General features: G+C 63.1%; 403 protein-coding genes and 1 tRNA gene (1 of these 404 only partly in view). 189 read left to right on the forward strand and 215 right to left on the reverse strand.

Annotated elements, in window-relative coordinates; genetic code table 11:
• Positions 1-36: 36 nt before the first annotated feature.
• Entirely contained in the window at positions 37-1,263 is a 1,227-nt protein-coding gene (locus tag AB4Y82_RS06220; RefSeq protein ID WP_441611163.1) for an IS256 family transposase, read from the reverse strand.
• Between AB4Y82_RS06220 and guaD the strand changes: the two genes are divergently transcribed.
• From guaD to AB4Y82_RS06280, 12 genes are all read left to right on the forward strand, one after another.
• A complete protein-coding gene (gene guaD / locus AB4Y82_RS06225; RefSeq protein WP_441611164.1) occupies positions 1,262-2,335 on the forward strand; it encodes a guanine deaminase in 1,074 nt (357 codons plus the stop codon). The two genes, AB4Y82_RS06220 and guaD, sit on opposite strands and share 2 nt — an antisense overlap.
• A 40-nt stretch (positions 2,336-2,375) precedes the next feature.
• Positions 2,376-3,662: an MFS transporter gene (locus AB4Y82_RS06230; RefSeq protein WP_441603937.1), complete on the forward strand. Its 1,287-nt coding sequence runs from the start codon at positions 2,376-2,378 to the stop codon at positions 3,660-3,662.
• 17 nt (positions 3,663-3,679) lie between these two features.
• Positions 3,680-4,972 carry an MFS transporter gene (locus tag AB4Y82_RS06235; RefSeq protein ID WP_441603936.1) on the forward strand — a complete coding sequence of 431 codons (1,293 nt, stop codon included), beginning with the start codon at positions 3,680-3,682 and terminating at the stop codon, positions 4,970-4,972.
• Positions 4,973-5,322: 350 nt separating this feature from the next.
• Positions 5,323-6,426, forward strand: a complete 1,104-nt coding sequence (locus AB4Y82_RS06240) for an AI-2E family transporter (protein WP_441603935.1) — start codon at positions 5,323-5,325, stop codon at positions 6,424-6,426.
• Positions 6,427-6,483: 57 nt separating this feature from the next.
• On the forward strand, positions 6,484-6,960 hold the full coding sequence (locus tag AB4Y82_RS06245) for an ion channel (protein ID WP_441603934.1): 477 nt from the start codon (positions 6,484-6,486) through the stop codon (positions 6,958-6,960).
• 307 nt (positions 6,961-7,267) lie between these two features.
• On the forward strand, positions 7,268-8,599 hold the full coding sequence (potE, locus tag AB4Y82_RS06250) for a putrescine-ornithine antiporter (protein ID WP_441603933.1): 1,332 nt from the start codon (positions 7,268-7,270) through the stop codon (positions 8,597-8,599).
• A 38-nt stretch (positions 8,600-8,637) separates the two neighbouring features.
• Complete coding sequence (locus AB4Y82_RS06255; protein WP_441603932.1) at positions 8,638-9,585, forward strand: amino acid ABC transporter substrate-binding protein; 948 nt, start codon at positions 8,638-8,640, stop codon at positions 9,583-9,585.
• A 146-nt stretch (positions 9,586-9,731) separates the two neighbouring features.
• A complete protein-coding gene (locus AB4Y82_RS06260) occupies positions 9,732-11,207 on the forward strand; it encodes a DcaP family trimeric outer membrane transporter (protein WP_441603931.1) in 1,476 nt (491 codons plus the stop codon).
• A gap of 68 nt (positions 11,208-11,275) precedes the next feature.
• On the forward strand, positions 11,276-13,609 hold the full coding sequence (locus AB4Y82_RS06265) for an Orn/Lys/Arg decarboxylase N-terminal domain-containing protein (RefSeq protein ID WP_441603930.1): 2,334 nt from the start codon (positions 11,276-11,278) through the stop codon (positions 13,607-13,609).
• Between the two features lie 92 nt (positions 13,610-13,701).
• Positions 13,702-16,014, forward strand: a complete 2,313-nt coding sequence (locus AB4Y82_RS06270) for an Orn/Lys/Arg decarboxylase N-terminal domain-containing protein (protein WP_441603929.1) — start codon at positions 13,702-13,704, stop codon at positions 16,012-16,014.
• 12 nt (positions 16,015-16,026) lie between these two features.
• Entirely contained in the window at positions 16,027-17,322 is a 1,296-nt protein-coding gene (locus AB4Y82_RS06275; protein ID WP_441611165.1) for an amino acid permease, read from the forward strand.
• Positions 17,323-17,477: 155 nt separating this feature from the next.
• Complete coding sequence (locus tag AB4Y82_RS06280; RefSeq protein ID WP_441603927.1) at positions 17,478-18,161, forward strand: hypothetical protein; 684 nt, start codon at positions 17,478-17,480, stop codon at positions 18,159-18,161.
• A 54-nt stretch (positions 18,162-18,215) separates the two neighbouring features.
• Here the strand turns inward: AB4Y82_RS06280 and AB4Y82_RS06285 are convergent, their stop codons facing one another.
• Entirely contained in the window at positions 18,216-18,890 is a 675-nt protein-coding gene (locus AB4Y82_RS06285; protein WP_441603926.1) for a VOC family protein, read from the reverse strand.
• Between the two features lie 406 nt (positions 18,891-19,296).
• On the opposite strand from AB4Y82_RS06285, the gene AB4Y82_RS06290 reads away from it, so the two are divergent.
• Together AB4Y82_RS06290 and AB4Y82_RS06295 are read left to right on the forward strand one after the other, a co-directional pair.
• Positions 19,297-20,277, forward strand: a complete 981-nt coding sequence (locus tag AB4Y82_RS06290; RefSeq protein WP_441603925.1) for a fatty acid desaturase — start codon at positions 19,297-19,299, stop codon at positions 20,275-20,277.
• Positions 20,278-20,414: 137 nt separating this feature from the next.
• A complete protein-coding gene (locus tag AB4Y82_RS06295; RefSeq protein ID WP_441603924.1) occupies positions 20,415-20,891 on the forward strand; it encodes a hypothetical protein in 477 nt (158 codons plus the stop codon).
• Between the two features lie 229 nt (positions 20,892-21,120).
• Here the strand turns inward: AB4Y82_RS06295 and AB4Y82_RS06300 are convergent, their stop codons facing one another.
• Positions 21,121-21,501, reverse strand: coding sequence for a DUF5329 family protein (locus tag AB4Y82_RS06300; protein ID WP_441603923.1), 381 nt, complete (start codon positions 21,499-21,501; stop codon positions 21,121-21,123).
• 12 nt (positions 21,502-21,513) lie between these two features.
• Here AB4Y82_RS06300 and AB4Y82_RS06305 point away from each other — a divergent pair, with 12 nt between their 5' ends.
• Together AB4Y82_RS06305 and AB4Y82_RS06310 are read left to right on the forward strand one after the other, a co-directional pair.
• Positions 21,514-21,663, forward strand: coding sequence for a hypothetical protein (locus tag AB4Y82_RS06305; protein ID WP_441611166.1), 150 nt, complete (start codon positions 21,514-21,516; stop codon positions 21,661-21,663).
• An 87-nt stretch (positions 21,664-21,750) separates the two neighbouring features.
• Positions 21,751-23,316: a phospholipase D family protein gene (locus AB4Y82_RS06310; protein ID WP_441603922.1), complete on the forward strand. Its 1,566-nt coding sequence runs from the start codon at positions 21,751-21,753 to the stop codon at positions 23,314-23,316.
• A 34-nt stretch (positions 23,317-23,350) separates the two neighbouring features.
• Here the strand turns inward: AB4Y82_RS06310 and AB4Y82_RS06315 are convergent, their stop codons facing one another.
• Together AB4Y82_RS06315 and AB4Y82_RS06320 are read right to left on the reverse strand one after the other, a co-directional pair.
• On the reverse strand, positions 23,351-26,179 hold the full coding sequence (locus AB4Y82_RS06315; RefSeq protein ID WP_441611221.1) for a C1 family peptidase: 2,829 nt from the start codon (positions 26,177-26,179) through the stop codon (positions 23,351-23,353).
• Positions 26,180-26,303: 124 nt separating this feature from the next.
• Complete coding sequence (locus tag AB4Y82_RS06320; protein ID WP_441603921.1) at positions 26,304-27,329, reverse strand: DUF1254 domain-containing protein; 1,026 nt, start codon at positions 27,327-27,329, stop codon at positions 26,304-26,306.
• A 459-nt stretch (positions 27,330-27,788) separates the two neighbouring features.
• Here AB4Y82_RS06320 and AB4Y82_RS06325 point away from each other — a divergent pair, with 459 nt between their 5' ends.
• The gene (locus AB4Y82_RS06325; protein WP_441603920.1) at positions 27,789-28,577 is read left to right on the forward strand and encodes an anti-sigma factor; all 789 of its coding nucleotides are present in this window, start codon (positions 27,789-27,791) and stop codon (positions 28,575-28,577) included.
• Positions 28,578-28,607: 30 nt separating this feature from the next.
• Here the strand turns inward: AB4Y82_RS06325 and AB4Y82_RS06330 are convergent, their stop codons facing one another.
• From AB4Y82_RS06330 to AB4Y82_RS06340, 3 genes are all read right to left on the reverse strand, one after another.
• Positions 28,608-29,138: a dihydrofolate reductase family protein gene (locus AB4Y82_RS06330; protein WP_441603919.1), complete on the reverse strand. Its 531-nt coding sequence runs from the start codon at positions 29,136-29,138 to the stop codon at positions 28,608-28,610.
• 24 nt (positions 29,139-29,162) lie between these two features.
• Positions 29,163-29,510 (reverse strand): YciI family protein, encoded by a 348-nt coding sequence (locus AB4Y82_RS06335; RefSeq protein ID WP_441603918.1) that lies wholly within the window; start codon positions 29,508-29,510, stop codon positions 29,163-29,165.
• 124 nt (positions 29,511-29,634) lie between these two features.
• Positions 29,635-29,901 carry a hypothetical protein gene (locus AB4Y82_RS06340; RefSeq protein ID WP_441603917.1) on the reverse strand — a complete coding sequence of 89 codons (267 nt, stop codon included), beginning with the start codon at positions 29,899-29,901 and terminating at the stop codon, positions 29,635-29,637.
• A gap of 348 nt (positions 29,902-30,249) precedes the next feature.
• Between AB4Y82_RS06340 and AB4Y82_RS06345 the strand changes: the two genes are divergently transcribed.
• Positions 30,250-34,146 carry an ATP-binding protein gene (locus AB4Y82_RS06345; RefSeq protein ID WP_441603916.1) on the forward strand — a complete coding sequence of 1,299 codons (3,897 nt, stop codon included), beginning with the start codon at positions 30,250-30,252 and terminating at the stop codon, positions 34,144-34,146.
• Positions 34,147-34,273: 127 nt separating this feature from the next.
• On the opposite strand, the gene AB4Y82_RS06350 is transcribed toward AB4Y82_RS06345, so the two are convergent.
• A complete protein-coding gene (locus AB4Y82_RS06350; RefSeq protein ID WP_441603915.1) occupies positions 34,274-34,714 on the reverse strand; it encodes a hypothetical protein in 441 nt (146 codons plus the stop codon).
• Between the two features lie 499 nt (positions 34,715-35,213).
• Between AB4Y82_RS06350 and AB4Y82_RS06355 the strand changes: the two genes are divergently transcribed.
• Positions 35,214-35,414, forward strand: a complete 201-nt coding sequence (locus tag AB4Y82_RS06355; protein ID WP_441603913.1) for a hypothetical protein — start codon at positions 35,214-35,216, stop codon at positions 35,412-35,414.
• Between the two features lie 40 nt (positions 35,415-35,454).
• Here AB4Y82_RS06355 and ligD read toward each other — a convergent pair whose 3' ends face one another.
• Positions 35,455-37,995: a DNA ligase D gene (gene ligD / locus AB4Y82_RS06360; protein ID WP_441611167.1), complete on the reverse strand. Its 2,541-nt coding sequence runs from the start codon at positions 37,993-37,995 to the stop codon at positions 35,455-35,457.
• 471 nt (positions 37,996-38,466) lie between these two features.
• On the opposite strand from ligD, the gene AB4Y82_RS06365 reads away from it, so the two are divergent.
• Positions 38,467-39,171: a hypothetical protein gene (locus AB4Y82_RS06365; RefSeq protein ID WP_441611168.1), complete on the forward strand. Its 705-nt coding sequence runs from the start codon at positions 38,467-38,469 to the stop codon at positions 39,169-39,171.
• Positions 39,172-39,274: 103 nt separating this feature from the next.
• Here the strand turns inward: AB4Y82_RS06365 and AB4Y82_RS06370 are convergent, their stop codons facing one another.
• Positions 39,275-40,030: a molybdopterin-binding protein gene (locus AB4Y82_RS06370; protein ID WP_441603910.1), complete on the reverse strand. Its 756-nt coding sequence runs from the start codon at positions 40,028-40,030 to the stop codon at positions 39,275-39,277.
• Complete coding sequence (locus AB4Y82_RS06375; RefSeq protein ID WP_441603909.1) at positions 40,023-40,991, reverse strand: cytochrome b/b6 domain-containing protein; 969 nt, start codon at positions 40,989-40,991, stop codon at positions 40,023-40,025. The genes AB4Y82_RS06370 and AB4Y82_RS06375 overlap by 8 nt, the downstream gene beginning before the upstream one ends.
• A gap of 147 nt (positions 40,992-41,138) precedes the next feature.
• Between AB4Y82_RS06375 and AB4Y82_RS06380 the strand changes: the two genes are divergently transcribed.
• Positions 41,139-41,450, forward strand: coding sequence for a hypothetical protein (locus AB4Y82_RS06380; RefSeq protein WP_441603908.1), 312 nt, complete (start codon positions 41,139-41,141; stop codon positions 41,448-41,450).
• 119 nt (positions 41,451-41,569) lie between these two features.
• On the opposite strand, the gene AB4Y82_RS06385 is transcribed toward AB4Y82_RS06380, so the two are convergent.
• The gene (locus tag AB4Y82_RS06385; protein WP_441603907.1) at positions 41,570-41,992 is read right to left on the reverse strand and encodes a VOC family protein; all 423 of its coding nucleotides are present in this window, start codon (positions 41,990-41,992) and stop codon (positions 41,570-41,572) included.
• Positions 41,993-42,216: 224 nt separating this feature from the next.
• Between AB4Y82_RS06385 and AB4Y82_RS06390 the strand changes: the two genes are divergently transcribed.
• The 4 genes from AB4Y82_RS06390 to AB4Y82_RS06405 are packed head-to-tail and all read left to right on the forward strand — an operon-like array spanning position 42,217 to position 44,086.
• A complete protein-coding gene (locus tag AB4Y82_RS06390) occupies positions 42,217-42,831 on the forward strand; it encodes a hypothetical protein (protein WP_441603906.1) in 615 nt (204 codons plus the stop codon).
• Positions 42,832-42,850: 19 nt separating this feature from the next.
• Positions 42,851-43,327 (forward strand): GNAT family N-acetyltransferase, encoded by a 477-nt coding sequence (locus AB4Y82_RS06395; RefSeq protein WP_441603905.1) that lies wholly within the window; start codon positions 42,851-42,853, stop codon positions 43,325-43,327.
• Positions 43,328-43,357: 30 nt separating this feature from the next.
• The gene (locus AB4Y82_RS06400; RefSeq protein ID WP_441603904.1) at positions 43,358-43,606 is read left to right on the forward strand and encodes a hypothetical protein; all 249 of its coding nucleotides are present in this window, start codon (positions 43,358-43,360) and stop codon (positions 43,604-43,606) included.
• Between the two features lie 51 nt (positions 43,607-43,657).
• Positions 43,658-44,086 carry a DUF4259 domain-containing protein gene (locus AB4Y82_RS06405; RefSeq protein WP_441603903.1) on the forward strand — a complete coding sequence of 143 codons (429 nt, stop codon included), beginning with the start codon at positions 43,658-43,660 and terminating at the stop codon, positions 44,084-44,086.
• 406 nt (positions 44,087-44,492) lie between these two features.
• On the opposite strand, the gene AB4Y82_RS06410 is transcribed toward AB4Y82_RS06405, so the two are convergent.
• Complete coding sequence (locus tag AB4Y82_RS06410) at positions 44,493-44,696, reverse strand: hypothetical protein (protein ID WP_441603902.1); 204 nt, start codon at positions 44,694-44,696, stop codon at positions 44,493-44,495.
• A gap of 564 nt (positions 44,697-45,260) precedes the next feature.
• On the opposite strand from AB4Y82_RS06410, the gene AB4Y82_RS06415 reads away from it, so the two are divergent.
• The 13 genes from AB4Y82_RS06415 to AB4Y82_RS06475 all read left to right on the forward strand — a co-directional run bounded on the left by AB4Y82_RS06415 (position 45,261) and on the right by AB4Y82_RS06475 (position 59,945).
• A complete protein-coding gene (locus AB4Y82_RS06415; protein ID WP_441603901.1) occupies positions 45,261-46,001 on the forward strand; it encodes a ZIP family metal transporter in 741 nt (246 codons plus the stop codon).
• Positions 45,998-46,966 (forward strand): CDP-diacylglycerol diphosphatase, encoded by a 969-nt coding sequence (locus AB4Y82_RS06420; protein WP_441603900.1) that lies wholly within the window; start codon positions 45,998-46,000, stop codon positions 46,964-46,966. Before AB4Y82_RS06415 ends, AB4Y82_RS06420 begins: the two co-directional genes overlap by 4 nt.
• The gene (locus tag AB4Y82_RS06425) at positions 46,920-48,248 is read left to right on the forward strand and encodes a phospholipase D-like domain-containing protein (protein ID WP_441603899.1); all 1,329 of its coding nucleotides are present in this window, start codon (positions 46,920-46,922) and stop codon (positions 48,246-48,248) included. Before AB4Y82_RS06420 ends, AB4Y82_RS06425 begins: the two co-directional genes overlap by 47 nt.
• A 213-nt stretch (positions 48,249-48,461) precedes the next feature.
• Positions 48,462-50,708 carry a GH92 family glycosyl hydrolase gene (locus tag AB4Y82_RS06430; protein ID WP_441603898.1) on the forward strand — a complete coding sequence of 749 codons (2,247 nt, stop codon included), beginning with the start codon at positions 48,462-48,464 and terminating at the stop codon, positions 50,706-50,708.
• A gap of 59 nt (positions 50,709-50,767) precedes the next feature.
• The gene (locus AB4Y82_RS06435) at positions 50,768-51,901 is read left to right on the forward strand and encodes a phosphatidylinositol-specific phospholipase C1-like protein (RefSeq protein ID WP_441603897.1); all 1,134 of its coding nucleotides are present in this window, start codon (positions 50,768-50,770) and stop codon (positions 51,899-51,901) included.
• A 287-nt stretch (positions 51,902-52,188) separates the two neighbouring features.
• Positions 52,189-53,565 carry a hypothetical protein gene (locus AB4Y82_RS06440; RefSeq protein ID WP_441603896.1) on the forward strand — a complete coding sequence of 459 codons (1,377 nt, stop codon included), beginning with the start codon at positions 52,189-52,191 and terminating at the stop codon, positions 53,563-53,565.
• 255 nt (positions 53,566-53,820) lie between these two features.
• Positions 53,821-55,467 carry a malonate decarboxylase subunit alpha gene (gene mdcA, locus AB4Y82_RS06445; protein WP_441603895.1) on the forward strand — a complete coding sequence of 549 codons (1,647 nt, stop codon included), beginning with the start codon at positions 53,821-53,823 and terminating at the stop codon, positions 55,465-55,467.
• 11 nt (positions 55,468-55,478) lie between these two features.
• Complete coding sequence (gene mdcC, locus AB4Y82_RS06450; protein ID WP_441603894.1) at positions 55,479-55,796, forward strand: malonate decarboxylase acyl carrier protein; 318 nt, start codon at positions 55,479-55,481, stop codon at positions 55,794-55,796.
• Positions 55,793-56,740: a biotin-independent malonate decarboxylase subunit beta gene (locus AB4Y82_RS06455; protein WP_441611169.1), complete on the forward strand. Its 948-nt coding sequence runs from the start codon at positions 55,793-55,795 to the stop codon at positions 56,738-56,740. Before mdcC ends, AB4Y82_RS06455 begins: the two co-directional genes overlap by 4 nt.
• Positions 56,727-57,452, forward strand: coding sequence for a biotin-independent malonate decarboxylase subunit gamma (gene mdcE / locus AB4Y82_RS06460; RefSeq protein WP_441603892.1), 726 nt, complete (start codon positions 56,727-56,729; stop codon positions 57,450-57,452). The genes AB4Y82_RS06455 and mdcE overlap by 14 nt, the downstream gene beginning before the upstream one ends.
• Positions 57,427-58,101: a malonate decarboxylase holo-[acyl-carrier-protein] synthase gene (gene mdcG, locus AB4Y82_RS06465; protein ID WP_441603891.1), complete on the forward strand. Its 675-nt coding sequence runs from the start codon at positions 57,427-57,429 to the stop codon at positions 58,099-58,101. The genes mdcE and mdcG overlap by 26 nt, the downstream gene beginning before the upstream one ends.
• Complete coding sequence (mdcB, locus tag AB4Y82_RS06470; RefSeq protein WP_441603890.1) at positions 58,098-59,003, forward strand: triphosphoribosyl-dephospho-CoA synthase MdcB; 906 nt, start codon at positions 58,098-58,100, stop codon at positions 59,001-59,003. The genes mdcG and mdcB overlap by 4 nt, the downstream gene beginning before the upstream one ends.
• 3 nt (positions 59,004-59,006) lie before the next feature.
• The gene (locus tag AB4Y82_RS06475; protein WP_441603889.1) at positions 59,007-59,945 is read left to right on the forward strand and encodes an acyltransferase domain-containing protein; all 939 of its coding nucleotides are present in this window, start codon (positions 59,007-59,009) and stop codon (positions 59,943-59,945) included.
• A 93-nt stretch (positions 59,946-60,038) separates the two neighbouring features.
• Here the strand turns inward: AB4Y82_RS06475 and AB4Y82_RS06480 are convergent, their stop codons facing one another.
• Positions 60,039-60,533, reverse strand: a complete 495-nt coding sequence (locus AB4Y82_RS06480) for a DUF417 family protein (RefSeq protein WP_441603888.1) — start codon at positions 60,531-60,533, stop codon at positions 60,039-60,041.
• 178 nt (positions 60,534-60,711) lie between these two features.
• Here AB4Y82_RS06480 and AB4Y82_RS06485 point away from each other — a divergent pair, with 178 nt between their 5' ends.
• Complete coding sequence (locus AB4Y82_RS06485; protein ID WP_441603887.1) at positions 60,712-61,677, forward strand: AraC family transcriptional regulator; 966 nt, start codon at positions 60,712-60,714, stop codon at positions 61,675-61,677.
• Between the two features lie 112 nt (positions 61,678-61,789).
• Here the strand turns inward: AB4Y82_RS06485 and AB4Y82_RS06490 are convergent, their stop codons facing one another.
• Complete coding sequence (locus tag AB4Y82_RS06490; protein ID WP_441603995.1) at positions 61,790-61,996, reverse strand: universal stress protein; 207 nt, start codon at positions 61,994-61,996, stop codon at positions 61,790-61,792.
• A gap of 362 nt (positions 61,997-62,358) precedes the next feature.
• On the opposite strand from AB4Y82_RS06490, the gene AB4Y82_RS06495 reads away from it, so the two are divergent.
• Both AB4Y82_RS06495 and AB4Y82_RS06500 read left to right on the forward strand, forming a co-directional pair.
• Complete coding sequence (locus AB4Y82_RS06495) at positions 62,359-62,946, forward strand: c-type cytochrome (protein ID WP_441611170.1); 588 nt, start codon at positions 62,359-62,361, stop codon at positions 62,944-62,946.
• 371 nt (positions 62,947-63,317) lie between these two features.
• On the forward strand, positions 63,318-63,758 hold the full coding sequence (locus tag AB4Y82_RS06500) for a hypothetical protein (protein ID WP_441603885.1): 441 nt from the start codon (positions 63,318-63,320) through the stop codon (positions 63,756-63,758).
• A gap of 287 nt (positions 63,759-64,045) precedes the next feature.
• Here AB4Y82_RS06500 and AB4Y82_RS06505 read toward each other — a convergent pair whose 3' ends face one another.
• The 3 genes from AB4Y82_RS06505 to AB4Y82_RS06515 all read right to left on the reverse strand — a co-directional run bounded on the left by AB4Y82_RS06505 (position 64,046) and on the right by AB4Y82_RS06515 (position 69,348).
• Entirely contained in the window at positions 64,046-64,726 is a 681-nt protein-coding gene (locus AB4Y82_RS06505) for an acid phosphatase (protein ID WP_441611171.1), read from the reverse strand.
• 26 nt (positions 64,727-64,752) lie between these two features.
• A complete protein-coding gene (locus tag AB4Y82_RS06510; RefSeq protein ID WP_441603883.1) occupies positions 64,753-66,963 on the reverse strand; it encodes a TonB-dependent receptor in 2,211 nt (736 codons plus the stop codon).
• Positions 66,964-67,245: 282 nt separating this feature from the next.
• On the reverse strand, positions 67,246-69,348 hold the full coding sequence (locus tag AB4Y82_RS06515) for a S9 family peptidase (RefSeq protein ID WP_441611172.1): 2,103 nt from the start codon (positions 69,346-69,348) through the stop codon (positions 67,246-67,248).
• Positions 69,349-69,752: 404 nt separating this feature from the next.
• Between AB4Y82_RS06515 and AB4Y82_RS06520 the strand changes: the two genes are divergently transcribed.
• Positions 69,753-71,066, forward strand: coding sequence for a hypothetical protein (locus tag AB4Y82_RS06520; protein WP_441603881.1), 1,314 nt, complete (start codon positions 69,753-69,755; stop codon positions 71,064-71,066).
• 4 nt (positions 71,067-71,070) lie between these two features.
• A complete protein-coding gene (locus tag AB4Y82_RS06525; RefSeq protein ID WP_441603880.1) occupies positions 71,071-71,838 on the forward strand; it encodes a hypothetical protein in 768 nt (255 codons plus the stop codon).
• Positions 71,839-71,927: 89 nt separating this feature from the next.
• Here AB4Y82_RS06525 and AB4Y82_RS06530 read toward each other — a convergent pair whose 3' ends face one another.
• Complete coding sequence (locus AB4Y82_RS06530) at positions 71,928-73,400, reverse strand: mechanosensitive ion channel domain-containing protein (protein WP_441611173.1); 1,473 nt, start codon at positions 73,398-73,400, stop codon at positions 71,928-71,930.
• Positions 73,401-73,906: 506 nt separating this feature from the next.
• Between AB4Y82_RS06530 and AB4Y82_RS06535 the strand changes: the two genes are divergently transcribed.
• Entirely contained in the window at positions 73,907-74,806 is a 900-nt protein-coding gene (locus AB4Y82_RS06535; RefSeq protein ID WP_441611174.1) for an MBL fold metallo-hydrolase, read from the forward strand.
• A 205-nt stretch (positions 74,807-75,011) separates the two neighbouring features.
• Here AB4Y82_RS06535 and AB4Y82_RS06540 read toward each other — a convergent pair whose 3' ends face one another.
• Together AB4Y82_RS06540 and AB4Y82_RS06545 are read right to left on the reverse strand one after the other, a co-directional pair.
• The gene (locus tag AB4Y82_RS06540) at positions 75,012-76,037 is read right to left on the reverse strand and encodes an alpha/beta hydrolase (RefSeq protein ID WP_441611175.1); all 1,026 of its coding nucleotides are present in this window, start codon (positions 76,035-76,037) and stop codon (positions 75,012-75,014) included.
• Positions 76,038-76,184: 147 nt separating this feature from the next.
• The gene (locus AB4Y82_RS06545) at positions 76,185-76,427 is read right to left on the reverse strand and encodes a YgaP family membrane protein (RefSeq protein ID WP_441611222.1); all 243 of its coding nucleotides are present in this window, start codon (positions 76,425-76,427) and stop codon (positions 76,185-76,187) included.
• 753 nt (positions 76,428-77,180) lie between these two features.
• Between AB4Y82_RS06545 and AB4Y82_RS06550 the strand changes: the two genes are divergently transcribed.
• Complete coding sequence (locus AB4Y82_RS06550; protein ID WP_441611176.1) at positions 77,181-78,080, forward strand: N-acyl homoserine lactonase family protein; 900 nt, start codon at positions 77,181-77,183, stop codon at positions 78,078-78,080.
• A gap of 129 nt (positions 78,081-78,209) precedes the next feature.
• Positions 78,210-78,422: a hypothetical protein gene (locus tag AB4Y82_RS06555; protein WP_441611177.1), complete on the forward strand. Its 213-nt coding sequence runs from the start codon at positions 78,210-78,212 to the stop codon at positions 78,420-78,422.
• A 69-nt stretch (positions 78,423-78,491) separates the two neighbouring features.
• On the opposite strand, the gene AB4Y82_RS06560 is transcribed toward AB4Y82_RS06555, so the two are convergent.
• The 6 genes from AB4Y82_RS06560 to AB4Y82_RS06585 all read right to left on the reverse strand — a co-directional run bounded on the left by AB4Y82_RS06560 (position 78,492) and on the right by AB4Y82_RS06585 (position 85,314).
• On the reverse strand, positions 78,492-79,043 hold the full coding sequence (locus tag AB4Y82_RS06560) for a TetR/AcrR family transcriptional regulator (protein ID WP_441611178.1): 552 nt from the start codon (positions 79,041-79,043) through the stop codon (positions 78,492-78,494).
• A gap of 22 nt (positions 79,044-79,065) precedes the next feature.
• On the reverse strand, positions 79,066-79,464 hold the full coding sequence (locus AB4Y82_RS06565; protein WP_441611179.1) for a tautomerase family protein: 399 nt from the start codon (positions 79,462-79,464) through the stop codon (positions 79,066-79,068).
• 460 nt (positions 79,465-79,924) lie between these two features.
• Entirely contained in the window at positions 79,925-82,099 is a 2,175-nt protein-coding gene (locus AB4Y82_RS06570; RefSeq protein ID WP_441611223.1) for a TonB-dependent receptor family protein, read from the reverse strand.
• A gap of 51 nt (positions 82,100-82,150) precedes the next feature.
• Entirely contained in the window at positions 82,151-83,461 is a 1,311-nt protein-coding gene (locus tag AB4Y82_RS06575) for a PQQ-dependent sugar dehydrogenase (RefSeq protein WP_441603876.1), read from the reverse strand.
• Positions 83,454-83,897 carry a DUF2231 domain-containing protein gene (locus tag AB4Y82_RS06580; RefSeq protein WP_441603875.1) on the reverse strand — a complete coding sequence of 148 codons (444 nt, stop codon included), beginning with the start codon at positions 83,895-83,897 and terminating at the stop codon, positions 83,454-83,456. Before AB4Y82_RS06580 ends, AB4Y82_RS06575 begins: the two co-directional genes overlap by 8 nt.
• A 463-nt stretch (positions 83,898-84,360) precedes the next feature.
• Positions 84,361-85,314, reverse strand: a complete 954-nt coding sequence (locus tag AB4Y82_RS06585; protein ID WP_441603874.1) for a LysR family transcriptional regulator — start codon at positions 85,312-85,314, stop codon at positions 84,361-84,363.
• 317 nt (positions 85,315-85,631) lie between these two features.
• Here AB4Y82_RS06585 and AB4Y82_RS06590 point away from each other — a divergent pair, with 317 nt between their 5' ends.
• Together AB4Y82_RS06590 and AB4Y82_RS06595 are read left to right on the forward strand one after the other, a co-directional pair.
• Positions 85,632-86,843 carry an MFS transporter gene (locus AB4Y82_RS06590; protein WP_441603873.1) on the forward strand — a complete coding sequence of 404 codons (1,212 nt, stop codon included), beginning with the start codon at positions 85,632-85,634 and terminating at the stop codon, positions 86,841-86,843.
• A gap of 100 nt (positions 86,844-86,943) precedes the next feature.
• Positions 86,944-87,816: an NAD(P)-dependent oxidoreductase gene (locus AB4Y82_RS06595; RefSeq protein WP_441603872.1), complete on the forward strand. Its 873-nt coding sequence runs from the start codon at positions 86,944-86,946 to the stop codon at positions 87,814-87,816.
• 101 nt (positions 87,817-87,917) lie between these two features.
• On the opposite strand, the gene AB4Y82_RS06600 is transcribed toward AB4Y82_RS06595, so the two are convergent.
• From AB4Y82_RS06600 to AB4Y82_RS06610, 3 genes are all read right to left on the reverse strand, one after another.
• Positions 87,918-89,474: a methyl-accepting chemotaxis protein gene (locus AB4Y82_RS06600; RefSeq protein WP_441603871.1), complete on the reverse strand. Its 1,557-nt coding sequence runs from the start codon at positions 89,472-89,474 to the stop codon at positions 87,918-87,920.
• A gap of 42 nt (positions 89,475-89,516) precedes the next feature.
• Positions 89,517-91,154, reverse strand: a complete 1,638-nt coding sequence (locus tag AB4Y82_RS06605; RefSeq protein WP_441611180.1) for a PQQ-dependent sugar dehydrogenase — start codon at positions 91,152-91,154, stop codon at positions 89,517-89,519.
• Positions 91,155-91,280: 126 nt separating this feature from the next.
• Positions 91,281-92,324 carry an aldo/keto reductase gene (locus tag AB4Y82_RS06610; protein WP_441603869.1) on the reverse strand — a complete coding sequence of 348 codons (1,044 nt, stop codon included), beginning with the start codon at positions 92,322-92,324 and terminating at the stop codon, positions 91,281-91,283.
• 115 nt (positions 92,325-92,439) lie between these two features.
• On the opposite strand from AB4Y82_RS06610, the gene AB4Y82_RS06615 reads away from it, so the two are divergent.
• Entirely contained in the window at positions 92,440-93,336 is an 897-nt protein-coding gene (locus AB4Y82_RS06615; protein ID WP_441603868.1) for a LysR family transcriptional regulator, read from the forward strand.
• Between the two features lie 196 nt (positions 93,337-93,532).
• Positions 93,533-93,979, forward strand: coding sequence for a cupin domain-containing protein (locus tag AB4Y82_RS06620; protein ID WP_441603867.1), 447 nt, complete (start codon positions 93,533-93,535; stop codon positions 93,977-93,979).
• A 154-nt stretch (positions 93,980-94,133) separates the two neighbouring features.
• Here the strand turns inward: AB4Y82_RS06620 and AB4Y82_RS06625 are convergent, their stop codons facing one another.
• Positions 94,134-95,030, reverse strand: a complete 897-nt coding sequence (locus AB4Y82_RS06625) for a LysR family transcriptional regulator (protein WP_441603866.1) — start codon at positions 95,028-95,030, stop codon at positions 94,134-94,136.
• Positions 95,031-95,125: 95 nt separating this feature from the next.
• On the opposite strand from AB4Y82_RS06625, the gene AB4Y82_RS06630 reads away from it, so the two are divergent.
• The 3 genes from AB4Y82_RS06630 to AB4Y82_RS06640 all read left to right on the forward strand — a co-directional run bounded on the left by AB4Y82_RS06630 (position 95,126) and on the right by AB4Y82_RS06640 (position 98,429).
• Complete coding sequence (locus tag AB4Y82_RS06630) at positions 95,126-96,220, forward strand: alkene reductase (protein WP_441611181.1); 1,095 nt, start codon at positions 95,126-95,128, stop codon at positions 96,218-96,220.
• Between the two features lie 44 nt (positions 96,221-96,264).
• The gene (locus AB4Y82_RS06635) at positions 96,265-97,062 is read left to right on the forward strand and encodes an SDR family NAD(P)-dependent oxidoreductase (protein ID WP_441603864.1); all 798 of its coding nucleotides are present in this window, start codon (positions 96,265-96,267) and stop codon (positions 97,060-97,062) included.
• An 803-nt stretch (positions 97,063-97,865) separates the two neighbouring features.
• A complete protein-coding gene (locus AB4Y82_RS06640; protein WP_441603863.1) occupies positions 97,866-98,429 on the forward strand; it encodes a hypothetical protein in 564 nt (187 codons plus the stop codon).
• A 632-nt stretch (positions 98,430-99,061) separates the two neighbouring features.
• Here AB4Y82_RS06640 and AB4Y82_RS06645 read toward each other — a convergent pair.
• The 3 genes from AB4Y82_RS06645 to AB4Y82_RS06655 form a co-directional block, all read right to left on the reverse strand.
• Complete coding sequence (locus AB4Y82_RS06645; protein WP_441603850.1) at positions 99,062-100,729, reverse strand: alpha-L-fucosidase; 1,668 nt, start codon at positions 100,727-100,729, stop codon at positions 99,062-99,064.
• 153 nt (positions 100,730-100,882) lie between these two features.
• Positions 100,883-103,891: a TonB-dependent receptor plug domain-containing protein gene (locus tag AB4Y82_RS06650; protein ID WP_441603849.1), complete on the reverse strand. Its 3,009-nt coding sequence runs from the start codon at positions 103,889-103,891 to the stop codon at positions 100,883-100,885.
• Between the two features lie 661 nt (positions 103,892-104,552).
• Positions 104,553-105,686 carry a sialidase family protein gene (locus AB4Y82_RS06655; protein WP_441603848.1) on the reverse strand — a complete coding sequence of 378 codons (1,134 nt, stop codon included), beginning with the start codon at positions 105,684-105,686 and terminating at the stop codon, positions 104,553-104,555.
• Positions 105,687-105,763: 77 nt separating this feature from the next.
• Here AB4Y82_RS06655 and AB4Y82_RS06660 point away from each other — a divergent pair, with 77 nt between their 5' ends.
• Complete coding sequence (locus tag AB4Y82_RS06660) at positions 105,764-107,131, forward strand: alpha-L-fucosidase (protein WP_441603847.1); 1,368 nt, start codon at positions 105,764-105,766, stop codon at positions 107,129-107,131.
• Positions 107,132-107,187: 56 nt separating this feature from the next.
• Here AB4Y82_RS06660 and AB4Y82_RS06665 read toward each other — a convergent pair whose 3' ends face one another.
• From AB4Y82_RS06665 to AB4Y82_RS06690, 6 genes are read right to left on the reverse strand one after another with little or no spacing between them, the layout of a single operon-like run.
• The gene (locus AB4Y82_RS06665) at positions 107,188-109,749 is read right to left on the reverse strand and encodes a glycoside hydrolase family 3 C-terminal domain-containing protein (protein WP_441603846.1); all 2,562 of its coding nucleotides are present in this window, start codon (positions 109,747-109,749) and stop codon (positions 107,188-107,190) included.
• A gap of 19 nt (positions 109,750-109,768) precedes the next feature.
• Positions 109,769-112,093: a family 20 glycosylhydrolase gene (locus AB4Y82_RS06670; RefSeq protein ID WP_441603845.1), complete on the reverse strand. Its 2,325-nt coding sequence runs from the start codon at positions 112,091-112,093 to the stop codon at positions 109,769-109,771.
• The gene (locus tag AB4Y82_RS06675) at positions 112,080-113,138 is read right to left on the reverse strand and encodes a glycosyl hydrolase family 18 protein (RefSeq protein WP_441603844.1); all 1,059 of its coding nucleotides are present in this window, start codon (positions 113,136-113,138) and stop codon (positions 112,080-112,082) included. Before AB4Y82_RS06675 ends, AB4Y82_RS06670 begins: the two co-directional genes overlap by 14 nt.
• The gene (locus AB4Y82_RS06680) at positions 113,135-114,760 is read right to left on the reverse strand and encodes an alpha-L-fucosidase (protein ID WP_441603993.1); all 1,626 of its coding nucleotides are present in this window, start codon (positions 114,758-114,760) and stop codon (positions 113,135-113,137) included. Before AB4Y82_RS06680 ends, AB4Y82_RS06675 begins: the two co-directional genes overlap by 4 nt.
• A complete protein-coding gene (locus AB4Y82_RS06685; RefSeq protein ID WP_441603843.1) occupies positions 114,760-116,901 on the reverse strand; it encodes a glycoside hydrolase family 2 protein in 2,142 nt (713 codons plus the stop codon). The genes AB4Y82_RS06680 and AB4Y82_RS06685 overlap by 1 nt, the downstream gene beginning before the upstream one ends.
• A 27-nt stretch (positions 116,902-116,928) precedes the next feature.
• Positions 116,929-117,963, reverse strand: a complete 1,035-nt coding sequence (locus tag AB4Y82_RS06690; RefSeq protein WP_441603842.1) for a glucokinase — start codon at positions 117,961-117,963, stop codon at positions 116,929-116,931.
• Between the two features lie 276 nt (positions 117,964-118,239).
• On the opposite strand from AB4Y82_RS06690, the gene AB4Y82_RS06695 reads away from it, so the two are divergent.
• Genes AB4Y82_RS06695 through AB4Y82_RS06720 form a run of 6 tightly spaced genes read left to right on the forward strand, consistent with a single transcriptional unit; the run spans position 118,240 to position 124,301 of the window.
• Positions 118,240-119,265 (forward strand): aldo/keto reductase, encoded by a 1,026-nt coding sequence (locus tag AB4Y82_RS06695; protein ID WP_441603841.1) that lies wholly within the window; start codon positions 118,240-118,242, stop codon positions 119,263-119,265.
• Positions 119,262-120,116 carry an amidohydrolase family protein gene (locus AB4Y82_RS06700; RefSeq protein ID WP_441603840.1) on the forward strand — a complete coding sequence of 285 codons (855 nt, stop codon included), beginning with the start codon at positions 119,262-119,264 and terminating at the stop codon, positions 120,114-120,116. The genes AB4Y82_RS06695 and AB4Y82_RS06700 overlap by 4 nt, the downstream gene beginning before the upstream one ends.
• A 46-nt stretch (positions 120,117-120,162) precedes the next feature.
• A complete protein-coding gene (locus AB4Y82_RS06705) occupies positions 120,163-120,909 on the forward strand; it encodes an SDR family oxidoreductase (RefSeq protein WP_441603839.1) in 747 nt (248 codons plus the stop codon).
• Between the two features lie 13 nt (positions 120,910-120,922).
• The gene (locus AB4Y82_RS06710; RefSeq protein WP_441603838.1) at positions 120,923-121,780 is read left to right on the forward strand and encodes a fumarylacetoacetate hydrolase family protein; all 858 of its coding nucleotides are present in this window, start codon (positions 120,923-120,925) and stop codon (positions 121,778-121,780) included.
• Positions 121,781-121,832: 52 nt separating this feature from the next.
• A complete protein-coding gene (locus AB4Y82_RS06715) occupies positions 121,833-123,152 on the forward strand; it encodes an L-fuconate dehydratase (RefSeq protein WP_441611182.1) in 1,320 nt (439 codons plus the stop codon).
• Between the two features lie 3 nt (positions 123,153-123,155).
• On the forward strand, positions 123,156-124,301 hold the full coding sequence (locus tag AB4Y82_RS06720) for an alpha-hydroxy acid oxidase (protein ID WP_441603836.1): 1,146 nt from the start codon (positions 123,156-123,158) through the stop codon (positions 124,299-124,301).
• Here the strand turns inward: AB4Y82_RS06720 and AB4Y82_RS06725 are convergent, their stop codons facing one another.
• The gene (locus tag AB4Y82_RS06725; RefSeq protein ID WP_441611183.1) at positions 124,302-124,652 is read right to left on the reverse strand and encodes an L-rhamnose mutarotase; all 351 of its coding nucleotides are present in this window, start codon (positions 124,650-124,652) and stop codon (positions 124,302-124,304) included.
• Entirely contained in the window at positions 124,649-125,950 is a 1,302-nt protein-coding gene (gene fucP / locus AB4Y82_RS06730; RefSeq protein WP_441611184.1) for an L-fucose:H+ symporter permease, read from the reverse strand. Before fucP ends, AB4Y82_RS06725 begins: the two co-directional genes overlap by 4 nt.
• Positions 125,951-126,139: 189 nt before the next feature.
• On the opposite strand from fucP, the gene AB4Y82_RS06735 reads away from it, so the two are divergent.
• The 5 genes from AB4Y82_RS06735 to AB4Y82_RS06755 all read left to right on the forward strand — a co-directional run bounded on the left by AB4Y82_RS06735 (position 126,140) and on the right by AB4Y82_RS06755 (position 133,914).
• Positions 126,140-126,919, forward strand: coding sequence for an IclR family transcriptional regulator (locus AB4Y82_RS06735; protein ID WP_441603833.1), 780 nt, complete (start codon positions 126,140-126,142; stop codon positions 126,917-126,919).
• Between the two features lie 101 nt (positions 126,920-127,020).
• Positions 127,021-129,672 carry a beta-mannosidase gene (locus tag AB4Y82_RS06740; RefSeq protein ID WP_441611185.1) on the forward strand — a complete coding sequence of 884 codons (2,652 nt, stop codon included), beginning with the start codon at positions 127,021-127,023 and terminating at the stop codon, positions 129,670-129,672.
• Positions 129,669-131,108 (forward strand): glycoside hydrolase family 125 protein, encoded by a 1,440-nt coding sequence (locus AB4Y82_RS06745; protein WP_441603831.1) that lies wholly within the window; start codon positions 129,669-129,671, stop codon positions 131,106-131,108. The genes AB4Y82_RS06740 and AB4Y82_RS06745 overlap by 4 nt, the downstream gene beginning before the upstream one ends.
• Before the next feature lie 60 nt (positions 131,109-131,168).
• A complete protein-coding gene (locus AB4Y82_RS06750) occupies positions 131,169-133,583 on the forward strand; it encodes a GH92 family glycosyl hydrolase (protein ID WP_441603830.1) in 2,415 nt (804 codons plus the stop codon).
• Between the two features lie 4 nt (positions 133,584-133,587).
• On the forward strand, positions 133,588-133,914 hold the full coding sequence (locus AB4Y82_RS06755) for a hypothetical protein (protein WP_441603829.1): 327 nt from the start codon (positions 133,588-133,590) through the stop codon (positions 133,912-133,914).
• Here AB4Y82_RS06755 and AB4Y82_RS06760 read toward each other — a convergent pair.
• From AB4Y82_RS06760 to AB4Y82_RS06805, 10 genes are all read right to left on the reverse strand, one after another.
• Entirely contained in the window at positions 133,879-134,670 is a 792-nt protein-coding gene (locus AB4Y82_RS06760) for a hypothetical protein (RefSeq protein ID WP_441603828.1), read from the reverse strand. The genes AB4Y82_RS06755 and AB4Y82_RS06760 overlap by 36 nt on opposite strands.
• A gap of 37 nt (positions 134,671-134,707) precedes the next feature.
• A complete protein-coding gene (locus AB4Y82_RS06765) occupies positions 134,708-135,343 on the reverse strand; it encodes a glycoside hydrolase family 25 protein (protein ID WP_441603827.1) in 636 nt (211 codons plus the stop codon).
• A gap of 29 nt (positions 135,344-135,372) precedes the next feature.
• Positions 135,373-136,599, reverse strand: a complete 1,227-nt coding sequence (locus AB4Y82_RS06770) for a patatin-like phospholipase family protein (RefSeq protein ID WP_441603826.1) — start codon at positions 136,597-136,599, stop codon at positions 135,373-135,375.
• Positions 136,600-136,682: 83 nt separating this feature from the next.
• Positions 136,683-137,318, reverse strand: a complete 636-nt coding sequence (locus tag AB4Y82_RS06775) for a hypothetical protein (RefSeq protein ID WP_441603825.1) — start codon at positions 137,316-137,318, stop codon at positions 136,683-136,685.
• A complete protein-coding gene (locus AB4Y82_RS06780; RefSeq protein WP_441603824.1) occupies positions 137,315-137,572 on the reverse strand; it encodes a hypothetical protein in 258 nt (85 codons plus the stop codon). Before AB4Y82_RS06780 ends, AB4Y82_RS06775 begins: the two co-directional genes overlap by 4 nt.
• Before the next feature lie 15 nt (positions 137,573-137,587).
• A complete protein-coding gene (locus AB4Y82_RS06785; RefSeq protein WP_441603823.1) occupies positions 137,588-138,355 on the reverse strand; it encodes a hypothetical protein in 768 nt (255 codons plus the stop codon).
• A gap of 43 nt (positions 138,356-138,398) precedes the next feature.
• Positions 138,399-139,622 carry a hypothetical protein gene (locus AB4Y82_RS06790; RefSeq protein ID WP_441603822.1) on the reverse strand — a complete coding sequence of 408 codons (1,224 nt, stop codon included), beginning with the start codon at positions 139,620-139,622 and terminating at the stop codon, positions 138,399-138,401.
• 257 nt (positions 139,623-139,879) lie between these two features.
• On the reverse strand, positions 139,880-141,751 hold the full coding sequence (locus tag AB4Y82_RS06795) for a hypothetical protein (protein WP_441603821.1): 1,872 nt from the start codon (positions 141,749-141,751) through the stop codon (positions 139,880-139,882).
• A gap of 545 nt (positions 141,752-142,296) precedes the next feature.
• Positions 142,297-143,658, reverse strand: coding sequence for a sigma-54-dependent transcriptional regulator (locus AB4Y82_RS06800; protein ID WP_441603820.1), 1,362 nt, complete (start codon positions 143,656-143,658; stop codon positions 142,297-142,299).
• Positions 143,655-145,421 (reverse strand): sensor histidine kinase, encoded by a 1,767-nt coding sequence (locus AB4Y82_RS06805; RefSeq protein ID WP_441603819.1) that lies wholly within the window; start codon positions 145,419-145,421, stop codon positions 143,655-143,657. Before AB4Y82_RS06805 ends, AB4Y82_RS06800 begins: the two co-directional genes overlap by 4 nt.
• A 208-nt stretch (positions 145,422-145,629) precedes the next feature.
• Here AB4Y82_RS06805 and AB4Y82_RS06810 point away from each other — a divergent pair, with 208 nt between their 5' ends.
• The 7 genes from AB4Y82_RS06810 to AB4Y82_RS06840 all read left to right on the forward strand — a co-directional run bounded on the left by AB4Y82_RS06810 (position 145,630) and on the right by AB4Y82_RS06840 (position 154,701).
• Positions 145,630-146,727 carry a hypothetical protein gene (locus tag AB4Y82_RS06810; protein ID WP_441603818.1) on the forward strand — a complete coding sequence of 366 codons (1,098 nt, stop codon included), beginning with the start codon at positions 145,630-145,632 and terminating at the stop codon, positions 146,725-146,727.
• Positions 146,728-146,738: 11 nt separating this feature from the next.
• On the forward strand, positions 146,739-147,236 hold the full coding sequence (locus AB4Y82_RS06815) for a hypothetical protein (RefSeq protein WP_441603817.1): 498 nt from the start codon (positions 146,739-146,741) through the stop codon (positions 147,234-147,236).
• 296 nt (positions 147,237-147,532) lie between these two features.
• Complete coding sequence (locus tag AB4Y82_RS06820; protein ID WP_441603816.1) at positions 147,533-148,636, forward strand: glycosyltransferase family 9 protein; 1,104 nt, start codon at positions 147,533-147,535, stop codon at positions 148,634-148,636.
• Positions 148,633-150,459 carry an ArnT family glycosyltransferase gene (locus tag AB4Y82_RS06825; protein ID WP_441603815.1) on the forward strand — a complete coding sequence of 609 codons (1,827 nt, stop codon included), beginning with the start codon at positions 148,633-148,635 and terminating at the stop codon, positions 150,457-150,459. The genes AB4Y82_RS06820 and AB4Y82_RS06825 overlap by 4 nt, the downstream gene beginning before the upstream one ends.
• Positions 150,460-150,630: 171 nt before the next feature.
• On the forward strand, positions 150,631-152,163 hold the full coding sequence (locus tag AB4Y82_RS06830) for an ArnT family glycosyltransferase (RefSeq protein WP_441603814.1): 1,533 nt from the start codon (positions 150,631-150,633) through the stop codon (positions 152,161-152,163).
• A 373-nt stretch (positions 152,164-152,536) separates the two neighbouring features.
• A complete protein-coding gene (locus tag AB4Y82_RS06835) occupies positions 152,537-154,069 on the forward strand; it encodes an ArnT family glycosyltransferase (protein ID WP_441603813.1) in 1,533 nt (510 codons plus the stop codon).
• An 11-nt stretch (positions 154,070-154,080) separates the two neighbouring features.
• The gene (locus AB4Y82_RS06840) at positions 154,081-154,701 is read left to right on the forward strand and encodes a phosphatase PAP2 family protein (protein WP_441603812.1); all 621 of its coding nucleotides are present in this window, start codon (positions 154,081-154,083) and stop codon (positions 154,699-154,701) included.
• Between the two features lie 32 nt (positions 154,702-154,733).
• Here the strand turns inward: AB4Y82_RS06840 and AB4Y82_RS06845 are convergent, their stop codons facing one another.
• The 26 genes from AB4Y82_RS06845 to AB4Y82_RS06970 all read right to left on the reverse strand — a co-directional run bounded on the left by AB4Y82_RS06845 (position 154,734) and on the right by AB4Y82_RS06970 (position 174,588).
• Positions 154,734-155,435, reverse strand: coding sequence for a sigma-70 family RNA polymerase sigma factor (locus tag AB4Y82_RS06845; RefSeq protein ID WP_441603811.1), 702 nt, complete (start codon positions 155,433-155,435; stop codon positions 154,734-154,736).
• Positions 155,436-155,446: 11 nt separating this feature from the next.
• Complete coding sequence (gene fliP / locus AB4Y82_RS06850; protein ID WP_441603810.1) at positions 155,447-156,184, reverse strand: flagellar type III secretion system pore protein FliP; 738 nt, start codon at positions 156,182-156,184, stop codon at positions 155,447-155,449.
• A complete protein-coding gene (locus tag AB4Y82_RS06855; protein ID WP_441603809.1) occupies positions 156,181-156,468 on the reverse strand; it encodes a hypothetical protein in 288 nt (95 codons plus the stop codon). The genes fliP and AB4Y82_RS06855 overlap by 4 nt, the downstream gene beginning before the upstream one ends.
• A gap of 97 nt (positions 156,469-156,565) precedes the next feature.
• Complete coding sequence (locus AB4Y82_RS06860) at positions 156,566-156,871, reverse strand: FliM/FliN family flagellar motor switch protein (RefSeq protein WP_441603808.1); 306 nt, start codon at positions 156,869-156,871, stop codon at positions 156,566-156,568.
• A 12-nt stretch (positions 156,872-156,883) separates the two neighbouring features.
• Positions 156,884-157,633: a FliM/FliN family flagellar motor C-terminal domain-containing protein gene (locus tag AB4Y82_RS06865; protein WP_441603807.1), complete on the reverse strand. Its 750-nt coding sequence runs from the start codon at positions 157,631-157,633 to the stop codon at positions 156,884-156,886.
• Complete coding sequence (gene flgF / locus AB4Y82_RS06870; protein WP_441603806.1) at positions 157,633-158,799, reverse strand: flagellar basal-body rod protein FlgF; 1,167 nt, start codon at positions 158,797-158,799, stop codon at positions 157,633-157,635. Before flgF ends, AB4Y82_RS06865 begins: the two co-directional genes overlap by 1 nt.
• A gap of 10 nt (positions 158,800-158,809) precedes the next feature.
• Positions 158,810-159,229 (reverse strand): flagellar hook capping FlgD N-terminal domain-containing protein, encoded by a 420-nt coding sequence (locus AB4Y82_RS06875; protein ID WP_441611186.1) that lies wholly within the window; start codon positions 159,227-159,229, stop codon positions 158,810-158,812.
• Positions 159,230-159,238: 9 nt separating this feature from the next.
• Positions 159,239-160,030 carry a hypothetical protein gene (locus AB4Y82_RS06880; RefSeq protein WP_441603804.1) on the reverse strand — a complete coding sequence of 264 codons (792 nt, stop codon included), beginning with the start codon at positions 160,028-160,030 and terminating at the stop codon, positions 159,239-159,241.
• The gene (locus AB4Y82_RS06885) at positions 160,030-160,479 is read right to left on the reverse strand and encodes a hypothetical protein (RefSeq protein ID WP_441603803.1); all 450 of its coding nucleotides are present in this window, start codon (positions 160,477-160,479) and stop codon (positions 160,030-160,032) included. Before AB4Y82_RS06885 ends, AB4Y82_RS06880 begins: the two co-directional genes overlap by 1 nt.
• Positions 160,476-161,804 carry a FliI/YscN family ATPase gene (locus tag AB4Y82_RS06890; RefSeq protein ID WP_441603802.1) on the reverse strand — a complete coding sequence of 443 codons (1,329 nt, stop codon included), beginning with the start codon at positions 161,802-161,804 and terminating at the stop codon, positions 160,476-160,478. The genes AB4Y82_RS06885 and AB4Y82_RS06890 overlap by 4 nt, the downstream gene beginning before the upstream one ends.
• Entirely contained in the window at positions 161,801-162,433 is a 633-nt protein-coding gene (locus tag AB4Y82_RS06895) for a hypothetical protein (protein WP_441611187.1), read from the reverse strand. Before AB4Y82_RS06895 ends, AB4Y82_RS06890 begins: the two co-directional genes overlap by 4 nt.
• Entirely contained in the window at positions 162,430-162,879 is a 450-nt protein-coding gene (locus AB4Y82_RS06900; RefSeq protein ID WP_441603800.1) for a hypothetical protein, read from the reverse strand. The genes AB4Y82_RS06895 and AB4Y82_RS06900 overlap by 4 nt, the downstream gene beginning before the upstream one ends.
• Positions 162,876-164,285: a flagellar basal-body MS-ring/collar protein FliF gene (gene fliF / locus AB4Y82_RS06905; protein WP_441603799.1), complete on the reverse strand. Its 1,410-nt coding sequence runs from the start codon at positions 164,283-164,285 to the stop codon at positions 162,876-162,878. The genes AB4Y82_RS06900 and fliF overlap by 4 nt, the downstream gene beginning before the upstream one ends.
• A gap of 39 nt (positions 164,286-164,324) precedes the next feature.
• Positions 164,325-164,627, reverse strand: a complete 303-nt coding sequence (gene fliE, locus AB4Y82_RS06910) for a flagellar hook-basal body complex protein FliE (protein WP_441603798.1) — start codon at positions 164,625-164,627, stop codon at positions 164,325-164,327.
• Positions 164,624-165,040, reverse strand: a complete 417-nt coding sequence (locus AB4Y82_RS06915; RefSeq protein WP_441603797.1) for a flagellar basal body rod protein FlgC — start codon at positions 165,038-165,040, stop codon at positions 164,624-164,626. The genes fliE and AB4Y82_RS06915 overlap by 4 nt, the downstream gene beginning before the upstream one ends.
• A gap of 2 nt (positions 165,041-165,042) precedes the next feature.
• Positions 165,043-165,411 carry a flagellar basal body rod protein FlgB gene (locus AB4Y82_RS06920; protein WP_441603796.1) on the reverse strand — a complete coding sequence of 123 codons (369 nt, stop codon included), beginning with the start codon at positions 165,409-165,411 and terminating at the stop codon, positions 165,043-165,045.
• 8 nt (positions 165,412-165,419) lie between these two features.
• A complete protein-coding gene (locus tag AB4Y82_RS06925; protein WP_441603795.1) occupies positions 165,420-166,532 on the reverse strand; it encodes a flagellar basal body P-ring protein FlgI in 1,113 nt (370 codons plus the stop codon).
• A complete protein-coding gene (locus AB4Y82_RS06930; RefSeq protein ID WP_441603794.1) occupies positions 166,529-167,074 on the reverse strand; it encodes a flagellar basal body L-ring protein FlgH in 546 nt (181 codons plus the stop codon). Before AB4Y82_RS06930 ends, AB4Y82_RS06925 begins: the two co-directional genes overlap by 4 nt.
• 34 nt (positions 167,075-167,108) lie before the next feature.
• Positions 167,109-167,810, reverse strand: coding sequence for a flagellar basal body P-ring formation chaperone FlgA (gene flgA / locus AB4Y82_RS06935; protein WP_441603793.1), 702 nt, complete (start codon positions 167,808-167,810; stop codon positions 167,109-167,111).
• A 2-nt stretch (positions 167,811-167,812) separates the two neighbouring features.
• Complete coding sequence (locus AB4Y82_RS06940; RefSeq protein WP_441603792.1) at positions 167,813-168,580, reverse strand: flagellar hook-basal body protein; 768 nt, start codon at positions 168,578-168,580, stop codon at positions 167,813-167,815.
• A gap of 10 nt (positions 168,581-168,590) precedes the next feature.
• Entirely contained in the window at positions 168,591-169,268 is a 678-nt protein-coding gene (locus AB4Y82_RS06945) for a flagellar hook-basal body protein (RefSeq protein WP_441603791.1), read from the reverse strand.
• 7 nt (positions 169,269-169,275) lie between these two features.
• Positions 169,276-171,336: a flagellar biosynthesis protein FlhA gene (locus AB4Y82_RS06950; protein WP_441603790.1), complete on the reverse strand. Its 2,061-nt coding sequence runs from the start codon at positions 171,334-171,336 to the stop codon at positions 169,276-169,278.
• Entirely contained in the window at positions 171,333-172,406 is a 1,074-nt protein-coding gene (locus AB4Y82_RS06955; protein WP_441603789.1) for an EscU/YscU/HrcU family type III secretion system export apparatus switch protein, read from the reverse strand. The genes AB4Y82_RS06950 and AB4Y82_RS06955 overlap by 4 nt, the downstream gene beginning before the upstream one ends.
• Position 172,407: 1 nt before the next feature.
• Positions 172,408-173,175, reverse strand: a complete 768-nt coding sequence (locus tag AB4Y82_RS06960) for a flagellar biosynthetic protein FliR (RefSeq protein WP_441611188.1) — start codon at positions 173,173-173,175, stop codon at positions 172,408-172,410.
• A gap of 5 nt (positions 173,176-173,180) precedes the next feature.
• A complete protein-coding gene (locus AB4Y82_RS06965; protein ID WP_426271785.1) occupies positions 173,181-173,444 on the reverse strand; it encodes a flagellar biosynthetic protein FliQ in 264 nt (87 codons plus the stop codon).
• Positions 173,434-174,588, reverse strand: a complete 1,155-nt coding sequence (locus AB4Y82_RS06970) for a tetratricopeptide repeat protein (protein ID WP_441603787.1) — start codon at positions 174,586-174,588, stop codon at positions 173,434-173,436. Before AB4Y82_RS06970 ends, AB4Y82_RS06965 begins: the two co-directional genes overlap by 11 nt.
• A gap of 464 nt (positions 174,589-175,052) precedes the next feature.
• On the opposite strand from AB4Y82_RS06970, the gene AB4Y82_RS06975 reads away from it, so the two are divergent.
• Positions 175,053-175,439 carry a hypothetical protein gene (locus AB4Y82_RS06975; RefSeq protein ID WP_441603786.1) on the forward strand — a complete coding sequence of 129 codons (387 nt, stop codon included), beginning with the start codon at positions 175,053-175,055 and terminating at the stop codon, positions 175,437-175,439.
• Between the two features lie 128 nt (positions 175,440-175,567).
• Here the strand turns inward: AB4Y82_RS06975 and AB4Y82_RS06980 are convergent, their stop codons facing one another.
• Together AB4Y82_RS06980 and AB4Y82_RS06985 are read right to left on the reverse strand one after the other, a co-directional pair.
• On the reverse strand, positions 175,568-175,957 hold the full coding sequence (locus AB4Y82_RS06980) for a hypothetical protein (protein ID WP_441603785.1): 390 nt from the start codon (positions 175,955-175,957) through the stop codon (positions 175,568-175,570).
• Positions 175,958-175,969: 12 nt separating this feature from the next.
• Positions 175,970-176,368 carry a hypothetical protein gene (locus AB4Y82_RS06985; RefSeq protein WP_441603784.1) on the reverse strand — a complete coding sequence of 133 codons (399 nt, stop codon included), beginning with the start codon at positions 176,366-176,368 and terminating at the stop codon, positions 175,970-175,972.
• A 402-nt stretch (positions 176,369-176,770) separates the two neighbouring features.
• Here AB4Y82_RS06985 and AB4Y82_RS06990 point away from each other — a divergent pair, with 402 nt between their 5' ends.
• The 3 genes from AB4Y82_RS06990 (at position 176,771) to AB4Y82_RS07000 (ending at position 179,313) form a co-directional block, all read left to right on the forward strand.
• Positions 176,771-178,009, forward strand: coding sequence for a hypothetical protein (locus AB4Y82_RS06990; RefSeq protein WP_441603783.1), 1,239 nt, complete (start codon positions 176,771-176,773; stop codon positions 178,007-178,009).
• A 504-nt stretch (positions 178,010-178,513) separates the two neighbouring features.
• Positions 178,514-178,858 carry a hypothetical protein gene (locus AB4Y82_RS06995; RefSeq protein ID WP_441611189.1) on the forward strand — a complete coding sequence of 115 codons (345 nt, stop codon included), beginning with the start codon at positions 178,514-178,516 and terminating at the stop codon, positions 178,856-178,858.
• A gap of 140 nt (positions 178,859-178,998) precedes the next feature.
• Positions 178,999-179,313, forward strand: coding sequence for a HigA family addiction module antitoxin (locus tag AB4Y82_RS07000; protein WP_441603782.1), 315 nt, complete (start codon positions 178,999-179,001; stop codon positions 179,311-179,313).
• A gap of 647 nt (positions 179,314-179,960) precedes the next feature.
• Here the strand turns inward: AB4Y82_RS07000 and AB4Y82_RS07005 are convergent.
• Together AB4Y82_RS07005 and AB4Y82_RS07010 are read right to left on the reverse strand one after the other, a co-directional pair.
• Positions 179,961-180,413, reverse strand: coding sequence for a hypothetical protein (locus tag AB4Y82_RS07005; protein WP_441603781.1), 453 nt, complete (start codon positions 180,411-180,413; stop codon positions 179,961-179,963).
• Entirely contained in the window at positions 180,410-180,772 is a 363-nt protein-coding gene (locus AB4Y82_RS07010; protein WP_441603780.1) for a hypothetical protein, read from the reverse strand. Before AB4Y82_RS07010 ends, AB4Y82_RS07005 begins: the two co-directional genes overlap by 4 nt.
• A gap of 170 nt (positions 180,773-180,942) precedes the next feature.
• Between AB4Y82_RS07010 and AB4Y82_RS07015 the strand changes: the two genes are divergently transcribed.
• Positions 180,943-181,680 carry an IS3 family transposase gene (locus AB4Y82_RS07015; protein ID WP_441611190.1) on the forward strand — a complete coding sequence of 246 codons (738 nt, stop codon included), beginning with the start codon at positions 180,943-180,945 and terminating at the stop codon, positions 181,678-181,680.
• Here the strand turns inward: AB4Y82_RS07015 and AB4Y82_RS07020 are convergent.
• From AB4Y82_RS07020 to AB4Y82_RS07050, 7 genes are all read right to left on the reverse strand, one after another.
• On the reverse strand, positions 181,666-182,094 hold the full coding sequence (locus tag AB4Y82_RS07020; RefSeq protein ID WP_441611191.1) for a tetratricopeptide repeat protein: 429 nt from the start codon (positions 182,092-182,094) through the stop codon (positions 181,666-181,668). The two genes, AB4Y82_RS07015 and AB4Y82_RS07020, sit on opposite strands and share 15 nt — an antisense overlap.
• Positions 182,091-182,546 (reverse strand): hypothetical protein, encoded by a 456-nt coding sequence (locus tag AB4Y82_RS07025; protein WP_441602143.1) that lies wholly within the window; start codon positions 182,544-182,546, stop codon positions 182,091-182,093. The genes AB4Y82_RS07020 and AB4Y82_RS07025 overlap by 4 nt, the downstream gene beginning before the upstream one ends.
• Before the next feature lie 17 nt (positions 182,547-182,563).
• Positions 182,564-183,895 carry a hypothetical protein gene (locus AB4Y82_RS07030; protein ID WP_441602144.1) on the reverse strand — a complete coding sequence of 444 codons (1,332 nt, stop codon included), beginning with the start codon at positions 183,893-183,895 and terminating at the stop codon, positions 182,564-182,566.
• Positions 183,896-184,367: 472 nt separating this feature from the next.
• Entirely contained in the window at positions 184,368-184,658 is a 291-nt protein-coding gene (gene nadS, locus AB4Y82_RS07035) for a NadS family protein (protein ID WP_441602145.1), read from the reverse strand.
• 2 nt (positions 184,659-184,660) lie between these two features.
• Positions 184,661-184,975 carry a type II toxin-antitoxin system RelE/ParE family toxin gene (locus AB4Y82_RS07040; protein WP_441602146.1) on the reverse strand — a complete coding sequence of 105 codons (315 nt, stop codon included), beginning with the start codon at positions 184,973-184,975 and terminating at the stop codon, positions 184,661-184,663.
• 51 nt (positions 184,976-185,026) lie between these two features.
• A complete protein-coding gene (xerC, locus tag AB4Y82_RS07045; RefSeq protein ID WP_441602147.1) occupies positions 185,027-186,100 on the reverse strand; it encodes a site-specific tyrosine recombinase XerC in 1,074 nt (357 codons plus the stop codon).
• A gap of 4 nt (positions 186,101-186,104) precedes the next feature.
• Positions 186,105-189,146: a CHC2 zinc finger domain-containing protein gene (locus AB4Y82_RS07050; protein ID WP_441602148.1), complete on the reverse strand. Its 3,042-nt coding sequence runs from the start codon at positions 189,144-189,146 to the stop codon at positions 186,105-186,107.
• Positions 189,147-189,259: 113 nt separating this feature from the next.
• Between AB4Y82_RS07050 and AB4Y82_RS07055 the strand changes: the two genes are divergently transcribed.
• A complete protein-coding gene (locus tag AB4Y82_RS07055; protein WP_441602149.1) occupies positions 189,260-189,655 on the forward strand; it encodes a helix-turn-helix domain-containing protein in 396 nt (131 codons plus the stop codon).
• 697 nt (positions 189,656-190,352) lie between these two features.
• On the forward strand, positions 190,353-190,586 hold the full coding sequence (locus AB4Y82_RS07060) for a hypothetical protein (RefSeq protein WP_441602150.1): 234 nt from the start codon (positions 190,353-190,355) through the stop codon (positions 190,584-190,586).
• A 7-nt stretch (positions 190,587-190,593) separates the two neighbouring features.
• On the opposite strand, the gene AB4Y82_RS07065 is transcribed toward AB4Y82_RS07060, so the two are convergent.
• Both AB4Y82_RS07065 and AB4Y82_RS07070 read right to left on the reverse strand, forming a co-directional pair.
• The gene (locus AB4Y82_RS07065; protein ID WP_441602151.1) at positions 190,594-190,824 is read right to left on the reverse strand and encodes an antitoxin Xre/MbcA/ParS toxin-binding domain-containing protein; all 231 of its coding nucleotides are present in this window, start codon (positions 190,822-190,824) and stop codon (positions 190,594-190,596) included.
• Positions 190,825-191,177: 353 nt separating this feature from the next.
• A complete protein-coding gene (locus tag AB4Y82_RS07070; RefSeq protein ID WP_441611192.1) occupies positions 191,178-205,394 on the reverse strand; it encodes a putative Ig domain-containing protein in 14,217 nt (4,738 codons plus the stop codon).
• Between the two features lie 337 nt (positions 205,395-205,731).
• Here AB4Y82_RS07070 and AB4Y82_RS07075 point away from each other — a divergent pair, with 337 nt between their 5' ends.
• Positions 205,732-206,214: a type II 3-dehydroquinate dehydratase gene (locus tag AB4Y82_RS07075; protein WP_441602153.1), complete on the forward strand. Its 483-nt coding sequence runs from the start codon at positions 205,732-205,734 to the stop codon at positions 206,212-206,214.
• A 99-nt stretch (positions 206,215-206,313) separates the two neighbouring features.
• Here the strand turns inward: AB4Y82_RS07075 and AB4Y82_RS07080 are convergent, their stop codons facing one another.
• Positions 206,314-206,910: an NADPH-dependent F420 reductase gene (locus AB4Y82_RS07080; protein ID WP_441602154.1), complete on the reverse strand. Its 597-nt coding sequence runs from the start codon at positions 206,908-206,910 to the stop codon at positions 206,314-206,316.
• A gap of 43 nt (positions 206,911-206,953) precedes the next feature.
• On the reverse strand, positions 206,954-207,400 hold the full coding sequence (locus AB4Y82_RS07085) for a DoxX family protein (RefSeq protein ID WP_441602155.1): 447 nt from the start codon (positions 207,398-207,400) through the stop codon (positions 206,954-206,956).
• A gap of 182 nt (positions 207,401-207,582) precedes the next feature.
• Between AB4Y82_RS07085 and AB4Y82_RS07090 the strand changes: the two genes are divergently transcribed.
• Positions 207,583-208,467, forward strand: coding sequence for a LysR family transcriptional regulator (locus AB4Y82_RS07090; RefSeq protein WP_441602156.1), 885 nt, complete (start codon positions 207,583-207,585; stop codon positions 208,465-208,467).
• 45 nt (positions 208,468-208,512) lie between these two features.
• Here AB4Y82_RS07090 and AB4Y82_RS07095 read toward each other — a convergent pair whose 3' ends face one another.
• The 7 genes from AB4Y82_RS07095 to AB4Y82_RS07125 form a co-directional block, all read right to left on the reverse strand.
• Positions 208,513-209,022 (reverse strand): DUF4199 domain-containing protein, encoded by a 510-nt coding sequence (locus AB4Y82_RS07095; RefSeq protein ID WP_441602157.1) that lies wholly within the window; start codon positions 209,020-209,022, stop codon positions 208,513-208,515.
• 134 nt (positions 209,023-209,156) lie between these two features.
• Complete coding sequence (locus AB4Y82_RS07100) at positions 209,157-209,570, reverse strand: response regulator transcription factor (RefSeq protein WP_441602158.1); 414 nt, start codon at positions 209,568-209,570, stop codon at positions 209,157-209,159.
• A 190-nt stretch (positions 209,571-209,760) separates the two neighbouring features.
• Positions 209,761-212,295, reverse strand: coding sequence for a TonB-dependent receptor (locus AB4Y82_RS07105; RefSeq protein WP_441602159.1), 2,535 nt, complete (start codon positions 212,293-212,295; stop codon positions 209,761-209,763).
• Between the two features lie 37 nt (positions 212,296-212,332).
• Complete coding sequence (locus AB4Y82_RS07110) at positions 212,333-214,357, reverse strand: tetratricopeptide repeat-containing sulfotransferase family protein (RefSeq protein WP_441602443.1); 2,025 nt, start codon at positions 214,355-214,357, stop codon at positions 212,333-212,335.
• A 64-nt stretch (positions 214,358-214,421) separates the two neighbouring features.
• A complete protein-coding gene (locus AB4Y82_RS07115) occupies positions 214,422-215,813 on the reverse strand; it encodes a M20/M25/M40 family metallo-hydrolase (protein WP_441602160.1) in 1,392 nt (463 codons plus the stop codon).
• Positions 215,810-217,012, reverse strand: coding sequence for a 3-oxoadipyl-CoA thiolase (gene pcaF / locus AB4Y82_RS07120; RefSeq protein ID WP_441602161.1), 1,203 nt, complete (start codon positions 217,010-217,012; stop codon positions 215,810-215,812). The genes AB4Y82_RS07115 and pcaF overlap by 4 nt, the downstream gene beginning before the upstream one ends.
• Positions 217,005-217,823, reverse strand: coding sequence for an IclR family transcriptional regulator domain-containing protein (locus tag AB4Y82_RS07125; RefSeq protein WP_441602162.1), 819 nt, complete (start codon positions 217,821-217,823; stop codon positions 217,005-217,007). Before AB4Y82_RS07125 ends, pcaF begins: the two co-directional genes overlap by 8 nt.
• Positions 217,824-217,928: 105 nt before the next feature.
• Here AB4Y82_RS07125 and AB4Y82_RS07130 point away from each other — a divergent pair, with 105 nt between their 5' ends.
• The 7 genes from AB4Y82_RS07130 to AB4Y82_RS07160 are packed head-to-tail and all read left to right on the forward strand — an operon-like array spanning position 217,929 to position 228,417.
• Complete coding sequence (locus AB4Y82_RS07130) at positions 217,929-219,248, forward strand: aminotransferase family protein (protein WP_441602163.1); 1,320 nt, start codon at positions 217,929-217,931, stop codon at positions 219,246-219,248.
• Positions 219,249-219,259: 11 nt separating this feature from the next.
• A complete protein-coding gene (locus tag AB4Y82_RS07135) occupies positions 219,260-220,843 on the forward strand; it encodes an aldehyde dehydrogenase family protein (protein WP_441611193.1) in 1,584 nt (527 codons plus the stop codon).
• Between the two features lie 4 nt (positions 220,844-220,847).
• Positions 220,848-221,693: a CoA transferase subunit A gene (locus tag AB4Y82_RS07140; RefSeq protein ID WP_441602165.1), complete on the forward strand. Its 846-nt coding sequence runs from the start codon at positions 220,848-220,850 to the stop codon at positions 221,691-221,693.
• Positions 221,690-222,493: a CoA-transferase subunit beta gene (locus tag AB4Y82_RS07145; protein WP_441602166.1), complete on the forward strand. Its 804-nt coding sequence runs from the start codon at positions 221,690-221,692 to the stop codon at positions 222,491-222,493. The genes AB4Y82_RS07140 and AB4Y82_RS07145 overlap by 4 nt, the downstream gene beginning before the upstream one ends.
• A gap of 2 nt (positions 222,494-222,495) precedes the next feature.
• Positions 222,496-223,839, forward strand: a complete 1,344-nt coding sequence (locus AB4Y82_RS07150) for an acetyl ornithine aminotransferase family protein (RefSeq protein WP_441602444.1) — start codon at positions 222,496-222,498, stop codon at positions 223,837-223,839.
• A gap of 4 nt (positions 223,840-223,843) precedes the next feature.
• Entirely contained in the window at positions 223,844-226,384 is a 2,541-nt protein-coding gene (locus AB4Y82_RS07155; protein ID WP_441611194.1) for a CehA/McbA family metallohydrolase, read from the forward strand.
• On the forward strand, positions 226,381-228,417 hold the full coding sequence (locus AB4Y82_RS07160; RefSeq protein WP_441602168.1) for a S9 family peptidase: 2,037 nt from the start codon (positions 226,381-226,383) through the stop codon (positions 228,415-228,417). Before AB4Y82_RS07155 ends, AB4Y82_RS07160 begins: the two co-directional genes overlap by 4 nt.
• Positions 228,418-228,428: 11 nt before the next feature.
• On the opposite strand, the gene AB4Y82_RS07165 is transcribed toward AB4Y82_RS07160, so the two are convergent.
• Positions 228,429-229,586 (reverse strand): DmpA family aminopeptidase, encoded by a 1,158-nt coding sequence (locus AB4Y82_RS07165; protein ID WP_441611195.1) that lies wholly within the window; start codon positions 229,584-229,586, stop codon positions 228,429-228,431.
• 58 nt (positions 229,587-229,644) lie between these two features.
• Between AB4Y82_RS07165 and AB4Y82_RS07170 the strand changes: the two genes are divergently transcribed.
• From AB4Y82_RS07170 to AB4Y82_RS07185, 4 genes are read left to right on the forward strand one after another with little or no spacing between them, the layout of a single operon-like run.
• The gene (locus AB4Y82_RS07170) at positions 229,645-230,715 is read left to right on the forward strand and encodes an aromatic ring-hydroxylating oxygenase subunit alpha (RefSeq protein WP_441602170.1); all 1,071 of its coding nucleotides are present in this window, start codon (positions 229,645-229,647) and stop codon (positions 230,713-230,715) included.
• The gene (locus AB4Y82_RS07175) at positions 230,712-232,013 is read left to right on the forward strand and encodes a Xaa-Pro dipeptidase (RefSeq protein ID WP_441602171.1); all 1,302 of its coding nucleotides are present in this window, start codon (positions 230,712-230,714) and stop codon (positions 232,011-232,013) included. Before AB4Y82_RS07170 ends, AB4Y82_RS07175 begins: the two co-directional genes overlap by 4 nt.
• Positions 232,014-232,032: 19 nt before the next feature.
• On the forward strand, positions 232,033-233,358 hold the full coding sequence (locus AB4Y82_RS07180; protein ID WP_441602172.1) for an amino acid permease: 1,326 nt from the start codon (positions 232,033-232,035) through the stop codon (positions 233,356-233,358).
• A gap of 5 nt (positions 233,359-233,363) precedes the next feature.
• Positions 233,364-235,451, forward strand: a complete 2,088-nt coding sequence (locus AB4Y82_RS07185; protein ID WP_441602173.1) for an oxidoreductase — start codon at positions 233,364-233,366, stop codon at positions 235,449-235,451.
• Positions 235,452-235,453: 2 nt separating this feature from the next.
• Here the strand turns inward: AB4Y82_RS07185 and AB4Y82_RS07190 are convergent, their stop codons facing one another.
• From AB4Y82_RS07190 to AB4Y82_RS07205, 4 genes are read right to left on the reverse strand one after another with little or no spacing between them, the layout of a single operon-like run.
• Positions 235,454-236,656, reverse strand: coding sequence for a threonine synthase (locus tag AB4Y82_RS07190; protein ID WP_441602174.1), 1,203 nt, complete (start codon positions 236,654-236,656; stop codon positions 235,454-235,456).
• Between the two features lie 53 nt (positions 236,657-236,709).
• Entirely contained in the window at positions 236,710-238,008 is a 1,299-nt protein-coding gene (locus AB4Y82_RS07195) for a dicarboxylate/amino acid:cation symporter (protein ID WP_441611196.1), read from the reverse strand.
• A gap of 26 nt (positions 238,009-238,034) precedes the next feature.
• Positions 238,035-239,618 carry a hypothetical protein gene (locus AB4Y82_RS07200; protein WP_441602176.1) on the reverse strand — a complete coding sequence of 528 codons (1,584 nt, stop codon included), beginning with the start codon at positions 239,616-239,618 and terminating at the stop codon, positions 238,035-238,037.
• 10 nt (positions 239,619-239,628) lie between these two features.
• Positions 239,629-240,078, reverse strand: a complete 450-nt coding sequence (locus AB4Y82_RS07205) for a DUF3574 domain-containing protein (protein ID WP_441602177.1) — start codon at positions 240,076-240,078, stop codon at positions 239,629-239,631.
• A 344-nt stretch (positions 240,079-240,422) separates the two neighbouring features.
• On the opposite strand from AB4Y82_RS07205, the gene AB4Y82_RS07210 reads away from it, so the two are divergent.
• On the forward strand, positions 240,423-242,879 hold the full coding sequence (locus tag AB4Y82_RS07210) for a TonB-dependent receptor plug domain-containing protein (RefSeq protein ID WP_441611197.1): 2,457 nt from the start codon (positions 240,423-240,425) through the stop codon (positions 242,877-242,879).
• Positions 242,880-242,923: 44 nt separating this feature from the next.
• Here AB4Y82_RS07210 and AB4Y82_RS07215 read toward each other — a convergent pair whose 3' ends face one another.
• The 3 genes from AB4Y82_RS07215 to AB4Y82_RS07225 all read right to left on the reverse strand — a co-directional run bounded on the left by AB4Y82_RS07215 (position 242,924) and on the right by AB4Y82_RS07225 (position 245,203).
• On the reverse strand, positions 242,924-243,382 hold the full coding sequence (locus tag AB4Y82_RS07215; RefSeq protein WP_441602179.1) for a MarR family winged helix-turn-helix transcriptional regulator: 459 nt from the start codon (positions 243,380-243,382) through the stop codon (positions 242,924-242,926).
• Positions 243,383-243,416: 34 nt separating this feature from the next.
• Positions 243,417-244,298, reverse strand: a complete 882-nt coding sequence (locus AB4Y82_RS07220) for an NmrA family NAD(P)-binding protein (protein WP_441602180.1) — start codon at positions 244,296-244,298, stop codon at positions 243,417-243,419.
• Positions 244,299-244,405: 107 nt separating this feature from the next.
• Complete coding sequence (locus tag AB4Y82_RS07225) at positions 244,406-245,203, reverse strand: helix-turn-helix domain-containing protein (protein ID WP_441602181.1); 798 nt, start codon at positions 245,201-245,203, stop codon at positions 244,406-244,408.
• Positions 245,204-245,397: 194 nt separating this feature from the next.
• Between AB4Y82_RS07225 and AB4Y82_RS07230 the strand changes: the two genes are divergently transcribed.
• Complete coding sequence (locus AB4Y82_RS07230; RefSeq protein WP_441602182.1) at positions 245,398-246,006, forward strand: hypothetical protein; 609 nt, start codon at positions 245,398-245,400, stop codon at positions 246,004-246,006.
• 458 nt (positions 246,007-246,464) lie between these two features.
• Here the strand turns inward: AB4Y82_RS07230 and AB4Y82_RS07235 are convergent, their stop codons facing one another.
• Complete coding sequence (locus tag AB4Y82_RS07235; protein WP_441602183.1) at positions 246,465-246,770, reverse strand: hypothetical protein; 306 nt, start codon at positions 246,768-246,770, stop codon at positions 246,465-246,467.
• 50 nt (positions 246,771-246,820) lie between these two features.
• Positions 246,821-248,104 carry a LysR family transcriptional regulator gene (locus tag AB4Y82_RS07240; RefSeq protein WP_441602184.1) on the reverse strand — a complete coding sequence of 428 codons (1,284 nt, stop codon included), beginning with the start codon at positions 248,102-248,104 and terminating at the stop codon, positions 246,821-246,823.
• 269 nt (positions 248,105-248,373) lie between these two features.
• On the opposite strand from AB4Y82_RS07240, the gene AB4Y82_RS07245 reads away from it, so the two are divergent.
• The 6 genes from AB4Y82_RS07245 (at position 248,374) to AB4Y82_RS07270 (ending at position 254,751) form a co-directional block, all read left to right on the forward strand.
• Positions 248,374-249,231, forward strand: coding sequence for an amidohydrolase family protein (locus AB4Y82_RS07245; protein WP_441602185.1), 858 nt, complete (start codon positions 248,374-248,376; stop codon positions 249,229-249,231).
• A complete protein-coding gene (locus AB4Y82_RS07250; protein WP_441602186.1) occupies positions 249,228-250,127 on the forward strand; it encodes a hypothetical protein in 900 nt (299 codons plus the stop codon). The genes AB4Y82_RS07245 and AB4Y82_RS07250 overlap by 4 nt, the downstream gene beginning before the upstream one ends.
• A gap of 61 nt (positions 250,128-250,188) precedes the next feature.
• The gene (dctA, locus tag AB4Y82_RS07255) at positions 250,189-251,469 is read left to right on the forward strand and encodes a C4-dicarboxylate transporter DctA (protein ID WP_441602187.1); all 1,281 of its coding nucleotides are present in this window, start codon (positions 250,189-250,191) and stop codon (positions 251,467-251,469) included.
• An 84-nt stretch (positions 251,470-251,553) separates the two neighbouring features.
• Positions 251,554-253,023, forward strand: coding sequence for a carbohydrate porin (locus AB4Y82_RS07260; protein WP_441602188.1), 1,470 nt, complete (start codon positions 251,554-251,556; stop codon positions 253,021-253,023).
• A 20-nt stretch (positions 253,024-253,043) separates the two neighbouring features.
• Positions 253,044-253,715: a 4-carboxy-4-hydroxy-2-oxoadipate aldolase/oxaloacetate decarboxylase gene (locus AB4Y82_RS07265; RefSeq protein WP_441602189.1), complete on the forward strand. Its 672-nt coding sequence runs from the start codon at positions 253,044-253,046 to the stop codon at positions 253,713-253,715.
• 13 nt (positions 253,716-253,728) lie between these two features.
• Positions 253,729-254,751, forward strand: coding sequence for an amidohydrolase family protein (locus tag AB4Y82_RS07270; RefSeq protein WP_441602445.1), 1,023 nt, complete (start codon positions 253,729-253,731; stop codon positions 254,749-254,751).
• A 28-nt stretch (positions 254,752-254,779) separates the two neighbouring features.
• On the opposite strand, the gene AB4Y82_RS07275 is transcribed toward AB4Y82_RS07270, so the two are convergent.
• A complete protein-coding gene (locus tag AB4Y82_RS07275; protein WP_441602190.1) occupies positions 254,780-255,481 on the reverse strand; it encodes a CerR family C-terminal domain-containing protein in 702 nt (233 codons plus the stop codon).
• 97 nt (positions 255,482-255,578) lie between these two features.
• Between AB4Y82_RS07275 and AB4Y82_RS07280 the strand changes: the two genes are divergently transcribed.
• From AB4Y82_RS07280 to AB4Y82_RS07300, 5 genes are all read left to right on the forward strand, one after another.
• Positions 255,579-256,718, forward strand: coding sequence for an HlyD family secretion protein (locus AB4Y82_RS07280; protein ID WP_441602191.1), 1,140 nt, complete (start codon positions 255,579-255,581; stop codon positions 256,716-256,718).
• On the forward strand, positions 256,711-258,291 hold the full coding sequence (locus tag AB4Y82_RS07285; protein ID WP_441602192.1) for an MDR family MFS transporter: 1,581 nt from the start codon (positions 256,711-256,713) through the stop codon (positions 258,289-258,291). Before AB4Y82_RS07280 ends, AB4Y82_RS07285 begins: the two co-directional genes overlap by 8 nt.
• 11 nt (positions 258,292-258,302) lie before the next feature.
• Entirely contained in the window at positions 258,303-259,775 is a 1,473-nt protein-coding gene (locus tag AB4Y82_RS07290) for an efflux transporter outer membrane subunit (protein ID WP_441611198.1), read from the forward strand.
• 141 nt (positions 259,776-259,916) lie between these two features.
• On the forward strand, positions 259,917-260,108 hold the full coding sequence (locus AB4Y82_RS07295; protein ID WP_441602194.1) for a hypothetical protein: 192 nt from the start codon (positions 259,917-259,919) through the stop codon (positions 260,106-260,108).
• Positions 260,109-260,241: 133 nt separating this feature from the next.
• On the forward strand, positions 260,242-261,570 hold the full coding sequence (locus AB4Y82_RS07300) for an Nramp family divalent metal transporter (RefSeq protein ID WP_441602195.1): 1,329 nt from the start codon (positions 260,242-260,244) through the stop codon (positions 261,568-261,570).
• A gap of 15 nt (positions 261,571-261,585) precedes the next feature.
• On the opposite strand, the gene AB4Y82_RS07305 is transcribed toward AB4Y82_RS07300, so the two are convergent.
• From AB4Y82_RS07305 to AB4Y82_RS07320, 4 genes are all read right to left on the reverse strand, one after another.
• Entirely contained in the window at positions 261,586-262,515 is a 930-nt protein-coding gene (locus tag AB4Y82_RS07305) for a LysR family transcriptional regulator (RefSeq protein WP_441602196.1), read from the reverse strand.
• A 108-nt stretch (positions 262,516-262,623) separates the two neighbouring features.
• On the reverse strand, positions 262,624-263,736 hold the full coding sequence (locus tag AB4Y82_RS07310; RefSeq protein ID WP_441602197.1) for an alkene reductase: 1,113 nt from the start codon (positions 263,734-263,736) through the stop codon (positions 262,624-262,626).
• A gap of 180 nt (positions 263,737-263,916) precedes the next feature.
• Positions 263,917-264,204 carry a hypothetical protein gene (locus tag AB4Y82_RS07315; protein ID WP_441602198.1) on the reverse strand — a complete coding sequence of 96 codons (288 nt, stop codon included), beginning with the start codon at positions 264,202-264,204 and terminating at the stop codon, positions 263,917-263,919.
• 95 nt (positions 264,205-264,299) lie between these two features.
• Complete coding sequence (locus tag AB4Y82_RS07320; RefSeq protein WP_441602199.1) at positions 264,300-264,569, reverse strand: hypothetical protein; 270 nt, start codon at positions 264,567-264,569, stop codon at positions 264,300-264,302.
• A 111-nt stretch (positions 264,570-264,680) separates the two neighbouring features.
• Here AB4Y82_RS07320 and AB4Y82_RS07325 point away from each other — a divergent pair, with 111 nt between their 5' ends.
• Positions 264,681-265,310 carry a response regulator transcription factor gene (locus AB4Y82_RS07325; protein WP_441602200.1) on the forward strand — a complete coding sequence of 210 codons (630 nt, stop codon included), beginning with the start codon at positions 264,681-264,683 and terminating at the stop codon, positions 265,308-265,310.
• Positions 265,311-265,357: 47 nt separating this feature from the next.
• Here AB4Y82_RS07325 and AB4Y82_RS07330 read toward each other — a convergent pair whose 3' ends face one another.
• Both AB4Y82_RS07330 and AB4Y82_RS07335 read right to left on the reverse strand, forming a co-directional pair.
• On the reverse strand, positions 265,358-265,720 hold the full coding sequence (locus AB4Y82_RS07330) for a nuclear transport factor 2 family protein (protein ID WP_441602201.1): 363 nt from the start codon (positions 265,718-265,720) through the stop codon (positions 265,358-265,360).
• Between the two features lie 10 nt (positions 265,721-265,730).
• Complete coding sequence (locus tag AB4Y82_RS07335) at positions 265,731-266,387, reverse strand: DsbA family protein (protein ID WP_441602202.1); 657 nt, start codon at positions 266,385-266,387, stop codon at positions 265,731-265,733.
• A gap of 103 nt (positions 266,388-266,490) precedes the next feature.
• Between AB4Y82_RS07335 and AB4Y82_RS07340 the strand changes: the two genes are divergently transcribed.
• From AB4Y82_RS07340 to AB4Y82_RS07350, 3 genes are all read left to right on the forward strand, one after another.
• The gene (locus AB4Y82_RS07340) at positions 266,491-267,399 is read left to right on the forward strand and encodes a LysR substrate-binding domain-containing protein (protein ID WP_441602203.1); all 909 of its coding nucleotides are present in this window, start codon (positions 266,491-266,493) and stop codon (positions 267,397-267,399) included.
• A 115-nt stretch (positions 267,400-267,514) separates the two neighbouring features.
• Positions 267,515-268,144, forward strand: a complete 630-nt coding sequence (locus AB4Y82_RS07345) for a glutathione S-transferase N-terminal domain-containing protein (protein WP_441602204.1) — start codon at positions 267,515-267,517, stop codon at positions 268,142-268,144.
• A gap of 51 nt (positions 268,145-268,195) precedes the next feature.
• Positions 268,196-268,927 (forward strand): 2OG-Fe dioxygenase family protein, encoded by a 732-nt coding sequence (locus tag AB4Y82_RS07350; protein ID WP_441602205.1) that lies wholly within the window; start codon positions 268,196-268,198, stop codon positions 268,925-268,927.
• Between the two features lie 4 nt (positions 268,928-268,931).
• Here the strand turns inward: AB4Y82_RS07350 and AB4Y82_RS07355 are convergent, their stop codons facing one another.
• Positions 268,932-269,918, reverse strand: coding sequence for a HoxN/HupN/NixA family nickel/cobalt transporter (locus tag AB4Y82_RS07355; protein ID WP_441602206.1), 987 nt, complete (start codon positions 269,916-269,918; stop codon positions 268,932-268,934).
• A gap of 306 nt (positions 269,919-270,224) precedes the next feature.
• Between AB4Y82_RS07355 and AB4Y82_RS07360 the strand changes: the two genes are divergently transcribed.
• Entirely contained in the window at positions 270,225-271,211 is a 987-nt protein-coding gene (locus AB4Y82_RS07360) for a DUF4331 family protein (RefSeq protein WP_441602207.1), read from the forward strand.
• Between the two features lie 9 nt (positions 271,212-271,220).
• Here AB4Y82_RS07360 and AB4Y82_RS07365 read toward each other — a convergent pair whose 3' ends face one another.
• Positions 271,221-272,213 (reverse strand): AraC family transcriptional regulator, encoded by a 993-nt coding sequence (locus AB4Y82_RS07365; protein ID WP_441602208.1) that lies wholly within the window; start codon positions 272,211-272,213, stop codon positions 271,221-271,223.
• 77 nt (positions 272,214-272,290) lie between these two features.
• On the opposite strand from AB4Y82_RS07365, the gene AB4Y82_RS07370 reads away from it, so the two are divergent.
• The 4 genes from AB4Y82_RS07370 (at position 272,291) to mctP (ending at position 276,065) form a co-directional block, all read left to right on the forward strand.
• Positions 272,291-273,286: an oxidoreductase gene (locus AB4Y82_RS07370; protein ID WP_441602209.1), complete on the forward strand. Its 996-nt coding sequence runs from the start codon at positions 272,291-272,293 to the stop codon at positions 273,284-273,286.
• A 75-nt stretch (positions 273,287-273,361) separates the two neighbouring features.
• Positions 273,362-274,234, forward strand: coding sequence for an alpha/beta fold hydrolase (locus AB4Y82_RS07375; RefSeq protein WP_441602210.1), 873 nt, complete (start codon positions 273,362-273,364; stop codon positions 274,232-274,234).
• A gap of 168 nt (positions 274,235-274,402) precedes the next feature.
• Positions 274,403-274,600, forward strand: a complete 198-nt coding sequence (locus AB4Y82_RS07380) for a DUF3311 domain-containing protein (protein WP_441602211.1) — start codon at positions 274,403-274,405, stop codon at positions 274,598-274,600.
• Positions 274,590-276,065, forward strand: coding sequence for a monocarboxylate uptake permease MctP (gene mctP / locus AB4Y82_RS07385; RefSeq protein ID WP_441602212.1), 1,476 nt, complete (start codon positions 274,590-274,592; stop codon positions 276,063-276,065). Before AB4Y82_RS07380 ends, mctP begins: the two co-directional genes overlap by 11 nt.
• 86 nt (positions 276,066-276,151) lie before the next feature.
• Here the strand turns inward: mctP and AB4Y82_RS07390 are convergent, their stop codons facing one another.
• Positions 276,152-277,219 carry an alpha/beta fold hydrolase gene (locus AB4Y82_RS07390; RefSeq protein WP_441611199.1) on the reverse strand — a complete coding sequence of 356 codons (1,068 nt, stop codon included), beginning with the start codon at positions 277,217-277,219 and terminating at the stop codon, positions 276,152-276,154.
• Positions 277,220-277,250: 31 nt separating this feature from the next.
• On the reverse strand, positions 277,251-278,342 hold the full coding sequence (locus tag AB4Y82_RS07395; RefSeq protein WP_441602214.1) for a redoxin domain-containing protein: 1,092 nt from the start codon (positions 278,340-278,342) through the stop codon (positions 277,251-277,253).
• A 407-nt stretch (positions 278,343-278,749) separates the two neighbouring features.
• Here AB4Y82_RS07395 and AB4Y82_RS07400 point away from each other — a divergent pair, with 407 nt between their 5' ends.
• Both AB4Y82_RS07400 and AB4Y82_RS07405 read left to right on the forward strand, forming a co-directional pair.
• Positions 278,750-281,029, forward strand: a complete 2,280-nt coding sequence (locus AB4Y82_RS07400) for a PAS domain S-box protein (protein ID WP_441611200.1) — start codon at positions 278,750-278,752, stop codon at positions 281,027-281,029.
• Positions 281,026-281,394 carry a response regulator transcription factor gene (locus AB4Y82_RS07405; protein ID WP_441602216.1) on the forward strand — a complete coding sequence of 123 codons (369 nt, stop codon included), beginning with the start codon at positions 281,026-281,028 and terminating at the stop codon, positions 281,392-281,394. The genes AB4Y82_RS07400 and AB4Y82_RS07405 overlap by 4 nt, the downstream gene beginning before the upstream one ends.
• A 94-nt stretch (positions 281,395-281,488) precedes the next feature.
• Here AB4Y82_RS07405 and AB4Y82_RS07410 read toward each other — a convergent pair whose 3' ends face one another.
• The 3 genes from AB4Y82_RS07410 to katG all read right to left on the reverse strand — a co-directional run bounded on the left by AB4Y82_RS07410 (position 281,489) and on the right by katG (position 285,951).
• Positions 281,489-282,091, reverse strand: coding sequence for a peroxiredoxin (locus tag AB4Y82_RS07410; protein WP_441602217.1), 603 nt, complete (start codon positions 282,089-282,091; stop codon positions 281,489-281,491).
• 190 nt (positions 282,092-282,281) lie between these two features.
• A complete protein-coding gene (locus AB4Y82_RS07415; RefSeq protein ID WP_441602218.1) occupies positions 282,282-283,472 on the reverse strand; it encodes an acetyl-CoA C-acyltransferase in 1,191 nt (396 codons plus the stop codon).
• 217 nt (positions 283,473-283,689) lie between these two features.
• Complete coding sequence (katG, locus tag AB4Y82_RS07420; protein WP_441602219.1) at positions 283,690-285,951, reverse strand: catalase/peroxidase HPI; 2,262 nt, start codon at positions 285,949-285,951, stop codon at positions 283,690-283,692.
• A 377-nt stretch (positions 285,952-286,328) separates the two neighbouring features.
• Between katG and AB4Y82_RS07425 the strand changes: the two genes are divergently transcribed.
• Complete coding sequence (locus tag AB4Y82_RS07425) at positions 286,329-286,628, forward strand: hypothetical protein (RefSeq protein WP_441602220.1); 300 nt, start codon at positions 286,329-286,331, stop codon at positions 286,626-286,628.
• 57 nt (positions 286,629-286,685) lie between these two features.
• On the opposite strand, the gene AB4Y82_RS07430 is transcribed toward AB4Y82_RS07425, so the two are convergent.
• Positions 286,686-287,132 carry an H-NS histone family protein gene (locus AB4Y82_RS07430; RefSeq protein ID WP_441602221.1) on the reverse strand — a complete coding sequence of 149 codons (447 nt, stop codon included), beginning with the start codon at positions 287,130-287,132 and terminating at the stop codon, positions 286,686-286,688.
• Between the two features lie 211 nt (positions 287,133-287,343).
• On the opposite strand from AB4Y82_RS07430, the gene AB4Y82_RS07435 reads away from it, so the two are divergent.
• The 3 genes from AB4Y82_RS07435 to AB4Y82_RS07445 all read left to right on the forward strand — a co-directional run bounded on the left by AB4Y82_RS07435 (position 287,344) and on the right by AB4Y82_RS07445 (position 288,904).
• Positions 287,344-287,979: a nucleotidyltransferase family protein gene (locus AB4Y82_RS07435; protein WP_441602222.1), complete on the forward strand. Its 636-nt coding sequence runs from the start codon at positions 287,344-287,346 to the stop codon at positions 287,977-287,979.
• Positions 287,980-288,057: 78 nt separating this feature from the next.
• Positions 288,058-288,642 (forward strand): alpha-ketoglutarate-dependent dioxygenase AlkB, encoded by a 585-nt coding sequence (locus AB4Y82_RS07440; protein WP_441602223.1) that lies wholly within the window; start codon positions 288,058-288,060, stop codon positions 288,640-288,642.
• A gap of 100 nt (positions 288,643-288,742) precedes the next feature.
• Positions 288,743-288,904: a hypothetical protein gene (locus tag AB4Y82_RS07445; RefSeq protein ID WP_441602224.1), complete on the forward strand. Its 162-nt coding sequence runs from the start codon at positions 288,743-288,745 to the stop codon at positions 288,902-288,904.
• Positions 288,905-288,913: 9 nt separating this feature from the next.
• Here AB4Y82_RS07445 and AB4Y82_RS07450 read toward each other — a convergent pair whose 3' ends face one another.
• The 3 genes from AB4Y82_RS07450 to AB4Y82_RS07460 all read right to left on the reverse strand — a co-directional run bounded on the left by AB4Y82_RS07450 (position 288,914) and on the right by AB4Y82_RS07460 (position 292,448).
• Positions 288,914-289,459, reverse strand: coding sequence for a type 1 glutamine amidotransferase domain-containing protein (locus AB4Y82_RS07450; protein WP_441602225.1), 546 nt, complete (start codon positions 289,457-289,459; stop codon positions 288,914-288,916).
• A 124-nt stretch (positions 289,460-289,583) separates the two neighbouring features.
• Complete coding sequence (gene ku, locus AB4Y82_RS07455; protein ID WP_441602226.1) at positions 289,584-290,513, reverse strand: non-homologous end joining protein Ku; 930 nt, start codon at positions 290,511-290,513, stop codon at positions 289,584-289,586.
• A gap of 99 nt (positions 290,514-290,612) precedes the next feature.
• Positions 290,613-292,448: a CHASE3 domain-containing protein gene (locus AB4Y82_RS07460; protein WP_441611201.1), complete on the reverse strand. Its 1,836-nt coding sequence runs from the start codon at positions 292,446-292,448 to the stop codon at positions 290,613-290,615.
• A gap of 263 nt (positions 292,449-292,711) precedes the next feature.
• Between AB4Y82_RS07460 and AB4Y82_RS07465 the strand changes: the two genes are divergently transcribed.
• Together AB4Y82_RS07465 and AB4Y82_RS07470 are read left to right on the forward strand one after the other, a co-directional pair.
• Positions 292,712-292,993 carry a hypothetical protein gene (locus tag AB4Y82_RS07465; RefSeq protein ID WP_441602228.1) on the forward strand — a complete coding sequence of 94 codons (282 nt, stop codon included), beginning with the start codon at positions 292,712-292,714 and terminating at the stop codon, positions 292,991-292,993.
• Positions 292,994-293,085: 92 nt separating this feature from the next.
• Positions 293,086-293,775, forward strand: coding sequence for a hypothetical protein (locus tag AB4Y82_RS07470; RefSeq protein WP_441602229.1), 690 nt, complete (start codon positions 293,086-293,088; stop codon positions 293,773-293,775).
• Positions 293,776-293,833: 58 nt separating this feature from the next.
• Here the strand turns inward: AB4Y82_RS07470 and AB4Y82_RS07475 are convergent, their stop codons facing one another.
• The 7 genes from AB4Y82_RS07475 to AB4Y82_RS07505 form a co-directional block, all read right to left on the reverse strand.
• Positions 293,834-294,019 (reverse strand): CsbD family protein, encoded by a 186-nt coding sequence (locus AB4Y82_RS07475; protein ID WP_441602230.1) that lies wholly within the window; start codon positions 294,017-294,019, stop codon positions 293,834-293,836.
• A 184-nt stretch (positions 294,020-294,203) separates the two neighbouring features.
• Entirely contained in the window at positions 294,204-296,141 is a 1,938-nt protein-coding gene (locus AB4Y82_RS07480) for a response regulator (protein ID WP_441602231.1), read from the reverse strand.
• Positions 296,128-297,009 carry a sensor histidine kinase gene (locus AB4Y82_RS07485; RefSeq protein WP_441602232.1) on the reverse strand — a complete coding sequence of 294 codons (882 nt, stop codon included), beginning with the start codon at positions 297,007-297,009 and terminating at the stop codon, positions 296,128-296,130. Before AB4Y82_RS07485 ends, AB4Y82_RS07480 begins: the two co-directional genes overlap by 14 nt.
• Positions 297,002-298,018, reverse strand: a complete 1,017-nt coding sequence (locus AB4Y82_RS07490; RefSeq protein WP_441602233.1) for an ATP-binding protein — start codon at positions 298,016-298,018, stop codon at positions 297,002-297,004. Before AB4Y82_RS07490 ends, AB4Y82_RS07485 begins: the two co-directional genes overlap by 8 nt.
• On the reverse strand, positions 298,009-298,413 hold the full coding sequence (locus tag AB4Y82_RS07495; RefSeq protein WP_441602234.1) for an anti-sigma regulatory factor: 405 nt from the start codon (positions 298,411-298,413) through the stop codon (positions 298,009-298,011). The genes AB4Y82_RS07490 and AB4Y82_RS07495 overlap by 10 nt, the downstream gene beginning before the upstream one ends.
• The gene (locus tag AB4Y82_RS07500; protein WP_441602235.1) at positions 298,410-298,772 is read right to left on the reverse strand and encodes an STAS domain-containing protein; all 363 of its coding nucleotides are present in this window, start codon (positions 298,770-298,772) and stop codon (positions 298,410-298,412) included. Before AB4Y82_RS07500 ends, AB4Y82_RS07495 begins: the two co-directional genes overlap by 4 nt.
• A 4-nt stretch (positions 298,773-298,776) precedes the next feature.
• A complete protein-coding gene (locus tag AB4Y82_RS07505) occupies positions 298,777-299,634 on the reverse strand; it encodes an STAS domain-containing protein (protein WP_441602236.1) in 858 nt (285 codons plus the stop codon).
• A 159-nt stretch (positions 299,635-299,793) separates the two neighbouring features.
• On the opposite strand from AB4Y82_RS07505, the gene AB4Y82_RS07510 reads away from it, so the two are divergent.
• Complete coding sequence (locus AB4Y82_RS07510; protein ID WP_441602237.1) at positions 299,794-300,168, forward strand: response regulator; 375 nt, start codon at positions 299,794-299,796, stop codon at positions 300,166-300,168.
• Between the two features lie 4 nt (positions 300,169-300,172).
• Here AB4Y82_RS07510 and AB4Y82_RS07515 read toward each other — a convergent pair whose 3' ends face one another.
• Entirely contained in the window at positions 300,173-300,400 is a 228-nt protein-coding gene (locus AB4Y82_RS07515; protein ID WP_441602238.1) for a hypothetical protein, read from the reverse strand.
• Between the two features lie 236 nt (positions 300,401-300,636).
• On the opposite strand from AB4Y82_RS07515, the gene AB4Y82_RS07520 reads away from it, so the two are divergent.
• On the forward strand, positions 300,637-301,083 hold the full coding sequence (locus tag AB4Y82_RS07520) for a ferritin-like domain-containing protein (protein ID WP_441602239.1): 447 nt from the start codon (positions 300,637-300,639) through the stop codon (positions 301,081-301,083).
• Positions 301,084-301,140: 57 nt separating this feature from the next.
• On the opposite strand, the gene AB4Y82_RS07525 is transcribed toward AB4Y82_RS07520, so the two are convergent.
• A complete protein-coding gene (locus AB4Y82_RS07525) occupies positions 301,141-301,362 on the reverse strand; it encodes a hypothetical protein (RefSeq protein ID WP_441602240.1) in 222 nt (73 codons plus the stop codon).
• A 266-nt stretch (positions 301,363-301,628) separates the two neighbouring features.
• On the opposite strand from AB4Y82_RS07525, the gene AB4Y82_RS07530 reads away from it, so the two are divergent.
• The 5 genes from AB4Y82_RS07530 (at position 301,629) to AB4Y82_RS07550 (ending at position 306,882) form a co-directional block, all read left to right on the forward strand.
• Positions 301,629-301,919: a glycine zipper 2TM domain-containing protein gene (locus AB4Y82_RS07530; protein WP_441602446.1), complete on the forward strand. Its 291-nt coding sequence runs from the start codon at positions 301,629-301,631 to the stop codon at positions 301,917-301,919.
• A 46-nt stretch (positions 301,920-301,965) separates the two neighbouring features.
• Positions 301,966-302,484: a hypothetical protein gene (locus AB4Y82_RS07535; RefSeq protein ID WP_441602241.1), complete on the forward strand. Its 519-nt coding sequence runs from the start codon at positions 301,966-301,968 to the stop codon at positions 302,482-302,484.
• A gap of 125 nt (positions 302,485-302,609) precedes the next feature.
• Positions 302,610-303,365, forward strand: coding sequence for a response regulator transcription factor (locus AB4Y82_RS07540; protein WP_441602242.1), 756 nt, complete (start codon positions 302,610-302,612; stop codon positions 303,363-303,365).
• 309 nt (positions 303,366-303,674) lie between these two features.
• Positions 303,675-304,733 carry a glycosyltransferase family 4 protein gene (locus tag AB4Y82_RS07545; protein WP_441602243.1) on the forward strand — a complete coding sequence of 353 codons (1,059 nt, stop codon included), beginning with the start codon at positions 303,675-303,677 and terminating at the stop codon, positions 304,731-304,733.
• 4 nt (positions 304,734-304,737) lie between these two features.
• Positions 304,738-306,882 carry an amylo-alpha-1,6-glucosidase gene (locus AB4Y82_RS07550; RefSeq protein ID WP_441602244.1) on the forward strand — a complete coding sequence of 715 codons (2,145 nt, stop codon included), beginning with the start codon at positions 304,738-304,740 and terminating at the stop codon, positions 306,880-306,882.
• Positions 306,883-306,885: 3 nt separating this feature from the next.
• Here AB4Y82_RS07550 and AB4Y82_RS07555 read toward each other — a convergent pair whose 3' ends face one another.
• Both AB4Y82_RS07555 and AB4Y82_RS07560 read right to left on the reverse strand, forming a co-directional pair.
• A complete protein-coding gene (locus AB4Y82_RS07555) occupies positions 306,886-307,113 on the reverse strand; it encodes a hypothetical protein (RefSeq protein ID WP_441602245.1) in 228 nt (75 codons plus the stop codon).
• A gap of 63 nt (positions 307,114-307,176) precedes the next feature.
• Positions 307,177-307,821 (reverse strand): GIY-YIG nuclease family protein, encoded by a 645-nt coding sequence (locus AB4Y82_RS07560; RefSeq protein WP_441611202.1) that lies wholly within the window; start codon positions 307,819-307,821, stop codon positions 307,177-307,179.
• Positions 307,822-307,877: 56 nt separating this feature from the next.
• Here AB4Y82_RS07560 and AB4Y82_RS07565 point away from each other — a divergent pair, with 56 nt between their 5' ends.
• Positions 307,878-308,933: a DNA topoisomerase IB gene (locus AB4Y82_RS07565; protein WP_441602247.1), complete on the forward strand. Its 1,056-nt coding sequence runs from the start codon at positions 307,878-307,880 to the stop codon at positions 308,931-308,933.
• A 5-nt stretch (positions 308,934-308,938) separates the two neighbouring features.
• Here the strand turns inward: AB4Y82_RS07565 and AB4Y82_RS07570 are convergent, their stop codons facing one another.
• Positions 308,939-309,913 (reverse strand): GlxA family transcriptional regulator, encoded by a 975-nt coding sequence (locus tag AB4Y82_RS07570; RefSeq protein ID WP_441602248.1) that lies wholly within the window; start codon positions 309,911-309,913, stop codon positions 308,939-308,941.
• 139 nt (positions 309,914-310,052) lie between these two features.
• On the opposite strand from AB4Y82_RS07570, the gene AB4Y82_RS07575 reads away from it, so the two are divergent.
• Complete coding sequence (locus tag AB4Y82_RS07575) at positions 310,053-310,691, forward strand: HD domain-containing protein (protein ID WP_441602249.1); 639 nt, start codon at positions 310,053-310,055, stop codon at positions 310,689-310,691.
• Between the two features lie 18 nt (positions 310,692-310,709).
• Here AB4Y82_RS07575 and AB4Y82_RS07580 read toward each other — a convergent pair whose 3' ends face one another.
• Both AB4Y82_RS07580 and AB4Y82_RS07585 read right to left on the reverse strand, forming a co-directional pair.
• Positions 310,710-311,144 (reverse strand): DUF6326 family protein, encoded by a 435-nt coding sequence (locus tag AB4Y82_RS07580; RefSeq protein ID WP_441602250.1) that lies wholly within the window; start codon positions 311,142-311,144, stop codon positions 310,710-310,712.
• A gap of 52 nt (positions 311,145-311,196) precedes the next feature.
• Positions 311,197-311,931, reverse strand: a complete 735-nt coding sequence (locus tag AB4Y82_RS07585) for a DUF4440 domain-containing protein (protein WP_441602251.1) — start codon at positions 311,929-311,931, stop codon at positions 311,197-311,199.
• A gap of 213 nt (positions 311,932-312,144) precedes the next feature.
• Here AB4Y82_RS07585 and AB4Y82_RS07590 point away from each other — a divergent pair, with 213 nt between their 5' ends.
• The 4 genes from AB4Y82_RS07590 to AB4Y82_RS07605 all read left to right on the forward strand — a co-directional run bounded on the left by AB4Y82_RS07590 (position 312,145) and on the right by AB4Y82_RS07605 (position 316,030).
• Positions 312,145-312,564 (forward strand): group III truncated hemoglobin, encoded by a 420-nt coding sequence (locus AB4Y82_RS07590; protein ID WP_441602252.1) that lies wholly within the window; start codon positions 312,145-312,147, stop codon positions 312,562-312,564.
• A 91-nt stretch (positions 312,565-312,655) separates the two neighbouring features.
• Positions 312,656-314,578 carry an FTR1 family protein gene (locus AB4Y82_RS07595; protein WP_441602253.1) on the forward strand — a complete coding sequence of 641 codons (1,923 nt, stop codon included), beginning with the start codon at positions 312,656-312,658 and terminating at the stop codon, positions 314,576-314,578.
• 98 nt (positions 314,579-314,676) lie between these two features.
• On the forward strand, positions 314,677-315,273 hold the full coding sequence (locus tag AB4Y82_RS07600) for a TetR/AcrR family transcriptional regulator (RefSeq protein WP_441611203.1): 597 nt from the start codon (positions 314,677-314,679) through the stop codon (positions 315,271-315,273).
• Between the two features lie 34 nt (positions 315,274-315,307).
• Entirely contained in the window at positions 315,308-316,030 is a 723-nt protein-coding gene (locus tag AB4Y82_RS07605) for an SDR family oxidoreductase (protein ID WP_441602255.1), read from the forward strand.
• Between the two features lie 12 nt (positions 316,031-316,042).
• Here AB4Y82_RS07605 and AB4Y82_RS07610 read toward each other — a convergent pair whose 3' ends face one another.
• The 8 genes from AB4Y82_RS07610 to AB4Y82_RS07645 form a co-directional block, all read right to left on the reverse strand.
• The gene (locus AB4Y82_RS07610) at positions 316,043-319,120 is read right to left on the reverse strand and encodes an error-prone DNA polymerase (protein ID WP_441602256.1); all 3,078 of its coding nucleotides are present in this window, start codon (positions 319,118-319,120) and stop codon (positions 316,043-316,045) included.
• Positions 319,117-320,529, reverse strand: a complete 1,413-nt coding sequence (locus tag AB4Y82_RS07615; RefSeq protein ID WP_441602257.1) for a Y-family DNA polymerase — start codon at positions 320,527-320,529, stop codon at positions 319,117-319,119. The genes AB4Y82_RS07610 and AB4Y82_RS07615 overlap by 4 nt, the downstream gene beginning before the upstream one ends.
• 6 nt (positions 320,530-320,535) lie before the next feature.
• The gene (gene imuA / locus AB4Y82_RS07620; RefSeq protein WP_441602258.1) at positions 320,536-321,159 is read right to left on the reverse strand and encodes a translesion DNA synthesis-associated protein ImuA; all 624 of its coding nucleotides are present in this window, start codon (positions 321,157-321,159) and stop codon (positions 320,536-320,538) included.
• 12 nt (positions 321,160-321,171) lie between these two features.
• Positions 321,172-321,741, reverse strand: a complete 570-nt coding sequence (locus AB4Y82_RS07625) for a LexA family protein (RefSeq protein WP_441602259.1) — start codon at positions 321,739-321,741, stop codon at positions 321,172-321,174.
• A 112-nt stretch (positions 321,742-321,853) separates the two neighbouring features.
• On the reverse strand, positions 321,854-322,960 hold the full coding sequence (locus AB4Y82_RS07630) for a glycosyltransferase (protein WP_441602260.1): 1,107 nt from the start codon (positions 322,958-322,960) through the stop codon (positions 321,854-321,856).
• A gap of 3 nt (positions 322,961-322,963) precedes the next feature.
• Positions 322,964-324,106 (reverse strand): adenosyl-hopene transferase HpnH, encoded by a 1,143-nt coding sequence (hpnH, locus tag AB4Y82_RS07635; RefSeq protein ID WP_441602261.1) that lies wholly within the window; start codon positions 324,104-324,106, stop codon positions 322,964-322,966.
• 102 nt (positions 324,107-324,208) lie between these two features.
• Positions 324,209-324,817, reverse strand: coding sequence for an isopentenyl-diphosphate Delta-isomerase (idi, locus tag AB4Y82_RS07640; RefSeq protein ID WP_441602262.1), 609 nt, complete (start codon positions 324,815-324,817; stop codon positions 324,209-324,211).
• Positions 324,818-324,987: 170 nt separating this feature from the next.
• A complete protein-coding gene (locus tag AB4Y82_RS07645) occupies positions 324,988-325,533 on the reverse strand; it encodes a DUF2147 domain-containing protein (RefSeq protein WP_441602263.1) in 546 nt (181 codons plus the stop codon).
• A gap of 39 nt (positions 325,534-325,572) precedes the next feature.
• Between AB4Y82_RS07645 and hpnI the strand changes: the two genes are divergently transcribed.
• From hpnI to AB4Y82_RS07670, 5 genes are all read left to right on the forward strand, one after another.
• Positions 325,573-326,751, forward strand: a complete 1,179-nt coding sequence (gene hpnI, locus AB4Y82_RS07650) for a bacteriohopanetetrol glucosamine biosynthesis glycosyltransferase HpnI (protein ID WP_441611204.1) — start codon at positions 325,573-325,575, stop codon at positions 326,749-326,751.
• Positions 326,752-326,812: 61 nt separating this feature from the next.
• Positions 326,813-328,240, forward strand: a complete 1,428-nt coding sequence (hpnJ, locus tag AB4Y82_RS07655; protein ID WP_441602265.1) for a hopanoid biosynthesis associated radical SAM protein HpnJ — start codon at positions 326,813-326,815, stop codon at positions 328,238-328,240.
• A 22-nt stretch (positions 328,241-328,262) separates the two neighbouring features.
• Positions 328,263-329,093: a hopanoid biosynthesis-associated protein HpnK gene (gene hpnK / locus AB4Y82_RS07660; RefSeq protein WP_441602266.1), complete on the forward strand. Its 831-nt coding sequence runs from the start codon at positions 328,263-328,265 to the stop codon at positions 329,091-329,093.
• Entirely contained in the window at positions 329,090-330,124 is a 1,035-nt protein-coding gene (locus tag AB4Y82_RS07665) for a lysylphosphatidylglycerol synthase domain-containing protein (RefSeq protein ID WP_441602267.1), read from the forward strand. Before hpnK ends, AB4Y82_RS07665 begins: the two co-directional genes overlap by 4 nt.
• Before the next feature lie 17 nt (positions 330,125-330,141).
• Positions 330,142-331,032, forward strand: a complete 891-nt coding sequence (locus AB4Y82_RS07670) for a ferritin-like domain-containing protein (protein ID WP_441602268.1) — start codon at positions 330,142-330,144, stop codon at positions 331,030-331,032.
• Positions 331,033-331,076: 44 nt separating this feature from the next.
• Here the strand turns inward: AB4Y82_RS07670 and hpnA are convergent, their stop codons facing one another.
• Positions 331,077-332,054 (reverse strand): hopanoid-associated sugar epimerase, encoded by a 978-nt coding sequence (gene hpnA / locus AB4Y82_RS07675; RefSeq protein ID WP_441602269.1) that lies wholly within the window; start codon positions 332,052-332,054, stop codon positions 331,077-331,079.
• 331 nt (positions 332,055-332,385) lie between these two features.
• Here hpnA and AB4Y82_RS07680 point away from each other — a divergent pair, with 331 nt between their 5' ends.
• The 6 genes from AB4Y82_RS07680 to AB4Y82_RS07705 all read left to right on the forward strand — a co-directional run bounded on the left by AB4Y82_RS07680 (position 332,386) and on the right by AB4Y82_RS07705 (position 341,066).
• A complete protein-coding gene (locus AB4Y82_RS07680) occupies positions 332,386-333,525 on the forward strand; it encodes a phytoene/squalene synthase family protein (protein WP_441611205.1) in 1,140 nt (379 codons plus the stop codon).
• Positions 333,522-335,540, forward strand: a complete 2,019-nt coding sequence (shc, locus tag AB4Y82_RS07685; protein WP_441602271.1) for a squalene--hopene cyclase — start codon at positions 333,522-333,524, stop codon at positions 335,538-335,540. Before AB4Y82_RS07680 ends, shc begins: the two co-directional genes overlap by 4 nt.
• A gap of 20 nt (positions 335,541-335,560) precedes the next feature.
• Complete coding sequence (locus AB4Y82_RS07690) at positions 335,561-336,274, forward strand: phosphorylase family protein (protein ID WP_441602272.1); 714 nt, start codon at positions 335,561-335,563, stop codon at positions 336,272-336,274.
• Positions 336,275-336,349: 75 nt separating this feature from the next.
• Positions 336,350-338,962 (forward strand): MMPL family transporter, encoded by a 2,613-nt coding sequence (locus tag AB4Y82_RS07695; RefSeq protein WP_441602273.1) that lies wholly within the window; start codon positions 336,350-336,352, stop codon positions 338,960-338,962.
• 30 nt (positions 338,963-338,992) lie between these two features.
• Positions 338,993-339,355 (forward strand): copper resistance CopC family protein, encoded by a 363-nt coding sequence (locus AB4Y82_RS07700; protein WP_441602274.1) that lies wholly within the window; start codon positions 338,993-338,995, stop codon positions 339,353-339,355.
• 55 nt (positions 339,356-339,410) lie between these two features.
• Complete coding sequence (locus AB4Y82_RS07705; RefSeq protein WP_441602275.1) at positions 339,411-341,066, forward strand: copper resistance D family protein; 1,656 nt, start codon at positions 339,411-339,413, stop codon at positions 341,064-341,066.
• Between the two features lie 15 nt (positions 341,067-341,081).
• Here AB4Y82_RS07705 and AB4Y82_RS07710 read toward each other — a convergent pair whose 3' ends face one another.
• The 4 genes from AB4Y82_RS07710 to AB4Y82_RS07725 form a co-directional block, all read right to left on the reverse strand.
• Entirely contained in the window at positions 341,082-341,948 is an 867-nt protein-coding gene (locus tag AB4Y82_RS07710) for a polyprenyl synthetase family protein (protein ID WP_441602276.1), read from the reverse strand.
• A gap of 92 nt (positions 341,949-342,040) precedes the next feature.
• Positions 342,041-343,246 (reverse strand): 1-deoxy-D-xylulose-5-phosphate reductoisomerase, encoded by a 1,206-nt coding sequence (gene ispC / locus AB4Y82_RS07715; protein ID WP_441602277.1) that lies wholly within the window; start codon positions 343,244-343,246, stop codon positions 342,041-342,043.
• A 45-nt stretch (positions 343,247-343,291) separates the two neighbouring features.
• Positions 343,292-345,205 carry a 1-deoxy-D-xylulose-5-phosphate synthase gene (dxs, locus tag AB4Y82_RS07720; RefSeq protein WP_441611206.1) on the reverse strand — a complete coding sequence of 638 codons (1,914 nt, stop codon included), beginning with the start codon at positions 345,203-345,205 and terminating at the stop codon, positions 343,292-343,294.
• 174 nt (positions 345,206-345,379) lie between these two features.
• Positions 345,380-346,159 carry a ferredoxin--NADP reductase gene (locus AB4Y82_RS07725; RefSeq protein WP_441611224.1) on the reverse strand — a complete coding sequence of 260 codons (780 nt, stop codon included), beginning with the start codon at positions 346,157-346,159 and terminating at the stop codon, positions 345,380-345,382.
• Positions 346,160-346,694: 535 nt separating this feature from the next.
• Between AB4Y82_RS07725 and ahpC the strand changes: the two genes are divergently transcribed.
• The 3 genes from ahpC (at position 346,695) to AB4Y82_RS07740 (ending at position 350,679) form a co-directional block, all read left to right on the forward strand.
• A complete protein-coding gene (gene ahpC / locus AB4Y82_RS07730) occupies positions 346,695-347,258 on the forward strand; it encodes an alkyl hydroperoxide reductase subunit C (protein ID WP_441602279.1) in 564 nt (187 codons plus the stop codon).
• A gap of 154 nt (positions 347,259-347,412) precedes the next feature.
• Entirely contained in the window at positions 347,413-349,002 is a 1,590-nt protein-coding gene (gene ahpF, locus AB4Y82_RS07735) for an alkyl hydroperoxide reductase subunit F (protein ID WP_441602280.1), read from the forward strand.
• A 345-nt stretch (positions 349,003-349,347) separates the two neighbouring features.
• Positions 349,348-350,679, forward strand: coding sequence for a thioredoxin family protein (locus tag AB4Y82_RS07740; protein WP_441602281.1), 1,332 nt, complete (start codon positions 349,348-349,350; stop codon positions 350,677-350,679).
• Between the two features lie 66 nt (positions 350,680-350,745).
• Here the strand turns inward: AB4Y82_RS07740 and AB4Y82_RS07745 are convergent, their stop codons facing one another.
• On the reverse strand, positions 350,746-351,003 hold the full coding sequence (locus AB4Y82_RS07745; RefSeq protein WP_046970820.1) for a hypothetical protein: 258 nt from the start codon (positions 351,001-351,003) through the stop codon (positions 350,746-350,748).
• A gap of 258 nt (positions 351,004-351,261) precedes the next feature.
• Here AB4Y82_RS07745 and AB4Y82_RS07750 point away from each other — a divergent pair, with 258 nt between their 5' ends.
• Together AB4Y82_RS07750 and AB4Y82_RS07755 are read left to right on the forward strand one after the other, a co-directional pair.
• Positions 351,262-351,945 (forward strand): aspartyl/asparaginyl beta-hydroxylase domain-containing protein, encoded by a 684-nt coding sequence (locus AB4Y82_RS07750; protein WP_441602282.1) that lies wholly within the window; start codon positions 351,262-351,264, stop codon positions 351,943-351,945.
• A gap of 101 nt (positions 351,946-352,046) precedes the next feature.
• Positions 352,047-352,967, forward strand: coding sequence for a patatin-like phospholipase family protein (locus AB4Y82_RS07755; RefSeq protein ID WP_441602283.1), 921 nt, complete (start codon positions 352,047-352,049; stop codon positions 352,965-352,967).
• A 34-nt stretch (positions 352,968-353,001) separates the two neighbouring features.
• Here AB4Y82_RS07755 and AB4Y82_RS07760 read toward each other — a convergent pair whose 3' ends face one another.
• The 10 genes from AB4Y82_RS07760 to AB4Y82_RS07805 all read right to left on the reverse strand — a co-directional run bounded on the left by AB4Y82_RS07760 (position 353,002) and on the right by AB4Y82_RS07805 (position 361,221).
• A complete protein-coding gene (locus AB4Y82_RS07760) occupies positions 353,002-353,205 on the reverse strand; it encodes a hypothetical protein (RefSeq protein WP_441602284.1) in 204 nt (67 codons plus the stop codon).
• A 132-nt stretch (positions 353,206-353,337) separates the two neighbouring features.
• Positions 353,338-353,877 (reverse strand): Dps family protein, encoded by a 540-nt coding sequence (locus AB4Y82_RS07765; RefSeq protein ID WP_441602286.1) that lies wholly within the window; start codon positions 353,875-353,877, stop codon positions 353,338-353,340.
• 90 nt (positions 353,878-353,967) lie between these two features.
• The gene (locus tag AB4Y82_RS07770) at positions 353,968-354,660 is read right to left on the reverse strand and encodes a YoaK family protein (RefSeq protein WP_441602287.1); all 693 of its coding nucleotides are present in this window, start codon (positions 354,658-354,660) and stop codon (positions 353,968-353,970) included.
• Between the two features lie 42 nt (positions 354,661-354,702).
• On the reverse strand, positions 354,703-356,124 hold the full coding sequence (locus AB4Y82_RS07775) for an alginate export family protein (RefSeq protein WP_441602288.1): 1,422 nt from the start codon (positions 356,122-356,124) through the stop codon (positions 354,703-354,705).
• A 49-nt stretch (positions 356,125-356,173) separates the two neighbouring features.
• Positions 356,174-357,079: a glyoxalase gene (locus AB4Y82_RS07780; protein ID WP_441602289.1), complete on the reverse strand. Its 906-nt coding sequence runs from the start codon at positions 357,077-357,079 to the stop codon at positions 356,174-356,176.
• A gap of 19 nt (positions 357,080-357,098) precedes the next feature.
• Positions 357,099-357,563, reverse strand: a complete 465-nt coding sequence (locus tag AB4Y82_RS07785; protein ID WP_441602448.1) for a DoxX family protein — start codon at positions 357,561-357,563, stop codon at positions 357,099-357,101.
• Positions 357,548-359,428, reverse strand: a complete 1,881-nt coding sequence (locus AB4Y82_RS07790) for an amidohydrolase (RefSeq protein ID WP_441602290.1) — start codon at positions 359,426-359,428, stop codon at positions 357,548-357,550. Before AB4Y82_RS07790 ends, AB4Y82_RS07785 begins: the two co-directional genes overlap by 16 nt.
• On the reverse strand, positions 359,425-359,703 hold the full coding sequence (locus tag AB4Y82_RS07795; protein ID WP_441602291.1) for a DUF1427 family protein: 279 nt from the start codon (positions 359,701-359,703) through the stop codon (positions 359,425-359,427). The genes AB4Y82_RS07790 and AB4Y82_RS07795 overlap by 4 nt, the downstream gene beginning before the upstream one ends.
• Positions 359,704-359,730: 27 nt before the next feature.
• Positions 359,731-360,384, reverse strand: a complete 654-nt coding sequence (locus AB4Y82_RS07800; RefSeq protein WP_441602292.1) for a hydrolase — start codon at positions 360,382-360,384, stop codon at positions 359,731-359,733.
• Positions 360,385-360,588: 204 nt separating this feature from the next.
• A complete protein-coding gene (locus tag AB4Y82_RS07805; RefSeq protein WP_441602293.1) occupies positions 360,589-361,221 on the reverse strand; it encodes a response regulator transcription factor in 633 nt (210 codons plus the stop codon).
• A 224-nt stretch (positions 361,222-361,445) separates the two neighbouring features.
• On the opposite strand from AB4Y82_RS07805, the gene AB4Y82_RS07810 reads away from it, so the two are divergent.
• Positions 361,446-364,514, forward strand: a complete 3,069-nt coding sequence (locus AB4Y82_RS07810; RefSeq protein WP_441602294.1) for a sensor histidine kinase — start codon at positions 361,446-361,448, stop codon at positions 364,512-364,514.
• Positions 364,515-364,549: 35 nt separating this feature from the next.
• Here AB4Y82_RS07810 and fusA read toward each other — a convergent pair whose 3' ends face one another.
• On the reverse strand, positions 364,550-366,679 hold the full coding sequence (gene fusA / locus AB4Y82_RS07815; RefSeq protein ID WP_441602295.1) for an elongation factor G: 2,130 nt from the start codon (positions 366,677-366,679) through the stop codon (positions 364,550-364,552).
• Between the two features lie 379 nt (positions 366,680-367,058).
• Between fusA and AB4Y82_RS07820 the strand changes: the two genes are divergently transcribed.
• The 5 genes from AB4Y82_RS07820 to AB4Y82_RS07840 all read left to right on the forward strand — a co-directional run bounded on the left by AB4Y82_RS07820 (position 367,059) and on the right by AB4Y82_RS07840 (position 373,355).
• On the forward strand, positions 367,059-369,497 hold the full coding sequence (locus tag AB4Y82_RS07820; protein WP_441602296.1) for a TonB-dependent receptor plug domain-containing protein: 2,439 nt from the start codon (positions 367,059-367,061) through the stop codon (positions 369,495-369,497).
• A 101-nt stretch (positions 369,498-369,598) separates the two neighbouring features.
• The gene (locus AB4Y82_RS07825; protein ID WP_441602297.1) at positions 369,599-369,973 is read left to right on the forward strand and encodes a TraR/DksA family transcriptional regulator; all 375 of its coding nucleotides are present in this window, start codon (positions 369,599-369,601) and stop codon (positions 369,971-369,973) included.
• Positions 369,974-370,055: 82 nt separating this feature from the next.
• Complete coding sequence (msrB, locus tag AB4Y82_RS07830) at positions 370,056-370,544, forward strand: peptide-methionine (R)-S-oxide reductase MsrB (protein ID WP_441602298.1); 489 nt, start codon at positions 370,056-370,058, stop codon at positions 370,542-370,544.
• A gap of 30 nt (positions 370,545-370,574) precedes the next feature.
• Positions 370,575-371,867 (forward strand): thiolase family protein, encoded by a 1,293-nt coding sequence (locus AB4Y82_RS07835; protein ID WP_441602299.1) that lies wholly within the window; start codon positions 370,575-370,577, stop codon positions 371,865-371,867.
• Positions 371,868-371,921: 54 nt separating this feature from the next.
• The gene (locus AB4Y82_RS07840) at positions 371,922-373,355 is read left to right on the forward strand and encodes an amidohydrolase family protein (protein WP_441602300.1); all 1,434 of its coding nucleotides are present in this window, start codon (positions 371,922-371,924) and stop codon (positions 373,353-373,355) included.
• Positions 373,356-373,471: 116 nt separating this feature from the next.
• Here AB4Y82_RS07840 and AB4Y82_RS07845 read toward each other — a convergent pair whose 3' ends face one another.
• Positions 373,472-374,710 (reverse strand): OprO/OprP family phosphate-selective porin, encoded by a 1,239-nt coding sequence (locus tag AB4Y82_RS07845; protein ID WP_441602301.1) that lies wholly within the window; start codon positions 374,708-374,710, stop codon positions 373,472-373,474.
• A gap of 238 nt (positions 374,711-374,948) precedes the next feature.
• On the opposite strand from AB4Y82_RS07845, the gene AB4Y82_RS07850 reads away from it, so the two are divergent.
• Complete coding sequence (locus AB4Y82_RS07850; RefSeq protein WP_441611207.1) at positions 374,949-376,712, forward strand: amidohydrolase; 1,764 nt, start codon at positions 374,949-374,951, stop codon at positions 376,710-376,712.
• Between the two features lie 31 nt (positions 376,713-376,743).
• Here AB4Y82_RS07850 and AB4Y82_RS07855 read toward each other — a convergent pair whose 3' ends face one another.
• On the reverse strand, positions 376,744-377,589 hold the full coding sequence (locus AB4Y82_RS07855) for a hypothetical protein (protein ID WP_441611208.1): 846 nt from the start codon (positions 377,587-377,589) through the stop codon (positions 376,744-376,746).
• Between the two features lie 329 nt (positions 377,590-377,918).
• Here AB4Y82_RS07855 and AB4Y82_RS07860 point away from each other — a divergent pair, with 329 nt between their 5' ends.
• From AB4Y82_RS07860 to AB4Y82_RS07880, 5 genes are all read left to right on the forward strand, one after another.
• Positions 377,919-378,668, forward strand: a complete 750-nt coding sequence (locus tag AB4Y82_RS07860) for an SDR family oxidoreductase (RefSeq protein WP_441602304.1) — start codon at positions 377,919-377,921, stop codon at positions 378,666-378,668.
• Positions 378,669-378,716: 48 nt separating this feature from the next.
• Positions 378,717-379,664, forward strand: coding sequence for an alpha/beta fold hydrolase (locus tag AB4Y82_RS07865; RefSeq protein WP_441602305.1), 948 nt, complete (start codon positions 378,717-378,719; stop codon positions 379,662-379,664).
• Between the two features lie 155 nt (positions 379,665-379,819).
• Positions 379,820-380,536, forward strand: coding sequence for an HAD family hydrolase (locus AB4Y82_RS07870; protein WP_441602306.1), 717 nt, complete (start codon positions 379,820-379,822; stop codon positions 380,534-380,536).
• Positions 380,537-380,576: 40 nt separating this feature from the next.
• Positions 380,577-381,389: an NAD-dependent protein deacetylase gene (locus tag AB4Y82_RS07875; RefSeq protein ID WP_441602449.1), complete on the forward strand. Its 813-nt coding sequence runs from the start codon at positions 380,577-380,579 to the stop codon at positions 381,387-381,389.
• Between the two features lie 76 nt (positions 381,390-381,465).
• Entirely contained in the window at positions 381,466-382,392 is a 927-nt protein-coding gene (locus AB4Y82_RS07880) for a CHAD domain-containing protein (RefSeq protein WP_441602307.1), read from the forward strand.
• 3 nt (positions 382,393-382,395) lie between these two features.
• Here AB4Y82_RS07880 and tadA read toward each other — a convergent pair whose 3' ends face one another.
• Together tadA and AB4Y82_RS07890 are read right to left on the reverse strand one after the other, a co-directional pair.
• A complete protein-coding gene (gene tadA / locus AB4Y82_RS07885; protein ID WP_441602308.1) occupies positions 382,396-382,884 on the reverse strand; it encodes a tRNA adenosine(34) deaminase TadA in 489 nt (162 codons plus the stop codon).
• Between the two features lie 41 nt (positions 382,885-382,925).
• Entirely contained in the window at positions 382,926-383,837 is a 912-nt protein-coding gene (locus AB4Y82_RS07890) for a LysR family transcriptional regulator (protein ID WP_441602309.1), read from the reverse strand.
• Here AB4Y82_RS07890 and AB4Y82_RS07895 point away from each other — a divergent pair.
• Positions 383,806-384,816 (forward strand): NmrA family NAD(P)-binding protein, encoded by a 1,011-nt coding sequence (locus AB4Y82_RS07895; protein ID WP_441602310.1) that lies wholly within the window; start codon positions 383,806-383,808, stop codon positions 384,814-384,816. The genes AB4Y82_RS07890 and AB4Y82_RS07895 overlap by 32 nt on opposite strands.
• 24 nt (positions 384,817-384,840) lie before the next feature.
• Complete coding sequence (locus AB4Y82_RS07900) at positions 384,841-385,542, forward strand: SDR family NAD(P)-dependent oxidoreductase (RefSeq protein ID WP_441602311.1); 702 nt, start codon at positions 384,841-384,843, stop codon at positions 385,540-385,542.
• A gap of 53 nt (positions 385,543-385,595) precedes the next feature.
• Here the strand turns inward: AB4Y82_RS07900 and AB4Y82_RS07905 are convergent, their stop codons facing one another.
• From AB4Y82_RS07905 to AB4Y82_RS07920, 4 genes are all read right to left on the reverse strand, one after another.
• Positions 385,596-386,726 carry a porin gene (locus tag AB4Y82_RS07905; protein ID WP_441602312.1) on the reverse strand — a complete coding sequence of 377 codons (1,131 nt, stop codon included), beginning with the start codon at positions 386,724-386,726 and terminating at the stop codon, positions 385,596-385,598.
• An 83-nt stretch (positions 386,727-386,809) separates the two neighbouring features.
• On the reverse strand, positions 386,810-387,295 hold the full coding sequence (locus AB4Y82_RS07910) for a GAF domain-containing protein (RefSeq protein ID WP_441602313.1): 486 nt from the start codon (positions 387,293-387,295) through the stop codon (positions 386,810-386,812).
• A complete protein-coding gene (locus AB4Y82_RS07915) occupies positions 387,292-388,662 on the reverse strand; it encodes an MFS transporter (protein ID WP_441602314.1) in 1,371 nt (456 codons plus the stop codon). Before AB4Y82_RS07915 ends, AB4Y82_RS07910 begins: the two co-directional genes overlap by 4 nt.
• Before the next feature lie 110 nt (positions 388,663-388,772).
• Complete coding sequence (locus AB4Y82_RS07920; RefSeq protein WP_441602315.1) at positions 388,773-390,017, reverse strand: amidohydrolase family protein; 1,245 nt, start codon at positions 390,015-390,017, stop codon at positions 388,773-388,775.
• A gap of 130 nt (positions 390,018-390,147) precedes the next feature.
• Here AB4Y82_RS07920 and AB4Y82_RS07925 point away from each other — a divergent pair, with 130 nt between their 5' ends.
• Entirely contained in the window at positions 390,148-391,080 is a 933-nt protein-coding gene (locus AB4Y82_RS07925) for a LysR family transcriptional regulator (protein ID WP_441602316.1), read from the forward strand.
• Positions 391,081-391,122: 42 nt separating this feature from the next.
• Here AB4Y82_RS07925 and AB4Y82_RS07930 read toward each other — a convergent pair whose 3' ends face one another.
• The 4 genes from AB4Y82_RS07930 to folD all read right to left on the reverse strand — a co-directional run bounded on the left by AB4Y82_RS07930 (position 391,123) and on the right by folD (position 395,802).
• On the reverse strand, positions 391,123-391,500 hold the full coding sequence (locus AB4Y82_RS07930; protein ID WP_441602317.1) for a gamma-glutamylcyclotransferase family protein: 378 nt from the start codon (positions 391,498-391,500) through the stop codon (positions 391,123-391,125).
• 47 nt (positions 391,501-391,547) lie between these two features.
• Positions 391,548-393,128 (reverse strand): glutamine-hydrolyzing GMP synthase, encoded by a 1,581-nt coding sequence (gene guaA, locus AB4Y82_RS07935; protein WP_441602318.1) that lies wholly within the window; start codon positions 393,126-393,128, stop codon positions 391,548-391,550.
• 126 nt (positions 393,129-393,254) lie between these two features.
• Positions 393,255-394,712 carry an IMP dehydrogenase gene (gene guaB, locus AB4Y82_RS07940; protein WP_426268967.1) on the reverse strand — a complete coding sequence of 486 codons (1,458 nt, stop codon included), beginning with the start codon at positions 394,710-394,712 and terminating at the stop codon, positions 393,255-393,257.
• Positions 394,713-394,935: 223 nt separating this feature from the next.
• Complete coding sequence (gene folD / locus AB4Y82_RS07945; protein ID WP_441602319.1) at positions 394,936-395,802, reverse strand: bifunctional methylenetetrahydrofolate dehydrogenase/methenyltetrahydrofolate cyclohydrolase FolD; 867 nt, start codon at positions 395,800-395,802, stop codon at positions 394,936-394,938.
• Positions 395,803-395,885: 83 nt separating this feature from the next.
• Here folD and AB4Y82_RS07950 point away from each other — a divergent pair, with 83 nt between their 5' ends.
• Positions 395,886-397,007 (forward strand): GNAT family N-acetyltransferase, encoded by a 1,122-nt coding sequence (locus tag AB4Y82_RS07950; protein WP_441611209.1) that lies wholly within the window; start codon positions 395,886-395,888, stop codon positions 397,005-397,007.
• On the opposite strand, the gene moeB is transcribed toward AB4Y82_RS07950, so the two are convergent.
• From moeB to ndk, 8 genes are all read right to left on the reverse strand, one after another.
• Entirely contained in the window at positions 397,008-398,174 is a 1,167-nt protein-coding gene (gene moeB, locus AB4Y82_RS07955) for a molybdopterin-synthase adenylyltransferase MoeB (protein ID WP_441602321.1), read from the reverse strand.
• Between the two features lie 241 nt (positions 398,175-398,415).
• A complete protein-coding gene (gene der / locus AB4Y82_RS07960) occupies positions 398,416-399,813 on the reverse strand; it encodes a ribosome biogenesis GTPase Der (RefSeq protein ID WP_441602322.1) in 1,398 nt (465 codons plus the stop codon).
• A gap of 23 nt (positions 399,814-399,836) precedes the next feature.
• Entirely contained in the window at positions 399,837-401,063 is a 1,227-nt protein-coding gene (gene bamB / locus AB4Y82_RS07965; protein ID WP_441611210.1) for an outer membrane protein assembly factor BamB, read from the reverse strand.
• Positions 401,060-401,704 carry a YfgM family protein gene (locus tag AB4Y82_RS07970; RefSeq protein WP_441602324.1) on the reverse strand — a complete coding sequence of 215 codons (645 nt, stop codon included), beginning with the start codon at positions 401,702-401,704 and terminating at the stop codon, positions 401,060-401,062. Before AB4Y82_RS07970 ends, bamB begins: the two co-directional genes overlap by 4 nt.
• Before the next feature lie 149 nt (positions 401,705-401,853).
• Positions 401,854-402,807 carry a helix-turn-helix domain-containing protein gene (locus AB4Y82_RS07975; protein ID WP_441602325.1) on the reverse strand — a complete coding sequence of 318 codons (954 nt, stop codon included), beginning with the start codon at positions 402,805-402,807 and terminating at the stop codon, positions 401,854-401,856.
• Between the two features lie 71 nt (positions 402,808-402,878).
• Complete coding sequence (pilW, locus tag AB4Y82_RS07980; RefSeq protein WP_441602326.1) at positions 402,879-403,679, reverse strand: type IV pilus biogenesis/stability protein PilW; 801 nt, start codon at positions 403,677-403,679, stop codon at positions 402,879-402,881.
• Positions 403,669-404,805: a 23S rRNA (adenine(2503)-C(2))-methyltransferase RlmN gene (gene rlmN / locus AB4Y82_RS07985; RefSeq protein ID WP_441602327.1), complete on the reverse strand. Its 1,137-nt coding sequence runs from the start codon at positions 404,803-404,805 to the stop codon at positions 403,669-403,671. The genes pilW and rlmN overlap by 11 nt, the downstream gene beginning before the upstream one ends.
• Before the next feature lie 124 nt (positions 404,806-404,929).
• Entirely contained in the window at positions 404,930-405,355 is a 426-nt protein-coding gene (gene ndk, locus AB4Y82_RS07990; RefSeq protein ID WP_441602328.1) for a nucleoside-diphosphate kinase, read from the reverse strand.
• 235 nt (positions 405,356-405,590) lie between these two features.
• Between ndk and AB4Y82_RS07995 the strand changes: the two genes are divergently transcribed.
• From AB4Y82_RS07995 to AB4Y82_RS08005, 3 genes are all read left to right on the forward strand, one after another.
• Positions 405,591-406,214, forward strand: a complete 624-nt coding sequence (locus tag AB4Y82_RS07995; protein ID WP_441611211.1) for a TetR/AcrR family transcriptional regulator — start codon at positions 405,591-405,593, stop codon at positions 406,212-406,214.
• 75 nt (positions 406,215-406,289) lie between these two features.
• Entirely contained in the window at positions 406,290-408,674 is a 2,385-nt protein-coding gene (locus tag AB4Y82_RS08000; RefSeq protein WP_441611212.1) for a 3-hydroxyacyl-CoA dehydrogenase/enoyl-CoA hydratase family protein, read from the forward strand.
• Between the two features lie 74 nt (positions 408,675-408,748).
• Positions 408,749-409,957, forward strand: a complete 1,209-nt coding sequence (locus AB4Y82_RS08005; protein WP_441602331.1) for an acetyl-CoA C-acyltransferase — start codon at positions 408,749-408,751, stop codon at positions 409,955-409,957.
• 216 nt (positions 409,958-410,173) lie between these two features.
• Here the strand turns inward: AB4Y82_RS08005 and AB4Y82_RS08010 are convergent, their stop codons facing one another.
• Complete coding sequence (locus AB4Y82_RS08010) at positions 410,174-410,557, reverse strand: YidH family protein (RefSeq protein ID WP_441602332.1); 384 nt, start codon at positions 410,555-410,557, stop codon at positions 410,174-410,176.
• 127 nt (positions 410,558-410,684) lie between these two features.
• Here AB4Y82_RS08010 and AB4Y82_RS08015 point away from each other — a divergent pair, with 127 nt between their 5' ends.
• The 3 genes from AB4Y82_RS08015 (at position 410,685) to cycA (ending at position 413,515) form a co-directional block, all read left to right on the forward strand.
• Positions 410,685-411,224, forward strand: coding sequence for a DUF2058 domain-containing protein (locus tag AB4Y82_RS08015; protein ID WP_441602333.1), 540 nt, complete (start codon positions 410,685-410,687; stop codon positions 411,222-411,224).
• A 70-nt stretch (positions 411,225-411,294) separates the two neighbouring features.
• On the forward strand, positions 411,295-412,032 hold the full coding sequence (locus tag AB4Y82_RS08020; protein ID WP_441611213.1) for a 2OG-Fe(II) oxygenase: 738 nt from the start codon (positions 411,295-411,297) through the stop codon (positions 412,030-412,032).
• A 70-nt stretch (positions 412,033-412,102) separates the two neighbouring features.
• Complete coding sequence (gene cycA, locus AB4Y82_RS08025) at positions 412,103-413,515, forward strand: D-serine/D-alanine/glycine transporter (RefSeq protein WP_441611214.1); 1,413 nt, start codon at positions 412,103-412,105, stop codon at positions 413,513-413,515.
• Positions 413,516-413,650: 135 nt separating this feature from the next.
• Here cycA and AB4Y82_RS08030 read toward each other — a convergent pair.
• The 4 genes from AB4Y82_RS08030 to AB4Y82_RS08045 form a co-directional block, all read right to left on the reverse strand.
• Positions 413,651-413,726, reverse strand: a tRNA-Gly gene (locus tag AB4Y82_RS08030).
• A 73-nt stretch (positions 413,727-413,799) separates the two neighbouring features.
• Complete coding sequence (pgsA, locus tag AB4Y82_RS08035; protein ID WP_441602336.1) at positions 413,800-414,408, reverse strand: CDP-diacylglycerol--glycerol-3-phosphate 3-phosphatidyltransferase; 609 nt, start codon at positions 414,406-414,408, stop codon at positions 413,800-413,802.
• A gap of 129 nt (positions 414,409-414,537) precedes the next feature.
• On the reverse strand, positions 414,538-416,367 hold the full coding sequence (gene uvrC / locus AB4Y82_RS08040; RefSeq protein WP_441602337.1) for an excinuclease ABC subunit UvrC: 1,830 nt from the start codon (positions 416,365-416,367) through the stop codon (positions 414,538-414,540).
• A 9-nt stretch (positions 416,368-416,376) separates the two neighbouring features.
• Positions 416,377-416,859, reverse strand: coding sequence for a low molecular weight protein-tyrosine-phosphatase (locus AB4Y82_RS08045; protein WP_441602338.1), 483 nt, complete (start codon positions 416,857-416,859; stop codon positions 416,377-416,379).
• A gap of 165 nt (positions 416,860-417,024) precedes the next feature.
• Between AB4Y82_RS08045 and AB4Y82_RS08050 the strand changes: the two genes are divergently transcribed.
• On the forward strand, positions 417,025-417,438 hold the full coding sequence (locus tag AB4Y82_RS08050) for an energy transducer TonB (protein ID WP_441602339.1): 414 nt from the start codon (positions 417,025-417,027) through the stop codon (positions 417,436-417,438).
• 35 nt (positions 417,439-417,473) lie between these two features.
• Positions 417,474-417,632: a hypothetical protein gene (locus AB4Y82_RS08055; protein WP_441602340.1), complete on the forward strand. Its 159-nt coding sequence runs from the start codon at positions 417,474-417,476 to the stop codon at positions 417,630-417,632.
• Between the two features lie 3 nt (positions 417,633-417,635).
• On the opposite strand, the gene kdsB is transcribed toward AB4Y82_RS08055, so the two are convergent.
• The 5 genes from kdsB to AB4Y82_RS08080 form a co-directional block, all read right to left on the reverse strand.
• A complete protein-coding gene (gene kdsB / locus AB4Y82_RS08060; protein WP_441602341.1) occupies positions 417,636-418,409 on the reverse strand; it encodes a 3-deoxy-manno-octulosonate cytidylyltransferase in 774 nt (257 codons plus the stop codon).
• Positions 418,410-418,565: 156 nt separating this feature from the next.
• Positions 418,566-419,870 (reverse strand): 3-phosphoshikimate 1-carboxyvinyltransferase, encoded by a 1,305-nt coding sequence (aroA, locus tag AB4Y82_RS08065; RefSeq protein ID WP_441602342.1) that lies wholly within the window; start codon positions 419,868-419,870, stop codon positions 418,566-418,568.
• A gap of 42 nt (positions 419,871-419,912) precedes the next feature.
• On the reverse strand, positions 419,913-421,001 hold the full coding sequence (gene pheA / locus AB4Y82_RS08070) for a prephenate dehydratase (protein ID WP_441602343.1): 1,089 nt from the start codon (positions 420,999-421,001) through the stop codon (positions 419,913-419,915).
• A gap of 79 nt (positions 421,002-421,080) precedes the next feature.
• Positions 421,081-422,166: a 3-phosphoserine/phosphohydroxythreonine transaminase gene (gene serC / locus AB4Y82_RS08075; RefSeq protein WP_441602344.1), complete on the reverse strand. Its 1,086-nt coding sequence runs from the start codon at positions 422,164-422,166 to the stop codon at positions 421,081-421,083.
• A 100-nt stretch (positions 422,167-422,266) separates the two neighbouring features.
• Entirely contained in the window at positions 422,267-423,034 is a 768-nt protein-coding gene (locus AB4Y82_RS08080) for an FHA domain-containing protein (protein WP_441602345.1), read from the reverse strand.
• A 162-nt stretch (positions 423,035-423,196) separates the two neighbouring features.
• Between AB4Y82_RS08080 and AB4Y82_RS08085 the strand changes: the two genes are divergently transcribed.
• Together AB4Y82_RS08085 and infA are read left to right on the forward strand one after the other, a co-directional pair.
• Positions 423,197-423,472, forward strand: a complete 276-nt coding sequence (locus AB4Y82_RS08085) for a polyhydroxyalkanoic acid system family protein (protein ID WP_441602346.1) — start codon at positions 423,197-423,199, stop codon at positions 423,470-423,472.
• 81 nt (positions 423,473-423,553) lie between these two features.
• Positions 423,554-423,772 carry a translation initiation factor IF-1 gene (infA, locus tag AB4Y82_RS08090; RefSeq protein WP_019466733.1) on the forward strand — a complete coding sequence of 73 codons (219 nt, stop codon included), beginning with the start codon at positions 423,554-423,556 and terminating at the stop codon, positions 423,770-423,772.
• A 215-nt stretch (positions 423,773-423,987) separates the two neighbouring features.
• On the opposite strand, the gene AB4Y82_RS08095 is transcribed toward infA, so the two are convergent.
• From AB4Y82_RS08095 to clpS, 3 genes are all read right to left on the reverse strand, one after another.
• Positions 423,988-431,379, reverse strand: a complete 7,392-nt coding sequence (locus AB4Y82_RS08095; RefSeq protein ID WP_441611215.1) for an ESPR-type extended signal peptide-containing protein — start codon at positions 431,377-431,379, stop codon at positions 423,988-423,990.
• Between the two features lie 253 nt (positions 431,380-431,632).
• Positions 431,633-433,900: an ATP-dependent Clp protease ATP-binding subunit ClpA gene (clpA, locus tag AB4Y82_RS08100; RefSeq protein ID WP_441602348.1), complete on the reverse strand. Its 2,268-nt coding sequence runs from the start codon at positions 433,898-433,900 to the stop codon at positions 431,633-431,635.
• A gap of 169 nt (positions 433,901-434,069) precedes the next feature.
• Positions 434,070-434,396 carry an ATP-dependent Clp protease adapter ClpS gene (gene clpS / locus AB4Y82_RS08105; protein WP_074546739.1) on the reverse strand — a complete coding sequence of 109 codons (327 nt, stop codon included), beginning with the start codon at positions 434,394-434,396 and terminating at the stop codon, positions 434,070-434,072.
• Positions 434,397-434,539: 143 nt separating this feature from the next.
• Here clpS and AB4Y82_RS08110 point away from each other — a divergent pair, with 143 nt between their 5' ends.
• The 3 genes from AB4Y82_RS08110 to hflD are packed head-to-tail and all read left to right on the forward strand — an operon-like array spanning position 434,540 to position 436,801.
• Positions 434,540-435,031, forward strand: coding sequence for an NUDIX hydrolase (locus tag AB4Y82_RS08110; RefSeq protein ID WP_441602349.1), 492 nt, complete (start codon positions 434,540-434,542; stop codon positions 435,029-435,031).
• Positions 435,028-436,167: a tRNA 2-thiouridine(34) synthase MnmA gene (mnmA, locus tag AB4Y82_RS08115; RefSeq protein WP_441602350.1), complete on the forward strand. Its 1,140-nt coding sequence runs from the start codon at positions 435,028-435,030 to the stop codon at positions 436,165-436,167. Before AB4Y82_RS08110 ends, mnmA begins: the two co-directional genes overlap by 4 nt.
• A 10-nt stretch (positions 436,168-436,177) precedes the next feature.
• On the forward strand, positions 436,178-436,801 hold the full coding sequence (hflD, locus tag AB4Y82_RS08120) for a high frequency lysogenization protein HflD (RefSeq protein ID WP_441602450.1): 624 nt from the start codon (positions 436,178-436,180) through the stop codon (positions 436,799-436,801).
• A 9-nt stretch (positions 436,802-436,810) separates the two neighbouring features.
• On the opposite strand, the gene AB4Y82_RS08125 is transcribed toward hflD, so the two are convergent.
• Positions 436,811-438,136, reverse strand: a complete 1,326-nt coding sequence (locus tag AB4Y82_RS08125) for an MFS transporter (protein WP_441602351.1) — start codon at positions 438,134-438,136, stop codon at positions 436,811-436,813.
• A 239-nt stretch (positions 438,137-438,375) separates the two neighbouring features.
• On the opposite strand from AB4Y82_RS08125, the gene aqpZ reads away from it, so the two are divergent.
• Positions 438,376-439,077 (forward strand): aquaporin Z, encoded by a 702-nt coding sequence (gene aqpZ, locus AB4Y82_RS08130; RefSeq protein ID WP_441602352.1) that lies wholly within the window; start codon positions 438,376-438,378, stop codon positions 439,075-439,077.
• 77 nt (positions 439,078-439,154) lie between these two features.
• Here the strand turns inward: aqpZ and gloA2 are convergent, their stop codons facing one another.
• The 4 genes from gloA2 to rnk form a co-directional block, all read right to left on the reverse strand.
• Positions 439,155-439,550, reverse strand: coding sequence for an SMU1112c/YaeR family gloxylase I-like metalloprotein (gene gloA2, locus AB4Y82_RS08135; RefSeq protein WP_441602353.1), 396 nt, complete (start codon positions 439,548-439,550; stop codon positions 439,155-439,157).
• A 4-nt stretch (positions 439,551-439,554) separates the two neighbouring features.
• Positions 439,555-440,511 (reverse strand): EF-P lysine aminoacylase EpmA, encoded by a 957-nt coding sequence (gene epmA / locus AB4Y82_RS08140; RefSeq protein ID WP_441602354.1) that lies wholly within the window; start codon positions 440,509-440,511, stop codon positions 439,555-439,557.
• Entirely contained in the window at positions 440,508-442,898 is a 2,391-nt protein-coding gene (gene ligA, locus AB4Y82_RS08145) for an NAD-dependent DNA ligase LigA (protein ID WP_441602355.1), read from the reverse strand. The genes epmA and ligA overlap by 4 nt, the downstream gene beginning before the upstream one ends.
• A 101-nt stretch (positions 442,899-442,999) precedes the next feature.
• Entirely contained in the window at positions 443,000-443,410 is a 411-nt protein-coding gene (gene rnk, locus AB4Y82_RS08150; RefSeq protein ID WP_441602356.1) for a nucleoside diphosphate kinase regulator, read from the reverse strand.
• A 247-nt stretch (positions 443,411-443,657) separates the two neighbouring features.
• On the opposite strand from rnk, the gene AB4Y82_RS08155 reads away from it, so the two are divergent.
• Together AB4Y82_RS08155 and AB4Y82_RS08160 are read left to right on the forward strand one after the other, a co-directional pair.
• Positions 443,658-445,133 (forward strand): MFS transporter, encoded by a 1,476-nt coding sequence (locus AB4Y82_RS08155; RefSeq protein WP_441602357.1) that lies wholly within the window; start codon positions 443,658-443,660, stop codon positions 445,131-445,133.
• A 62-nt stretch (positions 445,134-445,195) separates the two neighbouring features.
• Positions 445,196-446,428: a cation:proton antiporter gene (locus AB4Y82_RS08160; RefSeq protein WP_441602358.1), complete on the forward strand. Its 1,233-nt coding sequence runs from the start codon at positions 445,196-445,198 to the stop codon at positions 446,426-446,428.
• Between the two features lie 57 nt (positions 446,429-446,485).
• Here the strand turns inward: AB4Y82_RS08160 and AB4Y82_RS08165 are convergent, their stop codons facing one another.
• Both AB4Y82_RS08165 and fabV read right to left on the reverse strand, forming a co-directional pair.
• On the reverse strand, positions 446,486-447,904 hold the full coding sequence (locus AB4Y82_RS08165; RefSeq protein ID WP_441602359.1) for a cryptochrome/photolyase family protein: 1,419 nt from the start codon (positions 447,902-447,904) through the stop codon (positions 446,486-446,488).
• A gap of 90 nt (positions 447,905-447,994) precedes the next feature.
• Positions 447,995-449,200, reverse strand: a complete 1,206-nt coding sequence (gene fabV, locus AB4Y82_RS08170; RefSeq protein WP_441602360.1) for an enoyl-ACP reductase FabV — start codon at positions 449,198-449,200, stop codon at positions 447,995-447,997.
• A gap of 226 nt (positions 449,201-449,426) precedes the next feature.
• On the opposite strand from fabV, the gene AB4Y82_RS08175 reads away from it, so the two are divergent.
• The 4 genes from AB4Y82_RS08175 (at position 449,427) to AB4Y82_RS08190 (ending at position 453,004) form a co-directional block, all read left to right on the forward strand.
• The gene (locus AB4Y82_RS08175; protein ID WP_441602361.1) at positions 449,427-450,746 is read left to right on the forward strand and encodes an OprO/OprP family phosphate-selective porin; all 1,320 of its coding nucleotides are present in this window, start codon (positions 449,427-449,429) and stop codon (positions 450,744-450,746) included.
• Between the two features lie 129 nt (positions 450,747-450,875).
• On the forward strand, positions 450,876-451,148 hold the full coding sequence (locus AB4Y82_RS08180; protein WP_441602362.1) for a hypothetical protein: 273 nt from the start codon (positions 450,876-450,878) through the stop codon (positions 451,146-451,148).
• Complete coding sequence (locus AB4Y82_RS08185; protein ID WP_441602363.1) at positions 451,145-451,399, forward strand: hypothetical protein; 255 nt, start codon at positions 451,145-451,147, stop codon at positions 451,397-451,399. Before AB4Y82_RS08180 ends, AB4Y82_RS08185 begins: the two co-directional genes overlap by 4 nt.
• Positions 451,400-451,414: 15 nt before the next feature.
• A complete protein-coding gene (locus AB4Y82_RS08190) occupies positions 451,415-453,004 on the forward strand; it encodes a PepSY-associated TM helix domain-containing protein (RefSeq protein ID WP_441602364.1) in 1,590 nt (529 codons plus the stop codon).
• Here AB4Y82_RS08190 and AB4Y82_RS08195 read toward each other — a convergent pair.
• Both AB4Y82_RS08195 and pdxR read right to left on the reverse strand, forming a co-directional pair.
• Entirely contained in the window at positions 452,998-453,321 is a 324-nt protein-coding gene (locus AB4Y82_RS08195) for a DUF2384 domain-containing protein (protein WP_441602365.1), read from the reverse strand. The genes AB4Y82_RS08190 and AB4Y82_RS08195 overlap by 7 nt on opposite strands.
• Before the next feature lie 238 nt (positions 453,322-453,559).
• Positions 453,560-454,987 (reverse strand): MocR-like pyridoxine biosynthesis transcription factor PdxR, encoded by a 1,428-nt coding sequence (pdxR, locus tag AB4Y82_RS08200; protein ID WP_441602366.1) that lies wholly within the window; start codon positions 454,985-454,987, stop codon positions 453,560-453,562.
• Positions 454,988-455,089: 102 nt separating this feature from the next.
• Between pdxR and AB4Y82_RS08205 the strand changes: the two genes are divergently transcribed.
• Together AB4Y82_RS08205 and AB4Y82_RS08210 are read left to right on the forward strand one after the other, a co-directional pair.
• Positions 455,090-455,527: a carboxymuconolactone decarboxylase family protein gene (locus AB4Y82_RS08205; protein WP_441602367.1), complete on the forward strand. Its 438-nt coding sequence runs from the start codon at positions 455,090-455,092 to the stop codon at positions 455,525-455,527.
• A 13-nt stretch (positions 455,528-455,540) separates the two neighbouring features.
• The gene (locus AB4Y82_RS08210; protein WP_441602368.1) at positions 455,541-455,993 is read left to right on the forward strand and encodes a cupin domain-containing protein; all 453 of its coding nucleotides are present in this window, start codon (positions 455,541-455,543) and stop codon (positions 455,991-455,993) included.
• Here AB4Y82_RS08210 and AB4Y82_RS08215 read toward each other — a convergent pair whose 3' ends face one another.
• From AB4Y82_RS08215 to AB4Y82_RS08235, 5 genes are all read right to left on the reverse strand, one after another.
• Positions 455,994-457,652: an esterase/lipase family protein gene (locus tag AB4Y82_RS08215; protein ID WP_441602369.1), complete on the reverse strand. Its 1,659-nt coding sequence runs from the start codon at positions 457,650-457,652 to the stop codon at positions 455,994-455,996.
• A 131-nt stretch (positions 457,653-457,783) separates the two neighbouring features.
• Positions 457,784-458,455, reverse strand: a complete 672-nt coding sequence (locus tag AB4Y82_RS08220) for an epimerase (protein ID WP_441602370.1) — start codon at positions 458,453-458,455, stop codon at positions 457,784-457,786.
• 26 nt (positions 458,456-458,481) lie between these two features.
• The gene (locus tag AB4Y82_RS08225; RefSeq protein ID WP_441602371.1) at positions 458,482-459,342 is read right to left on the reverse strand and encodes an SDR family NAD(P)-dependent oxidoreductase; all 861 of its coding nucleotides are present in this window, start codon (positions 459,340-459,342) and stop codon (positions 458,482-458,484) included.
• A gap of 50 nt (positions 459,343-459,392) precedes the next feature.
• The gene (locus AB4Y82_RS08230) at positions 459,393-459,965 is read right to left on the reverse strand and encodes a TetR/AcrR family transcriptional regulator (RefSeq protein WP_441602372.1); all 573 of its coding nucleotides are present in this window, start codon (positions 459,963-459,965) and stop codon (positions 459,393-459,395) included.
• A 64-nt stretch (positions 459,966-460,029) separates the two neighbouring features.
• Positions 460,030-461,373 carry the 3' portion of a phospholipase D family protein gene (locus AB4Y82_RS08235; RefSeq protein ID WP_441602373.1) on the reverse strand. The gene runs 228 nt beyond the window's last position, so the window shows 1,344 of its 1,572 coding nt (coding positions 229-1,572); its start codon lies beyond the right edge, outside the window — the gene reads right to left on this strand; it ends in the stop codon at positions 460,030-460,032.

The raw sequence follows: 461,373 nt of genomic DNA on the forward strand, positions 1-461,373 counted from the left end.
GGGCGTGTGCAGAATTTTGTGTAACCGGGGTTTGGGTTACCGCTGAGGAAGTCGTTCCTCGAACTGAATCGTAAAGCGGTTCAATGCAGCCTTCCAGTCGCGGATCGGCAGCGTCCATTTCTTGCTGATGTTGCGCAGGGCCAGGTAGAACAATTTCACCAAGGCTTCGTCGCTCGGGAATGCACCGCGATTCTTGGTCAGCTTGCGCAGGCTCATGTTGACCGACTCGATCGCGTTGGTGGTGTAGATCACCTTGCGGATCTCCGGCGGATAGTCGAAGAACGGAATCAGCCGCGGCCAGTTACGCCGCCACGACTGCCCGATCGGCAGGTACTCCTTATCCCACTTCGCCTCGAACTCGCCGAGCCGTTGCTCGGCCTCCTCGGCAGTGGCGCAGGCATAAATGCGTTTGAGGTCAGCCGCCACCTCCGGCCGCCGCTTCCACGATACGTAGTTCAGGCTGTGCCGCACCATGTGCACGATACACAGCTGCACGGTGGTGTGCGGAAAGACCGCTTCGATCGCTTCGGGGAAGCCCTTGAGGCCATCGACGCAGGCAATGAAGATGTCCTGCACGCCGCGGTTGCGCAGCTCCGTCACCACCTGCAGCCAGAACTTGGCGCCCTCGGTTTGCGCCAGCCACAGGCCCAGCACCTCCTTCTCGCCGGCCATCGTGACGCCGATGGCCAGATACACCGCCTTGACCCGCACCGCGCCCTCGCGCACCTTCACGTGGATGCAATCCAGGTAGACGATCGGATACACCGGGTCGAGTGGCCGGGCTTGCCATGCCTTGACCTCATCGACCACCGCATCGGTGACCGTGGAAATCAGGCTGGGCGACACCTCCGCCCCGTACATTTCTTCCAGATGTGCCTGGATCTCGCGCACGGTCATGCCGCGCGCATACAACGACAGGATCTTGTCGTCGAAGCCGGCCCAGCGGGTCTGGTGCTTGGGAATCAGTTGTGGCTCGAAGCTACCGTGCCGATCACGAGGGATCTCAATCGGCAGCTCGCCGAACTCGCCCTTGAGGGTCTTGCGGCTGCGCCCGTTGCGCGTGTTGCCGGCCACGTTGGCGACCGGTTCGTGCTTGTCGTGACCGAGGTGCTCGGCCATCTCCGCATCCAGCGCCCGCTCGACCAGCAGTTTGGTCAGCTGTTTGAGCAGGCCGTTCTCACCGATCAGGTCTTCGGGCTTCTTGTAGTTGGCCAACAGGCTGCTAAGCAGCTCGTCGGGCACGTCGTGCTTGCGTGGACTCATGGTGTCTCCGGGTCAGGTGGCAGTGTCCTGCCAAAGGCCCGTTTACACAAAATCTAGGACACGCCCCGAACGCAAGTATGCCGACAAGGCTTTTGCCGCTTCGGTGGCCAAGGTGTTTCTGAATGAGTGCCTGAAAAACGGCATCACGACTAACTGTATCTATTGCACTGTATTCCCGCAGTCTGTCGACGCGCTCTTCGAGGAGGCCGAGCGCCTTGGCATGCGCATTGCGGCGGGCAAGGTCTTGATGAACCGGAATGCGCCGGACTATCTGCTCGACACCACGCAAAGCGGCTATGACGACTCCAAGGCGCTGATCGGCAAGTGGCACGGGCGCGGTCGCCTGATGTATGCGATCACCCCCCGCTTCGCCCCAACCAGCACCGCCGATCAGCTCGAATCAGCGGGCGCGCTCTGGAGCGAATTCCCCGATTGCTATATGCAGACTCATGTATCGGAGAACCGTAGCGAAGTGGCCTGGGTCAAGGAGTTGTTCCCTGATAGGAAGGGCTACCTGGACGTTTACGACCATCACAAGCTTTGCCGCCCGCGTGCCGTCTTCGGCCATGGCATCCATCTGACCGATGACGAGATGGACTGTATGCATGCGACCGGATCGGCGATCTCGCATTGCCCGACTTCGAATTTCTTCCTGGGGAGCGGTTATCTGGATGTATTCCGCGCTGCAGACAAGCGCAGACCGGTACGCGTTGGCCTGGGAACGGACCTGGGTGCAGGCACATCGTTCTCCATCCTGCTTACGCTCAACGAAGCCTATAAAGCGGCCCAACTCAACAACCATGCGCTCACAGCTGGCCACGCCTACTACCTGGCGACACGGGGCACGGCGCACGCGATGTATATCGAGGACAAGGTCGGCAGCATCGCCCCCGGCATGGAGGCCGACATTGTCGTTCTCAACATGAAGTCGACGCCGATCATCGAGTATCGGATGCAATTTGCAAAGGACATTCATGAGGCGCTGTTCATCCAGATGACGCTGGGCGATGACCGTGCCGTGCAAGCCACTTATGTCGCCGGTCAATTGCGCTACGAGCAAGCGAAGTCGTGACCTCGCGCGCTGACGACCATCTCATTAGAGGAGATCTGCCATGTCCGCCACTATGGTTAATTCCCCAAGCCAGCCTGGCACTGCCGTACTCGGCGGCGGCATGGCATGGTGGGTGTGGACGTTATCGGTCATCTTTGTTGTTTATCTCTTCAGCTTCCAGACCGGTTACTCGATCGTCAACCCCAGCGTGCAGAAGGACGTCGGGTTAACGATCGCCCAGGTGGGCGCCATCGCGGCGGTCTACACGTGGGTCTTCGCGATATTCCAATTCTTCGGCGGCGCTTTGCTCGATCGCATTGGTTCGCGGCGCGTACTGCCGGTTTCGATCGCGCTGGTCACGATTGGCATCTTCATCTTTGCCAACGCAAACAACTACGGCATCTTGCTGGTTTCCCAGATCGTGGTGGCTATCGGATCCTGCACGGGCTTCGTGGGGGCGGGGTACATCGGCGGGCAATGGTTCGGCATGGCGAAATTCAGCTTCATGTTTGGCCTTGTGCAAGTGGTCGCTGCACTGACGTCAGCATTTTCAGTGAACCTGATCGGGCTTGCCCTGAACTCCATGACCTGGAGAGCGCTCTTTAATGCGACCGGCGTTTTTGGCATTGTCCTGTTCGTTGTCGGCCTGCTGTACATCAAGAATCCGACACCTGTCGTCCACCACGATGGCGATGGCTCGGGTGGCTTCTTTACCGGCGTACTCAAGAGCATGGCCGAGGTGGCAAAGATCGGCCATGTCTGGGTGGCGTCGCTGGGCGGCGCTCTATCGTTCGGTGCGATGCTTGCGCTCGGCGTGGTCTGGATGCCGAAGCTCTTGATGGTGCACCGCTTAAGTGAGAGCGCCGCGGGATTTGGTGCCTCGCTGCTTTGGTTTGGTCTGGCTATCGGCAGCGCCGTCATTCCGCATTGGTCCGACGTCATCAAGCGGCGCAAGCTTCCCATCATCCTTGGTGCGGCTGTCCAATTGGCGGCGCTACTAGCACTTGTGTATCTGCCGGATGTCGGCACGGCGATGGCAATGACCATGTGCTTCATCTTCGGCTTTGCGAATGCTGCGCATATGTTGGCCTTCAGCAGTGCCGCTGATGTCGTGCAACCCAGGCAGATCGGAACCTCGGCCGCCATCGTCAACGGCATCATGTTCATTCTCGGTGGCGTGCTGATCAGTCGGCCGGGCGTGAGGATCGGACTTGGCGTCGAGTCCGGGCTGCAGCCCGCATCGTTACCTCTGGCCCAGTACGCCAGCCTGCCGCTCATTATCGCCTGTGTATTGGCCCTCATCGTGGGTCTACTGATGAAAGAAACCTATCCGGGTAGCGGTCACTGAGGCAAAGGAGTAGGGCCATGGGCGGTGCTGATCCCGATGTCCGGCAGGGCGCCTCTAAGGCGTGGGGCGTGTGGCTGATCGCGGTGGCGTTTGTGGTCTATTACTTCAGCTTTCAGACGGCCTACTCCATCGTCAACACGAGCGTGCAAAAGGACGTAGGCCTTTCCATCGCCCAGGTTGGCCTCATTGCGGCGCTGTATACCTGGGTATTCGCGATCTGCCAGTTCCTCAGTGGCCCGTTGCTGGACCGCCTGGGTGCCCGGAGAGTGCTGTTGCCTGCGATCGTGCTGGTCATCCTCGGCATTTTCGTCTTTGCCAATTCGAAGAACCTCGGCATGTTGTTGCTCTCGCAAGTGTGTGTCGCCTTTGGCGCTTGCACTGGCTTCGTGGGGGCTGGCTATATCGGGGGGACATGGTTTGGCTGGGCGAAGTTCAGTTTCATGTTCGGCCTGGTGCAGTTCGCCGCCTCGCTCTTTTCCGCGTTCAATCAGAACCTTCTGACCTGGGCGCTCTCCATGTCCTCATGGCGTCCTCTGTTCAACGGCATTGCCGGCATGGGCATCGTGTTGCTTGTCGTGGCTGTGCTGTGGTTGCGCGACTTCCCGTCGGCAGCGAGTGCGCCTGGGCAGACGGCGGGGTCATTTCTCACTGGCGTCTGTCATTCGCTGCTTGAAGTGGGAAAGGTGCCGCACGTATGGGTGGCTGCCGCCTTCGGTGCGTTGTGTTTCGGAGTCATGCTGGCCTTGGGGGTGGCCTGGGGGCCCAAGCTAATGACCTTGCGCGGGCTCGATCCTGGCATTGCGAATCTGGCGTCCTCGCTCTTGTGGCTCGGGCTGGCCGCTGGCTGCTTCATCGTGCCGTCCATTTCCGATCGCTTGAAGCGGCGAAGGTTGCCCACGCTCGTTGGTATCGCGATTCAGATTGCTGCGCTCGCGTTGTTGCTCTATGCGCCTCCCCTGGACATGGCCTTGGATATGGCGCTTTGCTTTGCGTTCGGCCTCGGCAACGCCGCGCACATGCTGGCATTCAGCACGGCAGCCGATGTAGTTCCCCACGAAAACATCGGTACGTCGGCGGCTATCGTCAACGGCATCATGTTCATTGTAGGCGGCATCATGATCAGTCGACCAGGTTTGCTGGTAGGCGCGGGACTGGAGGGCGGCATCGCTTCAGGATCATTGGCGATGGCGCAATACGCAGCCAGGCCACTTCTGATAGGTGTGTGCCTCGCCTTCGCCATCGCTTTGCTTATGCGTGAAACCTATCCGAAGGCCGGAGCCGCTTTGAGCGTAACGCCCACGGCAAATTAAACCGGCACATGAGTCTCCAAGCCATTTGAATGAGATGTAGATTCGACAAGGGGCGGATGCCATGCCTAGAGCCAATATCATCGTAGTTGTGGATGACAGGGACGAAGTTGCTGCTGTCGATGCCTGGTTTGCAAGGTGGCGCTCTGCACTAAGCCACGTTTCCGAAGATTACGGATGGAGTTGCTGCGTACACATCTGGCAACTCGAGGGACCGGCAGAGGCCTTGGCCGAGTTGCCGCCATCCATCGTTACCCGTGGCGAGTGGTCCAGCTAGCGAGTAACGCTGAGTTTCGCGTTGAAATTGCAGTCCACAGGAAAAGTCAAAACTCTGTCGTAGAAGGTGCCCATCCATGTACCTCAAGTCAATGTACGAGAGAGCCCTGTCCCGCGGGCTGCTCGATGTCCTGATCCGCGCCGGGCTGATCGCCGCGCTGGTGATCTTTTGCTTCGAGATCTTCAGTCCCTTCCTTCACCTGATGCTCTGGTCGGTGATCCTCGCGATCACCCTCTATCCCCTGCATCTCAGGCTGCGGGGGAGGCTGGGCAATCGCGATGGCCGCACGGCAACCCTGATCGTGTTGATCGCCGTCGTCATCCTGATGGTGCCGGTCTACCTGTTGGGCACGTCGATGACCGAGTCGGTTGAAAAGGCGCTGGACGTGGTCAAGGAGGGTAAGGTCCGCATTCCCTCGCCGTCCGAGTCGGTGGCCAGCTGGCCGCTGATTGGAAAGCCTCTCTATGGCTTCTGGTTGCAAGCAGCCACCGACCTGACCGGCCTGGCACAGAAGCTCGCGCCGCAACTGAAGGAGTTCAGTCTTATGGCGTTGGGCAAGCTTGCCAATGCCGGCCTGGGTTTTCTGATGTTCATCGCTGCCCTGATCATCGCCGGCATCCTCATGGCCTTCGGTGAAAGCGGGGAACGCAGCGCGGTGAAGATTTCCTCGCGCATCTTCAGCTCGGGACGAGGGCCGCAGATCACTCACCTGTGCACTGCCACCATCCGGGCCGTCGCCCAGGGCGTGATCGGCATCGCCTTCATTCAGATGCTGCTGGTTGGCGTCGGCTTCGTGCTGATAGGTATTCCAGGCGCCGGCCTCCTGGCCCTCGCCGTGCTGTTGCTGGGCATCATGCAGCTCCCGGCCACCCTGATCACGATACCGGCCATCGCCTACGTGTTCGCCACGGAAGGCGCCAGTGTCGGCACCATCGTGTTTGCGGTCTATGTCTTTGTTGCGGGCCTGGCCGACAACGTACTCAAGCCGCTCTTGCTGGGCCGCGGCGTCGATGTGCCGATGCCGGTGGTGTTGATCGGTGCACTGGGCGGCATGGTCACGGGCGGGATCATCGGCCTGTTCATCGGCCCGGTGGCGCTTGCAGTCGGCTACCAGCTGTTCTGGCAATGGGTTGAGGAACAGCCGCCGATCGACGAACCATCGGCGCCAAAGCAGACCTGACCCGGCCGCGCACTCCTCACCGTTGCCTGCCGCCATCGATGCGCGGAGGAGGTCCCCGTGTTGCTCAATCTATTGATCGGCCTCCCCGTGATGTTGGTTTGCCTGCTGCTGCAGGCGTTCTTCCTCAACATCAGCCTGCGTCAGTATGCCCGCTACAAGCTTTCCCACAGGGGCAAGGAAACGGCAACGGGCAACGTATTGCTGCTGTACACGGTGCTGCTCCTGCTGACGCTTGGTTACTTCGCCGAGACCGTGATCTGGGCGGCGCTGTTCATGCTGCTTGGCGAGTTCGACGATTTCAAGACGGCGCTCTACCACTCGGGGGTCAACTTCGTCACGCTGGGGTATGGCGATGTCGTGATGTCCCCGCGCTGGCGCATGCTCGGCCCGCTTGAGGCGGCCAACGGCATTCTGATGTTCGGCTTATCGACTGCGGTGATGACTGCCGCCGTTATGGACATCATCAACCAGAACAAGGCCAGGATAAAAAAGAGCAGGCGCCCATGGAGGCTTCGTCGGCGTCGAAGCCAATAAAACTACCTAGGAAAACTTGGTATTTCTAATTCAGTAATTACGGCATTGCAGAGTTGTTGGCAGGTTCATGATTAACTAAGTATTTGGCCATATAGCCTTCCAAAGGATTAAGCGCGAGTATTTGCGACGGTTCACGCTGATTTGATTGATGGTGGCTCACTATCGATTAAAGATGTTTTTTGTTGCTTGAGAATTCATTTCACAGGGGCGGGGCAATTCATTGATCGACTGCCGGTCGTTTCGGTCGGCTGCGAGTGCTTGCGTGGCGGGTCGCGCTAACTCCGCAATTCGGAATTGGGAGGCGGTGATGAACGGCAGCACGAAGAAGATGAGCATGATGCAGCTAACCGTCCTGGTGGCGGTCAACATGATGGGCTCAGGCATCATCATGCTCCCGGCAAACATGGCCCAGGTCGGTGCGATCTCGTTGACGTCGTGGGCTGTCACGGCGCTGGGTTCCATGGCCATCGCCTACGGTTTCGCACAGGCGGGGCTGCTCAGTCAGCGCGCCGGCGGCATGGCGGCCTACGCTGAAGAGGCGTATGGAAAGGGCGGTTACTTCCTGACGTTCTTTCTGTACTTCCTGTCGCTTGCCATCGGCAACGTGGCGATCGCCATCTCAGCGGTGGGCTATCTCGCTGCCTTCTTCCCGTGGCTGTCGTCGACGCCCATGTCCACGTGCATCAGCGTGATCGGGTTGATCTGGTTGACGACGCTCGCGAACTTCGGCGGTCCGAGTGTCACTGGCAAAATTGGCTCGATCACCGTATGGGGCGTCATCGTCCCGGTGGCTGGCCTGTCGATCATCGGCTGGTTCTGGTTCAAGGGATCGACTTTTTCGGCCGCGTGGAATCCTCAAGGCTTGAGTTTCTTCAAGGGCATGGATTCGAGCATTGCACTGACATTGTGGGCCTTCCTCGGCATGGAGTCGGCGGCGCAGAACTCCGATGCCGTGGAGAATCCCAAGCGGGACGTGCCCATGGCATGCATGCTCGGCACGCTGGGCGCTGCCGTGATCTACGTCCTGTCCACCACGGTGATCCAGGGCATTGTGCCCAATGCGGAGCTGGCCAAGTCCACCGGACCGTTCGCGCTGGCGTACTCGCAGATGTTCAACCCGACCGTGGGCGCGATCATCCGCGCGCTGGCCATTCTTGCCTGCCTGGGCTCACTGCTGGGTTGGCAGTTCACCATCGCGCAAACGGCAAAGACGGCTGCCGAGGGACGCATGTTCCCGACCTTCTTCGCCAAGACCAACAAGATGACGGCGCCGGTCATCGGCATGATCGTGATGGGCGTGGTGCAGAGCCTGATGGCGTTGTCCACGGCATCACCCAGCCTGGGCGAGCAGTTTGCGGTGCTGGTCAACCTTGCGGTGGTGACCAACGTCATCCCCTATATTCTCGCGCTCTCGGCGCTGATGATCATGATGCGCAAGGCATCGGTTCCCCAACATACCTTCAGGCTCAACGCGTTCGTGGTTACCGTGGCGATGCTTTACAGCACCTATGCCATCTATGCATCCGGTATGGAGGCGGTGCTCGGTGCAACCATCGTGATGGCGCTTACCTTCGCCATTTACGGCTTCCTGGCGCCTCGCTTTTCGGCTCCCTTTGCCGGGGAGCCCCTGCGTGGATAACTCGCCGAGGCAGAACAAGGCTTTCCAGGAGAGACGACATGTCACGCATGAATAGTGTTGTTGTGCGTAACAGCCTGTTGCGCTGGGCGATGATCGGGCTGCTGGTGATGCAGGTGCCGACGATCGTGGCGCAGACCGTGAGCCCCGGCAGCGCTACGCTAGATCGCGTACGTGCGAGCGGCAAGTTCACCATTGGCTACTATGCCAACGCCCGGCCGTTCACCTATGAGGACAAGCCTGGCACCGCCGACGGCTACGCGATCGCCGTGTGCCGCCATATTGTGGATGCGACACAGGAGCTCTTGCACGCGCCCAATATTTCCACGGAGTTTGTGGCGGTCGACGCAGCCGATCGTTTCAAGTCCGTTGCCGAGGGTCGTGTTGACTTGCTCTGTGGGCCGTCCGCGCCATCCTTGAGCGCCATGTCCGAGGTGAGTTTCTCGATCCCGATACTGACGGGAGGCACCGGCGTGATGCTGCGCAAGGATGCGCCGGTCGCGTTGCGCGATCTGCTTGAGACGGGGGAGTCCGGTGGACGCCCGATCTGGCGAGGTTCGCCGATGCTCGCGGTGCTGCAGCAGCGCAACTTTGCCGTCATCGCGGGCTCGCTGTCCGAGAAGTTGCTCAAGGAGCGCCGCGACGAACTGAAGGTCAACAGCGTCGTTTCTTCCGTGCCCGACCTCGATACCGGCCTGAAGGAACTGCAGGATGGCAGGGTCGACGGATTCTTTGCCGAGCGCAATGTGCTTCTGGACCTGGCCAAGAAGGATGGGACGGGCCAGGTCGTCGTGCTCAACCGGGTTTTCGACAATGAGCCGTTGTCGTTGGCCTTGGCGCGCAACGACCCGGATTTCCGTCTGCTGGTCGACCAGGTGTTGAGCCGGCTCTATCGCACGGGAAAGATCAACGGGATCTATGAGCAGTACATGGGCAAGCCTGATCAGTCGGTCAAGGACTGGTTCCGCGATACGGCGTTACCCGAGTAGCGCCAGGAGGGCGCCGGCATACGCTTTGTGCCGGCGCCCTCTCGTTGTGTTTGGTTGAGCTGATGTCATTGCAGCGTTGAGGCGCCGCGCGAAGGTCCGGCACCAGCTTCCCGTTCAGTGCTACTAGGTTGACTGGAGGCATCAGCATGCATCGGCCATCGTTCGGCTTCATGCGACAGCAGACACTCCTGTGTGCGCCACTCCTGATAGGCGGTCTTGCGACCTTCAGTCCGGGGGCGATGGCGCAGTCATCGGAGACTGCAGAGCTCAAGGCACAACTGGAACAGGTCAAGGCGCAGATGCAGGCGCAGCAGCAGGTGATGCAGAAGATGCAGTCGCGCCTGGAGGAGCTGGAAGCAAAGGAGCAAAGCCAGGAAGCCACTGCCGCGCAAGCCAAGGCAGCGGCGCCAGCGCTGACGAGTTCGGCAACGGCTCCGCCGGCACCGACACCTTCCGGGCCGCCGCCCTACCGGCCGCCTTCTGCCGTTGCCGGCGCCTACGAACCACTGCCTGAAGGCTATGTGCGGCTGGGTGATACGGGCAATCTGCTCAAGATCGACCTGGTGGCGCAGCTGGATGCGATGGCCGACAGCACCTACATGGGCGCGGCGGATCTGTTTGTTCCCTCGTCGATCCCGGTGCGCGGACAGCCGCTCTATGACAGTGGGAGGCGCTCCACCATGAGCGCCAGGCAAAGCATCTTCCGCATGGATTTCCAGCGCCAGACCGATTACGGGACGCTCAAAGTCGTCTACAAGAACAACTTCTTCGGCAGCGGCAGCGGCGACATGCCGTACAACCTGCAGGCGTTCTACGGCGAGCTGGACAACGAACATTACTCCTTGCTGGCCGGCTACAACATCTCGGCGTTCACCGATATCGATGTGTTCCCCAACACGCTCGATTACGAGGGACCCAACTCGTTCACCTTCAAATATGGTCCGCAGATCCGCTTCTCACCCGTGCTGTACAGGAGCGGCGAGAGCGCCTTGACCTTGCCGATGTCGTTGGAAAAGCCCAATGCGGACATCAGCGTCATCGAAGGATTCAACACGTATTCGCGTCGCCCCGACATCACCCTCGGCTTGAGGTGGCAGGCGCCCAGCTGGCATGTCCTGTGGGCCAATATTCTTCGCGATCTGCGCGTGGAGAACGCCACGGCGCGCACGCGCAGCACGACGGGCTTTGCAACCCAGCTGACCGGCACCACGGCCCTGTTCGAACATGACAGCGTCCAGGGATGGGCCAGCTACGGCAAGGGTTACGCCAATTTCCTGCAGGATATTTCAGGGCTTGGACTGGACGCCGCCTTTACGACGCAAGGCGACCTGCGCGCCATCCGCGCACGAGGCTACGGCGCGGGTTACACGCACGCCTGGCGCGAAGACCTGACCTCAAGCGTGGCCTGGGGTTATCTCAGGATCAGCCCACAATCGAACATGCTGATCAATCCGGACCAGCCCAAGAGCACCAAGTTCGGGTCGATCAACCTGGCCTGGAAATTCAGCGAGCGCGCCATGTTCGGTGTGGAGTACCTGTGGGGCCAGAACATTGCGCTTACCGATCTGCGTGGGCAGGGACAGCGTCTGCAAACAACGTTTCGCTATGACCTTAACCCCTGAGGTCGCGCGAATGCGCCGGGTTACCGCCTGTATCGGCAACGCTTGAACTGCACCGGAGTACGCACCTCATGTCGATGAATCATCCATGGATTCTTTTTGTCTCCACCGACTTGCCGAACGAGGGATCGGCCTTCCGGCTGGCGTTGTCCCGCCTGGGCAAGGCCATCGAAGATCGCGGCATCCAGGTCGTGCAGGCCATGAGTGGCGAGGACGGCCTGGCGATCGCGCGCGGCAAGCCCTCGTATTCGGCGGTGGCGATTGACTGGGATCTCGGTGAGACCGGGACGATGGCGGAAGAGTCGGCGATGAAGATCGTGCGTGCCGTGCGCGAGAAGTCGCTGAAGGTGCCGATCTTCCTGCTGACGCGCAGCATCCAGACGCCCGACGTACCGTTGAGTCTGATCTCGGAGGTGCGCGAATACGTGAACGTCGGCAGCGAGACGCCCGAGTTCTTTGCGCGCCGCCTGCAGTTCGCCATCGACGACTATCACAGCGGCCTGCTGCCGCCGTACTTCAAGGCGCTCAAGAAGCTCACGGAAGAGGGCGCGTATCAGTGGGATGCCCCGGGCCACATGGGCGGTGCCGCCTATCTCAAGCATCCTGCCGGCGCGGAGTTCCATGAGTTCTTTGGCGAGAACATCATGCGGGCCGACATCGGCATATCCAATGCGGAGCTGGGTTCATGGCTGGATATCGAGGGGCCGCCGGCCGATTCGCAGCGCATGGCAGCGCGGGTATTTGGCGCGGATTGGACGTTCTACGTGCTCGCAGGCTCGTCAGCCTCCAATCGCATCGTGGTCCAGGCCTGCATCGGCAAGGACGAGATGGTCATTGCCGACCGCAACTGCCACAAGTCGCTCAACCATGCGATGACTTTGTCAGGGGCGCGGCCTGTTTATTTTCAGCCCAGCCGCAACGGCTACGGCATGATCGGCCTGATTCCTCCCAAGCGTTTCTCCCATGCGCATATCCAGAGCCTGATCGCCGATTCGCCTCTGTCGGCGGGCGCCAAGTCGAAGGAACCTGTCTACGCCGTGGTCACCAATCCAACCTATGACGGGTTGCTGTACCACGTGGACAAGGTGGTGGAGATGCTCTCAAGCAGCGTCCATCGCGTGCATTTCGACGAGGCGTGGTACGCCTACGGAAAATTCCATCCGCTTTACAAGCATCGTTTCGCGATGGGTGTGCCGCGTGACATCAAGAATCGCCCGACCGTCCTCGCCGTGCAGTCGACGCACAAGATGCTTCCTGCATTCTCGATGGCGTCCTATATCCACGTGAGCAACAGCAAGCGTGGTGAGCTGGCGATGGCGCCGGTGAAAGAAGCATTCATGATGCATGGCACCACATCGCCGTTCTACCCGTTGATCGCGTCGCTGGATATCGCCTCGGCCATGATGGATGAGCCATCGGGCCCGGCCCTGCTGCGCGAAACGGTTGACCTTGCCGTGGCGTTTCGCCGGACGGTCGCGCTGGTCGGTCAGCGTCTGCAGGACGACGGGCAATGGTTCTTTTCGCTGTTCCAGCCACCGCGTGTTCCCATCAAGGGAAAACAGGTTCCATTCCATGAGGCGCCGCTCGATGTACTGGCCGAATCGACAGCGTGCTGGACCTTGCGGGCTGGCGACGCCTGGCACGGCTTGCCGGACGATGTGGTCAAGGATGATTTCTGCATGCTTGATCCGACCAAGGTCACCATTCTTTGCCCAGGCACGGATGCCAAGGGCAAGTTGGCCAAGCGCGGCATACCCGGTGCGGTGTTGACCAAGTTCCTCGATGCGCGTCGGCAGGCGATTGCGCGAACCGGCGACTACACCGTGTTGGTGCTGTTTTCCGTGGGCACCACGCAGGGCAAGTGGGGCACCTTGCTGGAGACCTTGCTGTCGTTCAAGCGGCTGTACGACCGCAATGCGACGCTCGAAGAGGCGCTGCCCGACCTGGTGCATGCCTATCCCGATCGCTACCGCGAGATGACCCTGCCGCAGCTGTGCGATGAGATGCACGAGGCGATGAGTGAGCTCGATCTGCAGGCGATGGCGAACAAGGCCGGCGAGACGCTTTCCGAGCCTGTTTTGACCCCGGCGGAGGCTTATCAGCATCTGATTCACGGCACCACGGAAGAAGTGCGCATTGCCGATATGCCAGGGCGGATCGCCGCGCTAATGATTGTTCCGTATCCGCCGGGCATTCCCGTGCTGATGCCGGGCGAGCGCATGGATCCCAAAGGCGGCCCGATCTTTCGCTTCCTGCAGGCCGTGGAGGCCTATGGGCGCAAGTTCCCCGGCTTCGCAAGAGAAGTGCAGAACATGCACGCCGATGCCAATGGCGATATGTGGGTGCGCGTCGTGCTGGATAAGCAGGTTGCGGCCAAGCAGGCAAAGGCTACGCGCAAAAAATGAATGGTGGGCCGTGTCAGTGACGAACGATCACGGCGCGCAGTGGGTTTCAGATGGCGGCGGGCATACGCATGCCGCCAACCAGGAGAATCATCATGCTCGAGCGTCGTAACCTGCGTCAAAAGCTGCGCGTGTTGCTGGTTCACTCCAAAGTCGGCACCGACAGCGCCGGCGGCAGGGCCTGCCGCACGCTGGAGCAGGAGTTTGCCGACCGCAATATCGAGACGACCACGGCCTCGACCGTCGACGACGCGCGCTCCTCCATCGTCTCCGATGCTGCCATCCACGCCATGCTGATCGACTGGTCGCTGCCCAATGCCGAAGGCGTCGAGAAGGACAATGCGGCGGCCATCGGTCTGATCAACGTCATTCGTGCGCGCAACGAGAACGTGCCCATCTTTCTCATGACGGAACCGGAGAAGGCGCAAACGCTGAGCGTGGAGACGGTCCAGGCGATCAACGAGCTGATCTGGCTGTCGCAGGACTCGGCCACCTTTGTCAGCGGCCGTGTGCACGCCGCCATGCGGATTTACCTCGGGACCTTGTTCGGTCCGCTGACCGCCGCGCTGGCCAACTTCAATGAAGTGCACGAATACTCATGGCATACACCAGGCCACACCGGTGGCACCGCCTTCCTCAAGCATCCGACGGGTCGCGCCTTCTACGATTTTTATGGCGAGCATATCTTCCGCACGGATCTGTCCATCAGCGTAGGAGAGATCGGCTCGCTGCTGGACCATACCGGGCCGATAGGCGAGAGCGAGAAGTACATCGCGCGCATTTTCGGCTCGCATCGCAGCTATACCGTCACCAACGGATCATCCACGTCCAATCGCATCATCTTCATGGCCTGCGTGGGGCGCGACCAGGTGGTGTTGTGCGACCGCAACTGTCACAAGTCGATCGAGCACGGCCTGACCATGACCGGCGGCATTCCGCACTATCTGGTGCCACATCGCAATCGATACGGGCTGATCGGGCCGATCTATCCGGACAAGTTTTCCCAGGCCAGCGTTCGCAGCGCTGTCGCGGCGAATCCCTTATCGAAGAACCTGGCGGATCAACAGCCGGTGTTCGTGGTGGTGACCAACTCCACCTATGACGGCCTTTGCTACAACACCGCAAGAGTGCTTGAGGAAGTGGGTGGCTGGGTCGATCGCGTCCACTTCGATGAAGCCTGGTATGGCTATGCCAGGTTCAATCCGCTTTACTCCGGGCGACTGGCCATGCACGGTCCGGCCACGGCGCATGATCCGAACGGGCCGACGGTTTTCACCACCCACTCCACGCACAAATTGCTCGCCGCGTTTTCGCAGGCGTCGTATATCCACGTGCGCGACGGTCGCAGCAGCATCCCGCATGCGCGATTCAATGAGTCGTTCATGATGCACGGCTCCACCTCGCCGTTCTACCCGATCATGGCGTCAAACGAAGTCGCCGCTTCGATGATGGATGGTCTGGGTGGCGTGAGCCTGACCCGTGAGTGCATCGATGAGGCGATCCATTTCCGCCAGATCGTAGGGCGCTTGAATCGCGACTTCGCCCAGAAGGGCTCGTGGTTCTTCCGTACATGGAATCCGGAAGTGATCACTGACCTCAACACCGGCAAGAAGATCGAATTTGTCGATGCGGCACCGGAGCTGCTCGCGGAGGACGCCAATGCCTGGGTCCTCCATCCCGGCGACAACTGGCACGGCTTCGGCGATCTGGAAGACGGCTACTGCATGCTCGATCCGATCAAGGTGACGGTGCTGACTCCCGGTGTCCAGGACGACGGTTCGCTCGGCGCGCAGGGATTCCCCGCGACGCTGCTCACGGCCTACCTCGGGGCGCGTGGCATCGTGGTGGAGAAGACCAGTGACTTCGGTGTCTTGTTCCTGTTCTCGATCGGCATCACCAAGGCGAAATGGAGCACCTTGATCACGGCCTTCCTGGATTTCAAGCGTGACTACGATGAAGACCGGCCGCTGGAGCGTGTGATGCCGGATCTGGTGTCAGGTCATCCGGAGCGTTACGGCAGTCTTGGCTTGCGTGGCCTTGGCGACCAGATGTTTGCGGAGATGAAGCGGACCAGTCAGACGCAGCATCTGCAGCATGCCTATTCGAGCCTTCCCGAAGTGCGCATGTCGCCGGCAGATGCCTATCAACAGTTGCTGCGGGTGCAGATCGAGCGTGTGGCCTTGGCCGATCTGGCCGGCAGAACGCTGGCGACCAGCGTGGTTCCATACCCGCCCGGCATACCGATGCTGATGCCCGGCGAGGTGGCCGGTTCGGCCGATGGCCCTTACGTGGGCTACCTCAAGGCACTGCAGAGCTGGGATCACACCTTCCCTGGATTTGGCCATGACACGCATGGCGTGGAGGTCGAAGACGGTGAGTACTACTTGCAGTGTCTGAGGTCTTACTAGGCGAGAACCCCTATGGTCACCGGCGGCGGCAAGAAAATGGGGCTACTTGGGGCTTCCTCATTGGTCGTCGCCAATATGGTGGGGACCGGCCTGTTCCTGTTGCCATCGAGCCTGGCCAGCGTTGGGAGTATTTCGCTGTTTGGCTGGATCGTGGCGGCACTCGGTGCCAGTGCGCTAGGCCTGGTCTTCGCGCACATGGGCATGGTCGAGCCCAAGGCGGGCGGCCCGTATGCCTATGCGCGCGATCACATGGGCGCATTCCCGGCCTTCCAGACCAACTTTCTCTACTGGGTCGCGAACGTCATCGGCAACGTGGCGATTGCGGTGTCGGTGACCGGTTACCTAGCGGTCTTTTTTCCGGTGCTGAAGAATCCGTGGATCGCCAATGCATGCACGGCGGGCATCATCTGGCTGTTTGTCTGGCTCAACACGCGAGATGCCCGCGCAGTGGGACATTTCACGGCGATCAGCACCGTGGCCGGCATCCTGCCGATTGCCTTCGTTGGTCTGCTCGGCTGGTTCTGGTTCCGGCCCGATGTTTTTGCCGCCAGCTGGAATCCCGAGCAGCTGCCGACGATCACGGCGATCAGTCGAAGTGGCGCGATTGCCCTGTGGGCGTTTCTCGGCGTGGAGAGCGCCGCTGTTTCAGCGGGCGTCATCGAGAACCCCAAGCGCAACGTGCCCCTGGCCACCATCATTGGCTTGCTGGTTTCGACGGCGATTTATATTTCCTGCTGCACCGTGCTGATGGGCATCATTCCCGGGGCCGAGCTGCGCATTTCCGGCGCGCCATTCGCGGAGGCCGCCCAGGTGATGCTGGGTCCCTGGGCGGCCGTGATCATTTCGCTGGCGGCCATCCTCAAGGCATCCGGTTCGCTGGTGGGCTGGATTCTGATTACCGCCCAGTCCGCCGAGGCAGCTGGCCGCGACGGCATGTTTCCCCATCGTTTTTCATTGACCAACCAGCAGGGCATGCCGGTTCAGAACCTGATCGTGACCGGCGCGATGATGACCTTGATGCTGGTCATCACGACGTCGCCGGATGTGGCGACGCAGTTCGCCCACATCACGGATGCCACGGTCGTGCTCATGGTGCTGCCGTACCTTTATTCAGTCGTGTCCATGTGGCGACTCAATCGTGAGATCGACATGTCGGCTGGCAAGGTTCGACTCTATATCGTGATTGGCGTGGTGGCCTGCCTGTATTGCCTGAGCGTCGTGCTGGGGCAGGGCGCGGAACTGGGCCGCAAGGCGCTTCTGATCCTGCTTATTTCCGCGCCGCTTTTCGCACTGATCAAAAAGAAATAGGACGGCCATCTTTACCGCCGCCGCATCGATGCGTTCCAGCGGTCTTCGTGGTGAGACCGATCAGCAGGCCAACACTTCGATCGCCGTTCCGTTGTCCGCATCCGGGTGCTCACTCGACACGCCCCGGCAACGGACCCGCTTAGAGGAGTAGCGTCATGAATCACGCGAGAAGCCCCTCAGAAGCCAAGCCATCCGTGGTTGCGGGCGCGGGTCTGGATGTGGTGGAGCGCGTTTCAGAGATGTGCTTTGGCCTGCTGATGGCGTTGACCTTTGTCGGCGCCGTCTCGACGGTCGGGCCCGATCAGGAATCCCCATCGACCATGTGGCGCGCCGCCCTGGGTTGCAACCTCGCCTGGGGCCTGGCCGACGCCATGATGTATCTCTTGCATACGCTGACCAGCCGCGGCCATCGGCTGACGCTTGCACTTGATATGAAGAGCGCACCCGATGCGGCGACGGGTATCGGACTGGTCCGAAACGCGCTGCCGTCGTTTATCGAGATCCTCGTGACGGACGCCGACCTGGAGCCATTGCGGGGCAGGTTGGTCCATCTTGAACCGCTGCCGGAACGCCCGCGGCTTTATTTCATCGATTTCTTGCGGGCTGCGCGCGTGTTCTTCATCGTCGTGCTGTCGACGTTCCCCGTCGTGCTGCCTTTCATGCTGATCGATGATGTGCCCAGGGCACTGTTGGTCTCGCGCGTGCTGAGCCTGGCCATGCTGTTCTTCGGTGGCTTCGTATTGGGCAGGTACGCCGGCCTGGGCGCGTGGCGGGCAGGCCTGGGCATGATGGTGATAGGCGTGTGCCTGACCATGGCGATCATCGCCCTGGGTGGGTGATGCATCGAAGCGCACCGGGTCGCATGGCTCGCTGACGCGCCCGGCTGGTGATGCTCACAGCGGCGGATCTTTCCCCGTCTGCTCGCTCATCATGTACTGGGCGTACCAGTCCGGCCAGTTCTCATCGTGTTTGCCGCCGTTGCGTTTCTCGTGCTCGCCGTGCGCGGCTCCCGCACGCCGCAGCGCCGCCGCGAGATCGGTCGAGGAGGTGTACGTGGCCACGCCGGTGTCGATGCGCCCGGGCAGTCGCTGGGTGATCTCCTGGAACAGCCAGCCATTGCCGTCCGGATCGTGGAACGAGGCGAACGAGCGGTAACTGTTGCGCTCGGGGTCCGGGCCGCTGACGCGAACCCGCCCGAACAGGTAGGGCTCATCGGAGCCGGCATAGGTGCCGGCACCGTGGAACACTTCACTGACCTGCACACCACGTCCAGCGAGTTCTTTGCGGGCCGCCTCGACGTCGGAGACGATCAAGTACAGGCCCTGGGCGGAGCCTGGCGCCGCTGCCGTCACATTCTTCCCAAAAATGACGGAGCAACTGGAGCCGGGCGGCGTGAACTGGAGAACGCGGAAGTAGCCGTCATCGGAGGCGAAATCGGCGTCCAGCCTCCAACCCAGGCTGACATAAAAGCGCTTGGCGCGCTCGACGTCCGATACGGGAATGACGACGATCTCAAACTTCATGTCGACGCCCCGCGCCTGCAGGGTCTCGGCGGCAGTGCTGCTCATGTGAACCTCCGATGGCTTGGACCGCAACGCGGCCTTTGCGTGGCCACAACAAGGCGGGTGGGCGGGACCGGGGCGGGGACACCAAGATCGCTAGTGTGCCGCGGGGCAGATGAAGCGGTCGTCGTCGACGCGAAGTGGGCTTCCCGCCGTCCCGGGTGAGCGGTGCAGGTGCGGGGCGGTTCGGCAGGGTATGGGCCTCGGGCACCTGGACCGGGTCTCCCTGCGGGTTATATTCGCCCGGCCCGCCTGCGAACCCGGACTGAGATTTTGCCGGGCATATGGGTTTCAATAGGGAAAGATGGCGAACCGTTGCCGGGGAGCGGTTGTCAGCGCTGCGGATCGACCACTGAATGTCAAAAGGCACCGCTAGTTTAGGCGGGGACCATGGTGCACTTAAGGGTAGGCGATGGATCGACAGGCAGCGGTAGAAGCGGGTGGCGCTCAGGCAGCGACCGAACGGCGAACGTCCAGGCATGTCCCCATCGACCTTCGCGCCAACCTGGCGCTCCTGGGCGTCGTCGCCATCGCCATGCTTATGCAACTCATGGCATGGCCATTCTTGCTGCGGCAGTACGGGGCATCCGCCCTGTGGATCGCGGTTCCGCTGGTGGTGGTGACGCCGATGCATTGGGGGCTGATCCATGAAGCCATCCATGGGCATTTGCTGCCCCGGCGCTGGCTCAACGAAGCCGTTGGACGCGCCCTGGCGATCGCCTTCATGTTGCCGTTCGACGCTGCCCGTTTCGGGCACCTGATGCATCACCGCTACACGCGCGAATCCTTTGACCGACCCGATGTGCATGATGGTGCGACGCCACCCTTGCTTGCTCGCATCGGTTACTACGCGCATTTGCTGGGCGGCCTTTATCTGGCGGAACTTGCGCTGCCCCTGCTCACGCTGCTGCCGGCGCCATGGGTGTCCCGACTCGTCGCCCATAAGCTTCGCAGCGAAGAACCCACCGGCCGTGAGGTGCAACGCCTGTTCGTGGCCTTTGCCGGCAATGCGGAGCGACGCGCCCTGATACGGCGCGACTGGATGCTCTCGGTTGCGCTCCACGCCGTTGCATTTTATCTCTACGGGGCGTGGTGGCCTGCGCTTGCGGCAACGATGTTTCTGCGCGGACTGTGGCTCTCGGTCGCGGATAACTTGCCGCACTACGATGTGCTGCTGGACGAAGATGCGCGCGCCCGCAATTTTCGCGCTCCGGCCATCTGGCATCCCGTGCTGATGAATCACCATCTTCATCGCCTGCATCATCAGCATCCGACACTGCCGTGGACGGCACTTCCGCCGCTCGCTCGTGCGGGTTCCGCGGCTGAAGTTACCGAGACCGGCTATTTCCGGGCAGCATTCCGCCAGTTTCGCGGGTTTGGCAAAGTGCGCTGACGAAGGGGAGCCTGGTCGCGCCGCAAGCGCTGGGCGGACACTCCCATCATTCATCGACGCTTGCAGGTGTATAACCGGGCGTGCAGCCCTCTCGCGCAGGCAGCCGGGGCGCGCGACGCACGTGGAGGCTTGGATTCATGGCTGACAAACCCACTCAACAAGACGCCGCCCTTTGGCAGCGGCGTCTGGCCTCTCAGGCCAACAATCGAGCCTGGACGCTCACCGAAATCGACCACCGCTCGGCTGAGGAAAGCGAAGAGATGCTGCAGGCTGCACATGCAGCCATGTACTTGTGGAAGATCGTCGGCGACGCAAGCAATCATGCCCATGCGGCGCAGCTGCTTGCTCATGCGTATGCGCTGCTCAAGCTTCCTGCGCCGGCAGCTCACTATCTCAGGAAATCATTGCCATACTTCGAGCAACACAGCAGCGCACCGTGGGAGTTGGCATTTGCCCAGGCGGTCGCCGCCAATGTCGCCGCCGCCGAGGGCAATGCGGCGGCACATGCCAGGCACTACGCGCAGGCCCAGGCCGCGGCCGCGCTTATCACCGATCCACAGACACGCGAGATGTTTGCCGCCACGTTGCGCGTGGTGCCTGTACCCGATCCCTGAGGTAAGCGGCGGGCGCTGACTGACGCATCGGTCGCGCCGGCGATGGCAAAATCCTTCATCGCTCAAGCGGAGCGAACGGAGGATTTTGCAGTCGATTCGAAGCGTGGTGAACGGCACGCTGGGTTTCCGCATGCGTTGGTGATGAGTATTTGCAAGCGAGCCCGCTCGGCAAGAGCGGGCTCGCGCGACATGACTGCTTTCAGCCATGCCCGAAGAGAAGAGACAATACCTAGGGCTGCGTCTTTCGCAGCAGCTGTAGTTCCTCTTTCAGCCAATCCGCCGAGGGCCGATCGGCGCCGCCGCAGTTCACCAGATAAGGCCGGCCGCTGAAACTGCTTACCGTGCCCGCGCGGTCGATGAACTCCTCCGCAGAATTTACTTTGTCTCGCTCCAGCAAGTAGTTGAGCTTCAGCTCAAGATGATTCTTCGCATCGGCTGCGCTATAGCTCTTGCCGTTGCGGATGAAGCTGCAATGGCTCTGGCCGACAAAGCTAAGCAAGGCTGCCACTTCGCGCTGGCCTTGGGCGTCCAGTCCGGCGTGCGCGACGGTCGAGGCGATCACCAGCGCGAACGCCATGACGATGTTGCCGAACGATCGTTGATAGCTCACGGCGTCATCTCGATGAGTAAGGCGTGCGATGCGATCAGTGCAGGTCTGGTGCGCCGCTATTACGCACACGTCGAAGGCCTGGGCGTCAATGCCCTTTATGAACGAAGAGCGACGACTGCGCATCGCAACGATCATGAGCGCACCGGCAGTCAGCAGGGATAGGGCGTAGCTATGTTAATTAAATGATGGAAACGAAATGCGAGCGGATCCACGATACGTTGACGGCTTGCCCGATCCGAGGATGTAAACATGCGTGTGCATCGCTGGGTCGTCGTACTTTCCTTCACCATTCTTTGTCACGTCCTTCAGGCGTGCTCCACACTGCCGCCCAATACCGACAAGGCGCAAACGCATCACCTGCCGCCGGCCACCGATACCGCCTCAGCGCAGTACACGCACGCCGAAGTGGACAGGCACCAGCAGCAGTCCGGCTTCCGCTTGCTGACCTTGAGCACCAACGCTTTGCTGAGCCGGGTGGCGTTGGCCGATCACGCCGCGCACTCGATCGACCTGCAGTACTACATTTTCGCCAACGACATGACGGGGCATCTGATGTTGCAGCACCTGCTTGCTGCGGCGGATCGCGGTGTGCGTGTGCGCATGCTCATCGATGACAACAATTTCGACGACAAGGATCACCTGTTCGAGGCGCTGGACTCCCACCCGAATATCGAGATCCGCCTGTTCAACCCCTTTCAGACGCGCGATCCGAGCCTGCTGTCGCGTGCCACCCAGTTCATGCTGGAGTGGCGGCGCCTGAATCGACGTATGCACAACAAGTCCTTCATCGTCGACAACAACGTGGCCATCGTTGGTGGACGTAACATCGGCGACCCCTACTTTGATGCGGGGAGCGACACGCACTTTCGCGATCTCGATGTCGTGGCCATCGGCCCCGTCGTGCAGCAGGCGTCCGAAGCGTTCGATGCCTATTGGAATTGCGATGCCGCATATCCGCTCAACCAGCTCAAGAAGACGGATGGTTCCGGTCAGCAACTGGCCGCCGCGCGGCAGTTGCTCCAGAAGGACGTGCGAGCGTTCGCACAATCCGATTACGCCCAGTCCGTACTTGACGAATTGCCTGATGGCCCGACCGCCGACAAGCGCGGCGCATGGTTCTGGGGCGATGCGGAACTCGTGGCCGATCAGCCGGAGAAGATCGAGGCCACCCACGACGAGCCGGCACTGCGCATTGGTCCGCGGCTGAAGACCATGCTGGATGGTGCCCAGCACGAGATCATCGCGACAACACCGTACTTCATTCCCGGCGACGCCGGCACCAAGCACCTTGTGGCCCTGGCGCAGAGTGGCATCTCGATCAAGATACTCACCAACTCGCTCGCCTCGACCGACGAAACCGCGGCGCATGCGGGATATGTGCACTCGCGCAAGGCGTTGGTCGAAGGCGGCGTGCAACTGTACGAGCTCAAGCCATCGTCCGGCCAAAGCCAGCCCTCCACCTCGATGGGCCAGTCGTCGGGCATCAGTTTGCACGCCAAGACCATTGTGGTGGACAGCCGCCAGGTCTTTATCGGCTCGCTCAATATGGATCAGCGCTCCAAGCTGCTCAACACCGAAATGGGCGTCATCGTGGATTCGCCAGGCTTGGCCAAGGCGATCAGCGATTTCTTCCAGACGGCAACGCAGCCCTCCAATGCCTATCTGGTAGAGATGGCTCCCGCCTCCCACCAACTCATCTGGCAAGCCGACGATGACGGCAAGCCGGTGACCTACAAGAGCGACCCGGGTGCGACCACCAAGCGGCGTACCGAAGTCACGTTCCTGCGTTTGCTCCCCATCGATGGCTTGCTCTAGTCGTTGAGGCGGGTGCGTGGTTACGCCTCGTCTTTTAGAACCCGCGCAGATCGTCGATCGGCATGGCCAGCTTGGCGCCGGTGATGCGCTCGAGCGTGCGGCTGACGACCTCGATGTTGTTGTCGAAGCTGCCATGTCCCGCACTGATGGTGCTGCCGGAGCTGCTGGTTTTCACCTTGTCGACATCAAGAATGCCGATGCGCTTGTCCAATCCGCTTTGCTTGGCCGCCTGGCGCCAGTTGCCCAGCGCTTCGCCGGTGCTCGATGAGCCGTCCCACCCGTTGTAGCCAACGTCCATGACGTTGGCCAGGCCGAGGATGGGCGTGCGCACATCCTGCTCAAGCGCGTCTGAAACCATATAGAGCAATGACTTGCGGTAGACGGCCGCCACATCGTCGTCCCGTTCGTTCTCGTCGGACAGGATGTCCAGATACATCGACTTCATCAGCGCCTCGTGCGGCGTGTAGTGGCGATTGGCGAACTGCACGGTGCAAGCCGGAGCGTAGAGATGGATGGACGTGGCCCGCGCATCGAGTCCGCGCGCGGCCAGCAGGTCAACGAGCCAGCCAAGGAAGATGGAGCCCGCCGAATGCCCGATCAGGTGGATCTGAAGTTTGTCGCCCCAGCTCTGCTCGAGATTCTGCAAGGCCGTTACCAGCAGATCCGCCCCGCGTGTTGGAAAGCTGGAACCCTCTGCGTTCTCCTTCATCTCGCTCCAGATCGGACGCGCGAACGGACGTCCGATGGTTTGTTCGATCAATCCATCCGTCACATTCGTCAAGGCCTCGCGGACGCCGCCGACGCGCGAAGGGGCAGGCCGGAATCGGTCGGCAATGATGTCCTCGATCGATTCAAGCATGCCGGTCTTCCACACCATGAACAGCGGGTAGCAGCCATTGCCGATCAGGTAGGGGCCCATGATGCGCGCACGCGTGATGGCGGCCGCCTCGCTGTTGAGGCCGCCATGCGCATAGATTACCAGGCGCTTGGTGGCAGACGCCTGTTGGCGGAACCACTGATCCGGCAACGTGCATGCCTGGTAGAGCAGGCCTCGGTTCAAGGCGTCCTGCGTGAGATATCGCGTGACGCGCCCGTCATTGCCGAGCACGACGCTGTGTGCGTAGGCGTCGGCCTCGTTCCATGCGCCCGATCGATCGGCGCCGGCGCGCCCCGTTGCACCGGGGATGGCCGCCGCGCGCTGGCCAAACACCAGGCCGCGCACGCCCATCGCGGCCACCCACGCATCCATGCCGTTGGCCAGCCAGTCCGCGTAGGTCAGCACGGCAAAGCCGCCGCAGCCCCAGCTCTTGCCCCAGGAATTCTGCACCACGAAACCGCGCGTATTGAATCCCACCAGCGCGAACGCGTGGCCGTCGGTCTGCGAGGTACGTCCGTCGAACTCGATCACGGGCAGGGTGTCGTGTCCGGTGATTTTCTTGCGCGAGGTCGGCACGTTCTGCCAGCCATCATGCGTGTTCGCGGAGACGTAGATGGCGCCCACTTCCAGGATGGCGGCCTGCAGGTCGGTGATCGTCTTGAGGTCGATGCGGTAATAGATGCCCAGGGTGTTGGCGGTGGCGCGATCGGCGTATCCGAAGCTGGGCGGTTGTGTGTCCTCGGCTTGATAGGGCCAGTCTTCCTCCAGGCATACGCCGTGGTAGAACCAGCCCTTCAGCGCGCCTCGGCAGCTTGATCCATCGTAATTGTCGCCGGCATATTCGTCGTACCGCCGCGCGAAGTTGTACAGCATGCGCGGGCTGACCGAGTCCAGCGTCGAAGGCATGCTGGCTTTTCGCCAACGCAGATAGTTGATGACGCACGCCAGGCCAAAGCCGGTGCATGCGCCTTCCTGTCCCTGATCCAGGATCAGGCCGGCGCTGCTGTAGGCAGGTAGAAGTTGCTGTACGTACTCGTCGCTGGGCGAGCAGTCGGGCAGGCTGACCGGTGGCGGCGTATAGGAACGATCGCGCAAGTCGACGGGGTCTTTGCTGGCGGTGAATTTGCGGGCCGGCGTCGGGGCAGTGGCCGTCTTGCGGGCACGTGCCGTACGACTTGCGCGGGCAACCACCGGCCACACCGAGTCCGCCAGCTGAAACACGCTGCGAAACTTGTCGAGCCCGTAGGTGCCGCCATTGACCAGCTTGCGCGCTGCGGCGTAGTTGTTGGACGCAAGCGCCGCGCGCATCTTGTCAGCGGCATGATTGAGAAACACGGCCAGCAGCACGGCTGCCGCTTCAGGCGCGTTCGCCAGGTCCGGAAAGCTTTCGATATCCAGGCCGATCTGCGCCGCGTAGGTGTGATAGTTCGCTCGCCCCGTCAGCTGCACAAAGCCGCGGCCTTTAAAGCGCGCGCCATCACCGGGCTGTGTGTTGCCGAGCGAGGTGCGCCCATCGTAGGCGCTGTAGGCTGGCATGCCCGGCGTCGTGTTGAAGTGCGAGGGAAACTCGGAGATTGGCACGAAGCCTTCGGTCTCCGCGCGAATGGTGCCTAGCGCGGCGCAGATCATCGGGCGATCGCGCAACCCGACGACGTTCAAGGCTGCCGCCACATAGGGAAGGTTGCGGGCAATATTGGACGCCTTGGTGGCTGGGAAGAGCTGCTTAACCGCATCCACGGTGATTGGCACGTCGGTCGCCCGCAAGGCGACCATGCCCAGGACGCTCTGGCAATACGGACCAACGATCCCATCCGCCACCAGGCCAATGCCCGATTGCCAGCGTCGGACCGCGGCGTCAGTGAGGTCGTCGAAACGATTGCCCGCCGCCAGGCCGGGAAACGCCCCGGCGTCTGCCTGCAGTGCCGATGCCAGTTTCTTGCGCAATTGCGTGACATCCGGCCCTGTTGCGTCCTTCATCAGTAGCATGGCCACGGTTCATTCTCCTGGTTATTTCGCGACGAATGCTTGCCGCCTTCGCACGCTGCCCATGGGGTGGTGGTCGTATTGAGCCAGCCAAGCTATGCACCGGGGATGTCGTGCCCCTGGGGTCCTAAGTCGTCGGCTCCGGAAACTTCCAGGCGCCGCTCAGGATCGCGTCCCTCGGCCGGTAAAGCCTGACGGTGTAGTTCCAGCCGGGCATGATGGGAAGGCAGTTGGGGATCGTGCCATTGCAACCGCCGAACTGGACGACGATGGAGCCGTCGGCGCTGCGTTTGGCGGTGATGTTGTTGAGCGTGTACGCGTTCAGTGCGTTCTTTTCGAAATAGCCTTTGGCGTCGTAGACGCTGATCGACCAGAAGGCATCGACCGGTACGTCCTTGACGGTGAGGTGGTAGACCGTCTTGCCATCATTGTTTGGCGGCGTGACGCCGAGATAGGTGGCGTCCTTGTCGGGGTTGCCGCCCCAGCCGGCTGCGGTGCCCAAGAGATGCGCGACGGGGTCGACGTCACCTTTCTTGCCGAACGCGTCTTTGAAACCGTTGGCGGATGAGGCAAGCACGAGCAGCGCATCGCGGATCTTCTTCTGGCTTACCGGATCCCAATGCGGCACGTCGAACGTGCCGCGGCTTGCCTGGGAGACCTTGATGGCGTCCTGTAGTGCATGGACGGCCTGCAGGTCTTTTGCGTCCTTGGGGTCGACCAGGGTGCGGATGGCAACGGCCATATACCGAGTGCCCACCTTCTCTTTGTCGAAGGTGTAGCTGCCCGCGCCGTAAACCACGGCAGGCACGTAGTGGTCTTCATTGATGGCTTGCAGCGACATGAAGCGCTTGCCGGCGTCGGGCAGGGTGATGGTGACCGGGCCGGCATCCAGGTCAAAGACGCCAAAGGTATAGAGCGTGTCGCGGTTGAGACGGATGACATCCTGCTTGTCGATGGAGGCGGGTTCGCGTTCGGAACGAAGAACGCCGAGGCCGCCGCGTTTTACCAGGGACGCGAGGTACGTATCGGATTCGGCGCGGGCGAAGTTGTTGATCGTGACGGGCGTAACGTCCGTCGGCGCCGCACCTGCGTGGACGTACGCGGTGCTGAGGAGGGCGATGCCAAGGGCGGTGCGTAAGGTCGGTATGCGCATGGCGTTTCCGATGGTTGTAAACGGGCGACGGATGATGTCCAGAAGGCGCGAGGGTCACGGCTGTTGCGGCGGGCGCAGCGACCATGGCCGTAGCGGGCACGTGCGGCATCGAGATTTAGCGCAGGGCCGCGAGCTGGCGCTCAGCTTGCGCCGGCAGCATCGATGCCTGCATCGGTAAAACCCATCAAGTGGATTCAGTAGTTTTACCTAGCTCGCCGACGCCAGACGCTTAAGTTTTTTTTGGGCGCCTGTGCATCCGTTGACCGCGCGCATCCGTATCTAACAGTGCTTCCAGTCGGAAGTCGCCAGCTACGGAGATGAACATGAAGAGCAATCAACGTGCACGTTCGATGCTTCTTGGGGTGGGTCTTGCACTGGGCGCTACTTCGCTTTCGCCATGGCCGATGGCCGGCAGCATGGACGCGCCAGCCTGCTGCAACTTCGCACGTGCCTGGACGCATGAACACACCACTGAACCACGACGACTCCCAGCTGCGCTACGCCGAATATGTGCTTGGCGTGCTGGATGCCGATGCGCGCGCCGCCGTGGCACACGAGCTGCAAACCAGCGACGAGGCCGCTACCGCCGTGAAGCTTTGGCATCGCAGATTGCAGCCCATGAGTGAGGAGATTGCGCCGGTCGAGCCGCCCGATCATGTGTGGACTCGCATCCAGCAGGCGCTGCGCCTGGATGCACGGGAGCGCGCATACACCCGGCCCCGCCTGTGGGACAGCCTGCGTTTCTGGCACTGGTTCGGCCTGGGCGAGAGCGCCTTGGCCGCGGCGTGCCTGCTGTTGCTGTTTGTGAGCATGGGGCCGCGCACGAGGCCGGGCGCGCCAGCGGTTGCGTTCATGGCATCGACCATCACCCAGACGAATGGTGAGGTGGGTTGGACGGCTACGATGGATATCCAACAGGCCCGCATCATTGTCGTGCCGGTGGCGCCAAGCTCCTTCGCCCAAGGCAAGGCGCCGCAGTTGTGGCTGGTGCCTTCAGGTCAAAAGCCCATTTCGGTCGGCATGATTGCCGCCAACGCACCTACCACGTTGAAGCTCGATCCTGTTCTGCTCGCGCAACTGGGACCCACGGCCGCCCTCGCGGTATCGGTGGAGCCCATCAGTGGCTCGCCGACGGGCCAGCCCACCGGGCCCGTTGTCGCCACGGGCGCCATCGGCGCCGCGCCGGACAGCGGCGGGCAGCCCCATACGGCAAGCTTGTACTTGCCACGGTGGAGATGGTGGAGTTAGTCGCTGGCGTCCGTCGGAGCCAGCGCGCCATCAGGCGGGAACGTAGGTCAGTCGGATCACATCCCCGTCGATGACATCATTGGCCACGAGGCGAAGCCGCGGCCGAGGGCCGGCGAAGTACGGCCTGCCTTGACCAAGCACGACGGGGTGCAGATAGATCTGATACGCGTCGATAAGACCAAGCTCGGTCAGGCTGCGCGCCAGACCGGGACCGGCGACTTCGATCTCCCCGGTGAGCTCGGCCTTCAGCCGCCGTATGGCAGCCTCGATGTCATCGGCGACAAGGGTGGCGTTGGGGCCGACCGACGACAGCGTGCGCGACACGACCCATTTCGGCTGGCGCCGCCACGCCATGGCGAAGTCGCGTTCGTCTGCGTTCCACTCGGGAGAGTCTTCGTCCCAGTAGCGCATGATCTCGTACATGCGGCGGCCGTACACGCTGCCCGTCAGGTTCTGCACCTGCTCTACGAAGTGACGAAACAGCAATGGACTGGGCCCAAACTTGTCGTGGTCGACATAGCCATCGAGGGACTGGTTCATTGCGAAGACAAGCGTGGCCATGGAAAGCCTCCCAGGCAGAAGCGGTCAGCTATGGCGGAGAAAGGCGCGCACCTCAACCGGTGCCCGGCAGGCGACGACGGCCTTGCGTCCCCAGCTCAGCGCCTCGTCCATGTTGGCGGCATCCAGTATCCAGAAACCGCCAACATGCTCTTTGGCCTCGGCGTACGGGCCGTCGGTAACCAGCACCTCGCCGCTGGACTGCTTGCGCAGAGACCTCGCCTTGCCAGGCGACTCCAGGCCGCCGGCGAACAACCGGGCGCCTGCGGCGATCATCTCCTCGTTGAGCCGGTGGATATCGTTGATCATCGCTTCGCCTTCCTGCGACGGGTCATAGTTGTCGGGGTGATGAATGGCAACCAGATACTGTGGCATGACGACTCCCGTGAACACCCTGAGGCGGGCACAATGCCTGCCCTCACTGTCATGACGAACGGCAGGACGCGGATTCGACACGTCGTGCGAAAAACGTTTCGCGTGGACGCGGCATCCCGCGTGGCTAGGTCTCTTCCGGAGGAGGTTGCAGCGTCACGGCCAACTCCTCGAACGTGGCGATCTGGTCGTTCAGTGCATCGTGCAATTCGCTCTGGCGCGTCATCAGCGTCTCGATGGAACCGGCCTGCTTGAGCTTCTTCAGCTCGCCGTCGAACAGTAACCACTGCGCCGTCAGCGCTTCTACGTTGTTCTTCGCGTAGTGACGCATTTCCTTGAGTTGCGCCAGCACATCGTTGACGTGTTCAAGCGGCGTCTTCGTAACTGCAGTCATGGCGATACCTCGGGTTTCCCAGGGTTTGCCTAGCGTAGCGGCGCAAAGCTGGCTGTCGCCGAAACGGCAGCACGACCGCGCAATGCTTGCCATGGAGCGCGCTGACGACGACGTCCGGACGCCCACAGCCAGGCCCCGCTGCGGCAGCTTGGGAGTCACGAAACAGCGCCCATGAATCAACCAGCGCCACCGCCTGTAATTGAGACTATTCTTATAGATGCTGTCGATCGTGTGCGCCTAATCTGACTGATCGAATCGACAAGGCTGGGCACGTTTATGCATCGCTTTCACGGCCTGACCATGATTGCCTCACCTTCCAGTGGGTCGCGGCAGGGGGGCTGTCGGTGGGTGCTGTGGTCGCTGTTCCTGCTGTGCGCGTCGCTGTCGTTCGTTGCATCCGCCACGCAGGTCCCGCCCGATGTGCCGGTCAAGCCGGACGCCCAGGTCGCGCTGAGCGCAGAGGAGTCGGCCTGGATCGCTCGGCACCCAGTGGTCGACGTCGGCATTTTTGCGGGCAATCACTTTCCCATCGAGGCCTGGGTGGCGGGCGGGGCCGAAGGCATTGGCGTGGAATACGCCAAGCTGCTTGCTGGCCGCGTAGGACTCAGGTTGCAGTTTCGTCCGTTCACGGACTGGGATGCGGTGACCTTCAGCGATTCGGGCAAGCCCATTCCTTTCGACTTGCTGGTGGGCCAGCCGTACCGGCGTAGCGATCGCCTTGAATACCTCAACCCCTACGTCGAAGCCAGCCTGGTGCTGGTTGCTCGCAAGGGTGACCTGAAGGTCCGCACCGAGGCCGATGTGGTCCATGGGCGGATCGCGATGGAGCGTGTCGCCCGCGTCTACAACAAGATCATCAAGGATCGTTTCCCCCAGGCCACACTCATCTTCACCGACGATGGCCGCGAGGCGCTGGACATGGTGGCCCAGGGCGTGGCCGACGCGTACATCGGTTCCTCCGCACGCACGCGCTGGCTGCTGACGGAGCGCGAGCACGACGACGTCACCATCCTTCAGCGCCTTGCCGATATCCCGCCGCTGCAGGCCTCGTTGGCGGTGCCGCGCGATCACCTGGTGCTGGCCTCCATCCTGCGCAAGGCCGAGGCCACCGTGCCGGCGAACCAGCTCGCCAGTCTTCGCCAGCAATGGGGTATGGACGAGGACTTCACTGCGCCGCTTCCACGCAGCACGGCGATCTCCGATGCCGACCGCCAGTGGCTCGCCGGCCTGGGCACGCTGCGCGTGGGCTACGAAACCGATCGTTATCCGTATAGCTTCATCAACAAGGACGGCATGCTCGATGGCCTGGCCGAAGACTATCTCTCGCTGATCAAGAAAGAGCTCGGCCTGCGTTTTGAATTGGTGCCTGCACGCGACCTGGACGAACTGCAACGCCGCGTCGGCGCCAATGAAGTGGACATGGTCGCGGCCGCGATGCCCGCCGACTACGACGCCGGGGCCATGGTATTCAGCCGCCCGTACGAGCGGTTTCCTGAAGTCATCGTGGCGCCGCTGCATGGCGCCGCGATCGCCGGCCCGGAAGACCTGCGCGGCAAGAAGGTGGCTGTGCGCGAAGAGGCGGGTCTGCTCGCCGGTCTCAAGATGCTGCTGCCGCGCAGCGAACTGGTGCCGGTCGCCAGCAATGAAGCAGGGTTGCGCCTGGTCGAAAAAGGCGAAGTGTCGGCCTACATCGGCACCTTGCCCGCCATTGATGCGCTGATCCGCGATCGCTATGCCGCCACCCTGCGAGTGGTGGCGCCTGCGGGTCTGGATCAGGACATCACCTTTGGCGTCAGTCGCGACAAGGCCCGTCTTGCGGGCTTGATCGATCGCGTGATTGCGGGCGTCAAGGACAATCAGCGGCAGGCGATCCGCACGCGCTGGCTGCGCGCCGACTACAGCTACGGCGTGCCGTGGAACTGGGTGCTGATCGGATTGCTGGTGGTGGCGTCCATCGTGGCCATCATCGGTTTTGCCTATAAGCGCATGAGGGATGCCGAAGCGAGGGCTCGTGCATCCGAGCAGCGACTGGTCGACACCAACGAAAATCTCCCTGGCGTGGTGATCCGTCTGCACGTGGATGCCGCGGACCGCCGCACCTATGAATCAGTGAGCGGGCCCTCGATGGCCATCTTCGGCATGTCCCGCGAGGACATTCTTGCCGGCCACGCCGGCCCGCTCGAAGCGGCCGTCGATGAGGATCGCGAGATGGTCCAGAAGGCGGTGGATCAAAGCCTGCGATCGAAGCATTCGGGCGTGGTCGAGTTCAAGACCAGGGTGAACGGCGTGACGCGCTGGATTCGCGCCTTGGGCGGCGAACCCAAGCCCAGTGGGAAAGGCGGCTATTTCTGGAGCGTCTACTGCGCCGACGTCACCATCGAAAAGGAACAGGAGCGGGCACTGGTGGAGGCGAAGGCCACGGCCGAGGCGGCGGTGGCCGCCAAGGGTGCGTTCCTGGCCATGATGAGTCACGAAATCCGCACGCCCATGGCCGGCGTACTGGGGTTGGTGGAGTTGCTCTCCAAGACGCCGCTGAGCACCGAGCAGTCGCACATGGTCGGCATGGCGCAGGATTCGGCGGTGGCGCTGCTGCAGATCCTCGACGACATCCTGGATTTCTCGCGCATCGAGGCCGAGAAGCTCGAACTGGAGCCGCAGGCATTCGACCTGCGCCTGCTGGCCGACAGTGCGGTGGGCACCTTCGCGGCACGGGCGCAAGAGAAACACCTGCGCCTTTACCTGGTGCTGGACTGGCGACTCGCGTCGGAATATCGAGGCGACGCCAATCGCATTCGGCAGATCATCAACAACCTGATCAGCAACGCCCTCAAGTTCACCGCGTCCGGACACGTCAAGCTGCGTATCGATCTGCTCGGCGAGGTCAAGGGAGGGCAGCGCCTGCGATTCAGCGTCACCGATACGGGCATGGGCATCTCGCCTGATCAACTCAATCGCCTGTTCCAGCCGTTCACCCAGGCGGAGGCGTCCACCACCCGACGTTTTGGCGGCACGGGCCTGGGCCTGAGCATCTGTCGCCGCCTGGCGGGCATGATGGGCGGCGACGTTCGCCTTGAAAGCAAGGTGGGCGAGGGCACGCGAGCCACCGTCGAAGTGGTGCTACCGGTGCTGCAGGGCACCAGCATCATTCCCGGTATCGAAGGCAAGCGGGCCCTGGTCTGCACGCGTGACGGCATGTTCGAGCGCGAGTTGGCCAACGCGTTGTCTGCGATGGGCTTTAGCGTGATCGAGACGGATGCGGAGGACGTCGTGGAACTCAGTAAAGACGATGCGGACGTCTATATCGCGGACGCGCGTCTGATCGAGCAAGGCGTCATCGTGGAGGGTGTGCCGGCGATTCACGTGATACCCGATACCGATACGCGGGGCTTTTATCGTGAAGGCGGCAAGATGATGCTCTGCGGCAGTCCCTTGTTGTGGCGGTCAGCGGTAGAGGCGTGCCGCGCGGCGCTGGGCCTGGACTCGGCGGGCGACAAGGAAAGCGTTGCCGCGCCCCGCCAGGCGCGCTCCGCCCGGATCCTGGTGGCCGAAGACCATCCCATCAATCGCGCCGTGATCGAGCGACAGCTGGATCTTCTGGGTTACGCATGCACCATGGCCGAGGATGGCCAGCGCGCCTGGGAGGCGCTGGCTGCCGCCCACTACGACCTGCTGCTGACCGACTGTCACATGCCCGTGCTCGATGGTTATGCGCTGTCGCAGCGCATACGCGATGCGGAAGTCGAAACGGGCGCCCACATGCCCATCATTGCGCTCTCGGCCAGCGCGTTGCCGGAGCAGGTGGAAAAGTGCCGGCGGGCCGGCATGGACGACTTCCTCGCCAAGCCTGCCCGCCTGGAAGAGTTGCAACAGAAGATTGAAAGCATGGTCGGCAGCCTGGCGAAAGTCGTCGATCGGCAAACCCAGGCCAGTGACGATGCAGTGACTCAGCTGGTCGCCATCTTCGGTTCGGAAGAACAAGTCGAGACGCTGTTGCACGGCCTGCTGGAAGCAGGGCGGTCGGATCTCGCCAGATTCGACGAGGCGGTGAAGGCGGGCGATACAACCGCCCAGCGCGATGTGCTCCATCGCATCACCGGCTCACTGCAATTGCTGCGCATGGGCCTGCAGGAACCGGCGCCCGGTCTAAGCGTCAACGAACGCCGCGACGCCGTCCTCGCCGAACTATCGCAGGTCGATGGAATGATCGAGCGATTGGAAGCGAAACGCCTGGTCCGGCAGCGCTGAGGTTAAACGCCACCGCGCGCGACCCTGTAGGAGCGCACTTGTGCGCGACCGAAGCGCCACCGTAACACCGCTCCCCCAGGTGGTCGCGCACAAGTGCGCTCCTGCAAACGGCCGTCCACAGACGAAGTCACCGCTTGGGTCGGCGTTTGCGCAGCCGTTTGGCATTACTCATCGCCCGCTGGCGATACGGCTGCAGACCGGCCGTGAGCATGGCGGCAGACGAGCGCGATGCGCTGGCGGCGATGCCAGAGGAGGTGACGGCCTTGCGACCGCTCAGTCCCGTGCTCGCCATCCACTGGTTCCACCAGAACTTCGAGGCGGTGGCGCTCGCGCTCATCATCATGGCTGTGGCTGATTGCTGCGCGGCTGCCACCTTCTCCGTCACCATCGTGGTCAATTCCCTTTGATCGGCCGCGGAGGGCGGGTTGCTCATGCCACTGATCTGAGCACTGCGCCGCAGGACCACCTCCGCCGAGGCGCCCAACATCTGTGTCGATTTCGCCGCCAGATCCCACCACCAGGCGATGGGCAACGCCTGGGTGAGGGCCCTGTTTTTCCGGATCGGCATGGCTGGAGTCCTGAGGGCTGCGAAGTGAGACAAAAAAGAGGGGCAGGGTCCGAATGCGGTACGGACGCTGCCCCGGTGCGAATGGCCTTGATGTCCTTGCCCGGTCGGAGAATCCAGCCTGGGTAGTGCGGACTCGCAGCCGATCGCCCGTGCATCCTTCCGCATCGCTCGTTGCGGCGGTGTGTAAATTGCCGGCGCGGCTTGTTATGGCTGCTGTGCCGATGTCGCAGGCGCAGGCTCGGGCCGCAAATCTTCATGCATCGCGGCGCGGTAGAAACCTGCGGCAAGGATAACCAGCAGTGCGACGATGAAGACGATCAAGGCCGCTCGGCGTGAAAATTTCATGACATGGGCTGACTGGCGAAACGATGAACTGTGCGTGGCTGCATGTATCGATGTTGTCGACGTTCTGTGGTGGATGTGCGATGTCGCGGACCGGTCACCATGACGCGCCGAGGGTAGTACCATCACGCACGAACGAGAACCCACGGAGCCTTCCATGACACCTCTCGACAAAACCCTGCGCCGCGAAGTCACCATCGATGGCGAGACCTATACCCTGGTGCTCGACGCGAATGGTTTGAAGTTGACGCCTCGCGGTCATCGCAAGGGCACGGAACTCCAGTGGAAGGACATCGTCAGCGGCGACGCCGCCGTGGCGTCGGCACTCAATGCATCGGCGGCGAACGACAGCGCCTGAAGGCTGCGCAGGAGGCTGGGCCACCTATCGGTGACCGAGCCTACGATCTCGCTTCGAGCGCCTTCATGACTGTCGCCAGGCTCTGCCTGGTCGTGTCGATGCCTTCCCATGGGTCGGCACGTTGCCGCTTCAGTCGTGCAAGAGCAGAGCGCATGTCGAACTGCGAAGCACTTTTCAGGCGGCTCAGCTCGCTCCAGCGCAAGGGCATGGCGACAGGTGCGCCTGGGCGGCCACGCAGCGAATAGGACGCCACTGCCGTGGCGCCGCGGCCGTTGCGCAGATAATCCACGTAGATCCTGCCTGCGCGTCGCGTCTTGGAACTGACCGACACGAACTCCAGCGGGTACATCGATTCGAGCGCCTGCGCAAAGCCGTGCGCGAAGGACTTCACCTCGTCCCACGGTGCCACCGGCTTCAAGGGCGCCACGACGTGCAGCCCTTTGCCGCCGGTGGTGCGCAGGAAGCTCTTCAAGCCAAGCTGATCCAGGAGCTTGTTGAGCAGGCGAGCGGCGGCCTTCACGCGGGTCCATTCGACATCGGGGCCTGGGTCCAGATCGAACACGATGCGATCGGCGCCATCAGGGTCATCGATATGCGCACCCCAGGGATGGAACTCGATCGCGTTGTATTGCACCAGCTCGATGATCGAGTCCGCGCTGTCCGGATAGAGGTAGACAGCAGAGGCGCCGGTTTCCTCTTTCAGGCGGACGGAGCCGACATGATTGAGGCCGCCGGTTGGCAAGTGCTTCTGAAAGAAGCTGGGCTTGTTGATGCCGCCGGGCCAACGAATCACGGACATCGGCCGGTTGATGACGCCAGGCAGGAACCACGTCATGGCTGCCGTATAGTAGTCGACGATGTCCTGCTTGGTGATGCCTTCCCCGTGATAGACCACGCGATCGGGATGTGTGATGACGATGCCTGCCGGTTCGGTCGACGTGCCACGGCGCGACTTTGCAGCCCCATGGCTTTTGCCGATGCGATCGCCACTGCGTAAGTCCCTGGGTGACTTGTCCGGCCGCATGGCCTTGAGACTGGGTTGCCGCAATAGTCCGTGATTGCCGATGCCGCGATAGAACACCTCGGCCACCGCGGTCGGCGCAATCCAGTGGGCATCGCGAGGCGCTTCGCTCGCATGCTTGATGGTGGGCGAACGCGAGCCGGCGCGCGCCAGCGTGCGGGTGAGTTCACGCAGCATCGCGTCGGTAAAGCCTGAACCCACGCGACCTACGTAACTCCACTCGCCAGCGGGCGCAGGCCTGGCCAGCAACAGCGAGCCAAATCCCTTCCTCGATCCCTTGGCAGCGGTATAGCCCACCACGGCGAACTCATCGGACTGCAGGCGCTTCACCTTGACCCAGTCGTCGCCACGTCCACCCCGATAAGGCGAACCGACGCGCTTGCACATGATGCCCTCGAGGTGGTGGGCGCTCGCACTCTCAAAGGCCGCTTCGCCGCCACCCACGATGTGGCTGCTATAGGCAAGCTGGGATGGGGCGTCCTGGAGCAGGCGCTGCAGCGCCTCTTTGCGATGGATCAGGGGCGAGCGGGAGAGGTCGTAGCCTTCCAGATAAGGCAGGTCGAACAGCACATAGGCCAGCGGCGACGCGCGTTCGCCCGACAAGGTCTGCTGCAAGGCGTTGAAGTCCGATTGTCCATCGACGAGGGCAATCAGTTCACCGTCCAACTGCGCCGAGTTCAGCCCGAGCGCCTCGATGGCCTGCCTGATCTCGGGCAGCTTGTGGGTCCAGGGCAGGGCATTGCGCGACCAGCATTCCACCTGTCCGTCGGTGATCGAGGTGAGGATGCGATAGCCATCCCACTTCACCTCGTTGAGCCAGTCGTCACCCGTGGGAGGCGCGTCGCGTAACGTCGCCAACTCCGGCTTGAAAAAGCCCCTGGGTGCGACTCGCTTCTTGGCGCCCTCGACTTTGGCGATCCATCGCGAGGGCGATACGCGTCGCTTGCCGGCGGTTGGAGCGTGTCGGCGCTTTGAGTGCGTCAACTTCTGCGCCACCTCTTTCGCGCCGCCGCTCTTTCCCGATGCTCGCCTAGTGCTGGCAACCATGGTCGCGTCGAGCAGGTCATCGGCCTCGACCTTGGACACATAGGCATCCTCGTCCTTGATCAGGAACCACACGGGCTTCTTTTCCTGGCGATGACCTCGAACCAGGTGCCAGCCACCCTTGAGCCGCTGGCCGAACAGCTCGAAGCGCAGATGTCCTTTCTGAAGTTGCGCCTCCGCATCGCCCGAGGTCGCCCACACCCCCGTGTCGAAGGTATCGACGTGACCTGCGCCGTAGCCATCGGGAATATCGCCGTGGAAGGAGGCATACGACACCGGATGGTCTTCCACCTCCACGGCGAGCCGTTTCACCTTGGGGTCGTAGCTGGGTCCCTTGGGGCAGGCCCAGCTCTTCAGTACGTCTCCCACCTGCAGCCGGAAGTCGTAATGGCGCCGCCGCGCGTGATGCAGTTGCACCACAAACAGTTCACGCCCAGCCTTTCCGACGGACTTTTCTGGACGAGGCTCTGGCGTTTTGTCGAAGTGCCGCTTGCGGGCGTAGTCGCGTAGTGACATGGCTGTCTTCCCGCCGCCATGGCGGCTTGCCTGGTCGTGACTGGGTGGCGTCTCATGGGGTCGCGCAACGTCGATCCACCTCATGCAGCGCAACGATTCTCACGGGGCAGGTGAATCGACCGTCAACCTTTTGCAGACACGAAGCCCGACGTGCACCTCCTGTTTAGCCTGTCTCGCGACATGCACGTTGAGAGCGCGAGGCTTAGTAGTCCTGCGCAAGTCGCGCCGTCCAACGGCAACGGTGCTGCTCGCTGCATGACCTTCCAAAGGCCATCACGTGCGGATTGCGCCTTGAGCGGGCGTTGGCGCGGTTCCTGCTTTGGCCGGCCTGAGGCTCGTACGGCGCCTGGGTCGCCTCTGCTCGCTCCATCTTCATGCCGTTCCAACATCTCCTGAGTAACCTTCAGTTGATTCCAGGCGAAGTAACAGTGGTCACACCTGATCCGAGATATCCACTGGAGGTTGTTAGTCATGACATATGGAACTTTGAAACGAACGCTGTTGCTCGCCGGTATGGCCATCGCCATGGCAACCGCCGTACCCGCCATCGCCGCGGATCAAGCGGTGCATGTGCGCGGCACGGTGACGGATGTCACCGCCACGGGCTTTACGGTGCAGACGGCGACGGGCGCGCAGAACGTCGCGATCGCAGCCGATACCCATATCGCCGGCGTGGTGCCCAGCAATCTGGATGCGATCCAGCCAGGCTCCTACATTGGTTCGGCCAACGTGCCGCACGGCGCCGCCGCCAACGCCCTGGAAGTCGTGGTGTTTCCGCCGGCGATGAAGGGCACGGGCCTGGGTGATTACGCCTGGGATCTGCCCGCCCATGGCGGTGCCGGGTCGGCCATGACCAACGGCAGCGTGAAGTCGTCGGCGATGACCAATGGCACCGTCAAGAGCAGCGCAGCCGGTGGTTCGGCCATGCATTCGGCGATGACCAACGGCACGGTGAAGACGGCTGATGGCAGTGGCGCACGCACGCTGGTGGTCGACTACGGCTCGGGCGAGAAGACGATCAATGTGACGGCGAACACGCCGATCGTGACCTTCGCGCCAGCCGACAAGAGCGCCATCGTCAAAGGTGCGAAGGTCTTCGTGGCCGGCAAGCCGGGCAATCCGGTGGCTGCCGGGTTCGTGGCAGTCGGGCTGAACGGTACTGCGCCGCCGATGTAACAGGCATTGCGTCGAGGCCATCGCGGTCGATCCGGACTTGTCCATGCACCATGGACAAGTCCGGACTCCACGTGCGCTGCGCGACCCGGGTTCCGGCCTCGGGTCAGATGCCCGCGTACCACTCGTAACCCTGGTCTTCCCAATAACCGCCCTTGCCGTCGCCGATATCCTTGAACGAGCTCACCAGCTCGATGCGGCTGATGTATTTGGCCTGCTTGTAACCTAGCTGCCGGCCAAGGCGCAGGCGCAAGGGTGCGCCGTTCGGTACCGGCAGCGGCTGGTCGTTCAATTCAAAGGCCAGCAAAGTCTGCGGATGTCTTGCTTCGCGGATGTCCACGCTTTCGTAGTACGGCGTGTCCGCGTCCATTTCGTCAAAGCAATGAAAGACGACAAAGGCTGCCTGTGGACTCACGCCCACGTGGTCGAGCACGGCCGAGAGTACAGTGCCGCGCCACTTGCCGATCGCGCTCCAGCCTTCCACGCAATCGTGCCGGGTGATCTGGGTGCGGTCATCCAGCGCCTTCAGGTCGTCAATCGATAGCATCGCCGGATGCGTCACCAGTCCGTCCACTTGCAATTTGTAGTCGCGGAACTGGTTGGCCATCAATGCCTGATAGGCAGGCGTGTCCGGCATGGTGGTGCCATTGGGATGAAACACCGGGGAGATCTCGGCCTCGGAGTATTCCTTTGCCATGGCGGTGGAGGGCGACAGCAGCGTCTGCACGCGACGATTCAACCCTTCGGCGCTGCCCAATACCCGGGCGCCCAGGCCGCTCTGTGAAATACGGTCGCAACCCGCGAGGAAGATGCCCGCGGCACCCATGCCGGCCATACGCAGAAACGATCGGCGATCACTCATGGCGAGGGTCCTCCACGATCGGCATTTGTTCGGCAGTGGCGCGCTCGGGAGACATGGCGGGCGCCGCTGGCTCAGGCTTGGCATCGACAGTCGCCGCCGGTCCGGGCTTGACCTTGTAGTAGCCGGTAATCATGCCGCGCAACTGGTTGAAGACCCCGCTCACCAATACCTCGAAGACATGAATCACCACGAAGGCGACAAACGCCCAGGCGATGATGAAGTGAATCGACCTTGCTGACTGGCGTCCACCCACCGCTTCGACCAGGGGCGAAAGCACCGCATCCAGGCGCGGAGACATCGCCAGGCCCATCAATACGATGCCGATGCCGAAGATGAAGATCACGGTCAGATAAGCAAGCCGTTGCAGAATGTTGTAGCGCAGCGCCTCGTCCCCATGGGGGTGCTTGAACCGGATGTGATCGACGATGGAGCGGCCGATGCCACGCCAGTCCGCACGTGTCGGCCACATATCGCGTTGCAGGTGCTTATGCGCGAATGAGTAGGCGATATAGCAAAGCCCATTGAGCACAAACACCCAGGCAAAAAAGAAATGCCAGCGCCGGCCCATGGCCAGCCAGCCCGCGCTGGGCACCGTCAGCCAAGAGGGAAAACCCCGCGCGGTCGGCGTGCCGTCGCTGCCTTTGGACACGCCCAGTACGCCGGTCGTGGTGACCTGGTGCTGGCCAACCCGCGTGGTGCCGACCAGATTGCCGGCCGTATCTTCATGTGCATCCAGGGCCAGCCAGGCCGTGCCCTCGTCGGAGCGATTGCCCCAGTAGAGATTGGGATGCGCATTGAAGATCTGCAGGCCGCTGAGCAGCATCAGGGTCAATGCGATCACATTGATCCAGTGCATGATCCGGATCGGCAGCGTATGACGATAGACCAGCCGTGAAGCCGTCGACGACGACCTGGGTGTCACGGAAACACTAGGGGACTCGACGGCGCTGGGGGCGTTCATGTCGTTGCACCTGGGTGTGGCGATGACGGGCCAGTATGCGAACAGTGTACTCGCCTGAAGATGCGCAGACACTTGCTTGCCCGGTGGCTTGCCGCATGGTGAAAGGCTGTTGACGATAGCGCAGGTAGTTGCGCTTACAATCGATCGATGGACTATCAACTCATCATCAAGTTCTGGCGCAAGTCGCTGGCCGACGAAGCCTTCCTCGCAACGATCGAGGCAAGGCTGAAGGAGGCCCTGGGCCATACCGTCGAGCTGGAGGGCTACGATGTCAGCCCCAAAGAGATCAATCTTTTCATGCTCGCGTCCGATCCGCGGCTATCCTTTCGGCGCGCAAAAGACGTGTTGGAAGAACTGGGCATAACGAACGGCGTTTCCGCGGCATTCCGGGTGGCTGGCGGATCGAGCTTCACCTCGATCTGGCCGGTGCGCGCCACGCGAAAGTTCAAGCTTCCCTAGTGCCTGTTCGCCTGAAGCCATACCCTCATGCGGGCACTGGCGCACGCGCAAGCTGATGCCCGGCGATATCGCGGACTACTCACCTCAGAGGCCCTGAGCCGGTTCATGGGCCCGGGATGTCAGCCAAGTTCCTGGGCGAGTCCAATAAGCAGTCCTTCAGGTCCGCGGATGTAGCAGAGGCGATACGCGTCTTTGTACTGGACGACGTCGCCCACAAGCTGCGCGCCACGCTTGCGAAGCCTCTCGAGCGTCTCATCGACATCATCCACGGTGAACATGACGCGCAAGTAGCCCAGCGCGTTCACCGGAGCGTTCCGGTGATCGGCGATTGTTGGCGGAGCGAGAAACCGGGAGAGCTCGAGCCGGCTGTGGCCGTCGGGCGTGCGCATCATGGCAATCTCGACGCGTTGATCGCCCAATCCCGTGACGCGTCCGGCCCATGCTCCTTCGATCATGGTCCGCCCCTCGAGATCGAGGCCGAGCTCGCGAAAGAAAGCGATCGTCGCGTCGAGGTCCTCGACCACGATGCCTACGTTGTCCATCCGTTTAAGCGCCATGGATGCAACTTACTCGCGGGCCATTGTCCTGACAACGGACCGTGGAGTGCGTGTTCATTCGGCCGCGAGGGCAGGAGCCACGCCCGGCGACCCGCTTGCACGGCAGGTCATTTCGGCTCTAGGATGTACCGTGGTACCACGGTACCTCAATTGCAATGAGCGGACGGCGTGGTCGAGAGCCACCTACCTGGCTGGGGGTTTCAATGAGCATGAAGATGATACTGATCGGCCCTGTAGCCGCGTCCCTGGCGATCGGCCTGGGAGTGGCGGTGGTGCATTCGCAAGGCGATGCGAAGGAGGGGCACGGTGTGCTTGCCGCACACGGCATCCACGGCGTGTCGATCCCTTCATCCCATACAGGAGCTCCATCGATGTATGCAGAACGCGAGTTCGACTTCGACTTGCCGGGAACCGTGGCGGCGCTGGCGCCCTATTTTGGGCCGGTAAAAGAGCGAGAGTGGGCGCCTGACTGGAACCCTGAATTTGTGCGCCCCGCCGGTGGCGGCCAGGAAGTCGGCGCCGTTTTTCAGACGAAGTCGCAGTGGGGCGCTGCAACCTGGGTCATGGATCGCTACGAGCCCGCGCAGGGCAAGGTCGGCTATCTCATCTTCATTCCAGCGACGGGAGTGTCGCGCTACGACATTTCGCTGAGCCAGAGAGATCCGGCAACCGTGCACGTGCACGTGTGGTGCAGTCGCACGCTGCTGAAAAACGCCGATGCCAGGTACCTCGCCGAGTTCGAGCAGTTTTTCACGGCGCAGGGCCCGGAGTGGCGCGACGCGATCGTCGGCATGCTTGCGCACTCCACCGCGCAACCCCACTAATCGGAATCGAGCAACTCCAATGAGCGACGCGATCACCTCAAGCAACACGATCGATTTTCTGGAGACGGCGGCGAACTGCAGCCTGTTTCATCGCATCAGTTCGCACATGACGGCCGAGCTTCGCCAGAGCGGCCACGACCAGCCGGAGGGTTCACTCGCTGCGGAGGAGCTGCAGCAGGCCCATGTCATTTTCGCCATCCGTGATCTCTCGGTACTGGGCATGATCGTGGTCAGTCATGCTGCAGGAGCCGGACTTGCCAGGCTCTATCGCCTCTGGATAGTTCCTTCGGCACGGCGCTCAGGCATGGGACGGGCATTGATGATGCGGGCGGAACAATTCGTGGCAGGGAAGGGTGCCCGGACCATCGAGTTCGACACCGGCCAGGATCTCGTCTCCGCGGTTGCCCTCTACCGAAGCTTGGATTACAAGGAAGAGCCTTTTCTGGAGCGCAGCCCAAGGAGCCTCCTGTTCCGGAAGTCCTTGGCCAAGAGTTGATTTCAAATCTGGGCAACCGACAAATTCACCATGAATGACGAAAAGAAGATCGATCGCGTGCAGACAGGCGTACGCATCGAAAAGCGGATCTTGAAAGTACTCAAGAGCCTCGCCGAGACCATGGACATCTCATTGGGCGATCTGATTGAAGGGATCGCCTTGCATGCCTTTGAGAACAAGAAGCCCTTTTCGACGAAGACGCTGCAGCACATCCAGAAGCTGCGAGAGGTCTACGGGCTGGACCTGACCGCCGAGGACAGCCACAGGTTGAAGGAATGACTGTGTCGCCAAGGCAGCATTTCAACCAGCTATTGACGTAAGGAGAAGCAGATGGGCGCGTGGGCTGCAAGAGTCTTCGACGATGACACCGCTTTGGATTTCCTCGAGGAACAGCTCATTCCGCGGGCCGACCCGCGAGCAGTGATGCGAGCAGCATTCGAACGCGCGCTTGCCGCGGACTACGTGGACTATGACGATGGCCAGGCAGTGCTCGCTTGCGCGGCAGTCATCCTGTCGGCAAGGAACGGGCAGCCCTTGGACGATGACGAAACCGGAGCGCGGATAGCCTGGCGCGAAGGCCTGGCCTCACTCGACTTCTCCTCCCTGGCCGAGCTCGGTTCGAAGGCATGCTTGCGCGTCTGCGGCGAGTCCAGCGAACTGAGAGAGCTCTGGGAAGAAGACGCCGATTTGCTTTCCGCCTGGATCGGCCATGTCGAGTCGTTGGCCAGAGATATGAAACACAGCCGTTCCGGCCAGTGACCTGCAAGGACGCGAGATATCGCCTTCGACGGCGACGTCAGTGGGTCGATTCCACGCATGGCTAGACATGCCCAGTGCCACCCATAGCATCGTGCTCCTTGGCGACGCCATTTCGCCGGACGCGCCAGCATCCGGCGAGATGGGTCATGACCCATCTGTCCTATGGTTCTTCACCATCTTTCAGTACCGTTGCATAAGCCTCATTCATGTAATCAAGCAGATCCGCACGAAGTGCCTGCAGTGTCTTTTGTGCGTCCGACTGGAAGGCTAGTGCGGCACGTTGAAAGTCGGACCACCACGGGAGGGTTGTGACCAGCGTGGTATCCAATACCGTGCTGACCGCCTTGCCGATGTTGAGTGGGGTCAAACCCCTTGGCATGAACGCGATGGGTTGGATGGACCGGCTTCACGCGCTCATGACGCCAGTCCACGGCCTGCTTCGACGGCGCGACAGCGTGGCTGCCGTGCATTGCTTGAGGAAGTCATCGTCCGCGCAAGCGACGTTCTCCACTGTCATCGCGCCACTGTGCCGCCATCGACTGACGGCACTTTCGGTGACGCCCAACAGCGCGGCCAAGACGCTGAGCTTATAGACGCCACGTGCGTGCATGGCTTCCCCCAGCCGATTCCCCCGCACGTTGTCCATGGAACGATCGGCTCCTGGATATCAGATGCACCAAAAGTCTACGAAGCCATCGCCAAGGTTCCCGGCAATGACTCGATGAAATGGATCCCCGTGCATCGCCCGTGGGTGGAAGGAGGGCGAGGCGAAACGAACTTGCGAACGCATTGACGCGTGTACCGAGAAACCATGGCGCGCACCTCTGCCATCAAGTGATATGAAGGCGGTTTATGCGTCCACTGATTCGTATCGCGGAACCGTTCAAGAATTCACAGAAAGCACCAAACTTCGCCATCCGTCAAAAGAAGTAGCGACGCGTTGTGCAGGGGGATGAAGCTTCACCATGAATTTGGCGGCGGGCATTTCTGCGCATTTCTGCATACCGGGGCTCACGGCATGGCGCGCAATCGCATGGTCTTACTGGCGCGCCATGACTTCTGGCAGGGCTGTATCCGTCGCCCTAGTGCGTCACCATGATGTTATAACATAACATTTGATGGCCTCATTGATGGGCATGGATGTCGTCAAGCAACGGCCAATCGGGACGTATCCGTGCATGCTCGTCTGATCGAAATCTTCCTGGCGTCCCTCGTGCTTGGGGCGACGTCCTTGTTCTCCCGCATCGTCGTCTGGATGCCTGGGGGCGTGCGGACTCGCTGGCTGCCATGGCTGCAGGCCATGGCCGTGGGATTGCTGATCGGCGACAGCCTTTTGCATCTCTTGCCGCACGCGTTGGGGTCACATGACGACCTGAGCGAGATCATGCTCGCCTTCATGATTGGCGCGACATTTCTCGCCTTGGTCGAGAACGTGGTGCGTGCCCGGGGCCTCAGTGCAAGCGTGATCGCGCCGGCTGCGCGGATGACGCTCGCCAGCGATTTCATTCACCATTGCGTCGATGGGATCATCCTGGCCGGCGCTTTTTTGGCGAGTCCTGCGGCCGGATATGCGGCGCTTGCCGCTATTGCGATCCACGAGATTCCCCGTGAGATGGCGAGCGCCGGCGTGCTTGTTTCCAATGGCTATGATCCGCGGCGCGCCTTCATTCTGTCGCTCGCCATGGCCATCGCCGTGCCTGCCGGGGCGCTCGCCGTGGCAGCGACGTTGCCATCGGAGAGAGCAGCAGCGTTGACAGCGGCGTTCGCCGCCGGCTCCATCCTGTATGTCGCATTGGCGGACATCCTCCCCGCGGCGTGGCTCAAGGCAACCGGAAGTGCGCGGTTGGCGCCCGCCATCGGCATTGCCGCTGGCGTGGTGTCCATGTGGCTGTTGGCCCGAGGCGAACGGGCATGACAGCCAAGCGTTTGGTACGGACGGCCAGCAGGCGTTGGGCCACGGGTTCGATGATGAGCTGCGCAGCCTGGCACAAGCGACTGCGCCTGATTTTCCTCGGGCTCGTGCTGGCAAGCCTGTCGCAGGAAGTCACTGCCGATGGCCAGGTGCGAGAACCGGATGGCGTCAAAGACCGAAACGCACTTTGGAAGAAGCTGGGTCAAGTCTGCGCGCCTGCAGCGGCCTCCCGTGTCCACCCGCCATCGCCTTGCATCGTAGTTCCAGGCGATGGAACTCATGGTGGCTACGCCATCCTGAAGGATCAGAAGGGGCGCTATCAGTACCTGGTGATTCCGCTTGACCGCATCAGCGGCGTGGAAGATCCGGCATTGCAGAAGGACCGCGCGCCCAACTACTTCGCGCGCGCCTGGGACGCGAAGCGATATGTGGAGGCGGCGTTGCACGGACCTCGTCCGCGTGACCAGCTGATGCTCGCGGTGAATTCCCGCTACGGACGATCACAGGATCAGCTCCACATCCATATCGACTGTGTGCGGACCGATGTGCACGAGGTTCTGGAACGCTTGCTTCCCACCATCGGCATCCAGTGGCAGAAGCTGGCTCAGCCGCTGCCTCCCTTTGGGCATGCCTATGACGCCCGATGGGTGGGCGGCGAATCGCTATCGGTTGATCCGTTCAAGTCCTTGGCGGCCGCACTCCCTGCAGGAGACGCCATGGGTCGTCATGGCCTCGCCGTCGTCGGAGCGCGAGCGCCGGACGGCCGTCCAGGATTCATCCTGCTCAGCATCAAGGCGTCGCTCGACCAGGGCAACCGCGGCAGCGCCGAGGAATTGGAAGATCACCAATGCGCGATCGCAGGCGAACCACATCGCACCGATACCGCCATTTCGTTTCCCACGAGGCATCACGAGTCACCACATGAAACTGTCTCCAACAAAGAAGCCATTCTGCTGGGTCCACCTTAAGCCACGAAGCGTTCGGTCAACGACGCTCAAGCTGATCTGTGCATGCATGGGCTTGGGGCTCTGTTCGTTGTCGATCGTTGCCGCAAAGCCCGTTCCGCGCGCTCCCGTGCCTGACTTCCAGATCGTTGAAAGCGTGCCGGAGGGGACGTTCTATGGTGAACCGGGCGTGCCGCGCACGCGGGCCATATGGCTGCAGATGATCCGCTCGGCCCACAAGAGCATCGACGTGGCCGCGTTTTACATCGCAGACAAGCCGGGCGGCGGGGCACTTTCGCCTGTATTGAACGCACTTGCCGAGCGCGCTGCGGCAGGTGTCGCCGTGCGGGTGCTGGTGGATCACACGTTCCTGAAGAGTAACCAGGAGGGCGTGGATCGCCTGCGTCAAGTACCTGGCATCACGATCCGCGTTCTTCCCGTGGACGAATTGACGGGTGGGGTGCTGCACGCCAAATACATGGTGATCGACGAGGAGGCGGTGTTCATTGGCAGCCAGAACTGGGACTGGCGAGCACTTGAGCAGATCCACGAGATAGGCGCGCGTATTCGCAATGAGCGCTTCGCAAAAACGGTGGAAGCGTCCTTTGAATTCGACTGGCAATTGGCCGGCCATCCGGATTTGCCCAAGGCTGCCGAGGCGGCCCAGGTTTCGCCCGGCTTCACGCCCGCGACCGAAGACAATCCGGTCGTTCTCCAGGATGGCGACTCTTCACTGATCACGGCTTTCCCTGCTTTCAGCCCGCCGTCACTCATGCCTGCATGGGTCAGCAGCGAAGAGGGGGCATTGATCCATATGATCAACGCAAGCCAGCACGTCATGCGCATACAGGTCATGACACTGTCGGCGATCAGACATTTTGGCGCCAAAGGCTGGTGGTCTGATCTGGACACAGCCATTCGCGACGCAGCCGCCCGGGGCGTGGATGTCCGGATCATCGTCGGCGACTGGTCGCTCAGCGAACCTACGCAGTCCTACCTGAAGAGTCTTGCGTCGTTACCCAATATCACGGTGAAGTTCAGCCGTGTTCCTCCATCGCCGAGCGGATTCATCCCGTACGCGAGAGTGGAGCACGCCAAATATGCCGTCGCGGACGACGACAAATCGTTCGTCGGCACGGGCAACTGGGAGTGGAGCTATTTCCACAACACCGTGGACGTGTCGGTTCGCCTGAACGGGAAATCGGCCGCCAGCACCTTGGCATCGATCTTTGATCGCGACTGGAGCGGGGGCTACGTCACAACGCTGGTCCCCGGCGAGAGCTATCAGGCGCCGCGAACACATTGAAGGTCGGCTGCGCGCGCAACGTGGCTGCTGGCGACCTCGATTGCCGGTGCATGCCTGATCTAAGACTGCAACTTTCGTTGAGTAACCTGTCCGGCCATCGCAGCGTCCTCACGATGACGGCGCAGCGACGCGACCCGACGCTGATGACCTGTCCGGGCGCAACTCCGCGGTCCGGTTGACTTATACGAAGAAGACAGTCGAAAAATGATCCTGATGAAACGCTATCCATCGCTGCGCAAGGTCTTGCGCGTGACACTTTTTGGCCTTGCCACGCTCGTTTGCGCAGTTCCCGCGATGGCCGCCGATCATGCGGCGGACGTTGATCCCCTGATCGGCGAGGACTGGTTCGGCGAAGTGTTTGTCGGCGCGACCACGCCGTTCGGCATGGTGAAGCTAGGTCCCGATGTCCACGACTTCGGCGCCCGCAAGGGTTTCCAGAGCGAAGGCGACATCCGCGGCTTCAGCCATCTGCATCTGAGCGGTGGCGGCGGCAAGTACGACAACATCCGCGTCGCGCCGGTCATGGGGGCTCTTGATCCCAAGGACATCCATTCGTCACGCAGCGGCGAGCAGGCGAGCGCCGGCTATTACGCGGTGAACCTGGATCGCTACGGGGTGAAAGCCGAGCTGACTGCAACGCGTCGCGTGGGCATGCATCGCTATACGTTCGCGCAGGCCGGCGACGCACACATCACGCTGGACCTGGATCTGCTGGTCAAAGGGACGGGCGAGGAGACGCAGCGCTTCCTCGGCGGCGAGATGTCGGTCGTCTCACCAAATGAGATCGTCGGCGTGGGTCGCTACATCGGCGGCTGGAACGAGGGCGGCGAGTACGACGTGTATGTCGACCTGATCACCGATACGCCTTCGCAAGGCGCACAGACGTGGCTGGGCGACACCTTGAGCGCCACGCCCAAAGCCAGCACCGGCAGCGACCGGCCGCCGGGCGCGTCGCTGGACTATCGCGTTACGCCAGGGCAGGCGATCCAGGCGAAGGTGGGCATTTCCTTTGTGAGTGCAGGGCAGGCGCATCGCAACGCGACCGAAGAAGTGCGCGACTGGCGCTTCGACGACGTGCGCAACGCTGCCGTGGCGCAGTGGAACAAGGCGCTGGGCCGCATCGAGATCAGCGGCGCGATACCGTCGCAGCGTCGCCAGTTCTATACCGCGCTGTACCACACCATGATGATGCCGTCGGACCACACCGGCGAGAATCCGAAGTGGTCCTCGAAGGAGCCGTACTACGACGACTTCCAGGCGATCTGGGACACCTTCCGCAGCGATGCGCCCCTGCTGATCCTGATCGCGCCGGATCGCCAGCGTGACATCCTGCGTTCGCTGATCGATACCTATCGTCACGCCGGTTACATGCCCGATGCGCGCGTGGGCAACGACAACGGCCGCACGCAGGGCGGCAGCAATGCCGACGTGCTGGTGGCCGATGCCTACGTCAAGGGGCTTGGCGGTATCGACTACGCCACGGCGCTGAAGGCGATGGAGAAAGATGCGCAGGTGCCGCCCGCCAATGCACGCAAGGAAGGGCGCGGCGGCCTGGAGTCGTACAACAAGCTCGGTTACATCGCGCAGCCGACCGAACGCGCCGGCTCGCGCACCGTCGAATACGCCTATGATGATTTCGGCATCGCCGAAGTGGCCTGTGGTCTTGGTCATGCGAAGGATGCCGAGCTGTACAAGGCCCATGCCGGCAACTGGGCGAACCTGTGGGATGCCTCGTGGCAACAGGAGGGCATCACCGGTTTCCTTCGTCCACGCAACGCGGATGGAAGCTGGGCGCCGCAATACCTGGTGCGCCGCGGCACCTGGCCGGATTTCTACTACGAAGGCGACTTGTGGACGTACTCGCTCTACGCGCCGCAGGACGTGCGCAAGCTGGTGCAGCTGTCCGGCGGCAACGAAGCCTTCGTCAAGCGACTGGATGCCCTGTTCGACGGCCTGCATTTCGACATCACCAACGAGCCAGGTTTCCTGATACCCGATCTCTATCTGTGGGCCGGACGCCCGGACCGCACGGCGGATCGATTGCTGACCTATCTGCACAAGGCGTTCAAGGATACGCGTGACGGCATTCCGGGCAATGACGATTCCGGTGCGATGTCCAGCTGGTACGCGTTCCAGTCGATGGGCTTCTATCCGAACGCAGGGCAGGACGTGTACCTGATCGGCACGCCGTCGTATCCGCGCGTGGACATCGACCTCGGTGGCGGCCACACCTTCACCATCGTCGCGGACAACCTCGACGGGAACAGCGTCAATCGCTACATCCAGTCGGCCACGCTCAATGGCCAGCCGCTGGACAACGCGTGGTTCCGCCACGGCCAGATCGCCAAGGGCGGCACGCTGAAGCTGGTCATGGGGCCGACACCTTCACGCTGGGGCACCGCAACACCGCCGCCGTCCCTGTCCGATCCCGGCTTTGCGCTCTGCACGGCCAAGCGTTGATTCCCTGCATCGCGCCGGCGAACCCGGCGCGGTCTCTCCACGATTTCAGGATGTCCGACATGCTTCTCCGTCATTCCATTTCATGGTCGCTGTTTGCACTGACCGCCGTGGCGCTGGTGTCGCCGGCTGCGGCCGACGATGCGCTGCGCATCAACCAGATCCAGGTCATCGGCACGCACAACAGCTATCACATGGGCTTCGCGCCCAGCGCCACGCGGCTGATGCAATCGGAAGCGCCGCAGGCGCTCGCCGCCATCGACTACAGCCATCCGGCGCTCACACGTCAGCTGGACGACGGCGTGCGACAGATCGAGCTGGACGTGTTTGCCGACCCTAAAGGCGGCAAGTACGCGCATCCGTCGATCTCACACATGATCGACCTGGCCGGCCTGCCGGATGATCCGCCGATGGCGCCGCCGGGCGCGTTCGATCAACCCGGTTTCAAGGTAATGCACATCCAGGACATCGATCAGCGCAGCACCTGCCAGCCGTTCACCGCCTGCCTCACGGAAGTGCGGACGTGGTCAAAGGCGCATCCGGGTCACGTACCGATCTTTATCCTGATCGAAACGAAAGAAGGCGCCTTGCAGGCAAAGATTCCCAGCGTGACGCCGGATCCGTTCACGCCGGCGGTGTTCGACGCACTGGACAAAGAGATCGCTTCCGTCTTCGCCGCCGACGAGATCATCACGCCCGACCAGGTGCGCGGCGGCCACGCCACATTGGACGAGGCCGTGCGCGAAGGCGGCTGGCCGACACTGACCAAGGCACGCGGCAAGGTGGTGTTCCTGCTCGACCAGCGCAAGGCGGAGTCTATCTATCTCGAAGGACATCCGGTGCTGAAGGACCGAATGATCTTCACCAACGCCACGCCGGGCGCGCCGGACGCAGCCTTCACCGAATGCAACGAGTGCACCGCAGCGCAGATCAACGAACTGGTGCATCGCGGCTACCTGGTACGCACGCGTTCGGACGACCCGGAGCAAGGGCAGGGCAAGCGCAACGACGGCACCCGCCGCGATGCCGTCATCAACAGCGGCGCGCAGATGATCAGCACCGACTATCCCGCCGGTGAACCATCGGAGCACGGTTATCAGGTTGGTTTGCCCGATGGCGTCGCTGCACGGTGCAACCCCGTGCTCGTGCCGGATGCCTGCAAGGGCAAGACGCTGGAGAAGCTGGCGAAGCATTGACTGTGAGGTGGCCCGCTGCCGATCGGGCGGGCCATTGCATGGCAGCGCTGCGCTTGCGACTGGATGAAGTTATTGCGGTATCAGGTCACCCACCGGGCAGTTCAGCTTTATCCCCGCGAGCCAGGGCGCTCATGGCAAGCCTCCAGGCCCATGTGACTTGCGGCACTACTGGCTTATCAGGCGGCCGATGCAACCTGTAGGCGATGCTGGGCGTCACGGACTGAACAAACGGGTGATCAGTGCGCGCAATCCTTCGACGAGTGGCCCTTATTTCCGCAAGTGCGGCCTTGGCGCTCGTTGTGATCGCAGGCGGGTTCGCTCTTGCGTTGCACTTCAATTTCCATCGCGCTGCGCCAGACGCTAGTTATCCGACAGCGGCGTCGCCACTGGAGGCGCAGCAGCAAGATGTCGACTATTTCGCCAAGGTGGTAGCGCGCGATCGTGCTTTTTCACCTGCCGACCGCCAAAAGGCGGAAGCACGCATCGCCGCCCTGCGGGCCCTGCCAAGTGCGCTGCCGTCAGCCAAGTTGCACGTGGCGCTAATGCAAGTGATGGCGCTGGCCGACAATGGTCATTCCCGAATGGATGCAACGTCCGATCAGGGCACGCTGCTCGTTCCGCTAAGGGTGACGCGCTTTGCGGAAGGTTTCTACGTAACCCGGGCGGCGGCTGCCTATCGCGACATGCTCGGCGGCCGCGTAGTGAGTATCGACGGTCATCCGATCGATCAGATCTTGCTTCAACTGGACACGCTTCGCGGCGGCGTGGAGCCATTTCGCCGGGAAAACGATGCGGCATACATCAGCGTGCAGGATTTGCTTTACGGTTTGGGCGTCGCTGCCACCGCCACGGCTTCGACCTGGACTGTCGTGCTGCCCGACGGTCGAACGGTGACGCGTCCGCTGGATGCTTATTCGAAGCGCAAGGACGACAGCATGCCTCTGGAAGGACCCTGGCTGTCGCCCGAGTTGAGCAAGGGCGCCGAGCAAGGCTGGAGCGCATACCATCCGCAATCCGCCGAGCTGCCGCAAACGTGGCGGGATCTCGATAACCCTTACCGGATATTCCCCGCCGCGGGCAGCTGTGCCCAGGTTGTGCAACTGCAGAGTATCGGGGACGTCGGCAGCCACCGGATTGCGCCGTTTCTCACCGCGGCGGAAACAACGCTTCGCGCAAACCCGCCTTGCGCCGTGATACTCGACCTGCGCGGCGATGGTGGTGGCGATTACACCAACACCTGGCACTTCGCGCATGCACTACCCAACGTGATCGCGCGAGACGGCCGCATTTTCGTGCTCGCCAATTCGCAGACGTTTTCCGCTGCGATCACGACGGCTGCATTCGTCAAAGACGCTGGCGGCGACCGGGTCACCATCATTGGCGAACCCGTCGGCGATCGCTTGTCCTTTTTCTCCGAGGGCAGTAAAGCCTGCTTGCCCAATCTCAAGGTATGCGTCTACGCGCAGACGGCGAAACACGACTACCAGCAGCCCTGCGAGAACTGGCGCGTATGCTTTTGGCTCAACTGGTTCTATCCAGTCAGAGTGAAGACTCTGCAGCCGGATATCGTCGTGCCGCTCAGATTTGAAGACTGGAACATGGGCAAGGACGCAGCCTTCGAGACGGCACGTCAGCTAGCTTTGCGTCCAGCCCGCAAGATGTAAGTTCGCGACCAGAACTCTCGCGTGGCCAAAAGGCGTGCAAAAATGTGCACTCTGACCCCCGATTTTGCACTCGCGCCTGCTCTCATCGAGGATCCCTCTGAATCCCCTCTGATAACTTCATAAATCCCAGTCGTTCCGCGCGTTAGGATCTTTCCATCGAATGCGAGGCATGTTGCAGCGGGCCTTCTGACCGCGACTCCCGTGTCATCGCTTATCGGCGGAAACGCTCTGATTGAAGTACGTGGAGGATTTTGTATGACCGTCTGGGACAGCGCGCAGCGCCTGCGCGATGAGAGGCTACGCGCAGGGGCGACGTACGCGCAGGGCAAGCGGGTCGCAAAAGCAGACGCCACGGCCTTGCTCGAGGCGGTTATTCGGCCCGGCGATCGGGTGTGCCTTGAGGGCGACAACCAGAAGCAGGCCGACCTGCTGGCGAGCGCGCTGGCTGCGGTCGACACAGACAGAATCCATGACCTGCATATGGTGCAGTCGGGCGTGGTGCTTCCCGAACACCTGGATCTTTTCGAGCTCGGTATCGCCAAGCGCCTGGACTATGCCTATTCGGGACCGCAGTCCCAGCGCATCGCCAAATTGCTTTTTGCCGGCAAGATCGAGCTTGGTGCGATACACACGTATCTGGAGCTTTTCGCACGTTATTACGTCGACCTCACGCCCCAGGTGGCATTGATCGCGGCGGTCAGTGCCGACCGCGAAGGTAATCTCTATACGGGGCCCAATACCGAGGACACCCCGGCCATCGTTGAAGCGACCGCGTTCAAGGACGGCATCGTCATAGCGCAGGTCAATGAGATTGTCGACAAGCTGCCCCGTGTCGATATCCCGGGCGACTGGGTGAATTTTGTCATCGAAAGCGGCAAGCCGTTCTACGTCGAGCCGCTGTTCACGCGCGATCCCGGCGCCATCACTGAAACACAGATCCTTACCGCGATGCTCGCCATCAAGGGCATTTACGCGCCCTATGGCGTGCAGCGCCTCAACCACGGCATTGGCTTCAACACGGCCGCCATCGAGCTGTTGCTGCCCACCTACGGCGAACGCCTGGGCCTGAAGGGGAAGGTGGCGAGCCATTGGGCGCTCAATCCGCATCCCACCTTGATCCCCGCGATCGAATCGGGCTGGGTGCGGCAGATCCACAGCTTTGGTTCGGAAGTGGGTATGGATGGCTATATCCAGGCGCGGCCCGACGTGTTCTTCACGGGCCCTGATGGCTCCCTGCGCTCCAATCGCGCCATGAGCCAGACCGCCGGCTTGTATGCCTGCGACATGTTCATCGGTTCCACGCTGCAGATCGACTTGCATGGCAATTCATCGACGGTCACCGCCGACCGTGTGGCGGGCTTTGGCGGCGCTCCCAACATGGGTAGCGACGCACGCGGCCGGCGCCATCCCAGCCAGGCCTGGTTGCAGGCGGGCAAGGAAGCCGATCCCGATAGTCCTGCTCCGTTGCGTCGTGGTCGAAAGCTGGTCGTGCAGATTGGCGAGACCTTTGGCGAGAAGAACGCCCCCATGTTCGTGGAGCAACTGGACGCCTTGAAACTGGCTGCAAAGCTCGACCTGGAACTGGCGCCCGTCATGGTCTATGGCGACGACGTGACCCACATCGTCACCGAAGAAGGTATTGCCAACCTTCTGCTGTGCCGTAGCAATGATGAGCGGGAGCACGCCATTCGCGGCGTCGCGGGCTATACCGACGTAGGGCGCGCGCGCGACAAGAAGCTGGTGCAGCAGTTGAGGGAGCGCGGCGTGATCCGGCGCCCGGAAGATCTGGGCATTGACCCCCTGGACGCCGATCGCCGCTTGCTGGCTGCACGCTCCATCAAGGACCTGGTGCAATGGTCCGGCCGTCTGTACGCACCGCCGTCCAAATTCCGAAATTGGTGAGGAGACCCATCGTGGAAACACTCAACTACCGCAACAAGGCGCAGCAGCGCGCAAAGGGCACAAGGCGACAGGCCATCGTCGGCGTGGTGGCCTCCGGAAATCTGGAGGTGCTGGTCGAACGCATACTTCCCGATGGGGAGTGTGAAGTGGACATTCGCACGGCAGCAGAAGGTTTCGGCGACGTGTGGCAGGCCGTGATTTCCGACTTCGTCGAACGCCGCTCGCCGGGAGGGCTGAAGCTCTCGGTCAACGACGGTGGCGCGCGACCCGACACGGTCGCTCTTCGACTGGCGCAGGCGGTTAGCGCCCTGGAAGGAGATCACACATGAGCACGCTTGCCCTGGACAATACGAAACTCGGACTCCAGTCCTTTGTATCAACCGATAGCTGGTACGAGGCCTCAGCCAGACAGCGTGTAGAAGGTCTTCTCGACGCGAACAGCTTCGTGGAATTCATCGGCCCGGAGATGCGCGAGACAAGTCCGCACCTGGCGCTGTTCAACCTGCCCGAGCAGTTTGACGACGGCATGATCGTAGGGCACGGCCGGATCGATGGCGCGCCCGTGTTCGTTGCCGCGCAGGAAGGCCGTTTCATGGGCGGCGCGTTTGGCGAAGTACACGGCGCCAAACTGACAGGACTGCTGCGTGCCGCCCGCGATATCGCCTCGGTGCCGGTGCTTATGCTGTTGGACACCGGTGGTGTGCGCCTGCAGGAAGCGAATGCCGGTGAACTGGCGATTGCCGAGATCATGCGCGCCTTGATGGAAGCGCGCTTCGCCGGTGTGCCCGTGGTGGGATTGGTGGGTGGCCGAGCAGGATGCTACGGCGGTGGCGGATTGATTGCGAGCTGCTGTTCGGCCCTGGCGGTGTCGGAACAGGGACGCATCAGTGTTTCCGGGCCGGAAGTCATTGAGACCAATCGTGGCGTAGAGGAATTCGACTCCAGGGACCGCGCCCTGGTATGGCGCACCATGGGCGGCAAACATCGGCGCCTGATCGGCGGTGCGGACGTGTTTGCCGACGACACCATCGACAGCTTCCGGGATGCCGCCCGCTATCTCATCGAGCTTGTGTCGGCGCCGACGCTGGCCACGCTGGAGGCGGAGCAGGCTCGCCTTGCACAGCGTATCGGCGACTTTGGCGCTTGCGCCGATGCGCTCGACATCTGGCGCTTATTGGGCGCGAGCGAGCCGGAAAACATTCCCGCCATGTCCTACGAGGCATTCGTTGCGCTGGCCGATCGACTTCAGGAGCTTCGTCATGACGCTCGATAAGATTCTTGCATCGCTGTTTCCTGGTGGCCACGACGTCGTCCGTGTGGGCGGCCTGATATCCGGGCAGGGCCGTCTCCCGGAGGGTGGTTCGATCGCCGTGATCGGCGTCGAAGGTCAAACGCCTGTCGGCGTGGAAGAGGCCGCCAGGCTCGCCAGTGACGTCATCGAAGTCATCAAGTCAGGTAGCAACGAGCCCATCCTGGTGTTGATCGACAGCGGCAGCCAGCGCATGAGCAAGCGCGACGAGCTGCTGGGCATCAATGAGTTCCTGGCGCATCTGGCGAAGTGCCTGATACTCGCCGACAAGCTGGGGCACCCCACGGTCGGCCTGCTTTATGGCCATACAGCCGCGGGGGCGTTCATCGCCACGGCGCTGGCAACACGCACGCTGCTGGCGCTGCCCGGTGCGGAGCCGGCGGTGATGGATCTTCCTTCCATGTCGCGCGTGACCAAATTGTCCATCGACGTGCTTGAGGAGAAGGCCAGGTCCACGCCGGTCTTTGCGCCTGGTCTGGACAACCTGTTTCAGACGGGCGCTGTGGCTGTCACGCTGGACCCGGCCAGTTCGCTCGCCGACCAACTGCAGGCGCAACTGTCCCGTCCGGCCGAGCGCGAAGACAACCGCGACCAACTTGGTGCACAACGCAACGGTCGCCCCAAGGCTGCCGATATCGCGAGGCGTGTCCATGAACTTGCACGCGCCTCAGTCTGACCCGCTGCTGCAGCGACACCGGCTGGTTCACGTCAGTTCCGCTGCGTGGAACGCGTTGCTGGCGTCACGTAGCGACTTGGCGAATGAGCCGTTGCTGCCCGGTTGGGTAGCTCGCGGCTGGCCACTCATCGTGCGTCGCCCCGCGCCCGGCGACAGTGACGGGTTGCCGCTTGGCTTGCCGCTGCCGCCTTCGGCAGGCAAGCGACGCATAGCCATACAGATGGCCGCCGACGATATGGTTGCCGCGACCCCGCTGCCCACACTGGCCGAATGCGTCGATACGGCACCAGCTGCGTGGCGACCGAGCCTGCGGCAACTGGCAACTCACGCAGGGGCCTATGGCGTGGAGGCTCGTGTGTTCGGCAGCCTGGCATGGCAGCGGCTGACAGGCCTGACCTATCTGAGCCCGCGCTCCGATCTCGATATCGTTTGGACGCTTCCAGATCGCAATCGGATCAGCTGGTTTCTTTCGGACCTGGCTGATATCGATTCGCACGCACCGGTACGAATCGATGGTGAACTTCTGCGTGCCGATGGCGCCGGCGTGAATTGGCGCGAACTGCACTCCGGCGTGCCTGAGCTGATCCTCAAGAGGGCTGCTGACGTGATCCTGTGTCGGCGTGAATCGTTCATCGGAATCGCATCATGAATGCTCGCATGTCCGCTGCGTCGCATGCTCTCCTGGCCGACCGCCTGCCTGTTCAGTCTTTCCAGGAGCGCGTGGCGGCATGGGCCGAGCGCAGTTTGATACTGGAAATCGAGACGTGGCCCAAGCCTGGCCTGGTGAGTCATGTCGATACGGGGAGCCATCTGGATATGGACGCCGACACCTTCAGGCGGAGCGCATCGGCTCTGCGGCCTTACATTGCCGCCTTGACCGAAGCGGGCATGCACAATGCCTCCATGACAACACTACGCAAGATCGGCTTGCGCGCCGAACGCGCCATGCTCTCTGCCACCGGTGGCGTGAACACGCACCGCGGCGCGATCTTTGGTGTCGGCTTGCTCTGCGCGGCGGCAGGCTTGCGAGAAGCCGGCCTTGTCGATGCGGGTGAAGCCTTGGGCACCGTGGTGAAGCGTCGATGGGGCAGGGAGATCCTTGCCGGTCCGAGACTCCCCGATAGCCATGGCGAAATGGCCGGCGCGCGCTATGGTGCCGGCGGTGCTCGCCAGGAAGCAGCGCAAGGTTTCCCCAGCATCTATGAAGTTGGACTGCCTGCACTGCACGATGCGCAACGCCTTGCGCCGGGCCATCTCGAAGCGGCGCGCGTACAGGCGTGCTTTGCCCTGATTGCCGCCATCGAAGACACCAACCTGTTGCATCGCGGCGGCGCGGAGGGTCTGCGTTTTGCGCAGCAAGCAGCGCAAACGTTTCTCGACAAAGGCGGCGTCGGCGATCCGGCGTGGCAGGTACGTGCCGAACGCATTCATCGCGCGTTTGTCCGGCGCCGACTCAGTCCGGGTGGTGCGGCAGACCTACTCGCCATGAGCGTCTTCGCCATGGCACTGGAACAGCTGCCATCGCATCGCTCTGCCGCTGAGATGAGGTAAAGCATGGCACTGGCCATTCTTTGTTCCGGGCAGGGCGGTCAACACGCCGGCATGTTCGAGCTGACAGGCGACGCACCTCAAGCCGCTTCATTGTTTTCGCATGTCTCGGCGCAGCTCGGCAGCGATCCCCGCACCCTGGTAAGGCAAGCCGACCAGGAGACACTCCACCTCAATCGGACGGCACAACTGCTATGCGCGCTCCAGGCACTGTCCGCAGCAGCGCTGCTCGATAGCGCACTTCCGGGCCAGCGCTGTGTGGCCGGCTACAGTGTGGGCGAAGTCGCCGCCTGGGGCGTGACGGGATTGACAGGAGCCGTCGACACGCTCGACCTCATCGACACACGGGCCTGCCTGATGGATGCCCAAAGCCATGGCGATGAAGGCATGCTCTTTATTCGTGGATTGGATCGGGCGAGCGTCGATCAATTATGCGCAGGTCGCGAAGCAGCCATTGCGATTTGCAATCCCGCCAACGCCTGGGTACTCGCCGGTAAAAAGGACGCACTGGACCTCATCGCGCACGAAGCCACCCAACATGGCGCCTTACGCGTTTCGTCGATTCCCGTGAACGTGCCTTCCCATACCTATCTGCTTGCCAACGCTTCTGTCGCTTTTGACCGCGCGCTGGCAGACGTCCATCTTCAAACCGCACGCCAACCGAAGGTTCGTCTCTTCAGTGGCATCGATGGCGATCCCGTTTTGGATGCCTGCACCGATATCCACAAGCTTGCTTTGCAGATATCGCATCCCATCCAATGGGAAAAGTGCCTGGCGGGTTGCGTGGAGGCGGGCGCCACCGTCTTTCTGGAACTGGGTCCCGGTCGCGCCCTCGCCGATATGGCCGCAGGCGCCTATCCCGGGATTCCCGCGCGAAGCCTTGACGATTTTCGTTCGGTAGGCGGCGCACTCGATTGGTTGAAGCGAGTCATGGGATCGGCGTGAGCTCCATGCCTTTGCCTGATTTGTTCGACACGCGGCAACGGGGAGGCTCGATAGCCTCCCGCGCCGTACGACCTCGAAAGCAGGCCGCGACCATCAATGCTTGCGCGGAAGATTCAACGCGCGGATCACGTCTTCCCTGAGCAGATAGACCGATACGACTAGCAGCACGAGGTCCTTCAACAGGAAGGCTGCGTTCATCGCCATCGCGGGAAAGCCGCCGGCGCCAGCGTCCCAGCCATCGGGTACGAACGGAAGAATCGTCAGGGTGGAGATGAAGGTGGCGATAGAGCCGAGCGCGCCCAACACACCCAGCTTCTTGTTCCAGAAGCCCAACAGCAGCAGCGAACCGAACGTCCATTCGGCAGTGCCAAGAAGGATGGCGGTGCCGTGGATGCCCAGCACCGGGATCGTCCAGAAGATCAGAGGCCCGTGCATGATCAGCGGTGCCAGTGCGGTGATCTCGGACTGGAACCATTTGTCGTAGCCGAACCAGGCGAAGATGACGACCATCGCAGCACGAAGCAGGTGGTAATCGAGGTCTTTCTTCAACAGGCCGGATTTGGCAAGAAGCTGGAGGAGGGCGTTCATGGCTTTTCCTTCGTGAGATGGGTTGGCAGAAGTCGCGTGGTGTGCATCGGGCCACCAGGGCGGCGTCACATCCGCTCGGGTTGATCTGTGCGACGGAGCCACTTTACGAAGGACTGCTGAGACGATTAATATAGAATCGTCTTGATAACATGCTCAAACGTATCAAAGGAGATGGGCCATGTCTCCACCGCTCGATTGGTTGAGCCGATTGCTGGAAGTGACGCCGGTGCACGGGCAGCTCGATTTGCGCTGCCAATACGGAGCGCCCTGGCGTATTGATCAGGCGGCTTTTGCAAGCGGCGAGATGGCCTACCACATCGTCCTGAGTGGCTCGGCATCCTTGGTCGATCCCGATGGAGGGAAGCCCGAAGTTCTGGAAGCTGGCGACATCCTGCTGTTGGCCCATGGTGAAGCGCATAGCTTGCACGACGGCAGCGGAGCTCGTGCCAAGCCCGCAAAGACTCGCGTTGCCGCCAACCTGGTGTTCAGTCACAACGCAGGCAGGGGTGATCGGCTGGATATGCTGTGCGGACGCTTTGTGCTGTCGCCCCCGCATGCGCGTCTCCTGCGCCGCTATCTTCCGGCGCGCCTCATCGCGCGCACCGGCGTTGCCGCGGCAATATCGGACGGCGAGGAAAGCGGCGCAGCGCTACACAGCCTCATGGCGCTCATGCAAGCCGAGAGTGGTGCTGATTTCCTGGGTGGACGCGCGATGCTCGACGCCTTGTCGACTGCCTTGTTTGCCCTGACACTGCGGTTTGCCAGTGCGTCGGGCGAAGCGCCCGCCGGGCTGCTGGCATTGGCGGGGTATCCGCGGCTTGCTCCGGCACTGGATGCCATGTTCCACAACCCCGGACATCCGTGGACGCTTCCGCTGCTCGCACAGAAGTGCAATATGTCGCGGGCGACGTTCGTCCGTCTGTTCCAGGAAAAACTCGGCATGTCGGCCAGCGACTTGCTGACGGATATTCGCATGACACTATCGGCGAACGAACTGCGAACAACGAACGCCTCCACCGGCGCCATTGCTGAAGCCATCGGTTATCAGTCCGAAGCCGCCTTCCAGCGAGCCTTCAAGCTGCACATGGGCGTGACCCCGGCACGCTGGCGAAAGCAGGCGGGAGTCGACGAAGGCGCTGGCTAGTTAGTTGTTGCGTGGTGAACACAAGAGCGCGGGACGATGATGCGAGGACGCGCGCGTGATCGGGCCACGGCGCATCGTGCAGTGCGCTGCCGTTCTCGTTCCATCATCGATCTCAATGACACACAAGGACAGGCACTTCCGTACTCAGAAGCAGTTTGTTGGTTTCGCTACCCAGTAAAAGGCGATCCATCCCCGAGCGGCCATGGGAACCCATCACGATGAGGTCACACCTTTGCTCGCGAGCGATACGGTCGATGGCTTCATGCGGGCGATGCGCGTATTCGAACCAGGATCGCCAACCACCATTCGATCCGACGATCTATTTGCGCTCGCGTGGCGTGAGCGTCAGCGAGATTCCGCCATACGCGAGCCCGTTGAACTCCGGCCCGGCGTTGATGCGAACAGCTGGACGACTGTCTGCCGACTGCCCGGTCACATTGCGTCTCCAGGGAGCGCGATGAAGGCACAAACGATAACGATGCGCATGCGCGGCATCGAAACAGGTAGCCGGTGTATCGTCGGCACTCCGCTTTCATGTAGTGCAGAACAATGCCTACTCCCCATGTTTGGCGACATCTCGGGTTCCCGCACACTCGGCATGGCAAGGACGAATCTCCCTCTGGCCGACTAAGTCGAGTCGTCACCCTTTGCATCCTGCTCGCATTGCTGCCAGCACTTGCGATGGCCGGACCATCAGCCACGTCCACCGCCACCACGATCTTGGCGGCCCAGGCACCTCCTGTCGCCCTGTGCGTGAGCTGTCACGGCGATCGCGGGGCGGGTTCCGATGCAGTGGGTGCGCCTCGCCTGGCCGGCATGAATGCGGACTACCTCGCGCACGCCCTGTCGATGTTCAAGGACGGGACTCGAACCAGCGTCGTCATGCAACCGGTAGCACAAAGGCTCTCCGAGGACGACATGCACGCGCTTGCAACGTATTTTTCAGGGCAACATCCACCGCTTGCGCAGGCACAGCATGTTCCCTCGGCGGAGATGATTTCGGCTGGCAGGCGGCTTGCCGAAAGCGGGGGCACGCATGGCGTTCCCTCTTGTTTTAGTTGCCACGGCCCATCCGGGCAAGGTAACGGCGCGCGCTTTCCGTCCATTGCGGGCCAGCCAAAGACATTCTTGATCGCACGGATTCACGAATTCCAGGCAAGGGCCCGAGCCGCACCGCCCAAGCCGGGATCGATGACCGAGGTTGCATCAAAAATGGACGACGCGCAGATCGAAGCGTCTGCTGCTTTTTTCTCTGTAACCATGCCCTGACCATCGTTTACTCAGAGATCGCTTGGCCAGACATGGACCAAGCCGATACGTTCTCCACAACGGCACATTGCCATGTCGCCGATGCTCGAATCCCTCGTTCGGGCCTGATCATCGGGTTTGGCCAGGGCAATGGCGCGCGCGGTAGCGACTTCGCCATCCGATGCGGCATGGATCGACTGGCACGCCGGACTCTGCGTAAAACTACGGTTTTCTGAAGCGCGTCTTTGCGGGACGATGAGCTGCTGCTGCGGTATGGGTACATGGAGAATCGGTGATCTTCACCCCGGTGATCGTCATCAGGATTCAGGTGTCGCGTCACCCAGCATGCGATGGATAGCCGGAACTCTCACTCTCAGTCACGGAGTCATCCTATGAAAGGTCGACGCCTCGTTCAGACATCCTTGGTGTTATGCGCGCTAACCCTCTGCCAGATCGTCAGTGCCGCCAACCTGGAATGCACCATGCGGTTCAACCTATCCGGCTGGTCGGTGATCTACAAGCACACGAGCGGAACCGGCGTGGTTACCTGCACGAACGGTCAGACCATGAAGGTCAAGATCGAAAGCCATGGCGGCGGACTGACGGCCGGCAAATCGCGCATTGATAACGGCATCGGCAATTTCAGCGATATCACCAAGATTGGCGATGTGCTCGGCACCTATGCACAGGCGGATGCCAGCGCAGGCGCCGTGAAATCCGGCACGGCACAGGTGCTCACCAAGGGCCAGGTCTCGCTTGCGCTATCTGGCGCAGGCCAAGGTATCGACCTCGGCGTGAGCATAGGTGGCATGACGATTTCGGAAGACAAGTAGCGCTGAAGCTTTCTCGAAATGATGGGTCCCAAGACCATCGCCCAGGTCTGCTTCTGGCCCAACGCAGAGCTCGACGATTCCCAGGGAAGGGAAGGGAGTGCAGGGCGGCGCGGATCGGGGCAAGTTATCGCGGCGGGACCTTGATCCATTCGCCGGGCTCCGTCCACGAGCCCGACTGAACAGGGGGCGGGGCTGGTCAACTCTGGGGGCGTGTTTCACCAGCTCCGCGCCGTTCGCGTTTTCCCGCGTTGGTCAGCACCAGTTAGATTCCCTGCCTTGAGTGCGTATCAAGGTGTTTGCGGGGGCGATTGCGGCAATTGCAGTGCTGCCCGAAGTTCAGCGCACGCCGCCTGGTAGTCCGCCTGCCAGTCGGCTTGCTGTAGCAACTGCGCACCGATCACGGTTCCGGCCAGGCGCCCGGCCTCCACGTCGCTTGGAAAATGCACGCCCATCACTACGCGATGCTGCGCGTACTGGTCGGCTCGAGCGAATATTTCCGTGCGCTTTTCCGGCACCATGTTGGCAAGCAAGATCGCCGTCGTATAGCCGAAGGTGGCGTGTCCGCTCGGGTAGCTCCAATCGTCCGGCTTTTCCTTGGACAGCGGGTGCACCTGGTCGGACGTCACTGGGGGACGGGGCCGTCGCCAGTAAAGCTTGGCATCCTTCACCTCGGCCTTGTCGAAGTCGGCGACGCGTTCAAAGAATGCGGCCGTCTTCGGCAATGTCGCCGCTTGCATGGCCGGGCCAAGCGTGTCGGCAAAACGGAAAATGGAGCGTTCCATATCCGCTTTCGCTGCCGACTGTTCGTCGGTCGTTCGCGACCGTTGTACGGCGAGCACGGCCTGCAGATCCTGCCTGGCCGCAGCCGAACCTGCTGCCGGGGGAGGCGGCAGCAGGTTCGGCAGTTCGATAGAAGCACGATTCGGGCTGACGCCATCGGCCAGTGCGGGCTGGCCGATCAGCAACATCAACGACAAGAGCGCAAGGCGTTTCATCAGAACAGGTCAGCCGAAATGGTGAAGTTGAAGTTGCGCGCCGGAATGGTCCAGTACAGCGGCGTACTGTCCGCCGCCGTGACGCCGGCCAGCGCGTTGATGTGCGTGTTGTCGAACAGATTGTTGAGCTGCACGCCGATCTTGATGTCCTTCACATCGCTGATGTGGGGATCGAACTTGTAGCTGGCGGCAAAGTTGGTGATCGCATAGCCGCCGATCGGCGTGTCGTCCTCAGCATTGGCCGTGTAATAGGTCTTGCCGACGAACTTGTCGAACAGCGATGCGTAGAAGGGACCGTCGCTATAGATGAAACCAATCGCGGCGGTCTTGTGCGGCGTGTTCGCATTCCACTGGTTGTCGGTGGTCTGGATCGCACGGTTGAGCGAGCCGTTGGCGTAGACGCTGAAGCCTGCGCCGAGCACGTAGGTGCCTTCCAGCTCGAGGCCTTTGTAGTGCACGCCGCCGCCGTTGTAGAACTCGGTGACGCCGCCGACCTTCTGGCTCTGGACGAAATTGTTGAAGTCGATCTTGTACACATCACCCGATACCGTCAGGCGATCGTCGGTCCAGGTGGTGCCGAGCTGGATATTGGTGGTCTTTTCCGGCGCCACGGCGCTATCGGAAACCGCCGGATTGGGCACGTACAGCAGGTTGAGGTTGGGCGCGAGGTAACCCTTGGCCCACTGCGCATAAGCCGTCCAGTTCGAGCTGAAGTTGTAGTGGAAAGAGGCCGAAGGCAGGGTGGCATTCCACTTCTTGGAATAGTCGAGCGGCGTTTCCGTCTTCTGGTTGACCGTTGCGTTCAGATCGCGCTCGAAGTTGTTGTACTTCACGCCGCCAATGACATACGCATTGTCGGTGATGTTCCACTGGTACTCGACGAACGGCTGGATCGTGATCAGCGTGTCGGTCATGCGCCGATCCGCCGAAGCCAGCGCCAGCGAGGACGCGCCGGGCGCGATCACCGGATTGAGCTGGTTGATCGTATCGTCGAACTCATACAGCCAGCGGATGTCGTCCTGGTGGTCGTACCATACGCCGGCGCGCAGTTCGCCAGGGCCCAGTTCCTTGCCCACGCGGAAGATGTCGCCCCACGAACGGTTCGTGTTGCGCATGTGCTGGCCAGGCACGTCGGTGGCGCTATAGAACGTGCCGTTCGGCGTTTCACCGTTCGGATCCAGGCCGTTGAAACCGAAATGGTTGTAGCCGTACGTGTAGACCTTGTTGTCGATCGTCCAGCCATCGAACGCCGAGTGCAGGCCGATGTAACCAAAGTTGGTGTTGATCTCGTCCTTGTTGTAACGGTAGTAGGCCTGGCTGGTCGGGTCGTCGTTCAGCGCATAGTTGTTGCCGTGCTCCGCGATCTGCGCCTTGGTGGCGCCGAACGGCACGTACTGGTTCAGCTCGTTGTCCATGGCGACGAAGGTCAGCGTGGTGTTCTCGCCCAAGGGCTGGACCACCTTGGCGAACACGGTCTGGCGACGCTGGCCGGCAAAGGTGAGGTAACCGTCCGACGAGCTGTTCTGCAGGTTGATCACCGCGCTGGTACCGCTGCTGGTGAAGGCACCCGTATTGATCGTCGCGCCTTCGATCGCCGTTTCCCAGCTGCCCAGGCTGATGTACGGGTTGATGCCGAACTGCTGCTGCGGATTGAGCGAATCCACCGAAATGGTGCCGCCGAAGGTGGCGTTGCCGAGCGTGCCGGCGGTGCCGGGGCCGCGATCCACCGTCACCGAGTTGGTTTGCTGGTTGGTGAAGTACGAAGTGGAGTGGTGCGTGAAGTCGTTGGAGTCCATCCACGGAATGCCATCGAACGTCACGTTGTACTGGCCGTCCTGGAAGCCGCGGATGGAGACGACCGGCGCCTCCATCAGGCCCGAACCGTTCGGCGTCACGGTGTACACGCTCGGCGAGATTTGCGCGATGTCGGTGTAGTCGCCGGTCGGTGGCACATTTTCCTGGATGTAGACGCGGCCGATGGTCGACTGCGGCTCGGTGGCCACCATGGAGGCTTGCGACGGGGCGATCGTGGTCACCGTGTCGGTGCCGGTCACCTGCACCGCATCGAGGCTCTTGGCCTGTTGCGGCGTGGCGCTGGTGTCGGCGGTGGCGTTGTCGCCAGCCCATGCGGGGGAGGCGATCGCGGCGGCCAGGCAAAGAGCAAGCGTGGTGCGGGAGCGCCCGAATAGCGCCGAAATATGCCGTGTCATGGTGTGCCCGTTGTTGATTTTGGGAAGAGGCGACGTGGGGCGACACCGTAATGACGGCAAATGACAATTTGGCAACAAAATGATTATTCGATAATTCGCCAAATAATCGTATTTATTTTCGCTAAGATAATCATAAGATTTGTGAAAGTGATTTTGTAAGGTAAAGCTAAGATTTATTAAAGCGATTTAATAAGCCGGTCGTAAGGATTGCTGTGTCAGGGACTTGCGGTGCTTCGGAGGGGCGGGGCCAACGATGCCGCCGGATGTGGCACCGGATCGACTTCACCGAGCGGCCTGCCTTCGATTCGCGTTCGCAGCGCTGGATGTCCACCGGTCCATCCATTGAAAGACTTCGTCGTACCACTGGATGGTGTCCGCCGCTTTTACTTCGTAGTGCCCTTCGTCGGGGAATACGATCAACCTGGATGGAATATTTCGCTCCTGCAGCGCTGTAAACGCCGCCACGGCTTGCCCACTGGGGCTTCTGAAGTCCTTTTCGCCAGTGATCACCAGCTGCGGCGTTCGCCATTGGGCAACGGCATTGACGGGATTCCAGCGCTCGTAGTCGGCGGGGGCGACGTAGTACGGCTGGTTTCCGAAGTCCCAGTGATCCTGGGCCAGTTCGTCCGTCTCGTAGGTCATCCCGCGTTCGTCGAAGATGCCGTCGTGCTGGACGATGCATTGGAATCGGTCCGGCCAATGGCCTTCGATCCAGTTCATCATGTAGCCGCCGTACGAGGCGCCTACCGCGCAGGCATGATCGCCATCGAGGAAATCGAAGCGCTCGATCGCTGCCGCCAGGCCGCGCTGGATGTCCTCAAGAGGCAGATCACCCCAATGGCGATTGACGGCATCCGTGAACGCCTGGCCGTGCCCCGTGCTTCCATGGAAGTCGATGGAAACCACGCCATAACCGTGTTCCGCATAGAGCGCCAGATTCAACGGCCATCGGGCATACCAGATGTCGCCGAGCGAGGATTGCGGACCACCATGAACAATCAGCGAGACGGGGGCTTTCTTGCCGCGAGCCAGCTCAGGTGGGCGTAGCGCCAGACCCCAAACCTCGTCTCCCTTGGCGCCGATAAATGTGAAACGAAATACCTGTGGCCAGTCGATTCCAGCCAGTTTTTCGGCATTGATATGCGTGAGCCTCTCAAGCTCTCCCGAAGCTTCTCGACGCCACAGATCCGGCGGCTGCGTGAGGCCATCCTTCTTGAGGATCAGCGAACGATCGGGCTCGGCCGCTATCAGCGTGATATGGCCAGAGGCGGTCAGCCGCCGCACGGCACCGCCTTCAACATCGACGATGAACGCAGGATGGTCCAGCGTGTCATTGGCAGTCACGTAGAGCGTTCTCGAATCGGCGGACCAGACGATGGCATCAGGCGACCGATCCCATTCCTGGGTGAGCGGATGAATCATTCCGCTTGCCAGATCACGAAGCCACACCACGCGCCTGTCGTCGGCATAGCCCGGACGCGAGGCCGCGAGCCACGCCAGCCATCGCCCGTCGGGCGACACCGTGGGCAGGTCGTCCGCTGCTGCATTCGCAGCGGTGAGATCGACCGGACCATCGGAGCAGTCTGCTTGCCGGGCGTAGATATCTGCATTGGTTGATAGCGGCTCGATCCGGCCGGAAACTCTTAGCGAGAAATAGATCGTTTTGCCGTCCGGGCTCCACGTCGTCTCCTCTTTTCCGCCGCCAGGCTTGGATGGAACGTCTCCGACCAGCGTGGGCGCAACCGCGCAGCCTCGTCCTGTGACTTGTCCACTGCGCAAACGCATCAGGAATAACTGGGACCGATTGCCGTCTGCCCATTGGTTCCAGTGCCTGATGGGAAGTTGATCGAAGATCCGTGCGCCGCCGATGGCTTGGGGCGCGCCGCCCTTGTCGTCGAGGAATGACGCGTGCGGCCGTCTATCCGCCCAGACGAGAATGGAATCGCCCCGAGGAGCGATGCGAAATCCCCCAAGGCCGTCGGATGCCAAAACGGCCGTTGGTCTGGTGCCATCCATCGCGACCCGAAAGATCGTCGGCGTCGCCGATGGCCGTTCGGACAGGAAGTACAACGCACCGTCCGCCCCAAACTCAGGAGCCGTCGGCGCGGCGTCATCAAGGGTGGTGAGTTTCTCGGGCTTGCCGCCGCTTCGCGTGAGATCAAGGCGCCACAGCGAGCGTTGCGTTCGCTTCGCAAGCAGGTTCTCTGAGGATTGCTCCCATACCAGCCATTGTCCGTCACCCGATACGGTGGCAGCACCGATCTGGGCCAGCTCGACAAGATCCGACTGCGTAAGGGGGCGGGCGAGGGTCGAGTCTGCAAACGCCATCATCAATCCGAAGGCGAAGGCGCATGCCTTCATTCTTTTTGTGCACGCAGGCTTCATTACCGACTCACTCTCGCGGCGACTGGCTGTTACTTGATGCCAGCCTGGAACGGTTGGATGCGTCGGGCGCGAAAATCGATGCCATGACTCTTGACCCATGGGCGACTCGGTCACCAGACATCCTGCGTTCTGAAAGACAGCATGAAGCGCGCTGAAACGTACCGTGCTCCTTCATGTTGGTGAGGCAGTGGCTCCACAGGTGGTTCACAACATCGAAGCGTGTACCGGTGGGTTCCTCGTTCGCTTAAGTTTTTGGCGAGCCCGACCTTCGATTGCCTCGGTCAAGGCCGAGGCGTTACTGGTATGTGAAATGCCATTGGTGCAAGTTGATCAATAGTGAGTTTCCTTGAGAACGCCTGGCGGCGAGCGTTGGAGATTCCCTAGCATCGGCGCAAGATACCAAGTTGTTCGACCACCTCTTGCAGAACGAGCAAGCTAAGACGGGCGATGACTTCGGTTCACCCGGAATTTCATTCCATAGTCGTGTCGAGGGGGTTTTTATGCGCCGCTCAATTATTGCCATGGCCTGCATTTTTGGCCTAGCCGCCCATGCATTCGCCGCAGACGTCAAGTCGATCTCACGACTCGCGGCTGGGCCCGACAACATCCTTTTCGTTGCCGACTGGAAATCCGCGGAAGTTCACGCGATCGAGCTTGCGCCGGCGTCGCCGCAACCTGTGGGGACGACGTTCAATGTCCTCGACCTGGAGGCGCTGCTTTCGCCGCAGGTCGGCGGCGCAAAGGTCACCGTCGAGGACATGGTGGTTCGTCCCAAAACAGCGCAAGTCTACGTAGCGATCAGTTACGGTCCGGATAAGGCGCCGGCGCTGTTTCTCGTGACTAGCGACAAGAAAGCGCACAGGATCGATCTGAAGGCCGCTCATTCAACCTCAATAGCGCTTCGCGACGCCCCTGCGACGAACGAGAAATTCTGGAAGCAAAGTCCTGAGCGCAGCTACACCGTCACCGACATGAAATGGCGTGATGGTGAGCTTTTCGTCGCAGGACTGTCGAACCAGGAGTTCGCATCGACGCTGCGGCGTATCCATTACCCGTTCGACGCCAAGCAGACGATCACCTCCTTGGAGATTTTCCATGGCGGACACGACCAGCTCGAGACGCGCGCGCCGATCCGCGCGATGAGTTTCGCGAACCTTGGCGGGAAGCCCTATCTCGTTGCCGCCTACACGTGCACACCGCTGGTGATCATCCCGCTGGATGATCTGAAAGATGGCGCCCACGTGCGCGGGAAGACGGTGGCCGAACTTGGCTACGGCAATACACCCGCCGATATGGTCTCATTCACGAGTGCCGGGCAGGGGAAGGCCAAGGACTTCCTCATGCTTGTCAACTACAACCGCATAGCGGATGTCATTCCAGTGTCCGAGCTGGACGCAGCACGCGCTCGCCCCGGCATTGAGAAGCAAGTTCCGTACGGGCAGATCACCGGGCTCGATGTGGGGGAGGCCCCGCTTGCTGGCGTGATGCGCCTGGACAATCTCGACGACAAGTCATTTGTCGTCGTTCGCCGTGACCTGCAGCGCGATGCTCTGCAACTGGTCTCCATGGGCAAAGACCTGAGCTTCCGATTGACGGATCACATCTCCGAGTACACGTTTCCCGATTTCAGCTTCAAGGGCAAAAAGCCCCAGCATCAGTACGTCAACATGTTGCTGAAGGATGAAGAGATGCCTGAGTTCATCAAGGCTTCGGACTAGAGCCGTGCGCTGGCGACCATTGCTCTGGGCCCTGGCCCTTGCGGCGGTATGGCAAGTCGCAAGGGCCGGGCAGCCAACGCCGCAGGTCGTTCTCGTCCAGCCCTCGGGCGCCGAGGTTCCCGCCAATCTTCTGCGCCTGTCGGTTGTTTTCGGGGCGCCTGTCGAAGGTGAAGTACTGTCGCGTATCGCCCTGGCACATGCCGACGGACGAACGGTTCGGGAGCCGTTCCTCCCGCAGGAATTGTGGTCGCCCGACGGAAAGATCCTGACTCTTCTGTTGCATCCTGGGCGTGTGAAGACTGGTCTGGTTGCGCGCGAACAATGGGGCCCTATCCTGAGCGAGGGCGACGACATCGTCCTCACTTTCGATGGACGCCCTATCCAGCATTGGCATATAGGCCCCGTGGACGCGAACGGCCCGGTCGTGTCCGCGTGGCGGCTGTCGCAGGTGAGCCCGGGTTCACGACAGCCTCTCGTCGTCACCCTCGATGCTCCGATCGACGGTCGCGATGTTGACTACCTGGTCGTGGTTGGGGCTGACGATCGACTTGTCGAAGGCAGGGCTCAATTGCTCAAAGGCGAAACGACCTGGACGTTCACGCCAGGCGCGGCGTGGCATCCGGGTGAATATCGACTCGTCATTCGAGGCACGCTGGAAGACCCTTCCGGAAATCGGCTTGGTGGTCACTTTGAAACGCCCATGGATTCCCCGCAACCGATCGCGACGGATGCCTCCATTGCCTTCAGGCTAGGCAGCGATCAGGCGTTGTAGGCATTGCCGTCAGTGAAGCGGCCGGCATTCCAACCAAGGCGAGAAACCGGCAGGACTCAATCAGCGACATCACGAGAGAGCATCGCCTGCTATTTCCGCGCGACGCCATGCAGCCGCCGCAAGCCATCCATCAACTTCTGGAATATCCCTTCCTTTTCGCTTGCCTGATGGGTGCTTCCCCTCAGCAGCTCGGCTTCCTGCGCCTGAAACGCGAGCAGGTCGCTGAGCATGGATTTCGCGAGCTCTGGAAACTCTTGAAGTAGCGGAGTGACCGCATCCTTGTTTAGCCGAATAACCGAAACAGCGCTTAGCGCCTGAAGTCTGATGCCGGAACTCACCCCCGTAAGGATGCTGGACCGGCCAACGGCATCACCCGGCGCCAATCTTCGCAGCTCGATGTTTCCTTCCTCGCGCGGAGCCAGCAGGACGGCGACTCCGGATGCCACGATACAAAGCGCTCTTTCGTCATCCGGGCAATCAGAGCTGACGTCGTAGATCATTTCTCCTGCGGAAAACGCCTGCCTTACGGAGGCAACAGCCAACTGTTCGATCTGTGCCGCGCTCAGGGACTTGAACATCTCGATATTGCGTAGAAGTCTCTCCGGGTTGCCCGTGAACTCATCGCTTTGCTGCTCTTGCCCGAGGCAGATGCCATGGGCGTTCAAATGCCGATGGACCTGATCGATGACCTGATTCTGCGCGCCCGTCTTCTTGTTGGCCGACGCAACGTAGACCAGGATTTCGTATTCGATGAATTTTCTGTGTATCCCGAGCGCAGAGACCACGGGTGCGGGATGAGCCAGGACGTCAGTCGTGCTGCTGATGGCGTCCTCCAGGGCGGAAATCACCAGTGCAGGCCGAATGGCTGGCGACAGACGAATTCGCACGGTGATGCCGTGAATCTGGGGTGGGCGACTCAAGTTGACGATGTTGGCTTTGGCAGCCACGCTGTTTGGCACCAGCACATAATTGCCACGACTGTTCAGTAACGTCGTGGCCCGCCAGGTCCTGTCGATGACATTGCCCTGGGTGTCACCGATGGTTACCGAGTCGCCAACTTGAAACGGCTGGGTCGCATTGAGCACGACGCCGGAAAATACGTCGCTCAATGTGCTCTGGACGGCAAGACCGACGATGATTGCCATGGCGCCTGAGGTGGCGAGCAGCCCGCCCACGGGAAGCTCAAGGACATAGGCCACCGCGGCGACTGCTGCGGCAACAAAGACGATTGCCCTCAGTATGTCCTGGAACAATCGCTCACGTTGCAATGCGGATGGAAGAACGATTTTTCCAAGCACGGCGGCCGAGATCTGCGCGAGCTGCAGCCACCAGAGGAATTCGACCGCTTGTGCCAGGAGATGCCGTACGGTTCGGTCTGGCCAGGGAGCGACTTGAAATGGACTCAGTCGTGCGGTCCACAAAACATAGCTGAGCAGCAGGAAGAGACTCAGTCGTATCCCAAAACGGGCCCACTCCTGGCTGAGCTTCAGGAAGCGCCACGCCAGGAAATCCAGAAGCAAGACGCCAAAGCCAAGCAGCATTCCGCGGTCGGTGGGGTTCATGGCAGCCACTATCTGGTGAGTTGGACCCGTTCCTGCGTCCTTCCCCTTGTATTTCGATTCGATTTGGGCGAGGCATTGTCCCACCCGCAGGGGTGTTGGCGGTGTCTAGGGCCGGGACCAGGGTGGAAATGACATGCAGGCCTCTTTGAAGGGAGCGGGGTGCATGGGCCGACAAACGCCCACTTGGTCTGCACCATCGTTGTCACCACGCCAACTGATCGACCCATCAAACGACATCGACGGGCATGACGCCTGCCGAGCCACACGATCGTCTTGTCGCCCTGGATGGGTAAGCTTTTGGCAATGCGTTAGTGACTTGTGTAGCGCAGTCTTTCGACGCTGCCCCGCTCAAGCGGAACCATGAAAACCATGTGATTGCCGCGAGCAAAGGAGAAGATGGGAACGTGACACTTGTAGGCAATAGCGATCGGGCGCGACAATCGGACTTCCGCTCGCGGTTGTGCAGGCAACGAGTCTGCTGACAATACGGTTGGAAGGAGACAAGCATGAGCTTGGATTCAACTTCTCGCCCCGATAGGCAAAGTCTCGCCGCCTTGGTCCCATCGCGTTACGCGCTACAGGTTGGTGACATTGAGGTCTTGGTGATCAGCGACGGTGTGCTGCCGCTGCCGCCCGAGACGCTGGCTACGAATGCCGAGCCGGCCGAGCTCGCGGCCTGGCTGGACGAAAGACTTCTCCCATCGGACGTGTTCAAGTGGCCAGTGAACGTGGTCGTGGCCCGCAGCGGCGATCGGACTGTGCTCATCGACTCTGGCATAGGCGATGAGTTCACGCCCTCCGGATTATTGGCAGACCGTCTCATGGCCGCCGGTATCGATCCCGCATCCGTGACCGACGTGGTGATCACTCACCTGCACGTGGACCATGTTGGCGGGCTGCTTGGCGAAGGGCTGAAAGGTCGGTTGCGTCCGGGTGTGCCGATCCACCTAGCAGCCGCCGAGATTGAGTTCTGGAAGTCGCCCGATTTCTCCCGAAACACATTTGGCGGAATGTCCGAGGTGCTACGGTCGGCCGAAGAGCGGTTTGTCACCGTTTACCGCAGCCAGCTGCGGCCGTTCGAGATGGAGTACGAGGTGGCGCCAGGGGTCGTCGTCAGCCGCACTGGCGGCCATACCCCCGGGCACAGCGTCGTGCGCGTGGCGTCTGGGGGCGACCGATTCACGTTCCTTGGCGATGCGGTGTTTCAGGACCATTTCGACCGCCCCGAGTGGTACAACGCCTTCGATCACGACCCCGAGGAAGCCGTCCGCGTGCGGGTTCGACTCTTGCGAGAACTCGCGCGAACGCGGGAGCCGGCGGTGGCCGCGCATGTGTCGTTTCCCTATTGCCGGGTGGCGGTCGACGGCGATGTCTTCCGTTGGGTACCGACTCTCTGGGAGTACTGACCGCTTGTTGGGTCAAGCCGGAGCAGCTCGTGAATTGCAAGAGGCATCGGAGGCATGAGTCTCCCTGGATGGCATCGCCTCCTTACGACAAAGTGCCTGCTTCCTGCCTCAGGTCTCAACCGAGAGCGGGCACTCCATGAAGAGAATCCTCGATGCGTGCCACCCCAACGCTCGTGTGGCACGCATCGACCACTTACCCTGTGTACTACTTGCTCAGATTTTGCTTGAGGAAGTCCACACCTTGTTGGATCGCGGCCCGCGATGCAGGCGTGTTTGCGATCGGATTTAGCAGCATGAAGTCGTGAATCGTGCCGTTGTAGCGCACGCTGGTCACACGTACGCCGGCTTCAGACAAGTGGCGTGCATAGGTTTCACCTTCATCACGAAGCACGTCATTTTCGTCGGTCAGGAGCAGCGCGGTCGGCAATCCGCTCAACTGTTCCTTGGTTGCGTTGATGGGCGAGGCGTGAATATCCTTCCTCAGCGTGGCGTCCGGTAGATACGCATCCCAGAACCACTTCATGGCCTTGGCCGTCAGCCACGGACCCTCAGCAAACTGGCTATACGACGCGGTCGACATGCTCGCATCGGTCACCGGATAGAACATGGCCTGTGCGCGCAGGGCGGGTCCCTTTCTTTCCTTGGCGAGCAGCGCCACTGCTGCCACAGCGTTGCCGCCCACGCTTTCGCCTGCGATGGCGAGACGCGACGGATCTATGTCGAACTCGCCCGCATGTTCGGCGACGTACTTGAGCGCGGCGTAGTCTTCTTCGATCGCAACGGGGTAATGCACTTCCGGTGAGCGGTCATACTCCACAAAAACGAAGCTTGCCCCGGTGCCGACGGCCAGCTCACGAACCAGGCGCTCGTGCGTGTTGAAGTCGCCAAGGACCCAGCCACCGCCGTGGAAGTACAGAACCCCGGGCAATACACCCTTGGCGCCATGCGGACGGACCACCACGATATTGGTGCGACCATTGGGGCCTACGGCAATAGTGCGATGGACCACATCGGCGGCAGGCATGCTGACAGGGACAGATGTCTGCGCGCCGGCGAGGACCTTGCGAGCCGCGTCAGGCGGCAATGTGTAGAGCGGTGGCCCACCTGCAGATGCCAGGCCGTCGATGAATTTCTGTGTGACCGGCTCAAGGGGGATGTCGGACGCTATGGCGGACCCAAGGGAGGCGGCCGTGAGCGACACGCCAAAAATGACTTTGTTGAACTGATTCATGATTTACACCGTGATTCTTGCGGACGATTTAACGCCAAGGTGTACGTTCGTTCACCTTGCTTTGGTTTGATTACCTACTGAGCAAGCCTGTCTCTACGATCGAGCGCCTGAGCAATGGCAGGAGGCCGTCAGCGACGCGGCTGACTGTCACCATCGAGCATCGGATCGTTTATGGCTCCGAGCTATACGCCGACCTGCCAGCGCGCATGCCGGGCAGAAGCCCACGACACCTGTTATGCCGAAACCAATGCAAGTCAAGGCGCCGATCCAGTTCCAGGGTGAGGGGAGAAGCGCAGCACTCGCAATGGCGAAGGTAATCGCGAGGCTGATTCGGATGGCCCTCTCCCAGTCAGGTACATTTTTTACGAAGAATGCAGCTTTAAAGAACATCTGAGCGTTTCCAGTGAGGACAGACAACTTGTTGATGATTTGCTGGAGCAACTGCTTCGGTAGCCCGGCGTGGACAGGGACGTCGAAAGAAGAACGGCCGCTGGTATAGATCAAAGCGTAGGTTTCGCCTGGGGACGGTGCTAGCCATACCGGAGTGATGACGGTGTTGCCTAACGCGCATCAATCACTGGACGACTGCATGGGAATGCCCGCCACCCATCGGCACCACCTTGAGCGCTTCAATGGCCTTCGGGCTCACGTCGCCGGGAAGGGTTTAGTTCTACTCCTCGAACGGAGAATTGAGCAGCGAGTCTACGAGTGAGGGTGGGTGGTAGCCGGGGACAAAGCGCAGGCCAAAATCGCGGGCAAAATTGTCGTATGTTGTCTCGGGTCACGAAGAAGGGAAGGGTGGCTCTGAACTCGCGCGGCCGCCGAGCAGCGGTGATCAGGGCTCATTATCGGGGGTATGGATAAGGTGTTTGGCGCACTTCGCCAATACTCGCACGCCGGTTGCGCGACCCCGAATCGTCGTGGACTTTGGGCCTGCCTTAGGCCTCTTGAAGTGCTTTTAAAGCAACGACGGAGCACACCGATTGCGGGGATGGTCTGGCCTTCCGCGTCACGCTCTGTTCGCGCTCCGATACCAAGGTGCGATCGTTCGATCTGATCTGTTGTGATGCTATGGCGAAGGGGCGGCCGGCCAGTTGCGTGATGGCCATTCGCTGCGCTTTTCAATTCGACGAGGATACAGTCATGGTGAGACAAGCGAAGGTAACGGCCATGTTGGCTATGGCGGCCGGGTTGATTCTGATGATGGGGGTGGCCGGTGCGAGCGCCGCCTCGCCATTACCCGATCCTTCAACTGCCGGCGTAGCTGAGCGCCTCTATCGCTTGGATTGCGGCCACTCGCTTGCGAATGACGAGTCGGTATGGACTCCGGGAAAAAACGTTGGGCGAGACATTGAATTCTCGTCAACTTGCTGGCTGATCAAGCACGGGTCTCAATGGTTGCTCTGGGACACGGGTGTTCCCGAGGCTACGCTCAACGATCCACGAGGCTGGTCGACACTACCCAAGTTGATCGTGTATCACCTGGACAAATCATTGACCAGCCAGCTTGCCGCGATTGGTCTGAAACCCGGCGATATCACTTATGTCGCCGTATCTCACACGCATGGAGACCATATAGGCAACGTCAATCTGTTCCCTGAGGCTACGGTCTTGATCCAGCGGGCTGAATACAACTGGATCCATTCCAGCAACGGACCCAACGAAAACGTCAATCAGTTGATGGCCTTGGCGCGCAAGCTCCTCGGTACGCCGAAAAAGTTGCAGCTACTCGATGGTGACACTGACGTGTTCGGTGACGGAAGCGTCGTTCTGATTTCCACACCCGGGCACACCCCCGGCAGCCAGTCGCTGTTGGTGCACCTGAAGAAATCCGGATTCATCATCCTGTCCGGTGATGTCGCCCATTCTGCGGAAAACCTTCGGAACGACGTAGTGCCCACCCTTAATACGGATCGCGCGGCTTCCATCGCATCGATGGAAGAAATCAAGCGGTTGATCGCCACGTACAAAGCAACGATCTTCATCAACCACGATAAGAAGCAAACCGACACGCTCAAGTTGCTACCTGCCTTTTACGATTAGTGCTATCAGCACCTTCACTCGAGACACTCAACCGCGGAAAGGCGCCCGATCGCGTTGGCGGGCGTCGGGTTCTCCCTCTGAGGATTGTCGGTCTCAGGCTGTGAGAAAGACACAAGATAGGTTTCGCCCATGGATACTCGCGCCCAACTCCAGAAAGCCTTGAACCGCATTGAGGCCTTTCTCCCAGGCCTTCTTGATTCGCATCCCGATCCTGCGGACTTCTGGCCTGCCTTTGCCGGCGAAGCCGACGTTATTCTTGAGGGCGCACCACCTCACGAGCAGGAGTGGGTCGCGGACAGGCTCGAGAGTATGCTGAACTTCCACGGGGCGCCCGCCCCGTAAAGGGGGCCGTGACGTAGCCACCATTTTGGACAGTTGCAAAGGCGACCGATAAGATTTCGATCGATGCGCTCATTGCAACGTTGATCCAGAGACGTTGGAAATGAGGGCCAGGGCTCCGTCGGCAGCCTGGCGCATTAATGCTTCGTCCTGGAATGTTCGCGCGAGGACGTAACCGCCCTGAACGAGCGCGGTGAGAGAGACAGCCAGGCTCTCGGGATCGAGGCGCGCCTCCAGTGATCCTTCCGCTTGTGCCTGAGCGAGTGACTGCGCGAGGTGGTTACGGACGGTATCAAAATAAGCCGCCACCGGTCGCCGAAGTTCTTCATGTTCGATGGAGGCCTCGTGAACCAGGCGCCCAAGCCGACAGCCGCGGAAGGCCTCACGCTTCAGCAGAAGATAGGCTCGAACAACTTCCAGCGGCGGGAGGTCGGCCGAAAAAATTTCATCCAGATGTGCGATCTCCACCGCCGCCGCTTCGTCCAGCGCCGCCTGCGCTATCGCCAGCTTCGAAGGAAAGTGGTGGTAGAGGCTGCCAGGCTTGGCGCCACTTCGGGCTTGAATGTCGCGAGGCGACATGGCTTCGTAGCCCACTTCCCAAAGTAGCTCTTTCGTGGCGTCCAAGAGCTGATCGCGTTTCGACGGCTTAGGCACCTGCGGACACCGCTCGGTTGATCGATTCTGCGGGAAAGCGCGGCAGGTTCGGATCCACTTCTTGGAAAATGAACAGGACGTCTTGAGGCGCCAGATGCAGGCGCTCGCCAAACAGTCGGACCGCTTCCTCCGCCATGGTGGCGGCGGTTTCTGTTGGCCTCCCTTTGGAGATGATGACCTCTACGACCATGAAGCGATCGGTTCTGTCCGCTGTGTAGTCGGGGAAACGGGCATCCACCTGAAGGTCATCCGGGCCGACTTCAAGAAAGCGGTGGAAGCGATCATCCCGGTGAAAGCCGGCAGCCACCTGAGCTTCCAGCATGGCCGCAGACAAGTGGGATTTGTCGGCACTGCTGAGGCCGCGCCGCACGGTGAAGGTTACAAAAGGCATCACAAGTCTCCACAGGTCTAAGGTATGCCGATGACGCTGGTGCACTGCGTCACCTTCGCCTCCCAATCTAGCGCAATTTGAGCTATTGGTATGTCAAATAAAATTGAAGGACAGTTTGGCAAGCCCAGCAAAAAAATGCGGCGCCAATCGTGAATTTTTACTGCTTCCTAGCTGGTCGGCACGCCGGTTGAGTCTTCGGCGATAGGTACTGAGAAATATCTTGGGGCCACGCGCAACCGTCATCGGCCTGAACGCGGGGCTGCCGAGCGCCGGCTTCCGCCATAGAGCGGACCTCGTTGATCGTGAAAGGAGTGGGCGGTCGCGCTGAGTTCGCGCGGCCGCCGGGCGGCGTCGATTAGGGCAAGGCATCGTGGGTACGGCGATCGCTCGACCGCCTGAAATCCCAGTCACAGCGCATCAGGTCTCAGCTAGCACTCAAGGCTACGTGGCGATGGTCGTTTCAGAAACGGAGACGCGCGCCAAACATCATGCTGCGATCGGGCCCCGGCTCGAAGTAGCGACCATTGCCATCGTTGACTATGACCGAGCCGATGTAGCGGCGGTTGGCGAGATTGTTGACGCGAGCGCTGAGGTCGAGCCGGGTGGTGTCGCTGAGGTTGAACGTGTAACCCGCATCCACGTCGATCAGGCCATAACCAGCCGCGCGCTGCGTGTCGATGTCATTGACGGTGACCGAGCCTACGCCGGTCACCGTGACACCCTCGCGCCAACCGCTGCCGTTGCCGTGTTCCAGCCTCAGCGAGCCGTAATCCTCGGGCACGCCGGGAATGCGTGAGTCCGCGGCCACCGGCGTGGTCGGCACCGGGCAGGGCGTGGTTGTGCAGGTGAGGAAGCCATCGAGGAAGCGCGCCTTGAGATGGGTGTAGCCGACGCTGAGCCGCCAGTCCGGCGCCAGCTCGCCGGTAGCGGATAGCTCGACGCCCTGGCGACGCGTGTGCCCGACATTCTGGTAGGTGGCGCGTCCATTGATGTTGGTGGCCACCGTGAGTTCATCGTGCGTGTCAGCGCGAAACGCTGCAGCATCGAGCTCGATGCCGCGGGTGATCTGCCACTTGGCGCCGACCTCGTCATTGTGGCTGCGGGCCGGTTTCAGGTTGAAGGCGAGGCCAGCCTGTCCGTCGCTGCGATAACCCAACTCGTCGTAACTGGGCGTCTCGAAACCGTTGCCGACGCTGGCGTAGAGCCGCAGGTCATCGCTTGGACGATATTGCAGACCAAGCACCGGCGTGGTGGCGCTGTAGTTGACGTGGCCGCTGTCGTCGGGATTGCTCGGGGTGATGTAGAAGTCGTGTTCGGTGAAGCGCACCTCATCGTGGCGCAGTCCCAGCAGCACCGACCACCGTGGCGTGAAGTGCCAGTAGAACTGCGCGTATTGCGCCACGTTGTCGACGTTGTCGTCCTCATTTCGGCGCAGTGCGCCCATCACGCCCAGCGTGCTGCCGACGAAGTTCTCGTAACCGGTGCGGTGCTGGATCTGGTAGTCGCCGCTGGCGCCGAGCACGGTTTCGTAGTCACCGCCACCGAGCTCGCCCCGATGGGTCCAGCGCAGATCAGCACCACCATAGTGCGTTTCCGGAGATACCACGCCGCCCGACTGCAGGGGGTTGGCCTGCACCGACGGCGGAATCGACAGATATTGAGTGATGTCGCGCTGGCCGTAGTACACCATCGCGCGTAGCTCATCGGCGTGGCTCAGCGCCTGCTCGTAAATGAGCCCGAGCTGGTTCTGCTCGGCGCTTTTGCGCGTGTTGTATTGCGTGGCCACCGCGGTGGCTTGGCGCGGATTCTGGTCGACCTGCGCGCGGGTCAACCCGAGTGGATCCTGCGCTTCAGGTTGACTGAATCGGTTCAGTACGACGGTCAGCTTGCGTTGCTCGCCCAGATCGATGCCGAACTTGGCGTTGTCCGATTCGCGTCGCACGCGGCTGTGCTCGCGATAGCCGCCGGAGAGAAACTCCGAAGCGGCGATGTTGTAGTCGACCGGGCCTATGATGCCGCGCGTATCGGCCGAGAAACGGAAACTGTCATAACTGCCGCCGTATACACCAAGCGTGGTCTGCGGCACGGTGGTGCCGTCGGCGCTGTACAGCTGCACCACGCCGCCGGCGGCATTGCCGTAGAGCACCGAGAATGGTCCACGCAACACCTCTACACGGTCGGCCGAGTCGAGATTGAACTGCGACACCTGGCCTTGGCCGTCTGGCAGCGTGGCAGGCATACCATCCATGTAGACGCGGATGCTGCGCACGCCGAACGTGGCACGCGAGCCAAAACCGCGTATCGAGATCTGCTCGTCCTGCGCGTAGTTCTGCCGGTCGCGCGCGAGGATGCCTGGCACGCCGGCCAACACCTCGGAGAAGTTCACGCCGGGTCGGCCGGCGTTGCCGGGATCCACCTGCACCACACTGAGCGCAGCGGGCACGTCGAACGGCGGGATATCGAGGCGGCTGGCATTGACCTCGATCGCGGGCAGGGTGGTCTGCGCGGCATTCGTCTGCGCATGCACTGGCAAGGCCGCCGACAACGCCAGCGCAGCGGCCAGCGGTGTCTTGGTCAGGCTACGCAGGGTTGCCTGATATCCGCGGCCCGCTGCGTTCAATGCGACATAGGTCAGATCCGTCACTGGTTCATTCCAGAATTGCGCCCGTTCCACCGACGTTTCACCTTAGCTCCTGGTCACCCGCCAGACGGTGTTGCCAACATCGTCCGCGATGAGCAACGCGCCATCTGCGTCTTGCGCGAGTCCGACCGGGGCACCGTAGAGCTGCGACTCATCCTTCGAGTAGAAGCCAGCCACGACAGGCTCGGGCACACCAACTGGCTTGCCATCCTTGAAGGCGACAAAGACGACCTGGTAGCCACTCAGCGGCGAACGGTCCCAGCTGCCGTGTTCGCTGATGAACGCACCGCCCTGATAGTTCACAGGCAACGCGTTGCTGTTGGAGATCAGCAGGCCCAGCGGTGCGACATGGGAGCCGATGGAGTAGTCGGGTTTGATGGCCTTCGCCACCAGATCCGGTCGCTGCGGCATGGCGCGCGTGTCGACGTGCTGACCAAAATAGCTGTAGGGCCAGCCGTAGAACCCGCCTTCCTGCACGGAGGTCAGATAGTCCGGCACGAGGTCGGCGCCGATTTCGTCGCGCTCATTGGCGATGGCCCAGAGCTTGCCGGTTTGCGGATCCCACTGCAGTCCGGTCGGGTTGCGGATGCCCGAAGCGTAGATGCGGCTCGCGCCGGAAGCCACTTCGACTTCCAGGATATCGGCGCGCCGGTATTCCACTTCCAGGCCGTTCTCGGTGATGTTGCTGTTGGAGCCGACGCCGACGTACAGCTTGCTGCCGTCTGGGCTGGCCAGCAGGGACTTGGTCCAGTGATGGTTGATGGTGCCGGGCAGGTCGGCGAAGAGCACGCCAGGCGCAGTGATCTGCGTTTCGCCGCTCACGTACGGAAACTTCACGATGCCGTCGGTGTTGGCGACATAGAGCCAATCACCGATCAACTGCACGCCGAAGGGCGAGTTCAGGTGTGCGATGAAGATGTGCTGTTCCCACTCACCGGTGTCGCGGTTCTTGCGCAGCAAGGTGATCCGGTTGCCGCCCTTGGCGCCCTTGCCGGAGCGGTTTTTCACCATGCCGGCAATCAGCTGCTTGGGCGTGGTCACCGGTTCGGTGCCGGGGCCGTTGGACTCCACCACCAGCACGTCGTCGTTAGGCAAGACATAAAGCTGACGCGGATGGATGAGTCCGCTGGCGATCGGTTCGATCTTCAGTCCGTCCGCCACAGTGGGCGCTTGGCCGTGCTTCCAGCCGACGCCATCGGGAACCTGCATCGGCGGGACCAGGAAGCTTTGAGCCGAGGGCAGTGATGGGTCGCCGCCCGACTGCTGTGCGGGCTCGAAGGATGCCTTCTCGCTGCATCCACCCAGGATAGCCACGAAGGCCAGCGCCAACGCGCTCTGATTGACGAGCTTACTCATGGACGAGATTCCCCGAGGTGGAGTGCTGGGCAGCCATGACGAGATGGCCGATGGCAAGGAACGTGACCGTGCAGACCGAGAGCCAGACGCCGGCGGGAACCATCGCGTAGGCATCGCGGCTATGCACGAAGGCATTGACGATCGCAGCGGCAATGGCCACCAGGTTGAGCCAGAAGTCGAGCTTGTCCGAGCCCATGGCGGTGCGCCGGGAGGTGATCCACACCTGCACCAGATTCAGCACGCGCGGGACGATCGCAAACAGCAGCCCGAACGTGATCAACCAGGCGGCGCCCTTGCCCCACAAAATGATGGCACTGCGCGCATAGATGACGTCGAAGATCAACGCGCCGACGAAGAGGCCGAACGGAATCGGGTTCAGCAGGCCATAGATGGCCCTGGCCACCATGGAGGGGCGCGAAGCGACAAGAGAGTTCATGGAGTTCTTCTCGTTGGGATGGACGAACCAAGCGCATGTCAGGAGCGTTCGGCATGCGCTCCCAAGGCTTGCCTAAAGGTCTATCTTGCGGAGTCGGGAGGGGCCGCGACATGTCGATCGGTCGCTTGTAAGGCGCATGACAAGCAGACGACGGATCAGAACAGCAAGCGGCACGGGTCCTTATGCATGGCAGACCGCAGCGACGTGCATAGCCTTGTAAGAGAGGGCGCTGCACGCGTCACGCACGGCATGCTGCGCGCAAACGTGAACACTGAGAATGCCCTTGTACGCGAATGATTTTTGCGCAAAGGGGAAGGATCGCCACGCGGGCCTCCCATGCACGAGACGATGGCCGCGGCGTGATGCACGTGTTTGAGCGAGCGCATGCTGCGTAGGTCGCGGACGCGAAGAAAGCGGCCCCTTTTAGAACGACGCGCGGGCGGGCGCGCCGTCATTTCTTCCACTACGCTTCTTCGTTGGCGTGCGCATCCATGCGACTCCAGTAAGGAGGCTCGCCGAAGCGCTTTTCGATGAAAGCCAGGAACGCCCGCACTTTCGGAGGGACCACTTTCTTGGGCGGATAGACCCCCCAAATGGCGGGCGTCGGCCCGGCCGCAGCCTGGATATGCCATTCATGAAGCACCGTCACCAGGCGACCCTCGGCGATCGCGTTGCCGGTGAGCCAGGTCGGCAGCAGCGCGATGCCGAGGCCTGCCAGCGCGGCATCGAGCAGGGCCTCCGAATGATTTGCCCGAAACCTGCCATGCACGGCCACCTCCTGGGGTGGCGCGCGCTTGGCGTCGTCCCCAAGGAAGTGCCAGGTATTCCTTGGCTGCAGGGCAAACAGCACGCACTGATGGTCTTCCAGATCACGAGGCTCCTTGATGGCGCCAGAGGTCTGCAAATAGGCGGGGCTGGCCACCAGGGTGCGCCGATGCGGTGCCAGTCGCTTGGCAATCAGTCGAGAGTCGCTCAGCACGCCCATGCGGATGGCAAGATCACAACCGCTGGCGATGAGCTCGACCGTTTCGTCGGCCAGGGTGACGTCGACGCGGATGTCCGGATACTCGGCCATGAAGTCGGCCAGATGCGGCACGATGTGCCGGCAGCCGAACACCACCGGAATATTGAGCCGCAACAGCCCCTGGGGGCGTGCATTGAGCGACGTCGCCGCCAGCCGCGCCTGCGTCAGGTCATCAAGGATGCGTATGACGTTGGCGTGAAAATGGCGGCCCGCTTCCGTGAGATGCAGTGCGCGCGTGGAGCGGTTGAACAAGGAGGCCCCAAGATCGCTCTCCAGTGCGCTGATGTATCGAGAGACGGTGGAGACCTTGATGCCTTCCTCCTCCGCCGCTTTCGAAAAGCTGCCCAGCTCCACGACGTGAGCGAACGCGCGCATGGCAGCGAAGTAATCCACTCTCGTTCCTCTCCGTCGCGTGGGGGCCTGCCCATTTTTGCAAAAATCATTCGCGTCTGCGGGCATTCTCAATGCCTCGGTCCGCGCGCAGTATCAGTGGCGACTGTCAGGCTCCGAGGCCACTTATGAATGATACGTCGCGTTACCCGGAACTCGACCGGCCTCATCAAAAGGCGGTATCGCTGATGCCTTTTGAATCGGGGTCGGCAGCGGCTCAGCGTGAATCTCACGTCATGCTGCATCGTAGTACTTGATTCGACGCCATGCTCTGGGTGCCTAGGCACCCGCTCCCGCTCTTTGCTGCGCACGACTTTCCCATGACTGAATCCTGCTCCGCACCGGTGGTTGGCATGGCTCGCCGCCCCTCCGTGATTGCGCCGATCCTCACTACCGTTGCCTTCACCTTCGCTACCTACTTGACCATCGGCCTGTCGCTGGCAGTGCTGCCAGGTTTCGTGCATGGCACGCTTGGTTTCGGCGCAATGCTGGCGGGACTGGCGATCAGCACCCAATATCTGGCCACCTTGCTCAGCCGTCCCCACGCCGGGCGCATGGCGGACTCGCTCGGACCCAAATACACCGTGCTCGCCGGCCTCTTGCTTTGCGCGGCCAGCGGAGGCTTGCTGTTGCTGGCTGTGCTGCTCTCGCGGCAACCCATCCTGAGTCTGGGCATGATCATGCTGGCGCGGCTGGTGCTTGGCTGCGCCGAAAGTTGCGTGGGAACAGGAGCGATCACCTGGGGCATGGGGCAGGTCGGTCATCAGTACACGGCGCGCGTCATTTCCTGGAACGGCGTGGCTACCTACGGCGGACTCGCGGCGGGTGCACCGCTGGGAGTCACGCTCGCGCATGCCTATGGTTTCTCCGCCATCGGCGCGACGACGCTGGTGCTGATGCTGCTGGCGTTGCCATGGGCCTGCCGCAAGCCCGCCACCGCGATCGTCAGCGGCGAACGCTCGCCATTCCGTGCCGTAGCCGCTCATGTGATTCCCTATGGCGTGGGGCTCGCATTGGGTTCCATCGGCTTCGGTTGCATCGCAACCTTCATCACCTTGTATTTCGCCGCGCACGACTGGACCGGGGCAGCGGCCAGCCTCAGCGTGTTCGGTGCGACGTTTGTCGGTGCGCGCTTCGTGTTTGCCCGCACGATCGACTGGGTGGGCGGCTACAAGGTCGCCATGGCGTCGTTCGCGGTGGAGGCCATCGGCTTGCTGACACTGTGGATGGCCAGCGATGCCCTTGCCGCGGCCGCGGGAGCTGCGATTGCCGGCCTGGGCTTTTCGCTGGTGTTTCCATCGCTTGGCCTGGAAGCCGTGCAGCGCATTCCGGAGCACAGCCGGGGCGCTGCCATCGGCCTGTTCTATGCCTTCCTCGACGTCGCCATGGCCGTGGCCGGCCCGGTCGGCGGCTGGGTCGCCGCTGGCCTGGGCTTCGCCGCCATCTATGGCTTTGCCGCCGGTGCGGCGGTGCTCGGTTTCGCGCTCACGCAGGTGTTGCGTCTGCGTGCCAGACGCATGGCTGCAAATTAGTGCCATGAACGCCAACACGTCGCGGCGATGATGCCAGGCGTGAGTGTGCCGACCACGCTTGATCTGTATGAAAACGTTCGCCCGACGGAGACTATTTCGCATGACTGAAAAAACAACCATCGCAGTCCTGGGCCTTGGCGCCATGGGGCACGCCTTTGCAAGCAATCTGCTCAAGCATGATTTTCCGACGCGTGTGTGGAATCGCAGTCGAGTCCGTGCCGAAAGCCTCTCGGGAGCACAGATTGCCGACACGCCGCGCGAAGCCGCCAAAGGTGCGGGCGTGGTAATTACGATGCTGCCCGACGGCACGATCACCGAAAGCGTGCTGCTCGGTGAGCACGGCGCACTGGCGAGCTTGCCAAAAGGAGCCGTCATCGCGCAGATGGGAACCATCGGTGTCGGGTCGACCATGCATCTGGCCCGAGCGATCCATTCCATTCGCCCTGACATCACGTTTATCGATGCGCCGGTCTCCGGCACGAAGGGACCTGCCGAACAGGGCAAGATAAGAATATTGGCCAGTGGCGATCGTGCATCCGCAAGTGCGATCGAGCCTGCCTTTTCGGCGATTGGCAGTCATACGCAGTGGCTGGGCGAGGTGGGCGCCGGCTCGCGCATGAAGCTCGTCGTCAATGCATGGCTGATCACCATGATGCAGGGCATCGCCGAAGCCACCCGACTGGCCGAGATGCTTGGCTTCACCACGGACGAGTTCTGGTCGGCTCTCGAAGGCGGCCCGCTGGGACCGCCGTATGCCAAGGTCAAACTGGACATGATCAAGGACGGTCGTTTCGATGCGCAGATGGCGCTTGCGTGGGGCGTCAAGGACGCGGGCCTGGCATTGGACGTCGCCAGGGACATCCAGATGCCGGCGCTTGAGCGTATCCACCAGGTATGGTCGGAGGCGGTGGACGCGGGCCTCGGCGAACTGGATATTTCCGCGATCTATCGCCGTCTCGGCAAGCGCGCCTGACAAGCGCAGGGAGTCAAGCGCACGAAGATCATGCTGATCCCAGCAGGCTGAGCTCATGGGGAGGGGAGACTTCACCTCCCCATCCTCGTATCCGTCTGTTGCTAACACGTCGCAGCCAGCCGGAATGCGTCCACCGCTGCCTTCAGTTGCAGGGCCTGGCCATCCAGTGAGCTGGCTGCTGTGGCCGCTTCTTCGACGAGGATCGCGTTCTGCTGGGTCATCCGATCCATCAGGGTCACGGCCTGGTTGACCTGCTCGATGCCGTTGCTCTGTTCCTCCGAGGCGGCGGCAATCTCACCGATGAAGACGGAGACCTGCTTAACGGCCTGCTGGACGTTGCCGATAATCCCGCCGACGTCCGCGGCTTGCATCGAGCCATCCTGGATGATCGCCACGGACGAGCCGATGAGCTCCTTGATCGCTACGGCAGCCGTGGCTGAGCGTTGTGCGAGGCTGCGTACCTCACTGGCTACGACGGCGAAACCACGGCCCAGCGCGCCGGCGTGCGCTGCTTCCACCGAAGCGTTGAGCGCCAGGATATTGGTCTGGAAGGCGATGCCTTCGATCAGGCCAACGATCTCGGAGATCGTCATCGAACTCTCGCTTATCTTGCCCATGGTTTGCACCATGGCTTGCACGGCGTAGTTGCCGGTATCAGCCATTTGCGCAGCGTTCACTGCCAGCGCATTTGCCTGATGCGCATTGGCGGCGTTCTGTTTCACCGTCTGCGTGAGCTGCAACATGCTGGCCGCGGTTTCCTCCAGCGATGCGGCCTGCTGTACGGTGCGCGAGGAGAGCAAGGCGTTGCCAGTCGCTATCTTGTGTGAAGCGACGCTCACCGAGCCTATGGAATCGTGTACGGAGCCGAGCGCCTGCCCGACGCGGTCGACCAGATGATTGAGCGCCGCAGCCGTATGGCCGATTTCATCCATGCGCACGATCCGTGCGCGACAGGTCAGATCCAGCGTGGTGCTGACCTCAAACAGCGCCTCCTGGATGTTGCCGATGCTATGCCCGATGGCACGGATCTGCAGCCAGCCGCACAGACCAGAGGTCGCGCCGCCGATCAGCAGGATGGCCAGCATCGCGATCAGCATGGCCCGGTACGTCGCCATATCCTGCTCGCGCGACGCGGTGATTTCCCGGTCGAGCTCAGGCGAGATTTTCTCCATGTCCTGATACAGCACGAGTCCGTGGGGGCGGGCATCGCTGGTCTCGGCCGCGAACGCCGCTTCGTCGTTGCCGTCGCGCAGCAACCCAAGCACTCGGGAAACTGCCAGCTGGTATGCCTGGTGATCACGCTCGATGGCGGTCGCGATCGGTTTTAGCTTTTCGGTCTTCGGGCTTTGCAGAAACCGGCCAAATTGCCGGTCGATGCCCTGTTGAAGCTTATCGATGAGAGCCAGGCGTTCCTTGCGAAGCACAGGGTCCCTGGAAGACATGGCCTCGGTCATCTGTATCGCCTGGATCAGAGTGCCGCGGTACGAATTTTCAATCGCCTGGCTGGGGGCGACCAGTTGCTCATACAGCTGCGTGGCGCGTTGATCCGCGTCCACGATTCCCTTGATGCCCATGGCGGCGATCACCAGGCAGAGCAGTACGGGCGCAGCAAGAATCATCGCCAGCCGCGTCTTGAGGCTGTGCTTCAGTTGCAACATGAACGTGAGGTTCCATCATGGAGGCGGTTGGAGCGTGCGTGCTTACGGCCTGGGGTAGCTCACACGCCAGATGCTGTTTGACCCGTCATCGCTCACCAGCAAAGAGCCATCGCTGGCAGTGGTGACGCCGACAGGGCGGCCCCACGCCTGGCCGCTTGGCAGTACGAAGCCTGTGAGGAAATCCTGGTACTCACCGGTGGCCCGATCACCGCCGTGGCGTGGGATGCGTATCACTTCGTAGCCCGCGCGTGCCGATCGGTTCCAGGAGCCATGCTCCGCCGCAAAAATATCCTCGCGATAGTCGGCGGGAAATTGCTCGCCCGTGTAGAACATGAGCTGCAGCGATGCACTGTGGGAATTGAGCAGCACGTCCGGCACGATGGCCTTGCTCGCCAGTTCCGGATGCTTGCCGGCGTGGCGCGGGTCCTGGTGGGCGCCCATGTACCACCAGGGCCAGCCGTAGAATCCGCCTTGTTGTACATGCGTGATGTAATCCGGCACGAGGTTGTCGCCCAGTCCATCGCGCTCGTTGACCGAGCACCAGAGCTCGCCGGTTTTCGGATCAACCGCAAGTCCAACGGCGTTGCGTATCCCGTAGGCATAGACCTGCATATCCGAGCCGTCGGGGCGAAACACCAGGATGTCCGCGCGATGCTTCTCTGTTGGCGTCGTGTCGGGGTCGTCGACATTGGTGGCGGAACCCACCGATACATACATGCGCGTGCCGTCGGGGGAGAAGCTCACATCGCGCGTGGCATGCCCGCCGTCGCCATGAGGCAGGTCGACGATAGGTTCGGGCGTTGCTGCTGCCTGCAGATCCCCATCCTTATAGGGCAGGCGCACCACCTGGTCGGTATCGCCGATATAGATCCACTGCGGATGCGGCCCGGCCGGGTAGAACGCGATGCCGAACGGCTTGTTGAGTCCGCTGGCGAAGACGTGGGTTTCCCTGGGATGGCCGTCTGCCGTGATGCCGCGGAACACCGTGATGCGCCCCGCAGCTGTTTCCGCGACGAAGACATCGCCATTGGGTGCGGTACGCAGTAATCGCGGGTTATCCAGGCCGTCGGCAAACAGTTCCACCTTGAATCCCGGTGGGGCCTTGGGCCATGCGTCGGCTGGGCGTGCCACCAGCTGCGGCGCATTGCCGGCAGATGCCGTGGCGTAAGGGGCGGGCAGGTCGGCCACGGTGATCTTGCGGCTGGCGCCCGGCGATTCGTAGCGAAAATCGGTGAACGGCGCCTTGGGTGCGGGCCAGTGGCCAGGTGTCATCGAGGCAGTGGCGACCGACTTGGCAGGGGCGTCGGCGCCGGCTCTCAGCGATTGCACGAAGCTCACCAGATTCCAGCGATCCTGCTCAGGCAGACTGTTCCACGCGGGCATGCCATCGTTGATGTCCCCCTTGCTGATAAACCAGAAGAGGGCGCCTGGCGATGCCTGCTTGACCTTCGTGCCGGTCAGGGACGGCACGTTGCCATTCCCCTGCGCTGATGCACCGTGGCATGCCGCGCAATGCGCGGCATACAGCGCCTTGCCCGCGTCGACGGCGTTTGCCTGGGTGGCGAAAGGGTTGCGCACGTCGTCGACGGATAGCGGTGCGTGATGAAAACGCGCCGCGTCCTCCTGTGCGACAGCAAGAAAGGGAAGGCCGCCACCGATGATCACGCCGAACGCAGCCATGCATGCTGCGAGCTTTGCGACAGGGAAGCGGCGAATGGATACGTGGGACAGGCGATGCATTGGTTCTTCCCCGGTCTTGCCATGAATGGGCGTGGCGCTGGACCCACGCCCGTGGTGTTTCGGGGATTAAGCGACCGGCAAAGTGGGTCCGCTGCCCGCGCCCGTCGTGACGATAGCCTCGGCGATGAAGGCCAGCTCGTCGCGCGTCAGTTGCAGACTAGCGGCTGCAATCCAGCCGTCCACCTGCGCGGCGCTGCGTGCGCCGACGATGGCGCCCGTCACGCCTGGCCATGCCAACGTCCACGCGACGACCACGGCGGCCACCGTGGTCCCGCGTTGCTGTGCGATCGCGCGGAATGTTTCAGCCAGCATGAGGTTGCCGACGAGCTTGTCGCCGGTGAACTCAGCATTGCGCGAGCGCCAGTCGTCTTTGGGCAGTGCTGCAGCGCGTTCCAGCGTGAAACTGCCGGAAAGCAGGCCCGACTGCATCGGGCTGTAGACGATGACGCCGGTCTGATTGGCGTGGCACCAGGGTAGTTCGGCGGCAGCCACGTCGCGGCGAATGGCCGAGAACGGCGGCTGCAGCGTGTCGACATGGCCGAGCACTTCGGCATCGGCCAGTTGCACGGCGTTGTGATTGGAAAGACCGACGGCGCGGACTTTTCCCTCCTGCTTCAGATCGAGCAGCGTTTGCCAATATGCCTCAAGCGGCGTTCCGTCCTTGGCTGGCCAGTGCATCTGATAGAGATCGATGCGCTCGATATCGAGTCGACGCAGCGATGCCTCTACTTCACGTCGGATGCTGGCGGGGGCGCCGACCTGGCGCGGCGACGCCAGTCGATCATGTTCATCCCATACCAGGCCGCACTTGGTGAACACGTAAGGCCGCTGGCTGCGGGGCAAGCCAGCCAAGGCGCGACGCACTACCTCTTCGGAGTGACCCAGCCCGTAGATCGCGGCGGTGTCGATCCAGTTGATGCCACGCGCAACGGCGTGACGAATGGCGGCGATGGAGTCGTTGTCGTCCTGCGCGCCCCAGCCCACTGCCCAGTCGGCGCCACCGATGGCCCATGCACCAAAACCCACCGGTGTGATGAGCATGTCGGTGAGGCCGAGCTGGCGCGTGGGAAGCGGGGCGGCAGAGGTGAGGATGTTGGCGGGGATGGCCATGGGGGAGTCTCCTGAGTAAGGACTGCGTGGAAAGTAGTCCCCGACCAGTCATCGTTCAAATTGAATATTTTGATAGGATTAATCTGTCAAGCAGATGGTGATGACGGAGAGCTCGGTGGAACTGCGGCAGTTGCAACACATGGTGGCCCTCGCCGAGGAACAGCATTTCACTCGCGCCGCACGGCGCGTGAACATCGTGCAGTCGGCGCTCTCTACCTCGATCCGCCAGCTGGAGGCTGAACTCGACGCGCCGCTGTTCGTACGCAACACGCGGCAAGTCAGCCTGACTGCCGCCGGCAAGGTATTTCTCGGCAAGGCAAGGGTTGCGCTGGCAGCCATCGCCGATGCCCGCGACGCAGTGGCCGCCGTGCAGGGTTTGCGACGAGGCACGCTAAGCATCGGCACGATGCAAAGCCTGCCGCCCTTTCTCGATCTGCCGGCAATGATTGAGCGGTTCCACACGCAGTATCCGGATATCGAAGTGAGGCTTTCGCAGGGAGCGTCCTCGGATCTTCTGGCCCTGGTGCGAAGCGGGCGCCTGGATATTGCCTTTGTCCCGGTGGCTGAGCCGCTGGACGACATTGCCACCACGATGATTGCCTGCGACGCGTTGGTAGTGGCCTGCGCGCCAGAGCATCCGTTGGCAGGCCGGAGCAACGTGCCGTTAGCTCAATTGAAGGAATATCCATTCGTCGACTTTGATGTCGAATGGGGAACGCGCAAGCTCATTGATCGCGGCTTTAGGGACGTGGGCATCGAAAGGCATACCGCATTCGAAGTCAGCGATCTGGAAACCTTGGCAGAACTCGTTCGGCGCGGCCTGGGCATAGCGCTGCTCCCCGAATCCGTCGCCCGGTCACGGCTGCCAGCGCTGGGCATTGCCGAACTCGCCGAACCGGAACTGTGTTGGGAGCTTGTAGTGGCATACACGGTTGCGTCATCGGAGCAGCTTCCCACTGATCAGGCGCCGCGGGCATTCCTTGAGCTCTTGGATGAAGCGCGGCCTGTGTAGCGTCATTGGTCTGGATGCTGTGGAATCAGCAGACAGGGCCACAGTCTTGATTTGACAGCCTCTTCACGGCCAGCTTGAGCTTGGCCGCGTCGTCGGCAATTTGCCCTTTTGAGCAAAAAAGAGTTGCGGTAGCGGTGATTCTTGCCGCGGAACAGAAGGCGCACCATGGGAGCAACAATCATCCAAGGAGCGTCACGTGAAATCCAAACTAAAGCTTGGCGGACTGTTTGTCGGACTTGCGATGTTCGCCGCTGGCGCGCATGCGCAGAACGTCGCCTCTGCGCATGCCGATGTATTGGCAAAAAGCGATAGCTCGTGGAACGGCAAGAGGTACACCTCGTACCCAACGGGCGCTCCACAACTAACCGTTCTAAAACTGACCATTCCCGCCAACACTGCCTTGCCATGGCATATCCATCCGATGCCAAACGCAGGCTATGTATTGGCTGGACAGTTGACGATCGAAGATAGAGCGAGCGGCAAGAAGCAGACGTTCAAGGCTGGCGAGGCATTTACAGAGTCCGTGGACGATGTCCATCGCGGGATAAGTGGCAAGGAACCAACAGTTCTTGTCATTACCTACTCGGGAACTGTAGGCATGCCCACGTTCAAGCAAGTGGATGGTGGAAAGCCCGAGTACTGATGGTCTTCAATGAGCCGGAGAAATCGACGTCGGGTCCGCAGGAAGTACCGTCGCCAGCCCATTTGCCTGGTCAACGGGCATATCAATGGAGTAGAGCGGTCGGTATGGACGAACCGTCGTTCGTTGCAGAGCGGAGCAACGAATGACGCAGGAGTCAGGCGTGACGCACGCCTTCCAGACGAGCAGCCATGGCATCAAGAAATAGCCGCACCCGCGTGGGGACGAGTCGATTGGACGGGAAGAGGGCGCAGACGGGGGCGTCCTCGCTACGCCACTCAGGCAGGACGCGGACCAGACGTCCACTCCGCAGGTCGGCTTGAACATCAATCCATGATTTCAGGATCAGTCCGCAGCCAGCGAGCGCCCAGTCCAGCGATACCTCACCGTTATCGCTGCGCAGCCGCGAATCGACACTCACTTCCTGCGTTTCACCGTCGACGCCAAGGAGCCGCCAGGCGACGCGCAAAGCGCCATGGTGAAGGCATTGGTGTTGCGACAGATCGGCTGGGCGCAATGGCGTGCCGTTGGCCTCGAGATACGCTGGTGCTGCCACGATGACACGATGATTGTCCGCGAGCTTGCGCATGACCAGGGCCGAGTCGCGTGGCGTACCAATGCGCACCACCACATCGATGTTCTCATCGATCAGTCCCACCAGCCGGTCCGACAACGACAACTCGACAGCCAGCGCAGGATAGGTCCGCGCCAGTTCGCGACAGACCGGACCCACATGTGCGCGTCCCAGCGCAACGGGTGCACTCACTCGCAGCGTTCCCTGCGGGTCGACGCGGCCATGCGTCAGCGATGCTTCCGCTTCATCCACCTCAGCCAGGATGCGCTGTGCGCGTTCAAACAATTTCGCGCCTTCTTCGGTGAGCGAAAGCTGCCGGGTATTGCGAGTGATCAGCCGGGTATTTGTCTTGCGTTCAAGCGTGGCCAGACGCTTGCTGACCACGCTCAGCGCGAGGTCCATATCGCGGCCCGCTGCCGAAAGGCTGCCCGATAAGGCGATGCGAACGAAGGTGCGGAGTTCAGCGATGTCGTTCAACATGACTATCTCCAAAAAGTGGATTATCCATCCACTTTGTGGTGGATACTCAACAGATTATAGAGGGTCTAGATTGTGCCTGTCCTTAGGAGGCACCCATGAAATCTCCCCTCTTTACCCGCTCGACCCTCGCTGGCCACGCGGTTTCCCATCGAATCGTCATGGCGCCCATGACGCGGGCGCGCAGTGCGCAGCCTGGCGACGTGCCCACGTCGCTAAATGCCCGCTATTACGCCCAACGCGCGTCGGCGGCCCTGATTGTTACCGAGGCTTCGCAGATTTCGCCGCAGGGCAAGGGCTACTCCTTTACCCCCGGCATCTATAGCCCAGAGCAGGTGGCCGGCTGGCGTCTGGTGACGGACGCCGTGCATGCCGAGGGTGGCAAAATCTTCGTTCAGCTCTGGCATGTGGGCCGGATGTCGCACCCCGATTTCCACAACGGTGAGTTGCCGGTCGCGCCCTCCGCTTTGCCCTTCCAGGGGCAGATATGGAAAGTGAATCCGTCGACGGGTCTGGGTGAGATGGTGGATTCGCCGACACCGCGGGCCCTTAGCCGTCGCGAGATCCAAGGGATCGTCGAGGATTTCCGAGCTGCCGCGCGCAACGCCATGGATGCCGGGTTTGACGGTGTGGAAATTCATGGCGCCAACGGCTATCTGGTCGATCAGTTTCTGCGGACGACGTCCAACACGCGCACTGACGAATACGGTGGTACGCGTCAGAATCGTTTGCGCTTTCTGCGTGAAGTCATCAATGCCGTCGCTGGCGAAGTCGGTGCGGAGCGGACCGCGATTCGATTGGCCCCGTTCCTGACGGCACGCGGTATGGCATGCCCCGACATTTTGCCGACCATCTTGGAGGCCGTCGATTTTCTGCAGGCGACGGGCGTCGCCTATCTGCACCTTGTGGAAGCCGATTGGAACGACGCCCCTCAGTTCACTGAAGCATTCCGCCAGCAGATTCGCGCGCGTTTCCGTCGACCCATCATCGTCGCCGGCCATTACGACCTCGAAAAGGCCCATTGGGTACTTGGGCACGGCTACGCGGATTTCGTCGCATTTGGCCATCCGTTCGTGGCAAACCCCGATCTTCCTCACCGTCTTGCCGAGAACATTCCGCTCGCCCCCTTTGAGGGCGAATCGCTGTTCGGTGGCGACGAGCGTGGCTACACCGACTACCAACGTGCCGGTTGAGCTGTCCAAATCCCATTGATTTCTTATTGCCGAGGTACACCTCCATGTTTGCTTACAAGGGTAAGACCGCGCTGATCACCGGCGCGTCCAAAGGGCTAGGTACGGCCTTTGCCAAAGCGCTGGCGGCACGTGGCGCCAACGTCGTCCTGCTGGCGCGATCAACCGAAAGACTGGAGAGCCTCGCGCAGTCCCTGGCAACCCAATACGGGGTGAAATGCATTGCGCTGTCGATTGACCTGACCGCGTCCAATGCGGCGCAACTGGTGGAGAAGGAGCTCGATGCGCGAGGCCTGGTGGTGGATCTGCTCATCAACAACGCGGGACTTGGCCACTCGGGCTCCTTCCTCTCCCATGACCTCCTTGCGGAGCAGGCCAGTGTCCAATTGAACATCCAGGCACTCGTCGGACTTTCACACGCCTTCGGGACTCGCATGGCGACGGCTAAACAGGGCGGCATCATCAATATCGCCTCCAATGCGTCGTTCCAGCCGGTGCCGTATATGGCCGTCTACGCAGCGACGAAAGCCTTTGTTTTGTCCTTTACTGAAGCATTGCGCTACGAACTGGTCGGTGACGGTGTGCAGGTGATGGCGGCATGCCCGGGACCCACGGCCACGAGCTTCTTTGAGGGCACCAAAACCGGCATGAAGGAGAAGAATTTTGATACGGCCGAGTCGGTGGTCGAACGTACATTGGTCGCCTTCGATAAAGGCGAGGCGGTCACTTATCCAGGGCGCTTCAGCGTGCGCGTCGCCACGGTGCTTCCGCGATTCTTTCCGCGAAAGACCGTGGTCCGGCTATCCGGCGCAGCGACACGCGGCATGGGACTCGCCGACGCATAGAGCACGTGCAGGCGCCCAACCTCAATTGGGTGCAATACCGAATGCGAGGCAGGGCGATTAGCCCGTGTTATCGGGGGTAGGGCGCACTCCCATCTGTCCTGGCTAGTGACTACTCCGCCGGTCCGCATTCGCAGCCAACGGGACTCTCGCCGATGAGTCCGGCGCCATGGACATCGTCGTTGAATCGAAGGTGTCCGGCACGGCAGTTGCCCGTGACCTCCAGTTGTTTCGGACCCAAGAGCCCCTTGTCACTGGCCATTTCGCGACTTTGGTCCACCAGCGCCGTAAGAGCCAGCTGCACGTCATGCCGCTCCCTCCGTGGACCAATCTTTGCAGGGGCACGATTGGATTCCAAGGCAGTTATCCGACGCTGAAAACAAAGGCCTACGACTTACGGGCGATTGCTTGTGCAAGGCCTTGCGCCTTGCATGTCCAGGTCCGCGAGCGGCAGTCGGTCACCTTGCGTAGTGCAAGGAGGCCTCGTCCGAGTTTGCGATCATTCGGTCGAGTGCGGGCGGCGGCTTGCATCAAGGATCTTGCTATCAAGCGGTTCCGAGTCGCCGGCGATTTTCGACGCGGGATGCGTAGTTTCCTTGGCCGCGGAGGCCATGCCATGAATGACACACTTATGCTGTGCTCGCTACATACCAAGCCAGTCCATTGCTGAGTCACGGCCTGTAGTACAGGAAGATTGGCTGATAGACGGTGGCTCGTTCGTCAAAGACTGTTCGATACCGCAGTCGAAGGACGAATTCGCGATCCAATGGATGATTTCCGCACCGCTATTGCACCGGGAGGACTACATGAAAGCGAACCAATATCGCGCCCTGGTCCTTGTTGTAGTGGCAGTAAGCGCCGTCGGCGGCGCAATGTATTTGAGTTTGCACCCCTTCGAAACGCTCCGGAATGAAGGCGAGTGGGTCAAAGCGCTCATCCAGGTGGGACTCATCGCGGTCTTAGGTGTCGTGACCACGGGAGTTCTCGAATCCTACAAGGATGGACTGCAGCGAGCTCGAGATCAAAGCAAGATTCGATTCGCGATTCTTGCTGACGTTGGTCGTATCTACATGGACGTCAAGTTAGTCCGTCGTCAGGCTCAAGGCATTGGCTCAATCCAACAAAACGACTCATCGACGCTCAATAAAAGGCAGGTTCGACTAGAGCTCCACAAGCACAACAGCGCGTCGTTCTTCCGTGGCGGGGCGGCCCTTGGGGGCATTCTAGAGCGGATGGAGAAGTACCTAAACAGGGTCGCAAACGAACCCGCTTCCAATGAACGTCAAGGGTTCCTTAGTGATGGTTTCAAAGCTTTCTCCAGAGACTTCCGAGATGCCATGGCAATAATGCAGCGAGACATCGCTGATTAGAAATCAGGAGGAAATCCGCGCTTTCTTCTCGCACCTATCGCCCTAATTCTGATCTGTTTGAGGATTTGTCCGGCTCTTCGTTGCCTAAATCATCTCAACGGGAGACTCGCAGGGAAGTCGATCGTGCTCGACAGGAAGCCAAGCAATGGCAGCAACGGCACGAAGGCGCGGAACGGGTTCAGAGAGATATGGCCGCTGCAATGCAGGGCCAGCTCAATTTAGTCGCCGCCCAGTCGCGTGACCTCGAACAAGAGACTGCGCGGCAAGCTGGCCAGATCGCCGGACTAGAAAAGGCGTTATCGGAAGCCTATGCGGCAGCGGCAAAACCCAAGCGTCCGCTTTCCCCGAAAGCACAGGCGTCCACACGCGCTCGCGCACCAAAGAAGTCGCCGGTAGGGCCAGGCCGCAAATAGCTCGGTGTCAAAAGATGACCGAATAAGCGGACATGACACGATTAGCGGACAAACGACAGAATTAAGAGGACAGCGACAACAGTCGTGCCAATCGCCAGATCCTTCAACAATTTCGCATAATGTATATTATGTAAAATTACAAAATGACCGGCGCCAGCCTGGCCCCTTTGCTGTTGGCTCTCCCCAAGGCCCGCTCCCATCAACCTCCGGCTCCTCAACCTAGTAGTCAATCCGATACACATAGGCGTGCGGGCCTGACGGACGCGTTGGCAGCTCTAGATGTAGACCGTCCGCTTTCTGGTGGAATGCGATCGGCTTGCCCGTGGCCAGTAGCGTTACTTTTCGGACCGTCGTCGATGGCGCGATGGAATGGATCAGCGCCTGGTTGTTCGCGGGCCACTCCATCTCGATGGCGTAGAGGTGGCCGTCGTGGGTGGTGAATCGGAAGTCTTCGGGCGTATAGGGTTTGGTCTTGGTGTCCCGCATGGTGCCGGCGGCGACTTGGGTTGGGCCTTCGCCGAAGCGCTGCCATGGCCTGGAGCCGTAGATGGCGTCGCCGTTGAGTTTCAGCCATTGGCCGACGGCCAGCAGGATGCTCTTTGCCTCGTCGGGAATGCTGCCATCGGCTTTGGGGCCGATGTTCAACAGCAGGTTGCCGTTTTTGCTAACTACGTCGGCGAGCAGTTGCACGATCTCGTCGGGTGACTTGTAGGTGTCGCCTTCGGCGTAGCCCCAGGAGTCCGGGCTTACGGAGGTTTCGGTCTGCCAGGGTTGCGCGAGGATATCGGCGGCCTGCCCTCGCTCGATATTCAAGGTGCCGGTGCCAGGCATCATGTTGTCGAGCTTGTAGTTGAGCACCACACCCTGATCACGCGTTGCGGCCTGGTTGTAGTAGAAGGCGGCGAATTCGGCGAGTGCGCCGCGAAAGCGCGGTTGGCCGACCCACCAATCGAAATACATCAGATCCGGATGGTAGTCCTGCACGATTTCGGACGAGCGTGCGAGCCAATCGTCGAGATAGGCGTCCGAAACGAAGGTCCAGTCGACGTCCTTGCCATCGGCACCCTTGGCCGATTCGGTGGGATGTGCCGGTCCGTAGAGCGACGCGTACCTGGGATCGTTGACGTCGGAATCGAAGCTGCGGCCGTATTCGTAGAACCAATCGTGTTCCGCACGATGCGAAGACAATCCAAGCTTCATGCCTTGCGCGCGGATCGCCTTGGCGAGTTCGCCGATCACGTCGCGATGCGGCCCCATCTTTACAGCCGTCCAGTCGGACAGTTTGGAGTCGTACATGGCGAAGCCGTCGTGGTGCTCGGCAACGGGAACCACGTAACGCGCACCTGCCGCGCGGAACAATGCGGCCCAGGCCTGCGGATCGAAATGCTCTGCCTTGAAACGTGGAATCAGATCCTTGTAGCCGACCTGGGGCATCGCTCCATAGGTGCTCACTTGATGTTGGTAGTAATTGGCGTACTCGCCGCTGCGTTCGTACATATGGCGCGGATACCACTCGCCCTTGTACGCCGCCACGGAATACACGCCCCAGTGAATGAAGATGCCGAACTTCGCATCCTGATACCACGCTGGCGTGCGATAAGCGGTAAGGCTTTTCCAGTCGGGAGACATCGGGCCTTGCCAGGCCGCCTTGTGCGTTTGCGCAAGTATGGCTTGACGTGCGCCATCGAAAGGACGATTCGCATCTTCCCATTGGTGTTCGATCGTTGCCGCATCCGGCGGTGCGAAACTTTGCGGTGGATTGCCAGCGACAACGGCTGTTGTGCATAAGGCGCAAGCCATGCCCAGCCAAAGGCGGCTATGCGGCAAAGCGAATGAAGACTTGGCGGGCGCGCGGGTTTCGCGGGCCTTCTTCTTCCACAACGACATACGCCCTACTCCTTGATTCACACCGGAAGGCGCCCATCAATGGAAGTGCGCCTCCCCTGCCCTTGCCGTCATGAGCGGGCCGGCCTCGGGGACACCGAGGCCGACCCGTCAGATGGGGAGAGTCATGCCTGCCACAGGCTGGGAAACACGGGTTTATTTGAACTTGTAGTCGAACGTCAGGAAGATTTCGCGGCCGTTGTACTCATCGGCGGTCTGACCCGTCGTGACGAATTCGAAGCCGCCGGCGTAGTACGGGATGGAGCCGACCTTGTCGAAGATGTTGGATACGGTGAGCTTCAACGTGGTATCGGGATTCATCTGCCAGCCGACTGCCGTGTTCCAGGTGATCCACACCGGCGTCCTGCCACGATACGTCGCGGAGTCCACGGCCACCGGGTTGCCATCCTGGGTTACCTGGCACACGCCCGTGCTGATCGACTCGCTGCCGTTCTGCACGTTGACCATGCCCGGCTGGATGCCATTGGGCAGCACGACGCAGCCGGCGTAGTTCGGAGCGCGCATGCTGCCGTCACGCACACCGGAGATCGACACGTTCCAGTCGCCCTTGGTCCAGTCGGCGATCCAGGTCATGCGGCTTGCCACATTGTTGTAGCGAGTGTTCTGCAGCGGGTCCGAAGCCAGCACGCGCTGCTTGTACGAAAGGTTGTCGGTGTAGTTGATGCCGGCGCGGAAGTTGCCGTAGTCGTCGGTGTGGATCTTGTAATCGAGCGATGCATCGATGCCGCTGACGTACAGCGAAGCCTCGTTGATCGGGCCGGACTCTTCCGAGACGATCTGGCCAGCTGCATTGCGCTGAACCATCTGGGTCACCATCTGGCAATACGCCGAGCCCGGCACATGCGCCGTATACGGCGACAACGCCGACGTACCGTTGGCCTGCAGGCCGGTCAGGCAGCCGGCCTCGTCGACCAGCACGGTGTCTTTGTCCAGATACTCGATCGCGTTGTCCACGCCCATGTGCCAGTAATCGGCGGATACCGACAAGCCCTGCACGCCCGGAATCTGCCACACGAAACCATAGGTCCAGGAGTGGCCGGTCTGCGGCTCCAGCAGGCGGCTGCCGTTGGTGTTCAAGTTGTAGTACTGCGAGGTCGGACGCTGCACCAGGCTGCACCAGGTGCTGTTGGACTGGCCAGACTTGATCGCGTTGATGCATTGCAGGGGGTCGAGGTAATCACCCACCGGCGAGGTCGAGCCGGTCAGGTAGATGGCCTGCATGTCCGGCGCCTTGAAGTTGGTGCCGTAGCTGCCGCGCAGCAGCAGGCCGTCGTACGGACGGTACTCCAGGCCCGTGCCCCAGGTCTTGGCGATGTCGGCCATGCTGGCGTCGTTGTACTTGTCGCCGCGACCGGAAATGGTCCAGGTCAGCGAATCAAGGATCGGCACGCGGAACTCGGTGCCCAGCGAGAAGCGCTGGCGCGTGCCGCCGCCGGTGAGATACGCGCCGAACGGATTCTGGAACGTGGTCGGGTCGGCAGAACGCGGGTCAGGCGAAAGCAGGAAGCCGTTGTGCGCGGCTTCCAACACGGCTGCCCAACCTACCGACTCGTCCACCCACGGCAGTTTGAAAAGATCGCCATTGATGCGGAATTGCGCCTGGTCCAGCCACGATGACGAGGTGTTCTCGCCATTGACCGCGAACTGGCCGTATTGCTGCGGGGTGATCGGATTCCACCACTGCTGCCAGTTCATGTTGTAGATCGGCAAGCCGTCGGCCGTGGTGCCCTGCTGCTTGCCGAGGAAGAAGTTGTTCATGCCGGCGACGTTGATGCCCGTATAGTCTTCGCGCACCGTGTACTTCTGGCTGTTGAGGTTCAAATCCCAGTTGAACCGGTTGTCGAACATGGTGCCCTTCAGGCCAACCTGCAGGTTCCAGTTCTGCTCGCGGTCATGCGTATTGGCCGCCGTGCCCATCTCTTGCGCAGTCAACTGGCGGATGGCCTGGTTGATGGTCTGCCCCGTGCTCTGGTCGTAGAACTGGCCGGTGACTTCCACGGGCAGCTGGGTGTTGGAGATGCCCGTCGTGTCATACAAGGCGGCCGAACCATACAGCTGCAAGCCGTTGCTGAAGTCGTACTCGCCGGCGATGTAGCCGTTCTGGCTGCGGGTGCCAGGCGTCAGCACCCAGTTCTGAAACAGCGCGGGCTGCGAACAGTAGTAACCGTTGTCGGTGATGCTGGCGATCTGCGTGCCATTGGTGGTGACCGAATGCGACTGGCTCAGCTGCGAGTTGGTGAACTTCGAGCAGCTGCCCGCCGGCGGCGTGATGTAGTGGCCGTTGGCATCCGTGGCGGAGAGCGCGATGGCGCCGGCAGCGTCGTACTGATAACCGAACATGCGCGAGGCTGGGCCCCATGCGCCATAGCCTGCATCGGACACCGAGTCCTGGTACGGACGATCCATGCCCCACAACGCCGTTCGGTTGTACTGCTCGAGGTTGTACAGGATGTGCCAGTTGCTGCCGGATTTACCGCCGAAGAAGTTGATGTCGCCGTAGTTGCGGCCACCACGCGTCGCCGTGCCGCCGGTGATCTGCAGCTCGTCACCCTGATAGTTTTTCTTCAGGATCACGTTGATGACGCCCGCCACCGCATCCGAGCCATAGATCGACGAGGCGCCGGAGGCGAGCACTTCGACATGGTCGATCATGCCGAGGGGAAGGTTGTTGTAGTTCTGAAAATTGCTCTGCTTGTTGAGCGGCTGCGGGTAATCCACCACGCGATGGCCATCGATCAACAGCAGGCTGAAACCGGGGCCGACGCCGCGCAGGTTGACCGAGCGCGCATTGACCGAGCTCGAACCCCAGGAGGCCGGATCCGACGTCTGCTGACCCACCTGCGGCAACGAATCGAGGAACTCCCACAGCGTGGTGAAGCCCTGATCCTTGATCTCCTGGGCACTGATGGAGACGACTGGCGCCGGTCCTTCGACTTGCGCGCGCGGGATCATCGAGCCCGTGACCGTGACGCCCTGCAACTCGACTGCCTTGTCCGACTTGCTGGACGAAGGCGCACCCGATGACTGTTGTGCGGACGACTGATCGCTGCCGGCTGGTGCCGACTGGGCGAAGGCGAGTGGCGTGAAAAGCGCCAGCGCCATGGAAGTGGCAAGTACGCTGCGTCGCAAACGGATTTTTTTCATGGTTAACCCTCCCCGAAAAGCTTCAATGGTGTGATTGCTGTTGAGCCTTGCGCTCACCAGCTCTATTCACTTCTTGTGCGCTGTGTTCGCTCGCCTGCCCCGGTCCGCTTTCGCGGTCCCCATCCCGGATCAGACGCTTCAAGTCGTCCTGCTGGTGATCAAGCTGCGTAACGGCTTTGCCCAACCTTCTCCGTGCCATCCGCTGCTCTTGGTTCCGACGTTCTTCCCATACAAGAACGGCTCTTTCCGATGTGTCCTCTTCGAGTCGAGGGCTCCAACCACAGCCAACGGAGATTCATGACGCCTGCTCTGCATCGGGCCATTCGTTCACCTTGGTCCAGGTCGCGTGTGCCAAGCTCGCGCCCCGCACGCCCCATTCCCGCCTGCCTCCCCGTCCCGCCCCTGCGAGAAGAGATTCATATACGAACTTATGGTTCATATTTGACTTAGTTATAAGCCTAAACTGGATCGATGCAAGTTGCATTGCAACAATCTTGAAAAGAACTTGCCCGGCAGACGGCCACTTGCCTGCTCAATGCCCCTACGATGAGAGCCTGCTGGTTTCGCGCCCCTCCCTGCGGGGCGGCGCCCTCAATCACGAGGGCCTGGGTCCCGGCCCTGGACGCGCTCATGGGCGTCCCTGGCGGGGGCAACGTCCCGGTCAGTGCGGGACGGCTGAGTCGCCTGACACGATCGGCGGGATGCTTTCAGACAGGCGAGCGGTGGCGTCGCTCAGGCGCGCGGGATCGATCACTACATGACGCATGCGCGTTCTCCGCCACGTGTACAAGACATGGACTAGTCCATCGCGCGACTGGATCACGGCCGGGTAGGAGTACTCCTGGCCCGGTTGGTCTTCGAGCGTCAGCACCCTCTTCCAGTGCAGGCCGTCGGCGCTGATGGCGACTGCCAGCGTTCCTCGTCCGTCCCACCACCGGGACCCGGGCGACGTCGGGTTGTAGACGAGCAGATCGCGGCCGTCCGCCAGGGATGCGGCGTCGATGCCTGAGTTGGGGTTGTCCACGTCCAGCAGGCGCAATGGCGACCAGTGGTGCCCGTCATCGGCGGACTGCGACCAGAACAATTTCCCTTGGCGCGTGCGGCCAATGGCCTCGATGCCGCCGTCCTGCTTCGGGAGCAAGCTCGGTTGAATGGCCTCGATGCCGCGCGATGATAGATCGCTGCCAGCCACCCAGGTTCTGCCGTCGTCCTCCGACCGCTCGACATGAACTCGCCAGCCGCCCCGTTCGGTACTGGATGGACTGAGGATGTCGCCATTGGCCAGTTGAATGGGTTTGTTCTTGATCGGCCCGAGGATGCCGGGCGGAAGTCGATGCGGTGCCGACCATGTGGCGCCGTCGTCAGCGGAGGTCGTCAGCATGCCCCACCAATGCTGCGGATCCGGGCCGATCTTGTAGAAGAGCATCAGCCTGCCCGTCGTCGACCGGAACAGCACCGGGTTCCAGGCGGGCCACCGCGAGCCGTCCGATTGTCTGCCGTTGGCGATCTCGCGCGGGCTTATCCAATGACCGGAAACCTGGCGGGACATCCAGATGCCAACACTTGGGTCTCGCTCCTGCTTGCCGCCGAACCATGCGGCGACGAGCCCCGTCGGTGTTTCAACGATCGTGCCGGCATGGCATTGCGCCGTCGGTGGGTGCGTTAATACGAACTCGGACGAAACCACGGATGTCTGCGCCGCTTCGCCACGAAACGTCATGACGAAGAGCAAAGCGAAAGCGAGGCGAGGCCTGTTCGACCTCCCCTTCGGCACGGCGCCATATTTGATTGACACGACTGCGTTTCCCGTCCTCTAATGAAAACTTCCATAAGGACGTATTAACGTCCAAATGATTGTTGCAAAGGTGGCTAATGAAGCGACTTGCCCGAACCGTTCTTGGCGCCGCCTTGGCGCTCTCTCTTTTTTCGCAGGCATCGTTGGCGCAAGGCGCGGCGGATACCAAGCCATCCCCCCAGCAGATTCACTGGCAGGATCTGGAGTTTGGCGTGATCGTGCATTTCGGCACGAACACCTTCCTCGATCGCGAGTGGGGCGACGGCACAGCCGACCCCAGGGTGTTCAATCCCGACCATGTCGATGCGGCGCAATGGGCACGCGCCAGCCGCGCAGCGGGCGCGCGCTACATGGTGATGGTCGCCAAGCATCACGATGGCTTTGCACTGTTTCCGACGGCGCAGAGCGACTACTCGGTGAAAAGCAGCCCGTGGATGAATGGCAAGGGCGATCTTGTGCGCCTCGCCTCCGACGCGGCGCGTGCCGAAGGACTGGAGTTCGGCGTCTATCTGTCGCCGTGGGACAGGCATGAGCCGCGCTACAAGCAGCCGCAAGCTTACGATGTGTATTACCGCGCCCAGGTGGAGGAATTGGCCCAGCACTATGGGCCGCTGGTCGAGTGGTGGCTCGATGGCGCAGGCAGCGCCGGCCATGTCTACGATTTCCCGCGCTACATCGAAACGCTGCGAACCTATCAGCCCAATGCCATGGTGTTTGCCGACATGGGCTTGTTCGAGTACGGCGACCTTCGCTGGGTGGGCCAGGAGGATGGCTATATTCGCGGCGAGAACTGGAACGTCATCGACCGCCACGGCTACCAGCGCTGGCGCCCGGTGGAAGTCGACACCCCTCTGCATGACCTGCACTGGTTCTGGCACCCCAACGACGAAGTCACGCTCAAGAGTGTCGCCAAGCTCGTGGACACCTGGGAGAACAGCGTCGGGCGTGGCGGACAATTGATGCTGGGCATCGCGCCGGATCGCCACGGCCGGCTGCCCGATGCCGACGTCGCCCGCCTCGAAGCCTTTGGCAAGGCGCTGCGTGCGCGCTATGGCGATGCCAGCAACCTGGCGCGCCATCACGTGCAGACGGACGAAAACACCGAGGCAGCCCTGGACGGCAACAAGGACACATTCTGGTCGGCGCCGGCTGGCTCCCGCCACGCCACGCTCGAAGTCGACTTCGGCCACCCGGTGACGTTCGATCGCACGCTCGCGATGGAATGGCTGGACGACGGGCAGCATGTGCGCAAGTACGCCATCGAGGTTTTCGACGGCAAGGCCTGGCATGCGGTCGCCAACGCTGAAGCCATCGGCCACATGAAGATCGATGTGTTCCCTCGCGTCACTGCGCAACGCGTGCGACTGAACATTTTGTCCAGCGTCGGCGATGCATCCATCCGCGAATTCCAGGTGTTCGACGCCGGCGCTTTGCCTTCGAACTGACATGGCGCCGACATGCGGCGCCAGGCTGGCGCTGATCATGCCATTCATCGGCATGCTCAGCGCGGCACGTCGGCGTGTCCTGCGATGGTGAACGCCACCGATGGCTGCCCCGACGAGGGTTGGTGGCCGCCTGCGAACAATGCGTAGCGCCCTGCCCTGACGGCACGCACACCGTCGGCATCGACCAGGCTCAGGGCGCGCGCGTCAAGATGGAAATGCACGGCACGCTGCTCCCCTGCGGCGAGGGAGACACGCTCAAACCCCATCAGCGCCCGTTGCGGTGCATCGGGGGCGTCCGGATACGCAAGATAGACCTGCGCTACTTCGTCGCCGCTGCGCGTTCCGGTGTTGCGCACGTTCACCGCGACGTCGAGCGCGTCGCCGGCCTTCAGGTTTTGCGCGGACAGACTGGGCGCGTCATAGGCGAACGTGGTGTAGCTCAGGCCATCGCCGAACGCATACAGCGGCTCGCCCTTGAAGTAACGGTAAGTGCGACCCTTCATGCCGTAATCGATGAAAGGCGGGAGATCGCGCACGTCGCGATAGAAAGTCACCGGAAGGCGGCCAGCGGGATTGATCACGCCGGCAAGGGTCTGCGCCACCGCCAATCCGCCCTGCTCGCCCGGATACCACGCCGCGATGATCGCGTCCGCGTGTTCACTGGCCCAGTTCAAGGCCACGGCACTGCCGCTCATCAAGACGACTACCAGCGGTTTCCTGGTGGCGGCGACCGCCTCCAGCAGTTTCTGCTGCGACGCAGGCAGATCGATGGCGGTCCGATCGCCGCCCATGAAGCCCGGCACGTCGACCTTCAGTTCCTCGCCCTCGACACCTGGCGACAAACCCACGAAGGCAACCACGGCATCGGCATCGGCGGCCGCCCTGACTGCCTCAGCGAGCTGTGCATCGGCGGGCGCCATCCATTCCAGGTGAATGCCTTGGTCCTCGCCGCTGTGCTCCCATTCCAGGCGCAGATCGTGCGGACGCGTATCGGCAAAATGGATTTTCACGGCAGGCGGCTCATCGCTGCCCGAGCTGCCAGCGATCAGATGGCCATCGAGATAGAGGCGCACAGGGTCGTGCCCGCGACAGTCGAAGCATCGATCCACGCGCACGGCCAGGGTGTAGTCGCCCGCGCCGGGAGGCAGCAGTTGGCCTGTCCAGCGCACTGCGTAGCGGGATGCATCGAGACCATCCGCGGGCGGCAGGTGATCAGTATCCAAGTCGATCCGGGCGTCGGAGCGCGTCATCACCGGCTTGCCGGTCAGGCGGGCATCGCGAAAGTACTCGCCCTTGAGATTGGATAGTGCCGTCACGGGAATCGGAACGGTCACGCCATCAGCAAGCGTGGCGCCTTGGGCGTAACGCACGTTTTGCTCGCCCCATAGTGCGCGCACGCCATCGAGCGGCGTCACGGGCTGTCGAGCCGTGCCGTGGTAGTTGGCTTCCAGCACGGACAAGGCGTCGGTGTTTGGCCCCACCACGGCGATACGGCCGCCGGGCTTCAATGGCAGTGTATTCGCGCGATTCTTGAGCAAGACGATCGATTCGCCTGCAGCACGCAGCGCCAGTGAGCGATCAGCATCAGGGGCGACCCGCGGCGTCGGCGCCGATGCGTCGAACATGCCCAGGCGATAGCGCGCGGCGAACAGGCGCGTTGCGGCCACATCGAGGTCACGCTCGCTGATCCGGCCATCTGCCAGCGCGCCGCCAAGGCCCGCATACGCCGAGCCGCAGTCCAGGTCCGTGCCCGCGCGCAACGCGCTGGCCGATGAGCCGGCGTTGTCTTTCTGGTAGTGGTGGAACATCGTCATATCGTCCACCGCATCGCAGTCGGACACGACGAAGCCCTCGAAGCCCCAGTCTTTGCGCAGGCGCTCGCCGAGCAGCCACGGCAAGGCGCAAACGGGAACGCCATGAATCGCGTTGTAGGCGCACATGACCGAGCCCGCGCGACCCTCCACGATCGCAGCGCGGAAGGCGGGCAGATACGTGTCTTCGAGATCATGCGCGGATACATCGACATCGAAGCCATGACGGCCGGGCTCCGGACCGCTATGCACGGCGAAGTGCTTGGGCGTGGCGATCACCGTGGGATGCGCAGGGTCATCGCCCTGCAGTCCGTCGATGAAGGCCACGGCAAGCGTTGCCGTCAGGCGTGGATCTTCGCCATAGGTTTCCTGGCCTCGCCCCCAGCGAGGGTCGCGGAAGATGTTGATGTTGGGAGACCAGATCGTGAGGCCGTTGTAGCGTCCATGATTGTGCTGCAGACCCGTAGCGAGGAACTTGCTGCGCGCCTGCGTCGCCACTACGCCGCCCACGGCATGAAGCAAGGCGGGATCCCAGCTGGCCGCCAAACCGATGGCCTGCGGGAATACGGTCGCCTCGCCAAAGCGGGCAAAGCCGTGCAGCCCCTCGCTCCACCAGTCGTACGCGGGAATGCCAAGGCGCGGGATGGCCGGTGCGGCACTTTGCAACTGCGCGATCTTCTCTGCCGACGTCATGCGCGCGACCAGACTGGCCGCCCGCTCCGTGGCCTCGTCGGCCGGAGCGGGCGTCGCCAGCAAGACGCCGAACAGCAGGGTCGCCAGCAGGCAGGCCTGATGTAATCGCCTCATGCGCGTCTGCTCCGCCTGCTCACTGCGTTGCGCCAGGCGGCGCGGGATAATTGAACGATATGCGGCTGACGCCTGCCAAAGGACCTTGAAGCGGCGCCGTCGAGAGGATGCACAAGTCGTGTGTGCCGCCGTGCGCAGTCACGGCGGCCGCAACGCGATACGTCCTGCCGGGCAAGGCTTCGGCAGGCAACGGCAAGCTGGCCGCCAAGGGGCCGCTGCAGGTATCGAGGTGAACCTCGAGTTCGCCCGCAGGCCGGCGTGACGGGCGCGACACGACTTTCGATGCGTCATGCGCCAGGCCGTAATTGCGGGCGAGCCATGCACCGTCGACAAAAATCGCGACCACCTCGTCCAGGGACACGTTCGCCATGCGCCAGCAGCTGTTCATGACGTCGAGGTTGTACACCGGCGCCGGCGAGGTGGCATCGGGTAGCAGCGGCACGCGCAGGCCAAGGTCGCCCTTCGGACAGGCCTCCAGCGCATTGCCGTCGTAGCTCGCCAGCGTCCGCGCGTCGAAACGCTGTGTGCGGACGCGCGCGAGCGGCTGTCCGTCGGCAGTAAACGTCGTTGCGCTGATGGTGACAGGCAGCGCAGTCTCGATCGGTCCACCATAGACAGGCGAGCTCGCCGACGGCACGGTTGCGTCGGTGGTGTAACGGATCGTGGTGGACGGCTCCTGTGCAACAAGGGTCACGGCGACTTTGTCGCCGTTGCCGGGTGAACGCTGCGCACGCATGTCGACGGCGAAGGCGCTGTCGGCATAGTAGATGCCCATTTTGCGATAGCGATCGAATTGCGCGGGCAGCCTCGCCAAGAAGTTGTCGAAGCGCCGCTCGTTGGCAGGCGTCCAGGTCGCCTCGGCCAAGGCGTCCAGTCGTGGGAAGGCCGCATGCTGGATCTGCCAGGGTGCCGTGAGGTACTCGGTCCAGATGTTGGCCTGCGCGCCAAGTACGTGCTTCGCCTGCTCGGCAGTGAGCTCCGGCGAGACCGCTTCAAACGCGTAGACGCGGGCCAGCGTCTGGACGCCAAGCCGCCCGGACGGTTCATCGTCGCGATGACTCTGCAGGTTGTCGAAGTAGAGCGTGGGCGCGGGAGACAGCACCACGTCATGCCCCAGTCGCGCCGCATCGATGGCGCCCTGCGTACCGCGCCAGGACATGATCGAGGCGGACGGCGGTATGCCGCCCTCAAGGATTTCATCCCAGCCGATCAGGCGACGCCCATGTTGCGCCAGGTATTGCCCCATGCGCTCGATGAACCAGCTTTGCAGCGCCTTTTCGTCCTTGATCCCGAGCGAGCGCATGCGCGCCTGCACGGCGGCCGACGCCTGCCACTGGTCTTTGATGGCTTCGTCGCCGCCCACGTGGATGAAGGTCGATGGAAACAGTTCCATCACTTCGTCGAGCACGTTGTGCAGGAAACGGATGCTGTGTTCGTCGACATTGAACAGGTAAGGGTTGACGCCCCAGTTGATCGAGACGGACGGCCGCTCGCCGGTGACGCCGATATCCGGAAAAGCCGCCACGGCAGCCTGCGCGTGGCCCGGCATGTCGATCTCCGGCACGACCGTGATGTGGCGGACGGCGGCGTAGGCGACGATGTCCTTCACGTCGGCCTGCGTGTAGTAGCCGCCGTACCTGGTGCCGCCATCCCCGGGCGGCTGGCGCCATGCGCCGATCTGCGTGAGCTTGGGATAGCGGCGGATTTCCAGGCGCCAGCCCTGGTCGTCGGTGAGATGCCAGTGGAAGACATTGAGCTTGTGCTGTGCCATGGCGTCGAGCAGCTGCTTGATTTCAACCGGCTGCTGGAAGTGCCGCGCCGAGTCGAGCATCAGGCCTCGCCAGGCAAATCTTGGCCAGTCGGCGATGTGCAGCAAGGGCACCGAGACGGCACCCTTTGCGGCATCGGGCGTCATCAGCTGCCACGCGCTGACGGCGCCGTAGAACAGGCCTGCCGCATCCCGCGCAGTGATGCGCATGCCCTGCGCATCAACGTCGAGTACATAACCTTCCGGCTGCGTGACGCTTGCGGCCGCATCGCTGCGAATGACGATGTCGCCGTGGCTCGTGGCTGTCGCATCCTCTTTCACCGGTAGCGAAAGTCCGCGCGTTCGCACGAGCAGGTCCGCCAGATAGCGGGCCGCCTCGGCGGCCGCACGATCACCCGGCGCGACATGGATGACGGCAGCGGCACTGACGGCATAACCGCCCTGCCCCATGCTCACCTGCGCGGGAAGCGGAATAATCGGCAGCGTGCCTGTCGCGTGCGCATCGACGGCGAACCCAAACAGCGTTGCCAATGCCAGCGCGATCGGCGCCTTCAGACCGCGCTTAGCGCACCGCATCGGGGAGCGCCTCCCAGATCTTGGGATCTTCGGCGCCAATCACCCACGCACAGAAGCCCTCCAGGCCGTATTGCTTCACCACGTCGTAGCGATCGCGGAACGCGTGCGCATCGGGCAGGAACACCCACTCGCGCATCTGGTCGCGATAGAAGTAGAACCATGATTCGTGCTCCACCGGATCCCACTGCATGGTGGCGTTGAACTGCCTGGCCAGCGGGAACGATTCGTCCGCATCGATGTATTGCGCGGAGATGTTCGAACTCTCCTTGCCGTCCGCACCCACCGGATCGCCGGCAAACCAGTGGTAGCCATACAGCCCAATGCCCAGCGAGAGCTTTTCCTTCGGCACCACCTTCAAGGCGTATTCGAGGTTGGCCATCACCCACGGCATGCCCGCCACCGGCCCCGGCGTGGTCCAGCGGGTGTGCTGGTCATATGTCATCAGGCAGACGAGATCCAGTGCCTGTCCCAGCGCCTTGAGATCGTACGCACCTTTCCAGTATTCCCATATCCATTTGGCGAAGGGGCCGCGGCCCGCGTAGCCCGGCGCATTCGGCACCACCGCCATGGATAGCTTCAGGCCGTGCTTGTGCAGCGCCGTGGCGGTCTGTTGCGTCAGCAGGGTCAGTGCGTCGCGATCGGTCCAGGCGATGTTTTCGAAATCGAACTGGAAGCCGACAAACCCGTAGAGCTTCGCCTGTTCGAGCATGCCCTCGATCATCGCCTTCTTGGCGGTTTCGTTGACCAGCAGATCGTGAAACTTCTTGCGGTCGCCGCCAGCGGAGATGATGGGCATCACCGGCACACGATGCGCCTTGGCCAGTTTGAGCACGTAGAGGTTGGGTGCGCCCGATACCAGGCCGTTGCCATCCACGCCAAACCAGGTGGGCACCAGCAAGTCGACCTTGTCGATGTGCGCCTCGAACGAGTTGATCGATTTCTGTACTTCGATCATATAGAACAACGCGGTGGGAGCCTTCGCAAAGGCGCCGGTCGACGCCAATGCAAGACACAGCGAAACGGTCAGGGACAACCATCGTTTCATGGCGCAGCCTTGAGTGAATGGGGAGTGGAGAAGGTGATGCGATAGACGTACGCATCGCTGCCGATTGGGTGGGACGGCAGACTAAGATGCAGGCCGCCGGCATCCTGGGTAAACGGGATGGTGCGGTTGTCTGCCACAGACTGGACGCGTGTGACTTTGTCTTCCGGCTTGATCGAATGGATGATGGCCTGGGCGTTCGCCGGCCAATCCAGCTCGATCGCGTAGAGCTTGCCGTTGCCGGTGGTGAAGCGGAAATCTTCGGCGGTATATGGCTTGGTCTTGGTGTCCTGGAAGGTGCCGCTGACCACTTCGGTCGGGCCTTCGCCAAACGTGCGCCATGGCTTGCTGCCATAGATCGCCTCGCCGTTCGCCTTCAGCCATCCGCCGATGCTGCGCAACGTGTCCTGCGCGCCAGCGGGAATCGTACCGTCGGCACGCGGCCCGACGTTGAGCATGAGGTTGCCGTTCTTGCTGACCACATCCACCAGCAGATGGATGATGAAGGTCGGCGACTTGTACGTGTCGTGCTCGATGTAGCCCCAGGAATCGTTGCTGATCGAGGTGTCTGTCTGCCAGTGGGCGGGGTGGATGCCCTGCAGTTGCCCGCGTTCGATGTCCAGCGTGCCGGCGCCATCGGCGAAGTCGCCCAGCTTGTAATTGACCACCACGCCGTCGCGTTTCGCGCCTTCGTTGTAGTAGTACGACAGCAGGGTCGGCAGCGTGTTGCGGAAGCTGGGATGGCCGATCCACCAGTCGAAGTAGATCAGGTCGGGATGGTATTTGTCGGTGAGTTCGACAGTGCGTGCAAGCCAGTCGTCCAGCCAGGCCTGGGAGACATAGGTCCAGTCCTGCGCCAGGTTCTCGTCTTCCTTGCTGAGATGCGCTACGGCAGGGCCATAGAGTTCCGCATAGCGCGGATCGTTGACGTCCGAATCGACATGGCGCCCACCGTCGAAGAACCAGTCATGCTCGGCGCGATGCGAGGACACGCCAAAGCGCATGCCCTGCCCTCGCACGGCACGTTCAAGCTCACCGATCACGTCGCGCCTGGGCCCCTTCTTTACGGCGGTCCAATCTGACAGCGCCGAGTCGTACATGGCGAAGCCGTCGTGGTGTTCTGCCACGGGTACGACATAGCGCGCGCCGGCAACGCGGAAAAGTTTCGCCCAGGCATCCGGGTCGAAGTGCTCGGCCTTGAACATCGGTACGAAGTCCTTGTAGCCGAACCTCGACTGCGGCCCGTACGTCGCCACGTGATGGGCGAACTCCTTTGTCCCCTGCTGGTACATGTTGCGCGAATACCACTCGCTGCCGAACGCGGGCACCGAGTAGACGCCCCAATGGATGAAGATGCCGAACTTGGCGTCGTCGTACCAGGCAGGTGAACGATACTTCTGCAAGGACGTCCAGTCGCTGCGAAAGGGCCCCCGGCCGGCTGCGTTGGCCACACGATCAAGGATCGCTTTTCGTTGCGGCGCGAATTTGGCGCTGGCCTGCTGCCAGGCCTGATCCTGCGCTGCCGGCGACAAGGAATCGGCTGTGGGCGCCGTGGGCGACTGCGCCCACGCCGAGGCGCAGAGCAGCCAGCCCGCGACAAGCGCGCCATGCGCGGCCGGTTTCATCATGGTTGCTCGTCCTTGTTCGGAAGAAAGTGCGCGCTGCCGATGTTCAGCGGGTGGTAGTCGCTGACCACGCCGCCGGCGCGCACGCCGTCGGGCCGGGCGACGTCCACGGCCAGATGCACAGCAGCGCCCTTGCCCATAGCGGGCCAGGCACCCTCAAAGCGGATGGGCTGTGCCAGGTCGCGCAGCACGTCATCGCCATGCGCAAGTTCGTGGCCGCGATCGTCCATGGCGCGCCAGTGGGCGACATAGCCGAGCATGGGATAGGAAGGCAGATGCGTGGCTGGATAGCCGCTCACCGTGGCCTCGAATCCACGCAGTCCACTGGCGTCGACCCGCCATTGCGTCGCCACCGACAACGCCTCGTTGCGCGTTTCGTAGACCGCGTAAGACGGCCTGCGCTGCCGGTTCTCATCGACCAGGCCGTGGTCGACAAAACCTTCGGTCTGGCCGGGCCACAGATTGCGATGGGATTTATAGTCCTGATACGTCCAGAAAATCGTTCCCGCAATGAAGCTGCGCCGCTGAAAGGCATCCATCTGCTGGAGCAGGTTCTCGGCGCGCGCCTTGTCGGCGGCAGCGCTGTCGTGCGAGAAAACGCCCGGGTAGCCGAATTCGGAAATGATCACCATCTTGTCGGGATAAGTGCGATCGATGAAATCCAGCCAGGGTTCCACGTCGCTGCCCGCGCCGCTCCATGATCCGAAATAGGCATTGGCCATGATGAAGTCGATGTCGTGCATCACCGGCGCTTCTTTCCACGGCTTGCTGCTGATGTCGGCATCGGCAAAGGTCACATAGCGGCCCGGGTCGATGTCGCGAATAAGCGAAGCCATGGCGTCCACATAGGCGCGACCACCAGGCGTGGAGGCATCGCTCTCGTTGCAAACACTCCAGGCGAAGATGCTGGGGTGATTGCCATCCTGCTCGATCATCTCGCGCATCATGCCCTTGGCGAGCGCGAGCAGCTTTGGGTTTTTCAGCTGCGCCTGGCTGAATTGCCAGACCGGGATTTCCGGCACGAGCAAGATGCCGTGGCGGTCGGCGAAGTCGAGTACCTCGTCGTTCTGCGGATAATGCACCGGCCGCGTGAGCGTTGTATGCAAGGCGGCCATGTCGGACCAGTCGCGGCGTATCGTGCCCGCCGATTCGGCCAATCCTTCCCAGGGCGAATCCTCGTGGCGACTGACGCCGCTCAGCCGCACCGGCTTGCCATTGACGTAGAGGCGGCGGTCACGGATGACGATGTCGCGCACGCCAAACGAATCGCTGCGCGAGTCCAGCACCGTGCCGTCGGCGGCATGCAGCTCCGTTACCCACTGATAGAGTCGCGCGTCGCCGACGTTCCACAACTGGGGGTGTGGCAGGTTCACGGCAAGTGTCGTGGAGGTGGACTGCCCCGCCTTTGCCGAGACGCCCTGCTGCGTTTGCGCCACCGTCTTGCCGTCCGGATCGATGATGCTTGCGGTGACGCGATAGCTGCCGTCGCTGCCGTCGACGTTCTCGACAAATACCTGACTGCTGACGCTGGCCGCGTCGCCGCCAAGCTTGCTCGCGATGCGTTGCCGCCGGATCAGTGCATGGTCCGATACGCTGAGCCACACGTCGCGCACGATGCCGCCGTAATGCCACCAGTCGTACCACACGCTGCCGCTGGCCACCTGCCGCATCGCGTAACCGGGGATGGTCGCCTCGCCGGGACGGTTGTCCAGTCGTACGGCGATCTGGTTTTCCCCCGCACGAAGCTGCCGGCCGATGTCCAGGTCGTATGCCGTGTGTCCGCCTTCGTGGCCGCCGACTTCTACGCCGTTGACCCAGACGCGACTGCGATAGAAGGTGGCGCCGAAATGCAATTCCACGTGGGACGAAAGCATCGACGCCGGCACGGTGAAGGACTTGAAATACCAGGCGACACCTTCGTAGTCGTCATCCTTGCCGATGTTCCAGGTGTGGGGCACATCCACCAGCTGCGTTTCGGCCGGCGTGGCTCGCGGCCAGCCAGCAGCCATGCCTGCATCGGCGGCGTCGGTACGGAAGCGCCAGTCGTGATCCATGTCGATGCGCACCTGCGCATGGCCAGCCATCGACCACAGCAGCAGCGAAATCAGAACCGCCAGCGTGTAACCCCACCTCAATCCCATTCCCCTGCCCCTGCAAAGAAACCCGTATCAGTGGCCCAATCGCCAGTTTGCCGCGCCCAGCACGCCCAGCTGCCCGTGCTCGACGACGAACACGGGTGTGTTGTTCAAGAACGAGCGCATCACTCCCTTGTCCAGGAACCGCTCGGTGAACGGCCCGGAGCGCAGCACGCCGGTGATGCGCGCGAGAAATCCGCCGGCCAGGCAAACCCCGCCGCTCGCATTGAAGGCGATGGCGACATCACCGCAGAACGCACCGAGCCAGCGACAGAATTGATCGACCGTCTGCGTGGCCAGCGTGTCCATGCCGGCCAGCGCCATGGCGGTGATCTCGCCCGGCTCCGTGAGCGTCGCCGGCACGCCTTGCACCGCCGCGAGGGCGCGATAGAGGCGCAACAAGCCTGGCCCGCTGAGCACGCGGTCGTAAGGCACGTATCCGTCGATCGGCCCCAGCTGCGCGCGAATGGTCTGCTCGATGCCGGGGCGCGCGGCCAGCTCCATGTGTCCGGCCTCGGTATGCAGTACGCGAGGCGGCCGGCCCGGCAGCCAGAGGGCGGCGCCCAGTCCGGTGCCGGGGCCGATCACGGCCACGGCGCCACTGGGATTGGCAACACCATCCACGATGGCGGCGCTGTTCTCCTGTTCAAAATGGCCGACCGCATGCGCGAATGCTTCGAAGTCGTTGAGCACATCGACGGAGGCGAACCCGCCTTCAATGCACACGCTGTCCAGCAACACAGGCCACGCCAGGCTCTCGTTGATCACCACGCCGTGTTCGACGAATCCCGCGCAGGCCAGCACCAGCGCATCCGGCTGCACGCGATGCTCCCGGCAAAAGCTGCCAAGAATATCGACCAGCGAGGCGTGCTCGGCGCAGCGATAGACTTGGTAAAGGACGATGTCCGGCTTGCCCGTGATGGCGTCGGGCACGACCAGGCCGACGCGTGCGTGGGTGCCCCCGAGGTCGGCGGCGAGAAAGGGAGACACCGGGCGCGGCTGCCGTCCGAGTACGCCAGCGACGATCGGCCCGCCCATGTCCTGCAGGTGGTCCCTATGCGGAGGCACTGGCCTCTTATCCGACAACGGCGTCATCACCCACCCCGATGCTGTGCTTGCCTCGCCCCAGTTAACAGGGCGATTTCGATCGATTCAATAGCAGGCCCATCGTGACGCCACAGCGCGTCGACTCGAGGTCTGCCGGCCTGCCCGTCCGCTCACATATAAACCTAGTTTTTATCTATGCACAAGTAGTACGATGCCCGAAAGGCGGCGCCGCCCGGGTGGCGGTCGTCCGATGGTGCAGTCGTCCGGCCTTGCAGGAGGCGGGTTTTGGGGGTTTTGATGCCGGTCCAGCACGAACATCAACAGTCCTTCGGCCAGCCAGGCCAGGCCGAAGCCCGACTGGGCGCCCTTGCTTTCGGAGGCGCGCCAGCGGGCAACCTGTATGCCGGCGTGGGCGACGAGGCGGCGCGAGAAGCCATCCTGCAGGCATGGCGCCAGGGCATCCGGCATTTCGACACCGCGCCCTATTACGGCTACGGCCTCAGCGAAACGCGCATCGGCGATGCGCTGCTAGGCATCGAGCGCACCAGCTACACCATCTCCACCAAGGTCGGCCGACTCATCGACATGGATGAGGAGCGCACGGACCGCGGCGATGGCTTCGCGGTCGATGGTCGCCGGGCCTACTTCAACTACACGCGCGACGGCATCCTGCGCAGCCTGGAAAGCAGCATCCGGCGGCTACGCACCGGTCGCATCGACCTGCTGTTGCTGCACGACATCGGCGAGCTCACCCATGGTTCGCGCCACCCGCACGTGTTGAAGCAAGCCCTCGATGAAGCGCTGCCCGCCATGGCCGAGTTACGCGACCAGGGCGTAGTGGGCGCCATTGGATTGGGTGTGAACGAAGAGGCGGTCTGCCTGGAAGTGATGGATCGTTTTCCGCTGGACGCGATCATGCTGGCCGGCCGCTACACCTTGTTCGAACAGGGGCGCAGCAAGGCCGTCATGGCGCGGGCGCAAGCCGATAGCGTGGCTGTGCTGATCGCAGGCCCTTACAACTCCGGCCTGCTTGGCGCGGACGCAGGTCCTGGCGATACCTATGACTACGCGCCGGCATCGCTGGCGATCAAGGCGCGTGCACAGCAACTTTACGATGTGTGCGCACGCACGGGCGCGAGCGTCGGCGCGGCTGCCTTGCAGTTTCCGCTCGCCCATCCGGCGGTGACGAAAGTCGTGTGCGGGCTGCGCTCGGTCGCCGAAGTCGATGACGCCGTGGCCCGCATGTGCGCCACGGTTCCCGATGCGGCCTGGGCGTCGCTGGTCGAGCACGGCCTGCTCGATAAGAGCGTGCCGACACCATGATCATCGATGCGCATCGCCACTACTGGGATCCCGCGCGCCTGGCCTATGGCTGGCTGGCGCATGCCCCGGCCCAGCTGCAGCGCGCGTTTCTTCCGCCGGATCTCAAGGCAACGACAGACGCCTGCATCCTCGTCCAGGCCGCACCGGATGAGCAGGAGACCCTGTTCTTGTTCGATATCGCCCGACAGACCGATGGCGTGCTCGGCGTGATCGGCTGGGTCGACATGGAAGCGGACGACGCCACGCAACGCATCGCCGCCCTCGTCCAGAGCGGACAAGGGCTGCTGCGCGGTATCCGTCCCATGGTCCAGGACATCCCCGATACGGAGTGGCTCGCCCGACCCTCGCTTGATCGCGCGTTCGACTGCCTGCGCGACCACGGCCTGGTGTTCGATGCACTGGTCGACAACCGGCATCTGCGCGCCCTTTCCCAGCGACTGACCCGGCACCCGGGCCTGGTCACCGTGGTTGACCACGGCGCGAAGCCGAACATCGCGGATGGGCAATTCGCCTCGTGGGCCGGTGCGATTGCACGCGTCGCCCAAGTGCCGGACGTGGCCTGCAAATTATCGGGGTTGCTGACACTGACCGGTCCGGACGCCGACATGGCAGCCATCGAACCTTATGTAGCGCACCTCTTCGAGAGCTTCGGCGCGCAGCGCGTGATGTGGGGCAGCGACTGGCCCGTGCTCACGACCCATGCGACCTACGAGCAATGGAAAGCGTGCGCGCAAAAGCTGACGCGACGGTTTGCCCGTCATCACGAAGCAGCCGTGTTTGGCGGCAACGCCGCGACCGTCTATTCACTCGCTGACCGCGTATCGGCGACCGCATCCGGAACAAGGCCATGAAGACCTGGGTTACCTGCTGCCATTGCAGCGACGTGGAGCGCCTCGCATGAACGACCGATTGTCCGGCAAGCACGCGCTCGTCACGGCGGCAGGCGCAGGCATCGGGCGCGCCACCGCGCTCGCTTTCGCCGAGGCCGGCGCCACGGTGCTGGCGACCGATATCAACGATAGCCATCTGGCTTCGCTTGCCGCGAGCCATTCCTCGATTCGTATCCACCGGCTCGATGTCACCGATGACGCGGCGATCCGGACGCTGGTGGGCGCGACTGAGCGCATCGATGTGTTGTTCAACTGTGCTGGCTACGTGCATGCCGGCACCATCCTCGATACCGACGACGACAGCTGGCGGCGCTCGTTCGCCATCAATGTGGACAGCATGTTTCATCTGTGTCGCGCGGTGCTTCCGGGCATGTTGAGTCGCGGCACGGGCAGCATCGTCAACATGTCGTCGGTCGCCTCGAGCATCAAGGGCGTGCCTAATCGCTTTGCCTACGGCGCGACCAAGGCCGCGGTGATCGGCCTGACGCGTTCCATCGCCGCCGATTATGTGTCGGCGGGCATACGCTGCAATGCGATCTGCCCCGGCACGGTCAAGACGCCATCGCTCGCCGAGCGCGTGCGCGCCCTGGGCGGCGACGAAGAAGCTGCATGGCAGAGCTTCACCTCGCGGCAGCCGATGGGGCGACTCGGCACGCCCGAGGAGATCGCTGCGCTCGCCGTTTATCTCGCCTCCGACGAATCGTCCTTTACCACCGGCACCATCCATGTCGTGGATGGCGGCTGGTCGAACTGATGGAAGCCACTGCATGAAACTTTGCCGTTATGGGGAACCTGGCGCGGAAAAGCCCGGACTGATCGATGGCGATGGCGCCTTGCGCGATCTTTCAGGCGTGATCGACGACATCTCGGCAGTTGTGCTTGGTCGCGATGGCCTGCGCCGTCTGATGGCCCTGGATCCGGCCACCCTGCCCCGTGTCGATGGCACGCCACGCTTCGGCGTGCCGGTGGCGCACGTCGGCAAGATGCTCTGCGTAGGCATGAACTACGCCGACCATGCGGCTGAAACGAACGCGCCGGTGCCCGAGCAGCCCGTGCTTTTCATGAAGGCCACGACCGCCATCGGCGGCGCCAACGATGCCGTCGTCATTCCGCGCGGCTCGGCGAAAACCGACTGGGAAGTGGAGCTCGGCGTGATCATCGGCGAGGTGACGCGCTACGTCGACGTCAACGAGGCACTTGATCACGTCGCCGGCTATGCGGTGATCAACGACCTGTCCGAGCGCGAGTTCCAGCTCGAACACGGCGGCCAGTGGGTGAAAGGCAAAAGCTGCGACACGTTCGGGCCGATCGGCCCATGGCTGGTCACCCGGGACGAGGTCCCCGACCCGCAGAAGCTCGCCCTCTGGCTCGAAGTGAACGGTCACCGTTACCAGAACGGCAACACGCGCACGATGGTGTTCGGCGTGGCGCAGCTGGTGAGCTACATCAGCCGCTACATGACCTTGATGCCAGGCGACGTGATCAGCACGGGAACACCGGCCGGTGTCGGGCTGGGCCTGCATCCGCCCACCTATCTGAAGCCGGGCGACGTGATCGAACTGGGTATCGAAGGACTTGGCCGGCAGCGACAGGACGTGCTCGCCTATCCCGCTTCGCGCGCCTGAGCGCTGCCCTGCTTTTTCCTTATTGAGTTACCGGCGCCGGAGGCCGGTCACGATGGTGAAAATTACCGCCCTGGAAACCTTCGACGTGCGTTTTCCGACGTCGCTGGCGCACGACGGCTCGGATGCCATGAATCCCGATCCCGACTACTCCGCCGCCTATGTGGTGCTGAAAACCGACGCCCCTGGCGGGCTCGCCGGTTACGGGCTGGTATTCACCATCGGGCGGGGCAACGACATCCAGACCGCGGCACTCGCGGCACTGCGGCCGATGGTGGTCGGTCGTACGGTGGAGGACATCGTCGACGATCTGGGCGCGTTCGCGCGGCAGCTGACGGGCGACTCCCAGTTGCGCTGGCTCGGCCCCGAGAAAGGCGTCATGCACATGGCGATAGGCGCGGTCATCAACGCCGCGTGGGACCTGGCGGCGCGCGTGGCGAACAAGCCCGTGTGGCGCTTCATTGCGGACATGACGCCCGAGCAGCTGGTCGCCCAGATCGATTTCCGCTATCTCACCGATGCACTGACGCCCGCCCGCGCCCTGGAGATCCTGAAAGAGGCCGAGCCGTACAAGCAGGCTCGCATCGCCCAGCTGGAGGCCGAAGGCTATCCTGCGTACACCACCTCGCCCGGCTGGCTCGGGTATACCGACGAGAAGATGCAGCGTCTCGCCAGGAAAGCCGTGGCAGACGGCTTCCGCACGATCAAGCTCAAGGTCGGGCTGCGCATGGAAGACGACCTGCGACGCTGCCGCCTCGCGCGCGAGGCGGTGGGTCCGGACATCGCCATCGCAGTGGACGCCAACCAGCGCTGGGACGTCCAGACGGCCATCGAATGGCTCAAGCCGCTGAAGGACATCGGCCTGGCCTGGGTCGAGGAGCCAACCAATCCCGACGACGTCCTGGGTCACGCGGCGATTCGGCAAGGCGTTTCACCCATCCCCATCTCCACCGGCGAGCACGGACAAAACCGCGTATTGTTCAAGCAGCTGCTGCAGGCTCAGGCAGTCGACCTGATCCAGATCGATGCGGCACGCGTGGGCGGCGTGAACGAGAACCTCGCCATCCTGCTGCTGGCCGCCCACTTCGGCGTGCGCGTTTTCCCCCACGCAGGCGGCGTGGGGCTGTGCGAACTGGTGCAGCATCTGGCCATGGCCGATTTTGTGGCCATCACCGGCAAGAAGGAGGATCGCGCGATCGAATTCGTCGACCATCTGCATGAGCATTTCGTCGAGCCGGTGACGATCGAGCGTGGACGCTATCTGGTGCCCACGGCCCCGGGGTTTTCCGTGCGCATGCACGAGGCCTCGATCCGCGACCACCTCTATCCTGATGGCATCGTGTGGAAGAATGCTCCCAAGACGGCGACGGGGTGAGCCATGAAAGCGCCAGTGACGAATATCGCCGACCTGCGCGAGATCGCACGCCGGCGCGTGCCCAAGGCATTCTTCGAGTACGCTGACCGGGGCTCCTACGATGAAGTGACGCTGCGTGAAAATCGGCGCGCCTTCGATCGCCTGCAACTGCGTCAGCGCGTCATGCAGAACGTAGACCATCGCTCACTGGGCACCACCATGCTCGGTTCGCCGGCCAGCATGCCGCTCGCCATTGCGCCAACCGGGCTGACCGGGCTGCAACACGGCAGCGGCGAGATCCTCGGCGCGCGTGCGGCCGCCGAGGCGGGCATACCGTTCTGCCTCAGCACCGTGTCCATCTGCTCGATCGAGCAGGTGCGCGCCGCCTGCGACACGCCGTTCTGGTTCCAGGTCTACGTGATGCGCGACCGCGGCTTCACCCGCGAGCTGATCCGCCGCGCCCGTGCCGCGCAGTGCTCCGCCTTGATGCTGACGGCCGATCTGACGGTGCAAGGCCAGCGCCATCGCGAAATCAAGAACGGTCTTGCGGTGCCGCCCAAGGTGACGCTGCGCAACGTGTTCGACATCATGAGCAAGCCGCGCTGGGTCTGGAACGTACTCAGGGCGCCGAGCCGCTCATTCGGCAATCTGGACGGACGTATCCAGGGGGCCGACAGCCTGACCACGCTCGCGCAATGGATCGCCAACCAGTTCGATCCCACGCTGAACTGGAATGACCTGGCCTGGATACGCGAAGAATGGCCGGGCAAGCTCATCATCAAGGGCATCCTGGACCCCGAGGATGCGCGCCTGGCCGTCGAGCGCGGCGTCGATGCCATCGTGGTGTCCAATCACGGCGGCCGGCAGCTCGACGGTGCGCCCGCCACCATCGACGTGCTCCCTTCGATCGTCGATGCCGTCGCGGGCCGCATCGAGGTGTTGTTCGACAGCGGCATCACCAGCGGCCAGGATCTGATCAAGGCCTTGGCACTGGGTGCGCGCGCCGGCCTGATCGGCAAGGCCTTCCTCTACGGACTGGGCGCCCATGGACAACAGGGCGTGACGCAGGCCATCGAATTGATCCGGCGCGAACTGAGCGTCACCATGGCACTGACCGGTCAACGCGATGCTTCGCGCATCTCGCGCGACATCCTGTGGCGCAACGGCTGATCAGCCGACGCAGTCGGCCAGGTCGAAGATCATCTGCATCGGCACCCACTTCTGCCCTGCCGCGGCCCATGGCAGTGGCTTCTGGAACCTGGACATCAATGACTCCCATGCCTGCACGCGCTCGTTGGCCGCATCGGCCAGGGCCTTGGCTTGCGCATCGAAATCCGGCGCAACACGCATAAGCATGACCAGCCGGGTGCCGGTGCGGAAGATCTGCATGTCCTCGATGCCTGACTCGCGAATCGACGCGACGATCTGCGGCCAGATGTTTTCGCGACGATGCCAGTGTTCGTATTCGGCAATGAGCGCCGGATCGTCGCGCAGGTCGAGCGCCAGGCATTGCCAGCTCATGCCGGCACGCTCGCCATCGCCCGCTGCCAGTGCTGCTGCGCGAACAGGAAGATGGCCACGAAGCACGCGCCGGGCACGAGCATCGCGTGCGCAATGCCGACGCCATCGGACACCACGCCCATCGCGGCAGTAAGTACCGCGCCGCCGACGATAGCCATCACCAGCAGGGCCGCGCCGAATTTCCGCTCGTCGTCGCTCCTGCCTTCCACGCCCAGTGCGAAGATCGTCGGATACATCACCGACATGAAGAAGCTCGATGCCACCAGCGCATAGATGCCCTCACGCCCCGGCGCCAGCGCTGCCACGGCCATCAGCAGCACATTGGCGAGCGCGAACAAGGCCAGCACGCGCGAAGCCTTCAGGCGCTTCATCAGCACCGCCCCGGCAAATCGGCCCACCATGAAACAGATCAGCCCAGCCGTGACGAAACTGGCGGCCGTCTTGTCCGCGGTGCCCGGCATCGTCGCCTGCGCATAGCGGATCATGTGGCTGAAGATGGCGACCTGCGCACCCACGTAGAAAAATTGCGCAGCGACCGCACCCAGGAACCTGCCATCGCGCAGCAAGTGCCTCAGCACGCCCCGCTCGCCCGGCGCACCCTCCTGGCTGACGGCCACCGACGGGAATCGCGTCAGCACGATCACCACGGCCCACAAAAGCACGCCCAGCCCGATGACCAGATAAGGCATCTGCACCGCAGCGGCTTCACTCTTCATGAAAGCCTCGCGGGCACTTGCACTCATGGCGGCGAGTTCCGTGGGCGTGTGCTGCACGCCGGTAAAGATGAAATGCTGCCCGATCAGCACGCCGGCAATCGATCCCAGCGGATTGAACGCCTGCGCCAGATTGAGGCGCGCGGCAGCCGAAGATGCCGGCCCCAGCAGGGTGACCAGGGGATTGGCCGAGGTTTCGAGGAAGGCCAGTCCGCACGCGATGACAAACAACGCCGCGAGGAACATCCCATAGGTTGCCGACACCGCGGCCGGCCAGAACAGAAGCGCCCCTGCCCCATACAGGCACAAGCCCAGCACCACCGCCGACTTGTAGCCGTATCGCCGCATATAGGCTCCCGCAGGGAGTGCAACGACGAAATACCCGAGATAGAACGCGCTTTGCACCAGCGCGGCCTGGAAGTCCGACAACGTGAAGGCCTTCTTGAATTGCGCTACCAGCACGTCATTGAGGTTGTTGGCCACACCCCAGAGAAAGAAAAGACTTACGATCAAGGCCAGGGGAAAAAGCGGGACCCTGTCCCGAAAGCGACCACCCGCCGGGATCGGCGCGGCTTGTGGGTGCATGGATGTTCATCCTCCGGCCGTTGGCGAGCGCCCCCTCTGCCCTGGGCGCCACAATTGTGCAAATATGAACTTATAGTTTATATGTATCACAAGTTGCGGCGCAGCATGGTGGGCGGCGAGGCTGTTGAATTTCGCATCTGAAACCCGCCCGTAGTCTGCATGACGAGCCACTCAATACCACGGACGCTTATGGCTGCAGAGTCTCCCAAATATCGCGCCCCCGCCCTCGACAAGGGATTGGACATCCTTGAACTGCTGGCGCGCGCCGTCGCACCGCTGACCATCGCGGAGATCTCCGAAGGCGTAGGCCGTTCGCGCGGCGAAATCTTCCGCATGCTCCAGGTGCTGGAAGAACGCGACTACATCAGTCGCCCGGATGGCGAGGGCCGTTACGCGCTCACGCCGCGACTGTTTCGCCTGGGCATGGAACAACCGCCGGTGAAGAGTCTGGTGGAAACCGCCCTGCCGATCATGCACAGGCTCTCGGACGACATCGATCAATCTTGTCATCTGGTCGTGCCGTCACAGGAGCAGATCGTGGTGATTGCGCGCGTCGATCCGCCGGGTGAAATCGGCCTGGTGGTACGCGTGGGTCATCGCCGCCCGATCTCCCACTCCGCTTCCGGCCACGTGCTGCTGGCATGGCAGGACGACGCCACGCGCGAACGCTGGTTCGCCATGATGATCGAGCACGAACCGCAGCTGCGACGCCCACCCGTCGAGAAGGCGATACGCGAGATCCGTGCCGCTGGCGTGGCCACCATCCCGAGCCAGGTAGTCGATGGCGTCACCGATATTTCCGCGCCGGTCATGCAACACGATCGAGCCATCTGCGCGATCACCATTCCCTTCATCGAACGGCGCGGCTCCAGCATGACCATGGCGACCACTACCAAGTTGCTCATCGAGGCGGCGAACGAAGTATCCGGCGAACTGGATCATCGCTCCACGGCGTCGCTGGACAATTGACACCATCACGACATGCCGTTGCCGGGAAGCCTCGCCTTCCTGCAACGCCGGCCGGCTCTGACGGCCGACGTTCCAACCACGACGATGCGGAGCGCTTTGCCTTGCCCTCTTTGACTCGCTGTTCTCTCGGCCTGCTGGCCGGCCTCCTGTTCGCTGGTGCAAGCCAACTCCACGCCACTGAAGTGACGCCACTGGATACGGGGTGGCAGTTCCGCCTGCTGCCGGGCACGCCACAGGCGGCCAGACATCCGGAGCAGGCAGCCTGGACCAGCGCGCACGTTCCCGGCAGCGTGCAGACGGATCTGCTGACGGCCGGCAAGATCGGCGACCCGTTCTATCGCGACAACGAAGCGAGCCTGCAGTGGATCGGCCTGGCCGACTGGGAATATCGCCTCGCCTTCAACGTCGATGCGGCCACGCTGAAACAGGATCACGTGGACCTGGTGTTCGATGGCCTGGACACGTTCGCTGACATCGCCGTCAACGACAAGCCGCTGCTGAGCGCGGACAACATGTTCCGCCGTTGGCGCGTACCGGTGAAGGGTGTGCTGCATGCGGGCAGCAATAACCTGATCGTCAAACTGCATTCGCCGATCGCCAGGCTGCAGCCCTGGTTGCTCAAGCAGCCCTATGCGTTGCCGGGCGAGTTCGATTCGGCCTTCGGCGATGAGCCCAAGGGCAAGCAGACCTCCAACTATGTGCGCAAGGCCAACTACCAGTACGGCTGGGATTGGGGCCCGCGCTTCGTTACGCTCGGCATCTGGCAGCCCGTACGACTGGAGGGCTGGACCGACGCGCGGCTGGAAGATTTCCATATCGCCCAGCCGCACGTCGATGCGGACAAGGCAGCGCTCACGGCAGAAGTCTCATTGCAGGCAGCCAAGTCCGGCTCTGCACACGTCACGTTGAGCTGGACGGCGCCGGATGGCAGCCGCGGCGAGGCGGCGCAAGATGTCGCACTCACGGCTGGCGATAATGCGTTGCGCCTGCCATTCACCATCGAGCATCCGGCACGCTGGTGGCCATTGGGGTACGGCAAGCAGAACCTCTATCGCTTCCATGTTGAAGTGAAGCGCGGCGACAACACGCTCGCGAGCGCCGACCGTACGAGCGGCCTGCGCAGCGTCGAGCTGCGTCGAGACCGTGACCAATGGGGTCGCGGCTTCGCCTTCGTGGTGAACGGCCTGCCGATTTTTGCCAAGGGCGCCGACCTCATTCCCACCGACAGCTTTCCCGAGCGCACCACGTCCGGGCAACTGCGCAAGCTGTTGACCTCCACCCGCGACGCCAACTTGAACATGCTGCGCATGTGGGGCGGCGGCTACTACCAGAGCGATGCGTTCTACGACCTGGCCGACCAGCTTGGCATCATGATCTGGCAGGACTTCATGTTCGGCGGCGCGATCACGCCCTACGACCAGGCATTCCGCGAGAACGCACGCATCGAGGCAGTGGAACAGGTGCGCCGGCTGCGCAACCATCCCAGCATCGTGCTGTGGTGTGGCAACAACGAGGTGCAGACGGGCTGGGAATCCTGGCCCGATCGCGAAGATTTCAAGAAGACCATCGGCAGCGATGAACGCCAGCGCATCGAAAGCGGCATGCGCGAACTCTTTGGCACCACCTTGCGCGACGTGGTGAAGTCCAACGATGCCGACGTGCCCTACTGGGCCAGTTCGCCCAGCACGGATTTCGATGGCGAAGCCAATGTGCTCAATGATGGTGACTACCACTACTGGAAGGTGTGGTCGGGCTCCGAGCCGATCGAGCACTACCTGGATGTCGAGCCGCGCTTCCAGTCCGAGTACGGGCTGCAGTCGTTTCCGGTGATGGCCACCATCGAAAGCTTCGCCACGCCCGCCGACATGACGCCGAACTCGCCGGTGATGCGCGCGCACCAGAAGTTCGCGAACGGCGATGGCAACGACCGCCTGCTGCTCTACATCCGCGGCAACTACGGCGAGCCGAAGGACTTTGCGTCATTCGTCTATCTCAGCCAGCTGATGCAGGCCGAAGGCATCGAGTTGGCGGCCGAGCACTTGCGCAGCGCGCGCCCGCAGAGCATGGGCTCGCTGTACTGGCAGCTCAACGACGTGTGGCCGGGGCCGTCCTGGTCCAGCCTCGACTATTTCGGTCGCTGGAAGGCACTGCAATACCATGCCAGGCGCTTCTACGCGCCCGTGGATGTGGTGCCGATCCGTCGCGACGGCCACACGACACTCCATCTCGTGTCCGATCGCACGACGCCGTTCAAGGCGGTACTGCGCACGCGCCTCTACGACATGGCCGGCAAGCGCCTGAGCGAGAGCAGCAGGCCGGTCGAAGCCGCCGCACTCAGCAGCACCATGGCAGGCGAATTCAGTGATGCAGACCTGTTGCACGGCGCAAATCCGACGCGCAGTGTGGCCTCGTTCGACGTGATCGAGAACGGCGAGGTGATTGCTCATCACCTGCTTTATTTCGGATTGGCCAAATCGCTGGCGCTTCCGGGCCAGCCGGGGCTGATGGCCGACTGGCGACAGAGCGGCAACGGCATTGTGTTGACCATCAGTACCAAACAGCTGGCGCGCGGCGTATGGCTGGATTTCGGCAGCAACGATGTCGAACTTTCCGACAATGCGTTCGACCTGCTACCCGGGGAGCACGTGGATATCACCGTCAAGAGTGCGACGGACGTGTCACGCCTCAAGGCAGCCCTCAAGCTGACCTCCTTGGTCGACGCGGTGCAGTCGCAGGCGCAGGCCAAGCCATGAGGACCACGCGACGCGACCTGCTTAAATGGATGGCGATGGCGCCTGCCGCCGCCATGCTGTCAAACGGCGCGCTGGCTGGCGTCGGTAAGACGGCCTTCACCAGCAAGCGCCCACCGGTTGGCCAGCGCAAATTCACCAGTGCCGCCGTGGAGAAACGGATCGCAACCACCAAGGCGCGCATCGGTGATCCTGAACTTGCGTGGATGTTCGAGAACTGTTTCCCCAATACGCTCGATACCACCGTCCAGGTGGGTACGCTGCGCGGCAAGCCCGATACCTTCGTGGTCACCGGCGACATCGACGCCATGTGGATGCGCGATTCCTCCGCGCAGGTGTGGCCGTACGCGCAGCTCGCCCGCCAGGACAAGGCCCTGCAGCAGCTGTTCCGTGGACTGATTCATCGCCACGCGCTATGCATCAGCATCGATCCCTATGCCAACGCCTTCATGCCCGACCCGACGGCGAAGTCGAACCTGGAATGGGCGCAGCACGACATCACCGACATGCGCCCGGGCGTGGCGGAGCGCAAATGGGAGATCGATTCGCTGTGTTATCCGATCCGGCTGGCACACGGCTACTGGCAGGCGACCGGCGACATCACGCCCTTCGATGATGACTGGCACGCCGCGATGCGCACCGTGCTCAAGACCTTCCGCGAACAGCAGCGCAAGGATGGCCCGGGGCCGTATCACTTCCAGCGCACGTCGCCGACGCCGAGCGAATCGCAGTTCCTGCAGGGCTACGGCAACCCGACGCGACCAACAGGCATGATCCATGCGATGTTCCGTCCATCGGACGATGCCACCGTCTATCCGTTCAATATCCCCGGCAACCTGTTTGCGGCGACAAGTCTTCGCCGTCTCGCCGAGATGCTGCGCGCGATGCGCCATGACGACAGCACCGCAGGCGATTGCATCGCGCTTGCCGATGACATCCAGCGTGCGGCCGAAGCGCACGGTGTCATCCACGGCGAGCAAGGCGACTACTGGGCGTATGAAGTCGATGGCTACGGCAACCAGTTGTTCATGGACGATGCCAACGTGCCCAGCCTGCTCGCCCTGCCCTATCTCGGCAGCTGCACGCAGGACGATGCGCGTTATCAGCGCACGCGTTCGCAGGCGTGGAGCACGCGCAATCCGTACTTCTTTGAAGGGCGCGCAGCATCGGGTATCGGCGGTCCGCACGAAGGGCTGCGCATGATCTGGCCGATGTCGATCATGATGCGTGCCTTTACCAGCAGCGATACGGCAGAGATCTCCCAGTGCATCGCCTGGCTCAAAACCACGCATGCCGGCACCGGCTTCATGCACGAGGCTTTCGATCAGGACGACCCGGCGAAATTCACGCGCTCATGGTTTGCCTGGGCCAACACCTTGTTCGGCGAGCTGATCGTGACGCTGGCCGATCGCCATCCGCAGGTGTTGCGCAGGGCGTAATCACCCCATCCCCCACCCGGCCGACCCCGCGGCCAATGTTTTGCTTTAAGGAGTCAGATCATGGTTTCGCGTCGTCGCTTTCTGCAAGGCATGGCCGCCCTCGGCGTTCTCAGTAGCGGTGCCCATGCGCTCCCGGCGCTGCCGGCTGCCGCAGGCAAGAAGACGGCGCTTGCCCAGGGCGTGTCGCGTCACGTCGACGTGTTCGTGGGCACCGGCGGCCACGGCCATACGTACCCCGGCCCCAGCATGCCCTTCGGCATGATGCAGCTCAGCCCCGACACCAATGACTCGCAATGGGACGGCAGTTCGGGCTATCACCAGGGTGACGGCTCGATCATGGGTTTCTCGCATACCCATCTGTCGGGTACGGGCGCCGCTGACATGCTCGATGTGCTTGTCGTGCCGGCCATGGGGCCCGTGCTGTTGCAGCCGGGCGATCGCGACTACGACGGCGTCAACTACACCTCGCGCTACGACGGCGTGCACGCCGGCCAGGGCGCCGAACGCAAGGGCTACAAGACCCACGTCAAGGGCTACCGTTCGCACTACACCGGTGAGCAGGCGCGGCCGGGCTATTACCGCGTGCAACTGACGGACAGCCACGTGCTCGCGGAGCTGACTGCGACGGAACGTGCCGGCATCCATCGCTACACTTTCCAGCAAGCGGGCGAGGCGCATCTGCTGGTCGACTTCGCCCACGGTTTCCACGACGACCCGAAAAAGCCCGCCAGCGTCACCGACGCCGAACTGAAGCTGGTGGGCAATGACACCGTGGTTGGTGCACGTCGTGTGCATCAGTGGGCCAATGGGCGTCACATCTATTTCGCGCTGAAGGTCTCGCGACCGTTCAAGCGCGGCGCGCTGTACTCCAACGACAGCGCCCAGTCCGAGGGCACAACGCAGGTCAAGGGCACCAACCTCAAGGCCGCGTTGTTCTACGACAAGCTCGACGACGCACCCCTGCTGGTCAAGGTCGGCATTTCGGGCGTCGATATCGAAGGCGCACTGCGCAACCTGATGACCGAGATTCCCGCCTGGGACTTCGATGGCGTGCAGGCAGCCGCCGAAGCCGCGTGGGAAAGCGAGCTCAGCCGCATCCGCATCGAGTCTTCGTCGGACGATATCAAGCGCACCTTCTACAGCGCGCTCTATCACACCATGCTGGCGCCCACGCTGTTCAGCGACGTGGACGGCCGCTATCGCGGCATGGACATGAAGGTGCACCAGCTGCCCAAGGGGCAGCACAACTACAGCACCTACTCGCTGTGGGATACCTACCGCGCCGAGCATCCCCTGTTTACGCTGTACCAGCCCGAGCGCGTGCCCGACCTGGTCAACGGTCTGGTGCGCATGGCGCAGGAAAGCCCTGCCGGCCCACCGGTGTGGCCGCTGCAAGGCATCGAGACGGTCTGCATGATCGGCTACCACTCGGCGGTCGTGATTGCCGAGGCGCAAGCCAAGGGCTTCACCGGCATCGACTATGCGGCCGCGTGGCCCGTGTTCCGCAAGCGTGCCATGGAAGACGACTACTTCGGCCTGCCCGAGTATCGCAAGCGCGGTTACATCCCCAGCGATGTCGAAAGCGAAGCCGTCAGCAAGACGCTCGAGTATGCCTATGACGACTGGGTGATGGCGCACTACGCGGAGAAGCTCGGTCATCACGACGATGCCACCGCACTCAAGGCGCGCTCGCAGAACTACCGCAACGTGTTCGACAAGACCGTGAACTTCGTGCGTCCGCGCGCCAGTGATGGCAAGTGGCTGGAGCCGTTCGATCCGCGCGCCATCGGGCACTCGAAGAAGTGGCGCGACTTCACCGAGTCCAATGCGTGGCAGGCGACCTTCCTCAACCAGCACGATCTCTACACGTACATGGCCATGTTCGGTGGCGCCAACGCTTTCGAGCAAAAACTCGATCAGCTCTTCACCACCGACTCCGAATTGCCGTCGGATGCACCGCCGGATATCGCCGGCATGGTTGGCCAGTTCGCCTTCGGCAACGAGCCGGGCCATCACATGCCCTATCTCTATGCGTATACCGGCGCACATCACAAGACTCAGGTGCGCGTGCGCATGCTGTTGGAAACGATGTATCTGCCCGACCCTGACGGCCTCCCCGGCAACGAGGACTGCGGCCAGATGAGCGCCTGGTACGTGATGAGTGCGCTAGGCCTGTATGCGGTGGATCCGGTGAGCACGAACTACGTGTTCGGCAGCCCGCTGCTTGATCGCGCCGAAGTCCAGTTGGCCAGCGGCAAGCGACTGGTGGTGCAGACGCAGGGCAATGGCAAGGGCCGTCCGTATATCCAGTCGGTGAGCTGGAATGGCCAGCCGTGGACCAAGAGCTGGATCACCCATGCCGAACTGACCGCTGGCGGCACCCTGCTGTTCCAGATGAGCGACAAACCCAATCCGGCGTTCGGCTCGGCCATGGCGGATCGGCCACCGAGCTTCGGCGTGCAGGCGAAAGCATGAGGGGATGCTCTTCCATCGCTCCTCCCGAGTCGGCCTGTCGCTCTGCCATCTCCTCGGCGTAGCGATGACTGAGTGCCTGTATGTCGCCCCGGGTTTTTCCAGTTCGCCTCTTGCGAGTCAATGGCTGCTCGCCGCCAGTTCGGCGGCGGGCAGCTTGAAGTCATCCGCGCTGGTTTTCCTGCGCAGCTCACTTCAGGCATTCAAGCGCTCAATGGTCCAGGCCAAATCAACTGGCCTGCGAACATCCATGGGCGGCACCCTCGGTCAAACGAAAGCTCGTCAGATCACACGCCTGTTAATTGACGGCGACGACAGAATGGCCAAACCATAGTTCCAGCTGCCCGCTTGGCACCTGGTAGCCTGACTTCGAGCGATCAGCCACGTGCACCGCACCTAAACCCGCGTCTTGCAGAATCGCTGCAGCGGTTTGCGCGGCCGCACTGTCGGACGCCCGAAAGTACAACAAGGTCAACTCGGCGTACCCGATCGGCACCTTCTGTCCCTTCTGCTGCTTGAGTGTGACGTCTTCTATCTGCGGCACGATGATGCCCGCCGCCTGGAGAGCTTCCTTTGCCCTGCTTGCCTGGGCCATCTCTTGCTCGCCATAGACCTGGATGTAAATCCTCGTCGGCAGATTGAGCTGGGGTGGCGCGACATATGTTGACGCCGTCGCCGACGCCGGCCCAGCGGCTGCCACGGGCGCCCCTGACGGCGAATTCACGGTTGGCAGGTCCTGTGACAGTGCCAAGCTGCTCAATGTCTTCTGATCCAGGGGGTTTTTGGGGTCCAGCAACTCCACGCCCAAAACCAGGCTCGCCAGCAATTCGCTCGATATGGTGTTTTCCTCGCGCATCTTATTGAGCACGCGGATGGCCATGTTTCGCTTCACGTGCGAAGGATCGGGATCGGAGAGATAGGGCAAAAGCGAAACAAGGACGGTGGTTCCGCGCTGGGCATTCTCCAGGTCGCGCCGCACGGCCTCTTCCCGCTTTGCCAGATCCTGCTGATGGAGCGCCCAAAGGCCTCCCAACAGAGGAATGATGATGATGCCGATCGCCCACCGATAGTCGTCTCTTGTAAGCGGCATGTCGTTGCACTCCTTGCGCTGGTGCTAAGGCACGCGGTTACGCCCACATGTTGTCAGTCCAGAATTTTTTCAGATCGCTCGCCGTGCCGTTGAATTGATCGCGATCACAACGACCGATGCCTGCCACCTCATGCGGCATCGACCCGATGGCGCCATCGGTGTATTGCCAGACGGCCCATTTCTTCCAGACTTTGGGAATCAACGGGGCGGTTGCGTATTGGGCAATCCACAGCCAGCACTTGGACAGTTCGGTTTGAGTGGCGGAGGTGATGCCCTGCGATGCCAGCGCCTCCTTGATCGTGTGTCCCGAATACAGGCCCGGGTAACGCTTGGTCTTCGTGTAAATGTGGTGCACGAATTGCTCGGCTTCCAGGAGCGACATGTCGTAGCCCTGTGGGTTTGGTTCGAAGTCGAGCACGAGCAACGCACCTTTGCCGACGGTGTCCAGGAAGAACTCGGCCTGCGCGGAGGGATCACCCGACACGCCGAAGTGATAGGCCCCAAAAAGCAGCCCGGCGCCTTCGATCTTCGTTCGGTTTTGCCCCAAGGTGGGATCCTTGTAAGTTGCGCCCTGGGTCGCCTTCTGAAAAACGCCCTGCACTCCATCTTTCTTCACCTTCGCCATGTCGGCGACGGTGTTGTGGTGAGAAATGTCGATGACTGCGTTCAGCATGACCAGTTCCTCCTCGGCAATACCTGGCACTAGGAGCCCACGCCAACCTTGGGATACGGAAAGTCTGGCGGCGGAGCCAGCGCACTGTTGAACCATCGCCGCAATGCCGCGTCGGCAATGGCATAGCCCCAGTTGATAAGGCGCTCTTGAATGTCGGCGGGCTTGCTCGCCAGGTCAGTGGGCACCTGGGCCAATGCACCCGTGCTTTCAAAGGGACACGGCAGCGCCCCTGGTGCATTGTGTGTGCGAATGTCTTGTTGGATATCCCAGAAGGCGCCGTAGCGCTCTCCTTGGGTCAGGGCCAGCATTAGCAGTCGCTTTCGCAGGCTGCCCACCTGGTTGTCCACGACATCAAGGCACCGATTGCCAATGGACACCCAGTTCTTGGCCACGCTTGCCTGCGACGCAAAGGGTTTGCCCGCGTTGCTGACGAACAGCGTCTTATAACGCTTGTAGCAGGTCTCAAGGCCCAGGTTGTCGTACACACCGCCATCCGCCAGAACAGGGCGCGTGGTGAATGGCGGCTCCAAGGGTATGGCCGGACCATCCGTGGCGAAGGGTCCCAGCGGTGTCCTGCTCAAGTCCAGGATCGCTGGCGCCAGCACTGGTGGAAAGGCAGACGACGCCGCCACCGCCTTCGCCAATGACAACCCCGGCGACACCACCTGGCCCACGCGCCAATCTCCAAGGTAGGGTTTGGAGAAGCGCCAAAGCGAGCCGGTTTGGAGATTGGACGCGTTGAAAATGAAGCGCACGCGATCGGGCAGGTCCTGCAGCGTCTTGCCGTTGAACAGGTGCTCGTCGTAGGCATCGGCGATATGGTCGCTGACGCTCCCTGGTAACGCGATGTCTTTCAGGACATGGAACACTCCTTCGGCCGAGGTTCCCGCGAGAGTCGTCGACGCCAAGCCACGAATAGGCTTGACCACAAGCCTGCCATACGCCTCATCGAAAGCGGCCCCGTCCAGGGTTTCCAGTTGTGCGAATGCGAGCGCAAGAACGGCAGAAGTGATAGACCCACCGGATACGCTCGATATGCGCTCCAGCTTCCCGACGGCGTTGGGAGCAGCCTGCTGAGGCGCCTGCCGTGATTGGTCCTTGTCCTTGAAGAACCCAAGCTGCCCCAGGCGCCATAGCACTCCGGTATGAAACAGCATGGCCCGGTAACCGCCGCCGGAGAGCGCCAACGCAATGCCCTCGGCAGGCACGGGCGGCGCCGGTGTCGTGGAATGGACGATCAGATCCCCAATGGTCATGGCGATGCCTCGTTGTCAATCAGCAATGGCACGATCGTTACTTGCTGGACGCGGACTCCCCCACTTGTCCGCCGCGACCTCGTTCATGGCAGTGGCACATGGGCCGCATTGCCGTGGATCACCACGTGATCGCGCAGGCACATCGCTGCGTAGTAGCCGAGCGCCGCACCCGGATGCGATGCCAGCGAGCCGTTGCGAAAGCTGTCGACGGTGCGGTCGAGCGCACTGACGACGGCATCCCTGGCGACCTGCATGCTTTGTGCCTTTCCCAACACCTCCAAACCATCGACAAGCGCGTCACCGATCGGATCGAGCCCCTTGTGCGTGGGCATGACCGGTACTCTGATAGTGAAGCCCAGCCAGGCAATCACACCGGCAGTGACAGCCTGTGGGCCCAGTCGCTGCCCTGTTTCGCAGGCCACTGACACCACGGCTGTTCCCGCCCCTGCGGCAACAGCTGCCACGCCCATCGTCACTCGACCGAGCGTGAGCCAGGCGCGGGTATTGCCATGTCCAAAATAAAGTGTGAGATCGGCCTTCGAAGCCAACAGGAGCTGTATCGTCTGTCGATTGGCGGGGGATCGATCATCCACCCGGGACGCAACCGCGTGACTTGGCCAGCGCGCCACAAGGTCGTCCGCCCAATCGCAAGCTTGTCGTGCCGCGGCATCGTCCCGCGGCACGACAAGCGCGAGCTGTCCGACCCGCGTGCCAGTCATCGCGCGCGTTCCTCGTTCCTGCCGAGCGAAAAGCGCTCCACCACCATTGGCAAGCCTTCGCGCCGAACACCGTGCTCCAGGATCGTGCGGATGCCGCGCCCCTCACTGGTGCGACGATCAAAGTGCTCGAAGACTTCGCGGGGCGTCATCAGTGAATCTGAGTCGAGAAAGCCCAGAACGGGGACATCAGGAACACGCTCGGACCAGCGATACAGCGCCCGCCGCAGCTCGTGAAACTCCTCCTCGCTCAGCACAGCGGATCGCCTTGTCTACCGTTTGGAAACATCATCGACATCCTCCCAAAAAGCGTCGTGGCCGGCGGCAGTGGGGTCACGATGCTTCCCTGCCAGCGAGAGATCTCCCACTTCCGGCGACTTGAACCAGGAATCCTTGACGCGAATGGCAGTGCAGAAGGCCCCCGACTGCTGAGTGATCATGCATTTGATGATCTGCTGGTTCATGGCCGAAATGCTGACATCGCTGGTGAGGGCCGCCTCCAAAGGCGTCGTTGCCGTGACGGTTGCGCCGACGGAAAGCGCCACTTTGGAGCTGGCACTACTGGATGCGAGTAGCGTCATGCGTTCCACGCTCGCCACGCCGGTCACCAGCGCCCAATCAGCTTTCCACACACCGCGCTTGTACGCCGCGAGGATGGGCTGACGGAAACGATCGACTTGATCGAGAACGCTAAGTTGTCGCCCTATGACGGCGAGCAGCCAGCTATCTGCATTCTGGAAAGAGACATCGAAACCGGCGTTGGCATGCGGAGCGTCGGGGAAAAGGCTCGACGCGACGCCGGCCGCCCTGAAGCGACAGACAGTATCCCTGCCCGACTGCTCTTCAAGATTGATGGCACTCCCATTCGGGCGAGGCTCGCCTGCATCCATGCCCAGCAACGTACGTGCACTGCCCTGGAGTGAGAAGACGCCGTCGCGCCCGACAGCCACGACGTCGCCGAGCTTCAAGGTGAGCCCAAAAGGCAAGATCAGACGCAGATCGGTCGTCTTCTGGATGGACTGGATGAGGTCCCAACTCATGGCATTGCTCCTGATAAATCCACTGCACCGGCCCTGATGTGCTTCAAAGGAAGTAGTCGATGTACCCGTAGCCGCCTTTCGAGGTGGCTTTGAATATCTTGGGTAGCACCTCTGCAATGGCGGCTGCCTGGGGCACGCCCACCTGGTCGCTTCGCGCCAATTGCTGCCTGGATTTCGCGTCAATCGCTGTCAGCAGGGGTACGCGCGGCACGCCGTTGAAAGCGCCATCCGCTGTTGAACACATCGCCACGCAACCATCTCGCATGGCTTGCAGAGCCGCCTTGGGAGTCGCATTGCGACTTCCGTGGTGACCGACCTTGTAGAAGTCGAGCTTGGCCAAAAGCGCTGCGCTGTCCTTGGTCAGGGTGTCGCTCGTCGCGCTGCCATACAAAAAGTTCGCCCAATTCCCCCATTGGGCGTCACCGGCAAAGAGAAGGCTTTTCCCTTTAAAGGTGAAGAGCACCACCAGGCTCTGATTGTTCAGGTATCGGTCGGCCTCGACGGCCGCTGCGACAAGCAGGTCTGGCTGCACCGACTTGATGCGCTCTTGAAGCGTGTTCCTGTCGACGCTGGCAAAGACTTCGCTGTCGTACTGCTCAGGCGGCACGTTGAAGCCCTTCGCAAACGGCGCCACACTGCCTGACGCCGCGTACTCGGCCAGGGCCAGGTACTCCTGACTGCTGTTTGACATGGTCCGAATCAAGGCGGGGTCGGTGGGTGGCCCCAGAATCGAAGCCTTCAGGCCTGTGGCGACCAGGCTCGCGGGGAGCGTGGGTGTCGCGCCGGCGGCGTAGTAGTCCACCGGTGGGCGATTCGTAAAGCCGTGCAACATATCCAGCGCGGACTGGTTCAGGCCGCCTCCCGTGATGTTCATGACCATGTGCTGATAGCTTTGGTCTCCCGCGAGATTGCGATCGGCGAACGCCGCGCCCAGACGCATCGCGGCCATGGCGAGCTTCGCCTGTGACGCCTTCGCCTTTTTATCGCGCGGATCTTCAAACCAGGACATCCACACACGATCTACCGTGAATGTCTCAAAGATTTCTTTGCAGCGTGCGAAACCCGAAATGTGGTCGGCATGGCGATGCGTCACGATGACCAGTGCCAGCCGATGATTGGTTTCCTCGGCCATCTGCTTGACGGACGCCACAATGCTCCCGGTGTCCTTCGCATGTACGCCGCAATCAATCAGGATGTGCTGGTAGCCCTTGGCCGCCGGCACGCTGACCAGGAAGAAGTCGCCAAAGCCCACGCGATACATGCGCACGCGCAAACCGGTCGCAGCCTTATCCCTCGTCGATGGCGCTTTATGGGATGCCGCCTTTACGCGCGGGGACGCGGGGGATCGCGTCGAGGTTTCTCCGGACTTCTTCGTTGCTCCCCTGGCAACCTTTCCTGTCGCTTTGCGCGCCACTGTCTTGGTCACTTTCGCTGCCGCTGTCTTGCTTGTCGAACGATGAACTGCACCGGCCGACGCTCGGCTCGTGCGCACGCGGCGAGAATTCCTGGGTTGGCTGGCCATGGCTATAGCCCTGCGTGGATGAGCCCAAAGTCGATCCGCATCGGGACTGGCTTGGCAGCTTTGGGCGAGCGCTGGTCGTCGTGATCGTGATCGTGATCGTCCAATGCACCGGTAAGCCTTGCGCTGTACATGCGCTGACGGGTGGCCCGATCGGCATCACGATGCTTGGGTATGACGTAATGGATGCGTGGCGGTGGACGCTTTCCCTTAACCAGCGCCTCTTGCCAAATCAGCAAAGTGACTCCGCCACGGAAAGGCGCGCCCTCGGGATTGTCCGTATCCAGTGGACAGGTCTCCACCAGCTCAACCACCATATCCACGATCAGGTCGCCTTGCGGGCCGATGCGAAACATGGGATGGAACGATGGTGCATCGATGGGCCCATGGTCATCGGGAAATCCAAGTTTCTTGGCATGTTCCTTGGCGTACGCTCGAAGCACACTGCCGTTGTCGTTCTTTTCCTGGTCGGTCAGTCCATTGGGGTCGCCGAAGGTCAAGCCCTCGACCGGATCAAGCGCATCCGCATCGACCTGCGGCCACAACAACGCGTTTTCCGAAAAGAAACTCGCATCCTGCGGCACGATGCCGCGCAGTCGAAACGCCTCCATGAAGGCGTTGCGGACGCCATCGGGATCACCGGGATACAGATCCGCATGAGCCGTCAGCAGCGCTCTCAAGAAGTCACCAAACACGATATCCACTGGCGGGCAGTAGTCGAGCGCGCGAGCGCAAATCGTAAAGAACTCTTCTGCCGTGCGGCTCGCCTCTTCCGCCAGGCGCCCCGCGAGAGACTGGGGCAAATCCACGGGATTGGTGCCACCACTTCCTGCACGAAAGATCCGGAACAGGTCGGCCGTTCGACGCGTGTAGATCGAAAAATAGGCATCGAACACCGCAGCGACAAGGATCGAACCACGTTCGTGGGGCTCCGTCTTCGTGGCCAAGTCGTTGGGATCGGGAGGCGTGCCCAGCGCGCTGCGCAAAGCCGACCGCATGCCGGATGCCTCGCCAAATTGCAGCGCCAGACCCAATAGTGGATTGGCTTTGGATAGCTGCGCCTGGATGGTGGCCTTGGTTGGCTCGGGCGTGCTTGTATCTGGACCGGCTTCGGGTCCGTAATTCTTCTCATACAACTTTCCGCCAGTCCGTTGCAGCGAATCGAGCAAGACATCCTTGTGCGAAAAATGACAGAAGAGCGCCGAAATATCAGCGAAGGCCTCGTGGAAGGCCACAACATCTACATTGGTCGGCTCCATGAAGTAATGCCGTATGCCATCCACGATGGCATGCGTCATTTCGTGCGCAATGATGTCGTGGGAAAGGCACGTGAAGACGACTTGACCTGGGAGGTTGGCGCCAGGGTCGGTTTTGCTTGCGCGGAAATATCCAAACACAATGCCCTGGACTGCCCGGCTATAGAACGCATTGGCGCCGACCATCGCGTGTGGAAAGAGAAACAGCTTCGACTGGTTGCGCCCTGATTTCATCTTCGCTGCCCGGGCCCACCGGATGCGGCGTCCCAGCGCGTTTTCAAATCGCTGGAGGATCTCGCTCGCAACGGCGTACACCATCTGCTGATGAAAGCGGGGATCACCTTCGTTGGGCTCGAGGCCGCCGGGCATGACGAGCCGAAGATCGTCAAGATTTACCGGCAGATAATAGGTCTTCTGCGAATAATCGTAGTCGACGACAGCCAATCGCTCGCCCACCGGACCGGGAGCCAAGGGCTCGTAGGTCACGCGCACCGTCATGCGGTTGCCCACGTAGTGTCCCGCACTGGGGTCGAATGCATAGACCTTCAGTGGGCGAAATGCCGGCTTGGGAATCCGCACGACTTCGTAAATGCTGGCGTCTTTTCCAACGACTTGGCTCATGGCTGACTCCGCCGCTGTAACCGGTGATCGATGCAAGAACGCTTGGCGCACTCCCTGCGACCCATCCCCGCCACTCCGGAGCCCATTCGACGATCGCGCCGTGTCCGCGCAACACCGCGATGCGAAGCTAAGGCACAGGCCTCTTTCTTCCGCTGAGCTATGCGGACGCAGACGACTTACGAAACCCCTGGCCTTCTACTGCCAGATGCGCCCGCCGAGCACGCAGATGGCGCAACATACCTTTGCGACGCTACCACCACGGATACTCAGTTCAATTAGCTAGTGGTTGTAGTCTTGCTACACAGATGCAACGCCTGCCCGATTGCGCAGATTCTCCCGCGCACGACTCATCGAACAGGCGGTGGCCGTCGGCCACATCGATGCAGCCCCTGCGTCAAGGTTCGATCACCTGGTACAGCAGGCCGCTTTTTCTGCTGCGTCTACTCATGGCCAAGCAGCTTGCGCGGCCGATACGGCGTCTCCAGCTGCGCGCACTCTTCAGCCGACGGCCTCAAAGAGAGTGCTTCGATAGCATGAATGCAACGCTACATCTGATACGTCTTGAGCTTGTACCAAAGCGTGCGTTCACTGACGCCCAGCAGGCGCGCCGCGGCGGCCTTGTTGTTGTCGCTGCGCGCCAAGGCGGCCCCGATGAGTTGGCGCTCCAGGGACTCGACGCGATCCTTCAAGGCCAGAGAGCCTTCGGGCGGTGGCGCGACGTGCGGCGGCGGCACCGTCGGCTCGCGCGAAAGCTCGGCCGGCAACAACGCGGCGCCAACTTCACCGTCGCGGCAGAGCACGGCGGCGCGCTCCATCAGATTCTCAAGCTCGCGTACATTGCCCGGCCAGTCGTAGGTTTCCAGTCGCTCAAGTGCACGCACTGACAATCGGGGCGTGGCGCGCCCCAGTTCCAGCGAGTATTTGTTGAGGAAGTGATTGGCCAGGATGACCATGTCGCCGTGGCGGTCACGCAGCCTCGGCACGTCGACGCGCACCACGTTGAGCCGGAAATAAAGGTCGCGTCGCAGCATGCCCGCTTCGACCGCCTCTTGCGGCTCGCGATTGGTGGCCGCCACCACACGCAGGTCCACCGGTATCGCCGCATTGGCGCCGAGCTTCTCGATGCGTCCTTCCTGCAGCACGCGCAGCAGCTTGGCCTGCAGGCTGGTGGGCATCTCGGTGATCTCGTCGAGAAAGATGGTGCCGCCGCTGGCCAGCTCGCATTTGCCCACGCGATCGCGCAAGGCGCCGGTGAATGCGCCTTTGATATGGCCGAACAGTTCGGTCTCGAGCAACTCCGTAGGAATGGCCGCGCAATTGATGGGCACGAAGAGACCTTGCCGGCCCGATGCCTCATGGATGGCGCGTGCCACCAATTCCTTGCCGGTGCCGGTTTCCCCGACGATGAAGGCATTGCTGCGCGTTGGCGCCACTTGGCGGATCAGCTCGTAAAGCGCCTGCATGGCCGGGCTGACGCCGATGAACTCGCCCCAGCCTCGCGATATCTCCTCACGCAAAAAAAGGTTCTCGCGCTGCACGGCCTGCATGGCCAGCGCTCGGGTCACCGCCATCTCGACGGTCTCCATCTCGAACGGCCGGATGATGTAGTCGACGGCGCCAAGTTTCATGGCGGCCACGGCAGTCTCGATGGTGGCGTAGGCGGTCATGACGATGACCGGCACGTCCTGGTTGCGTTCGCGCAAGGCCTCAAGCAAGGCAATGCCATCCATCCGCGGCATGCGCAGATCCGTGAGCACCAGGTCGACCGACTGTTTCTCGATGACGGCAAGCGCTTCCATGCCGTCACCGGCTTCCAGCACGTCATGGCCGAGCGACTTCAGGGACAATTCGAGGATGCGGCGCATCTTCGCCTCGTTGTCCACCACGAGTATCCGCCTGGCGTTCATCGGTTTTGCCCATCCACTGCGAATCGAAGATTGAAGGAGGCGCCACCCCAGGCACTCTCGCCTACGGTGATTTCGCCGCCATGCACATGCACCACCTGCTGCACGATGGTCAGGCCCAGGCCGATGCCGCCATCTCGACGGCTGAAGAAGGGGTCGAAAATCGTCTGCCGCAGCGATTCGGGAACGCCGGGACCGTCGTCCATCACGCTGATCCACACCGCGGCCGCATCGGAGCGGGTGGCCACCTGCACACGGCCGTGCTCACCCACGAAGGCCAGTGCATTCAACACCAGGTTGAGCAGCACTTGCATGATCTGTTCGCGATCGCAGGGAAACACCAGCACCGGTTCGGCAAAGTGGCTGGACAGGGAAACGCCGGCCTTGTCCGCCCGCGAGGCTAGCAAGCCCAGCACGCTGTCGACGATGGCGTGCAAGTCGTGCGGACGAAAATCGGGCGGCGCCGGGCGCGCGCATTCCAGCAACAACGTGACCAGCCGGTTGAGCCGCTCGGTCTCGCTGAATATGAAGCCGATCAGCTCATGCTCGCGCTCGCCCAAGTGTGGTTGCCGCTGCAGCATTTGCGCGGAACTGCGCAATATGCCCATGGGCGTTCGCACCTCATGCGCCATGATGGCGGCCATCTCACCGACCACGGCGAGTTTGCCTGCACGCACGACCTGCTCGCGTGAACGCGCCAAGGCGTCGATCATCTCCGCATAGGCGCGATGCAGCTCGTGGATCTCGGAGATATGGGTGGCCGGCAGTTGCGGCAACGCAGCGTCGCGCTGACGGAAGCTGCGCGTAAAGTCAGTCAGGGCCACGATGGGGAGCGCAATGCGATTGGCCAGTCGCGACGAAATCCACAATCCCGCAAGCAAGGTCAGCACCAGCACCGCCAGCATTGCCCACAGCAAGCGCCAGATCGGGCCAAAGGAAACCGAGGTCGGCTCCATCATCACGATATGCCAGCCCAGGCCCTGGAATTGCTGATAGCCCGTCGACGTGGCGATACCGACCAACAAAGTGCCATAGCCAAGCGCACTGCCGTCGCGGACATAGGACAACGCCCCCTGCGCCGGCAGGCGCCAATCCAGTTGCAGGCGCGAAAGGACGGCGCGTGTCCGCAAGGCAGCGGAGGCAGCGATGACGCGACCGTGATCGTCCACCAGCAGGAGCCCTCGTGACCCGTGACCCACGGCCTCGTCCAGCAGCGCCTGCACGGCTTGCCAGTTCAGCACGACGTAGAGGTAGCCGATACTGCCCTGGCCAAACGTATTGGCAACCGGCGTACGCAAGATGGCGCCCTGGCCATCAGCGCCCCACGTCTGGGCAATGGATGCGCCACCCAGGCGAGCACCCGAAATGGGGCGCCACACAGCACCGGTCGGCGCCGCCGTGCCAATCAGGGAAGGCTGGCTGGCTGCCACCACGCGTCCGTGTTCGTCGGTGCACAGCAGCGCGGCATACGCGTTACCCTGCCCGGCATGCAGATCCGAAAGGAAGTGTGAGAGGCGTTTGTCGACATCGTTGACGCGGATGTCCTGCATCACCTCCAGCCCGCTCCACACGCGCATGTTTTCGATATGCGAGAACAGCAGCGTGTCGATGCGCTGCATCACGGTGCTGGCGCCAAATCGCAGGTTGCCGGCGATCTCCGACCTGAGCGCACTGCGAAACTGATAGAACGAGAGCGCCCCAACCACCATGACGGTGCCCAGCAGGGTCAGGAACAGCAGGCGGAACAGGGCTGATCGTGTGGTCAAAGTGCTGTCGTCGCGCTGATGATGGGAGTGCGTCGCCGCCCGAGCTGGATGGCACGCCTTTGCGGCGGCCCCTGCACTGTCGCAGAATCCGCCGCAGTGCCGAGCCCCTCCGATGAAATAGTCGCTCGCCAGCCTTTCGTTTCGCTGTGTCTGCCGCCCGAACCAGGCGTGCCGGCTCGATTCCATTCCATGTTGGTGGGTATGACCGATGAACAGGCACCCTCGCCGCCACTCGCTCCCTGGCGCAGTCGCCCTGCTGCTGGGCCTGGTCTACGCCTCGGGCGCGATGGCCGCGGACGATGGCGACGGCAGCTGGCAACCGGCGCCCTATACGCTGGGCCAGGGCCTGTACTTTCCTGGCGTGGGCTTGCGTGTCGGCGGCTATGCCGACCTCAATTTCTTCAGCGTCCAGGGCACCAAGACCAGTTACAACGTGCGCGATCTGAGCCTGTTCATCACCCAGGACATCGGCACGCGCTGGCAGCTTTTCAGCGAAATCGAAGCCACCAACCCGGTCAACAGCACCGGGCGCACCGACGATGACGACGCCGAGCTCGACATCGAGCGCCTGTACGCCGACTACCACGCCAACCAGGCCATCACGTTCCGCTTTGGCAAGTTCCTCACGCCCGTGGGCGAGTGGAATCTGGTGCATGCCGACCCGCTGACCTGGACGGTATCGCGTCCCTTGTCGACCTCGGCTGCGTTTGCGCTCCATACCAACGGCGCGATGATGTTCGGCACGCTTCCGGTGAAGGGCAACGACCTCGACTACTGGGTCTTTGCCGATGACAGCAAGAACCTCAACATCGGCCGCGATCAGGACAATGCGTATACCAACTTCGGCACCACCGAGACGCTGCAGAACAATTTTCGCCAGGCCATTGGTGGCCGGGTGCTCTACCACCTGCTGGGCGACTCGCTGAGTATCGGCGCCTCCACGCTGAACTACGAGCTGCAGCAGCCTCGCGAAAAATACTGGCTCAACGGCATCGATTTCAGCTGGACGAGCCGCTACGTGAGCCTCACGGGCGAAGGCATTTACCGCAGCAGCACCAGTAACCGCCCCGATGAGCGAGGCGGCTTCGTGCAGGCAGAGGTGCCGCTATGGCGACGGCTGTACCTGATCGGCCGCTACGAGCGCTACCGATCATCGACGCCCGCCCAAACCAGCACTATCCGCACCACGGCCATCAATTTCAAGCCGGTTGAAGGGGTCGTGCTCAAACTCGAATATCGCGATGGCTCTCACAACGAGCTGCTCGCGCCGACCGGTTGGCTGGCGTCCGTCGCGGTGCTGTTCTGAGCGTCGCCCCCATGCGCGGACAACTTCGGCAATGGTCCACCTGGCTGATCATCAGTGCGCTGCTGATGCGGGCGGGCTCGGCCTGGGCCGCACAGCCGCAGATTGCGATCATCACGGCACTTGATGGGCCGCAGATGACGCTGGATCAGAACACGGTGCGCAACGTGTATCTGAAGAAGATCTTTGTGGACGGCAAGGGGCAGCGGCTGACGCCGGTCAATTTCCCCAGCCGCGCGCCGATGCGCGTAGCGTTCTCGCGCGCGCTGCTGCACATGGACGACACCCAGCTGCAGGACTACTGGGATCGGCAATACTTCCAGGGTGTCAGTCCGCCTTACGTGCTCGCCTCGGCCGATGCCGTGGTCCGTTTTGTGGCGACCACGCCGGGTGCGATTGGTTACGTGGAACCCTGCCAGGCAGATGCCAGCGTGCGCGTCGTGCTCACCATCACCCTGCCGGCGCACCAGGCCGAAGATCTTCCGATCTGTCCGGAACATCCTGCGCCCTGAGTCACCCGGCCGCCGCGCCAATCATTGCAGACAAACTTTGCACTCTGCAGGATGCCGCGCGCTCGCTGGATCCTGCCCGGTGTGCTCTTTCATCGAATGATCAGCCACTTGCACCGGTGGCACGAAAATCGCACCGCAGCACTGTCCGGCTGCGAGCTACCAGATCCTTTGTCTTCTCTGTGTCAACTTCTTGCACCCTTCTTAGGGCATGATGCGGTTGGCGGTAGTTGCGCGGATCTCGGCATGAGCCCGGAGCGGAATTCGCCTCATGCCTCCTTCATGCCTACCGGTGCCGCTTGAACGAAACCAAGACACTCCATTGCAACGAGCCGCTGCCTCGCAAAGGCATCTTTCGCATCCTGGTCTGCCGCCCCAATCATCGTCTTGGCAATACCATCCTGCTCACGCCGCTGATCGCGGAGCTTGAGCGGCACTTCAAGGGCGCGGAGATCGACGTGATCTCCGAGGGAGACATCGCCGAAGAAATCTTCGCGACGTTCTTCAGCGTCCGCAACGTCTATTGCCTGCCCAGGCGCGGATTCAAGCACCCGCTGCCCTTCCTGCACCTGCTGCATCGCGTGCGCCGTACCCGCTACGACCTGATCATCGACCCTTGCCTGGGCTCGGGCTTCAGTCGCGCCGTCACCCGCCTGCTCCAGGGAACGTACAAGCTGGGCTTCAGCGACACTCCCCTGCGCGCAGGTCTCACCCACGCTGCGCCGACCAGTATCGCAATGCAGCATATGGCCAAACGCCCGGTCAACCTGCTGCGCTGGGCGCTGGGCCGCAGCCAGGGCGAGGAGCCTGGCTATCCGCCATTGGATATCCGATTGACGGATGTCGAGCGGTCCCACGGACGCCATGTGATTGGCGAACTGCTGGCCGTGTCGCGCCAGACCAGTTCGCCCCCGGTGGTCGGCGTGTTCGCCAATGCAACGGGCGCCAAGCGTTACCCGATGGAGTGGTGGCGCGAGTTCATCGACACCTTCAAGACGCTATGTCCGGCAGCGAGCATGCTCGAGCTGATCCCCATGCACGGCCATTCCATGCTGGGCGCCGAATGGCCGGGCTATTACTCCTCCGACATTCGCCGCATGGGCGCGGTCATGGCAGGCATGGACCTGATGATCACGGCCGATTGTGGCGTGATGCATCTGGCCGTGGCATCGCGCGTGGCCACGGTCGGCATGTTCTGCGTCACCGATGCCTCGGTGTATGCCCCTTACGGAAAGGGCAACTGCTCCCTGCCCACGCAAGGGCTTTCCGCACGCGAAGTCGCTTGCCGCGTAGTGGCGGCGCACCCGGATTTGCTGGGGCGTCCCGTGTTCGGGTCGTCACCGGGGGACGTGTCAGCCACGGCGGGCGAAGACCTGTTCCTCGAGCGGGCATGGGCACCATGACGGAACCACTACGCACGCCTGGCGAGCCTTCTGCAGAGCGTGCCGACGTGATGTCCCCGCATCAACCCAGGTCGGGATACGCACCCAGCGATGCTCCGGCGACGGCCTGGTCACGCGATCGACTGGAGCGCTGGCTGTTGATGTTGGGTGCTTTGCTGCTGCTCGCGGCGGGCATCGGCCTGCGCGGACCCACTCCATCGGATGAGCCCCGTTTCGCACTGGTGGCGCATCAAATGGTGGCGTCGGGAAACTGGCTGATTCCGCATCGCGGCAGCGACTGGTATTCGGACAAGCCACCGCTGTTCATGGCCATGCAAGCGCTGTCGTATACGCTCACGGGCAACTGGTGGGTGGCATTTTTGCTGCCTTCGTTGCTGAGCGCCCTGGGTACGCTGTGGCTGGTGTACGACCTGGCGCGCCGGCTATGGGGGCATCGAGCCGGCATGTTCGCCGGCCTGGCCCTGCTGTGCACGGTGCAATTCGTATTCCAGGCCAAGCGCGGACAGATCGATCCGACCGTCACGTTTTTCATCACGCTCGCCAATGTGGGTCTGCTGCGGCATCTGCTGCTGGGCCCGGACTGGCGCGCATTCTGGCTCGGCTGCTTTGCCGCGGGCCTGGGCGTCATCACCAAGGGTGTCGGCTTTCTTGCCTTGATGATGTTCTTGCCGTGGGCCTTTGCCGCGCGGCGTCGCTGGCTCTGGATGCCTGGCTTTCGTGGCCAAGTCGGGCACTGGATGGGCGGCCTGCTGGCTTTCGCCTTGGCCATCGCGCTGTGGATGGTGCCTTTGCTTTTCTATGTGCACGCAGACGACAGCGACGTCGCGCGCAGCTATCTGCACGATATCTTCTTCAACCAGACCCTCCATCGCTACGTGCATCCCTGGAACAGCTTCCAGCCGCCATGGTTCTATCTCACGGTGATCATCACCTCGTGGCTGCCGCTCAGCCTTGCCTTGCCCGCACTGGCGCCGGCTTGGATGGAACGGCTGCGGGCGCGCGATGCACGCATCCTGCTGCCGCTGGCGTGGATCGTCATGGTCATCGTGTTCTTCAGCCTGACGCGGGCCAAGCGCGACGTCTACATCATGCCGGCGCTGCCGATGCTGGCACTTTGCGCGGGCCCGTATCTGGAAGATGCGCTGCGCAAACGCTGGCTGTCGTTCGTCGCCATCGGGTTTCTGCTCCTGCTCGGCAGTGCCGCCTTGGGTATCGGCGTAGCTGCGCTTGGCTTCCATCCTGCGGCGACCGCACGTTTCATCGCTGCGCGCCAATTGGGCGAGCAAGCCTCGCTGTGGTGGAGCATGTGCATCGCCCTGGGCACATGGCTGTTGCTGCAGGCGGCGATCTTTCGCCCTCGTCGCGCCGGTGTTGCCATGCTCGCCGGCATGGCCGGCGTATGGGCGATCTGGGGTCTCGGCATGGCACCCATGCTGGCGCGCGCCAGCTCCCCGGCGACATTGGCCAATCGCGTCGAGCAGACCATTGGTCCACAAGCCGAGCTCGCCCTGGTCGCCTGGAAAGAAGAACTGCCGCTTGCCTTTGCGCGACCGCTCACCGATTTCGGCTTTGTCGTGCCCTGGCATCAGCAGCTGGCGTCGGCAATACGCTGGCAGGCCCAGGCGCCGGAACGGCGCTGGGTGCTGGTGCTGGCGGACGTGATGGGGCCATGCATCCTCCGCTCGGCAACCGTGGATGCAGGCATCACCAGCGGGCGCGACTGGCGACTGTTTCGCAGCGACGCGGTGGCTGCTGCGTGCCGGCAAGGACAGGTGCCCACGGGCGCCGTCGAGGACTGGGGCGGCATCGACAGTCACCGTTGATGCACCTGCCTCCCGTCCTTGTGCCACCACGCTCCCGAGTCGCCCGTGAATTTTCCAGACACCCACGCACCTCGCACCACGTTGCATGTTCGCCTGGCGTCCTGCCTGCCCTGGGCATGGCTACCGTTGTGGATCGTGGCGGCGCTTATCGCGATTTTTCAGCACGGCCCCATGCCCATGCATTCCACCCGCACCTTGTCGGTGGCGTGGGAGATGTGGACGCACCACAGCGTGCTCGTTCCTTACCTCAACGGCCTGCCCTATAGCGACAAGCCGCCTTTGCTGCTGTGGCTGATCCAGTTGGGCTGGGTGATCGGCGGCGTCGGTGATGTGTGGCCGCGTCTGCTCGAAGTGGCGCTCGGCGCACTGCAGCTGGTGCTGGCGTGGCGGCTGGCGCGCCGACTGTTTCCACGGACTGCGCTGGTTGCACACGGCACGGCATGGATCGTGCTCGCGCTTACCTATGGCTTCCTGTTTGGCCTGCAGGTGATGTACGAGGTCCTGTTGGCCGACTGCGTACTGGCGGCCCTGCTTTGCCTTGCACCCTCGGTGCATGGCGAACCTCCGCGTCTGGGCAGGTTTGCCCTGGCGCTCAGCCTCGGCTTGTTGACCAAGGGACCGGTCATGCTGCTGCATGTCGGGCTGCCCTGGCTGCTGGCTCCCTTGTGGAGCGAATACGCACGGCGGGATGCGCGGCGGTGGTATGTACGAGGAGGCGCCGCCTGCCTGGCGGCGTGCGGGGTGCTGCTGACGTGGGCCTTATTGGCTGCGTGGAGTGGCGGCGAGGTCTATCGACACACGCTGCTGGTACATCAGACTGCCGGTCGCGTTGTCGACGCCTTTGCTCATGCGCAACCGTTCTGGTGGTACCTGCCCTTGCTGCCGGTGCTGCTGTTTCCGTTCGCGCTATGGCCGCGCATCTGGTTGGCGCTGGCTAGCTGGCGTCGCCCGCTTGAGCCCGGCCTGCGGTTTTTGCTTGCGTGGCTCGGCTCTGTTTTTCTGGCGTTCTCGTTGATCAGCGGCAAGCAGGCGTACTACCTGCTGCCTGAGTTTGCCGGATTTGCCGTGCTGGTCGCGGCATCGCTGGCCCGCCTGTCCTTGCGCGAGGCGCGGCCTGGCCGCTGGTGGTCGCCATGGCCGTTGGCGCTGCTATTGGCGATGGCTGGCGCCATCTTGATCACCATGGACGGGCTGGTTGCCCATGGGCACCTCGTTGATCCGATGTTTGCAACGCTGGCCACGCATAGTCGCCCGTTCGGCGTGCTGTATCTGCTGCTGGCGTTGGTGCTTGCCGTGCCGCGACGAGGAGAACTGTACCGTGTGGCCGGCGTAGGCCTGCTCGCCGTGGTGACGGCCAACGGGCTTTTCAGCATGACGCTATGGCCCGCTTACGACTTCGCCCCCGTGGCCCGCCTGCTTGCTACTGCCCAGCAGCAGGGGCGAGCCGTTGCCAACTTCGAATCGAACGACGGGCAGTACACCTTCCTCGGACGTCTGACCCAGCCGGTCGCATCGGTGCATAGCCTCCACGCACTAGGCGAGTGGGCGCACCAACACCCCGAAGGCCTGGTGATCATCTATCCCAGGCGCCTGAGCGACGCTGATCGCGCACACGCCATCTATATCCAACCGTTCCGCGGCATATCGCTGGCCGTATGGCCCGCAGACGCCCTCGCGCAGGCGCTTCCTCAAGAAAACCTGTGACGCGATGCGCGCGATCCAGCGCGCGCTCCTACCCTTTTTGCAAACGAAAATTGCAGGGTGCAGGTTTTGCATGCTGCTGGCGGTGCGCTATCAGCGTCCAAATGGACGCTCGCTCAGCCACTTAGTGGCGTGGCATGAAATTGGCAAATGGATAAGCAGACATTCGCCAACGCAGAGCTTCATCCATGCCCGCAACGGCCGGTACGTTTCTCGATCGGTTTCCCATCACGCCATGTCTTAGCCAGTCACCTTCCTCTGCCAGCGAGTGCCTGAGCCAACAAGGCGGCAACGCATGGAACGTTGCCTGCCAACGTCCACCAAATTTCGTTTGCACAAGGGAGGCGACCAGGGCATCGCTGACCGGTTGTCACGCATGAACAGCAGCCTGAGTGTGTCGGTTGAATCTACGCGAGCGGCCGCGCGCATCCACACCAGTGCTCTGGCGTGGGTGTTGCTGCTTGGCCTGTTGCTTGGTTTTGGCTTCCAGGGCTCTCGTGGCTTGTGGAGCCCCGACGAGGGGCGCTACGTGGGCGTTGCATTGCAGATGATGGACTCGGGCAACTATCTCGCCCCCGCCTATAGTCCTGCTTCGCTCAATTTCTCCAAGCCGCCGCTGACGTATTGGGCAATTGCCGCGTCGCTTCGGCTATTGGGCCGCAATGCGTGGGCGGCGCGCCTGCCTTACGCCCTCGCCTACCTGACGACGCTGGTCTTGCTGTTCGCCATGGGCAAGCGCACCAGCCCGGGCAAACCCTGGCTTCCATCGCTGGTCTATGCGACCAGCCTGTTCACGTTTTTCAGTTCCAACATCATCAGCACGGATGTGCTGCTGACGCTGACTGAGGGCCTGGCGGTGCTCGGCTTCATCCTGCACCGATGGCCTGAGAGCGACGACGAACGACGTTACGGATTGGTCGTGATGTGGCTCGGTTTTGGTCTGGCCTTCTTGACCAAGGGACCTCCGGGCCTGCTCCCCCTGCTTTCGGTCATCGCCTTCGCCGCGATCTGCGGCGGTGGACGTGCCGTCGTTCGACTGTTTCATCCGGCCGGCCTGGTGATCTTTGTACTGGTTGGCTTCACCTGGTATGCCGTGGTCATTCTTCGTTATCCCGGCCTGCTCCACTATTTTCTTCATCAGGAAGTGTACGGCCGCATCTTCACCGCCATGCACAAACGCCATGCGGGAGCCTTTGGATGGGCTGTGGCATTTCTTCCCGTGCTCGTGCTCGGAACCATCCCCTGGTGGCGCGGCCTTGCGCTGTCGATCCGCGACATGGTCAAGCCCGCCCAGTGGATCCGTTGGCGCAGGGAGCAATCGATTGAGCTGTTTCTTGTGCTCTGGTTTGCGCTGCCCTTCGTCATCTTCTGTCTCGCGCAGTCGCGCCTGCCGCTCTATCTGCTGCCGCTGTTTCTCCCTCTTGCCCTGCTCACGGCATCGCGCATGGAGCGCACCTTCGATTTAGGCAGCCAGCGGACCATCGCCTTGCTGGCCACATGGATCGTGCTTCTGCTCGCGACCAAGGCCATCGCGGCCTACGGCTACAGAACGAACGTCGACAACCGCCAGGCAGCAAAACAGATTGCGGCAACGATGGGCGCAGCCGATTACCGTGCGCTGCTTTTTCTGGAAGAGGCCACGGACACCTATGCCGTGGAAGAACAAACCCTCTGGGGCCTCAGGTTTTATCTCAACCGGCCGGTCTACGGCATCTGGTGGCGCAGCCCCGACGTGGGCACTCAGCTCTGCGCCGCTGCCAAGGCACAGGGAACGTCCTTGCTGCTGGTCGATCGCGACATCCCTGCCGCCAATGCGCAGGCGCTGTTGAACAGCTGCGGCGCCTCCGTCGTGTCCGCCGGCGCGTGGCGAAACAACCTGCTGTTTCTCGTACACGGTGTTCCGAAGTGACCGGAGGGCGTATGTCCATTCGACAACTCGCAGCCTTGGTCCTCGTGCTTGCCTGCAACCCCAGCTGGGCGGGCAGCGGCATCCTGGGTCTTGATCACCCTGTGACCTATGACAACAGCGGCATCTGGAAGCGCAGCAATCAGCAAATCCTGTTCTATGGAACCATCGCCACCGTGGGTGCGGGAGCGCTCTGGTTTGGCGATGACAACAAACTCGGCGACACCTTCTGGCGATCGGTCGATTCCGTGGCGATCACCGCTGTCAGCACGCAAGCGCTCAAGTGGACCTTCCAGCGCGAGCGCCCGTCGGAAACCAATAACCCAAACAAGTGGTTCCAGGGCCTGCACGCCGAGAGCTTTCCCAGTGGCGAGGTGGCAACCATATCTGCCGCCGTTACGCCATTCATCGTCAACTATGGCAGCGACCATCCCGCGGTCTACCTGCTTGCCCTCCTGCCCGCGTACGACGCGGTGGCTCGCGTAAAAACGCATGGGCACTGGCAGAGCGACGTGCTGATAGGCGCGGCCATCGGAACGGGCATCGGGATATGGGCCACGCATCGCGATTCGCCCTGGATTCTTTCGCTGCTACCCGGGGGATTTCAGGTTGGCTATGTCCATCACTTCGATTGAAAGCGCAAACCCATGCGCTAACCTTAATCAAATCATGCTGACTCGGTCCAAAGATCGCGGAGCAGCACTCGGAGGCGTCCCAGCGCCTGCTTGTGCAACTGGGAGATGCGACCTTTCGTTACATTCAATTTCTCAGCTATCTGGGTGAACGGAATGTGGTGGTAGTAGTGCATGACAACGATGGAACGCTCTCGTTCCGGTAGCAACTTGACGAACTCAGAGACCAGCGCCTCCCGTTCTCGCTCTTCAACTGCCGTGTACGCGTCCGACTGAGATCTAGGCGACGGCAGCGACTGGGCATCCAGCAGAAAGCCAAGGCCCATCCCTACCGTCGCGGCTACAAAAGCTTCGAGTGGGTCATCGGATGAATCCTCCTGCATCGAGGCGACGCGTTCGCGAAGCGTGTTGCGGGCTTCATCCTTGACGTCAACGCGTCCGGGACGATGCAGTAGCTGTCGTAGCCCGTTGAAAACGGAACCGCGTATACGGAACTTGGCGTACGGCTCAAAATCGACGCCACGGGCAGGGTCGAAGCGGTCGATCGATTCAAGCAACCCGATGAACGCATTTTGGGCGCAGTCTTCCCAGATGCTTGAAATGCCATAGATTCGGCAATACACGGAGCGCGCTACTTGCCGCGCCCAGTCCGAGTGGCGCACAACCAGCTCGCTCCTGGCGTCAACGTCTTGATGGACCTTCCAGCGGTCCCATAGCTGACGTTCGTGCGCATCCAAGCCGCGGCCCCTCAGTGATAGCTGCTAAGGAGCGCCTGGGCCAAAAGTGCCCAGCCGTTGACCAAGAGAAAAAGCAGCAGCTTGAGTGGGAGGCTGATGGTTGTCGGCGGCAGCATGATCATGCCAAGCGCCATGAGGATGGCGGCGACCACCAGGTCAATCAGAAGGAACGGCAGAAAGATTACGAAGCCAATCTGAAAGGCGGTGCGAAGTTCGCTCAGCATAAATGCGGGAATGAGCTGCAGCGCGCCAACCTCATCGATCGACTTGGGCATCGGCAGCTTCGACATCTGCACGACGGCGCGCAAATCTTCCTCGCGAGTTTGGCGCACCATGAAATGCTTGAACGGTTCGAACCCTTTGGCAATCGCCACGTCCGCTGGGATTTCGTGCCGACTGTAAGGGTCGATGGCGGATTGCTTCGCCGCCTCGAACACGGGGTTCATCGAGAACAGTGTCAGGAAAATAGCAAGCGTCAACAGCACGCTGTTTGGTGGTGTTTGTTGCAGGCCGAGCGCGCTCCGCAGCAGCGATAACACCACGATGATCCGGGTAAAGCTGGTCAGCGCAATGACCATCAGCGGCAGGAACGCCAGCGCAGACAGCATGACGAAGGACCGGAGAACCGGCGAATAGTCGTCATTGGCCAGGCGACTGATGAGCCCCGCCATCGGCTCGCTGTGAGCTACGCCACTGGCGAGCACGCACGCCAGCGCGCCACTGATCATGTACCAGGAGCGGCACTTCACAGACCGTCCCCCCGCCCTTCAAGAGTATTCGACATCATGTGGATCTGAGCTGTCGCACCGCGAACGGACTCTACGACCAGAAACTCCTGGTCTCCCCTGGCAAGGACATGGACCGAGGTGAAAGTGCTGACTCGCCTGGATGCGCGTAACGACAATTCGGACCGATCACCTTGAGAGACTGATGATCGGAGCATCACGCCATCGAGCCAGCCCTTCTTGCGCGCGACGTACAGCGCCGCTATCAATGCCACAAGCAGCAGCGTCACGGTGAGCATGGCGAGCACGAACCTGTCCGTGGAGACGGCTGATTCAGTGCGAAAAGGGAGCCCGGAGGGCGCGGCCTGCACGAGCGCCAACGCAATGCTTCCGCCTTGAAGCATGTCAGAGGATCTCCGAGATCTTGACGCCAAACTGATCGCCAACGGGTACCAGATGTCCCTTCGCGATCACTTTTCCATCCAGGCGAATCGAGACTGGCTCATCCAGGCCGGAGTCCAGCGTCAAAAGATCACCCTTGCCCATGGAAAAGAGCCGATCGACCGATACGTTGGCTTGGCCAACCACCACCTCGAGCTTGACGTTGACATGGCCCAGTAAGGCGATATTGCGTTTGATGAGGGGCGCGACTTCCTGAGTCTCGCTTTTGCCTGCAATGGAATTGGCGGCGGTAGCGACTTCTTCATTCATAAGTTTTCGTGCTCAGAGGGAATGGGTAAGCGTGACGGTGCGGGAAGAATCCCTCTCGCCAAGTGTCGCGAAGGCGATGGCCTGGCCATCGACGACGCGTATCTCGACTGGCGCAGATAACAAGGCGTCGCCGACCAGTACTTCACCGACGCCTAGATTGTCCAAGTGCGACAGCGATGCCGTGCCCAGAGGGATGCACACCTCCAGGTCGACAACCAGGCCGTTCATGGCCTGGGCGCGCGAAGCCAATGCGGCTTTCTCTGGACTCTTCGCAGGCGCCAGCAGATCCGCAACCGCCCGGTCTATAGCGAGGAGGAACGTGAACCTGCCCAGAGACACCGTCGCCAAGTACGCGCCAAGCTCAAGCTGATGGCAGGCATCATTTGGGCTATCGCCTTCGGACATGCCGCCAAGCGGCACGTGTGCGCGACGAGCCAAGCGCTGGGCCAAGTCCGCCAGAGCTCGGTTGCCGATGCGCGCAGCGAGCGCGGATGAGTTGTCACCGGCATGACCAGACAGATGGCTTCCAAGCGCAGCTTCGCCGCTCAGTGAGACCAACTGGAGCGTCCCCGTACCCAGGCGCCATGTAGCAAGCGACTCTTGGCTGGGTGCCCACGCATCAAGTGGGAACACGTCGATCGCCGCCGAGGAATGCTCCAGCCACCAGTCGCGCGACCACTCGGAGATTTCGCGAACCAGCAGCGCATGAAATTCGATGCGCCGGGATTCGCCGAGCCAACCAAAACGCGGAACGTCGATCATCACCCGCCCCGCGTCGAATCGTAGAGCTGCTGGAGCATGTCGCTCGATACCGTCATCACCCGGGAGCTGGCCTGATAGCCCCGCTGGATCACGATCATGTCGGCGAGCTCCTGGGTGAGGTCAACGTTGGACATTTCCAGGCTTCCGCCATCGATCTTGCCGAACACCGTCGAACTCGGCCGGCCGACCTGGGCAATCTGGGTCTGCGGTTGCAGATAGAGATTTCCCTGGATCATCTGCAGGTTCGACTCATCCTGGAATGTCGCCAGTGCGAGTTGCGGACCGGCCTTGGTCTCGCCATCGGAATAGGCGAGCTGCAAGGTGCCGGTGGTATCAAAGCTCTCCGAGGAGAGGCCAACGACGCCGTGCCCGTCCTTGACCTGGGCGGCGAGTGTGGACGTGGTTCCCGCGAACGTCGTCGTACCGGATAAGCCGCCGGCCGTTCCAAAATTAAACGTCAATGCCTGGGCGGTGGGACCCCAGTTTGCGCTGGCCGATACCGTGGTGTACCCGGGCTGCAGCGTGCCGTCCGTGCTGAAGCGTATTTCACCGCTCCCCAGCGATGTACCGCTGGCATCGGTGACACTGACCTTCCAGCTACCCGCCGTCACCGATGTATTGCTCGTGAGCGCCACGGTCAGGACGTGGGCGTTGCCTTGCGCGTCGTACACAGTGACATTGTTTACAGTGTCCGAAGGGCTGGTCGGGTCGATGTTGCCCGCCATAGAAATACTGGTGGTCGGCTGTGCTGGGAGCTTCTCCAGCGAAGAGATATCGATGGCCCCATAGGTGCCATCCGTCGCATAGCCTTGAACAACATACTTGTTGACGGAGTCGACCAGCTGCCCCTGCTCGTTGAATTCAAACTGGCCCGATCGCGTGTAATAGGTGGCGCCCTGCGCATCCTTGAGGATGAAAAAGCCCTTCCCATCGATCGCGACGTCCGTGCTCGTGCTGGTCTGCTCGATCTGGCCTTCGCTCAGGTTAAAGCCGGTGCCGGCGACCTTCGATCCATCGTCGTCGAGCACGTTCTCCATGAACGAGTCGCTGCCGCGAAAGCCCGGCGTATTCATGTTGCTTACGTTGTTGCTGATGGTATTCAACGTCTGCGAGAAACTGAAAAGACCCGACACGCTGTTGTATAGCGCTTGCATGATGCTGGGCATGACTCAAGCCTCAGGGAGTGACGAGCTGGATCTGGGACAAGCCGACATTCGTGACGACATTGCTCGTGCCAGTGGAAATGGTCATCTGCACACCATTGCTGGTGTACTGGATGCCGGTGACCTTGCCGGTAGTGGTTGATCCATCCGCATTGGCCACTTGCACGGTATGGGACAGCAGGCCAAGCGACTGATCGGACGAGTCGAGCGTGAGCAGGTTATTGATGCCGCTCACCTCCTCGCTCTGTTGCTCGATGCTCACGAATTGCGCCAGCTGGGTGAGAAACTGGCTGTTATCGAGCGGCTGCATGGGATCCTGAAATTGCAGCTCGCTGACAAAGAGCTTGATGAAGTCCTGCTCGTTGATTCCTGAGTTGGAGAGCGTGGACGCATCACTGGTACTCAATGCATTACCGATGGCTTGGACGGTCATTTGATTTCCTTAGTCAACGTCCACGGATGACCACACTTCGTGGCCATTCCAAATGATGCTATGCAGAGCCAGGCCCTGCCCCTTCAACTGTCGAGCCAGGCTGGTTGCCAGCTGGCGCGCCTCGTCCGTGGAAACGCTGTAATCGCGCAACCAGGCTGTGTGCTTTCCATCAGGCCGCGCGATCAATCGCAACGCGCGCTGCTGCCACGTGATTTCGCGCCACGCCGCGGCGCCGGACAATGGCGGCGCCATAGCGTCGACTTCAGTCGATGCGGCTGCGGCAATCTCCGGTAGCGCGACATTCGTAATGCCCATCGCGCCAAAGGCCGATCCAGAGGCATCCCTGAGCGCGCTCGCCGTCACCGAGCTTTCCTGCAATGGCGACCGAGCCGGAAGTTCGTCCATTTGTATCGCGCTCACTTGCGCGTGCGACGCCGACGTCTCGTTCTCCGCGGAGGCGAGCCGGTATTCGGACAAATAGCCAGACGCCTGCAGGTGCAGGCCAAAAACGCGGGCGGAAAGGACCTGCTCAACGCTTGCCACGGTAGACAGGGCCCCCGTATCAGTGACCGCAAGCGGACCCAGCACAATGCCGTTCTCATCTTGCGACGCCGCAAACGCATCACTCGCAGATTGCTCGCTCGTCTGACTGATCCGTTCTTGAGACAGGTCCTCGCGAGGGGACTTCGACGCCTCGCGCGGCATGTCCTTGTTCAACTGGTCGGAAAAATCACTGGAGCTGGTTTGCGACAGACGGCCAGGCGCGCGCGCCTGCATGCCAAGGATCGGGGACAAATCCATCACGACTCCTTCCGATGAAGCATCCATAGATCTAACGATTCCGCCAGAAGCCGACCTTCAGTACCAAGCGTCACTGCCCGGCGGCGCAGTTCCAGGTCTTCCTGTACGCCATCGGCGAAACGCTGCGTCGAGGCGGCGGCGAGACCGCGCGCCCTCTGTTCGTCCTTTGCTTCGCTCCATGCATCGATAGCGGCTTCACGGCGCGTTTCCAGCGAAGCGTGCAAATCGCTCAACATCGAGTACTCACCAAGGCGCAGGCTGCCATCGTCACGGATGCAACGAGCCCGCGCGTTCGAAGCGGTCGCGCAAAGCGATGTCGCCTGATCGACCTCGTTCGACGCAGCCTGTTCGGCACGGCTTGCCGCCGTAAGCGCCAACGCTGCCTGTGATGCCTTGACGCGGGCGATGCGATGCAGCACCTCATAGGAACGAACCGAGTGTTTGCTCACGCGGGCTCCTCCGAAACCAATTCACGGAGCAAGCGCATGCTTGAATCGTGAGTGCTGCGTTCACCGGGCGACTGGCGGATGAAGTCGACGATGCGCGGCTGACAGCGCAGCGCCTGGTCCAGCCCGGGGTTCGTGCCCGCCTGATACGCGCCCATCTCCACCAGATCCCGCGACGATTCGTAGATCGCCACCATGGCCCGTGTCTGCCGCATCAGGTCAAGATCATCTGGCTGGCAAATCTTTGACTGGAGCCGACTGATGCTTGAAAGCACATCGATCGCCGGCAATTGACCGCGCGCAGCCAGATCGCGCGACAACACAATATGGCCATCCAGAATCGCGCGCATGTGATCGGCGACGGGTTCGTTCATGTCGTCGCCTTCGACCAGCACGCTATACACTGCTGTGATAGTGCCAGCCCCTTTCAGGCTGCCTCCCCGCTCGAGTATCTGTGGAAGCAGGTTGAATACCGATGGTGGGTAGCCACGCGATGTGGGCGGCTCACCCGTGGCCAGGCCGACTTCGCGCTGCGCCATCGCAAAGCGTGTGATGGAGTCGATGACCAACAGGACATCCAGCCCAAGTTCCCGGAAGTGCTCGGCGACGGCGTGCGCCGCGTGCACGGCGTGTGTGCGCGTGAGGGCCGGCTGATCGGCGGTGGCCACGATCAGCACGGAGCGCTCGCGACCCTCCTTGCTCAGTGCATCGTGCAGAAAGTCGGCCACCTCGCGGCCGCGCTCGCCGATCAGGCCAACCACGATCACGTCGGCGCGGACGTGTCCCGCAAGCATGCCTAGCAAGGTGCTTTTGCCAACACCGCTGCCCGCGAATATGCCTACGCGCTGACCCTTGGCCAGCGGGACCAAAGCGTCAATGGCCTTGATGCCGGTTTCCAGTCCTTCGCTCAAGGGCGCGCGGGCCATCGGGTTGATCGCTACGCCATGAATATCTCGTTCGAGTTCGGCACGGACCGGTCCTTTACCATCGAGCGGCGCACCGAAGGCGTCGAGCACTCGCCCGATCATGTCCTTGCCGACGGGGATGCGGGCGCGACGTCCCAAGGCCTCCACGGTGGCGCCAATCGGCATGCCCCGCAGATGTCCAAACGGCATCAACAGGACCCGGCCATCGCGAAACCCCACCACCTCGGCGAGCACCGGCGCTTGCGTTCCCTGGCCGGAAAGCTGGCAAAGCTCACCGACGACCGCATCAGGACCTTGCGCTTCGACAACCAGCCCATTGAATGCGACAAGACAACCCAGGCGCCTGACCCATGGCATGGCGCCCAGCGCGGCCTTGAACGTCGTCGCCGCGGCCGCGTTCACGGTGTCGCCCTCGCGAGCCCGTCGAGCATCGCGCGATGAACGGCGTCCAAACGATCCTTGATGGATGTCTCCAAGCGTCCGCGTGCCGTCATCAGCGCGCATGAACCCGGCACCATGGCTGCACCAGCTTCGATTGGAACACCGTTGACCTGATCAGGAAGGTGCGCGAGGTCAGCCGCGGCAACCTGAAGACACAAGGCGTCAGCGCGGTACTCGTTGATGAGCTGAGCCACCACACGCCCCAATCTTTCGCCTTCGCTCATGCCTTCTCCAAGCACCGCGCTCAGTGCAAGCAGCGCTATCTCGAATGCGTCCTTTTCCATGTCGGCTACGCGGGCACGTTCGGCGTCGGCCAGGCCTGCGGCAAGCTCGCTCCATCGACTGCGCTCCACCAGGAGCGATGCCTCTGCTAGCTCATGACGGTCCCGTAGCTCGGCCTCTAGTTTTGCGAAACGTGCTTCCGCTTCACGCAAACCGTCTGCCTCCCCCGCCTCGAATCCCTCGCGGTAGCCGTCGCCAAACCTTGCCGCGTCCGCGCCGTCCACAACGACGGCCTCGTGCGACAACGTCATGGATTGCAATCGCGCAGCTTCGGACACGGCTGCGGCGTCGGACAGTCGCCGGATCATGCGGCAGTCGCCTCCGACTCATGGGCCATCACGGCCAGCTCATCGGCCATGCAACGAGCCAGCGCTGGTGGAAATGCCGCGGGGAGAGCGCCAAGTTCACTGCGAATACCCATGGCGCGTTGCCGAAAGCAGGCGGCCAGATAGATTTCTGCATGATCGGGCGCCGTGGCCGCAATCATGCGTGCAGCCCACGACTCATCAAGCGTGTTGAGCGTACTGATCAGCAGGTTCGGCGCAGGCACTTCTGCCGGCTTTCCTGCTTCGTTGTCCGCCAGCAGCTCGACGACCAGCTCGGGCGCCGCCTTTACCAACGGCTCCGCCTCCGCGATGAGCGCATCCAATGCAGACATTCGGGACGCGGGCAGCTGGGCGAGCAACCAACGCCGGTCTTTGGGATGCAGCGTCGCCAGGTAAACAGCGGCCTTGCGCATGCCAGGCGTGCTCACGACTTCACCTCCGCAGAGGAAACCCATTGCCGCAGGCGTTGCAGGGCTTCCTCGCGTTCGGGCGCGGTCAGTCGGCGTTGGCGAGGATGCGCACCAAAGGCCATCCACAGCGAAGCGACCAGCATCACGCCAGCGCTGAGCGCGAGATACGCCCACAAAGGCAAATGACCGCCCGAACTCGTGGCGTCAGCTTGGCTGCGATCCTCCACGACATTGCCTGCCGCGCTCTCAACAACGGCCACCGAGCTGCGCGGCTTCTCGACGGTGGCGATGGCCGGCGGCGCGATCGAGGCAATATCAACCTTGTCCCCACGCGCCAGGTCCAGCCCAAGGCCGGCGGAAACGACGTCCGACAGCTTCAACAACTCGGTCTGCGGCATGGCATCCGGCACCACGATGCCCACAGAGATGCGCTCGATGCGCCCGGGCGCCTGCTCGATCTCCTCCTGCTCGCGACCGTGGGCGTATTCCACTTCGCGGTCGCTGGTGGACGAACCGGTCTTGGCATGATCCGGGTCCGAATCGTCCGCGGTTCTTCCGGTCGAGCCGGTCTTCTCTCTCACCAGCAGTCCATTGCCATCCTTGCCTTGCGCAATCAGGCGCTCACGAACCTGCTTCACATGGTCGTAGTTGACACGAACATCCACTGACACAGTGAAGTCGTCATTGGCCAGCACGCGATGCAACAACGTGCCGACCTTCTGCCGCAACTGCAGCTCCAGCCGCGCCTGCTCGTCCATGCGATCGCCCACCGCGGCCACACCGTCAGCGCCATGGGCCGAAAGCACGGAGCCGTTACCGTCCAGCACTACAACGGCATCCGACGACAACCCCTCCACGGCGGAAGCCAGCAGGCGCTGGATGCCCACCACCTGCCGTGCCTCGAGGTGCTTGCCCGGCTTGATCGCAATCGTCACCGATGCCTTGGAGGCGTCGCCATCGTGCGCAAACATGTCCTCGCGGCGTATGGTCAGGTGCACCCTGGACGAAGCGACTTCGTCCATCGCGTCGATGGTGCGCTCCAGCTCGCCCTGCAGCGCGCGCTGAAAATTCACCCGTTGCGCAAACTCGGTAACCCCATAGTCCGAGTCCTTGAAGAGCTCGAAGCCCACGCTGCCGCCCTTGGGCACGCCTTGCGACACCAGCTTCATGCGGGTGTCGTAGACCGCCGTCTCCGGCACAAGGATCGAATGACCGCCATCGGCAATGTGATAGGGCACCTGCATCTGCCCGAGCGCGGTGGTGATCTCCGCCGCATCCGTTTCCTTGAGGTCCCGAAACAGCACGCCGTAGTCGGGATGGGCTGCCCACCAAGCGACAGCACCACCAAGGCCGACGATGACAAGCACGCCCAGTGCAAAGCCAAGACGTGCCCGGCGTGAAAGATTGGAAAAAAACTGCTGCATACCTGCTCCGGGGATAGGACTGCCGTCCTGCACGTGCTGTTACAACTGCATGTTGGTCAGGTTCTGATACGCATCGACGACGCGATTGCGTACCTCGACGGCCATTTGCAATTTCAGGTGCGCTTGTTCGAACGCGATCATCACGTCGTGCACCGGAATTTTGTCGCCTGCCGCCAGCTGGCGAGCGAGTGTGTCGGCTTGCGAGAGATCGGCATTGATGCCGTTCAGCCCATCGCCCAGGGCATGCATGAATCCGTTGCCCTGCAGGGACGACAGCGGCGTTGCCTCGCGCGCAGCATCGACGGCGCTGAGCGAGATCGGTTGGATCGGCGCCACACTCATGCGCCACCTCCCAGATCCAAAGCGTGAAGCGCCATTCCACGCAGCGTGTTGAAAGCGCGGACATTGGCCTCGTATGCGCGGCTGGCATCGAGCAATGAGCTCATTTCCTGCACGAGGTCGACCTTGGGGTAGCTGACCATGCCGTTCTGGTCAGCGGCCGGGTCGGATGGGTCATGTACCTTGCGCTCGGCAGCCTCGGCATCAACCATCACCGGGCGCGGCAAGTGACCAGCCATCAGCGACGCCGACGTTCCCACATGCGGTAGGAACGTGGTGGAAACGCGCATGAGTCGCTCCGGTTGCGCGGCGTCGCTGGGCGTATTGGCCACGGCAATATTGTGGCTTGCTGCCTCCAGCCGCAGACGTTCGTATTCCAGGCCATAGCGCGTGGCCGCGAAAATCTGGTCAACCATGATCAACCCCTGCCTGCCAGCGCAAGCTGCATGAGCGAAAAACGACGGGAGAGCACAGCCGTCATGGACTGATAGTCGGTGCTGGCAGCCTCAAGATCCGCCACTTCACCGTCCAGGTGCACATTCACGTCAGCGGCATCCGTAGTGGCCACCGACGTGATCGTGGTGTGCTTGCCTTCCAGCCTCAGCGTATCGCTGCTCATCTCTGGATGGACTGCCGCTTGCTGCAACAGTCCGAGTGCCTGACCAAAGTCAGCTCGTTGAGCCCGGAACCCTGGGGTATCGACGTTGGCGATGTTGGCGCTCGCAATCTCGGCACGCGTACGCGCCAGACCCATGCCAAGACGCAATGCTTCGGTAGTTAGATCCACGGTCTACCTCACTGAATCACCAGGTCGCCGTGCAAAGCACCGGCAGCCTTGATGGATTGAAGAATGGTGATGACGTCGCGCGTCGAAAGATGGATGGCCCGCAGTGCACCGACGAGGTCGGCAACCGTGGCGCCATTGGGCATATTGACCATGCGTGCCTCGGGATCCTGCACGTGGATGGTCGACTGGGGCACGACGGCCGTGCCGATATTGCGGGAAGGATTGATAAGACCCTCAGGCTGCGAAACCAGGTAATCGGTCTGTACCGACACGCGCAAATCGCCATGCGAGATGGTCACGCTGCCCAGCCTCACATCGCCGCCGGAGACCACGGTGCCAGTGCGCTCATTGACCACGACGCGCGCAATCGCATCCGGCATCACCGGCACGTTCTCGATCGACGAGATCATGCGCACCATGTCCGTCGGTGGCGTGGAGAACACGACCCTGACCTTGCCGGCATGCTCGGCCACGGCCGAAACACTCGCATTTCGCCGCAACGACTCGGCAACGCGCTCAGCCGTGGTGAAATCGGGCTGATACAACACCACGTCAAGTGTTCGACTGTCAGTGTTGAGGCCTAGGGGCGCCTCCCGTTCGACCGAGGCACCGTCGGGCACGCGGCCCACGGTGGGGTGATTCTTTTGCTCGATGCTGCCAAACGAACGCACGTCGTATCCACCAACGGAAAGCGCACCCTGAGCAAGCGCATACATCTTCCCGTCAGGTCCGTTCAACGGCGTCAACACCAGCACGCCACCGGAAAGGCTGCGCGCGTCGCCGAGCGACGACACCGAAACGTCCAGCTTCTGCCCGGACTCTGCGAACGCCGGTAGCGTTGAAGTCACGAGAACGGCAGCGACGTTGCGGCTATTGAGGTCGTCAGGGCTAATGTTGACGCCGAAATGACTCAGCGTATTGGCCACCGACTGCACCGTAAGATGGTTTTTGCTGGTGTCGCCCGTGCCGGCAAGGCCAATGACCAGGCCGTAGCCGGTCAAGGGGTTGTCGCGGACGCCTTCGATGCGGGCAATTTCCTTCAGGCGCACGCTGCCGGTGTCTGCCTGCACGGAGAGTGCGCAGGCGGCGAACAGCACGCCGATGAGTACACGGTATTTCATATCAGGCGCAGCCAGCGTGCAATGCGATAGAGAATGCTTCGGCGTTGTGCTTCGGACACATCGCCTTGGCCAGTGAATTCGATGTTCGCCTCGCTGATCCGGGTCGAGAGGATGACATTCGTCGCTGAAATGTCTTCCGGACGTACCAGGCCCGTGAGCGCGAAATGTTGCTTTTCGCCGTTGACCACCACGGTCTGCTCGCCGCGGACGCGCAGCATGTCGTTGCCCTCGATGCCGGTGACACGCACCGTCAACTGGGCCTGGAGCATGCCCGCGCGGGTCGTCTTACCCTCGCCGGTATCGCTGCCGGACAGGCCCACGCCGTAGTTGTGCTGCACGTGCTTGTTCTGCGTGTTGGCGGCAAGTTGCACAGCGCTGTCAGCGTCCGTGTTGGCGCTGGCTGAGGCCTGTGCCGTCTCCGTGACCACCACGGTCAGCGTATCCCCCACCGTATGAGCACGCCGATCCGCCGCCAGGCCGTGGTAGGCATCGGGCTCGATCATCGAGCCGCTGGCGTGTTGTGCCTGCGCTGTGAACGTCATCAGAGCGCCGACAAGCAATGATGGTATGGCACGTTTACTGGACAACTTCGACTACTCCCTTCTCTGTCACTCGCGCACGCACGGGTTCGTCCGCACCATCGACCAGTACAGGCACTACATCGCCCGCATTGCCCTTCTCATTGGCCACGCCGCGCGTCGCCAAGCGAATGGCGCCGTAACTGGCAAGCACGCGGACCTTCTGACGTCGATCCACGTCTGGAATCTTTTCAAAGTCGCTCAAGAGCACCGCGGCACCACCTTGAACCGGCTTGCGTAGCCGCATGCCATCGAGTGCCGCCGGTCCGTCCACCGGCGTTTCCGCCAAAGTTGCCACGTCGACGTCCGCTTCCTGGATACGCAGCGCCTGCGCCTTCATGCCGATGGGTTCATCGTCGCTGTAGGTAAGCACCTTGTTGTGGACACTCACCGCAAACCACACCGTGGCAGATCGCACCACGCGACCATCCACCCGCACATCCACGGGCATCCCCACCCGAGGGCGCGGCCAACGCCCACTGATCGGATGAACCTGCAGGCTCACGCCGCCTTTTGGCACGTGCACATCCTCGGGCGTACCAATCGTGGTGAGCGTGACTTCGCCGCCCGTGGAAAGATGTTCGCGCAGCACATCCTCGGCCGCGCCGACCAGGCGCGACGCACCCACCACCTGCGCAGTACTCTCCGCAAGGAGTGGCGCAGACAGAAGGACGGCAAGCACGAACAGGATGTAGCGCATGCTTATTGGCGGAGGTTGTTGATGGTGTCGAGGATCTGATCCGACGCCTGCAGCACGCGCGCATTGAGCTGATAGGCGCGCTGCGCGATCACCAGCGACGACATCTCAGACACCATATCCACATTCGAGCTTTCCAGGGAGCCCTGCAGAATGCTGCCAGTACCGTTCTCGTTGGCCTTCTCCACGCTCGGATCGCCCGACGCCTGGGTGGCGGCAAAGTTATTGCCGCCCACCGACTGCAACCCATCCGGGGACGGAAAAACACTCAGCTCGAGCGTCCCCAACAGCGTCTGTGTGGCGCTGCCGCCGACGTTGGCGTAGATCTGACCGCTTTGGTTGATCTGGATCTGCGCGGCATCCGGCGGAATCTGGATGTTCTGCGCAAGACGATTGCCATCGACCGTCGCCAGATAGCCCTCGCTATCGACGTGCAGCTGGCCGGCACGCGTGTAGAGACGATTGCCATTGCTGTCGGCAACCTCCAAAAAACCGCTGCCCTGGATGCCGATGTCCCAGGTGTTATTCGTCTGGACCATCTGGCCCTGCGAAAACAACGCCGTGGTTGCAATGATCTCCGAGCCGGCTCCTTCGCTCTCGGGCGGCAGCCCGGCCGCCACCTGCGCCGGCGACATCGTTGCAATATCGCCAAACGCCACGCGTTTGGCCTTGAAGCCCGGCGTCTGCATGTTGGAGATATTGTTGGACAGGGTATCAATCTGGCTCTGCTGGCTCTTCAAGCCAGAGGTGGCGATGTAAAGCGCGTCAATCATGTCGAGCTCCTCAGGCGTTGTCGCCAAGGTGGGAAACGCCGCTCTGCATCGCGGTGTCGTAGGCTTGAATGGCCCGCTGCACGGACTGTGCATGACGAGTCACTTCCATCAGGCGCACCATTTCGGTGCCGGGATCCACGTTCGAGCGCTCCAGCGCGCCTTGATGCAGGCTGCCATTCCACTCGCCAGTCGAGCCGCTGTACGCATAGAGGCCATCCCCGATCTCGCGCAGACCGTTTGCGTCGGCGATGCCAACGATCCTCAAGGTATCGACCTGCTTCTCGCCGTCCTTGATGGTGCCGTCGGCACCGATCTGCACCGCGGCGGTGTCAAGCGTGATCGGACCGGACTCGCCCATCACGGCACGGCCCATGGCATCCACCAGCTGCCGGTCTTCGTCGAGATGGAATTGCCCGTTGCGCGTCAAGCGCTCCTGGCCATTCACATCGACCACGAAAAAGCCCTGCCCCTGGATGGCCAGGTCCAGCGAAGCCCCGGTCTTGTCGAGGTTCCCGTCGAGCATGCTGAGCGTGCGATCGCCGCTGGCCGTGGCAGCACGAAAATCGCCCTTGAGTCGTTCGGTGCGATAGCCGACCGTGCGCATATTGGCCACGTTCTGGCCAATGATATCCAGCGACTCAACATCACGACTGAGATAGCTGGCGATACTGGAAATGACGTTGCTCATGAATTCCTCATGGAGACACGCTGACGACGCCGAAAGATTTCACGGCCAAAGACGCCGGCACCTCGTTGATGCCAAGCACGGTGATATGGGGAAGGCTGCGCTGGATGAGTGCGCGCAAATGACGTCGCAGCGCGCTGGGACACAGCAGCACAGGGAGGTGGTTGCGCACCATCATCGCTTCGGACTGTTTGGCCAATCCGCCGAGCAGGGCCTCGAGCTGCCCAGGATCGCTAAGCAGCAGGCCGCTACCTTCGCGCTGCCTGAGCGCCGCGACGATATGGCGTTCAAGCTCGGTAGCGAGAGTCAATACGTGCAGCTCGCCCTGGGGATTGCTCACGCGCTGGCAGATGGTCGGCCCCAGGCGTTCACGCACTCGCTCAACCAGGTCGTCGGTCTGCTTATAGGTTTTGCCCGCATCGACCAGCACTTCGAGGATGGACTCGGTGTTACGGATGCTCACCTGCTCCTTGAGCAACTGCTGGAGCACCTTCTGCACATCCGTAAAGGACAGCACGCCAGGAATGAGTTCGTCGACCAGCGATGCCTGCTGTTCCCTCACCCGCGCAACCAGGCGCTCGGTCTCAGCACGGGTCAGCAATTCCGGAGCGTGCCGCTTCACGACCTCGCCGAGATGAGTGATCAAGACCGTTTCCGGATCGACCAGCGTATAGCCGGCGCCGCGCGCAAATTGCCGCTGCTCCGGCGGTATCCATAGCGCGGGCAGGCCGTAGGCGGGGTCCTTGGTCTCTTTGCCTTCCAGGCGCGGACGCTTGCCGCCCGGATCAATGGCCAGGAGTGCATCGAAGTGCAGCTCGCCTTTGCCGACACGCGATCCCTGCACATGAATCTCATAGCCGCGTTCGGCCAGCGGCGCCTCCTGGATGAGCTTCACCTTCGGCAGGATAAAACCGGCCTCCAGTGCGTACTGCTTGCGGTACGTCGCGATACGCTCGCCCAGGTCGAGATTCTTAGCCTTGTAGGTCGCCACGATGGCCGTGCCGAGATGGATCTCGATCGGCTCGACCACCATCAGCTTATAAAGGTCTTCTTCGGTGCGACTCGCCGGTGACTCAAGCGAGGGTTCCTCAACCTCGTTCGTTTCACCGGAGGCTTTGCCGCGGAACGAGAAGAAGAGCATGGCGCCTACGCCGGCCAGCACGACAAGCACCGGCCACGCAGGCAGGCCCGGCAGCAGCATCACCCCCATCAAGGCCACTGCCACGATCAGCAGAGTGCGTGAATTGGACAAGACCTGGCGCGTGATCTCGGTGCCGAGCTGGGCGTCGGACGCGGCGCGGGTGATGATGATGCCGGTGGCTACGGCGATCACCAGCGAGGGGATCTGCGTCACGATGCCGTCGCCCACGGTCAGCAGCGTGTACTGGTGCGCCGCCTCTGACCAGGGCAGGCCCCGCTGCACCATGCCGACGGCCAGGCCGCCGATGATGTCGATCAGGATGATCATGATGCCGGCGATGGCGTCGCCCTTCACGAACTTGGTCGCGCCGTCCATCGCGCCATAGAAGCTCGCCTCGCGCTCGACCAATGCACGGCGCCGCTTGGCTTCGTGCTGATCGATGAGGCCCATGTTCATGTCCGCATCAATGCTCATCTGCTTGCCGGGCATGCTGTCCAGCGTAAAGCGTGCAGCCACTTCGGCCACGCGCTGGGCGCCACTGGTGACAACCACGTACTGCACCACCACCAGGATCAGAAACACCACCAGGCCAATGACGTAGTTGCCGCCCACCACGTAAGAGCCGATCGCGTTGATCACCCGGCCGGCGTTGCCCTTGTCCAGGATGAGGCGCGTCGCCGAAATGTTCAGCGAGAGGCGGAACAGCGTGGTGATGAGCAATAGCGAAGGGAACGTGGAGAAGCTCAGCGGCGTCTCGGTAAAGAACGTAATCAGCAGCACCAGCAGCGCCGACGTGAAATTCAACACCAGCAGAAAGTCGAGCAAGCCTGGCGGAATCGGCGTGAACAGGATGACCAGGATCCCGACCATGCCGAGCACCAGCGCCATATCGCGCTTGCCGCTCCACAGCTGTCCAAAAAGTGCGCTCACGAAAAAATCCTGTTGCCGGCGCGGCCCATCAACCAACGATAGACGGGTGCCAACTGGCCATAGAGGTGGTCAGGCACGGGCTTATCGATCCCGCACTCCCGGAACAAAGCACGCGCCAGCGCGGGCGAGCGCAGACAGGGGACGCCCGATACGGCCGCCTTGCTGCGCATGGCCACCGCCACCGCGTCGGTTCCCTTGGCCAGCACGACGGGCGATCGCATCGTGCGCGGGCGGTACTGGATCGCCACGGCAAGATGCGTGGGGTTGGTCAACACCACATCAGCTTCCGGCACGCGCCGTACCGAGCGCGATTGCTTGAGCAGCTCGACCATCAGCCGCTTGCGCTTGTGCCGGATGTCCGGATCACCTTCGCGGCGTTTCACTTCGTCCTTGATGTCATTGCGGCTCATGCGCAGCTTGCGCAGAAACTCTCTGCGCGAAAAGAGCAGATCCATCAGCGCCACCAAGGCCAGTACCACCAATACCCAGGTGGTGACGCGCACATAGATCGACTGCAGCAATGCTCCTGCTGCGCTGGGTGCCGCGGTCGCCGTGGCCAACAACTGATGCTGTAGCGAGCCGGTCAGCCACCAGGCCATCGCGCCGAGCAACGACACTTTGAGCACCAGCTTGAAAAGGTCCCAAAGTAAGCGCAGTGAGAAAATCCGCTTGAACCCCTGCGCCGGGTTGAGTCGCGAAAAGTCCGGCTTCATCGGTTCCGTACTGAACACCGGGCCGGTCTGCACCAGGTTGGCGATCACCGCCGTCACGATCAGCGCAATCACCAGCGGCACCATGGCCTGCCAAACCGGTCGAAACGTCGCCCCTATCCATTGCATCAGACTCACCGATGGCGTGGGCGCGTTGCCTGCCATAAGGATCATCCGCTGGAAGGAATGCGCCCAGGCACCGGCCAGCGTGGCAGCGGTAGCGCACAAGGTGATGCTGAAGACCACGGTCACCAACAGGCCGCTCACTTCCGCACTGCGCGCCACCTGCCCCTTCTTGCGTGCCTCCTGGAGACGAAAAGGGGTTGGCTGCTCGGTCTTGCTCTGCTCGTTCTCCGCCATGTCAGTGCACCGCCGGCATCGGCAAAGAAGAGAACGCGGCACGAAACAGCCGCTCGATCAGCGGTGGCGCAAACCGCAGTGTGGCCGCCAGCAGCGCGAAACCCGCCATCACCTTCAACGGCAGCGCCACGAAATAGATATTGGCCTGGGGCAACGAGCGGCTTGCGTATGCGGTGCCCAGATCAATGGCGAACAGGCCGAGCACGACGGGCAGCACCACCATCAAGCCCAGCAGAAATTGCGTTGAAAGCAGGCTCAGGAACGCCGAAGGAGTCATGACCACGCGACCGCTGCCAAGCGGAACCAGATTGATCGAGGCAACCAGCCCGCGCAGCAGAACCAGGTGAAGACCCAAGGCGAAGAACGCCACCATCCCGGCCCATTGAATAACCGTGCCGAACAGTGACTCGGTGGTGTGCGTGGAGGGATTGAGCAGACTGGCCGCTGCCAGGCCCGACTGCATGTCGAGCATGCGTGCAGAGAACCCCAGGGCTGCCATGGGCAGGACGACGGCCAACGCAAACGTCAGACCCACCAGGCTCTCGCCGCCGAGCGCAAGCCCGAACAGCAGAGGCGAATCGAGCGTTGCCGTCGACACGGTTGCCGCGTCCACCGCCCCGACCGCGGTCAAGCTGAGCGCGAGGAGCACGATGACGCGCACCGTTCCCGGCACCCAGGCAAAGGGGCCGAGCGCGGGCACCATCAGCAGGGGCGCAAAGCGCGCCATCGCCAACTGAAACGCCGCGATATCCCTATCCAGTACTTCCACGAGCTTTACATCCCCGCCACTAAGCCAAACAGATGACGCGTGAACTCGACAACGACGGCCATCATCCAGGCGCCCGTCATCACAAACATCATCACGACGACGACGAGCTTCGGGATGAAGGTCAAAGTCATCTCCTGGATCTGCGTCACCACCTGCACGATGGAAATCACCACACCCACCAGCAGGGTCGCCACCAGAATCGGCGCGCTCACTTTCGCCGCCGTCAGCAACGTCTGCGCGAGCAGATGCATGGCGACGTCAGTGTCCACGCGTACGCTCCTGTGTCGGACGCACGAGATCCCGCAGCGTGTAAACGAACTCTGCCGTGATCGGCTCACGCAAGTTCGCCGACGAGGCGGTCAGCGACTGGATGATCGCCTGCGCCTCTGCCTCCCTGCCCTCGTCCAGCAGCAGGACGCTTTGTGCGTAACGTGCCGAGCGACCATTCGGATCGAGCCGCAGCGCACGCTTGATCGCTTCGCCTGCCGCCTCCCGTTCGCCGCGAAGCGCATGGATCAGGGCGCGTCCACCGTGCGTTTCGCCGAAGGTGCGATCCAGCGTAAAAGCGGCGTCGAAACTCTGCTGAGCGCCGTCCAGGTTGCCTTGCAACAGCTGGCACCACGCCATGGCGTGCCAGGTACCGATGTGTTCCGGCATATAGGCCACGGCGCGATCCAGCACGGCGCGCGCCGCGACAATATCGCCACGCAACATCAAGCCTTCGCCCAAACCGAGGTATGCCCTGCCCGCGCTGGGCTGCGCAGCAATCAACTGCTGGAACATCGGGACAGCGACGTCATCGCGACGTTCCGATAGCGCAAGCGTGGCGCTTACCAGCATGGCATCGAACTGCGCCGGATCCTGAGCAAGCGCATGCGCCGCGGCTTGTGCAGCCTGCGCCGTGTCGCCGCTATCGAGCAGCAAGAGAGCACGCAAGCCATGAAACTCTGCGCCCCTGTGATTCGCGCCCACGCTATCCAGCGCCGCCATGGCATCGGCGATAAGCTGCTGGTGGAACAGGATGCGCGCTTTGAGCAAGGCGATAGCGGCAAAGGTGTCGTCGTCTTCCGCGCCCGCCAATGACAGCACACGAAGCGCGTCGTCCAACTTGCCAAGGCGAAATTGTGCCAAGGCAAGGTCGTGGCATAACCCAGCAGGAGCCGGGCGCATCGCGGTGACGAGCGGCTGTAGCAACCCTTCCACGGTCGCGAAATCGCCATCCATGAGCGCGCAACGGGCTTCGCGAAACACCACGCCCGGCAACGACCTCAACGGGTGCGCAAGCTGACCAAGGCGCTGGCGCGCTCGCGCAACCTGACCCTCGATCAGCAGCTGATCAAGCAGTTCGCAAAGCAGGTCGGCATTGGAAGGGTCGCGGTCCGCATAAGCCTCCAGCGAGGCAACGCGGCTCACCGGCAACCCCTAAACTTTTCGCGCTGCAGACGGACAACTACTTCAGGCGGGACGTCACGACGTCCTGCATCCAACATGGTCTTGAACACGTAATTCCATTTACGCACGGCGAAGACCGTACGCCCCCTTGCATTCCAGCCCTTCAAAACAGCGCCCCCGCGCTGTCCAGCAGATCGAACACACTAATCTGGGCTGCGACGCGGCGAGACTAGGTGCGCTGTGAAGAGCGTGTCAATAAGCCAGATGGCTCGTAAATCTTTGCGATACTTAGGGCCGTAAAATCAAGGATATAAATGTAAAGCTTGAAGACCGTACGGACGAACTCCGCCGCTGTTAGGTGTGTTCAAGAAATTGCCTTTGAATTCGTTTGTCAGAAGTGGGCATTTTGAATGTGATGTGCATCACTTTTTATATCGGTACAGCAACACCGCTACACTTCGCCCGCCCATCTCTAGGAAATGCCCATGCCCGCCGATCGCATCACCCCAGGTTCTTCACTACTGGAAACGATGCGGGCGTTGGCTCAAGGCAAGGCCGGATCCACCACGGGGTCGGCAGCAGCGCCCTCGGTCAAGAACGACCGGACTCCGACAATTTCGCGTCATTCCACCGCACAGCTTCGCCAGCGCCTGCGCGCGCTACTTGCCGATGTCGACCCTGACGATGACGAGGCCATGCGGGCCGTGCAGCAGCCCGCGCTGCGAGAAATCATTCTTTGGGAATTCGGCAGCGATTTTCGGCAGAGCACGCATTTTCAGCCGATGGTGGAACGCATCAATCAGGCCATCGACATCGATGAGCGCTTTCGCTCGCAATTCGTCGAAATGGTGCGCGGATTGAAGCGCCAGTAACGCTCGCCAGTTGGACTGAGGCAAGAGCGAGCGTCTTCGACGCACCCGCTACAGGCGACGCAAGAGCGAAGTCCTCAACGCGTCAATCTCCCGGTCGGAACCAGCAATTACGTGCCTAATTTTTTCTCTCAGCGGGACGCGTCTTGAGCAAGAAAACGCGCGCCTGTCCCCGAGAGATTGTCAATGCGTGTCTCGAGATAGCTCGACGACTGTTCCGGCAGAACGACCACCGCCTCGGCACCCGACAGGCACGCCTGCCGCTTCAACTCGGCGGCTGCAGAAACATAGTCCGACGACACGAAGAAGGTCTTCTCAAGATGGACATTGAGCCGCGATATCGCCACGTACGGCAGCTTCGGCGGCGCGTCCTTGTAAACAGAAACCTGGCAGTCCGCTGCCCGTGCGGTAGCGCCACCATTGAGCGGACGGTAGTTCCCCGTGGTCGCCATGCAGCCGCAGAGGCACAGGGCGAGGAAGATCACCGCGACATTTCTGACCATGATGATCTTCCCCGTCATTGCGCTGCGACCTTATTCGTGCGGACCGACACCCTTGTCCATTTCCGCGATGATTTCCTTATCCCAGTTCTTCTGGCCGGCCATGCCCGCGAACGACTTGGCGGTGCTCACCTTGACGGAGGTCTTGGTGCCGCCCACTGGCGACAGCCACACGCCGGCCGACTCGCCGCCCGAACCAACCACCAGGCCCACCTTATGGGGGCGCGCACCCTCGATATAGTCGGCGGTGGTCTTGCTTACAACAAATCCATTGGCGACCAGCGCATCCACGGCGGCCTTCTGAACCTCAACGGCCGGCTTGTCGTAAACGACGCTCGGCGTGCCATCACCCGGCTTGGTCGGCGTGGCGGTGCAACCCGCCAGCAAGAGCGTGCCGGCCACCATGGCGGACTTCCAAGAAATACCTTTCATCCCGTGAATCCCCTGTTTTGTCGAAACACACGAAAAAAAGTCGTCACCACCCTCAGGCAACGACCGCCGATTGATAACTGGCCCTGGCTCGCAGGGCATCTCAATTTAATCCGCGGTCAGAGGAAAAAGTTTAGGTCTGCCGCGCAACAGGCGATCGAACCAGTCTTGCCACGGGCGCAGCAGAAATCGGGCAACCCTTTTGCCCATGTGAGATCGGCATCACGGCGCTGCGAAACTAGGCATCCCCCTACAGCGTGACCAACTCAAACCCTACGTCTCGACGCTGTCAGAGCAAGCGCTAACACAAGACGATACCTAGGGACCGTTTTGTCTTCGCCGGCTGGCCGGCTTATCAAGGGGAAACACATGAGGTGGATTCGAGCCATAGGGATATTTTTGCTCATGCTTCCGTTCGGGGCATTCGCGCAAAGCGGCACTAAATACTTCGGCTACTTCTACAACGACGCGACCAGCTACAACAGCGGCAACCCCGCGTTCACCGAAAACTACAACCGCATCAACCTCTATCACATCGCTTTTTGGAGCGGCAATACGACCGAGGGAGGTCGTGCCGGAACGATCTCCTATACGCTCGGGCAACTCGCCTTGGCTCGCCAGAACGGCGTCAAGGCCATCGTGACGGCCACGCCGTTTGTTTTTCAGTTGAACGGCACCGCTTGGCAAGCCGAGCCCAACGCAGGTGCAGAGTGGGCCAACTTCGTCAATCAACTGGTCGCCAACGGCTATATCGTGCCGGGCAATCCGACACTGAGTACCGTTGCGGCCATCTATGTGATCGACGAGCCGGACCTTGCGGGTCTGGGCGACAAGAATGGCGGGGCCGACGCGGCTGTCGTCAATGCGGTGAACGCCATTCGCGGCAACGGCAACACCAGCGGCATCCCGCTTGCGTCCATCATGGGCTGGAGCTTTTACAACAACCCTCGGACCATGGCGTTGTTTGACTGGGTCGGCTTCGACAACTACGGTGAAACCCAACCCCAGTGGAACAGCTCCTACAACCAGCTCAAGGGCATGCTGGCTGCCAATCAGCGGACCATCCTCGTGCCCAAGGCGACCAAGGGCGGCGTCTGTGGCGTTGGCGGCGGTGCGACGGCCTACTCCGACCCGTGGGTGATGTACAACCTGATCGAGACCGATGCCAAGGCCGTCTGGCTGGCGCCTTTCCGTTGGTTCACGCCCGACGTCAATTGCCCTGGCGTACGTGATCTACCGGCCCTGTTGACGCCGTACTCCGAGATTGGCCAAACGTTGAAACAGCAGTCCAATCCCGTCATCGGCAATATCGACAGCGTCTACTACATGGACTTCACCCCCACCATATCGGGCTGGGCCTGTGCCAAAGGCATGCCGCAATCGATCTACGTCGACCTCTACATGGACGCCCCTTACGGGCAAGGCGGCACGGGCGTGGGCGAGTATTTGGCCAACGTGAGTAGCGAGCAGGCCGTTGCCAATGCCTGCGCCGCAGGCTCGGGAAGCTTCCGCTTCGCCATTCCACTGTCGTCTGCGTTGAGGGCGCAGTGGGCGGGCCACAAGATCTACATTCACGGCATTGCACCGTATAACGGGGACAATCCTGTGATTGGCAATTCGGGGAATCTGACGGTTCCGAACTAAGGAGACTGGAAGTTGCTGGCCTTGTGAAGGTCAGCAACTTTCTGCTTTTGTGAAGCATTAGAGGCGCAGCTTGCGCGTCATGCGGGCGCAACCGAAGAAATTGACCGGCTACCTAAGTCGACCGCTCCATAAATGCGCACGCTGACCATCGTTTTTCATTTCGCATACGCAAAGGCATCAAAGTGAAAAGGTGCCGGAGACAATTTCATAGTCCATGAGTGCACGTTTTTTTGAGAGCGCGCACTGCCTTCAGGTCATCTATGGGAATGGTGCTGACATTCGATCGGCCTGGCGCCGTCACGCGCCGCATTACCTAGGTGGACACCCATCTCGCCGATCCCTGACAGACGTTCCCAAACCTGCTTGTTAGGGTCAGTCAGTCGTTCGCGCTGTCGTATTGCACGGCCTCGCGAGTGACCATGACCACTAGGTCATGAGGCGCGGGCCGTGAGTGCTTGTAACACCCACGACCCGCTAACCATCACCAACTAAGCAGAGTTGATCATGGCTACCCACGATCATACGGTACGCATTCGCTCGTCCGTTCTCCCTGACGACACCCTCACTCCTCTGCCTAATGACCCGTCATCCACGGCGGTGGCATGGCCCGAAACCCTGCGTCACAGCACTCGCGGTGACATCGCCCTGGCGGTGCTCGCCCTCACGCGCTTGCGTCTCGACAGCGAGCAGTGCCGCAACGCGCAGGCGCGGGGATTCCCCGGCAGGGCGCTGCCATGGCCGCTTCCCGTGGCCGTCACGGCCAGTCTGGGCACGGCCATCCACTGCCTACAGCAGTACGCCCGCCTGCTCGCTGACGAGCCTCGAGTGAACACCACACGCCTCCGATGATCGCCGTTGCGGCGCATCGGCCGGCGTGGCGATGCGCCGCATTCGAGCGATCACCGACGAAGCTGCCAAGCATTCACTGACACGGAGCGCTGTAAGCGCCTGAGCCGCCGTGCGGCCGTGTCCGACAGGGAGGAACCCCCATGGAACTGATCCAGCTCACCCCGCACTCGGAAGTGGACCCCTCGCAACCCCTGCGAGCCCCCGGCGACATCCTGCTGCATGCCTACCTGATCCCAAGCGCACTCAACCCCGCCCAACTTGCCCGTCGAACCGGCATACCCTCCAATCAGATCGAAGCGTTCATCGCCGACACTCTCCCGATCACGCCCAAGATCGCCATCCGCCTCTCTCTCGCCTTCGACACCACCGCCTTTTACTGGCTGGCACTGCAGGCGCGGTACGACCTGGAAAGGGCGAAGCCTGTGGTGCGCGCTTATCGCCCTCTCGTTGATTAAGCGAGCTAAGTGGGGGCTGGAGTCCGCGCAGGTGCGAAAGCATTGGCGCCAGGAGTGCCAGTGATTCGAACAAATGCCGGGAACCCGAACAGGTGCCAGGGACAATTCGGGCTCCCGAAAAATGTCCCGGGCATCTTTCTTTTCCAACTACTTGGCCCTTGGTGCGGCGAAGGCCGAACGCTGCGCGGCCTATCGTGCGCTCGTGACGGAGATCCTCTCCGATGATGATATTGAGGCGATTCGTGGCCATGTTCAGCGACAGCGCGCTTGGATCAGATCGCTTTCGTGAGGCGATCGAGGCGCAGCTCGCGCGCCGCGTAGCGCCGGCCAAAATCGGACGACCGCGCAAGTCGACCGGCCCTTAAAAGTGCACTCTGACCCCAGTTCTTCGTGCGCATCTTCAACAACAACGTGCCTTGGGGCGAGATGCGTTCAGAGCGATGGTTGAAGCCAAGACCCAGCGCTTCGCCGGTATTCGCCCCGCCCATCGCCCACCACGAAGGAAGTGAACCTGACCCCGTTCTGGACCCAAGGTCCTGCTCCGACTGCCCAACGTGCTTCTCCAAGAGATGGCCGCCGGCATCTTCATGAGCCTGCAGTCCACCGCCGTCAACTATGGGGCTAAATGGCGCTTCTGTGTCTGGAACTTAAACCTTCTTGTAGAAATGAAAGTTATAGGCGTCCCTTTGAAGCTTTCCGCGCGCATATAGTCCTATCAGAACATGCTCGGCTGGCATGTCTGGAGGGACGATGAATGACTCTCCTGGGAAGCGCAATTCGAATTGCCTGGCTTCAATCTCACTCCTTCTTTGCTCAAACTCTTCTTGCCCCACAAACACGGCAACAGCGCCGTGAAAAGCCACCATGTAGCCCCCTTCTTTAAGAGGCACCACACGAAAATCGACGATGAAGCGAGCTTCATCTAGCGCGTGCCTTGCATCCGCCACATCATCTTCACCTGTGGTGAGCGAAAGCAATGTTCCATTGCCAAGGATGATGATCCCATCGCGCCCTTTTTTGTACGAAACCATTCGATCTTCGATATCTTTCAGCGGAGTCGTGTTCTCAGGCTCCCACCGCAACCTCAATTCCTTGATCATGGATTCACCGGATATTGCTGATGGATGTAATTAGTGTCGATGAAATTATGGAATAGGTACTCGCGTTCCGCCAAGCCGATCTTCGGATTGATCTCGAAGAACGCCTGAGGATTGTCGAAGTTCGGTATCGCGAACTTGTTAGCATCCTCAACACTCATTCGGAAAACAGTTACGTAACCATTCTGATCTTGGTTAGGCCCGCGGGCAAAGTACTCCGCTACAGCGGGATCATCAGTTACACCAATGGCTGGCGATCCAGCGCTGTGTACACCATGCGCCTCATAGATATCCGTGAACTCCCCCGTGTCGCGACTGTTGAGGAACTCGGTCGTAGCCTGGACCCCTTGCCCCTGCGCCATCGGCCGAAACTGGGGTCAGAGTGGAGTTACCAGGGTTTAGTGGACAAGTCCTAGTATCCACACGATCCGCTGAGGGTTTCGGCTATGTCCCCAGGCAAGCCCCTAAGTAAGGTCAGACAGGCATACAAGTTCATCGAAGCCCATAGGAACGAGTTCAGCATCCAGGCCATGTGTCGAGTTCTCGGATTCGAACCTTCTTCATTGCCAGTCATGGTATTTACGGCGCCCCCAGAATCTTGCAGGACCTGCGTGAGCAGGGTGAGACCTGCAGCAAGCATCGGGTTGCCCGGTTGATGAGCGAGAACGGTCTGCGTGCATTGCACGGCTATCGTACTCGACACATCCCGGTAGCCAAGCCAGCCGCGTTGATTCCGAATCTGCTGCAACGTCAGTTCACGATGTCGGGGCCAAACAAGGCCTGGGTGACGGACATCACCTATATCCGCACGTGGCAAGGCTGGCTCTACGTGGCCGTGGTCATGGATCTTTTCTCGCGCAAAATCGTTGGCTGGGCGGCTAAGCCGACGATCCACAAGGAGCTAGTGCTGGAAGCGGTGAAGAAGGCTGTGCAATGCCGCCGACCTCGAAGAGCCTTGATCCATTCGGATCAAGGAACTCAGTACGGAAGCGATGCTTGGCGACGATTCTGCAAAGCCAACCATTTGGAACCAAGCATGAGCAGACGAGGAAACTGTTGGGACAATGCCGTGGCAGAGTCCTTCTTCGGCAGCCTCAAGAAAGAGCGCGTCAAGAAGCGTATCTATGCCAGTCGCGAAACCGCCATCCTTGACGTATCCGAGTACATTGATCAGTTCTACAACCCGATTCGCCGCCACAGTTACCTAGGTGGCGTCAGTCCGAATGAGTTCGAGGCCGCGCATCGGCGACGACGATCAGGTGTCCACTAAATCCTGGTAACTCCACTCTGACCCCATAGCAGACTGCGTCTTACCCAGCTGAACGAGAACACTCGACCTGTTGTAATAAGTCAACGGATAGCTGGGATCCAAATCAACCGCTTTGGCGAAACATCCAAGCGCCTTATCGAACTGTTTCAACTCAAAATATATTGTTCCAGCAGTGCTGTACGCCGAAGCTTCGCCATAGCCAAGTGCGAAGGCCCGCTCAAGATCGTGAAGTGCGAAGTCGAATTTCTTTAGCATTGCGTATGCTGTGCCACGATCAGCATATGCCAAGGCATTATCGGGGTCGACCTTCAGCACGTCCCCGTACAAGTCGAATGCATCTTCAGTGCGCCCCTGGGCAAGAAATCCTCTCGCCCTCATGCAAAATGGAGATAGATCGATTGCGTTTTCGCTCACAAAGCACCATCCGTTTTCGTGATCAAACTCGTTAAATAGTCTTCCAAGGCATCAAAGCATATCGCCGTTGCGTAAGGACGCTCGGGATCTTGCCGTGCACAAGATTTTATCGATGCGGGCACGCTTTCACCTAGCCACAGCTCCCGCTTCTGATAAATGGCATACAAGATGCCATCAATTCGCTCCAAGACCATATGTCCATGCCACGAATCCTCGTACAGCCGACCGGAAACTGATCGAACGAAGAGAAGTGCCTCGTCACCCAATGCCAGCGCCACCTGCCCCCAATGATTAGGGCTGCCGACAAATTCAATCTCCGCTCCAAGATCAGTTACTTGGATTCCTTTTCTTGCCGCATATATCCGCTGCACCTTTGCACGAAAAGTCTGAGGTTTCGGCGCACCGACGACCTTAACCATCACTAGGTCACATGTTTCCACTTTGTCGGACAAGAACTCTCGAACGCTACTCATTGTGGTGTCCATAGTTGTCCGCGCTGTTCAAGCAGTGGCATATAGCTTCGCATGTTGCCGGTGGCTTCCGGGATAGGTATCCCGAGGTGGCTGGGGAATGTAGCGCAGTTGAAGGTGCACGCATTTTGTCCCGGGAAGCCATACAGCACGTCATTCATAGGATTGCCAACCCCGATGGAGTTATGCGCTGCCTGTATGGCATCAAAGTCAGCCTGAGCAAGGGGAATTTGCTGTTCAATTACAGCTTGCGGAAGCCCACCACGACTCATTGCCGGATTGTTCGCAACAGACTGAAAAATTGCTGTGTCATCGGTGATTACACCGGGATAACTCGCCCCATTTCGTAGCGACTGAACAGCGTCGTAGGCCGACATTCCCTCTGGCACGCTGGGGCCAAAACCGTAGATCGTCTGCCCCCCATCGAATGAATAGCCCACATGGCCGGTGATCACATATGGGTGAGGTGCACCATCTACAAGCAGATCCTCGACGGAACCAGCACCACGAAAACCGAAAATGCTAATTGTTGGATTCGCAACACCTGAGGCGCCTGCCCCCGTCAACGGCACAGACACTCCCTGTGGAGCTTCCAAGAACGAAGTATCAAATGCCCCCGGAGAAGTCACGCTGCGTATCGCGTCAAATGTATCGGCAGCGTACGCGAAGGTCTTTGCCGTCGCAGCTTCAGCGCCACCAAACGTCAGTATGGACATGCCAGCGTCGCCGATGGACCGCGCCTGCTGGTCCAGCGGTAAGGCATACCAGTCTGCCACGGCATTGGTTACACGGTCGTACGTATTAATCGGGTGAGCAACCGTCAGGGTGGTTCCAATCGCAAACTGTCGGAATGACTGATAGTCGGTGGCTATATCGAACACGCTCTTCCCCGCGCCGATCAGGCTGTTTCCGCCATCCGTTAGGAGCGTCACACTGTCGGCGGCCAAGTCACCCAAGTCGCTTGTACGCCAGGAATTGAGGTATTGCGCTGACTCTTCACGAGACTCCGCAGTAGCTTGCGCATCTTGTTCGAGCTGACTCTGGGGCACCACCTCGACTGTTGGCAGGGTGTTGCGCTGGGCGGCGTAGGCTTGGGCGACGCTCAGTCCGAAATTGCGCAGGTCATCCACATTATCCGGTGTAGGAACCTCGCCGAAGTCCTGCCCCCCATTCTGGGCAAACCAGGGGACGAATTTTTTCAGTCCAGCGTATTCCGCCTGAAGCTTAGCGACGTCCGCAGGATTGTTGGCATCGTAAGAATCGCTAGGCCAGACTGCCGGGAAGGTTGGCGCCGGACCCTGCTGCCCTTGACTGCCCGCGGCGGATGCCAACGCCGTAGCACCCGAATTCTGACTGTATGGGCCACTTGTGTTGACGAAGGATCCGGGCAAGCCGCTAGTCGGACTCGCGTCGCCATCGTTTAGCGCAAAAGTCTGCACACCATCGCTGTACTGATACCCGGGCGCACCGTTAGCACCAGTGATCTGACCCGTGACGGCCGTTGCCGGCTGCTGAGCCCCCTGAGCGTTGTACCCGTTGATACCCGCGATGGCCGCATTCCCCAACGCATTCCCAAACGGAATCGACTGACGCGGTTTCGCTCAGTGAGGCGCGATTTTTCGTCGTGATAGCAACGCGTTAGACAGCGCGGAACGCACAAAAAAGGGGCGGCGAAAGTTCGCCACCCCCGATGTGCAGTTTTTGCCCCATAGGGCATGTTTCGCTCGCGATAGCCGATACCGCCAGAGGCATGGCGATGTGCGCATGCCTCTTAAAGGCGACGTAACAATTTGTTACATCGCCTCACCCGATGAGTGCGGCCAGCACATGCTCGGGATCTTTCTCGATCGCACGCAGCAAGGCACGGGCAGGCCCCGTCGGATTGCGACGACCCTGCTCCCAGTTCTGCAGCGTGCCGAGTTCGACATCAATGACCTTGGCAAACTTGGCCTGCGAGAGCTTGGTCAGCGAACGGATGCGCTTGACTTGCTTGGAGGCCACGTAGGTCTCGCGCGAAGGTGCGCGCTCACCACGACGGATTTCATCCATCTGGGTGACGCTCTGCATGAGCTCGTTGAAAAGTTCGTTGTCCATAGTCATCTCCACTGCTCGATCACTTGCTTCAGCGCTTTCTTTTGCATCGGCGTGAGGTCTTCCGCTTCGTTCTTGGCATAGGCCAGCAAAAGCGCAATCTGCGATTCGCGAGTGAAGTGGTAATAAATCACACGCGCACCGCCGCGTTTGCCATGGCCATGAGCGGCCATGCGAATTTTCCTCAGGCCACCGGTGCCAGGAATCACATCTCCCGCGTCGGGAGTGTTCGCCAACAAACGCTGAAAATCGGCATAGTCATCGTCATTCACGAGAGCGGTGATCTGACGGGTGAACACCGGGGTCTCGATGAAGATCATGGCGCCAATATACGCCAATGGCGTATATGCGTCAATGGCGTATATGGACCTTCAAAACTCGCCGTCCGCCTCGCGCTCGGCATCGAGCGCGGCAAATAGCTCATCGGCGGCGGCAGGCTCGCCGGTGCCCTTCGCTGCCGCCTTGCGCGGCCGGGCTGGGTGCGTGGCCTCGTGGATGGCCTTCAGTTGCGTGACCGCGACGTGGGTGTAGATCTGCGTCGATTTGAGGTCGGCGTGGCCGAGCATGGCCTGGATAAATCGGATGTCGGCCCCGTTCTCCAACATCAGCGTGGCCATGGTGTGCCGGAACAAATGGCAACCGCCCTGCTTGCCCAGATTGGCCTTCTGCACATACGCCGAGACGGTGGTGGAGAGCCACGCTTCGTTGAACGGCACGCCGGCCCGTGTCAGAAACAACGTGCCGTCGTCCGGCGGCATCACGATCTGCGGGCGCACCTGGTCGAGATAGGTTTGCACCCACGCCATCGCCCGCTCGCCCACCGGCACCCAGCGGTCCTTCTGCCACTTGCCCTGATTGACGAACACCAGGCCGCGCGCCCGGTCGATCTCGTACACGCGCAGGTTGGCCAGCTCCATGCGACGCAAGCCGGTGGAGTACAGCACTTCCATCATCGCCCGATCACGAATGCCGATCGGCGTGCGCACATCGGCCAAGGCCAGCACTCGCTCCGCTTCCGCCTCGGTCAACACATGCCGCGGCAACACGCGTTTGAGGCGTGGCAATTCCAGGTCGCTGGCCGGGTTGTAGAGCAAGTAATTTTGCTTGGTCAGCCAGCGGAAAAAACCACGCAGCGGCACCAAGGCGCTGCGCTGACTGAATACGCTGAGCGGCTCGCCGTTGTCCTTGCGGTGATAGAACAAGTGCCGCTGGTAGCGTTCGATGATCGGCTTGGTGATCTCGGTGGGCCGCGTCAGTGCGCGAGGCTCACACCAGCGAATAAACGCGCGCACGTAGCGCTCGGTGTTGTGGATGCCGGCCTCGGTGTAGCCCTTGATGCCGAGGTGTTCCAGGTAGCGCTGCAGGTAGGCAAACAGGCCTTCGGGATCGGCCGGATTGCCGACCGGCGTCAGGAAACGCGAGCGATGCGCGGTGCGGCGAGCCATCGGATCACGCCGAGACAGCAGCTAAAGAAAGCGTTCCATCATTACGATGCGATGCAGGGCTGTGTTTGCTCCGACGTGCAGTTTCCCGCGCTTGTTGCACGGACGCAGCCAAAACGTCGCTGTCATTGGCCTGCACGAGCGTTTCGGGCGACCGATCCACGGCCGATGCCGTACCGACCATGGGCCGATCTGACCCCGACGATGCATCGACGCGCCCCGACTTTTCGTCGTCGTAGGCATGCAAGGTGGCCGCATCGATCAGGCCCATCAGGTGCGGCCCCTCGCTGGTCACCTCGCCATCGAAACGCAGCTCGTAGGCGATGCCCTTGCCGAAGGGCTGGCGATGCACGGCGAGGTATTCCATGTCTTCCAGGCGGCCCAGGTGGACCTTGAGCTGGGTCTGTCCCCAGCCGGTCACCTCGCGCACCTGTTTGCGCGTGAAGCGCAGCGCGGACGGTGCGCAGCCCTGCTGCGCCGCTTCGCTGCGCACCCACGCGGTGAGCAGGCCCAGCAGGCGCCGCGTCTGCGGCGGCAACTCATCCAACGTGCTGCCCAGCACCGCGTGCGCGAGGCGGTTGGCCAGCGCGATGTCGGCCACGCTCACCTCGACGTATTCGATCACCGCGCCGTGGTACTGCTCACGCTTCACCTCGCGCTGGCACTGGTGCAGCAAGGCAATGGCGTCGATCAACGCGAGGTATTTATCGTGGTCGCGGCGCATGCGTGTCTTGTCGCTGAGAAAGGTCAGTCGCTCGGCGTACGGGTTGACCACTTTCAGCGGACGCAGCAAGCGCTGCGCGTTCTGGTGCAGCGCGGTAAGCCGTGCCTTGTCTTCGCTGGCCCGTAGCCCATCGAGCGTGCGCCGTAGGCGCTGCTGCGCGTGAATGGCCTGGGTCTGCTCGCGCGATTCGTCCACGCTGAGCACGAGGCAGCGGTTCAACAACTCCTCGTCCAGGTCGATCGCGGTGGTCGTGCTGAACAGCATCACCGGGCCTTCGACACGGTATTCCTGGGTTTCCAGCTGACCGGTCTGGGCGTTCTTGCCGGTGCTGGCAATCGACACTTCGCCTTCGGACTGCAGCAGTTTCAGCGCATAACTGGCCTGACTCGCGCCCTCTTCCTCGCTGATGGCGAGGATCTTGTGGCGCAGATCCTTGTCGCCCAGGTAGAACAGGCTTTGCCCGGTCATCGCGCTGTACTGCACGCGTTCTTCGGGCGGCACGAAACGCAGCACCGCATCCATCAGCGACGACTTGCCGGCGGCGCTGGAGCTTTGCACCATCACGGCCAACGGACGATCCAACTTGCGCGAGACAGCGGCTAAATAAGCGACCTGCTTGTTCACCGCCTCGCCCACTACGCCGCAGCGGGCGAAGTCGGTCAGCACGCGGGTCATCAGGTCCGGCGTCTGCAGCAGCTCTAGCGCGGCGCCGCGATCGGCATCACTCAACGTGGCCTGCGCTTGCGCCTGACGGGCCTGCACGAGCTGCTGCTCCTGCCAACCTTCCAAGGCCAAAATCAGCTGACCCAGATCCTTCTTGATCGCCTCCTCGCTCGCGCCCACTTCCAGGCTGGCCTGCTTGCCGAACACCTGGCGTTGCCGCGCGCTGTAGAGATCCACCGTATCGACGTAATAGCCCTCGGTGGCCGGGTCTTTGACCAGCAGATTCACCTTCAGCTGCTCGGGCAGCGGTTTCGTGGGCAGGCCTCGCACGCGGTAAAAACGGTCACTCAGCAACAGGCGCATTTCCTCGCCGACGACCTGGTAGGCCGGCGTCGATGACGACGGCGCGTCAGGCAGTGGTGAGGCCGGTAACACAGGCTCCATCGCGGGCTTGGCCTCGACGGTCGGCACAGCCAAGCTGCTACCGTCTGCGATCACGGCTGACGGCAGATCGATCACGGCATCGAGCACGCGCGGTCGGCTGGGCGCACGTCCCTTCCCCATCCACTCGGCCTGACGCAACGCCAAACCCAGACTGCGACCCGCCGGTTGCACGCGCAACGCGTACGCATTGGCGTCCATGCCTTTCGGAAACAGCACCCGATAGCAGTCGATGCCGACAGCCATGAGCTTCTCGGCCAATGTTTCAGCGGCTTGATTGCCGGCGTCGTCGCGGTCGTAGGCGATCAGCACGCGTTCGATCTGGTGCTGCTGAAACGCGGCCAGCATCTCGTCGGTGAAGCCGTGCACGCCGTAAGCGGCGGTGACGTGGCGATAACCGGCACACCAGAACGTCATCGCGTCGATCAGCGCCTCGCACAGGATGATTTCGCGCGAGGCCGTCAGTGCGGCGGCGTTCCACACACCGGCATGCGGGCCGGGCAAATACAGGTGCTTGGGCGTGCCGGCACGTAGGTTGTCGAGCAGCTTGCGGCCGTACAGCTCCACCACACGCCCCGCTGCGTCGAACACCGGCACGATCAGCGAGCCGTTGAAGTGCTCGTGCCCGCTCTCGCGCAGGATGCCCAGCCGTTGCAGTTGCGAGCGCATCGCCGCGCCGGCACTGCGGTTCTTTTCCGGCAAGCGATAGGCCAGCGTGCGGTTGGCATAGCCCAGCTGAAAATGATCGATCAGCTCGGGGTGGTTGAGGCCGCGTGCCGTCAGGTACGCCAGGGCGTCCTCGCTGCCCTTCAAGGTCTGGTGATAGAACCCGACCACCCGCTGCAGGGCTTCGGCATCCTCGGTGTCGGTGGCCAGCGGCGCAGCCAGCGTGCGCACGGTCGAACGTGTTACCGGTGCCGCCTCCACCCCGGCGGCTAAAGGAAGACCCTCGCGCAACAGCTCGACCGCGTGCCGGAAGCTCACGCCACGGCGCTGCATCACCCAGTCGATCGGACCGCCGGCCGCATTGCAGCCAAAGCAGTGATACAGGTTCTTGGTTGGCGTCACGATCAGCGAGGGCGTTGCCTCCTCGTGGAACGGGCACAGGCCCGCATAGTCCTTGCCCTGCTTGGCCAGGGCGATCCCATCGGCCTCGATCAACCGAACCAGTGACACCTCGCGTTTGAGCTGCTCGATCTCGTGTTCGGGAATGCGGGCCATCAAAAACGGTCTCCGGCCGAAAAACCTGTCAAGGGGGTTGGGAGAAAAATAACTCGCTGGCAGAGTACCCGTAATACGAGTATTGTCAACTCGTCACCCGAGGATCATCGCCTATGCTCGCCAGCACGTCCTTTCTGCCAGATACCCTCATGGCCGCCGCTGACCGCGCCTTTTACGAACAACTAGGCCAACGCATCGCCGAGCACCGCAAAGCGCGCGGCATCACGCAGGTCGAGTTGGCCAAGGCCTTGGGCATTGCTCAGCAGACCCTGGCCCACTACGAGGGCGGCACCGTGCGCATCGGCGTGGAGACGCTGACGATGGTGGCGAAGGCGTTGGATGTCGCCATGGAAGACTTGCTCGGTAGCGCCTCGGCAAAGACCACGGGCAAGCGTGGCCCTGCTCCCAAACTACAACGGCAGTTGGAGCTGGTCAGTCAGTTACCTAAAGCCAAGCAGCGCCTCATCACGGAAGTGCTCGATTCCATGCTGGCTCAGGCGGGCCGCTAAGCGGCAAAGGCGCCGAGTTATATACCTTTACCGGTGTTTGCCTATCCTGCACTAGATTCAGACCCTCGACGTCTTTTCAGCGTACTGAAAACGTCATTGCCAAGTGGTACCGCTTTACCGGCAATTGCCTATCCTGCACTAGATCCATTCCACGTCCGGTCTTTCAGTACACTGAAAACGTCCGTGCCGGGTCGTTGAGCGGCTAGACGAAAACGATCACGCCTCTCGGACGGATCGCATAGCACCCACCTCACGGGCTGCGACAGCAGCCTGAGAGGTGGGTGTTTTTGTTTCTAAAGATCAGGCTTGCTAGCAACGTGCAGCACTCTGGCGGCGCTTTTCCTATCCTGCACTAGGACGTGGCTCTCCGAGAAATGATTAGCCCGCTAATAACGGCCGTCCGCTGGCATCTGCAGTGGGGTCTCGGGGCAGCGCCCTGAGCAGGTCGGGAGCGTGGCAGAGGGAGTGCAACGACTGGCGACACGCGCTTTGTTATCCCCGCCCATGCGGCGGGGGTATAACAAACCCATACCTTGTCCAGAGACGTTGATGGTTTTTTTGCAGCAAGCGGCAATCTTTGGAAGCAATGATCGAAGCAATGCCCAAGAACATGCCCAGGAAAGTGCCGTAGCAAATGGTGCGACACAGTGCCGGCAAGATGACAAAGCAAGATCACCCAACGATACGGAGAACGACCATGGGCAATGATGTCGACATCAACTACGGCGTGGATTTTGAGCGAGCGCTGGAGCGCCTCCACCACGCAGCCGGAAAGATCTTCCGGCGATACCGCGAAGCAAAGCGTGGCAATAGCAGCGAAGAAGAGATCGAGCGACTGCGGCAGGCCTACATCAGCGTGCAAGATGAGGCGGAAGCGCTATCGCCGCGCGATGAGGCGGCGATCCGGGCCGTGCTGGTCAAGCCGATCTAACCGCCAGTCAAAAGAAGAACGCCCGCGCAAGGCGGGCGTTTCTCAGCGGCAAGGCATCAATATCGAGGAAGTGAACCTGACCCCGGTAGTGGCCTTCGGCGACCAGTTCCAATGCGGTCTTGCCGCCGAACGTGGCCAGTGGCTCCTGCAGCCACGCAACAGCTTTGCTGCGATCGCCCGATATCGCTTCCACCACCTGCATGACACGCGTCACACGTAGATCATTGGTGATGGCCACACAACGCTCCGTCGATATATCGAAGGCCATCATAAAGAAGAACGCCCGCGCTTGGCGGGCGTTCAACTATCCAAGACAGACGAGCCTCCATTCACCAGATTGCGCATCTTCTGACGTCAATGAGATATCAGCATTTGTCGCTATCGCGCGAAGGTCATTGGCCGTGTGCTTCTTGACGATTTGCTCACCCTCGCACTCGAATCGCTGATGAAATCTTCCATCAACCTGAAGCTCACACATACACGATTGAATCAATCCCGGGTGCCCATCGACCAATCCCGCAAGCACCGTTCGGCCGCTTGACAGGCGAAATACATTCATCACCTTCATTTCAAATTTCATTATTTTTGCCCTTACAAGCCAGCGTCTCTGAGCTGCCGAAGAATCTGGACATCCTCGCTGCTCAAGCCAAGCATCGATTGATGGCGAATCATGAAGTCTTTCACATGGGTTTCCGCACTACCAAACCCCTGCGGGCCGAGCCTATCAACAATGCCGAGTTTGGACTGCGTTCCATGAAGGAACTCTTCCAGCACCGCCGCCTTGCTCGGATTGTCACGGAGAAGAATATGCGTGTAGTCCGGACCACCCACATTTGCCTCTGCCTGCATCCAATTCAAATATGCCATGTCCTCACTGCCCTCCTGGGCAAAGACGAGAGTGCGTCGACCAGCAACGCTATCAATGAGTTCTGGAGATGCCTTTTCTACGCCCCAACCAAGATTGGAGCTATTCATCGTGTTTGCGCCCCTCTCAGCGAAGTCTGCGCCGCTTGTAGCCCCTCGATCAACCAAGCTGCGGCCACCCGCATCAAGTAGGCTGCTCCCCTCGGCAATGGCGCGCTCGGCGGCCAGCGGAGCCGCGTAAGTTGCCGTATCAAATAGCGCGCCACCGAGCGCGTACATGCCACCCATTTTCTGGCGCTCATTGAGCGCCTTGATCAATCCCAGCGGTGAGGACTGAATCGCCCCCTGAATCAGGTTGCCTGTATCGGTGAGAACGGTATTGCCAAAGGTGCCGTTTTGATAAGCCGATTGATAGTGATTCGTCGCAGCGATCATTGCCGCCTTACCCACCCCTGGCGTGATCAGTGAATTAAAGAGTCCATTCACGCGATCTCCGGCTCCCGACAGAGCCTGCCCGAGGGGTTTAAAGGTGAAGAATGCCTCTGTGTCCGAAAGGGCTCGATAACTTCCCAGTTGATAGGGCGCCGAGGACTGGCCTTGCTGATCGGCAGACACATCTCCCACCCCGGCCGTAGCCAACGAGTACGCTGATTGATCTCCGTTGCCGCCAACTCCAGGTGCACCTTGTTCGTAAAACGGCGTGCCCATGGGCTGCGCAAGCGTGCCATCAGACAGTCCATAGGCTGCGGTGGCGCTGCTATTTAGATACGACACCGGCGCGCTAGCGCTCGCCACTGATTCTTGGTCGGCATCGCTACTGTCGGGTATGAAGGCAATTACTTGACTCTCTGGATGGAGCCGCCAACTTGGATCATCTCCAGGCAGCACCTTCCAAGTTGCGCCATCGGACGCCGATCCGGCGGATGCCAGCATAGGAAAGTCTGACGGGCTGTATGAGGCGAGCGCATCGCCCTGCGCTCCGACGCCCTGGCCAAGCTTCGTAAAGTCGTACTGCTGGCCCTGCTGCGCACTGCTCGGGCTATTCATCCCCGCAATCGCCGCATTCCCCAACGCATTCCCAAACGCATCCTCCGCAATCTGACCCCACCCTTGGACGTGGTTATCCCCAAGCAACTTCGACGTTTCGTGGTTTAGTGCACCGGACATTAGCCCACCAGCGATATCATTACCGATTCCTGAGCTTAGCCCCATGCTCTGCATGACACCGCCCTGAAGGTTGGCAGCCGCCGTTGCACTGGAGGATACGACAGAAGCAACGAGGCCCGCCCAGCTGAAATGCTCTGACTGCCCTGTAACCTTATCAGCGGCGATACCGGCGGCATAATTCCCCGCCCCCAAGATACCGGCGCCCTCTGGCGTGAAAGCATTGCTAGCGCTGGCGAAGTAGCCAGCGCCTCGCAGCAAGCTTCCAAACTCTGAACCCGCTGTGGCGGTCAGCCCTCCGGCAATCATCTGCCCAAAAGAGAAGCCCTTGCTTACACCCAAGGCATCCCCAGTCAATTGACCTGCCGCGTTGCCGAGCATCCCACCGACGAATGCCGCTCCGAGACCGCCGACTCCCGCCGCCCCCGTCATGACACCGATGCCTGCTGAAAATACGGCCGAGGCGGTGACAGTGGAGGCACCGGCGGCGGTTGCGCCAGCACCCACAACCTCCGGTGCCATCGTTGCAAATGCGCCAGCCGTATAGATGGACACCACGACTACAACAGCAATTACCAGCACTTCCGCCAACCCCGAACAACCCGCCGAACTCGGCGGCGGCGGCGGCGCCGCCGGCAAACTCGGCGTGGTGCTGCCGATGATCTGTCCAGGGTTATACGGCTTGAAGGTCGTCGAGGTATTTGAGTGCGTAGTCACCGAAGGCACGGTGATACCCTGCCCCACGACTAGGCCGCTGTCTCCCGTGAGGCCATTCGCTGCCGCAATGATGTACGCCAGGCTGCTGTTGCCGTACACGCTTTGAGCGATGCTTTCCAGGGTGTCGCCGGCGGCCACCACGTACTGCGTCGGGTTGCCGCTGCTGAAGCCCGTGAGATTTCCGGAGACACTGATCCCGCCCGCGCCGTCCATGTCACCAATCAACTGGCCATTGACATAGACATAGTGGTCATCGGGCGTGTACCCGTTGGGCGTGAACGTGCTGCCGCTTGCCGCTCCCGTGCGACGCTCAAGGATCTCGCCTGAAGCGTTATACGCAAACACGCGAGTCGTGTTCTGTGGAGCACCCGCATTGGTCTGGCTGCTTTGCGACACGACGATGCGATTGCCGAAGGCATCGTAGTAGCTGGTGTCGGTGGCGGGCACGTAGCCGGACACAGTGGGTGTGCCGGTCGTGCTCTGCTCGAGGTAGCCGTCCTTCTTGATGTAGTTGACGACGTAGTTCGCACCGTATGCAGGTGTTGCCTGCGGAACAGCCGGCTGGTTGTAGCTGTAGGCCGTGACGTTGTCTTCGTGGTCGAAGGCCGTGTAGGTCGTGGTGGAGGCCACCACGGCCGGGCCATCACTACCGATGGTCGGCACGGCGCTGGCGCCGCTGTCCGGCAATGAACCATCACCATCAAAGTAGCGCTGGCCAATCTGCGTCCAGTTGCGCTGCGGCGGCTGCCAGCTCACCTGCTGGGCGACCTGACCGTCGGCGTTGTACTGGGTGGCCGTGCCGGTGGTCAGCCAGCCGCCGATATTGAGATACATATAGCCGGTCGGCCGATCCGGCAGACCGTAGATGCTCTCGACCGTGTTGGTTGCCAGGTAATTATTGCTGCCCACCTGGTGACCATCGGCGTCGTACCAGTACTGCGTCCCCACACCCAGATTGGACTGGCCGATCGTCGTGTCGACGGTGTTGTACGACTGCACCAGTTCGTTGCGGCCGTCGTACACCATCTTCTGGCTCATCAAATCGCCAGCACTGTAAGTGGTGGTGGTGGCTCCCTGGACCTGCTGGTAGGTGGCCGCATTGACCGTGTTGCGGATCACCACATTGCCGGCCGCGTCGTACTGGTTGGCGAATGACGGGTCCTGGTAGGTGCCGCCGGTGACCACGATCTGGCCGTTGGTCAGGGCACCATTGTTCACCACGGTGCGGTTGTCGCCGTCGTAGGTGAACCAGAAGCTCTGAATATCAGGCGCCCCTGCCTGAACAGTCTGCGCTTGCGTCATTGCGACCTGGGCCGCTAGGTTACCCCCTGGCCCCTGGTAGCTGATGATGAACGAAATGGTCGTTGACAGTCCGGCAGGGTCATGAGCGGTCAGCGTCACCGTGTATTGGTGAAACGTATCGTTCTTGATGTTCGGGTTGCCGGTGAACGTCATGTTTCCAGCATTGAAGATCAGCCACGACGGACACGTGTAGGTGTATGTCAGCGTCCCGCCCTGGGGATCCATGAACTGGTTGGCAACACCGATAGAGACGTTTGCTGGTGCACCGTACTCGTAGTCATGGCCGTTGATGGTGCCGATATACTGCGGCGGCTGCGGCACCGTTGCCACGTTGACGGTAAAGGACTCACCCACCTGCGCTCCGTGACTATCCTGAGCGAATACCGCGAACGCGAAACTTCCGCCGGCCGGAGGCGTCCCGCTGAAGGTGTGTGAGTTGTAGTCGAAACTGATCCATCCGGGCAGACTGGCCCAGTTCGCCCCGTTCCAGCAATAGGGCGTGTACGAAACTATGTCGCCATTGGGATCTGATGCGCCCGGCGCCTGGTAGCTGAAAAATTGATTCTGCGTTGCATTGATGTTGACGGGGCTACCGGAGAATACCGGCGCCACATTCACCATATTAATGGTTAGCATGGTGTTGGCGGTATTTCCAGAGACTGGATCGTGTGCAGTTACAGTGATGTTGTACGCCCCGGCTGCTGCACCCCCGTTGATATAGAACGTGGCGCCATCAAAAGTTACCCAGCTCGGCAAATTGCTGGCGGTATAGGTCATCGTGTTCCCGGTGGGGTCATAGAACACGTTGGACGGCATGGTGTACTTGAGGATGGCCCCGCCCGGCGTATAGGTCTGCGCCGGCATGGGGTTGGCTACCGAGATGGGCGCGTATGAGTTGTTCATCATGAACGCGCCGGCCGCCGCGCCGCCTTGCGCATTGGTCGCGATGATTTCGATCTGATAACTGCTGACAGACGCGTAGATGGGTGTCGAGAAAGACGAGGTCTGGTACGTCATGGTCTGCGGCACGCCGGTGACCGCACCCGTCGTAGCATTGACACTCAGTCCGACCGAGCCAATGGGTACCCAGGTGGCCGCCACGTTCGTGTCAATCGGCTCCCCACCCCTATTGATGGTGAGTACGTGCGCAGGTATGAGCACCATGCCGCTGTAAGTAAGCGCCCCGCCATCCGGCTCATTAAACGCATTGCCTGGCAGCGGAATATTGACCGAGGCACCACCGATCACGCCTGACTGATTGGTGAGATTACCGTTGTACACCGGCGGTGGCTGCACGTACTGGGCAACGGTGATGCTGAAGTAGCCTTTGACGTATTGACCCTGAGGATTCTGCCCCTGGATGTAAATGTTGAATGTCTGACCCACCGCGCTCTGCGGGGGCGTGCCGGTAAAGGTCAGCGAATTAGGAAAGAACGTCAGCCAGCCGGGAAGGTCCGAATCCACTTCCGTGGTGGGCTCACCCGGAATCGACTGCATTTGGTACGAGCCCGCGTTGTAGATAAGCGTGTCGCCATCGCTTTCGTAGAAGGCACTCGTACTGAATGCAAACGAAGACTGATGCGTGCCATACATCGTCTGGTTGCTGAGCGTGCCATTCAAGACGGGCGGCGTCGCCTGCACCGTCAGAGTGAAGTTCTCGGTCGCAACGCCACCCTCCGAAGTTGTTGCCTTGACCGTGATGGTGTAAGTACCCACGCTTCCCGACACAGGCGTGCCGGTGAAGGTCCGGCTGTTAGGGTCGAAGTGCAGCCACGACGGCATGTTCGTAGCGTTATATGTGACCGTGCCGCCGTTCAGGTCATTCGCGCCGGCTACGCTGAAGTTCAACGCACCACCCACGCCGCCAAGTTGATTTGCTGCGCCGGCTGAAAACACCGGTGGCGCGACGGGAACCGTCACAACCACATTGGTAGTCACACTCTGTCCATTGACGTCCGTGGCCGTGACCGTAACGGTCCAGCTGCCCGGCGCGCCCGGCGTGCCGCTGAAGGTGCCATTGCTGTTGAGCGACAGCCAGCCCGGCAGGCCGGTGGCGCTGAAGGTCAGGCCGAAGCCGACGTTGTCGGTGAAGTAGCCCGCAATGCTGGTGCTCCACGGGCCGGTCGGATTGGCGGTAAGGCCGCCAATGCCGGACGTCGTCGGCGCGCCGCCGCTGCCGCTGATCGCGGATGCGCCGCCGTAGGCACTCTGCACGAACACTGCGCGGCGGTTGCCGGCAGCATCGTAGTTGTACACGGTGCGCGTGCTGGCCACGCTGGTGTCTTGGTTCTCCGTGGTAACCACGGCCACGCGACCGTGGCTGTCGTAGCTGGTAATGGTCTCGCTGTGGACCGCAAGGCCGGCGCCATCGGTGGTCCAGGTGGCATCGAGCGTCTGGTTGCCGTTGGCGTCGTACTGGTAGTTGTCCCACAGGGCCGTCGTACCACCCGACATCTGCGCTTCCTGCTGCACCTGGCCGTCGGCGTAATAGGAGAAGTCAATTTCGCTGCCGCTGCCGGTCAGGATGCCCGGGAGATAGCCCGGATTGCCCTGCCCGGCGGGCGCCCAGCTGCTGACTTCCTTGGTCAGCAGGCCAGAACCGGCGTCATAGGTATAGGTCGTGTTGGCGCCGCTGAGGTCGACATGGGACTGCACGCGGCCGAAGTAGTCGTAGGCCCAGCTTTCCGAATTGCCATTGGCATCGGTGTAACCCACCTTGTTGCCGTTGGCGTCGTAGGTATAGGTCTCCTGCCAGCCGTTCTGATGCTGGATGGTTGTCTGGCTGGTCAGCACGCGATGCTGACTGTCGTAGCTGTAGTAGCTGGTGTTGCCCAGCGCGTCGGTGACCTGCAGGCGGTCACCGTTGGAGTTGAGCAGGTAGGTTTCCTGCGCCTGCTGCACGCGTGCGTTGCCGGCACTGTTGAGCAGGAAGTCACCTTGCTGCACGACCTGGTCGAGGTTGTCGTAGTTGGTATAGGTGATGCGCGCGTACGAGCCGCTGGCGGTATTGGCTGGCGGCGTCTGCTGGGCCACGGCGCGACCGAGGGCGTCATACCCGGTATACGTTCTATTGCCAACACCATCCTGACTCACCGTGACGTTGCCGGCGCTGTCGTAGGTGTTCCACGACGAGTTGCCGTTTTCGTCGGTCATGCCCATCAACTGGCCGCTGACGTTGTAGTACCACTCCTTGGTTGGCGTCTGCCAGGTGCGCACGCCTGTGGCGGACACCACCAGCACGTTTGGCGCGATGACCTGGATAACGTGGTTTTGCACGTCGTACCGGTACTGCGTGACATTCCCGACGGCATCGGTCGTCGAGATGACATTGCCCCAGCGGTCATAGCTGCGCGTCTGCTGTGTGGCGCCGTTCACACCCGTGGTTGCCTGCGTGCTCGGGCCACGTGACCAGACAACATGACCCGACAGGTCGGTGACGTTATGGGTCCAGGTAGTACCACTGACACCGTTGACCGTCGTGGTGACCGTGGTGTCCACGATGACGTCGCCGCTCAGGTCGTAGCTATAGGTATGGGTGGCGCCCGACTTGGCGTCCGGCGCCGTGAGCTGGTTGCCGGCGTTGTCGTAGGTGTAAGTGGCTTCGTAGCTGTTGTTGTCACCCCGTGCCACCACTTCACCGAAGGCGTTGTACTTGACCTGGGTATAGGCGTCATAGCCGGTCTGGCCGCTACGCTGCGTGGCTGTAGTCAGCTGCTGGTTGTTGGCGTCGTAGGTATAGGTAGTGGTGACGGTGCTCGACGCACCATTGGTGGTCAGCGTGAAGCTCTGCGTGAGCACATTGCCGTTGTTGTCGTACGTGGTGCTGTGCGTGTTGCCGTTTGCATCGTACTCGCCGGTCTGGCGACCCAATGCGTCGTAGTACGACCAGGTCTGCTCGGAAAGCCCGCCAGCAGCGACGTTGGTGCTCAACACATGGCCGAGCGCATCGTAGACGTAACTGGTGACCGGGCTGACCGTGGTGTAAAGGCTGGCGCTGGTCAGGTCGACCGACGTACTGGCCAACAGGCTCTGCCAGTTGCTGACCAAGGCCTGGCGCGCTGGCGCGGTCACACTGATGACGCGGCCTACGGTGTCATACGCCGTGGTGGTGGTCATGCCGTTGACGGTGATGCTGAGTACGCGATTCTCGCCGTCGTAGGTATAGGAGGTGACCGAGCTGCCGTTGGCAAAGCCGGCGCTGCCGTTGACGTAGCTGTATTCGCCGGTGTCGGTCTCGCTGGTCTTGCGGCCGATACCGTCATAACCGTAAGTGATGGTGCGGTCATAGCCCGTGGCCAGCGTGCCCGCGGGCGGCAGGCCTGGCGTCGTCGTCGTACTGACGCCGCTCGTGCTTACGGCCGTGGCGTACTGCGTCACCGTCAACGCGTCGCCGAATGCGTCATAGCTGGTGGTGGTGACGTAACCCTGCGGGCTGGTATAGCTCCCGGTGGGAGTGACGGTCATCGTCGCCCGATTGAGGGCATCGTAATAGTTGTACGTGGTGGCCCAGATCGCGGGCGTTCCGCTGGTGTCGGCGCCCTGGATCAGGGTGGACGTGCTGGTGACATTGCCGTACGCATCATAGGTGTACGTGGTAGTCGGCGACATCGGCCCTGCAACGCTGCCGCCTTGCGGGCCCATCGTGTAGACGTAGCTGATGGCGGACTGCTGGACCTGCGTCTTCTGACTGAGCTGGTTGTAGGTCGTGGTGACGCTGCGATCGCTGCCCGATGTCGCCAAGCCCTGCTGCAGCTGGGCGACGCTCAGTGCCTGCCCGGCACTCCAGCCGGTAATCGCACCGGTATTGAGCGCCGTGGCATAGCGCGTCGTGGTGAGCACATTGCCGTAGGCGTCATAGGTGTTGGCAGTGATGTACCCGTCGGCATCGACGCTGTACGCCACTTCGCCGTCAACGTTGTAGATCTTGTACTGATAGTGGCCGTCCGCGTCCTGATCGACCACGGCCTGGCCAAGCGCATTGTAGGTCACGTGCGTGGCAGCCACGCCGGCGTAGGTGGTGCTGGTCTGGTGATTGACCGCGTCGTAACCGTAGTTGGTCGTGTTCAGGACCGTGACGTGCGCCGAATCCGGTCCGGTCCCCTTGCTGACGGCTGTGACGTTGCCGACGCCGTCGTAGCTGTAGGTTGTGTACAGAAACTGTGTGACGCTTTGGAACGCGCCATTGCTGCTGTTGTAGCTGCCCACCGTGACGGGCGGGCTTTGTTCCAGGGTCTTGCGACCGGCCTTGTCAAACAGTACGTAGGTCCAGTTCCCATCGCGATCCGCACGACCGGTCTGCAAACCGGTGGCGTCGTACTGGAAGCTGGCGTTGGCGCCCAACGCGTCGCCCGTCGCGGTGATGCGACCCGCCGCGTCGTAGGTGATGCTGCTGATGCGCGCACCCGTGGTACCGCTGTTGGTGGCGCTGATCGCAGTAGCCAGCGTCGCCACCGTCTGCGTGCCGGGCAACGCGATGGCGTTGGCGTACGCTATCGTCTTCAGCGTTCGGCCATCAGCGTCGTACTGCGTTTCGGTGACGTGATTGGTGGCATCGATGGTGTAACGCAGGCGGCCTGCATTGTCATAAACGCTGTAGGTGACGTGATTGGGAGCACTCGCCAGCGCCTGCGCCACGCTGCTGGTGGAAAGCTGTGCGGCCAGCGTCTGACTCGTGGACAACACAAGGGTCATGCCGTAGCTGACGGTAGCCACCACGCGACCGGCGGCGTCGAAGCGCTGCTCGGTCACCACACCGAGCAACTGGCCGTTCACCGTGTTCTGCTGCACCGTGAAGCGCGCGTGGCCATCGGCGTCGTAGAGATAGAGCGTGGCCTGCGCATTCGCGTCGGTATTGACGGCGCCACTGACCAGGGACCCGACCGACGACAATGCCGTCGACTGCGACTGCTGCAACACCGTCGCTTCGCCAGCGGACACCGTCACCGCCGTCTTGTAAACCAACACCTCACTCACGCGATCGGCGCTGTCGTAGCGCGTTTCGGTGACATAGCCCTGCGGATCGATGCTGTAACGCACCTGGCCTTCCGCGTTGTACGCGGCATAGGAAACCTGGTCGTAACTGGTGACCGACAGGTCGGCCGTTACTGCGGCCACGCTTGGCGCATTGCCCAGGGCGCTCAGCTGTGCGCCGGTAAGGGCCGTGGCATAGGCGCGCACGGAGGTCACGCGACCATCGGCATCATAGGTGCGCTGCGTGACCGCGCCGCTGGCGTCGATGCTCAGAACCGCCTGGTTGGCTTCGTTGTAGACGGTGCGCGTCACATGCCCGTTGGCATCCGTGGCGCTGGTGAGATTGTTGTTGCCGTCGTACGCATACGTCGTCGCCAGATGCAGCCCGGACGGATCGACGATGGTCTGGCTCAGCCGCTCCAGGTTGTCGTATACGTACTGCGTGGTGCGCGCAGCGCTCGTGCCCGCACCCACCGTCACCGTCAGCGCCTTGCCGGCGCCGTCATAGGTGTAGGTGGTGGTGAGGTTGAGCTTGCCGGTGCCGGCGTCCTGCACCTGGGTAAGTACGTTGCCGTCGGCATCGTAGGCGTAGGTGGTCACCGAGTTCATCGGGTCGGTGATGCTCAGCTGGCGACCTTCGCCGTCGTAAGCGTAGCTGGTCTTGAGGTTGAGACCTGACGGGTCGACCGTGCGCGTAAGCACGCGACCGCTGGCATCGTAGCTGTAAGAGACGACGTGACCCGTGGCATCCGTGGTCTGGATCAGATGATCGTCAGCGTCGTATTGATTGCTGCTGATGTTGCCCAGCGCGTCCTTGGTTGTGAGCAGGTTGCCGTCGCCGTCGTAGGTGAACGTGGTGACGTCGTTGAGGCCATCGGTCACGGTGAGCACGTCGCCGTAGGCATCGCGCACGGTGGTGACGGTGACGCCGTCGGCGGTGGTCATAATGGTCTTGTGATTGGCCAGGTCGTACTGGTAGATGGTGCTGTTGCCCAGCGCATCCGTCTGGTTGACGACCCGATCGAACGCGTCGTAAGTCGTATGCGTGGTGCGGGCCGCGCCCTGTACCGTCTGCGACACGCTCACCTGGCGGCCGAGGTTGTCGTAACCGTAGGTGATCACGCTGCCGCGGGCGTCCGCGGCGCTGATCACGCGCCCGAAAGCGTCGTAAGTCATCGAGGTGGTACGCGCCACCGCCGTGCCCACGCCGTCCGTCTCGCCGGTGCGTTCGCCGCGCGCGTCGTAGGTGTAGGTGGTCGTGGTGCTGTTGCCCGCCGTCAGGCCGCTCCACGGCGTGCTCAACTGTTGCTGCTGCTGGATCAGGTCCCCGAACGCGTTGTAGATGTTGGCGGTTTGATAGCCCAGCCCATCGATGGTGCCGGCCACCTGGCCGTCCAGTGTGTAGCTGTAGCTGGTGGTGGTGTCCGTCGCCGGATTGGCACGTGCCGCCGCTGCCGCCGCCACCTGGGCAGTGGTCGCGTTGCTCACATTGAGCGTGGTGCCACTACTGGTGCCCGACGTGACCAGCGTCAGCATGCCCGCGTAGCGGCGCGTGCTGGCCACCTGGCCAAAGGCGTTGTACGAATAGGCGATGACATCGCCCAATGCATTGAGCGTGCCGCCACTGGGCTGGCCCTGCACCGTGTATGCGACGCGGCCATCGGCGTCGTAATAGGTGTAGGTGATATTGCCCAGCGGGTCGGTGGCAGTGATCTGCTGACCCAGCACGTTGTAGGTGTAGCTGGTGGTCTTGGTATTTCCGTCGGTACGGCCAGTCACTTCGCCGAAGGCGTCATAGCTCGTGCTGGTGGTGCGGGCCGCGCCCTGGCCTGCCGCCGGCGTTGCCGTCGTGGACAGCAGCTGGCCGACGGTGTTGTAGCTGTAGACAGTGACCGTGCCATCGGGCGCGGTGACCTGATGCAGACGGCCATCCGCATCGTAGATGCTCGTGCTCGCCTGCGTTGCCGGTGACACGCCCAGCAGGGCCACCAGCGCCGCGTTGGTCTCGCTGCCGGTCAATGCGGTCAGTTGCGTTGAGGTGAATGGCGTGCCGTAGCGGGTCGTGACCGCGGTATGCGTCGTCTCGTCGTACGCGGTCGTCGTGAGATAGCCATCCGCGTCGATCTGGGCAACCACCCGCCCTTCGTCGTTGTAATAGGTGCGCGTGGTTTGATCGGCCGCGTTGGTGGCCAGATCGGCTTGCAGCGCAGCGAGCGTCGGTGTGCTGCCGAGCGCCGTTAGCTGGGCCGGCGTCAGCGCCGTGGCGTAGATGGTGGTTTTGACGACGCGACCGGCCGTGTCATAGGCGGACACGGTGACGTAGCCCGATGCGTCAATCGATGCCACCGGCTGGTTGTCGGCGTCGAATACGGAGTGCGTGATGCGATCGTTCGCGTTACTGGTCAGGTCCGCCTGCAGGGCTGCCCAGGTCGGCGCGCTACCCAAGGCGGTGACTTGCGTACCCGTCAGCGCAGTTGCGTAAGCCGTGCTGCTCAACGCATTGCCATCGCCGTCATAGGTCGTCGTAACGACGTTGCCGAGGGGATCGATGGTGGCGATAACTCGACCGGCCCCGTCATACAACGTGTGGGCCGTACGATCGTTGGCATTGGCCGTCGGCACAGGCACGCTGGCCGGGAAACTCGCGGTCAGTGCGCCTCCACTCACCCAACCGGCCGTGCTGATGGTGGTGGCGTACTGCGTGGTGGCCACCACGTGACCGTCGGCATCGTACGTATAGGCAGTGACGGCGCCGGTCGCATCCACCGTGCCCGACACGCGACCATCCGCATCGTAGAAGGTGTAGCTGACATTGCCGCCCGCATCGATCACAGCCACCGGCTGGCCGGCGGCGTCATAGAGATAAGACGTCACCCGGCTGGCCTGGCCACTGGCCGACTGCGCGCTGCTGAGCAGCTCGCCGGCGCTGTTGCGCACTTGCGTGGTGGTCAGGCCGTTGGCCTGGATGATGGCTAGCTGATTGCCGCTATCGGTGTAGACATAGCTGGTGACATTGTTCAGCGGGTCTGTGCTGCTGATCAGTCGACCCAGCCCGTCGTAGGCGTAACTGGTGGTCTCCGCTGTGGTGCGAGCGCTGCCGCGCAGCGTTGCCTGCTGCAGCAAACGGCCCTGAGCGTCGTAAGTAAACTTGGTCACCACCGCACTGGTGTCGCTGCTAAGCGTGCCCACGCCGGCGCTGCTCAGCGCGCCCCACTGGATGGACTGGCTCAACTGGCCACGCACGTCGTAGCTGTAATCGGTGCGTTCCATCTGGCCAAGCACGGCCTGTACCGGACTACTGGCCACCCAGCTCTGCAACTGCGCCAGAGTCGGCGGCGTGCTTGGGCTCAGCCCCGCCAGGCTGTAGCTCGCACCGACGTATTGCTTGATGCTGCTCAGCACGGTGACACCGCTGCTGGTGCCGTAGTCGTGCTCGGTCACATGGCCCAGGGCATCAACAACGTAGTTGAGGCGATCGCTGCTGTCGTAAACGAAATAAGTGGTTTGCGCGCCACTGGGAGCCACGTAGCCACCCTGCCCGATCACACCCTGCGCCGGGACGCTGTAGGTAGTCTGGCTGGTGACCTGGTTGTCGACGTTATAGGTGTAGCTGATCGTGTGACCCGTCGGATCTTCCACGCTCAGGCGATTGCCGTTGCTGTCGTACGTATACGACGTGATCCCGCCATTGGCATCGACGACCTGGGTCAGGTTGCCGCTGGCGTCGTAGCTGTACTGCGTGGTCGGGCTGCTGCCGTTGACCGTCGGCGCGGTGACCTTGGCCAATTGGCCGGCGGCGTTATACGTATAGGCCCAGACGCGCCCCAGGCCATCGGTGACCGTGGTGGTGTCGGTGCCGAGCGTGTAGCCCAGGGTCAGCGTCTGAGCCGCCGCGCCACTGCCGGTGGTGATGGTGGCGACGCGCCAGGTGCCATTGCTGTCCTGCGCATAGGTGTAGCTGACCGTGGTGCCATCGCTCTGCGTGACCGAGGCGACGCGGTCGCTGCTGCCATCGTAGGTATAGGTCGTGGTGTAGCTGGCGGACGTGGCATCGGTGTCCGAACCCAGCGTGGTCGTCACCGTCTGCAGGCGCCCCTGGCCGTCGTAGCCGTAACTCACCTGCTGGCGCACCACCGCCGTGCTGCCGCCCGGCGGAATCTCGCTGATCGAGAGGCTGCTGAGCGCGCCCGCGGTGTAGCCCAGTGTGAGTTGATCGCCGTCGCCCGCGGTGATCGTGGTCAGTTGCGCGCCGGTGTAGCCAAAGGTGTATTGAGCGCCCGTCTCGGGGTCGGCCAGGGTCTGCAACTGGCCCGTCGCGTTGTAAGTTTCCTGCACGCGGCTGCCGCCATCGGTCCAGGTCCAGGTCGACGTCCCGGCGTTCCAGCTCAGCGTGTCGGCCGCGCCGTTCTGACCCTGGCTGACGTACTTGCCCAGGGTGGCGTTGTACGCGTAGGTCACTGTCGAACCGTCGTCCGCCGTGCGGGTGATGGTGCTGCCGGCCGTGTTGAGGGTGCCGGTCAAGCCGCCCACGTTGCGGGTGAAGCCGAATAGCCAGCCCTGGTTGCCAGTCAGCTGACCCAGGCTGTTGTAGGTGCGCAAAACGTTGAGCGGCAAGCCGTCGAAGATCAGGCCCTCGTCGGCGTTCTGCAGCACTAGGTTACCGGTCGCAAGATTGAGGTACTGGCCGATGCCGGCCTGCCCAATGGACGCTTGTCCTCCCGACGTCTGGCCCAGCTGAGTCAACGACGTATTGCCCAGACCCAGCCCATTCCCTGAAATCACTGCGACCATGCGACCACTCCCCGAATAAGTCATCAAAGGAGCCCTCTTTAAAGGGCCTTTGTGTCCTTATCCCAGGGCGCGGAAAAAAGTTTAGGGTCCCGGAGCAAATCCCTCACAGACCCCGGGCCAGCGCCCAGTCATGGCCGGCCATCACTGCGGGGGACCAAGATTCCCTTGGATGTCGTCCAACAGGCTGCCTGGACGGCCAGTCATGACGGCGCACTCCCGCAGCACCCACCTCGAGGCGGAAAATTTACGCCCCCGCAGTATTTCGATGTAGCGCCTTTACGCCCGCCGGACCCAGCATGCCTCATCCGCTCCGAGGAGCGCCGAAAAGCACCATGCTGTGAGCATTGTGATCGTCCATGGGCCGCACACGTCCGGCCACTCGCTTCCCCAGGAACTGCAACAACAACTTCAGCAACAAGCCGGCGCGGCGGGATGCACGCTGGAGCTTCGAGGATGCAAGGACCTGAGCCACTTTGTCGGTCAGGTGTGCGCTGCCGGCACCGACAGCACCGAGTTTGTACTGCTCGATCCAGGTGACCTGGCATCAGAAGTACGTGAGCACCCCGAGGCCGGCCTGGCTGACGCGTTAGACCATCTGGGCGCGCCGTATATCGAAGTTCACGAAGAGATTGATGCCGAGCTGCAACACGACGCCGGCTTTCACAAAGCTCCGCTCGCCACCGTCATCATCAACGGCAACATCGGCAGCGGTTACCGCATAGGCCTCAGCATCGCCTTGCGGCAATTGCGCGAAGGCCTGCGCGGCGACGATCAGAGGGGAGTCAACCGCTACCCTCTTCCGCAAGCAAGCATCGCTTGATGGCGTTCCATAGGCCTCCGACGTTGAAAGCCAAACCAGCCACCCGTCGAAGCCGGGCGGCTGAATGGGCTTGCGTTGGCATGCTGCGCGGAGGCTTTCTTAGCGCTGCTTGATCAGGCTATGCACCGCCAGCGGGCCGCCGAACTGTTGCAGCAGACCACCCTCTTCGAGACGGCCCAGGGTGATCGGGCTGAAGCCAAGTGTGGTGACCAGCGCGGCGACCTGTTCGTTGGCGTCCGCATGATTGCCTGAGACGAAGAGGGTGCGATGGCCGTCGCCCACGCGCGGCTCGTCGGCGAGCACGGCGGCCGGCAGTGTATTGAAGGCCTTGACCACCTTGGCGCCCTTGAACTTCGTCGCCACGACCTGGCTGGAGGGCTTGCCGCCAAGGTCCAGCGGTTTGAACGCAGGAAACTCGATGGCATTGGTGGCGTCGACCACGATCTTTCCGGTCCAGTCGCTGCGCAACTTCGCCACTTCCTCCACTGCCCCGAACGGGACTGCGAGGATGATGACTTCCGCGTTCAATGCCTCGCCCGTTTCCTTCGTGCTTACCGAAGGAGCGAAGGCTTTCACTTCCTCTTCCAGCGAAGCCGGTCCGCGGCGATTGCTGATGACGGCCGGAATCTTGTTGCGGGCAAACTGTTTGGCGAGGGCGCCGCCGATGGCGCCTGATCCGATGATGGCGTAGCTCATGAGATATCTCCTGGTGGACGATAACTGGGATGGAGGCGAGGTATCAGCGCGACTTGCTGTCAAGACTGATCGGGCCTGCGCCATGGACGGCCAGCAGCAGGAAGGCGCCGGCAATCGACACGTTCTTCATGAACATGATCATCTGGATCTGATCGGCGAGGTGGTTGTGGAACAGGATGGCCGTGAGCACGGTGAAACCGGCCATCAGCACCGACACGATGCGGGTCTTCCAGCCGAGGATGATGGCCAGCGAACCGAGAACTTCGGTGGCGATCACCAGCGGAAGCACGGCGCCGGGCACGCCAACCGAAGCCATATAGCCCGCGGTGGCCGCGTAGGCACCCATCTTGCCGATGCCGGAAAGCAGGAACAGAGCCACGATCAGTACGCGGCCGAGCAGTTCAGCGCTGCTCTTGATCGTGAAGACAGCGGTGTCTTGCGTGTTGCCTATCGATGAGGCGTAGCGAGCAGTTTCAACTTGAGTGTTCATGGTGATGTCTCTCGTTAAGTGGGTTGCTTGATTGGCCACCGGCTGGGTGGTCGGTTCGGATGGCGCCAGGCGGGGAGTGACAGCCTTCATGCGACCTCGTCTGCGATGGACAAAGGCTAGGCCTTGCCCATGCATCTGAATAGCCTATATATTTCGATGCAAACTATCGTTCTGGACGATATATGCTCGACGCCGTCACACTGGACCAGCTGCGCACCTTCATTGCCGCTGCCGAGGAAGGCAGTTTTTCGGCGGCCGGGCGAAAGTTGCGGCGCGCGCAATCGGTGGTGAGCCAGACCCTGCTCAATCTCGAGGCGCAATTGGGCGTCACGCTGTTCGATCGCAGCGAGCGTTATCCCAAACTCACCGAAGCGGGCGCGGCACTACTCACCGAGGCGCGCGGCGTGGCCGATCAAATGGACGGCTTCAAGGCGCGCGCTCGCTCGATGAAGGAAGGGTTGGAGCCCGAGCTTTCCGTCGCGGTCGACGTGATGTATCCGATGGATGGGCTCACCCGCGCTGCCGGCTATTGCCGCGAGTTTTTCCCCAACACGCCGTTGCGTGTCTACGTGGAAGCACTGGGCGGAGTGATCCGCCCCGTGATGGATGGCACGTGCCGCATTGGCATCGTGGGCTCGCTGCCGGTGATACCCGATGAGCTGGCCTCGGAGCCGCTGATCGACCTGCCCTTTATCACGGTGGTCTCGCCATCGCATCCGCTGGCCAGGCACAAGGGCAGCATCAGCAAGAAGCTCATCGAGAAACAGATCCAGCTGGTGCTGACCGATCGCACGCCGCTATCGGATGGCCGGAGCTTCGGCGTGCTCTCGCCACTCACCTGGCGCCTGGCCGACCTGGGTGCGAAGCACGCGTTCTTGAATGCCGGCCTGGGTTGGGGGCATATGCCCCTGCACATGGTCAAGAAAGATCTGGACGCCGGCAACCTGGTCAGGATCAAGGTGGAGGGAATCGCCAAAGACACGTTTCTCCCCATGCATATCGTCTATCGCAAGGACGCCCTTCCCGGCCCCACCGGACGTGCCTTCATCTCGCAGTTGCGCTGCTGACGGCCAGGCTCGTCAGCAGCACAACCCTGAGCGCCCGAAAGCGCATCAACTCCGCCGCACCGGCAAGAACCGGCTGTTGCGCAGCAATCCCGCCGAGATCAGCGACACCAGAACGCCGACCGGGAAGATTTCCACGAAGGTCATCGGCAGGCGGTACATCGGGTTCGCGTACTGGATCTTGAAGGCCTCCATGTCCGCGCTCAGCTTGGCCAGTGCCTCGGCGCTGGCGCCCTTGGCCTTTTCGCTGGCGATGATCGCCTGCGCATAGGACGTGGCGAAATCCATATGGGTCATCGCCTGTACCCCTTCCCAAGCGATCACGTAGAAGATGCCGGCGATGAAGCTGATGCCCAGGCCGACGCCGAGTGCCGGCCAGAAGCCGATCACCCCGCCCCGGTCCACGTCACGATGCCGCTTGATCCCGACGAACACTGCGCTCAGGGCGATCAGCATCGTCGTGTAGCCGATCAGCATGCCGTACCTCATGGGCGGCATGCCGGAGAACGCGATGAAGGTGACGAATTCGAAGCCGCCGACGATCACGCCGGCGATCACGCCGTACTTAAGGATGGTCCGTAACAAGGTGTGCTCCCCGGTGATGAATGGTGTCGCTATTGACTGCATTCGGGAGCCGGCCGGCAATCGCCCGAATGGGTGATTTGGACGATTTCATCCGAAATAACAAAGCGTCAGGGCACGATACCCAGCTCGCGTGCCCGGCGGATCGCCTCGGTACGCCGCTTCGCGCCCAGTTTCTCGAACAGCCTGGCGACGTGCGTCTTGACCGTGTTCGGCGACACATGAAGGCGCGCGGCGATCTCCTTGTTGGAATGGCCGGCGGCAAGTTCATGCAGCACTTCCAGCTCACGCCCGCTAAGACCCAGCGCCGCCTGCGCCTTCGGGTTGCCGTCAAAGTCGGGGGCCGCCGGCGTCGCAAAGACCCGCACGCCCAGGAAGATGCCAAGCACCAGGAAGGCCGCCGCGACCAGGAACAGATAGATATCGCCCGAATGCATCCGCGCCAGGCGCTGGTAGTCGAGCCACTGCAGGGCAACGGTACCTGCCGCCAGCAGCGCCCCGTAGCCGACCACCCGCTTCCACATCACCGCCGCCTCCACTTTCCCCTTGGAGTCGGATCTTAACGCTGGCCGGGGTTTCTGGTGCTTGCCGAAGGGCTGCCGCATCGTCACAAAAAAAGGCCGGGCCCGAGGGCCCGGCTAGGGAAACGCAACATCGGATGACTTGAGCCAAACCCGCACCGCGCCTTGCCGTCCTCGGCACGGCGGCGTCGAACTAGAACTCCTGGCTCAGCCGTATGCCGATCGTGCGCGGTGGCGTCATGACGGTATAGACCTGGCCATTGGGGTACGCCGGCACCACGTCGTGGGCGGCGCAGACGGCCTCCGCGCATTCGGTGTAGCGGTACAGTTGCCCCCGTTTGTCGAACATGTTGTTGATGTAGATATCCAGCGACAGACCGTGCTTCTTGATGCCGGCGGTAAAGTCCACCGTCGTGTACGCAGGCAGATTGCCCACCAGGCCTCGTTCCAGGATGCGCAGATCTGAGGTGCGCTCGCCCACGTGCACCACAGCTCCCTGCACGAAGGCCTCCATGCCGGCAACGTCGAAGGCATAACGCGCAATCAAATTGCCCTTGAACTTCGGCGTCACCGGCAACTGCGTGCCCTTGGGCGCCTGCGGCCCGGTCACTGTGTCACCCGTGAGCGGATTGACGGTACCCGCGGGGCAGTAGGTGATCGGCGTGCCGCTGGTGTCGGTGAAGCCGCAGTAGTTTTCCGTCAACTTGGCGTTGTACAGGGCGATGCCCATGCCGATGGTGAGGTTATAGGTGGCCGCCCAGTTCAGGTCAGACTCCAGGCCATCGATCTGGGCCTGGCCTGCGTTCTTGATTTCGGTCAGACCGTTGGCGCCCAGGATGCTGAACTGGAAGTCCTTCCACTTTTCGCGGAACACCGCGCCGTTGAACGACAGACGGTTGTCGAACCAGGTCGTCTTCCAGCCCAATTCGTAGTTCGTCAGATAGTCCGACTTGTACGGCGGCAGGCTGCCTCGGCGATTGATGCCGCCGGGACGGAAGCCTTCCGACCAGGTGCCGTAAATCATCTGCTCGGGCGTGATCTGCCAGGTCAGGTTGGCCTTGCCGAGCGAGCCCGATTCGTTGGTGCTCTTGAAGAAGTCCGAACAAGGCGCGCCGTGATACGGCTCCTGCGTCACGCAGCCGGCTTCACCATAGCTCGATGAGGGTGAGTAGCCGGAACTGAAGCCGTAGAAGCCTTGCAAGCTGTTGTCCGTCTTGAAGTAGCGGCCACCGATCGTGCCGGTCAAGGTCTCGGGTATGAAGTCGTAGGACACCTCGCCGAACACCGCCTTGTCGCGGTCATTGCGTTGCTGCTCGGTCAGCCACAGCGTATTGGGCCAGCCCGGCACCGCCAGCGAATCGGCCAGGCCATTGATCATGTAGGCCTGTTCGATGTCGTGCACCTGCTTTTCCCAGAACAGGCCGCCCACCACGCGCAGGCGATCCTCCTTGGGCGAGGCGATGCGCAGCTCGTGGCTGTTCATCGTGTAGTGGTCCTTGCCCTGGATGAACTGCGACGGATTGATCAGCTTGCCGCTGTTGTCGTAGATGTAGGCGCCATAGCCGGCCAGGGTGTCGTACCAGAACGAGTAGTCGCTGTAGTCGCTGTACTCTTCCTGGTTGCGCTTGAGGCGGCCATAGGCATAGGTCAGGTCGAAGTTGCCGATCTTGCCTTCCACCGTCAACGCCGCCTGGATCCAGCGGTCATTGGTCTTTTCCGGATAGAAGTGCGTGAGCGCCAGGCTGCCCACCTGCGGATCGGAGGCCACGTTGCCGTTGGCGATCGTCTGCTGCCCCATCAGCGTCGGGCTGATCGACCACTCGTCGTTGAGGTTGATCTTCAACGCCGCACGCGCGCCGCTGGTGTCGACGTCGTTGTAGTTCTTCTTGGCAGCGCCGGTACAGACCAGCTCCGGCGTCGAGCAACCCTTGGCATTGCTGACGGTGATGCCGGACGTGGGAAACGTGCGCTCGCCAACGACGTTGTCAATGTAGCCCGCATCGTGCTCGTGCCAGCCCACCAGGCGGATCGCCGTGCTCGGCGACAGCGGGATGTTGACCATGCCGTCGGCCTCGTAGCCGATGCCGCCATGATCGACCGAGTCCATGCCGACGCTGTAGCTGGCGGCAAAGGCACTCGGGTCGGGCTTGTTGGTGATGATGCGCAACGCACCCGCTTCCGCGCTGGCACCGTAAAGCGTGCCCTGCGGACCCGACAGCGATTCGACGCGCGCGATATCGTACATATGGATATCGAGCGGCCCCTGGATCGTGGTGACCGGCTGTTCGTCGAGATAGACGCCCACGCTTGGCAAGGAGCCGGAGTGGTTGCCGTCGCCGCCGCTGGCCACGCCACGCATATAGATCAGCGCAAAACCCGGTCCGAAGGTTTGATACGAAACGCTGGGCAGGTACTTCACGTAGTCGTCGAAACTCTTGACGTGCAGTTCCTGCAGCTGCTCTCCGCCCAGCACGTCGATGCTGATGGGTACCTTCTGCAGATTTTCCTCGCGCTTCTGTGCGGTCACCGTCACCGTGCCCAGCGTCTTGGGTTTGGCTGGAGCGGCGGGCGCCGCGGCGGGACTCTGGTTCGGGTTTTGATTCTGCTGGCTGTTGTCTTGCGCAAACACGGATGGCGCTACGGCAAGGCAGATCGCCGCGGCAAGCGGCAACCGGGCTAGTCGCACCCTCTCTGTTCGTATTGGCTGTCTCGGCCTGACCCTATGCATCGACTTACCCTCCCCGGTAGTGACGACGATCTACTTGCTATAGGACTCCCCATGCCGGCGGCTCGGGATAACACCCGAGCACCGGTCCCAACGCCTGTTCCAGCGGTTCCAGCCATGGGGCGTAATGCCGCCAGTGATCCACGCCTTCGCGGTAGATCGGCCGACGCACCTGCTCCGAACTGGCCGTACGCACCGGCCGCTCGTTCTGGAAGAAGCGCAGACACGATTCCTCGAACGGCAGGCCACAATGGTCGAGCAGACGCCGAACCTCCCCTTCGGTGTCCTCGACCATGTGTTCATAGATGACGCGATGGATGCGCCCGGGCAGCACCCGGTCGAAATGCGACATCAGCGCCACGTAGTCGCGGTAGTAGCGACCCAGGTCCTCAAGGCTGTAGCTGAAGCTCTGTCCGCGCGCAAAGTGCTGTTTGAAGCCCGAGAAACAACAGGCCAGGGGATGCCGGCGCGCATCGATGATCTTCGCATTCGGCAGCATCAGGTGGATCAGGCCGATATGCATGAAGTTGTTGGGCATCTTGTCGATGAACAGCGGCGCCGACGTCTTGCGCTGGATGCGCGTGTGTTCGAGATAGCGTTCGCCCAGTTCGTGCAGCGCGTTCGCATCGAGCGCCGCGAGCGTTTCGTGGTACGGCATTTCACTGGCGGCGTGCGCCTGCTCGCGCAGGCTGCGGGTGATCGAGGTGACTTCCGGCAGCTCCATGGTGCCCTCCACCATGCTGTGGCTGGAAAGGATCTGCTCGATCAGGGTGGAGCCGGCGCGCGGAAGGCCGACGATGAAGATCGGATCGCCGGACGCATGGCCGCAGCCGGCGCGCGCGGCAAAGAACTCGCTGGTGTAGCGTTCGCGGATGTGCTCGACGCGCGCTGCGGTTTCATCGGCGCGGTAGTTGAGCTGTGCGTGCCGTATCGCGTTGCCTTGCGCGTAATGACTGAACGACGCCTCGTACTCGCCGCCGTCCTCCAACGCCTTGCCGATGGCAAATTCCAGGTGCAGGCGATCGTCTTCGCCAAGGTCGGCGCGTGCCAGCTGCCGGCGCATGACGGCAAGATCGTCGGCGCTGAAGCGGAAGGTCTTGAGGTTGGCCAGGCTCCACCAGATTTCGCCAAACGAAGGCTGCAGCGCCACGCCGCGACGATAGGCTTCGATGGCGCGCGCGGTGTGCCCTGCCGTCTTCAGTGCATGGCCGTAGCTCATCCACACGCTGGGATGACGCGGATCGCGCGCCACCAGGTCGCCATAGATGCCGATGGCCGGCTCGTAATCGCCGATGCGGCACAGCACCGCCGCCTTCAGGTTGAGGTGACCGAGATTGTTCGGCTCAACGCCGAGCAGCTGTTCGACTTCTGCCAGCGCGCGCTCCGGCTGGTTGCCCCGATGCAGCACCAGCGCGTAGTTCTGGCGCGCCGCATGAAAACTGGGCGCCAGTTCCAGGCAACGCGCGAGCAGATGCTGCGCGTCTTCGAGCCGCCCCAGGCGCGCGGCGACTTCCGCGAGCATGCGGATCGCTGCCACATCGGTCGGCGCCTGTTTCAGATGTTCGCGCAACAGCGCCTCGGCATCCGGTATACGGTTTTCAACCAGGGCGGTGGCGGCCGACAGCAAGCGCGGATCACGCGTCGAGCAGCGCACGTGCTGGGCGTAAGCCGCATCGGCCTGCGCGTGCTCGCCAGCGGCCATCAGGACATCGCCCAGCGCACGCCACGCTTGCGGCAGCTCGGGCTTCAACACCGTCGCCAGGCGCAGTGCCGTCATGGCCTCCTGTCCCTGCCCGCTACGACCCAGGGCAATGCCCAGGTCGAGCTGCGCGTACGCCCAATTGGGCTGCGTGCGCACCAGCTCCTGAAGCACGTCGATGGCGCCCTGCATGTCGCCTTGCGCCGCGCGCGCCCCTGCGAGCAGGCGCATGGCCACCGGCTGGTTCTCGACGACTTTGAGGATTTCGGTCGCCTGCTCGGCGGCCATCGACGGGTGGCTCTCCAGCAGGCGCGCAGCGTGCGCCAGCGCCTGCTCCAGGGTGCCGCTGGCGTCGCGCGCCGTCATCGTGCGCGCGTCCATGGCAGCATGGACAGGGTGATGGCGGTCGGCATAAGGCGGCAGACGCTTCTCATAGGTCCTTGAGCAACCGATAGTTGAACTCTAACGACTGAGTGTAGGAATTGACCAGAATGCGTTCGTCCTGTCCGTGCGAGCGGTCATCGTCCACGTCATAAGGCAAGCCGTTGAACACATACGACGGCATGCCCGCTGCGCGCAGAAATACACTATCGGAAGCGCCGGCCGACATCATCGGCGACACCGGCACCGTACCCCACAGCGATTTCGCCACGCTTGCGATCTGCGCAAACAACGCCGCGTCCACCGGACTGGGCGGACTGGGCTGAGGTGCTGCGACGCGGCTGATGTCGATGCCGTTATCTGCCACGGCATTTTTAAGCATGACGTCGACCTGGTCCGGATCCTCGTCCGGCAGCAGGCGACAGTTGATGGTGGCGCGGGCCATCTGCGGCAACGCGTTCTCCGCATGGCCGCCTTGCAGCAAGGTGGGCACGCAGGTGCTGCGTAGCTGTGCGTTGTTATAAGGCGAGGACGCCGCAAGCCGGATCAGCGCCGCCGGATCGGAGGGCTGCATGCCGACCGCCCGCATATCGGCGGCGGTCTTGCCCGAGTAGAAGCTCGCCAGTTCGGTGTAATAGCCACGCGTGGCGGAGTTGGTGCGCAACGGAAACTGCAGCGACGAAAGGCGGTCCAGCCCTTTGGCGAGCCGATAGATCGCATTGTCGGAGGTGGGCAGCGAGCTATGGCCGCCGGGATTGCGTACGGTAAGCGTGTAGCTGAGGAAGACCTTCTCGGCCGTCTCGACCGAAAGCACCGCTGGCTTGCCGCCGCGGATCTCCGGGCCTGCGCCATCGACATTGATCGAATAGGCCGAACGGATCAGCTCCGGCCGATGGGCCAGCAGCCATTGCACGCCATTGGATACGCCATCCTCTTCGCCAGCGGTCAGCGCGAGGACGTAGTCGCCCTTGGGCTTGTAGCCTTCGCGGTGCAGGCGCAGCAAGGCGGTGACCAACCCTGCCCCGCCGCCCTTGATGTCCATCGTCCCGCGGCCGTAGAAATAACCGTCGCGCTCGGTCAGTGCGAAAGGGTCGACGTGCCAGTCTTCGCGTCGTGCTTCGACCACGTCGAGATGGGCGAGCAGCAGGACCGGCTCGCGCTCGCCGCGGCCATGCAGGCGCACTACCAGATTGCGTCGCTTGGGATCGTCGCCCACGACTTGCACATCCACCGGTGCAAACCCCGCGGCGATGAAGCGCTTGGCCAGGCGATCTGCCGCCACCGTGGTGCTGCCGTGCTCGGAGGTGGTGTCGGTAGTGATCAGCTCGTTGAGCAGCTCTCGGCCCAAAGCGTTCTGCGCGTCGACTGCGGTATCGCCCGCCCTGCCCATGGCAGGCAAGCTGAGTGCTGCGAACACTGCGCTGGTCAAAACACGATTCATGCCCGCTCCATCGCGAGGGCCAAGCCCTGGCCCACGCCCACGCAAAGACTGACCAGTGCACGGCGCTGGTCGTGGCGACGCAAGGCAAGCGCAGCGCTCATCGCCAGGCGCGCGCCGCTGGCTCCTAGCGGATGACCCAGCGCGATGGCGCCGCCGTTCGCATTGAGCTGTGCCGCATCGTCAGCCAGGCCGAGTGCACGCGCACATGCCAGCACCTGCGCCGCGAACGCTTCATTGATCTCGATGCGATCGAAGTCGGACAAGGCCAGGCCGGAACGCGCAAGCAGCTTGTTGATCGCCGGCACCGGACCCATGCCCATCACGCGCGGCTCCACGCCGGCCGACGCCATGCCGGTGATGCGCGCGAGCGGATCGAGGCCGTACTTGCGCACGGCTTGTTCGGAGGCGAGCAGAACGGCCGCGGCGCCATCGTTGAGACCGGAAGCATTGCCGGCCGTGATGCTGGTGCCCGTGCCAAGCAAGGGCTTGAGTGCGGCCAGCTGTTCGCAGGTCGAGCCGGGGCGCGGTTGCTCGTCGGCATCGACGGTGACGGCCTGCTTGCCGGATGTCGTTTCGACCGCGGTGATTTCTTCGGCGAGCCAACCCTGTTGCCGCGCCTGTTCCGCGCGCTGCTGGCTGCGCCACGCGTAGGCATCCTGATCGGCGCGATCGATGCCATGTTCGCGCGCGAGGTTCTCCGCCGTCTGCGTCATGGAATCGACGCCGTGGCTTTCCCGCATGCGTGGATTGACCAGACGCCAGCCCAGCGTGGTGTCTTCGAGCTGCTGGTCGCGGGCCAATGCACCCTGGGCCTTGGCCATCACGTAGGGCGCGCGCGACATGCTTTCCACGCCACCGGCGATGATCAGCTCGGCCTCACCGCCGGCAATCGCCCTTGCGGCCTGACCGATCGCTTCCAGTCCCGATGCACACAGGCGGTTCACCGTGACGGCGGGCACGCTTGCGGGCAGTCCGCTCAACAGCGAGGCCATGCGCGCGACGTTGCGGTTGTCCTCGCCCGATTGATTGGCGCAGCCCAGGATCACTTCGTCCACTGCCGCCCAATCCAGTCTGGCGTGACGCGCCATCAAGGCCGCGATGGGCAAGGCCGCCAGGTCGTCGGCACGCACGCTGGACAACGCGCCGCCATGCCGTCCAAACGGCGTGCGGGTCGCGTCGACCAGAAAAGCGCTATGCATAGGCCCTCGTCAGTGCCATATGCGGTTGCCAGTTGCCGCGCTGGATGGCGTATTCGACCGAGCGCTGGGCATCCTGCAAGGCGGGCAGGATCATTTTCACCGCACGCGCGGGCGTGTTGTCGCTATAGGGCATGCCCACGTTCAGCGCGGCCACCACGCGGCCGTCGGCAGCGTGAATTGGCACGGCGATCGAACACAGGCCCAGCTCCAGCTCGCGTGCCACGATCGAATAACCCTGTTCGCGTACGCGCTTTATCTCGGCCTTGAGCGCCGTCATGGTGTGCAAGGTATAGGGCGTGATCGCCTGGAACTTCTGCTCGCGCATCCAGACCGTCAGCTCGGCGTCTGGCAGGTCGGCCAGTACGACACGCCCCAGCGAGGTGGCGTAAGCCGGCAAGCGCGCGCCGACACCCAGCGCGACGCTCATCACGCGCCGCACCGGCACGCGCAGCACATAGACGATGTCGCTGCCATCCAGCACGGCCAGCGAACAGGATTCGCCTACCCGCTCCGACAGCAAGGCCAGCGTTTCTTGCGCCAGCTCGGTCAGGTCCAGCGATGACAGGTAGCTGTAGCCCAGCTCCAGCACACGGGGCAACAAAAAGAAGCTGCGGCCACGACTGCCCACATAGCCCAGATGCTGCAGCGTCAGCAGCAGGCGGCGCGCTACTGCGCGCGACAAACCGGCGCGTTCGGCCACCTGGGAAAGACTTGGACTGGCCATGTCGTGACTGAAGGCGCGCAGCACTTGCAGGCCGCGGGCCAGCGATTGCACGTAGTCAGCACTGTCCTCGAACGGTTCCGCTGCCATAGGTCGCAAGTGTCCATTGACAGCTCGAGCGTAGAAGGATTCCAATGAGTTCGCAATACGAATTTACGTTCGGTAATCGAACAAGCGATATCCGGGGGGAGAGGCTTGGCAAGCGAACACGACAGCGTCCTGCACAGCTGGTGCGTGCAGTCACAATGGCAGGCGCCGACCGTGGTTGGCGGCAGCGGCGCGCACCTGGTGCTGGCCGACGGCCGCCGCATTCTCGACATGAGCAGCCTGGCCGAGTGCAGCAACCTGGGCCATCAACATCCCGCCGTCGTCGAGGCGATCCGTCGACAAGCCGAGCAGCTGTGCTTCGTCACTTCGGCCTGGGGCGCGCAGCCGCGTGCAGAACTGGCTGAGGCGATCGTGGAAAAGGCCGGCTTCGAAGGCGGCCGCGTGTTCTTCACCCTGGCCGGCGCGGACGCCAACGAGAACGCGGTGAAATTCGCGCGCCAGGCAAGCAGCAAATCGTACGGCGTGATCGTGACGCGCGATCGCTCCTATCACGGCGCCAGCTATGCCTGCATGGCGCTGTCCGGCGATGCACGCACGCGGGCCCAGGTTGATCCCGCATCCTTCGGTGTGCTGCATGTGCCGCCGCCGTATGCCTATCACGGCGCATTCGGCAGCTACGATGCGCCGACCTGCGGCGAGCTGGCCGTGCAAGCTGTGGCGGCAGCCATCGACGATCTCGATGCAACGAATGTAGCCGCCGTGATGATGGAGCCCAACGCGGGCACCAATGGCATCGTCGCTCCCGACAATTACTGGCCCGGCTTACGCGCAGCGACCCAGGCGCGCCAGGTGGCCTTGATCGCCGATGAAGTCATGAGCGGCTTTGGCCGCTGCGGCGAATGGTTTGCCTGGCAGCGCTACGGCGATGAGGGCAAGCCGGACCTGATGACCCTGGCCAAGGGCCTGACCGGCGCGCACTTGCCGCTGGGCGCCGTGGTGCTGTCGGCAGAAATTTCAGCGCGCCTCGAACATCAGATGCTCTATACCGGGCTGACCTATTGCGGTCACCCGCTGTCGTGCGCGGCGGGTCTTGCGGCCTTGCGCGCCTACGAGCAGGAGAACCTGATCGAACGCTCGCGCACGCTGGGCCTGCGCATGTTCAACGAGCTGCAGGCCATGCAATCGCGCCACACCGTCATCGGCGATGTGCGCGGCGGCCACGGCCTGTTCGCGGTGATCGAGCTGGTGGCTGACCGGGCGACCCGCGAACCGTTGTCGCCCTGGCCGAAAACACCGGATGCACTCCATGCGCTGGTCGATGCAGCGATGAGCGAGGGCGCGTCGTTCGCCTGCCGCGGCAACCTGATCCTGCTGGCGCCGCCCCTGGTGATCGCCGAGCAGGACCTGGCTGATGCACTGGCCCTGCTCGATCGGCTGCTGACGCGCTTTTTTCCTTCGGCACTCTAGAGGAAACACCCATGAGCTTCCGCCTCACCTACGCGACCATGTACAACCCGCCGGAGGCGATGCACGAGCGCTTCGAGGCAGCCATGACACGCGTCGAGGCGAAGGCCGGTGCGCGCCACCCACTGTTCATCGACGGCGCCGACTGCGACGCCGCCCATTATGTGGAACGCCACGCGCCGTTCGATCACGCGTTGCGACTGGGCTCGTTCGCCCTGGCCGACGCCTCCGATGCTCATGCCGCCATGTCTGCAGCGCGCGCTGCGTACCCGGCGTGGCGCGCCACGCCGGTGGCCGAGCGCGCGAGGTTGATCCGCCGCGTGGGCGAGATCATGGAGGAGCGCGTCTATGACATCGCGGCCGCACTCACCCTCGAAGTGGGCAAGAACCGCATGGAGGCGCTGGGCGAGGCGCAGGAAACGGTCGACTTCTTCCGTCACTACGCCGACGATTTCGAAAGCCATGCCGGTTACACGAATGTGCTGCCCGATGATCCGATGGATGGCGTGGCGTCGCACAACGCCAGCGTGATGCGGCCGTACGGCGTATGGGTGGTGATCGCGCCGTTCAATTTTCCGCTCGCCCTGGCAGGTGGCCCCGCGGCCGCTGCACTGGTGACCGGCAACACGGTGGTGCTCAAGGGCGCCAGTGATACGCCATGGGCCGGACGCCTGCTGGCCGACTGCATTCGCGACGCGGGACTGCCGCCCGGCGTCTTCAACTATCTCTCCGGTGCGGGACGCGAAGTGGGCGAGGCGCTGGTGCGCCATCCGCATACGGCGGGCATCACCTTCACCGGTTCGGTACCCGTGGGCCGGCAGCTGATGCAGCAGATGACGGGCGGCGACTATCCGCGCCCTTGCATCGCCGAGATGGGCGGCAAGAACCCGTGCATCGTCACCGAGCATGCCGACCTGAATCGTGCCGCTTCCGGCATCGTGCGCTCGGCCTTTGGCATGGGCGGCCAGAAGTGTTCGGCGTTGTCGCGGCTGTACGTTCATGAGCAAGTTGCCGATGCCCTGATCGAACGCATGCGGGCGCAGATTGACGCGATCCGCGTCGGCGATCCGCGCCGGCGCGAGCACTGGCTGGGACCGGTCGTCAATGCGGCGGCCTATGCGAACTACCGCCAATACGCCGACGCGCTGCGCAGCGGTGGCGCCCGCCTGATCAGTGGCGGCGCGCAGCTGGGCGAAGGTCATGCCGCCGAGCCGGCGCTGGCCCAGGGTTACTACGTCGAACCCCTGCTCGCCGAGGCGCCGCTGTCCCATCCGCTGTGGCAGCAGGAGATGTTCGTACCCATCCTGATGCTGCACCGTTATCAGGACCGCGAGGAGGCCATGCGCCTGGCCAACGACTCGCCCATGGGCCTTACCGCAGGCTTCTTCGGCAGCGAGGATGAAGTGCCATGGTTCCACGACCACATCGAAGCGGGCGTGACTTATGCCAATCGCCCGCAAGGCGCCACCACCGGCGCGTGGCCGGGCTACCAACCGTTTGGCGGGTGGAAGGGCTCGGGTTCCACCGGCAAGGCGATCGCCTCGTTCTATTACCTCGCGCAATACCTGCGCGAGCAATCGCGCACGGTGGTGGAGTAAGACCATGCATCTCTCGCTTGCCGATGCGATCGAGAACTGTGTCGCCGACGGCGCCAGCATCGCGCTCGAAGGCTTTACTCATCTGATCCCGTTTGCGGCGGGCCACGAGATCATCCGCCAGCGCCGGCGCGATCTGCACCTGATCCGCATGACGCCCGACCTGGTCTACGACCAGATGATCGGCATGGGCTGCGCGCGCAAGCTCACCTTTTCCTGGGGCGGCAATCCGGGCGTGGGTTCGCTGCATCGCCTGCGCGACGCCGTGGAACACCAGTGGCCCAATGCGCTTGAACTGGACGAACACAGCCATGCCGGCATGGCCACGGCGTTCTGCGCCGGCGCCTCGCGGCTGCCGTTCGGCGTGCTGCGCGGCTATGTCGGCACCGACCTGCCCGCGCGCAATCCGAATATCCGCCACGTCACCTGTCCGTTCACCGGCGAGTCGCTGGCCGCCGTTCCCGCCATCAATCCCGACGTGACCATCCTGCACGCGCAGCGCGCGGACCGCGAAGGCAATGTCGCCATCGAAGGCATCGTCGGCGCCGCGCGAGAAGCTGCGCTGGCAGCGCAGACGCTGATCGTCACCGTTGAGGAAATCGTCGAGGAACTGCCGCCGGCGATGAATGCGATCGTGCTTCCGCACTGGATCGTGAGCGCGGTGGTGCACTGCCCCGGTGGCGCGTATCCGTCGTATGCGCAAGGGCACTACACGCGAGACAACGCGTTCTATCAGCGCTGGGACGCGATTGCGCGTGAACGCGACAGTTTCAGGTCCTGGATGAACGTCAACGTGATCGGCGCCCATGATCATCGGTCGTTCCTCGCCGGTTTGCAGCAGGCGGCATCATGAGTGATTGCACCCGCGACGAGTGGATGACCATCGCCGCATCGCGCCTGCTGACCAACCACGCCGTTTGTTTCGTTGGCATCGGACTGCCCAGCGCAGCCTGCAACCTGGCGCGCCTGACGCATGCACCCGGGATCGTGCTGATCTACGAGTCGGGCACCATCGGCACCCGGCCCGATGTGCTGCCCCTGTCGATCGGTGACGGCGAATTGGCCGAAACTGCCGCTTGCGTGATCTCGCTCCCCGAAGTCTTCAGCTACTACCTGCAGGCGGGACGCGTCGACGTAGGGTTTCTTGGCGCCGCGCAGATCGATCGCCACGGCAACCTCAACAGCACCGTGATCGGCCCGTATGACGCACCGACAACGCGCCTGCCCGGCGCCGGCGGCGCGCCTGAAATCGCGCTGCACGCCAAGCAGGTGTTCGTGATGGCGAAGGCCTCCACGCGCAGCTTCGTCGAGCAGCTCGACTTTCGCACCAGCGCCGGCTATCTCGACGGCCATGGCGCGCGGGCACGCGCAGGAGCGATGGGCGGCGGCCCGCGTGCAGTGATTACCGACATCGGCATGCTCGCGCCGCACCCCGAGTCCGAAGAACTGCAGCTGGTGGCGCTGTACGCCAGCACGAGCGTCGACGAAGCACGCGCCGCGATCGGCTGGCCGCTGCGGATCGCCGAACAGCTGGACACGATTGCCGCTCCGAGCGCACACGAACTCAACACCTTGCGCGCACTCAACGCACGCACCCTCGAGGCGCACGCGCGCCCTGTCCATATTCCGCTGCCCGCTGAAGGATTGCCGTGACCATGACCGTGCCCAATCCGGCTCACATCAAGACTGCCCTGCCCGGCCCCAAGGCCACCGCGATGATCGCCCGCGATGCCGAGGTGATCTCGCCCTCGTATCCGCGCGATTACCCGTTCGCGATGTCGCACGGCCGCGGCACCGAAGTGTGGGACGTCGACGGCAATCGCTTCCTCGATTTCGCCGCAGGCATTGCGGTGTGCGCCACCGGTCACGCCCATCCGCGCGTGGTCGATGCAGTGAAGAAGGCCGCGGATCAGTTCCTGCACATTTCCAGCGACTACTGGCATGCGCAGATGCTCGGCCTGGGCGAGCGCCTTGCACGCGTGGCGCCGATGCAGACACTGGCTGGCGAAGCGGCGATGAGCTTCCTCTGCCAGTCCGGTACCGAAGCGGTGGAAGGCGCGCTGAAACTGGCGCGCTACGTGACCCGCCGGCCGCGCTATATCGGGTTCCTTGGCGGTTTCCATGGCCGCACCATGGGCTCGCTCTCGTTCACCTCGAGCAAGTACACGCAGCAGCTTGGCTTTGCGCCGACGATGCCGGGCGTGACCCATGTGCCGTATCCCAATCCCTATCGCCCGCTGTTTGCCGGCGCCGATCAGGGCAAGGCCGTGCTCGACTACATCCGCATGCTGTTCGAGCGCAGCGTGCCGGCTTCCGAAGTCGCCGCGTTCCTGGTCGAGCCGATCCAGGGCGAAGGCGGCTATATCGTGCCGCCCGAGGGCTTCCTGGCCGGCCTGCGCGAGCTCTGCGACGAGCACGGCATCCTGCTGATCTTCGACGAAGTGCAATCGGGCGTGGGCCGCACAGGCAAGATGTTTGCCTGCGAGCACACCGGCGTGGTGCCGGACATCATGACGCTGGCCAAGGGCCTGGGCTCGGGCCTGCCGATCGGCGCGGTGGTCGCGAAGAAATCGCTCATGTCGCAGTGGAAGCGCGGCGCGCACGGCAACACCTATGGCGGCAATCCGCTCGCCTGCGCCGCAGCCAATGCCACGCTCGACCTGGTCTCCGAAGGCCTGGCCGACAACGCGGCGGCGACCGGCGCGCATTTCATGGCACGCCTGCATGAGCTGGCGCGCGACTATCCCTGCATCGGCGAACTGCGCGGCAAGGGCTTGATGATCGGCATGGAACTGGTGGAAGCCGATGCCGAGCGCACGCCGGCCCGCGCCTTGTGCGACGCCGTGGTCACCCGCGCGTTCCACAACGGATTGCTGCTGCTCTCCTGCGGAACCAGCACGGTGCGTTTCATGCCGCCGCTCAGCGTGAGCACCAGCGAGATCGACGAGGCCATGGTCTTGCTGCGCGCCAGTCTCGATCAGGCACTGGCGGGACACTGACCGGATGCGTCGCCCGGCCATCGCGTTCGCCCTGTTCGCCTGCGCTGGTTCGGCGCAGGCGGCGCGCGAGAGCGTGCTCAAGCAGGTCGACCTGCCGCACAACTACTACTGGCGCGAGCTGTACCTGCCGCAGCTCACCACGGGGCCGGACTTCGCCAGCTTCATGCCTGACGGAGACGCGCTGATCTACAGCATGGGCGGCTCGCTATGGCGGCAGCGCATCGACGGCGATGCGGCGACCGAGCTGACCCACGCCCCGCGCGCCTACGACAATCAACCGGACGTCGCTCGCGATGGCCGCAGCGTGGTGTTCGCCCGCTACGACGGCAACGCCATCGAACTGTGGCGGCTCGACCTGACGACGGGACGCGAGCAGGCGTTGACCTCAGGCGGCGCGGTGAATGTCGAGCCGCGCCTGTCGCCGGACGGCCGCCAAATCGCCTGGGTGTCGACGCAGGGAACCGGGCATTTCAACCTGTTCATGGCCGACATCGATGCGAACGGCCTGCACCATGCGCGCGCCCTGCCGGGTGAGCGCAAGACGGCGCTGGACCGTTACTACTACTCGGCCTTCGACCACGCCATCAATCCCTCCTGGTCGCCGGACGGCAAGACGATTTACTACCTCAGCAATCCGGAGATCGCCTGGGGCACGGGTGATGTGTGGTCGGTGCCGGCGGCCAATCCAGGCAAGCGCAGCAAGCTGCTCAGCGAAGAGACCAGCTGGAACGCGCGGCCCGAACTCAATCCGGACGGCAAGCGCCTGCTCTACACCAGCTACCACGGTCGGCAGTGGCAGCAGCTGTGGCTGACCACAAGCACCGGCGCTGCGCCGCTCCCGCTGACCTTCGGTGATTTCGACCGCCGCAATGCGCGCTGGTCCCCCGACGGCAAGCGCATCGTTTACGTCGACAACCAAACCGGCAACACCGCCCTGCGCGTCATCACGGTACTCGGCGGCGCCACGACCACGGTGACGCCAGCCCATCGTCAATACAAGACGCCACGCATTCGCCTGGTGCTCGACATCGTCGACGAGCACGGCGAGCGCACACCCGCGCGCGTCGCCGTGCTCGCCCAGGACGGCCGGGCCTACGCACCGGATGATGCCTGGATGCATGCCGACGACGGCTTCGACCGAACCCTGCAATCGGCCGAAACCCATTACTTCCACTGCGCGCCGCCGTGTGCGCTGGACGTGCCTGTCGGCGCCGTGAAGATCTGGGTGCAACACGGTTTTGCCTATGCGCCCTGGCGCAAGACGATAAAGGTTTCGGCAGGCCCCGATCTGTCCGTGCGCGCCACGCTCGTTCCGCAAGCGTTGCCCGCGGCGTTCGGCAACTGGATCAGCGCCGACCTGCATATCCATATGAATTACGGCGGCCACTATCGCAATACGCCAGCGAACCTTGCGCGCCAGGCGCGTGCCGAAGATCTCGATATCGCCTATGACCTGGTGGTCAACAAGGAAGAACGCATTCCCGATATCGCCTCCTTCCGCACCGATGCCGATCCGGCCAGCCTGCCGCACAGCCTGGTACTGCACGGCCAGGAATATCACACCAGCTTCTGGGGCCACCTGGGCCTGCTCAACCTCGGCGACCACTACATCACGCCGGATTTTTCCGCCTATCGGCATACGGCGATGGCAAGCCCGTATCCGCACAACGGCGTGATTGCCGACCTGGCGCATGCGCAGGGCGGCCTGGTCGGTTACGTGCATCCATTCGACACCCTGCCCGATCCAGCGCATGACGCTGTGTTGAGCAACGAACTGCCGGCAGACGTGATCAACGGCAAGGTGGATTACATGGAAGTGATCGGCTTCTCCGACCACAAGGCGACCGCCCAGGTCTGGTATCGCCTGCTCAATCTTGGCTTCCACCTGCCTACCGGCTCGGGCACCGATGCGATGGCCAACTATGCCTCGCTGCGCGGGCCGGTGGGTCTCAATCGCGTGTTTCTCGACACCGCCGGCAAACGCGATGCAGCGTCCGCCATGGCGGCCTTGAAGGCCGGTCACGGGTTCGCCAGCAATGGGCCGCTGCTCGGCCTGCTGCTGGACGACGCCAGGCCCGGTGACGCGGTTGCGCCAGGCAAACATCGCTATCGCGTCGCCCTGCGCTCGCCGGTGGCCGTGGAACACCTGGAGCTGGTGCATAACGGCAAAGTGGTGAAAAGCTTCGCGCTCGGCGGCGATCATCATGCGTTCGACGCAGAAGGCGAGATCGAGCTGGACGGCGGCTGGCTGCTGCTGCGCGCCTGGAACGAAGGCGGCGATCCGCAGGTGCTGGATATCTACCCCTACGCCACTACCAATCCAGTCTGGCTTGGCGATCACGTGCGTGCGCCAAGTGCACCCAGCGACGCCGCATGGTTTGCCCACTGGCTGACGCGAACCATCGAAGCGGCGTCCGCTCGCGACGACTACAACACCGCCGAAGAAAAGCGGGCAACGCTCGACTACCTCAACCAGGCACGCGAAGCGTATCGCGCCATGGCCGGCAACACCGCAACCACCGAATCCACACGAGGCACCCGATGAAGCGAACTGTGTGCTCGACGTTGGTCGTGTGGGTGTTGCTGTGCTGCCCCGGCGCGGCCCAGGCCGACGACACGCGATTCAACGCCGCCGACATCAATCGCATCGCCGATGTCAGTGAGCCGGCCTTGTCGCGCGACGGCGAGTCGATCGTCTACACCGTGAGCAAGGCCAACCTGGAACGCGATGAACCGCAATCGGACCTGTGGCGCGTGCGCTATGACGGCACCGGTCGCGTGCAACTCACGCACACGCCGGACAGCAGCGAGAGTCGTCCGCAGTGGTCCGCCGATGGAAAGTTGATCGCCTTCCTTGCCGACCGCAAGCTCGATGGCGAAGCCAGCGACGACGACACCAAGACCCAGGTCTGGGTGATGCCGGCCGATGGTGGCGAAGCGCATCGGGTCACCAACCTGCCGAGCGGCGTCGAGGACTTCGTGCTTTCGCCCGATGGCAAACAACTCGCGGCCATCGCCTTCGATCCCGAATATCCGCCGGGCAGCAAGAAACCCAGGCATCCGCTGCCCATTGCCACCGACCGCTTCCAGTTCAAGGACGATGACACCGGCTGGCTGGGCAACCGCCACAAGCATCTCTACCTGGTGGACCTCGCCAGCGGGACCGCCACCGCGCTCACCTCCGGAAAACATGACGAACAGCTGCCCGCCTGGTCGCCAGACGGCAAACTGATCGCTTATGTCACTAGGCGCGGCGCCGATCCCGATCGCCACCTCAACTACGACATCTATGTGATCGCTCCGCGTGCCGGCGCCAAAGAAAGACAGCTCACCACGTTTTCCGGCGCCGATCTCGACCCTTACTGGGAAACGCGCCCGACGTGGAGTCCCGACAGCACGCGTATCGCCTATCTGCAAAGCGGCGAGGACAAGTGGATCTATTACGCCCCCTGGCAGTTGGCGATTATTGATGTCGCCACCGGCAAGGCCATGCTGCCGGCTCCGATCGATCGCTGCTTTACCAAGCCGCGCTGGTCGCCCGACGGACGCAGCGTCTATGTCTTGATTGAGCAGGCGCAGGTCACCCACTTGTCCCGCGTCGATCTGTCGAGTGGAAAAATCGCCGAACTGACCCACGGGGATCGTTTCGATACCGACCTGGACGTATCGGACAACGGCCGCGTAGTCGTCTTGGGCGGCGATAGCCTGCACCCCCCGCAACTGTCGGCAGTCGAGCAGGACCACTTGCGCCTGCTGGACGATCACAACGCGTGGCTGGATGGCAAACACCTGGCAACCACCGAAACGCTGCACCTGCAAAGCGCTGATGAGACTCCTCTGGATGCGCTGCTGACCAAACCCCTGGGGTATGTGCCGGGTCGACGCTATCCGACCATCGTGCGCGTCCATGGCGGCCCGGTGTACCAGTTCAGTCACGAGTTCATGCCCGACTGGCAGGTTTACGCGGCACATGGCTACGCGGTGCTCGCCGTGAATCCGCGCGGCAGCTCGGGCCGCGGCTTTGAATTCGCCAAGGCGATCTACGCCGACTGGGGCAACAAGGACACCCAGGATGTGCTGGCTGGCGTCGATCGCGCCGTAGCGCTGGGGGTTGCCGATCCCGCCCGCCTGGGCATCGGCGGCTGGAGTTACGGCGCGATTCTCACCGACGAAGTCATCACCCGCGATACGCGCTTCAAGGCCGCCATCGCCGGCGCAGGCTCGGGCAACATGTATGGCATGTATGGCGACGATGAGTACGCACGCGAGTACGAACTCGAGCTCGGCACGCCCTGGGCCAATCGCGACGCCTACGACCGCGCGAGCTACCCGTTCCTCCACGCGGACCGGATCAAGACGCCAACGATGTTCCAGTGCGGCGAGCGCGACTTCAACGTGCCCTGCATCGGCGCCGAGCAGATGTACCAGGCGCTGCGCTCGCTGGGCGTGCCGACCGAACTGGTGATGTATCCCGGCCAGCATCACGGGCTGACCGTACCCAGTTACCTGCGCGACCGCCTGGAACGCAACCTGGCCTGGTACGACCGCTTCCTCAAATCGGCGGGCGCGAATCCGTGATCAGTACAACGTCAATGCGACGGCTCGTATCGCCCGAAGCGCTTGAGCAGCTTGATCAGCTCCGCATGCGGGATGGCCTTGGCGTAGTGCCCGCCATCACCCTGCATGTCGCGCGCGGCGATCATCGCATTGACAATGCTCTCCTCCGCCGCCTGCGCCGTGGCCTCGAACAACGGGTCCACATGGTCGTTGCCGATGAAGCTCGCCTGCTGCAGCGGCGTATCGTGCAGCGCCTGGGCATTGGCGGTGGAGAACGCCACGAAGATGTCGCCCGACCCATTGCCGGCAAAGCTGCCCATGCGGGCCAGCCCCATGCCGGCGCGCTTGGCGATGCGCTTGAGCTGCTGCGGCAGCAGCGGCGCGTCGGTGGCCACCACGATGATGATGGAGCCGGTGTCCGCGGCGGCGGTATGGGCCCCGCTGCGCACGCGGTCGTCGCGAAGATACTTGCCCACCGGCGCGCCGGCGATGCGCAAGCTGTCGCGCAGTCCGTAATTGGCCTGTACCAGCACGCCAATGGTGTAGTCGCGCTCGCCGATATGCACGCGCCGCGAGGCGGTGCCGATACCGCACTTGAATTCGTGGCAGATCATGCCGGTGCCGCCACCGACATTGCCTTCGGCCACGGGCCCGCTCTTGGCGTCACGCAGGGCTTGCGCTGCGTGCTCGGGACGGACGTGAAAGCCGTTGATGTCGTTGAGGTCGCCATCCCAGGTTTCGGCCACCACCGGCAGCGACCACCAGTAGCCCGATGCATCCGCGCCACCCGCACGCACGCGCTCGGCAATCACCGCATCGCGCACCACGCCGACGCTGTGCGTATTGGTCAGCATCACCGGGCCTTCCAGCTCCCCCGACTCTTCCAGCCAGGCCGTGCCGGTCATCTCGCCATTGCCGTTGAGCGCGAACGATGCGCCGAAGGCAGGAACGTCGAAGCTGTCGTGCCCTCGGGGAAGTATCGCCGTGACGCCCGTGCGCACCTTGTGTCCGTTCGGCAGATCCTCGATCAGCGTCACCTGCCCCACCGTCACGCCGGCCACGTCGGTGATCGCATTGAGCGGACCGGGTGTGCCATCGAAGGGAATACCAAGTTCCCTGGCGCGCGGCTCGGCCGCCGAGGCGACACCGCACAGGACACACAGTGCAAACGCGAGACGACAGCGGGGCATGGAGACTCCAGAGTTCGACCGTTTGTTGGATCAGTCTATCCCGGGAAGCCCGCCTCGCATGCACGCTGATACGAAGATCACCGACCTCACGCTCGCTCGCGCACTCGACCCGAAGTTTTACTTCGGCGATCCCATGCTGGCGATGGAACAGCGTGCGGTATTCGCACGCAGCTGGCAGCTGGTAGCCCATCAGGAACAGCTGACCGGTCCGGGCGACCATGTGGTGGAACATATCGGCGGCGTACCTGTGCTGATCGTGCGCGGCCAGGACAAGGTGTTGCGCGCCTTCCCCAATGTCTGCCGCCACCGCGCCGGCCCGCTTGCGCTGTGCAATGGCAAGGGCGCGCGTTCGCTGCACTGCAAGTACCACGGTTGGACTTACACCCTCGAAGGCCAGCTGCGCAGCGCCCCGGAAATGCAGGACGCCTGTGACTTCAAGGTGGAAGATATCCGCCTGCCGCCGCTGCGCGTACACGAGTGGCAAGGCCTGGTGTTCGTGGCGTTGGACGAACACACGCCTGCCTTCGACGAGGTCTACGGCGGCATCGCCGAACGCATCGCCCCCATCGACCTGTCCGCGATGCGCTATCTGCGCCGCGACAGCTACGACATCGACTGCAACTGGAAGGTCTACATCGACAACTTCCTGGAGGGCTACCACCTGCCCCATGTGCACCCGGGCTTGTCCAGGGTGCTGGACTATCGCGCCTACGACACCGAGTTGTTCCCATGGCACTCGCTGCAATCCTCCCCGTTGCGCAACAGCGCCGAGATCTACGGCGACGGCCAGGCGTTCTATTACTTCATCTACCCCAACGTGATGTTGAACATCATGCCGGGACGCCTGCAGACCAACCGCATCCTGCCGCTGGGACCGGGCCGCTGCCGCGTGGAGTTCGACTATTACTACGCGCAGGACGAGGCGGCGCAGAAACGCATCGCGGCCGACCAGATGTTCAGCGATGAAGTGCAGCAGGAAGACATCGATATCTGCGAGGCCGTGCAGAAGGGCCTCGCCTCCGGTTACTACTCGCCCGGCCGCCTGTGCCCCAAGCGCGAAGGCGGCGTCTGGCATTTCCACAACCTGTTGCGCACGGCCTATGCCCAAGGCGCTGGAGAACCTGCATGACGATGAAGTTGTCCGGCCTGTTGTGCGCCATCGCGATGGCGTGTGCCCTGACCGTTGCTGATGCGCAAGGCGTACAACGCACCGTCGTACACGCTGGCCATCTGCTCGACGTGGACAACGGCAAGCTGCTCAGTGACCAGGCTGTCACCATCGTTGAAGGTCGCGTCGTGTCCGTGCAGCCGTGGGCGGCCAGCAGCGGCAATGGCGCCAAGGTATTGAACTGGACAGCCTATACCGTCGTGCCCGGCCTGATGGACATGCACACCCATCTGGCCGATGAGATGGAAACCGCCGACTACGGCGCCGCGCTCAAGAGCAACCCCGCCCGCGATGCCTTCATCGGCGCCAAGAATGCGCACGACACGCTGCGCGCCGGCTTCACCACGGTGCGCGACGTGGGCGTATTCCGCGGCTTTGCCGATATCGCATTGCGCGACGCCATCAACGCCGGCTATGTGCCGGGTCCGCGCATGTTCGTTGCCGGTGCGTACATCACCATCCCCGGCGGTGGCGGCGAAATCACCGGGCTGCCGCCGGGCACGGTGGTGCCGCCGGAATTCCGGGTTGGCGTCTCCAAGGGCGTGGAAGACGTGCGCAAACATGTCGACTTTCTGCTCGACCATGGCGTCGATCACATCAAGGTGATCGCCACCGGCGCCGTGCTCGCCGACAACACCGAGCCAGGCGTATCGGAATACACCGAAGAGGAGATCCACGTCGCCGTGGTGGAGGCGGCCAAGCGTGGCAAGTTCGTCGCCGCGCACGCGCATGGCGCCGAAGGCATCAAGCGGGCGACCCGCGCCGGCGTGCGCTCCATCGAACACGGCTCGCTGATCGACGACGAAGGCATCGCCCTGATGGTGCAGCACGGCACCTGGCTGGTGGCGGACATCTACAACGGCGACTACATCGACAGCGTGGGTCGCCGCGAGGGCTGGTCCGAGCAGACTTTGCGCAAAAACATCGAAACCACCGATGCCCAGCGCGATGGTTTCCGCAAAGCAGTAAAAGCCGGTGTGCACATCGCTTTTGGCACCGATGCCGGCGTGTATCCGCACGGTGACAACGCCCGTCAATTCGCGTACATGGTGAAGTATGGAATGACGCCTCTGCAGGCGATCCGCTCGGCCACCATCGACGCGGCACGCCTGATGGGCAAGGAGAAGGAACTCGGCTCGATTGCGCCCGGCAAGGCGGCCGACCTGGTCGCCGTGGCATGCGACCCGCTGCAGGACGTCGAATGCCTGCGCAAGGTGCAAGGGGTGATCAAGGCTGGTGAGACGGTTTCCCTCGACTAACCCAACGAGTGCAGATGACGTGAGCGAAGGCAAAAAGATCGGCTTCTGGACCTGCACCGCCCTGGTGGTCGGCAACGTGATCGGCATGGGCATCTTCATCCTGCCCTCGTCGCTGGCTCCCTACGGTTTCAATGCGTTGATCGGCTGGCTGGTGACCCTGGTCGGCTGCCTGATCCTGGCCCGCGTATTCGCGCATCTGTCCAAAGCGCTGCCGGGAGCCGACGGACCGTACGAGTACATTCGCTGCACCCTCGGTGATCTCCCTGCCTTCATGGCTTCGTGGGCGTACTGGGTCTCGCTGTGGCTGACCAATGCGGCGCTCGCCACCGGCGTGGTCGGTTACATCACCGTGGTCATGCCGCAACTGGCGGTGATCCAGCCGGCACTGTTCGCGCTGGGCCTGTTGTGGCTGTTTGTGATCGTCAATCTGTTCGGCGTGCGCTCGGGAGGCGCCGTGCAGATTGTCACCTCGGCGCTGAAGCTGTTGCCCATGGTTGCCATCGCGATGCTCGGTGGATGGGTCCTGCTCACCTCCCCTGCAAGCTATGTGGCGCACCCGCCGGCCACGCCGATCACCTTCAGCGGCATCCTGGCTGCCTCGACCATCGCCCTGTATGCGATGCTTGGCATCGAGTCGGCCAGCATTCCCGCCGGGCGCGTCAACAACCCGGGGCGCACGATTCCACGCGCCACCATGGCAGGCGCCATTCTTGTCGCGATGGTCTACATCGTCGTCTCGGCCGTGCCACTGCTGTTGATCGATCAGACGGAGCTGGCCAACGCCAATGCGCCGTTCGCCTTGCTGATGGATCGCTTCTCCGCGGCCGGCTCCGGTCGATGGCTTGCCTTGTTCGTGGTGGTGAGCGGGCTGGGCGCGCTCAATGGCTGGACGCTGCTGATGGGCGAACTCACCCGCACCATGGCCAATAACGGCGTGCTGCCGGCCGTGTTCGCGCGACAGAATCGCCGCGGTGCACCCGCCATCGCGCTGGTCGTCACCGGCCTGCTCGCATCGGTGATGACCTGGATGAGCTACAGCCAGTCGCTGGTGGCGGCGTTCACCTTCCTCACCCGCGTGGTCACGGCGGCGAATCTTCCGCTGTATCTGTGCTGCTCGCTCGCGCTGGCCGTGTTGTGGCGTCGCAACGCTGCCTTTGGCATGGGCCGCAAGGTATTGCTGGTGGCGATTGGCGGTGCGATCTATGCCGTGTTCGCCTTCGTGGGCAGTGGTCACGAGCCCTTCCTGCTTGCGATGGGCCTGATCGCGGCGGGCCTGCCCCTCTACGCCATCATGCGACTGCGTCGCAAATCGCCGCACAGCGCAACCGCACCGGCCAAGGTATGAGTTCGATGAGAGATCCGCGCTACGACATCCTGTTCACGCCGGTAAAGATCGGCCCCGTCACGGCAAAGAACCGCTTTTTCCAGGTACCCCATTGCAACGGCATGGGCCACGCGATGCCGCTGGCGCACGCCGCCATGCGCGAGATCAAGGCCGAAGGCGGCTGGGCGGTGGTGTCGACCGAGGAATGTGAGATCCACCCCAGCAGCGATCTCACGCCTTACGTCGAAGCACGCCTATGGGACGACCGCGATATTCCCGCGCTCGCGCTGATGTGCGACAAAGTGCATGCACATGGCGCGCTCGCAGCGCTCGAGCTTTCGCACAATGGTCCGACCGCATCCAATCTTTATTCACGCGAAGTGCTGCTCGGCCCCTCGCACCAGGTATCGAAGTACGGCTATCCCTCGCAAGCCCGCGCGATGACCTTGCACGATATCCGCGAGTACCGCCGCTGGCATCGCGAGGCCGCCTTGCGCGGCAAGCGCGCGGGCATGGACATCATCTATGTCTACGCTGCGCATGACTTGTCGCTGCCCATGCACTTCCTGCAGCGCCGCCGCAACCAGCGCAGCGACGAATACGGCGGCTCGCTGGAAAACCGCGTGCGCCTGCTGCGCGAAGTCCTGCAGGACACCCGCGATGCCGTCGGGGACACCTGCGCCGTCGCGCTGCGTTTCGCCACCGAGGAATTGCTCGGGCCCGGCGGCGTCGAACTGGCCGAGGCACAGGACATCGTCGGCATGCTGGCCGAGCTGCCCGACTTGTGGGACGTCAATCTCGCCGCCTGGTACAACGATTCGGTGCCCTCGCGTTTCGCTGCCGAAGGCGCGCAGGAACCGTTCATCGATTTCGTCAAGAAGACCACCACCAAGCCGGTGGTCGGCGTGGGCAGGTTCACCTCGCCCGACACCATGGTGTCGCAGATCCGGCGCGGCGTGATCGACCTGATTGGCGCGGCGCGTCCATCGATCGCCGATCCTTACCTGCCCAAGAAGATCGAAGAAGGTCGCGTTGACGATATCCGCGAGTGCATCGGCTGCAATATCTGCGTCTCCGGCGACATGACCATCTCGCCGATCCGCTGCACGCAGAATCCAAGCATGGGCGAAGAGTGGCGCAAGGGCTGGCATCCCGAACGTATCCGCCCCGCGCCCCAACCTACCCGGGTACTGGTGGTTGGCGGCGGCCCGGCAGGCCTGGAGGCGGCACGCGCACTCGGCCAACGCGGCCACGACGTAAGCCTGGCCGAATCGCGCAAGGAACTGGGCGGCCGTGTCACGCGCGAAGCCCGCCTGCCCGGACTCGCCGAGTGGGCACGCGTGCGAGACTGGCGCATGGGACAGATCGGCAAGCTCAACAACGTGAGCGTCTATCTCGATTCGCCGCTCACCGCGCAGGACGTGATCGATTTCGGCGCCGAACACGTGGTGCTGGCCACCGGCTGTCACTGGCGACGCGATGGCTTTGGCCGCAGCAATGGACTGGGCATTCCCAGCCTGGCGGACAACGCACGCGTGTTCACGCTCGATGACCTGATGGATGGCCGCCTGCCCGAAGGCCGCGTCGCGATCTTCGACGATGACGGCTTCTACTACGCCAGCGTAGCCGCCGAACTGCTGCGCGCTCGCGGTTGCGAGGTCGCCTACGTGACGCCGGAAGACAGCATCGCCCCATGGAGCGTCAACACGCTCGACTACCGCCATATCCGCAAGCGCATGGCCAAGCTCGGCATCGAGGCCGTGGTGTCGCACAACATCGCTGGCTTCGACGGCTCAACGCTGACGCTGGAAAACAGCTGGGACGATCAGCGCACCGAGCGCCCCTGCGATGCCGTGGTCACCATCACCTCGCGCCTGCCCGACGACGCACTCTACCAGCAGCTCTTGCAACGCCAGGGTCACTGGGGCGGCGCCGGCATCCGCTCGGTACGCTGCATCGGCGACGCCGAGGCGCCCGGCCTGATCGCCCATGCGATCTACGCCGGCCACCGCTACGCGCGTGAACTGCAGGAGCCGGTGACCGGCGAAGTGGCGTTCAGGCGCCACTTCCACACGGCCGATCCCGATGACCTGCGACGCGAAGCCCTGGCTTGAGGCTACGAACTCTGTGCGCCTGACAGGCCCAGCTCGGCGGCAATCACATCGGTGTACTTCAAACCTGCACCGGTGTTGAAGATCACCACGCGGTCGGACGCCTTCAGATCGCCCGAGGCGATCAACTGATCGTAGGCAGCGGTGGCCGCTGCGCCCTCCGGTGACAGGAAGATGCCTTCGTTGGCCGCCCAGTCGCGCAACGACGCAAAGGTGTCTTCATCGGATACCGCCACAGCCTTGCCGCCCGAAGCGCGCAAAATATCCAGGATGATGTAGTCGCCATACGCCTTGGGCACGCGCAGGCCCGAGGCTGCCGTCTTCGGATCCGCCCACATCTGGCTGACCGCAGCACCTTCGTCAAAGGCCTTCACCACCGGCGCGCATCCGGACGACTGAATGGCGAACATGCGCGGCCGCTTGCCCGGCTTCACCCAACCCAGTTGCTCGAGCTCGTCGAACGCCTTCCACATGCCGATCAGGCCGACGCCGCCACCGGTGGGATAGAACACCGCATCGGGGTATTCCCAACCAAGCTGCTCGACCAGTTCGTAGCCCATGGTCTTCTTGCCTTCCACGCGGAACGGCTCCTTGAGCGTGGAAATATCGAACCAGCCCTCGCTCGCCTTGCGCTCGCCGACGATGCGCGCGCAGTCGGAAATCACGCCGTCGACCAGGGTCACTTTGGCGCCATAGGCGGTCGCTTCCACCAGGTTGGCGAGCGGCACATCGCGCGGCATGAAGATATGCGCTTCGATATCCGACGCGGCGGCATAGGCAGCCAGCGCACCAGCCGCGTTGCCGGCCGATGGAATGGCCAGTTTGCGCAGGCCATAGTGACGCGCCATGGTCACGGCCAGCGACAGCCCGCGCGCCTTGAACGAACCGGTGGGATTGGCGCCCTCCTCCTTCAGGAAAAGCGCATCGTGACGCTTGCTGCGCAGCATCGGCGTCCAACCTTCGCCCAGTGTCACGGGCGCCACCTCGGGCAGCACGGCGCGATAACGCCACATGCCTCGCCATGGCGTGCTCGCATCGCCGCCGCTCACCACATCGGCTGGCGAGCTACCGAGCAGTGGCGTGAGGTCGTATCGCACGTAGAGCGCGCCCGCAGGTTGTTCGGGACATTGCGTGCACAGCGTCTGCGGCACATCGGCCGGCAGTCGCGCATGGCAGCGGGAGCATTCGAGATAGGCAATGGCAGGCATAAGACCTCGCTAGGGATGGGCGATGTTCAGAGCAACGGTGTGGAGAAGGATCTTCATGGGCGATCGCTATCGGCGGGCGCATCAAGCTGCCCTTCCCACGACGCCACCACGCTGGCCGCCACGGAGTTGCCCACGATGTTCGTCGCCGAGCGCCCCATGTCCAGCACGTGATCGACCGCCAGCACCAGCGCGACGCCGGCGTCGGGCAGGTGAAAGTAGTGCAGCGTCACGGCAATCACCGCAATGGCGGCGCGCGGCACGCCGGCCAGCCCCTTGGTGGTGAGCATAAGCAGCCCGAACAGCGTGATCTGTTGCCCCACACTGAGTTCGACGCCATAAGCCTGTGCGATAAACAGGATGGCGAACGTGCAATACATCATCGCGCCATCGAGATTGAACGAGTATCCCAGCGGCAGCACGAAACTGGCGATGCGCCGCGGTATGCCGAACGCCACCAATTGCTCCAGCAGGCGCGGATACGCCGCTTCCGACGAGGACGTGGCAAACGCCAGCAGCACCGTCTGCCGGATGCTGGTCAGCAAACGCAGGCTGCGCGATCCGATGATCAGGCTTAACGCGGCCAGCAGCAGTACCCACAGAATAAGCAGCGCCAGGTAGAAGCCCGCCACGAAGCGCGCATACGTGCCCATGATGGCGATGCCGTGCAGGCAGATAGAACTGGCCAGCGCCGCGAAGATCGCCAGCGGCGCGACCTTCATCACATAGTCCGTGATCTTGAACATCACCGCGGCCAAAGAATCGACCAGCTCGACAAAGCCCTGCGCCTTGTCCTTCAGCGATGCCGCCGCCAGGCCAATCAGGAGCGAGAACACCACGATCTGCAGGATCTCGTTGTCCGCCATGGCTTCGACGAAGGAGCGAGGGATCAGGTGATTGATGAAGTCCCCCAGCGAAAAACTCGTGGCCACGCCTGCACTGCCGCTTGCCGCCGGCCATTGCGCAAAAGCGGGCATGGCATGCAACGCGGCACCCGGCTGCAGCCAGTGCGCCATCAGCAGGCCCACGGTGAGCGACACACAGGAGGCCGCGACGAACCAGGCCAATGTCTTGATGCCGATACGCCCGATCTCCGCCGCACCACCCATGCGCGCGACGGCGGATACCAGCGAGGCAAACACCAAAGGTGCGACGATCATCTTGATCAGCCGCAGAAAGACATCCGTGATGACAGAAAGGTCAGCAGCGATGGCGGTCGCCCGATCCGTCGTCAACGTGCGATTGCAAAGCCAGCCCACAAGCACGCCGAGCAGCGTAGCCACCACGAGGGACAGCGTGAATCCGTGCCGTCCTCGCGCCCGGGAGCTGCTTTGCTTATCGCCGGTCAATGCCATCCATCCTCACGTCGCGCGACATCCGCTCAGGATGCACGGCGGGCTTCACGCGGCGCTGCCAACGCAAGCAGCAGCAACACGATGGCGAGCACCACATAGGCGCCCGTGAACTGCCAGACCAGCTGGCTTGACGCCTCATCGAGTGTCCAGGGCACATAGATCCCGCCAGTCAGCTCCACCGAGTGAATGATGCCAAACAGGCTCAAGGCCGCGCCGGACAGCAGGATGCCGGCCGCGCGACGCGTTCGGCCATCGATCAGGGCCACCAGGAAACTCGCCCAGATCATCGAGGTGATGATGAAACCGTTGCCCAGCACGGTGATCACCGCCAGCTCGGAGATGCCGTGGCCATGCTCGGCGAACAGCGCGGCGTAGTGGTCGCTCGGCACATAGGTGGGATCGCTCAGCTTGATCGTCACCATGCGCGCAATGGCCGGGAAAAAGCTGAACACGACGGCCGCGGCATAGCGAACCGGCGTTGCCTCGAAAGCCTGCACGGTGATGCCGATCGCCACGAACACCAGGATCGGTGCCAGCACCGACAACGGCAGCAGTTCAACCAGGTTGGACAGGTAACCGAACACGCCGCCGAGACCGATCACCAGGCCCGTCAGCAGCGTGTAGCCGCTGCGTGCGCCCATCGCCTTGTACGACGGCTGGCCGATATAGGGCGTGGTCTGCGCGACACCGCCGCAGAAGCCTGCCACCAGCGTTGCCAAGGCTTCCACCAGCAGAATATCGCGCGTGCGGTAATCGTCGCCGGCGACGCGCGCGCTTTCCGTGACATTGATGCCACCCACCACCATCAGCAAGCCAAACGGCAGGATCAATGGCAGATAAGGCGTGGCTGCTGCGAGGCCTTTCATCCATTCCAGGGTCGGCAGCGGCAGCGCAAAACGCCACTGCCAGGCGACCGGCGCGTGATAGCCGCTACCCAGCCAGCCCAAGGGGCCCAGGCCGTAATACAGCAGTGCGGCAATCACGAACGCCACCAGCACACCAGGCAGCCCCAACGGCATGCGTGCACGCGCCACCAGCGCGTACAACACCACGCCCAGGCCGGCGAAGCCCACCACCGGCACCTTGAGTATCTCGATCAGCGGAAGAAAGCCCATCAGCACCAGCGCAATGCCTGCGATGGAACCAAGCAGACCCGCACGTGGCACATGCCGCTGCACCATGCCGCCGAAAAAGGACAGCACGAACTTCAGCACGCCCATGATCACCAGCGAGGCCATGCCCAGCTGCCAGGTGGCGATCGCCGCCGCGTGCTCATCGAGTCCACTCTGTTTGAATTGCAGGAACGCCGGACCAAGCACCAGCAAAGCCATGCCGATGCTGGTGGGCGCGTCCAGGCCCAGCGGCATGGCGGTGACGTCGTCGCGGCCCTCGCGCTTCGCCAGCCGGCGCGCCATCGCCGTATAGGCCAGGTTGCCCAGCAGCACGCCGAAGGTCGTGCCGGGGAACATGCGCAGAAACACGATATCGGCGGGGAACCCGAAGATCCCGATCAAGGCGGTGGCAAGAAAGGCCATGATCGACAGGTTGTCGACCACCAGTCCAAGAAAACCATTGATGTCGCCGGGTGAGAGCCAATGTTGCGAACGCATGCTGCTCATCTCAGAACGACACCTCGGCAGGCTGCGTCACCCGCAGCACGGACTGGTCACCCGTCAGCTGCTTCCAGGCAGCGCGTATGGCCTCCACCTTAGCTCGATTCTCCGCCGTATCGGGATAGTCGATCACCAGCATCTTGGAACGCAGGCGCTCCGGTGCAGTCTGCCCCTTGCCCTGCCACTGGCCATACACGTCGACCACGCTCAAGCCATCGGGGAACCGTGGCGTGACCTGCGCGTCGAGAAATTCCCGCCAGCGCTGCTCGCTGATGCCATGGCTTTCATCGCCGACGATGCCCAGACCGAAATACAACTTCGTATCCACCCACCCCTGCGTTTGGGCGGGATGCGCTGCGTCGCCATGCAAGGTGGCAGTCGCGGGAGCCACCGAGGCAACGCAACCGGATAGCAATCCGGCAGCAAGCACCGCCCACGCCAAACGCAAATGAAACATGGCTATTTCCTCATACCAATTTGGACATCTATACGGATAGAGCGTCAAAGCTCGCTGGTCTTCGCGCAGTATTGACAACATGACTTGCGCAATGCAACAAATAACCACCGGCCGCCTTGCGAGGTCGAGCCCACTGCCAGCTGTACCTGGGGATCAGGTTTGTCGAACATGATCGATTACATGCTTGAGAGCCCGCACGCGCCGCATGGCCTCGCCATGCGGCGATGTTGCCTGGCGTAATCGCTCGTCCGCGCCTCCCCGGCGCCAGTACTTATCAATCCATCCTGTCCTGCGTTCGCCCTCACCGCTCACGCGACGGACGGTTGCACCCCGAAGGAATTGCCATGTCGAACCGCCACGCCGCGCCGCCGCGCGTCCGCTTGCTCACTGCACTCGTCACCGCAACGCTGGCCGCGCCTTTGGCCCAGGCACAATCACAGTCCGCCGATGAGCAGCCCAAGACGCTGGGCCAGGTCGTGGTGACTGGCGTACGCGCCAGCAATCGCACGTCGCTGGATTCGCCCGTGCCGGTGGATGTATTGAGCGAGCAGGACTTGCGAAACGCCGGTGCAGTCAACGGCGAACTGGGCGCAGCGCTGGCCGTGCTGCTGCCTTCGTTCAATTTCCCGCGCCAGTCCAACTCAGGCGGATCGGACCATGTGCGTGCGGCCCAGCTGCGCGGACTATCGCCTGACGAAGTGCTCGTCCTGGTGAACGGCAAGCGCTTTCACACCTCGGCCCTGGTCAACACCGATACCAAGATCGGCAATGGCACGACGCCGGTCGACTTCAATGCCATCCCCATCAGCGCCATCAAGCGTGTCGAGGTGCTGCGCGATGGCGCCGGTGCGCAATATGGCTCCGACGCGATTGCCGGCGTCATCAACATCATCCTCAAGGATGCGCCCAGCGGTGGCGAAGTCACGGCCGATTACGGCGCCTACCATACGCATTTCCGGCCCACCAATCGCGAGATCACCGATGGTCAGGGCGGCTATGCGGCCGCGGATTTCGGCACCACGCTGGCTGGCAGCGGCTATCTTCATGCGGGCGTGGAGACCAGTCACCATGCCGGCACCAATCGCGCCGGCTACGACACCGTGCCCGACTTCATTGCCGATCCCACGCCGGCCAACCTCGCCCTGCGCGGGCACCGCAACTACGCCGCCGGCGATCCGCCCAACGAGAGTTACAACGGCTGGTTCAACGGCGAGCTGCCGCTGAACGAACACGCCAGCCTGTATGCCTTCGGTACGTATACGCAGCGCCGCACCATCGGCGACAACTATTTCCGCTATCCCGACAGCAATGCGAACGTGCCTGCCATCTATCCGGATGGTTACCTGCCGCAGTCCATCGGCCACAACCGCGATGCACAAACCGCCGGCGGCGTACGCGGCACATTGGGCGAGTGGAATTACGACGGCAGCCTCAACTGGGGCAGGAACGCGTTCGACTACGATCTGCGCGATTCGCTCAACGCCTCGCTCGGTGCAGCGAGCCCCACTTACTTCCATATCGGCAGCTACGCGTTCAATCAGAGCACGGCCAATCTGGACGCCAACCGCCAGTACGACGTGGCTGGCAGGATTGTCACGCTCGCCGTCGGCGGCGAGTATCGCTATGAAACCTTCCGCACCGGCGCGGGAGATCCGGCGTCCTACGCCGTCGGACCGATCGACGCACCTGCCGGAGCGCAGGCTGGCGGCGGCCTGCAGCCGCAGGACGCGGCGGATCTCTCACGGCGCGTGCAGGCGGCCTATGCCGAGGTTTCCAGCGACATCACCGACACCTTCTTCGCCGACGCGGCGGGCCGCCATGAACACTACAGCGACTTCGGCGGCAACTGGAGCGGCAAGCTCAGTGCGCGCTGGGAGTTTGCGCCTGGGTTTGCCTTGCGCGGCGCAGCGTCCAACAATCTGCGCGCACCATCGCTGAGCCAGATCGGCTACGAGGCCACCACGACGGGTTACGGCGCAGATGGCAAGCTGGTGACGGGGCGCATTCTGTCGGTCAACAATCCCTTGGCACGCGATCTTGGCGCGCAACCGCTGAAGCCGGAGAAATCGCGCAACTTCAGCATCGGCATCACCGGTCAACTCGGCAGCGCCTTTGACTTCTCCCTCGATGCTTATCAGATCGCCATCGACCATCGCGTCACCTTGTCCGAGACCATCGACAACGACGGGCTGGAGCAATACATCCAGCAGAATTTCGGCGTGGCCGGCGTGCAGAGCGTGCAGTTCTTCACCAATGCCGTGAATACCATCACGCGTGGCGCGGAATTGGTCGGCAACTATCGCACCGAGGTCGCCAACGGCAACCTGCTGCTCACCCTGGCCTATAGCCACAACAACACGCAGGTCCGAAGTGTCGAAGCTACCCCGCCAGCACTGATCGCGGCCGGCGCCGACAACGTGCTGTTCGGCGTGGAAGCGCGCAACACCTTGACAGATGCAGCGCCGCGCCAGCGCGGAAGCTTCACCGCCAAATGGGACAACAAACAGTGGGGCCTGCTCGGCCGCGTCACCCGTCAAGGCGCCACCACGCGCGTATTCGATTTTGGCGACGGCTATATCCCCACCCAGACCTATGCGCCCCGCTTCCAGCTGGACCTGGAAGTGGAGTACCGCGCCACCGACCACCTCAGCTTTGCGCTCGGCGGCGACAACGTCACCAACCAGTACCCCACCCGCTCCAACAGCGACATCAACTACGGCGGCAATTTCCCGTACGACGTGATCTCGCCGATCGGCAGCAATGGCGCCTACTGGTATGGGCGGGTGCGTTACACGTTCTAGCCAAGAGGGCGCTCAGGCGATGCCTGCGGCATGGAGGCGGATATTTACTCGAATGATGAGGTGGCCAGATCGCCCGTCTTCATGCCTGAAAGACCTTGCCGCAGGGCTCGCACGTCTTTGGCGCCATTCATGTCGCTGAATTGCCGCTGCGCTTCGCGCCATAGCGGCGCCGCTTGTTCGAACAGATCCTTGCCATCCGGGGTGAGCTCAACGAGACGGCTGCGACCGTCCGTCGGCGACGGTCGGAGCCGGACGAAACCGTCCCGCTCCAACACGCCAACCATTTTTCCCATCGCCGTTCGCTCGGTATCGAGACGCTCGGCAAGGTCGTTGATCGAGACGCCCTGCTCCTGGTTCAGCGCTGCCAATATCAGGAACTGCGTGATACGCAGACCGGTGGGCTGCAAGTGGCTGTCATACAGGCGCGAGATCTGCCGGGCAGCCTTCCGCATCGCAAAACAGTGGCATTGATCGACGCCGATGGGCGACCTGGCTGGCGACATCTCGACTCTCCTCAACCCTCGTGTAACGCGGACATCAGGCAAATGCAGCGCGATGCTGTTCGATAAAGGCCGGCACCGACAGCGCGGGCGTACCCGTGATCTTCTCGACTACATCATTGGTGCCCTGGAAGATGCCTTCCCGGTAATGCTGGGCCACTTCCACCAGGTGCTGGACCAGGAACGGAGGGAACTTATACACGTTTTCCATCTTGTGCCTGAATTCGTCGATCGAGGTCGGTGCATAGTCGATGCGTGCGCCGAGCACCTCGCTCATGGCCGCAGCGATCTCGCTGTGATTCATTTCGACGGGGCCGTGCAGGGTGTAGATCTTGCCCTCGTGCCCGGCGGGGTTGGCCAGGATATGCGCGATCACCCGCCCCTGATCGCCCGAGCCGATCGGCGCATGACGTCCATCCGCAAACGGAAACTCGATCTTTTTCCGGGCCCAGATCTCATGCGCAAAGTGCGGGTAGATCAGCCAGTCGGCAAAAAACGTAGGACGCAAATGCGTGGTGGGCACGCCGGACCAATCGAACACGCGCTCGGAGATCCAGTGGTCCTGGGCCGCATGGCTGGAGGACTCGCGGCGCGCGGAAATCTGCGACATATTGACGATGGCCGTGACGCCCGCCTCTTTCGCGGCCTGCGCCACATAGGCAGCGGCCTCGACGATACCCGGCGCGATCGGGTGCAGGAAATAGGCAGAGCTGACGCCTTCCATCGCCGCGCGAATCTGGTCGATATCGGTGAAATCGCCGATGGCGGTCTCCACGCCTCGAGCCCTTAGGGCTGCCGCTCTCTCGTCGTCCGAACGCACGTAGGCACGTACCCGCTGGCCCATTTTCAGCAGTTCGTCGATGGCGGCACCGCCGGTGCGGCCCGTCGCGCCACTTACAAGAATGCTTGCTTCGCTCATGACCTGGTTCTCTCGAATAATACGGGCATATGCTCTTATATCCAAAATAAGGGTGTATGCTCGTAGTTGCAAGGGATCCACCAGCCTTGACGCAATCGGATGTCGTCTCAGGTGCGGTGCCAGGATTCGGTGGGCTCGTCGACCGGACACAGGCATTCCAGTCGAAGCTCCTGCGGCCCCGGTGCCCGCGGCGTTCCCACGGTTGTCACCAGGGAGAAGTAGCTGAGTCTTAGTTCGCCATCGAGAAAAGTAAGCGGAACCACCGGCAACTCCGCGGCATCGCCGTCAACGGCGCCTTCGTCGACGTCGGGATAAGCGCGCAAAGCGGCGATGAGTTCGTGCAGCCGGTCGTCGATGAGGCCTCCCACGGCTTCGCGCCGCACGCGCTGGAACATCGCCCGCGAGAACGCGGGCCAATCCCCAACAAAGGGACGCAATCCCTGCGGGTCGAACAGCAAGTGCAGCACATTGCGCGGGCGCGGCCAGCGATCGAGATCGATGAAACGGCCGAAGAGCTGTCGCACGGCGTCGTTCGCCATCACCACATTCCAATAGCGATCCATCACCAGGGCCGGATAGGGCTCGTGTTGCGCCAGCATGCGTTCGAGCGCCCGCTGGACGGTCGACAAAGACCGGGCGTCCCACGCGTCATCCTGATACTGCGGCGCATAGCCGGCCGCAAGCAGCAGCTGGTTGCGTTCTCGAAAAGGCATGTCCAAACCGTCGGCCACCGCCATCAACGTGTGCCGGCTCGGCGAGCTGCGGCCGCTCTCGATATAGCTGAGGTGGCGCTGGGAGATTCCCGTATCGAACGACAACTCCTCCTGGCTCTTGTTGCGCATGCCGCGCCACGCTTTCAACAGTCTGCCCAATTCACCCGTGGTTGAAAGGCTTGCCTTGATCACGTTCGATTCCTCGCTGGCGATGGCTGCTCTCCTGTGTCACGGGAGTTGGCCTGCCAACAGTGTACCGATGCCGTGCCGGCGGCCTTATAACCTCCGAGGTTATTGAGATGCCGTAGCACCCTGCTCACACTCCTCTTCACCGATCCACCGATGCGCACGGAACGGGTCGGCTTTCTCAGGTCCAGGAGACACGTATGAGCAAGAACCAGGGCAAATTCAGCGAATTTGTGTTCAGTGCGCAGGAAGGTTTCAACGAGCCGGCAATGCGCGAAGCTTTCTCGCATGCGGTGCCACTGAAGACGGTGGTGATCTATTGCCTCGATCCCCGCGTCACCGGGATTCCCGCCGCTGTTGCCAGGCATTTGGGGGACGAGGTTTACCCCGGTGACGTGATCCTGGATGCCGCGGGGAACCGCGTCGGCTCCACCACCACCCTGGCTGCGGTCAGTGTGGCCGCCGGCCGGGCCATCGATGCATTGCGTTCGGTTTCCATCCTCCAGCACCTGTTCGGCATCAAGCGCGTGGTGGTGGTTCATCACTCCAACTGCGGCGCTACCTCGTACTCGGCCGAAGGCATCGTCGACGCCTTCCGGCATGAACACGGCGCGGATATCTCGCACGCTTACGAGACTCAGAGCGTGTGCATCGACGACTTTGAAGCATCCCTCAAGCATGACGTCGGCGTACTCCGGGCCAGTCCGGGTACGCCGAGCCACGTCGATATCTTTGGCTACTTCTACAACACCGACACCGGTGAGATCACCGAGGTCGTGCGGGACATCCACCAAGCCGTGGCAGCCTGAGTAAAACAGGGATGGAGGTCGTCAGTTGAGGATAACTACCTCCGTCCCCTTTCTACGATGATGCGAACCTTGATGCGTAGCGCGCAAGCTCCGCCGCCATCGTCAATCCCACCGGACGCGCTCCCACCACCAATACCTGTGTGTTCATCACTCGCTACTCCGATCGTCATCTCAGTGCATGAAGGGCCTTTCAAAGGCGAAGGCAGCGTCAGCCGCGGAAGAAATCGCCCGCCTCGAAGCCATATTAGTCGCTTGATTAATCTATTAATCGTTCGATTAATTATTGCAGGCAAAGCCCCGTGCAAGGCGGGCTGCCAGGATGTCGCAGCCCGCTCAGGCCAGGTGGCAACCTGGATCTCGCCTCGCGTCGAGAGCGCTTGCTGAGCGGCGATTCATTGGATCAACGCGCCGGGCAAACAGAGAAAAGGACTGACCGAATGCGCAAGCCCGCCGATCGCTCACGCCCCCGGCGCCAGCATCCCGGCGATGGCGAGCACGATGCCAAGCAGCCCGACGAGGCGACTGCTGAGGCCGCTGCCTCCCGCAGGCATGGCGCGAAACGCCTGGTAGATCTGGGGAAGGGTCGCGCTGCTCCTGATGTTGGGAAGCAGGCCAAACGCCTCGTACCAAGCCGAACAAAGCAGTGAGCAGGCGAACAAATAGGATCGGGGCGGATCGAAATGCAGCAGGCACCAAGGGGCGAGCACGAGCGCGATCATCGCGCCCCGCAACTTGTTCCATGCAAATCCGTTTGTCTGGCCCATCGCACGCCCCTTCCCTCTGCAGCCCGTCCATGGTGTGGCGTGCGCCACGATCAGTGCAAGTCCTCGACATCCCAGCGATCCGTGGATGCATTGACTTCGATACGAACACGCACGTCCGCGCGCTCAGTGCGCTCGGCAGCCATCTCCCGCGCCAGCGTAGCGAACTGCTCCTGCAAGGGTGTCGGCCGCCAGTCGCTGCGGCGAGTCATCGCGATGCGCCGACGCAGGACGCCGCCCTCGATGGGGATTTCAGTCAGCGCGCCAGCCTGGCGCTCGAACATGAACTGGTCCAGCGACATCAGGCTCAACCAGTCGCCTTTGAGCATGAGCCCGCGCGTCACCAGGACGGAGCTGCATTCGATGCGCGGCGTCGGCGGCTCGATGCCGTTGACGCGAAACAGCGTTTCCCAGTTGCGCCGCATCGGCACGCCGGGTGCCGGCACGGCCCAGGGATAGGCGAGCAAGTCGTCGATCGCCACCCGTTCTTGCTGTCGCAGCGGATGGGCGCTGTTGCCGACGATGAAGAGCTCGTCATCGAACAAGCCCTCCTGTTCTACGTCGTTGGCCGGCGCAGGATGGCGCATGGCGCCGCCGATCATCAGGTCGATATCGCCATGGCGCAACGAGGTGAGCAGCTCGCCATACGGCGCCTCGCGCACATCCACCGAGGCAGACGGATGTTCTTGCGCGAATCGCGCGAGCAAGTCCGGCAGAAACACCGCGCGCGCCATCGGCAAGGTGCCGATGCTGATGCGGCCGCCGCCGTATTTGCCGGCCGCGATTTCATCGACGCCGGTGCGCAGCTCCGCCAACATCAGGCGAACGAAGCGCACGAATCGACTGGCCAGGTCGGTGGGCCGCACGACGCGTCCTGCTCGCACCAGCAATTCCGAGCCCAGCGCATCCTGCAGCTCGCGCACGGCGCGATACACCGCCGGCTGCGATAGCGCGATCTGTTCTGCAGCGGTGGCGTAGCTGCTGCATTGAACGACGGCCACCAGGGCGCGCAGCTGGACCATGCTGATGCGTCGCTCGATCTGGTTCAGCGGCGCCAGACGCGCCGAGCGGCGCACCAGGCGCACGCCGTGAGTCAGATAGCGCAACGCGCGTTCCACGCGAATGATCCAGGCCCGTCCACTGATGGTCGGGCGCGTGCCGTCGACCTGCCGTTCGAACAAACGGATTTCGAGATTGCGCTCCAGCTTGCCCACGGCCTGCGTCAGCGCCGGTTGCGAAAGACTGACCTGCTCAGCCGCCACGCTCATGCTGCCGGCGCGTGCAATCACGCTCAGTGCATCGAGGTGGCGAAGATTGAGGGAGTAAATCTTATCCATGCGCAATCAATAGTATTTACTTATGTGTCAATAATAAAACGAATTTGGCAACACCAGTGTTTCGGCGCAGATTCCGCTCACGACCGGAGAGCGAAAAAACTCTCTCGTAACAATCGATATCAATCTCGAAAGTCGCGCCAGCGTTTTTCAATGACGCAACGCAGCATCAAAAGGCGCCGATCCCCCCACTTTCGCTGATCTATCCAATGTTGCGACGCAAGAAAGAAACGCCCTTCCCCGCGAACGCCGATAGTGAACTGACTGCGCCCATGAAGATCATCGATTCCCACCTGCACGCCATCGCCTCCGACACGACCACCTACCCGAAAAACCCGATCGGCGGCCATCAGTCCGAGTGGTCGCAGCAGCGTCCCGTCGATGCAGCAGGCGTGATCAAGGCGATGGACGCCGCGGGCATTGCCAAGGCCGTGGTGGTGCAGGCGTCCACTGTGTACGGGCACGACAACCGCTATGTCGTCGATACGGTGCGCGCTCATCCCGATCGACTGACCGGGGTGTATTCAATCGATGCGCTGGCGCCCGATGCGGTCGAGCGGATCGATCATTGGGAAGCACAGGGCCTGCACGGTTTTCGCCTGTTCACCACCGGCACCACCATGCCCGGTCAGTCCGATTGGCTGGGCCACAAGGATTCCTATCCGGCGTGGGCGCATGCAGAACGCAAAGGCATTCCTGTCTGCCTGCAGATGACCATGCAAGGCCTGCCGACGCTGCGCACGTTGCTGGAGCATTTCCCTGGTGTGCGCGTGCTGCTCGATCATTGCGCCCGCCCGGACCTGGACGATGGCGTGCCGTACAAAGCGGCGCAGATGCTGTTTGAGATGGCCCAGTTCGACGGCGTGCATCTGAAGCTGACCAATCGCACGCTGGCGGCGGCAGCCAAAGGCCTCTCCCACCCCATCGATTTCCTCGAAAAGCTGGTGAGCACGTTTGGCGCCGAGCGCATTGCCTGGGGCTCCAACTTCCCCGCTGCGGAGGGCTCGCTGCATGAACTGGCGACGACGGCGCGCGATGTGCTGTCCAGCCTGCCGCCGCCGATGCAGGCGATGATCTTCGGCGGCACGGTCCAGCGCATCTATCCGGCGCTGGCGGGAGTATCGGCATGAGTCAGCCGGCCCATCTGCAGACCGTGTTGAAGACCACGGCCCTGACCACACCTCTGAAGAACGGCACGCTCAAGAGTGACCACGTGGTGCTCGACTTCACCGAGATCAGCCCGATCCACAAGGCGTTTGCGCCGATGGTGCGCGAGGCGGCGTTCGACATCTCGGAGCTGGCCATCGTCACGGCGCTGCAGGCGATTGCCTATCAGCGCCCGGTAGTGTTGCTGCCCGTGGTGGTTGCCTCGCGTTTTCAGCGCGGCTGCCTGGTTTCCTATCGCCCGCATGGCGAGCTCAAGCCTGAACAACTGCGCGGCAAGCGCGTCGGCGTGCGTTCGTATACGCAGACCACGGGCATGTGGGTGCGCGCGCACCTGGTCGAGGATGCCGGGCTTGCAACTTCTGACATCCATTGGGTCACCCACGATCCGGCACATGTCACGCAGTATCAGGACCCGCCGTTCGTGGAACACCCTGCCCATGGCAAGGACTTGCTGGCCATGCTGCACGATGGCGACATCGACGCGGCGATCTTCGGCAATGATCTTCCCGAGGGCGACGACTATGTACCGGTGATCGCCGATGCCAAGGCCAAGGACCTGGCCTGGGCGCAGCTGCACGGCTTTGTGCCGATCAACCATGTGGTCGCGGCCAGTGCCGAGACCTGCCGGCGCGAGCCGGACGCCGTGCGCGCCGCTTATGCCCTGCTGGTGGAGGCCGAAGGCCGGCAGCAGGTGTCCGCCGCAGGTCCGCGCAAGACGTTGTCTGGCTTTGATGCCTTGTCCGGTCCCCTGGATTGGATCATCGACGCCTGCTTGGAACAGGCACTGCTACCGCGCAAGCTTGGCCTCGACGAGGTGCTGGGTCCCGCGCACGCTTTGCTCGAAGGCAAGTCGGCCTGACATTGCGCCATAGCGCCAACGCGATCCCTTACCAGAGTTCAGTTTCCAGATGACCCGACCGGTGAACCTCCAAACCCATCTGACGTCGCAGCGGCACCCGCTCTATCGCGACCTGACCTTCCAGGTGGTGGTGGGCATCGTGCTCGGCGTGCTGGTCGGTGTGGTATGGCCGAACATCGGTGCCGCGCTGAAGCCGCTGGGCGATATCTTCATCCGCCTGATCCAGATGGTGGTGGGGCTGATCATCTTCTGCACGGTCACGCACGGCATCGCCAGCGTGCGCGACATGGGCAAGGTGGGTCGCATCGCGCTCAAGGCGATGGTGTATTTCGAACTGGTCACCAGCGTGGCGCTGGTGATCGGCCTGGTCGCGGTCAATGTACTCAAGCCCGGCGTGGGCATGCATGTCGACCTCGCCACGCTCAAGCAGGGAATGGATGCGACGGACCACGTCGCAACCGCACCCCAGGGCTTTGGCGACTTTCTTACGAATCTCGTGCCGACCTCGGCGCTGGGCGCATTCAGTCGCGGCGATATCCTGCAGGTGCTGCTGTTTTCCGTGCTGTTTGCCTGCGGCCTGGCCAGCCTTGGTGAAAAAGCGCAGCCGGTGCTGCGCGTGGTCGATGCCACCCAGCTCGCATTGTTCTGGATCATCCGCCAGGTGATGAAGATTGCGCCGATCGCGGCATTTGGCGCGATCGCCTTCACCACCGCCAAGTTCGGCGCCGCCAGCTTGTTGCCGCTGGCGAAACTGGTGGGCGTGTTCGCGCTGACCTGCGCGGCCTTCCTGCTGCTGGTGCTCGCACCGATTTCGTACGTGTGCGGCTTCAGCCTGCTCAAGCTGATGCGCTATATCCGCGAGGAGCTGGTGCTCGTGCTTGGCACCAGTTCCTCGGAAAGCGTGTTTCCGCAGCTGACTGAAAAGCTGACCCGTCTTGGCGTGAACGAATCGGTGGTCGGCATGGTGCTGCCCACGGCCTATAGCTTCAACCATGACGGCACCTGCCTCTACTTTGCGGCAGTCACGGTGTTTCTGGCGCAGGCCACCGACACCGCGCTGGGCTGGCAGGGGCAGCTGGGCCTGCTGTTGATTTTGCTGGTCACCTCAAAGGGCGGCGCGGGCGTATCGGGCTCGGCCATCGCGGTCCTGACCATGACGCTGGCGGCGACCAAGACCATACCCGTCAGCAGCGTCGCCTTGATTCTTGGTGTTCATCGCATTCTGTCGGCGGGCTTTGTGTTCGTGAACATCGTCGGCAATTGCGTGGCCACCGTAGTGGTTGGCCGCTGGGAACAGGCAGTCGATCGCGAACAGTTACAAAAAGAACTACACGCGGGTTAACAGGACGTCGGCCTTCAAAACAACATGTGTCTCGCGGCACCTGACGGCGCCGCGGCGGGGAGGAGTTTGTCAATGAAAAGGTCGATGACACGTCAATCGCTGTATCTTGGTCTGCTCGCCGCCTTGCTGATGCCTGCCGCTCATGCGCAGGACACGCAGGCAACGGCGGACAGCGGACCGGGCGCCAACTGGGCCGACGGCTATGCAGCCGCGCAGGCCGATGCGCAGCCAGGCGCCGTCGCTCCGGCCGACACGCTCGCTCCCGCACAGCCGCCTGCGCGTGAGCCAGGCCTGCCTCGCGCGGCATGGGTGCAGAACCTGATCGACGACGGCGTCAACATCCGCGCCAGCCTGGTGGATCAATTCGCCAAGAACACCACCGGCGGCGTCGCCCAGGGCAGCCATAACGTGGGCCAGTTCTACGTCGGCGCAGATCTCGATCTGGGCAAGATCTGGGGATGGACGGGGTCCACCTTCCACTTCACCGTCTATCGCGACTACGGCCTGAGCCTCAACGCGCTGGTCACCGGCACCTATACCAAGCAGCAATACATCTACAAAAACCCCTATACGCGCTGGCATCTGGGCTTGTTCTCGTACGAGTACAAAGGCCTGGACGACAGGCTGGATATCCAGGTCGGCCGCCTGGGCAGTACGACGTACTTCGGCCACCTGGTGGTGAACTGCCAGTTCACCTCCGCCAACACCTGCGGCGAGCCGCGCATGCTGGTTTCCGAAACCGGCCTCAGCCTGCTGCCGTCGGCGACCTGGGGCGGCAACGTGAAGTACAAGACCACCGAGAACACTTACGTCGACGTCGGTGCGTTCGAAGTCAATCCCACCGTGCAACCCAGCAATGGTCTGAACTGGGGCATCGAACATGCCACCGGTTACACCGTGCCGGTGGAATTCGGCTGGGTGAAGAATGATCCGCGCACGGAGCAGTTTCCGTTCGAGCTGAAGGGCGGCGCTTATGTGAGCACCGCTCCCCTGACCGACATCGACATGAACACGCGCGGCCAGCCGCTGGGCATCAAGGGCGGCACCGCTGCCACCGATAACCACGTGCGCGACGGCATCTACCTGATGGGCGACAAGGTGATCTGGCGTCCGGATCCGAGTTCGCCGCGCAGCTTCAACGTGTTCGGCGGCTGGGTGCAGCAGCTGGAGCAGCAGGAAATCATGCGCCAGCAGATCTATGCCGGCTTTGTGATGACCGGGCCGTTCGCCTCGCGTCCGTACGACACGCTCGGCCTCAACATCTCGGAGTTTGAGTTGACCACGGCCGAGCGCGACTTTCTTGCCGAGGAGCGCGCCAAGCTCGGCGGCAGCGGCTGGAACGCCCGCCACCAGACGGCTGCCGACCTGACCTACAGCTACCACATCGTCAAGGGCCTGGAGCTGATGCCGAGCGTGCAGTACATCGTGCACCCGGACAACTCCGCCATTCCGAAAACCGCGGTGTTGCCGAAGAACCTGCTGGTCTATGCCATCGGCCTGCGCATGGACATCGGCGTACTGATGGGCTTCAAGCCTGCCGCCGCCAACGATTGATGTTCGAAAGAGGATGAGACATGTCTGTCGTAGTAACCCACATCGAACGTGCCGACGCCAACGTCATTGACGGCCTGGCCAAGGTCGGCGTCGCCACCGCACACGAAGCACAGGGCCGCAGCGGCCTGATGCACTCCAGCCTGCGCCCCATCTACGGCGGTGCACGCATCGCCGGCTCGGCGGTCACGGTGCTGATGCCGCCCGGCGACAACTGGATGATGCATGTGGCGATCGAACAGTTGCGCGAAGGCGATCTACTGATTGCCGCCACCACCAGCCCCTGCGAAGACGGCTATTTCGGCGACCTGCTGGCCACCTCGGCCAAGGCGCGCGGCTGCCGGGGCCTGATCATCGATGCGGGCGTGCGCGACGTGCGCGATCTCACTGCCATGGGTTTCCCGGTGTGGAGCCGGGCCATCCATGCACAGGGCACGGTCAAGGAAACCCTGGGCTCGGTCAACGTGCCGGTGGTCTGCGGCGGCGCCCTGGTCAACCCAGGCGATGTGGTGATTGCCGACGACGATGGCGTCTGCGTCGTGCCACGAGCCAGCGCCGCACGGATACTGGAACAAGCGAAGGAGCGCGAGGCGCGCGAAGAAGCGAAGCGCGCGCGCCTGGCTGCAGGCGAACTGGGCCTGGATATCTACGACATGCGCGAGCGCCTGGCCAGCAAGGGCCTCACCTATGTCTGAAACAACGCGCCCCCTGATCATCGATTGCCACGGTCACTACACCACCGCGCCAAAGGGCCACGATGCGTTCCGCGACGCACAGCTGAAGCACTTTGCCGATCCGTCGCAACCCGTGCCGGCCTACCCCGCCATCTCCGATGACGAGATTCGCGAGAGCATCGAGACCAACCAGCTGCGCCTGCTGCGCGAGCGCGGCCTGGACATGACCATCTTCTCGCCACGCGCCAGCACCATGGCCCACCATCAGGGCGACGAGGCTGTCAGCCAGGTGTGGACGAGCCATTGCAATGACTTGATTGCGCGCGTCGTCGGGCTCTATCCGGAGACCTTCATCGGCGTATGCCAGCTGCCGCAGTCACCCGGCGTCACCATCAGGCATTCGATCGCCGAGCTGGAACGCTGCGTCAACGAACTGGGCTTCGTGGGCTGCAACCTCAATCCCGATCCATCCGGTGGTCATTGGAACGGGCCGCCGCTGACCGATCGTGCCTGGTATCCGTTCTTCGAGAAGATGGTGGAGCTGGACGTGCCGGCCATGGTTCATGTGTCGGGCAGCTGCAACGCGAACTTCCACGCCACCGGCGCGCACTACATCAACGCCGATACCACGGCCTTCATGCAATTCCTGCAGGGCGACCTGTTCAACGATTTTCCCAGCCTGCGTTTCGTGATCCCCCATGGCGGCGGCGCGGTGCCGTACCACTGGGGCCGCTACCGCGGCCTGGCCGACATGTTGAACAAGCCACCACTGAGCGAGCACGTGATGAAGAACGTGTACTTCGATACCTGCGTATATCACCAGCCCGGGATCGATCTGCTGTTCAAGGTGATCGACGTCAAGAACATCTTGTTCGGCTCGGAGATGGTGGGCGCCGTGCGCGGCATCGATCCCACCACGGGCCATTATTTCGACGACACCCGCCGCTATATCGAAGCGGCGAACCTCTCTGCCGAAGAGCGGCACCAGGTGTACGAAGGCAATGTCCGTCGCGTTTATCCGCGGCTGGACGCGCAGCTCAAAGCACGCGGCAAGTAAGCCGCCCAGGCGCCAAACGCGCCGACGATCAGCCCCGCACCTGCCAGCTCTCCAGCAGGGTGCGAGTCTGCTCCATCACCGTCGCCTTGAGCATGGCGCCCTTGGTGGCGTCGATCTCCTTCCACCCCAGGGCGTCCAGGCAGGCGCCCGGAGGATGGAAGAACGGCAGGATCTGGCCCTTGAGGGTGAGCAGGCGTATCCGCGTGATCGGATCGCGGGTAGTCGTGCCGGTGATACGCGCCAGCAAGCTCAGGCGCAGCTTGTTCAACGGCTGCTTGAGCCGCCGCTCCAACAGTTGTGAGGCCACCAGCGGCTCATCGCCCGCCACCTCGCGCACCATGAACAGGCGCCGCTTGGATGCCTGGCTGTCGGTCAGCACCATGTCCAGCACCACCTCGTGGATGCCAAGGAAGGCGTCGATCAGCTCAGCCGCACTGGCCTCGCCTTTCAAAATGCCTGCCGCCTGTCGCATGGCAGGCTCGAATCGGCCACGGATGTCATCGGCGATGAACTGGGCGCAGGCCCGGTAAACCCCTTCCTTGTTCTCGAAGTAGTACTGCAGCGCCGGCGCATTGACGCCGGCCGCCGCCGCGATATCGCGGGTGGATGCGCCCGCGTAGCCATGCTCGCCGAACAAGGCCACGGCCGCGTCGATGATGCGCTGGCGCGTTTCATCGCCGCGCGCATAGCCTCCGGCCGACGAGTGCCGAGGACGCTTGGATGGGCTCATGCACGGTTCTCCTGCTTGCTCCTGCCAAATATAACATTTGACAAAGTTATTCCAATCGGAATAAATCTTCCAGCTGGAATATATTGGACACGCCCTCATGCCCGCCCCCTCCGGCTCCACGCCCGGCGAAGTAAAGAAAGATCCCACCGTCCCCAGCTCGCGCCGCTCCAAAGCGGGCAAGATTCTGCTGCCCGTCGCCATCGTCCTGGCCGTCATGGGGGTGCTGGCCCTGGGCTACTGGTGGGTGGTCGGCCGCTATATGCAGAGCACCGACGATGCCTACCTGCGCGCCGACAGCATGACCGTGGCGCCCAAAGTCAGCGGCTATGTCACCGATGTCTACGTGGGCGACAACGCCACGGTGAAGGCCGGTGATCCACTGGTGCGCCTGGATGGACGCCAGTACCGCGCGGCGCTCGACCAGGCCCAGGCCACGGTCGATGCGCGCCAGGCGGATATCCAGCGGGCGCAGGCCGCCATCCTGCAGCAGCGCGCCGCGATCGAGCAGGCCAGGGCCCAGCAGCTGACCGCCCAGATCAGCAGCAGCCACGCCGACGACGAAGTGCGCCGCTACGGCCCGCTGGCCACCACCGGCGCCGAGAGCAGCGACCAACTGTCCGTGCTCACCAGCAACCGCGACCAGGCCAGGGCGACCCTGGCGGCCGACACCGCTGCGCTCGACCAGGCACAGGCAAAGATCGCCGATCTCAACGCACAGATCGCCCAGGCTCGCGCGCAACTCGAAGCCGCCCAGGCCTCGGCGCGGCAATCGAAGCTCGACCTCGACGACACCTTGATCCGCAGCTCGCTGCCCGGGCGCGTGGGTGATCGCACGGTGCGCGTGGGTCAGTACGCGCAGCCCGGCACGCGGATGATGACGGTGGTGCCGATCGAAGGCGTTTATCTCACCGCCAATTTCAAGGAGACGCAGATCGGCCAGATGCGCCCGGGCCAGCACGCCAGCGTGCGAGTCGATGCGCTGCCCGATACCGAGCTGCAAGGCGTGGTCGAGAGCTTTGCACCCGGCACCGGCGCGGAATTCGCCCTGCTGCCGCCCGAGAACGCCACCGGCAACTTCACCAAGATCGTGCAGCGCGTGCCGGTACGCATCCGCCTGGAAGCCGACGAGCAAACCCGCAAGCTGCTGGTGCCGGGCTTGTCGGTGACGGTGAAGGTGGACACGCGTCAGGCGCACGAGGACGGCAAGGTCGCATCCGCAGAACGCCGTCATGGCTGAGGCAGCCGCCCAGCCTGCCGCGCATCCTGAGCGTGCCAGCGTCGCGGACTGGATTGCCGTTGCGGCCGGCTCGCTGGGCGCGTTGATGGCGACGCTGGACATCTCCATCACCAACTCGGCCCTGCCGCAGATTCAGGGTGAAATCGGCGCCACTGGCACCGAAGGCACCTGGATCTCCACCGGTTACCTGATGTCGGAGATCGTGATCATCCCGCTCGCCGCGTGGCTGACCCGTGTGTTCGGCTTGCGCAATTTCCTGCTCGGCTGCGCTGTGCTGTTCATCCTGTTTTCGATGATGTGCGGCATCTCGACCACGCTGATGGCGATGATCATCGGCCGCATCGGCCAGGGCCTCACCGGCGGCGCGATGATCCCCACGGCGCAAACCATCATCCGCAGCCGCCTGCCGATGTCGCAGCTGCCGATCGGCATGACCGCGTTCGGCCTGATCGTCTTGCTCGGTCCGCTGCTGGGCCCGGTGCTGGGCGGCTGGTTGACGGAAAACATCAGCTGGAGCTGGTGCTTCTTCATCAACCTGCCGGTGTGCATCGGCCTGATCGTTCTGCTGCTCGTCGGTTTGCCTTCGGACAAGCCGCACTGGGAGGCCTTGCGAAAAGCCGATTGGCTGGGCGTGTTCGGATTGGCGATCGGACTGAGCTCGCTGACCGTGGTACTGGAAGAAGGCCAGCGCGAGCGCTGGTTCGAGTCCAGCATGATCATCTGGCTCAGCCTGCTGTCGTTTGCCGGCATGGTCTTAATCGCGATATCGCAGTTCACGGCCGCCAAGCCGGTGATGCGCCTGAGCCTGCTGAAGAACCCGCGCTACGCCAGCGTGATCTTTATCGTGCTGGTGGTGGGAGCGGCCTTGTACGGCGTGATCTATGTGATTCCGCAATTCCTTGGCCTGATCGCGGGCTACAACGCCGAACAGTCGGGCTGGGTCATGCTGGTATCGGGCGTACCGGCCTTCATGATGATGCCGATCTTGCCGCGCCTGCTGGGCAAGGTGGATTTCCGCATCCTGGTGATCACCGGCCTGCTGTGTTTCGTGGGCAGCTGCATGCTCGACATCCACCTGACGGCCCAGTCCGTCGGCGATGACTTCTTCTGGTCGCAGCTGGTGCGCGGCGCCGGCCAGATGCTGGCGATGATGCCGTTGAACCAGGCTTCGATGGCGGCGGTGTCGCGCGAGGAATCAGGCGATGCGGCCGGCATCTACAACATGGCGCGCAACTTGGGCGGCTCGATCGGCCTGGCCATCATTGGCACCGTCATCGACCGGCGCAACACCTTTCATGTGGCGACCATCCGCGAATCGCTATCGGCCAATTCCGTGCTCGGCCAGGATCGTATGGCAGCCAACGCAGCGAGCTGGTTCGCGCAAACCGGCGACATGACCTACTCGAAGATGCGTGCGCTGGCTCAACTGGCCCAGCAGATCCAGCAGCAGGCCCTGGTGATGACGTATTCGGAAATTTTCTATGTGCTGGGCATGGCCCTGCTCTGCTGCATACCGCTCGCCTTGCTGCTGAAGACACCCCGCTACCACGCGCCGGCAGCGACGGGCCACTAAGGATGTTTGTGATGACTACGATTCCATCGCGCGCGCCGCGCACCTTGCTGCTGGCGCTGCTTGCCTCGATCACGGCGCTTTCGGGCTGCACGGTCGGCCCCGACTACCGCGGCGCCCCCGATGTACCCGGTAGCCATGGCAATGCCTTTGTACGTGCACCAACGACAGGTCTCGCCACTACACCCGCGCCCAGCCAGTGGTGGACCACGCTCAACGATCCGCAGCTCAATGCGCTGATCGACGCAGCACTGGCACACAACCCCAACCTGCAGGCGGCACAGGCGCGCCTGCGGCAGTCGCGCGAGCAACTGCTGCAACAACGCACGAAAGCCCTGCCCAACCTGTCGGTGGACGCGGCAGCCGTGCGTGTGCGCGAGCCGGATCTGTCGCTGCTGCAGTCGTCCAACAACAACGGGCAAAGCGGCCAGGGCACGAACACCTCCAGTGGGCGTGGTCCGCTGCAGTTGTATACGGCTGCGTTCGATGCCTCCTGGGAGCTGGACCTGTTTGGCGGCGTGCGACGCGCCACCGAGTCCTCATCGGCGCAGGCCCAGGCCGTCGAGGCGGACTTCGCCGATGCCCAGGTGTCGTTGGCCGCCGAAGTGGCGCAGGCCTATATCGGCTTGCGCGATCAGCAGCAGCGCCTGGTGTTGGCGAATCAGTCGACCGATCTCGCGCAGAAGACGCTAGAACTGGTGCAGCAGCGCCGTGCACGCGGCGTCGCCGCCGATGCGGACGTCGAGCGGCAGACCACTCAGGTTGAAAACACGCGCGCGACCCTGATTCCGCTGGACGAGCAGATCACCGAATCGCTCGATCAATTGGCGGTGCTCACCGGCCAGGCGCCGGGGGCGCTCGACCAGGAACTGTCGAAGCCGACCGCACTCCCGATCTTGCCGGCTGCGGTACCCATCGATGATCCGGCAAGCCTGCTGCGACAGCGCCCGGATATCCGCGCTGCCGAGCGTCGACTGGCCTCGAGCAACGCGCAGATCGGCCAGCACACTGCCGATCTGTTTCCCAAGGTGACCTTGATGGGCTTCCTCGGCACCACCGGCGTAAACCCTGCCGACCTTGCGAAGAAGAGCGCCCTCACCTGGCTGGGCGTGCCTTACCTGCAGTGGAATGTGTTCGATTTCGGCCGCACCCACAGCAGCATCCGCCAAGCCGAGGCCGGCCGCGATGAAGCCGTCGCGACGTACACACAGACCGTGCTCGCCGCGCTGCAGGACGCCAATAACGCCCTGTCCCGCTACGGCCACCAGCGCGACAGCGTGGCGCGCATGCAGCAGATCGAGGCATCGGCCAATCGCTCCGAGCGCTTGATGCATCAGCGCTACGGCGCGGGCGCATCCTCGCTGATCGACCTGATGGATACCCAGCGTACGCAGTTCACTGCACAACAAAACCTGATCGAAGGACAGGCCGATCTGCTCAAGGACTTTGTGTCATTGCAGAAGAGTCTTGGGCTGGGTTGGCAATAAGCACGACAGTGATGTACCACCAGGCTATCGACGCCGCGCTCACGCATAGGTGTCGAGCCAAACGCTCACAAAAGTCCTGCACTCGCGTCACGCGGCGCCCTGGAACATGCAGCCTTGTTCTGCACGACGCAGGTGCTGCCCATGTCAAGCAAAGATCGAAAAGACGTTCCTCATCCGCACGACCATCAGCCTGCACAAGTAGAAACGCCGGCTGAGCGGGAGGCTCGCAAGAAGAAGGAATCGGAGAACCATGAGGAAGCGCTGGAAGAAACTTTTCCGGCCAGTGACCCGGTGTCTCCGTTCATTCCGGCCAAGCCGCCGAAGGACGACTGAGAACAACTCACGCGCGGCGACGCACGAGGCGTCGCTGTCGCGACACTGACGCCCTTCACCGAACGCCGGCCTCGCACTCTCCACCACGTCACAGATGCGGGCTCACGATGCCTTGAATGATCGGAGCAACCACATGAGTGCCGAGGGCGACGAGGTCATCCTGGAGCCGCTGGCAGACGGCGGCGCGCCAGCATCCAAGAGCGGCAAATCCCAGGCGTGGTGGCAACGCCTGAGTGCGGGCTTTGTGACCGGCGCAGCAGACGACGACCCCAGCGGCGTCGCCACCTACTCGCAAGTCGGCGCGCGATTTGGCTACGCGCTGCTGTGGATCGTGTTTCTGACCATACCGCTGATGATCGCGATACAGATGATCAGCGCTCGCGTGGGTCGCGTGACGGGTCGCGGCCTGGCGGACAACCTGTCACGCAATTTTCCACGCTCCGCGGTGTGGTCGCTGGTGTCTCTGTTGATCGTCGCCAATGTGATCAATATCGCAGCGGACATCGCCGCGATGGGCGCTGCCTTGCAGTTGCTTGTCGGCGGCTCCGCGGTCGCGTTCGGCGTTGTCCTGGCGTTGATCTCGACGGGCTTGCAGGTGTTTGTTCCCTTCGCGAAATATTCGCCCTACCTCAAGCTGCTGGCCTTGAGTCTGTTTTCCTATGTGGCGACGGCCTTCGTGGTCAAGGTGCCGTGGGGTGAAGTGCTCAAGTCCACCCTGCTTCCGCACCTGCAATGGAACGTGGCGTATCTCACGGCGATTGTCGCGGTGCTTGGCACCACCATCAGTCCTTACCTGTTTTGCTGGCAGGCAGCGCAGGAGGTGGAGGAAATACGCGAGAGCGATGAGCGCGAGCCACTGAAGCACGCCGACGCGCAAGCGCCCGACGCGCTCAAGCGCATCGCCATCGATACCAGCGTTGGAATGATTTTCTCGAATCTGGTGGCGTTCTTCATGATCGTCACCGCGGCGGCGGTGCTGCATGCGCACGGCAAGACCGATATCCAGTCGACCGCTGAAGCCGCGCAGGCATTGAAGCCTGCCGCGGGCCGCTTCGCCTTCTCGCTGTTTTCGCTGGGCATCATCAGCACCGGCATGCTGGCGGTTCCCGTGCTGGCCGGCGCGACCGCGTTTGCCGTGGCGGGCGCCCTGCATGCGCCCTACGGCCTGGCGCACAAGCCCGGGGATGCCAAGGTGTTCTACGGCGTCCTGGTCGCCGCCATGGCGGGCGGCGTCGCTTTGATCTTCACCCCGATCGATCCGATCAAGGCGCTGTACTGGAGCGCTGTCGTCAATGGCGTATGCGCCGTGCCCTTGATGGCGGCGATCATGATCGTCGCCAGCCGCGGGCAGACCATGGGCAATCATGTGGTGAGCGGCTGGCTGCGGCGCTTCGGTTGGTTGGCGACGGTGGTGATGGGAGTGGCCGCGATCGTGATGTTTGCCACGCTGGGCAAGAGCTAGCGGACGCTCGTCAGCTTACTTGCGTTCGTCAGCAAACAGGTGAGCACTCATGTAATCGAGGAACACCCGCAGCCGCGGTGAAATATGCCGGTGCGACGGCCAGACGGCGCGAAAGACGTTCTGATACTCCAGCTGCCCGGACAGCACCGGCTTAAGCAGACCAGCCTCGATGGCTGCAGTCACCGAGAAATCCGGCACGCAGGCAATACCGCCACCTTCGATGGCCAGTTCGAGCATGGGCGCGATGGTGCTTGCCGACACGGCCACCGGCACGACAACGTCCAGTCCCTTGTCCGATTGACGGAACGGCCAGCGCTCGAGCTTGCCGGTGGATGGAAAGCGATGATGGATGCAAGCATGCCCAGCGAGATCGCCAGGCATCTTCGGCACGCCCGCACGCTCAAGGTAAGAAGGTGAAGCCACCAGCACTAGGTGATAAACGCCAAGCCGGCGCGAGATCAGTCGCGAATCCACGCCCTCGCCGGTGCGGATGGCTACATCGAATCCTTCGTTGACGATATCGACGAGGCGGTCGCTGTAATCGAGATCCAGCTCGATATCCGGATACATGGCCATGAATCCGGCCAGCACCTTGCCGAACAGGCCGCTCAGATACGGCAGGCTCACTCTCAGCTTGCCACGGGGCGAGGCCTGGTTGCCGGCGAGTTCGCGTTCGACGCTGTCGATCTCCGACAACACGCGGCGGCAGCTTTCAAGGAAGACTTCGCCATCGGGCGTCAAGGAAATGCTGCGTGTGCTGCGGTGAAACAGCCGCACGCCCAGGCTGGCCTCCAGCCTCGCCACGGTCTTTCCCACCGCCGATGCGGTCAGGCCAAGCACACGAGCCGCCTGGGTGAAACTGCGCGTTTCCGCCGCCTGCACATAGGTCGCCAAAGCGCTCAGACTGTCGAGCGAATCCGTGTCTGCTTTGGTGGATGTGGCCATGGCAGGAGCACTTGGCATGGATGCTTCACCCTAGGGATGCGCTGATCTATACCGCGTGAGCGGCATCCGGGTATCCGAGGCCGGCCTGACCGGCCCCGGTGCGATAGATCAGGCCGCCGCCAACTCGGCGTGGGCCGGATAGTCGGTATATCCGGCGGCATCGCCACCGTAGAAGGTGTCGCGATCGTAGCGGTTCAAGGGCAGTCCCTTGGCCAGGCGCAACGGCAGATCGGGATTGGCGATGAAGTCGCGGCCAAACGCGACCAGATCCGCGCTGCCTTCCTGCAGGATCGCCTCGGCCGATTCGCCGTTGAAACCACCGGCAGCAATGATCGGCCCGTTGAAATGGTGGCGGATCAATCGCGCAGCCACGGGATTCTGATCGCGGCTGTCGTCCACCGTGTTGCCGTTGACGCGCGGTTCGATCAAATGAAGATAGGCAATGCCAAGCTTGTCGAGCTCACTCGCCACATGGCTGAAAAGTGCGACCGGGTCGCTGTCGTGCATGTCGCCAAAGCGACCACTGGGCCCCAGTCGCACGGCGACGCGGTCGCGGCCCCACACGGCGATTGCTTCGCGCGTGATGTCCAGCAGGAACCGGGCGCGCCTGGCCACGCTGCCGCCATAGCTGTCGGTGCGCTTGTTTGATCCATCCTGCAGGAACTGGTCGATCAGGTAACCGTTGGCGCCGTGGATTTCCACGCCATCGAAGCCGGCCTTGAGGCCACGCTCGGCGGCATGGCGAAATTGCACGACCATGTCGCGCACTTCGTCTTCGCTCAACGCGCGGTGCGGCGAACTCGGCACCCAGCCCTGGGCGGTATACGCCACGCCTTCGTAGGGGACGACGGAAGCCGTCACCGGCGCGCCGCCTTCGGGCTGCAGGTCGGCGTGCGACTGGCGGCCGGCATGGAACAGCTGCAGGAAGATCAGGCCGTCCTTGGCATGCACGGCATCGGTGATGCGCTTCCAGCCCGGGATCTGCGCGTCGGAATAAAGTCCCGGCGAACCCAGGTAACCGCCGCCGTTGGGCGCCACCACGGTCGCCTCGGACACCAGCAGGCCACCCTGGGATGCACGCTGGGCGTAGTACTCGCGCATCAGCTCGCCAGGGCGATCGCCCGGCTGCTCGGCGCGCATGCGGGTTAACGGAGCCATCACGACGCGATGACGCACGGCGTAGCGACCGATCTTCGTGGATTCAAACAGTTTGTTGCTCATGGGAAGGACCACCTGTGGAAGACGCCAGCACTGGCGAGTCATCAGATGGGTGTCCCCATGGCGGACTGTAGGTCCGCGCTGGTCCGAACACTCAGGAACAAATTTCCGCAGTCACCAGCCGCCTGTACGGCAGGCATGGGCTAAAGACCATGTTTTGCCGCGAATGCCCTGCCCGATGGGTCAGCCGCGATCGCCGAACAGGATGGCGAGCAGGAAGGCTTCAACGAGATGTTGCATGCCTTGCGACACCAGCGCATCGGCCGTATCGCCGCCCAGTTCGGCGATAGGCGTCTGATGCCACCACTCCGAGATGCGTATCTCGTCGGGCTCGATCATCAGCGCCAACTGGAGGAGCTGGTATTGCCCCACGCGGTCGATGACACGCGAGTTGCCGCTGGGCTTGCTCCAGCGGATAGGCACCGGCATGGGATTGAACGATGAGCGTGGCTTGACCAGATACATAGTCATTCACCGCTGCGCTTGCACGTCGGCCCCGACGGATTGCCGGCCAACCGAAGGTGAATGTAAGTCGATCCAGCACGCCCGTCGATTGTACCTGGGTATCATTTTTCCCGGGAAAAAAGCCTTGGAAAGCGCTGCATCGACAGCCTTCCGTCGAAGCGCGACTGCTCGGTGGCGACTGGCGATCTGCCTTCGCGTTGCCGATCAAGAAGCGTTTCACTCTTGATACAGTGAAAATAATCACATTGAAAACGCATGGAACGCAGCGTAGAACCGAGGTTGCAGGCGATTGATGTCGTGCTCATCAACTTGAAGCCGCCGTCGATTGCCTGCGTGAGCCACGTGCGGATCCGTGCAGGTTGCGGCCCCATGTCATCTTGAACCGCGCGACAGGGGCGCCTCTGCCATCGGAGATAACGATGCGCCCGCCCCATGCACCGGACCGGGACTCCGCGCACCCTCCTATCCCGTCTGCTACGCCCGTGATCTTCGTCGTCGACGACGACTTGTCCGTGCGCGAAGCGCTCGAGGCGATGATTCGCCTGGAAGGCTGGCAAGTGGAGACGTTCGCGTCCGCCCAGGCCTTTCTGGCGCGCCCGCGCGTGTTCGCACCAAGCTGCCTGATCCTCGACATATCGTTGCCGGATCTCGACGGGCTGGATGTGCAGGACGCCATCGGCCATGACCGCATCGACATGCCGATCATCTTCATCACCGGATTCGGGGACGTTCCCACGACGGTGCGCGCGATGAAGGCGGGCGCAGCGGAATTCCTCACCAAGCCGTTCGACAACGAAGTGATGCTGGAGGCGATCCGCCAGGCCATCGCGCACAGCCGCGCCACGCTCGAGCAGGAGCTCGACATCCTGGTACTCGAGCAGCGCCGGGCATCGTTGAGCCGGCGCGAACGGGAGGTGATGGCGCTGGTCGTGGTGGGCTTGCTCAACAAGCAGATTGCCGCTGAACTGGGCATCAGCGAGATCACCGTCAAAGCCCATCGCGGCCAGGTGATGCGCAAGATGATGGCCGGCTCGCTGGCCGAGCTGGTGCGCATGGATGCCAGGCTTCAGCAGGCGCATGCGGCAAGAGAAGCCCACGACCACAGTCGGTGATCGACCATCAACTTACCCTGCCGATCGTCGATCGCACGCAGTGATCGTCACACCGGTGGGCCAAACAGCTTGTGCGCAATGCGCCACCGGTCATCACAACGCAGCAGCGACAGCACGTTGTAGTAGTGGTTGCCGAGAAAACGCAGCTCCGCCGTCACCGTGGCCATGTCGCCAAGCACGTGGATGGACAGCACGCTCATGGTGAACGCTTCGCCTGCCGCGTGCGGGCTTTGACGAGAGCCCACAGCCTCCACGTATTGACTGGCCGTGCGCGAGCGGAAGCTGCCCGTCACCAGGTCCTCGACACGCGCATCGGGCAGGAACACCTCGCGCAAGGCTTGCGTGTCGCCCTCATAGATGCTGCGCAGGTACCGGTTGGCCAGTTCGAGTACTGCCTGATCGTGGGTCATGCGCGTCGCCTTATCCGACCTTGGTGTCCAGGCGCGAACCGGTCACGGTGCGCACCCGCGAGATCAGCTGCTGCGCGTCGATATACCCTGGCGCGACGCTATAAAGTCTATCGCCATCTTCCAGCAGCAAAGATGGAAAACTGGAGATGCCCCAGCGACGCGCCTGCAGGAAATCCTCCTGCGTTGCCGTCACGGCCTCGGCCGATTGCCAGGCAGCGAGGAAATCCCCCGGCGTGGTTGCAAAACCCAGCGCGCCCATGACGGCAGATGCCACCTCGGCGAGCACCTCGCCCTTGGTGATATCGCGCCCGTCGACATAGAACGCACGCTGGATGCCGCGCAGCACCTCGAGCTGATCGATCGCAGGCGCCAGTCGTCGTGCGGTGACCACGGCGCGGCACGCCGGCTCGGTGTCGTAGACCAGATGGTCGTTGGCAAGAAAGGCTTCGCGATTGAATGGCAGGCCGCTGGCTGCCTCCACGCGCGACCAGTGCTCAAGCCGTGCGACGCGCTGCTGCCTCGGCATCACGTCGGTTTCACCGGGGCGCAGACCGCCCACGACCACCTCCAGCTCGAGGCCCGGGATGGCCTCGCGCAACGCCGTGACCTCTTTGCCAAAGCCATAGCACCAGGAACACATGGGGTCGGCGACCAGGATGAGTTTCATGTTTGCTGCCTCGAATGCTTGACAAGGCGTCCACTGTATTCCTGCGTTCCATAGCCATAAATGTGGTTCAATGCATTTCAGTTGATACGTGGCGTAATGAATCATGCGTCGCCAATTTGATGATGTGCTGCTGGGTAGCATCGAGTTGTTCTGCCTGGCTGGTGAACTCGGCAGCTTTACCGCCGCCGCTGCTGCGGCTGGTGTGACGCCCGCCGCGGTCAGTCGCTCGGTCGCCCGACTCGAAGAGCGCATGGGCGTGCGGCTGTTCGTGCGCACCACCCGACAGATCCGCCTGACCGACGTCGGTCGCGCCTATTTCGAAGAGTGCCGGCAGGCGCTCGCCCAGCTGATCGAAGCCGAACGCATGGCCACGGGCCAGCAGCTGCGCCCCGTCGGAACGCTGCGAATCAGCGTGCCGACCACCTACGCCCACTACCGGCTGCTGCCGCTGCTGCCCGCGTTTCGCGAACAGCATCCGGAAGTGCAGCTGGAAGTGCATGTAAGCAATCGCAACGTCGATTTTTCCGAAGAGGGTTACGACCTGGCCATCCGCGTGCGCGCACCCGCCGACTCGACCTTGATTGCCCGCCACCTCGAAGATGCCGAACTCGTCGTCGTGGCGTCGCCCGATTACCTGGCCGCGCGCGGCACGCCTGCCGTGCTGGACGACCTCAACCGGCACGAATGCATCCAGTTTGATTTGCCCAGCAGCGGTCGGCGCATTCCATGGTTGTTCCGGGATCAGGGCAAGGATGTCGAGATCGCCGGCGATGGCGGCTATGTCTTGTCCGAAGATGTGCTCGGCGGCGTCACGCTTGCGCGTCACGGTGCCGGCCTGTTTCAGACTTACCGCTTCATCGTGGAAGACGACTTGCGTGATGGCCGCCTGGTGGCGGTGCTGCCGACTTTCGGTGGACGATCGCGACCCTTCAGCCTGCTCTACCCGCATGGCCGTCACCTGCCCTTGCGCGTGCGCAGCTTCATCGATTTCCTGGTGCAGCAGGTTGCCTGAGCACCCCGCGGGCTTGTTACCCCAGGTATCAATAGAAGTGTTTCACAGCGCGTTTATGTGCGCCATTGCATGACCTACCATCAGCGGCTGCCCAGCCATCATCGATGAGCGCCCCATGATCGATCTCTACACCTGGAAAACACCGAACGGCCGCAAGCCGGTCATCGCACTGGAAGAACTGCAGCTGGAGTATCGGGTGCATGCGGTGGATATCGGCAACGACGCGCAGTTCCTGCCCGACTTCGTCGCGATATCGCCCAACAGCAAGATACCGGCGATGGTCGATCGCGAGAATGGCCTGACGCTGTTCGAGAGCGGCGCCATCCTCCAGTACCTCGCAGACAAGACCGGCAAGCTGCTGCCCACCAGCGGTTCAGCGCGCTACACCGCCTTGCAGTGGTTGAACTGGCAGGTCGGTGGTGTAGGACCGATGTTCGGCCAGCTTGGTTTCTTCGCCAACCGCGCGAAGGAGAGGATTCCGCTGGCGATCGATCGCTACCTCACCGAATCCAATCGCCTGCTCGATGTGCTCGAGCAACGCCTGTCGCAGTCAGCGTATGCGGGCGGCAACGAGTACGGCATCGCTGATATCGCGATCTATCCGTGGGTGGCGGCCGTGATTACTGCCAACCCGAGCCTGCTGGGCGATGCCCGCGCCAGGCGCCCGGCCATGGATCGCTGGATGACGCAGCTTGCCGCGCGCCCCGCGGTGATCAAGGGCATGAACGTTTTGCAGGACGCCTGACGCGGGAAGCACACGGTAGGTGCGGATGCCCGGATCACTTATCATGGGCGGATGCTCAATCCCGCCGATCTGCCCGTATCGACGCTCCTGACTGAAGTCAGCCGCGATGGTTTCGCCTTTGCGGCATCCGACCGCATGCAGCCGCTGCTGACTGCAGTAGGCGAGTTGTCGGACTGGCCGGCCTTCGTGGACAGCTGGAACAAGCTGGAACCGGACCCCTACCTGGCCGCGAAGGGACGCTTCCGCCGCCGTCGGCACGCGACGTTCTCTGCCACGGCACAGGGCGTCAAACCGGAAGCGCATCAAGCGCATTTTCAGGCGCTGCAGTACAACGCACTGCAGGGCGATATCGAACGATGGTTCGAGCCGGTCGTTCCCTCGATCGTCGCGGGCGCCAGCATGCGTTGCATTCTCGACTTCTGCCATGCGTTTTTCGGCTCGCTCGCACCAGCTGTGCCTCGTTGGCATATCGAAGTGCATCAATTCCGCATCGAGGCCACCCGCGATGCCGCGGGCGAGCCCACGCCCGAAGGCAGCCATCGCGATGGCGTCGACTACGTCTTGGTGCTGCTGATCGACCGCCACAATATCGCCAGCGGCACCACCACCATCCATGCGCCGGATGGGCGCTTGCTTGGCGACTTCACCCTCACCCATCCGCTGGACGCGGCGTTGATCCACGACCCCAGCGTTTTCCACGGCGTGACGCCGGTGCGACCGCTGGTGGCTGACGAAGCCGCGCATCGCGATGTAATGGTGGTGACGTTCAGGGCATCCGCCTGAGCGACTAGCGTTTGCGTAGAGGCGGCTCGACGCCCGCTGGCTGCTGCGCGCGATAGATCAGATACGACAACGTCCAGGCCAGGGCGAACATGCCGATCACGGCAAAGCCGAGGCTGTCGGTGTGGTCGTTGAGTGCGCCGATGATCTTCCACGCCGCGCCCTGCCAGCGAAACGTTTCGCCCAGCCATCCCATCGCCTCGGTGCCCGCCACGATGATCGCAACCAGGGCGGAGACCAGGGTGATGGTCATGTTGTAGTAGAGCTTGCGCAGGGGCCGCACAAATGCCCAGTCATACGCGCCCAGCATCACCACGCCATCGGTGGTGTCGATCAGGGACATGCCGGCGGCAAACAAAGCGGGCAATACGAGGATCGCCATGATGGACACGCCCTTGACCGTCTCCTGCGCGGACACCGTGAACATCGCGATTTCGGTTGAGGTATCCAGCCCCAGTCCAAACAGCAGCCCGAGCAGAAACATGTGATGGCTGCGCGCCTCCAGGCGAAACAGCGGTCGAAAAATACGGGCCAGAAAGCCGCGTTGATGCAGCAGCCGATCGAGGTCCTCCTCGATATATACGCCGCCGTTGCGATATTGCCGATAGCTCTTGTGGATCGACAGGAAGATGGCGAGATTCATTACCGCGATGGCGAGCAGGAAGGCCACCGACACCGACGTGCCAATCGCCGCGCCCAGGTTGCGCAGATGCTGGAACACCGCCAGGGAACGCGTCGCGCAGGCCACGCACACTGTGACCAGCACCACGATGGTCGAATGCCCCATCGCAAACCAGAAACCCACCGACACCGGGCGTTGTCCTGCCTGCATAAGCTTGCGCGTGACATTGTCGATGGCGGCGATATGGTCGGCATCGATGGCGTGACGAAGGCCAAGGCCATAGACCAGCAAGGCCACGCCAAGCAACGACGGTCTCGCATGCAGGGCGGCAATCGCCCATATCCACACACCCACATTGAAGATAATCAGCACGGCATAGATGAAATGCAGCTTCTTGCGAATGCCGATACCCTGGGCGTGTGCGACGCCTGGTCGGAGAGTCTCGGGGAGATGTCGGCATGGGCTGTGCGCGGAGTGCATCGCCCTACTAGAGCTGCCCCTGACATCCACCGCAACCCATACTTCCGCATAATTGCTTGCCCTGCGCACGCAGCGCAGCATCCAGTGGTTCGTTTGCGTGCGTGCGATACGCCCTGATGTCGTCATGAAGACGCATGCGCCTGATGAAACGGCGCGGGCAGCGCCATGCATCCCTCCATCACGCACAGGCGGTCAATCATGTCGCACCACTATCCCGGCCCGGACTTCGGGTTTCCCCATGGCGATGCCCGCCTCAATCTCACCGACCTGTATGCCTTTCCCAAACCAGGAAGCTCGGACAAGTCCATCCTGGTGATGAACGTGCATCCGTCGGTAGGCGTGAATCCCGAAGGACCCACCACCAACGAGCCTTTCTCGGCGGATGCGATCTATGAACTGAAGATCGATACCGACGGCGATGCCGTCGCCAATATCTCGTACCAGGTGCGCTTCTTCTCCAGCAAAGGCTGGGCCCTGGCCGCCACGTTGCGCCGACTTGAGGGCGCGCAGGCTGCGGGCATCGGCGACAGCGGCACGCTGATCGTCGAGGAGGCGCCCGTGTCGACAGGGCCCATGGCTGTGGTGACGGAAGCTGGCGAGTACCGTTTCTTTGCCGGCTGGCGCAGCGATCCCTTCTTCTTCGACACGCGCGGCGCGCTGAACAATTTCCAGTTCACCGGCGACGACTTCTTTACCGAGGGCGATGTATGCAGCATCGTGCTTGAAGTGCCTAACACCGCACTCGGCACGGGCCAGCTGGGCCTGTGGCATCGCACGCTCAATCGGGTGGATGGACATTGGGTGCAAGCCGATCGCGCGGCGCGCCCATCGCAGGAAGTCTTTCTCGCGGGCGATCAGAAGAGTCTCTATCTCGCCAGCGAACCGGCCGAGGACGCCCGCTTCATTCCCACCTTTGCGCACTCACTGGAACACACCGGTGGCTACACCCCGGAAGAGGCCAAACGTGTAGCGAGCTCGTTGCTGCCGGACATCCTTCGCTACGATCCCGAACAACCGGCGTCCTACCCCCGCAACGGGAGAGGCCTGACCGACGATGTGATGGATGTGTTCCTGCCGCTGATCACCAACGGCAAGGTGCCGGGCGACAAGGTGGGACCGCACAAGGATCTGCTCAGCGAGTTTCCCTATCTTGGCCCGCCGCACAAGGTACGCACCGAGGCATAGAGCGGATATCTATAGCCCGTCGACGGCTACCGCGGCCCGGGCATCGTTGTCTTCGCCCATATCGCGCAGCTGTTCGCCATAGTGCCTCGGAGAAAGACCGACCACGCGCTTGAACGCATGACTGAACGCACTCTCCGAGGCATAGCCCAGCGTTTGCGCCAGCGTCGCCACCGGCGCATCGCCGCGACGCAGCGCCTGCTCGGCCAATCGCATGCGCCAGCGCGTGAGATACGAAAGCGGCGCTTCGCCGGCCACCGCCTTGAAGTGCGTCGCAAAGCTGGTGCGCGACATGGCCGAGGCACGCGCGAGCTGATCCAGTCGCCAGGCGCGCCCGGGTTCGCCGTGGATCAATCGCAGAGCCGGCGCGAGACGTGCGTCCGTCGCCGCCCGCAACCAGCCGGCACGCAACGCGCCGCCTGCCGCCAGATGCGCACGCAAGACCTGGATAAACAGCAGATAGCCCAGCTGCATGGTGGCCAGGCCCGAGCCCGGCAAGTCGGCGCGCTCGCGCAGCAACTGATCGAGGATCCAGCGCAAGGCCTGTGCCTCCGGCGCCGAGCCATGCACATGGATATACGGCGGCAGCACATCCGACAGCAAGGCACCGTAGGAAGGATGCAGATGCACATGGCCACCGATCTGCACCACCTCGGCCTCGTCAATATTCACCCCATCCACGGCCACCATCGGCTCGCTGCGATTTGCAAACAGCTCATGCGAGGCGCGTGGTGTTGCTGTCAAATCACTCGCCAGTACGAAGTTGCGCCTGAGGGCGAGCAAGATCACGTCGCCCGGCTCCAGCCGTAACGGACTCGCCTCGCCTTCCAGCTGCAACCAGCAGGCGCCGCGCACCGCCGCGAAGAACTTGAGCTTGCCCGGCGCAGGAAAACGAATCGCCCATGGACCCGATGCCATAAAACCGCCGGTCACCAGCGATTGCACATTCGCCAGCTTGAGCACATCGGAAAGCGGATCGTTGAGCATGCCTGAACGATTGGGCATGTATCAGGGATTTTCAAGCATTCATCGTACGAGGCGCGATGTCTAGACTAGGCGTCACCTTCACCGGAACCCTCCCCATGCCCAGCTTGCAAGCCCCCATCCATACCGGCTTTTCCGCGGCCACCACGGCGCAGGACGTGCTGGCCGGCATCGACCTTACCGGCAAGACCGCCATCGTCACCGGTGGCTACTCGGGCATCGGCACCGAGACAGCGCGCGCATTGCGCGCGGCGGGTGCGCGCGTCATCGTGCCGGCGCGCGATCTCGAAAAAGCCAAGACCGCCCTGGCCGGCCTGGACGTGGAGATCGCGACGATGGACCTGTCCGACCCATCGTCCATCGATGCGTTTGCGGCAGCCTTCGTGGCCTCCGGCTCGCCCTTGCATATCCTGATCAATAGCGCCGGCATCATGGCCTGCCCGCTGATGCGCGATGCACGCGGCTACGAGATGCAACTGGCTACCAATCACCTGGGACACTTCCAGCTGACCGCGCGCCTGTGGCCGGCGCTGGTGCGCGCGAACGGCGCCCGCGTGGTCGCGTTGTCGTCGCTGGGGCATCGATATGCGGCAATCGATTTCGACGATCCGAATTTCGAGCGTCGCGAGTACGACCGCTGGATCGCCTACGGCCAATCCAAAACGGCCAACGCGCTGTTCGCCGTGGGCCTGGATACGCGCGGTGCGCCCCACGGTGTGCGCGCCTTCTCCGTCCATCCGGGCCGCATCGTCACCGACCTGGCCCGACACATGAGCGCGGAAGAACTGCGGAAGATCGGCGCCATCGACGAACACGGCCAGGCGGTGGTCGACCTCTCGCTGGGCCTCAAGAGCGTGGCGCAAGGCGCGGCGACCAGCGTATGGGCAGCCACCAGTGCGCAACTGGATGGCCTGGGCGGCGTCTACTGCGAGGACTGCGATATTGCTGAACTTGCACCCGACACCGAGGCCACCGAGGCAGGTCAGGCGACCTTGTCGAGCGGTGTTCGCCCGTGGGCGACCGATCCCGCGGCTGCCGAACGGTTGTGGACGCTGAGCGAGCGGTCGACGGACGTGCGCATCGCATCGACGTAAGCTTTACGGCGCATCGCGTCTAATCACTCGGCTTGCTGATCCACACAGAGCGCGATCAGCACACGAGTGAATGCCATGACGACGTACCAGAGCGTTCAGGTCCAAGGCTTGAACCTCTTTTATCGCGAAGCCGGCAGCAAGAGCGCACCCGGCGTGCTCCTGCTGCACGGCTTTCCGTCGTCGTCGAGGATGTACGACAAGCTGATACCGATGCTCGCGGTGCGATACCACGTGATTGCTCCCGACTATCCGGGTTTCGGACACTCCGATGCGCCCGACCCCGCCATCTTCGCCTATACATTCGGGCATCTTGCGTCGGTCATCGAAGCGTTTACCAAGCAACTGGGCCTGCAACGCTACACGCTGTTCATGCAGGACTATGGCGGCCCGGTTGGATTTCGGCTCGCGCTTATGCATCCCGAGCGCATCCACGCGATGGTGATCCAGAATGCCGTGGCGCATGAAGAAGGCCTCGGGCCACTGTGGGCAACGCGTCGTCAATACTGGGCCGACCGACATGCCTTTGCCGACAAGTTGCGCGCGAATCTGATCTCGTTCGAGGCAGCCAGACAACGTCACCTCGGAACCGATCCCCACACCGAACTGTACGACCCGGATCTGTGGACCGACGAATCCGCCTTCCTGAACCGACCCGGCCAGGACCGCATCCAGGAAGATCTTTTCTACGATTACCGAACGAACGTGGCCTCGTATCCGCAGTGGCAGGCTTATCTCAAGGCACAGCAGCCGCCTTTGCTGGTGTTGTGGGGAAAATACGATCCGTCGTTCGTCGAACCCGGTGCCTGGGCTTACCAGAACGACGTTCCATCGGCGGAGGTCCACTTGCTGGACGCCGGCCATTTCGCGATGGATACCAAGGTGCTGCAAGTGGCCGATCTCACCCTGCAGTTTCTGGATCGCCACCGCATGCGCATGGCGCAGGCCTGAGGCTGCGTGGCGGAGCACCGGGATTGTTGCTGCTCACGGAAGACTGACTATCGATTCGTGGCTATTCGATCCTTGCGCATGGCGTCATAGAGTGGAAGGCAGCTGCATGGCATTCGCGGTTATCGGTGCAAAGGACGCAGCGATGGCCGCCCCCGATGAGGTGTTTGCATGGCTCGTGATCGCGCTCGCCTGATTTCCCTGCTACTGCTGCTGCCCTATCTGGGGCTGCTCTGGGTGTCGTTCTATAACAAGGCCGAGCCCGCGCTGTTGGGCTTTCCGTTCTTCTACTGGTACCAGCTGCTATGGGTGCCGATCACGGTCATTCTGCTCTGGATCGTCTATGGGAAATCGCGTCATGACGACTGAGCCCGACTTTGTCGCCATCGGCGTCTTCACTGCACTGTTCGCACTCGTCACCGTGATGGGTTTTCTGGCCGCGCGCTGGAAGCAATCGTCCGAACCGACCAACCTGGATGAATGGGGTCTGGGCGGTCGCCGTTTCGGCACCTGGATCACCTGGTTTCTGGTCGGCGGCGATTTCTATACGGCCTATACGATTATTGCCGTGCCTGCGCTGGTCTACGCCGTCGGCGCTTACGGCTTCTTTGCCCTGCCCTATACCATCATCGTCTACCCGTTCGTGTTTGCCGTGATGCCGGTGCTGTGGCGCAACGCCAAGGCACACGGCCATATCACGGCGCCGGATGTGGTGTATGGCCGCTTCGGTTCGCGTGCGCTTGAGCTGGCGGTGGCGATCACCGCCGTCATCGCCACCATGCCGTATATCGCGTTGCAGCTGGTGGGCATGGCGACCGTGTTTGCCGCCCTGGGATTGAATGGCGAAATTCCGCTGATCATCGCGTTCGTGATACTTGCCGTTTATACCTACTCCTCCGGCATCCGCGCGCCGGCGCTGATCGCCTTCGTCAAAGACATCCTCATCTATATTGCGGTGATCGCCGCGGTGGCCGTCATTCCCAGCAAGCTGGGCGGTTATGGCGCTGTCTTCGATGCCGCCGCGCAGGCATTCAAGGACAAGGGCAGCGGCAGCATCCTGCTGGATCCGGCCCAGTTCATGCCCTATGCCTCGCTGGCACTGGGTTCGGCGCTGGCAGCCTTCATGTATCCGCACACCTTGACCGGGATCTTTGCGAGCAAGAGCGCGAACACCATCCGCAAGAACGCGATGCTCTTGCCGGCCTATACCTTGCTGCTAGGCCTGCTTGCCCTGCTCGGCTACATGGGGCATGCCGCTCATCTGAAGCTTGCCAGCAACAATGATGTCGTGCCGGCCTTGTTCAAGGCGCTGTTCCCCAGCTGGTTCGCGGGCTTTGCCTTCGCCGCCATCGGCATCGGGGCGCTGGTGCCCGCCGCGGTGATGAGCATTGGCGCGGCCAACGTGTTCACCCGCAACTTCTGGAAGGCCTATGTGAATCCGGCGGTCAGCCCGCAAGAGGAAGCGCGTGTTGCGAAGATCGCGTCGCTGGTCGTCAAGGTGGGCGCGCTGCTGGCCATCCTGTATCTGCCCACGCATTTTGCGCTGGACCTGCAATTGCTGGGTGGCATGTGGATCCTGCAGACCTTCCCTGCACTGATGTTCAGCCTGTTCGCCTCGCGTGTCGCCGCGCGCTGCCTGCTGATCGGGTGGATCGCCGGCATGGCCAGCGGCACCTGGCTGATCTGGTCGGATGGACTCAAGCCGATCCATCACTACGCGTGGGGATCGTTTTCGGTCTCGCTGTATACGGGGTTGGTGGCGCTGATCATCAATCTGCTGGCGGTGGCGATCGTGCATGCGGTCGGCAGCCTCTCGTCCAAAGCAAACCCGTGACCCTCTCTCCATCTTCCACGCAAGCCGTGGCGAGCTCCGCGCCCGGCGGAGTTGGCCATTTCAATCGAATAGCCGGCGGCAACAACTCACAGGTGATCGACATCGATCATCGCCTTGGCAAAGGCCTCCGGCGCTTCCTGCGGAAGATTGTGACCGATGCCACCGGCGATATCGCGGTGCGCATACTTGCCGGTGAATTTCTTTGCATAGGCGCTGGGATCAGGATGCGGCGCGCCATTGGCGTCACCTTCCATGGTGATGGTGGGCACCGTAATGACAGGAGCGGCGGCGAGCTTCTGCTCATACTCGTCATACTTCGCTTCGCCCTGGGCCAGCCCGAGACGCCAGCGGTAGTTGTGGATCGCGATGGCCACATGATCGGGATTGTCGAAGGCGGCGGCTGACCGCTCGAAGGTGGCGTCGTCGAAATTCCATTTGGGCGAGGCGAGTTGCCAGATGAGCTTGGCGAAGTCGTGCCGGTATTTGTCGTAGCCCTCCTTGCCGCGATCGGTCGCGAAGTAGAACTGATACCACCATTGCAGCTCCGCCTTGGGCGGCAGCGGCGTCTTGCCGGACGCCTGGCTGCCGATCAGATAGCCGCTCACCGATACCATCGCCTTGCAACGCTGCGGCCACAGCGCCCCGATGATATTGGCCGTACGTGCACCCCAGTCGAAGCCGCCGATGGTCGCCTGCTTGATCTTGAGCGCATCCATCATTGCCACGATGTCGACCGCTAGCGCCGCCGGCTCGCCGTTGCGCATGGTGCTGTCAGAAATGAAACGGGTGGTGCCGTAGCCGCGCAGATAGGGAACGATCACCCGATAGCCCGCCGCGGCCAGCAAGGGCGCCACGTCCACGAAGCTGTAGATGTCGTAGGGCCAGCCGTGGAGCAACAAGGCCACCGGTCCGCCGGCGGGGCCAGCCTCGGCATAACCGATACTCAGATCGCCCGCCTTGACCTGCTTGAGCGGCGCAAACGAAGTGTGCGCAGCTGCCTTGGCCGGCGCCTGCATCGTGGGATCCGTGCTGCCCTGTTGCGCATGGCTCAGCGACGCCACGCCCAGCTGCGTGGCAGCCAGCGTGACAGCCGCGGCACCCACCAGCTGGCGGCGGCGGACGTCGATGTCATCGGTCGAACCGGTGCGCTTCATGGCGTTCCTCTTGGCGGATGCAGCAAACGATTCAGCCGAAGGTGAACACAAACGCTTCGGCGCCCGGATCGAGAAACTCGATCGCGAACTCGTGATCGAAGATCGGCAAGGGCTGCCGGATCAGTTGATACATCCGCGGCCCGGTGACCGTACCTTCGCCCTGCTCGTTCACGTCAACACCGTGGGCGGCGCCGGGCGGTTTGCCATCGATGGTCACGCGAAAGCGCACCGATGTGCCTGGCGTTGCCGGCCCCATCACCAGATGCAGGTCGCGCGCATGAAAATGGTAGGCAATGCGTCCCTGGGCCTTGTTCAGTACGGCCGAATGCTTGCCCACCGTCCAGTCGCCTACCAGCGCCCACTGGTTGAGATTCAGCAGCGATGGCCTGGCGTAGACATTGCGCTCGCTGAACCGACTGGCGCCGGTCGAGGCGAAATTCTCGCGGCGCTCGGAGCCGATATAGGTTTCCTGCGATCTCACATCGTCCCAGTCGGGAGCGGCCTCAACGCCGCGCGCATCGACGGTCACCAGGTCGTGACTCACCTGCGTGGCACCGGCCTCGACCAGCAATTGCTGGATGACCCGCTCGGACTGGTCGTACTCGCCTTCGCCAAAGACGTGATGGCGTATCGCGCCCTTGGCATCGATGAAGTACAGCGCAGGCCAGTACTCGTTGTTGAAAGCGTTCCAGATCGCGTGCTGGCTATCGATCGCGGTGATCAGGGGTGGACCGAAGCGCAGATCCTTCACCGCCTGGCGAACATTGTCGGGGTCTTTTTCAAACGCAAACTCGGGGGCGTGCACGCCGATCACGACCAGGCCCTGTTTCTGGTACTTGTTCGCCCACGCGCGCACATAGGGGAGCTGACGTATCGAGTTGATGCACGAATAGGTCCAGATATCGACCAGCACCACCTTGCCGCGCAAGGCCGCGGGCGTCAGTGGCGGCGAATTGAGCCATGCCACGGCGCCATCGAGCGACGGGAGGCTGCCTTCACGAGGCAAGTGGATCGCACCCGGCGCCGGTGCCGCCGCGTCGCTTTGTTCCCGCGCGTGCGTCGCCAGCAGGAATACCGTGGCAAGCACCACCAAGGAGGCCAGCAGGCGCTGGTTTGCTTTCATGTTCAGACCTTGATCCTAGTCGCACGCTGGCCACCCGCCGTCGCGGTACGGACGTCTACTTGGGTCTTGCCCAGTAGCGCCGGCGCCATCGTCTCATCGCCAGCGCGGCAAGCCGACGGGCGCCCGCTGCCCTACCCGTCCGCGAGGCTGCACCCGTCGCCCGTGCAGCGTCTATCGAGCTTTGGTATTGGTTGGGCCGGGCGCCGTCACATCGCCTCCACACATTGTGGCGCGAGCTTGGCCAGCGATTGCCCAGCCCAACATCCACGCTCCCGAGTCGACGCTGGAGTCACGCATCAGCGGCCACCATCTGCCCAGGCCCGCAAGGCGTCGAGGCTGCTCGCCGACACCAAAGTACCATGGACGACGCTCGGAGCTGTGGCGCATAAACGTCGAGGAAGATCGTCGTGCAACACGAGTGGAACCGTATCTTCGACGCGCTCCCTGTCCCTGCGTGGACGGCTTTTGCCGACGGACGCGCGGACTTCGTCAATGCATCTTGGTGCGAGTACACGGGACTGGGTTTCGATGAGGCCTTGGGCCAGGGCTGGCAAATGGCGATACATCCTGACGATCGTTCGGCGCTGCTTGCGGGCTGGCATGCCATGGCGGCTGCCGGCGCCCAGGGGGAGCTCGAAGTGCGAATGCGCCAATGCGACGGAGACTATCGCTGGTTCCTGCTGCGGATGGGTCCGCTGACGGACGCATCCGGCCGGGTGGAAAAATGGTGCGGCATCACCACCGACATCGACCAACGCAAACGGCTTGAACAAGCCGTGCCCAAAGCCTTGCCGGATTTGCGCGCTGCGCTGGACAGCATGCCGGTGCCGGCCGCCGTCACGACGCGCACGGGCAAACTGCTGCGCATCAACCAGGCCACGCGCGATTACTTCGGCAAGACGTTCTCGCAATTGAAAAGCCTCAAGCCGTCCGATGTCGTGCACCCGGACGATCTGCCCTACATCCTTGGCGCGCAGTCCAAGGCCTATGAGAGCGGCTCCACTTACAACGTGCAGAGTCGCCACCGCCGCTCAGACGGCGTCTACCGCTGGTTCAACGTGATCGGCATGCCCTGGCGAGATGGCGACGGCGAGATTGCCTGCTGGTTGCATCTGCTGATCGATATCGACGACCAGCGGCGGCCGGAGGAAGCCCTGCGCACCGCCGAGCGCAATCTGCACGCCACCATCCACACCATACCTGCGCTGGTGTGGTCGGCGCGCACCGATGGTTCGGCGGAGTTCTTCAACCAGCACTATCTCGACTATGTCGGACTCAATGCCGAGCAGGCGCTCGGCTGGGGCTGGATGGTGGCCGTCCACCCGGACGACGTGGACAACCTCACGGTCTCCTGGCGGCTCATCCTGGCCTCGCACGAGCCCGGCGAGATCGAAACCCGCCTGCGCCGCTGCGACGGCGAGTACCGCTGGTTTCTGTTCCGCGTCAATCCTCTGCGCAACGAGTACGGCGGCATCATCCGCTGGTATGGCATCAGCATCGATATCGACGACCGCAAGCGCGCCGATGAAAAGCTGCGCCGCAGCGAGGCATTTCTCGCCGATGGCCAGCGCATCAGCCTTACCGGCAGCTTTTCCTGGTGCCTGGACAGCGACGAGATCGTCTTCTCCGAAGAGCTGTATCGCATCTTTGGATTCGCCCAGGGCAGCACCGTCACGCTGGAGCGGATTACCGATCGCGTGCATCCCGATGACATGCCGCTGCTGACCGACAAGCGGATCGATGCGCGCACGGCAGGCAACGACCACGACTACGAAATACGCCTGTTGATGCCCAACGGGTCGATCAAGCACGTACACATCGTTTCCCACAGCACGCGAGGCCGCTACGGACGCGAGTACCTCGGCGCCGTGCAAGACGTCACCCAGCGACGCACTTCGGAAGAAACCCTGGGCGCGTTGCGCGCCGAGCTGGCGAGCATGACCAAGATCAACAGCCTCGGTGTGCTCACCGCATCGATCGCGCACGAGGTCAACCAGCCCCTGTCAGGCGTGATCACCAATGCAAGCACCTGCCTGCGCCAGCTGGCTGCCGATCCGCCATGCATCGAGGGAGCCATCGACACCGCCAAGCGCACCATCCGCGACGGCCATCGCGCGGCCGATGTGATGACGCGCGTGCGCGCCCTCTTCAGCAACAAGGCAACCGTGCCCGAGTGGGTGAACTTGAACGACGCCATCCGTGAAGTCATCGCGCTTTCGCAGAGCACGCTCAAGAGCAGCCGCGTGATGTTGAAAGCCGAGCTGCTCGATGACATGCCGCTGGTGATGGGCGATCGCGTGCAACTCCAGCAGGTGATCCTCAACTTGCTGATGAATGCGGCTGAAGCCATGCGCGAGGTGGACGATCGTCCCAGGCAGGTGGTGATCCGCACCGAACGCGACACCGGCGACCGTGTACGCCTGACGGTACGCGATTCGGGCGTGGGCTTCGGGCCCAAGGGCGTGAGCAAACTGTTCGATACGTTCTATACGACCAAGGACGGCGGCATGGGGATAGGACTATCGATCAGCCAGTCCATCATCGAGCGCCATCAGGGACGGCTATGGGCCGCGCCCAACGACGGACCGGGCGTGAGCTTCTGGTTTTCCATTCCGCGCGCCAGCCAGGATGAGCCGGCGACGCAAACAGCAACCACCGGCACGACGCGCAACACGAGGCAGCTGTGACCGCTGCAGGTCCCCTGGTTACGGTGGTGGACGACGACGAGTCCGTGCGCGAGTCCTTGCCCGACCTGTTGATGGAGTTTGGTTACTCGGTGCGGGCCTTTCCGTCGGCGGAAGCTTTCCTCAGTTCGGACTGTGTCGGCGCGGCACGCTGCCTGATTCTGGACATGGCCATGCCAGGCATGTCGGGACTCGAACTGCAACAAGTGTTGGCGCAAAGCGGGCGGGATATTCCCATCGTCTTCATCACCGCCAGCAGGGATGAAAGCGTGCGCACGCTGGCACTCAAGCGCGGCGCGGTCGACTGCCTGTTCAAGCCATTCAGCGAGTCGCTGCTGCTGGCCGCACTCCATACCGCCTTTCACTGAAGCGGGTGGCAAGCGCATCCACCTCGACGCTCTGTTCGTAGCGCCGCGGCCCTGCGGTGAAAGGTGCGCGGCACTGGCCGCGCACCCATGGCGCTTACGGAGCCTTCGGGCTCTTCATCTGCTCGACCACGCTCAGCGACTTGCTCACGTGATCCTTGGGATGCAGGTGATCGGTTTCCGAGGAAAGCACGGCAGCGATCTTGCCGTCGCGTCCGATCACGAAGGTGGTGCGTTCGATGAAGCCATGGTCGATGGCCACGCCGCGCACGTCGACGGCCTTGGGATCGGCAGCAGACACCTTCAGGCCATAGGACTGGGCGATCTTGCCGTCCGGATCGGAGGCCACCGCAAACTTGCCGGCGCAGTAGTTGGGATCGGACGAGAAGGTGTTGAGGCGCTGGATGCTGTCCTCCGACACGCCGATCACGGTGGCGCCGGCGGCCTTGAACTTCTCCGTCTCCTGCGCAAACTCATGCGCCTCGATATCGCAACCGCCGGTATAAGCCGAGGGGAAGAAATAGACCACCACCGGCCCCGACTTGAGTGCGTCGGCCAGTGAGAACGAGATGGTCTTGCCTGCCTTGCTGGCCGGAGCGTTGAAGCTGGGCGCGGCATCGCCCTGGCCGGCGGCCGCGAACGCTGACGTCGCCAGGGTCAGGGCGGTGATGGCGAGCGAACGGACAAGAAAGTGTTTCATTGCTTGGAGCCCTTGTGATGGAGAGGGAAGCCTGGCCGGGTAACGCGCAAGCGTCCGCGGTAAGTACCCGTTGAGCGCGGGAAGGTTGCCATCTTGCTCCAAAGCGGGGCAATCCGCTCGTTTCCCGGCGCGAGATGAACGAGCTTTCATCTCGGCCGCGGGCCGCCTCAGCTTCCGTCCTGCACCCGCTTCAGGCGGGCAGCTCCAGCGCCACCGCCGTGGCCTCGCCGCCGCCGATGCACAGCGACGCCACGCCTCGCTGCAACTTCGCCCGCCGCAGCGCGTGCACCAGGGTCACCAGCAGGCGCGCGCCGGTGGCGCCAATGGGATGGCCCAGTGCGCAGGCGCCACCGTGCACATTGATCTTGTCGCGCGGGATGCCAAGCTCCTTGGCCGCAATCATCGGCACCACCGCAAACGCTTCGTTGATCTCGAACAGGTCCACGCTGTCGATGGACCAGTCCAGCGCCGCCAGCAACTTGCGGATCGCCGGCACCGGCGCCGTGGTGTACCAGGCCGGTTCGTGCGAATGGGTGGCGTGGCCTTTGACGATGGCGAGCACCGGCCAACCCTGCTGCTCGGCGATCGAACGCCGCGTCATCAGCAGGGCAGCCGCGCCATCGGCGTTGGCCGAGGCACTGGCAGCCGTGATGCTGCCGTTTTCGCGAAAGGCAGGCTTCAACGCGGGAATCTTTTCGACGGAGACGCGCTGCGGGTGCTCGTCATCCTTGAACACGCTGGTACCCGTGCGGTCATGCAGCTCGATCGGCGCGATTTCATCGGCGAAGGCTTGCTCGCGTGCCGCCGCCTGCGCGCGCTGCAAGGTCTCGATGGCCCACGCATCCTGGGCGGCGCGATCAAAGCCGTAGCGCTCGGCGGCCATCTCGCCGAAGTCGCCCATCGGGCGGCCTTGTTCATAGGCGTCTTCCAGGCCATCGAGCATCATGTGATCGAAGATCTGATCATGGCCGACGCGATAGCCGCCCCTCGCCTTGGACAGCAGATAAGGCGCGTTCGTCATCGACTCCATGCCGCCGGCCATGACCACCCGGGCCGAACCGGCGGCGAGCAGATCGTGCGCCAGCATGGCCGCCTTCATGCCCGAGCCGCAGACCTTGTTGATGGCGGTGGCGCCCACCTCGCGCGGCAGTCCCGCACCCCAGGCCGCCTGGCGCGCGGGCGCCTGTCGCTGCCCGGCCGGGAGCACGCAACCCATCAGGACTTCGTCAACCATGTCCGGGGCAACGCCGGCGCGGGCGATGGCGGCACGCATGGCGATGCTGCCCAGCGCATGACCGGCCAGACCGGATAGCGCACCCTGGAAACGCCCCAGCGGCGTACGGGCGGCGGCGACGATAACGACGGGGTCGGAGGTGAGCATGATGATTTCCGCGGCGGAGTTTGGGGTGGCGTGGATTTTTATATGATACACATCATATTTAAGTTAAGAAGAGAGCAGCCGGCCGCTGTGCCCACGCATGCGGCACGATCCTGAAGACCCATCCGACGAGCGACCCGACATGACACGTCTGCAGCTCGCGCCCTGAACAAACTAACGCCCCGCCGGGAACCTGCTCCCGGCGGGGCGTCGTCATCGATCAGGCGGCGAGATCGAACCGGTCGAGGTTCATCACCTTGACCCAGGCCGCCACGAAGTCGCGCAGGAATTTCTCCTTGCCGTCTTGCGCCGCATAGACTTCCGACAAGGCACGCAGCTGGGCATGCGCGCCGAAAATCAGATCCACGCGACTGCCCGTCCACTTCACCTTGCCGCTCTTGCGATCGCGTCCCTCGAACACATCGTGCGAGGTCGACGTCCATTCCACGCCCATGTCGAGCAGGTTGCGGAAGTAGTCGTTGGTGAGTGTTTCGGGCTTGTCGGTGAGCACGCCATGGGCATCCTTGCCGGTGTGCACGTTGAGCACGCGCAGACCACCGATCAGCGCGGTCATCTCCGGCGCGGTCAACGTCAGCAGCTGGGCCTTGTCGATCAGCAGCTGCTCGGCCGGGATGCTGTACTTGCCCTTGAGGAAGTTGCGGAAACCATCGGCCACCGGTTCGAGCATGGCTACCGATTCCACTTCGGTCTGTTCCTGCGAGGCGTCCATGCGGCCCGGCGAGAACGGCACATTGAGCGGATGGCCCGCATTTTTCGCGGCCTGCTCGATGCCGGCGCTGCCGGCGAGCACGATCAGATCGGCCAGCGAAATCTTCTTGCCACCGGACTGGCCCTTGTTGAAGTCGTCCCGGATGCCTTCCAGCACCTTCAGCACCTTGGCCAACTCGTCGGGCTGATTGACCGGCCAGTCTTTCTGCGGCGCCAGGCGAATACGTGCGCCATTGGCGCCGCCACGCTTATCCGAACCGCGGAAGGTGGATGCCGACGCCCACGCCGTTTGCACCAGCTGCGCGACCGATAGTCCGGACGATTGCAGCTTCTGCTTGAGCGAGGCGATGTCCTGCTCCTCCACCAGCGGATGATCGACGGCGGGAATCGGATCCTGCCAGATCAGCTCTTCCTTGGGCACTTCCGGGCCGAGATAGCGGGCGCGCGGACCCATGTCGCGATGGGTGAGCTTGAACCAGGCGCGGGCGAAGGCATCGGCAAACTGGTCCGGATTTTCCATGAAGCGCCGCGAGATTTTCTCGTACACCGGATCCACGCGCAGCGCGATGTCGGTGGTGAGCATCGACGGCGCGATGCGCTTGTCCTTGTCGTGCGCATGCGGCACGGTGCCCGCACCGGCACCATTCTTCGGCTGCCACTGGTTGGCGCCGGCCGGGCTCTTGGTGAGCTCCCATTCGAAGCCGAACAGATTCCAGAAGAAGTTGTTGCTCCAGCGCGTGGGCGTGCTGGTCCAGGTGACTTCCAGGCCACTGGTGATGGTGTCGGCGCCCTTGCCGCTACCAAACGTGCTGACCCAACCCAGTCCCATGTGCTCGAGATCCGCACCTTCGGGCTCCGGACCGACATGATCGGCGGGACCGGCGCCGTGCGTCTTGCCGAAGGTGTGACCGCCCGCGATCAGCGCCACGGTCTCTTCGTCGTTCATCGCCATGCGGCCGAAGGTATCGCGGATATCGTGACTGGCCGCGGCCGGATCGGGATTGCCGTCTGGGCCTTCCGGATTCACGTAGATCAGGCCCATCTGCACGGCGCCCAGCGGGTTTTCGAGATTGCGTCCGCCATCGGTGCGGCTGGTCTCGCTGCCATGCAGTTCCGGCTCGGCCACCAGCACGCCTTCTTTCTCGTCACCGGGCTTGCCTTTGCCATAGCGGATATCGCCGCCCAGCCAGGTCTTCTCGTTGCCCCAGTAGACGTCCTGATCGGGTTCCCAAGTGTCCTCGCGCCCGCCACCGAATCCGAAGGTCTTGAAGCCCATCGACTCCAGTGCGACGTTGCCGGCAAGAATCATCAGATCGGCCCAGGAAATGCTCTGGCCATACTTCTGCTTGATCGGCCACAGCAGGCGACGTGCCTTGTCCAGGCTCACGTTGTCGGGCCAGCTGTTGAGCGGCGCAAAACGTTGCTGTCCGCGTCCGCCACCACCACGGCCATCGCCGATGCGGTAAGTGCCGGCGCTATGCCAGGCCATACGGATGAACAGCGGACCGTAGTGGCCGAAATCAGCGGGCCACCAATCCTGCGAATCGGTCATCAGTGCGGTCAGATCCCTCTTCACCGCGGGCAGGTCGAGCTTGTTGAAGGCTTCGGCGTAGTTGAAGCCTTGATCGAGCGGATTGGATTTGCTCGAGTGCTGTGCGAGCAGATCCACTCGCAGTTGCTTGGGCCACCAGTCCCGGTTCGTCGTACCGCCGCCGGCGGCATGGATGAAGGGGCACTTTGCTTCGGTTGACATGCGCTCTCTCCTTGGGAGGATGAACCCACTACACGTTCTTTCGATGCGTCAGGCGTCTATGCCCCTGTCGTGGCGGGAAACCGAAAGCGGTCACCCAAGGTGCATGAGCCTGGTCCGGTGGGCCGCCTGGACGCGCGTCGGGCGGGTTCTGGCGCGCGTCGACGGTGCCCGCAGTTGTCGGAGCTTACGCCGACCGGAGCGAAAGTTCCGTATTCGGCCCGTAGCCATCCAGCGAGCCGAGGGAACCGGCCAATCCGCAGCAAACCGCGGCCATCGCCAACGCGCCACGGTGGACGGATGCCGGCGCCCGGTGGCCGTCATGCGCCTGCCACATGGGGCGGGCATGGTCGCGCCGTATCGGCAAAGAGAGTGTTGCCATGGCCTATAAACATGCAGCCACTGCGCCGCTGCGGGCCTGGGACGGTGCCCTCCCGCTGCTGATGTCGCTGGCTGTCCTGCTGATGATCGCATCCGAGCTGTTGCGGTACGGACTGCACGCGCACCACGTCAACGACCTGGCCGATCACATCGCCCAGCTGCTGATGTTCGGGCAGATTCCCATCATGTTCTGGTTCACGGCCCCCGGCCGTCGTCGCGTCCGGCAGATCCTGCCTACGCTGGCGCTGCAGCTCGCGCTCTGGGCCATCACGTTTGCGCTGGCGGTTACGCTGACCTGAGCAGGTATCGCGCTGCGGTGATGGTGAGGCCGATCACCGCAGCGCGATCAGGCCGTCTTAGGCTTTCTTCTTGGCAGTGGTCTTGCGCACCGCACGCTTCACGGCCTTTTTCGGCGTCTTTTTGGCGGCTTTGGCGCGCTTGGGTTGCGCAGCGGAGCTGGCAGCGCCGTCAATCAGCAGATCCGCTTCGGTCACGCCGCGACGCTTGAGCGCCTTCACGAACCAGAGCGGCTGGCGGCCACGTCCCGACCACGTCACGGATGGATCAGACGGGTCGCGATACTTCGGCGCTACCGAGCCGGTCTTGCCCTTCTTGCCCGCGACCTTCTTGCCGCGCGCGGGATAGACGTCGTCCAGGTTCAGGCCTGCATGACTCAACAGGGCATCGATCTTTTCCTTGATGGCCCGCACGTGGGCCACCCGTGCCTCCTGCATATGGGCACTCGCGTTCGCAATGAGAGCCTGCAGTTCTTTGGGCGTAAGGTTCTTCAGATCAATAGCCATCGATATACCTGCGTAGTGGGTTCGAGCTCAGTCTAAGCCATTGCAAGCCTGATGACTCCATCGACCTGTCTGATTCGTCGACGATGTGATGCTTGTCGGCACGTTGACAAAATCTCCACGCGATTCGTCGCTGACTCTGCACCATGGACATCGCCAATCCGCCCGTCACCGTCGATGACGAAGCCCGTCTGCTCCACGTGTGGACACGGCAATGAATCACCGCAAACTTCGCGTGGGCGGCATCATCCTGGCGGCCGACAGCGCCAGTCGCCTTGATGCGCTCAGGCAGGTCATCGCCATCGATGGCGAACCTACGGTGCGACGCGTCGCACGTGATGCACTGGCTGCACGCCTGCAGCCCGTGGTGGTCGTGGTCGGTGCGCAAGGGGACGGCGTCATCGCCTGCCTCAACAATCTGGATATCGTCCCTGTCGAAAACCAGGCCTCGTCGGAGGGTGCCGGCGGCTCGCTGGCCGAGGGCGTGAAAGCGCTGCTGGCCAGCGCAGAACCGTTGCGCGCATTGATGGTGCTCCTGGCCAACCAGGCATCGATCCGTGTCGGCCATATGGAAAAAATGCTGGCCGCGCACGCCGCGGCACCCGACCGCATCCTGGCCTGCGGTCGGCAGCGCGTGCTGCGCTTGCCCTGCATTTTCCCGATCGCTTATGCCGAGGAACTCGCCACGCTGCAGGCGGCTGCCGGCGCAGAATCCTTGCTGCAAAAATACGCCGCGCAGGTCGACGCCTTCGACCTGCCCGAAGCCTTCCTCGATACCGACAACCCCGACGAAGAGGGCGCGTGGCCAAGTCGGCGAGCGAAGCCACCCACGGACGACGGGGCTTTTTGAGCGCCGCACGGGGCACTCGAATTCAGGCTGACCGCCCCCATCTCCAGGCCATTCCCAAGCTCTTTGCCCTGCCCGCCCGTGACGCAATTTTCGCTGTTTTCCCAAGGCCCGCTGGTGCTGCTGGATGACACCAGCGGACGGATCGTCTATGAAGAAAACGTCATCCCCGCCGAGCAGGCGGCGCAGTGGCACGCGCTGCTGCTGGACAGCCCGATCTGGCGGCAACAGCGCCGCGTGATGTACGAACGCGAGCTCGATGTGCCGCGCCTGACTGCACATTTTGCAGCCGACGATGCGGATCTGCCCGAGCCCCTGGGCAAAGCGCTCGAGCAGGTGCGCGCCATCACCGGCGAGCAGTTCAACAGCATCGGCCTCAATCTCTATCGCGACGAGCACGACAGCGTCGCCATGCACAACGACCGCCTCGGCGATCTGCACGAAGGTCACCCGATCGCGCTGATCTCACTGGGCGAGACGCGACGCATGCACATCCGCAACAAGAAACACGTGCCGGCACGGCGCCTGGACCTGGATCTGGCGGCCGGCAGCCTGCTGCTGATGAGCTGGGAAACCCAGCTCCATTACGACCACGGCATTCCCAAGCAGACCCATCCGCTGGGCCCGCGCATCAGCCTCGCGTTCAGGACCCGCAAGCGCGACTGAATCTCGGGCCTGAACGCACAACGCAACACTCACGCCAGCGCGACGCCTTCTTGAAGAGCCAGGCGACAGCCTCGGGATACGTCCCGCAAAGGCCATCGCCATGAGCAACCACAAGAAAGAGCAGGACCCGCATCATCAGCCACCGGGCACCTCAGGCTATCCCGAACCGCAACCCACGCCATCGAAGGGCAAGAACATGCCCGACGAGCACACCCCGCATGAGCCGCAAAACAACCCACGGCAAAAGCCCAAGTCCTCGTAAGCAGATAGATCAGGCCGCCAGGCTTTTAATCACCGCATCGACGAAGGCAGGAATATCCGCGGGCTTCCGGCTGGTGATGAGCTGACCGTCGGTCACCACGTCGCGGTCCACCCAGGTGGCGCCGGCATTTTCGAGATCCTGGCGCAGGGACGGCCATGAGGTGACCTGGTGGCCCTTGACCAGGCCCGCATTGATCAAAGTCCACGGCCCATGGCAAATAGCGGCGATCGGCTTGCCCGCGCTGCCGAAGGCCTTGACGAATTCGACCGCCTGCGGAAGCTGGCGCAGGTTGTCCGGATTTATCACGCCGCCGGGCAACACCAGCGCATCGAAACCCTCGGCCTTGGCCTCGTCGAGCGATGCATCGACACGGACATCGTCACCCCAGTCCTTCTTGTTCCAGCCGGTGATCTGCTGCTTGCCTTCCGGGGCAATCACCGTCACCTGTGCACCCGCTTCTTCCAGCAAGCGCTTGGGCTCCATCAGCTCCGACTGTTCGAAACCGTCGGTGGCAAGCATCGCCACTTTGCGACCGTTGATTCTGGCTTGTGTCATGACGCTACCTCTCCTGACTGGTGGGTGCCGATCCTGCAAAACACGCCATACGGGTCGCGTCGGTTCTGCGTGGTCGCTGCGTGACGAGGTCGGGTTCGGCTCAGTCTTGCGTCATGTCCGAGATTCAAGCGGTTCGTCGCGACGCGCGCTTGCGGGCAGGTGCTTTCTTGGCGGTCTTCTTGGCCGTGGCGCGTTTGCGCGGAGTGCTGGTCTCCTTGGCCTTGCTGCGCGAAGCCGCTTTCTTTGCCGGCGTGCGTTTCTTGCTCGCCAGGCTCTTCTGCAGCAGCGACATGAAATCCACCACATTGGTGCTGGCGTCTTCCGGCGCCGACGGCTCGTCATCGATCGGCGTCACCACGCCCTTGGACTTCATGCGCTTCTCGATCACCTTGTGCAGGCGGTCGCGGAATTCGTCCCGGAAGTCGCCCGGCTCCCACTTGCCGGACATGGAATCGACCAGTTGCTCGGCCATCTGCAATTCCTTGGCGGTAATGCGATAGCTGGCTGTTTTCCCCGACGGCAGCGCGTAATCGTCCACATCTACCAGCTCCTGCGGATAGCGCAGCAGCACCAGCAGCAGGCTGTCATCCTTGGGAATCACCGCGGAGAGATAGCCACGCGTACGTATCACCACGCGTGCGATGCCGATCTTGCCGGTGCGTCGCAGCGTTTCGCGCAGCAGCACATAACCCTTTTCGGCCTTCTTGCCGGGCACCAGCACATAGGGCTTCTCGAAGTATTCGGGGCCTACGGCCGCGGCATCGACAAAGGCCTCCACCTCCACCGCCTCGCGCCCTTCCGGTGAGGCGGATTTGATGTCTTCGGGCCGCAGCACCACGTAGCTGCCCTTCTTGTATTCGTACGCCTTGACGATGTCCTTCCACGGCACCTCCTCGCCGGTGTCGGCGTTGACGCGCTCGTAGCGGATGGGCGTATTGCTGCGGCTGTCGAGCATGCGGAAATGCAGGTCGACGCGGCGCTCCGCCGGCATCACGGATACCGGCACGTTCAACAGACCGAACGACAGCGTTCCGTTCCAGATGGGGCGGGCCATGGCAGGGCTCCTCGAAAGACGAACCCTGAGCAAAAGCCCTCCCGCGTGAGCCCGCGGTGAGCCACGCGTGAAATCCCGCCCAGCAACGCCTGGCTCCCGCTAGGCGTGCTCGCTGGTGCCGTCCTTGATCGCCGCCAGCATCTCGCGCGCCAGGTCCACCATGGTGAACGGCTTGCTGATCAAGCGCACGCCGGGGTCGAGGACACCATTGTGGACAATCGCGTTACGCGTATAGCCGGTCATGTAGACCACGATCAGTTCGGGGTAGCGCTCCTTGGCCTTGCTGGCCAATTGACGGCCATTGGTGCCGGGCATCACCACATCGGTCAGCAGTACGCGGACGTCGGGGTGTTCGTCCAGGGCCATCAAGGCGGCATCCGCGCCGCCGGCTTCGATCGCGATATAGCCGATCTCGCGCAGCGCGTTGACCACGAACAGGCGCACATCCTGATCGTCCTCGACCACCAGCACTTTGTGCTGCGAGAGCAAGGCCTCCTCACGATGGGGCGCAACCGTCTCGTCCAGCGCCTCGGAGAAGTCGCGCGGCAGATAGATCTTCACCGTCGTACCGACGCCGATCTCGCTGTAGATCTTGATGTGCCCGTGCGATTGCTTGACGAAGCCGTGCACCTGGCTCAGGCCCAGGCCCGTACCCTTGCCCAGCTCCTTGGTGCTGAAGAACGGGTCGAAGGCTTTCTGCATGACCTCCGCGCTCATGCCGCCACCGGTGTCGGTCACCGCCACCATCACGTACTGGCCCGAGGTGACTTCCAGATGCTGCTTGGCGTAGGTGCGATCGAGCACGGTGTTGGCCGTCTCGATGGTGAGCTTGCCCGAGCCATTCATGGCGTCGCGGCTGTTCACCGCGAGATTGACGATAGCGCTTTCCAGTTGCGCGCGATCGACAAAGGCTGGCCACAGGCCGCCGGCCTGCACCGTCTCGATCTGGATGTTTTCGCCCAGCGACCGGCGCAATAGCGCGGACATGTCGCGAATGCACAGATTGATGTCGGTGGGTTTGGGTTGCAGCGCCTGCTGGCGCGAGAACGCCAGCAGTTGCTTGGTCAGCTCCCCCGCCATCATCGCGCCGTTGAGCGCGTTGTTGGCGGGCCCCTGCAGGCGAGCGTCCTCCGTGGGCAGCCGCCGTATCAGCAACTCGAGATTGCCGATGATGATGGCCAGCATATTGTTGAAATCGTGGGCGACGCCACCGGTGAGCTGGCCGATCGCTTCCATCTTCTGCGCCTGGCGCAGCTGTGCCTCGACTTCTTCGCGCTGCTGGATTTCCTGCTCCAGCGCCAGCACGGAGCGTCGCAACGCATGAGAGTGCTGCCGGCCCTCGCGTATCACCATATAGGCCAGCGCGCAGGCCAGCCCGATCGCCAGCACGATGGCGACCATCAGCAGCAGGCGCTGCGTATCCATGGCCGAGGTGCGCTTGCTCAGTACGTCCTGCTCGCCCCGGTCCATGCCGGTGACGACGCTGCGTATCTGCACCATCAGCTGGCGGCCGGCGTCGGTCTTGACCAGCGCGGCGGATTCATCGAGCTGGCCGTTGCCGCGCAGTTGCACGGTGCGGCCCAGCTCATCCATCTTCGCGGCGATCAGATCGAACAGCTGATTCTGCTGGGCAGCGCGCTCGGGGCTGAGCGCCACCATGCGGCGCAGCTGATCTTCGCGTTCGGGCAGTTGCGCCTTCGCCTCGAGGAAGGGCTGGAGATAGGAGCGATCGCCGGTCAGCAGATAACCGCGCTGCCCCGTCTCGGCATCCTGCACGAGACTGAAAAGCTCCCAGGTGCTCTGCTGCAGCTCCAGCGAATGCTCCACCCACCGTTCGGCGCGAAAACTCGACGCCACGGCAAACACGATCAATACGCAGGCCACGCCCAATAGCGCGAACCCGCCAACGATGCCTCGCCTCATGCGCGAGCGCATGGCTACCGATTCCATCGAACCCCCTTGAACACATCGCCGACACCGGCCAACGCGAGGACGGCGTGCTGCCAGCGAACTGGAAACATCACCGTTTCATAACGTAGATCCCGCGATTTTCCCCATACGCCCGAGGCTGTCAATCGGGTCTTTATGGTGTGTAGAGCGCGCAATTCCATTCACACGATTTCTTGATACGGTCATCACCTTCTCAGCCGCTACCATGCCTTCACGCGCCGTAGGGGCGCCAGGCTGGGGGAAAGCGAATGCGCATGATGGCCACGCGGGAACGCAGTGTCACCTCGCTCGGGGAACGGGCGGCGTTTGACGAGGCGATGGCCATTTACCTCAGGAAAGTTGCCGATTGCCGGCGCAGGCGCCTGGGGGCGGATCTGCTGCTGGTGTTGGCCTGCATGCTGCTTGCCGGAAGTGGACTGGTATCGCCCGCGCTGCGCCTGGCGGTGTTACCGTTGGCGTTTGGCGTGGCGTGGACGGGCGTTCACCTTGGCGAGCGAGCCTCGCGCGCGCGGGCTCGCCTACGCTGGTGAGCTGGACGGAGGGTTTGGACACCCTGTTGGCCGAGCGCGTGAGCGCACCGAATGATCTCTCTGTCACCGAACGCGGTGACTGCAGGCAAGCCATGAATGCATCGCCGTCGAGCTTCAGCAGCGCCATCCCAGGCTGGATCGGCGAAGCGTTCGGCCGGCCCTCGGCGACCGAAGCGATGCAGTGGCTGCTCGCCACCATCGGCCAACAGGTTGGCGCCGACGTGTGCCTAGTGTTGCGCCTCAACGGCGCGGGCACGCATGGCTCGCTCGCATCGTCGTATGGCCCAAGTGCTCAAGCCCTGTCGCGCGATCTGTATCCGCTGGGTGGCAGCACGATCGAGCACCTATTCAGCGCGCCCACGCCGGTTGCGCTCGAACGCAGCATGTTCAGTCGCGACCCCTGGCTGGCGAAGCTGGGCATCGCCGGCGGCGCTGCGGTGGCTTTGCAGCAAGGCCCCATGAAATTCGGTTCGCTGGGTGTCTATTTCACCCACGACGACGTCGATGTCAGCGATACCATCGCCTTGCTGGCCGAGATCCGCATGCTGATGTGGCCACTGCTGTGCTGGCAGATCCTGGGGGCGGAGAATGGAACGTCTACCGCCGCGATGGGCGCCGTCCACCGTGCCAACAATATCCTCAGCAATATCGTGCTGCTGACGGATCTGGCCCTGGATACGCCCTGCGGACGCGATGATGAGCATCTGCGCGCCTTGCTCCTGCGCATGGCCAGCGAAGGCGTGCGCTGTGCCGATGTGCTCAGGGAAATCAGTCCGGGCTGAAGAGTAGCGGCGCCCTGCCGAGCGCCGCTCTCCCTGTTAGAGCGTAAGTACGTGCAAATTAATGGTGCTTATCGAGGTCGCGCTGGCGATCGTGCTCTTTGCCGACTTCCTTCTGGATCTTGCCGGCATTCTTTTCGATATTGCCTGCGACTTCCTTGGCGGGATTGTTGGTGATCTTGCCGACGCCTTCTTTGATAGCGCCCTTTACTTCATGCTTGGTGCCTTCAACGCGATTCTTATCCATAACATCCTCCAGAGCCGCCTAATTGCGACAGGACGTTTTTAGGAATTGGGTGGTGCCCGCCCTGTGAAAATAGAAGAAAACACGGCGTTCTTCTGAATGCGTCTTCAGCTGCGCTCGCCACTTGTTAGCTGCACGGCAAGGACAGATGCGCAGCACGTGCGCATTCACGCCCCAGTCGGCGCGCTCAATTGAGCATGTCGCGCACCTTGGTCAGCAGCTGGTCGATCTCAAAGGGCTTGATCAGGATGTCCATGCCTTCGTCCAGCAACTCTTCGCCGGTCAATGCACGCTCGGCGTAGCCGGTCATGAAGAGAATCGGCAAGGCCGGTCGCCATGCGCGCGCCGCCTCAGCCAGCTGCCGGCCATTCATGCCCGGCAGGCCGACATCGGTTAGCAGGAGATGGATGGCGGCATCGCCGCGCAGGGCGCGCAACGCGGCCTCCACGTCCTCTGCCTCGGTACAGTGATAACCCGCATCGGAGAGCAGCTCGCGGGCCAGCGCGCGCAGCGAGGTGTTGTCCTCCACGATGAGGATGCTTTCGCCCTGCCCTTGCACCAGGTCGATCGAAGCATCGACTTCCTCTTCCACCTGCAAGTGTCCGCGCGGCAGGGTGATCCGCACTTCCGTGCCCACGCCGCTCTGGCTGCAGATGGATACGCGACCGCCGGACTGCCGCGAGAACCCGTAGATCATCGACAGCCCCAGGCCCGTGCCCTTGCCGATCGGCTTGGTCGAGAAGAACGGCTCGAACACGCGCTCCAGCACTTCAGGCTCGATGCCGGTGCCATTGTCGATCACCGCCACCTGCACATAGTCGCCATCGGGCAACTCGCTGTCGCCTTCCAGGCTGACCGTGGAGGTGAGCACGCGAATCTCGCCGCCGTTGGGCATGGCGTCGCGTGCATTGATGACCAGGTTGATGATGGCGTTTTCCAGCTGGTTCGCATCGACCTTGGCGATACCGGTGCCGTCCATCAAATCGAAGCGCAACTCGATATGCTCGCCGATGGTCCGGCGCAGCAGGTCGCCGAGCGAACGCATCAGCTGATTGATGTCCACCGGCCTGGGATCGAGCGGCTGCTGGCGCGCAAAGGCCAGCAGGCGATGCGTCAGCGACACGGCGCGGCGCGCCGAACCCAGCGCCATATCGGCAAAGCGCTGCACGCCTTCCACGCGACCCTCCGCGACATGGCGACTCATCAGGTCGATGCCGGTGATGATGGTGGTGAGCAGGTTGTTGAAGTCGTGCGCAATGCCGCCGGTCAGCTTGCCCAGCGCGTCCATCTTCATGGCCTGGTGCAGCTGCGACTCCGTGCGTTCGCGCTCGGCGATTTCCTGGGCCAGCTGGGTATTGACCGAGGCCAGGGCCGCCACATGGCGTTGCTCGCGCCGCCACTGCTCGGTGACATCCTCGACAAACACCAGGCCCAGGTCCGGCGCACGATACGGCGCGATACGCCACTCGATGTAACGAGCGACGCCGCGAATACTCATGGAGAAGGTGCCACGCCAGCGCTTGCGCTCTGACAGATGCGTGCGCAATTGCTCGATGGCATCTTCCTGATTGTGCTCGAATGCCGCCGGCAACCTGCCGTCGTCCGCGGCGCTGTCCAGCAGCCGCATGAAGGCCTCGTTCGCCTCATGGATCACCAGGCCCGAGTCCATCACCGCGATGGGTGCGATCGCGCTGGTGAAGATCTCGCGGAAGCGCGCCTCGCTTTCCAGCAGCGCATCTTCGGCAATACGCACACGCAACAAGGTGCGCAACGTGGCCAGCAGCACGTCCGGGTCCACCGGATGAATCAGGTAGGCATCGGCGCCCGCATCCAGGCCGGTGATCAAATCGTTGGTTTCGATCGACGCGGCCGACACGTGGATGACGGGCAGCAAGCGCGTCGGCGCCTGGCTACGCAGGTGCCGGACAATGTCGAAGCCGCTGATATCGGGCAGATTCACGTCCAGGATCAGGGCGGCAAACACATGCTGCGCCATCAAGGCGAGGCCTTCCGCGCCGGTGCCGGCCTCCAGCACGGGATAGCCGTGGCGCTCGAGCACGCGCCGCATCGAATAGCGTGTCGCGGCGTTGTCGTCGACGATCAGCAGCTGGTTATGGCGTGGCATCGGCAGCAGCCTCCGGGAGCGTGCGCGGCAGAACGACGAAGAACACCGAACCCTCGCCCGGCTTGCTTTCCATGCCGACGTGGCCACCGAGCAATTCCGCATAGCGCTTGCACAGCGCAAGACCCAGGCCGGTGCCGCGCAGGCGCTTCTGCAACGGCGATTCCAGCTGGCTGAAATCCTTGAACAGATCCTGCTGCAGATCTTGCGGGATGCCGATGCCGGTATCGCGCACGGCAAAGCACACGGTGCCGTCGTCCTGCAGAGTTGCCGACACTTTCACGGTGCCGCGCGGCGTGAACTTCAAGGCGTTGGAGATGTAATTGCGCAGGATCTGCGCCACCTTGCGGTCATCGGTGTAGAGCTTGGGCATGCCTTCGGGATCTTCGAAGATCAGGTCGGCGTCGGTCAGCTCGGTGATCGGACGGAAGGTGCCGCGCAGCGCGGAGAACAGGTCCACCATGTCGAACCAGGCCGGCGAGATGGTGATGCGCCCCGCCTCGATCTTGGCCAGGTCCAGCAAGTCGTCGACCATGTCGCTCAGTTCGCGCGCGGCGTTGGAGATGTACTTGACCTGGCGATGCTGTTCTTCCGAAAGCTGGCCATCCATTTCGTCGGTCATGATGCGCGCGATGCTGAGGATGGAACCCAGCGGCGTGCGGAATTCGTGACTCATATAGGACAGGAAGCGGCTCTTCAGCTCGGAGGCTTCGCGCAACTGCTCGGCCTGCTTGTCCAGTTCGGCGTAGAGCGCAACCACGCCCTGATTGGTTTCCTCAAGCTCGGCGCGCAGCGACTCCGACTCCTCGCGCAAGCGCTCCAACTCCTCGCGCATGGATGCCTCGGAACGGGGTTCAGTGGATTCAGACATGCGTCCGCTCCAGGGAGATCACCATGACGGTGGCGTCGTCGCGAATCCGATTGAAGTCGCGATGCAATACCGCGGCAATCACCGCCGGATGCCGCTGCCACAAGCCCGGATAATCCGCCATGCGCCACCTCGACTGCAGCCCGTCGCTATGCATGATCAGCAACTGCCCGATGATATCGCTGAAATCGAAGGCCTGGGCGCGTCGAAACTGCGCACCGACAATGCCGGGGTGGGAGGCCAGGCCGCGCGTGGCCTCCGGCGTGAGCAACGACGCAGAGATGTTGCCGATGCCGGAAAAGCGCAACGTTCCCTGGGCAGTGTCCACCCGAGCCAAGGCCACCGCACCACCGCGCGTACCCATCATGGCCTGGTGCAGATCCGCCATCAGGGCCGCAGGCTCGGCCAGCGGCTGGGCGACAAAGGCCTTGACGGCGGCCTCTGCGGCCAACGCTGCGGCTTCGCCATGTCCCAACCCGTCGACCATCAGGAACGACCAGGTGGTGCCCTTGCTCGCCAGCGCCCAGCCATCCCCGCAATACGCTTCACCATGCAACGCCGTCTGGCTCACGCCGAAACGCAGATCATCGTCGGCCTGCTGACGCGGATAGAAACGGGCCAGCACCACCGCGCCGCGGCTATCGGCGTAGACATCCATCACCTGCGACTGGCGAACCACGGCGCCGAGCCCGATGCCCCGCGTGCCGCCGGTGGAGAAGCCGTCCGGCAGGCAATGGGCAAGACTGAAGCCCGGTCCGCGGTCCACCGCGACGATCTCGATGCCGCGCGTGCGTCGCCCAGGGACCGCTCGCAAATAGACCGCGCCTCCACGGCCATGCTTGATCACATTGGTGGCCAGCTCGGTCACCACCAGCGCGACACGCCCGGCATCGCCATCGTCGAAACCCGCTTCATCGGCCAGCTGCTGCGCGTAACGGCGCGCCTGGCCGACCTGGGTGATTTCATCGATCGCAATGGCGACGCCAAGCGATCCAGGCAGCGTCAATTCCATTTGGTGATGGTGACGCGCGTTCCCTTTCCTGGCGCGCTCTGTATTTCGAATTGGTCGACCAGCCGCTTGGCACCTGCCAGGCCAAGCCCCAGGCCGTTGCCGGAGGTCCAGCCATCGGTCATGGCCTGCTTCAGATCGGCGATGCCCGGACCGGTATCGCGAAAAACCAGCTGCACGCCCTTGCGCGCGCCCTCTTCCACGATCGTCCAATCCATGTCTCCGCCGCCGCCGTAGATCACGGCGTTGCGCGCCAGCTCGCTGACCGCGGTCACCAGCTTGGTCTGATCCACCAGGCGCAAGCCGCATTCCTGCGCCAGCTTGCGCACGGCCTGGCGCCCGAGCACAACGTCCTGCTCAGAGCGGATGGCGTAGGTTCCACTGCGCGGCGTACTCATTGCGTCGGGACACGCTCGCGCAGAAGTTTCATGCCGCGCTCGACATCGAGCGCCGTGCTCACGCCGGACAAGGTGAGGCCCAGTTCCACCAGGGTGATGGCCACGGCCGGCTGCATGCCGACCACCACGGTCTCGGCATCCATGATGCGCGACAGGCCAGAGATCATGCCGATCATCCGGCCGATGAAGGAGTCGACCACGTCAAGCGCGGAAATATCGATCAGCACACCCTTGGCCGAGGTCTCGCTGATCTTGGCCGAGAGATCGTCCTGCAGTGTCATGGCGAGCTGATCATGCATGTCGACCTGGATGGTGACCAGCAGAAAGCTACCCATGCGAAGAATGGGAATGCGATCCATGAGCTTACCCGGCCTTCGTCACGCTCAGGCCCGAGCGCTTGAGCGCCAGCGCCAGCGCGTCGGCCAGGTTGGCCTTGGTCACGATACCGCCCAGGTCCAGGCCCAGATGCACGATGGTCTGCGCGATCTGCGGCCGGATGCCGCTGATGATGCAGTCCGCGCCCATCAGCCGGATCGCCGTCACGGTCTTCAACAGGTGCTGGGCCACCAGCGTATCCACGGTGGGCACGCCGGTGATGTCGATAATGGCGATATCCGAACCGGTTTCCACGATACGCTGCAGCAGAGACTCCATCACCACCTGGGTGCGCTGCGAATCGAGCGTACCGATCATCGGCAAGGCCAGCACGCCATCCCACAGCTTGACCACCGGCGTGGAAAGCTCGAGCAGTTCTTCCTGCTGACGCCGGATCACTTCTTCGCGGGACTTCTGGAACGCGCGAATGGTGTGCATGCCCAAGGTGTCGAGCAGCTCGGAGATGGCCCACAGCTCACCTGACAGCACCGAGGGATTGCTCGCATAGGTCTTCTGCAGCAGATCAAACAACGGACGCTTCAGCGAAAAGATGAAGTGCGCCGTGTGATACGAGTCGAAGCCCTGCATCGCGCGGCTGCGCGACAGCGTTTCGAGGAACTGGCGCGATTCCGCCCAATCGGTCGTTGACAGGTCGGCCGCATCGCCCGTGGCCGACGCGCTCACCAGCAAGGCCAGGAATTCCTTCGCCTGGCGGCTCACGTCGTCGCGACTGATGCGGTTATCCGACAACGAACCACCCTGCTCCAAGTTCGCGACCCACCCTGCGAGCAAGGCAGGCTCGTTGTTCTTGATGGCGTCGATGGTTGCCGGCTTGAGAATCGACATATGGCAGTCTCCCCATTGAATTCATTCATCATCCGGGATCAAGCAGGGCTTGGGAATAGGCGCTGAGTAAAAGATCGATGTGTATGGAAATTTGACACGCCGTTGACGCTCACGCCCTTAGACAGAACGGTTACAGCCTTTCGTCCACTAAGCGACTCCATGAGCTCCGATCACGTCCTGACCATTCTTCTCGTCGAAGATGACGACGGCATCCGCACGATTGCGAGCGTGTTATTGGAGTCGCAGGGCCATCGCGTGCATGCGATGGCCAATGGCGAACTGGCCAGCGAATGGCTTAAACAAGGCCAGCCCGACGTGCTGTTTACCGATATCAACATGCCCGGCGGCATGAGCGGCGCGGAACTGGCCCGCCTCGCGCGACTGGCCCATCCGGGGCTGCGCGTGCTGATGACCTCGGGCGAGGCCGTGCCCGATCCCGCATGGCTGGCGTCGGGCATCCACTATCTGAACAAGCCGTATGACCGTCGAACACTGCTTGCGGCCATCGACGCAACCGCCAAGGCCGTGGCCTGATCGATCACGTCCTGGCCGGCGGAGCCCCCATGCCCACCTCTGCCACCATGCGGCGAATACGCTGCAGCGCCCAATCGTGATCGTCGCGCGCAGCATTGCGCAGCACTTCTTCCGCCAGGCCTGAGAATTCCTGCCAGAACAAAGGCGGCTCCGGATATTTCCGGGCCAGTGCCTGCGCATAGCCTTGCAGTCGATCCAGATCGCTATCGAGGTTGTCGCGATTCTTGGTCATGGTGACTCAACGACTCATCTGGCCAAAGTCTTCGGCGCCTGTGTTGTAGCGGCGCGACGTTATGCATCGCGTCGCGAACATGTCGGCTGCGCGTGATGCGCACAGCCCTCTTGCAACGTCAGCCTAATGCGACAAGTGGATCTGCGCCTCACTCCGGATGTTTCACATTTGAGCGGCAGTGCACTCACGAGCGGACCGCCATCGTCGTCGCACACCCCACGACGAGGTTATTCCCCATGAGTCAGCACGACCACGAAATCAAGGTACTGAACGGCCTGATCGAAACCACCATCGACAGCGTCGACGGTTACGCCGAAGCGGCCAAGGATGCGGAAAACGCCCAGTTCCGCGATCTCTTCCTGACCCGCGCCGCCGAGCGCCGCCAGGTCGCCGCGCATCTGCGCGAGGCCGTGCGTCGCGAAGGCGGCGAGCCTGCCGATGACGGCACCGTGCTCGCTTCGGCGCATCGCGTCTTCACCGGCCTGCGCAGTTCCATGAGCCATGGCGACAAGGCGGTGATCGAGGAAGTGGAACGCGGCGAAGATCACATCAAGGCCAAATACGATGAAGCGCTCAAGGACGACAAGCTGTCGCTCTCTGCCCGCGAATCCATCCAGCAGGCCTATACCTCGGTGCGCCAGGGCCATGATCAGATGAGTGCGATCAAGCACGCCGTGCAGTAAATCATTGCCATCTCGTTGACCTGCGACGGACGGCATGCCGTCCGTCGCTTCGCTTGATCACATCTGCGGCTGCTGCTCCGGCGGTGGCACCGGATCGCCCACCGGTGGCGGCTGCGGCTCGGGATCGGTCAACGGCGGACGCGCGGGTGTGGGCGCCGGTGGCTCCGGCGGCGCGGGCGGCTCGACCGGGCTGGGCGGCCCCGGCGGCTTGACCGGATCGGGCGTGGGCGCAGGCACCTCGCCGTGCGCGACGTACATGACGAAGTTCTCGGCGATCATCGTTCGACTCCTGCGTAGACGCCTTCATCCTCGCCATTGGCGATTGAACTGCGTGCACGCACGGCGTGAATACCGATATTCACGGTGCGCCGTATCGGAACGATTCATCAGCCTGTACGCGCCGCTGTGATTGCTGCAACCGCAGCTGACTTGCACCATTGAAATTTGACTGGCTGGTCACTTGTTGGCGCGTAATTCTCGTTGCCATGCCAACGGAGGACCGACGCATGAAGACGCGTGCCATCACTACTCTCGCCATCGTCCTGATGACTTTTACGGGTGCGACGTTTGCGCAGACGCAAACCCGCACCGTGTGCGAAGACGTACCGGTGAAGCAGGTCAATTCCAGCGATACCCATCGCGTTGCAGGCACGGCCATCGGCGCCGTCGCTGGCGGCGTGCTCGGCAACCAGGTCGGCGGCGGCAAGGGCAAGACGCTTGCGACGGTCGGCGGCGCGGTCGCCGGCGGCGTGGTGGGCAACCAGGTGCAGAAATCGCATCAGGACAAAAACGCCACCTATACCACCGAACGCCGCTGCCATCAGGAGCAGTACTGATCCTCGCTGCATCACCCCCCATCCATCGCCCTTAGGAGACTCCTGCATGCAAACGTCCGTCTATTGCATGGCCCGCACCTCGGAGCAGGCTGAAGTGATCCTGCTGGAACTCAAGCAGGCCGGGTTCACCAATAACGATATTTCCGCCCTGCTGCCGGATCGCCGGGGCACCAAGGACTTCGCCCACGAGCACAACACCAAGGCGCCGGAGGGCGCGACCGCGGGCGGCATCGCCGGCATGGGCGTCGGCGCTGCACTGGGTTGGCTGGCTGGCGTCGGCGCGTTGGCGATACCGGGCGTCGGGCCATTTATCGCAGCCGGCCCGATCATGGCCGCACTCAGCGGCGCGGCCGTCGGCACCGCCACCGGCGGCGTGGTCGGCAGTCTGGTGGGTCTGGGCATGCCGGAGTTCGAAGCCAAGCGCTACGACGCGAAGATCCGCGAGGGGAACATCCTCATTTCCGTGCACACGGAAAGCGGCAAGCAAAAGGATGTCGCCAAGGACGTGTTCAAACGCAACAATGCGGACGATATCTCGACCGCTTCGGAGGCGCGGGTGCACTGAGCCCGCGGCGATCCTGACGCCAGCTGACTCGACCCAGCGGCGGCAACGAGGTTTTCACACGTGGCTCACGACCGGAACGATTTGATCCGGCCATTCACCACGTACAGCACAGTGGGGGCAAAGACATGCACGCCAAGAAACGTCGATCCGGTTTCGTGATACTGGTGGAAGACAATCGCCAGAACGCGCAGGCCACGGGTGAATACCTGGAAAGCCAGGGCTATACGGTGGATTACGCCTACGATGGCATCACCGGCCTGCACCTGGCTTCGTCCAACGACTACGACGCCGTCGTGCTCGACGGCATGCTGCCCGGCATGGATGGCCTGGAAGTCTGTCGCCGCCTGCGCACCGAGCACAAGCTGGCCGCGCCCATCCTGATGCTCACCGGCCGCAACACCCTGGACGACAAGGTCGCCGGTCTTGACACCGGTGCCGACGATTACCTGTGCAAGCCATTCGATCTGCGCGAGCTGGAAGCACGCCTGCGCACGCTCATCCGTCGTGAGCGGCGCCAGGTGTCGCGTGAAGTCCTCACGGTGGGTGATCTCACCTTCGACACCGGCACGCTGAGCGTGACGCGCGCCGAGCAGGAGCTCACTTTGTCGCCGATCGGATTGCGCCTGCTGGCCATCCTGATGCGCGAATCGCCCCGCGTGGTCAGCCGCTCCCGCCTGGAACGCGAAGTGTGGGGCGAATCGCTGCCCGATTCGGACACCTTGCGCTCGCACCTGTACATCTTGCGTCGCGCGATCGACAAGCCGTTTGCCAATCCCTTGATGCACACCTTGCCGACGGCCGGTTATCGCCTTGCCGATCTCTCGCCCGCCGCCAAGGGCGCAACGCCGAAGGCGTCGGGCACGACTCTCGCGATGGCCTGATACAGCGCCCCACATGCACCGACGCGACGGCCGCCGAGCAATCGGCGGCCGTTGTTTTTTCGAGAATGGTGGCGTCAAACATCATCTCCACGCAGGCTGCACCTTCGACCACGCAAAGTTGAAGGCACGGACCAACACCGCCCCGCGCAAGCAAACCATCGACCGCAAGCGCCGCGATACCCGCCTCGACGATTGGACGCATGCAGCCGCCAGGCTGATGCGCATCAACGCAGTCGCCCGGCCTACCGCATGGATGCACCCTTCCACCGATGACGCCACGCGGCGCCGTCCGCCATCAGCGAGGTGACCGTGCGTATCGCCCAGATCTCACCGCTCTATGAATCGGTTCCGCCCAAACTCTATGGTGGCACCGAGCGCATCGTCGCCTATCTGACCGACGCCCTGGTCAAACGCGGTCACGACGTCACCCTGTTCGCCAGCGCCGACGCCCAGACCCGGGCGCGATTGTGCGCCACGCGTGCGCAATCGATCCGGCTCGATCCATCGCCACTGAAATCCGATCTCGCCGCGCACCTGACCCTGCTGCACGAGGTACAGCGACAGATCGATCGATTCGATGTGCTGCACTTCCATATCGACCTGCTGCACCTGCCGGCGTTTGAAGCGGTGGCCTCGCGTACCATCACCACCTTGCACGGCCGCCTGGATCTGTCCGATCTGGCCGACGCCTATGCGCGCTGGCCGCAATATCCGCTGGTATCCATCTCCAGGCAGCAGCGCGCGCCCATGCCGAATGCGTCCTGGCTTGCCACCGTGCCCCACGGCATTCCGGCCGAGCTCTATCGTGCGCACCCGCACTCGGGCGAGGGCTATCTGGCCTTCCTCGGCCGCATTTCGCCGGAGAAGCGACCGGATCGGGCGATCGCCATCGCGCGACGTGCCGGCATTCCGCTGCGCATTGCCGCCAAGGTGGATGCGGTGGATAAGGCGTATTTCCACGAGCATATCGCGCCGATGCTCGACGATCCGCTGGTGCAATACGTGGGCGAGATCAGCGATGCAGAGAAAGAGGCGTTCCTCGGCAACGCGCGCGCCCTGTTGTTCCCGATCGACTGGCCCGAGCCGTTCGGGCTGGTGATGATCGAGGCGATGGCCTGCGGCACACCCGTCATCGCATGGAACTGCGGATCGGTGCCCAGCGTCGTCGACGATGGCTTGACCGGCTTCATAGTAAACAGTGAGGACGAAGCGGTCGAAGCCGTCAAACGCATTCCCAGGCTCAACCGCAAGAGTATCCGTAGCGTCTTCGAACGACGCTTCACTGCCGACGTCATGGCGGCCGCCTACGAGACGGTCTACCGCCAGGCCTTGATGGAGTCGGCCGATCTTCGCGCGGTAGGAACCTGAGCGGATGAATGAAGACGCGTTTACTCCCAATGAGATAACGGACAGCCTCAGCATCGGCGAAACGCGGGCGATGTTTGCGCTCAAGGCGGCGCACAGCTTTGCCGTGAGCGACGCACGCGGCGACATGCTGGGCGGCGCGGAGGGCATGTTTCGCAACGACACGCGCGTGCTGTCCCACTGGATCCTCGAGCTGGGCGGCGAGCGCCCTTCCCTGCTCAGCGGCGCGGTGAGCCACGACAACGTGCTGTTCACCGCCGACCTCACCAACGAGCCCTTGCCGCCCACCGGCGGCAAGGCGGCGCCGGCGGGCGTGATCCATGTGCAACGCACGCGGCTCCTGTGGGACAACCGCCTGTTCGAGCAGATCCACCTGCACAACTTCGACGACAGCGACCTGACGGTGCTGGTGCGCCTGCGCTTCCATGCGGATTTTCGCGACATCTTCGAAGTGCGCGGCATGACCCGCAAACAGCGCGGCGAAGCACTGCCCGCCCAGCTGCATGGCGACCACGTCCAGCTCGGTTATCGCGGGCTCGATGAAGTGTTGCGAAGCACGGTGATTTCGTTTTCCGAAAAACCGCATCAGCTCGCCGCGCAGCGGGCGGACTTCGAGCTGGCCATACCACGATTGGGCAGCACCTCGATTTACCTCGAGGTGGGCGACGAGCATCTGCAACCCACACGCGAACGCTACCGCAGCGCCGCCGCCGCAGCGCGCGCCACCATGCGCCGCCGTCGCCATCGTGGCGCCTGCCTGAAGAGCAATTCACGCCTGTTCAACAACTGGCTGGATCGCTCGCGCGCCGATATTGCGCTGCTGGTAGCTGACCTGCCTACCGGCCCTTACCCTTACGCAGGCATCCCCTGGTTTTCCACGCCGTTCGGGCGCGACGGGCTGATCACGGCCCTGCAGACGCTATGGGTGGATCCCAGTCTGGCGCGCGGCGTGCTGGCTTATCTGTCCAGTCGACAGGCCACGCAAACCTCGGCATTCCGCGATTCCGCGCCGGGCAAGATCATGCACGAGACGCGCTCGGGCGAAATGGCCTCACTGGGCGAAGTGCCCTTCGGTCTGTACTACGGCGGCGTGGACAGCACGCCGCTGTTCGTGATGCTGGCCGGCGCCTATGCGCAACGCACCGCCAACTATGCCTTCATCGACCAGCTATGGCCCTCGCTCAAGGCTGCCATGGGCTGGATTGAAACCACCTGCGATGCGCATGCCCACGGTTTTCTCGCCTATGCGCGCGGTGCCGAGGGCGGCCTGGTCAATCAGGGCTGGAAGGACAGCAACGATTCGGTCTTCCACGCCGATGGCCGCATTCCGCAGGGGCCGATCGCCCTGGTCGAAGTGCAGGGCTATGTCTATGCCGCGTTGCGCAGCATGGCGAAACTGGCCGAGCACCGCGGCGACAGCGACTGCGCGACACGCTGGCGCACCCGCGCCAGCGACATGCGGCACGCGGTGGAAGAGCTGTTCTGGGATGAGGACCTGGCCAACTACGCGATTGCCCGCGACGGCGACGATTCGCTATGCCGCGTGCGCGCTTCCAACGTGGGGCATCTGCTTTACACGGGACTGCCGCGCAAGAAGCGGGCGCGCCAGGTGATCCGCCAGCTCAGTTCGGCGGCCTTCGATGGCGGCTGGGGCATCCGCACGCTGGCGAACGAACAGGCGCGCTACAACCCCATGTCTTATCACGACGGTTCGGTATGGCCGCACGATGTCGCCATGGGCGCCGCAGGCATGGCGCAGTACGGCGAGCGCGCGGATGTGGTGCGCCTGGTCGGCGAGACCTTTGAGGCCGCCACGTACTTCGGCATGCGTCTGCCGGAGTTGTTCTGCGGCTTCCCCCGCCGCGCCGGCGAACCGCCGGTGGCCTACCCGGTGGCCTGCATGCCGCAGGCCTGGGCGGCCGGCACCATGTTCATGCTGATGCAGGCCTGTCTGGGCGTGGAGATCGACGGACGCCGCGGCATCGTGCACGTGCGTCGTCCGCGCCTGCCCCAAGGCATCGACCGACTGGTCGTCAACGGCCTCGAGGTGGGCGGCGCGCAACTGGACCTGGGCTTTGAACGCATCGGCGGACGCGTGGTGACCTTCCGCGAACGTGGCGACAACGACTTGCGCATCCAGGTCGAGCAATAGCGCTTAGAACATCGGATAGCAGCCCTGCACACCGTGCGTGGTCAACATGGCGCCGATGCGCGCCGTCAACCAGTCCTGATCGAGCGGATCGCTGCGCTGCATCAGCTCGTCGGCGAGCTCGGCGAAGCGCGGCCAGAATTCGGTTGCCGAAGGATGCGCCTGCAGCAACGAGGACACCTCGATGTCCAGTTCGTCGAGGCTGCGTTCCAGGCGTAGTCGGTTGGGCTTCATGGGCGGAGCCTAAGCCCGGATTCATCACGGCGATGTGGGATTTTTGCGAGCGGGGCGTCTTGCCTAAAACTGCCTTCGCCACGCCAGCACCGTGTCCGGAAAGAGCCCCGCCAGCGGCACGTCGACCGCCTCGCAGGCATCCATCACATAAGCCAGCGAACGGGCCGCCTCGCCCCGTTGAAGTTCGCGCGGCACATTGAAGGCCTCGTACTCGATGGCCTCCAGCATCCGCAGCGACCACTCGTAGAGACCGTCGCCCTGGCTCTGGAACCACCGTTGCAGCCAGTCCTTGAGCGTGTGCAATGGCAGGTCGTCGCGGACCGACACCTCCTGCAACTCGGCAGTCACTTCGGGACAGACGCCGCGCAGCCATTCGCTGTAACCGGCTGCCGCATCGGGTATGACCAGCGGCGCCGGCGAACGCTGTTCGGCATGCCGCAACAGGATGCTTCGCTCCACCTGGCGCGCCTGGGCGAGCCGTTCAGTTTCCAGCAGCAAGCCGCGATCCAGATCGAATACGTCGAAAAACCGTCGATGCAGGTTGCGCATGCGCACCAGCGGCTGCCGTGAGTAGCCGACTTTCACCAGGTCCTGCTCCCGCCATGGCAGCAGGTAGACGAAGGTACGCCCCTTGCTGAGCGTCCTGGGCATGACAAATTCATCCATGCGCACGATGGTTACACAGGCATCGCCCGAGTCGAAGCCCATGCCCCGGTCACAAAAGCCAATCAGGCGATTCACGCAGCCCGTGAAAGCCTCGCCGCATGACCGCGACCCAACAGGCAGCCACCCGACCCGAACGCGATGCCGCGTCCGAAGGCCTGGTCTATATGCGCGGCGACGAACCCGGCCTGCGTCGTCGTCGCCAGGGCAAGGGATTCGTCTATCTCGACGCCCGCGGGCATCGGGTCACCCAGGCACGCGTGCTCGATCGCATCCGCCTGCTCGCCATTCCGCCGGCCTATGTCGATGTCTGGATCAGCCCCAACCCGCGCGGCCACCTTCAGGCCACCGGGCGCGATGCCAAGGGTCGCAAGCAGTATCGCTACCACGCACGCTGGCGACGCGTGCGCGATGGCGGCAAGTTTTCGCATATGGCCGAATTCGGGGCTGCACTGCCGCGCATTCGGCGACGCGTTCGTCTCGATCTCGCGTTGCCCGGCTGGCCCAAGCAAAAAGTGTTGGCGCTGCTGGTGCGGCTACTGGATGAAACGCTGATCCGCGTGGGCAACGAGGCCTATGCCACGGACAACGGCAGTTACGGCCTCACCACGTTGCGCTCGCGCCACCTGCGCACGGAAGCCGGCAAGCTGCACCTTATTTTTCGCGCCAAAAGCGGACAGCAGAGCGACGTGACGCTCAGCAATAAACGCCTGGCTCGCCTGTTGCGACGCGTCCAGCAGCTGCCGGGACAGCGCCTGTTTCAATACGTCGACGATGACGGCAAGCGCCATGCCGTCGACTCGGGCATGGTCAACGACTACCTGCACGAGGCCAGCGGCGGCGATTTCACCGCCAAGGATTTTCGCACCTGGGCCGGTACGGTGATGGCGATCGGCCTGCTTGCCGAGCAGCCCATGCCGGCCGACGCCAGCGAGCGCGAGCTGCAGGAAGCGATCAACCTGGTCGTCCGTGAGGTGGCCGACGCGCTGCGCAACACGCCCAAGGTCTGCCGCACGTCGTATATCCACCCCAAGGCGTTCGAGGGATGGAAGGATGGCAGTCTGCAGCGCCTGGTACCTGCGTCAGTGGCGCATCAACCGAGAAAGCTGGAAAGCGCCACGCTGCGCTTTCTGAAATATCGTTCGCGCAGTCGCTGAGTCGTTCACTCCTCAGTGACGGCAGCCGGTCGATGCATGCGCCGATAGTCCGCCGGCGTCACGCCAACTTGACGCATGAAGGCCCGGCGCAGCCCATTGGCATCCGCGTAGCCGCACAAGCTGGCCACGCGCTTGGGCGGTTCCTGTCCCAGTTCGAGCAGTCGACGTGCCGCTTCCACCCGCACCTGTTCCACGTACTCCGCAGGCGGCACGCCCACTTCCTGATGGAACACGCGCGCGAAATGACGTGGACTCAAGCCCGCACGCTGCGCCAATGCCGCCACCGAGTGGTCCTCGCCGGGATGGGCGCCAATCCAGCGCTGCAGCTCCTGGATGGCGGCATGTCCCGCCAGCTCGGCTTCGCCATGACGACTGAACTGCAGTTGCCCGCCGGGACGCTTGAAGAACATCACCAGCTCACTGGCCACCTGCATCGCCACCTCGCGGCCGAGATCCTCCTCGACCAGGGCGAGCGCGAGATCCATGCCCGCGGTCACGCCAGCGGCGGTGCATACCGGACCATCGCGCAGATAAAGCGCATCGGGTTCGACCTGGATCTGCGGATAGCGCTCGCGCATCACGTCGACCACGCCCCAATGGGTGGTGATTCGACGCCCCTCGATCAGGCCGCTGGCCGCCAGCACCAAGGCACCGTTGCACACGGACCCATAGCGTCGACTGCGCTTCGCTGCGCGCCGCAACCAATCCAGTGCATTGAGATGAGTCGGCGCATGGGCCATGCCGGGTGCGCCGGCCACGAGCACCGTATCGAAGCGCGGGAGCGCATCTCGCAGGGTCAGGTCGGGCATCAGCCGCACGCCGGACGAGCTTTCGATCGCACGCGCGGACGTGCCCACCACCCGCAGCTGATAAACCGTCTTGCCAAGGCGTCGATTCGCTTCGGCAAATACGTCAAGCGGCCCGGATACATCCAGCAGCTGCGCGCCGGGAAAGGCAAGGATGGCGATGGTGCGGATCATGGGCGCCTCCGGCACGCGTCCGTCCTGGCCACAAAATGGCATGATTTGATGCTTTGAGTCAAATCATGACGGATGGATTTCGCGTTCCAATGGCTGCGAAGGCGGCATGCCGTATGCCGGCCACCACGGAGCATCCATCATGACCACGATTGCAGGTGTTGCCATTCCGGACAGCCAGCTCGCCAGGGAAGTCACCGACCTGGTACGCGATACCGAAACCGATCTGCTGTACCACCATTCGCGCCGCGTGTTTCTGTTCGGCGCGCTTACCGGCCGCCAGAAGCAGCTCAGCTTCGATCCCGAACTGCTCTACATCGGCGCGATGTTCCACGACATGGGACTGATGCCCGCCCATAGCAGCCCGGACCATCGATTCGAAGTGGATGGCGCCAGCGCGGCCGCGGACTTCCTGCGCCGTCACGGCATTCCCCAGCAGAGCATCGAACTGGTGTGGACCTCGATCGCGCTGCACACCACGCCGGGCATTCCCGAATTCATGCGCCCGGAAATCGCCCTGCTCACCGCCGGCGTGGAAATGGATGTGCTCGGACTGGGCTTTTCGAATGTCGCCGCTGGCGATCGCGCCACCGTGGTGGAAGCGCATCCCCGCAGCGCGCAGTTCAAGCAGGACATCATCGAGGCGTTCTACCAGGGCATACGCCACAAGCCCGACACGACCTTCGGCAATGTCAAAGCCGACGTGATGGCCCTGAAGGAGCCGCACTTCCATCGCGGCAACTTCTGCAGCGTCATCCTCCATTCGGCTTGGCCGGGCTGAGGCTTCGCCGTCGATCGTTCAACCCGTAGCCAGGCGGGGCCACGTCCAGGCATGCCAGACGATAAGCAGGGACAGCGCGATCTCGATGGCGCCCATCACCAGGTAGAACGTCCAGGCACCCGGCATGGTGACGAGCATGATGATGGCGTAGACCAGGCCCAGGAAGATATTGAGCACGCGACTCAACATCGGCTTCATCACCAGCGAAAGAAAAATCATCAGGCTGGGTACGGCCATGAGCAGTGACGTACCCAGCAGAACGCCCTGCGTGGTGGGACCGAGCGGCCCCATGTTTCCCTTCAGCATGTCCTGCAGATTGCCGGGCTGGTAGAGGCCGAAGTAATCGACGTAGATGTAAAGGAACATGAGGCTCGTCCACAGCCCGGCGAGCTTCAGCTTGACCGGCACCTTCAGGTCTTCGAGCGGCGCCTTGGCGCTTGGTTGCGAATTCACGTCTGCTCCTTGCGTGCGATGAGTCAATGGAGTGTGCGCCGATGGGACGCGCTCAGCCTTCCCTGTTGAGGCGCAGATCGTTGAACTTGCGTCGCTCGATCAGCGCGGTGATTTTTCCGTTGGCATCGCGCTGGAACACCAGCAGGTTGCGTTCGTCATCCGTGCCCATGAATACGTCCTTCGCCACCGGCTGCAAGGTATTGGCCGGCCCGCCTGCGCGCGTGACATAGCTGAGCACGCCATGATCCACCGAGACCGTCCATGCGCGATTCGGCGCGAAACGATAGGTGCCCGCGTAATCATTCAGCACAAGACCCGGCACGTCGATCTTCGGCGGCGCGGTGGGAATGGTCACATCCTCGAAGCCGGCCACCTTCCACTCGCCGCCCTGCTTCACGAAGGTGAGCAGGGCGCGATAGCGCACGACGAAGCTTTGCCCGAAATACGTTTCGCGCTCGTACTGCTCCACGCTGAGCAAGGCGCTGTCGCCATGCACCCAGGCGTGCGGATCGCGCATCTCCATGCTGCCGGTGATGCCGGCGGGAAAGGGGTGCAGCGAGGCGATGGTTTCGGCCTTGCTGGCGACGCGGCCAAACTCGTCGATCATCACCGCATCGTCGGTGACCGCCTTTTCCCAGATGGTTTTGTCGCCTGTGGGTAGCGCGTCCATCAGCTTCTGCGTGGTCTGCACCAGCTCGTCGCGCAAGGCGGTCGGCGCTTCGGCCGCGTGCAGCGGCACGATGGTCGCTGCGGCAATCAGTCCCGATACGATGGATCGCTTGAACATGGCATCCCTCCGGCGATGCCGTGAAGCATGCGCTCGGCCGCCATGCCACACCCGTGCTTTAAGTCATTGGATGCCCCACGGTCCAGGGCCGCGTGCGACGCATGCGGCAATCGATCCATCGACCGGTGTGGCAAAGACGACCAGAATCAGCCCGATCATGGAGCTCCGCGCCGTCCCCAAGGCAGGCAGGCTCCGCAGCATGGATTTCATCTCATGGCACTTTTTCCCGCTGCCAACGACATCGGCATTGCCACCCTGATCGACCGCTTCTACGACAAGGTGCGCGCGGACGCCGAGCTGGGCCCCGTGTTCAACGCGGCCGTCCACGACTGGCCGGCGCACAAAGTGCTGTTGCGCGACTTCTGGTCGTCCCTGGTGTTGCGCTCGGGGCGTTATCACGGCAACCCGATGGGCGTGCATCGCGCCCTGCCCGCGTTCCCGCAGCACCTGTTTCATCGCTGGCTGGCGTTGTGGCGGGAAACCGCGCGCGAGGTCTTCGACACGCCGGCGGCCGAGCTGTTCATCGGCACCGCCGAACGCGTGGCGCAGGGCCTCAGCATGGGCCTGGGTCACGGACGCTTGTCGGTCGACCACCCCTCGCGGGTGCTGGGTCCCTTGCACATCATCTCCTGACGCAACCGAACGCCGCGTTTGCCGGCACGAACGACGCAACGGCGCTGAGTCAGAGTACACTGCACAGATGAGAATCAATCGCATTTGTGATGTGCTGCGCGCACTCCCGTTCCTGATCCTCCTGCTGGGCCTGGCCTCGCCGCCCGCCCACGCCCAGGCGGACGCCAACGATCCCGCGGCCAGCGTGCCGCAGACCTGGCAAATGCTCGATTACCTCGCCGCGGATTACGCGGGCGCGGTCAAACATGGCGAGGTGGTAAGCGCGTCGGAATACGACGAGATGCGCGAGTTCGCGCGCCATGCGCGCGATCGCGTGACCGCATTGCCGCCCAGCTCCGCCTCGCCCGTCCTGCGCGAACAAGCCGACAAGCTGGTGGAGCTGATCGACGCCAAGGCACCGGAGTCCGAGGTCGCCCATCAGGCGCACGCGCTGACCGACACCTTGCTGCAGGCCTATCCCATTCCCACCGCACCGACCAAGGCACCGGAGCTTGCGCGCGGAGCGGCGCTCTATCAGACGCAGTGTGCTCTCTGCCACGGCGCGAGTGGACATGGCGATGGTCCGGCGGGACTGCAGCTGTCACCGCGGCCCATCGATTTCACCGACGCATCGCGCGCCGATCAACGCAGTGCCTTGTCGCTCTATGAAGTGATCACCCAGGGCGTCGCCGGCACGCCGATGGCCAGCTACGCACAGACGCTCTCCAGCGACGACCGCTGGTCGCTTGCCTATTTCGTCGGCACCCTCGCCTATCCCGAGGCGAGCGCGCAAGGCGAACAGGCATGGCGCAAGGATCAACAAGCCCGCGGCGCCATCGCATCGCCCAGCGAACTGGCGCGCGCACGCGTTTCCGGCCTTTCCGACCTGATCGGACCAAGCCAGGCACGCCTCATCGTCGGCTACTTGCGCGCGCATCCCGAGGCCGTGCACGAGGCCCTGGCCGGGATTCCACTGGCGCGCACTCGCGTCGCCGACAGCGTAGAGGCGTATCGCAGAGGCAAGCCTGAAGAAGCGCGACAGCTCGCGCTCTCGGCTTATCTCGATGGCGTCGAACCCATGGAGGCGCGACTGGATACACGCGATGCAGCGTTGCGCGCACGCATCGAAACCGCCATGGGCGCCTATCGCACCTCGCTGTCGCAGTCCGCGGCAGGCGATGCGGTGACCACGCAGGCGCACGCGGTGGACCAACTGCTTGCGCAAGCGCAGTCGCTGCTGATGGAAGGCACGGCCAGCCCGATGACGACCTTCATCGGCGCGCTCACCATCCTGGTCCGCGAGGGGCTGGAAGCCTTGCTTGTGGTCGTGGCGCTGCTGGCCTTCCTGCGCAAGGCCGATCGGCACGACGCCACCCGCTATGTGCACGCGGGCTGGCTGCTCGCGCTGCTGGCAGGCGCTGCCACCTGGGCGGTGGCGAGCTATTTCATCTCGATCAGTGGCGCCAGCCGCGAGCTCACCGAAGGCCTGTCGTCGTTGTTTGCCGCGGGCGTGCTGCTTGCGGTTGGCTTGTGGATGCACCAGAAGAGCATCGGCGGCCGCTGGCAGTCTTATCTGAAGGCGAAGATGGCCACGGCGCTCGATCGTCGCTCAGCGTGGTTCGTGTTCGGCCTGACCTTTATCTCGGTCTATCGCGAAGTCTTCGAAACCATCCTGTTCTACACGGCACTGTGGAACGAAGGCCAGGGACAGTGGTTGCTTGCTGGCATCGTGGTGGGCGCCATCATCCTGGGCTTCATCGCCTGGGTTTTGCTGCGCACCAGCCAGCGCCTGCCGCTGGGCCTGTTCTTCTCGGTGAGTTCGCTGGTGATCGCCGTACTGGCGATCGTGCTGACCGGCAAGGGTGTGGCGGCACTGCAGGAAGCGGGATGGACCGCCGTCACTGTGGCCCCGGTGCCGTCCATCGACCTGCTGGGCATCTATCCCACCTGGCAGTCGCTGCTGGCGCAGCTGGCCGTGGCCTTGATGCTGGCCATCGGCTTCACCTACAACCGCTGGCGCGCCAACGCCGCCTGACGCCGCCGCCCTTGGGCGCCTCTTGCGGGGGCGGCACTTGAATTCTGTATCGGTCGATACATATTATTGTCTCGATCGATACAGAACGAAGGTGCGTTATGGCCCGCCCACGCGAATTTGACGAACAGAAGACCCTGGAAGCCGTTGCCGAGGCTTTCTGGGCGCGTGGCTATGAGGCCACCACTACGCGCGACCTGGCACAGCGCACCGGCTTGACGGTAACCAGCCTGTACAACGCGTTCGGCGACAAGCAGGCGCTGTTTCAACGGGCCTTGGAGCACTACCTGGATGCAACGCTCCGCGAGCGCATCGACCGCCTGGAGAAGACTCTGGCACCCAGCGAGGCGATCGCCGCGTTCTTCCATGAAGTGATCGAGCGCTCGCTGTCCGATAAGCAGCAGCGCGGCTGTTTCCTGGTGAACTCGGCGCTGGAGGCCACGCCCGAAGCGCCCGAACTGCGCGCTGCGATTGCTGCCGAAATCGACGCCATCCGCGCCTTTTTCCGTCGCTGCCTGCTGGCCGCCCGCCGCAGCGGTGAAGTGCCCTCATCCGTTTCCGCAGCGGAAGCTTCCGCGCATCTCCTGACCGTCATGCTCGGCCTGCGCGTGATGGCCCGCGTCGATCCCGATCGCACCACGATGACGGCTGCCATAGCCACGGCGCTGAAAGCCGCCGGCATCGCGAAACACCGCTGAACAACATCCCCACTCCCCTCTGGAACTACCCCTCATGTCACCCCGCACTTTCCTCATCACCGGCGCCACCAAGGGCATCGGCCGCGCTATTTCCCAACGTCTCGCCAACGCAGGACATCACGTCGTCGGCCTGGCGCGTAACATCGACGAGCCGGACTTCCCGGGCACCCTGGTGTCCGTCGATCTTGGCGACCGCGCAGCCACCGCCAAGGCGCTCAAGGCGCTGGTCGAGCAATATTCCTTCGACGGCGTGGTCAACAACGTCGGCTATGTGCGTGTGGCGCCAATCGACGAGGTAGACCTCAACGATCTCGACGACATCCTGCGCGTCAACCTCGTGCCCACCATCCAGACCGTGCAGGCGCTGCTGCCGCAGATGCGTGCCAAGGGCTGGGGCCGCGTGGTGAATATCACCAGCTTCGTCGCGCTGGGTTATGCGAATCGCACGTCGTATGCAGCCGCCAAGGCTGCGGTGAACAGTTTCACCCGCACCTGGGGCCTGGAGCTCGCGGAAAGCGGCATCACCGTGAATGCAGTGGCGCCGGGTCCGACGGAAACGGAACTGTTCCGCGCGAACACGCCCGAAGGCAGCGAAGCCGAGCAACGCTTTCTCTCGGTGGTGCCGATGAAGCGCCTGGGCAAGCCGGACGAATTGGCGGCGACCGTGGAGTTCCTGCTGTCTGATGGCGCCAGCTTTATCACCGGGCAGACGTTGTATGTCGATGGCGGCGCATCGATCGGTCGCTCCGCCGCCTGATCGTGCAACGGATCAGTGGAAATCGCGCGAACGGCTGTCCAGCGAACCCAGCAACTCGCTCAGGTCGATGAGTCGATCGGCGATGAGATGGCTTACGCCGTCCGCGTGTTCCCAGCGCCCATCCACGCCCAGCAGGCGCGACTCGAGAAAGATGCGGCGCTGACGTTCGGCCACGTGACTCCACACCACCACGTTGATGGGTCCGAACTCGTCTTCCATGGTGATGAAGGTGACGCCACTGGCCGTCTGCGGACGCTGGCGCTGCGTCACCAGCCCGGCCGCGCGCACTTTGCTGGCATGCGGACGCAGGTGCAGGCTCTTCGAATCCAGGCAGCGCGCCGCGCGCAGGCGCGCACGGATCTGCTGCAGCGGATGCGGCCCCAGACTGAGCCCCATGCGCGCGTAATCGGCCAGCGTGCTTTCACCTTGCGATGGTGGCGGCAGCACGACCTCTTCTTCCACCGGACTGGTGTTGCCGAACAAGGGCAGCTGCGCCTCGATGCCCGCCATGGCCCAGCGCGCACGATGACGATGGCCGGCCAGGCCGCGTAATGCATCCGCCTCGGCCAGCGCATCCTGCTGTTGCTTATTGAGTCCGGCGCGCGCACACAGGTCGGCCACGTCTTCGAACGGCCGGCGTGCACGCGCCGCCATCAGTTGCGTCATCACCTCCTCGCGGCAGCCGCGCACTTGCCGCAGGCCGAGCCGCAAGGCGTAGCCGCCGCGCGAGGCGTCGTCGGCTTCGAGCGTGTTGTCCCAGTCGCTGTGGCGCACATCCACCGGCCGCACCTTGATGCCATGGCGCTGGGTGTCCTGCACGATCTGGCTCGGACCGTAGAAACCCATCGGCTGCGCGTTAAGCAAGGCGCACATGAAAGCCGCGCGGTAATGGCATTTGAGCCAGCAGCTGGCATACACCAATAGTGCAAAGCTGGCCGCATGGCTTTCGGGAAAACCGTAGGAGCCAAAACCCTTGATCTGCTCGAACAGGCGCGCGGCAAAATCCGGCGTGAAACCGTTCTTCAGCATGCCGGCCATCAGTTTCTGGCGATGGATCTCCATATCGCCGTTGCGTCGCCATGCCGCCATCGAACGACGCAACTGGTCGGCCTCGCCGGGCGAGTATTCCGCCGCGACGATCGCCAGCTTCATCACCTGCTCCTGGAACAAGGGCACGCCGAGCGTGCGCTCGAACACATCCTTCAAGGCTTCCGACGGATAAGTGATCGGCTCCTCGCCACGCTTGCGGCGCAGATACGGATGCACCATGTCGCCCTGGATCGGACCCGGCCGCACGATCGCCACCTGGATCACCAGGTCGTAGAAATTCTCCGGCCGATGCCGCGGCAGCATCGCCATCTGCGCGCGCGATTCGATCTGGAACACGCCGATGGTGTCGGCGCGCTGGATCAGTTCATAGGTAGGCGGATCATCCGGCGGAATCGATGCCAGCGTTTCCACGCGGCCGTGATGACCCTTCAATAGATCGAGACATTTCCGGATACAGGTGAGCATACCCAGCGCCAGGCAATCGACCTTGAGCAGGCGCATGGTGTCCAGATCATCCTTGTCCCACTGGATGATGGTGCGGTCGGGCATCGAGGCATTTTCCACCGGCACCAGATGCGATAGCGGCTGGTCGGAAATGACAAAGCCACCCACGTGCTGGGACAGGTGGCGCGGAAAATCCATCAGCTCTTCGGTGAGCGCCATCACCCGCCGCAACACGGGACTATCCGGATCGAAGCCGCGTTCGCGCAGGCGGCCGTCCAGCGGATCGTCGCCGTCCTGCCAGGCGAAGGTGCGCGACAACAGGTCGATCTGATCCGATGGCAGGCCGAGCACGCGTGCCACATCGCGTACCGCGCTGCGGCCTCGATAGCAGATCACGGTGGCGGCCAGCGCGGCACGCTCGCGGCCGTATTTCTCGTAGATATGCTGGATGACTTCTTCGCGCCGCTCGTGCTCGAAGTCGATATCGATATCCGGCGGCTCGTTGCGTTCGGCGGAAATAAAACGCTCGACCAGCAGCGTGGTCGTGGCCGGATCCACCGCCGTCACGCCCAGCGCGTAGCAAACCGCCGAATTGGCGGCCGAACCGCGGCCCTGGCACAGGATGTCCTTGCCGCGCGCGAAGCTCACGATCTCCTGCACGGTCAGGAAGTACGACTCGTACTTGAGCTGCTCGACCAGCTTCAGCTCGTACTCGATCTGCTCTCTCACCTTGGATGGCTCGCCCTGCGGCCAGCGCCAGCGCACGCCTTCTTCGGTGAGCTGGCGCAGCCACGTGGTCGGCGTATGCCCTTCCGGCACCAGTTCGGCGGGATAGCGATAGCTCAGGTCGGTCATCACGAACTGGCAGCGTTCGGCGATGCGTACGCTTTCGGCCATCAGTTCGTCGGGATAGATCGCAGACAAGGCCGCACGCGTTCGCAGATGTCGCTCGCCATTGGGAAACAACAGGTCGCCGGCATCGGCCACGGTGCGATGGTGGCGGATCGCCGTCATCACATCCTGCAAGGCACGGCGGCGGCGTATATGCATGTGTACGTCGCCCGCGGCCACCATCGGCAGCTGCAGTGCATCGGCCAGCATCTGCAGCCGGGCGAAACGGCGGTCGTCGTCGGGGCCGCGATGCAGCTCGACCGCCAGCCACAATCGCCCCTCGAACAACGAGCGCAGCCACTCACCATGCGCCTGCTGCAGCTCGGCCTGCGGCAACCACAAGGCCAGTGTGCCGGGCAGGCCGTCGGCAAAGTCGTCGCGCGTTACACGATACGTGCCCTTCTCCGCCACGCGCCGACCGCGCGTGATCAGCGCACACAGCGAGGTATAGCCCTGCAGGTTCTCGCACAACAGCACCAGCTTCGGGCCGTGCTCGATCTGGAACTCGGCGCCGACGATCAGCGGCAGCCCGGTATCGCGCGAGGCCTCGTAGGCGCGCACGATGCCTGCGAGCGAACATTCGTCGGTGATCGTCAGCGCGCGATAACCGCAGGCCTTGGCCCGCTCGAACAACTCGCGCGCACTCGACGCGCCACGCTGGAACGAGAAGTTGGACAGGCAATGCAGTTCGGCGTAGTCGTTCATGCGAACCAGCCATGCAACATCCAGTTGCCCTGCTCGCCCGGCGCGCAATACACCCACGCACACTGTCCCTGCGAGGTGCGCACCACGTAGTAATCGCGCCGGATGTCGCCACCATCCCACCAGCCGGTTTCGATGCGCTCGGGGCCGGCGAGCACCTCCGGCGCCGGGCCACGCAGCGGGCATGGCGAGGCCAGCAGCCAGGTCGGGCGCGGCAAGGTTTCCGGCGTGGTGGCCGCTTTCACATGCGCGGTATCGGACTGCGCCCGCTCCGGGCGTGGATCCACCGTGCGGTGCAGATGCTGGATGGCCTGCTCGCCCAGGCGTGCACGCAGGCGTTCGCGCAACTGATCCAGCGGCACCGCATGCGTGGGCCGCGTATCGAACAGGTCACGGCCGGCCGGCACGAACGGCGGCAGGTCGCGCGCCACCAGCCGCATCGCCAACACCGGCTGGTGCAATTCCAGGCGTTCGAGCCGTCCGCGCGCGCAGTCGAACAACAGCGTGGCATCGCGCGCGGCGGCCAGCATGCCCACCGTCACGCAGGTGGGCAGACCGCTGCGATGTTCCAGTTCCAGTTCGAATCGCTGCACGCCACCATCGCGACCGGCGAGATACGCCGCCAGGTCGCCGGTGAGACGGCGCAGCGGAAACACCAGCGCCTCGACGTGCTCGATTTCGTGCGTCCACTCCATGCGCTGTTCGAACGCATCGGGCGGACGGTAGCTGTCCATCGGCGTGGGTTCGTCGCCGGTGAGGCGATCGAGCTGCGCCACCAGCTCGGCGCCGAAGCGGCGTTGCAGGCCTGCGCGCGGCAGCTTCAAGACTTGGCCCAGGGTGCGGATGCCCATCGACGGCAAACCCTGCGCGGCATCGGCCGGCAGGCGCGCACGCGCAATCGGCACGGGCGCCAGCGCCTCGCGCAGGATCTCCGGCGACATCACCGCCAGCCCGTCGTGCACGCCGGCCAGCACATAGGCCGCATGCGGTGTCGGTGCGAGCGCGATGCGATGACGGAAAGCCAGTCCCTGCAGATCGTCCCGCAGCAGCGATTCAAAACGCGGCCATGGCCCGAACAGGTTGAGGCTGCGACTCACCTCCAGCACCACGGCGTGCGCGTACAGCCCCACCTCGGCGCTATAGCGATACGCCCAGGCAGCGAGCAGGCGATGCCAGCGCGCTTCGTCTTCCGGGTCGTGCTCGACCATCGCGAACTGCTGCAACAAGGCTTGCGCCGCGGTGAGCCGTTGCCCGCGATAAATGCCCGCCGCGCGCGCGCTCGCATTGGCCGCATGGACGATGCGAGCCTGCGCGGGACCGCTTACCAACACCAGCGGTTCGTCCGACGGCGGCCGTCGCCGGAGGACACCGTCCAGCGCCAGTTGCGGCAGCAAGATGCAAGCCCAGAGCATGGCGCGTCACGACCAGCCGGAAGCTAGCGATACCGCCTGTGCCGGCGGATTGCCGCCACGGCATTTGCGCACGCGTATCTGCCAGCTGGGCGTGCTTTCCAGTTCCAATCGCAATGCCGCGGGCGACGCCTGCACGGCATGGCGGCGATCGCGGAACAGAAAGGCCAGCGCCTTGCCGGTATCGGCCGCCACCTGCAATCGACGCAGGGCACGATCATCAGCGTGCACCGGCCACGCCAGCACGGCGGCGCAACTGGCCGAGCGCAGGCATTGTTCGGCCGCCCACAGCACATCGCGTTCGTCCGCATGCACGATGTCTACGTTCGACATCACCACGCCGCGCGCTTCCCAGCCCGCCACATAAGGCACGTACGGCGGCGAGATCACCATCACCGGACGCCCTTCGCGGGTGAGGCGCGCCAGCGTAGGCAACAACAAATGCAGCTCACCCACGCCATCGGCGGGCAGCAGGATTTCGGTCATCGCGTGCTCGGGCCAGCCGCCGCTGGGCAAGGCAGCATCGAGCGTCGCCCAGCCGGTCGGCTGACTGCCCGACGGTTGCGGCGCAGCGCGGCCTTGCCAGACCTGGCGGCTGTGCAGGAGTGTATCGAGCGCAAGGACCTGACCCACGGCGCACGCCCCTCAGCGCAACGTGCGCAGGCAACGGGTGACGACGCCCCACACGCTGAGCGTCTCGCCCTCGCGGAACACGATGGGCTTGAAGTGCGCGTTTTCCGGCAGCAACGCGATATGCCCATCCACCTTGCCCAGCCGCTTGATGGTCAGCTCGTTGTTGACCATCGCCACTACGATGTCGCCCTGGCGCGGCGCGAGCGCACGATCCACCAGCACCTCGTCGCCATCGAAAATGCCGGCGCCGATCATCGACCAGCCCGACACGCGGATGATGAAGGTGCTCGGCTCGTGGCCGGGCAGTACGAGGTGCTCGTTGAGGTCGACCACTTCGTCGACATCGTCGTCGGCGATCGACGGCAGGCCGGCCGGCACGCGACTGAGGAAAGCCGTCAGCGCGACCGTCGATGGCTCCAGCGACAGCGGCCGCGGCGCCTCCAGCGTGGCCGGACTGCGGTAGGCCTCCAGATAGGCCAGCACGCCCGGTACCTGGCTGTCGGGTACGCGTATGCGCTGACTGGGTTCACCGGCGGGACGACCGGCTCCCGGGCGGCGTCCACCGTGGTCGGAAGGAGGCATGGGGCGACTTGATTAGTGGGACGGTAATCAAGATAGCACGATGGCATTCTCACCGAGCGAGATTCAGCACGCCGCCATGAATAATTTTCAAGCGACTGATTAAAAAGGCAATTCAGGCGTCCGCGCGGTAGACCCGCCCCTTCCACTGGGAGCGCACGCCGCGCCAATAGCGCAGCGCCGAACTCCAGGTCATGCCGAGGTATAGCCCCGCCCCCAGCGGCAGCAGCAAGGCCCACCACAGGGGCATCCGGTAGTACCTGAGCATGGGCAGGTAGCCCAGCATCATGGCGCCCAGCGCGATCCATGCACAGGGCCACAGCTGTGGTGCGGCCAGCAAGGCCAGCGGCACCCCGTAAGCCCACAGGAACAACACCGTCACCAGCAGCAACACCGTCGTCGAATAGCCGAGCTGGGTGAAGGCCGAACGCGCCACCATGCCGTGGATCGACTCGAAGCTGCCGTACGGCCGCCGGCTCAGCACATCGCGGCTCAAGCCAATCCAGGTGCGGCCGCCCGCGCGCTTCACCTGACGTGCCAGCGCGCAATCGTCGATCAACGCATCGCGCAGGCTGCCGAAGCCGCCGATGCGTTCAAGCACCTCGGTATCCACCAGGATGCAGCCGCCCGCGCCGGCCGCCACCCAGCGCGAGGGCGAGTTGGACAAAGCAAACGGATAAAGCAACTTGAAGTAATAGACGAAGGCCGGCAGCAACAGGCGATCCCAGAAACTGGTGCGGCGCAGGTCGGCCATGATCGACACGAACTGCCGCTGCTCGCGCTGCTTGTGCAACAGCAGCGTGGCCAACATGCCGGGACGCAGCTCGATATCCGCATCCAGCAACAAGGTCAGCGGCGTGCGTACCTGCTGCCTGCCCTGCTCCAGCGCCCACAGCTTGCCCGCCCAACCTTCCGGCAAGGGCGCACCCTGGATCACGCGAACACCGGGATACGAGCTCGCCACACTGGCCGTGCTGTCGGCCGACTGGTCGTCGACCACGATGATCTGGAGTCCACTGCCCTGCGCCTGCAAAGCGCGCAGCGTGCTGCCGATCACGTCGGCTTCGTTGCGTGCAGGCATCAATACGGTGACGTCGTCCAGGCGCATGCTGGCCAACGCATCAGCCTCCAGATGCTCGCGCGTACTCCATGGCCGCCACGGCACCAGCAGTAGTCCCAGCCACATCACGACCGGGACGATGGCGCCAATGAGCAGCCACATGACTCAGTGCCCGGCGTCGGCCCCGGACGACGAGCCTCTGCGCTGGATCGCGCTGATGGGAATATGGATCGCCGTGGCATCGACGCGGTCGCCGTACATCACCGGCAGATCCGGCGCCATTGCGCCATCGATGCGCGGACCGAACGTCGCCACGCGCGCGGCCTTGAGCGGATGCGCAAAGGTGTCGTCCACCGCCGTGCCCTCGAAACCGCAGTGCGCCATGCAGTTGTCGCACTTGGGGTTGATGCCGACGCCGTATTTCTCCCAGGCCGTCTCTTCCATCAATTCCTTGTACGAACTGGCGTAGCCCTCGTCGACCAGCAGATAGCACGGCCGCTGCCAGCCGAAAATGTTGTAGGTGGGGTTGGACCACGGCGTGCACTGGTAACTCTGGTTGCCCGCGATGAAGTCCAGGAACATCGACGACTGGTTGAACACCCACTTGCTCTTGCGTTCCTTGCCGATGCGGAAAATATCGCGGAACAGCTGCTTGCTCTCGGTGCGCCCAAGAAAGACATCCTGGCGCGGCGCATGCTGGTAGCTATAGCCGGGCGACACCGTGATGCCTTCGATGCCAAGCGACATGGCGAAGTCGAAGAACTCGGCAATTTCTTCCGGCTTCTCGTTGTTGAACAGCGTGCAGTTGATGGTGACGCGAAAACCGCGCGACAACGCCAGCTTGATCGCCGCCACCGCCTTGTCGAACACGCCCTCCATGCACACCGATTGATCGTGCTGCTCCTGCAAGCCGTCCAGATGGACCGACCAGGTGAAATACGGCGACGGCGTGTATTCGTCGATGTGCTTGGTCAGCAGCAGCGCGTTGGTGCACAGGTAGATGAATTTCTCGCGCGCGATCAGGCCCTGCACGATCTGCGGCATCTCCTTGTGGATCAGCGGCTCGCCGCCGGGGATCGACACCACCGGCGCGCCGCATTCGTCCACCGCGCGCAGTGCGTCTTCCACGCTCATGCGCTTTTGCAGGATCTCTTTGGGATGATCGATCTTGCCGCAACCGGCGCAGGCGAGATTGCACTGGAACAAGGGCTCCAACATCATCGCCAGCGGATAACGCTTCTGCCCGCTGACCTTCTTGCCGATGATGTAACGCGCGATCTTGGTTTGCTGAATAAGAGGAATGCCCAACGGAATCTCCTCATCACTGACGGATGGATGTTACGCGCTGCGATCGATGCCAGTCGCCTTCATCACGGGATCGAGTATAGCCACGTCGCGGCGATGTGGCGTTCAGGACGCCAGGCTGGCGGGCGGCGCAAATACATGCGCGTGTTCGCGACGCAAGCGCTCCCATTCGATCTTGAACCATGGCGTGAAATGCTCCGGATGCGCGGCGATCTCACGATCCAGCGCATCGGGCGCGATATAACGCAGCGCGGCGATCTCAAGCCTGTTGGCGACGGGAGCCGCATCCGTACGGCCGGCGTAGACCCAGCAAAGCTCGTGTTCCGCGCCTTCGTCATCGAATTGCGCCTGATACTGGAACTTGAACTGGAACTGGAATTCGCACTGCAGGCCGAGCTCCTCGGCCAGGCGACGATGAGTGGCTGTTTCCATCGTCTCGCCGCGCCGGGGATGGCTGCAGCAGGTATTGGACCAGTAACCCGGCCACAGGCGTTTGCCTTCGGCGCGTTGCTGCAGCAGCAGCTCGCCGTCCGTATTGAACACAAACAGCGAAAACGCGCGATGCAGAATGCCCTGTCCGTGGTGCGCGCTCGCCTTGTCGAGAAAGCCGGTTTCGCGGTCGTGTTCGTCGACCAGCACCAGGGGTTCGTCCTGAAAGGACACCACACTCTTCGACCAGCTTCCTTCGTTGAAGTCCAACTCGCGGTTAGCCAAGGCTCAAACCTCTCTCTTCCGACGGACGGCGGCAGTACACGCCCGGTCATCACATCTTCGTCACATCTGGCGCGACGCACGTTCGACCGTACATCGATGGCGCACTCAGGCTAGCAAGGATGAGCGAAGGCGAGTAGTCCCTCGCGGGCGCCGTTCATACCAAAGGATAGTTATTGCGTTGAATGAACACTGCTCGCCGGCGCCGGAAACGGCTCATGCGTGCGTGTCCACGTGGTGTTTCCACCGAGCAGCGTGATGCCGATGAAACCGCGCAACACCAGCCGGTCCGGTGAGCGCAGGTGAATTTCGCAGTGATATTCCTTGCCGTTGTCGGCGTTGTAGACGCGGCCGTCCACCCAGGCGTGCGCCTCGGCGTCGTAACGCAATCCCCATAGCAGGCGCAGGCCCGTCAATGGGCGCGAACGCAGCGCCGGATCGGGATTGTGACGATCGGTGACGGTTTTTCCGTTGAGCTCGGCGCCGTCCTCAGGGCCATAGGTATCGTGCAGCTGCCACACAATGCTGCCGACAAACGCATCACCATCGCGCTCGATGCGGATAATGGCGTCGCGGCTTTCCACCAGCCAGTCGCCCTCGATGGCGGTGCCCGGCGTAGCGTCGGCAGACGGCGTCTGTGCGAGCGCCACGCCCTGCAGCAGGCATAGCGTCAAGATCCATGCAGCCTGCCGAAACAGCCGCAAAACGTGCGCTTTCACGAAGTGCATGCATTAACTTTGGAAGGAATGACGGACCGCGTGCTGACCGAACTCATGTCCCCTCCCGCTGCCCTATCGCTGCTGTCATGGATTGGCCTGGTGCTGGCCGGGTGCACCACGGCCTATGCGTGCCTGAGCCTGTGGGCCTGGTTCCGCTGCGAGCGCCGCAACCAGCATCCGCGAGCGGATGTGAACGATCAGGCAAGCCGCCCGGTGAGCGTACTCAAGCCGCTGCACGGCGCCGAGCCCGGCCTCTACGAGAACCTGAAAGGTTTCTGCAAGCAAACCCACCCGCATTACGAAATCCTGTTCGGCGTGCGCGATCCCGAGGATCCGGCGATTGCCGTCGTGCAGCGCCTGCAGCGCGAGTTCCCCGAACGCGCCATGGCGCTGGTGATCGATCCCACGGTCCACGGCGCCAACCTCAAGGTCAGCAACCTGATCAACCTGCTGGCGCAGGCGCGTTACGACTGGCTGGTGCTGGCCGATGCCGACATCAGCGTGGCGCCGGATCATCTGGCGCGCGTCACCGCACCGCTGAACGATCCGGGCGTGGGCATCGTGACCTGTCTGTATCACGGCGTGGCGGGCGATGGATGGACGGCCCGCCTAGGGCGCCTGTTTATCGACGACTGGTTTGCGCCATCGGTACGGCTGGCCCACGCGTTTGGTTCCACCCGCTTCGCCTTCGGTTCCACCATTGCCGTGCGACGCGACACGCTGAATGCGATCGGCGGCCTGTCGGCACTCAAGGACACGCTTGCCGACGATTTCTGGCTGGGCGAGCGATCGCGCCAGCAAGGCTTGCGCACCGTGCTGAGCGACGTGGTGGTCGGCACGCAGGTGAACGAAAACCAACTCTCCCAGCTGTGGTCGCATGAAATGCGCTGGCTGCGCACGATCCGCGCCATATCACCGGCCGGATTCACCTTCAGCTTCGTGTGCTACAGCTGGCCACTGCTGGTGCTGGCCTTGTTGCTCTCGCCCACGCTGCCTTGCCTGATCGTGGCCGCGTTGGGAGTCCTGGCACGCCTGTGGCGCTACCTCGTGTCCTGGCCAAGCACCGCAAGATCCAACCGTTGGCAGGACCTGTGGCTCACCCCTTTTCGCGACACACTGTTGCTGCTGGAATGGGCTGGCGCACTGGTCCACTGGCGAGTGGATTGGCGCGGCCAGATCTTGCATGCGCGCGACCATGCGCCATCGCGCTATCCTTGAACAAGTGGTGACTGGTGTGTTGAACAACTCATTGCGGACAACTGCAGGAGCTTGGCAATCCATGAAGACGCTTTTTCTGCAAGCCCCTTCGTTTGACGGTTTCGATGGCGGCGCGGGCTCGCGCTACCAGGCCAAACGCGAGATCAAGAGTTTCTGGTATCCCACCTGGCTCGCCCAGCCTGCGGCGCTCGTACCCGGTTCGCGCGTGCTGGATGCGCCAGTGGAAGAGTTGTCGGTGGAAGCAACGCTGGACATCGCCGCCGAATACGACCTGGTGATCATCCACACCAGCACGCCATCGTTTCCCACCGATGCGAAATTCGCCGAGCTGATCAAGCAGCGCCGCGGCGACATCCTGATCGGCATGGTGGGCGCCAAGGTGGCCGTGGAGCCTGATGCATCGTTGCTGGCCTCGCCCGCGATCGATTTCGTGGCGCGTGAGGAGTTTGACTACACCTGCAAGGAAGTGGCCGAAGGCCGCGCCTTCAAGGACATCGCCGGCATCAGTTACAAACTGATCGACGGCAGCGTGCAGCACAACCCGTCGCGCGCCACCATCGAGCAGATGGACGACCTGCCCTTCGTGGCTCCCATCTACAAGCGCGACCTGAAGATAGACCGTTACTTCATCGGCTATCTGCTGCATCCCTACGTGTCGATCTACACCGGCCGCGGCTGCCGGTCGAAATGCACGTTCTGCCTGTGGCCGCAGACGGTGGGCGGCCATCGCTACCGCGTGCGCTCCGCTGCCAACGTGCTGACCGAGGCAAAGTGGATCAAGGAGAACATGCCGGAAGTGCGTGAGCTGATGTTCGACGACGACACCTTCACCGACAGCTCCAACATGGATCGCGTGCACGAGATCGCGCGCGGCCTGCACGCCATGGGCTGGACCTGGAGCTGCAACGCTAAGGCGAACGTGCCGTACGAGTCGCTGAAGATCATGAAGGAAAACGGCCTGCGCCTGCTGCTGGTGGGTTATGAGTCGGGCGACGACCAGATCCTGCACAACATCAAGAAGGGCTTGCGCACGGATATCGCGCGCACCTTCACGGAGAACTGCCGCAAGCTGGGTATCACCGTGCATGGCACCTTCATCCTGGGCCTGCCGGGCGAAACCAAGGAAACCATTGCGCGCACCATCGCATACGCCAAGGAGATCAATCCGCACACCATCCAGGTGTCGCTGGCTGCGCCTTACCCGGGCACGACGCTGTACAAGCAGGCCATCGAAAACGGCTGGCTGGAACACAACACCGCCGCCAATACGGTCAACGACAAGGGCGTGCAGCTGGCCATGATCAGCTACCCTCACCTGTCCAAAGAAGAAATCTTCCACGGCGTGGAAACCTTCTACCGCAGCTTCTATTTCCGCCCGTCCAAGATCTGGGAGATCGTGAAGGAAATGGCCGGCAGCTGGGAGATGACCAAGAGGCGATTGCGCGAAGGCGTGGAGTTCTTCCGCTTCCTGCACGCGCACGAGGCATGACGGCGCGACCCGTGCGTTACCGATGACCGAAGCACCCGCATCCGCGCGCCCACGACTGATCGTGACGGCCGATGATTTCGGCCTGCACCCTGCGGTCAATCACGCCGTGGAACGCGGATTCCGGGAAGGCGTGCTGCGTGCTGCCAGCCTGATGGTGACGGCACCCGCCGTCGCCGATGCGGTGGCCCGCGCCAAGCGCCTGCCCGGCCTCGCGGTGGGTTTGCATCTGGTGCTTGCCGACGGGCTGTCGGCCCTGCCGCCGTCGCAGATTCCCGAACTGGTCGACGCGCGCGGACGCTTCGGCGACGATATGGTGCGCGACGGCTTTCGGTTTTTCTTTCTGCCCTATGTGCGACGGCAGCTTGAAGCAGAGATCCGCGCGCAGTTCGAGGCGTTTGCCGCGACGGGCTTGCCGCTCGATCACGTCAACGCACACAAGCACTTCCATCTTCATCCGACGGTACTTTCCTTGATCCTTTCCATTGGCCGCGAGCACGGCTTGCGCGCGGTACGCTGGCCGGCCGAACCCGGCTCCGGTCCCTGGCTCAAACCCTGGCTGGCGCTGATGCGCTTCCGTTTGCGCCGCGCCGGCATGCAATCGAACGACCATGTGTTCGGCATCCGCCAAACCGGCGCGATGGACGAACAGGCGTTGCTGGATGTGCTGCAGCGGCTGCCTCGCGGCCTGAGCGAGCTTTACCTGCATCCGGCCACGCACGGCGAACTGACGCCCACCATGGCGAACTATCGCCACGCCGACGAACTGGCCGCACTGCTGTCGCCGCGCGTGCGGCGCGCCGTGGCCGAACACTGCCAGCTTTGCAATGGCTTCAGCGATCCGGCGGCGGCATGAAATATTTCGTTTATCTCGCCGGCGTGCTCGGCCTGGTGGCCGCCATCATCCTGGTAACGCACCAGAACTGGTCGGCCATCGAGGACGCCTTCGACCATGCCGGCTGGGCCCTGCTGTGGCTGCTGCCGTTCCACGCACTGCCCTTGTTGCTGGACGTGTTCGGCTGGCGCGCCCTGATCGCTCCCAGCGATCCGCACGGACGCGCCCGCGTGCCGTTCCTGTTCTGGGCCGCCACGGTGCGCGAAGCCTGCAATCGACTGCTACCCGTAGCCAACGTGGGCGGCGAAATCGTCGGCATCCGGCTGGTCAAATGGCGCGGCCTGGAAGGCGCACCGGTGGCTGCGAGCGTGATCATCGAGGTGTTGCTGACCCTGGTGAGTCAATACATCTTCGTGGCCCTGGGCCTGTTGCTGCTGATCGGCATGGCGGGCCATATCGGCACGCTCAATTCGGTGATCTGGGCGGTGATCGCCACGCTGCCGCTGCCGATCGGGCTGGTCTGGTTATTCCGTCACGGGCAGGTCTTTTCACGACTGGAGGCCTTTGCGGAAAAGCTGCTTGGCGGGCCCTCGCGCTTCACCGAGCTGCTCGACGGCGCCCGCCTGGACGACGAAGTGCGCAAGCTGTACGGCAAGCCCGCACGCCTCACGATCGCTTGCGCCTGGCAAGTCGCAGGCTTCGTGGTGGGCAGCTTCGAAAGCTGGCTGGCGCTGTATCTGCTGGGCTATCCCATTTCCGTATGGGACGCGATTGCCATCGAGGCGACCACCCAGGCGGTGCGTCACATTATTTTTTTCGTGCCCGCCGGACTGGGCGTGCAGGAAGGCGGCCTGGTGCTGTTCGGCAATATCATCGGGCTGCCCGCGGATGCTGCGATCGCCTTGTCGCTGGTGAAACGTGCGCGTGAGGTAGGCTTTGGCGTGCCTGCGCTATTGTCGTGGCAGTGGGCGGAAGCACACCGCCTGCACCGCCGCTGGCTGTCGCGCCGCAAGCCATCACTGGCCGATGCACCAGACCGGAAGTTGTCGTAACACCACGAGGTGAAACCGTGTCCCATGACGCCGTAGCCGCCGCCGACCACAGCATGCGCCACTGGGCTGGCAATGAGCCGGGACACATCAAGATCGGCTCCGATGCCCACAAGCGGCTGTTCTGCCGGATGATCCTGGACACGCACAACCCGTATAAGCCGGCCGTGATCGAATGGCCGGCGCTGGATGCGGACACCTTGCATCGCATCACCTCGCTGCCGATCTGGGACATCGCCGTGCAGACCGAGGGCAAGGCCAAGCTGCGCGTGGCGACCTATACCAACACCATCGCCGATCCGCTGCTGCATGAAGCGTTGACCATGGATGGCGACGAGGAAGCGCGCCACAAGGTGGTGTTGAGCAAGATGGTGGCAGCCTACGGCATCACGCTGGCGCCCGAACCCGAGTACGAGGTACCGAAAGATCCCGAATGGGGCTGGCTGGTCACCGGCTACAGCGAATGCATCGACAGTTTTTTCGCCTTCGGCCTGTTCGAGTCGGCCAAGCGCACCGGTTATTTTCCGGCCGAACTGGTGGATACGTTCGAACCGGTGATGCAGGAAGAGGCGCGCCATATCCTGTTCTTCGCCAACTGGGTGGCGTGGTATCGCAAGCAGTTGCCGTGGTGGCGGCGCCCGGCGTTCGAGCTGAAAGTGCTGCGGGTGTGGCTGTTCCTGATCTGGGAACGCATCGGCATCGCCAAGGGCCTGGACAACAACGGCGAGATGCAGGACGCCAACTTCACCATCACCGGTCATCAGCAGATTGGACTGGACCTGAAGATCGGCGAGTTGCTTGACATGTGCCTGGCGCAGGACAGTTTCCGCATGGGCGGCTACGACGAGCGCCTGCTGCGGCCCACGTTCGTGCCGCGCATGGCGCGCCTGGCACGCCGCTTCCTGCGCTGAGTCCCTCCCTTGTAGGAGCGCACCCTGTGCGCGAACGCATCGCGCTAGCGATGCAGACTGAACCAGGCCACCGCATCTTCCAGCGCCAGTCGCACCGGCCCTGCCGCATAACCCAGCGCCCGCTCCGCCTTGGCACTGCTGAAGTACATGCGCTTGCGCGACATGCGCACCTCTTCCACGGTGGCGATCGGCGGCTTGCCCGTCATGCGCGCCCAGGCCTCTGCCATGTACGCCACCGGCATCACCGCGCCATGCGGCAGGCGCCAGCGCGGCGGCGTGCCGCCCACGATCTCGGCAATCTCGAACAACAGCTCGCGCAGACTCATGTCCGCGCCGCCCAGGATGTAGCGCTCGCCCACCACGCCGTGCTTGAACGCCAGCCAGTGTCCGTCGGCGACATCGTCCACATGCACGACGTTGAGCCCGGTATCCACATAGGCCGGCATGCGACCGGTCATCGCGTCGCGCACGACGCGCCCGGTGGGCGTGGGCTTGATGTCGCGCGGTCCGATCGGGGTGGAGGGATTGACGATGACTACCGGCAGGCCTTCGGCGGCGAAACCGGCGACGACTTGCTCGGCAAGAAACTTCGAGCGCTTGTAGTGACCGAGCATATCGGCCAGCGATACCGGCGTGGTTTCACTGCCAGGCGTACCGTCCCTGGGAATGCCCAGCGTCGCCACGCTGCTGGTATAGATCACCCGCGGCACACCGGCCTGCCGCGCCGCCTCGAGCAAGGCGCGCGTACCTTCGACATTGGTCTGATAAAGCTCCTGCGGATGCGGCGCCCACAGCCGGTAATCGGCAGCGACATGGAACAAGGCATCGCAGTCGTCGCAAATCCTTGCCAGCGAGGTCGCGTTGGTCAGATCGCCTTCGACGATCTCCACGTCCAGGCCCTGCAGGTTGCGCCGGTCGGAACCGGCGCGGGCCAACACGCGCACATGATGATCCTCGCGCAGCAGCCGCCGCACCACGGCGGAGCCGACGAATCCGGTGGCGCCAGTAACTAGCGACCGCACGGAAGCAATACCAAGGTATACACGACCATCGCCAGCCTGGACCCTGGACACATAAGGCAGTCGTTCCCTGAACTCGGGGAGGAGTGGGAGGTCATTATGTACGAACGACGCAGACATCGGCGCGTGCGGCCACGGTAGTCGCATCGGCGCCACCGGCACCAGTGCCTGTCCGGTCGACGTCCGCTTTCCCCAGGCTTTCAAAGCGTATCCACGCGTCTCTACGAATCGATGACATTCGCTTTGATCAGATGGGCGGCGTCTCTCACAGACAGGGTGATACCATGCCGATGTCGCTGGATTCTCTGTATGTGAATACTAAGAAGGCCGAGGCATGCCCATGTTTGAAGCGAAACACGCCGCTGCGATCGCCCCAAGCAACGCCGGCGCTTACCAGGAAGCCATTCTTCCCAGGGTGTCACGAACCTTTGCCCTGACGATTCCGCAATTGCCACCGGCATTGCGCGACGTCGTGGCCAACGCGTACCTGCTCTGTCGCATCGCCGACACCATCGAAGACGAACCCGCGTTCAGCGCGGAAGAAAAAGGCCGCTACGAAAAAGCCTTCGTCGACGCCGTGACCGGGCGCATGGACGCACGCGAATTCGCCGCCCATATCGCGCCGCGACTTTCCGATGCCACCTCCGAAAGCGAACGCGACTTGATGTTCCGGCTGCCGCTGGTGCTGGAAATCACCGAATCGTTCAATCCTGTCCAGCACGACGCCATCGTCGAATGCCTGCGCGTGATGTCGCAAGGCATGCACGATTTCCAGCGCGTGGTCGGCCTGCAAGGACTGGACACGCAGCGCGACATGGATCGCTACTGCTATCACGTCGCCGGCGTGGTCGGCGAGATGCTGACCAAGCTGCTGATCGATTTCGAACCGGAACTGGTGCCGCAGACACGGACCTTGATGCGCCTGGCCATCTCGTTCGGCCAGGGCCTGCAGATGACCAATATCCTGAAGGACCAGTGGGAAGACCGCAGCCACGGCGTGTGCTGGCTGCCGCACGATGTGTTTGCGCGCCACGGCGTGGAGCTGCAGGACCTGAGTGCCGGCCAGCAGGATGCACACTATGCCGACGCCATGATCGAACTGATCGGCATTGCGCATGCACATCTCTGCCGCGCAGTGGAATACACGCTGATCGTGCCGGCGCGCCACGCCGGTTTCCGGCGCTTCTGCCTGTGGAGCATCGGCCTGGCCGTGCTCACGCTGCGCAATCTGCAAGACAGGCTCGACTTCTCTTCCGGCACCCAGGTAAAGGTGTCGCGTGCCGCCGTCGCGCAAACGATCGGCCTGACGCGCCTGAGCGACAAGTACGATCCGGCCGTGCGCTTCCTGTTCGGCGCGGCGGCGCGCAAGCTGCCGCTCACGCCCCTGGCAGCGGAGTGGGACGTGCCCCAGGCCGGCAACGCCGCCTGGCCGTGGCGACGGACATCGCAGTATAAAAACGCGCGATCGCTATGACGGATTCACCAGCCACCGTCGCCGACCCTGCCCCGCCCAACACGCGTCAACCGACTCTCGATCCCGGCCTTGTCGATCCGGATCGCATCGACCGGGCCATTGATCGGGCGCGACAGGCCCTGATGGCGCGTCAGCGCGCGGACGGTCACTGGTGTTTCGAGTTTGAAACGGACTGCACGATCTCGTCCGAGTACATCCTGATGATGCATTTCATCGACGAGATCGATGAGGTGCTGCAGGAGAAGCTCGCGCGCTACATCCGCCTCAAGCAGCGCCTGGATACCCACGGCGGCTGGCCGCTCTACCACGACGGTGCGCTCGACCTGTCGTGCACGGTGAAGTCGTATTACGCATTGAAGGCGGCAGGCGATTCACCCGACGCGCCGCATATGCGCCGTGCGCGCGAGGCGATCCTCGCCAAGGGTGGCGCAGCAAAAAGCAATGTGTTCACGCGCATCCTGCTCGCCATGTTCGGCCAGGTGCCCTGGCGCGCCGCGCCGTACGTGCCGGTGGAAATCATGCTGTTCCCCCGCTGGGCGCCGTTCCACCTGGACAAGGTGTCGTACTGGGCGCGCAGCACCATGGTGCCGCTGTTCATCCTTTGCACGATGAAGGCGAAGGCCAAGAATCCGCGCCAGGTCGGCATTGCAGAACTGTTCGTGACGCCGCCGGAGCAGGAACGCCACTACTTCGCCACGGGCGGCGGCTTCATCAGCAAAGTGTTCCTGGTGTTGGACAAGCTGGGTCGCGCCTGCGATCCACTGATTCCCGGCAGCCTGCGTCGCCGGGCGGTGCAGCGGGCCGAGCAATGGTTCGTTGCCCGACTCAATGGCGAAGATGGCCTTGGCGCGATCTTTCCGCCCATGGTCAACGCACTCGAAGCGATGGATCTGCTGGGCTATGCGAAAGACCATCCCGCCCGCGCCACTTGTTTGCGTTCACTGCAGAAACTGATCGTGCAGCGCGATGACGGCACGGCGTATTGCCAGCCCTGCGTGTCGCCCGTGTGGGATACCGGCTGGTCAGCCATCGCCTTGCTGCGAGCTTCGCCCGATGATGCGACGCAAGAGGCGGTCACCCGCGCCATGGCATGGTTGGCGCCGTTGCAGGAACTGGAACTCAAGGGCGACTGGGCCGTGCAGGCGCCCGATCTGGCGCCTGGCGGATGGGCTTTCCAGTACGCCAACGCGTACTTTCCCGACCTCGACGACACGGCCGTGATTGCCGCGCTGATGCATGTGGCGGTCCGCGGCACCCCGCGTGAAGGCCAGTATCGCGATCGCATCGAGCGCGCGGCAGACTGGCTGGTCGGCATGCAATCGGACAATGGCGGCTTCGCCTCGTTCGACCGCAACAACACGCACTATCACATCAACGAGATTCCCTTCGCCGATCACGGCGCCATGCTCGATCCGCCCACCGAAGATGTGTCGGGACGCGTGCTGGCCTTGCTGGGCATCCTCAATCGCCCGCAGGACCAGCCCGCCATCGAACGTTGCATCGCCTACCTGCGTGCTGCGCGCCTGCCGGATGGCTCGTACTGGGGGCGCTGGGGCACCAATTACATCTACGGGACCTGGTCGGTGCTGGCCGGCCTCGCGCTCGCAGGCCAGGACATGCAGCAGCCATGGATACGGCAATCGGTCACCTGGCTGCTGTCCAGGCAGCATGCCGACGGCGGCTGGGGCGAAACCAACGACAGCTACTTCGATGCCGCACTGCGTGGCAGCAACGGCGGCGTAAGCACGGCGCACAGCACGGCCTGGGCCTTGCTCGGGCTGTTTGCGGCGGGCGAACACACGTCGGAGGCAGCGCATCGCGGTATTCGCTGGCTGCTGGATCAGCAGCAGGCGCCGGGCGAGCCCGAGGCCGATCTCTGGTATCACCCCAGCTTCAATGCACCGGGATTTCCACGCGTCTTTTTCCTCAAATACCACGGGTACACCGCGTATTTTCCGCTATGGGCACTCAGCCGCTATCGCCAGCTGCTTGCGAACTCACCGCCGACGCCGTGATGCCGGGCTCGGTGGGTATCGTGACAGCGCTTGCTTCGGAGGCGCGCACGCTCACGCGTCGACGGCTGCGTGTGCGCACCGCGCTGGCTCTGGAACATGGCGGCGCGCTGTGGCTCTCAGGCATGGGCCAGGATGCGGCGCGGCAGGCGGCCCTGGGTTTGATCGCGTCGGGCGCGACGGCCCTGGTGTCGTTCGGCGTGGCCGGTGGTCTTGCCCCCGGTTTGCGCAGCGGCACGTTGATCTGCCCGTCCTGCGTGCTCGACGAGCGCAGCCATGATTACCTGCCCGATGCCGCGTGGCGTGCCTCGATCATCCGCCGCCTTGCCGCCACGCAGCTGCCCCGCGTGGATGAAGGCACACTGCTGAGCCTACCCGTTCCGCTGCTCAGCGTGGCGGAAAAAGGCGCGATGCGCGAACGCCACCAGGCCTTGGCCGTCGACATGGAAAGCGCAGCGATTGCCGCGGTGGCCGGCGAGTACCGCATACCCTTCGTCGTGTTGCGAGCCATCGTCGACGAGCGTGACGACAACCTGCCGGTCGAACTGCAAGCTGCGATCGACGCCTGGGGGCGGCCGCGTCCGGCTCGCCTACTCGCGACCTTGCTGCGACACCCGCATCTGTTCGCCGAACTGCCCGGACTGGTCGCGCGCATGGGCAAAGCCACGCGCAGCTTGCGCATGGCGGCCAACGTGGCCGGCATCGAACTGGGACGTAACGTACCCCAGCCCTGTTAATCTCACCCTGTATTCGGATGTCAGGCCTGGCCTCGACGTGCGGCCGGCGGCATCAAAGCCTGGAGGTCCGACCGCGTGTTCAGAGCGATCCACAAAGGCCTGGTCTGGATGGTCGACCGCAGCGGTCGGCATCACTTCATCGTGTTGCTGCTGTCGGCGCTATTGGTCGTACTGAGCCTGTGGGGCGCATCCCGCTATCTGAGCATCGATACCGATGCGGACCATCTGTTTTCGGAGAAGCTGGCGTGGCGCCAGCAGAGCCGCGCCTTCGCACGCCAGTTCCCGCAATTCAGCGACACTCTCACCGCGGTGGTGCGCGCACCCACGCCGGAAGAAGCACGCATTGCAGCTCAAGCACTCAATGCCAAGCTGCAGGCGGACAAGCAACATTTCCACTCCTCCTCGACGCCGGGCATCAGCCCGTTCTTCAATCGCGAAGGGCTCCTGCTGCTGCCGCAGGACGAGCTGGAAAGCACGCTGGACAGCATGCTGCAGGCGCAGCCGCTGCTGGGACCGCTGGCCAAGGACACCTCGGCGCGCGGCCTGTTCAACGGCATCGACCTGATGGTGGAAGGTGTGCGCCGGGGCCTCGCCAACGATCTCTCTTCCTATGACGCCGCGCTCGGCAACGTGGCGCAAACCATGGAGGATGCGCTGGCCGGCAAGCACGCACCCCTCTCATGGCAGGCGCTGTTGACGCCGGACCTGGTGAGCAGCAGCGGTGGGCAGGAGTTCATCCTGATCCATCCGGTGCTCGATCACACCGCACTGGAACCCGGCGACGCAGCGACGCAGGCCATGCTGCGCCTGGCCGACGAGTTGCCCGAAGTGAAATCCGGGCGCGTGCGCATCAACTACACCGGTTCGGTGCCCTTGGCGGACGAGGAGTTTGCATCGCTGACGGATCGCGCCGGCCCCATCGCCATCGGCAGCAGCCTGTTGCTGGTGTTCTGGCTGGTGTTGGCGCTGGGCACCTGGCGCTTGATCGTGCCGGTCATCATCACCTTGATCGTCGGCTTGATCTATACGCTGGGCTTTGCCGCGTTTGCGGTGGGGCGCCTCAACCTGGTGTCAGTGGCATTTGCGGTGCTGTTTGTCGGCCTGGCCGTGGATTTCGGCATCCAGTTTGGCGTGCGCCTGCATGCCCGCCAGTACAGCGATCGAACCTTCGACGACTCGCTGCATGAAACCGCTCACCGCGTGGTCAGCCAGGTGGGTCTTGCGGCACTCGCCACGGCCTGCGGCTTTCTGGCCTTTGCGCCCACCGATTTCACCGGCGTCGCCGAGCTCGGCATCATCGCCGGCGTAGGCATGCTGCTGGCGCTGCTATGCACGCTCACGGTACTGCCCGCCCTGCTGCGCCTGTTGTCGAAGGGCTCGCCCCATGCGGAAGTGGCGCTGCCCGGCGGCGTCGCTGCCGATGGCTGGCTGCAACGCAACCGCAAGGCGGTGCTGGTGACGTTCGGCGTGCTCGGCGCCATCGGCGCCTGGTGTGCCATCACCATACCGTTCGACGCCAATCCGCTGCACACCAAGAGTGCGCGCAGCGAGGCGATGCGCACGCTCACCTCGTTAATGGAAGATCCCAACACCAACCCCTTCACCATGGACATCCTGGTGAAGGACCTGCCAGCTGCCAAGACACTGAGCGAGCGACTGGGCAAGTTGCCGGAGGTGGCGCAAGTGGTGTCCGGCGTCGACTTCGTGCCAACCGGCCAGCAGGACAAGCTCGATCAGCTGCAGCAAGCCTCCGACCTGATGTACGCCGTGCTCAATCCCGGCGAGAAGACCGCGCTGCCCAGTTACGACGAGATGCGCCAGTCGGCCAAGGACACCAGCGAAGGCATCGCCAGCGTGGCCGACAAACTGCCGGCGAATTCGCCGCTGCGACGCATCGGCAAGGCACTCGCCGCCCTGGCCAAGGGCAGCGATCAGCAAATGGCAACGGCCAATCAGGCGCTGACCGAGTTTCTGCCTTACACACTCAACCAGCTGGCCGACTCGCTATCGGCCACGCCCATCACCATGCAGAGCCTGCCGGATGAACTCAAGCGCGACTGGTTCGCCCCGGACGGACGTGTGCGCGTGCAGGTGACGCCCACCGCGAAGGCGCAGAGCACCCTGGGTCTGCGTCGCTTTGTGCAGGCCGTGCAGCAGGTCGCGCCGGACGCGGCGGGTTCCGCTGTGGACACGATCAAGGCCGCCGACACCATTCTGATCGCTTTCCGCGAAGCCGCGATTTACGCCACGCTGGCCATCGCCATCGTGCTGATCCTGGTGCTGCACCGCGCGCGCGACGCCGGCATGGTGCTGGCCACGCTGCTGATGTCGGCCCTGCTCACCGCGCTGCTGGCGCGGCTGTGCGGCATCTCCATCAACTTCGCCAACATCATTGCGCTGCCGCTGCTGCTGGGCGTGGGCGTGTCGTTCAACGTGTACTTCGTGATGAACTGGCGCCAGGGCATGCAGCTGTTCCTGGGCTCGCCCACCGCGCGCGCCATCCTGTTCTCCGCGCTCACCACCGGCACGGCCTTCGGCAGCCTCGCCATCGCCCGCCATCCGGGCACGGCCAGCATGGGTACGGTGCTGCTGCTGAGTCTGCTTGCGGTGTTGCTGTCCACCTTCGCCTTCCTGCCCGCGATGCTCTACTCCGTCGGGCAGTGCAAGCAACCCCTCAGCCAACCATGACCTTGGTTTTCCCATCGCCGGAGTCGATGCATGTTGCCTAGCCGTCGTTTTCTCATCGCTGGACTTGCCCTGCTGTTGAGCGTCAATGCGAGCGCCCACGCCATCCTGGTGGACAGTACGCCCAAGGCGCACGGCAATGTGCCTGCCGGGCATGTGGCGCTCACACTGAGCTACAACAGCAAGATCGACCAGATGCGCTCGCGACTGGTCTTGATCGCACCGGACAAGAGCGAAACGCCGCTCACCATCATCGCCAACGACAGCAAGCCCAATGAACTGGCAGCGGCGGCCGAGGTGAAAGCTGGCGCGTATGTGGTGCGCTGGCAGGCACTGGCACTGGACGGCCACATCACGCGCGGCGACCTGCCGTTTTCCGTGACGGCAACGCCCTGAGGCAGCCCGCCTTTCGCACTGAACCCGCGCACCAGCGCTGACCAACGGACATCCCGTGGCTCTCCTCGTCGATATCTTCGGCTACCTGAGCATCATCCTGCATGGGTTGGTGGTTGTCGCCCAGTCCATGATGCTTGGTGGTTTGCTGTTCCTGGTTTTTCTGCTGCATCCGCTGGCATCGCAACTCGCGCAAGGCGAACAGCTCGAACAACGTGTCGCTCGCCTGGCGCGCTGGAGCGCGTGGGCGCTGCTGCTGTGTGAATTGGCGACGACAGCACTGCAGGTGTCCGTGCTGATGTCCACCGTGGAACTGCCCCTGGGCAATGTCATGCAGGCATCGTTCGCGGTGGCGGCCAGCATCAAGATGCTTTGCGCGCTGGTCATTGCGCTGAGCCTCAGGCCATCCACGCTGACGCAGGCGTATGGGCGATGGCTGCTTATGCTGGTTGGCCTGATCGAGCTTGGTGCCGCCACCATGACCACGCATGCCTATGCGCGCCTGCAAGACAGCGCGCTACTGCTGGTGGTGGAAGGCCTGCATCAGTTCGGCGCGGCGATCTGGATTGGCGCGATTCCCAGCTTTGTGCTCGTGCTAGGGCGGCTGGACGACGCGGAAGGATTGCGACGGATCGGCTCCGGTTTCTCGCGTATGGCCATGCTGGGCGTCGCCTGCATCCTCGTATCCGGCATCACCATGTGGGTGTACTACGTGGGCGATATGCAGGGCTTTTACGGCACGGCCTACGGCGTGATGGTGGGAGCCAAGATCGCCATGTTCATCGGTTTGCTGGGTTTGGGGTTGGGCAATCTTCTGGTGACCGAGCGCCTGCGCAAACGACACGATGCATCGGTGATCCGGCTGCGTCGCTTTGCCGAGGTGGAAATTGGTATCGGCTTCACCATCTTCTTTGCGGCGGCATCGCTGACCTCGGTGCCGCCCGCCGTCGACCTCACGACCGATCGCGTGAGTCTGCACGAGATTGCCGAGCGCAACGCGCCAGCGTGGCCGCGACTGGACTCGCCCGATCACGACATGCTCGCCATCTCGCAACGGCAGGCGCAACTCGACCACGACGCACGACGCGACAACCACGAGGCGGAGGCTGCCACGATCCCCGGCTCGGGCATCCTGCCGCCACGCAATGCCCAGGACATCGCGTGGTCGGAATACAACCATCACTGGGCCGGCATCTTTGTGTGCCTGATCGGATTGCTGGCCCTGCTCGGCAGCGCCGGCGTGCGCTGGGCGCGCCACTGGCCGCTGCTGTTCCTGGCCATGGCCGGCTTTCTGCTGGTGCGTTCGGACCCGGAAGTGTGGCCACTGGGGCAAACCGGCTGGTGGGCCGCGTGGCGCGACGTGGAAGTGGCACAGCACCGCTTCTTCGTCGTGCTTATCGTGCTGTTCGGCACGTTCGAATGGGCCGTGCGCACGGGGCGTTGGAAGAGCGGGCGCGCCGCCCTGGTCTTTCCGCTGCTGGTCGCGGTGGGCGGCGCGATGCTGCTGACCCACAGCCATCAGATTTCCAACGTGAAGGACCAGCTGCTGATCGAATTGACCCACACGCCGCTTGCACTCGCCGGCGTCACCGCCGGCTGGGCACGCTGGCTTGAAATACGCCTGCCTGGACGCGGTGGGCGAATCGCCGGCTATGCCTGGCCGGTGTGTTTCCTGCTGATCGGCGTGATCCTGCTGTGGTACAGCGAGGCCTGATCGCGTCGCTCGCCGTCAACGGATGCGGTGCACGATGGCGTCCGCAAGGCCCAGCAGGTGCGCCGCGCGCTCACCAAGCGGCAGCAAAGCGACACGCGCACGCTCACCCAGCTCCTCAGCCAATGCCCGCGAGGCTTCGAGGCCGAGCAGCGATACATAGGTGGGTTTATGGTCCTGCGCATCTTTGCCAGGCGTCTTGCCCAGCGTCGCCGCATCGGTGGTCACATCGAGTATGTCGTCGACCACCTGAAAGGCGAGACCCACCGCGCGCTGATACTGGTCCAGCGCGGCATGCAGGTCCGGCAACATCGGTGATGGCCCGGTGTGCGCGCCCATGAAGATCGACGCACGCAGCAAGGCGCCGGTCTTGAGTCGATGCATCCGCTCCAGTTGCTCGCGCGCCAATACCTGGCCGACGCTGGCCAGGTCGATCGCCTGTCCGCCGACCATGCCCTGCGAACTGCTCGCGCTCGCCAGCTCCTTCAGCAGCGCGACTTTCTGAGCGGCCGTCGCCGGAAGCTCGCCGATCACAGCGAACGCCTGCGCCTGCAGACCATCGCCCACGAGTACGGCCATCGCCTCGCCGTAGCGCACATGCACGGTGGGCAGGCCGCGGCGCAGCAAGTCGTTGTCCATCGCCGGCAGGTCGTCGTGCACCAGCGAGTAGGCGTGAATCATCTCGATCGCGCTTGCGGCGCCATCGAGCGTTGCCGGTTCGGCGTCCACCAACTCACCCGCGGCATGGCACAACAGTGCGCGCAACCGCTTGCCGCCGCCCAGCGTGGCATAACGCATGGCCTCGTGCAGCGTTGCAGGCTCGACATCGGACGCAGGCAGATATCGCTCCAGCGCCTGCTCGGTGCGTTGCACGATTCGCGGCATCCACCGTTCCAACGGTTCCACGCCCGTGGGCGCATGAGGTGTGGCAGGCCAAAGTTGAACAGCTTCACTCACGGGTACGTCTCCACATCACATCAATGAATCGCCACGACCGCGGACGCCGCCGGCAGCTGCGCCACGAACTGCCGCGCGGTGGCGCGGGCAAGCTCGTCGCCGGCGAGGATGTCTTCCAACGACGCGAAAGGCGCGAGCGCCGGCAGTTGCTGCAGCGCCCGCTCGATCACGCAAGCAATATCGGTAAAGCGGATCTGCCCATGCAGGAACGCATCGACAGCGATCTCGTTGGCGGCATTGAGCGTGACGCTGGCAGTGCAACCGTCACGCAGCACCTGCAGGCCAAGTCGAAGACACGGGAATCGCTCCAGATCGGGCACCTGAAAACTCAAGTTGGCCATGCGCGTGAGATCCAGCGCGGCCACGCCCGAATCGATGCGCTCGGGATAGGCCATGGCATGGGCAATCGGCGTGCGCATATCCGGATTGCCAAGCTGCGCCAGCACCGACTGGTCCGCATACGCCACCATCGAATGAATCACGCTCTGCGGATGGATCAGCACCTCGATGCGCTCGGGTGGCATATCGAACAGCCAGCGCGCCTCGATGACTTCCAGCCCCTTGTTCATCATGGTGGCCGAATCGACCGAAATCTTGCGCCCCATCACCCAGTTGGGATGCTTGCACGCCTGGTCGGGGGTGACGTCGTCGAGTGTGTCGAGTTCGCGCTGCAGAAACGGGCCGCCAGACGCGGTGAGGATGATGCGCTCCGCACCGCCGCCCGCGCACACGTTGGTGCTCAGGCACTGGAAGATCGCGTTGTGTTCGCTGTCCAGCGGCAACAGCGTGGCGCCGTGCTGCGCCACGGTGCGCATGAACAGCGCGCCGGACATCACCAGCGCTTCCTTGTTGGCCAGCAGGATCTTTTTTCCCGCACGCGCTGCCGCCAGCGATGAGGCCAGGCCGGCCCCACCCACGATGGCCGCCACCACGGTGTCGCAGGCGGACGCGCTGGCAACATCAATCAACGCCTGCGGTCCGTACGCTACCGTGGTGGAGAGACGTGCGGCTCGCAGTTTCTGTTCGAGTTCCGCGGCGCCGTCGGCATCACCGACCACGGCCACCTCGGGAAGAAACGCCACGCATTGCTCGAACAGGCGATCGATGCGCTGGTGAGCGGTCAGCGCGAACACACGGAAGCGATCCGGATGGCGCGCCGCCACGTCCAGCGTACTGGTACCGATAGAGCCGGTGGAACCGAGGATGGCCAGGCGCTGCCTACTCATCACTGGATCTCCCGCGCGACCGCTGGCTGGGCGCATTCACCATCATCACGAACGCGCCTCTCGCGCCACGCTGCAACTGGGCTTGACCGACAACACCTTGTCGGCAAAACGCTGGATGGACGCACGGATGCCTTCCGCATCCAGCCCGTAGTGATTGAGCAGGCCCGCCGGGTCGCCGTGCTCGATGAATTCATCGGGCAGGCCCAGGCGCAGCATGGGCACACTGATGCCGGCATCGGACAGAAACTCCAGGCAGGCCGAACCGGCGCCGCCCTGCACGCAGCCCTCTTCCACCGTCACCAGTGCGTCGTGCGATTGCGCCAGTTGGCGTATCAGAGCCTCGTCCAGCGGCTTGACGAAACGCATATTGGCGACCGTCGCGTCCAGCGCTTCGGCGGCGGCGAGGCTGGGCGGAAGCATCGAACCAAACGCCAGGATCGCCACGCGAGAGCCTGCCGCGAGTGCCGTGTGGCGACGCACTTCGCCCTTGCCGATCGGCAGCACCGTCATCTCGGTTTCGATCGCGACACCCGGACCGGTACCACGCGGATAGCGGACCGCCGCCGGTCCATCGTGATTGACCGCCGTATGCAGCATCTGGCGGCATTCGTTTTCATCGGAGGCGGCCATCACCACCATGTTCGGAATGCAACGCAGATACGCCAGATCGAACGCACCCATATGCGTGGCGCCATCGGCGCCGACGATGCCCGCACGGTCGATGGCAAACGTCACGGGCAGGTTCTGCAGCGCCACGTCGTGGATCAACTGGTCGTAGCCGCGCTGCAAGAACGTGGAATAAATCGCAACCACCGGCCGCAGGCCTTCGGTGGCGAGGCCCGCGGCAAACGTCACCGCGTGCTGCTCGGCGATCGCCACATCGAAATAGCGATCGGGAAAGCGCTTCTCGAACTCCACCAACCCCGAGCCTTCGCGCATGGCCGGCGTGATGCCGACGATGCGCGGATCCAGCGCCGCCTCGTCGCACAGCCACTCGGAGAACACCTGCGTATAACTCTTGCGCGCGGCCTTGGCCCCCGACACCAGGCCTACCTTGGGATCGAACTTGCCCGGACCGTGGTACTGGATTGGATCGGCCTCGGCCAGCTTGTAGCCATGACCCTTCTGCGTGATCACATGCAGGAACTGCGGGCCACGCAGCTTCTTGAGGTTCTGCAGCGCGGGGATCAGCACATCCAGATCGTGCCCGTCGATGGGGCCGGTGTAGTTGAAACCGAACTCCTCGAACAAGGGAGCCGGCACGACCATGCCCTTCATCTGCGACTCGAGCCGCAAGGCCAGATGGCTGATCGGTGGAATCGGTCGCAATGCGTAATGCACGCCCTGCCGCGCCTGTTGATAGAAGCGGCTGGAAATCAGCCGACCGAAGCAATAGCGCAAGGCGCCGACCGGTGGCGAGATCGACATGTCGTTGTCGTTGAGCACCACCAGCAGTGGCGAGTCTTCTGACACGCCCGCATTGTTCATCGCCTCGAACGCCATGCCGGCGCTGAGCGCGCCATCGCCGATCACCGCAATGCTGTGGCGCTGCTCGCCGAGGATGCGCGCCGCGTGCGCCATGCCCAGCGCCGCGGAGATCGAGGTACTGGAATGCGCCGTGCCAAACGTGTCGTATTCAGACTCGCTGCGCCGCGGAAAACCGGAGATGCCGCCCCATTGCCGGATGCCGCCCATGGCCTCGCGACGGCCGGTAAGGATCTTGTGCGGATAGGACTGGTGCCCGACATCCCACACCAGTCGATCGCTGGGTGTGTCGAACACATAGTGCAGCGCGATGGTGAGCTCCACGCTGCCCAGGTTGGAGGACAGATGTCCGCCGGTGCGCGACACGCTTTCCAGGATGAAAGCGCGCAACTCGCCGGCCAGCCGGTGTAGCGCCGGCATGTCCAGCTCGCGCAATTGCGCCGGTGAATCGATAGTGCGTAGCAAATCGTACACGACGGACTCTCCTCGGGGCTGCCGGAGTCTCTATCTGGACGTTTCAGTACTTATGCCTGCCGTGGCTACTTCCGACAACAACACCGCATCAACAACCCACGGAGCGATGCCGCGATCCCGAACGCCATGCGCCGGGTCGCCAACTTCGCCATCTTGCCTCCTGCCCGCCTGCATTCACCTTTCGACGAAGGCACGCTCGATCACGTAATCGCCCGGCTCCCGCGTGCGCGGCGAAGCCTGGAAACCGCGACCATCCAACAACGCGCTGGTGTCATCCAGCATCGCCTGACTGCCGCACAGCATCACCCGGTCGGTCACCGGGTTGGGCGGCGGCAGGCCGGCAAAATCGCTCATGCGTTCATCCACGATCGCATCGGTAAGACGCCCGCGATGGCGAAATGGTTCACGCGTGACGCTGGGGTAATACACCAGCTTTTCGCGCACCAGATCGCCCAGATACGTGTGCGACGGCAGCTCCTGCTCCAGATACTGGGCGAACACCAGGTCGCTGATGCGGCGCACGCCATGCGCCAGCACGACGCGGTCGAAGCGCTCATAGGTTTCCGGATCGCGCACGATGCTGAGGAACGGCGCCAGGCCCGTGCCCGTGCCTAGCAGGTACAAATGCTTGCCCGGCTTCAGATCGTTCAGCACCAGCGTGCCGGTGGGCTTGCGGCTGACCATGATGGGATCGCCTGGCTTGAGGTGTTGCAGCCGCGAGGTGAGCGGCCCATCGGACACCTTGATGCTGACGAATTCCAGGTGTTCCTCGTAGTTGGCGCTGGCGATGGAATACGCCCGCAGCAGCGGCTTGCCCTCCACTTCCAGGCCAAGCATCACGAAGTGACCGCTATCGAATCGAAAACCAGGGTCTCGCGTCGTACGAAAACTGAAAAGGCTGTCGTTCCAGTGATGAACTTCGATCACATACTCCGTCGCCAATGCCACCATCACAGCCACCGTTGCCAAGTGAATAGATGCATGCACGCGACCAGACGATTCGACACGCGAGACGGATCTGGCTGTCGAATCGCTGGACCGTCAGTGTCTTGTTACAAGTTTCTGGCGGTGGAAGTCAATCCTGCTTAGTGATGCTTTTTGATAGTCGCGCGATTCATGAAAAACATCGGCACGTATCGATGAATAATCACAAGACAATCACAACACGCCTGTTACGGGCCGCGTGGTTTTGCGCGAACGCAAACGCCTGTTCACGCGCTCGCATCGGAGGCTTGCCGTGCACCCTCCGTAGCGCGATTTGAGTCGCGCTTCGCGCCATGAGCAATGAATCGCCGCGGGGCCCTTGCAACGGCCGCGCATGCCACCACTTCAGGCCGGTTTGCAGGCTCCAAGCATGGCAAGAATGAGCACCCAGGCCGCAGTCTCATAGTCAAGCTCAATGAGCCTGATGCCAACAATCAATTAGACCTATGAAGTCAAACCCCGTAACCTTGCCACTCATCCCACCACAACCAACGGAAAACAACCGATGTCGTTGATCAATACCGAAATCAAGCCGTTCAAGGCACAGGCCTATAAGAATGGCCAGTTTGTCGAAGTGACCGATGCCACGCTGAAGGGCAAGTGGTCCGTGGTGGTGTTCTATCCCGCCGACTTCACCTTCGTCTGCCCGACGGAGCTGGAAGATCTGGCCGATCACAATGATCAGTTCCAGAAGCTGGGCGTCGACATCTACGCCGTTTCGACCGACACCCACTTCGCCCACAAGGCTTGGCACGACACGTCCGACGCGATCAAGAAGGTGCAGTACACCATGATCGGCGATCCGACCGGCGCGATCACCCGCAACTTCGACGTGATGATCGAAGAAGAAGGCCTCGCTCTGCGCGGCACCTTCCTGATCAACCCGGAAGGCCAGATCAAGCTGTGCGAAATCCACGACAACGGCATCGGCCGCTCGGCCTCCGAGCTGCTGCGCAAGGTCAAGGCCGCGCAGTACGTCGCCGCCCACCCGGGTGAAGTGTGCCCGGCCAAGTGGCAGGAAGGCGACAAGACGCTGAAGCCGTCGCTGAGCCTGGTTGGCAAGATCTAAGTACAACAACGTCCTGTCTTGCGGCCCGCTGCATCGGGCCGCCTTGGACCCGGCACCCCGCCGGGTCCTTTTTCCCAAGTTCCAAGACGCACGCAACGCCCGGCAACGACCGCGGTGCTAGCGGCGCTCACCCCGAATAAAGGATGGAGTCACCATGTTGGATGCCGATCTGAAGTCCCAGCTGCAGGCCTACCTCGAGAACCTCGTTCATCCGATCGAGCTGGTCGCATCGCTTGATCAAGGTGAATCCTCGCAGGAGCTCAAGGCGCTGCTGGAAGACATCGCTCCGCTGTCGAGCAAGATCACGCTGCGCCTGGATGGCAGCGACGCGCGCAAGCCGTCGTTCGCGATCAACCGCACCGGCACCGACGTGGGCGTACGCTTCGCCGGCATCCCGATGGGCCATGAGTTCACCTCGCTGGTGCTCGCCCTGCTGCAGGTCGGCGGCCATCCGTCCAAGGCCTCGCAGGAAGTCATCGAACAGGTGCGCAACCTCGACGGTCAGTACCGCTTCGAAACCTTCATGTCGCTCTCCTGCCACAGCTGCCCGGACACCGTGCAGGCGCTGAACCTGATGAGCGTGCTCAATCCCAACATCTCGCATGTGGCGATTGACGGCGCGCTGTTCCAGGACGAAGTGAACGAGCGCCAGGTGATGGCCGTCCCCACCGTCTACCTCAATGGTGAATTCTTCGACACCGGCCGCATGGAGATCGAGCAGATCGCCGCGCGCCTGGATACCAATGCGCATGCACGCACCGCCGAACGCCTGACCAACAAGGCGCCGTTTGACGTGCTCGTGGTCGGCGGCGGTCCGGCCGGCGCCGCTGCAGCCATCTACGCCGCTCGCAAGGGCATCCGCACCGGCGTCGCCGCCGAGCGTTTCGGCGGCCAGGTGCTGGACACCATGGCGATCGAGAACTTTATCTCCGTGCCGTATACCGAAGGCCCGAAGCTGGCCGCGTCGCTCGAGCAGCACGTGCACGAATACGACGTGGACGTGATGAACCTGCAGCGCGCCGAGCAGCTGATCCCGTCCACCACCGAAGGCGGCCTGCATCAGGTGCGGCTCGCCAACGGCGCCCTGCTCAAGGCAAAGACGGTGATCCTCTCCACCGGTGCCCGCTGGCGCAATATGAACGTGCCGGGCGAGCAGGATTACCGCAACAAGGGCGTCACCTATTGCCCGCATTGCGATGGCCCGTTGTTCAAGGGCAAGCGCGTGGCAGTGATTGGCGGCGGCAACTCGGGCGTAGAAGCAGCGATCGACCTGGCCGGCATCGTCGGTCACGTGACCCTGCTCGAATTCGACAGCAAGCTGCGTGCGGATGAAGTCCTGCAGCGCAAACTGCGCAGCCTGCCCAACGTCGACATCATCGTCAGCGCGCAGACCACCGAAGTAGCCGGCGATGGCCAGAAGGTAACGGGCCTCAACTACACCGACCGCTCCAGCGGGCAGTCTCACTCGGTGGCATTGGAAGGCGTGTTCGTACAGATCGGCCTGCTGCCCAATACCGACTGGCTGAAGGGCACGATCCAGTTGTCACCGCGCAACGAAATCGAAGTGGACGCCCGCGGCGAGACCTCGGTGCCCGGCGTGTTCGCTGCCGGCGACGTCACCACGGTGCCGTACAAGCAGATCGTGATCGCCATGGGCGAAGGCTCCAAGGCCTCGCTGAGCGCCTTCGATTACCTGATCCGCCTGCCAGTGGAAGAGGTCGAGAAAGAAACCGTCGCTGCCTGACGAAAGCTGTTCCAACGCCCGGTCCCGTGCTGCCGATCCCCCTCCCGGCGCACAGGGCCGGGCTTTTTTTTGGCCGTCCGTTTGCGGCGAGCATACCCGCAGCCCAGTCATGGCGCGGCTTATAACCCTGCGTGATGCCGACATGAGAAATGCTCATCTGTCGGAGTCTTTCAATCGCTCAAAGCTCGGGTTTTCATACGCCCACACCCTTCTCCAATGGTGCCAGAAGGCAGCGTGGCGGCGCTGCGCCAGGCTTCGACACGGGCCTGCGTCAGGAGGAATGCGGTCAGCGAGACCGCCTCCTACCACCCTCACCTCTCATCCGCGAACCAGAGACACGCCGCCATGTTCAACGCTCTCCGTCGCTCGAAGATCTCGCTGCTTGCCGCCGCACTTCTGGCCTCCCTGCCGATTGCAGGCCTGCACGCAGCGGAAGCCAGGACGCCACTGACCATCGACGAAGCACTTAAGGCGTCCGCCGAACAGCATCGTCCGGTGCTGGTCGATTTCCAGGCGGTGTGGTGCTACTCCTGCTACTACATGGCGAGCCATGTGTTGAATGGACCCGAATGGGATGCCGTCCAGCGCAAGGCCATCGTGGTCGAAGCCGATGCGGACTCGCCGGACGGACAGACATGGATGAAGAAACTCCATGCGTCCTTCCTGCCCAGCTACGTAGTGCTCGATGAACATGGCAACGAGCTGGGGCGCATTTCGGCGGAGCAGCCGCGCGCGTCGTTCTATCCGAAGATCAACGCCATCCTCGCCACCGGCAACACGCTGGAGGGGCTCAGGCAAAAAGCCACCGAGGGCGCGCCGGGCGATGTCGCCAATGTGCTGGAGGCCTATCAGGCACGCGCCGAAGGCAGTGACGGCCTGAACTGGTTCGCCAGCCTGCCTGCAAGCCAGCAACACAACGCACGCACCAACCCACGCGTTGGCCTGGCGCTCGATCAGCTTGCGCTTGCCAAGGCCCGGGCCGCCGACGACAACGCTGCCGTCATAGCCAACGCGCAGAAGGTGCTCGCGCAGGATATCGGCTGCCAGCGTCCCTACGTGCTTGAGAACCTGCTCGACGCCACCGACAAACGTCCTGCCGCCGAACGCAAGTCGCTGCTCGCCGCGCAACGCAAGCCGCTCGATCAGTACGTCAACACGCAGGTGCTCATTGCCAAGCCGGTCTGTGCAGACCAGCGCAGCGCCGTGCTCACCAGTGCGCAGCTCGATGAAGCGCTCGGCGAGCATGACGCAGCAGCAGCGATTCTCGATCGCGCCATCACCCAGACACGCCAGCGCCTCGGCAACAACCTCGCCAGCGACCGCAACCTGGCCGACAACCTGCGCATCTACCTGCTGCGAGCCAAACGCACCGCCGAACTGGACGACTTCCAGCACAAGCTGATCGCCGCCTACCCCGACGACTACGTCTACGCCTACCGCTATGGCCGCAACCTGGTGGAAACCGGCAAGCCGGCCGAAGCCTTGCCGTATCTCGCCCAGGCCGCCGACAAGGCCTATGGCGCCAACCGTCTCGCCGTGGCCCTGCAACGTGTGAAAGCGCTCAAGGCACTGCATCGCGACGACGAGGCCAACAAAGTGGCCGCCGACGTGCTGGAAACCAATGGCCCCTGGTTCAAGCAGCAGGCCGATGCCCTGAAGGCAGCGCTCAAGGCGTAAACGCGCAAGCACACCGCGTCCCGGCGACGGACGCGGTGTGCTGATCAGCGCGCCATGAACGCGCTGCTATTCGCGCAACTGTTGCAGCAAATGCTCCAGCTCGGCGCGCAGCTGACGGACCTGTGACAAAGCCAGGTCACGCTCACGCACTACTTCGTGATGCACCACGAGCGATACCGCGTGCATCGACAAGGTTTTCTTTCTCGCTCGATAACGACGCGCGCGCTCCGCCGCCGTCAGCGCATTGGGCTTGCGTGGACGGCCACGCGGCCGCTTGAACGCCAAGGGCAACGCAAGCGTGCCCGGATCTCGGGGGTCAACCATGGCACCTCCTCCTTTTTTGCGCGCATTTTACGTGACGTCACGTAAAATGCAAGAAAAATCCTACGAAAAAACAGCAAGAAAGGAGGTCTATTTCATCTGCAGCCGCTGCTTGCGGCTGTCGACGCGAGGGCGCCTCGTGCGTTCACGTGACAAGGAGATTCCTGTCGCTACCGTGCAATCGCGGGCTGCCCGAGGACGCGGCCAGGCGATGCCGGGGCGAGTGAGCCCACCGCGCAGAAGAAGAAGGAAAAGCCGAAGATGGATTCGCTCTATGAGCTGTCATCGCGGGCCATCCGCCGTCTCTATGACGCTCGCATCAGCACGCCGCCCGTGCTGGATATCGATACCTACTTTCCCGATGGACATCGTTTTCGCGATGCATGGGAAGTCATCCGTGGCGAAGCGATGGCGATACTTGAGAGCGCCCAGCCCATTCCACGCTTCCACGAGATCATGCCCACGCAGGCGGACATCTCGGCGAACGACGGTCGTGACTGGCGCATGTTCCTGCTCAAGGTTTACGGACAGGACATCCCATCCAACCAGGCGCACTGCCCGTTGCTGACCCAGCTGCTGACCAGGTGCCCCGATGTGTTGTCGGCCACCCTGTCCTTCCTTGCGCCGCACAAGCACATTCCGCGGCATACCGGACCCTTCCGGGGCATCCTGCGTTACCAGCTGAACCTGGAGGCGCCGCTCGGCGTCGATGGCCGCCCCAGCGCCGTACTGTGGCTGGCCGGGGATGAGCATCGCCTGGGCAATGGCGAACACCTGTTATGGGACGACACGTATCCGCACGAGGTGTGGAACCGCAGCGAGCACACGCGGGTGGCGTTGCTGCTGGATGTGCGCCGGACCGACATGCCGCTGGATCTGCGCCTGTTGTCCAGCGCCGTGACCAAGAGCGTGGGCATGGTGGTGCGCTGGCGCGGGTTTTCCTGACCACGCCGGGGGCTGCCATATCCGCCCCGGCTCAGCTCAGCGCGCCATGGCAGCATTGCGGCCGGGCTGTTCGCCCCCATGGAAGGCTACGCCATGCGCACATGGAACAAGACCTGACCTGGGAAGGGGGACGTATGCTCGGCAAAGTGGACGAAATTCGTGAGGTCGACTTCAGCAGGATGGGCACACTGGTCCTCGCCGGCGGCGGCAATCGATGCTGGTGGCAGTCAGGCGCGTTGCGGCATTTGATGGAGCGCGGCATGCGTTTGCCTGCGCAACTGGTCGGCACCAGTGCCGGCGCTGCGGTAGCCGCCTCGTTCCTCGCGCAAGGCGCCGACACGGCACTGCAGACGTGCCTGAGGCTCTATGCCGACAATCCCAGGATTTTCGACTGGTCCGCCCTGCCCAGGCTCAAGCTGAAATTTGCGCACCAGCACGTGTATCCCGCGTGGGTCGATGCGTTCTTGAACGAAGCGACATTCGACACGTTGCGTCAGTCGTCCTCACGCCTGGTCGTGGCCCTTACTCGGCCGGCGCGATTCCTGGGCACAAGGGGATCCGTGGCAGCGGGAACATTGGCCTATCTGGTCGACAAATACCTGTGGAACAGCATTCACCCTCGCCTGCCCAGGGTATTGGGGCTACGCCAGGACTTCATGGTGCTCAACGATTGCTCCGACATCGACACAGCCCAGGCTCTGCTTATCGCAGCCGCGTCCGCGCCACCCATCATGTCCGCGCGCGCGGTCGGGGGCGGGATGGCGATCGATGGCGGTTACACGGATAACGCCCCGATTCCGCTTCAATCGGAAGTGGAGCGATCGAACACACTGGTGATGCTCACCCGTCACTATCCGAAACTGCCGCCGATGTTCAGCTGGCAGGGGCGCAATTATTGGCAGCCCAGTCAACGCATTCCCGTCTCAACCTGGGACTGCACGCCGAAAACGACAGTGCGCGAGGCCTATGATCTGGGGACGCAGGATTCGGTGCATGCCTTGAGTACAGGCTTGCTTCGATAGCTGCGCCGGTTGCGACAGCACGCAGGCGCGACCCTCATCCGTGGTGTTTGTGCGGGCGGGCTGGGATAAACGGCGATACGGGATCGCTGGCCGGAAACGTCTCCTCCAGCGCCTCGTCCTGCAGCGCCTGGCTGTGCGATTCGGCTTCGCTGCGCGCAAGGCGCCTGGCATCGCTATCGGATCGATGGCGACGAAGGTCGCCCGCTTGATCGGTGGGACTTTTCTCTCGGCGTGGCATGGGACTCCTCCGCAGCACAGGCGACGCAAACGCATCGGCAACCCTACTGGCGCCGAACCGCAAGATCAGCGCCACCTGCTCATGCGATGCCCGTGACCAGCGATGCCTCGCCAGCCACGGGCCTCTGACCGGTCAGGCGTGCCGACTGGTTTCGAACAGGAACCACACGCGGCGCTCGGCCTCGTCGATCCAGTTCTCCAGCAGGCTGGCCGTAGCCACGTCCTTGTACTCGTCGCACAGCTCATGGGTGGCGCGCATATAGCCGGCGAGACGCTGGTTGTCCTCGCGCAGCTCGGCCAGCATGTCATCGGGCGTCACGAAGTCCGCATCGTTGTCGGACAGACGGGCAAGGCGCTTGGCATGCCCCAGCGACCTCAAGGTGGTGCCACCCAGCTTGCGCACGCGCTCGGCGATGGGGTCTACGGTGGCGTAGATCTGGTCGGACTGTTCGTCCAGCAGCAGGTGGTAGTCGCGGAAATACGGCCCGGACATATGCCAGTGGAAGTTCTTGGTCTTCAAGTACAGGGCCAGGACGTCGGCCAGCAGTGCATTGAGTTCGCCGGAGATGTCGCGCGTCGCCTTGTCGCCCAGTGCCGAAGGCGTGTTGAGCGCTGCCTTCTGACGGGTCTTGGCGGCCGCGGTGTCGCCCTTGGCCTTGCTAGTCTTGCTCATTGAGATTACTCCGCTGTTGGCTCTAGGGAGGCCCTGATCTATGCGTACGGCGTAGTTCAAGGCATCCCTTAGAGTATGGACCGGTAAATGTCATTTCGATGTCGCTGCCGGCGTGGCGTCGGCGTGGCGCATCAGCGCAGCGAGCGCCAGCAGCGGCGGCACGGCAAAACACCACATGCTGCCGAAGGCATACAGCAGCGCGCCGGCCGCGCAGCCGATGGCGAAAGCCAGCACGGCGAAGCTCATGCGGCTCAGCCGGTCGTTGATGGCGGCCCTCTGATCCTCGGGCACGCCGCAGATGCGGTCGGCCACATCCAGCATGATCTGCGTGGTGGTGCCGGTCATCAGAGTCGATGGCGGCGAGCTGGCCAGGTGCACGCGATGCAAGGCGTTCTGCACAGCCATGGCGCCTACCAGGGTCATGCCGGTCAATGTGGCCGACCAGGTGTCGCCTTGCGGAAAGGGCCCGTAATGAATCGCCAGCACCATGGCCACGATGAACAATGCCAGATTAATCGCCAGCAACGAACGCACCACCGGTTGCCCGACGGCCATCAGGCGATAACGCAACAGCCGCGCCCCGATCACGAACAGGCAGAACACCGGCAACGCAAGCAACTTGGCCACGATGCCGGAAGTGCCATTGACCAGCGCCGCGCCGATGGTGACGAAGTTGCCCGTCACATGCGCGGTGAACAAGCCATGCAGCGCAAGAAAGCCTGCCGTGTCGACATAGCCTGCCATCACGCTGAGGATGGTCGGCAACCAGGATTTTTCAGCCATGCCACTGCGCTCCGGCGGAATCAGGCTCGATCATTGAACGCATCACCACATGAATTTTCCTTCGACGCCGACATAGTCGCCGTCGCGTCCGCCGGCCATGCGTATCGCCCGCCCCACGTCGTAGTGGACAGCTTCCACTGCGCCGGTGAAGTTGGCGTTGAAGACATAGTCGGCGCGCACCTGGCCATACACGCCCGCCCAGCTGCCGCCCCGACCTGCCGTGCCGGGCAAGGGAATATTGGGCTGCACGTAGATCGCATCGGCCGTGGTTTGCCGCCACTGGAAACCCAGTGCCGCCATCAACGTGAAGCGGCTGGCGGGCTTGATGGTCACGCTGGGCTTCACGTGCACCAGGTTGGTGTAACCCGTGAAGCCGGCCAGGGTGAAGTAATAGCCATTGGGAAACAGCGGATTGAAGGTGCCCAGCGTGCCGTCACCGGGATGGCGATCGCCTGAGGCGGCATCGACCTGCAGCCCGAGTCGGGGCGACCAGGGGATCGACCAGGTGTAACCCACGCGTGCGCCGGTGCCCCAGGCATCGATGTCCTTCGCACCCACGTGACCGCGCTGGGCCATGCCCTCCAGGTCCCAGTCGACGCCTGACTGGTTCCCGGCGAAACGCACGTCGTAGACATCGCGCCGCTCCTCGCCCACGGCGTCCAGGTAACGTGCGTTGTCGCGGCTGTACAGCGCGTAGTATGCCGACAACTCGTCCTTGCCCCACAGCAGGCGCTCGACGCGCAAAGTGTTGAAGCGGAAATGGCGGTTGGAGGTATCGTCGAACGGATGCTCGTCCTTGTATTGCACCGGCTGACTCAGAAAACCGATGAAACGCCACTGCCCCGTTTCCCAGTCCGCCCAGATGGCGTCGAACGACTGGCGCACGTTCGGTCCATCGCGCAACGAGACGAAGCGCTGCAGGTCGAACGCGAAATCCTGACGGCCCACGCGCGCCTTGAAGGTGCCATCGGCAAAGGTCCGGACATAGGCGACAAAGGCGAGTCGCAAATCCCAGGGATTGCGATCGGCGCCACCGATCACCTGCTTGTTCACCGTGCGCGCATCCTCAAACTGCACGAAGGCCTGCCAGTAGTTGGCAAAGCGCAGATCGGCGTGCAGCTGGAAGCGCTGCAACAGATAGGTGTTGTTCGGGCTCCCACCGATGCCGAAGCTCGCGGCGTCCGACCATTCCGTCCGCTCACGCAACGTCACGCCGAACGAGAGATAGGTCTTGGGATCGTCCGCACTGAGCGACCAGTACTTCAACGCGTCGCCCCATTGCGTGCGCAACGCGGGATCGGCCAACACGGACCAGTCTTCCTGCCAGCGGTTGCTGCGCAAGGCGGGCCGCTCCGCGGCGCTCTGCACGGGCGTGGCCTGAGTGGAGTCCGCACTCACCTCCTGTGCGCTACTGGTCGATGCGTAGCCCGTGCAGCACAGCGCACCTGCCAGCAAGACGCACACGGGAGCCCCACTGGCCCCCGTGCGCAAGCTTCCTGTTCGAGGCATGGCCTCAATGACCGGCGGCGTGGATCTCGGCCACATAGCCACCCGGGAATGCCACCATTGCCGACTCGCGACCCTCACTGGTGAATGGCTCGACCAGCACCTTCGCGCCATGCGCCTTGGCCTTGCTCAAGGTGTCGGACAGGTTGCCCACTTCGTAACCGGTCATCTCGTGCCCGTAGGGATAAGGCAAATGGCCGTCAGTGACGAATACAGTCATCTTGCCGAAGGTGGATTCGATACGCACGCGACGGAACGTGTCGCCCGTACGACCGATCTCCACGCCAGGCGCCTTGGCCTCATCGGACGCCACCTTGCCGTGCGAGAACGTCACGAAGCTCTTGACGAAGGCATCGACGCGGTCCGGCGACACATACACGCGATTTTCCGGCACCGTCTGAAACGCCGCGTAGTTCGGCGGCGTGGTGTGCCAGTACAACTGCATGTTGACGCCACCGGGCCACTGGATCACCGCGTCGCGGCCGATGGGATCGGGAAAGATCTGCACGATCACGTCGGCGCCGGCTGCCCGTGCGGCTTTGACCGCCACATCGAGATCGGTCACCAGATAGCCGGTGCGTTCGGCGCCGAACGGATGCGGAACCGGCGTGCGGAAACCAAACAACGACACCGTGCCCACCGGCGTCTGCAGCAACTGCGTGCTGGTGCTGCTGGGCGTGGGCGTGACGGTGGCGATGCCTTGCTTGGTGCTCTGGCCGCCAAACGTGGCGAGAAAACTATCGACGAAGGCGTCAACGTCGGCCGGTGCCACATAGACGTGGGTGGTGTCGTACTGCGAACCCACCGCCACCATCGGCGTGGCCGGCGCCTCCTTGGCCACCGCCGGCAGCGATACCGCAGCCACCATGCTGAAACCCAGGGCAAAAGCAAACAATCTTGAAGCGGTGCGCATGGGGAAAGTCCTTGGGAGTTCAGGGATGAGAATGTGCCGCGGCCAGCGTTGCACGTTCGCGCAGGTCGTACCACGCGACGAGCAGGAACCCGCCGACCAATCCGAGGTGCTCAAAAAAAGCGTTCGTCACGCCAAATCGTTCCGCCTCGGGCACGGACCAGAAACGATTGGCGATAAAGGTTGCAGCCAGCGTGAAGACGGCCAGCAACAAGGCGCCCAGCCAACGCCCCTTACCTGAAAGTATGGCCAGCGAGGCACCGAGCTCCAGTACGATCACGGCGACGGTGATCGGCCCGGCGGGCGTCATGCCAAAGTGCGCCGTTTCAGCTACGGCGGCGTCGAAGCCCCAGAGCTTCTGCAAACCGCCCTGCAGGTAGGCCGCGCAAAGCCCCAGCAAGGCCAGCCAGCGTACCCACGGAGCAGCGAGTCGCCCGGCCCAATGGGTGGATGTCAAAAAAGCCCGCATGGCTACACCGCCCAGCACGCGCAACCTAGCGCGCCCCAGAAGGATTTCAGATCAGACACCGGCAAGCGGCTGGACCATGCGTTGGCATGATCGTGCCCATGCACGCCGCAACCGTGGTTGCAGCCGCATGCGGCCTGCGTGATCGCCGGCTGTGCCTGGCGTTGCTGTGCCCATGCGCCATAGCCACCGTAAGTGCGCACCGGCGACCAGTCCGGCATGGCGGCCGGCACCGTCACCTCTTCGAGCGATGCGTAGTCGCCGCTGCCGTAGACCACGCGGCCGCCCACGATGGTAAGCAGCGAGGTGGTATCGGCAATATCATCCTCGGCGCAGGCAAAGAAATCGCGATCCGGCACGATCAGGTCGGCCAGTTGCCCTACTTTGATCTGACCCTTCTTGCCCTCCTCGTTGGAGAACCAGGTGACGTTCTGCGTCCACATGCGCAGCGCCGTGTCGCGATCCAGGCAATTGCTGCGCGGATACAGCGCGAGGCCGCCGACGGTCCTGCCGGTCACCAGCCACGCCAGCGACACCCACGGGTTATAAGACGCCACGCGCGTGGCATCCGTACCCGCCGAAGTGCGCAGCCCTTTCTCCAGCATGCGTTTCACCGGCGGCGTCGCCTGCGCGGCGCCCGGACCGTAGCGCTCGACGAAATACTCGCCCTGGTAAGCCATGCGGTGCTGCACGGCAACGCCACCGCCGAGTGCGGCGATGCGGTCGATGGAGCGTTCCGAAATGGTCTCCGCATGATCGAAGAACCAATTGAGCCCTTGCAGCGGAATATCGCGATTGACCTTTTCGAACACATCCAGCGCGCGACTGATGGTTTCGTCGTAAGTTGCATGCATGCGCCACGGCCAGCGGTTTTCGGCGAGCACGCGAACCACTTCCTCCAGGTCGCCCTCCATCTCGGCTGGCATGTCGGGGCGTGGCTGCCGGAAGTCCTCGAAATCCGCGGCCGAGAACACCAGCATTTCACCGGCGCCGTTGTGGCGAAAGTAGTCGTCGCCCTGTTTGTACTTTGACGTGCTCGTCCAGCGGAGAAAATCGTCCTTTTCCTGTTTGGGCTTTTGGGTGAACAGGTTGTAAGCCAGGCGGATGGTGAGCTGATTTTCCGACGCCAGCTTTTCGATGACAGCGTAATCCTCGGGATAATTCTGGAAGCCACCGCCCGCATCGATGGCGCCCGTCACGCCCAGGCGATTCAATTCGCGCATGAAGTGCCGCGTGGAATTGAGCTGGTAGTCGAACGGCAACTTGGGGCCCTTCGCCAAAGTCGCATAGAGAATGGCCGCGTTCGGCTTGGCCAGCAGCAACCCGGTGGGATTGCCCGCGCCATCGCGTACGATCTGCCCGCCAGGCGGTTCGGGCGTGTCCTTGGTATAGCCGACGGCCCGCAGCGCCGCGCCATTCAAGATGGCACGGTCGTACAAATGCAGCAGGAATACCGGCGTATCCGGCGCTACCGCATTGAGTTCGTCGATGGTCGGCAGCCGCTTCTCCGCGAACTGGTGCTCGGTGAAGCCGCCGACCACGCGCACCCATTGCGGCGCCGGCGTGATCGCCACCTGCTGCTTGAGCATGGCCATCGCATCCGCCAGCGAACGCACGCCGTCCCAGCGCAACTCCAGGTTGTAGTTGAGGCCGCCACGAATGATGTGCAGGTGGTTGTCGATCAGGCCCGGCAGCACGCGCTGTCCTTTGAGATCGATCACGCGCGTGCGCGAGCCGGCCAGCGGCATGATCTCGGCAGCACGCCCCACGGCCACGAAGCGGCCATCGGCGATCGCCACGGCTTCGGCTTCGGGTTGGCCCCGATCGAGCGTGGTGAAACGACCGCCGTGAAGGATCAGGTCAGGCGACTTGTCGACGGCCGTCATGACTGCAGCTCCTTCTTGGCGGGCTTGTTGCCGGCATTGTCCGCGGTTGGCAACTCGCCGCACATATGCGGCTTCACCTGATTGTGCAGCCAGGCGGTTGTCGTCGCCTGGCGATGCATGAAGGTCTTCACCAGCGGCGGCGCCTGCTCACCCAGCAGGATGCCCAACAGACCCACTAGAGCCACCAAGGGCGGCGCTGGCGAACGAACCTGCAGCAAGCCGTAGATGACGCCGACCAGCATGCCGGCAGCAAGCGATATCAGATAGATTTTCATGGCCATGCTCCAGGACAACGACGACGATCAACCTTCGTGTGCACCGAACATGGTCTTGGCATAGATCACGCCCAGGCCATACGAACCGCCGAAATGCTTGGCGATGCCGGTGGTGCTGTCGTACGTCTCGGCACGCGCCCAGTCGCGCTGGAGTTCCAGCAGGTATTGCAGCGAGGTCATCGGCCGCGCGCCTGCCTGGATCATGCGCTCCATCGCACGGTTGTGTGCCTCGGTCGAAACGTCGCCGCAGGCATCGGCAATCACGTAGATTTCGAAACCCTGATCGATCGCCGACAGCGTCGGACCGACGATGCACACGGAGGTCCACAAACCCGCCAGCACCAGGCGCTTCTTGCCGATCTCGTTGACGCGCTTGACCACGGCCGCGTCTTCCCAGGTATTCATGGAAGTGCGGTCCAGCAGAGCCTGGCCCGGGAATGCGTCGGTAATCTCGCTGAACATCGGGCCCGAGAAGCTCTTCTCCGCCACCGTGGTGAGGATGGTCGGCACCTTGAAGCTTGCCGCCGCATGCGAGATCAAGGCGGCGTTGTTGCGCAACACGATGGCGTCGATGGAATGCGTGGCAAAGGACATCTGCGACTGGAAGTCGATCAGGATCAAGGCGTGATCCGTCGGATTGATCAACTGTTTGCCAGGCGTGGGGGTCGCGTTGAGGGACATGGGGGATACTCCAGTGCGGCGGGGCGTGGGATGAGATGACGTTCGACATGGCGCGGGCGAACGGATGACTTCCGCCCTACACCCATTGTTCTCATCGGGCAGTCGATGAATACCCCAATCGCGGCAAAAGTGGGCTACCCAATCAGGTAAGCGCGTACGTCCCGGACCATCGCAGGCACGCACTGTTTCGTGCGTGTCACCACTTCAGTTGTCGAAGAAACCCCGATTGCGCGCCAGGGTGACCGCATGCGTGCGGTCGAGCGCGCCCAGCTTGATCATGATGTTCTTCAGGCGCGCTTTCACGGTGTCTTCGGATACGCACAGGATGTCGGCGATGCGCCGGTTGGTATGCCCCGTGGCCACCAAACGCAGCACGGCGAGCTCACGGTCGCTGAGCATTTCCGCCCAGGCGTGGGAGGCAATATCCCCGGCCACTTCCGCGGCCATCACGCGACGACCCGCCATCACGGTGCGGATGCCGGCCAGGATCTCGTCGCGCGTAGCCGTCTTCAGCAGATAGGCGCTTGCGCCGAAGGTGAGTGCACGCTTCACGCGCGCATCACCGGGATACGAGGTCAACACGATGATGCGCGCATCCGGAAATTCGCCGCCCAAGGTGGAAATGGCCTGGAGCCCATCCACGCCCGGCATCTGCAGATCGATCAGCGCCACGTCCGGATGCAGTTCGCGATAGCGCACGATCGCTTCCGCCCCGTCGGCGGCCTGCCCCACCACTTCCATGTCCTGCGCACTTTCGATGGCCGCGACGATGCCATCACGCATGATCGGGTGATCGTCCGCAATCAGGACCCGGATGCGTGTCGCATCAACTGTCACGATATGGTCCCTCGACACGTGGCTGCTCGCGCCTCCCAGGACGGCTGCGGGAGATCTGTCCGGGCTTGCAGCTTCAACTATAGCCTGCAATGCGCGGTGCCGATCAATGCCCGATCGGGTGATTCTGTGTTCATTGCGCGACACCTATGGCCGCGCCACGTGCGGCGATATGCTGCGCCTGTCGCAGCTGGATTTCGCCGCCTGCGCGCCAGCCACGGAAACCTATGACGATGCTCGGATGGCGGAAACTCGCGCGTCGTGGTGCTGTACTGGCCGGCGTGGTGCTATGGCTGGTGTTCGCCGCCTGCGCGCACGCTGAGGATTCGCCCGGCTTTCGCCGCCGCCTGTGGACCACCGAGGCAACCACGCCTGCCGATATCTGGGCCATGGCCCAAGGCAAGGACGGCTATCTTTGGCTGGGCACAGGCAGCGGGCTCTATCGATTCGACGGCTCTCGCTTCGAGCGTTTCCAGCCCTTGCCCGGTGAACGCTTCCGTTCAAACAACATCACCGCGCTCACCGCCCTGCCCGACGGCTCGATGTGGATCGGCTTCTACTACGGTGGCGCCAGCATGCTGCGCGGCGGCCGCTTGCATCACTATGGCGCCGGCAAGGATTTTCCCGCCGGCATGGTGCTGGCTTTTGCGCAAACCGACGACCGCGCCCTGTGGGCAGCCACCGAAGGCGGACTCGCCCGCTTCGACGGTCGCGCATGGCAAACCGTGGGCGATGCATGGAGCTATCCCGCGCAACGCGCCGACTGGCTCATGGTGTCCCGCGACGGGACCTTGTGGGTGACCACCGGCGAAGCGCTGATGTTCCTGCGACCGGGCGAGCATCGCTTCCAGCGCACCGACCAGGCGGTCTCCAAGTACGCCATCGTGGCGCAGGCGCCCGACGGCACGTTGTGGCTTTCCGATCATCTGCATGGCACGCGCGCCCTGCCCGGCCTCACCGCTACGCGTCCCACCAGCACACCGACCGAAGCTCCTGGCGACACGGATTTCGCCTGGGCCAATCGCCTGCTGTTCGACCGTTACGGCAATCTCTGGGGCACCTGCGTCGACCGCAACGGTATCTATCGCGTGGCATCGCTGGCGCCGCTTGCGAGCGGCCGCTCGCTGCGCGCGCAGGATCTCACTGAACTGATCGGGCGCAGCAGCGGCCTGGTGTCCGAACGCGTCGTCCCCCTGGTCGAAGACATGGAAGGAACGATATGGGCAGGCACCAACCTGGGCCTGGTGAGTTTCCACCGCAACAGCTTCCAGGTGCCCGGACAAATCACGCTGGGCGCTGCGGCCAATTACGCGATGGCCACTGACGCGACCGGCGCCGTATGGGCCGCGAACGGCGGAACGCTCTACCGCTTCGATGCCCACGGCGACCAGGTGGTGCGCACCGACCTGCACGACATCGACGGCATGCAGTTCGATCGTGCAGGCGCATTGTGGATGGTGGGGCGCAATCGGCTCTACCAGTTGCACGGCAAGACCCTGGCCACCATCGAATGGCCCGTATCGCCCGATCTCACGCGGGCAAGCGCGTTTGCGATCGATCGCGACGATCGCCCCTGGCTGGCACTGGCCGAGCACGGCCTGTACCAACTCAAACAGGGACAATGGCAACGCGTGGTGCCCCTGCCCGCGCTGGCCGATGAAACACCCACGGCGCTGGCGAGTGGCGAACATGGCGACGTGTGGATCGGTTATGCAGGCGACCGCCTGGTGCGCATCGACGAGCAAGGCGCGCATCTCTACAGCGCGGGCGACGGACTGCACGTGGGCACCATCACCGCCATCGTGGTCGACGCCGGCGACCTGCTGATCGGCGGAGAGCAAGGGCTGGCGCGCCTGCGCGACGGCCGCCTCGCATCGATGCCGGTGCAGGACAACGACACCTTCAGCGGCATCACGGGCATCGTGCGCACCGCCAATGGCGACCTGTGGCTCAATACCGGCAAGGGCGTCGTGCGGATCGAATCTGACGAAGTCACCGCCGGCTTCGAACGATCGGACCATCAACCGGCCTATCGTCTGTTCGATCTGCGCGACGGCCTGCCTGGCATCGCCAAGCAAGGCGCCATCCTGCCGACCACCGCCGTGGACGGTCGCAATCGTTTCTGGTTTCTCACCAACCAGGGGCCGGCGTGGATCGATCCCTCCAAGCCCTTCAACAATCCATTGCCGCCGCCGGTGGCGATCACCGCGATCATTGCCAACGGCCGGCGCTACGCCGCAGGCCAACGCATCGTCTTGCCCAAGGGCACGACCAATCTGCAGGTGCAATACAGCGCGACAAGCCTGGCCATTCCCGATCGCGTGCGCTTTCGCTATCGGCTCGATGGCGTCGACGCCGCCTGGCAGGACGTCGGCAATCGCCGCGAGGCGTTCTATTCCAACCTGGATCCCGGCAATTACCGATTCCATGTGATTGCCGCCAACGACGACGGCGTGTGGAACCTTCAAGGGGCGGAGATCAGCCTCGGCATTGCGCCGTGGTTCTACCAGTCCTGGTGGTTCTATGTGTCGTGCGCCGTCGTCCTTGGCAGCCTGGTCGCCGTGTTCTTCCTGTGGCGAACCCGGCTGGCGGCCGATCGTGTGCGCCTGCAGTTGATGGAGCGCATGAACGAGCGCGAGCGCATCGCCCGGGAAATCCACGATACCTTGCTGCAAGGCGTGCAGGGCCTGTTGTTGCGCCTGCAGGCGCTGATGTCGCGTCCAGTACCCGATCAAGAGCAGGCCGATGTACTCAACGCCGCCATCGAGCAGGCCCGGCAGATGGTGATCGAAGGGCGCGACAAGATCATCGCCTTGCGCGGCGACGAACCGCAGCACAATGAACCGGTTCAGTCGATCCTCGCGGTGGGTGAGGACCTGGCTTCGCTGTACCCGGGCGTGAGGTTCCGACTCAGCGCCGAAGGCGAGCCGCGCGCCCTGCTGCCCAGCGCGCGCGATGAAATCATCGATATCGTCCGCGAGGCGATCCGCAACGCCTTCGTCCACGCCGAAGCGCGCCAGGTGGAGGTCCACGTGGATCACCAGCCACGCTGGCTGCGTGTGCGCGTGGCGGACGATGGCAGCGGCCTGGATGAAGCCACAGTGCGAGCAGCGGTGGACGCCGGGCACTGGGGCATCGTCGGCATGCGCGAGCGCGCGGAACGACTCGGCGCCAAGTTATCGCTGCGGCAGCGCGACCCGCATGGCACGCAATGGTTGCTGAGCGTCCCGTGCCGCGCGGCTTACCGCGCGACCAGGGACGAGCGCCGCAGCACTGACCGACCCGTCACGCCGTGAGCGCCATTCGCTCCACGGCGTGACCAGCGAGGCCTCTACTTCGACTCTTTTTCCATCAAGGTGTCCACCAGGTTGGCAGGCACTTCCTCGTAGTGGTCGAACTCCATGGTGAAGGTGCCGCGCCCGCGCGTGGCCGAGCGCAGGAAGTTGATGTAGCCAAACATTTCCGCCAGCGGCACAAAGCCCTGCACGAAAGCCTGCGTGCCCTTCTGGCCCTGGTCGCTTACGGTGCCGCGACGACGGTTGATGTCGCCGATGACATCGCCGAGGTAGTCCGCCTCGGTGACCACTTCCAGCCGCATCACCGGCTCCAGCAGCTTGGGCTTGCTCAGCCGCTGTGCCTCGCGGAAGCACTGCCGCGTGGCAATCTCGAACGCCAGCGCCGACGAGTCGACGTCATGGAACTTGCCGTCGATCAGGCGCGCCTTGAAGTCCACCACCTCGTAGCCGGCGATCTGTCCCTCGCGCGACTCCACATTCACGGCGTGCTCCACGGCGGGGATGTATTCGCGCGGCACGCGGCCACCGACGATCTCGTCGGAGAACACCACGCCGCTGCCCGACTCCTGCGGCTCGAAAATCATGGTGACTTCGGCAAACTGGCCCGAACCACCCGACTGCTTCTTGTGCGTATAGGTGTGTTCCACCGTACGACCAAAGGCCTCGCGGAAACTCACCTTGGGCTTGCCCATATTGGCGTCCACGCCCAGCTCGGTGCGCATGCGGTCGATGGTCACCTCCAGGTGCAGCTCGCCCATGCCCTTGAGCACGGTCTGGCCGGTTTCCTTGTCCATCTCCAGGCGTAGCGACGGATCGGCCTTCACCATCTTGTAGAGCGCCGCGGACATCTTGTCGATGTCGTTGCGGGTCTTGGGCTCCACCGACACGCTGATCACCGGATCGGGGAAGCGCATGCGTTCCAGCAGCGCAGGATGCGCAGGATCGGACAAGGAGTCGCCCGTCTCGGTTTCCTTCAACGACACGAATGCGCAGATGTCGCCCGCGCGCACCTCGTCGATTTCCCTGGTCGCGTTGGCCTGCACTTCGACGATGCGGCCGATGCGTTCCTTTTTGCCGCGGGTGACGTTCTGCAAGGTGTCGCCCTTCTTGATCACGCCCGAATACACGCGACAGAACGTAAGCGTGCCGAACTGGTCGTTGATCACCTTGAAGGCGAGCGCGCGCGCCGGCGCTTCATCGATCACGCCCTGCTCGCCGGTGACGTGACCGTCCTCGTCCACCAGCGCAATGCCGCCGTTCTCGCCGGGATACGGCATATAGTCGATCACCGCGTCCAGGAGCTGCTGCACGCCCTTGTTGCGATACGAGGAGCCGCAGAACACCGGCACCAGCTTGCCGGACACGCAGCCCTTGCGGATGCACTGCTTCAACATTTCCGGATCGAACTCGCCCGTTTCGATCAGGCGATCGAACGCAGCGTCGTCCATGGCCAGCGCGTATTCCAGCGTCTCGTGGCGCAGCTTTTCAAGGTTGTCCACCCACGCCTGGTCGGCCGCCGTGCTGAACTTCACGCGGCTCGCCACTTCGTTGAGCGGCACGGTATCCCACGGGCTGTCCTTGTCGTCGCCCTTCCACAGATAGGCGACGCCAGCCACCAGGTCGGCCATGCCGACGAATTCGTCGTGGCTGCCCAGCGGCACCTGGCACAGCAGCACACTGGCGCCAAGGCGCTCGCGGATGCCCTTCACGCAGTGTTCGAAGCTCGCACCGGTGCGATCCATCTTGTTGACGTAGCACAGGCGCGGCACGTTGTACTGGTCGGCCAGGCGCCAGTTGGTTTCGGTCTGCGGTTCCACGCCGGCCACACCGTCGAACACCACCACCGCGCCGTCGAGCACGCGCAGGCTGCGATTCACCTCGATGGTGAAATCGACGTGTCCCGGCGTATCAATCAAGTTGATCTGGTGACCTTTCCACTCGGTGGATACCGCCGCCGACTGGATGGTGATGCCGCGCTTGCGTTCCTGTTCCAGATAATCGGTGGTGGTGGAACCCTTGCCGTCCTTGGTGTCGTGCACGTCGACGATCTGATGCTTCTTGCCGGTGTAGTACAGGATGCGCTCGGTCGTGGTGGTCTTGCCGGCATCGATGTGCGCGATGATGCCGATGTTGCGATACAGCTCAAGCGACTTCTTGCGTGCCATGGGGTCCTGCCTTGATGAAAAGGTGCAATCCGACCAGGCACGCCACCCGTCACGACAGGTGCCCAGCGCTCCGCCCGATATAGGGTCGTTCAGCCAAGCATCAACGTTGCGTGAAAACCCATGTAATCAGCCACTTGCGAAATCACCCGCGCAAGCCTAGGTGAAAACCCGGCCTAAAGCCGCGCCGGAACGCCCGTCCGCCGCGCCGCCAGGACGGCGTCGCACAGGCATGCTCATGACGCCACGGCATGAGCAAATCAGCAAATGTCATTGGACATGTTTGGACGTCTATACCGCTGTTGACTCGCGCAAACAATCGCCGTTAGCCTGCGATTGCTGCATCGCATCACTGTGTTTTTTGACTGGGGAATTACGTCGCATGCCTAAGAATTCCGTCGGCCTGAAGGCCGCGCCTAGCGTCCTCGCCGTTGCACTGCTTTCCATCCTTTCGCAAGCCTCCGCGCAGGACGCCGCCCCACCGCCGTCCACTGAAAGCGCGAAGAAGCTCGGCACTGTCATCGTCACCGGCACGCGCGCCGACAACCGCACCGAGAGCAGCTCGCTCACACCCATCGACGTCGTCTCGGCGCAAACGCTCAAGCAGACCGGCACCACGGAACTGACTACCGCACTGGCGCGCATCATTCCGTCGCTGACCTTCCCGCGCCCCTCGGCCGCCGACACTGCCGACTCGCAACGCCCGGCTCAGCTGCGTGGCCTTTCGCCGGATCAGGTGCTGGTGCTGGTCGATGGCAAGCGCTGGCATCCTGGCGCGATCCTGCTCACCAACGGCGTGCTCGGCCGCGGTTCGCAGGCAGTGGACCTCAACACCATTCCCATTGGCGCGGTGGATCACATCGAAGTGCTGCGCGATGGCGCCTCCGCGCAGTACGGCTCCGATGCCATCGCGGGCGTGATCAACATCGTGTTGAAGAAAGGCGCCCAAGGCGGCGAAGTGGACGTCACCGGTGGCCAGTATTCCGCAGGTGATGGTCGCCAATGGCAGGGTTCGGCCAACTTCGGCATTCCACTCAGCGACAAGGGATGGATACGCTTCACGCTGCAGGACGGCAACCAGGATTACACCAACCGGGCCGAGCCCAACCGCACGCGCCCTTCGGAAGGCACTACCCAGCGCTACGGTGACCCGGCGGTGCAGGATCACAACCTGTTCCTGAACTCGCAGTTCGACCTCACGCCAAACGTGCAGCTTTACGCCTTTGGTCACTACAGCGAGCGCAACACCACCTCGCCTGCGTTCTTCCGCAATCTGGCCAACAGCAACTCGGTGCCGTCGCTCTATCCGAACGGCTATCTGCCGCTGGAACACGCGGACTCCACCGATCGTTCGCTGGTGATCGGCGTACGCGGCAAAACGGATGGCGGCTGGCGTTGGGACGTGAGCGGCAATTACGGCGGCAACCGCGTGTCGTATGCCACCGAGAACAGCGTCAATCGCGCGTTCCTGCATGACTTTGGCTATAGCCCCACCCAGTTCCACGACGGCATCCTCAACTCGTCCCAGCAGTCGTTCGACGTGGACATTGCCAGGGAATTCTCCACCAGCTGGCTGCCCAACCCGGTGACGCTGGCGTTCGGCGCGGAATACCTGCGCCAGACCTATGAGATCGATGCGGGCGACCTGACCTCCTGGTACACCGGCACCTCGGGCGTGTCCGGCGGCGCCCAGGGTTTTGGCGGTTACCAGCCGACGGATGCGGGCTCCTATAGTCGCCACGACGTAGCCGAATACGTGAGCCTGGAATCGAACCTCACGGATCGCTTCGGCGCGTCGCTCGCCTTGCGCCACGAGGATTACAGCGACTTCGGCAACACCACATCAGGCGCGCTGGCCGGCCGTTTTGACTTCACCAATCGCTTCGCCTTGCGCGGTAGCGTGTCCACCGGTTTCCGCGCGCCGTCGTTGGCGCAGCAGCACTATTCGTATACCTCGTCGCTCTATTACGGCGCGGGTAACTCGCTGCAGCTGCCGCCAGGCATCTACAACACCGGCCTGGTACCGGTGAACAGCCCGGTTGGCACGCTGCTGGGCGCCCAACCGCTGGAACCGGAGAAGTCGCACAATTACACCTTCGGCGCGGTGTGGAATCCGCTCGATGCGCTCAACCTGAGCGTGGACATCTACCAGATCAACATCGACAACCGCATCACCCTGTCCAGCAACCTCGCCACCACCTCGCCCGCGGTGCAGGCGTATCTCGCGGCCAACGGCATCACCAACACCAACTACAGCGGCATCGCGTACTTTACCAATGCGGTGGACACCCGCACGCGCGGTGTGGACCTGGTGGCGAGCTATCTCAGCGACTTCGGCGATGCCGGCTCGCTGCAGAGCACGGTGAGCTACAACTACAACAAGAACAAGGTCACCGACATCAAGGCCAATCCGGCGATCCTCAACCAGCTGGGGGTGAACCTCAAGCGCATCGACCGGCGCGACCAGTACGGCCTGCTGGCCGATACCACGCCGCGCAGCAAGCTGATCATCAACGAGGTCTACAACCTCAGCCGCTGGAGCTTCAACGGCACGCTGACGCGCTACGGCAGCTTCGTGTCCTACAACTCCACCACGGCCACGCTGGACCAGACGTTCGGCGCCAAATGGATACTCGACCTGGCCGTGAACTACAGCCTCGACCGCTGGACCTTCACCGTCGGCGGCGACAACGTGCTCAATACCTACCCTGACCGCGTCATCCACGCCAACGACAACAGCGGCACCATGCCGTACTCGGTGTTTTCGCCGTTCGGCTTCAATGGCGCCTATGTCTACGGCAAGGTGGCCTACCGCTGGTGACGCCTGCGCACCGGCCCGATCCACGGGCCGGTGCCTTCACCGCGCACGAACAAAACCTGTGCGATAGCTACCGGATAATCCTCCCCGACGGAGTCGCACCCATGGCCGCCCAACAACACCTCACCCCCGAGTTCATCGCACAGCAACGCAAGCGCCTGGAGGCGCTGCGGCAGCAGGTGCTGGGCGGTGAACTGGACGTCAATGCACGCAAGCGCGCCTTTACCGAGGAGCACGGTGACGAGGCCGAAGAGTTCGAGGATTCCGCGCAGGACCTGGCCCAGGAAGAAGTGCGCCAGGCCACCCACGACGTGGACGAGCAACGCGTGAACAACATCCAGCGCGCCCTGCAGAAGATCGACGACGGCACCTACGGTTACTCCGACATCAGCGGGGATCCCATCCCCAAGGCCCGGCTGGAAGCGGCCCCGGAATCCGTGCTCACGGTGCAGGAAGAACAGGCCCGCGAGCGCCGCTGACCCCTTGAGCCCGCCGCGTTCGCCCCGATCTTCAGGGCGTTCGGGCATTCAATGCCCGTGGGTTCATCGAGGAGAGCACGCAGTGAGCAGTCGTCCCACGTTCGACCTGTCCCCTCCCACCCCGCTTCAGTTCGATGCACTGGCTGCCAAGTTGACGGCGGAAGAGCGCAAGGTGCTGCTGGACCATGGCACCGAGTCGCCCTTCTGCGGCGTGCTGCTGTCCGAAAAGCGCGCGGGCGTCTACGGCTGCCGGCTGTGCGGCCTGCCGCTGTTCCTGGCCGGCAACAAGTTCGACAGCCGCACCGGCTGGCCGAGCTTCACCACGCCGTTCGACGAGACGCATCTGGCCTATGTGCGCGACAGCAGCTACGGCATGGTGCGCACCGAAATCCGCTGCGCCCGCTGCGGCAGTCACCAGGGCCACGTGTTCGACGACGGTCCGCCGCCGACCCACCAGCGCTATTGCATCAACTCGGTGTCGCTGGAGTTCGTCGCCGCCACCGACCCGCTGCCAGACAAGCTGGGACGCGGCGCGCCTGAAGGCGCCGTGTGGAACCTGTTCGCCAGCTGACTCCTTTACCCCCGCCATCAGGACACGTCCATGCCCTTGAAGTCGCGTTACAGCCGACCCGTCTGGCTTGCTTCTGGTGTACGCACGCCCTTCTCCAAAGTGGATGGCGCGCTGGCCTCGCACGATGCCATCGCGCTGTCGGTGCCCGTGGTGCAGCACATGCTGGCCAGCCTGCCCGAGGGCAAGCGTCCGGATTTCGCGGCCTGGGGCGCGGTGGTGCCCAACCTCACCTGGAGCAACATCGCGCGCGAAGTGCTGATGGACGCGGGTGCGCCGGCGACGATCCCGGCGTTCTCCACCATCATGGCGTGCTCCACCAGCATGATCGGCATGATCGAAGCGGCCGGCATGCTCGACGACGACAGCCTGCAGCTGGCCCTGGTCGGCGGCGTGGACAGCCTCAGCCGCATCCAGCTGGGTCTGCCGCAAAGCCTTTCCGACTGGATCCGCCAATTCCAGAAAGCACGCTCGGTGGGCGAGAAGGTTTCGCATGCACTCACGCTGAAGCCGGGCGACGTTCGCCTGTACATCCCGGGCATCGTCAATCGCACCTCGGGCCTGAGCATGGGCGAGCACACCGAGATCACGGCCAAAGACTGGCATATGCGCCGCGAAGATGAAGACGCCTGGGCGCTCGGCAGCCACCAGCGCACCGTAGCGGGCTGGAACAGTGGCTTCTTCGATGACCTGGTGATACCGGTGGGCGACTTCCGTCGCGACAGCATTCCGCGCGCAGATAGCACGCTGGAGAAACTGGCCAAGCTCCCGCCGGCGTTCGACCGCACGACCGGGGAAGGCACGTTGACCGCGGGCAATTCGTCGCCGCTCACGGACGGCGCCGCCGGCTTGTGGGTCTCCAGCGAGAAAGGCCTCGATCGCATTCCCTCGCATGTGCCGCGCGTCAAGCTGGTCGACTGGGAAATCGCCGCGGTCGACTTCCGCGTGGAAGGCCTGCTGATGGCGCCGGCATTCGCCATACCCAAGCTGCTGGCTCGTCACAACCTGCGTTATGACGACGTGGCCCTCTGGGAAATCCACGAAGCCTTTGCCGCGCAGGTGCTGTTCCACATGGCTGCGTTGGAAAGCCGCGAGTTTCTCGCGCGCAAAGCAGGTGTGGACCGCGACTTCGGACCGTTCCCGCGCGAGCGCGTCAATCCCAATGGCGGCAGCCTGGCCATTGGCCATCCCTTCGGCGCCACGGGTGCTCGCATCCTCAGCCAGGCAGTGAAGGAGCTCGCGGCGCAACCTGCGGGCACCCTGGCCATTGTCAGCATCTGCGCCGATGGTGGCCAGGGCACGGTGGCGCTACTCGAAGCAGGCTGACCGATCGGCAACGCTGCTTGCTACGATGCTCCCACTTTTGACAGGGGGAGCACCATGGCATTGCAGCGTTCGCTTTTCACCGTCGCCATTGCCGGCCTGCTATGCGCAGCCAGCGCATCGGCCGCCGATACCAAGCCTGCGAGCGACCAGGACTTCGTCGCTTACGATCAACCGCTGATCGCCTTCACCCATGCCACCGTGATCGACGGCACGGGCGCCAAGGCCGCGCGCGATCAGACGCTGGTGATCGACCATGGCCGTATCGTCGCCATGGGCAAGAGCAGCAAGGTGAAGCTGCCGCAGGATGCCAAGGTGATCGACGCCAAGGGCAAGACGCTGATGCCGGGCTTCGTGATGGTGCACGAGCACATGTTCTATCCGGCCGGCGGCGCCGAATACAATGAGATGAGCTATAGCTTCCCGCGCCTCTATCTCGCCGGTGGCACGACTACCATGCGCACGGCCGGCTCGATGATGCCCTATGCCGACATCAACGTGCGCGACGCCATCGCCAAGGGCACCGTGATCGGTCCCGACATGGACGTGACCGGCCCCTACCTCAACGGCCCGGGCCTGCCCATTCCCGCCGTGCACGTGCTGAGCGGTCCGGACGATGCCGAACGCACCGTCAACTACTGGTCGGCCGAAGGCGTCACCTCGTACAAGGCCTATATGCAGATCACCCGCGATGAACTGAAGCGCGTGATCGATACCGCTCACGAGCACAAGGCCAAGGTGACGGCGCATCTGTGCTCGGTGACGTATCGCGAAGCGGTGGACATGGGCATCGACAACCTGGAGCACGGCTTCTTCGTCGCCAGCGATTTCGTCAAGGACAAGCAGCCCGACCAGTGCCCGAAGAGCCCCGGCGTCAACGACTCGCTGGCCGCCGTCGATCCAAGGTCAGCTGACGTGAAGCTGCTGATGCGCGACATGATCAACCACCATGTGGCGCTCACCTCCACGCTCACCGTATTCGAAACCTTCGTGCCGAACCGGCCCAAGGCGCCGCAGGGTGCGCTCGACCTGATGTTGCCGGAAGTGCGTGCGCAGTACGAAGCCACCTGGAACAAGGTGCAGGGGTCCAAGGCGCGCATGACGCCGGAGACCTACCTCAAGCTCGCCCGCATGGAGAAGCAATACGCCGACGCCGGCGGCCTGCTGCTCGCCGGCACCGATCCCACCGGCTACGGCGGCGTGGTGCCGGGCTATTCGTCCAAGCGCGAAGTGGAACTGCTGGTGGAGGCAGGCTTCGGTGTCGAGCAGGCGGTGAAAGTCGCCACCTCCAACGGCGCGAAATACCTGGGCCGCGACGGCGACGTCGGCACCCTCGCCGTAGGCAAGCGCGCTGATCTGGTGGTGATCGATGGCGACCCGGCCAAGCACGTGGCCGATATCGAGCACATGCCGCTCGTGTTCAAGAATGGCGTGGGCTACGACACGCAGAAGATCTTTGACGCGACGCGCGATAGCGTGGGTCTGCATTGAGTTTGTATCACCGGCGCCCATCCGGGCGCCGGTGGCAAACCGCGGCCCCCACTGCCAGTCATTCCGGCGTAGGCCGGAACGACGACAATGAGAGTGCGCGCAAGGCTTGAACAGCCTTAGAAATAAACCTGCGCCCGCATCTCGAAAATGCGCGGATTCACCTGCAGCCTGCCCCGATCACTGAAGGCCCACACATAGTTAGCCTGGAACTTCAGGTGCTCGCCGATATACCAGTTCGCGCCGGCCGTCCAATCGTGTTCCTTGCCGCCCGTGATGGCGCCATCATTGAGATCCAGCTCGCTATAGCGCACCGCCAACTCCACCGCGCCCCAGGCGTGTGTCGGTCGCACCGCCTGCAGGTCGCGGCCGTTGTAGCGACGGTCGGCCACGTTGCCGTCGCTGTAGAAGCGCGACTCGCCGGTGAGCGTCCAGGTAGTGAACACATAGAAACCGTTCACCTCGACATTGGGCTTGCCATTGCTGCGATCCACCTGCGCCTGCAGATACTCGCCCTGCAGCGACCAAGGCCCCTGGATCCACAGTGCCTCTAAGCCCTGGCGATCGACACTTTTGCCATAGGGCAGATTGCCGGTATCCACCAGACGCACGGGCGAAAGGCCATCTTCCGGCCGCGCGCGCAGCCGGGCTGAAGGCGGCACCGAGCCCTCGTCGGCCCAATCGAGCTTTTCGCGTGACGCGGACAGGCCCAGGTGCAAGACATGGCCGGGCTTGTTGAGCGGTATCCACGCGGCACGTGCAGCCCAGGTGCGCCCCGGATTGTTGCCGTCGAAATCCTTGCGCCAGAAATAGTCGCCGACGTTGAGGATGAAATGCGGCCTCACCCAGGCCCAGTCGAAACCCGCGCGACGTCCTTCCCACACGGCCTGCGTGGGCAAGGCGGTTTCGACAAACGTGGTGGCGGACGAACTGGTCACGCCTTCGAAACCCACCGGCGTTTTCGAATAGCCGAAGCGGAAGTTGCCGATGTCCTCGCCGATCACGCCGCTGCTGCGAAAACGCACGAAGGTATCGACCCACTGCCTGGCCTGGAAGTCGTATTGCACGATGGCGTCGTACACGCCCGGCTTGCGCAGGTAGAAACCCAGATAGCGACGCCGGTTGGTACTGGCGTCTTCGAACTTGCCGGCGTCGTTGGAGAATTGATTGACGTCGTACTGATAAAGCACGGCCAAGCCAAAGTCCGTGCCATCGGATGCGGTCACGTGCGTGGGCCAGTTGCTGTAGAAGTCATAGTTGTCCGCGAGACAACACACCGGCCAGGCGCAGGCGATCGCCATGACGGCGAGTGCGCGACGCAAGGTGACGGCGGTCTTTGCGGACAGGGCTGGATTCATGGTCTCGCCTCCCAACGAGTAAAAACATGCTGTCCAATCGGCGCCAGAGCAGGAAATGACTTTTGTGCATATGCACATGGCCTTCATCTCGCCAGCAGCCCTGTGGCCTGAAGCAATTTACCGGCCCATTGGCCGCGCTTCCTGACATCGCTGCTTGACGGGACTCGGACGCAGTCACGAAAGCTCGACGCCTGCCGACGCAACCTGATGCTGTAGCGGATCACAAGGCGCGAGGGCCGTGTACCCGACGCTTATCGTCCACAACGCAAAGATCCACACCGGCGTCGCCCAGCGGCCCGAGGTGCAGGCATTGGCCGTCAACGGGCGGCGCATCGCCGCCGTCGGCACCAACGGCCAGATACGCTCGCTCGCCGGCCCTGCCACCATGGTGATCAATGCAGGCGGGCGGCGCATCATTCCCGGCCTTATCGATGCGAACCAGCACCTGATCGCCACCGGCCTGGACTACAACCAGCAACTGCGCTGGGACGGCGTGCCCAGCGTGGACGCAGCACTGGGCATGCTGGCCGACCAGGTGGCGCGCACGCCGCCTGCGCAATGGGTACGCGTCGTGGGCGGCTTCGGTGAACACCAGTTCGCCGAGCATCGGCTGCCGACGCTTGAGGAATTGAACCGCATCGCCCCCTCCACGCCGGTCTATGTGCAGCACCTGCAGGATCGCGCCCTGCTCAACGCAGCGGCCATCGCTGCCTGCGGCTATGACGGGCAGACGCCGGATCCACCGGGCGGCCATATCGAATGGGACGACCAAGGCGTGCCCACCGGCCTGCTGCTCGCCACGCCGACGCCGGAAATCTTTCGCGACGCGCTCGCTCACGCACCTGTGCTGCCGCACGAATACCAGATCAACAGCCTGCGCCAGAGCATGCGCGAACTCAATCGATTGGGCATCACCAGCGTCATCGATGCCGGCGCCGCGCATTTGCGTTACCCGGACGATTACAAGGCCGTGGAAGAACTCGCCCAGCATCATCTGCTCACCGTGCGCGTGTCCTATCACTTGTCCGCGCAGACTCCGGGCGGCGAAACCGGCGACTTCCTGCACTGGTGCACCATCAACCACTACGGCGATGGCGACGAACTGTTCCGCTTCAACGGCGCAGGCGAAGTGCTGGTGCATGACGCCATGGATCACGACGACTTCCGTCAACCGCCGCCGGTCCTCACCGCCCAGACGGGCACCGAGCTCAAAGACATCGTCAGCCGGCTGGTGGCGCGCAGCTGGCCCTGGCGCATGCATGCCGTCTACGAGGAGACCATCGAGATGGCCCTGGAGGCTTTCGAACGGGTCGAAGCGGAAATGACACTGCGCGCCCTGCCCTGGTTTTTCGATGGCGCCGAGACGATCAGCGCGAGAAACATCGAGCGCGTCGCCCGGCTTGGCGGCGGTATCAACCTGCAGCCGCGCATGGCCTATCAGGGCGAGTACTTTCTCGAACGCCACGGTCCGGATGTCGCGGCACACACGCCGCCGATCCGTCGCATGCTCGATGCCGGCCTGCATGTCGGCGTCGGTTCGGGCGGCAGCACGGCGGCAAGCATGGATCCGTGGACCACGCTCTACTGGCTTACCACCGGCCGCACGCTGGGTGGCAGCACCCTCTATCCGCCCGAACAACGCCTGGACCGCACCCAGGCGCTCGCCCTGCATACGCGAGCCAACACCTGGTTTTCCGGCGAAGCAGGCAGCAAGGGCCAGCTCGATATCGGCCAGTACGCCGACTTCGCCGTGCTCTCGCAGGATTACTTCAGCGTGGCCGACGAAGACATCCGCCAGATTGAGGCCGAGCTCACCGTGATGGATGGCCGCGTGGTCTACGCGCAAGGAGACTTTCGCGCGTTCGATCTGGCCCAGCCGATGCCGTTGCCGGAATGGTCGCCGGTCAATCACGGCGGCGGATGCTGGCGGCAACGTCACCACGCGGAACAAGGCCATCCCATCGCCTCGAGTTCGCGCGATGGCGGCCGCGCCCAAGGATGAAGGCGCAGCCGCCGCACGGCCTGTATCCAGCTCAGAAGCGCAGGCGGGCGAACAACGAAGGCCCCTGCAACTTCATATCCAGATTCGCCTGGTAGGACGGATGGTTCTGGTCGAGGCGAATGCGCGTATAGCTGTATTCGGCACCCACGCCGAGGTTCTCGATCGGAAACCACTCCAGGCCGAGGGCCGCGTTATAGATATGGCCCGCGAGGTTGCCGCCGTTCTTCTTTACGCCATAGGCATCGGCGTAAATGCGGAAGTTGTGCGAGAACGCGTGCCGCCAACCCAGCTGCAACACCGGCGCCCAGGCCGTCTCGTGGGTGCTGGCCACGGCGCTGCCGCCGAAGCCGTCGATATCGGCCTGTCCCTCCACCCGGGCCTTCACGCCGTAATACGCCGCGCCGATACCAAGGCCGAACACATCGCTGCCCGTGCCAAACCACCAGCGATAGGCTGCGCTGCCGAAGTTGAAGTTGAGTTTGCCGTCCACGCTGGCGGAGGCGGGAAACGTCGTGCCGTCATAGCTGATGTCACGACTGATCGAGCGGCCGTGCGTGCGATTGATGCCGAAGAAATCGAACGAGAATCCCTGATGATCGCCGATCAGGAAATCCAGCCGCGCGCGCGGAACCGCTTTATGCTCCTGGAAGCCCAGATCGTCCTCCAGACTGAAGTGACCGTTGTAGCCGTTGATGATGCCGCTGCGACCGGTCGCGCCAATCTGCGTCTGCGTATCGGAGTAGAACGCACCCAGCCAGATGCTGACACGGTCGAGTGCTGCGGATGGGTCGGCAAAAGCGGGGACGCTGCCGAATGCGGTAAGGGTTACAAGTGCAAGACGAGTGCAAAGCCGCGTTTTGTTTTTCTGTTGTTTCATCGATGGTCTCCCTGGGCGGTGCACGCACCCTAAGGAGACAAATGTCGACTGCTGGTCCCCGCAATGTGACCGTTACGCAAAGACGCATATCAACAGTCAGCGTTGTTGCCATCTTGTACGCGACGTCTCGACGAGACTCGCACGAGTTCTGCATAGCGCCTTGGCACGATGCGCACGCCTGGTACACATAAGTCGAGGAAACGCCAACAAAGGTCACTCTTGGGATGTTCGACCATATCGAACATGTTCATCGGAAACATGGCACGGCAAGGCCAACGGGAAGTCGCATCATTTCCCCATCGACCACACATCCATCCACGGAGCACGCCATGAACCGTTTCACCGACAAAACCATCCTCGTCACCGGCGGCAACAGCGGCATCGGCCTTGCCACCGCCCAGGCCTTCGCGGCGGAAGGTGCCCGCGTAGTCATCACCGGCCGCGATGAAGCCGCACTCGAACAGGCCCGCGCCAGCATCGGCGCCCAGGCCATTGCCATCCGCAACGACGCCAGCAGCGTGACGGGCGCCAGGGAGCTGGCCAGCGCGCTGAGCGCCAAAGGCCTGCGCCTGGACGGCATCTTCCTCAATGCCGGCATCGCCAAGCTGGCACCGTTTGAAACCGTGGACGAAGCGCTGTGGGACCAGACCTTCAACGTCAACGTGAAGGGCCCCTATTTCCAGATCCAGTCGCTGCTGCCGCTGCTCAACAAGGGTGCGTCCATCGTCATCAACGGCTCGATCAACGCCCATATCGGCATGCCGACCTCGTCGGTTTACGCCGCCAGCAAGGCCGCGGTGATTTCGCTGGCCAAGACCTTGTCGGCGGAACTATTGCCGCTGGGTGCGCGCGTCAACGTGGTGAGCCCGGGACCGGTGGAAACGCCGCTCTACGGCAAGCTCGGCATGGACAAGGCCACGCTGGAAGCCACCGCCGCGCAGATCCAGTCGCAGGTACCGCTGGGTCGCTTTGGCACTCCCGCTGAAATCGCCTCGACCGTCTTGCACCTGGTCGCACCGGAATCGGCCTTCATCGTCGGCACCGAGATCATCACCGACGGCGGTATGAGTCAGCTGTAAGCCATCTGCCCGGCCGCACCCGCGGCCGGGTCTACCAGGGAGTTCACGATGAAGACCTTGCATTGGATGCGCCGCCTTGCGGTGGCGTTGCTGGCCTCGCTCGCCCTTCAGGCAGCGGCTAGCGCCAAGACACCAACCATCGAACAACACACGGCCAACGCCAACGGCGTGCAACTGCATTACCTACAGGCCGGCCAAGGCTCGGACACGCCCGTGATCCTGCTGCACGGCTACGCCGAAACCAGCCATATGTGGCTGCCGCTGATTGCCAAGCTCGACGACCGCCGCACGGTGATCGCACCCGACCTTCGCGGCGCCGGCGATTCATCGATGCCCGCCTCGGGCTACGACAAGAAGACCATGGCGCAGGACATCCATGCCCTGGTGCAGCAACTGGGCTATCACAAGGTGAAAATCGTCGGCCATGACATCGGCCTGATGGTGGCCTATGCCTATGCCGCGCAATACCCGGACGAGGTGGACAGCATCGTGTTGATGGATGCGTTTCTCCCCGGCGTGGGCGACTGGCAGAAAGTGTGGCTGCTGCGCGACAAGTGGCATTTCAACTTCTACGGCGAAACGCCGCTGAAACTGGTCGACGGGCGCGAACGCATCTACTTCGAGCATTTCTGGAACGACTTTGCCGCCGATCCCAAACACTCGATGTCCGAAGCCGATCGCCAGTACTACACCCAGCAGTACGCCCGGCCGGGTCGCATGAAGGCTGGCTTCGAATACTTCCACGCCTTCCCGCAGGACGCCGAGGATTTCGCGGGCTTCGCCAGGCAGCCGCTGACCATGCCGATGCTGGTGCTCGCCGGTGAAAAAGCTTCGGGCGATTTCCTCATCGCCCAGGCCAGGCTGGTCGACACCCATGTGCAGGGCGTGATCATCAAGGGTTCGGGCCACTGGCTGATGGAAGAAGCCCCCGCGCAGACCATCTCCGCGCTGGTCGGCTTCCTCAACAACGACAGCAACGCCCAGGCCCAGCGCTGAGCTTTCCATGGTGACGACGCGGCCGGCCCTTGCCGGCCGCGTTCCGTTATCTGCGTCTCAGCCCTGCCAGGACGCCAGCGCCACCAGCCACCGTGTTTTCTGGAAAAATCACCCCCATATCGCTGGCACGGCCAGTACGGCAGACGGGTGAACACGTGATAGAGCTGGTGGGTTTCGACGGTGACGACACGCTGTGGCACAGCGAGGGTTATTACCAGTCGGCGCATGGTGAGTTCGAGCGCATCGTGGGCGAGTACATCGATCTGGTCGATGTACGCGTGCACGAGCGACTGCTCGCCACCGAGCGCCGCAACATCAAATTGTTCGGCTACGGCGCCAAGGGCATGACCTTGTCGATGCTGGAATCGGCCATCGACATCACCGGCCAACGCATCAGCGCTGCCGATCTGCACCGCATCATCGAACTGGGCAAGCAGGTCCTTGCGCATCCGGTGGATCTGCTGCCGGGCATCCGTGCCGCAGTGGAAGCCGTGGCCCAGCATCACCGTGTGGTGCTGATCACCAAGGGCGACCTGTTTCATCAGGAACAGAAGGTCGCCAGCAGCGGGCTGGCCGATCTGTTCCATCGCATCGAGATCGTTTCGGAGAAGGACGAGCGCGCCTATCGCAACGTACTGGAGGAATTCCAGCTCTCGCCGACACGATTCGCCATGGTCGGCAATTCGCTGCGCTCGGACATCGCACCCGTGGTCGAGCTCGGTGGCTGGGGCGTGTACATGCCCTACCACGTGACCTGGGCGCACGAGACCGATACGGATTTCGTCGACCACACTTCGCGCGTGGTGCAGGTGGCTGATCCCACCGGCATCGCCAGCGCCCTGGAGGAGTTGCAGCAACGTGCCGTCGCCTGATCTCGATCTCGACCTGTCCATCGATGCCGGCGCCGCCAGCATCGAGCGAGACCGCGCGCGCCTGCGCGAGTTCGTGCACGCGCATCCACGCCTGTTCGTGCTCACCGGTGCCGGCTGCAGCACGGATTCGGGCATACCCGATTACCGCGACACCGACGGCGGCTGGAAACGGCCGCAGCCGGTGACCTATCAAGCCTTCATGGGCGAAACCGCCACGCGCCAGCGTTACTGGGCACGCAGCCTGGTGGGTTGGCGCCGCTTTGGCCGGGCGCAACCCAATGCCACCCACCGCGCACTGGCGCGACTGGAACAGCAGGGACGCGTGACCACCCTGCTCACCCAGAACGTGGACGGCTTGCACCAGGCCGCAGGCCATCAAAGCGTCATCGACCTGCATGGGCGACTGGATGAAGTGCGCTGCATGAGCTGCGACCTGCGGCTGCCCCGCGACACGTTTCAGCAGTCGCTGGTGGAACACAATCCCGCCTGGGCCTTGCTCGATGCCGGCGATGCCCCGGACGGCGACGCCGATCTGGACGGCCGCGATTTCACGCAGTTCGTCGTGCCTCCCTGCCCGGCCTGCGGCGGCATCCTGAAGCCGGACGTGGTGTTCTTCGGTGAAAACGTGCCACGCCATCGCGTTGACGCCGCCGTCACATCGCTGAACGACGCGGACGCCATGCTGGTGGTGGGATCGTCCCTGATGGTGTTTTCCGGCTACCGCTTCGCGGCCGCGGCCGCGCGGGAGGGCAAACCCATTGCCGCCGTGAACCTGGGCAAGACCCGGGCCGACCCACTGCTCAGCCTCAAGATCGAACAATCATGCGCCGAGGCCTTGGCTTTTGTGTCATAGGGACGCGGCCCGATGCCGCTCGCGCATTGTGACCATTTGATGCAGAGTAGACATCCCGGTCGTCTGGAATCACTGCATGAATGCCAGGCTGCAACATCGCGCCGCGTCGCCGCGGTCTTCCTCGTCCCACGCCAAGAGTGGGCCGGGCAAGCCATCCGAGTTCGAGCGGATCTGCGAGGCGCTGGACGGCTATTTCGACAAGGCATTCGAGGCGCGCAAGCGTCTGCTTGAACAACCCTACGAGCCCAAGCTGTTGCATGCATGGCGCGTCAACCTGCGCCGCGTGACGGCCACGCTGAAAGACCTCGCCTCGCTTTCCGACGACGACTTGCGCGATGTGCTCGCCTACCTGCGCTCCTGCCGCGAATCCACCGGGCAATCGCGCGACCTCGACATCCTGGCGCAGGAAACCCTGCCCGCCTTTCTGGACAAGGAAAACGTCAAGCTTCCCGGCGTCGATGCCGCCACCAGGGCGCTTTCCGAGCGCCAGCAACAGGCGCACAAGCAGGCCGTGGTCGAACTCAAGAAGCACAATCTCGCAGCGTCGCTGCAGTCATGGCGCCACTGGGTGCAAACCGTCGAACCGCCGACCGACAACCAGGTGCGCAAGCTGGCCGCCGCGGCCCTCCAGCAACGCTGGAATACGCTGAAGAAACGCGCCAGCAAACTCGATGGCGGCCAGAAGCGCCTGCATCGTTTGCGCAGCGCCACCAAAAAGATGCGCTACAGCATCGAGCTCTATCAGCACGCCTTCTCCAAGCAGGCGACCTCGGCCTGGCTCAAGCAGCTGACCGAGCTGCAAAGCGGCCTTGGCCTGGCACACGACCGCATGACGGGACGCACGCTGATCCGCGACTTTCTCGTGGCGGAAGACACCCAGACCGTGCTCAAGCCGTTCCGCCAGTGGGGCAAGCGCACCGCTTACCACGCCTCGGAAGAGGCCATGCACTCATTGGCGAAGCTGGAAAAATTGAACTCTTTCTGGCGCAAGGCCGCGCACTGACGCTTAGCGCCGGGCGCGGAAAAACTCGCGCAACATAGTCGACGAATCATCCGCCAACAGGCCGCCCTCCACCGCAATGCGGTGATTGTGGCGATCGGAGATCAGCGTATCGAACACGCTGCCGGCGGCGCCGGTCTTCGGATCGGTCGCCCCATACACCACGCGCCCGATGCGCGCATGCACCAGCGCCATCGAACACATCGCGCACGGCTCCAGCGTCACGTACAAGGTGGCGCCGGGCATGCGGTAGTTGGACAGTTTTTCGCCCGCGGCGCGCAAAGCCATGATTTCCGCATGGGCGCTGGGATCGTTCAGCGTGATATTGCGGTTCCAGCCCAGCCCGATGATCTCATCGCCCTGCACCAGCACCGCGCCCACTGGCACTTCGTTCTCCGCATCACGCGCGTGCGCAGCGAGCTGCAGCGCGCGGCGCATGTAGCGTTCGTCTTCGTCGGAAAACGCCGGGGCTGGCGAGGGTGTCTGATCGGTCATCAAAAAGGCTATGAAGGCGTGCGAAACCACCATTCTACTGCCTAGATCGCCGAGGTGATCCCGATGACGAAATCGAGAAATGCACGCACCTTGGCCGATGGGTGCTGGCGCGAGGGATACAGCGCGTACAGCGGGAAGCGCTCATCGGGCCAGTCCGGGAACAGATCCACCAACTGGCCACGGGTCACCAGCGGCCCGGCCGCCACCGCCATCACCTGAGCAATGCCATAGCCGGCCACGCAGGCGCTGTGCATGCTGCCGCCATCGTTGACCACCAGCCGCCCCGAGGTTTTCACCGATAGGCGCTTGCGCTTGCGATGAAACTCCCACGGAAAGGTGTGCCCCGTCGCCGGATCGCGAAATTCGATGCAGATATGCCGGTCGCCCTCCAGCTCCTGCGGATGCGCAGGCCGCCCATAGCGGCGCAAATAAGCCGGCGAAGCCACGGTGAGGATGCGCGTCTCCAGCAGCTTGCGCGCCACCAGGCTGGAATCGGGCGGCTCGCCGAAACGCACGGCCAGGTCGAAGCCGTCGGCGACGATGTCGCCCAGCTGGTCGCGCGTGGCCAGCTCCACCTCGAGCTGCGGATGAGCCTCCATGAACTCGCCCACGCGCGGCGCCAGTACCAGCCGCGAAAACAGTGGATCCATATGCACGCGCAGTCGCCCGCGCACCATCGTGGCGCCTTCGGCCGCGCTCGCGGCGGCCTCTTCCAGCCCGGCCAGCAAGGGCATCACCTGGGCGTGGAAACGACGTCCTTCATCAGTGAGACGCACGGATCGTGTCGTGCGATCGAACAGCCGTATGCCCAGCCGTGCTTCGAGCCGCGCGATGGCACGGCTGACGCCGGGCGGCGACATGTCCAGCGCCTCGCCAGCGGCGGCAAAGCTGCCGCCATCGACCACGGCGGTGAACACGCTCATGCCGTTCAAGATGCGCTCGTCGAAGGCCATGCATTCATGCCCTTTTGTCACTTATCCATTGTCATTGATGTTATCGCGAAACCAGTGGCAGACGCGGAAAATCCTCATCCGAACGCGGCACGCGCCGCCCCTTGAGGATCCGAACATGTATGCAGTCATGGGTATCACCGGCCAGGTTGGCGGCCAGGTAGCAAATGAACTGCTGGCCGCCGGCCAGCGCGTACGGGCGATCGTTCGCGACGAGGCCAAGGCAGCGCCCTGGATCGGGCGCGGTTGCGATACGGCGATCGCCACGGCCAACGATGCCGACGCGCTGGCAGCCGCGTTCGCCGGCACGCGCGGCATATTCCTGATGATCCCGCCCGACTACGACCCCGCCCCTGGTTTTCCCGCTGTCCAAGAGATCATTGCCGCCGTACAGCAGGCCGTCCTAAAAGCCCGCCCCGGCAAGCTGGTATATCTCTCCACCGTCGGCGCCCACGTGGACACGTTCTCGCTGTTGAACAACGGCCGGATGGTCGAGTCCGCGCTTCGCGAACTGCCCCTGCCCACCGCCTTTGTGCGCCCCGGCTGGTTTATGGAGAACGCCGCATGGGACGTCAGCGCCGCTCGCGCCGGCCTGATTCCCAGCTATCTGCAGCCCCTGGACCACGCCATCCCGATGGTCGCCACCGCGGATATCGCGCGTACCGTGGCAAGCACTCTGCAGGACACCTGGCAAGGCACACGCGTGATCGAACTCGAAGGACCGCGGCGTTACTCCGCACTGGACATCGCCAGCGGCTTTGCTGCCGCGCTGGGCCAGCCTGTGCGCACCGAACCGGTGCCTCGCGACTCCTGGGAACACCTGTTCCGCACCCAAGGTATGCAACACCCTGAGGGCCGCATGCGTATGCTTGACGGCTTCAACCAGGGCTGGATCGACTTCGAACACGGCCAGGCCGGCTCGCACAAAGCATCGACAACGTTGGAACATGTCCTGCGCAATCTGGTCGAACGATCACCCTGACTCACGGCTCAGCAGGCAACCCTCATGACTTCGAACACGCAGCAAACCGCTCTCATCATCGGCGCCTCCCGTGGCCTGGGACTCGCCTTGGCGGCTGAATACCTCAAGCGCGGCTGGCAGGTCATCGCCACCGTGCGCGGCCCAAACCACACGCCGCTGCATGACCTCCAGGCATCGTCCGGCCAGCGGCTGGAGATCGAACACCTGGACATCGATGCACCCGAGCAGATCGCCGCGCTGCGTGCCCACCTGAAAGGCCGGGCGCTGGACGTATTGTTCGTCAACGCCGGCGTCGCCATCGAGGCAGACAAGCCCATCGGCGAAGTCAGCACCGAGGGCTTCACCCGCATGATGGTGACCAACGCGCTCAGCCCCATGCGCGTCGTCGAAACGCTCGATGCCCTGGTGGCGCCCGACGGCGCCATCGTCGTCATGTCGTCCGGCCTCGGCAGCGTGGCCAACAATATCGATGGCGGCTGGGAGTCTTATCGCGCCAGCAAGGCTGCGCTCAACACGCTCATGCGCAGCTACGCCTCCCGCCAGCCCGACCCCGGCCGCAGCTTGCTGCTTATCGCACCAGGCTGGGTGCGCACCGACATGGGCGGCCCCGACGCGGCGCTCGACGTCAGCGAAAGCATTCCGCTGGTGGTGGACGTGGTGACCCAGCAGACCGGCCGCAGTGGCCTGCAATTTCTCAACCGGCTGGGGGAGACCATGCCCTGGTGAGGGCACTACCTGGCCAGGTGAAACGGTGCCGTGGTGAACGGCACCGTCGTCGGCTAGAACGTCACCCGTAATCCCACTCGCATGGCGCCCTGCTGGCCATTCGACGAAGGGATGAAATACGGCAGGGCCGCCACCGCCATCTGGCCCGTCGAATCACGCCCCGTGGCCTGCTGGCGGTACAGCAAGGCATACAGCAACACTTGCTTGGATAGGCTGTACCAGGCGCCGGCATTCCACTGCTGGTAGGTCGCAGTCTGGGCCTTCGTGTAGTCGTATGAAGCGCCAAGCATCCACGCCGGGTTCAAGCGGTAAGTGGCCAGCAGTTCGTAGTTGTTGAAGGTCGCCGTGCCCGAAAACGGCGTCGATGAGGTGCGCACGACGTCCTCGAATCGGGTCGAGGTATAGGTGAAACCAGCCAGTACCGGCCCCCACAGATAATTCACGCCCGCACCGAACTCCACCCGCGTCTGCGCCGACACATAGCCGCTGAAGATGGGACTGGCGATCGGATTGCTGAAACTCGCGCCCGCCACAGGAACCGATCCCGCGTCGTAAAGCGTCGTCGCGGGCTTGCCGATGCGCGAATAGAAGGCACTGGAAGTGAGCGCCTCGTTCGCATAGCTCACGCTGGCCGAACGCTTGCTGCCCACGGAAGGCTCGCTCCCGCCGCCGGCGGGACCAAACAAGGCCGCGAACTTGAATCCGTCAAACACCGGCGAGTTGTATTTGATGACGCCGGTGAGTGAGTAGCTGCCCCACATATTGTCTTCGTCCGACGCATGCGTGGCCGCCACGCCGCCGAAACGTCCCGCACCCGACAAGCCGATCAGCGAATCAAGCGCGAGATCGTATTGGCGGCCCACCGTGATCGTGCCGTAGGGAGACTCCAGCCCCGCAAAAGCCTGGCGACCAAACAGACGACCGCCATTGGCAAGCTTGCCCGTGTTGATGTCGAAGCCACCTTCCACACGACCGATCACGCGATAGCCGTTATCCAGCTTGTAGTCGGCCAGCAGTCCAAACTTGCTGCTGCCCAGGGAGCCGTTGGTCAGCTTCAGCTGGCTATGCCCCGACTGGTTGGTGGTGTAAGTGAGGCCGTCGTCCAGGACGCCATAGAAGGCGACATTCTCGGCGTGGCACGTCAGCGCCGTCGTCAACGCGAGCCCGGCAAAAATCCTTTTCATGAGCAATCCACCCCTGTGCATTGAACAGACGATTGAGTGATGGCGCGCGACCTTCCCCGTGTCGCTTGAAAGCGCGCGCTGCTTTAACCGGCGAGCAGCGCCGGCACTGCCGTGTGGGCAATGATTCGAACGACATCGATATCGATATGGACGTAGCGCTCCGGCGCATCGAGCATGTTCAAACTGCCGAGCACCCTGCCTTGCCAGCGCAGCGGCATGTTCACCACGCTGCCCAGGCCCAGAAAGGCCAGGCGTTCGTGGTGAGCGAACACGCAAGCGAGTTCTTCTTCGCAATGACCCACGAACGGCAAGCCCCAATGCAAGACCTGATCGGCCCAGGCCGGTGATGCCACCGGATCGGTCGCCCCTTCGGGATAGGTGGCCGGATCGCTGGAATAAAGGCGGGTGGCGACCGTGCAGGCTTCGTCATAGACCAGCACCGTCAGCAAGCGGTGCCCAACCAGGCGTTGCAACGCTGCGTCAACGGCCCGGAACACATCGCGCGAGCGCCGGGCGTGGAAACAGGCGCGTTCGATCACGCCCAGTTCGTCGGACAGGCAATCGCTCATCGACTGCCCTCCTCGGCGGCGATCGCTTCCAGCGAGCGGCCTTTGGTTTGCGGACCAAGCACGATCACCGCGCAGACACCCGCCGCCAGCACCACCGTGGTCATGGCGAACACGCCGCCAAAGCCCAGCACCGGATACAGCAGCCCGACCAGCAAGGGCGCACTGATCGCGCCGATGCGCCCCACCGCCGACGAACTGCCGGCACCGATCGCACGGATCGCGGTGGGAAAGATTTCTGCCGTGTAAGCGTAGACGCCGGCATAGGCGCCATTCATCGCAAACGAGAGGCACGCGCCGGCCAACAGGATCGCCTGATGATCGTGGGCGAAAGCCATCGCCAGGGCAAAGGCGGTACCCAGCGTCATATACAGGACGATGGTGCCCTTGCGCCCGATTTTTTCATTCAGCAGTGCGGCTGAGAAATAGCCAGGAATCTGCGCCAGATAGATGATGAACGAGTAGCCGAAGCTCTGCGTGATGCCCATGCCCTTCTGCATCAGCAGGCCGGGAATCCAGGTGAAAAACAGGTAGTAACTGAAGGTGAGCGAGAGCCACATCAGCCACGCCATCGCCGTGATACGCGCCTGCCTGCCGTGCCACAGGCCTTGCAGCAAGACCTTCAATGACGGTAGTCCCAGGTCCTTCCCGCGCGGCGCCAGCGCCGCCTCACCTGCCGTGTCGCGTAAAGGCGTGCGCTGATCGAAGGTCGACTCGATCTTGGCGATGATCGCCCTGGCCTCTGCATGTCGTCCGCGACTTTCGAGCCAGCGTGGCGATTCATCGAGCGATCGCCGCCACCACAGCAACATGCCCACTGGCAACGCGGTGATGATGAGCACGACCCGCCAACCCTCCGCGGATGAGCGGACGACGAAGTAGCCGAGCGCCGCCGCGGCAACAAAACCGAACGAGAAGAATCCGGTGAGCGCACCGACGAAGGTGCCGCGATAGCGCTTGGCTACAAACTCCGCCAGATACGGCGCAATGATCGCGCTCTCGGCACCCGTGCCGATGCCGGCGACGATGCGCAAGACCAGGAACATCGACCACGACGTCGACCACGCCGAGGCCAGCGAAGCCGCCGCATAGATGGCCAGCGCATACATCATCACGCGACGCCGGCCGAACACGTCGCCGAGCAAACCCGCGCCAAGCGCACCGAAGAAGAAACCGATGTACGCCACGCTGCCCAGCACGCCGGTCTGCGCGCTGCTCAAGCTCCATAGCGAGCGCAGCACCGGCAGGATGAAGGCCAGTACGGCGGTGTCCATCGCATCGAATGCGTAGCCCAGGCCGCCGATCAGGAACAGGCGGCGGTGGTAGCGGGCGTACGGCCAGCTTTCCGTTCTTGACGAAACGAATGACAAAGTAACCCCCATGCATCGGCAAGCGACGCTGTTTGACGAGAACGACGATTGGACGGGACCGGTGGCCATCCCCATGGCCACGCAGCGTTGCTGCGCCCGACGTTTGTTTTTCAGGCTGGCGCGCGCGTGAGTCGGTCGACCACCGGTTTGCCTGCCTTGAGCACCATCAGCAGATTGCGTTCGTGTTGAAAGGCGCGCAGATCGCGCAGAGGGTCACCGTCCATGACCAGCAGATCGGCGCACGCCCCCATGGCGATGACGCCCAGCCGCCCCGACTGTCCTATCAGCTCTGCGTTGACGTGGGTCGCACTGCGCAGGACTTGCGCCGGCGACATCACTTGTTGGCGCAGCACGAGTTCGTCGCACTGCAGGTCGTGCATGTCGCCCAGCAGATCCGAGCCCAGGGCGATCTTCACCCCGGCCGCCTGCGCGATGCGGATGGCGTCGACGCCGCGATCTTTCACATGCGCGCATTTCTCCAGCATGGCGCGCGACCAGCCCAGCGCGCTCCCGCGTTCCGCCAACGCTGCGTAAGTGGCCAGGGTGGGCACCAGGTAGACGCCGTAGCGCGCCATCAATTCTGCCGTCTGCTCGTCGAGCAGATTGCCGTGCTCGATCGAACGCACCCCTGCTCGCACGGCCCGACTGATGGCCTCCGGCGAATACGCATGCGCCATCACATAAGTCCGGGCCGCGTCCGCTTCTTCCACGATCGCACCGAGTTCCTCGGTGGAAAATTGCAGGCCCTCCAGCGGATCGTTGGGCGTGGAGATGCCACCGCCGGCCATCACCTTGATGTGATGGGCGCCGTTGCGGATCTGCTCCCGCACGGCGCGGCGAACCTCGGGCACGCCGTCGGCGACGTAGCCGAGCAGGCCGGCCGAGCCGCAGCAGATGCAGCTGCCATGGGAGAAGTGTGGCGGGCGTGGGTCACCGTGACCGCCGGTCTGGGTGATGGCCTGTCCCGCGATCAACAGCCGCGGCCCGACGATATGTCCCTGTTCGATCGCCTGCACCAGGCCCGAATCAGCCCCGCCCGCATCGCGCACCGTGGTGTAGCCGCGTCGAAGCATGGCCTCGAGCACGGTCTCCGTGTGGGCGGTGATCAGCGACTGCGTCATCAAAGAGAGCTTGAAGAAGTCAGCGACTATCGCAGTGACGTGTACGTGTGCATCGATCAATCCTGGAAGCAACGTAAGACCGTCAAGCGCGATGCTGACTCCCCCGTTGTCAGGCAAATCTCCCTGGACGACGGCGGTGATGGTCTCGTCCTCGATGCGCACTGACATGCGGGTTAGAAGCTCGCCGGTACTGCTGTCGAACATGTTTGCGTTGCGGAACGTCAACGATGCCATCGGCGATTCCCTTCGTAGGCCGTGGCATCGATTGTGTTGACGGCTGCCTATGCGAACAATGACATCGCCCCGACAACGTCTTTGCCTTCAAGGCAACACTGTCTTCCCGATGTTTCGCCAAGGATTGCGAATGAATGGTCTGTCGATGGGCCGACTGAAATACCTGTTCGAAGCAGCACGACTGGGCAGCATGCGCGCTGCGGCGGACTTTCTGGACGTGGCGCCCTCGGTCGTCAGCAGGCAGATTGCCGAGCTGGAGAAAGTCACTTGCACGCCTGTGATGGAAACCAATCGCCGTGGCGCCAAAGCGACCGAAGCGGGCCGGCTCCTGATCGAGCACTACCGCAATCACCTGGCCCAGGAGGAATCGCTGGCGTCGCGCTTGAACGCGCTGGTGGGTCTGTCGATCGGCACGGTGAGCATTGGCGCCGTGCAGGGATTTGCCGATGACCTCATGCGACACGTCTTGCAGCCGTTCAACGCCCGGCATCCCGGTATCGCCATCAAGCTGCAGCTGGGCAGCATCAACGACATACTCGGCTGGCTCGAGCAGGATGAGGTTCACCTGGGCCTGATCTACGGGCCTGGCTTCCACTCGCACCAGGGCCGCCTGAAAGAGGTGCGCTCCCAACTGCAGCCGCTATGCGTGGTGGTTTGCGCGCAGCATTCGCTGGCCGAGGTACCGCTGCTGCCGGTTGGGGCGCTGTTCGAGCATCCGTTTGCGCTGGCGCACGCCGGCTTCGGAACACGCAAGATCGTCGAGCAGATCGAGGCCGCCGAGCATCGACGCCTCAAGCTCGCCATGGAATCGGATCACCTGATCTGCCTGACCGGCTTTGCCCGCTGCGGCATGGGCGCGACCCTGCTTCCGGCCTTTGCCGTCTACGACGATCTCCAGCGGGGAACCCTGAAGGCGATCCCCGTGGCCCACCCCTTGCTGACCGAGGTACAGGCGCAGCTGGTGGCCCGACGGGGGCGAGCGCTGCCCGCCGCCGCGCAGCGACTGCAGCGCCACATCGTTCAGCACATGGAGGCGTTCAATGCGTTGAGCGCGTCAGGGTGATCCGCGCCGAAGGGCGAAAACTGCGACACCTGGCGAGTGCCCTCAGGCCTGGATGTAGACCCAGGCCTGTTTGCCCGACTTCAGGCGCACGGCGACACGCTGGTAGTCCGCGACCTCGTAGCGATCAGCCGCGGCCAGCTCGGCCGCGGTGATGCGGAACACCTTGCCGGCGACTTCGTCCGACGGGTCGTCGCTCGGCGCGACGATGGGGTGGAACTGCTCGCCGCTCTGGCGCAGCACCTCGGGATCGCTGATCTCGATCAGCGTCCGGCGGTAGCCCGGCATGGCGTCATCTTCGCCTTCGAGAACACGCCCGAAAGAGGCGAGCTGCACGCGCTCGAGCTGCAGAGTGCCGTAGGAGAACAACAGCTCGTTGCGGCTCTCGTCCACCATCACCATCATTCCTTTGATATCAATCAATTACGGCGACTTCCTGAGAAAGCCACCGTTGGCCCGGAGCCTGGAACTCACTCCCACTCAATGGTTGCGGGCGGCTTGCCACTGATGTCATAAACGACACGAGAAACACCACGCAACTCATTGATAATACGATTGGACACCTTGCCAAGGAAGTCATACGGCAGGTGCGCCCAGTGCGCCGTCATGAAGTCGATGGTCTCGACCGCGCGCAGGGCAATCACCCATTCGTAGGCACGGGCGTCGCCGACCACGCCCACCGACTTCACCGGCAGGAACACGGCGAAGGCCTGGCTGGTCTTGTCGTACAGATCCCAGGCGCGCAGCTCTTCGATGAAGATGGCATCGGCGCGGGCCAGCAGTTCGGCGTATTCGGGCTTCACTTCGCCCAGGATGCGCACGCCCAGGCCGGGACCAGGGAACGGATGGCGGTAGACCATGGCGCGCGGCAGGCCGAGTTCCACGCCGATGCGGCGCACCTCGTCCTTGAACAGCTCACGCAACGGCTCGACCAGCTTGAGCTTCATGTGCTCCGGCAGGCCGCCCACGTTATGGTGGCTCTTGATCACATGCGCCTTGCCGGTCTTGCTGCCGGCAGACTCGATCACGTCCGGGTAGATGGTGCCCTGCGCCAGCCACTTCACCTGGCCGTGGCCGGCGTTGGTGACCTTGGCCGACTCCTCGTCGAAGATCTCCACGAACAGGCGGCCGATGATCTTGCGCTTGGCTTCGGGATCGGCCTCGCCTTCCAGCGCCTTGAAGTAGCGCTCGGCGGCGTTGACGCGGATCACCTTCACGCCCATGTGCTCGGCCATCGTGGCCATCACCTGATCGCCTTCGTTCCAGCGCAGGAGGCCCGTGTCGACGAACACGCAGGTCAGCTGGTCGCCGATAGCCCGGTGCAGCAGCGCGGCCACCACGGACGAATCCACGCCGCCGGAGAGGCCCAGCAGCACGTGATCGCTGCCGACCTGCTCGCGCACGCGGGCGATCTGGTCTTCGATGATGTGCGCGGCGGTCCACAGCGTCTGGCAGCCGCAGATTTCCGTGACGAAACGCTTAAGCAGCGAGGTGCCCTGCTTGGTATGGGTTACTTCCGGATGGAACTGCACGCCGTACCAGCGCCTGTCCTCGTTTTCCATCACCGCGACAGGAATGCGGTCGGTGGTGCCGGTGATGACGAAGCCCGGCGGCGCCTTGGCCACGTGGTCGCCATGGCTCATCCAGACGTCCAGACGATGCGCGCTGTCGTGATCGCTCAGGCCGGCGAACAGGCGGCTGGTCGGCGCGATATCCACTTCGGCGTGACCGAACTCGCGTGCGTCGGCGGCCTCGGTGGCACCGCCCAGTTGCGCGGCGAGCGTCTGCATGCCGTAACAGATACCCAGGATGGGGAGCTGCGAATCGAACACTTCCTGCGGCGCCTTGGGCGCACCCGGCAACGTCGTCGACTCGGGGCCGCCGGACAGGATGATGCCCTTGGCGCCGAACGCGGCGATCTCGGCCGGGTCGTGGTCCCACGCCCAGATTTCGCAGTAGACGCCGATCTCGCGCACGCGGCGGGCGATCAGCTGCGTGTACTGCGCGCCGAAATCGAGGATGAGGATTTTGTCGCTATGGATGTCGGTCACGGTCCGGCTCCGGTGCGCTGCAGGCTTGCCCTGCCCGCGCTTGATTCAGTGAATGCGAAGGCGACGCGCATGGGCGTCGCCTCCCGTTAAAACGAATGCGCCGGCCATCAGGCCGGCGCGTATCCCTCAGGAATTGAGCCGGTAATTCGGCGCTTCCTTGGTGATCTGGATATCGTGCGGATGCGCTTCGGTGACACCGGCGCCAGTCACCTTCACGAACTGCGCGTTGTTGCGCACATCGTCGACCGTGGCGGCACCGAGGTAACCCATCGAGGCACGCAGGCCGCCGATCAGCTGGTGGATGATGTTGCGCAGCGAACCACGATACGGCACGCGACCTTCGATGCCTTCGGGCACCAGCTTGTCGGCGTCGGCTTCATCCTGGAAATAGCGGTCCTTGGAACCCAGCGCCATCGCGCCCAGCGAACCCATGCCACGGTAGCTCTTGTACTGGCGGCCCTGGAACAGTTCGACATCACCCGGCGATTCTTCGGTACCGGCAAACATCGAACCCAGCATCACGGTGGATGCACCGGCGGCGAGCGCCTTGGGGATGTCGCCCGAGTAGCGGATGCCACCGTCAGCGATCAGCGGGATCTCATCCTTCAGCGCGGTCGCTACGAGGTCGATCGCGGTGATCTGCGGCACGCCCACACCAGCGACAACGCGCGTGGTGCAGATCGAGCCGGGACCCACGCCCACCTTCACCGCATCGACGCCGGCATCGAGCAGCGCGCGCGCCGCTTCGCCGGTGACGATATTGCCGGCGATCACCTGCACCTGCGGGTAGCGCTTCTTCACCCAGCCGGCGCGGTCGATCACGCCCTGGGAATGACCGTGCGCGGTGTCGACCACCAGCACGTCCACGCCGGCGTCCACCAGCGCTTCAATGCGCGCCTCGGTATCGCCACCCACGCCGACAGCCGCGCCAACCAGCAGGCGCTCGAGGCGATCCTTGGCGGCGTTCGGGTTGTCGCGGGCTTTCTGGATGTCCTTGACGGTGATCAGGCCACGCAGCTGGAAGTCGTCGTTGACCACCAGCACTTTCTCGATGCGGTGCTTGTGCAGCAGCTGCAGCACTTCGTCCTGGCTGGCGCCCTCACGCACCGTCACCAGCTTCTCCTGGCGGGTCATGATGTTGCGCACGGGATCTTCATGCTTGCGCTCGAAGCGCAGATCGCGGCTGGTGACGATGCCGACCAGTTGTTCGCCATCCACCACCGGCACGCCGGAAATGTTGTGCGCACGGGTCAGCTGCAGCACTTCGCGAATGGAAGTATTCGGGCCGACCGAAATAGGACTGCGGATCACGCCGGCTTCGAACTTCTTCACCAAGCGCACTTCGGCAGCCTGCTGTTCGGCGGTCATGTTCTTATGGATGATGCCGATGCCGCCCTGCTGGGCCATGGTGATGGCGAGGCGGGCTTCGGTGACCGTATCCATGGCGGCGGACACGATGGGAATGTTCAGGCGCAGGTTTCGGGTGAGCCGCGTGGAAGTGTCTACATCACGTGGCAGAACGGCCGAATGAGCCGGAACGAGGTAAACATCGTCGTAGGTGAGAGCCTCGGCGAGGATGCGCATGCGTTTTGTCCCGCTGCAAAGAGGAGATTATACGCAGAAGGCTTTTGGCCCGCCACTCTTTGCATGAACGGAATGTCGCAGGTCTCGCCCTTTGTGGGAGCGCACCCTGTGCGCGACTGCGGCATCTCGGCGTGTCGCTCCGTAGGCTTGTCGCGCACAGGGTGCGCTCCCACATTTGTAGGTTTGTCGCGCACAGGGTGCGCTCCCACACCTAAGGGAGGGCTCAGCCCTGGCGAGCGGCGTCGCGCGCGTCCGCCGCTTCCAGCGTGTTTTCCAGCAGCGTCGCCACCGTCATGGGACCGACGCCGCCCGGCACCGGCGTGATCCAGCTGGCGCGTTCGGCGGCCGTGGCGAAGTCCACGTCGCCCACCAACCGGCCGTCTTCCAGGCGATTGATGCCCACGTCTACCACCACGGCGCCCGGCTTGATCCATTCGCCCTTGACGAGACCCGGCCGACCGACGGCGACGATCACGATGTCGGCCTGGCGCACGAAGCCCTCCAGGTCGCGAGTGAATTTGTGGCAGCAGGTGGTAGTGCAACCGGCAATCAACAATTCCAGCGCCAGCGGGCGGCCCACGTGATTGGAAACACCGACCACCACCGCGTGCTGACCGCGCACGGGACGATCGGTATGACCGAGCAAGGTCATCACGCCACGCGGCGTGCACGGACGCAGGCCGAAGCGGCGCAGTGCCAGGCGACCGACGTTGACGGCCTGGAAGCCGTCGACATCCTTGCCCGGATCAATGCGATCGACCAGCGCATCCTCATCGATGTGGTCGGGCAGCGGCGACTGCACCAGGATGCCGTGCACGGCCGGATCGGCATTGAGCTGGTCGATCAGCGCAATCAGTTCTTCCTGGCTGGTGCGCGAGGGCAAGTCGAAATCGAACGAACGGAAGCCGACTTGATGGCAGGCCTTGCGCTTGTTGCGCACATAGACCGACGAGGCCGCGTCGTCTCCCACCAGCACCACGGCGAGGCCCGGCACGTCCAAGCCCTTGGCCGAGCGCTCCGCCACCCGGCGCCCGATCCGATCCATCAGTTCCTGGGCGATGCGTTTGCCGTCGAGGATACGTGCGCTCATGATCGGGGCTGCCTGCAAAGGAACGTATTATCCCGGCTAGGGCCGGTTAACGCTATTGGCCGTACGCATACAAACGAGATCGCATGGCTGCCACAACACGCCTGACCACCCCACTGGAACTGGACGCCCACGGCATACGTCTGCGGCCGTGGCAGGCCGACGATGCGCAAGCCCTGTTCGAGGCCACCCGCGAATCGATCGCCTCGGTGGGGCCATGGTTGCCCTGGCTGCATGAGGGCTACACCCTGGAAGACGGCACCCAATGGATCGCCGACTGCCAGGCCGGCCGCGAGCGCGGCGATGCCTACGCCTTTGGCATGTTCGACGCGCAAGGCCGAGCGTTGGGCGACGTGGCGCTCAATCGCATCGACCCCAAGCGCGGCAGTGCGAACCTCGGGTACTGGGTGCGCCAGTCGGCTCAGGGCCAAGGCGTCGCCACGCGCGCGGCTCGCGCCTTGGCCGAATTCGGCTTCGAGGTGTTAGGTCTGGTACGCATCGAGATCGTCATCGCCGTCGACAACGTGGCCAGCCGGCGCACGGCCGAGCGCCTGGGCGCTCTTTTCGACGGCATCTCACCGAACCGGATCATCCATCGTGGCGAGGCCGCACCCGCCGCGGTGTATTCGCTGCTGCCGCCAGAACGCGATGAACCCTCGCCGGGTCCCGTGCTGGAAGATGGCGACCTGCGCTTGCGCCCGTATCGGCCGTCCGACCTGCATGGCTTGCACGCCGCCCTGCACGAATCGATGGCCACCATCGGTCGCTGGCAGGACTGGTGCACGCCGGCCTACAGCCTGGACGATGCCCGCCACTGGATCGCCAAGACCCGGCTGGCCTGGCAGGGCGCCGGCGACGAATGCGCGCTGGTCATGGCTGATCGCGCCAGTGACGAGCTCATCGGCAGCATCTCGCTCAATCACTGGCAGCCCGAATACGGCATGGCCAATCTTGGTTACTGGGTGCGCCAGACGCGCCAGGAGCAAGGCGTCACCACTCGCGCCGTGCGGCTGCTGGCACGGCACGCGCTGCAGGCCACGGATCTGCGTCGACTGGAAATCGTGATCGCCGTAGACAATCTGGCCAGTCGCCGCGCTGCCGAAAAGGCGGGCGCACGCTTTGAAAGCATCGCGCGCCAACGACTCATGCTGCGCGGTGAGCCGCGGGATGCGGCGATCTATTCGCTGATTGCGGGCGACCTGCGCTGATCAGCCCGCCGATGCGCAGAGCTGCACCAGGTCCTCGTAACCATGGAACGTGGCGCCATCGCCACAGCCCGGGCAGCCCGGATCGCGCGGCAGGCGCGTCTCGCGAAAGCGCATGGCCAACGCATCGAAGTTCAGCAGGCGACCGACCAGCGGTTCACCGATACCGAGGATGAGCTTGAGCGCTTCAGTGGCCTGCAGCAAACCGACGATACCGGGCAATACGCCAAGCACGCCGGCTTCGCTGCAGTTGGGCGCATCGGCCGCGGCAGGCGGCTCGGGGAACAGGCAGCGATAGCACGGCGAGTCCGCGCGACGCGGGTCGAACACGCTCACCTGTCCGGTGAAGCGCTCCACTGCGCCATAGACCATGGGCAGCTGCAAACGCTGGGAGGCTGCAGCGATCAAATAGCGCGCAGGAAAATTGTCGGCGCCATCGATCACCAGATCGTGATCCGCCAACAGGCGCTCGACGTTGTCGGCCTGCAGGCGTTCGTTGCGAATTTCCACGCGCACGCGCGGATTGAGTGCCGCAAGCGCGATGCGCGCCGACTCGGTCTTGGCCATGCCGACGCGCGCATCGGCGTGTATGACTTGTCGGTGCAGGTTCGAGCGCTCGACGCGATCATCATCGATCAAGGTGAGCTGCCCCACCCCCGCTGCCGCCAGGTAGAGCGCAGCTGGCGCACCGAGGCCGCCCGCACCCAGCAACGCTACGCGTGAGGACGCCAACTTCGCCTGTCCTGCTTCTCCCACCTGCGGCAATTGCAGTTGGCGTGCATAACGTTCGGCGGCATCGCTGTCCAGGGCACCCAGGGCTACCGGCAGACCCTCCGCCTTCCATCGCTGGAAACCGCCGGCCACCGAGAACACCTGCTGGTAACCCATGCGCTGCAGCGTTTCGGCGGCGAGCAGCGAGCGTTGGCCGCTGCCGCACAACAGGAGCACGGGCTGGTTGCGATCAGGCAGCAGTTGTTCGATGCGCAGTTCAAGAAAGCCGCGTGAAACACCGACCGCGCCTACCGGCAAGCCGCTGGCACGCTCGCCGTCTTCGCGCACATCGATCAGGAAGCTGCCTTGCGCCTGCCGGGCCAGCGCCTCGGCGGGGGATATCTCGGCAATGCTGGCGCGCAGGGAGGCCAGCCAGCTGTCGCGGTTGAGGCTCGTCATCGCGCTAGCTTACTCCAGCCCGCCCGCCCCCTGTCCTCTGTCCTCTGTCCTCTGTGGGAGCGCACCCTGTGCGCGACGGTGCGGAGCGCGGCAACCAAGGGTTCTGGCGCGAGTTGAACGAACCGAGGTACAACGATGCGCCGCGGTCGCGCACAGGGTGCGCTCCCACAAGGACTGAGGTACATCGATGCGCCGCGGTCGCGCACAGGGTGCGCTCCTACAAGAGCGATGGGGTCGCGCGTCAGCGGCGCTTCTTCATCTCGCGCACCATGCGCTGGCGCTTGCGCTGCTGGGCTTCGGTGAGCACGTTCTTCTTGCCGGCGAACGGGTTCTCGCCGTCGCGGAAAAAGATGCGTACCGGCGTGCCATCCAGCTTGAAGCGCTTGCGGAAAAAGTTTTCCAGATAGCGGCGATAGGCCGGCGCGATGTGCTTGGTGCGGCTGCCGTGGATGACGATGCTGGGCGGATTGGTCCCGCCCGGATGCGCAAAGCGCAGCTTGGGGGCATGGCCACGCACCAGCGGCGGCTGGTAGCTTTCGTAGGCGAGCTCGAGCGCCTTGGTGAGTTCGGACGAACCCAGTTCCTTGGTGGCGGCACGATGCGCGTTCACCACCGCCTTCATCAGCTCGCGCAGGCCGGAACCGTGCAGCGCGGAGATGAACACCGTCTTGGCCCAGTCGACAAACTGCAGGCGACGCTCCAGCGCACGCTGGCACTGTTCGCGCTGATAGCCGTCCATGCCGTCCCACTTGTTGACGGCGATGACCAGCGCCCTGCCCTCATCGAGCGCGTGACCGATCAGCGTGAGATCCTGGTCGGCCAGGTTCTCGCGCGCATCGACCATCAGTACCACCACTTGCGCGGCGGCCATCGACTGCAGGGTCTTGATGACGCTGAATTTCTCCACCGCTTCTTCGACGCGCGCCTTGCGACGCACGCCGGCGGTATCGATCAGGGTGTACTTGCGGCCATCGCGTTCCAGCGACACGCGGATGGGATCGCGGGTGGTGCCGGCCACGTCGGAAACGATCAGGCGATCCTCGCCGAGCAGGCGATTAATCAGCGTGGACTTGCCCGCATTCGGACGACCGACGATGGCGACGCGAATGCTGTCCGCCTCGACCGGATCGATCTCTTCGTGCTGGTCTTCCGGCAGCAGCGTGATGGCCGAAGCGACCAGATCTTCGGTGCCGCGATTGTGCGATGCCGCCAGCGGCAGCGTGTTGGCGATGCCGAACACGGCGAATTCCGCCATCGCATTCTGCAGATCCAGACCGTCAGTCTTGTTGACCCCGGCGATGATCGGCTTGCCGCTGCGACGCAGCTCGTCGAGGATGGTGCGGTCCTGCGGCAGCAGGCCGTCGCGGGCATCCACCACGAAGACCAGCACGCTGGCCTCTTCGATGGCCAGGCGCACCTGCTGCGCAGTCAGGCCTTCGATGCCTTCCTCTTCGCCGGACAGGCCGCCGGTGTCCACCACCACGAACGGGCGTGTGCCGGTGCGGCACACGCCGTAGTGTCGATCTCGCGTAACGCCCGGCATATCAGCCACCAGGGCGTCACGACTGCGCGTCATTGCGTTGAATAGGGTCGATTTACCGACATTGGGACGACCGACCAGGGCAACGACGGGCAGCATGATTCAAACAACCTTTATTACGATCAGTGGCCGCCGAGACGGTAAGCGCCGATGCGGCCCTTGACGTCTTCGACGTACACAATGTCGCCCACCACCAGGGGTTGGGCGCGAATGGCTTTCTTGGACAGGCGCTCACGTGCCGCCAGCGCGCCGTCACCGGTCTGCAGGAAGTGCACGTAGCCCTCGAGGTCGCCGACCACGACGTAGTCACCCAGCACGGCCGGCGCAGTGAGCCAGCGGTACTTCAGTGCATCGTTCTTCCACATGTCGGCGCCGCCGGTCTTGTCGAACGCCCACACCTGCGACTCATCGCTCACGCCGTAGAGGCCGTTGCCGGTGACGTCCAGCGAGGTGAAGGTCGAGAACGGGCGACCCCACAGCGGGCGACCGCTGGGACCGTCGATCGCGGCGATATTGCCGTGATAGGCGGCGCTGTACAGGGTGGTGCCTTCGAGCAGGATCGAACCGTCGGCATCGGCCAGGCGATCGATTTCGGTGCGGCCTTCGCCGCTGGCGAGGGTCTGTTCCCACAGCTTCTCGCCGTTGTCCAGACGCAGCGCGACCAGCTTGCCGGCATCGTTGCCGTAGAACACCACGCCGTTGGCGACCAGCATCGGGCCATTGCCGCGCAGGCTGAGCAGCGGCACGGAGTCCTGGTCGTAGACCCAGCGGCGCTCGCCGGTGGAACTATCGAAACCGTACAGACGGCCGTCCTGGGTGCGTGCAACCACGAGGTTGCCGGAGATCACGGGCGGGGAGATCACTTCGGAGTTGACCACCGACTCCCAGCGCGGGCTGCCGTCTTTCGCATTGATGCCGTAGACGTGGCCATCGAGCGTGCCGACCACGAGCAGGTCGCCGGAAACCATCGGGCCACCGGCATACAGCGCATCGGCGCGCTTCTTGTCGCCCCAGCCAAACCAGCCCTGGGTGCGCGAGCTCTTGGTCCACAGCGTCTTGCCGCTGGTGGCATCAATCGCGGCGATCTTGCCGTCGGTGCTGCAGGCGTAGAGCACGCCGTCGGCAAACGCCGGACGCAGACGCACGCCGCTGTCACCCGCACCGTCGCCCACACTGGTGGTCCACAGCTTGGTCACCTGGGTGGTGGGCTTGAAATCCTTGGCCAGCGGAGTCGGCGGCTGGACGTTTTCCTTCTTGAACGAATGGCAACCGGCAAGCACCACCAGAGAGGTCAGTGCCACCAGCCAAACGCGCTTCATCGCACCGCGCTTCTTCACTTCAGGTTTCATGCACCCTGCTTCCCGGCCACGGCCAGATCATCGATTTTCATCTGCACGCTCTGAGGCGCGTTCTCACCCAGCGCCGCCTTGGCGGCTACGTATGCCTTGCGGGCATCGTCTGGGCGCCCAAGCTTGACCAGCGCATCGCCGCGTAGTTCCTGTGACACACCTTCATACGTCTTGGACTGCATGCGATCGAGCGCGGCAATCGCGTCGGCGGCCTTGCCCTGCGCCAGCTGCACGCGCGCGATGCGCATCTGCGACAGCGCCTTGAGGTTCGCATCGGTTGCGTGGCTCTCGGCCCAGCCGAGCGACTCGATCGCCTTGTCCATCTGCTTGGCCTGCACCTGGCGCTCCGCCCGATCGCCCACGGCGAACACGGCGTAGGTGGAATCGGTGTAGTCCTTGAGCAACTGCTCGGTCAGCGCATCGGCGTTGTCGGACTTGCCGGCAGCCACGGCGACCTGGATCTGCTGATACAGGTTCGCAGCGTCAGCCTGATGCTCTGCCTTGTGCTTGTTCCACTGCTGCCAGCCGAAGATGCCGACCAGGCCGATCGCGATGCCGACGACGATGGACAAGCCGTTCTGGCGCAACCACTGTTGTACGCGTTCGCTCTGTTCGTAATCGTCGTACGCTTCAAATGCCATGCAATCACCCTTGGGGAACCGCACGCCAGAGGCACCTGGCGGCGCCCGTCATGCGGAAAAGAAATCAGCCCGAATGTCCGCTCGTTGCCGAACGGACAATGGGCAAGCATAACCGATTGCGCCAGGCCGCACAGGCCTGGCGTGATGACTCAGGCGCCGGCCGGGGTGGCCTTGCCGTCGCGCAATTCGATGCGGAAATGCGCAACATTGGAACGGCGATAGCTATCCAGCGGCATGGGCTGGCCATCCAGCATCACCTGGGCGCCACCGGCGTTGCCGATGCGCACTTCCAGCGGCTGATCGCTGCGGTAGGTCTTGGAGCTGCCGGCCGGCAGCAAGCCGTATTCCAGGCGCGAGCCGTCCTTGCCGGTGACTTCGACCCAGCTGGCGTTCTGCAGGCTCAGCACGAGGCTGTGCGCGCCGCCGCCCACCGAGCCGGCATCCGTGGTCGGCGTCGGTGCCGCCGGCTGCGCTGCCGCATGGGTATCGCCCAGGAACGGCGTCATGGAAGCCATCAACGGCTGGTCTTGCGCAGGCGCAGCCGCCGGTGCCGGTGTGGTAGCCGGCGCGGTCGTACCTTCCTGCGTATTGGGTGCAGTGCTTGCCACGGTCGATGCCGCGGCGCTGGCACTGCTGGCCGGCGCATCGACCTGGGCGACCGGCGCGGCATCGAGCGGCGCCAGATGGCTGACGTCGCGATCGAGCGTGCCACGCACGCCCAGCCAGATGGTCGGCACCACGATCGCCGCGGTCAGCACCACATAGGTCGCCGCGCGCGCGTAGTTCTCAAGCAGATAACGCGAGTGCGAGATGCCGCCCGTCGCCACCAGGGTGGGTTCCGCCGGCTTGATGCGATCGAGCTCGAGCCTGACCTCGGCTTCGTCGACGCCGAGATAACGCGCGTACTTGATGAGATAGCCACCCAGGTACACGTGGTCGATGCCGCTGTACTCGTTGCTCTCGACCTGCCTGAGCACACGGGTCGGCAAGCGCAGCGCATGAGCGCAGGTCTCGACGTCCAGCCCGCGCGCTTCGCGCGCAGCGCGCAAACGCCCGCCCAAGGTGCCCTTGATCGCTTCCGGCGAATTGTGTTCGGTTTCCATGGTGACGTTGGGCGCTTGGGTGAAAGGGAATTCTCGGTTGCCGCTGTTGGCCGAATTTGACGGTTGAGTGGTCATTGGCGTGCAGTTGCGTCGAGGGCGCGGGCCTGCTCCGAATCCGGGAACTGGCTTTGCAGTCGCCTGCTGTAGTTGAGAGCAGCATCCGTGTTGCCCAACCGTGCTTCGATATCGTGTCCGAGCTTGAGCGATCCCGCGGTCGGCTGACCCAGCGCATCGAAGCGCTGGATGAAGGCACGAGCACGGAAGGCATCGTTCTGAAGATAAAGCACATTGGCGAGCTGATACAACGCCCCGCCGTTTTGCGCATCGATTTCGATGGCCTTGCGGAAGTCCGCCTCGGCCGCCGTCATGTTCTGCGCCTTGGCCTGGCAGATGCCGGCATTGGTCCAGGCCAGCGACGGCGTCTGGTAGAACGGATCGGCCACCGCCTTCTGGAAATACGCCTGCGACTCGGCCGCCTTGCCCTCGCGGTTGCACAGGAACCAGCCGAGGTTGTTGTTGGGATCGCCCTTCTCCGGCGCCAGCGTGACAGCCTTGCGGTAATGCAGCTCCGCATTGGGCAGGTCATTGATGCGCTCGTAGATCACCGCAGCCACGGTTTGCGCAGGCACGTAGGTCGGGTCGAACTGCATGGCCTTGTTGATCTTGACCATGGCGTCCTCCAGATCACCGTTGGCCATGTACTGCTGGGCCAGTTCGGTGTGGATGCGCGCGCCTTCCTGCTTCTGCTCAGCCTTGGACTGGCGAGTGATCTTGCTCCCCTCGTTCGAGTTGGAACCGGATTTCGACACCGGCACGCACGCAGCCAAAAGCATGGCCACGCTCGCACTCAGCAACAATCGATCAAGCCGCATGACTCGCCCCTTCGTCCAGACGCTTGCGAAATTCGGCCTGGCGACGGGTGCGGTCCAATACCTGCCCTTTGAGCTGGCCACATGCCGCATCGATGTCGTCGCCGCGGGTACGGCGCAACATGGTCAGCACATTGGCATTGAGCAACTGGGTCTGGAAGGCGCGGATGGTTTCGGCGTCGGAGCGCTCGAAACGCGTGCCAGGAAATGGATTGAACGGAATCAGGTTGACCTTGCACTGAGGCATGCGGCGCATCAGCTTGATCAGCTGGCGGGCGTGCTCGGGCTGGTCGTTGACACCCTTCATCAGGGTGTACTCGAAGGTAATCGAGGTGCGCGGCTTGCGATCCAGCCAGCGCTGGCACGAAGCCATCAGCTCGGCGATCGGGTAGCGCTTGTTGAGCGGCACCAGCTCGGTGCGCAGCTCATCGTTCGCTGCATGCAGCGACACCGCCAGCGACACGTCGATGGTCTCGGACAACTTGTCGATCATCGGCACCAGGCCGGCGGTGGACAGCGTGACGCGCTTGGACGCCAGGCCAAAGCCCAGGTCATCACGCATCAGGCTCATCGCCTTGGTGACGTTGTCGAAGTTCAGCAACGGCTCGCCCATGCCCATCATCACCACGTTGGTGATGCGACGGTTCTGGTGCGTGATGTTGCCGAGGTATTTGGCCGCCACCCACATCTGGCCGATCACTTCGGCCGTGGACAGGTTGCGGTTGAAGCCTTGCGTGGCGGTGGAGCAGAACTGGCAGTTCAGGCCGCAACCCACCTGCGAAGACACGCACAGCGTGCCGCGCGTCGGCTCGGGGATGTACACCGCCTCGATGGCGTTGCCGCCATCCATGCCGAGCAGCCACTTGTGCGTGCCGTCGGTGGCGCCCTTGTCGAACAAGGTCTTCGGCGGACCGACATAGCAGGACGCTTCGAGCTTGGCCCGAAGCGTCTTGCCCACATCCGTCATGTTTTCAAAGTTGTCTTCCAGGCGGTGGTAAATCCACTTCATCACCTGCTCGGCGCGATACGGCTTCTCGCCCAGCTGCGCAAAAAAATCACGCAGGCCCTGTCGATCGAAATCGAGCAGGTTGACCTTGTCGGTGGTGGTGGAATTTGCCTGATCAGTCATCTTGAAATATTGCGGCTCAACGCCGCCCTCTTAATCCTTACGCTATCCAATGGAACGCGGTTTTCGTGAAGAGTGCGGCCATGGATGGCCGCTTCGTGATCTTCGCGCTCATGGATGAGCGCACTTACCTCGAGAAGATTTCGGTCGCGGCGAAGAAGTACGAGATCTCGACGGCAGCCGTGTCGGCAGCGTCGGAACCATGCACAGCGTTCGCATCGATGGAGTCGGCGAAGTCGGCGCGGATCGTGCCCGGCGCAGCGTCCTTCGGATTGGTGGCGCCCATCAGGTCGCGATGCTTGAGGATCGCGTTGTCACCTTCGAGTGCCTGGATCATCACCGGTCCGGAGATCATGAACTCGACCAGCGCGTTGAAGAACGGACGCTCCTTGTGCACCGCGTAGAAACCCTCGGCTTCCTTGCGCGACAGATGCTTCATCTTGGCGGCAACGATCTTCAGGCCGGCCTTTTCGAAGCGAGCATAGATTTCACCGATCACGTTCTTGGCAACGGCGTCGGGCTTGATAATGGAAAGGGTGCGCTCCAGCGCCATGAGGGTCTGCTCCGGAAAAACTGGTATTTGAGTGGGCGGGCCGATCGATATCGGCGAACTTACGCCAAATCCCGACTAGATATGGGGATTTAGCTCACGAAAGTTTGACAGATTCTACCTGATACGCAAGCCGGGCGCAGGGATCCCAGGGCCCCTTGAAACGACCGTTTGACGGGCGCAAATCGACCCGCGTATCCTCAAACGATCGTTTGATTCCTGCCCGGGGTTGCGGACCATGTCAGTCTCCAGTGCTTCCATGCCGACCAAGGAGCGCATTCTCGGCGCCGCGGAGGAATTGTTCGCCCGGCACGGCTTCGAAGGGGCCTCGCTGCGCCAGCTGACCGCCGMCGCCGGGGTCAACCTGGCCGCGGTGAACTACCACTTCGGCTCCAAGGACCGCCTGATCGAAGAGGTGTTCCGCCGCCGCCTGGACCAGCTCAACGGTCGCCGCATGGCCGCCCTGCAGAAGATCGCCGGCGAGGCGGACACCACCATCGAGGACGTGCTGGCAGCCTTCATCGTGCCTGCACTGGAGCTCTCCCACGATGGCAATGGCTCGCTGTTCATGCGCGTGCTCGCCCGCGCCTTCGCCGAACACGACGACACCCTTCGCAAGTTCCTGTCGGACAACTACGGCCACGTGATGCGCCAGTTCACCGCGGAATTCGCCCGCCTGTTGCCGCAGCTGAGCAAGGAAGAACTCTACTGGCGCGTCGACCTGGTGACCGGTGCCCTGACCCACGCCATGTCGGGCTTCGGCATGATCCAGCGCAAAAGCGACGTGCCCGAAGAGCGCCATCGCGCGCAGACCGCCGAGCACCTGATCCGCTTTGCCGCCTCCGGTCTCAAAGCCCCCTGATTCGTTCCAACCCTTCCCCTCGGCCGCTCGCGGCCGTTCGTCTCACTACCAGCGTTTCGCATTACGGAGAAGCCAATGACCGCTCCATCCACCCCTAAAGCGCTACGAATCCGCAAGGCCGCGGTACTTGGCGCCGGCGTCATGGGCGCGCAGATCGCCGCGCACCTGAGCAATGCCGGCGTCGAAACCGTGCTGTTCGACCTGCCCGCCAAGGAAGGTCCCAAGAGCGGCATCGCGCTGAAGGCCATCGCCAACCTGCAGAAGCTCTCGCCTGCCCCGCTGGCCGACAAGAACGTCGCCGCCACCCTGATCCCGGCCAACTATGACGAGCACCTCGATCATCTGAAGGACGTGGACCTGGTGATCGAAGCGATTGCCGAACGGATGGACTGGAAGCTGGATCTCTACAAGAAGATCGCGACCCATCTGTCGCCGACCGCGGTCATCGCGTCCAACACCTCGGGCCTGTCGATCAACCAGCTGGCCGAAGCGCTGCCGGAAGAAATGCGTCACCGTTTCAGCGGCGTGCACTTCTTCAATCCGCCGCGCTACATGCACCTGATCGAGCTGATCCCGACCAAACTCACCGACAAGAACGTGCTGGAGGGCCTCGAAGCCTTCCTCACCACCGCGCTCGGCAAGGGCGTGGTGTATGCGAAGGACACGCCGAACTTCATCGGCAACCGCATCGGCGTGTTCTCGATGCTGGCCACCATGCATCACACGCAGCAGTTCGGCCTGGGCTTCGACACCGTCGACGCGCTCACTGGCCCGGCGGTTGGACGTCCGAAGAGTGCGACCTACCGCACCGCCGACGTGGTCGGCCTGGACACCATGGCGCATGTGATCAAGACCATGGCCGACACGCTGGCCGACGATCCGTGGCACGAATACTTCAAGGCGCCGGTATGGCTGTCCGCCCTGATCGAAAAGGGCGCGCTGGGCCAGAAGACCGGCGCGGGCTTCTATCGCAAGGCCGGCAAGGACATCGTCGTGCTCGACGTGGCCAAGCAGGATTACCGCCCGTCCGAGCAGAAGGCTTCCGACGAGGTCGCCGCGATCCTCGCGATCAAGGATCCGGCCGAGAAGTTCGGCAAGCTGCGCGCATCAAATGATCCGCAGGCGCAGTTCCTGTGGGCGACCTTCCGCGACCTGTTCCACTACAGCGCCTATCACCTGGCCGACATCGCCGATACCGCGCGCGATGTCGACTTCGCCATCCGCTGGGGCTACGGCTGGAAGCTCGGTCCGTTCGAGACCTGGCAGGCTGCCGGCTGGCAGCAGGTGGCGAGCTGGATTGCCGAAGACATCGCCGCTGGCAAGGCCATGAGCAAGGCGCCGCTGCCGGCGTGGGTGACCGACGGCCGCAACGGCGTGCATGGCAAGGACGGCTCCTGGTCCGCTGCCGAAGGCAAGAACAAGCCGCGCTCGCAGCACCCGGTCTACCAGCGCCAGCTGTTCCCCGATCCGATCCTGGGCGAGAAGTTCGACCAGGGCACCACGGTATGGGAGAACGACGGCGTGCGTCTGTGGACGCTGGGCGACGATGGCGTGGGCATCATCTCGTTCAAGACCAAGATGAACACGGTCAACGACTACGTGCTCGACGGCGTGCAGCAGGCGATCGATGTCGCCGAGCAGCAGCTCAAGGCCGTGGTGATCTGGCAGGCCGGCGAGCCGTTCTCGGCGGGCGCCGATCTGAAGGGCGCACTGGGTCTGCTGCAGGCCGGCAAGTTCGACGACTTCGAGAAGATGGTCGCCAACTTCCAGGCCACCAGCATGCGCATCAAGCATTCGCTGGTGCCGGTAGTGTCGGCGGTGCGTGGTCTCGCTCTCGGCGGCGGCTGTGAATTCCAGATGCATTCGGCGCGCACTGTGGCGGCGCTGGAAAGCTATATCGGTCTGGTCGAGGCCGGCGTCGGCCTGCTGCCGGCCGGTGGTGGCTTGCATGAGCTGGCCATCCGCGCGGCCAGGGCCAACCCGGAAGATCCGTTCGAAGCGCTGAAGAAAGTGTTCGAGACGGTCGCGATGGCGAAGGTCTCCGGCAGCGCGATGGAAGCCAAGCAGCTGGGCCTGCTGCGCGACAGCGACATCGTCGTGTTCAACGCCTACGAGCTGCTCTATGTCGCCAAGAAGGTTGCACTGTCGCTGGCCGAGAGCGGCTGGCGTCCGCCGATGATGGCTCGCAACATCCCGGTCGCCGGCGATGTGGGCACGGCCACGTTCCAGGCTTCGCTCGCCAATCTGGCGGAAGGCTATTTCGCTTCGCCGCATGACGTCGCAATCGCCACGCGCATCGCGGACACGCTGTGCGGCGGCAAGATCGAACGCGGTTCGCAGGTGGACGAAGAGTGGCTGCTGCAGCTGGAACGCAAGCACTTCGTGGAGCTGGCCAAGACCGAGAAGACCCAGGCCCGCATCGCGCACACCATGACCACCGGCAAGCCGCTGCGTAACTAACCAAGCGTCCTTACCTGCGAACAAACTTTGAGCGCGTCGCCGCAAACCTGAGCGCGACGCCACGGAGCAAAACCATGAGCAAGCAAGTGCAAGACGCCTATATCGTCGCCGCCACCCGCACGCCGGTCGGCAAGGCGCCGCGCGGCGTATTCCGCAACACCCGTCCGGACGACATGCTCGCCCACGTGATCCGCGCCGTGATGGCGCAGGCGCCGGGCATCGACCCGCATCGCATTGAAGACGTGATCGTCGGCTGCGCCATGCCCGAGGCCGAGCAGGGCATGAACGTGGCGCGCATCGGCGCCCTGCTCGCCGGCCTGCCGTACACCGTGCCGGGCGTCACCATCAACCGCTTCTGCTCCTCGGGCGTGCAGGCCATCGCCATGGCAGCCGACCGCATCCAGCTCGGCGTGGCCGACCTGATGATCGCCGCCGGCACCGAGAGCATGAGCATGGTGCCGATGATGGGCAACAAGATCGCCATGAATCCGGCCATCTTCGCCAACAAGGAAGATATCGCCATCGCCTACGGCATGGGCATCACTGCCGAGAAGGTGGCCGAGCAGTGGAAGGTCACGCGCGAGCAGCAGGATGCGTTCGCGGTGGAAAGCCATCGCCGCGCACTGGCCGCCATCGCCGCCGGCGAATTCAAGGAAGAAATCACGCCGTTCCAGCTCGATGACCATTACCCCGATCTGGCCACGCGCGGCATCAAGACCGACAGCCGCCTGATCGACACCGACGAAGGCCCGCGCGCCGGCACCACGCTGGAAGTGCTGTCCAAGCTCAAGACGGTGTTCCGCAACGACCGCTTCGGCGGCTCGGTGACGGCTGGCAACTCCTCGCAGATGTCCGATGGTGCCGGCGCCCTGCTGATCGCCAGCGAGAAGGCGGTGAAGGAATTCAACCTCACTCCCATCGCGCGCTATGTCGGTTTCTCGGTGGCAGGCGTGAAGCCCGAAGTGATGGGCATCGGCCCGAAGGAAGCGATTCCTAAGGTGCTCAAGCAGGTTGGCCTGACCAAGGATCAGATGGACTGGATCGAACTCAACGAAGCGTTTGCCGCGCAGGCGCTGGCGGTGATCGGCGATCTCGGCCTCGACCCGAGCAAGGTCAACCCGCTCGGCGGCGCCATCGCGCTCGGCCATCCGCTCGGCGCCACCGGTGCCATCCGCGCCGCCACGCTGATCCACGGCATGCGTCGTCGCAAACAGAAGTACGGCATGGTGACGATGTGTATCGGCACCGGCATGGGTGCAGCGGGCGTGTTCGAAGCGCTTTGATCTGTCGCTTCATGCGTAAACGAAAAGGCGCCGTAGCGATACGGCGTTTTTTTTCGCCATCTCCGATGCAAACGGCCCTGCTCTTTTTTCTCGTCATTCCGGCGCAGGCCGGAATCCAGGTGCGATGCATCCGGTTGTCGCGACAATCGGCACGCACTGCTACTGGATTCCGGCCTGCGCCGGAATGACGCGTTGGAGGCGACGCGACGAAGGGCCTCAACTCAGCGCCGCAAGCTGCCGCGCCACATAGAGCGTCAAGAAGATCGCCATCAGCACCAACAGCACGGCCATGCCCCGGGCCGTCCACGAGTCGCCATACATCGAGGTATCGGCCGCCTCGATCGCCTTTCGATTGCGATAGAACCGGATCGTGGCGCCGACGATCATCAAGGCGCCCACCAGCAGCAGCCCCAGGCCCAGCCATTGCGACGCTTCCGTATGCAGGCTCTCGGTCACCTTGGCGGCCGCGCGCGATGTGAACAGCAAAAAGATATCGAAGCGTTCCAGCAGGAAGCCGAACGCCATGACCGAGATCGCGGTGCGCACCCAGGCGAGATAGGTCCGCTCATTGGCCGAATGGTCGGTGAAATGCGGGATCACGGCACATCCTTTGGTGAGGAACCCTGCCCGCAGCCATCATGCCACGCCGCGTCTCACCGGGCCGCAGATCGCGCCGTGCCGGACCCGCGCTACAATTCCCGGGCTACGTTTTCCGGACGCTCCACGCATGCGCAATCCCCTGCAGGAACAGCTACTCAAGGCCGGCCTCGCCAAAAAGGGCAAGGTCGACCAGATTGCCCGCGAACAGGCCAAGCAGCGCCAGGGCAAGCCCATTGCCAGCGAGGCCGCCGAGAAGATCGACACCCAGCGCCTGCAGGCCGAACGCGCCGAACGCGATCGCGCCCTGGCTGCCGAGCGCAATGCGCAGGCCCATGCCCGCGAGATCGCCGCCCAGGTGCGCCAGATCATCGAGGCCAACAAGGTCAAGCGCGAAGGCGAGATCAGCTATCGCTTCAACGACGGCGAGAAGATCCACAGCGTGCTGGTGAACGAAACCCTGCGCACCCAGCTGGCCAAAGGCACGCTGGTGATTGCGCGCTTGGGCGACGGCTACGAGCTTTTGCCGCGCGCTGCAGCCGACAAGCTGCGCGAGCGCGACGCCAGCGTCATCGTGCTGGACCACGGCCGGGCCGCGGATGCCAAGCCGGCCAGCGATGACGATGAGTTCTACAGCCAGTTCAAGGTGCCGGACGACCTGATCTGGTGATGCGCAAGAATCGGAGTGTGGCATCAGTCGCCACCGGCTAGTTTGAGGTCTCGCCACTCGACTGCCCACCATGCACGCACAACTCATCGAATCGCCCAACCAGTCCATCGCCTCGCGCATTGAGGCCATCGATTGGCCGACCCTGCTGGCGGAGCTCGATGAACGCGGCAGCGCAGTGATTCAAGGCCTACTCGATGCCGAGCTATACCGCGATATCGCAGCCCACTACGCCGACGAGTCGCGGTATCGCAGTCGCGTGGTGATGGCCCGCCACAACTTCGGCCGAGGCGAATACCGGTACTTCCGCTACCCCCTGCCCGAGCCCGTGCAGCAGTTGCGCGGCGCGCTGTATCCGCAGCTGGCGCCCTTGGCCAGCCAGTGGAACGTCCGCATGGGCATAGCGATGCAGTATCCGGCGACACACGAGGCGTTCCTGGCTCGCTGCCATGAGGCCGGCCAGACGCGCCCGACGCCGCTGCTGCTCAAATACGGTACCGGCGACTACAACTGCCTGCATCAGGATCTTTACGGCGAACACGTGTTTCCGCTGCAGGTGGCGGTCCTGCTGTCCGAACCCGGTCGCGACTTCAGCGGCGGTGAATTCGTGCTCACCGAGCAGCGGCCACGTATGCAGTCGCGCGTCGAGGTGGTGCCGCTGCGCCAGGGAGACGCCGTAATCTTTGCCGTCAACCAGCGTCCGGTCGCCGGCATGCGGGGTTCCTACAGGGTCACCATGCGCCATGGCGTGAGCCGCGTGCGCAGCGGCCAGCGTCACACGCTGGGTGTCATATTCCACGACGCCCAGTAGGTATGCAGCACGACCCGGTGCGTATCCTTTAGGATGGTCGCTTTCGTACCTCGAAAGGATCGTGCCGCCTATGCAGAACCACGAACCGACCGTTGCAACCGGCCAACCCGAACATCACCTGCAGCGAAATCTGCGCAACCGCCACCTGCAGCTGATCGCCATCGGCGGCGCCATCGGCACCGGCCTGTTCATGGGCTCGGGCAAGACGATCAGCCTCGCGGGCCCGTCGGTGATTTTCGCCTACGCGATCATCGGCAGCGTGCTGTTCTTCATGATGCGCGCCATGGGCGAGCTGCTGCTGTCCAACCTGAACTACAAGTCGTTCGTCGATTTCAACTACGACTTGCTCGGCCCCTGGGCGGGTTTCTTCACCGGCTGGACCTACTGGTTCTGCTGGGTGGTCACGGGCATCGCGGACATTGCGGCCATCACCGGTTATATCCAATTCTGGGCGCCGCACGTGCCGCTATGGCTGCCCGGATCGGCCTGCATTCTCCTGCTGCTGGGCCTCAACTTGCTGACCGTGAAGCTCTTCGGTGAAATGGAGTTCTGGTTTGCGCTGGTGAAGATCGTCGCCATCGTCGCGCTGATCGCCGTCGGCATCGTGCTGATCGCCATCGGTTTCACCTCGCCGACCGGCGCCAAGGCCGCGGTGTCCAATCTCTGGGCGAATGGCGGCTGGTTCCCGCACGGCGGTTCAGGATTCATGGCGGCGTTCCAGATCGCCGTGTTTGCCTTCGTCGGCATCGAGCTGGTGGGCACGGCATCAGCCGAAGCGCGTGATCCGGAAAAAACCCTGCCCAAGGCGATCAACTCCATTCCCATCCGCGTGATCATCTTCTACGTGCTCGCCCTGCTGGTGATCATGACGGTCACGCCGTGGAACGAAGTGGCGCCGGATYGCAGCCCGTTCGTGAACCTGTTCATGCTGATCGGCATTCCGATCGCCGCCAGCCTGATCAACTTCGTGGTGCTCACCTCGGCAACGTCCTCCGCCAACAGCGGCATCTACTCGACCGGCCGCATGCTCTACGGTCTTTCGGCTGGCCGCCTCGGCCCCAAGCCGTTCGCCAGACTGAGCAACAACAACGTGCCGGCGAACGGCCTGGCCTATTCGTGTTTCCTGCTCTTCATCGGCGTGTTCCTGCTCTACCAGGAAGGCGACGTCATGAAGGTCTTCACCATCGTCACCACCATCTCCAGCATCTGCTTCATCTTCGTGTGGTCGCTGATCATGATCGCCTACATGCGCTACCGGAAACTGCATCCGGAGCGTCATGCGACGTCGATCTTCAAGATGCCCGGCGGCGTGGCGATGTGCTGGATCGTGCTGGCCTTCTTCGCCTTCGTGCTGTGGGTGTTCGCGCAGAAGCAGGACACGCTGCAGGGCCTGATCTACACCCCGATCTGGTTCATCTGCCTGGCCCTCTGCTACCCGCTCTATCGCCGGCAGGCGATCGAGCATCGCAAACAGACGCATTGACGTTGCGACACGTGACGGCGCGCGGCCCAAGCCCGCGTCGTCACGGCCTAAGAAGGGCCTGATTCACAGGCATAAAAAAACGGCCGCGAGGGCCGTTTTTTTTTTGTGAATGGCGATGCTTCCATTCACTGAATCTGGAGCGGGAAACGAGACTCGAACTCGCGACCCCGACCTTGGCAAGGTCGTGCTCTACCAACTGAGCTATTCCCGCATCGAAGTCGCGCATTGTAATGGCTAATCCGCGCCCGTCAAGCACCTGTCATGAATCTCAGGGCTTCTTTTATTCAGTCGTCGTTGCGGGGCAGCGGATGGCCGGAACCATCGCCCTTCAGGCTGGGCCACGCGGCGCGCAGGTAGTACAGGCCCGACCAGATGGTGAGGATGCCGGCGATCACCAGCAGTCCCTCGCCGATGTGATACAGGCGCAAGGCCTCGGCGTCCTTCTCGTGCTGGACGATCAGCACCACCAGAGCGACCATCTGCATGGCGGTCTTGAGCTTGCCGATGAAAGCCACCTTGATGGTGGCACGCATGCCGATCTCGGCCATCCATTCGCGCAAGGCGGAGACACTGATCTCGCGTCCCACGATGATGGCTGCCGTGATCGCCATCAGGATGCCCGGCCAGCCGCCGCGATGGGTTTCCACCAGCAGGAACAGCGTCACCGCCACCATCAGCTTGTCGGCGACCGGATCGAGGAAGGCGCCAAAGGCCGAGGTGAGATTCATGCGCCGGGCGAGATAGCCATCCAGCCAATCGGTGATGGCGGCAAGCGCGAACACGATGGCTGCCGTGATGTTGTGCCCAGGAAACTGCCAATAGAACACCACCACCATCACCGGCAACAGCAGCACGCGAAACAAGGTCAGCCAGGTGGGCAGGTTGATGTGCATAAATCCTTTCCGGTTTGCAGCAGTCAGCAGGGAAGCTTGTGGATCAACGCCATCATCAACCGTCCACGCCCTCGATCATGCGGGATTTTGATGTAAGCCGGCATGACGGTCCGCACCCATTCGCGCGGATCAGCCATGGAGTGCAGCATAAATGCGTTCGGCCAATCCGCGATCAATGCCTTTCACGCGGGTGAGCTCCTCCACGCCGGCCGCTTCCACGCCGGCGAGACCGCCAAATGCCTTGAGCAGGGCCGAACGGCGGCGCGCGCCGACGCCGGCAACATCCTCCAGCACGCTGCGCTCGCGCGCCTTCTCGCGGCGCTTGCGATGGCCGGTGATGGCAAATCGATGCGCCTCGTCGCGCACGGCGGCCACCAGATGCAACGCCGGCGATGACGGGCCCGGATGCAGGTTGCGGCCCGAATCGGCCAGCACCAGCGTCTCCTCGCCCGCGCGGCGACCCGGCCCCTTGGCCACGCCGACCACGTGGATGCCGGTCACGCCAAGCTCGCGCAATACGTCCAGCGCCTGCGCCACCTGCCCGCTGCCGCCATCGATCAGCAGCACGTCGGGCCGCGCGCCCTCGCCTTCGGCCAGCCTGCGGAAGCGGCGCACCAGCGCCTGATGCATGGCCGCATAGTCGTCGCCGCCGGTGATGCCGCTGATGTTGAAGCGGCGGTAGTGCGATTTCTCCGGGCCTTCCGGGCCAAACACCACGCAGGACGCCACGGTGAGCTCGCCCTGGGTGTGGCTGATATCGAAACACTCGATGCGGCGCGGCGGCTCGTCCATCTCGAGCAACTTCTGCAGATCGTCGAAACGCGCACCCAGGGTCTGCCGGCTGGCCAGCCTCGCGGTCAGCGATGCCTGGGCGTTGCGCTCGGCCATCTGCAGGAAGCGCGCACGTTCGCCGCGCACGCTGGATTTGAGCTCCACCGCATGGCCCGACTGCTGCGCCAGCACTTCGCCGAGGACCTGTTGGGTGGGCAGCGTTTCGCCCAGGATCAGCTCGCGTGGGACCGGACGGTCCAGGTAGTACTGCGCGATGAACTGCTCCAGCACGTCGGACGGTTCGGCATCCAGCGGCAGGCGCGGGAAGAAGTCGCGCGTACCCAGGCTGATGCCGTTGCGGAAGAACAGCACACTCACGCAGGCCATGCCCGCTTCGATGCGGCAGGCGAGCACGTCCATGTCCGCGCTGGCGCCCTGCACGTGGTGCTCGGCCTGCAGCTTGCGCAAGGCGCCGACCTGGTCGCGGAACGACGCCGCGCGCTCGAATTCCAGCGCCTTGCTCGCTTGCTCCATCTGGCTCGCCAGCTCGTCGATGACCGCGCTGCTGCGGCCTTCGAGGAACATCTCCGCGTGGCGCACGTCGTTGCGATAGTCGTCGACCGTAATCAGCTGCACGCACGGCGCCGTGCAACGACCGATCTGGTGCTGCAGGCAGGGACGCGAGCGGTTCTTGAAATAGCTGTCCTCGCACTGGCGCACCTTGAACAGCTTCTGCATCAGGTTGAGGCTTTCGCGCACGGCGAAGGTGCTCGGGTACGGCCCGAAATAGCGGCCCGGCAGATTGCGTGCGCCGCGATGAAAGGCCAGCCGCGGGTAGTCCTCGCCGCCCGACAGATAGATGTACGGGTAACTTTTATCGTCGCGCAGCAGGATGTTGTAGCGCGGCTTGAGCGATTTGATCAGCTGCGATTCGAGCAGCAGCGCCTCGCCTTCGGTGCGCGTGATGGTGATCTCGGTGCGCGCGATCTGCGAGACCATCGCCGCGATGCGCGGCTCCATGCGCGGCTTGAGGAAATAGCTGCCGACGCGCTTCTTTAGGTTGCCGGCCTTGCCCACGTACAGCAGCTCGCCGTCCTCGTCGAAATAACGATAGACGCCGGGCGACGTGCTCAGGTTTTTGACGAAAGCCTTGCCGTCGAAGGCTTGCGGCGGCGGTGTGGACTGCATCGTGTGATTCTATCCGGTCACTGCTGCCCGCAGGCGCACGATCAGGCCATCCACGCCCTGCTCCGCCAGCGCCACAGCGCGGCGAAACCCCTCGGTATCGCCAAAGTACGGATCGGGAAACTCTTCCGGCGCGGCCACGCCCGCCCAAGGCAGGAACAAGGCCGGCGCCACGCCATCACGCGGACGCAGCCCTTCGAGCGTCTCCAGATTGTCCTGGTCCATCGCCAGCACCCAGTCGAACGTCTGGAAATCGGCTGCCCGCACCTGTCGCGCGCGATGCGGCGACAAGTCATAGCCGGCATCCGCTGCCGCACGCAGCATGCGCGGATCGGCGCCCTTGCCGATATGCCAATGGCCGGTGCCGCAGGAGGCCAGCGACAACGAAAGGCCGGCCTGTGCCGCGCGCTGGCGAGCCACGGCTTCCACCAGTGGCGAACGGCAGATATTGCCCAAGCACACAAACAAGATGGACGGGACCGGCGCGCTTTTCATCAGATGGAAATGTCCTCGTCGCGTCGCCCTGATATAGGCATCGCATGAAAACTCGAAATGGCTGCGGAAAGGGCCGCAATCAAGCCCTCAGGGAGTGACTAAAGTCACGATTGTTGTGACACGCGAAGTCTGCCTATGCTTGCCCGATCCACAGGGAGGAAGAAAGTGAATCGCAAGCTCATTACGATAGTGGCCGCTGCCATGCTGCTGGGCCAGGCGGCCATCGCAGGACCCGCCGGGCAAGACGCGCCGGCTCCGGCTGCCGCCTCGCCCACGGCAGGCGCCAGTGCCAATACGGCAGGCGATCATCCGGCGAGCATCGACGAGGATCGCCCCCAGCCGGCCCCGCGCTTTTCCGCCGCCATGAAGAACAACGCCGGCACGGGCACCGTGGTGGTCATGGTGCAGGTCGGACCGGACGACAAGGCCAAGTCTTTCCACGTGATGATGTCGTCGGGCTCCAAGGCCCTCGACGACGAGGCCATCCGAACCGCGAAGGGCTGGTCGTACAAGTCGGCCGTCAAGAACGGCGCGCCTGCCGATGGTTATGTGCAGGTGCCGATCAGCTTCAACAAATAGCCTGAGTCGATGCAGGGCTGATTGGAGGATCGCTCGTGGGCTGCCTGCCTCTACCCATCCTGTTCGTGCTCGGCTTTTTGATCGGTCGCGCCGTTGCCGGTACCAACGGCGCCCTGTGGGGCGCCGGCATCGGGCTGGTAGTGGGCCTGGTCCTGGGCGGCTTGTTCGTGATGCTGCTGCGTCGCCGACGCTGAGGCTCAGCGCTGGGCCAGCCAGCGCTCCGCACGCTCGAGGTCGGCCTCAGTATCGATGCCCGGCGGGAACGGTTCGGGCGTCAGTCGGGCAGCGATGGCATAGCCGTGTTCGAGCACGCGCAGCTGCTCCAGCGATTCGGCCTGCTCCAGCTGAGTGCGCGCCAGCGTGGTGTAACGCTTGAGGAAGCCTGCGCGATACGCGTAGATGCCGATATGGCGCAGGAACGGCACGTTCGCGGGCAATACATCACGATCGGCAGCAAACGCATCGCGCGCCCACGGCAGCGGTGCACGACTGAAGTACAACGCCCGCCCATTGGCAGAACGCACAAGTTTGACCACGTTGGGATCAAACAGCTCGTGCGTATCCACGATCGGCGTGGCCAGCGTGGCCATCGGCGCATCGTCCTCGGCCAGCGCGCGCGCCACTTCGCGGATACCCGCCGCCGGCGCGAACGGCTCGTCGCCCTGCAGATTCACCACGATGGCGTCGTCGGGCCATGCGTAGAACTCGGCACATTCGCCCAGGCGATCGCTGCCCGAGGCGTGGCCGCTGCGCGTCATGCATACATCCACGCCATGCCCTTGCAAGGCATCGGCGATGCGCTGGTCGTCCACCGCCACCACCACTTGCGTGGCACCCGCCTCGAGCGCGCGCTGCGCCACGCGCACCACCATTGGCACACCAGCTATATCGCGCAGCGGTTTGGCCGGCAGGCGCGTGGAGCCGTAGCGGGCGGGAATGGCGACGATGAAGGACGGGGTGGCAGTGGGCATGGCGATCTCTGCGTGAGGCCACAAGGGTAGCTGCACCCGTTCCCACGGGCGAGACCTTGTGGGAGCGCACCCTGTGCGCGACGGGCATGCCGGACGGTCTCGGTTCCTGCCAGTCGCGCACAGGGTGCGCTCCCACAGAAAGCCGAATTGCTCGAATCAGGCGGTTTCCAGCTTGAACCCGCAGCGGTTGGCCAGCTCGATGAACCCAGGGAACGAGGTCGCCACATTGGCGCAATCGTTGATGCGCACCGACCCACTGGCGACCAGGCCGGCCACTGCGAAACTCATGGCAATACGGTGATCGCCATGGCTCTCGATGGTACCGCCATGCAGCGAGCCGCCGTGGATGGTGGCACCATCAGGAGTCTCGTCGACAACGGCGCCGAGCGCGCGCAACCCCGTGGCCATCGCCGCCAGGCGATCCGACTCCTTCACGCGCAGCTCGGCCGCACCGCGCACCACGGTATTGCCCGTGGCTGCCGTGGCCGCGACGAACAGCGCGGGGAATTCGTCGATCATGTCGGGCACCAGCGCCTCGGGCAGTTCGATGCCGTGCAGCGGCGCATGGCGCACCACCAGATCGCCGACTGGTTCACCGCCGCTCTCGCGTTCGTTTTCGATGCGAATATCCGCCCCCATCAAACGCAGCGCCTGCAGCAGGCCGGTGCGGCGCGGATTGAGGCCTACCGACTGCAAGCGCAGCTCGGCACCCGGCACGATGCTGCCGGCGACGAGGAAGAATGCCGCCGAGGAGAAGTCCGCCGGCACATCCACATTGGTAGCGCGCAAGGTATGACCGCCGCTCAGTCGTGCGCGACCCGGTGCGAAATCAATGGGCCAGCCAAACGCCGCAAGCATCCGCTCGGTGTAGTCGCGCGTCGGATGCGGCTCGATCACTTCTGTTTCGCCTTGCGCATACAGGCCCGCGAGCAACAGCGCCGACTTCACCTGGGCACTGGCCACCGGCAAGGTATAGGCGATGCCATGAAGCGCCTGCCCGCCGCGCACCTGCAGCGGCGGAAGACCGTCCTGCGTGTCGATCTTCGCGCCCATGCGGGCAAGCGGGTCGGTCACGCGGCGCATCGGACGCTTGGACAGCGATTCGTCGCCGACCAGCGTGCTATCGAAGGCCTGCCCTGCCAGCAATCCGGCCAGCAGGCGCATGCCGGTGCCGGCATTGCCGCAGTCCAACAACTGCGTGGTTCCCTTCAGGCCGTGCAAGCCCACGCCATGCACCACGCGTTCGCCATCGGCCGGGGTTTCGATGCGAACGCCCAGCTGCTGCAGCACGGCTGCAGTGGCGCGCGTATCTTCGCCTTCAAGAAAACCACGGATATGCGAAGCACCTTCCGCCAACGCACCCAGCATCAGCGCGCGGTGCGAAACGGATTTATCGCCAGGCACACGCACGCTGCCCTTGAGCGCGCGCGCGGCGTGACTGGTCCAGTCGAGTCGGGTCACGAAGCATTCTCCAACGGCTGCACAGCGGCGGCCACAGTTCTATCAGGGCAGCGCCACGGGGTAGGAGCCGAGCACACGCACCTGCGCGGCGGCTTCGCCCATTTCCTTCATCGCAGCCTGCAAAGGCGCGTCGTTGATGTGACCGGAGACATCGATAAAGAAGGCGTACTGCCACTTGCCCGAATGCGCCGGACGCGATTCGATGCGATTGAGGCTGATGTCGTGCTCGGCAAACGGCTTGAGCACGTGATACAGCGCGCCCGGCTTGTCGTTCACGGTGATCAGCAGTGAGGTGCGATCGTTGCCGGACGGCGGAAACAGCGAGCGGCCGATGACCAGGAAGCGCGTGGTGTTGTCCGCGCGGTCTTCAATGCCCTGGGCCACCGTCTTCAGGCCATACACGCGGCCCGCCGTTTCGCCGGCAATCGCAGCCACGTCATCGGCGTGACGCGCCATGCGGGCCGCCTCGGCGTTGCTGCTCACCGCCACGCACTCGACACCAGGCAAGTTGATGTGCAGCCAGGTCTTGCACTGCTGCAACGACTGCGCATGCGCGTAAACACGCTTGATGCCCTCCAGCTTGCCCTGCATCGAATGCAGGCACTGATGCACGCGCAATTCCACTTCACCGCAAATGGTGGCTTCGGAGGTGAGGAACATGTCCAGGGTGACCTGGATCATGCCCTGCCCGGAATTCTCCACCGGCACGACGCCGAAATCGGCGTGGCCCGCCGCCACTTCCTGGAAAACTTCCTCGATGCTGCCCAGCGGCAGTCCGTAGGCGGCGTGACCGAAATGCTTGCGCACGGCCTGTTCGCTGAAGGTGCCCTCAGGGCCGAGAAAGCCGACCTTGAGGGGATCTTCCTGGGCCAGGCACGAGGACATGATTTCGCGGAACAGCCGCACCATTTCCACGTCGGTGAGCGGGCCATCGTTGCGGTCCACCACCATGCGCAGCACGTGGGCTTCGCGTTCCGGGCGGTAATAGTCGATCGCCGAAAGCCCCTCGCCCTTGACGCGGGCCACTTCCTGCGCCCATCCGGCGCGCTCGGAGATCAGCTGCTGGATCTGCTGATCGATGCTGTCGATGCGCTCGCGCACATCGGAAAGCGAGGATTTCTTATCGGTCATGTCGTGGGCTGCGCAAGCAACGGAAGTCCAAATGGGGATCAGGGATAGTCCTTGATGTGCGACCAGGCGTGCAACGGTTTCATCCGTGACGATGCGCGAAATCGCGCATGAAACCCACCAGGGCCTGCACCGCTTCGAGCGGAACCGCGTTGTAAAGCGAGGCGCGCATGCCGCCCACCGCCTTGTGTCCCTTGAGCGCGAGCAGGCCGGCGGCTTCCGATTCCTTGAGGAAATCCGCGTCCAGCGCGCTGTCGTGCAAGGTGAACGGCACATTCATGCGCGAACGCGAATCCAGTGCCACCGGGTTGCGATAGAAACCGTTGGAGTGGTCGATGGCGTCGTACAGCAGCGTGGCCTTGGCCGCATTGCGCTCGCCGATCGCTGCCAGACCGCCCTGCTCCTTCAACCACTGAAACGTGAGGCCGGCCAAATACCAGCCCCAGGTGTTCGGCGTATTGAGCATGGAATCGTTGGCGGCGTGATCGGCGTAGCGGAAGATCCGCGCCATCGGCCGCGTGGCGCGCTCCAGCAGGTCGCGCCGGATGATCATCACCACCAGGCCCGATGGGCCGATGTTCTTCTGCGCGCCGGCGTAAATCAGCCCGAATTTGCTGACATCGATGGGCCCGGAGAGGATGTCCGACGACATATCCGCCACCAGCGGCACGTCGCCCACCTCGGGAATCTCGTGGAATTCCACGCCATGAATGGTTTCGTTCGGCGTGTAGTGCACGTAAGCGGCGCGCCCGTCGAGCTGCCACGTGTCGCGCGGCGGCAGGCGCATGTAATGCTCGGCCTTGCTGCTGGCGGCGACATTCACCTTGACGTACGGGGCCGCCTCGCTGGCCGCCTTCTCGCCCCAATGGCCCGTCACGATGTAATCGGCACTGGCGCCTTCGGCGGCCAGATTCATCGGGATTTGCGCGAAATGCTGGGTGGCGCCGCCCTGCAGGAACAACACCGCGTAGTTCGCCGGAACCGCCAGCAGCTCGCGCAGATCGGCCTCGGCCTGCTGGGCCAGACCCATGAAGGCCTTGCCGCGGTGAGACAGCTCCATCACCGAGGCGCCGCAACCCTGCCAGTCCAGCAATTCGCGCTGGGCGCGCTCGAGCACCGGTTGCGGCAATGCGGCCGGGCCAGCGCTGAAATTCCAGAGTCTGCTCACTGACGACGCCTATGGAAGGAACATCGCCGCATTATGCCGCGTCGCAGCAACCGCGAGTCAACCAAAGATGACGCTGCCTCGGGACTGCCTGAAGGCTGCCTCAGAAACGCACCAGCAAGGCCACCGCAATGCCCAGGGCGAGCACCGCGGCGGTAGCGATCAGCCACCACACCTCGCCGCGCGGGCCGGCGTCCTCTTCGGGCAGATGCGGGCGCTCCGGCTCGGGCTGAATGATCTCCGGCTCCGGCTCCAGTCCCGGGGCATCGACCACGAAACGATGCATGCCCAGGCCCACCTGATCACCCGGCCGCAGCGCGGCCTGGGTTACCGGCACGCCGTTGACGCGCAGGGGATAGCGCTCGGACTGCTGGCCGGCCTCCAGCATCAGCTGGCCGTCGCGCCAGAACACCACCAGCGACGCCGTCTCGCCCTGCGGAAGCTCCAGCGGGATGCGCCCATGCGGGCCAAGTTCCAGCTTGTCCAGCAAGGTCAAAACTCGGCCGGACAAGGGCCCCGCCACCGCACGCAAAGCCACCGTGCAACGTCCTTCGGCCGGCACGGTCACGGGCAGGTTGTGGGCGGGTTCTTCCTCGGCACGCAGCAGCATGCGGCAATCGCCGACGCTCAGGATGTCGCCGGCACGCAACAAGGCCTTCTCACGCACCGGGCGCGCATTCACGTAGATGCGGTTGCCCTGGGGCAAGACCTGCAGTACCCAGCCGCGGCGATCCAGTTGGATGCGCAGGTGATAAGTGCCGGCCTGATGCGCGGCCAGGATCAGGTCATTGTCCGGCGCACTGCCGATGCGCAGCGCCGGCCCGTCCCAGTGGAAATCCTCGCGGGGCGAATTGGGAAACTCGATGCGCATCTGTGAACCAGTCGATGGACGGGCGGGACTCTAGCAGATGCCTGCGAGCTTAAGGACGCTCTGATCTCACCCATGGGCTTCGACAACAGAGCTGCGCGCGCTGCGCAGCGGCAGTTCCGGGTGACGTGGCTTACCATATGCCTTTGCCTCCCAGGAACACCCATGCCCAAGATCGACATCCGCCGCCCCCACCAGCTCTCCGTGACCGAGGCCCGCGCGGTGGTCGACAAGGTGGCGGCCCGCATGCAAGAAAAGTTCGGCATGGAGGGCCAGTGGCAGGGCGACATCCTGCGCTTTTCCCGCCCGGGCGTGAACGGCAGCATTGCCGTGGCGGGCGACGTCATCCACGTGACAGCCGAGCTGGGAATGATGCTGGCGCCGCTCAAGGGCATGGTGGAACAGGAGATCCGTCGCAAGCTGGATGAGCATTTTGGCTGATGATTCTTTAACCATTGGACTTTCCGTGGCATAATCGACGGATTAAGCAGCCACGACGGCTGCCCTGCCCCCACGGAACGCATGGCCAAAGACGACGTCATCGAAATGGAAGGTACGGTCCAGGAGACCCTGCCCAACACCATGTTCCGCGTGCAGCTGGAAAACGGCCACGTCATCACGGCCCATATTTCCGGCCGCATGCGCAAGCATTACATCCGCATTCTCACCGGCGACAAGGTGAAGGTCGAAATGACCCCCTACGACCTGACCAAGGGTCGCATCACCTACCGCATGAAATAATCGCTCGTCTGTAGGAGCGCACTTGTGCGCGAAAAGCCTACGCAGCGGTAAAGCCGGAACCTTGCGGTCGCGCACAAGTGCGCTCCTACAAGGGACGGCCCATCGAAAAGGCCGCGCCATGTCGCGGCCTTTTTCTTTGCCCTCTCCCCACAACAACGAAAAACGGCGCCGTATCGCTACGGCGCCGCTCTCTCGTGAAGGTATAAAACCCAGGCTTACCAGTTGTAGCTGGCACCCACGCCCACACCGGCGTCGCCGTGGGTGGTTGCGCTGACGTTGAGCTTCACGGCAAATTTGCCGGTCGCGCTCATGGCCGACATGCTGACCGCCACGCTGGACTGGCCGCGGAAGCTGCCCACGCCCGCGCCGATGGAGTGCCCGCCGTTGACCACCGCCTGCGGGATGGAGGACATGGCCATCGCCGAGGCGACGCCGCCATCCGCCTGGCGACCCATGTTCCTGACCTGCTGGTCGGTGTAGCTCTTGGACCAGTCGGCCACCTGCTGCACCTGGCCCACCGTGGCCGCGTCCGTCGCCGAGGTACCCGGAGCCACGTTGTGGATCACCGCGGCATTGCCGCCGCCGTTCAAGGTCACGCTGCTGCTGCCATCGGCGTTGGTGTCGTAGGTCACCGCCGTATTGGTCGAGCCATCGGCATTCATCACACCGGCGGCCTTCAGCTGGCCCACGTTCACGGCATCCGTGTTGGCCGTACCGGCCGCCACATTGGTCACCTGACGCTCATGGCCGGCCGAACCCATCGACACGCTGTTGCTGCGATCGGCGACCGAGTTGGCGCCCACGGCCACGCTGTTGTCAGCCGAGGCTACCGCGGCATTGCCCAGCGCGGTGCTGTTGTTGCCGGACGCGACGGCGCCGTTGCCACCGGCGGTCGAGGTGCTGCCCGAAGCCACCGGCTGCTTGCTGTTGCTGTCCTTGCTGACCTGGAACATGCCGGACTGGCCGTTGGTGATGTTGGTGACGTTGCTCACGGCACCCGCCATCGTGTTCACCGTGTTTTCCACGTTGGTCACGCGGCCATCGAGGTTGGTCACCGCCTGGTTGGTGGCGTTGAGCTGGCTGCCATTCACCGCATCGGTGCTGGAGGCAGACAAGTTGCCGGCCGCCACGTTGGTGACCTGGCGTTCCTGCCCCACTGCACCCACCGAGACACTGTTCGCACGGTCAGCCACCGAACCCGCACCCAGCGCCACGCTGTTGGCCTGGCTGGCCTGCGCGCCGTTGCCGATCGCCACCGCATTGGCGGCAGATGCCTTGGTGTTGCCACCCACGGCCACGCTGTCCGAGCCCGCAGCGTTGGCAGCGGCAGCCGTCGAATTGACCTTCACGTACTTCAGGCCACCGGTGTTCATGGTGTTGATGGTGCTGTTGATGTTGGCGATATCGCCGGTGTTCTGCGCCACCTGCTGGTTGGTCGCATACAGCTGCGAGCCGTTCACCGCATCGCTGCTGGTCGCGGACAGCGCGCCGTCCTTGACGTTGCTCACCTGCACCGGCGTACCGGCATTACCCAGCGTCACCTTGTCATGGGCGGCGGAATCGTACTTCACCGCGTCAGCAAGCTGACCATTCATGCCATTGATGGTGGTGTTGATGGTGGAGATGTCGGTGGTGTTCTGCGTGACGCGACCATCGAGATTGCTGATGGCACTGCCCGCGTTGTTGACCGTGGTGGTGGAACCGTCCGCATTGTGCACGCTGTAGCTCGGTGCCGAGATGGAACCATCCGCATTCACTGTCGAGCCACCGCCGATGGCATTGGCCATCGACTGGCTCACGCCATACAACTGACCACCGTTGACGGCATCCTTGCTGCCAGCCGCCACCGTGCCATCTGCCACGTTCAGCAGCTTGCGGGCGCCGGCGGTGCCCTGGAAGTCCACCGCAGCACCGTTCGTGCTCTTGCCCACCGTCAGGTTGGCGCCGGCCGAAGCCTGCTGGACCAGACCGATCGTGCCGCTGTTGATCTGGGTGTTGATGGTGTTGATGTCGGAGGTGTTCTGCACGACGCGGCCATCGATGTTGGTGAGCGCCGTGCCCACGTCGTTCGCCGTGGTCGTCGTGCCGTCGGCATTGTGCAGGGTGTAGCTCGGCGCCACGATGGCACCGGTGGTGCTGTTGTAGCTCGCACCGCCGCCGAAGGCCGAAGCCGTGGTGGTGCCCTGCTGGTCGGCCTTGCCTTCCACGCGGGTCACGTTGGCGTTGGTCGTGTTGAGCTGCGACATGTTCACCGCATCGGTGTCAGCCACGCCAGCCGTCACATTCTTGAGCGTGCGGGTGGCGCCGTTCTTGTCGGCAAAGTCCACTGCAACGCCGTCGGTGCCCTTGCCCACGGTCAGGTCGGCGCCAGCCGCAGCCTGCTGCACCAGGCCCACGGTGCCGCTGTTGATCTGGTTGGTGATGTTGTTGATCGACGTCGTGTTGCCCGCGATGTCGGTGGTGTTCTGGGTCACCTGCTGGTTGGTCGCATACAGCTGCGAGCCGTTCACTGCATCGGAGCTGGCAGCGGACAGCGCACCATTCTTGACGTTCGTCACCTGCACCGGCGTACCGGCGTTGCCCAAGGTCACCTTGTCGTGCGCGGCCGAGTCGTACATCACCGCATCGGCCAGCTGACCATTCATGCCGGCAATCGTGGTGTTGATGGTGGAAATGTTACCTTCGGTGGTGGTGACGCGGTTGCCCAGGTTGGTGATGGCGGTGGTGTTGCCGGCCACATTGGCGTTGGTCGCGTTGAGCTGCGACATGTTCACTGCGTCAGTCGCGGCCACGCCAGCCGTCACGTTCTTGAGCGTGCGGGTGTTGCCGTTCTTGTCGGCAAAGTCGACCGCCACACCATCGGTGGCCTTGCCCACGGTCAGGTCGGCACCGGCCTCAGCCTGCTGCACCAGGCCCACGGTGCCGCTGTTGATCTGGTTGGTGATGTTGTTGATCGAGGTCGTATTACCCGCGATGGCCGTGGTGTTGCCGGCGATGTCGCTGGTGTTCTGCACCACGCGGCCATCGACGTTAGTGAGCGCCGTGCCCACGTCGTTCGCCGTGGTGGTCGTGCCGTCGGCATTGTGCAAGGTGTAGCTCGGCGCCACGATGGCACCGGTCGTGCTGTTGTAGCTCGCACCGCCGCCGAAGGCCGAAGCCGTGGTGGTGCCCTGCTGATCGGCCTTGCCTTCCACGCGGGTCACGTTGGCGTTGGTCGTGTTGAGCTGCGACATGTTCACCGCATCGGTGTCAGCCACGCCCGCCGTCACATTCTTGAGCGTGCGGGTGGCGCCGTTCTTGTCGGCAAAGTCCACTGCAACGCCGTCGGTGCCCTTGCCCACGGTCAGGTCGGCACCGGCCGCAGCCTGCTGGACCAGGCCAGTTGTGCCGTTGTTGATGTTGTTCTGCAGGTTGGTGATGGCCGTCGTATTGCCGGCGATGTTGGTGGTGTTCAGCGCAACATTGGCGTTGGTCGTGTTGAGCTGCGACATGTTCACCGCATCGGTGTCAGCCACGCCCGCCGTCACGTTCTTGAGCGTGCGGGTCGCGCCGTTCTTGTCGGCAAAATCCACTGCAACGCCGTCGGTGCCCTTGCCCACGGTCAGATCGGCACCGGCCGCAGCCTGCTGGACCAGGCCAGTCGTGCCGTTGTTGATGTTGTTCTGCAGGTTGGTGATGGCTGTCGTATTGCCGGCGATGTTGGTGGTGTTCTGCACCACGCGGCCATCGACGTTGGTGAGCGCCGTGCCCACGTCGTTCGCCGTGGTCGTCGTGCCGTCGGCATTGTGCAGGGTGTAGCTCGGTGCCACGATGGCACCGGTGGTGCTGTTGTAGCTCGCACCGCCGCCGAAGGCCGAAGCCGTGGTGGTGCCCTGCTGGTCGGCCTTGCCTTCCACGCGGGTCACGTTGGCATTGGTCGTGTTGAGCTGCGAGACATTCACCGCATCGGTGTCAGCCACGCCCGCCGTCACGTTCTTCAGCGTGCGGGTGGCGCCGTTCTTGTCGGCAAAGTCCACTGCAACGCCGTCGGTGCCTTTGCCCACGGTCAGGTCGGCACCGGCCGCAGCCTGCTGGACCAGACCCACGGTGCCACCGCTGATGTTGTTGACGGTGTTCTGCAGGCTGTTGATCGAGGTCGTGTTGCCGGCGATGTCGGTGGTGTTCTGAGTCACCTGCTGGTTGGTCGCATACAGCTGCGAGCCGTTCACTGCATCGGAGCTGGCGGCGGACAGCGCGCCGTTCTTGACGTTCGTCACCTGCACCGGCGTGCCGGCGTTGCCCAGGGTCACCTTGTCATGGGCGGCCGAGTCGTACATCACCGCATCGGCCAGCTGACCATTCATGCCGGCAATCGTGGTGTTGATGGTGGAAATGTTGCCTTCGGTGGTGGTGACGCGGTTGCCCAGGTTGGTGATGGCGGTGGTGTTGCCAGCCACGTTGGCGTTGGTCGTGTTGAGCTGCGACATGTTCACCGCATCGGTGTCAGCCACGCCAGCCGTCACGTTCTTCAGCGTGCGGGTGTTGCCGTTCTTGTCGGCAAAGTTGACTGTCGTGCCGTCGGTGTCCTTGCCCACGGTCAGATCGGCACCGGCTGCAGCCTGCTGAACCAGGCCCACGGTGCCGCTGTTGATCTGGTTGGTGATGTTGTTGATCGACGTGGTGTTACCCGCGATGGCCGTGGTGTTGCCCGCGATGTCGGTGGTGTTTTGCGCGACCTGCTGGTTGGTGGCATACAGCTGCGAGCCGTTCACCGCATCGGTGCTGGCAGCAGACAGGGCGCCGTTCTTGACGTTCGTCACCTGCACCGGCGTACCGGCGTTGCCCAGGGTCACCTTGTCGTGCGCGGCCGAGTCGTACATCACCGCATCGGCCAGCTGGCCGTTCATGCCGGCGATGGTCGTGTTGATGGTGGAGATGCTGCCTTCGTTGGTGGTGACGCGGTTGCCGAGGTTGGTGATGGCCATGGTGTTGCCAGCCACATTGGCATTGGTCGCGTTGAGCTGCGACATGTTCACTGCGTCAGTCGCGGCCACGCCAGCCGTCACGTTCTTGAGCGTGCGGGTGGCGCCGTTCTTGTCGGCAAAGTTCACGGCGGCACCATCGGTGCTCTTGCCCACGGTCAGGTCGGCACCGGCCGCAGCCTGCTGGACCAGGCCCACGGTACCGCTGTTGATCTGGTTGGTGATGTTGTTGATCGACGTCGTGTTACCCGCGATGGCCGTGGTGTTGCCGGCGATGTCGGTGGTGTTCTGCGCCACCTGCTGGTTGGTCGCATACAGCTGCGAGCCGTTCACTGCATCGGAGCTGGCAGCGGACAGGGCGCCGTTCTTGACGTTCGTCACCTGCACCGGCGTGCCGGCATTGCCCAGGGTCACCGTGTCATGCGCTGCCGAATCGTACTTCACCGCATCCGCGAGCTGACCATTCATGCCGGCAATGGTCGTGTTGATGGTGGAGATGCTGCCTTCGTTGGTGGTGACGCGGTTGCCGAGGTTGGTGATCGCCGTGGTGTTGCCAGCCACATTGGCGTTGGTCGCGTTGAGCTGCGACATGTTCACCGCATCGGTCGCGGCCACGCCGGCCGTGACGTTCTTGAGCGTGCGGCTGTTGCCGTTCTTGTCGGCAAAGTTCACGGCGGCACCATCGGTGCTCTTGCCGACGGTCAGATCGGCACCGGCCGCAGCTTGCTGCACCAGGCCCACGGTGCCGTTGTTGATCTGGTTGGTGATGTTGCTGATCGACGTGGTGTTACCGGCGATGTCACTGGTGTTCTGCGCCACCTGCTGGTTGGTCGCATAGAGCTGGGAGCCGTTCACCGCATCGGTGCTTGCGGCGGAGAGCGTACCGTTCGCAACATTGGCCACCTTGTTGCCGCCCATGCTGGCCGTCTGGCCAGCGCCCACGGTCAGGCGGCCATTGGCGGTGAGCATGCCGCTAAAGGTCGGATTGCTGACAACGCCCATGGTGATGGTATTGCCGCTGCGCGCCACCGTGGCATTGGTGCCAGCTGCGAAGTTGGCCGTGCCGCCCGGAGCGATGTTCTGCGACGTGGCGCCGGCGTCGGCGCTCAGATTCCAGCCCTTGTTGGCAGTGGTGTTGGCCGTGTTCGCGGTGGTTTGCGCCGTGGTCACAGCCGTGTTGAGTGTGCCGAGCGCGGTATCGACCTTGCTGAAGCCGCTGCTGACGGTGGTGGCCGCACCGGCGGTGCCGCCGATGCTGTTGGCGTTGGCCAGCGTGTAGCTGGGCGCATTGATCGCGCCGTTGGCACCAACCGTCGTGCCCAGTGCGCTTGCCGTGGTGCTGGCAACGTTGTTGACCTTGGCATCTTCAGACTGCAGCTGGCTGACGTTGACTGCGTCGGTGGCGTTTGCGCCAGCGGCCACATTGGTCAGGCGACGCTCTTTGCCCGCCGAGCCCAGCGACACTTCGCCATTGGCCGCAGACGCCGTGCCCGACAGTGCGGCGGTACCCGGGTTGTAACCAGCCGTCGCGAGATTGGCGGTAGTGGTGGAGTTTGCGCCCAGTGCGACCGAGTTTGTGGTCGAGGCGACCGCACCGGCACCGAGCGCCGTACCGCTAGCACCCGTGACACTGGTGGCATGACCAATCGCGACCGCGTAGCTCGAGAGGTGGGTATCCGCACTATTGCCCAACGAAGTCGACTGGTTGCCGGATTGCGAACCGCCACCGATCGAAAGCGAATTGTTGATGCCTGATGCAATGGATGCGTTCTGGCCGATGGCAATGCTGGCGGACCCGCCCGATGAAGCGTTCTGGCCGATGGCCACCGCACTTCCACCCGATGCGGTGGCCGAGCCACCAATGGCGATCGCCTCGCCTCCCGTCGCGCTGGAATCGGACTGCACGCTGTTGGTGTGGAAGTACTTGATGCCAGCACCGTTGTTGATGTTGGTAAGGCTGGTGTTGAGCTTGCCCAGCGCGGTGTCGACCGTATTGAACGCGCCACCCACATCCGTGGCCGCACCCGATGTGCCGGCGATGCTGTTGGCATTGGTCAGCGAGTAGCTGGGGCCGGTGACAACGCCCGTACCGGCGTTGAACGCCGCGCCTGCGCCCAGGGCGCTGACGAGCGGGGTCAGCTGCGACACGTTCACTGAGTCGGTGGCCGCGGTGCCATTGGCCAAGCCGGTGATCTTGCCGGCATTCATCAAAATATTGGCGCCGCTCTGGGTAATGGTCAGAGCGTTCGAACCGTCGGCACCGTTGATGTATTGATACCCGCCAACGGAGAGCGAATTGGCGGCAACCACGACAGAATCGGTCTGCCTGGCGTTCTTGTAATTGCCCGATGTCATGCTGTTCGCATCACAGTTGGGGATATTGACGAACGTGTTCGTACCGTCACCGCCGATGGCCTGACAGTTGCCGCCATCGGTTTGATTGAACGACATGTCGTTGACAATCAATGGGGCTTTGCCGTTGGTGCTCAACGCAAAGACAGGAGCCACGGCTGCCATCATGCCGATGGCGGCCAACTTCGAAGCGATCCCCTTGGCGGAGGACTTCTTGCGGCCCTTGGCCATTTCGGATGCGACGACCCAGCGGCAGGTGGTGGCGTTCCAGACGATGCGATAAATGGTGTTCATTGAGTGACCTAGCGGATGATGATGGTGTCGGTGGACGACTGTTTCGTCCTCATCAGCAAGGCTACGGACCGGGCCTTTGGGCCTATATCAGAGGCCTCTCAAAACCATCTCAGACGACTCTCAATTTGCGCTGCAACGACGATGCAGTGATCCAGCCGCTTTCGATTTCCGCCCATCGGTGATACTGGCGATAGGCACAAAAAAAAGACCGCGCAATGCGCGGCCTTTTCTTGTTGCTACTGATAACGAGCTATCAGCTCACGGTGGCCGGCAAGTTTTCCGCCGCTTCCGTAGTCACCACCAGCTCGCCCTCGTTGACGCTCAGGCGCACCTTGCCGCCATCGGCCAACTTGCCGAACAGCAGTTCGTCGGCCAGTGCACGCTTCACCTTCTCCTGGATCACGCGAGCCATCGGACGTGCGCCCATCTGCGGATCGAAACCATGCTCCGCCAACCAGCGGCGGGCATCGGCGTCGACATCCAGGCTCACGTGCTTCTCGGTGAGCTGGGCTTCCAGTTCGATCAGGAACTTGTCCACCACGCGCAGGATGTGATCGAAGTCCAGCGCATTGAACTGGATGATCGCGTCCAGACGGTTGCGGAATTCCGGCGTGAAGCTGCGGCGGATTACTTCCATCGCATCCATCGAATGGTTCTGCTTGACGAAGCCGATGCCGCGACGCGACGCCTGCTGCGCACCTGCATTGGTGGTCATCACCACCACCACGTTCTTGAAGTTCGCTTCGCGACCGTTGGTGTCGGTGAGCACGCCGCGATCCATCACCTGCAGCAGGATGTTGAATACATCCGGATGCGCCTTTTCGATTTCGTCGAGCAACAGCACCGCATGCGGATGCTTGGTCACCGCTTCGGTGAGCAGGCCGCCCTGATCGAAGCCGACGTAGCCCGGAGGTGCACCGACCAGGCGCGAGACCGAATGCGCTTCCATGTACTCGGACATGTCGAAGCGGATCATCTCGATACCCAGCTGCATCGCCAGCTGCTTGGTCACTTCGGTCTTGCCCACGCCGGTGGGGCCGGCGAGCAGGAAGCAACCGATCGGCTTGGACGGATCGGCCAGACCCGAACGCGCCATCTTGATCGACGCGGCCAGCGCTTCGATCGCCGGATCCTGGCCGAACACCACCATTTTCAGGTTGCGCTCGAGGTTCTTCAGCACGTCACGATCCGACGCCGACACCTGCTTGGCGGGGATGCGCGCCATCTTGGCCACGATGTATTCGACTTCGGGCACATCCACCCTGCCCGTGCGCTGATCGGCAGGCAGCAGGCGCTGGCGCGCACCGGCCTCGTCGATCACGTCGATGGCCTTGTCCGGCAGCAGGCGATCGGGAATGTGCTTCACCGACAGATCCACCGCCGCCTTGAGCGCTTCGCTGGTGTAGGTGACGTTGTGGTGTTCCTCGAAACGCGAACGCAGGCCCTTGAGGATTTCCAGGCTATCGGCCACCGTCGGCTCGACCACGTCGATCTTCTGGAAGCGACGGGCCAGCGCGCGGTCCTTCTCGAAGATGCCGCGGAATTCCTGGAACGTGGTGGAACCGATGCAGCGCAGCTCGCCCGAGGCCAGCATGGGCTTGATCAGGTTGCTCGCGTCCATGGTGCCGCCCGACGCCGAACCCGCACCGATGATGGTGTGGATCTCATCGATGAACAGGATGGCACCGGTCTGCTTCTTCAGCTGGTTGATGACGGCCTTGAGACGCTTCTCGAAGTCGCCGCGATACTTGGTGCCGGCGACCAGCGCACCCAGGTCCAGCGACCAGATGGTGGCGTTCTCGAGCACTTCGGGTACTTCGCCGTCGACGATGCGCTTGGCCAGGCCTTCGGCCAGGGCCGTCTTGCCCACGCCGGCCTCGCCCACGTAGAGCGGGTTGTTCTTGCGGCGGCGGCACAGCACCTGGATGGTGCGCTCGATTTCGTCCTGGCGGCCGATCAGCGGATCGATCTTGCCTTCGAGCGCCAGCTCGTTGAGGTTGCTGGCGTATTCGCTGAGCGGATTGCCCTTGGGCTCGCCGTCTTCACTCTCGCGCTCGGTGCCCGGCATGCTCGACGACGGCTCGTCGCCGATCTTGGCGATACCGTGCGAAATATAGTTGACCACGTCCAGGCGGGTGATCTCCTGCTGGTGCAGGAAATACACGGCGTGCGAATCCTTTTCGCCGAAGATCGCCACCAGCACGTTCGCGCCGGTGACTTCTTTACGGCCCGAAGACTGTACGTGATAAACCGCGCGCTGCAGCACGCGCTGGAAGCCGAGGGTGGGCTGGGTATCGCGCTCGTCCCCGTGCGGCAATACCGGTACGGTTTCGGCAATGATCTTTTCCAGCTCGCGCGACAGGCGCGGCAGGTCGACGCCGCAGGCGCGCAGTGCGCCCAGGGCCGACTGGTTTTCGGTAAGAGCGAGCAGCAAATGTTCCACCGTCATGAATTCATGACGCTGCTCGCGGGCCTGCTTGTAGCACTGGCCGATGGTGACTTCGAGATCCTTGCTGAACATCCGGACCTACTCCGCTGTGTGGCTGGGCGTCACGCGCCCCGATAGCTACGAAATGGGGGTGCTGGAAGGCTCTTCAATATCCGTGCCAGGGACGGGCTGTGAGATGGGTAGCGTGGGCGCCAGAACCGACCTTGGCAGATCCTCTCTACACACCTTTCATTACCTCTTTTCAGAGCTTTTCCATAGTGCACAACAAAGGGTGCTGATGAGCACGTGAATATTCGTTCACCTGGGTCACCTTGGTTTCCGCGACTTCCCGGGTAAACACCCCGCACACGCCTTTTCCGCGCGTATGCACGTGAAGCATGACTTGCACCGCACGTTCCTGGTCCAGACTGAAAAAACTTCTCAGCACTTCGACCACAAAATCCATCGGTGTGAAATCGTCGTTCAGCAGTACCACCTGGAAGAGCGGCGGGCGAGCCACCTCCGGACGGGAGGTTTCCAGCGCCAGGCCGTGACCGCTGCCTTGTTCGTGTTCGGGTTCGTGAGCCATGGGTCTACGTGAAATTTCCTTGGGGAAAGTATAGCGCCGGGCACCCGGGATGCTCCCAAGGGGCACCGCCGAAGGCAGATCGCCTTCAGGTGATGGCACAATGACCGCTTTTCCAGTGCCACTAGCGTCGCCATATACCCCCGATGGCCGATTCCTCACCCATTCCCCTGCAAGTCTGGTGCCCACACGTGACCGTGGCCTGCGTGGTTGCCGACGGCGACCGCTTCCTCATGGTCGAAGAGGAGGTCAACGGCCGCCTCGCCTATAACCAGCCGGCGGGCCATTTGGACGACAAAGAGAGCCTGCTGACCGCCGCCGTACGTGAAACGCTGGAAGAAACGGGCTGGACGGTGGTCCCCGAGCACCTGATCGGCGTCCACCAGTGGCGCAGCACCGAGCATGGCGACGGCGTGGTGCGCTTCAGTTTTGCAGCTCGGGCGGTGAGTCATGATCCCGGGCGCCCGCTCGACGAGGGCATCCGGCAGGCCCTGTGGCTCACCCGCGACGAAATTGTGGCACTGGGTGACCAATTGCGCAGTCCACTGGTGCTGATGAGCATCGACGCCTGGCTGAGCGGTCAGCGCCACCCGCTGAACCTGCTGCACAGCCTGCTCGCCGAGGATCGTTACCCATGAAAGTGATGCTCGGTGTCTCCGGCGGTGTCGACTCTTCGGTGGCCGCCCTGCTGCTGCAGCAGGGTGGCTACGAGGTCGAAGGCCTGTTCATGCAGAACTGGGAAGAAGACGACCGCGACGGCCCCTGCACCACCGATATCGATCGCAAGGACGCCGTGGCCGTGTGCGGGCGGCTGGGCATTCCGTTCCATGCGCGCAATTTCGCCGCCGAGTATTGGGCTGGCGTGTTCGAGCACTTTCTTGCCGAATACCGCGCCGGTCGCACGCCCAATCCGGACGTGCTGTGCAATCGCGAGATCAAGTTCAAGACCTTCCTGGATGAGGCCCGCGCGCTGGGCGCCGACAAGATCGCCACCGGCCACTACGCCCGCGTGGATTTCCATGAAGGCAAATATCGCCTGCTGCGCGCGGTGGATGCGTCCAAGGACCAGACTTACTTTCTTCACGCCCTGGGCCAGCAGCAGCTCAGCGCAACGCTGTTTCCGGTCGGCGAGATCGAAAAGCCGCTGGTGCGCCAGATGGCCCAGGAGGCCGCGCTGCCGACGCACGCGAAAAAGGATTCCACCGGCATCTGCTTTATCGGCGAGCGCGACTTCCGCAGCTTTCTTGCCCAGTACCTGCCCGCCCAGCCCGGCCCGATGCGCACGCCCGATGGCCAGACCGTGGGCGAGCACCAGGGCGCGATGTATTACACCCTTGGCCAGCGCAACGGCCTGGGGATCGGCGGGCGCCATGGCGCCAGCGGCGAGGCCTGGTACGTGGTCGGCAAGGATGTGCCCGCCAACGTGCTGTATGTTGCGCAGGGCGGCGAGAACCATTGGCTTTATTCGAACCGCCTGCACGCCGAGCCGCCGACCTGGGTGGCGGGCGAGCCGCCGGCGAAACAATTTCGTTGCACCGCCAAGACGCGCTATCGCCAGGCCGACCAGCCCTGCGAAGTGTTTGTACGGAACGATGGACTCGAGGTGGTGTTCGACCAGCCGCAGCGGGCCGTGACGCCCGGCCAGTCGGTGGTTTTCTATGACGGCGAGGCCTGTCTCGGCGGTGCCGTGATCGACCGCACCGACGCCCCCTTTGGCGGCTGGAATGATGCCGCTACTTCTTCCGCCCTCTCCGAGGCACTGACCGGTGTTTGAAATTTTCGCGATGAACGAAGAGCGCGTGTTGGCCCTGGCGGGTTTGTTCCAGGCCACCACGCTCGCCCAGCAGCTGGCCAACGATGGCCGCTGCGACGACATCGCCATGGCCTCGAGCATGGCCAGCGTGTTCCGCATCGATGCACCGTCGGTCGTGGGCGTCTACGGCGATGTCGGCGCCGTGCGCCTGGGCCTGCGCCAGCTGATCACCCTGCTCGACGAGAACAACCGCGATGTGGCCATCACGCGCATGGCCTTCACGGTGATGCGCCTGGAGCGCAGCCTGTCACGCCGCAGCGATCTGCTGGATCGCCTGCAGCAAGGCATCGCCGCCGCACAGCGGCAGGTCGAACACTTCGGTGCGGATTCGCCGCAGGTGGTGAAGCGTCTGGCCGAGCTGTATGCCGGCACGCTTTCCACGCTCAAGCCGCGCGTGATGGTCACCGGCAATCCGCAGCAGTTGCAGCAGCCGGCCGTGGTCGAAAAGGTTCGCACCAACCTGCTCGCCGCCGTGCGTTCGGCCGTGTTGTGGCGACAGCTGGGCGGGCGCCAGTGGCAGATGCTGCTGTATCGCAAGCAGTGCAGCATGTTGGCGCGTGGGCTGTTGACGGGTTCGACCATCAACAACCCCTGAGGGCTGCGCTCAGTCGGTCATCAACTGAGCTTTGCCGCGCCCTTTCACCAGCAGCCACACCGCCGCCGCAACGCCGACCACCACCGTGATCGTCACATAGTGCGCGGCAGCCATGCGCCCGGACGTCCCGGCCAGGTAGCCGATAAACGTGGCAGTACACGCGCCAAACACGGCATAGGCCACGTTATAGGCGAAGGAGATGCCGGAGAAGCGAATCTGCGCCGGAAACGCCGCCACCATGATGGTGGGCACCACCGCCACGGTACCGACCAGAAAACCGGTGAGCCCATACAGCGGCAGAAAATGCGCGCCGCCTGCCGCCAGATCACCGAACAGCACATAGGTGACAGTCACCAAGGCGACCGAGCCGGCGATCAGTGTCCAGGCGGCGCCAATGCGATCGACCAGCCAGCCAAATGCCACGCAGCCCACGCATAGGCAAAAAGCGGCGATGCTATTGCCCAGGAAGGCCACGTCAGCAGGAATGCCGAACGACTTCTGCGCCAGGCTGGGCAGTCCCAGAATCAGCACCAGGATGGCCGCGGTGAGCGTCCAGGTGACCGCCATGGAAATGGCCACGCTGGCGCCATGACCCGCCAGCACGGTGCGCAGCGGCAAGCCCTCGCTCAATGCCTTGCGCGCATGCAGCTCGGCAAACACCGGCGTTTCGCTCAACCAGCGACGCAGCCACACGGCCACGAGGCCGAACACGCCGCCCAGCACAAACGGCAGGCGCCACCAGCCGCGCAACACATCGGCGGGCGAGAAGTGATGGTTCATCCACGCCGCCGTCAGCGAGCCGATCAGGATGCCCGCGGTGAGGCCGGAGGTGAGGCATGCACAGGCAAAACCGACCCGTCCGCGCGGCGCGTGCTCGGCCACGAATACCCATGCGCCCGGCACTTCGCCACCAATCGCCACGCCCTGCATCACGCGCAGGCACAGCAACAGCAGCGGCGCCAGCAGCCCCACCGAGGCATAGACCGGCAGCGCGCCAATCGCCAGCGTCGGCAGCGCCATCAGGAAAACGCTCAGCGTGAACATGCGCTTGCGACCCTGCCGGTCGCCGAAGTGAGCCATCACGATGCCGCCCAGCGGTCGGGCCAGATAGCCCGCGGCGAAGATCGCGTAGGTCTGCAACTGGGCCAGCCACTGCGGCATGTCCGGCGGAAAAAACAGGTGGCTCAGCGGCAGCGCAAAAAACACGAACACCACGAAATCGTAGAACTCCAGCGCGCCGCCCAGCGAGGCGAGCAGCAGGGTCTGGATGTCACGCGCGCCCATGCGGCGGACGGGGGCTGCCAAGGTTGGCGTGGTCGGAAATGCTTGCGTCATCGAAGGATCCTGCAGTACCAGGCGAAAGCGACGGGGCAGCATACACAAAGGAAAAGCCTCTTCGGTATGTAAGCCTTCACCGATCTGGACCGGGACGTGGACTACTCCTATGGCCAATTTTGTTAGCCTACGCGTACTCGAGCCATGCACTAAGAGCCTGTTTCAAATCGGGATCGTTGTGGAAGTCACGCATGGATGCGCTCGAGCCATTCCCTGAAAATCTGGCAAGGAGAGTCCCCGTGAATATGGGCAAGCGTTTGGGAGCAGAGTTTTTTGGCACGTTCTGGCTGGTCTTTGGCGGCTGCGGCAGCGCAGTCTTCGCGGCAACCTTCCCTGAGTTGGGCATTGGATTTGCAGGCGTCGCCCTCGCCTTCGGCCTCACCGTGGTGACCATGGCGTATGCGGTGGGTCATATTTCCGGTGCGCACTTCAATCCCGCAGTAACTGCAGGCATGTGGGCCAGCGGCCGTTTTCCGGCCAAGGACGTGATCCCTTACTGGATCGCACAAGTGGTGGGCGGCGTGGCAGCCGGCGCCACCATCTATTTGATAGCCAGTGGCAGACCCGTGTTCGATCCCGTCGCGGGCGGCTTTGCCTCCAACGGCTACGGCGAGCATTCGCCGGGGCAGTATTCGTTGGTGGCCTGCATGGTTGCCGAGTTCGTGCTGACCGCGTTCTTCCTGATCGTGATCAACGGCACCACGCACAAACTGGCGCCGACCGGCTTTGCACCGCTGGCCATCGGCCTCGCGCTCACGCTGATCCACCTGATCTCCATCCCGATCACCAACACCTCGGTCAATCCGGCGCGCAGCACCGCGGTTGCCGTGTTCCAGGGCAGCTGGGCCATGGGGCAGCTGTGGATGTTCTGGGTGGTTCCGCTGATCGGCGGCATCGTGGGCGGCCTGATCTATCGCCACCTGCTGGACTGGCACGACTAAGCGCCTGCCCATTGCTCCACCTCGAAATCCAGCGGCTTATTCGAGCCGCTGGATTTTTTTATGGGTACGTCGACGTCTCAGGCTTCGTACAGCTCGATCGGAAGACCGTCGGGGTCGGCGAAAAAGGTGAAGCGGCGATCGGTGAATTCATCCACGCGCACGGGTTCGCAGGCCACGCCACGCTGCTGCAGCGTGGCGATCACCGCTTCCACGTCTGGCACGGCAAACGCGAGATGGCGCAATCCTTGTGCCTCGGGCCGTGACGGCCGCGGCGGTGGCGACGGAAACGAAAACAGCTCGAGGCTGACGCCCGGCGAAACTTCCAGATCCAGTTTCCACGAGTCGCGCTCAGCGCGGTACACCTCGCGAATGACGCGAAAACCCAGCGTCTGGGTGTAGAACGCTTTCGACCGCGCATAGTCCGAACAAATCAACGCCACATGATGGATGGCGGGCAGCAAACTCGACGCCATGCCTTCAGGCCTCTGCAAAGGGAAAAGTGAGCACGTCGGCGATCGCGTCCGTGCCCACCAGGCACATCAGGAGACGCTCGATACCCATGGCCACGCCGGCGCAATCGGGCATCGCGTCCAACGTGTCCAACAGGTTCTCGTCCATCGGGATGGCCGGTTGGCCGCGCGATTGACGTACCGCGTTGTCGCGCTCGAAACGCCGACGTTGTTCGGCCGCGTCGTTGAGCTCGTGATAGCCATTGGCCAGCTCATAGCGCCCCAGAAAAAGCTCAAAGCGTTCGGCCAGCGGAGGATCGCCCGGCCGCACTTTCGCGAGCGCGCACTGCGAGGCGGGATAGTCATGGATCACGGTGATGCGGTTGCGCGGAAACGAGGGCTGCAGGCGATGGGTGATGAGCAGATCAAGCCAGTCGTCGCGCGTCAGCCCGTCCGGATGGATGTTGAATTCCTCAAGCGCCAACTGCAGCTGCTCGATCGGCGCGTGCGCCGGATCGATGCCAAGCTCGTCGATGAAGAGCTGCCGGTAGCCTTCGATGCATATTTCCGCGCGCGATCCCATCATCGCCAGCGCAGCCTCAACGAGCGCGATGGTTTCTTCCATCAGCTGCCGATGATCCCAGCCCACGCGATACCACTCGAGCATGGTGAACTCGGGGTTGTGGCGACCGCCGGCCTCACCGTTGCGAAACACGCGGCCCATCTCGTAGCAGTCGCCAACACCGGCGGCCAGCAAGCGCTTCAACGGATATTCCGGCGAGGTGCGCATCCAGCGTTCGCGTGCACCGGCATCGACATGGCCACTGAAACGAGCGCTGAAACTCTCGATGTTCGGATCGGTGTTGCCGGCTGCCGACAGGATTGGCGTTTCCACCTCCAGCACATTGCGTTCGGCGAAGAACGCCCGGATCAGCGCGTAAAGCCGTGCGCGCAGATGCAGGCGCCCTGCCATGTGCAGGTTCATGCGCTGCCCTCGTGGGTGGCGAGCAGCTCGAGCAGGCGCGCCTCGTCCCACACTTCCACGCCCAGTTCCTGCGCCTTGTCGAGCTTGGAACCGGCCGCCTCGCCCGCCACCACGAAGCTGGTCTTCTTGGACACCGAACCGGCGACCTTGGCGCCCAACGCCTCCAGCCGCTCCTTGGCGTCATCGCGACTCAGCGACGACAGCGTGCCGGTGAGCACGATGGTCTGGCTTTCCAGCGGCGCGGTGGCGGCCTTGGTGCTCTTGGGAATGGCATTGAGCAACTCCCACATGGCCGCGTCCGCTTCGCGCAGCTGCTGCAGCTTCGCCTTGTCGGCAAGAAAAGCTTCGAGATTGGTCGATGCCGCCGAAGGCAAACCGGCCGTCACCCAATGCGCAGGTCCGGCCGCAACCAGCTTATCCAGTGAGGTAAACCGTTCGGCCAGCAGCTTGGTGCTCTTGGGACCGAGCTTGCTCACGCCCGCCATATCCAGCAACAACGCCAGATCCAGGCGCTGGTGCAACTTGGGTGAAGGGTGCGTTTCATCGGAGAACACGATGCCCGAAGCGAGCAAGGCATCGACCACTTTCTGATTGCCGTCCTGCGCGAAAAATGCCGCGATGGAACGCGCGACTTCATCGCCGATATCGGGCAACACCCGCAGCACCGCCGCCGGCATGCGACGGATCACCGCCAGGCTGCCCAGCCACGCCGCCAGCGTCTTCGCCGTGCTTTCGCCGATATGCATGATGCCCAGCGCAAACAGGAAGCGAGGCAGGCTGGTGTGCTTGCTGGCCTCGATCGCCTCGATCAGGTTCTCGGCCCACTTGGTGGCCACCTTGCCCTGCTTGACGGTTTCCGGTGTGGAGCCATCGCTCTCATCGGCACGCCGCTTCATCTCCAGGAAATCGTCCAGCGTCAGCGAGTAGAGATCGGCGGGCGTATGCACATAGCCGAAATCCACCAGTGCTTCCACGAAGCGCTCGCCCAGGCCGTCGATGTCCATGGCGCGCCGCGCGGCGAAATGAATCAGCGCTTCCTTGCGTTGCGCCGCGCAGATCAGGCCGCCCGAGCAGCGCCAGGCGGCTTCGCCTTCTTCGCGTACCAAGGCCGAGTTGCACACCGGGCAATGCGTGGGCATATGCCAGGGTCGCGTATGCGGCGGACGCAGTTCGGGCATCACGCGCACGACTTCGGGAATCACGTCGCCGGCGCGCCGTACGATCACCGTGTCACCAACGCGCACATCCAGGCGTGCCACCTGGTCGGCGTTGTGCAAGGTGGCATTGCTGACCGTAACGCCGCCCACCTGCACCGGTTTAAGGCGGGCCAGCGGCGTGGCGGCACCGGTGCGGCCGATATTGATCTCGATCGCTTCGACCGTGGTGGTCTGCTCCTGCGCCGGGAACTTGTGCGCCACCGCCCAACGTGGCGCGCGGGACACGAAGCCCATTTCGCGCTGGCCCGCGTAGTCGTCCAGCTTGTACACCACGCCGTCGATATCGTAGGGAAGCTTGTCGCGCTTGGCGCCGATGCGCCGGTAGTAGGCGATCAGACCATCAAAACCCTTGGCGCTGCCCACTTCGGGCGACACCGGAAAGCCCCAGTCGCGCAGCTTGGCCAAGGTTTTGGAATGCGTGGCCGGCAGCTCGCCGCCCTGCACGTCGCCCACCGCGTAAGCAAAGAAGCTCAGCTTGCGCCGCGCCGTGATGGCCGGGTCGAGCTGGCGCAGCGAACCTGCCGCGCCATTGCGCGGATTGGCCAGGGTCTTCTCGCCGTGCTCGCGGGCGCGTGCATTGAAGGCTTCGAAATCCTTGTGCAGCATGATCACTTCGCCGCGCACTTCCAGCACGCGCGGCCAGCCCTCGCCGCGCAGGCGCAGCGGAATCGCACGTACGGTGCGCAAGTTGGCGGTGACGTCCTCACCGGTCTCGCCATCGCCGCGCGTCGCGCCCTGCACGAACACGCCGTTTTCGTAGCGCAGGCTGATCGCCAGGCCGTCAAGCTTGGGCTCGACCGAAAACTCCGGGTTGCGCCGGTCCAGGGTCTGCTCGATGCGGCGCTCGAACTCGGCAATCTCGCGGAAGCGTTCGCGATCGCCCTCGCCGTCCAGTTCGAAGGCGTTGTTCAACGACAGCATCGGTATCACGTGACGCACTTCGGCGAAGCCGCCTTGGGCACGCGCACCGACTCGCCGCGTGGGCGAGTCGGGCGTGGCCAGCTCCGGGTGTGCCTGTTCGAGCGCTTCCAGCGCACGCATGGCGCGGTCGTACTCGGCGTCCGTGATCTCGGGGTCGTCGAGTACGTGGTAGCGATGGTTCGCGCGTTCAATCTTGTCGCGCAGTTCGGCGGCCTGGGCGCGCCAATCGGTGGCCTGACTCTGGCTCATGCGGGTGTCCTCATGAGCGGAAGTTTACCTAAGCTCGACTCGCTTCGGCCCGATTGCCTGTAAATCCCGCGGCAGTCGTGAAGAAGGCGTGCATAAGGGCGTCAGCGATGCAGATCGCCCGACGCTTCAGGTTGATATTCGATGTCCAGCACGCGCAGCTCACGGCGGTGGCCGTCCGGCGTGGGCCATTCGATATGCTGGCCCACCTTCAGGCCGAGCAACGCACTGCCCACGGGCGCCAGGATCGACACCGTGCCCGGCACCCCGGCGCCGGCGGGATACACCAGGGTGACAGTCAACTCGTCGCCGCCATCGTCGTCCTTGAAGGTGACCACGGAATTCATGGTGACCACGTCCGGCGGTATCGCCGAAGACTCCACCACGTCGGCACGATCGAGCTCGCCGCGCAGCGCCTGGTATTGCCCGGCCTGCACCGGTGGCATGCGCTCGAGCATGGCTTCAAGGCGATCCAGGTCGCGTGTGGAAATGACAATCGGTGGCTTGCTGCTCATAGGGACTCCTGTCGTGCGGATGCGCCTGCGACGATCCGCCAGCTATCGCAAAAAGAGACGCGCCGGGACGCTGCCGCCCCGGCGCGATCGATTCATCGTGGTTTGCCGTTCACCGTTGCTCGTCGGGCTGCTTCGCTGTTGCGAGTTGACGCGGTGCGCACACGCGCACCCCAAAGATGAAACGCAGCCGACTTTGGACGCAGCGACCCGCAAAAGCAAGCTGCCATAGCAGCTATCATAATGAGACATGTCCGAGAATTTGGCCGCCACCCAAACCAACCTTCCCGTGCCGCCGCCAGGCGAGGAAGCGCCGGCTCCTGCTCCGCCACCGGAGTCCTCGCGCGATCGCTATCGCGGACTGATCTGGCTGGTGGCTGCCGCCTTCTTCATGCAGGCGCTGGACTCCACCATCGTCAACACGGCCGTGCCGGCGATGGCCGAGGCGTTGAACGTCACTCCGCTGGGCATGCGCACCGCGCTCACCAGTTACGTGCTGACGCTGGCGATCTTTATTCCCGCCAGCCCATGGCTGTGCGACCGTTTCGGAACGCGGCGCATCTTTGCGCTCGCCATCGCCACCTTCACCGTCGGCTCGCTGTTGTGCGGCATCGCGCAGAGCCTGCCGCAGCTGGTCGCCGCGCGAGTGCTGCAGGGCCTGGGCGGCGCGGCGCTGATGCCGGTGGGCCGCTACGTGCTCGTGCGCAGCGTCGACAAACGCGATTTCGTGCGAGCCATGAGTACGGTCGCCACGGTGGGCCTGCTCGGCTCGGTGCTCGGACCGCTGCTGGGCGGCGCACTGGCGCAATACACCTCGTGGCGGCTGATCTTCCTGATCAATGTCCCGGTGGGCGTGATCGGCATGTGGATGAATCGCCGCGACATGCCCGATTACCGCCTGGACGATGTGCACCCCTTCGATCTGCTGGGCTTTCTGCTGTTCGCTGCCGCGTCGGCCATGTTGTTGACCGCATCCGAAGTGGCTAGCGGTGGCGGCGGACAAGGATTGTGGATCACCCTCTACGGCGTGCTTGCAGTCGTGTTCGGCGTGACCTATGTGTGGCACAGCCGCCGCAATGATCACCCCGTGGCGGATCTGAGCCTGCTGCGGGTACGCAGCGTATGGGTGTCGCTGGCCGGCAACCTGTTCACGCGCCTGGGCGTATCGGGCATGTTCCTGCTGCTGGTGTTGTTCCTGCAGGTGGGCTGCGGCTGGTCGCCCTTGATGGCCGGCCTGATGATGGTGCCGCAGGCGCTGGGCTCGATCACCGCCAAGTGGGGCATCAACCGGCTGCTGCAGTACCTCGGTTATCAAAAACTGCTGTTCGCCAACACCCTCATCGTGGCGGTGATGCTGGCGTCGTTCGCGCTGCTCGGCAAGAGCTCGCCGATGTGGGTGATCGCGCTGATGGTGTATGTCTACGGCGGCTTCATGGGCCTGCAGTACACCGCCATGAATACCCTCATCTACAACGACCTGGACGTGAAGTTCGCCGCGCAGGCGTCGTCGATGGCCTCGACGGCGCAGTATCTGTCGATGAGCTTCGGCATTGCGCTGGCCTCGCTGCTGATGGAAGCCTTGCTGCAAGGCCATGCCCACGAAGACTACATCCCTGCGTTTCGTTGGACGGTGTTGCTGCTGGCCATCGTGACTGCCACGGCCAGCTGGGTATTCAGCCGACTGAAGAGCGACGCCTCGCCACGCTCGACGCACGCGTCCGACTGAGCGCAGGTTTCGTGCCGAGCATGTAGCATGCGTGGCATTCGACTGCCGCCGTGTACTTACGCATGCATCACGCCAGCGACATCCTGCTTACCCTCTTCATCGTCTTCATCGCCGCCCAGCTTGGCGGCGAGATCGCGCAGCGGCTGAAGCTGCCCGGCGTGGTGGGCGAGATCGCCGCCGGCTGCATCATCGGCCCTTCCCTGCTGGGCTGGATCACGCCCGACCAGGTGGCGCCTGGCACGCCGCTGGATGTGCTGGCGGAGATCGGCGTGGTCTTGCTGCTGTTTTCAGTGGGACTGGAAACACGGCTGGAAGACCTGAAGAAAGTCGGCAAGGTCGCCTTCATCGTCGGCGTGCTCGGCGTGCTCGTGCCGTTCGCACTGGGCGGTGCATGGGCGCACGGCAATGGCTTCGACTGGAGCCGTTCGCTGTTTATCGCGGCGGCCTTTGTCGCCACCTCGGCTGGCATCACCGCGCGCGTATTGCAGGAGCTGGGCGCGCTCCAGCGCATCGAGAGCAAGGTGATCCTGGGTGCGGCGGTGATCGACGACATCCTGGCCATGTTGCTGCTTGGCGTGGTGGTTTCAGTGCAAGGCGGCGAAGGCATCGATGTGGTGCACTTGCTCGCCGTGCTGGCCGGCGCGATCGGCTTCATCGCCATCATCGGTATCGGCGGTGCGCGCGTGATGCGCTGGAATTCAAGCTGGCTGGACAAGCCGCAGAGTCCTCACTCGGCGCTGGCGATCGTGCTGGCGCTTTGCCTTGGCCTGGCCTACGTGTCGACGCTGTTCGGCCTGGCCGCCATCATCGGCGCCTTCCTGGCCGGCATGATCGCCTCCGAAACACGCCAGCAGCACACGCTCGAGAAACAGACGCAACCCCTGCTCGCCCTGCTCACGCCGTTCTTCTTCGTCATCACCGGCAGCAAGATCGACCTGCACCAGCTGATGAACCTCGAGGCGGCGACCATGTTGCTGGTGGTCACCCTGATCGCGATTGCATCGAAGTTGATCGGCGGTTTTCTTGGATCGCTGTCGCTGGGAGCGCGTAGTGCCACCGTCGTCGGATTCGGCATGGTGCCGCGTGGTGAGGTGGGCGTGGTGATTGCCAGCCTTGGCTTGGCAGCGGGTGTATTCACCGATCGCATCTACGCGATCATCGTGGCGATGTCGTTGTTGACGGCGATGGTGACGCCGCCGGTGTTGGCGTGGTTGTTGCGCAAATGGAGTGGACCCACATCCGTTCAACCGACCTCTGTGGGAGCGCACCCTGTGCGCGACGACCCGGAGCGTTGAAGTGGAGGCCTGTCGCGCACAGGGTGCACTCCCACAGGGGGACGGTGCGGCGGATCCTCAGCTCGCGCGCATGGTGCGATAAGCCATCAAGGCAGCTTCGCGGCTCTCACCCAAGTCCACCATAGGCGCGAGGTATCCGGTGCGCTTCAGCAAGGCCGGATCCGTCCACGGTTCATGCAACTGCTTCAACGGCACCTCCGCCAACTCAGGCAACCAGCGCCGCAGATACTGACCCTCCGGATCGAACTTGTGCGCCTGCGTCACCGGATTGAACACGCGGAAATACGGCGCGGCATCAGCGCCGCTGCCAGCCACCCACTGCCAGCCCATCGTATTGTTCGCCAGATCAGCGTCCACCAGCGTGTCCCAGAACCAGCGCGCGCCGTGATGCCAGTGCTGCCTGAGGTTCTTGCACAGGAAGCTGGCTACGATCATGCGTACGCGGTTGTGCATCCAGCCGGTGTGCCAGAGCTCGCGCATGCCGGCGTCGACCAGGGGAATGCCGGTGAGGCCGCGCTGCCATCGCTCGATCGCCGTGGCATCTTCGCTCGCCCATGGAAACCGGTCGAACTGCTCGTTGAAGTTCGCCGTAGGCGTCTTGGGAAAGTGATATAGCAGGTGATGCGCAAACTCGCGCCAGCCCAGCTCGCGCAGGTAGGGCTCGATGTCCGGGCGTCGACGCGCATCGGTGGCAGCCGCGCGATCGACCAGCTGGCGATGGATCTGCCGCGGCGATATCTCGCCAAAGTGCAGATGTGGCGAGAGTCTCGAAGTACCGTGTCGCGCAGGCAGGTCGCGGGCGCGTTGATAGTCGCTCACGGCGTCGTCCATGAAGATATCCAGCCACTCCTGCGCGCCCTGCTCGCCCGGTTGCCAGGCTTCCTGCAGGCCGCCGTCCCACGCGATGCGCGGCAATAGCTTGAGCGCATCCAGCGGCACGCTTCCGTCGACTGTGATCGCACGCAGTGAAGCCGGCACGGCCAAGGGCTGCACGACCTCGAGTTGGGGACGCAGGCTCCGCCAGAACGGCGTGAACACGCGATACGGCCCCTGCTGTTTCGTCTCGATCCGCCAGGGTTCGCACCACAGCGACGCATTGAAGCTGTGGACCTCGACGCCCTGCTCGCGCAAGGCGGTCTTGAGTTCGCTGTCCCGCGCGATGGCGGCGGGTTCGTAGACTCGGCTCCAGTAGACCGCCGTAGCTCCCGTGCGATCGATCAGATCGCGCAGCACCTCAAGGCTGCTGCCCTGCGCAAGATGCAGTGCATTGCCATGCTCGCGCAGTTGGGCATCGAGTCGCGCAAGGGAATGATGCAGCCACCAGCGGCTCGCGGCGCCGGGAGTCCACGCGCCGTCTTCATGCGGTGCATGAATATAGAGCGGGAGGATGTGTTCGTGCGCCTGCGCGGCGGCACTGAGTGCGGGATGATCGGCGAGGCGTAGGTCGCGGCGAAACCAGACGATGGCGGTGCTCATGCCGACAGCTTAGTGAGCGCCTGAGCGGTTGTATGCCTCGTCTTTGGACGGTACCGGATGCCGCGCGATGGCGGCATCCGGTGGGGTCGATCAGAGTTCGATCACGTCGAAGCGGCGATCCGGGTTCACGTCTTCTTCGTAATGGATGTCGCTGCGGCCAAAGCCGAACAGGCGCAGGAAGTCGCTCTTGTAACCGGCGTAGTCGGTGAGCTGGTTGAGGTTTTCGGTATTCACCGTCGACCACAGCGCCTTGCACGCCTGCTGCACATCGTCGCGCAGCTCCCAGTCGTCCAGACGCAGGCGGCCGTCGCTGTCGGTTTCGGTCGCGCCATGATCCTTGCGGTACAGGCGGTCGCGGAACATGCGGTTAATCTGCTCGATGGTGCCTTCGTGGATGCCCAGCTCCTTCATCACGCGGAAGGAAATGGCGATATACAGCGGCAGCACCGGGATCGCCGCGCTCGCCTGGGTCACCACCGACTTCATCACGCCCACGTAGGCATCCAGGTGCTCGGCCTTGTGTTCGGCGACGAGCTGCTTGGCGGTGTTGTCCAGATGCTGCTTGGCCTGGCCGAGCGTGCCGTGCCAGTACATCGGCCAGGTGATCTCGGTGCCGATATAGCTATAGGCCACGGTCTTGGCATGATCGGCGAGCACGCCAGCCTTGCTCAGCGCATCGATCCACAGCTTCCAGTCCTCGCCACCCATCACGGTGACGGTGTCCTTGATTTCCTGCTCGGTCGCCGGCTCCACCGACGCCTGCACCACGGTGTCGCGGTTGGTGTCGATCGAGTTGGCGGTGAAGGTCTCGCCGATGGTCTTGAGCGACGAGCGCACCACTTCACCGGTGTCCGGCAGCTTGCGCACCGGCGAGGCCAGCGAATAGACGACGAGGTCGATCTTGCCGCCCATCTCGTTCTTGATGATCTCGATGGCGCGCTCGCGCGTCTCGTTGGCGAACGCATCGCCGTTGATCGAGCGGCTGAACAGGCCTGCTTCCTTGGCGAGCTTGTCGAACGCCGCGGAGTTGTACCAGCCCGCGGTGCCCGTCTTGGTCTCGCTGCTGGGCTTCTCGAAGAACACGCCGAGGGTGGCCGCGCCGTAACCGAAGGCCGCGGTGATGCGCGAGGCCAGGCCATAGCCGGTGGAAGCACCGATCACCAGCACGCGCTTGGGACCCTCGCCCAGGTCGCCCTGCGCCTTGGTGATGTTGATCTGATCGATCACGTTGTGCTCGCAACCGACCGGATGGGCCGTCACGCAGATAAAACCACGCACCTTGGGGTTGATGATCACTCGAGGACTCCTGGGAGGCGTTGCAAACCGCCATATTAACCCGCACGGCAGGCCATGCGCCTCCGTAGGGAAGCCCGGCCTCGCCACGGAAGGATCGGGGACGCTGGTTCCCAGCGGCTCCCACAGACCAAAGCTTCACCATCGCGGCACTATGAATAGCCCGGGCCAGGGCAAGGATCGCTGGCTGCCACAGGTCAACAGCGGCAAGGGACGGGGGTGAGCGGGCATGGCGGATATCGCGCGCAAGACGCTGGCTGGCCATGCCCCGACATGGTTGAGCCTTGGCCTTGCCTGCGCGACGTCAGCGGGATGCGTCCATCAGCCGTCCAAACCAGCGGCCGCCTCGACCAGCGCTTCTGAAGAAACCTTGCCCGCCGCGCCTGCCTCCGGGACGTCGACGGCCAGCAATGACAGCGCTGCACTGGAGCACTTGCGCGAGTTGTCGCTGATGCGCCCCTTCGAAGGCGGCATCGACACGCCGGTGATCCACAACCAGATCCACGGCTACGTGATGGTCGATGCCGCCGACTACAACCATCAAGGCCTGGGCAATACGCAATTTTCGATACGGCGCGCCGACATCAGCCTCACTCACAATCTGCGCTTCGACTGGCTGTTCTATGCCGACGCGCAGATCGTGGACGGCCATCTGGAGTTCAAGGATGTCTACGTTCGCAAGCAGACCAAGTATTTCGGCGTGGTCACCATGGGCAACCAGCAGGAACCGTTCGGCCTCGAGCAGTTCGGCAGTTTTCGCAACACGACTTTTCTCGAGCGCGCCACCACCAATGCGCTCGCACCGAGTCGCAGCGTGGGCATCACCTCCAGCGATTTCCACGGTCCCTGGATATGGAGCTACGGCTTCTACACCGCCGGCGCCAAGGATGAAGGCCGCACCCAGCGCGGCGTGGCTCTCACCGGTCGCCTGGCTTATCTGCTGAGAACTGCGCGCGGCTCGTATCACCTGGCCATCGATTATTCGACGCGTCGCGCCGGCCCTGACAACGACCAGCAGTTCAAGTCGGCCTCGGAGGTGGCACTGTCTTCGGACGGCTATTTCCTCAACACCGGCGATATCACCGGCTCGAACAAGGTGCAGCGCTACGGCCTCGAAGCGGCGCACGTCAACGGGCCGTTCTCCTGGCAGGCCGAATATATGGAGGCGCATCTGCAACGCAGCGACGGTCTGCCTGCCCTGCGCTTCCGCGGCTGGTACGCCTATGCCAGCTGGATGATCACCGGAGAAAGCCGCGACTACCGCGAAGGCAACGCCACCTTCGGACCGGTGGTGCCGCATGCCTCCTGGAACGGGCATGGCGGTGGCGCGCTGGAAGTGGGGGCGCGACTGAGCATGACCGACCTCAACGATCGCGATGTGGTCGGCGGCAAGGAGACCAATCTCACGCTGGGCGTGAACTGGTACCTKGACAAGTCCGTACGCCTCTCTGCCAACCTGGTCCACGCGCTGGACCTGAACAAGCCCGGCAACGAAAACAGCGGCAAGCATCCGTCTGCCATCGTGGGGCGTTTCCAGTACCAGTTTTAGGCGATGTCGCGAGTGCGGCAGATCGGCGCGGCGCTGCCGTCCGGCGACCCGCGCGGTTGACAGCACTGCCGTCAAATGAGAATAATTCTCAATATTCAATCTCGTGCAAAGCGGTTTCAAGGCGCCGACGTGATCACCTTTTGTGCCCTGTTGTTGACCCTGTCGGGCGCCGTGCTGGTCTATCTGGCCAGCGCGCAGCAGCGGCTGCGTGCGGTATCCCTGCCCGCTTCCGCGCGCGGACTGGGCTGGCTGATGGTGCTCCTGGGTACGGCTTGCTGGCGGTATGCTGCCGGTGTGGGCCCGGGCATCACCGCGGCGCTGACCATGCTGATGCTCACCTGGGTACTGCTGCCGTATCTGGCGTGGTGGCGCACCGAGGCCGCGGAAGTCGGCGAATCATGATCGCCCGCTGCCTCGCCGGCACGTTGCTCGGCTTTCCGCTCGCCGCCCTGCTGCTCGCGCTCTTGCTGTATGTGCTGCCAGGACACGGCCAAGCCTTGCTGATACCGGCGCTGATCCTGTTCTTTCCGCTGTGGACGGCCTTCATGGCCGTTGCGTATATGTTTCGCAGCGGACCGCGCGCGTGGCTGGTGATGGGCAGCGCGAACATCGTCGTTTTTGCTGCGCTGTGGCTGCTGCGCCTGCCCGGCTGATACAGGGAAGTTGTGATGAAAGCCGCCACGATCCGTACCTTCCAGACCGTACACACCTGGGCCGGCCTGCTCGCCGGTTTTGCCCTGTTCGTGGCTTTTTATGCCGGCGCGCTGACCGTCTTCCACGACGACATCGCCGCCTGGCAGAACCCGCCCTGGCGCGCCGCGGCCGACGCGAACGTGCCGATGGACACCTTGATCGAGCGTCTGCTCGCTCATCATCCCGAGGCACGCCAAGATTTCGGCATCGTGCTTGCGCGCGACAGTTCGCACGCCGCCTATGCGTATTGGGAAGCAAAGGACGGCAGCCGTTTTGCTACTGCCAGCCAGGTGGAGGCGCCGCGCGCCGAAGCAGCAGAGAACGAACTGGCCGACTTCGTCTACGCCTTGCACGACTCGCTGGGACTGCCGGTGATCGGCCTGTATCTGATGGGCATCGTCAGCGTGATCTACGGGCTCGCCTTGCTGTCGGGCGTCCTGATCCACCTGCCGCAACTGGTGAAGGATCTGTTCGCCATGCGCGTGGGGCGCAACCTCAAGCGGCTCTGGCAGGACGCACACAACGCGATCGGCGTGATCAGCCTGCCGTTCCATGTGATCTTCGCGGTGACCGGAGCGCTGTTCTGCCTGTTCGGCATCACGCTGGCCGCGCTCAACACGGTGGCGTTCGACGGCAAGCTGTTCGACGCCTTCGCCAAGGCCACCAACACCACGCCGGCGGTCACCGTCAGCGGCACCAACGCCAGCATGCTGTCCACCGATGCGCTGATCGAACGCGCACGCGCCGAAGCGCTGAAAAGCGGCGTCACTACGTTCGAGCCCGACTATATGCACTTCGTGCACTACGGCGATCGCAATGCCGTGGCAGAAGTGCGCGGCCTATCGCAGCACACGCTGGGTTCGTTCGGCAGCGTGGCGATGTCGGCGCATGACGGTACGGTGCTGGCCACCTATGTGGGCGATAGATACAGCGTCAACGGGATCAGTTACGCCTCGCTGTTTGGCCTGCATTTCGGCAGTTTTGGCGGACGCACGGTGCAATGGCTTTATTTCATCCTCGGCCTGGCCGGCGCGTTCCTGTTTTATTCGGGCAACCTGCTGTGGATCGAATCGCGCCGCAAGCGCCGGCATGCGGAGCAGCCGCGCAAGACGCTGGTGATGGCGCGCGCCACCGTCGGCGTGTGCATCGGTAGTTGCCTGGCGATTTCAGGCGCGTTCGTGGCGACCTGGATCGCGGTGCGCCTGGGCGTGGATGCCGGCCTGCCGCAGCGCGTGGCCTGCTACGGACTCTTTCTCGCCGCGTGTGCCTATGCCTGCCTGCGACCGGTGGCCAGGGCGATGATCGAATTGTTGTGGGTCACGGCGGCGCTCACCGCCGCGATGGCTATCGTGGACTTGGCAAGCAATGCTGCGGCCATGACGCAGGCGTGGTCGCCGCTCGGCTGGCGCGTGATCGGCGTCGATCTCACCGGCATCGCACTAGGCATCGTCTTCGCGCTGCTTGCACGCGCGGCAACGCGAAGGGCGCGCAGCGGCAACGCCAACAGCGTGTGGGCGATCAAGGCGCCGAGCCCCGTCGCGGTCGGAACGGAACGCCCTCAGTAAGCCATCCGCACGGCGTTGATGCGTGCCGATACCGGTGCATCGCTCAGTAGCGCGATCTCGTCCCAGACGGTGTCTGCCTCGCCATCGGCGAGCAACTCGTAAGCGGTTCGTCCATCGAACGCATTCTGATGACGGCACATCCAGCGCACCGCGCGCTGGCGATCACCGAGGCTTTGCACCAGCATCGCGGCCAGCGTGTCGTGGCGCTGCTCGAGCATGCTGAAGGCGCGCTCCATCACGTCGTCACGCAACGTGTTGATCTGGGCTAACTCAGTGGCGACGTCCTGAAACCTGATCGTTATCTTGCGCATGCCCATACTCCCTCCCCCGCGCCGTCCGGTGATGTCGCCCTGGGTCGACCTGCCAGCCTGGCGGGAGAGACACCTGGACTCCTATCGCCCTTCCCTGAGCCCTGCCGTTCTCGCTGCATGGCGACCGTGCCGCCCCTGCTCACCATGCGACCCGATCATGCTGAAGCAAATGCTGAATTCGCGTGAATTCGCAGGGCCTATCGACTAATACTTTTGGGTAAAACCGAAAGGCCGGCAGTGCCCCTTAAGCACTAGCCAGTAAGGCAGCCAGTTGCTGCATGGAGGCGTGAATGTCCTGCACCGGCGTGTCGCCATAGCCAAACTGCAGGCCTTGTTGCGCGCGCCGCCCGGCGTGGAAGCGACTGATGCCGTAGAGCGCGATGGAGGCGGTGCGGGCGCGGGAAATCACCGCTTCCTCACTCACGCCTTGACGCAACCGGGCGACCAGGTGGATACCGGCCGCCGGCACGATCGGCTCCAGCCACGCGGACAAGGGGCCGCGCAGGTGTTCCAGCAAGGCGGCCCGGCGTTCGGCGTAGTGCTTCTGCACCCGACGCACGTGGCGGCCGAACTCGCCATCCAGCATGTAACGGCCCAGCGCGGCCTGGGTCAGGCTGCAGCCGTGCCAGTCGTTGATCTGCCGGGCCTTCAGGAAATCGGCGGCGAGTGACGGCGGCGGCACCACATAGCCGGTGCGCAGTTCCGGGAAGATCGTCTTGGAGAACGTGCCGACATAGGCCACCACGCCGCTGCGATCGAGGCCCTTGAGCGATTCCAGCGGACGTCCTTCGAAGCGGAATTCGCCGTCGTAGTCGTCCTCCACAATCAGTGCGCCGCGACGCGACGCCCACTCCAGCAAGGCCACGCGCCGATCCAGGCTCATCGGCATGCCGAGCGGAAACTGGTGCGAAGGCGTCACATAGACCAGTCGCGCGTCATCGGGGAGCTCGTCGACGCACAAGCCTTCCGCATCCACGCGTACCGGTTTGACCCGCGCGCCCAGCGCCAACATGCTGGCGCGCGCCGGCGGATAGCCGGGCTCTTCGACCGCGACCACGTCGCCGCGCTCGACCATCACGCGCGCGGCCAGGTCGATGGCCTGTTGCGCGCCCTGGGTCACCAGCACGTCCTGCCAGTTGCACGCCACCGCACGACTGAAACCGAGATAGCGCGCGATGGCGAGCCGCAACTCCTGCTCGCCGGCCGGATCCCGATACATGCCCCGCCCACGCGCCTGCGTGCGCAAGGCGTGCGCCACGCAGGCGCGCCAGGCATCGGCGTGGAAAAGGGTCTTGTCGGTGACGCCGCCCAGATAGTCATAGCGCAGCCGTTCGCCGGGCTTGGGCATCGACAAGGCCTCGGGAACCCGCTGCCATACTTTCGCCGCCTTGGGCGATGAGGCGCCGCGGGCTCGGGCGGGCGGCGGCGTGGCGAGTCCTTCGGCGACGAAGGTGCCGTCGCCTTGCCTGGCGACCAGGAAACCCTCGGCGATCAACCGCTCGAATACCTCGAGCGTGGTCTTGCGCGATACGCCCAACTGGCTGGCCAGATCCCGCGTCGACGGCAGCCGCGAACCCGCTGCCAGGCGTCCATCGACGATCGCCCCACGCAGTTGCTGGTAAAGCTGTCCGGCCAGGTCCCGGCGGCCGGCGATGGTAAGCAGGATGTCCATCAGTGGTTACCTCAAATATCTCAAAAATGGACATTTAAGAAGGCCAGTGAGAAGTCTAACCTGATTCTACTTTCCCACCGAATCCCCACTGAGGATCCCGTCATGAACCAGCGTCTCGACTTCTACAAAGCCAGCCCCGAAGCGATCAAGGCCATGGTCGGCCTGGAGCAGCGCATCGCCAAGAGCGGCCTGGAAAAATCCCTGATCGAACTGGTCCGCCTGCGCGCCTCGCAGATCAACGGCTGCGCTTATTGCGTGGACATGCATTCGGCCGATGCCCGCAAGGCGGGCGAGAACGAACGCCGCCTGGCGACCTTGAGCGTGTGGCGTGAAACACCGTTCTTCACCGACCGCGAACGCGCCGCGCTGGAGTGGACCGAGTCGCTCACCCTGATCGCCAGCAACCATGTGCCCGACAGCGTGTGGCAGGCCGTGCAGCCGCACTTCTCCGAAGAAGAACTGACCGACCTCACCTTGCTGATCGTCGCCATCAACGGCTGGAATCGCTTCGCGATTGCCTTCCGCAAACTGCCGGCCTGAGCGGAGCGATGCCATGAAAATGTCGCTCGCTCCCCTGGTCCTCTCGCTGGTCATGGCATTCGGCGCCGTCACGGCGCAAGCCCACGACGGTGGCGAAGAAACCGTCCAGCCGCTGATGAAGCAAGCCTTGCCCGACGTGCCCGGCAAGAACGCGATGATGGCCACCGTCACCCTCGCTCCCGGCCGGAGCGCCGCGCCGCATCTGCATCCGGGCTCGATCTTCGCCTACGTGCTCGAAGGCCAGGTGGTGTCGCAGCTCGAAGGGCAGGAACCGAAAACCTATGGCGCCGGCCAGAGCTGGTACGAGCCGCCGCGGGCGCACCATCTGGTCACGCGCAACCCGAGCAGCACACAAGCGGCGAAGCTGTTGGTGTGGGCCATCGTGGCGCCGCAGGATCCGATCAAGCTGCCGCTGCCGCAAGTATCATCCGTGCAAAACCCGCTTCCGACACTCGCCTCCCACTGATCACGGCGCTGAAGGCTGGCGAAGGATGTCCAGGATCTTCGCCAGCACTTCATCGTTGAGATAGAGCTGGTGGCCGTCCTTCACGACGGTAGTGGAGACGGCGCCGGGAATCGTCGCGCTCTTGAGCGGAACAAAGCCGTCGCCTGGAGGATCCGTGCCTGGCAGCTTGCCGGCAAACGTGTAGTAGCGAACACCCTTGACGGGCATCAGCGATTGCGCCGCATGACTCACGGGTTGTGCGTCGCGCAGTGTGCTGATGCTGCTCAGGCCGTACTGCTCGTAATCCTTGGCCAGCAGAGGATTTTCGTGGGCGCGATTTTCCGCCGCCACGCGGACCAGGGCATCGAGTTCCGGCGCATGGGCGTGCACCACGCGCAACGCCACCTGCCCGATCAGGCTGTCGACATAGGGCGAGCCCAGGTGCGGCGCCGCCAGGAAGATCGTGCGCGTCACGCCGGGATAAGCATGGAAGCGAAATACCGAATCCACGATCGCGAGATCCGCGGGCGTGCCGCGCAACTGCTCTGGGGGAATATCGAACGCGGCCTTCCAGATCACATCATTGCTGTCGGACACGATCAGCCGGGAAATGACGCCGCCCATACTGTGCCCGATCAGCGTCACGTCCTGATGCGCCGGCGCGGTGCCATCGGGATCGAGAATATGCCAGGCCTGATCGAGCGAGCGTTGCACGATCAGCCGATTGAGCAACTGCGGCGTGTTGGTCGGGTAGACCACGTGCCAGATCTGATAGCGCGCCCGCAAATCAGGGTCGCCGTCGATGAGGTTGGTCAGCTTCGCCCACACCATCGGGCTGCGCCCCAGCCCATGCACCATGATCACGGGCGTCTTGTTCGGATCGTAATCTTCCAGCAGATACAGCCCCTCGCGCAGCGCGAACTGCCGCCCGCCAATGAGGTTCCACAAGGCCAGCCGGTTGATGTGCGAACGATCGTAAAGCGCAGCCAGGGTCGCAGAGGGATCCGTCGCCAGAGGAACGCTGCGCTTGCCGATGGTGATCTCCGGGTGTTCGCGCATGCCTGAAACGATCAGCTGGGCAACACCGTCAGCGCCAGGCTCCACCCATGCGGTAAGCGACCGGGTGATGCCCTCTGGCGGATAGAGCATGCAGATTGGCTTGTCGTTGCATCGCTTCTGCCACCCCACCATCGGCACGCCATAGCCAGGCGTCGCGAACCGCTCGCCCATCACCGGGGGAATGGTCACCTCGTCGGCGCGCGCCAAGGCCACCGGCCCATCGTCCAGGCTATCGGGCAGATCGCGGAATTCCACGCGCAGCGGCACGTCCAGTACGCGCAAGGACTGCGAACGCCACGGGTCAGGTTTGACGTCCAACAGATAACCCAGCAACTCATGCGTGCAGTTGTCGGCAAGCGTCTGGGCTTCCGCCTGCTGGGCCGCGCTCCCCTGCTCCGAGGCCTGGTAAGCCACCACGGCGCAATGCAGCCAGTTGCGGGCGGCAAGGTCCTTGCGCTGGACGGCCGCCGTGTCACGCCACAGGTGGCGTGCTTCGTTCAGGGCATCATTCTTTGGCTGCCGCGAAAGACTGCTGCACGCCGCCAACAAGACCACACACGCCATCCAGACCAGGCGGTGGCCACGAGTCGAGCGCGGTTTGCCGGGAATACCTGAGCGCATGCGGGCACTCGTCGCCAGAGAGGTCGCAGACAAGGCGGGCCGAACCGTAGCACCCGCCGCCGGTTGAACGCCGCGCCACGCTACGCCATTCGTCCGCTCCGCGCACTAACACCTTAGGGCCACGGCCTGGATCAGCCCTGCTCGGCGGCCCGGTCGATGTCCGGGCACTCCAGCACGGGGCTGGGTCCGCCCGCCCTGGCCACCGCTAGCATGGCCTGGCCAATGGTGACCGTGCTCAGGATCTGCCGCGGAAACAGCGCCCGCAGCACGGGCACCAATGGTCGCGTCACGGCGTAGACCACGCGGGACATCGTGGTCTTCGAACGCTCGCCATGCACCGCCTCGATGAAGCCCGGACGAAACAGGTAGACCGCACGGAAGGGCAGGCGCAGCAGCGCGTTCTCCGTGCGCCCTTTCACCCGCGCCCACATGCTGCGTCCCTGCTCCGTGCTGTCGGTGCCGGCGCCCGACACATAGACGAACACCATCGAGGGATTGAGCCGCGCCAGCGTGCTGGCCGCCGCCAGCGTCAGCTCGTAGGTGAGGCGGGTATAAGTCGCCTCGTCCATGCCCGCCGCACTCACGCCCAGGCAAAAAAAGCAGGCGTCGTAACCATGCAGCTGCGGTTCGATCGACGCATAGTCGAAGAAGTCCTGATGCACGAGCTCGCGCAGCTTGGGGTGATGCACTCCTAGCGAACTTCGTCCCAGCACCAGGACTTCTTCCACATCCTGTGCCGCCAGGCATTCACGCAGCACGCCCTGGCCGACCATGCCGGACGCGCCAAACAGTATGATTTTCACGTCCGGATCTCCTGTGCCAGCCGCTGTTAGTACGCGGGAAACGCCGGGATGGCGTCCACGTCATAGCCCGTGGAAAGGCTCACCTCGCGCCAGCGCTCGGCTGCGCTGATGCGCTGGGCGTCCACCTGGCCGAAGTACTGCAAGGCATCGCTGCCCAGCAGCAGATGACGAGGCGGCTGCTCGTGGTAGCCCATCTTCAACACCACCTGCGCCACCCGCGCCGGATCGCCCGCCTGTTTGCCCAGCGCATCCTTGAGGCGTTCGCGGAACACGCCCACCGAGGCCTGATAGTCGGGCAGCAGATCGCCCAAAGTGCTGTTGGCCTCGGCGGCCCAGTCCGTGCGCATGCCGCCCGGTTCCAGCGAGCACAGCTTGATGCCCAGGTGCTCGACTTCGGCAGCCACCACTTCGGTGAAGCCGCCCACGGCCCACTTGGCCGACTGGTATGCGGAAAGTCCCGGGGTACCAATGCGCCCGCCTACCGAGGAAATCTGCAGGATGTGGCCCGACTTCTGCGCACGCATCACCGGTAGCGCGGCTCGCGTCATATTCACCACGCCGTAGAAGTTCGTCTCGATCTGCGCGCGGAAGTCGTCTTCATCGCTTTGCTCGAACGGGCGCGCGTGGCCGTAGCCGGCGTTGTTCACCAGGACGTCCAGACGGCCAAACGCCTTGACCGCCGCATCCACTGCGGCACGTCCTGCCGCCGGATCGGCCACATCCAATGCCACGGCCCGCACCTGCTCGCCGTAACGCTCGACCAGATCGGCCAGCTGTTCCGGACGACGCGCGGTGGCCACCAGGCGATCGCCATGGGCCAGCACTGCTTCGGCGATATCGCGACCCAAGCCGCGCGCACTACCCGTTACCAACCATACCTTTGACATGACATCCTCTCTATTGAGTGATTACACACTCATTTAATGGTCAAAACAAATCAGGCTTTGCCGATGGCGTTCCAGAACGCCTCGAAGCCTGCCAATCGATACTGCTCTGCCCGCTCCGGTTCGCGGGCGATGAAATCCATGGTGGTTTCCGCCAGCGACGTGAGCAGCGCGCCCACGAAAGCGGGGTCGAGCTCCTTCAACACGCCCTTGGCCATGGCCTCCTTCAACATGCCCTGCACATCGCCGAACGGCGCCGAGCCGGTCGCCTTGGTTTCGGGCGCGATGCACTGGGACACGCTCAGTTGCGCCATCACCTTTCGAGCCTGCGGATGCGCCACGCCCCAGTCGATATAAGTGCGCCAGACATGGGCCGCCCGCTCGCGGATGCTGGCGCGACGCGGATAGCCCGTTAGCATCGCCTCGCGCATGTCCACCTTCAGCTCCAGGTACAGCTGGTTGAGCAGCGTGTCCTTGCTGTCGAAATAGGTGAACAGCGTGCCCTCGGCCACGCCCGCGGTGCGGGCGATCTTTGAGGTCGGCGCATTGATCCCCTGCTCCGCAAACACCTGGGTTGCGGCATCAAGGATGGCATTGCGCTTGTCTTCGCTGCGGGGGCGGGCCATGGGGATCAATAATTGAGTGACCACTCAATCATAGGGCCGACCGTCCCGGACTTCAAGGGCTGGTTCAGAGCAGGCTTTCGATTGGCAGCAGGCCGCCGGCATTGACCTTGAAGCGCCGCCACCAGCTGGTTTCGGGTGCGTGGTCGTAACGCACGTCCGACTGGCCCGGCCCCTTGCCCACCCAGTACACGCTGCCCTTGTCGTCCAGCAGGACCTGGTAGCTGTGGACCGGTTTGGTGGCGTCGGCAAAGATCGCCAGCAGCGCCTTGGCGAGCCCCGGCGAATCCACGATGACGCCGTCCTCGGTATTGATGTGGACCGAGCGCGGATCGAGATTCATCGAACCGACAAAGGCATGTTGCTCGTCGACCACCATGGCCTTCGCATGCAAGCTGTTGCTGCCGGAGGACGAGCCGAAGAAACTGCTGCCGCCACGGCCCTTTCGCGCGTCCGGCTTCAGTTCGTACAGATGCACGCCGGCCTTCAACAGGCCCGTGTAATAGGACGCATAGGCCACGTAGACATTGCCGGCGTCCGTCGATGCCAGTGAGTTGGTGAGTATCGACACCTCGACGCCGCGGTCGCACATGCCCTTGAAGTAGGCCACACCTTTGTCGCCGGGCACGAAGTACGGGGAGATCAAGGTGAGCCGCTGCTGCGCCCCATCCATCCAGGCGCGGATCTGCGGGGCCATATGCAGATCCTTGCCGTCGGCCGCGGGATTGCCCTTCTCCGGATCGTCCGCGAGATACGTGGCCGTGCCCCAGGCCCACGACGTAGCTGGCGCCTCATGTACCAGGTCGCCCACGCGGGCGACGAGGCTCTGTGCATAGCCGCTCTCGCTGAACTGGCGCGCGCTCGCCGCCATGGTCTTGCGCAGCTGCGCCAACTTCTCGGGGCTGGGCGTCTTGCGATGAAACGCGCCGATCGGGAATGACTGTTCGCTGTTCCAGTACCGATCGAACATCTGCCCGACCTCGGCCACCACCGGGCCAATCGTCAGCACATCCAGGTCGCGAAAATTGACGCTGTCGTTCGCGTCGAAATATTCATCGCCGATATTGCGGCCGCCGACGATCGCCATGGCGCCGTCGGCGATCATCGCCTTGTTGTGCATGCGCCGGTTGAGGCGGGAGAAATCGCCGGCAAACTGCATGCCCATGCTCAAGCTCGACGTACTGCGATCCAGAAAGGGATTGAACAGTCGTATCTGGATATTCGGATGGCCATCCAGAATGCGCAGCACGTCGTCGTTGCCGGCCACGTGCAAGTCATCGAGCAGCAGGCGCACCCGCACGCCACGATCGGCGGCGGCCAACAGGCGTTGCGCGAGCAAGCCGCCGGTCGCATCGGAATGGAACATGTAGTACTGCAGGTCGAGCGAGTGCACGGCGCGGTTGGCCAGCGC

The sequence above is a fragment of the Dyella sp. 2YAF14 genome (genome assembly GCF_052114725.1).
Lineage (GTDB): Bacteria > Pseudomonadota > Gammaproteobacteria > Xanthomonadales > Rhodanobacteraceae > Dyella.

Coding starts and splice junctions, on each gene's coding strand:
- guaD (WP_441611164.1), top strand. CDS start 1,262: ATGGTGTCTCCGGGTCAGGTGGCAGTGTCCTGCCAAAGGCCCGTTTAC.
- AB4Y82_RS06220 (WP_441611163.1), bottom strand. CDS start 1,263: ATGAGTCCACGCAAGCACGACGTGCCCGACGAGCTGCTTAGCAGCCTG.
- AB4Y82_RS06230 (WP_441603937.1), top strand. CDS start 2,376: ATGTCCGCCACTATGGTTAATTCCCCAAGCCAGCCTGGCACTGCCGTA.
- AB4Y82_RS06235 (WP_441603936.1), top strand. CDS start 3,680: ATGGGCGGTGCTGATCCCGATGTCCGGCAGGGCGCCTCTAAGGCGTGG.
- AB4Y82_RS06240 (WP_441603935.1), top strand. CDS start 5,323: ATGTACCTCAAGTCAATGTACGAGAGAGCCCTGTCCCGCGGGCTGCTC.
- potE (WP_441603933.1), top strand. CDS start 7,268: ATGAACGGCAGCACGAAGAAGATGAGCATGATGCAGCTAACCGTCCTG.
- AB4Y82_RS06255 (WP_441603932.1), top strand. CDS start 8,638: ATGTCACGCATGAATAGTGTTGTTGTGCGTAACAGCCTGTTGCGCTGG.
- AB4Y82_RS06260 (WP_441603931.1), top strand. CDS start 9,732: ATGCATCGGCCATCGTTCGGCTTCATGCGACAGCAGACACTCCTGTGT.
- AB4Y82_RS06265 (WP_441603930.1), top strand. CDS start 11,276: ATGTCGATGAATCATCCATGGATTCTTTTTGTCTCCACCGACTTGCCG.
- AB4Y82_RS06270 (WP_441603929.1), top strand. CDS start 13,702: ATGCTCGAGCGTCGTAACCTGCGTCAAAAGCTGCGCGTGTTGCTGGTT.
- AB4Y82_RS06275 (WP_441611165.1), top strand. CDS start 16,027: ATGGTCACCGGCGGCGGCAAGAAAATGGGGCTACTTGGGGCTTCCTCA.
- AB4Y82_RS06280 (WP_441603927.1), top strand. CDS start 17,478: ATGAATCACGCGAGAAGCCCCTCAGAAGCCAAGCCATCCGTGGTTGCG.
- AB4Y82_RS06285 (WP_441603926.1), bottom strand. CDS start 18,890: ATGAGCAGCACTGCCGCCGAGACCCTGCAGGCGCGGGGCGTCGACATG.
- AB4Y82_RS06290 (WP_441603925.1), top strand. CDS start 19,297: ATGGATCGACAGGCAGCGGTAGAAGCGGGTGGCGCTCAGGCAGCGACC.
- AB4Y82_RS06295 (WP_441603924.1), top strand. CDS start 20,415: ATGGCTGACAAACCCACTCAACAAGACGCCGCCCTTTGGCAGCGGCGT.
- AB4Y82_RS06305 (WP_441611166.1), top strand. CDS start 21,514: ATGAGTAAGGCGTGCGATGCGATCAGTGCAGGTCTGGTGCGCCGCTAT.
- AB4Y82_RS06310 (WP_441603922.1), top strand. CDS start 21,751: ATGCGTGTGCATCGCTGGGTCGTCGTACTTTCCTTCACCATTCTTTGT.
- AB4Y82_RS06315 (WP_441611221.1), bottom strand. CDS start 26,179: ATGCTACTGATGAAGGACGCAACAGGGCCGGATGTCACGCAATTGCGC.
- AB4Y82_RS06320 (WP_441603921.1), bottom strand. CDS start 27,329: ATGCGCATACCGACCTTACGCACCGCCCTTGGCATCGCCCTCCTCAGC.
- AB4Y82_RS06325 (WP_441603920.1), top strand. CDS start 27,789: ATGAACACACCACTGAACCACGACGACTCCCAGCTGCGCTACGCCGAA.
- AB4Y82_RS06330 (WP_441603919.1), bottom strand. CDS start 29,138: ATGGCCACGCTTGTCTTCGCAATGAACCAGTCCCTCGATGGCTATGTC.
- AB4Y82_RS06335 (WP_441603918.1), bottom strand. CDS start 29,510: ATGCCACAGTATCTGGTTGCCATTCATCACCCCGACAACTATGACCCG.
- AB4Y82_RS06340 (WP_441603917.1), bottom strand. CDS start 29,901: ATGACTGCAGTTACGAAGACGCCGCTTGAACACGTCAACGATGTGCTG.
- AB4Y82_RS06350 (WP_441603915.1), bottom strand. CDS start 34,714: ATGCCGATCCGGAAAAACAGGGCCCTCACCCAGGCGTTGCCCATCGCC.
- AB4Y82_RS06355 (WP_441603913.1), top strand. CDS start 35,214: ATGACACCTCTCGACAAAACCCTGCGCCGCGAAGTCACCATCGATGGC.
- ligD (WP_441611167.1), bottom strand. CDS start 37,995: ATGTCACTACGCGACTACGCCCGCAAGCGGCACTTCGACAAAACGCCA.
- AB4Y82_RS06365 (WP_441611168.1), top strand. CDS start 38,467: ATGACATATGGAACTTTGAAACGAACGCTGTTGCTCGCCGGTATGGCC.
- AB4Y82_RS06370 (WP_441603910.1), bottom strand. CDS start 40,030: ATGAGTGATCGCCGATCGTTTCTGCGTATGGCCGGCATGGGTGCCGCG.
- AB4Y82_RS06375 (WP_441603909.1), bottom strand. CDS start 40,991: ATGAACGCCCCCAGCGCCGTCGAGTCCCCTAGTGTTTCCGTGACACCC.
- AB4Y82_RS06380 (WP_441603908.1), top strand. CDS start 41,139: ATGGACTATCAACTCATCATCAAGTTCTGGCGCAAGTCGCTGGCCGAC.
- AB4Y82_RS06385 (WP_441603907.1), bottom strand. CDS start 41,992: ATGGACAACGTAGGCATCGTGGTCGAGGACCTCGACGCGACGATCGCT.
- AB4Y82_RS06390 (WP_441603906.1), top strand. CDS start 42,217: ATGAAGATGATACTGATCGGCCCTGTAGCCGCGTCCCTGGCGATCGGC.
- AB4Y82_RS06395 (WP_441603905.1), top strand. CDS start 42,851: ATGAGCGACGCGATCACCTCAAGCAACACGATCGATTTTCTGGAGACG.
- AB4Y82_RS06400 (WP_441603904.1), top strand. CDS start 43,358: ATGAATGACGAAAAGAAGATCGATCGCGTGCAGACAGGCGTACGCATC.
- AB4Y82_RS06405 (WP_441603903.1), top strand. CDS start 43,658: ATGGGCGCGTGGGCTGCAAGAGTCTTCGACGATGACACCGCTTTGGAT.
- AB4Y82_RS06410 (WP_441603902.1), bottom strand. CDS start 44,696: ATGCACGCACGTGGCGTCTATAAGCTCAGCGTCTTGGCCGCGCTGTTG.
- AB4Y82_RS06420 (WP_441603900.1), top strand. CDS start 45,998: ATGACAGCCAAGCGTTTGGTACGGACGGCCAGCAGGCGTTGGGCCACG.
- AB4Y82_RS06425 (WP_441603899.1), top strand. CDS start 46,920: ATGAAACTGTCTCCAACAAAGAAGCCATTCTGCTGGGTCCACCTTAAG.
- AB4Y82_RS06430 (WP_441603898.1), top strand. CDS start 48,462: ATGAAACGCTATCCATCGCTGCGCAAGGTCTTGCGCGTGACACTTTTT.
- AB4Y82_RS06435 (WP_441603897.1), top strand. CDS start 50,768: ATGCTTCTCCGTCATTCCATTTCATGGTCGCTGTTTGCACTGACCGCC.
- mdcA (WP_441603895.1), top strand. CDS start 53,821: ATGACCGTCTGGGACAGCGCGCAGCGCCTGCGCGATGAGAGGCTACGC.
- AB4Y82_RS06455 (WP_441611169.1), top strand. CDS start 55,793: ATGAGCACGCTTGCCCTGGACAATACGAAACTCGGACTCCAGTCCTTT.
- mdcE (WP_441603892.1), top strand. CDS start 56,727: ATGACGCTCGATAAGATTCTTGCATCGCTGTTTCCTGGTGGCCACGAC.
- mdcG (WP_441603891.1), top strand. CDS start 57,427: ATGAACTTGCACGCGCCTCAGTCTGACCCGCTGCTGCAGCGACACCGG.
- mdcB (WP_441603890.1), top strand. CDS start 58,098: ATGAATGCTCGCATGTCCGCTGCGTCGCATGCTCTCCTGGCCGACCGC.
- AB4Y82_RS06475 (WP_441603889.1), top strand. CDS start 59,007: ATGGCACTGGCCATTCTTTGTTCCGGGCAGGGCGGTCAACACGCCGGC.
- AB4Y82_RS06480 (WP_441603888.1), bottom strand. CDS start 60,533: ATGAACGCCCTCCTCCAGCTTCTTGCCAAATCCGGCCTGTTGAAGAAA.
- AB4Y82_RS06485 (WP_441603887.1), top strand. CDS start 60,712: ATGTCTCCACCGCTCGATTGGTTGAGCCGATTGCTGGAAGTGACGCCG.
- AB4Y82_RS06495 (WP_441611170.1), top strand. CDS start 62,359: ATGGCCGGACCATCAGCCACGTCCACCGCCACCACGATCTTGGCGGCC.
- AB4Y82_RS06500 (WP_441603885.1), top strand. CDS start 63,318: ATGAAAGGTCGACGCCTCGTTCAGACATCCTTGGTGTTATGCGCGCTA.
- AB4Y82_RS06505 (WP_441611171.1), bottom strand. CDS start 64,726: ATGTTGCTGATCGGCCAGCCCGCACTGGCCGATGGCGTCAGCCCGAAT.
- AB4Y82_RS06510 (WP_441603883.1), bottom strand. CDS start 66,963: ATGACACGGCATATTTCGGCGCTATTCGGGCGCTCCCGCACCACGCTT.
- AB4Y82_RS06515 (WP_441611172.1), bottom strand. CDS start 69,348: ATGAAGCCTGCGTGCACAAAAAGAATGAAGGCATGCGCCTTCGCCTTC.
- AB4Y82_RS06530 (WP_441611173.1), bottom strand. CDS start 73,400: ATGAACCCCACCGACCGCGGAATGCTGCTTGGCTTTGGCGTCTTGCTT.
- AB4Y82_RS06535 (WP_441611174.1), top strand. CDS start 73,907: ATGAGCTTGGATTCAACTTCTCGCCCCGATAGGCAAAGTCTCGCCGCC.
- AB4Y82_RS06540 (WP_441611175.1), bottom strand. CDS start 76,037: ATGAATCAGTTCAACAAAGTCATTTTTGGCGTGTCGCTCACGGCCGCC.
- AB4Y82_RS06545 (WP_441611222.1), bottom strand. CDS start 76,427: ATGTTCTTTAAAGCTGCATTCTTCGTAAAAAATGTACCTGACTGGGAG.
- AB4Y82_RS06550 (WP_441611176.1), top strand. CDS start 77,181: ATGGTGAGACAAGCGAAGGTAACGGCCATGTTGGCTATGGCGGCCGGG.
- AB4Y82_RS06555 (WP_441611177.1), top strand. CDS start 78,210: ATGGATACTCGCGCCCAACTCCAGAAAGCCTTGAACCGCATTGAGGCC.
- AB4Y82_RS06565 (WP_441611179.1), bottom strand. CDS start 79,464: ATGCCTTTTGTAACCTTCACCGTGCGGCGCGGCCTCAGCAGTGCCGAC.
- AB4Y82_RS06575 (WP_441603876.1), bottom strand. CDS start 83,461: ATGAGTAAGCTCGTCAATCAGAGCGCGTTGGCGCTGGCCTTCGTGGCT.
- AB4Y82_RS06580 (WP_441603875.1), bottom strand. CDS start 83,897: ATGAACTCTCTTGTCGCTTCGCGCCCCTCCATGGTGGCCAGGGCCATC.
- AB4Y82_RS06590 (WP_441603873.1), top strand. CDS start 85,632: ATGACTGAATCCTGCTCCGCACCGGTGGTTGGCATGGCTCGCCGCCCC.
- AB4Y82_RS06595 (WP_441603872.1), top strand. CDS start 86,944: ATGACTGAAAAAACAACCATCGCAGTCCTGGGCCTTGGCGCCATGGGG.
- AB4Y82_RS06600 (WP_441603871.1), bottom strand. CDS start 89,474: ATGTTGCAACTGAAGCACAGCCTCAAGACGCGGCTGGCGATGATTCTT.
- AB4Y82_RS06605 (WP_441611180.1), bottom strand. CDS start 91,154: ATGGCTGCGTTCGGCGTGATCATCGGTGGCGGCCTTCCCTTTCTTGCT.
- AB4Y82_RS06610 (WP_441603869.1), bottom strand. CDS start 92,324: ATGGCCATCCCCGCCAACATCCTCACCTCTGCCGCCCCGCTTCCCACG.
- AB4Y82_RS06625 (WP_441603866.1), bottom strand. CDS start 95,030: ATGTTGAACGACATCGCTGAACTCCGCACCTTCGTTCGCATCGCCTTA.
- AB4Y82_RS06630 (WP_441611181.1), top strand. CDS start 95,126: ATGAAATCTCCCCTCTTTACCCGCTCGACCCTCGCTGGCCACGCGGTT.
- AB4Y82_RS06635 (WP_441603864.1), top strand. CDS start 96,265: ATGTTTGCTTACAAGGGTAAGACCGCGCTGATCACCGGCGCGTCCAAA.
- AB4Y82_RS06640 (WP_441603863.1), top strand. CDS start 97,866: ATGAAAGCGAACCAATATCGCGCCCTGGTCCTTGTTGTAGTGGCAGTA.
- AB4Y82_RS06645 (WP_441603850.1), bottom strand. CDS start 100,729: ATGTCGTTGTGGAAGAAGAAGGCCCGCGAAACCCGCGCGCCCGCCAAG.
- AB4Y82_RS06650 (WP_441603849.1), bottom strand. CDS start 103,891: ATGAAAAAAATCCGTTTGCGACGCAGCGTACTTGCCACTTCCATGGCG.
- AB4Y82_RS06660 (WP_441603847.1), top strand. CDS start 105,764: ATGAAGCGACTTGCCCGAACCGTTCTTGGCGCCGCCTTGGCGCTCTCT.
- AB4Y82_RS06665 (WP_441603846.1), bottom strand. CDS start 109,749: ATGAGGCGATTACATCAGGCCTGCCTGCTGGCGACCCTGCTGTTCGGC.
- AB4Y82_RS06670 (WP_441603845.1), bottom strand. CDS start 112,093: ATGCGGTGCGCTAAGCGCGGTCTGAAGGCGCCGATCGCGCTGGCATTG.
- AB4Y82_RS06675 (WP_441603844.1), bottom strand. CDS start 113,138: ATGAAACGATGGTTGTCCCTGACCGTTTCGCTGTGTCTTGCATTGGCG.
- AB4Y82_RS06680 (WP_441603993.1), bottom strand. CDS start 114,760: ATGAAACCGGCCGCGCATGGCGCGCTTGTCGCGGGCTGGCTGCTCTGC.
- AB4Y82_RS06685 (WP_441603843.1), bottom strand. CDS start 116,901: ATGGGATTGAGGTGGGGTTACACGCTGGCGGTTCTGATTTCGCTGCTG.
- AB4Y82_RS06695 (WP_441603841.1), top strand. CDS start 118,240: ATGCCGGTCCAGCACGAACATCAACAGTCCTTCGGCCAGCCAGGCCAG.
- AB4Y82_RS06700 (WP_441603840.1), top strand. CDS start 119,262: ATGATCATCGATGCGCATCGCCACTACTGGGATCCCGCGCGCCTGGCC.
- AB4Y82_RS06705 (WP_441603839.1), top strand. CDS start 120,163: ATGAACGACCGATTGTCCGGCAAGCACGCGCTCGTCACGGCGGCAGGC.
- AB4Y82_RS06710 (WP_441603838.1), top strand. CDS start 120,923: ATGAAACTTTGCCGTTATGGGGAACCTGGCGCGGAAAAGCCCGGACTG.
- AB4Y82_RS06715 (WP_441611182.1), top strand. CDS start 121,833: ATGGTGAAAATTACCGCCCTGGAAACCTTCGACGTGCGTTTTCCGACG.
- AB4Y82_RS06720 (WP_441603836.1), top strand. CDS start 123,156: ATGAAAGCGCCAGTGACGAATATCGCCGACCTGCGCGAGATCGCACGC.
- AB4Y82_RS06725 (WP_441611183.1), bottom strand. CDS start 124,652: ATGAGCTGGCAATGCCTGGCGCTCGACCTGCGCGACGATCCGGCGCTC.
- fucP (WP_441611184.1), bottom strand. CDS start 125,950: ATGCACCCACAAGCCGCGCCGATCCCGGCGGGTGGTCGCTTTCGGGAC.
- AB4Y82_RS06735 (WP_441603833.1), top strand. CDS start 126,140: ATGGCTGCAGAGTCTCCCAAATATCGCGCCCCCGCCCTCGACAAGGGA.
- AB4Y82_RS06745 (WP_441603831.1), top strand. CDS start 129,669: ATGAGGACCACGCGACGCGACCTGCTTAAATGGATGGCGATGGCGCCT.
- AB4Y82_RS06750 (WP_441603830.1), top strand. CDS start 131,169: ATGGTTTCGCGTCGTCGCTTTCTGCAAGGCATGGCCGCCCTCGGCGTT.
- AB4Y82_RS06755 (WP_441603829.1), top strand. CDS start 133,588: ATGCTCTTCCATCGCTCCTCCCGAGTCGGCCTGTCGCTCTGCCATCTC.
- AB4Y82_RS06760 (WP_441603828.1), bottom strand. CDS start 134,670: ATGCCGCTTACAAGAGACGACTATCGGTGGGCGATCGGCATCATCATC.
- AB4Y82_RS06765 (WP_441603827.1), bottom strand. CDS start 135,343: ATGCTGAACGCAGTCATCGACATTTCTCACCACAACACCGTCGCCGAC.
- AB4Y82_RS06770 (WP_441603826.1), bottom strand. CDS start 136,599: ATGACCATTGGGGATCTGATCGTCCATTCCACGACACCGGCGCCGCCC.
- AB4Y82_RS06775 (WP_441603825.1), bottom strand. CDS start 137,318: ATGACTGGCACGCGGGTCGGACAGCTCGCGCTTGTCGTGCCGCGGGAC.
- AB4Y82_RS06785 (WP_441603823.1), bottom strand. CDS start 138,355: ATGAGTTGGGACCTCATCCAGTCCATCCAGAAGACGACCGATCTGCGT.
- AB4Y82_RS06795 (WP_441603821.1), bottom strand. CDS start 141,751: ATGAGCCAAGTCGTTGGAAAAGACGCCAGCATTTACGAAGTCGTGCGG.
- AB4Y82_RS06800 (WP_441603820.1), bottom strand. CDS start 143,658: ATGAACGCCAGGCGGATACTCGTGGTGGACAACGAGGCGAAGATGCGC.
- AB4Y82_RS06810 (WP_441603818.1), top strand. CDS start 145,630: ATGAACAGGCACCCTCGCCGCCACTCGCTCCCTGGCGCAGTCGCCCTG.
- AB4Y82_RS06815 (WP_441603817.1), top strand. CDS start 146,739: ATGCGCGGACAACTTCGGCAATGGTCCACCTGGCTGATCATCAGTGCG.
- AB4Y82_RS06825 (WP_441603815.1), top strand. CDS start 148,633: ATGACGGAACCACTACGCACGCCTGGCGAGCCTTCTGCAGAGCGTGCC.
- AB4Y82_RS06830 (WP_441603814.1), top strand. CDS start 150,631: ATGCCCATGCATTCCACCCGCACCTTGTCGGTGGCGTGGGAGATGTGG.
- AB4Y82_RS06835 (WP_441603813.1), top strand. CDS start 152,537: ATGAACAGCAGCCTGAGTGTGTCGGTTGAATCTACGCGAGCGGCCGCG.
- AB4Y82_RS06840 (WP_441603812.1), top strand. CDS start 154,081: ATGTCCATTCGACAACTCGCAGCCTTGGTCCTCGTGCTTGCCTGCAAC.
- AB4Y82_RS06860 (WP_441603808.1), bottom strand. CDS start 156,871: ATGAATGAAGAAGTCGCTACCGCCGCCAATTCCATTGCAGGCAAAAGC.
- AB4Y82_RS06865 (WP_441603807.1), bottom strand. CDS start 157,633: ATGATCGACGTTCCGCGTTTTGGTTGGCTCGGCGAATCCCGGCGCATC.
- flgF (WP_441603806.1), bottom strand. CDS start 158,799: ATGCCCAGCATCATGCAAGCGCTATACAACAGCGTGTCGGGTCTTTTC.
- AB4Y82_RS06875 (WP_441611186.1), bottom strand. CDS start 159,229: ATGACCGTCCAAGCCATCGGTAATGCATTGAGTACCAGTGATGCGTCC.
- AB4Y82_RS06880 (WP_441603804.1), bottom strand. CDS start 160,030: ATGGATTTGTCCCCGATCCTTGGCATGCAGGCGCGCGCGCCTGGCCGT.
- AB4Y82_RS06895 (WP_441611187.1), bottom strand. CDS start 162,433: ATGATCCGGCGACTGTCCGACGCCGCAGCCGTGTCCGAAGCTGCGCGA.
- fliF (WP_441603799.1), bottom strand. CDS start 164,285: ATGCAGCAGTTTTTTTCCAATCTTTCACGCCGGGCACGTCTTGGCTTT.
- fliE (WP_441603798.1), bottom strand. CDS start 164,627: ATGAGTGTGGCGCCGATCCAACCGATCTCGCTCAGCGCCGTCGATGCT.
- AB4Y82_RS06915 (WP_441603797.1), bottom strand. CDS start 165,040: ATGGTTGACCAGATTTTCGCGGCCACGCGCTATGGCCTGGAATACGAA.
- AB4Y82_RS06925 (WP_441603795.1), bottom strand. CDS start 166,532: ATGAAATACCGTGTACTCATCGGCGTGCTGTTCGCCGCCTGCGCACTC.
- AB4Y82_RS06930 (WP_441603794.1), bottom strand. CDS start 167,074: ATGACGTTCACAGCGCAGGCACAACACGCCAGCGGCTCGATGATCGAG.
- flgA (WP_441603793.1), bottom strand. CDS start 167,810: ATGCGCTACATCCTGTTCGTGCTTGCCGTCCTTCTGTCTGCGCCACTC.
- AB4Y82_RS06940 (WP_441603792.1), bottom strand. CDS start 168,580: ATGATTGACGCGCTTTACATCGCCACCTCTGGCTTGAAGAGCCAGCAG.
- AB4Y82_RS06945 (WP_441603791.1), bottom strand. CDS start 169,268: ATGAGCAACGTCATTTCCAGTATCGCCAGCTATCTCAGTCGTGATGTT.
- AB4Y82_RS06955 (WP_441603789.1), bottom strand. CDS start 172,406: ATGGCGGAGAACGAGCAGAGCAAGACCGAGCAGCCAACCCCTTTTCGT.
- AB4Y82_RS06975 (WP_441603786.1), top strand. CDS start 175,053: ATGCCCGCCGATCGCATCACCCCAGGTTCTTCACTACTGGAAACGATG.
- AB4Y82_RS06980 (WP_441603785.1), bottom strand. CDS start 175,957: ATGACGGGGAAGATCATCATGGTCAGAAATGTCGCGGTGATCTTCCTC.
- AB4Y82_RS06985 (WP_441603784.1), bottom strand. CDS start 176,368: ATGAAAGGTATTTCTTGGAAGTCCGCCATGGTGGCCGGCACGCTCTTG.
- AB4Y82_RS06990 (WP_441603783.1), top strand. CDS start 176,771: ATGCTTCCGTTCGGGGCATTCGCGCAAAGCGGCACTAAATACTTCGGC.
- AB4Y82_RS06995 (WP_441611189.1), top strand. CDS start 178,514: ATGGCTACCCACGATCATACGGTACGCATTCGCTCGTCCGTTCTCCCT.
- AB4Y82_RS07000 (WP_441603782.1), top strand. CDS start 178,999: ATGGAACTGATCCAGCTCACCCCGCACTCGGAAGTGGACCCCTCGCAA.
- AB4Y82_RS07005 (WP_441603781.1), bottom strand. CDS start 180,413: ATGATCAAGGAATTGAGGTTGCGGTGGGAGCCTGAGAACACGACTCCG.
- AB4Y82_RS07010 (WP_441603780.1), bottom strand. CDS start 180,772: ATGGCGCAGGGGCAAGGGGTCCAGGCTACGACCGAGTTCCTCAACAGT.
- nadS (WP_441602145.1), bottom strand. CDS start 184,658: ATGGACAACGAACTTTTCAACGAGCTCATGCAGAGCGTCACCCAGATG.
- AB4Y82_RS07040 (WP_441602146.1), bottom strand. CDS start 184,975: ATGATCTTCATCGAGACCCCGGTGTTCACCCGTCAGATCACCGCTCTC.
- xerC (WP_441602147.1), bottom strand. CDS start 186,100: ATGGCTCGCCGCACCGCGCATCGCTCGCGTTTCCTGACGCCGGTCGGC.
- AB4Y82_RS07050 (WP_441602148.1), bottom strand. CDS start 189,146: ATGGCCCGCATTCCCGAACACGAGATCGAGCAGCTCAAACGCGAGGTG.
- AB4Y82_RS07055 (WP_441602149.1), top strand. CDS start 189,260: ATGCTCGCCAGCACGTCCTTTCTGCCAGATACCCTCATGGCCGCCGCT.
- AB4Y82_RS07060 (WP_441602150.1), top strand. CDS start 190,353: ATGGGCAATGATGTCGACATCAACTACGGCGTGGATTTTGAGCGAGCG.
- AB4Y82_RS07070 (WP_441611192.1), bottom strand. CDS start 205,394: ATGGTCGCAGTGATTTCAGGGAATGGGCTGGGTCTGGGCAATACGTCG.
- AB4Y82_RS07080 (WP_441602154.1), bottom strand. CDS start 206,910: ATGAGCTACGCCATCATCGGATCAGGCGCCATCGGCGGCGCCCTCGCC.
- AB4Y82_RS07085 (WP_441602155.1), bottom strand. CDS start 207,400: ATGAACACTCAAGTTGAAACTGCTCGCTACGCCTCATCGATAGGCAAC.
- AB4Y82_RS07090 (WP_441602156.1), top strand. CDS start 207,583: ATGCTCGACGCCGTCACACTGGACCAGCTGCGCACCTTCATTGCCGCT.
- AB4Y82_RS07100 (WP_441602158.1), bottom strand. CDS start 209,570: ATGTGGAAGCGGGTGGTCGGCTACGGGGCGCTGCTGGCGGCAGGTACC.
- AB4Y82_RS07105 (WP_441602159.1), bottom strand. CDS start 212,295: ATGCATAGGGTCAGGCCGAGACAGCCAATACGAACAGAGAGGGTGCGA.
- AB4Y82_RS07110 (WP_441602443.1), bottom strand. CDS start 214,357: ATGACGGCGCGCGACGCCAGCGGCACCCTGGAGCAGGCGCTGGCGCAC.
- AB4Y82_RS07115 (WP_441602160.1), bottom strand. CDS start 215,813: ATGAATCGTGTTTTGACCAGCGCAGTGTTCGCAGCACTCAGCTTGCCT.
- pcaF (WP_441602161.1), bottom strand. CDS start 217,012: ATGCATAGCGCTTTTCTGGTCGACGCGACCCGCACGCCGTTTGGACGG.
- AB4Y82_RS07125 (WP_441602162.1), bottom strand. CDS start 217,823: ATGGCAGCGGAACCGTTCGAGGACAGTGCTGACTACGTGCAATCGCTG.
- AB4Y82_RS07135 (WP_441611193.1), top strand. CDS start 219,260: ATGAGCTTCCGCCTCACCTACGCGACCATGTACAACCCGCCGGAGGCG.
- AB4Y82_RS07140 (WP_441602165.1), top strand. CDS start 220,848: ATGCATCTCTCGCTTGCCGATGCGATCGAGAACTGTGTCGCCGACGGC.
- AB4Y82_RS07145 (WP_441602166.1), top strand. CDS start 221,690: ATGAGTGATTGCACCCGCGACGAGTGGATGACCATCGCCGCATCGCGC.
- AB4Y82_RS07150 (WP_441602444.1), top strand. CDS start 222,496: ATGACCGTGCCCAATCCGGCTCACATCAAGACTGCCCTGCCCGGCCCC.
- AB4Y82_RS07155 (WP_441611194.1), top strand. CDS start 223,844: ATGCGTCGCCCGGCCATCGCGTTCGCCCTGTTCGCCTGCGCTGGTTCG.
- AB4Y82_RS07160 (WP_441602168.1), top strand. CDS start 226,381: ATGAAGCGAACTGTGTGCTCGACGTTGGTCGTGTGGGTGTTGCTGTGC.
- AB4Y82_RS07165 (WP_441611195.1), bottom strand. CDS start 229,586: ATGCCCCGCTGTCGTCTCGCGTTTGCACTGTGTGTCCTGTGCGGTGTC.
- AB4Y82_RS07170 (WP_441602170.1), top strand. CDS start 229,645: ATGCACGCTGATACGAAGATCACCGACCTCACGCTCGCTCGCGCACTC.
- AB4Y82_RS07175 (WP_441602171.1), top strand. CDS start 230,712: ATGACGATGAAGTTGTCCGGCCTGTTGTGCGCCATCGCGATGGCGTGT.
- AB4Y82_RS07185 (WP_441602173.1), top strand. CDS start 233,364: ATGAGAGATCCGCGCTACGACATCCTGTTCACGCCGGTAAAGATCGGC.
- AB4Y82_RS07190 (WP_441602174.1), bottom strand. CDS start 236,656: ATGCCTGCCATTGCCTATCTCGAATGCTCCCGCTGCCATGCGCGACTG.
- AB4Y82_RS07195 (WP_441611196.1), bottom strand. CDS start 238,008: ATGGCATTGACCGGCGATAAGCAAAGCAGCTCCCGGGCGCGAGGACGG.
- AB4Y82_RS07200 (WP_441602176.1), bottom strand. CDS start 239,618: ATGCGTTCGCAACATTGGCTCTCACCCGGCGACATCAATGGTTTTCTT.
- AB4Y82_RS07205 (WP_441602177.1), bottom strand. CDS start 240,078: ATGTTTCATTTGCGTTTGGCGTGGGCGGTGCTTGCTGCCGGATTGCTA.
- AB4Y82_RS07210 (WP_441611197.1), top strand. CDS start 240,423: ATGTCGAACCGCCACGCCGCGCCGCCGCGCGTCCGCTTGCTCACTGCA.
- AB4Y82_RS07215 (WP_441602179.1), bottom strand. CDS start 243,382: ATGTCGCCAGCCAGGTCGCCCATCGGCGTCGATCAATGCCACTGTTTT.
- AB4Y82_RS07220 (WP_441602180.1), bottom strand. CDS start 244,298: ATGAGCGAAGCAAGCATTCTTGTAAGTGGCGCGACGGGCCGCACCGGC.
- AB4Y82_RS07230 (WP_441602182.1), top strand. CDS start 245,398: ATGAGCAAGAACCAGGGCAAATTCAGCGAATTTGTGTTCAGTGCGCAG.
- AB4Y82_RS07235 (WP_441602183.1), bottom strand. CDS start 246,770: ATGGGCCAGACAAACGGATTTGCATGGAACAAGTTGCGGGGCGCGATG.
- AB4Y82_RS07240 (WP_441602184.1), bottom strand. CDS start 248,104: ATGGATAAGATTTACTCCCTCAATCTTCGCCACCTCGATGCACTGAGC.
- AB4Y82_RS07245 (WP_441602185.1), top strand. CDS start 248,374: ATGAAGATCATCGATTCCCACCTGCACGCCATCGCCTCCGACACGACC.
- AB4Y82_RS07250 (WP_441602186.1), top strand. CDS start 249,228: ATGAGTCAGCCGGCCCATCTGCAGACCGTGTTGAAGACCACGGCCCTG.
- AB4Y82_RS07260 (WP_441602188.1), top strand. CDS start 251,554: ATGACACGTCAATCGCTGTATCTTGGTCTGCTCGCCGCCTTGCTGATG.
- AB4Y82_RS07265 (WP_441602189.1), top strand. CDS start 253,044: ATGTCTGTCGTAGTAACCCACATCGAACGTGCCGACGCCAACGTCATT.
- AB4Y82_RS07275 (WP_441602190.1), bottom strand. CDS start 255,481: ATGAGCCCATCCAAGCGTCCTCGGCACTCGTCGGCCGGAGGCTATGCG.
- AB4Y82_RS07280 (WP_441602191.1), top strand. CDS start 255,579: ATGCCCGCCCCCTCCGGCTCCACGCCCGGCGAAGTAAAGAAAGATCCC.
- AB4Y82_RS07285 (WP_441602192.1), top strand. CDS start 256,711: ATGGCTGAGGCAGCCGCCCAGCCTGCCGCGCATCCTGAGCGTGCCAGC.
- AB4Y82_RS07290 (WP_441611198.1), top strand. CDS start 258,303: ATGACTACGATTCCATCGCGCGCGCCGCGCACCTTGCTGCTGGCGCTG.
- AB4Y82_RS07295 (WP_441602194.1), top strand. CDS start 259,917: ATGTCAAGCAAAGATCGAAAAGACGTTCCTCATCCGCACGACCATCAG.
- AB4Y82_RS07300 (WP_441602195.1), top strand. CDS start 260,242: ATGAGTGCCGAGGGCGACGAGGTCATCCTGGAGCCGCTGGCAGACGGC.
- AB4Y82_RS07305 (WP_441602196.1), bottom strand. CDS start 262,515: ATGGCCACATCCACCAAAGCAGACACGGATTCGCTCGACAGTCTGAGC.
- AB4Y82_RS07310 (WP_441602197.1), bottom strand. CDS start 263,736: ATGAGCAACAAACTGTTTGAATCCACGAAGATCGGTCGCTACGCCGTG.
- AB4Y82_RS07315 (WP_441602198.1), bottom strand. CDS start 264,204: ATGACTATGTATCTGGTCAAGCCACGCTCATCGTTCAATCCCATGCCG.
- AB4Y82_RS07320 (WP_441602199.1), bottom strand. CDS start 264,569: ATGGGGCCGCAACCTGCACGGATCCGCACGTGGCTCACGCAGGCAATC.
- AB4Y82_RS07330 (WP_441602201.1), bottom strand. CDS start 265,720: ATGACCCACGATCAGGCAGTACTCGAACTGGCCAACCGGTACCTGCGC.
- AB4Y82_RS07335 (WP_441602202.1), bottom strand. CDS start 266,387: ATGAAACTCATCCTGGTCGCCGACCCCATGTGTTCCTGGTGCTATGGC.
- AB4Y82_RS07340 (WP_441602203.1), top strand. CDS start 266,491: ATGCGTCGCCAATTTGATGATGTGCTGCTGGGTAGCATCGAGTTGTTC.
- AB4Y82_RS07345 (WP_441602204.1), top strand. CDS start 267,515: ATGATCGATCTCTACACCTGGAAAACACCGAACGGCCGCAAGCCGGTC.
- AB4Y82_RS07350 (WP_441602205.1), top strand. CDS start 268,196: ATGCTCAATCCCGCCGATCTGCCCGTATCGACGCTCCTGACTGAAGTC.
- AB4Y82_RS07360 (WP_441602207.1), top strand. CDS start 270,225: ATGTCGCACCACTATCCCGGCCCGGACTTCGGGTTTCCCCATGGCGAT.
- AB4Y82_RS07365 (WP_441602208.1), bottom strand. CDS start 272,213: ATGCCCAATCGTTCAGGCATGCTCAACGATCCGCTTTCCGATGTGCTC.
- AB4Y82_RS07370 (WP_441602209.1), top strand. CDS start 272,291: ATGCCCAGCTTGCAAGCCCCCATCCATACCGGCTTTTCCGCGGCCACC.
- AB4Y82_RS07375 (WP_441602210.1), top strand. CDS start 273,362: ATGACGACGTACCAGAGCGTTCAGGTCCAAGGCTTGAACCTCTTTTAT.
- AB4Y82_RS07380 (WP_441602211.1), top strand. CDS start 274,403: ATGGCTCGTGATCGCGCTCGCCTGATTTCCCTGCTACTGCTGCTGCCC.
- mctP (WP_441602212.1), top strand. CDS start 274,590: ATGACGACTGAGCCCGACTTTGTCGCCATCGGCGTCTTCACTGCACTG.
- AB4Y82_RS07390 (WP_441611199.1), bottom strand. CDS start 277,219: ATGAAGCGCACCGGTTCGACCGATGACATCGACGTCCGCCGCCGCCAG.
- AB4Y82_RS07395 (WP_441602214.1), bottom strand. CDS start 278,342: ATGAAAGCAAACCAGCGCCTGCTGGCCTCCTTGGTGGTGCTTGCCACG.
- AB4Y82_RS07410 (WP_441602217.1), bottom strand. CDS start 282,091: ATGAAACACTTTCTTGTCCGTTCGCTCGCCATCACCGCCCTGACCCTG.
- AB4Y82_RS07415 (WP_441602218.1), bottom strand. CDS start 283,472: ATGCTCACCTCCGACCCCGTCGTTATCGTCGCCGCCGCCCGTACGCCG.
- katG (WP_441602219.1), bottom strand. CDS start 285,951: ATGTCAACCGAAGCAAAGTGCCCCTTCATCCATGCCGCCGGCGGCGGT.
- AB4Y82_RS07425 (WP_441602220.1), top strand. CDS start 286,329: ATGGCCTATAAACATGCAGCCACTGCGCCGCTGCGGGCCTGGGACGGT.
- AB4Y82_RS07430 (WP_441602221.1), bottom strand. CDS start 287,132: ATGGCTATTGATCTGAAGAACCTTACGCCCAAAGAACTGCAGGCTCTC.
- AB4Y82_RS07435 (WP_441602222.1), top strand. CDS start 287,344: ATGAATCACCGCAAACTTCGCGTGGGCGGCATCATCCTGGCGGCCGAC.
- AB4Y82_RS07445 (WP_441602224.1), top strand. CDS start 288,743: ATGAGCAACCACAAGAAAGAGCAGGACCCGCATCATCAGCCACCGGGC.
- AB4Y82_RS07450 (WP_441602225.1), bottom strand. CDS start 289,459: ATGACACAAGCCAGAATCAACGGTCGCAAAGTGGCGATGCTTGCCACC.
- ku (WP_441602226.1), bottom strand. CDS start 290,513: ATGGCCCGCCCCATCTGGAACGGAACGCTGTCGTTCGGTCTGTTGAAC.
- AB4Y82_RS07460 (WP_441611201.1), bottom strand. CDS start 292,448: ATGCGCTCGCGCATGAGGCGAGGCATCGTTGGCGGGTTCGCGCTATTG.
- AB4Y82_RS07465 (WP_441602228.1), top strand. CDS start 292,712: ATGCGCATGATGGCCACGCGGGAACGCAGTGTCACCTCGCTCGGGGAA.
- AB4Y82_RS07470 (WP_441602229.1), top strand. CDS start 293,086: ATGAATGCATCGCCGTCGAGCTTCAGCAGCGCCATCCCAGGCTGGATC.
- AB4Y82_RS07475 (WP_441602230.1), bottom strand. CDS start 294,019: ATGGATAAGAATCGCGTTGAAGGCACCAAGCATGAAGTAAAGGGCGCT.
- AB4Y82_RS07480 (WP_441602231.1), bottom strand. CDS start 296,141: ATGCCACGCCATAACCAGCTGCTGATCGTCGACGACAACGCCGCGACA.
- AB4Y82_RS07485 (WP_441602232.1), bottom strand. CDS start 297,009: ATGTCTGAATCCACTGAACCCCGTTCCGAGGCATCCATGCGCGAGGAG.
- AB4Y82_RS07490 (WP_441602233.1), bottom strand. CDS start 298,018: ATGGAATTGACGCTGCCTGGATCGCTTGGCGTCGCCATTGCGATCGAT.
- AB4Y82_RS07495 (WP_441602234.1), bottom strand. CDS start 298,413: ATGAGTACGCCGCGCAGTGGAACCTACGCCATCCGCTCTGAGCAGGAC.
- AB4Y82_RS07500 (WP_441602235.1), bottom strand. CDS start 298,772: ATGGATCGCATTCCCATTCTTCGCATGGGTAGCTTTCTGCTGGTCACC.
- AB4Y82_RS07505 (WP_441602236.1), bottom strand. CDS start 299,634: ATGTCGATTCTCAAGCCGGCAACCATCGACGCCATCAAGAACAACGAG.
- AB4Y82_RS07510 (WP_441602237.1), top strand. CDS start 299,794: ATGAGCTCCGATCACGTCCTGACCATTCTTCTCGTCGAAGATGACGAC.
- AB4Y82_RS07515 (WP_441602238.1), bottom strand. CDS start 300,400: ATGACCAAGAATCGCGACAACCTCGATAGCGATCTGGATCGACTGCAA.
- AB4Y82_RS07520 (WP_441602239.1), top strand. CDS start 300,637: ATGAGTCAGCACGACCACGAAATCAAGGTACTGAACGGCCTGATCGAA.
- AB4Y82_RS07525 (WP_441602240.1), bottom strand. CDS start 301,362: ATGATCGCCGAGAACTTCGTCATGTACGTCGCGCACGGCGAGGTGCCT.
- AB4Y82_RS07530 (WP_441602446.1), top strand. CDS start 301,629: ATGACTTTTACGGGTGCGACGTTTGCGCAGACGCAAACCCGCACCGTG.
- AB4Y82_RS07535 (WP_441602241.1), top strand. CDS start 301,966: ATGCAAACGTCCGTCTATTGCATGGCCCGCACCTCGGAGCAGGCTGAA.
- AB4Y82_RS07540 (WP_441602242.1), top strand. CDS start 302,610: ATGCACGCCAAGAAACGTCGATCCGGTTTCGTGATACTGGTGGAAGAC.
- AB4Y82_RS07550 (WP_441602244.1), top strand. CDS start 304,738: ATGAATGAAGACGCGTTTACTCCCAATGAGATAACGGACAGCCTCAGC.
- AB4Y82_RS07555 (WP_441602245.1), bottom strand. CDS start 307,113: ATGAAGCCCAACCGACTACGCCTGGAACGCAGCCTCGACGAACTGGAC.
- AB4Y82_RS07560 (WP_441611202.1), bottom strand. CDS start 307,821: ATGGGCTTCGACTCGGGCGATGCCTGTGTAACCATCGTGCGCATGGAT.
- AB4Y82_RS07565 (WP_441602247.1), top strand. CDS start 307,878: ATGACCGCGACCCAACAGGCAGCCACCCGACCCGAACGCGATGCCGCG.
- AB4Y82_RS07570 (WP_441602248.1), bottom strand. CDS start 309,913: ATGATCCGCACCATCGCCATCCTTGCCTTTCCCGGCGCGCAGCTGCTG.
- AB4Y82_RS07575 (WP_441602249.1), top strand. CDS start 310,053: ATGACCACGATTGCAGGTGTTGCCATTCCGGACAGCCAGCTCGCCAGG.
- AB4Y82_RS07585 (WP_441602251.1), bottom strand. CDS start 311,931: ATGTTCAAGCGATCCATCGTATCGGGACTGATTGCCGCAGCGACCATC.
- AB4Y82_RS07590 (WP_441602252.1), top strand. CDS start 312,145: ATGGCACTTTTTCCCGCTGCCAACGACATCGGCATTGCCACCCTGATC.
- AB4Y82_RS07600 (WP_441611203.1), top strand. CDS start 314,677: ATGGCCCGCCCACGCGAATTTGACGAACAGAAGACCCTGGAAGCCGTT.
- AB4Y82_RS07605 (WP_441602255.1), top strand. CDS start 315,308: ATGTCACCCCGCACTTTCCTCATCACCGGCGCCACCAAGGGCATCGGC.
- AB4Y82_RS07610 (WP_441602256.1), bottom strand. CDS start 319,120: ATGAACGACTACGCCGAACTGCATTGCCTGTCCAACTTCTCGTTCCAG.
- AB4Y82_RS07615 (WP_441602257.1), bottom strand. CDS start 320,529: ATGCTCTGGGCTTGCATCTTGCTGCCGCAACTGGCGCTGGACGGTGTC.
- AB4Y82_RS07625 (WP_441602259.1), bottom strand. CDS start 321,741: ATGCCTCCTTCCGACCACGGTGGACGCCGCCCGGGAGCCGGTCGTCCC.
- AB4Y82_RS07630 (WP_441602260.1), bottom strand. CDS start 322,960: ATGTGGCTGCTCATTGGCGCCATCGTCCCGGTCGTGATGTGGCTGGGA.
- hpnJ (WP_441602265.1), top strand. CDS start 326,813: ATGAAGACGCTTTTTCTGCAAGCCCCTTCGTTTGACGGTTTCGATGGC.
- hpnK (WP_441602266.1), top strand. CDS start 328,263: ATGACCGAAGCACCCGCATCCGCGCGCCCACGACTGATCGTGACGGCC.
- AB4Y82_RS07665 (WP_441602267.1), top strand. CDS start 329,090: ATGAAATATTTCGTTTATCTCGCCGGCGTGCTCGGCCTGGTGGCCGCC.
- AB4Y82_RS07680 (WP_441611205.1), top strand. CDS start 332,386: ATGCCCATGTTTGAAGCGAAACACGCCGCTGCGATCGCCCCAAGCAAC.
- shc (WP_441602271.1), top strand. CDS start 333,522: ATGACGGATTCACCAGCCACCGTCGCCGACCCTGCCCCGCCCAACACG.
- AB4Y82_RS07700 (WP_441602274.1), top strand. CDS start 338,993: ATGTTGCCTAGCCGTCGTTTTCTCATCGCTGGACTTGCCCTGCTGTTG.
- AB4Y82_RS07710 (WP_441602276.1), bottom strand. CDS start 341,948: ATGCCGCGAATCGTGCAACGCACCGAGCAGGCGCTGGAGCGATATCTG.
- ispC (WP_441602277.1), bottom strand. CDS start 343,246: ATGAGTAGGCAGCGCCTGGCCATCCTCGGTTCCACCGGCTCTATCGGT.
- ahpC (WP_441602279.1), top strand. CDS start 346,695: ATGTCGTTGATCAATACCGAAATCAAGCCGTTCAAGGCACAGGCCTAT.
- ahpF (WP_441602280.1), top strand. CDS start 347,413: ATGTTGGATGCCGATCTGAAGTCCCAGCTGCAGGCCTACCTCGAGAAC.
- AB4Y82_RS07740 (WP_441602281.1), top strand. CDS start 349,348: ATGTTCAACGCTCTCCGTCGCTCGAAGATCTCGCTGCTTGCCGCCGCA.
- AB4Y82_RS07745 (WP_046970820.1), bottom strand. CDS start 351,003: ATGGTTGACCCCCGAGATCCGGGCACGCTTGCGTTGCCCTTGGCGTTC.
- AB4Y82_RS07750 (WP_441602282.1), top strand. CDS start 351,262: ATGGATTCGCTCTATGAGCTGTCATCGCGGGCCATCCGCCGTCTCTAT.
- AB4Y82_RS07755 (WP_441602283.1), top strand. CDS start 352,047: ATGGAACAAGACCTGACCTGGGAAGGGGGACGTATGCTCGGCAAAGTG.
- AB4Y82_RS07760 (WP_441602284.1), bottom strand. CDS start 353,205: ATGCCACGCCGAGAGAAAAGTCCCACCGATCAAGCGGGCGACCTTCGT.
- AB4Y82_RS07765 (WP_441602286.1), bottom strand. CDS start 353,877: ATGAGCAAGACTAGCAAGGCCAAGGGCGACACCGCGGCCGCCAAGACC.
- AB4Y82_RS07770 (WP_441602287.1), bottom strand. CDS start 354,660: ATGGCTGAAAAATCCTGGTTGCCGACCATCCTCAGCGTGATGGCAGGC.
- AB4Y82_RS07780 (WP_441602289.1), bottom strand. CDS start 357,079: ATGCGCACCGCTTCAAGATTGTTTGCTTTTGCCCTGGGTTTCAGCATG.
- AB4Y82_RS07790 (WP_441602290.1), bottom strand. CDS start 359,428: ATGACGGCCGTCGACAAGTCGCCTGACCTGATCCTTCACGGCGGTCGT.
- AB4Y82_RS07795 (WP_441602291.1), bottom strand. CDS start 359,703: ATGAAAATCTATCTGATATCGCTTGCTGCCGGCATGCTGGTCGGCGTC.
- AB4Y82_RS07800 (WP_441602292.1), bottom strand. CDS start 360,384: ATGTCCCTCAACGCGACCCCCACGCCTGGCAAACAGTTGATCAATCCG.
- AB4Y82_RS07810 (WP_441602294.1), top strand. CDS start 361,446: ATGACGATGCTCGGATGGCGGAAACTCGCGCGTCGTGGTGCTGTACTG.
- fusA (WP_441602295.1), bottom strand. CDS start 366,679: ATGGCACGCAAGAAGTCGCTTGAGCTGTATCGCAACATCGGCATCATC.
- AB4Y82_RS07820 (WP_441602296.1), top strand. CDS start 367,059: ATGCCTAAGAATTCCGTCGGCCTGAAGGCCGCGCCTAGCGTCCTCGCC.
- AB4Y82_RS07825 (WP_441602297.1), top strand. CDS start 369,599: ATGGCCGCCCAACAACACCTCACCCCCGAGTTCATCGCACAGCAACGC.
- AB4Y82_RS07835 (WP_441602299.1), top strand. CDS start 370,575: ATGCCCTTGAAGTCGCGTTACAGCCGACCCGTCTGGCTTGCTTCTGGT.
- AB4Y82_RS07840 (WP_441602300.1), top strand. CDS start 371,922: ATGGCATTGCAGCGTTCGCTTTTCACCGTCGCCATTGCCGGCCTGCTA.
- AB4Y82_RS07845 (WP_441602301.1), bottom strand. CDS start 374,710: ATGAATCCAGCCCTGTCCGCAAAGACCGCCGTCACCTTGCGTCGCGCA.
- AB4Y82_RS07855 (WP_441611208.1), bottom strand. CDS start 377,589: ATGAAACAACAGAAAAACAAAACGCGGCTTTGCACTCGTCTTGCACTT.
- AB4Y82_RS07860 (WP_441602304.1), top strand. CDS start 377,919: ATGAACCGTTTCACCGACAAAACCATCCTCGTCACCGGCGGCAACAGC.
- AB4Y82_RS07865 (WP_441602305.1), top strand. CDS start 378,717: ATGAAGACCTTGCATTGGATGCGCCGCCTTGCGGTGGCGTTGCTGGCC.
- AB4Y82_RS07880 (WP_441602307.1), top strand. CDS start 381,466: ATGAATGCCAGGCTGCAACATCGCGCCGCGTCGCCGCGGTCTTCCTCG.
- tadA (WP_441602308.1), bottom strand. CDS start 382,884: ATGACCGATCAGACACCCTCGCCAGCCCCGGCGTTTTCCGACGAAGAC.
- AB4Y82_RS07895 (WP_441602310.1), top strand. CDS start 383,806: ATGCCGTTCAAGATGCGCTCGTCGAAGGCCATGCATTCATGCCCTTTT.
- AB4Y82_RS07890 (WP_441602309.1), bottom strand. CDS start 383,837: ATGGCCTTCGACGAGCGCATCTTGAACGGCATGAGCGTGTTCACCGCC.
- AB4Y82_RS07900 (WP_441602311.1), top strand. CDS start 384,841: ATGACTTCGAACACGCAGCAAACCGCTCTCATCATCGGCGCCTCCCGT.
- AB4Y82_RS07905 (WP_441602312.1), bottom strand. CDS start 386,726: ATGAAAAGGATTTTTGCCGGGCTCGCGTTGACGACGGCGCTGACGTGC.
- AB4Y82_RS07910 (WP_441602313.1), bottom strand. CDS start 387,295: ATGAGCGATTGCCTGTCCGACGAACTGGGCGTGATCGAACGCGCCTGT.
- AB4Y82_RS07920 (WP_441602315.1), bottom strand. CDS start 390,017: ATGGCATCGTTGACGTTCCGCAACGCAAACATGTTCGACAGCAGTACC.
- AB4Y82_RS07925 (WP_441602316.1), top strand. CDS start 390,148: ATGAATGGTCTGTCGATGGGCCGACTGAAATACCTGTTCGAAGCAGCA.
- guaB (WP_426268967.1), bottom strand. CDS start 394,712: ATGCGCATCCTCGCCGAGGCTCTCACCTACGACGATGTTTACCTCGTT.
- folD (WP_441602319.1), bottom strand. CDS start 395,802: ATGAGCGCACGTATCCTCGACGGCAAACGCATCGCCCAGGAACTGATG.
- AB4Y82_RS07950 (WP_441611209.1), top strand. CDS start 395,886: ATGGCTGCCACAACACGCCTGACCACCCCACTGGAACTGGACGCCCAC.
- moeB (WP_441602321.1), bottom strand. CDS start 398,174: ATGACGAGCCTCAACCGCGACAGCTGGCTGGCCTCCCTGCGCGCCAGC.
- der (WP_441602322.1), bottom strand. CDS start 399,813: ATGCTGCCCGTCGTTGCCCTGGTCGGTCGTCCCAATGTCGGTAAATCG.
- bamB (WP_441611210.1), bottom strand. CDS start 401,063: ATGAAACCTGAAGTGAAGAAGCGCGGTGCGATGAAGCGCGTTTGGCTG.
- AB4Y82_RS07970 (WP_441602324.1), bottom strand. CDS start 401,704: ATGGCATTTGAAGCGTACGACGATTACGAACAGAGCGAACGCGTACAA.
- AB4Y82_RS07975 (WP_441602325.1), bottom strand. CDS start 402,807: ATGGAAACCGAACACAATTCGCCGGAAGCGATCAAGGGCACCTTGGGC.
- pilW (WP_441602326.1), bottom strand. CDS start 403,679: ATGCGGCTTGATCGATTGTTGCTGAGTGCGAGCGTGGCCATGCTTTTG.
- rlmN (WP_441602327.1), bottom strand. CDS start 404,805: ATGACTGATCAGGCAAATTCCACCACCACCGACAAGGTCAACCTGCTC.
- ndk (WP_441602328.1), bottom strand. CDS start 405,355: ATGGCGCTGGAGCGCACCCTTTCCATTATCAAGCCCGACGCCGTTGCC.
- AB4Y82_RS08000 (WP_441611212.1), top strand. CDS start 406,290: ATGACCGCTCCATCCACCCCTAAAGCGCTACGAATCCGCAAGGCCGCG.
- AB4Y82_RS08005 (WP_441602331.1), top strand. CDS start 408,749: ATGAGCAAGCAAGTGCAAGACGCCTATATCGTCGCCGCCACCCGCACG.
- AB4Y82_RS08015 (WP_441602333.1), top strand. CDS start 410,685: ATGCGCAATCCCCTGCAGGAACAGCTACTCAAGGCCGGCCTCGCCAAA.
- AB4Y82_RS08020 (WP_441611213.1), top strand. CDS start 411,295: ATGCACGCACAACTCATCGAATCGCCCAACCAGTCCATCGCCTCGCGC.
- pgsA (WP_441602336.1), bottom strand. CDS start 414,408: ATGCACATCAACCTGCCCACCTGGCTGACCTTGTTTCGCGTGCTGCTG.
- uvrC (WP_441602337.1), bottom strand. CDS start 416,367: ATGCAGTCCACACCGCCGCCGCAAGCCTTCGACGGCAAGGCTTTCGTC.
- AB4Y82_RS08045 (WP_441602338.1), bottom strand. CDS start 416,859: ATGAAAAGCGCGCCGGTCCCGTCCATCTTGTTTGTGTGCTTGGGCAAT.
- kdsB (WP_441602341.1), bottom strand. CDS start 418,409: ATGCCCACTGCCACCCCGTCCTTCATCGTCGCCATTCCCGCCCGCTAC.
- pheA (WP_441602343.1), bottom strand. CDS start 421,001: ATGACCGATAAGAAATCCTCGCTTTCCGATGTGCGCGAGCGCATCGAC.
- AB4Y82_RS08080 (WP_441602345.1), bottom strand. CDS start 423,034: ATGCGCATCGAGTTTCCCAATTCGCCCCGCGAGGATTTCCACTGGGAC.
- AB4Y82_RS08085 (WP_441602346.1), top strand. CDS start 423,197: ATGCCCAAGATCGACATCCGCCGCCCCCACCAGCTCTCCGTGACCGAG.
- infA (WP_019466733.1), top strand. CDS start 423,554: ATGGCCAAAGACGACGTCATCGAAATGGAAGGTACGGTCCAGGAGACC.
- AB4Y82_RS08095 (WP_441611215.1), bottom strand. CDS start 431,379: ATGAACACCATTTATCGCATCGTCTGGAACGCCACCACCTGCCGCTGG.
- clpA (WP_441602348.1), bottom strand. CDS start 433,900: ATGTTCAGCAAGGATCTCGAAGTCACCATCGGCCAGTGCTACAAGCAG.
- clpS (WP_074546739.1), bottom strand. CDS start 434,396: ATGGCTCACGAACCCGAACACGAACAAGGCAGCGGTCACGGCCTGGCG.
- AB4Y82_RS08110 (WP_441602349.1), top strand. CDS start 434,540: ATGGCCGATTCCTCACCCATTCCCCTGCAAGTCTGGTGCCCACACGTG.
- mnmA (WP_441602350.1), top strand. CDS start 435,028: ATGAAAGTGATGCTCGGTGTCTCCGGCGGTGTCGACTCTTCGGTGGCC.
- hflD (WP_441602450.1), top strand. CDS start 436,178: ATGAACGAAGAGCGCGTGTTGGCCCTGGCGGGTTTGTTCCAGGCCACC.
- AB4Y82_RS08125 (WP_441602351.1), bottom strand. CDS start 438,136: ATGACGCAAGCATTTCCGACCACGCCAACCTTGGCAGCCCCCGTCCGC.
- gloA2 (WP_441602353.1), bottom strand. CDS start 439,550: ATGGCGTCGAGTTTGCTGCCCGCCATCCATCATGTGGCGTTGATTTGT.
- epmA (WP_441602354.1), bottom strand. CDS start 440,511: ATGAACCTGCACATGGCAGGGCGCCTGCATCTGCGCGCACGGCTTTAC.
- ligA (WP_441602355.1), bottom strand. CDS start 442,898: ATGAGCCAGAGTCAGGCCACCGATTGGCGCGCCCAGGCCGCCGAACTG.
- rnk (WP_441602356.1), bottom strand. CDS start 443,410: ATGAGCAGCAAGCCACCGATTGTCATTTCCACACGCGACCTGGATCGC.
- AB4Y82_RS08155 (WP_441602357.1), top strand. CDS start 443,658: ATGTCCGAGAATTTGGCCGCCACCCAAACCAACCTTCCCGTGCCGCCG.
- AB4Y82_RS08160 (WP_441602358.1), top strand. CDS start 445,196: ATGCATCACGCCAGCGACATCCTGCTTACCCTCTTCATCGTCTTCATC.
- AB4Y82_RS08165 (WP_441602359.1), bottom strand. CDS start 447,904: ATGAGCACCGCCATCGTCTGGTTTCGCCGCGACCTACGCCTCGCCGAT.
- AB4Y82_RS08185 (WP_441602363.1), top strand. CDS start 451,145: ATGATCGCCCGCTGCCTCGCCGGCACGTTGCTCGGCTTTCCGCTCGCC.
- AB4Y82_RS08190 (WP_441602364.1), top strand. CDS start 451,415: ATGAAAGCCGCCACGATCCGTACCTTCCAGACCGTACACACCTGGGCC.
- AB4Y82_RS08195 (WP_441602365.1), bottom strand. CDS start 453,321: ATGGGCATGCGCAAGATAACGATCAGGTTTCAGGACGTCGCCACTGAG.
- pdxR (WP_441602366.1), bottom strand. CDS start 454,987: ATGGACATCCTGCTTACCATCGCCGGCCGCCGGGACCTGGCCGGACAG.
- AB4Y82_RS08205 (WP_441602367.1), top strand. CDS start 455,090: ATGAACCAGCGTCTCGACTTCTACAAAGCCAGCCCCGAAGCGATCAAG.
- AB4Y82_RS08210 (WP_441602368.1), top strand. CDS start 455,541: ATGAAAATGTCGCTCGCTCCCCTGGTCCTCTCGCTGGTCATGGCATTC.
- AB4Y82_RS08215 (WP_441602369.1), bottom strand. CDS start 457,652: ATGCGCTCAGGTATTCCCGGCAAACCGCGCTCGACTCGTGGCCACCGC.
- AB4Y82_RS08225 (WP_441602371.1), bottom strand. CDS start 459,342: ATGTCAAAGGTATGGTTGGTAACGGGTAGTGCGCGCGGCTTGGGTCGC.
- AB4Y82_RS08230 (WP_441602372.1), bottom strand. CDS start 459,965: ATGGCCCGCCCCCGCAGCGAAGACAAGCGCAATGCCATCCTTGATGCC.